Origin of the sequence: Sphingomonas sp. BE138, assembly GCF_031456125.1 — a bacterium.
GTDB lineage: Bacteria > Pseudomonadota > Alphaproteobacteria > Sphingomonadales > Sphingomonadaceae > Sphingomonas.
In genome coordinates this window covers 1-444176 of the sequence record NZ_JAVDUC010000002.1, presented here as the reverse complement: position 1 = coordinate 444176, position 444176 = coordinate 1, and the positions used below count along the sequence as shown (strand labels likewise).

The 444176-nt window shown below is 68.5% G+C and carries 448 protein-coding genes and 11 tRNA genes; 283 read left to right on the top strand and 176 right to left on the bottom strand.

Annotated elements, in window-relative coordinates; all coding sequences use genetic code 11:
• Positions 1-287: 287 nt before the first annotated feature.
• A complete protein-coding gene (locus J2Y58_RS04975; protein ID WP_310099525.1) occupies positions 288-542 on the top strand; it encodes a helix-turn-helix domain-containing protein in 255 nt (84 codons plus the stop codon).
• Between the two features lie 154 nt (positions 543-696).
• Here J2Y58_RS04975 and J2Y58_RS04970 read toward each other — a convergent pair.
• Positions 697-773, bottom strand: a tRNA-Arg gene (locus tag J2Y58_RS04970).
• A 57-nt stretch (positions 774-830) separates the two neighbouring features.
• Here J2Y58_RS04970 and J2Y58_RS04965 point away from each other — a divergent pair.
• Positions 831-1574, top strand: a complete 744-nt coding sequence (locus J2Y58_RS04965) for a queuosine precursor transporter (protein ID WP_310099521.1) — start codon at positions 831-833, stop codon at positions 1572-1574.
• A gap of 102 nt (positions 1575-1676) precedes the next feature.
• Here J2Y58_RS04965 and purQ read toward each other — a convergent pair whose 3' ends face one another.
• The 6 genes from purQ to J2Y58_RS04935 form a co-directional block, all read right to left on the bottom strand.
• Entirely contained in the window at positions 1677-2345 is a 669-nt protein-coding gene (gene purQ, locus J2Y58_RS04960; protein ID WP_310099519.1) for a phosphoribosylformylglycinamidine synthase subunit PurQ, read from the bottom strand.
• Entirely contained in the window at positions 2342-2572 is a 231-nt protein-coding gene (purS, locus tag J2Y58_RS04955; RefSeq protein ID WP_310099515.1) for a phosphoribosylformylglycinamidine synthase subunit PurS, read from the bottom strand. Before purS ends, purQ begins: the two co-directional genes overlap by 4 nt.
• Before the next feature lie 61 nt (positions 2573-2633).
• Entirely contained in the window at positions 2634-3413 is a 780-nt protein-coding gene (purC, locus tag J2Y58_RS04950; RefSeq protein ID WP_310099512.1) for a phosphoribosylaminoimidazolesuccinocarboxamide synthase, read from the bottom strand.
• A 99-nt stretch (positions 3414-3512) separates the two neighbouring features.
• A complete protein-coding gene (locus J2Y58_RS04945; protein WP_310099509.1) occupies positions 3513-4328 on the bottom strand; it encodes a DUF4349 domain-containing protein in 816 nt (271 codons plus the stop codon).
• A gap of 169 nt (positions 4329-4497) precedes the next feature.
• Positions 4498-5394, bottom strand: a complete 897-nt coding sequence (locus J2Y58_RS04940; protein WP_310099506.1) for an alpha/beta hydrolase — start codon at positions 5392-5394, stop codon at positions 4498-4500.
• Complete coding sequence (locus J2Y58_RS04935; RefSeq protein WP_310099503.1) at positions 5373-6530, bottom strand: OpgC domain-containing protein; 1158 nt, start codon at positions 6528-6530, stop codon at positions 5373-5375. Before J2Y58_RS04935 ends, J2Y58_RS04940 begins: the two co-directional genes overlap by 22 nt.
• Positions 6531-6604: 74 nt before the next feature.
• On the opposite strand from J2Y58_RS04935, the gene parC reads away from it, so the two are divergent.
• Both parC and J2Y58_RS04925 read left to right on the top strand, forming a co-directional pair.
• Positions 6605-8854, top strand: coding sequence for a DNA topoisomerase IV subunit A (parC, locus tag J2Y58_RS04930; protein WP_310099500.1), 2250 nt, complete (start codon positions 6605-6607; stop codon positions 8852-8854).
• A gap of 136 nt (positions 8855-8990) precedes the next feature.
• Positions 8991-10658 carry a bifunctional diguanylate cyclase/phosphodiesterase gene (locus J2Y58_RS04925; RefSeq protein WP_310099497.1) on the top strand — a complete coding sequence of 556 codons (1668 nt, stop codon included), beginning with the start codon at positions 8991-8993 and terminating at the stop codon, positions 10656-10658.
• Here the strand turns inward: J2Y58_RS04925 and J2Y58_RS04920 are convergent.
• From J2Y58_RS04920 to J2Y58_RS04905, 4 genes are read right to left on the bottom strand one after another with little or no spacing between them, the layout of a single operon-like run.
• The gene (locus J2Y58_RS04920) at positions 10628-11827 is read right to left on the bottom strand and encodes a CCA tRNA nucleotidyltransferase (protein ID WP_405053062.1); all 1200 of its coding nucleotides are present in this window, start codon (positions 11825-11827) and stop codon (positions 10628-10630) included. The two genes, J2Y58_RS04925 and J2Y58_RS04920, sit on opposite strands and share 31 nt — an antisense overlap.
• Positions 11824-12411, bottom strand: a complete 588-nt coding sequence (locus J2Y58_RS04915; RefSeq protein ID WP_310099492.1) for a CoA pyrophosphatase — start codon at positions 12409-12411, stop codon at positions 11824-11826. Before J2Y58_RS04915 ends, J2Y58_RS04920 begins: the two co-directional genes overlap by 4 nt.
• Entirely contained in the window at positions 12408-12968 is a 561-nt protein-coding gene (locus tag J2Y58_RS04910) for a DUF1285 domain-containing protein (protein WP_310099489.1), read from the bottom strand. Before J2Y58_RS04910 ends, J2Y58_RS04915 begins: the two co-directional genes overlap by 4 nt.
• 54 nt (positions 12969-13022) lie before the next feature.
• Positions 13023-13532 carry an N-acetyltransferase gene (locus J2Y58_RS04905; protein WP_310099486.1) on the bottom strand — a complete coding sequence of 170 codons (510 nt, stop codon included), beginning with the start codon at positions 13530-13532 and terminating at the stop codon, positions 13023-13025.
• Between the two features lie 90 nt (positions 13533-13622).
• Between J2Y58_RS04905 and J2Y58_RS04900 the strand changes: the two genes are divergently transcribed.
• Positions 13623-14255, top strand: coding sequence for a glutathione S-transferase N-terminal domain-containing protein (locus tag J2Y58_RS04900; protein ID WP_310099482.1), 633 nt, complete (start codon positions 13623-13625; stop codon positions 14253-14255).
• Positions 14252-14632 carry a dihydroneopterin aldolase gene (locus tag J2Y58_RS04895; RefSeq protein ID WP_310099480.1) on the top strand — a complete coding sequence of 127 codons (381 nt, stop codon included), beginning with the start codon at positions 14252-14254 and terminating at the stop codon, positions 14630-14632. The genes J2Y58_RS04900 and J2Y58_RS04895 overlap by 4 nt, the downstream gene beginning before the upstream one ends.
• Here the strand turns inward: J2Y58_RS04895 and J2Y58_RS04890 are convergent.
• On the bottom strand, positions 14607-15521 hold the full coding sequence (locus J2Y58_RS04890; RefSeq protein WP_310099477.1) for a hypothetical protein: 915 nt from the start codon (positions 15519-15521) through the stop codon (positions 14607-14609). The two genes, J2Y58_RS04895 and J2Y58_RS04890, sit on opposite strands and share 26 nt — an antisense overlap.
• A gap of 225 nt (positions 15522-15746) precedes the next feature.
• On the opposite strand from J2Y58_RS04890, the gene J2Y58_RS04885 reads away from it, so the two are divergent.
• The 5 genes from J2Y58_RS04885 (at position 15747) to J2Y58_RS04865 (ending at position 18882) form a co-directional block, all read left to right on the top strand.
• A complete protein-coding gene (locus J2Y58_RS04885) occupies positions 15747-16421 on the top strand; it encodes an energy transducer TonB (protein WP_310099474.1) in 675 nt (224 codons plus the stop codon).
• A gap of 70 nt (positions 16422-16491) precedes the next feature.
• Positions 16492-17292, top strand: coding sequence for a MotA/TolQ/ExbB proton channel family protein (locus J2Y58_RS04880; protein ID WP_310099471.1), 801 nt, complete (start codon positions 16492-16494; stop codon positions 17290-17292).
• A gap of 116 nt (positions 17293-17408) precedes the next feature.
• Positions 17409-17879 (top strand): biopolymer transporter ExbD, encoded by a 471-nt coding sequence (locus tag J2Y58_RS04875; protein ID WP_310099468.1) that lies wholly within the window; start codon positions 17409-17411, stop codon positions 17877-17879.
• Between the two features lie 17 nt (positions 17880-17896).
• Complete coding sequence (locus J2Y58_RS04870; RefSeq protein ID WP_310099465.1) at positions 17897-18325, top strand: biopolymer transporter ExbD; 429 nt, start codon at positions 17897-17899, stop codon at positions 18323-18325.
• 206 nt (positions 18326-18531) lie between these two features.
• Complete coding sequence (locus J2Y58_RS04865) at positions 18532-18882, top strand: tetratricopeptide repeat protein (RefSeq protein WP_310099462.1); 351 nt, start codon at positions 18532-18534, stop codon at positions 18880-18882.
• 332 nt (positions 18883-19214) lie between these two features.
• On the opposite strand, the gene dcd is transcribed toward J2Y58_RS04865, so the two are convergent.
• A complete protein-coding gene (dcd, locus tag J2Y58_RS04860) occupies positions 19215-19769 on the bottom strand; it encodes a dCTP deaminase (RefSeq protein WP_310099460.1) in 555 nt (184 codons plus the stop codon).
• 110 nt (positions 19770-19879) lie between these two features.
• On the opposite strand from dcd, the gene J2Y58_RS04855 reads away from it, so the two are divergent.
• From J2Y58_RS04855 to J2Y58_RS04740, 24 genes are all read left to right on the top strand, one after another.
• Positions 19880-20344 carry an NUDIX domain-containing protein gene (locus J2Y58_RS04855; protein WP_310099457.1) on the top strand — a complete coding sequence of 155 codons (465 nt, stop codon included), beginning with the start codon at positions 19880-19882 and terminating at the stop codon, positions 20342-20344.
• Between the two features lie 126 nt (positions 20345-20470).
• Positions 20471-20845, top strand: a complete 375-nt coding sequence (locus J2Y58_RS04850) for an NADH-quinone oxidoreductase subunit A (RefSeq protein WP_310099454.1) — start codon at positions 20471-20473, stop codon at positions 20843-20845.
• On the top strand, positions 20815-21402 hold the full coding sequence (locus tag J2Y58_RS04845; RefSeq protein WP_310099452.1) for an NADH-quinone oxidoreductase subunit B family protein: 588 nt from the start codon (positions 20815-20817) through the stop codon (positions 21400-21402). Before J2Y58_RS04850 ends, J2Y58_RS04845 begins: the two co-directional genes overlap by 31 nt.
• Positions 21399-22247 (top strand): NADH-quinone oxidoreductase subunit C, encoded by an 849-nt coding sequence (locus J2Y58_RS04840; protein ID WP_310099450.1) that lies wholly within the window; start codon positions 21399-21401, stop codon positions 22245-22247. The genes J2Y58_RS04845 and J2Y58_RS04840 overlap by 4 nt, the downstream gene beginning before the upstream one ends.
• Complete coding sequence (locus tag J2Y58_RS04835; RefSeq protein WP_310099447.1) at positions 22244-23524, top strand: NADH-quinone oxidoreductase subunit D; 1281 nt, start codon at positions 22244-22246, stop codon at positions 23522-23524. Before J2Y58_RS04840 ends, J2Y58_RS04835 begins: the two co-directional genes overlap by 4 nt.
• Positions 23524-24201, top strand: a complete 678-nt coding sequence (locus J2Y58_RS04830; protein ID WP_310099444.1) for an NAD(P)H-dependent oxidoreductase subunit E — start codon at positions 23524-23526, stop codon at positions 24199-24201. Before J2Y58_RS04835 ends, J2Y58_RS04830 begins: the two co-directional genes overlap by 1 nt.
• Complete coding sequence (locus J2Y58_RS04825) at positions 24194-24424, top strand: hypothetical protein (protein WP_310099442.1); 231 nt, start codon at positions 24194-24196, stop codon at positions 24422-24424. Before J2Y58_RS04830 ends, J2Y58_RS04825 begins: the two co-directional genes overlap by 8 nt.
• Positions 24421-25725, top strand: a complete 1305-nt coding sequence (nuoF, locus tag J2Y58_RS04820) for an NADH-quinone oxidoreductase subunit NuoF (protein WP_310099439.1) — start codon at positions 24421-24423, stop codon at positions 25723-25725. Before J2Y58_RS04825 ends, nuoF begins: the two co-directional genes overlap by 4 nt.
• The gene (gene nuoG / locus J2Y58_RS04815) at positions 25725-27719 is read left to right on the top strand and encodes an NADH-quinone oxidoreductase subunit NuoG (RefSeq protein ID WP_310099436.1); all 1995 of its coding nucleotides are present in this window, start codon (positions 25725-25727) and stop codon (positions 27717-27719) included. Before nuoF ends, nuoG begins: the two co-directional genes overlap by 1 nt.
• Entirely contained in the window at positions 27716-28762 is a 1047-nt protein-coding gene (nuoH, locus tag J2Y58_RS04810; protein ID WP_310099433.1) for an NADH-quinone oxidoreductase subunit NuoH, read from the top strand. Before nuoG ends, nuoH begins: the two co-directional genes overlap by 4 nt.
• Position 28763: 1 nt before the next feature.
• On the top strand, positions 28764-29249 hold the full coding sequence (gene nuoI / locus J2Y58_RS04805) for an NADH-quinone oxidoreductase subunit NuoI (RefSeq protein WP_184038686.1): 486 nt from the start codon (positions 28764-28766) through the stop codon (positions 29247-29249).
• 85 nt (positions 29250-29334) lie between these two features.
• Positions 29335-29946, top strand: coding sequence for an NADH-quinone oxidoreductase subunit J (locus J2Y58_RS04800; RefSeq protein WP_310099428.1), 612 nt, complete (start codon positions 29335-29337; stop codon positions 29944-29946).
• An 8-nt stretch (positions 29947-29954) separates the two neighbouring features.
• Positions 29955-30269: an NADH-quinone oxidoreductase subunit NuoK gene (gene nuoK, locus J2Y58_RS04795; RefSeq protein ID WP_132910444.1), complete on the top strand. Its 315-nt coding sequence runs from the start codon at positions 29955-29957 to the stop codon at positions 30267-30269.
• Between the two features lie 6 nt (positions 30270-30275).
• Positions 30276-32417, top strand: a complete 2142-nt coding sequence (gene nuoL, locus J2Y58_RS04790) for an NADH-quinone oxidoreductase subunit L (RefSeq protein ID WP_310099417.1) — start codon at positions 30276-30278, stop codon at positions 32415-32417.
• 16 nt (positions 32418-32433) lie between these two features.
• Positions 32434-33972 (top strand): NADH-quinone oxidoreductase subunit M, encoded by a 1539-nt coding sequence (locus J2Y58_RS04785; protein ID WP_310099414.1) that lies wholly within the window; start codon positions 32434-32436, stop codon positions 33970-33972.
• Complete coding sequence (nuoN, locus tag J2Y58_RS04780; RefSeq protein WP_310099412.1) at positions 33972-35432, top strand: NADH-quinone oxidoreductase subunit NuoN; 1461 nt, start codon at positions 33972-33974, stop codon at positions 35430-35432. Before J2Y58_RS04785 ends, nuoN begins: the two co-directional genes overlap by 1 nt.
• Positions 35374-36156 (top strand): biotin--[acetyl-CoA-carboxylase] ligase, encoded by a 783-nt coding sequence (locus tag J2Y58_RS04775; RefSeq protein WP_310099621.1) that lies wholly within the window; start codon positions 35374-35376, stop codon positions 36154-36156. The genes nuoN and J2Y58_RS04775 overlap by 59 nt, the downstream gene beginning before the upstream one ends.
• Positions 36157-36168: 12 nt before the next feature.
• The gene (locus J2Y58_RS04770) at positions 36169-36957 is read left to right on the top strand and encodes a type III pantothenate kinase (protein WP_310099409.1); all 789 of its coding nucleotides are present in this window, start codon (positions 36169-36171) and stop codon (positions 36955-36957) included.
• An 84-nt stretch (positions 36958-37041) separates the two neighbouring features.
• A complete protein-coding gene (locus tag J2Y58_RS04765) occupies positions 37042-38682 on the top strand; it encodes a ribonuclease J (protein ID WP_310099405.1) in 1641 nt (546 codons plus the stop codon).
• A 21-nt stretch (positions 38683-38703) separates the two neighbouring features.
• Entirely contained in the window at positions 38704-38982 is a 279-nt protein-coding gene (locus J2Y58_RS04760) for a DUF1467 family protein (protein ID WP_310099400.1), read from the top strand.
• 44 nt (positions 38983-39026) lie between these two features.
• Entirely contained in the window at positions 39027-39440 is a 414-nt protein-coding gene (locus tag J2Y58_RS04755; RefSeq protein WP_310099397.1) for a DUF983 domain-containing protein, read from the top strand.
• Between the two features lie 172 nt (positions 39441-39612).
• Positions 39613-40722 (top strand): beta-propeller fold lactonase family protein, encoded by a 1110-nt coding sequence (locus J2Y58_RS04750; protein WP_310099395.1) that lies wholly within the window; start codon positions 39613-39615, stop codon positions 40720-40722.
• 13 nt (positions 40723-40735) lie between these two features.
• Positions 40736-42055, top strand: a complete 1320-nt coding sequence (locus J2Y58_RS04745) for a gluconate:H+ symporter (protein WP_310099393.1) — start codon at positions 40736-40738, stop codon at positions 42053-42055.
• 89 nt (positions 42056-42144) lie between these two features.
• Positions 42145-43091 (top strand): IS630 family transposase gene (locus tag J2Y58_RS04740; RefSeq protein WP_310099390.1). Its coding sequence is split into 2 segments (ribosomal slippage): positions 42145-42481 and positions 42481-43091, totalling 948 coding nucleotides; the frame shifts between segments, so codons are not numbered across the junction.
• Between the two features lie 12 nt (positions 43092-43103).
• Here the strand turns inward: J2Y58_RS04740 and J2Y58_RS04735 are convergent.
• The 3 genes from J2Y58_RS04735 to J2Y58_RS04725 all read right to left on the bottom strand — a co-directional run bounded on the left by J2Y58_RS04735 (position 43104) and on the right by J2Y58_RS04725 (position 47685).
• Complete coding sequence (locus J2Y58_RS04735) at positions 43104-45152, bottom strand: S9 family peptidase (RefSeq protein ID WP_310099386.1); 2049 nt, start codon at positions 45150-45152, stop codon at positions 43104-43106.
• Between the two features lie 26 nt (positions 45153-45178).
• Positions 45179-46480 (bottom strand): amidohydrolase family protein, encoded by a 1302-nt coding sequence (locus tag J2Y58_RS04730; RefSeq protein WP_310099383.1) that lies wholly within the window; start codon positions 46478-46480, stop codon positions 45179-45181.
• A gap of 83 nt (positions 46481-46563) precedes the next feature.
• Positions 46564-47685, bottom strand: a complete 1122-nt coding sequence (locus J2Y58_RS04725) for an alpha/beta fold hydrolase (RefSeq protein WP_310099381.1) — start codon at positions 47683-47685, stop codon at positions 46564-46566.
• Positions 47686-47816: 131 nt separating this feature from the next.
• Between J2Y58_RS04725 and J2Y58_RS04720 the strand changes: the two genes are divergently transcribed.
• A complete protein-coding gene (locus J2Y58_RS04720) occupies positions 47817-48872 on the top strand; it encodes an SGNH/GDSL hydrolase family protein (RefSeq protein WP_310099378.1) in 1056 nt (351 codons plus the stop codon).
• A 238-nt stretch (positions 48873-49110) separates the two neighbouring features.
• Here the strand turns inward: J2Y58_RS04720 and J2Y58_RS04715 are convergent, their stop codons facing one another.
• Positions 49111-50148 (bottom strand): LacI family DNA-binding transcriptional regulator, encoded by a 1038-nt coding sequence (locus J2Y58_RS04715; protein WP_310099375.1) that lies wholly within the window; start codon positions 50146-50148, stop codon positions 49111-49113.
• A gap of 167 nt (positions 50149-50315) precedes the next feature.
• On the opposite strand from J2Y58_RS04715, the gene J2Y58_RS04710 reads away from it, so the two are divergent.
• The 6 genes from J2Y58_RS04710 (at position 50316) to J2Y58_RS04685 (ending at position 61890) form a co-directional block, all read left to right on the top strand.
• Complete coding sequence (locus J2Y58_RS04710) at positions 50316-51557, top strand: MFS transporter (RefSeq protein WP_310099373.1); 1242 nt, start codon at positions 50316-50318, stop codon at positions 51555-51557.
• Positions 51554-53158, top strand: coding sequence for a glycoside hydrolase family 43 protein (locus J2Y58_RS04705; protein ID WP_310099371.1), 1605 nt, complete (start codon positions 51554-51556; stop codon positions 53156-53158). The genes J2Y58_RS04710 and J2Y58_RS04705 overlap by 4 nt, the downstream gene beginning before the upstream one ends.
• Positions 53159-53302: 144 nt before the next feature.
• Positions 53303-54787, top strand: coding sequence for an oligosaccharide flippase family protein (locus J2Y58_RS04700; protein ID WP_310099368.1), 1485 nt, complete (start codon positions 53303-53305; stop codon positions 54785-54787).
• 129 nt (positions 54788-54916) lie between these two features.
• Complete coding sequence (locus tag J2Y58_RS04695; protein ID WP_310099365.1) at positions 54917-57352, top strand: TonB-dependent receptor domain-containing protein; 2436 nt, start codon at positions 54917-54919, stop codon at positions 57350-57352.
• Between the two features lie 126 nt (positions 57353-57478).
• Positions 57479-59077 carry a sulfotransferase gene (locus tag J2Y58_RS04690; protein ID WP_310099361.1) on the top strand — a complete coding sequence of 533 codons (1599 nt, stop codon included), beginning with the start codon at positions 57479-57481 and terminating at the stop codon, positions 59075-59077.
• A gap of 284 nt (positions 59078-59361) precedes the next feature.
• A complete protein-coding gene (locus J2Y58_RS04685; RefSeq protein ID WP_310099359.1) occupies positions 59362-61890 on the top strand; it encodes a TonB-dependent receptor in 2529 nt (842 codons plus the stop codon).
• A 310-nt stretch (positions 61891-62200) separates the two neighbouring features.
• Here the strand turns inward: J2Y58_RS04685 and J2Y58_RS04680 are convergent, their stop codons facing one another.
• Positions 62201-64804, bottom strand: a complete 2604-nt coding sequence (locus J2Y58_RS04680; RefSeq protein WP_310099356.1) for a FecR family protein — start codon at positions 64802-64804, stop codon at positions 62201-62203.
• 186 nt (positions 64805-64990) lie between these two features.
• Between J2Y58_RS04680 and J2Y58_RS04675 the strand changes: the two genes are divergently transcribed.
• Positions 64991-66637 (top strand): ShlB/FhaC/HecB family hemolysin secretion/activation protein, encoded by a 1647-nt coding sequence (locus tag J2Y58_RS04675; protein ID WP_310099353.1) that lies wholly within the window; start codon positions 64991-64993, stop codon positions 66635-66637.
• Positions 66637-68907 carry an EAL domain-containing protein gene (locus tag J2Y58_RS04670; protein ID WP_310099350.1) on the top strand — a complete coding sequence of 757 codons (2271 nt, stop codon included), beginning with the start codon at positions 66637-66639 and terminating at the stop codon, positions 68905-68907. The genes J2Y58_RS04675 and J2Y58_RS04670 overlap by 1 nt, the downstream gene beginning before the upstream one ends.
• A 74-nt stretch (positions 68908-68981) precedes the next feature.
• Here the strand turns inward: J2Y58_RS04670 and J2Y58_RS04665 are convergent, their stop codons facing one another.
• The gene (locus J2Y58_RS04665) at positions 68982-69356 is read right to left on the bottom strand and encodes a hypothetical protein (protein ID WP_310099345.1); all 375 of its coding nucleotides are present in this window, start codon (positions 69354-69356) and stop codon (positions 68982-68984) included.
• A 91-nt stretch (positions 69357-69447) separates the two neighbouring features.
• Between J2Y58_RS04665 and J2Y58_RS04660 the strand changes: the two genes are divergently transcribed.
• From J2Y58_RS04660 to J2Y58_RS04640, 5 genes are all read left to right on the top strand, one after another.
• The gene (locus J2Y58_RS04660; protein WP_310099343.1) at positions 69448-70191 is read left to right on the top strand and encodes a dienelactone hydrolase family protein; all 744 of its coding nucleotides are present in this window, start codon (positions 69448-69450) and stop codon (positions 70189-70191) included.
• Between the two features lie 124 nt (positions 70192-70315).
• Complete coding sequence (locus J2Y58_RS04655) at positions 70316-71314, top strand: ferritin-like domain-containing protein (RefSeq protein ID WP_310099340.1); 999 nt, start codon at positions 70316-70318, stop codon at positions 71312-71314.
• A gap of 11 nt (positions 71315-71325) precedes the next feature.
• Positions 71326-72363, top strand: a complete 1038-nt coding sequence (locus J2Y58_RS04650) for a ferritin-like domain-containing protein (RefSeq protein WP_310099338.1) — start codon at positions 71326-71328, stop codon at positions 72361-72363.
• 280 nt (positions 72364-72643) lie between these two features.
• Positions 72644-73129, top strand: a complete 486-nt coding sequence (locus J2Y58_RS04645) for a helix-turn-helix domain-containing protein (protein WP_310099335.1) — start codon at positions 72644-72646, stop codon at positions 73127-73129.
• The gene (locus J2Y58_RS04640) at positions 73126-74013 is read left to right on the top strand and encodes an SDR family oxidoreductase (protein WP_310099333.1); all 888 of its coding nucleotides are present in this window, start codon (positions 73126-73128) and stop codon (positions 74011-74013) included. The genes J2Y58_RS04645 and J2Y58_RS04640 overlap by 4 nt, the downstream gene beginning before the upstream one ends.
• Positions 74014-74159: 146 nt before the next feature.
• Here J2Y58_RS04640 and chrA read toward each other — a convergent pair whose 3' ends face one another.
• Positions 74160-75575 carry a chromate efflux transporter gene (gene chrA / locus J2Y58_RS04635; protein ID WP_310099329.1) on the bottom strand — a complete coding sequence of 472 codons (1416 nt, stop codon included), beginning with the start codon at positions 75573-75575 and terminating at the stop codon, positions 74160-74162.
• Complete coding sequence (locus J2Y58_RS04630; RefSeq protein WP_310099325.1) at positions 75572-76396, bottom strand: sulfurtransferase/chromate resistance protein; 825 nt, start codon at positions 76394-76396, stop codon at positions 75572-75574. Before J2Y58_RS04630 ends, chrA begins: the two co-directional genes overlap by 4 nt.
• Positions 76397-76640: 244 nt before the next feature.
• On the opposite strand from J2Y58_RS04630, the gene J2Y58_RS04625 reads away from it, so the two are divergent.
• The gene (locus tag J2Y58_RS04625; protein ID WP_310099323.1) at positions 76641-78023 is read left to right on the top strand and encodes a methyl-accepting chemotaxis protein; all 1383 of its coding nucleotides are present in this window, start codon (positions 76641-76643) and stop codon (positions 78021-78023) included.
• 78 nt (positions 78024-78101) lie between these two features.
• On the opposite strand, the gene J2Y58_RS04620 is transcribed toward J2Y58_RS04625, so the two are convergent.
• The 3 genes from J2Y58_RS04620 to J2Y58_RS04610 form a co-directional block, all read right to left on the bottom strand.
• Positions 78102-79829 carry a methyl-accepting chemotaxis protein gene (locus J2Y58_RS04620; RefSeq protein ID WP_310099321.1) on the bottom strand — a complete coding sequence of 576 codons (1728 nt, stop codon included), beginning with the start codon at positions 79827-79829 and terminating at the stop codon, positions 78102-78104.
• Between the two features lie 145 nt (positions 79830-79974).
• Positions 79975-80733, bottom strand: a complete 759-nt coding sequence (locus tag J2Y58_RS04615) for a ZIP family zinc transporter (protein WP_310099318.1) — start codon at positions 80731-80733, stop codon at positions 79975-79977.
• 49 nt (positions 80734-80782) lie between these two features.
• Positions 80783-81589, bottom strand: coding sequence for a formate/nitrite transporter family protein (locus tag J2Y58_RS04610; RefSeq protein WP_310099316.1), 807 nt, complete (start codon positions 81587-81589; stop codon positions 80783-80785).
• 134 nt (positions 81590-81723) lie between these two features.
• On the opposite strand from J2Y58_RS04610, the gene J2Y58_RS04605 reads away from it, so the two are divergent.
• From J2Y58_RS04605 to J2Y58_RS04585, 5 genes are all read left to right on the top strand, one after another.
• On the top strand, positions 81724-82050 hold the full coding sequence (locus tag J2Y58_RS04605; protein ID WP_310099313.1) for a hypothetical protein: 327 nt from the start codon (positions 81724-81726) through the stop codon (positions 82048-82050).
• A 161-nt stretch (positions 82051-82211) separates the two neighbouring features.
• A complete protein-coding gene (locus J2Y58_RS04600) occupies positions 82212-82769 on the top strand; it encodes a gluconate 2-dehydrogenase subunit 3 family protein (protein ID WP_310099310.1) in 558 nt (185 codons plus the stop codon).
• Positions 82770-82832: 63 nt separating this feature from the next.
• Positions 82833-84509 carry a GMC family oxidoreductase gene (locus tag J2Y58_RS04595; protein WP_310099307.1) on the top strand — a complete coding sequence of 559 codons (1677 nt, stop codon included), beginning with the start codon at positions 82833-82835 and terminating at the stop codon, positions 84507-84509.
• Between the two features lie 38 nt (positions 84510-84547).
• Positions 84548-84775, top strand: a complete 228-nt coding sequence (locus tag J2Y58_RS04590; protein ID WP_310099304.1) for a hypothetical protein — start codon at positions 84548-84550, stop codon at positions 84773-84775.
• A complete protein-coding gene (locus J2Y58_RS04585; protein ID WP_310099301.1) occupies positions 84772-85338 on the top strand; it encodes a sugar O-acetyltransferase in 567 nt (188 codons plus the stop codon). The genes J2Y58_RS04590 and J2Y58_RS04585 overlap by 4 nt, the downstream gene beginning before the upstream one ends.
• 219 nt (positions 85339-85557) lie before the next feature.
• On the opposite strand, the gene J2Y58_RS04580 is transcribed toward J2Y58_RS04585, so the two are convergent.
• From J2Y58_RS04580 to J2Y58_RS04555, 6 genes are all read right to left on the bottom strand, one after another.
• A tRNA-Lys gene (locus J2Y58_RS04580) sits at positions 85558-85633 on the bottom strand.
• 100 nt (positions 85634-85733) lie between these two features.
• A complete protein-coding gene (gene rodA / locus J2Y58_RS04575; RefSeq protein WP_310099298.1) occupies positions 85734-86846 on the bottom strand; it encodes a rod shape-determining protein RodA in 1113 nt (370 codons plus the stop codon).
• Positions 86843-88981, bottom strand: a complete 2139-nt coding sequence (gene mrdA / locus J2Y58_RS04570) for a penicillin-binding protein 2 (RefSeq protein WP_310099296.1) — start codon at positions 88979-88981, stop codon at positions 86843-86845. The genes rodA and mrdA overlap by 4 nt, the downstream gene beginning before the upstream one ends.
• Positions 88978-89487 carry a rod shape-determining protein MreD gene (mreD, locus tag J2Y58_RS04565; RefSeq protein WP_310099293.1) on the bottom strand — a complete coding sequence of 170 codons (510 nt, stop codon included), beginning with the start codon at positions 89485-89487 and terminating at the stop codon, positions 88978-88980. The genes mrdA and mreD overlap by 4 nt, the downstream gene beginning before the upstream one ends.
• Complete coding sequence (gene mreC / locus J2Y58_RS04560; protein WP_310099291.1) at positions 89484-90392, bottom strand: rod shape-determining protein MreC; 909 nt, start codon at positions 90390-90392, stop codon at positions 89484-89486. Before mreC ends, mreD begins: the two co-directional genes overlap by 4 nt.
• 74 nt (positions 90393-90466) lie before the next feature.
• Entirely contained in the window at positions 90467-91507 is a 1041-nt protein-coding gene (locus J2Y58_RS04555) for a rod shape-determining protein (RefSeq protein WP_310099287.1), read from the bottom strand.
• Positions 91508-91648: 141 nt separating this feature from the next.
• On the opposite strand from J2Y58_RS04555, the gene mutL reads away from it, so the two are divergent.
• From mutL to J2Y58_RS04535, 4 genes are all read left to right on the top strand, one after another.
• The gene (gene mutL, locus J2Y58_RS04550; protein WP_310099285.1) at positions 91649-93454 is read left to right on the top strand and encodes a DNA mismatch repair endonuclease MutL; all 1806 of its coding nucleotides are present in this window, start codon (positions 91649-91651) and stop codon (positions 93452-93454) included.
• Positions 93455-93786: 332 nt separating this feature from the next.
• Complete coding sequence (locus J2Y58_RS04545) at positions 93787-96921, top strand: TonB-dependent receptor (protein ID WP_310099282.1); 3135 nt, start codon at positions 93787-93789, stop codon at positions 96919-96921.
• A gap of 138 nt (positions 96922-97059) precedes the next feature.
• Positions 97060-98565, top strand: a complete 1506-nt coding sequence (locus J2Y58_RS04540) for a tryptophan 7-halogenase (protein WP_310099279.1) — start codon at positions 97060-97062, stop codon at positions 98563-98565.
• A 27-nt stretch (positions 98566-98592) separates the two neighbouring features.
• The gene (locus tag J2Y58_RS04535) at positions 98593-102003 is read left to right on the top strand and encodes a glycosyl hydrolase 2 galactose-binding domain-containing protein (protein ID WP_310099278.1); all 3411 of its coding nucleotides are present in this window, start codon (positions 98593-98595) and stop codon (positions 102001-102003) included.
• A 184-nt stretch (positions 102004-102187) separates the two neighbouring features.
• Here the strand turns inward: J2Y58_RS04535 and J2Y58_RS04530 are convergent, their stop codons facing one another.
• The 6 genes from J2Y58_RS04530 to J2Y58_RS04505 all read right to left on the bottom strand — a co-directional run bounded on the left by J2Y58_RS04530 (position 102188) and on the right by J2Y58_RS04505 (position 106401).
• Positions 102188-102472 (bottom strand): hypothetical protein, encoded by a 285-nt coding sequence (locus J2Y58_RS04530; protein ID WP_310099275.1) that lies wholly within the window; start codon positions 102470-102472, stop codon positions 102188-102190.
• Between the two features lie 3 nt (positions 102473-102475).
• Positions 102476-102709, bottom strand: coding sequence for a hypothetical protein (locus J2Y58_RS04525; protein ID WP_310099272.1), 234 nt, complete (start codon positions 102707-102709; stop codon positions 102476-102478).
• A gap of 26 nt (positions 102710-102735) precedes the next feature.
• A complete protein-coding gene (locus tag J2Y58_RS04520; RefSeq protein ID WP_310099270.1) occupies positions 102736-103899 on the bottom strand; it encodes a zinc-dependent alcohol dehydrogenase in 1164 nt (387 codons plus the stop codon).
• 12 nt (positions 103900-103911) lie between these two features.
• On the bottom strand, positions 103912-104289 hold the full coding sequence (locus J2Y58_RS04515) for a hypothetical protein (RefSeq protein ID WP_310099267.1): 378 nt from the start codon (positions 104287-104289) through the stop codon (positions 103912-103914).
• Positions 104290-104720: 431 nt separating this feature from the next.
• Positions 104721-105707, bottom strand: a complete 987-nt coding sequence (locus J2Y58_RS04510) for a ferritin-like domain-containing protein (protein WP_310099265.1) — start codon at positions 105705-105707, stop codon at positions 104721-104723.
• Between the two features lie 25 nt (positions 105708-105732).
• The gene (locus J2Y58_RS04505; protein ID WP_405053061.1) at positions 105733-106401 is read right to left on the bottom strand and encodes a ferritin-like domain-containing protein; all 669 of its coding nucleotides are present in this window, start codon (positions 106399-106401) and stop codon (positions 105733-105735) included.
• 150 nt (positions 106402-106551) lie between these two features.
• Between J2Y58_RS04505 and J2Y58_RS04500 the strand changes: the two genes are divergently transcribed.
• From J2Y58_RS04500 to J2Y58_RS20970, 3 genes are all read left to right on the top strand, one after another.
• Positions 106552-107763 (top strand): M10 family metallopeptidase C-terminal domain-containing protein, encoded by a 1212-nt coding sequence (locus tag J2Y58_RS04500; RefSeq protein WP_310099262.1) that lies wholly within the window; start codon positions 106552-106554, stop codon positions 107761-107763.
• A gap of 63 nt (positions 107764-107826) precedes the next feature.
• A complete protein-coding gene (locus J2Y58_RS04495) occupies positions 107827-108147 on the top strand; it encodes an I78 family peptidase inhibitor (RefSeq protein WP_310099259.1) in 321 nt (106 codons plus the stop codon).
• Positions 108148-108263: 116 nt separating this feature from the next.
• Positions 108264-108542, top strand: coding sequence for a recombinase family protein (locus tag J2Y58_RS20970; RefSeq protein WP_405053067.1), 279 nt, complete (start codon positions 108264-108266; stop codon positions 108540-108542).
• Between the two features lie 459 nt (positions 108543-109001).
• On the opposite strand, the gene J2Y58_RS04490 is transcribed toward J2Y58_RS20970, so the two are convergent.
• The 5 genes from J2Y58_RS04490 to clpB form a co-directional block, all read right to left on the bottom strand.
• A tRNA-Arg gene (locus J2Y58_RS04490) sits at positions 109002-109078 on the bottom strand.
• A 136-nt stretch (positions 109079-109214) separates the two neighbouring features.
• Complete coding sequence (gene nth / locus J2Y58_RS04485) at positions 109215-109871, bottom strand: endonuclease III (RefSeq protein WP_310099257.1); 657 nt, start codon at positions 109869-109871, stop codon at positions 109215-109217.
• Positions 109868-110596 (bottom strand): 4-hydroxy-tetrahydrodipicolinate reductase, encoded by a 729-nt coding sequence (gene dapB, locus J2Y58_RS04480; protein WP_310099254.1) that lies wholly within the window; start codon positions 110594-110596, stop codon positions 109868-109870. The genes nth and dapB overlap by 4 nt, the downstream gene beginning before the upstream one ends.
• A 340-nt stretch (positions 110597-110936) precedes the next feature.
• Complete coding sequence (gene mqo / locus J2Y58_RS04475; protein ID WP_310099251.1) at positions 110937-112616, bottom strand: malate dehydrogenase (quinone); 1680 nt, start codon at positions 112614-112616, stop codon at positions 110937-110939.
• A 356-nt stretch (positions 112617-112972) separates the two neighbouring features.
• Entirely contained in the window at positions 112973-115552 is a 2580-nt protein-coding gene (gene clpB, locus J2Y58_RS04470; RefSeq protein WP_310099247.1) for an ATP-dependent chaperone ClpB, read from the bottom strand.
• A gap of 119 nt (positions 115553-115671) precedes the next feature.
• On the opposite strand from clpB, the gene J2Y58_RS04465 reads away from it, so the two are divergent.
• Positions 115672-116745 carry an NAD-dependent epimerase/dehydratase family protein gene (locus tag J2Y58_RS04465; protein WP_310099244.1) on the top strand — a complete coding sequence of 358 codons (1074 nt, stop codon included), beginning with the start codon at positions 115672-115674 and terminating at the stop codon, positions 116743-116745.
• A gap of 53 nt (positions 116746-116798) precedes the next feature.
• On the opposite strand, the gene J2Y58_RS04460 is transcribed toward J2Y58_RS04465, so the two are convergent.
• Positions 116799-117563, bottom strand: coding sequence for a glycosyltransferase family 2 protein (locus tag J2Y58_RS04460; RefSeq protein WP_310099241.1), 765 nt, complete (start codon positions 117561-117563; stop codon positions 116799-116801).
• On the bottom strand, positions 117560-118624 hold the full coding sequence (locus J2Y58_RS04455; RefSeq protein WP_310099238.1) for a glycosyltransferase: 1065 nt from the start codon (positions 118622-118624) through the stop codon (positions 117560-117562). Before J2Y58_RS04455 ends, J2Y58_RS04460 begins: the two co-directional genes overlap by 4 nt.
• A gap of 55 nt (positions 118625-118679) precedes the next feature.
• Here J2Y58_RS04455 and J2Y58_RS04450 point away from each other — a divergent pair, with 55 nt between their 5' ends.
• Both J2Y58_RS04450 and J2Y58_RS04445 read left to right on the top strand, forming a co-directional pair.
• Entirely contained in the window at positions 118680-119468 is a 789-nt protein-coding gene (locus tag J2Y58_RS04450; protein WP_310099235.1) for a glycosyltransferase family A protein, read from the top strand.
• A complete protein-coding gene (locus J2Y58_RS04445) occupies positions 119465-120445 on the top strand; it encodes a hypothetical protein (protein WP_310099233.1) in 981 nt (326 codons plus the stop codon). Before J2Y58_RS04450 ends, J2Y58_RS04445 begins: the two co-directional genes overlap by 4 nt.
• 97 nt (positions 120446-120542) lie before the next feature.
• Here J2Y58_RS04445 and J2Y58_RS04440 read toward each other — a convergent pair whose 3' ends face one another.
• The 6 genes from J2Y58_RS04440 to dnaK form a co-directional block, all read right to left on the bottom strand.
• A complete protein-coding gene (locus J2Y58_RS04440) occupies positions 120543-121931 on the bottom strand; it encodes an efflux transporter outer membrane subunit (RefSeq protein WP_310099231.1) in 1389 nt (462 codons plus the stop codon).
• Positions 121928-123118 carry an HlyD family secretion protein gene (locus J2Y58_RS04435; protein WP_310099228.1) on the bottom strand — a complete coding sequence of 397 codons (1191 nt, stop codon included), beginning with the start codon at positions 123116-123118 and terminating at the stop codon, positions 121928-121930. Before J2Y58_RS04435 ends, J2Y58_RS04440 begins: the two co-directional genes overlap by 4 nt.
• On the bottom strand, positions 123115-124767 hold the full coding sequence (locus tag J2Y58_RS04430; RefSeq protein ID WP_310099224.1) for an MFS transporter: 1653 nt from the start codon (positions 124765-124767) through the stop codon (positions 123115-123117). Before J2Y58_RS04430 ends, J2Y58_RS04435 begins: the two co-directional genes overlap by 4 nt.
• Positions 124768-124950: 183 nt before the next feature.
• Positions 124951-125925, bottom strand: coding sequence for a GTPase Era (gene era / locus J2Y58_RS04425; RefSeq protein ID WP_310099220.1), 975 nt, complete (start codon positions 125923-125925; stop codon positions 124951-124953).
• Positions 125922-127043, bottom strand: a complete 1122-nt coding sequence (gene dnaJ, locus J2Y58_RS04420) for a molecular chaperone DnaJ (RefSeq protein WP_310099217.1) — start codon at positions 127041-127043, stop codon at positions 125922-125924. Before dnaJ ends, era begins: the two co-directional genes overlap by 4 nt.
• A 283-nt stretch (positions 127044-127326) precedes the next feature.
• Entirely contained in the window at positions 127327-129234 is a 1908-nt protein-coding gene (gene dnaK, locus J2Y58_RS04415) for a molecular chaperone DnaK (protein WP_310099214.1), read from the bottom strand.
• A 179-nt stretch (positions 129235-129413) separates the two neighbouring features.
• On the opposite strand from dnaK, the gene J2Y58_RS04410 reads away from it, so the two are divergent.
• Positions 129414-129695 carry an ETC complex I subunit gene (locus tag J2Y58_RS04410; protein WP_310099211.1) on the top strand — a complete coding sequence of 94 codons (282 nt, stop codon included), beginning with the start codon at positions 129414-129416 and terminating at the stop codon, positions 129693-129695.
• Between the two features lie 90 nt (positions 129696-129785).
• On the opposite strand, the gene J2Y58_RS04405 is transcribed toward J2Y58_RS04410, so the two are convergent.
• Entirely contained in the window at positions 129786-130340 is a 555-nt protein-coding gene (locus tag J2Y58_RS04405) for an NUDIX domain-containing protein (RefSeq protein ID WP_310099208.1), read from the bottom strand.
• A 93-nt stretch (positions 130341-130433) separates the two neighbouring features.
• Here J2Y58_RS04405 and mscL point away from each other — a divergent pair, with 93 nt between their 5' ends.
• Positions 130434-130901, top strand: coding sequence for a large conductance mechanosensitive channel protein MscL (mscL, locus tag J2Y58_RS04400; protein ID WP_310099205.1), 468 nt, complete (start codon positions 130434-130436; stop codon positions 130899-130901).
• 88 nt (positions 130902-130989) lie between these two features.
• Here mscL and J2Y58_RS04395 read toward each other — a convergent pair whose 3' ends face one another.
• The 8 genes from J2Y58_RS04395 to J2Y58_RS04360 form a co-directional block, all read right to left on the bottom strand.
• A complete protein-coding gene (locus J2Y58_RS04395) occupies positions 130990-132525 on the bottom strand; it encodes an amino acid permease (RefSeq protein ID WP_310099201.1) in 1536 nt (511 codons plus the stop codon).
• Positions 132526-132613: 88 nt separating this feature from the next.
• The gene (locus J2Y58_RS04390) at positions 132614-133006 is read right to left on the bottom strand and encodes an HIT domain-containing protein (protein ID WP_310099196.1); all 393 of its coding nucleotides are present in this window, start codon (positions 133004-133006) and stop codon (positions 132614-132616) included.
• 22 nt (positions 133007-133028) lie between these two features.
• Complete coding sequence (locus tag J2Y58_RS04385; protein WP_310099193.1) at positions 133029-133376, bottom strand: phosphoribosyl-ATP diphosphatase; 348 nt, start codon at positions 133374-133376, stop codon at positions 133029-133031.
• A 181-nt stretch (positions 133377-133557) separates the two neighbouring features.
• Positions 133558-133785 carry a hypothetical protein gene (locus J2Y58_RS04380; protein WP_310099190.1) on the bottom strand — a complete coding sequence of 76 codons (228 nt, stop codon included), beginning with the start codon at positions 133783-133785 and terminating at the stop codon, positions 133558-133560.
• The gene (locus J2Y58_RS04375; RefSeq protein WP_310099187.1) at positions 133782-133994 is read right to left on the bottom strand and encodes a hypothetical protein; all 213 of its coding nucleotides are present in this window, start codon (positions 133992-133994) and stop codon (positions 133782-133784) included. The genes J2Y58_RS04380 and J2Y58_RS04375 overlap by 4 nt, the downstream gene beginning before the upstream one ends.
• Before the next feature lie 57 nt (positions 133995-134051).
• A complete protein-coding gene (gene fumC / locus J2Y58_RS04370; RefSeq protein ID WP_310099184.1) occupies positions 134052-135446 on the bottom strand; it encodes a class II fumarate hydratase in 1395 nt (464 codons plus the stop codon).
• 197 nt (positions 135447-135643) lie between these two features.
• Complete coding sequence (locus J2Y58_RS04365) at positions 135644-136081, bottom strand: GNAT family N-acetyltransferase (RefSeq protein ID WP_310099181.1); 438 nt, start codon at positions 136079-136081, stop codon at positions 135644-135646.
• 102 nt (positions 136082-136183) lie between these two features.
• The gene (locus tag J2Y58_RS04360) at positions 136184-136669 is read right to left on the bottom strand and encodes a ClpXP protease specificity-enhancing factor SspB (protein WP_310099179.1); all 486 of its coding nucleotides are present in this window, start codon (positions 136667-136669) and stop codon (positions 136184-136186) included.
• A gap of 73 nt (positions 136670-136742) precedes the next feature.
• Here J2Y58_RS04360 and hisB point away from each other — a divergent pair, with 73 nt between their 5' ends.
• The 7 genes from hisB to J2Y58_RS04325 are packed head-to-tail and all read left to right on the top strand — an operon-like array spanning position 136743 to position 141167.
• Positions 136743-137330 carry an imidazoleglycerol-phosphate dehydratase HisB gene (gene hisB, locus J2Y58_RS04355; protein WP_310099176.1) on the top strand — a complete coding sequence of 196 codons (588 nt, stop codon included), beginning with the start codon at positions 136743-136745 and terminating at the stop codon, positions 137328-137330.
• Positions 137327-137638, top strand: a complete 312-nt coding sequence (locus J2Y58_RS04350; protein ID WP_310099174.1) for a YciI family protein — start codon at positions 137327-137329, stop codon at positions 137636-137638. The genes hisB and J2Y58_RS04350 overlap by 4 nt, the downstream gene beginning before the upstream one ends.
• Positions 137635-138243, top strand: a complete 609-nt coding sequence (gene hisH, locus J2Y58_RS04345; RefSeq protein WP_310099616.1) for an imidazole glycerol phosphate synthase subunit HisH — start codon at positions 137635-137637, stop codon at positions 138241-138243. The genes J2Y58_RS04350 and hisH overlap by 4 nt, the downstream gene beginning before the upstream one ends.
• Positions 138231-138965, top strand: coding sequence for a 1-(5-phosphoribosyl)-5-[(5-phosphoribosylamino)methylideneamino]imidazole-4-carboxamide isomerase (hisA, locus tag J2Y58_RS04340; RefSeq protein WP_310099171.1), 735 nt, complete (start codon positions 138231-138233; stop codon positions 138963-138965). The genes hisH and hisA overlap by 13 nt, the downstream gene beginning before the upstream one ends.
• A 23-nt stretch (positions 138966-138988) precedes the next feature.
• Positions 138989-139957: a bile acid:sodium symporter family protein gene (locus tag J2Y58_RS04335; RefSeq protein WP_310099168.1), complete on the top strand. Its 969-nt coding sequence runs from the start codon at positions 138989-138991 to the stop codon at positions 139955-139957.
• 54 nt (positions 139958-140011) lie between these two features.
• Positions 140012-140779: an imidazole glycerol phosphate synthase subunit HisF gene (hisF, locus tag J2Y58_RS04330; RefSeq protein WP_310099164.1), complete on the top strand. Its 768-nt coding sequence runs from the start codon at positions 140012-140014 to the stop codon at positions 140777-140779.
• A 46-nt stretch (positions 140780-140825) separates the two neighbouring features.
• On the top strand, positions 140826-141167 hold the full coding sequence (locus J2Y58_RS04325) for a hypothetical protein (RefSeq protein ID WP_310099161.1): 342 nt from the start codon (positions 140826-140828) through the stop codon (positions 141165-141167).
• On the opposite strand, the gene J2Y58_RS04320 is transcribed toward J2Y58_RS04325, so the two are convergent.
• Positions 141168-142307 carry a CaiB/BaiF CoA-transferase family protein gene (locus tag J2Y58_RS04320; RefSeq protein ID WP_310099158.1) on the bottom strand — a complete coding sequence of 380 codons (1140 nt, stop codon included), beginning with the start codon at positions 142305-142307 and terminating at the stop codon, positions 141168-141170.
• A gap of 90 nt (positions 142308-142397) precedes the next feature.
• Between J2Y58_RS04320 and J2Y58_RS04315 the strand changes: the two genes are divergently transcribed.
• The 4 genes from J2Y58_RS04315 to gmk all read left to right on the top strand — a co-directional run bounded on the left by J2Y58_RS04315 (position 142398) and on the right by gmk (position 145515).
• Positions 142398-143504, top strand: a complete 1107-nt coding sequence (locus tag J2Y58_RS04315; protein ID WP_310099154.1) for an S-(hydroxymethyl)glutathione dehydrogenase/class III alcohol dehydrogenase — start codon at positions 142398-142400, stop codon at positions 143502-143504.
• Between the two features lie 13 nt (positions 143505-143517).
• Entirely contained in the window at positions 143518-143910 is a 393-nt protein-coding gene (locus J2Y58_RS04310) for a VOC family protein (RefSeq protein WP_310099151.1), read from the top strand.
• A 5-nt stretch (positions 143911-143915) separates the two neighbouring features.
• Complete coding sequence (gene fghA, locus J2Y58_RS04305; RefSeq protein WP_310099614.1) at positions 143916-144746, top strand: S-formylglutathione hydrolase; 831 nt, start codon at positions 143916-143918, stop codon at positions 144744-144746.
• Positions 144747-144855: 109 nt separating this feature from the next.
• A complete protein-coding gene (gene gmk / locus J2Y58_RS04300) occupies positions 144856-145515 on the top strand; it encodes a guanylate kinase (RefSeq protein WP_310099148.1) in 660 nt (219 codons plus the stop codon).
• A gap of 26 nt (positions 145516-145541) precedes the next feature.
• Here the strand turns inward: gmk and J2Y58_RS04295 are convergent, their stop codons facing one another.
• The 4 genes from J2Y58_RS04295 to J2Y58_RS04280 all read right to left on the bottom strand — a co-directional run bounded on the left by J2Y58_RS04295 (position 145542) and on the right by J2Y58_RS04280 (position 147606).
• Positions 145542-145976, bottom strand: coding sequence for a hypothetical protein (locus tag J2Y58_RS04295; protein ID WP_310099145.1), 435 nt, complete (start codon positions 145974-145976; stop codon positions 145542-145544).
• An 84-nt stretch (positions 145977-146060) separates the two neighbouring features.
• A complete protein-coding gene (locus J2Y58_RS04290; protein ID WP_310099142.1) occupies positions 146061-146747 on the bottom strand; it encodes an ATP12 family protein in 687 nt (228 codons plus the stop codon).
• The gene (locus tag J2Y58_RS04285; RefSeq protein WP_310099140.1) at positions 146744-146950 is read right to left on the bottom strand and encodes a hypothetical protein; all 207 of its coding nucleotides are present in this window, start codon (positions 146948-146950) and stop codon (positions 146744-146746) included. The genes J2Y58_RS04290 and J2Y58_RS04285 overlap by 4 nt, the downstream gene beginning before the upstream one ends.
• Complete coding sequence (locus J2Y58_RS04280; protein ID WP_310099137.1) at positions 146947-147606, bottom strand: HAD-IA family hydrolase; 660 nt, start codon at positions 147604-147606, stop codon at positions 146947-146949. Before J2Y58_RS04280 ends, J2Y58_RS04285 begins: the two co-directional genes overlap by 4 nt.
• Before the next feature lie 139 nt (positions 147607-147745).
• Between J2Y58_RS04280 and J2Y58_RS04275 the strand changes: the two genes are divergently transcribed.
• Entirely contained in the window at positions 147746-147946 is a 201-nt protein-coding gene (locus tag J2Y58_RS04275; protein WP_310099134.1) for a hypothetical protein, read from the top strand.
• A 26-nt stretch (positions 147947-147972) separates the two neighbouring features.
• Here J2Y58_RS04275 and J2Y58_RS04270 read toward each other — a convergent pair whose 3' ends face one another.
• Positions 147973-148863, bottom strand: a complete 891-nt coding sequence (locus tag J2Y58_RS04270; RefSeq protein ID WP_310099131.1) for a prephenate dehydratase — start codon at positions 148861-148863, stop codon at positions 147973-147975.
• 99 nt (positions 148864-148962) lie between these two features.
• Between J2Y58_RS04270 and J2Y58_RS04265 the strand changes: the two genes are divergently transcribed.
• Entirely contained in the window at positions 148963-149658 is a 696-nt protein-coding gene (locus J2Y58_RS04265; RefSeq protein WP_310099126.1) for a cytochrome c family protein, read from the top strand.
• Positions 149659-149904: 246 nt separating this feature from the next.
• On the opposite strand, the gene J2Y58_RS04260 is transcribed toward J2Y58_RS04265, so the two are convergent.
• Entirely contained in the window at positions 149905-150861 is a 957-nt protein-coding gene (locus J2Y58_RS04260; RefSeq protein WP_310099123.1) for an Mrp/NBP35 family ATP-binding protein, read from the bottom strand.
• A gap of 72 nt (positions 150862-150933) precedes the next feature.
• On the opposite strand from J2Y58_RS04260, the gene J2Y58_RS04255 reads away from it, so the two are divergent.
• The 5 genes from J2Y58_RS04255 (at position 150934) to J2Y58_RS04235 (ending at position 157069) form a co-directional block, all read left to right on the top strand.
• The gene (locus J2Y58_RS04255; protein WP_310099121.1) at positions 150934-152055 is read left to right on the top strand and encodes a protease modulator HflK; all 1122 of its coding nucleotides are present in this window, start codon (positions 150934-150936) and stop codon (positions 152053-152055) included.
• Positions 152055-152930, top strand: coding sequence for a protease modulator HflC (locus tag J2Y58_RS04250; RefSeq protein ID WP_310099118.1), 876 nt, complete (start codon positions 152055-152057; stop codon positions 152928-152930). The genes J2Y58_RS04255 and J2Y58_RS04250 overlap by 1 nt, the downstream gene beginning before the upstream one ends.
• A gap of 110 nt (positions 152931-153040) precedes the next feature.
• Complete coding sequence (locus J2Y58_RS04245) at positions 153041-154579, top strand: Do family serine endopeptidase (RefSeq protein ID WP_310099612.1); 1539 nt, start codon at positions 153041-153043, stop codon at positions 154577-154579.
• A 76-nt stretch (positions 154580-154655) separates the two neighbouring features.
• Entirely contained in the window at positions 154656-156269 is a 1614-nt protein-coding gene (locus tag J2Y58_RS04240) for a helicase HerA-like domain-containing protein (RefSeq protein WP_310099116.1), read from the top strand.
• 137 nt (positions 156270-156406) lie between these two features.
• Complete coding sequence (locus J2Y58_RS04235; RefSeq protein WP_310099113.1) at positions 156407-157069, top strand: epoxyqueuosine reductase QueH; 663 nt, start codon at positions 156407-156409, stop codon at positions 157067-157069.
• A 113-nt stretch (positions 157070-157182) separates the two neighbouring features.
• Here J2Y58_RS04235 and J2Y58_RS04230 read toward each other — a convergent pair whose 3' ends face one another.
• Together J2Y58_RS04230 and leuA are read right to left on the bottom strand one after the other, a co-directional pair.
• Positions 157183-157836: an HAD-IA family hydrolase gene (locus tag J2Y58_RS04230; protein WP_310099111.1), complete on the bottom strand. Its 654-nt coding sequence runs from the start codon at positions 157834-157836 to the stop codon at positions 157183-157185.
• A complete protein-coding gene (gene leuA / locus J2Y58_RS04225) occupies positions 157833-159491 on the bottom strand; it encodes a 2-isopropylmalate synthase (RefSeq protein WP_310099108.1) in 1659 nt (552 codons plus the stop codon). The genes J2Y58_RS04230 and leuA overlap by 4 nt, the downstream gene beginning before the upstream one ends.
• A 230-nt stretch (positions 159492-159721) precedes the next feature.
• Here leuA and J2Y58_RS04220 point away from each other — a divergent pair, with 230 nt between their 5' ends.
• Together J2Y58_RS04220 and J2Y58_RS04215 are read left to right on the top strand one after the other, a co-directional pair.
• Positions 159722-160126, top strand: coding sequence for a BLUF domain-containing protein (locus tag J2Y58_RS04220; protein WP_310099107.1), 405 nt, complete (start codon positions 159722-159724; stop codon positions 160124-160126).
• A 65-nt stretch (positions 160127-160191) separates the two neighbouring features.
• Complete coding sequence (locus J2Y58_RS04215; RefSeq protein WP_310099105.1) at positions 160192-160575, top strand: hypothetical protein; 384 nt, start codon at positions 160192-160194, stop codon at positions 160573-160575.
• Positions 160576-160611: 36 nt separating this feature from the next.
• Here the strand turns inward: J2Y58_RS04215 and J2Y58_RS04210 are convergent, their stop codons facing one another.
• The 5 genes from J2Y58_RS04210 to serB form a co-directional block, all read right to left on the bottom strand.
• On the bottom strand, positions 160612-161229 hold the full coding sequence (locus J2Y58_RS04210; RefSeq protein WP_310099102.1) for a YceI family protein: 618 nt from the start codon (positions 161227-161229) through the stop codon (positions 160612-160614).
• 92 nt (positions 161230-161321) lie between these two features.
• A complete protein-coding gene (locus J2Y58_RS04205; RefSeq protein WP_310099100.1) occupies positions 161322-162098 on the bottom strand; it encodes a hypothetical protein in 777 nt (258 codons plus the stop codon).
• Positions 162099-162113: 15 nt separating this feature from the next.
• Complete coding sequence (locus tag J2Y58_RS04200) at positions 162114-162914, bottom strand: hypothetical protein (protein ID WP_310099098.1); 801 nt, start codon at positions 162912-162914, stop codon at positions 162114-162116.
• Between the two features lie 11 nt (positions 162915-162925).
• Positions 162926-163630: a ParA family protein gene (locus J2Y58_RS04195; protein ID WP_310099608.1), complete on the bottom strand. Its 705-nt coding sequence runs from the start codon at positions 163628-163630 to the stop codon at positions 162926-162928.
• Positions 163631-163708: 78 nt separating this feature from the next.
• On the bottom strand, positions 163709-164587 hold the full coding sequence (gene serB / locus J2Y58_RS04190) for a phosphoserine phosphatase SerB (RefSeq protein ID WP_310099096.1): 879 nt from the start codon (positions 164585-164587) through the stop codon (positions 163709-163711).
• On the opposite strand from serB, the gene miaA reads away from it, so the two are divergent.
• From miaA to ilvC, 4 genes are all read left to right on the top strand, one after another.
• Positions 164586-165512, top strand: a complete 927-nt coding sequence (miaA, locus tag J2Y58_RS04185; RefSeq protein ID WP_310099094.1) for a tRNA (adenosine(37)-N6)-dimethylallyltransferase MiaA — start codon at positions 164586-164588, stop codon at positions 165510-165512. The genes serB and miaA overlap by 2 nt on opposite strands.
• Before the next feature lie 79 nt (positions 165513-165591).
• Complete coding sequence (locus tag J2Y58_RS04180) at positions 165592-167352, top strand: acetolactate synthase 3 large subunit (RefSeq protein ID WP_310099093.1); 1761 nt, start codon at positions 165592-165594, stop codon at positions 167350-167352.
• 89 nt (positions 167353-167441) lie between these two features.
• Positions 167442-167957, top strand: a complete 516-nt coding sequence (ilvN, locus tag J2Y58_RS04175) for an acetolactate synthase small subunit (RefSeq protein ID WP_310099091.1) — start codon at positions 167442-167444, stop codon at positions 167955-167957.
• A gap of 131 nt (positions 167958-168088) precedes the next feature.
• Positions 168089-169108 (top strand): ketol-acid reductoisomerase, encoded by a 1020-nt coding sequence (gene ilvC, locus J2Y58_RS04170; RefSeq protein WP_310099088.1) that lies wholly within the window; start codon positions 168089-168091, stop codon positions 169106-169108.
• A gap of 247 nt (positions 169109-169355) precedes the next feature.
• Here the strand turns inward: ilvC and acs are convergent, their stop codons facing one another.
• The gene (gene acs, locus J2Y58_RS04165; protein ID WP_310099086.1) at positions 169356-171284 is read right to left on the bottom strand and encodes an acetate--CoA ligase; all 1929 of its coding nucleotides are present in this window, start codon (positions 171282-171284) and stop codon (positions 169356-169358) included.
• Between the two features lie 109 nt (positions 171285-171393).
• Between acs and J2Y58_RS04160 the strand changes: the two genes are divergently transcribed.
• A tRNA-Leu gene (locus tag J2Y58_RS04160) sits at positions 171394-171477 on the top strand.
• Positions 171478-171755: 278 nt separating this feature from the next.
• Here J2Y58_RS04160 and J2Y58_RS04155 read toward each other — a convergent pair.
• Genes J2Y58_RS04155 through J2Y58_RS04145 form a run of 3 tightly spaced genes read right to left on the bottom strand, consistent with a single transcriptional unit; the run spans position 171756 to position 173384 of the window.
• Complete coding sequence (locus J2Y58_RS04155; protein WP_310099083.1) at positions 171756-172205, bottom strand: cytidine deaminase; 450 nt, start codon at positions 172203-172205, stop codon at positions 171756-171758.
• Positions 172202-172870: a GH25 family lysozyme gene (locus J2Y58_RS04150; protein ID WP_310099081.1), complete on the bottom strand. Its 669-nt coding sequence runs from the start codon at positions 172868-172870 to the stop codon at positions 172202-172204. Before J2Y58_RS04150 ends, J2Y58_RS04155 begins: the two co-directional genes overlap by 4 nt.
• A gap of 31 nt (positions 172871-172901) precedes the next feature.
• On the bottom strand, positions 172902-173384 hold the full coding sequence (locus J2Y58_RS04145) for a UPF0262 family protein (RefSeq protein WP_310099078.1): 483 nt from the start codon (positions 173382-173384) through the stop codon (positions 172902-172904).
• An 85-nt stretch (positions 173385-173469) separates the two neighbouring features.
• Between J2Y58_RS04145 and J2Y58_RS04140 the strand changes: the two genes are divergently transcribed.
• The gene (locus J2Y58_RS04140; RefSeq protein WP_310099075.1) at positions 173470-174957 is read left to right on the top strand and encodes a replicative DNA helicase; all 1488 of its coding nucleotides are present in this window, start codon (positions 173470-173472) and stop codon (positions 174955-174957) included.
• Positions 174958-175049: 92 nt separating this feature from the next.
• Entirely contained in the window at positions 175050-175730 is a 681-nt protein-coding gene (locus tag J2Y58_RS04135; RefSeq protein ID WP_310099072.1) for a hypothetical protein, read from the top strand.
• Here J2Y58_RS04135 and J2Y58_RS04130 read toward each other — a convergent pair.
• The 9 genes from J2Y58_RS04130 to J2Y58_RS04090 all read right to left on the bottom strand — a co-directional run bounded on the left by J2Y58_RS04130 (position 175727) and on the right by J2Y58_RS04090 (position 188158).
• Positions 175727-177208, bottom strand: a complete 1482-nt coding sequence (locus J2Y58_RS04130) for a DUF4403 family protein (RefSeq protein ID WP_310099069.1) — start codon at positions 177206-177208, stop codon at positions 175727-175729. The two genes, J2Y58_RS04135 and J2Y58_RS04130, sit on opposite strands and share 4 nt — an antisense overlap.
• Positions 177209-177323: 115 nt before the next feature.
• Positions 177324-178337 carry an anion permease gene (locus tag J2Y58_RS04125; RefSeq protein ID WP_310099067.1) on the bottom strand — a complete coding sequence of 338 codons (1014 nt, stop codon included), beginning with the start codon at positions 178335-178337 and terminating at the stop codon, positions 177324-177326.
• Positions 178338-178352: 15 nt separating this feature from the next.
• Positions 178353-178997: a DUF47 family protein gene (locus J2Y58_RS04120; protein WP_310099064.1), complete on the bottom strand. Its 645-nt coding sequence runs from the start codon at positions 178995-178997 to the stop codon at positions 178353-178355.
• Positions 178998-179180: 183 nt separating this feature from the next.
• Complete coding sequence (gene treY / locus J2Y58_RS04115) at positions 179181-181484, bottom strand: malto-oligosyltrehalose synthase (RefSeq protein ID WP_310099061.1); 2304 nt, start codon at positions 181482-181484, stop codon at positions 179181-179183.
• Positions 181481-183346, bottom strand: coding sequence for a 4-alpha-glucanotransferase (gene malQ, locus J2Y58_RS04110; protein ID WP_310099057.1), 1866 nt, complete (start codon positions 183344-183346; stop codon positions 181481-181483). Before malQ ends, treY begins: the two co-directional genes overlap by 4 nt.
• Positions 183343-185031: a malto-oligosyltrehalose trehalohydrolase gene (gene treZ / locus J2Y58_RS04105; protein ID WP_310099054.1), complete on the bottom strand. Its 1689-nt coding sequence runs from the start codon at positions 185029-185031 to the stop codon at positions 183343-183345. The genes malQ and treZ overlap by 4 nt, the downstream gene beginning before the upstream one ends.
• Positions 185028-187139, bottom strand: a complete 2112-nt coding sequence (gene glgX, locus J2Y58_RS04100; protein WP_310099051.1) for a glycogen debranching protein GlgX — start codon at positions 187137-187139, stop codon at positions 185028-185030. Before glgX ends, treZ begins: the two co-directional genes overlap by 4 nt.
• Before the next feature lie 72 nt (positions 187140-187211).
• Positions 187212-187619 carry a DUF2934 domain-containing protein gene (locus J2Y58_RS04095; RefSeq protein ID WP_310099047.1) on the bottom strand — a complete coding sequence of 136 codons (408 nt, stop codon included), beginning with the start codon at positions 187617-187619 and terminating at the stop codon, positions 187212-187214.
• Positions 187620-187747: 128 nt separating this feature from the next.
• A complete protein-coding gene (locus J2Y58_RS04090; RefSeq protein WP_310099044.1) occupies positions 187748-188158 on the bottom strand; it encodes a DUF4126 domain-containing protein in 411 nt (136 codons plus the stop codon).
• A 156-nt stretch (positions 188159-188314) separates the two neighbouring features.
• Here J2Y58_RS04090 and J2Y58_RS04085 point away from each other — a divergent pair, with 156 nt between their 5' ends.
• Both J2Y58_RS04085 and J2Y58_RS04080 read left to right on the top strand, forming a co-directional pair.
• Complete coding sequence (locus J2Y58_RS04085; protein ID WP_310099041.1) at positions 188315-189754, top strand: methyl-accepting chemotaxis protein; 1440 nt, start codon at positions 188315-188317, stop codon at positions 189752-189754.
• A gap of 221 nt (positions 189755-189975) precedes the next feature.
• On the top strand, positions 189976-191055 hold the full coding sequence (locus J2Y58_RS04080; protein ID WP_310099037.1) for an acyltransferase: 1080 nt from the start codon (positions 189976-189978) through the stop codon (positions 191053-191055).
• Positions 191056-191135: 80 nt separating this feature from the next.
• Here the strand turns inward: J2Y58_RS04080 and J2Y58_RS04075 are convergent.
• Both J2Y58_RS04075 and folK read right to left on the bottom strand, forming a co-directional pair.
• A tRNA-Lys gene (locus J2Y58_RS04075) sits at positions 191136-191211 on the bottom strand.
• On the bottom strand, positions 191212-191700 hold the full coding sequence (folK, locus tag J2Y58_RS04070; protein ID WP_310099034.1) for a 2-amino-4-hydroxy-6-hydroxymethyldihydropteridine diphosphokinase: 489 nt from the start codon (positions 191698-191700) through the stop codon (positions 191212-191214).
• Positions 191701-191723: 23 nt separating this feature from the next.
• Between folK and J2Y58_RS04065 the strand changes: the two genes are divergently transcribed.
• Positions 191724-192380, top strand: coding sequence for a uracil-DNA glycosylase (locus J2Y58_RS04065; RefSeq protein WP_310099031.1), 657 nt, complete (start codon positions 191724-191726; stop codon positions 192378-192380).
• Between the two features lie 28 nt (positions 192381-192408).
• Here the strand turns inward: J2Y58_RS04065 and aguB are convergent, their stop codons facing one another.
• The gene (gene aguB / locus J2Y58_RS04060; protein WP_310099028.1) at positions 192409-193287 is read right to left on the bottom strand and encodes an N-carbamoylputrescine amidase; all 879 of its coding nucleotides are present in this window, start codon (positions 193285-193287) and stop codon (positions 192409-192411) included.
• Between the two features lie 160 nt (positions 193288-193447).
• On the opposite strand from aguB, the gene J2Y58_RS04055 reads away from it, so the two are divergent.
• Complete coding sequence (locus tag J2Y58_RS04055; protein WP_310099025.1) at positions 193448-194275, top strand: PEPxxWA-CTERM sorting domain-containing protein; 828 nt, start codon at positions 193448-193450, stop codon at positions 194273-194275.
• Between the two features lie 487 nt (positions 194276-194762).
• Here J2Y58_RS04055 and J2Y58_RS04050 read toward each other — a convergent pair whose 3' ends face one another.
• A complete protein-coding gene (locus J2Y58_RS04050) occupies positions 194763-196097 on the bottom strand; it encodes a NupC/NupG family nucleoside CNT transporter (protein ID WP_310099024.1) in 1335 nt (444 codons plus the stop codon).
• Between the two features lie 145 nt (positions 196098-196242).
• On the opposite strand from J2Y58_RS04050, the gene J2Y58_RS04045 reads away from it, so the two are divergent.
• The 7 genes from J2Y58_RS04045 to J2Y58_RS04015 all read left to right on the top strand — a co-directional run bounded on the left by J2Y58_RS04045 (position 196243) and on the right by J2Y58_RS04015 (position 200828).
• Positions 196243-196929: a queuosine precursor transporter gene (locus tag J2Y58_RS04045; RefSeq protein ID WP_310099605.1), complete on the top strand. Its 687-nt coding sequence runs from the start codon at positions 196243-196245 to the stop codon at positions 196927-196929.
• Between the two features lie 14 nt (positions 196930-196943).
• A complete protein-coding gene (argB, locus tag J2Y58_RS04040) occupies positions 196944-197849 on the top strand; it encodes an acetylglutamate kinase (RefSeq protein ID WP_405053060.1) in 906 nt (301 codons plus the stop codon).
• 67 nt (positions 197850-197916) lie between these two features.
• Positions 197917-198228 carry a YggT family protein gene (locus tag J2Y58_RS04035; RefSeq protein WP_310099018.1) on the top strand — a complete coding sequence of 104 codons (312 nt, stop codon included), beginning with the start codon at positions 197917-197919 and terminating at the stop codon, positions 198226-198228.
• Positions 198225-198527, top strand: a complete 303-nt coding sequence (locus tag J2Y58_RS04030; RefSeq protein ID WP_310099602.1) for a DUF167 family protein — start codon at positions 198225-198227, stop codon at positions 198525-198527. The genes J2Y58_RS04035 and J2Y58_RS04030 overlap by 4 nt, the downstream gene beginning before the upstream one ends.
• Positions 198524-199393: a bifunctional methylenetetrahydrofolate dehydrogenase/methenyltetrahydrofolate cyclohydrolase FolD gene (gene folD, locus J2Y58_RS04025; RefSeq protein WP_310099015.1), complete on the top strand. Its 870-nt coding sequence runs from the start codon at positions 198524-198526 to the stop codon at positions 199391-199393. The genes J2Y58_RS04030 and folD overlap by 4 nt, the downstream gene beginning before the upstream one ends.
• Complete coding sequence (locus J2Y58_RS04020) at positions 199394-200011, top strand: MarC family protein (protein ID WP_310099013.1); 618 nt, start codon at positions 199394-199396, stop codon at positions 200009-200011.
• A gap of 94 nt (positions 200012-200105) precedes the next feature.
• Positions 200106-200828 (top strand): class I SAM-dependent methyltransferase, encoded by a 723-nt coding sequence (locus J2Y58_RS04015; RefSeq protein ID WP_310099010.1) that lies wholly within the window; start codon positions 200106-200108, stop codon positions 200826-200828.
• A gap of 6 nt (positions 200829-200834) precedes the next feature.
• Here the strand turns inward: J2Y58_RS04015 and J2Y58_RS04010 are convergent, their stop codons facing one another.
• A complete protein-coding gene (locus tag J2Y58_RS04010; RefSeq protein ID WP_310099599.1) occupies positions 200835-202553 on the bottom strand; it encodes an AcrB/AcrD/AcrF family protein in 1719 nt (572 codons plus the stop codon).
• 163 nt (positions 202554-202716) lie between these two features.
• The gene (locus tag J2Y58_RS04005; RefSeq protein WP_310099008.1) at positions 202717-203160 is read right to left on the bottom strand and encodes a hypothetical protein; all 444 of its coding nucleotides are present in this window, start codon (positions 203158-203160) and stop codon (positions 202717-202719) included.
• A gap of 100 nt (positions 203161-203260) precedes the next feature.
• On the opposite strand from J2Y58_RS04005, the gene J2Y58_RS04000 reads away from it, so the two are divergent.
• The gene (locus tag J2Y58_RS04000; protein ID WP_310099005.1) at positions 203261-203680 is read left to right on the top strand and encodes a GtrA family protein; all 420 of its coding nucleotides are present in this window, start codon (positions 203261-203263) and stop codon (positions 203678-203680) included.
• 13 nt (positions 203681-203693) lie between these two features.
• Complete coding sequence (locus J2Y58_RS03995; RefSeq protein WP_310099002.1) at positions 203694-204422, top strand: class I SAM-dependent methyltransferase; 729 nt, start codon at positions 203694-203696, stop codon at positions 204420-204422.
• Between the two features lie 107 nt (positions 204423-204529).
• Here the strand turns inward: J2Y58_RS03995 and J2Y58_RS03990 are convergent, their stop codons facing one another.
• The 5 genes from J2Y58_RS03990 to J2Y58_RS03970 all read right to left on the bottom strand — a co-directional run bounded on the left by J2Y58_RS03990 (position 204530) and on the right by J2Y58_RS03970 (position 209257).
• Positions 204530-204946 carry a secondary thiamine-phosphate synthase enzyme YjbQ gene (locus tag J2Y58_RS03990; RefSeq protein WP_310098999.1) on the bottom strand — a complete coding sequence of 139 codons (417 nt, stop codon included), beginning with the start codon at positions 204944-204946 and terminating at the stop codon, positions 204530-204532.
• Positions 204946-205317 carry a tRNA-binding protein gene (locus tag J2Y58_RS03985; protein ID WP_310098997.1) on the bottom strand — a complete coding sequence of 124 codons (372 nt, stop codon included), beginning with the start codon at positions 205315-205317 and terminating at the stop codon, positions 204946-204948. The genes J2Y58_RS03990 and J2Y58_RS03985 overlap by 1 nt, the downstream gene beginning before the upstream one ends.
• Positions 205317-205988 (bottom strand): glutathione S-transferase family protein, encoded by a 672-nt coding sequence (locus tag J2Y58_RS03980; RefSeq protein WP_310098994.1) that lies wholly within the window; start codon positions 205986-205988, stop codon positions 205317-205319. The genes J2Y58_RS03985 and J2Y58_RS03980 overlap by 1 nt, the downstream gene beginning before the upstream one ends.
• A gap of 65 nt (positions 205989-206053) precedes the next feature.
• Positions 206054-207121: a LacI family DNA-binding transcriptional regulator gene (locus J2Y58_RS03975; RefSeq protein WP_310098991.1), complete on the bottom strand. Its 1068-nt coding sequence runs from the start codon at positions 207119-207121 to the stop codon at positions 206054-206056.
• A 57-nt stretch (positions 207122-207178) separates the two neighbouring features.
• Positions 207179-209257, bottom strand: coding sequence for an alpha-glucuronidase family glycosyl hydrolase (locus J2Y58_RS03970; RefSeq protein ID WP_310098989.1), 2079 nt, complete (start codon positions 209255-209257; stop codon positions 207179-207181).
• A gap of 122 nt (positions 209258-209379) precedes the next feature.
• On the opposite strand from J2Y58_RS03970, the gene J2Y58_RS03965 reads away from it, so the two are divergent.
• The 5 genes from J2Y58_RS03965 (at position 209380) to J2Y58_RS03945 (ending at position 218899) form a co-directional block, all read left to right on the top strand.
• On the top strand, positions 209380-211767 hold the full coding sequence (locus tag J2Y58_RS03965) for a glycoside hydrolase family 3 N-terminal domain-containing protein (RefSeq protein ID WP_405053059.1): 2388 nt from the start codon (positions 209380-209382) through the stop codon (positions 211765-211767).
• Between the two features lie 9 nt (positions 211768-211776).
• Positions 211777-212988, top strand: coding sequence for a D-mannonate dehydratase ManD (gene manD / locus J2Y58_RS03960; protein WP_310098986.1), 1212 nt, complete (start codon positions 211777-211779; stop codon positions 212986-212988).
• A 141-nt stretch (positions 212989-213129) separates the two neighbouring features.
• Positions 213130-214464 carry an MFS transporter gene (locus tag J2Y58_RS03955; RefSeq protein WP_310098983.1) on the top strand — a complete coding sequence of 445 codons (1335 nt, stop codon included), beginning with the start codon at positions 213130-213132 and terminating at the stop codon, positions 214462-214464.
• 104 nt (positions 214465-214568) lie between these two features.
• Positions 214569-217586: a TonB-dependent receptor gene (locus tag J2Y58_RS03950; RefSeq protein ID WP_310098981.1), complete on the top strand. Its 3018-nt coding sequence runs from the start codon at positions 214569-214571 to the stop codon at positions 217584-217586.
• Positions 217587-217687: 101 nt separating this feature from the next.
• Positions 217688-218899, top strand: a complete 1212-nt coding sequence (locus J2Y58_RS03945) for an SGNH/GDSL hydrolase family protein (RefSeq protein ID WP_310098978.1) — start codon at positions 217688-217690, stop codon at positions 218897-218899.
• Between the two features lie 204 nt (positions 218900-219103).
• Here J2Y58_RS03945 and J2Y58_RS03940 read toward each other — a convergent pair whose 3' ends face one another.
• From J2Y58_RS03940 to J2Y58_RS03920, 5 genes are all read right to left on the bottom strand, one after another.
• Positions 219104-220684: an aldehyde dehydrogenase (NADP(+)) gene (locus J2Y58_RS03940; protein ID WP_310098975.1), complete on the bottom strand. Its 1581-nt coding sequence runs from the start codon at positions 220682-220684 to the stop codon at positions 219104-219106.
• Positions 220685-220994: 310 nt separating this feature from the next.
• Positions 220995-222305: a xylose isomerase gene (gene xylA / locus J2Y58_RS03935; RefSeq protein WP_310098972.1), complete on the bottom strand. Its 1311-nt coding sequence runs from the start codon at positions 222303-222305 to the stop codon at positions 220995-220997.
• An 11-nt stretch (positions 222306-222316) separates the two neighbouring features.
• Positions 222317-223756 (bottom strand): xylulokinase, encoded by a 1440-nt coding sequence (gene xylB / locus J2Y58_RS03930; protein WP_310098969.1) that lies wholly within the window; start codon positions 223754-223756, stop codon positions 222317-222319.
• 136 nt (positions 223757-223892) lie between these two features.
• A complete protein-coding gene (locus J2Y58_RS03925; RefSeq protein ID WP_310098965.1) occupies positions 223893-225020 on the bottom strand; it encodes a glycoside hydrolase family 43 protein in 1128 nt (375 codons plus the stop codon).
• A 91-nt stretch (positions 225021-225111) separates the two neighbouring features.
• Positions 225112-226467: an FAD/NAD(P)-binding protein gene (locus J2Y58_RS03920; RefSeq protein ID WP_310098962.1), complete on the bottom strand. Its 1356-nt coding sequence runs from the start codon at positions 226465-226467 to the stop codon at positions 225112-225114.
• Positions 226468-226523: 56 nt separating this feature from the next.
• Here J2Y58_RS03920 and J2Y58_RS03915 point away from each other — a divergent pair, with 56 nt between their 5' ends.
• The 5 genes from J2Y58_RS03915 to J2Y58_RS03895 all read left to right on the top strand — a co-directional run bounded on the left by J2Y58_RS03915 (position 226524) and on the right by J2Y58_RS03895 (position 232472).
• Positions 226524-227420: an aldo/keto reductase gene (locus J2Y58_RS03915; protein WP_310098959.1), complete on the top strand. Its 897-nt coding sequence runs from the start codon at positions 226524-226526 to the stop codon at positions 227418-227420.
• Positions 227421-227489: 69 nt separating this feature from the next.
• On the top strand, positions 227490-228668 hold the full coding sequence (gene uxuA, locus J2Y58_RS03910) for a mannonate dehydratase (protein ID WP_310098956.1): 1179 nt from the start codon (positions 227490-227492) through the stop codon (positions 228666-228668).
• Between the two features lie 2 nt (positions 228669-228670).
• Positions 228671-230083 carry a glucuronate isomerase gene (gene uxaC / locus J2Y58_RS03905; RefSeq protein ID WP_310098953.1) on the top strand — a complete coding sequence of 471 codons (1413 nt, stop codon included), beginning with the start codon at positions 228671-228673 and terminating at the stop codon, positions 230081-230083.
• Entirely contained in the window at positions 230080-231465 is a 1386-nt protein-coding gene (locus J2Y58_RS03900) for a mannitol dehydrogenase family protein (RefSeq protein ID WP_310098950.1), read from the top strand. The genes uxaC and J2Y58_RS03900 overlap by 4 nt, the downstream gene beginning before the upstream one ends.
• Positions 231465-232472 carry a sugar kinase gene (locus J2Y58_RS03895; RefSeq protein WP_310098947.1) on the top strand — a complete coding sequence of 336 codons (1008 nt, stop codon included), beginning with the start codon at positions 231465-231467 and terminating at the stop codon, positions 232470-232472. Before J2Y58_RS03900 ends, J2Y58_RS03895 begins: the two co-directional genes overlap by 1 nt.
• Positions 232473-232484: 12 nt before the next feature.
• Here J2Y58_RS03895 and J2Y58_RS03890 read toward each other — a convergent pair whose 3' ends face one another.
• The 4 genes from J2Y58_RS03890 to J2Y58_RS03875 all read right to left on the bottom strand — a co-directional run bounded on the left by J2Y58_RS03890 (position 232485) and on the right by J2Y58_RS03875 (position 235935).
• Positions 232485-233078, bottom strand: a complete 594-nt coding sequence (locus J2Y58_RS03890) for an alpha/beta hydrolase (RefSeq protein ID WP_310098944.1) — start codon at positions 233076-233078, stop codon at positions 232485-232487.
• Positions 233079-233600: 522 nt separating this feature from the next.
• The gene (glnA, locus tag J2Y58_RS03885) at positions 233601-235013 is read right to left on the bottom strand and encodes a type I glutamate--ammonia ligase (protein ID WP_310098941.1); all 1413 of its coding nucleotides are present in this window, start codon (positions 235011-235013) and stop codon (positions 233601-233603) included.
• Between the two features lie 106 nt (positions 235014-235119).
• Positions 235120-235458, bottom strand: coding sequence for a P-II family nitrogen regulator (locus tag J2Y58_RS03880; protein ID WP_028056880.1), 339 nt, complete (start codon positions 235456-235458; stop codon positions 235120-235122).
• Positions 235459-235644: 186 nt separating this feature from the next.
• On the bottom strand, positions 235645-235935 hold the full coding sequence (locus tag J2Y58_RS03875; RefSeq protein WP_310098936.1) for a hypothetical protein: 291 nt from the start codon (positions 235933-235935) through the stop codon (positions 235645-235647).
• Positions 235936-235945: 10 nt separating this feature from the next.
• On the opposite strand from J2Y58_RS03875, the gene J2Y58_RS03870 reads away from it, so the two are divergent.
• Positions 235946-236767 (top strand): CAP domain-containing protein, encoded by an 822-nt coding sequence (locus tag J2Y58_RS03870; protein WP_310098933.1) that lies wholly within the window; start codon positions 235946-235948, stop codon positions 236765-236767.
• Between the two features lie 105 nt (positions 236768-236872).
• Here J2Y58_RS03870 and map (J2Y58_RS03865) read toward each other — a convergent pair whose 3' ends face one another.
• Positions 236873-237697, bottom strand: coding sequence for a type I methionyl aminopeptidase (map, locus tag J2Y58_RS03865; protein ID WP_310098930.1), 825 nt, complete (start codon positions 237695-237697; stop codon positions 236873-236875).
• A 51-nt stretch (positions 237698-237748) separates the two neighbouring features.
• Between map (J2Y58_RS03865) and J2Y58_RS03860 the strand changes: the two genes are divergently transcribed.
• Positions 237749-238519 (top strand): molybdopterin-binding protein, encoded by a 771-nt coding sequence (locus J2Y58_RS03860; protein ID WP_310098927.1) that lies wholly within the window; start codon positions 237749-237751, stop codon positions 238517-238519.
• A gap of 138 nt (positions 238520-238657) precedes the next feature.
• On the opposite strand, the gene J2Y58_RS03855 is transcribed toward J2Y58_RS03860, so the two are convergent.
• The 7 genes from J2Y58_RS03855 to J2Y58_RS03825 form a co-directional block, all read right to left on the bottom strand.
• Positions 238658-238918 (bottom strand): DUF6356 family protein, encoded by a 261-nt coding sequence (locus tag J2Y58_RS03855; RefSeq protein ID WP_310098924.1) that lies wholly within the window; start codon positions 238916-238918, stop codon positions 238658-238660.
• Between the two features lie 68 nt (positions 238919-238986).
• On the bottom strand, positions 238987-239682 hold the full coding sequence (gene ctrA / locus J2Y58_RS03850) for a response regulator transcription factor CtrA (protein ID WP_310098919.1): 696 nt from the start codon (positions 239680-239682) through the stop codon (positions 238987-238989).
• Positions 239683-239781: 99 nt separating this feature from the next.
• Positions 239782-240918: an AI-2E family transporter gene (locus J2Y58_RS03845; RefSeq protein ID WP_310098916.1), complete on the bottom strand. Its 1137-nt coding sequence runs from the start codon at positions 240916-240918 to the stop codon at positions 239782-239784.
• Between the two features lie 329 nt (positions 240919-241247).
• Entirely contained in the window at positions 241248-242642 is a 1395-nt protein-coding gene (gene lpdA / locus J2Y58_RS03840) for a dihydrolipoyl dehydrogenase (RefSeq protein ID WP_310098913.1), read from the bottom strand.
• 66 nt (positions 242643-242708) lie between these two features.
• Positions 242709-243095 (bottom strand): acyl-CoA thioesterase, encoded by a 387-nt coding sequence (locus J2Y58_RS03835; protein ID WP_310098910.1) that lies wholly within the window; start codon positions 243093-243095, stop codon positions 242709-242711.
• Positions 243092-243304: a hypothetical protein gene (locus J2Y58_RS03830; protein WP_310098907.1), complete on the bottom strand. Its 213-nt coding sequence runs from the start codon at positions 243302-243304 to the stop codon at positions 243092-243094. The genes J2Y58_RS03835 and J2Y58_RS03830 overlap by 4 nt, the downstream gene beginning before the upstream one ends.
• An 11-nt stretch (positions 243305-243315) precedes the next feature.
• The gene (locus J2Y58_RS03825; RefSeq protein ID WP_310098904.1) at positions 243316-244653 is read right to left on the bottom strand and encodes a pyruvate dehydrogenase complex dihydrolipoamide acetyltransferase; all 1338 of its coding nucleotides are present in this window, start codon (positions 244651-244653) and stop codon (positions 243316-243318) included.
• Positions 244654-244813: 160 nt separating this feature from the next.
• Here J2Y58_RS03825 and J2Y58_RS03820 point away from each other — a divergent pair, with 160 nt between their 5' ends.
• Entirely contained in the window at positions 244814-245266 is a 453-nt protein-coding gene (locus tag J2Y58_RS03820) for a universal stress protein (RefSeq protein ID WP_310098901.1), read from the top strand.
• Between the two features lie 46 nt (positions 245267-245312).
• Positions 245313-246620 (top strand): M20/M25/M40 family metallo-hydrolase, encoded by a 1308-nt coding sequence (locus J2Y58_RS03815; protein WP_310098898.1) that lies wholly within the window; start codon positions 245313-245315, stop codon positions 246618-246620.
• Positions 246621-246755: 135 nt separating this feature from the next.
• Here J2Y58_RS03815 and J2Y58_RS03810 read toward each other — a convergent pair whose 3' ends face one another.
• Positions 246756-247235, bottom strand: a complete 480-nt coding sequence (locus J2Y58_RS03810) for a GAF domain-containing protein (RefSeq protein ID WP_310098895.1) — start codon at positions 247233-247235, stop codon at positions 246756-246758.
• A gap of 283 nt (positions 247236-247518) precedes the next feature.
• Between J2Y58_RS03810 and J2Y58_RS03805 the strand changes: the two genes are divergently transcribed.
• Entirely contained in the window at positions 247519-248772 is a 1254-nt protein-coding gene (locus J2Y58_RS03805) for a DUF1996 domain-containing protein (RefSeq protein ID WP_310098892.1), read from the top strand.
• A gap of 78 nt (positions 248773-248850) precedes the next feature.
• Positions 248851-249273 (top strand): alternative ribosome rescue aminoacyl-tRNA hydrolase ArfB, encoded by a 423-nt coding sequence (gene arfB, locus J2Y58_RS03800; protein ID WP_310098888.1) that lies wholly within the window; start codon positions 248851-248853, stop codon positions 249271-249273.
• 142 nt (positions 249274-249415) lie between these two features.
• Here arfB and J2Y58_RS03795 read toward each other — a convergent pair whose 3' ends face one another.
• Positions 249416-250072: an RNA pseudouridine synthase gene (locus tag J2Y58_RS03795; RefSeq protein ID WP_310098885.1), complete on the bottom strand. Its 657-nt coding sequence runs from the start codon at positions 250070-250072 to the stop codon at positions 249416-249418.
• Between the two features lie 45 nt (positions 250073-250117).
• Here J2Y58_RS03795 and J2Y58_RS03790 point away from each other — a divergent pair, with 45 nt between their 5' ends.
• On the top strand, positions 250118-250897 hold the full coding sequence (locus tag J2Y58_RS03790) for a M15 family metallopeptidase (RefSeq protein ID WP_310098882.1): 780 nt from the start codon (positions 250118-250120) through the stop codon (positions 250895-250897).
• An 83-nt stretch (positions 250898-250980) separates the two neighbouring features.
• On the opposite strand, the gene wrbA is transcribed toward J2Y58_RS03790, so the two are convergent.
• The gene (gene wrbA, locus J2Y58_RS03785; RefSeq protein WP_310098879.1) at positions 250981-251583 is read right to left on the bottom strand and encodes an NAD(P)H:quinone oxidoreductase; all 603 of its coding nucleotides are present in this window, start codon (positions 251581-251583) and stop codon (positions 250981-250983) included.
• 23 nt (positions 251584-251606) lie between these two features.
• Positions 251607-252356, bottom strand: coding sequence for a pirin family protein (locus J2Y58_RS03780; protein WP_310098876.1), 750 nt, complete (start codon positions 252354-252356; stop codon positions 251607-251609).
• 99 nt (positions 252357-252455) lie between these two features.
• Between J2Y58_RS03780 and J2Y58_RS03775 the strand changes: the two genes are divergently transcribed.
• Genes J2Y58_RS03775 through J2Y58_RS03765 form a run of 3 tightly spaced genes read left to right on the top strand, consistent with a single transcriptional unit; the run spans position 252456 to position 255083 of the window.
• A complete protein-coding gene (locus J2Y58_RS03775; protein ID WP_310098872.1) occupies positions 252456-253343 on the top strand; it encodes a LysR family transcriptional regulator in 888 nt (295 codons plus the stop codon).
• A gap of 55 nt (positions 253344-253398) precedes the next feature.
• Positions 253399-254676: an amidohydrolase family protein gene (locus J2Y58_RS03770; protein WP_310098868.1), complete on the top strand. Its 1278-nt coding sequence runs from the start codon at positions 253399-253401 to the stop codon at positions 254674-254676.
• 44 nt (positions 254677-254720) lie between these two features.
• Positions 254721-255083, top strand: a complete 363-nt coding sequence (locus tag J2Y58_RS03765; protein ID WP_310098865.1) for a DUF3140 domain-containing protein — start codon at positions 254721-254723, stop codon at positions 255081-255083.
• Here the strand turns inward: J2Y58_RS03765 and J2Y58_RS03760 are convergent.
• Positions 255044-256246: a hypothetical protein gene (locus J2Y58_RS03760; protein ID WP_310098863.1), complete on the bottom strand. Its 1203-nt coding sequence runs from the start codon at positions 256244-256246 to the stop codon at positions 255044-255046. The two genes, J2Y58_RS03765 and J2Y58_RS03760, sit on opposite strands and share 40 nt — an antisense overlap.
• Before the next feature lie 280 nt (positions 256247-256526).
• Here J2Y58_RS03760 and rpsL point away from each other — a divergent pair, with 280 nt between their 5' ends.
• The 38 genes from rpsL (at position 256527) to J2Y58_RS03570 (ending at position 281226) form a co-directional block, all read left to right on the top strand.
• On the top strand, positions 256527-256898 hold the full coding sequence (gene rpsL, locus J2Y58_RS03755) for a 30S ribosomal protein S12 (protein WP_022691828.1): 372 nt from the start codon (positions 256527-256529) through the stop codon (positions 256896-256898).
• A 43-nt stretch (positions 256899-256941) separates the two neighbouring features.
• Positions 256942-257412 (top strand): 30S ribosomal protein S7, encoded by a 471-nt coding sequence (gene rpsG / locus J2Y58_RS03750; protein ID WP_058754871.1) that lies wholly within the window; start codon positions 256942-256944, stop codon positions 257410-257412.
• 108 nt (positions 257413-257520) lie between these two features.
• Positions 257521-259614 (top strand): elongation factor G, encoded by a 2094-nt coding sequence (fusA, locus tag J2Y58_RS03745; protein ID WP_310098851.1) that lies wholly within the window; start codon positions 257521-257523, stop codon positions 259612-259614.
• 209 nt (positions 259615-259823) lie between these two features.
• The gene (tuf, locus tag J2Y58_RS03740) at positions 259824-261020 is read left to right on the top strand and encodes an elongation factor Tu (protein WP_310098848.1); all 1197 of its coding nucleotides are present in this window, start codon (positions 259824-259826) and stop codon (positions 261018-261020) included.
• Positions 261021-261232: 212 nt separating this feature from the next.
• Positions 261233-261541: a 30S ribosomal protein S10 gene (rpsJ, locus tag J2Y58_RS03735; RefSeq protein ID WP_007406109.1), complete on the top strand. Its 309-nt coding sequence runs from the start codon at positions 261233-261235 to the stop codon at positions 261539-261541.
• Between the two features lie 292 nt (positions 261542-261833).
• The gene (gene rplC / locus J2Y58_RS03730) at positions 261834-262565 is read left to right on the top strand and encodes a 50S ribosomal protein L3 (protein WP_310098845.1); all 732 of its coding nucleotides are present in this window, start codon (positions 261834-261836) and stop codon (positions 262563-262565) included.
• Positions 262566-262568: 3 nt separating this feature from the next.
• Positions 262569-263183: a 50S ribosomal protein L4 gene (rplD, locus tag J2Y58_RS03725; protein WP_310098842.1), complete on the top strand. Its 615-nt coding sequence runs from the start codon at positions 262569-262571 to the stop codon at positions 263181-263183.
• Positions 263176-263490 (top strand): 50S ribosomal protein L23, encoded by a 315-nt coding sequence (locus J2Y58_RS03720; RefSeq protein WP_310098839.1) that lies wholly within the window; start codon positions 263176-263178, stop codon positions 263488-263490. The genes rplD and J2Y58_RS03720 overlap by 8 nt, the downstream gene beginning before the upstream one ends.
• A gap of 1 nt (position 263491) precedes the next feature.
• Complete coding sequence (gene rplB / locus J2Y58_RS03715) at positions 263492-264325, top strand: 50S ribosomal protein L2 (RefSeq protein WP_310098836.1); 834 nt, start codon at positions 263492-263494, stop codon at positions 264323-264325.
• Entirely contained in the window at positions 264325-264600 is a 276-nt protein-coding gene (gene rpsS, locus J2Y58_RS03710) for a 30S ribosomal protein S19 (protein ID WP_198352437.1), read from the top strand. The genes rplB and rpsS overlap by 1 nt, the downstream gene beginning before the upstream one ends.
• Positions 264600-264977, top strand: coding sequence for a 50S ribosomal protein L22 (rplV, locus tag J2Y58_RS03705; protein ID WP_310098833.1), 378 nt, complete (start codon positions 264600-264602; stop codon positions 264975-264977). The genes rpsS and rplV overlap by 1 nt, the downstream gene beginning before the upstream one ends.
• Positions 264977-265684, top strand: coding sequence for a 30S ribosomal protein S3 (rpsC, locus tag J2Y58_RS03700; protein ID WP_310098829.1), 708 nt, complete (start codon positions 264977-264979; stop codon positions 265682-265684). The genes rplV and rpsC overlap by 1 nt, the downstream gene beginning before the upstream one ends.
• Positions 265685-265696: 12 nt before the next feature.
• On the top strand, positions 265697-266131 hold the full coding sequence (gene rplP / locus J2Y58_RS03695; RefSeq protein ID WP_310098826.1) for a 50S ribosomal protein L16: 435 nt from the start codon (positions 265697-265699) through the stop codon (positions 266129-266131).
• Position 266132: 1 nt separating this feature from the next.
• Positions 266133-266339 (top strand): 50S ribosomal protein L29, encoded by a 207-nt coding sequence (gene rpmC / locus J2Y58_RS03690; protein ID WP_310098824.1) that lies wholly within the window; start codon positions 266133-266135, stop codon positions 266337-266339.
• A gap of 13 nt (positions 266340-266352) precedes the next feature.
• Positions 266353-266625, top strand: a complete 273-nt coding sequence (rpsQ, locus tag J2Y58_RS03685; protein WP_310098821.1) for a 30S ribosomal protein S17 — start codon at positions 266353-266355, stop codon at positions 266623-266625.
• Between the two features lie 224 nt (positions 266626-266849).
• Positions 266850-267218 (top strand): 50S ribosomal protein L14, encoded by a 369-nt coding sequence (gene rplN / locus J2Y58_RS03680; protein ID WP_007406105.1) that lies wholly within the window; start codon positions 266850-266852, stop codon positions 267216-267218.
• A complete protein-coding gene (gene rplX, locus J2Y58_RS03675; RefSeq protein ID WP_310098818.1) occupies positions 267218-267535 on the top strand; it encodes a 50S ribosomal protein L24 in 318 nt (105 codons plus the stop codon). The genes rplN and rplX overlap by 1 nt, the downstream gene beginning before the upstream one ends.
• The gene (rplE, locus tag J2Y58_RS03670; protein WP_310098815.1) at positions 267528-268118 is read left to right on the top strand and encodes a 50S ribosomal protein L5; all 591 of its coding nucleotides are present in this window, start codon (positions 267528-267530) and stop codon (positions 268116-268118) included. The genes rplX and rplE overlap by 8 nt, the downstream gene beginning before the upstream one ends.
• Before the next feature lie 18 nt (positions 268119-268136).
• Positions 268137-268442 (top strand): 30S ribosomal protein S14, encoded by a 306-nt coding sequence (gene rpsN, locus J2Y58_RS03665; protein ID WP_028966611.1) that lies wholly within the window; start codon positions 268137-268139, stop codon positions 268440-268442.
• A 9-nt stretch (positions 268443-268451) separates the two neighbouring features.
• The gene (rpsH, locus tag J2Y58_RS03660) at positions 268452-268847 is read left to right on the top strand and encodes a 30S ribosomal protein S8 (protein WP_028966610.1); all 396 of its coding nucleotides are present in this window, start codon (positions 268452-268454) and stop codon (positions 268845-268847) included.
• Positions 268847-269380 carry a 50S ribosomal protein L6 gene (rplF, locus tag J2Y58_RS03655; protein ID WP_310098810.1) on the top strand — a complete coding sequence of 178 codons (534 nt, stop codon included), beginning with the start codon at positions 268847-268849 and terminating at the stop codon, positions 269378-269380. The genes rpsH and rplF overlap by 1 nt, the downstream gene beginning before the upstream one ends.
• A complete protein-coding gene (rplR, locus tag J2Y58_RS03650) occupies positions 269377-269727 on the top strand; it encodes a 50S ribosomal protein L18 (RefSeq protein ID WP_310098808.1) in 351 nt (116 codons plus the stop codon). The genes rplF and rplR overlap by 4 nt, the downstream gene beginning before the upstream one ends.
• A gap of 3 nt (positions 269728-269730) precedes the next feature.
• Positions 269731-270489, top strand: coding sequence for a 30S ribosomal protein S5 (gene rpsE, locus J2Y58_RS03645; RefSeq protein WP_310098806.1), 759 nt, complete (start codon positions 269731-269733; stop codon positions 270487-270489).
• Positions 270490-270495: 6 nt separating this feature from the next.
• The gene (gene rpmD / locus J2Y58_RS03640) at positions 270496-270675 is read left to right on the top strand and encodes a 50S ribosomal protein L30 (RefSeq protein WP_028966606.1); all 180 of its coding nucleotides are present in this window, start codon (positions 270496-270498) and stop codon (positions 270673-270675) included.
• Positions 270676-270771: 96 nt separating this feature from the next.
• The gene (gene rplO / locus J2Y58_RS03635; protein ID WP_310098801.1) at positions 270772-271293 is read left to right on the top strand and encodes a 50S ribosomal protein L15; all 522 of its coding nucleotides are present in this window, start codon (positions 270772-270774) and stop codon (positions 271291-271293) included.
• Between the two features lie 207 nt (positions 271294-271500).
• A complete protein-coding gene (secY, locus tag J2Y58_RS03630) occupies positions 271501-272847 on the top strand; it encodes a preprotein translocase subunit SecY (RefSeq protein ID WP_310098798.1) in 1347 nt (448 codons plus the stop codon).
• Between the two features lie 42 nt (positions 272848-272889).
• Positions 272890-273546: an adenylate kinase gene (locus tag J2Y58_RS03625; protein WP_310098796.1), complete on the top strand. Its 657-nt coding sequence runs from the start codon at positions 272890-272892 to the stop codon at positions 273544-273546.
• Positions 273547-273902: 356 nt separating this feature from the next.
• Positions 273903-274172 (top strand): hypothetical protein, encoded by a 270-nt coding sequence (locus tag J2Y58_RS03620; RefSeq protein ID WP_310098794.1) that lies wholly within the window; start codon positions 273903-273905, stop codon positions 274170-274172.
• Between the two features lie 187 nt (positions 274173-274359).
• A complete protein-coding gene (rpsM, locus tag J2Y58_RS03615) occupies positions 274360-274728 on the top strand; it encodes a 30S ribosomal protein S13 (protein WP_310098791.1) in 369 nt (122 codons plus the stop codon).
• A gap of 83 nt (positions 274729-274811) precedes the next feature.
• Positions 274812-275201: a 30S ribosomal protein S11 gene (gene rpsK, locus J2Y58_RS03610; RefSeq protein ID WP_019516037.1), complete on the top strand. Its 390-nt coding sequence runs from the start codon at positions 274812-274814 to the stop codon at positions 275199-275201.
• 94 nt (positions 275202-275295) lie between these two features.
• Positions 275296-276360: a DNA-directed RNA polymerase subunit alpha gene (locus tag J2Y58_RS03605; protein ID WP_310098774.1), complete on the top strand. Its 1065-nt coding sequence runs from the start codon at positions 275296-275298 to the stop codon at positions 276358-276360.
• Between the two features lie 257 nt (positions 276361-276617).
• The gene (gene rplQ / locus J2Y58_RS03600) at positions 276618-277043 is read left to right on the top strand and encodes a 50S ribosomal protein L17 (RefSeq protein ID WP_310098771.1); all 426 of its coding nucleotides are present in this window, start codon (positions 276618-276620) and stop codon (positions 277041-277043) included.
• A 225-nt stretch (positions 277044-277268) separates the two neighbouring features.
• A complete protein-coding gene (locus tag J2Y58_RS03595; RefSeq protein WP_310098768.1) occupies positions 277269-277451 on the top strand; it encodes a ParD-like family protein in 183 nt (60 codons plus the stop codon).
• Positions 277448-278230, top strand: coding sequence for a type I methionyl aminopeptidase (gene map / locus J2Y58_RS03590; RefSeq protein ID WP_310098766.1), 783 nt, complete (start codon positions 277448-277450; stop codon positions 278228-278230). Before J2Y58_RS03595 ends, map (J2Y58_RS03590) begins: the two co-directional genes overlap by 4 nt.
• A 39-nt stretch (positions 278231-278269) precedes the next feature.
• Positions 278270-279823, top strand: a complete 1554-nt coding sequence (gene guaA / locus J2Y58_RS03585) for a glutamine-hydrolyzing GMP synthase (RefSeq protein WP_310098763.1) — start codon at positions 278270-278272, stop codon at positions 279821-279823.
• 254 nt (positions 279824-280077) lie between these two features.
• Complete coding sequence (locus J2Y58_RS03580; protein ID WP_310098759.1) at positions 280078-280644, top strand: hypothetical protein; 567 nt, start codon at positions 280078-280080, stop codon at positions 280642-280644.
• 76 nt (positions 280645-280720) lie between these two features.
• On the top strand, positions 280721-281068 hold the full coding sequence (locus J2Y58_RS03575; protein WP_310098756.1) for an ArsC family reductase: 348 nt from the start codon (positions 280721-280723) through the stop codon (positions 281066-281068).
• A gap of 81 nt (positions 281069-281149) precedes the next feature.
• A tRNA-Arg gene (locus J2Y58_RS03570) sits at positions 281150-281226 on the top strand.
• Here J2Y58_RS03570 and J2Y58_RS03565 read toward each other — a convergent pair.
• The 4 genes from J2Y58_RS03565 to J2Y58_RS03550 all read right to left on the bottom strand — a co-directional run bounded on the left by J2Y58_RS03565 (position 281185) and on the right by J2Y58_RS03550 (position 284013).
• On the bottom strand, positions 281185-282882 hold the full coding sequence (locus J2Y58_RS03565) for a recombinase family protein (protein WP_310099593.1): 1698 nt from the start codon (positions 282880-282882) through the stop codon (positions 281185-281187). The two genes, J2Y58_RS03570 and J2Y58_RS03565, sit on opposite strands and share 42 nt — an antisense overlap.
• An 18-nt stretch (positions 282883-282900) precedes the next feature.
• A complete protein-coding gene (locus tag J2Y58_RS03560) occupies positions 282901-283137 on the bottom strand; it encodes a hypothetical protein (RefSeq protein ID WP_188082514.1) in 237 nt (78 codons plus the stop codon).
• 67 nt (positions 283138-283204) lie between these two features.
• Complete coding sequence (locus tag J2Y58_RS03555; RefSeq protein WP_272916647.1) at positions 283205-283693, bottom strand: type II toxin-antitoxin system YhaV family toxin; 489 nt, start codon at positions 283691-283693, stop codon at positions 283205-283207.
• A 2-nt stretch (positions 283694-283695) separates the two neighbouring features.
• Positions 283696-284013 (bottom strand): type II toxin-antitoxin system PrlF family antitoxin, encoded by a 318-nt coding sequence (locus J2Y58_RS03550; protein WP_310098752.1) that lies wholly within the window; start codon positions 284011-284013, stop codon positions 283696-283698.
• A 148-nt stretch (positions 284014-284161) separates the two neighbouring features.
• Between J2Y58_RS03550 and J2Y58_RS03545 the strand changes: the two genes are divergently transcribed.
• The 5 genes from J2Y58_RS03545 (at position 284162) to J2Y58_RS03525 (ending at position 290509) form a co-directional block, all read left to right on the top strand.
• Positions 284162-285361, top strand: coding sequence for a DUF932 domain-containing protein (locus J2Y58_RS03545; protein WP_188082501.1), 1200 nt, complete (start codon positions 284162-284164; stop codon positions 285359-285361).
• Positions 285362-285488: 127 nt separating this feature from the next.
• Positions 285489-287642, top strand: coding sequence for a ParB/RepB/Spo0J family partition protein (locus J2Y58_RS03540; protein ID WP_405053066.1), 2154 nt, complete (start codon positions 285489-285491; stop codon positions 287640-287642).
• Positions 287643-287762: 120 nt separating this feature from the next.
• Positions 287763-288794: a toprim domain-containing protein gene (locus J2Y58_RS03535; protein WP_160984561.1), complete on the top strand. Its 1032-nt coding sequence runs from the start codon at positions 287763-287765 to the stop codon at positions 288792-288794.
• Between the two features lie 328 nt (positions 288795-289122).
• On the top strand, positions 289123-290037 hold the full coding sequence (locus tag J2Y58_RS03530) for a DUF2493 domain-containing protein (RefSeq protein ID WP_160984560.1): 915 nt from the start codon (positions 289123-289125) through the stop codon (positions 290035-290037).
• Positions 290038-290350: 313 nt separating this feature from the next.
• Positions 290351-290509 carry a hypothetical protein gene (locus tag J2Y58_RS03525; RefSeq protein WP_188082358.1) on the top strand — a complete coding sequence of 53 codons (159 nt, stop codon included), beginning with the start codon at positions 290351-290353 and terminating at the stop codon, positions 290507-290509.
• 160 nt (positions 290510-290669) lie between these two features.
• Here the strand turns inward: J2Y58_RS03525 and J2Y58_RS03520 are convergent, their stop codons facing one another.
• Both J2Y58_RS03520 and J2Y58_RS03515 read right to left on the bottom strand, forming a co-directional pair.
• Positions 290670-291575 carry an ImmA/IrrE family metallo-endopeptidase gene (locus J2Y58_RS03520; protein ID WP_160984559.1) on the bottom strand — a complete coding sequence of 302 codons (906 nt, stop codon included), beginning with the start codon at positions 291573-291575 and terminating at the stop codon, positions 290670-290672.
• A 1-nt stretch (position 291576) separates the two neighbouring features.
• Positions 291577-291903, bottom strand: coding sequence for a helix-turn-helix domain-containing protein (locus tag J2Y58_RS03515; RefSeq protein WP_160984558.1), 327 nt, complete (start codon positions 291901-291903; stop codon positions 291577-291579).
• A gap of 299 nt (positions 291904-292202) precedes the next feature.
• Here J2Y58_RS03515 and J2Y58_RS03510 point away from each other — a divergent pair, with 299 nt between their 5' ends.
• The 8 genes from J2Y58_RS03510 to J2Y58_RS03475 all read left to right on the top strand — a co-directional run bounded on the left by J2Y58_RS03510 (position 292203) and on the right by J2Y58_RS03475 (position 299540).
• Positions 292203-293126, top strand: a complete 924-nt coding sequence (locus tag J2Y58_RS03510) for an AAA family ATPase (protein ID WP_237449535.1) — start codon at positions 292203-292205, stop codon at positions 293124-293126.
• A complete protein-coding gene (locus J2Y58_RS03505) occupies positions 293123-293599 on the top strand; it encodes a hypothetical protein (protein WP_160984557.1) in 477 nt (158 codons plus the stop codon). The genes J2Y58_RS03510 and J2Y58_RS03505 overlap by 4 nt, the downstream gene beginning before the upstream one ends.
• Positions 293596-294096 (top strand): HORMA domain containing protein, encoded by a 501-nt coding sequence (locus J2Y58_RS03500; protein ID WP_160984556.1) that lies wholly within the window; start codon positions 293596-293598, stop codon positions 294094-294096. The genes J2Y58_RS03505 and J2Y58_RS03500 overlap by 4 nt, the downstream gene beginning before the upstream one ends.
• Complete coding sequence (locus J2Y58_RS03495) at positions 294093-294995, top strand: CBASS oligonucleotide cyclase (RefSeq protein ID WP_160984555.1); 903 nt, start codon at positions 294093-294095, stop codon at positions 294993-294995. The genes J2Y58_RS03500 and J2Y58_RS03495 overlap by 4 nt, the downstream gene beginning before the upstream one ends.
• The gene (locus tag J2Y58_RS03490; RefSeq protein ID WP_160984857.1) at positions 294992-295711 is read left to right on the top strand and encodes a DUF6602 domain-containing protein; all 720 of its coding nucleotides are present in this window, start codon (positions 294992-294994) and stop codon (positions 295709-295711) included. Before J2Y58_RS03495 ends, J2Y58_RS03490 begins: the two co-directional genes overlap by 4 nt.
• An 8-nt stretch (positions 295712-295719) precedes the next feature.
• Entirely contained in the window at positions 295720-296904 is a 1185-nt protein-coding gene (locus tag J2Y58_RS03485) for a DUF2235 domain-containing protein (RefSeq protein ID WP_160984554.1), read from the top strand.
• The gene (locus J2Y58_RS03480; RefSeq protein ID WP_202408032.1) at positions 296901-298721 is read left to right on the top strand and encodes a hypothetical protein; all 1821 of its coding nucleotides are present in this window, start codon (positions 296901-296903) and stop codon (positions 298719-298721) included. Before J2Y58_RS03485 ends, J2Y58_RS03480 begins: the two co-directional genes overlap by 4 nt.
• A gap of 489 nt (positions 298722-299210) precedes the next feature.
• Positions 299211-299540, top strand: coding sequence for a DUF736 domain-containing protein (locus tag J2Y58_RS03475; RefSeq protein WP_160984553.1), 330 nt, complete (start codon positions 299211-299213; stop codon positions 299538-299540).
• Between the two features lie 83 nt (positions 299541-299623).
• Here J2Y58_RS03475 and J2Y58_RS03470 read toward each other — a convergent pair whose 3' ends face one another.
• Positions 299624-299848: a helix-turn-helix domain-containing protein gene (locus J2Y58_RS03470; RefSeq protein WP_160984552.1), complete on the bottom strand. Its 225-nt coding sequence runs from the start codon at positions 299846-299848 to the stop codon at positions 299624-299626.
• 247 nt (positions 299849-300095) lie between these two features.
• Between J2Y58_RS03470 and J2Y58_RS03465 the strand changes: the two genes are divergently transcribed.
• From J2Y58_RS03465 to J2Y58_RS03415, 11 genes are all read left to right on the top strand, one after another.
• Complete coding sequence (locus J2Y58_RS03465; protein ID WP_160984551.1) at positions 300096-300365, top strand: DNA -binding domain-containing protein; 270 nt, start codon at positions 300096-300098, stop codon at positions 300363-300365.
• Positions 300366-300498: 133 nt separating this feature from the next.
• Entirely contained in the window at positions 300499-300777 is a 279-nt protein-coding gene (locus tag J2Y58_RS03460) for a transcriptional regulator domain-containing protein (protein ID WP_160984550.1), read from the top strand.
• Positions 300734-301282, top strand: coding sequence for a DUF2285 domain-containing protein (locus J2Y58_RS03455; protein ID WP_310098717.1), 549 nt, complete (start codon positions 300734-300736; stop codon positions 301280-301282). Before J2Y58_RS03460 ends, J2Y58_RS03455 begins: the two co-directional genes overlap by 44 nt.
• A 126-nt stretch (positions 301283-301408) precedes the next feature.
• Entirely contained in the window at positions 301409-301675 is a 267-nt protein-coding gene (locus J2Y58_RS03450) for an AlpA family transcriptional regulator (protein WP_160984549.1), read from the top strand.
• Positions 301672-302178 (top strand): DUF2840 domain-containing protein, encoded by a 507-nt coding sequence (locus tag J2Y58_RS03445; protein WP_160984548.1) that lies wholly within the window; start codon positions 301672-301674, stop codon positions 302176-302178. The genes J2Y58_RS03450 and J2Y58_RS03445 overlap by 4 nt, the downstream gene beginning before the upstream one ends.
• The gene (locus J2Y58_RS03440; protein WP_160984547.1) at positions 302175-302720 is read left to right on the top strand and encodes a S26 family signal peptidase; all 546 of its coding nucleotides are present in this window, start codon (positions 302175-302177) and stop codon (positions 302718-302720) included. Before J2Y58_RS03445 ends, J2Y58_RS03440 begins: the two co-directional genes overlap by 4 nt.
• Positions 302721-302754: 34 nt before the next feature.
• Positions 302755-303090 (top strand): DUF736 domain-containing protein, encoded by a 336-nt coding sequence (locus J2Y58_RS03435; protein ID WP_160984546.1) that lies wholly within the window; start codon positions 302755-302757, stop codon positions 303088-303090.
• Positions 303091-303127: 37 nt separating this feature from the next.
• Positions 303128-303883, top strand: a complete 756-nt coding sequence (locus J2Y58_RS03430; RefSeq protein WP_405053065.1) for a lytic transglycosylase domain-containing protein — start codon at positions 303128-303130, stop codon at positions 303881-303883.
• Between the two features lie 238 nt (positions 303884-304121).
• Positions 304122-305882: a DUF3363 domain-containing protein gene (locus J2Y58_RS03425; protein ID WP_160984544.1), complete on the top strand. Its 1761-nt coding sequence runs from the start codon at positions 304122-304124 to the stop codon at positions 305880-305882.
• 14 nt (positions 305883-305896) lie between these two features.
• On the top strand, positions 305897-307870 hold the full coding sequence (locus tag J2Y58_RS03420) for a conjugal transfer protein TraG (RefSeq protein WP_160984543.1): 1974 nt from the start codon (positions 305897-305899) through the stop codon (positions 307868-307870).
• 9 nt (positions 307871-307879) lie between these two features.
• Entirely contained in the window at positions 307880-308305 is a 426-nt protein-coding gene (locus J2Y58_RS03415; RefSeq protein ID WP_160984542.1) for a CopG family transcriptional regulator, read from the top strand.
• An 80-nt stretch (positions 308306-308385) separates the two neighbouring features.
• Here J2Y58_RS03415 and J2Y58_RS03410 read toward each other — a convergent pair whose 3' ends face one another.
• Positions 308386-309024, bottom strand: coding sequence for a GNAT family N-acetyltransferase (locus J2Y58_RS03410; RefSeq protein ID WP_160984541.1), 639 nt, complete (start codon positions 309022-309024; stop codon positions 308386-308388).
• Between the two features lie 278 nt (positions 309025-309302).
• Here J2Y58_RS03410 and trbB point away from each other — a divergent pair, with 278 nt between their 5' ends.
• Genes trbB through J2Y58_RS03355 form a run of 11 tightly spaced genes read left to right on the top strand, consistent with a single transcriptional unit; the run spans position 309303 to position 318891 of the window.
• Positions 309303-310289 (top strand): P-type conjugative transfer ATPase TrbB, encoded by a 987-nt coding sequence (trbB, locus tag J2Y58_RS03405; RefSeq protein WP_160984540.1) that lies wholly within the window; start codon positions 309303-309305, stop codon positions 310287-310289.
• Positions 310286-310618: a TrbC/VirB2 family protein gene (locus J2Y58_RS03400; protein WP_160984539.1), complete on the top strand. Its 333-nt coding sequence runs from the start codon at positions 310286-310288 to the stop codon at positions 310616-310618. The genes trbB and J2Y58_RS03400 overlap by 4 nt, the downstream gene beginning before the upstream one ends.
• Positions 310618-310890, top strand: a complete 273-nt coding sequence (locus J2Y58_RS03395; protein WP_160984538.1) for a VirB3 family type IV secretion system protein — start codon at positions 310618-310620, stop codon at positions 310888-310890. The genes J2Y58_RS03400 and J2Y58_RS03395 overlap by 1 nt, the downstream gene beginning before the upstream one ends.
• Entirely contained in the window at positions 310887-313376 is a 2490-nt protein-coding gene (gene trbE / locus J2Y58_RS03390) for a conjugal transfer protein TrbE (RefSeq protein WP_160984537.1), read from the top strand. Before J2Y58_RS03395 ends, trbE begins: the two co-directional genes overlap by 4 nt.
• Entirely contained in the window at positions 313373-314131 is a 759-nt protein-coding gene (gene trbJ, locus J2Y58_RS03385; RefSeq protein WP_160984536.1) for a P-type conjugative transfer protein TrbJ, read from the top strand. The genes trbE and trbJ overlap by 4 nt, the downstream gene beginning before the upstream one ends.
• Before the next feature lie 4 nt (positions 314132-314135).
• On the top strand, positions 314136-314441 hold the full coding sequence (trbK-alt, locus tag J2Y58_RS03380) for a putative entry exclusion protein TrbK-alt (protein ID WP_160984535.1): 306 nt from the start codon (positions 314136-314138) through the stop codon (positions 314439-314441).
• Between the two features lies 1 nt (position 314442).
• Complete coding sequence (gene trbL, locus J2Y58_RS03375) at positions 314443-315753, top strand: P-type conjugative transfer protein TrbL (RefSeq protein WP_160984534.1); 1311 nt, start codon at positions 314443-314445, stop codon at positions 315751-315753.
• Positions 315754-315756: 3 nt separating this feature from the next.
• Positions 315757-316440 (top strand): conjugal transfer protein TrbF, encoded by a 684-nt coding sequence (trbF, locus tag J2Y58_RS03370; RefSeq protein ID WP_160984533.1) that lies wholly within the window; start codon positions 315757-315759, stop codon positions 316438-316440.
• On the top strand, positions 316437-317453 hold the full coding sequence (trbG, locus tag J2Y58_RS03365) for a P-type conjugative transfer protein TrbG (protein ID WP_160984532.1): 1017 nt from the start codon (positions 316437-316439) through the stop codon (positions 317451-317453). The genes trbF and trbG overlap by 4 nt, the downstream gene beginning before the upstream one ends.
• On the top strand, positions 317450-318670 hold the full coding sequence (locus J2Y58_RS03360) for a TrbI/VirB10 family protein (RefSeq protein WP_160984531.1): 1221 nt from the start codon (positions 317450-317452) through the stop codon (positions 318668-318670). The genes trbG and J2Y58_RS03360 overlap by 4 nt, the downstream gene beginning before the upstream one ends.
• Positions 318667-318891, top strand: coding sequence for a DUF2274 domain-containing protein (locus J2Y58_RS03355; protein ID WP_160984530.1), 225 nt, complete (start codon positions 318667-318669; stop codon positions 318889-318891). Before J2Y58_RS03360 ends, J2Y58_RS03355 begins: the two co-directional genes overlap by 4 nt.
• 14 nt (positions 318892-318905) lie before the next feature.
• Here J2Y58_RS03355 and J2Y58_RS03350 read toward each other — a convergent pair whose 3' ends face one another.
• The 8 genes from J2Y58_RS03350 to J2Y58_RS03315 all read right to left on the bottom strand — a co-directional run bounded on the left by J2Y58_RS03350 (position 318906) and on the right by J2Y58_RS03315 (position 325381).
• Positions 318906-319214 (bottom strand): hypothetical protein, encoded by a 309-nt coding sequence (locus tag J2Y58_RS03350; protein ID WP_160984529.1) that lies wholly within the window; start codon positions 319212-319214, stop codon positions 318906-318908.
• A gap of 30 nt (positions 319215-319244) precedes the next feature.
• On the bottom strand, positions 319245-320168 hold the full coding sequence (locus tag J2Y58_RS03345) for a LysR family transcriptional regulator (RefSeq protein ID WP_188082362.1): 924 nt from the start codon (positions 320166-320168) through the stop codon (positions 319245-319247).
• A gap of 309 nt (positions 320169-320477) precedes the next feature.
• Complete coding sequence (locus J2Y58_RS03340) at positions 320478-321287, bottom strand: sterol desaturase family protein (protein ID WP_160984527.1); 810 nt, start codon at positions 321285-321287, stop codon at positions 320478-320480.
• Position 321288: 1 nt separating this feature from the next.
• The gene (locus J2Y58_RS03335; protein WP_160984526.1) at positions 321289-321702 is read right to left on the bottom strand and encodes an EF-hand domain-containing protein; all 414 of its coding nucleotides are present in this window, start codon (positions 321700-321702) and stop codon (positions 321289-321291) included.
• Between the two features lie 96 nt (positions 321703-321798).
• Positions 321799-322278, bottom strand: coding sequence for a hypothetical protein (locus J2Y58_RS03330; protein WP_160984525.1), 480 nt, complete (start codon positions 322276-322278; stop codon positions 321799-321801).
• 111 nt (positions 322279-322389) lie between these two features.
• Positions 322390-323091 carry an ABC transporter ATP-binding protein gene (locus J2Y58_RS03325; protein WP_202408031.1) on the bottom strand — a complete coding sequence of 234 codons (702 nt, stop codon included), beginning with the start codon at positions 323089-323091 and terminating at the stop codon, positions 322390-322392.
• An 11-nt stretch (positions 323092-323102) separates the two neighbouring features.
• Positions 323103-324272 (bottom strand): ABC transporter permease, encoded by a 1170-nt coding sequence (locus tag J2Y58_RS03320; protein WP_160984523.1) that lies wholly within the window; start codon positions 324270-324272, stop codon positions 323103-323105.
• The gene (locus J2Y58_RS03315; protein ID WP_188082364.1) at positions 324269-325381 is read right to left on the bottom strand and encodes an efflux RND transporter periplasmic adaptor subunit; all 1113 of its coding nucleotides are present in this window, start codon (positions 325379-325381) and stop codon (positions 324269-324271) included. Before J2Y58_RS03315 ends, J2Y58_RS03320 begins: the two co-directional genes overlap by 4 nt.
• 277 nt (positions 325382-325658) lie before the next feature.
• Between J2Y58_RS03315 and J2Y58_RS03310 the strand changes: the two genes are divergently transcribed.
• The 3 genes from J2Y58_RS03310 (at position 325659) to J2Y58_RS03300 (ending at position 328741) form a co-directional block, all read left to right on the top strand.
• Positions 325659-326375 carry a response regulator gene (locus J2Y58_RS03310; protein ID WP_310099588.1) on the top strand — a complete coding sequence of 239 codons (717 nt, stop codon included), beginning with the start codon at positions 325659-325661 and terminating at the stop codon, positions 326373-326375.
• A gap of 4 nt (positions 326376-326379) precedes the next feature.
• On the top strand, positions 326380-327741 hold the full coding sequence (locus J2Y58_RS03305; protein WP_160984520.1) for an ATP-binding protein: 1362 nt from the start codon (positions 326380-326382) through the stop codon (positions 327739-327741).
• A gap of 271 nt (positions 327742-328012) precedes the next feature.
• Positions 328013-328741 (top strand): hypothetical protein, encoded by a 729-nt coding sequence (locus J2Y58_RS03300; RefSeq protein ID WP_310098653.1) that lies wholly within the window; start codon positions 328013-328015, stop codon positions 328739-328741.
• 67 nt (positions 328742-328808) lie between these two features.
• On the opposite strand, the gene J2Y58_RS03295 is transcribed toward J2Y58_RS03300, so the two are convergent.
• The 4 genes from J2Y58_RS03295 to J2Y58_RS03280 are packed head-to-tail and all read right to left on the bottom strand — an operon-like array spanning position 328809 to position 330566.
• Positions 328809-329153, bottom strand: coding sequence for a hypothetical protein (locus J2Y58_RS03295; RefSeq protein WP_160984518.1), 345 nt, complete (start codon positions 329151-329153; stop codon positions 328809-328811).
• Positions 329154-329213: 60 nt separating this feature from the next.
• Complete coding sequence (locus J2Y58_RS03290; protein ID WP_160984517.1) at positions 329214-329648, bottom strand: DUF4410 domain-containing protein; 435 nt, start codon at positions 329646-329648, stop codon at positions 329214-329216.
• A gap of 58 nt (positions 329649-329706) precedes the next feature.
• The gene (locus tag J2Y58_RS03285) at positions 329707-330066 is read right to left on the bottom strand and encodes a hypothetical protein (RefSeq protein ID WP_160984516.1); all 360 of its coding nucleotides are present in this window, start codon (positions 330064-330066) and stop codon (positions 329707-329709) included.
• The gene (locus J2Y58_RS03280) at positions 330063-330566 is read right to left on the bottom strand and encodes an RcnB family protein (RefSeq protein WP_188082365.1); all 504 of its coding nucleotides are present in this window, start codon (positions 330564-330566) and stop codon (positions 330063-330065) included. Before J2Y58_RS03280 ends, J2Y58_RS03285 begins: the two co-directional genes overlap by 4 nt.
• Positions 330567-330979: 413 nt before the next feature.
• Between J2Y58_RS03280 and J2Y58_RS03275 the strand changes: the two genes are divergently transcribed.
• Entirely contained in the window at positions 330980-331510 is a 531-nt protein-coding gene (locus J2Y58_RS03275) for a hypothetical protein (protein WP_310098648.1), read from the top strand.
• Positions 331511-331536: 26 nt separating this feature from the next.
• A protein-coding gene (locus J2Y58_RS03270) for an IS5 family transposase (protein ID WP_310098645.1) occupies positions 331537-332318 on the top strand; the annotation gives its coding sequence in 2 pieces (ribosomal slippage) (positions 331537-331861 and positions 331861-332318; 783 coding nt in all).
• On the opposite strand, the gene J2Y58_RS03265 is transcribed toward J2Y58_RS03270, so the two are convergent.
• Positions 332315-332551, bottom strand: coding sequence for a hypothetical protein (locus tag J2Y58_RS03265; RefSeq protein WP_310098643.1), 237 nt, complete (start codon positions 332549-332551; stop codon positions 332315-332317). The genes J2Y58_RS03270 and J2Y58_RS03265 overlap by 4 nt on opposite strands.
• A gap of 623 nt (positions 332552-333174) precedes the next feature.
• Between J2Y58_RS03265 and J2Y58_RS03260 the strand changes: the two genes are divergently transcribed.
• From J2Y58_RS03260 to pncB, 9 genes are all read left to right on the top strand, one after another.
• On the top strand, positions 333175-333480 hold the full coding sequence (locus tag J2Y58_RS03260; protein WP_160984511.1) for a hypothetical protein: 306 nt from the start codon (positions 333175-333177) through the stop codon (positions 333478-333480).
• A 46-nt stretch (positions 333481-333526) separates the two neighbouring features.
• Positions 333527-334273 carry a hypothetical protein gene (locus tag J2Y58_RS03255; protein WP_310098639.1) on the top strand — a complete coding sequence of 249 codons (747 nt, stop codon included), beginning with the start codon at positions 333527-333529 and terminating at the stop codon, positions 334271-334273.
• A 21-nt stretch (positions 334274-334294) separates the two neighbouring features.
• Complete coding sequence (locus J2Y58_RS03250; protein WP_160984509.1) at positions 334295-334855, top strand: RNA polymerase sigma factor; 561 nt, start codon at positions 334295-334297, stop codon at positions 334853-334855.
• A 7-nt stretch (positions 334856-334862) separates the two neighbouring features.
• Positions 334863-335282, top strand: a complete 420-nt coding sequence (locus J2Y58_RS03245; protein WP_310098633.1) for a hypothetical protein — start codon at positions 334863-334865, stop codon at positions 335280-335282.
• A 20-nt stretch (positions 335283-335302) separates the two neighbouring features.
• Positions 335303-335770: a periplasmic heavy metal sensor gene (locus J2Y58_RS03240; RefSeq protein WP_310099585.1), complete on the top strand. Its 468-nt coding sequence runs from the start codon at positions 335303-335305 to the stop codon at positions 335768-335770.
• A 65-nt stretch (positions 335771-335835) separates the two neighbouring features.
• Positions 335836-337395: a DUF1800 family protein gene (locus J2Y58_RS03235; RefSeq protein WP_160984506.1), complete on the top strand. Its 1560-nt coding sequence runs from the start codon at positions 335836-335838 to the stop codon at positions 337393-337395.
• Between the two features lie 4 nt (positions 337396-337399).
• A complete protein-coding gene (locus tag J2Y58_RS03230) occupies positions 337400-338557 on the top strand; it encodes a DUF1501 domain-containing protein (RefSeq protein ID WP_160984505.1) in 1158 nt (385 codons plus the stop codon).
• A gap of 350 nt (positions 338558-338907) precedes the next feature.
• A complete protein-coding gene (locus J2Y58_RS03225; protein ID WP_310098626.1) occupies positions 338908-340191 on the top strand; it encodes an Hsp70 family protein in 1284 nt (427 codons plus the stop codon).
• A gap of 2 nt (positions 340192-340193) precedes the next feature.
• Positions 340194-341498, top strand: coding sequence for a nicotinate phosphoribosyltransferase (gene pncB, locus J2Y58_RS03220; RefSeq protein WP_310098624.1), 1305 nt, complete (start codon positions 340194-340196; stop codon positions 341496-341498).
• 3 nt (positions 341499-341501) lie between these two features.
• Here pncB and J2Y58_RS03215 read toward each other — a convergent pair whose 3' ends face one another.
• Entirely contained in the window at positions 341502-341708 is a 207-nt protein-coding gene (locus tag J2Y58_RS03215) for a DUF2945 domain-containing protein (protein WP_310098621.1), read from the bottom strand.
• Positions 341709-341813: 105 nt separating this feature from the next.
• Here J2Y58_RS03215 and folE point away from each other — a divergent pair, with 105 nt between their 5' ends.
• From folE to J2Y58_RS03190, 5 genes are all read left to right on the top strand, one after another.
• Positions 341814-342434: a GTP cyclohydrolase I FolE gene (gene folE, locus J2Y58_RS03210; RefSeq protein WP_310098618.1), complete on the top strand. Its 621-nt coding sequence runs from the start codon at positions 341814-341816 to the stop codon at positions 342432-342434.
• A gap of 5 nt (positions 342435-342439) precedes the next feature.
• A complete protein-coding gene (locus tag J2Y58_RS03205) occupies positions 342440-343171 on the top strand; it encodes an SDR family oxidoreductase (protein ID WP_310098616.1) in 732 nt (243 codons plus the stop codon).
• Positions 343164-343517, top strand: a complete 354-nt coding sequence (locus J2Y58_RS03200; RefSeq protein ID WP_310098613.1) for a dihydroneopterin aldolase — start codon at positions 343164-343166, stop codon at positions 343515-343517. Before J2Y58_RS03205 ends, J2Y58_RS03200 begins: the two co-directional genes overlap by 8 nt.
• A 177-nt stretch (positions 343518-343694) precedes the next feature.
• Entirely contained in the window at positions 343695-344231 is a 537-nt protein-coding gene (locus J2Y58_RS03195) for a glycosyl hydrolase 108 family protein (RefSeq protein ID WP_310098610.1), read from the top strand.
• A gap of 4 nt (positions 344232-344235) precedes the next feature.
• Positions 344236-344643 (top strand): holin family protein, encoded by a 408-nt coding sequence (locus J2Y58_RS03190; protein ID WP_310098607.1) that lies wholly within the window; start codon positions 344236-344238, stop codon positions 344641-344643.
• A 187-nt stretch (positions 344644-344830) separates the two neighbouring features.
• On the opposite strand, the gene J2Y58_RS03185 is transcribed toward J2Y58_RS03190, so the two are convergent.
• Positions 344831-345016, bottom strand: coding sequence for a hypothetical protein (locus J2Y58_RS03185; protein WP_310098604.1), 186 nt, complete (start codon positions 345014-345016; stop codon positions 344831-344833).
• A 145-nt stretch (positions 345017-345161) separates the two neighbouring features.
• Here J2Y58_RS03185 and hslV point away from each other — a divergent pair, with 145 nt between their 5' ends.
• Both hslV and hslU read left to right on the top strand, forming a co-directional pair.
• The gene (gene hslV, locus J2Y58_RS03180; protein WP_083500255.1) at positions 345162-345704 is read left to right on the top strand and encodes an ATP-dependent protease subunit HslV; all 543 of its coding nucleotides are present in this window, start codon (positions 345162-345164) and stop codon (positions 345702-345704) included.
• Between the two features lie 160 nt (positions 345705-345864).
• Entirely contained in the window at positions 345865-347166 is a 1302-nt protein-coding gene (hslU, locus tag J2Y58_RS03175) for an ATP-dependent protease ATPase subunit HslU (RefSeq protein WP_310098599.1), read from the top strand.
• Between the two features lie 43 nt (positions 347167-347209).
• Here hslU and J2Y58_RS03170 read toward each other — a convergent pair whose 3' ends face one another.
• The 5 genes from J2Y58_RS03170 to lgt are packed head-to-tail and all read right to left on the bottom strand — an operon-like array spanning position 347210 to position 350624.
• Positions 347210-347359 (bottom strand): hypothetical protein, encoded by a 150-nt coding sequence (locus J2Y58_RS03170; protein ID WP_310098596.1) that lies wholly within the window; start codon positions 347357-347359, stop codon positions 347210-347212.
• A gap of 56 nt (positions 347360-347415) precedes the next feature.
• Complete coding sequence (pgeF, locus tag J2Y58_RS03165; RefSeq protein WP_405053064.1) at positions 347416-348180, bottom strand: peptidoglycan editing factor PgeF; 765 nt, start codon at positions 348178-348180, stop codon at positions 347416-347418.
• Between the two features lie 7 nt (positions 348181-348187).
• On the bottom strand, positions 348188-348703 hold the full coding sequence (locus J2Y58_RS03160) for a GNAT family N-acetyltransferase (RefSeq protein ID WP_310098590.1): 516 nt from the start codon (positions 348701-348703) through the stop codon (positions 348188-348190).
• Entirely contained in the window at positions 348700-349737 is a 1038-nt protein-coding gene (locus tag J2Y58_RS03155) for an SAM-dependent methyltransferase (protein WP_310098588.1), read from the bottom strand. Before J2Y58_RS03155 ends, J2Y58_RS03160 begins: the two co-directional genes overlap by 4 nt.
• The gene (lgt, locus tag J2Y58_RS03150; protein WP_310098586.1) at positions 349737-350624 is read right to left on the bottom strand and encodes a prolipoprotein diacylglyceryl transferase; all 888 of its coding nucleotides are present in this window, start codon (positions 350622-350624) and stop codon (positions 349737-349739) included. The genes J2Y58_RS03155 and lgt overlap by 1 nt, the downstream gene beginning before the upstream one ends.
• Before the next feature lie 65 nt (positions 350625-350689).
• On the opposite strand from lgt, the gene J2Y58_RS03145 reads away from it, so the two are divergent.
• From J2Y58_RS03145 to phbB, 4 genes are read left to right on the top strand one after another with little or no spacing between them, the layout of a single operon-like run.
• Positions 350690-352369: a class I adenylate-forming enzyme family protein gene (locus tag J2Y58_RS03145; RefSeq protein WP_310098583.1), complete on the top strand. Its 1680-nt coding sequence runs from the start codon at positions 350690-350692 to the stop codon at positions 352367-352369.
• 58 nt (positions 352370-352427) lie between these two features.
• Positions 352428-354641: a molybdopterin cofactor-binding domain-containing protein gene (locus tag J2Y58_RS03140; protein ID WP_310098581.1), complete on the top strand. Its 2214-nt coding sequence runs from the start codon at positions 352428-352430 to the stop codon at positions 354639-354641.
• Positions 354641-355657, top strand: a complete 1017-nt coding sequence (gene hemH, locus J2Y58_RS03135; RefSeq protein ID WP_310098578.1) for a ferrochelatase — start codon at positions 354641-354643, stop codon at positions 355655-355657. The genes J2Y58_RS03140 and hemH overlap by 1 nt, the downstream gene beginning before the upstream one ends.
• A gap of 58 nt (positions 355658-355715) precedes the next feature.
• Positions 355716-356438, top strand: coding sequence for an acetoacetyl-CoA reductase (gene phbB, locus J2Y58_RS03130; protein ID WP_310098575.1), 723 nt, complete (start codon positions 355716-355718; stop codon positions 356436-356438).
• Positions 356439-356747: 309 nt separating this feature from the next.
• Here phbB and J2Y58_RS03125 read toward each other — a convergent pair whose 3' ends face one another.
• Positions 356748-357101 carry a glycine zipper 2TM domain-containing protein gene (locus J2Y58_RS03125; RefSeq protein WP_310098572.1) on the bottom strand — a complete coding sequence of 118 codons (354 nt, stop codon included), beginning with the start codon at positions 357099-357101 and terminating at the stop codon, positions 356748-356750.
• Positions 357102-357246: 145 nt separating this feature from the next.
• On the opposite strand from J2Y58_RS03125, the gene J2Y58_RS03120 reads away from it, so the two are divergent.
• Complete coding sequence (locus tag J2Y58_RS03120; protein WP_310098569.1) at positions 357247-358209, top strand: esterase-like activity of phytase family protein; 963 nt, start codon at positions 357247-357249, stop codon at positions 358207-358209.
• Between the two features lie 71 nt (positions 358210-358280).
• Here the strand turns inward: J2Y58_RS03120 and rpmB are convergent, their stop codons facing one another.
• On the bottom strand, positions 358281-358577 hold the full coding sequence (rpmB, locus tag J2Y58_RS03115) for a 50S ribosomal protein L28 (RefSeq protein ID WP_310098567.1): 297 nt from the start codon (positions 358575-358577) through the stop codon (positions 358281-358283).
• A 141-nt stretch (positions 358578-358718) separates the two neighbouring features.
• Between rpmB and J2Y58_RS03110 the strand changes: the two genes are divergently transcribed.
• Both J2Y58_RS03110 and J2Y58_RS03105 read left to right on the top strand, forming a co-directional pair.
• Positions 358719-358949: a hypothetical protein gene (locus tag J2Y58_RS03110; RefSeq protein ID WP_310098564.1), complete on the top strand. Its 231-nt coding sequence runs from the start codon at positions 358719-358721 to the stop codon at positions 358947-358949.
• A 39-nt stretch (positions 358950-358988) separates the two neighbouring features.
• On the top strand, positions 358989-359441 hold the full coding sequence (locus tag J2Y58_RS03105) for a nucleoside deaminase (RefSeq protein ID WP_310098562.1): 453 nt from the start codon (positions 358989-358991) through the stop codon (positions 359439-359441).
• A 6-nt stretch (positions 359442-359447) separates the two neighbouring features.
• Here the strand turns inward: J2Y58_RS03105 and J2Y58_RS03100 are convergent, their stop codons facing one another.
• Positions 359448-360131, bottom strand: a complete 684-nt coding sequence (locus J2Y58_RS03100; protein ID WP_310098559.1) for an OmpA family protein — start codon at positions 360129-360131, stop codon at positions 359448-359450.
• A 146-nt stretch (positions 360132-360277) separates the two neighbouring features.
• Between J2Y58_RS03100 and J2Y58_RS03095 the strand changes: the two genes are divergently transcribed.
• Positions 360278-361573 (top strand): hemolysin family protein, encoded by a 1296-nt coding sequence (locus J2Y58_RS03095; RefSeq protein ID WP_310098556.1) that lies wholly within the window; start codon positions 360278-360280, stop codon positions 361571-361573.
• A gap of 9 nt (positions 361574-361582) precedes the next feature.
• On the opposite strand, the gene J2Y58_RS03090 is transcribed toward J2Y58_RS03095, so the two are convergent.
• Genes J2Y58_RS03090 through purD form a run of 3 tightly spaced genes read right to left on the bottom strand, consistent with a single transcriptional unit; the run spans position 361583 to position 364036 of the window.
• A complete protein-coding gene (locus J2Y58_RS03090) occupies positions 361583-362047 on the bottom strand; it encodes a GreA/GreB family elongation factor (protein WP_310098552.1) in 465 nt (154 codons plus the stop codon).
• Positions 362044-362745 (bottom strand): hypothetical protein, encoded by a 702-nt coding sequence (locus J2Y58_RS03085; protein WP_310098549.1) that lies wholly within the window; start codon positions 362743-362745, stop codon positions 362044-362046. Before J2Y58_RS03085 ends, J2Y58_RS03090 begins: the two co-directional genes overlap by 4 nt.
• 31 nt (positions 362746-362776) lie before the next feature.
• Complete coding sequence (gene purD, locus J2Y58_RS03080) at positions 362777-364036, bottom strand: phosphoribosylamine--glycine ligase (RefSeq protein ID WP_310098546.1); 1260 nt, start codon at positions 364034-364036, stop codon at positions 362777-362779.
• On the opposite strand from purD, the gene xseA reads away from it, so the two are divergent.
• From xseA to J2Y58_RS03065, 3 genes are read left to right on the top strand one after another with little or no spacing between them, the layout of a single operon-like run.
• A complete protein-coding gene (xseA, locus tag J2Y58_RS03075; RefSeq protein WP_310098544.1) occupies positions 364035-365450 on the top strand; it encodes an exodeoxyribonuclease VII large subunit in 1416 nt (471 codons plus the stop codon). The two genes, purD and xseA, sit on opposite strands and share 2 nt — an antisense overlap.
• Positions 365451-365470: 20 nt before the next feature.
• Positions 365471-365671, top strand: coding sequence for a DUF2093 domain-containing protein (locus J2Y58_RS03070; protein WP_310098541.1), 201 nt, complete (start codon positions 365471-365473; stop codon positions 365669-365671).
• On the top strand, positions 365671-366579 hold the full coding sequence (locus J2Y58_RS03065; protein WP_405053063.1) for a M23 family metallopeptidase: 909 nt from the start codon (positions 365671-365673) through the stop codon (positions 366577-366579). Before J2Y58_RS03070 ends, J2Y58_RS03065 begins: the two co-directional genes overlap by 1 nt.
• A 33-nt stretch (positions 366580-366612) precedes the next feature.
• Here J2Y58_RS03065 and J2Y58_RS03060 read toward each other — a convergent pair whose 3' ends face one another.
• The gene (locus tag J2Y58_RS03060; RefSeq protein WP_310098539.1) at positions 366613-367494 is read right to left on the bottom strand and encodes a YegS/Rv2252/BmrU family lipid kinase; all 882 of its coding nucleotides are present in this window, start codon (positions 367492-367494) and stop codon (positions 366613-366615) included.
• Positions 367495-367573: 79 nt separating this feature from the next.
• On the opposite strand from J2Y58_RS03060, the gene hemB reads away from it, so the two are divergent.
• The 4 genes from hemB to J2Y58_RS03040 are packed head-to-tail and all read left to right on the top strand — an operon-like array spanning position 367574 to position 371808.
• Entirely contained in the window at positions 367574-368566 is a 993-nt protein-coding gene (gene hemB, locus J2Y58_RS03055; RefSeq protein WP_310098536.1) for a porphobilinogen synthase, read from the top strand.
• Positions 368563-369084 carry a GNAT family N-acetyltransferase gene (locus tag J2Y58_RS03050; RefSeq protein WP_310098532.1) on the top strand — a complete coding sequence of 174 codons (522 nt, stop codon included), beginning with the start codon at positions 368563-368565 and terminating at the stop codon, positions 369082-369084. Before hemB ends, J2Y58_RS03050 begins: the two co-directional genes overlap by 4 nt.
• Entirely contained in the window at positions 369081-369617 is a 537-nt protein-coding gene (locus J2Y58_RS03045; protein ID WP_310098529.1) for a GNAT family N-acetyltransferase, read from the top strand. Before J2Y58_RS03050 ends, J2Y58_RS03045 begins: the two co-directional genes overlap by 4 nt.
• Entirely contained in the window at positions 369610-371808 is a 2199-nt protein-coding gene (locus J2Y58_RS03040) for a fused MFS/spermidine synthase (protein WP_310098526.1), read from the top strand. Before J2Y58_RS03045 ends, J2Y58_RS03040 begins: the two co-directional genes overlap by 8 nt.
• Before the next feature lie 10 nt (positions 371809-371818).
• Here the strand turns inward: J2Y58_RS03040 and J2Y58_RS03035 are convergent, their stop codons facing one another.
• A complete protein-coding gene (locus tag J2Y58_RS03035) occupies positions 371819-372319 on the bottom strand; it encodes a hypothetical protein (protein WP_310098523.1) in 501 nt (166 codons plus the stop codon).
• Between the two features lie 83 nt (positions 372320-372402).
• Between J2Y58_RS03035 and J2Y58_RS03030 the strand changes: the two genes are divergently transcribed.
• Positions 372403-372479 (top strand) — tRNA-Arg (locus J2Y58_RS03030).
• Between the two features lie 559 nt (positions 372480-373038).
• Here J2Y58_RS03030 and J2Y58_RS03025 read toward each other — a convergent pair.
• Complete coding sequence (locus tag J2Y58_RS03025; RefSeq protein ID WP_310098520.1) at positions 373039-374097, bottom strand: ribonucleotide-diphosphate reductase subunit beta; 1059 nt, start codon at positions 374095-374097, stop codon at positions 373039-373041.
• 49 nt (positions 374098-374146) lie between these two features.
• A complete protein-coding gene (locus tag J2Y58_RS03020; RefSeq protein ID WP_310098517.1) occupies positions 374147-374359 on the bottom strand; it encodes a hypothetical protein in 213 nt (70 codons plus the stop codon).
• Positions 374360-374415: 56 nt separating this feature from the next.
• On the opposite strand from J2Y58_RS03020, the gene J2Y58_RS03015 reads away from it, so the two are divergent.
• The gene (locus J2Y58_RS03015) at positions 374416-374667 is read left to right on the top strand and encodes a DUF2171 domain-containing protein (protein ID WP_310098515.1); all 252 of its coding nucleotides are present in this window, start codon (positions 374416-374418) and stop codon (positions 374665-374667) included.
• Between the two features lie 229 nt (positions 374668-374896).
• Here J2Y58_RS03015 and treF read toward each other — a convergent pair whose 3' ends face one another.
• The 5 genes from treF to J2Y58_RS02990 form a co-directional block, all read right to left on the bottom strand.
• Positions 374897-376444 (bottom strand): alpha,alpha-trehalase TreF, encoded by a 1548-nt coding sequence (treF, locus tag J2Y58_RS03010; RefSeq protein WP_310098513.1) that lies wholly within the window; start codon positions 376442-376444, stop codon positions 374897-374899.
• Positions 376445-376563: 119 nt separating this feature from the next.
• Positions 376564-377106: a CAP domain-containing protein gene (locus J2Y58_RS03005; RefSeq protein WP_310098510.1), complete on the bottom strand. Its 543-nt coding sequence runs from the start codon at positions 377104-377106 to the stop codon at positions 376564-376566.
• Between the two features lie 189 nt (positions 377107-377295).
• Positions 377296-377892: a L,D-transpeptidase family protein gene (locus tag J2Y58_RS03000; RefSeq protein WP_310098507.1), complete on the bottom strand. Its 597-nt coding sequence runs from the start codon at positions 377890-377892 to the stop codon at positions 377296-377298.
• Positions 377889-378560, bottom strand: coding sequence for a PEPxxWA-CTERM sorting domain-containing protein (locus J2Y58_RS02995; RefSeq protein ID WP_310098503.1), 672 nt, complete (start codon positions 378558-378560; stop codon positions 377889-377891). Before J2Y58_RS02995 ends, J2Y58_RS03000 begins: the two co-directional genes overlap by 4 nt.
• A 219-nt stretch (positions 378561-378779) precedes the next feature.
• Positions 378780-379700 carry a LysR family transcriptional regulator gene (locus J2Y58_RS02990; protein ID WP_310098501.1) on the bottom strand — a complete coding sequence of 307 codons (921 nt, stop codon included), beginning with the start codon at positions 379698-379700 and terminating at the stop codon, positions 378780-378782.
• A gap of 82 nt (positions 379701-379782) precedes the next feature.
• Here J2Y58_RS02990 and J2Y58_RS02985 point away from each other — a divergent pair, with 82 nt between their 5' ends.
• The 8 genes from J2Y58_RS02985 (at position 379783) to J2Y58_RS02950 (ending at position 386957) form a co-directional block, all read left to right on the top strand.
• Entirely contained in the window at positions 379783-381315 is a 1533-nt protein-coding gene (locus J2Y58_RS02985) for a CoA-acylating methylmalonate-semialdehyde dehydrogenase (RefSeq protein WP_310098498.1), read from the top strand.
• Positions 381316-381322: 7 nt separating this feature from the next.
• The gene (locus tag J2Y58_RS02980) at positions 381323-381835 is read left to right on the top strand and encodes a hypothetical protein (protein ID WP_310098496.1); all 513 of its coding nucleotides are present in this window, start codon (positions 381323-381325) and stop codon (positions 381833-381835) included.
• Positions 381836-381845: 10 nt separating this feature from the next.
• Entirely contained in the window at positions 381846-382991 is a 1146-nt protein-coding gene (locus J2Y58_RS02975; RefSeq protein WP_310098494.1) for an acyl-CoA dehydrogenase family protein, read from the top strand.
• Positions 382992-383035: 44 nt separating this feature from the next.
• A complete protein-coding gene (locus J2Y58_RS02970; protein ID WP_310098490.1) occupies positions 383036-384079 on the top strand; it encodes an enoyl-CoA hydratase/isomerase family protein in 1044 nt (347 codons plus the stop codon).
• Between the two features lie 107 nt (positions 384080-384186).
• Positions 384187-384963 carry an enoyl-CoA hydratase gene (locus J2Y58_RS02965; protein ID WP_310099579.1) on the top strand — a complete coding sequence of 259 codons (777 nt, stop codon included), beginning with the start codon at positions 384187-384189 and terminating at the stop codon, positions 384961-384963.
• Positions 384964-384974: 11 nt separating this feature from the next.
• Positions 384975-385244: a hypothetical protein gene (locus J2Y58_RS02960; RefSeq protein ID WP_310098488.1), complete on the top strand. Its 270-nt coding sequence runs from the start codon at positions 384975-384977 to the stop codon at positions 385242-385244.
• The gene (mmsB, locus tag J2Y58_RS02955) at positions 385244-386128 is read left to right on the top strand and encodes a 3-hydroxyisobutyrate dehydrogenase (protein ID WP_310098485.1); all 885 of its coding nucleotides are present in this window, start codon (positions 385244-385246) and stop codon (positions 386126-386128) included. Before J2Y58_RS02960 ends, mmsB begins: the two co-directional genes overlap by 1 nt.
• A 268-nt stretch (positions 386129-386396) precedes the next feature.
• Positions 386397-386957 carry a hypothetical protein gene (locus J2Y58_RS02950; protein WP_310098483.1) on the top strand — a complete coding sequence of 187 codons (561 nt, stop codon included), beginning with the start codon at positions 386397-386399 and terminating at the stop codon, positions 386955-386957.
• Between the two features lie 90 nt (positions 386958-387047).
• Here the strand turns inward: J2Y58_RS02950 and gltB are convergent, their stop codons facing one another.
• The 5 genes from gltB to J2Y58_RS02925 all read right to left on the bottom strand — a co-directional run bounded on the left by gltB (position 387048) and on the right by J2Y58_RS02925 (position 395532).
• A complete protein-coding gene (gene gltB, locus J2Y58_RS02945; RefSeq protein ID WP_310098481.1) occupies positions 387048-391574 on the bottom strand; it encodes a glutamate synthase large subunit in 4527 nt (1508 codons plus the stop codon).
• Positions 391574-392164: a DUF2059 domain-containing protein gene (locus J2Y58_RS02940; protein ID WP_310098479.1), complete on the bottom strand. Its 591-nt coding sequence runs from the start codon at positions 392162-392164 to the stop codon at positions 391574-391576. Before J2Y58_RS02940 ends, gltB begins: the two co-directional genes overlap by 1 nt.
• Complete coding sequence (locus J2Y58_RS02935) at positions 392161-393600, bottom strand: NAD(P)-dependent oxidoreductase (RefSeq protein WP_310098477.1); 1440 nt, start codon at positions 393598-393600, stop codon at positions 392161-392163. The genes J2Y58_RS02940 and J2Y58_RS02935 overlap by 4 nt, the downstream gene beginning before the upstream one ends.
• 155 nt (positions 393601-393755) lie before the next feature.
• Positions 393756-394565 carry an undecaprenyl-diphosphate phosphatase gene (locus J2Y58_RS02930; RefSeq protein ID WP_310098475.1) on the bottom strand — a complete coding sequence of 270 codons (810 nt, stop codon included), beginning with the start codon at positions 394563-394565 and terminating at the stop codon, positions 393756-393758.
• A 37-nt stretch (positions 394566-394602) separates the two neighbouring features.
• The gene (locus J2Y58_RS02925) at positions 394603-395532 is read right to left on the bottom strand and encodes a complex I NDUFA9 subunit family protein (RefSeq protein ID WP_310099575.1); all 930 of its coding nucleotides are present in this window, start codon (positions 395530-395532) and stop codon (positions 394603-394605) included.
• Positions 395533-395705: 173 nt separating this feature from the next.
• Here J2Y58_RS02925 and J2Y58_RS02920 point away from each other — a divergent pair.
• Both J2Y58_RS02920 and J2Y58_RS02915 read left to right on the top strand, forming a co-directional pair.
• Positions 395706-395792: transfer RNA gene (locus J2Y58_RS02920), tRNA-Leu, on the top strand.
• 350 nt (positions 395793-396142) lie between these two features.
• A complete protein-coding gene (locus tag J2Y58_RS02915) occupies positions 396143-396970 on the top strand; it encodes a helix-turn-helix domain-containing protein (RefSeq protein ID WP_310098473.1) in 828 nt (275 codons plus the stop codon).
• A gap of 4 nt (positions 396971-396974) precedes the next feature.
• Here the strand turns inward: J2Y58_RS02915 and J2Y58_RS02910 are convergent, their stop codons facing one another.
• The 3 genes from J2Y58_RS02910 to J2Y58_RS02900 form a co-directional block, all read right to left on the bottom strand.
• A complete protein-coding gene (locus tag J2Y58_RS02910) occupies positions 396975-397811 on the bottom strand; it encodes a copper resistance protein B (RefSeq protein WP_310098471.1) in 837 nt (278 codons plus the stop codon).
• A gap of 447 nt (positions 397812-398258) precedes the next feature.
• Positions 398259-400067 (bottom strand): copper resistance system multicopper oxidase, encoded by a 1809-nt coding sequence (locus J2Y58_RS02905; RefSeq protein WP_310098467.1) that lies wholly within the window; start codon positions 400065-400067, stop codon positions 398259-398261.
• A 25-nt stretch (positions 400068-400092) separates the two neighbouring features.
• Positions 400093-400542, bottom strand: coding sequence for a DUF2721 domain-containing protein (locus tag J2Y58_RS02900; protein ID WP_310098464.1), 450 nt, complete (start codon positions 400540-400542; stop codon positions 400093-400095).
• Positions 400543-400696: 154 nt separating this feature from the next.
• Between J2Y58_RS02900 and J2Y58_RS02895 the strand changes: the two genes are divergently transcribed.
• The 5 genes from J2Y58_RS02895 (at position 400697) to J2Y58_RS02875 (ending at position 406979) form a co-directional block, all read left to right on the top strand.
• Positions 400697-401131, top strand: a complete 435-nt coding sequence (locus J2Y58_RS02895; protein WP_310098462.1) for a hypothetical protein — start codon at positions 400697-400699, stop codon at positions 401129-401131.
• Position 401132: 1 nt separating this feature from the next.
• Complete coding sequence (locus J2Y58_RS02890) at positions 401133-401864, top strand: TorF family putative porin (RefSeq protein WP_310098460.1); 732 nt, start codon at positions 401133-401135, stop codon at positions 401862-401864.
• 204 nt (positions 401865-402068) lie between these two features.
• The gene (locus J2Y58_RS02885) at positions 402069-403205 is read left to right on the top strand and encodes a thiolase family protein (RefSeq protein WP_310098458.1); all 1137 of its coding nucleotides are present in this window, start codon (positions 402069-402071) and stop codon (positions 403203-403205) included.
• Positions 403205-405574: a 3-hydroxyacyl-CoA dehydrogenase NAD-binding domain-containing protein gene (locus tag J2Y58_RS02880; protein ID WP_310098456.1), complete on the top strand. Its 2370-nt coding sequence runs from the start codon at positions 403205-403207 to the stop codon at positions 405572-405574. The genes J2Y58_RS02885 and J2Y58_RS02880 overlap by 1 nt, the downstream gene beginning before the upstream one ends.
• 103 nt (positions 405575-405677) lie before the next feature.
• The gene (locus J2Y58_RS02875; RefSeq protein WP_310098453.1) at positions 405678-406979 is read left to right on the top strand and encodes an outer membrane protein transport protein; all 1302 of its coding nucleotides are present in this window, start codon (positions 405678-405680) and stop codon (positions 406977-406979) included.
• A gap of 208 nt (positions 406980-407187) precedes the next feature.
• Here the strand turns inward: J2Y58_RS02875 and ruvX are convergent, their stop codons facing one another.
• Together ruvX and J2Y58_RS02865 are read right to left on the bottom strand one after the other, a co-directional pair.
• On the bottom strand, positions 407188-407655 hold the full coding sequence (gene ruvX / locus J2Y58_RS02870; protein WP_310098452.1) for a Holliday junction resolvase RuvX: 468 nt from the start codon (positions 407653-407655) through the stop codon (positions 407188-407190).
• The gene (locus tag J2Y58_RS02865) at positions 407652-408749 is read right to left on the bottom strand and encodes a DUF3089 domain-containing protein (RefSeq protein ID WP_310098450.1); all 1098 of its coding nucleotides are present in this window, start codon (positions 408747-408749) and stop codon (positions 407652-407654) included. The genes ruvX and J2Y58_RS02865 overlap by 4 nt, the downstream gene beginning before the upstream one ends.
• Positions 408750-408884: 135 nt before the next feature.
• Between J2Y58_RS02865 and gatC the strand changes: the two genes are divergently transcribed.
• The 5 genes from gatC to gatB are packed head-to-tail and all read left to right on the top strand — an operon-like array spanning position 408885 to position 412808.
• On the top strand, positions 408885-409172 hold the full coding sequence (gene gatC / locus J2Y58_RS02860) for an Asp-tRNA(Asn)/Glu-tRNA(Gln) amidotransferase subunit GatC (RefSeq protein WP_310098447.1): 288 nt from the start codon (positions 408885-408887) through the stop codon (positions 409170-409172).
• A complete protein-coding gene (gene gatA / locus J2Y58_RS02855; RefSeq protein WP_310098443.1) occupies positions 409172-410656 on the top strand; it encodes an Asp-tRNA(Asn)/Glu-tRNA(Gln) amidotransferase subunit GatA in 1485 nt (494 codons plus the stop codon). The genes gatC and gatA overlap by 1 nt, the downstream gene beginning before the upstream one ends.
• Positions 410657-410711: 55 nt before the next feature.
• Positions 410712-410951 (top strand): AbrB/MazE/SpoVT family DNA-binding domain-containing protein, encoded by a 240-nt coding sequence (locus J2Y58_RS02850; RefSeq protein WP_310098441.1) that lies wholly within the window; start codon positions 410712-410714, stop codon positions 410949-410951.
• On the top strand, positions 410948-411352 hold the full coding sequence (locus J2Y58_RS02845; RefSeq protein WP_310098438.1) for a type II toxin-antitoxin system VapC family toxin: 405 nt from the start codon (positions 410948-410950) through the stop codon (positions 411350-411352). Before J2Y58_RS02850 ends, J2Y58_RS02845 begins: the two co-directional genes overlap by 4 nt.
• Entirely contained in the window at positions 411345-412808 is a 1464-nt protein-coding gene (gene gatB, locus J2Y58_RS02840; protein ID WP_310098435.1) for an Asp-tRNA(Asn)/Glu-tRNA(Gln) amidotransferase subunit GatB, read from the top strand. The genes J2Y58_RS02845 and gatB overlap by 8 nt, the downstream gene beginning before the upstream one ends.
• A 51-nt stretch (positions 412809-412859) precedes the next feature.
• Here gatB and J2Y58_RS02835 read toward each other — a convergent pair whose 3' ends face one another.
• Both J2Y58_RS02835 and J2Y58_RS02830 read right to left on the bottom strand, forming a co-directional pair.
• Positions 412860-413060: a hypothetical protein gene (locus tag J2Y58_RS02835; protein ID WP_310098433.1), complete on the bottom strand. Its 201-nt coding sequence runs from the start codon at positions 413058-413060 to the stop codon at positions 412860-412862.
• Positions 413061-413075: 15 nt separating this feature from the next.
• Positions 413076-413237: a hypothetical protein gene (locus tag J2Y58_RS02830; RefSeq protein WP_310098430.1), complete on the bottom strand. Its 162-nt coding sequence runs from the start codon at positions 413235-413237 to the stop codon at positions 413076-413078.
• 107 nt (positions 413238-413344) lie between these two features.
• Here J2Y58_RS02830 and J2Y58_RS02825 point away from each other — a divergent pair.
• The 6 genes from J2Y58_RS02825 to J2Y58_RS02800 all read left to right on the top strand — a co-directional run bounded on the left by J2Y58_RS02825 (position 413345) and on the right by J2Y58_RS02800 (position 420145).
• Positions 413345-413429, top strand: a tRNA-Leu gene (locus J2Y58_RS02825).
• A 57-nt stretch (positions 413430-413486) separates the two neighbouring features.
• Positions 413487-415169, top strand: a complete 1683-nt coding sequence (gene tig / locus J2Y58_RS02820; protein WP_310098427.1) for a trigger factor — start codon at positions 413487-413489, stop codon at positions 415167-415169.
• Between the two features lie 372 nt (positions 415170-415541).
• Positions 415542-416498, top strand: coding sequence for a glycosyltransferase (locus J2Y58_RS02815; protein ID WP_310098424.1), 957 nt, complete (start codon positions 415542-415544; stop codon positions 416496-416498).
• Positions 416499-416554: 56 nt separating this feature from the next.
• A complete protein-coding gene (clpP, locus tag J2Y58_RS02810) occupies positions 416555-417241 on the top strand; it encodes an ATP-dependent Clp endopeptidase proteolytic subunit ClpP (protein ID WP_310098422.1) in 687 nt (228 codons plus the stop codon).
• A 242-nt stretch (positions 417242-417483) separates the two neighbouring features.
• On the top strand, positions 417484-418752 hold the full coding sequence (gene clpX, locus J2Y58_RS02805; protein WP_310098420.1) for an ATP-dependent Clp protease ATP-binding subunit ClpX: 1269 nt from the start codon (positions 417484-417486) through the stop codon (positions 418750-418752).
• A 268-nt stretch (positions 418753-419020) separates the two neighbouring features.
• Positions 419021-420145 carry an ionic transporter y4hA gene (locus J2Y58_RS02800; RefSeq protein ID WP_310098417.1) on the top strand — a complete coding sequence of 375 codons (1125 nt, stop codon included), beginning with the start codon at positions 419021-419023 and terminating at the stop codon, positions 420143-420145.
• A 10-nt stretch (positions 420146-420155) separates the two neighbouring features.
• On the opposite strand, the gene J2Y58_RS02795 is transcribed toward J2Y58_RS02800, so the two are convergent.
• Positions 420156-420401: a hypothetical protein gene (locus tag J2Y58_RS02795; RefSeq protein WP_310098414.1), complete on the bottom strand. Its 246-nt coding sequence runs from the start codon at positions 420399-420401 to the stop codon at positions 420156-420158.
• A complete protein-coding gene (locus J2Y58_RS02790; RefSeq protein ID WP_405053058.1) occupies positions 420371-422119 on the bottom strand; it encodes a M1 family metallopeptidase in 1749 nt (582 codons plus the stop codon). The genes J2Y58_RS02795 and J2Y58_RS02790 overlap by 31 nt, the downstream gene beginning before the upstream one ends.
• 10 nt (positions 422120-422129) lie before the next feature.
• On the opposite strand from J2Y58_RS02790, the gene lon reads away from it, so the two are divergent.
• From lon to J2Y58_RS02765, 5 genes are all read left to right on the top strand, one after another.
• Entirely contained in the window at positions 422130-424526 is a 2397-nt protein-coding gene (gene lon / locus J2Y58_RS02785; RefSeq protein WP_310098411.1) for an endopeptidase La, read from the top strand.
• Between the two features lie 161 nt (positions 424527-424687).
• The gene (locus tag J2Y58_RS02780) at positions 424688-424960 is read left to right on the top strand and encodes an HU family DNA-binding protein (RefSeq protein ID WP_310098409.1); all 273 of its coding nucleotides are present in this window, start codon (positions 424688-424690) and stop codon (positions 424958-424960) included.
• Between the two features lie 61 nt (positions 424961-425021).
• Positions 425022-425096, top strand: a tRNA-Val gene (locus tag J2Y58_RS02775).
• 357 nt (positions 425097-425453) lie between these two features.
• Positions 425454-427106, top strand: a complete 1653-nt coding sequence (locus J2Y58_RS02770) for a hypothetical protein (RefSeq protein WP_310098406.1) — start codon at positions 425454-425456, stop codon at positions 427104-427106.
• A gap of 96 nt (positions 427107-427202) precedes the next feature.
• Complete coding sequence (locus J2Y58_RS02765) at positions 427203-430034, top strand: TonB-dependent receptor domain-containing protein (protein WP_310098403.1); 2832 nt, start codon at positions 427203-427205, stop codon at positions 430032-430034.
• Between the two features lie 154 nt (positions 430035-430188).
• Here J2Y58_RS02765 and J2Y58_RS02760 read toward each other — a convergent pair whose 3' ends face one another.
• Positions 430189-430818, bottom strand: a complete 630-nt coding sequence (locus tag J2Y58_RS02760; RefSeq protein ID WP_310098402.1) for a 2OG-Fe(II) oxygenase — start codon at positions 430816-430818, stop codon at positions 430189-430191.
• Between the two features lie 117 nt (positions 430819-430935).
• Between J2Y58_RS02760 and J2Y58_RS02755 the strand changes: the two genes are divergently transcribed.
• From J2Y58_RS02755 to J2Y58_RS02690, 14 genes are all read left to right on the top strand, one after another.
• On the top strand, positions 430936-431820 hold the full coding sequence (locus tag J2Y58_RS02755) for a type II secretion system protein N (protein ID WP_310098399.1): 885 nt from the start codon (positions 430936-430938) through the stop codon (positions 431818-431820).
• Positions 431817-434036 (top strand): type II secretion system secretin GspD, encoded by a 2220-nt coding sequence (gspD, locus tag J2Y58_RS02750; RefSeq protein ID WP_310098397.1) that lies wholly within the window; start codon positions 431817-431819, stop codon positions 434034-434036. Before J2Y58_RS02755 ends, gspD begins: the two co-directional genes overlap by 4 nt.
• Positions 434033-435625, top strand: coding sequence for an ATPase, T2SS/T4P/T4SS family (locus tag J2Y58_RS02745; protein ID WP_310098394.1), 1593 nt, complete (start codon positions 434033-434035; stop codon positions 435623-435625). Before gspD ends, J2Y58_RS02745 begins: the two co-directional genes overlap by 4 nt.
• A 161-nt stretch (positions 435626-435786) precedes the next feature.
• Complete coding sequence (gene gspF, locus J2Y58_RS02740) at positions 435787-437010, top strand: type II secretion system inner membrane protein GspF (RefSeq protein WP_310098391.1); 1224 nt, start codon at positions 435787-435789, stop codon at positions 437008-437010.
• 8 nt (positions 437011-437018) lie between these two features.
• Positions 437019-437459, top strand: a complete 441-nt coding sequence (gspG, locus tag J2Y58_RS02735; RefSeq protein ID WP_310098388.1) for a type II secretion system major pseudopilin GspG — start codon at positions 437019-437021, stop codon at positions 437457-437459.
• A complete protein-coding gene (locus J2Y58_RS02730) occupies positions 437434-437940 on the top strand; it encodes a GspH/FimT family pseudopilin (protein ID WP_310098385.1) in 507 nt (168 codons plus the stop codon). Before gspG ends, J2Y58_RS02730 begins: the two co-directional genes overlap by 26 nt.
• A gap of 43 nt (positions 437941-437983) precedes the next feature.
• Positions 437984-438481 carry a type II secretion system minor pseudopilin GspI gene (gene gspI, locus J2Y58_RS02725; protein WP_310098382.1) on the top strand — a complete coding sequence of 166 codons (498 nt, stop codon included), beginning with the start codon at positions 437984-437986 and terminating at the stop codon, positions 438479-438481.
• Positions 438478-439167, top strand: coding sequence for a type II secretion system minor pseudopilin GspJ (gene gspJ, locus J2Y58_RS02720; RefSeq protein ID WP_310098379.1), 690 nt, complete (start codon positions 438478-438480; stop codon positions 439165-439167). Before gspI ends, gspJ begins: the two co-directional genes overlap by 4 nt.
• Entirely contained in the window at positions 439154-440122 is a 969-nt protein-coding gene (gene gspK, locus J2Y58_RS02715; RefSeq protein WP_310098377.1) for a type II secretion system minor pseudopilin GspK, read from the top strand. The genes gspJ and gspK overlap by 14 nt, the downstream gene beginning before the upstream one ends.
• Positions 440119-441219 carry a type II secretion system protein GspL gene (gene gspL / locus J2Y58_RS02710; RefSeq protein ID WP_310098374.1) on the top strand — a complete coding sequence of 367 codons (1101 nt, stop codon included), beginning with the start codon at positions 440119-440121 and terminating at the stop codon, positions 441217-441219. Before gspK ends, gspL begins: the two co-directional genes overlap by 4 nt.
• A complete protein-coding gene (gspM, locus tag J2Y58_RS02705) occupies positions 441216-441689 on the top strand; it encodes a type II secretion system protein GspM (RefSeq protein WP_310098373.1) in 474 nt (157 codons plus the stop codon). Before gspL ends, gspM begins: the two co-directional genes overlap by 4 nt.
• Positions 441690-442409: a type II secretion system protein N gene (gspN, locus tag J2Y58_RS02700; protein WP_310098371.1), complete on the top strand. Its 720-nt coding sequence runs from the start codon at positions 441690-441692 to the stop codon at positions 442407-442409.
• Between the two features lie 181 nt (positions 442410-442590).
• Positions 442591-442667, top strand: a tRNA-His gene (locus tag J2Y58_RS02695).
• 93 nt (positions 442668-442760) lie between these two features.
• Positions 442761-443810 carry a Glu/Leu/Phe/Val dehydrogenase dimerization domain-containing protein gene (locus J2Y58_RS02690; protein ID WP_310098367.1) on the top strand — a complete coding sequence of 350 codons (1050 nt, stop codon included), beginning with the start codon at positions 442761-442763 and terminating at the stop codon, positions 443808-443810.
• Positions 443811-444176: the final 366 nt, after the last annotated feature.

Here is a 444176-nt window from a genome sequence, read left to right as displayed (position 1 = left end):
AACCGGCTTAGCGCGACGATTGGATGAGTACGGAGACACACCCTACGCAAGCTTCGCGTGCCAAATACTGTTTGTTTTCAGATACCTACCTCGCGGCACCTAAGGGTCACAACGTGTTACGGTTTGTGCCACGTTGTAACGCACGATTTAAACGCCGAAAATCAACGACTTATTTCTACGACAATGTCGCAGGCATATAGCTGTCACAGGCTTGCAGGCCGCGCGTTGGAGTGCAATGATTAAGCTGCGGAGAGCCCACCAGCCACCACTGCTAGGGAGCTGGTTTTATGAAGAGCATCACGGTGCCTGCTGGCGCCTCGACTACACGACCTCCTCTCACCGTTACGGTAAAAGAAGCCCTCGCGATGATCGGAATTGGGCGCACGTCCTTCTACGAGCTGATCGCGGGCGGGGAGATCACCACCGTAAAGATCGGCCGGCGCCGGCTGGTGCATGTGGAGTCGCTGCGCCGTTTGGCAGCGGAGGGCTATGTCGTGGCACCTCGATACATTCGGCCAGAGCAGATAGACCTCGACCTTTGATCCGGCGTGAGAGACCATTGAGCAAGCCCGATCGTTCGGCGCTGTTCGCCGATATTCGCGTGTAGTCGCAATTAGACGTGGGAGTAGGTGGGGGAGCAACTAGCGGTTATGTTTCGCAAAGGCGTTCTATTTTAACGCTTTAACCCAAGACAGTTGGCGCGCCCGGAGGGATTCGAACCCCCGACCAAGGAGGTAGAAGCTCCTTGCTCTATCCAACTGAGCTACGGGCGCCCGTGGATGCGCCTAGCGCTTATTGCCCGGCGAAGGAATGGGGAGCATGATCCGGGCATGACGGAGAAGGCAGGGATTACGCCGGTCACCGCCGATCGGGTCGATGGCGCGCGGCTGCGGCATTATGACATCGTCATGGCGGCGTTCGTCGCCATCCTGCTGCTGTCGAACGTGCTGGGCGCCGGGAAGGTGGCGCAGGTGCGGCTGCCGGGCGTCGGCGACTGGCCGTTCGGCGCGGGGATTTTGTTCTTTCCGATCAGCTACATCATCGGGGACGTGCTGACCGAGGTCTATGGCTATGCGCGGGCGCGGCGGGTGATCTGGGTCGGGTTCGGCGCGACCGTGTTCATGGCAGCCATGGCGTGGGTGGTCGTGGCGCTGCCGCCGGCGCCCGACTGGAAGAACCAAGCGGCGTATGAGACGGTGTTCGGCCAGGTGCCGCGCATTGTTTTCGCTAGCGTTTTTGCGTTCTGGGCGGGGGAGTTCGTCAATTCCTACGTGCTCGCCCGGATGAAGGTGCTGACCGAGGGACGGCACCTGTGGATGCGGACGATCGGGTCGACGATCGCGGGACAGGGGGTGGATAGCATGATCTTCTATCCATTGGCATTTCTCGGCGCGGCGGGGTGGACGACGCACCTGGTGGTCGTCGTGCTGTTCACGCAATGGGCGTTGAAGGTCGGGTGGGAAGTGGTGCTGACGCCGCTGACCTACTGGGTCGTGGGGACGTTGAAGCGTGCCGAAGGCGTCGACGTGTACGACCGGGGGACGGATTTCACCCCGTTCCGGGCGCGTGTGTAGCGCCGCGGTGCACCGACTGCCGCCAAAATAACGGCCTCGGCACGCAAAACAGGGGCGAGCGCGCAGGCATCGCGCGACGCGGGGAGCGCCGCGTGCCGCAAATTACGCGCCGACCGCTTCCAACAGCCCGGTGAACATGCGGCGGCCCTCGTCGCCGCCGTGCGCGGGCTCGATGCGGCGTTCGGGGTGGGGCATCATGCCGAGCACGTTGCCGTCGGCGCTGACGATGCCGGCGATGTCGCGCGCGCTGCCGTTGACCGGTTCGGCATAGCGGAACGCGACCCGGCCTTCGCCCTCCAGCCGGTCGAGCGTCTCCGAGTCGGCGACGTAATTGCCGTCATGGTGCGCGACGGGGAAGACCACGCGCTCGCCGGCGCGGTAGCCGCCCGTGAAGACGCCCTGCGCGTCCCCGACGGTCAGCGCGACGTCGCGACAGACGAAGTTCAGCCCGGCGTTGCGCATCAGCGCCCCCGGCAGCAGCCCGGCCTCGGTCAGCACCTGGAAGCCGTTGCACACGCCGAGCACCTTCAGCCCGCGCGCGGCCTGTTCGCGCACCGCGGCCATGATCGGCGAGCGCGCGGCCATCGCGCCCGAGCGGAGATAGTCGCCGTAGGAGAAGCCGCCCGGCACCGCCACGACGCCGATGCCGGCCGGCAGTTCGGTGTCGCGGTGCCAGACCATGTGCGGCGCGGTGCCGGTCGCCTGCTCCAGCGCGACCGCGATGTCGCGGTCGCAGTTGGAGCCGGGGAAGACGATGACCGCGGTCTTCACGCGCGCTCGATCCGGTAGTTCTCGATCACGGTGTTGGCGAGCAATTGCCGGCACATCGCGTCGACATCCGCATCGGCGGTGTCGTCGGCGACGTCGAGCTCGATCAGCTTGCCGACGCGCGCGCCGTTGACGCCGCCGAAGCCGAGCCCGGCCAATGCGTGTTCGATCGCCTTGCCCTGGGGGTCGAGGACGCCGGGCTTCAGCGTCACGTGGATGCGCAGTTTCATGGCCGCGCGCTATGCCCCGGCAGGCGCGCCGGGGCAAGGGCGAGGGCGGGTGTGCCGGCGGTTACTTGCCGCGGTTCTTGCGATGCTCGTCGAGGTCGAGCACCGCGGTGTCGCCGCCCTCCGGCAGGAGGCCGAGCCGGCGCGCGACCTCCTGATAGGCCTCGACCTCGCCGCCCAGGTCGCGGCGGAAGCGATCCTTGTCGAGCTTCTCGTTCGAGGCCATGTCCCACAGGCGGCAACCGTCCGGGCTGATCTCGTCCGCCAGGATGATGCGGCCGTAGTCATTGTCCCAGATGCGGCCGAATTCGAGCTTGAAGTCGACCAGCCGGATGCCGACGCCCGCGAACAGCCCGGAAAGGAAGTCGTTCACGCGAATCGCCAGATCGGCGATGTCGTGCATCTCCTCCTGGCTGGCCCAGCCGAACGCCGCGATATGCTCGTCGGAGATCATCGGATCGCCAAGCGCGTCGTCCTTGTAATAATATTCGAGGATCGTGCGCGGCAGCTTCACGCCTTCCTCGATCCCCAGCCGCTTGCTGAGCGAACCGGCCGCGACGTTGCGGACGACGACCTCGATCGGGACGATCTCGACCTGCCGGATCAACTGCTCGCGCATGTTGAGGCGGCGGATGAAGTGCGTCGGCACGCCGATATGGTCGAGCAGGGTGAAGATGTGCTCGGAAATGCGGTTGTTGAGCACGCCCTTGCCGTTGATCGTGCCCTTCTTCTGAGCATTGAAGGCGGTGGCGTCGTCCTTGAAATACTGGATCAGCGTGCCGGGTTCCGGACCCTCGTAAAGGATCTTCGCCTTGCCTTCGTAGATCTGCCGCCTGCGTGCCATGCTTGCCCTCGAAAAGAAGCGCCCCGGCGGCGCGGGTTTGCGGACGGCCGGGGCGGGGAATCAGCCGCGGCTATAGGGGAAGGGCGCGGTGGCTGCAAATCACGCGCGCGGGCGGGCGGCGCGCCAGCGGCGGAAGCGCCGCCACCCGAGGATCAACAGCCATATCGCCGGGCCGACGATCACCAGCCACGGCGTCGCGGCGATGACGAAGGTGATGGCCGCCGCCGCGCTGACCGCGAACGAATCGCCGCCGCGCGCGACGGCGAGACGCACCGGCGACCAGATGCCGCCCGCCGGCGTGACGGTGTAGCCGATCCGCATTTCCGACATGGCGACGCGCCGCCTGAGATCGGCGCGCTGCGACCGCGCGGCGTCCAGTTCCTGCTGCACCTGCGCGAAGGCTTTTTCGGCGGCAACGAGATCGCCGACGCTGCCGCCCCCGGTCTGGATCAGCTTCAGCAGGCGGTCCGAAAGGGCCTGCTTGGCGCGAAGTTGCGCCTCGACGTCGATCACCTGGCGCGTGACGTCCTCGGCGGTGACGCTGTGCGACTGGAGCGCGCCGCCGGACGCCGCGACGGGGGTGCCGAGCCGCCGGTCGAACGACGGGGCGAGCCGTGCGTCGACGAGCAGGCGCAGATTGCCGCGATCGTCGCCATGCTCGCCGTTGGTGACCGAGTCCTCCATCACGATGCAGCGTGCGCGCGTCAGGTCATGGCAGAGTTTCAGATGCGCCTGATGGACCCCGGGCAACGTGTCCGGTTCGAGCCGATAGTCGAGCGTGTAGCTGTAGGCGATCTGCGGACCGTTGGGATCGGGTTCCTCGACGTCGTAGGTGTTGATCTTCTCGAAATTTTGGTTCGGCGCGCTGCACGCCGCCAGCAACAGGATCGTGGGTAGCAGGAGGCGGCGGATCATCTTGTCATCCCCACGGAGTGGCAAGCCAAGTCCTAAACCGTTCGCACTGAGCTTGTCGAAGTGCGTGTTCCAGACGCTTCGCTTGGGGCACGTGCTTCGACAGGCTCAGCACGAGTGGGGTGGGGGTCTGGCAAACGTGCGCATGGCTCGATCTCACGCCTGACATGCCTTAACGCGCGAACGCCCGCGCGATCAGGCGTTTCGTCTCCGCCCATGCCGCGGTGCCGGGGGTGACGAGTTCGACATGGCCGGTGTCGGCGACCGCGTGGAGCGTCGCGCGGTCGCCCGCCGCGCGCGCGGCGGCGACATAGCTTTCGCCCATGCGGAACGGGATGATGCGGTCGGCGCGGCCGTTGACGAGGTCCTGGGGGAGGCCGAGCGGGAGCAGGCGCGGGACCGAGGTGTCGGCGTATGGGTCGGCGCGGGTGGTGCCGATCAATTTGGCGACGACCTCGGTGCCGCAGCCGTTCTCTGGGCTGCGCGCGGTGTCCTCCAGGTCGGGGAGGCCGCCCAGGCTGATGACGTGCGCGATCGGGAGCGGGTCGGGGGTGCGCAGCGCGCTGTCGGCGGGAAGGCGCGCGCGGGCGGCGAGCCAGAGCGCGAGGTGGCCGCCGGCGGAGTGGCCGACCGCGACGACCGTCGACAGGTCGAGGTCGAAGCGGGCGGCGTTGCTCCGCAGCGCGTCGGTCGCGGCGGCGGCGTCGGCGAAGGTGCCGGGATAGCCGCCGCCGGCGCGGTCGACGCCGCGATAGTCGATGTTCCACACCGCATAGCCCGCGTCGCGCAGATCGCCCGCGGCCCAGTCCATCAGCCGGCGGTCCGCGATCTCCGTCTGCCAGCAGCCGCCGTGGACCATCAGGACGGTGCGGTGCGGACCCTTGGCCGAGGGGAGCCAGACGTCGACCTTCTGCATCGCGTCGTCGCCATAGGCGATCGTCGCATCGGCGACGGGACGCGGGCGGGCGGCGAGGTCGGCCCAGGTCAGCGGCGTGTGCGGCATCGCCGGGGTACATGCCGCGGCGAGCGCGGCGGCGGCAAGCGCGATCAGGCGCGGCGCTCTCGCCACAGCGCCGGAAGCGACAGGAGCGCGACGCCGCCGAGCGCGATGAGGGTCTTCAGCCATTGTGCGAACGGTCCATAGAGCTGGTCGACATAGAAAGCGGCATAGACGATCGCGACGTGCCAGACATAGACGTGGAGCGAATGTCGGCCGAGCAGGCGCAGGTAGGACAGCGAGAACAGCCCGCGCAGCAGGCCGGCCGCGCGGCGGACGGCGGCGCGGGGGTGATCCGGTCCGGCGATCAGCAGCCACGTGAGCCCGACCGCGGCGGCGGCGAAGTTGACGAGGTAGATCGGCCCGAAATCGCCGCGGATGCCGAGCGTGTCGATCTTCACGATCAGCCACTCCGGCAGCATCCCATAGGCGCTGAACAGCCGCAGCGGCGCGAAGAACAGGCAGATCGCCAGCGCGACCTTCGCGGGGGCGCTGTGGTCGGCGCGGAAGACGCGGTGCCAGTCGACCCGCGCGGCGGCGGTCAGCGCGCCCGCGATCATGCCGGAGAAGAAGACGAACTGCCACGCGAGCAGGTTGAAGCTGGCGCGCAGCCCCTGGCCGTCGGCGGTGGTCACGAGCGCGCCGAGCGGATCGGTGACGATGCGCTGCATCGACAATTGCCCGGCGAGCCACAGGATCAGCGAGGCGGTGGACACGGCCACGACATGGCCGTCGAGGCACCAGCGCAGCAGCGGCGGGGCGACGAGCATGTAGAGGACGTATTGCGGCAGGATGTCCATGACGGTCGGCTGGAAGAGGAAGGTCGCGATCGCGGCGAGCCGGAGCGGATCGCCGGTGAGGCTGGTGTGGCCGAGCCAATTGCCCCATGCCTGCGCCGCGCCGGGGAGCAATGCGCGCGCGACCAGCACCGCGACGACGATCCCGATCGCCCAGCGATAGAGCTGGAACGCGCGACGCCAGACCTGCCGGCGACCCTCCGCATAGCCCTGTTTGAGCATCTTGCGGCCGTAGACCAGGCCGATCATCAGCCCGGAGAGGAAGACGAAGCCCTGCGCGTCCTCCACGAACGCCAGCTTGTTGTGGTTGATCTGCTGCATCCAGTAATCGCCCGCGAAGACGAGGTGGTTGATCAGCATGAAGACGAGGAAGAAGCCGCGCAGGCCGTCGATCAATCCGTAGCGTGGCATGCGCGCTCCCGTTCGCGATTCTCGACCGCGGGCCTCTTAACGCGGGAGCTCCCGCCTGATAGGCAACCCCCTTCATGGCCAGCGACCTTTCCGACAACCCCCCGATCGGCATATTGGACGCCCCGTTCGACAGTGCGTTGAGCGAGCGGTATCTCGTCTATGCGCTGTCGACGATCACCGCGCGGTCGTTGCCGGACGTGCGGGACGGGCTGAAGCCGGTCCATCGGCGTCTTCTCTGGGCGATGCGGCTGCTGAAGCTCGATCCCGCCTCGGGCTACAAGAAATGCGCGCGCGTCGTCGGCGACGTGATCGGCAAATATCACCCGCACGGCGACCAGTCGGTCTATGACGCGATGGTGCGGTTGGCGCAGGATTTCGCGCTGCGCTATCCTTTGGTCGACGGGCAGGGCAATTTCGGGAACATCGACGGCGATAACGCCGCCGCGTACCGCTATACCGAGGCGCGGCTGACGCAGGTCGCGATCGACCTGATGGACGGGCTGGACGAGGATGCGACCGAGTTCCGCCCGACCTACAACGGCGAGGAGCAGGAGCCCGAGCTGTTCCCCGGCGCCTTCCCGAACCTGCTGGCGAACGGCGCCAGCGGGATCGCGGTGGGCATGGCGACCAGCGTGCCGCCGCACAATGCCGCGGAGCTGATGGACGCCGCGATCCTGCTGGTCGACCGGCCCGATGCCGATGACGCCGCGATCCTGGAGCATGTGAAGGGGCCGGACCTGCCGACCGGCGGGTTGCTGGTCGACGCGCCCGCGATCATCGCCGAGGCGTATCGCACCGGGCGCGGGGCGTTCCGGGTACGCGCGAAGATCGACAAGGTGTCCGAGAAGGGCGGCGGGTGGCACCTGGTCGTCGCGGAGATCCCCTACGGGGTCGCCAAGGGCAAGCTGATCGAGCAACTCGCCGCGCTGATCGAGGACAAGAAGCTGCCGATCCTGGCGGACGTGCGCGACGAATCGGACGAGCAGATCCGCATCGTGCTGGAGCCGCGCAGCCGCACCGTCGATGCGCAGGTGCTGATGGACGGGTTGTTCCGGCTGTCCGACCTGGAGGTGCGGGTGCCGCTGAACCTCAACGTGCTCGACAAGGAGCGGACGCCGCGGGTGATGTCGTTGCGCGCCGCGCTGGCGGCGTGGGTCGAGCATCAGTTCGTGGTGCTCAGGCGGCGGACCGAGCACCGGCTGGGCAAGATCGCCGACCGGCTGGAGCTGGTCGGCGGCTATATCGTCGCGTTCCTCAACCTCGATCGCGTGATCGAGATCATCCGCACCGAGGACGAGCCCAAGGCGGTGATGATCGCCGAGTTTGCGCTGACCGAGCGGCAGGCGGAGGCGATCCTCAACATGCGGCTGCGCAGCCTGCGGCGGCTGGAGGAAATGGAGCTGAAGCGCGAGCAGGCGGCGCTGGAGAAGGAGCAGGCGACGCTGAGCGCGCTGCTGGCGTCGGAGGCGAAGCAGCGCACGCGGCTGAAGGCGGATTTCCGGAAGGTGCGCGACCGCTATGGCCCGGAGACGGCGCTGGGCGCGCGGCGGACGCGGATCGAGGAGCAGGCCGCCGCCCGCGACATTCCGCTGGAGGCGATGATCGAGCGCGAGCCGATCTCCGTCATCCTGTCGGCGCGCGGCTGGATCCGGGCGATGAAGGGGCATGTCGACCTGTCCGCACCCGAGACGCTGAAGTTCAAGGAAGGCGACGGCCCGGCGTTCGCGTTCCATGCGCACACCACCGACAAGCTGCTGCTGGCGGCGGGGAACGGACGGTTCTTCACGCTGGCGGCGGACAGATTGCCGGGCGGGCGCGGATTCGGCGAGCCGGTGCGCGCGTCGATCGACCTGGACGGCAGCGTTCCGATCGTCGCCTTGCTGAGCGCGGCGCGCGCGACGCGGCTGCTGGTCGCGGCCAGCGACGGTCGCGGGTTCATCGTACCGGTGGCTGAGGTGATCGCCGAGACGCGCAAGGGCAAGACGGTGGTGACGCCGCGCGCGGGGGCGTCGCTGGTCGTCGTCTATCCGGTCGCGCCCCCGGACGATTTCGTCGCCGTCATCGGCGACAACCGCAAGCTGGCGCTGTTCCCGATCGCCGACCTGCCCGAAATGACGCGCGGGCAAGGCGTGCAATTGCAACGCTACCGAGACGGCGGGCTGGCGGACGCGCGCACGCTGGTCTTCGCGGACGGGCTCAGCTGGGCGATGGGCGGGGGCAGCGGGCGGACGCGGACCGAATCCGACCTGTCGCAATGGCGCACCGCCCGCGGCGCGGCGGGGCGGATGCCGCCGAACGGCTTCCCGCGCGACAATCGCTTCTAACGCCGGACCGGGCGGCAACGGGCGGCCCCGGCAACAATCCGTAACGCGCCGGAGACGCAAGCGGTTCGCAATAAACGGGAGGTCGCGCAGTCCCTTAAAGCTGGCCTTAACCCTTCGCCGCTAATCCGGTCGATGTATGGCAACGCGCGCGACATGGCTGGCTCGGCGAACGGCGACCCACCCCGATTCGCATACGCTGAGCGTCGAGGACGGCGCGCTCGAACTCGTGCCGATTCCGCTGGCGCTGGTCGTCGTGGTGCCCGGCGAATCGCGGATCGAGATGCACAACCGCGCCTTTGCGCGCGCGCGGCTGACCGACGAGCCGCAGATCATGCCGCTGGTCGAGGCGTTCCTGGCCTCCGGTTCGATGACCGAGGAACGCGACTGGCAGACCGGGGCGACGGTCGAGCGACGGCACTACCGCGTCAACCTGTCGCGGCTGCTGCATCGCGGGCGCCCGAGCTGTATCGTGTCGTTCGTCGACCAGACCGCCGAGGTCCGCACCGAGGAGACGCTGCGCCGCGAGATGGCGACCGACAGCCTGACCGGGCTGCCGAACCGCAGCGGCTTCACCGACGCGCTGGAGGCGAGCATCGCCGCGGCGACGCCGTGCTGGGCGGTGCTGATGATCGACCTGGAGCGATTCAGCCGCTTCAACGCCTGTCTGGGATCGCTGGTCGGCGACGAATTGCTCATCACCGTCGCGCGGCGCATCAAGGGCGCGCTCCGGCACAGCGACACGCTGGCGCGCACCGGCGGCGATGAGTTCGGCGTGCTGCTGTCGATCGACGCCGACCGCGAGGAAGTCGACCAGGTCGCCAGGCGGATCCGCGACGCGCTGGCCACGCCGTTCCGGCTCGGCGACTACGAGCTGCGTGTCTCGTGCGCGATCGGCATCGCGTTCGGCGACGCCGAGGTCGCCGATCCGGAGGACGTCATCCGCCACGCGCAGGTGGCGATGAAGAAGTCGAAGGCGACCAAGAACGCCGAATCGTACCAGACCCGCGCGCTGGACAGCGCACGCGCCGAATTCGCGATGGAGACCGCGCTGCGCCGCGCGATCGAGGGCGAGCGGCTGAACCTGGTCTATCAACCGATCTGCGACCTGGCGACCGGGCGGGTGAACGGGTTCGAGGCGCTGGCGCGCTGGACCGACGAATATGGCGTCCGCCACGAACCGAGCCGCTTCATCCCGGTCGCGGAGGAATCGGGGCTGATCGTGCCGCTGGGGCGCTGGGCGCTCGATCGGGCGGTGCGCACGCTGGCCGAATGGGACGAGCGGGCCGGCGGCTTCTGCGGCGTGACCGTGGCGGTGAACCTGTCGCCGATCCAGCTGCAACGCGATTCGATCCCCGGCATCGTCCAACGGGCGCTGCACGATTCGGGCGTGGCGGGCGAGCGGCTGAAGCTGGAGATCACCGAAAGCGCGCTGATCGCCGATCCCGACCGGATCGCGCGCGTGCTGACCGGCCTGAAGAAGCTGGGCGTGACGATCGCGATGGACGATTTCGGCACCGGCTTCTCGAACCTCGCCTCGCTCCAGAAGCTGCCGATCGACGTGCTGAAGATCGACCGCAGCTTCGTGACCGGGTTGCTGACCGACCGCGACAAGGTGGCGATCGTGCGCGCGATCCTGGGCCTGTCGCAAGCGCTGGGGATGGCGACGGTCGCCGAGGGGATCGAGGCGAACGAGGTCGGGCAGACGCTGGCGGCGCTGGGCTGCACCTTCGGGCAGGGCTATGCCTATGCCCGTCCGCTCGATCCCGAGGACGCCTACGCGTTCCTGCGCGAACGCAACGCCTGAGCGGCTTCGTCGTCGGCGAGTTCCGCGACGCGCGAAGCGTCGGGAAAGCCCTCGGCGATCCAGCGATCCTCGACGCGGCGCAGCGTGCGCGCGACGTCCGGTCCCTTTTCGAGCCCGCGCGCGACCAGCGCGCCGCCGCCGATCGGCAGCGTCGGTCGCTCCCAGTCGATCAGCGGGCGCGGGTCGGCGCCGGCCAGCAGCAAGCGGTCGACCGCGCTTTCGACCCCGGCGCGGTAGCCGAGCGCGCGCGGGGACTCGTCGCCGGGCGCGATGCCGGCCTGGATCAGCCGCTTGCGGTCGGCATTGGACAGCTTCAGCCGCGCGCCGACCGCCTCCGCCGCTTCGGGCGCGACCAGCGCGGCGAGCCGCCGGATCGCCGCCGGGGCGATGCCCGCCGCCGCTTCGCGCCCGGCGAGCGCGGCCAGCCGCGCGACCCCGGCGGCGTCGATCTCGGGCAGGACCGGGCGGAAGATGCCGCGCGCCTGCATCAGCGTGACGACCGGCACCGCGCCGGGGGCGACGAGCAGCTTGAGCAGTTCGGCGGCGATCCGCTCGCGGCTGAGCGCCATCAGGTCGTTGGCGCGCGCGACGCACGCCTCCAGTCCCTCGCCGTCGATCGCGTCGCCGAAGCGCGCGTGGAAGCGGAAGAAGCGCAGGATCCGCAAGTGATCCTCGGCGATGCGGCGGTAGGGATCGCCGATGAAGCGCACGCGCCGCGCCGCCAGGTCGTCCAGCCCGCCGAACCAGTCGAACAGTTCGCCGGTCAGCGGGTCGGCGTAGAGCGCGTTCATCGTGAAGTCGCGTCGCGCCGCATCCTCGCGCCAGTCGTCGGAAAAGGCGACGACCGCGTGGCGGCCGTCGGTGGCGACGTCGCGGCGCAGCGTCGTGACCTCCACCACCGTCCCCTCGCTGACCGCGGTGATCGTGCCGTGCGCGATGCCGGTCGGGATCGCCTTGATCCCCGCCGCCTCCAGCCGGTGCACGACCTCCGCGGGCGCGAAGCGCGTCGCCAGATCGATGTCGGCGACCGGCAGGCCGAGCAGCGAATCGCGCACCGCGCCGCCGACCCAGCGCGCCGCACCGCCGCCTGCGTCCAGTGCCCCGGTCAGCCGGTCGAGCCCCGCGCGGTGCCGCCACGCGGCGTCCGGCAGCGTCGGGAAAGGGATCACGCCGGCCATCGCAGCCGCCGGGACAGGTTGACGATCATCCCCGCGGTCGCGCCCCAGATGCGCCGGTCGTTCCATAGCATTTCCACATAGTGACGTTCGCGCCCCTGATGGACGGCGCGCGCCGCGCGCTGGTTGGCGGCATCGAGCAGGAAGGCGAGCGGCACCTCGAACACCGCCGCCACTTCCGCCTCGCCGGCGACCAGCGGCAGGTCCGGCGGCACGATGCCGATCACGGGGGTGATCGCGAAGCCGGTGCCCGTGCGGTAGCGGTCCGAGGTGCCGATCACCTCCACCGCGTCGCGCGGAAGGGCGATCTCCTCCTCGGCCTCGCGCAGCGCGGCGGCGACCGCATCCTCGCCGGGGTCGAGGCGACCGCCGGGGAAGGCGACCTGCCCGGCGTGGCGGCGCAGCGTCTCGGTCCGCTGGGTCAGGATCACCCCCGGCTCGACGCGGTCGGTGATCGCGACCAGCACCGCCGCCGGGGTGGCGGGGTCACCGGGCGCGATGTCGTAATCGTCGCCGGCCAGCACGGGCGCATCGCGGGCGGCGGTCAGCGCCACCGCCAGCCGCTCGGCCAGCGTCACGATGGCAGCGCGAAGAAGGTGCCGGCGCTCCACACGCCCGGCGGCGCGTCGTCGCCGGCCAGGGCACGCTCCGCCAGTTCGTAATAGACCGGGCGCGCGAGCAGCGCCTCCAGACCGCCGCGGACGTGCAGATAGGGGTGCGGGCCGTCGTCGCGCTCCTCGAAGCGCAGCGGGTGCGCGGCCGACGCGGTGACCAGGTCGCCGGTGTTGAGACGGAAGGCGAGCACCGCGTCGCGGCCCTCGCCCTCGGCCTTCATCTCCAGCGCGACGAAGGGCGCGTCCTCCACCGCGATGTCGAGCTTCTCGACCGGGGTGACCAGCACATGGCCGCCATCGGGCTCGCGGCGCAGGATGCGGCTGAACGCGCGCACCATCGCCGGGCGGGTGATCGGCGATCCCTGGTGGAACCACGTCCCGTCGCGCGCGATCCGCATCTCGCTGTCGCCGCAATGATCGGGGTGCCAGCGGTCGACGGGGGGCAGGCGGTCGCTGTCGGCCAGTTGCGCGATGTCGGCGATCGTCAGTGTGGCGAAATCGGGGGGCGGGGCCATCGGCATCCCCGGGCAGTTAGGGTGCCGGGCGGGCCGGGTAAAGGTGGGGCCGGGTAAAGGTCAGGCGGGCGCGGCGACGGGCAGTCGCGGGCCGAGCACGCCGGGGCCGCCGGGCACCTGCGCCCCGCGGGCGAGCAGCCGGTGGCGCTCGACCGGGCCGGGCAGCCGCCACCGTGCGGTGGCAGCTGCGTCGAAGCCGAAGAAGCGACCGTAATATTCGGGGTCGCCGATCAGCGTCAGCGGCGCGCCGTCCCCGGCGGCGGCGAGCGCGGTCGCCATCAGCCGCCGTCCGAGCCCCTCCTGCTGGCGCTCGGGCAGGATCGCGACCGGCCCGACCAGCACCAGCGGGCAGACCGTGCCGTCGTCGCCGTCGAAGCGCACCGGCCAGCACTGGATCGAGCCGAGCAGCGCGGCGTCCTCGACCAGCGCGAAGCTCAGATCGGGCAGCGCCTGCGTGCCCGCACGCAGCCGGTAGGCGGTGCGGGTGTGGCGATCCGCGCCGAACGCGCGGTCAAGCAGCCGCTCCACCGCGTCGTTCGCCACCGTTCCGATCGGCACCGTCTGGATCACCGTTCCGCGTCCTCCTGCCCGCGACAGAGGTGGACGCCCGGGCGCGCGGGCTTTAGCGGGGTGGCCACCGAACGCAACCGGATTGACCGAATGAAGCTCTACGACGCCGAGCGCGCGCCCAGCCCGCGGCGCGTGCGAATCTATCTGGCGGAGAAATCGATCTCCGTCGAACGCGTGGCCGTCGACCTGCGCGCGGGCGAGCATCTCCGGCCCGACTATCTCGCGATCAATCCGCGCGGGACGGTGCCGGCGCTGCGGCTCGACGACGGCGAGGTGATCGGCGATTCGACCGCGATCTGCCGCTTCTTCGAGGCGCTGCACCCCGATCCGCCGCTGTTCGGCGCGCGCCCCGTCGAGATCGCGCGCGTCACCGCCTGGACGCGGCGGGTCGAGGCGGAGGGTTACGCCGGGGTGGTCTATGCCTTTCGCAACAGCGTGGCGGCGTTCGCCGGGCGCGGCGAGGTGGGGCAGTGGCCGGCGCTGGCGCAGATCCCCGCGCTGGCGGAGCGTGGACGGGTCATGTGGGACGCGTTCGTCGCCATGCTCGACGCGCGGCTGGCGGAGAGCGAGTGGGTGGCGGGCGAGCGCTTCAGCTATGCCGACATCACCGCGCTGGTGACGGTCGATTTCGCGCGCGCCGCGAAGCTGGCGGTGCCGGAGGGTGCCGCGCATGTCCGGCGCTGGTACGATTCGGCCAGCGCGCGACCGAGTGCGACGGCATGACCGGCGCGCGCGACACGCTCGAGCTCGAGGTCCACGACCTGGAGGTGCAGGTGCTGACCGGCATCTATTCCGAGGAGACGCACCTGCCGCAGCCGCTGCGGATCGACCTCACGGTGCTGCTCGACGCGCCGGCGCATTATGCGCCGGACACGCCGCTGTCGGCCTCGAAGAACTATCTCGACCTGAAGCACGCCGCGACCGACGCGCTGGCGACCGCGGGGCATTTCACGCTGATCGAGGCGGTCGCCGACCATATCGCCGAGACCCTGTTCCTTCAGGACGCGCGGGTGCAGCGGGTGAAGGTCAAGATCGTCAAGCTGGCGATCGCCGAGGCGGGCGAATCGATCGGGATCACGCTGGTCCGGCACCGGCGCTGACCGCCGCCGGCGCGGGCGCTGGGGCGGGCGCAGGGGCAGGGGCGGCGCGGCACGCCCCGAGCTGCGCGATGACGAAGGCGTAGTCTGCCTGCGCCTGCGTCGCGTCGTCGGGCGACAGCGCCGCGGTGCTCCGCTCGGGCAGCGTCGCGGGCAGCGCGCAGGCAAGGCGATACCATAGCAAGGTGTCCCGTTGCGGGACAGTTGCCGAATCGTCGATGATCTCGCTGAGCGCCACCGACCAGCGCGGCTGCTCGCCGGGGCGACGCAGCACCGACAGCGCCGCGGGGCGGTTGTCGCGCGTGCGCAGGAAGATCTGCGTCTCGCCCTCGCCGGGCAGCGCGCCGGGGACGTGGAAGGCGTTGCCGACATCGGTGACCACCGGCGGCGCGCCGGGTGCCGCGACCTCGGCGGCGATCGCGCGGACGCGCTGTTCGAGCGAAGCGCTCCAGTCATGCTGCGCACCGGGCTCGACGAGCTGGACCTGCCCCGGCTGTCCCGCAACGGGACGCGCGAAGGCGAGGACGCGGCGCTTCTTGAGCGACGGCGCGCGCCCGCGCCAGTCGGGGGCGACGTCGACCAGCCAGCCGACGCGCGCGGGGATCGCGCTGGCGCCGCGCACCAGCGTGCCGACGTCCGCCTCGACATAGAAACGCGTGGTGCCGGGCGCGGCGCCCGCCGCCTCCGCGCCCTTGATTCGCGCCGCCGAGCGAATCGTCGCGTCGATCACCAGCGGGCTGGCGATCACGAGGTCGGCGAGCTCGGCATAGCCGAGCGCGGGCGCCGCGGTGGCCGAAGCGGGGGCGGGGGCCTGCCGCTGTGCGCCGGCCGGCGCGGGCGCGAGCGGCGCCACGAGGGCGGCGGCGGAAAAAAGGTAAAAATTGCGCTTCATCATGCGGCTTGGGATAGACGCGCGCGCGCAAACGATACAGAAATAAAACCGTCGCAGTCCGGTTGTACGTTTGTTGCGTCCGACAAAGCGTTTGCGCTCCCAAAACGGGCGCGATAGGACTTGTGTGTCTGTAGATAGCTCAAGAGGCGCTACGGAAAGGTAAACCCGGCCGGATCGCATTCCGGCCACGCCACGGGCCGCAGGATGAGGGAGTTTCGTTGCTGAATGGCCTATTCTGACCAGAAGATGAGCGGAGGCAAGGTCGGCGCGCTGGTGATCGTCGCGCTGATCCACGTTGCTCTCGGCTATGCCTTCATAACCGGCCTCGCGACGAATTTCGTCAAGAAGCAGGTCGAGAAGCTGAACACGTTCGACGTCGAGGAGCCACCGCCCCCGCCGCCGGAAGAGCCGCCGCCCCCGCCGCCCGACACGCCGATGACGCCGCCGCCGGTGGTGTCGCCGCCGCCGATCGTGCAGAACCCGAACCCGCCGCCCGTCACGGTCGCGACGGTGCCGACCCCGCCGCCGGTCTATGTGCCGACGCCGACGATCGCGCCGCCCGCACCGCCCGCGCCGCCCGCCCCGCCGGCTCCGCCCGCGGTCAGCAAGGCAGCCGGTCTGAAGGGCAACCCGGGCCAGTTCTTCGGTGCCGACAACTACCCGCCGTCGGCGATCCGCGCCGAAGAGCAGGGACGCGTCGTCGCGAAGCTGACCGTGGGAACGGACGGGCGCGTCACCGACTGCGTGGTCACCACGTCGAGCAATTCCTCGGCGCTCGACCAGGCGACCTGCCGCATCGCCAAGAGCCGCGTGCGGTTCTCGCCGGCGCAGGACGCATCCGGCAACCCGATCGTCTCCAGCTACACGCTGCCGGTGCGATGGGTGTTGCCACAGAATTGATCCGCGTGACCCTGGCCGCGCGGACCAGCATCGCCGGCCGACAACTTATCTGGCTTAAGGAAGACATCGAATGATCATCAACATCCTCGCCGCGGGTGGGACCGCGGCAGCCGAGAACCAGTTCGGCCTGCAGCAGGCGCTGAAGGAAGGCGGCATCATCTCGCAGTCGGTCTTCACCATCCTGGTGATCATGTCCGTCGTGTCGTTCTATATCCTGTTCTCCAAGCTGTTCGAGCAGCAGAAGATCATCAACCAGGCCAAGCGCGTGCGCTCGCAGTTCTGGAACAGCACCTCGCTGCGCGAAGGTTCGGCGAAGCTGGAGAAGAACTCGGCCTACAAGCAGCTGGTCGACGACGGCCTGGCGGCGCAGGAGCAGCACTCGAAGCTGACCGATCCGGTCGAGGCGCACGACTGGCTGCACGGCTCGCTGGCGCGTTCGGAAGCCGCGATCAACTCGAAGCTGGGCGGTGGCCTGGCGTTCCTGGCGACCGTCGGCGCGACCTCGCCGTTCATCGGCCTGTTCGGCACCGTCGTCGGCATCTACCGCGCGCTCATCAAGATCGGCGCGTCGGGCGATCCGTCGATCGACAAGGTCGCCGGCCCGGTCGGCGAGGCGCTGATCATGACCGCGCTCGGCCTGGTCGTCGCGGTTCCGGCCGTGCTCGCCTACAACTGGCTGCAGCGCCGCAACAAGTCGATCGCGGAAGACCTGTCGGCCTTCTCGAACGACGTGCTGGGCTTCCTGGCGTCGAACGGCGCGGTTCGCCCGACGATCGGCACCGCGACCACCACGACCGCCAAGGCGCCGGCCAAGCCGGTGGGCGCGACCACGACCGCCGGCCAGACCGGTGGCGTGCAGACCCGCCCGTAAGGCGAAAGGGATAAGCGGGGCCGTCGCCAGCGGCGGCCCCGTGGTTCACCTGCCGCCGCGCCCATCGCTCGGGAGGAGCGGCGGCGCGCGGCGGAACGAGAGAATAGGATAGCCTGATGGCGATGAGCGTTGGCGGTGACTCCGCTGAATCCCCGATGTCGGACATCAACACGACGCCCCTCGTGGACGTCATGCTGGTGCTCCTCATCATCTTCCTGATCGCGGTTCCGGTCGCCATCCAGACGGTGAAGGGCATCAAGCTGCCCAGCGTCGTCTTCGACCCGACCACGACCAAGCCCGAGAACGTCTCGCTGTCGGTCATGGGTGCGGACGGCACGTGCAAGGTGTACTGGGGCGTGACCCCGGTGACCCACCAGGAGCTGCTGGACCGCGCGGTCGCCAAGCTGAAGACCGAGATCGATCGTCAGGGCGGCCCCGGCAACCCGGACCTCGAACTGCCCGAGGCGCACGTCCGCGCGGACATCGGCACGCCGTGGCGCTGCGTCGCGGGGACGATCTACAACATGCAGATGGCCGGCTTTGCCAAGGTCGGGTTCATTTCGCAGCCCAAGGGCGGCGGCGCCTGAGCTAAGGAGTAGCTGACATGGCAATGAGTGCAGGCCGCGATGACGGCGAGCCGATGATGGAGATGAACACGACGCCGTTGATCGACGTCATGCTCGTGCTCCTCATCATGTTCATCATCACCCTTCCGGTCCCGACGCATGCGGTGAAGGTCGACCTGCCGGTCAACGACCCCAAGGCGCAGAAGCCGCCGGTCGACCCGATCAAGAACAAGATCGCGATCGACGCCGCCGGCGGGATCACCTGGAACGGCACCCCGGTCAATTCGACGGTGCTGCGCCAGTATCTCGACCAGTCGGCGGCGATGAGCCCCGAGCCGGAACTCCAGTTCCAGCCGGATCCGGCGACCCGCTACGACGTGGTCGACCAGACGCTGGCCGACATCAAGCGCTCGAACGTGACCAAGCTGGGCTTCGTCGGCAACGAGCAATATTACAAGGAATTCTGATCGCATATGCGATCGGGGGAGTTCTGATCGCGCACGCGATCAGGGTATCCGAACGGCGACGGGCGGTCCTGCGGGGCCGCCCTTTTTCGTTTCGCGACCGCCGGCGCCCCGTTCGATAGTGCTTGCGACCTTGTCAAATAAGTGACACCTTCATGTCACAAAACCGTAACGCGAGCGTTGGTCGCGTTGCAGGACAGGAGGGTGAGATGGTGATGAAGCTGATGATGGCGGCGCTCGTCGGCACCGCTTCGGTGGCCGCTCCGGCACTCGCGAAGGATCGGGTGGGCTATCAGGCGATCGCGGCCGGCAGCCTGTCGCAGGCCGAGCGCACGATCGACGCCGAGCGCGCGATCTTCCCCGAACGGCCTGAACTCATGCTCAATCTGGCGGCGGTGTACGCGCGCACCGGGCGTGAGGCGCAGGCCCGTGCGCTCTACGCCGACGTTCTCGACCGCGGCGACGTGGCGATGGATCTGGCGGACGGCAGCGTCGTTTCCTCGCACGCGCTGGCGCACAAGGGGCTTGCGCGCCTCACGACGACGATGGCGACCCGCTAAGGCGCCTGCTGTGCTCTTCATGGCACGGGTGTGACGGAAGGGGCACGACGGGCGAGGAGAAGCGGAAGGGCCGCGGGCACTGACGACGGTGCTGCGACGGTTCGTCTCGCGGTGACGGGCTTTTCGACGGCCCCTTGATGCCCAGGTTCGGCCGCCCCGTGCGGCGCGGCACGGCCGGACCGGCTGCCGCGGCAGGCGCGGGCGGGGTGCTGCATTGCCGGCCCGCGGCTGCTCGCGAAAGAGCGTGCGTCGTCCGGTGGACGGGCGGGGTCACCCCGTCAGCGCGGGAACGTCGCCCGTCGACGAACGGCCCGGCGTCGCGCGCGGGCGCGCTACAGGCGCGGCAGCGTCACGCCGCGCTGGCCCATATATTTGCCGGCGCGGTCGGCATAGCTCGTCTCGCACGGCTCGTTGCCGTGGAGGAAGAGGAACTGGCACGCGCCCTCATTGGCGTAGATCTTGGCGGGCAACGGGGTGGTGTTCGAAAATTCCAGCGTCACATGGCCCTCCCAGCCCGGCTCCAGGGGGGTGACGTTCACGATGATGCCGCACCGCGCATAGGTCGACTTGCCGAGGCAGATCACCAGCACGTCGCGCGGCACGCGAAAATATTCGACCGTGCGCGCCAGCGCGAAGCTGTTCGGCGGGATGATGCACACGTCGGTCTTGCGATCGACGAAGCTGTTGGCGGCAAAGTCCTTCGGGTCGACCAGCGCATTGTCGACGTTGGTGAAGATCTTGAACTCGTCGGCGACGCGCGCGTCATAGCCGTAGCTGGACAGCCCGTAGCTGATGCAGCCGTCGCGGCGCTGCGACTCGACGAACGGCTCGATCATGCCGTCGGCCAGCGCGCGCTCGCGGATCCAACGGTCGGACTGGACGGACATGCTGCGACTCCCCTCGGCGGCTCCGCGCTTTCGCGGTTGCCGGCGCGCGGCGCAAGTCCACATGCGGCGGTGCTGGGCGGGACGCGCACGGCGGGCTATCGGGGAGGGCGATGTCGCGGGTGCTGCTTCAACTTGCCTACCGTGTGCGCCTGCGGGTGCTGGCGCTGCTGCGGTGGCGCACGCGCGGGGTGAAGGTGCTGGTGTTCGATGGCCAGGGCCGCGTGCTGCTGGTCCGGCACCGCTACGGGCGCAGCGACCTGCATATGCTGCCCGGCGGCGGGATCGCGCGCGGCGAGCCGCCGGCCGCGGCGGCGGTGCGCGAGGTCCGCGAGGAAACCGGATGCACGTTGCGGCAGGTGACGTTCGTCGCGCGCTACGAGTCGCGTGCCGAGCGGCGGCGCGATACCGTCGATCTGTTCCACGCCATGACCGACGATGCCCCCATACCCGATGCGCGCGAGCTGGAGGCGGCGTGCTTCCATGCGCTCGATACGCTGCCCGCCGCGCTGTCGCCGGCGACGCGGCGGCGGATCGACGAATGGCGCGGGGTGCGGGAGCGGTCGGCGACCTGGTGACCGCGCGGGCGGTGCGCCGGTCAGCTGCGATTCATTCTCACCGCCTCGCGGCCTTGCCCCTCCGGAGGCGGGGGTCTAGAGCGTGCCGGTTCCGTTCGCACCTGCGAGAGAGGCGAGAGAGACATAGTGGTCGATCTGTCGCAATACCTACCGATCCTCCTGTTCCTGGGGGTGGCGCTCGCCTTGTCGAGCGCGTTCGTGTTCCTGCCGATGGCGGTCGCCAAGCTGACCGGCGCGGCGAAACCCACGCCCGAGAAGCTGTCCGAATATGAATGCGGCTTCCCCGCGTTCGAGGACAGCCGATCGCAATTCGACGTGCGATTTTATCTGGTCGCGATCCTCTTCATCATCTTCGATCTCGAGGCGGCGTTCCTATATCCTTGGGCAGTCAGCGTTTTTTCGCTGGGCTGGACCGCATGGATCTCGATGATGATCTTTATCGCCGAACTCGCGCTCGGCCTCGTTTACGCATGGAAGAAGGGAGCGCTGGAGTGGGAGTAGAAGCGCATTCCGGGCCGATCGGGCTCGTCAACAATCCGGAGACGGCGGGCGCGATCGCGCCCGATCAGGGATTCTTCGACGGGCTGAACGGCGAACTGAACGACAAGGGCTTCCTGGTCACCTCGACCGAGGAGCTGTTCCAGTGGGCGCGCACCGGCTCGCTTTGGTGGATGACGTTCGGCCTCGCGTGCTGCGCGGTCGAGATGATCCACGTCAACATGCCGCGCTACGACATGGAGCGCTTTGGCGCCGCGCCGCGCGCGAGCCCGCGCCAGTCGGACGTGATGATCGTCGCCGGCACGCTGTGCAACAAGATGGCGCCCGCGCTCCGCAAGGTCTACGACCAGATGTCAGAGCCGAAATACGTCATCTCGATGGGGTCGTGCGCCAACGGCGGCGGCTATTACCATTATAGCTACAGCGTCGTGCGCGGCTGCGACCGCGTGGTGCCGGTCGACATCTACGTCCCCGGCTGCCCGCCGACCGCCGAGGCGCTGCTGTACGGCGTGATGCAGTTGCAGCGGAAGATCCGTCGCGCCGGGAGCATCGAACGGTGAGGGCGCCGGCACCCGCCTGGGCGGCGAACCTGAACGACGCGACGATCGAGTCGGCGCGCACCGCGATCGGCGTGGCGCTGCTCGATGCTGTCGAGATCGCGGGCGAGGTGCAGCTGCACGTCACGCGCGACGGGCTGGTCGCGGCGCTGACCGCGCTGCGCGATACGCCCGGGCTGGAATATCAGCAGCTGATGGAGATCGCGGGCGTCGACTATCCGGAGCGCGCCGAGCGGTTCGAGGTCGTGTATTGCCTGTTGTCGCTGACGCGCAACCACCGGCTGCACGTCCATGTCGGCGCGACCGAGGACACGCCGGTGCCGTCGGTGACCGACCTGTGGCCGGTCGCGGGCTGGCTGGAGCGCGAGGTCTATGACATGTACGGCGTGCTGTTCACGGGCAACCGCGACCTGCGCCGCATCCTGACCGATTACGGCTTCCGCGGGCATCCGTTCCGCAAGGACTTCCCGCTGACCGGGTTCGTCGAGCTGCGCTACTCCGAGGAGCAGAAGCGCGTCGTCTACGAGCCGGTGAAGCTGGCGCAGGATTTCCGCACCTTCGACTTCACCAGCCCGTGGGAAGGCGCGGAATACGTGCTGCCGGGCGACGAGAAGGCGAAGCTGCCCGAGGCGAAGGGCGCGCCGACCCCGGCGACCGCGACCGAGGTGCAGAAGGCGGGCACGGCGGAAACGCCGAAGCGGGACGCGCCCGCGCCCAGCCAGCCTTACGCCAAGAAGGACACGACCAGCACCACCGAGACCGGCGCCGGCCGTCCCGAGAGCGATGCCGAGCCGAAGCCGCGCGACCCCGATGTCGTGCCGTCGAAGGGCGGGGGGCAGAACGAATGACCGATACGTACGTCCAGAAGGAGCAGGCCGTCGACCATGCGGTCGATCCCGCGATCGAGAAGCTGCTCCATGCCACGGATGCATCGCACCCCACCGAGGGCGACGTCGCGATCCAGAACTACACGATCAACTTCGGCCCGCAGCATCCGGCGGCGCACGGCGTGCTGCGGCTCGTCATGGAGCTGGACGGCGAGATCGTCGAGCGGATCGACCCGCACGTCGGGCTGCTCCACCGCGGCACCGAGAAGCTGATCGAATACAAAACCTACGCGCAGGCGATCCCGTATTTCGACCGGCTCGATTATTGCTCGCCGGCGTGCATGGAGCACACGTTCGTGCTGGCGATCGAGAAGCTGCTCGATCTCGAGGTGCCGATCCGTGCGCAATATCTGCGCGTGTTCTTCGCCGAACTGACGCGCATCTCGAACCACATGCTCAACCTGGGCTCGCACGTCATGGACGTCGGCGCGATGACGCCGAACCTGTGGCTGTTCGAGATTCGCGAGGATTGCTACGGCTTCCTGGAGCGCGCCACGGGCGCGCGGATGCACCACAATTATTTCCGCCCCGGCGGGGTGCACCAGGACGTGCCGCTCAAGCTGCTGACGGACATCGCCGACTGGCTCGACACCCGGCTGCCGCGGCTGTTCGAGGACGCGATCAGCCTGGTCGCCGACAATCGCATCTTCAAGCAGCGCAACGTCGATATCGCGACCGTGAGCCGCGAGGACGCGATCAAATGGGGATTCTCCGGGCCGATGATCCGGGCCGCGGGCATCCCGTGGGACCTGCGCAAGTCGCAGCCCTATGACGTGTACGCGAAGATGGACTTCGAGGTGCCGGTCGGCACGCGCGGCGATTGCTACGACCGCTTCATGGTGCGCGTCGAGGAGGTCCGCCAATCGGCGCGGATCATGAAGCAGTGCCTGGCGGAAATGCCGGAGGGGCCGATCGCCTCGCTCGACCGCAAGGTGGTGCCGCCGAAGCGCGCCGAGATGAAGCGCTCGATGGAGGCGCTGATCCACCACTTCAAGCTCTACACCGAGGGTTATCACGTGCCCGCGGGCGAGGTGTATGTCGCGACCGAAAGCCCGAAGGGCGAGTTCGGTGTGTATCTGGTCAGCGACGGCAGCAACAAGCCGTACCGCTGCAAGATCCGCCCGACCGCCTTCTCGCACCTGCAGGCGATGGACTTCATGAGCCGCGGCCACATGCTGGCGGACACCACCGCCATCCTGGGCGCGATGGATATCGTTTTTGGCGAATGTGACCGCTGATGGCTGACGCACCTATCATCCCCGACGAGGCCGAGGTCCGCGCGCGCTGGGGCGCGTTCCAGTGGAACGACGACAGCAAGGCGAAGCGCGATGCGATCCTGGCGCGCTATCCGGCCGGGCGCGAGCAATCGGCGTCGATCCCGCTGCTCGATCTGGCGCAGCGCCAGGTGGGCGCCGAGACGCAGACGCAAGGCTGGCTGCCGGTCCCGGTGATCGAGTTCGTCGCGCGCGAGATCGGCGTGCCCTATATGCGCGTGTACGAGGTCGCGACCTTCTACACGATGTTCAACCTGGCGCCGGTCGGCCGCTTCCACGTGCAGGTATGCGGCACGACGCCGTGCATGCTGCGCGGGTCGGACGACGTGCTGGCGGCCTGCAAGAACAAGGGCCTGATCAAGGGCAAGACGACGCCGGACGGCCTGTTCACGCTGACCGAGGTCGAGTGCATGGGCAATTGCGCGTCGGCACCGATGGTGCAGATCAACGACGACAATTTCGAGGATCTCGACTACGATCGCACGATCGCGATCCTGGAGACGCTGGCCAACGGCGGTGCGCCGAAGCCGGGGACGCAGGAGCCGGGTCGCCACACGGTGGAGCCGAAGGGCGGGCCGACCTCGCTGACCGCGATGGTCACCGAGAACCACGACTATCGCGGGGAGTGGGCGAATGGCTGAGACCGGAATCGCCAGTCACGCGCTGGAGTGGATGAAGCGTATCAGCGCCAAGCTCGACAATATCGGCCTGGAGCTCGGCGACATGAAGCTGCGCATGTCGGCGGTCGGGGATCATCTGTCCGGACTGACCGTCTCCAACGCCGGCATTACGCATCGGCTCGACCGGGTCGAAGGCCGGCTCGATCGCATGGAGCGTCGGCTTGAATTGAGGGATGGACAGTGAGCCTGCTCGACAAGGATCGGATCTTCACCAACCTCTACGGCTATCAGTCGTGGCGGCTGGATGCGGCGATGGCGCGCGGCGACTGGGACAATACCAAGGCGCTGCTGGAGCTCGGCCAGGACAAGATCATCGACACCATCAAGGCGTCGGGTCTGCGCGGGCGCGGCGGGGCGGGATTCCCGACCGGCACGAAATGGTCGTTCATGCCCAAGGAGCCGAAGCCGGACCGGCCGAACTTCCTGGTCATCAACGCCGACGAATCCGAGCCGGGTTCGTGCAAGGACCGCGAGATCATCCGCCACGATCCGCACACGCTGATCGAGGGCGCGCTGGTCGCGGGCTTCGCGATGCGCGCGCGGGCCGCGTATATCTACATCCGCGGCGAGTATATCCGCGAGGCGGAGGTGCTGTTCGCGGCGGTCGCGGAGGCCTATGACAAGGGGCTGGTGGGCAAGAACGCCTGCGGCTCGGGCTACGACTTCGACGTCTTCGTCCACCGCGGCGCGGGCGCGTACATCTGCGGCGAAGAGACCGCGATGCTCGAAAGCCTGGAAGGCAAGAAGGGCCAGCCGCGGCTAAAGCCGCCGTTCCCGGCGGGCGCGGGGCTGTACGGTTGCCCGACGACGGTCAACAATGTCGAGTCGATCGCGGTCGCCCCGACGATCCTGCGGCGCGGCGCGGCGTGGTTTTCCAGCTTCGGCGCGGAGAACAACAAGGGCACCAAGCTGTTCCAGATCAGCGGCCATGTGAACACGCCGTGCGTGGTCGAGGAGGCGATGAGCATCCCGTTCCGCGAACTGATCGAGAAGCATTGCGGCGGCATCCGCGGCGGCTGGGACAATCTGCTCGCGGTCATCCCGGGCGGGTCGTCGGTGCCGTTGGTCCCGGCCAAGGACATCATCGACGCGCCGATGGATTTCGACGGTCTGAAGGCGGTCGGATCGGGGCTGGGCACCGCCGCGATCATCGTCATGGACAAGTCGACCGACGTCGTCCGCGCGATCAGCCGCATCTCGTATTTCTACAAGCACGAGAGCTGCGGCCAGTGCACGCCGTGCCGCGAGGGTACCGGCTGGATGTGGCGCGTGATGGAGCGGCTGCGCACCGGCGATGCCGAGATCGGCGAGATCGACATGCTCCAGCAGGTGACCAAGCAGGTTGAGGGCCATTCGATCTGCGCGCTGGGCGACGCGGCCGCATGGCCGATCCAGGGGCTGATCCGCCACTTCCGCCCCGAACTGGAACGCCGCATCAACGAGCGTGGCGGCAACGTCGCCCCGATGCAGGAAGCTGCCGAATAATGCCCAAGGTCAAAGTCGACGGAGTCGAGATCGAGGTGCCGCAGGGCGCCACCGTGTTGCAGGCCTGCGAACTGGCCGGCAAGGAGATCCCGCGCTTCTGCTACCACGAACGGCTCAGCATCGCCGGTAACTGCCGGATGTGCCTGGTCGAGGTGAAGCCGGGGCCGCCGAAGCCGCAGGCGAGCTGCGCGCTGCCGGCGGCGGAGAACCAGGAGATCTTCACCAACACGCCGATGGTGAAGCATGCCCGCGAGGGCATCATGGAATTTCTGCTGATCAACCACCCGCTCGATTGCCCGATCTGCGATCAGGGCGGCGAGTGCGATCTGCAGGACCAGTCGGTCGCCTATGGCCGCGGCCACTCGCGCTATGACGAGAACAAGCGCGCGGTGACCGAGAAGTACATGGGGCCGATCGTCAAGACGGTGATGACGCGCTGCATCCAATGCACGCGCTGCATCCGCTTTGCCGAGGAAGTCGCCGGCGTCGAGGAGATCGGCGCGATCTATCGCGGCGAGAACATGCAGATCACCTCCTATCTGGAGGAAGCGGTCACGTCCGAACTGTCGGGCAATGTCGTGGACCTGTGCCCGGTCGGTGCGTTGACGAGCAAGCCCTACGCGTTCGAAGCGCGGCCGTGGGAACTGCGCAAGACGCTGACGATCGACGTGATGGACGCGGTCGGCACCAACATCCGGCTCGACAGCCGCGGGCGGCAGGTGCTGCGCTGCGTGCCGCGCGTCAACGACGACGTGAACGAGGAATGGGCGACCGACAAGACCCGCCATGCGGTGGACGGGCTGGTGCGCAAGCGGCTCGACCGGCCGTATGTGCGGCGTGACGGCAAGCTGCACGCGGTGACCTGGGACGAGGCGTTCGCGGCGATTGCCGCCGTCGACCATGGCGGTTCGGTGGCCGCGGTGGCGGGCGATCTGGTCGATTGCGAGACGATGTTCGCGGCCAAGGCGCTGCTGTCGTCGCTCGGCTCCTCGCTGCTCGAAGGGCGGCAGACCGGCATGGACTATGACACGTCCAGCCTGGCGGCGGTGAACTTCAACACCACGATCGCGCGCACCGAAGAGGCGGATGCGATCCTGCTGGTCGGCACCAATCTGCGCTGGGAAGCGCCGCTGGTGAACACGCGGATCCGCAAGGCGATCAAGAAGGGCGCGAAGGTCTTCGCGATCGGGCCGGAGACCGAGCTGACCTACAAGGTCGAATGGCTCGGCACGGACCTGTCGGTGCTCGGCAACCTGCCGGAGCGCGTGACCGAGGCGTTCGGGAAGGCCGCCAGGCCGATGGTGATCGTCGGCGGTGCGGCGCTGAAGGGCGCGCATGGCGCGGCGCTGGCGCTGGCCGATACGCTCGGCCTGGTGAAGGACGACTGGAACGGCTTCAACGTCGTTCACATGGCGGCGAGCCGCATGGGCGGACTGATGCTCGGCTATGCGCAAAAGGCCGGTATCTCCGCGCTGTACGACGCGAAGCTGACGTTCTTCCTGGGCGCGGACGAGTGCGACCATGCGCGCTTCACCGGCTTGAAGGTCTATGTCGGGCACCACGGCGACCGCGGCGCTCATCATGCCGACGTGATCCTGCCGGGTGCGAGCTATGCCGAGAAGTCCGGCACCTGGGTCAATCTGGAAGGGCGCGTGCAGCGCGGCGAGCGCGCGGTGTTCCCGCCGGGCGACGCGCGCGAGGACTGGACGATCTTCCGCGCGCTGAGCGAGCGGATGGGGCAGACGCTGTCGTTCGACACGCTGGGTGAGCTGCGCGCCGCGATGGCGCTGGATTGCCCGGAGCTGGCGACGCCGGGGCTCAAGACCTTCGCGTGGAACCCGCCGGCGCTCGGCGCGACCGCCGAGGGCGTGCTGGACGGCTATCCGATCAAGGACTTCTATCTCACCAACGCCATCTGCCGGGCGTCGCCGACGATGCAGCGCTGCTCGGCCGAACTGGTGCATGGCGAGAGCTTCGCGGAGGCGGCGGAGTGACCGACTTCTTCAATCATACCGTCGGCCTTCCCTATGGCTGGGCGTGGTTCCTTGCGACGATCGTCGGCATCCTGCTGATCGCGTTGCCGCTGATGCTGTCGGTGGCGATGATCATCTATGCCGACCGCAAGATCTGGGCGGCGATGGCGCTCCGGCGCGGGCCGAACGTCGTCGGTCCGTTCGGGCTGCTGCAGTCGTTCGCGGACGGGCTGAAGGTCTTCCTTCAGGAGACGATCGTTCCGTCGGCGGCCAATCGCGGGCTGTTCCTGCTGGCGCCGATCATCACCTTCACGGTCGCGCTGATCGTCTGGGCGGTGGTGCCGTTCCAGCCGGGCGTGGTGCTGGCGAACATCAACGTCGGCCTGCTCTACGTGCTCGCGGCATCGTCGCTCGGCGTCTACGGGATCATCCTGGCCGGGTGGTCGTCGAACTCGAAATACCCGTTCTTCTCGGCGATCCGCGCGGCGGCGCAGATGGTCAGCTATGAGGTCGCGATCGGCTTCGTCCTGATCTCGGTCGTGATGTGGGCGGGGTCGTTCAATCTCTCGACGATCGTCGAGGCGCAAAAGGGATTGTACGGCTTCATCAACGGCTTCGGGTTCAATCCGCTGCTGTTCCCGATGAGCGTGGTCTTCCTGATCTCGTCGCTGGCCGAGACGCAGCGCGCGCCGTTCGACCTGACGGAGGCCGAGAGCGAGCTGGTGGCGGGCTACCAGACCGAATATTCGTCGATGGCGTTCGCGCTCTACTGGCTGGGCGAATATGCCAACGTGCTTCTGATGTGCACGCTGAACGCGACGCTGTTCTGGGGTGGTTACCTGCCGCCGTTCGACTGGGCGCCGCTGTACGTCGTGCCGGGGATCATCTGGCTGTTCGCGAAGATCCTGTTCTTCTTCTTCGTGTTCTCGTGGATCAAGGCGACGGTGCCGCGCTACCGCTACGACCAGCTGATGCGGCTGGGGTGGAAGGTGTTCCTGCCGCTGTCGCTGTTCTGGGTGTTCCTGGTGTCGGGCGTGCTGATGTTCATGCGCGTGGGAGTGTAAGATGGGTATCGCGCAGACGATCAAGGCGTTCACGCTCTACGAGTTCGTGAAGGCGCATGCGCTGACGCTGAAGTATTTCTTCAAGCCGAAGGCGACGATCAACTATCCGTACGAGAAGAACCCGCTGTCCCCGCGCTTCCGCGGCGAGCATGCGCTGCGTCGCTACCCCAACGGCGAGGAGCGCTGCATCGCGTGCAAGCTGTGCGAGGCGGTGTGCCCGGCGCAGGCGATCACGATCGAGGCCGAGCCGCGCGACGACGGCAGCCGCCGCACGACGCGCTACGACATCGACATGACCAAGTGCATCTATTGCGGCCTGTGTCAGGAAGCGTGCCCGGTCGACGCGATCGTCGAGGGGCCGAACCTCGACTTCTCGACCGAGACGCGCGAGGAGCTGATCTACGACAAGGCCAAGCTGCTCGACAACGGCGACCGGTGGGAACGCGCGATCGCCGCGAACCTTGCCGCCGACGCGCCGTACCGGTAGGCGCTCGCGTGACATCAGGGGTCGAGATGATTTTGACGGTTTCAATCAGCGCGCGCCGCGGGCGTGCGGACGCGGGGAAGGCGCTATGATCCAGGCCATCGCCTTCTATCTGTTCGCCATCGTGGTGCTGATCTCCGGCGCGATGACGATTTCGTCGCGCAACCCGGTGCATTCGGTGCTGTGGCTGATCCTGGCGTTCTTCAACGCCGCCGGCCTGATGGTGCTGGTGGGTGCCGAGTTCATCGCGATGCTGCTGGTCATCGTCTATGTCGGCGCGGTCGCGGTGCTGTTCCTGTTCGTGGTCATGATGCTGGACATCGACTTCGCAGAGTTGCGCGCCGGGTTCGTGCGCTACTTCGGGATCGGCCTGGTGCTGGCGGTCGCGCTGGTCGCCGAGATCCTGATCGGCGTCGGCGCGTGGAGCCAGGGCGGGATCGACCTCGCGCGGCGTGCGGCGCCGACCGACCATGTCGTTCCGAACATCGTCCAGATCGGCAACCTGCTCTACACGCGCTACCTCTTCATCTTCGAGGGCGCCGGGCTGGTGCTGCTGGTCGCGATGATCGGTGCGATCGTGCTGACCCATCGCGAGCGTTCGGGGTCGCGCTATCAGAACATCGCACGGCAGAACGCGCGCCGTCCGCAGGACGCGACGCGCAACGTGCGACCGGAGATCGGTCAGGGGGTGCAGCTGTGAACGCGGCCATGTCGGGAGGCGTCGGCCTCATCCACTATCTGGTCGTGGCGGCGTTGCTGTTCACGATGGGCGTGCTGGGGATCTTCCTCAACCGCAAGAACATCATCGTTATCCTGATGGCGATCGAGCTGATCCTGCTGGCGGTGAACATCAACCTCGTCGCCTTCTCGGCCGCGCTGAACGACCTGGTCGGCCAGGTCTTCGCGATGTTCGTCCTGACCGTCGCTGCCGGCGAGGCGGCGATCGGCCTGGCCATTCTCGTCATCTTCTTCCGCGGCCGCGGCTCGATCTCGGTCGACGATCCCAGCCGGATGAAGGGGTAAGTTCCGGTGCATCCCATCCTCTTCATCGTCTTCCTGCCGCTGGTCGCGGCGATCGTCGCCGGGTTCGCGAACAAGTCGTTCGGCGCCACGCTGCCCAAGGCGATCACGACCGGCGCGTTGTTCGTCTCGTGCGCTTTGTCGTGGCCGGTGTTCATCGGCTATCTGATGGAGACCAGCACCGCGACGGTCGTGCCGGTGCTGCACTTCATCACGTCGGGCACGTTCGACGTGTCGTGGGCGCTGCGCGTCGATGCGCTGACCGCGGTCATGCTGGTCGTGATCACCAGCGTCTCGGCGCTCGTGCACCTCTATAGCTGGGGCTATATGAGCGAGGACCCGGACCAGCCGCGCTTCTTCGCCTATCTGTCGCTGTTCACCTTCGCGATGCTGATGCTGGTGACCGCGGACAATCTGATCCAGATGTTCTTCGGCTGGGAAGGCGTCGGCCTCGCCAGCTACCTGCTGATCGGGTTCTGGTTCCGCAAGCCGAGCGCCAATGCCGCGGCGATCAAGGCATTCGTCGTCAACCGCGTCGGCGATCTCGGCTTCATGCTCGGCATCTTCGGCACGTATCTGGTGTTCAACACCGTCTCGATTTCGGCGATTTTGGCCGCCGCACCGTCGATGGCGGGCTCGACGATCGGCTTCCTGTGGTTCCGCGCCGACACGATGACGGTTATCTGCCTGCTGCTGTTCGTCGGTGCGATGGGCAAGTCGGCGCAGCTCGGACTGCACACGTGGTTGCCGGACGCGATGGAAGGCCCGACCCCGGTGTCGGCGCTGATCCATGCCGCGACCATGGTCACCGCGGGCGTGTTCATGGTGTGCCGCCTGTCGCCGATGTTCGAGGTGTCGCCGACCGCGATGGGCTTCGTCACCTTCATCGGCGCGGCGACCTGCCTGTTCGCCGCAACGATCGGCACGACGCAGACCGACATCAAGCGCGTGATCGCCTATTCCACCTGTTCGCAGCTCGGCTACATGTTCTTCGCCGCCGGCGTCGGTGCCTATGGCGCGGCGATGTTCCACCTGTTCACGCACGCGTTCTTCAAGGCGCTGCTGTTCCTCGGTGCCGGCTCGGTCATCCATGCGATGCACCACGAGCAGGACATGCGCTTCTACGGCGGGCTGCGGAAGGCGATCCCGGTCACCTTCTGGGCGATGCTCCTCGGCACGCTGGCGATCACCGGCGTCGGGATCTACGGCATCGGCGGGTTCGCGGGCTATCATTCGAAGGACGCAATCATCGAAGTGGCATGGGCGGCGGGATCACCGGTCGCGTCGATGGTCGGCGTGTTCGCGGCGCTGCTGACCAGCTTCTATTCGTGGCGGCTGATGTTCCTGACCTTCTGGGGCGAGCCGCGCTGGGCGGCGTCGGAGCATATCCAGCACGCGCTGCACGACGCGCACGGGCATGGCCACGACGACCACGCGCACGACCATGGTGGCGTGCACGCGGCCGATCACGGAAGTGCGCATGCGCACGGACATGACGACGCGCATCATCCCGATCCCGCGGGCGAGGACGCCGGCCACGCGCCGCACGTCGAATCGCGCGGGTTCAACGAGATTCCGAAGGGCACCGGCGGGTACCACCCGCACGAAAGCCCGATCGTGATGCTGATCCCGCTGATCGTGCTGTCGATCGGTGCGGTCGCGGCGGGCTTCGTGTTCCATCGCTGGTTCATCGACCCGGAGAGCGCAGGCGAGTTCTGGAAGGGTGCGTTGTTCTTCAACGAGCATCTGATGCACGAGATGCACCAGGTCCCGTTGCTGGTGCAGCTGTCGGCGACGATCGTGATGCTCTCGGGCCTGCTGATCGCGTATCTGACCTACATCCGCTCGCCGGATGCGCCGGCCAGGTTCGCGGACACGTTCCAGCCGCTGTACCGCTTCCTGCTGAACAAGTGGTATTTCGACCAACTGTACCACTTCCTGTTCGTGCGCCCGGCGTTCGCGATCGGCCGCGTGCTGTGGCACCGCGGCGACGAGGGCACGATCGACCGCTTCGGGCCGAACGGCTCGGCGTGGCTGGTGCAGGCGGGTAGCCGCGCCGCCGTCCGCCTCCAGACCGGATATGTCTATACCTATGCCTTCGTCATGCTGATCGGGCTTACCGCCGCGATCACCTGGGCGATCGCGGGCTGAGCGGGGGAGAAGGAAAATGTCGTTCCCGATCCTGTCGCTGATGCTGGCGGTCCCTGCGGTCGCCGCCGTCGCCTGTCTCTTCCTTTCCGCGCCGGCCGCGCGCGTGACCGCGCTGGCCGCCACGCTGATCGACCTCGCGCTGGGCGTCGTGCTGTGGACGTCGTTCGACGTCGGCGGCGCACAATGGCAGTTCGTCGAGCACGCCCCGCTGTTCGGGCGCTTCGCCTGGGCGCTGGGCATCGACGGCTATGCGCTGTTGCTGATCGTGTTGTCCGTGTTCCTGATGCCGATCTGCATCGGGGCGAGCTGGCAGGCGATCGAGAAGCGCGTACCGGAATATATGGCGGCGTTCCTGTTCACCGAAGTGCTGATGATCGGCACCTTCGCGGCGCAGGACCTGTTCCTGTTCTACATCTTCTTCGAAGCCGGCCTGATCCCGATGTTCCTGATCATCGGCATTTGGGGCGGCGCCAACCGCATCTACGCGTCGTACAAGTTCTTCCTGTACACGCTGCTCGGCTCGCTGCTGATGTTCATCGCGATGCTGTACATGAGCATCACCGCGAACACGACCAGCATCCCGGCGCTGATGACCTACGACTTCCCGGCGAGCGTGCAGACGTGGTTGTGGCTGGCGTTCTTCGCGTCGTTCGCGGTCAAGATGCCGATGTGGCCGGTCCACACCTGGCTGCCGGACGCGCACGTCCAGGCGCCGACCGCCGGGTCGGTGATCCTGGCGGGCGTGCTCCTGAAGCTCGGCGGCTACGGCTTCCTGCGCTTCAGCCTGCCGATGTTCCCCGAAGCCTCGGCGAGCCTCGTCTGGCTGGTCTTCGGCCTGTCGGCGGTGGCGGTGATCTACACCAGCCTCGTGGCGCTGGTGCAGTCGGACATGAAGAAGCTGATCGCCTATTCGTCCGTCGCGCACATGGCGATCGTCACGATCGGGCTGTTCGCGTTCAACGCGCAGGGGATCGAGGGCGCGATGATGGTGATGCTGGGCCACGGCCTGGTGTCGGGCGCGCTGTTCCTGTGCGTCGGCGTCATCTACGACCGGCTGCACACCCGCGAGATCAGCCGCTACGGTGGCCTCGCGATCAACATGCCGCGCTACGCGATCTTCTTCCTGCTGTTCACGATGGCGTCGATCGGGCTGCCGGGCACCAGCAACTTTGTCGGCGAGATCCTGAGCCTGATGGGCACGTACCAGGTGTCGACGACGATCGCGCTGCTGTGCACGACCGGGATCATCCTGGGCGCGGCGTATATGCTCTACCTGTACCGCCGCGTCGTATGGGGTGAGATCAAGTCCGACGAGGTGCGCGCCATGTCCGACCTTAGCCCACGCGAATTGTGGCTGCTGGCGCCGATCGCGGCGGTGGTGCTGTGGATGGGCGTCTATCCGGAAAGCTTCCTGGCACCGATGCGCAAGGACACGCAGATCCTGCTGGCGCGCATCGACCGCGCGAAGCCGGCGGGTGACTCGCTGCCTACCAAGGGTGCCGGCATCGTTCCCGCCGCCCACGCCGAAACTTCTGCGCATGGGAGCGCGCACTGATGGACTATGCCGCAAACCTTGCGATGACGCTGCCCGAGCTGGTTCTCGCGCTCGGCGCCATCGCGCTGATGCTGGTCGCCGCTTGGGGCGGGCCGGCCTCGACCAAGGCGGTATCGTGGGTGTCGGTCGCGGTCCTGGCGGGCGCGCTGATCGCGCTGACCGGGCCGGCGTCGGCGGGCGGGAACGCCTTCTACGGGCTGTACCGCGCCGATGCGTTCGCCGCCTTCGCCAAGGTGCTGATCTACGTCGGCGCCGCGGTCGCGATCGTCATGGCGCCGGACTTCTTCCGCCGCACCGCGGGCGCGGACCTGCGTCCCGAATATCCGGTGCTGATCCTGCTGTCGGCGTGCGGCATGGGGATGATGGTGTCAGCGGGCGACCTGCTGACGCTGTATGTCGGGCTCGAGCTGCAGAGCCTTGCGGCTTATGTGCTGGCCAGCTTCATGCGGCAGGACACGCGGTCCGCCGAGGCCGGGCTGAAGTATTTCGTGCTCGGCGCGCTGGCGAGCGGCATCCTGCTCTACGGCATCAGCCTCGTCTACGGCTTCACGGGATCGACGCTGTTCGACGAGATCGCGGGCGCATTCGCCGCTGCCCCGCTGACGGGTGACGCGCGCTCGCTGGGGCTGCTGTTCGGGCTGGTGTTCGTGTTCGCGGGGCTGGCGTTCAAGATTTCGGCGGTGCCGTTCCACATGTGGACCCCCGACGTGTACGAGGGTGCGCCGACGCCGGTGACCGCGTTCTTCGCCTCGGCGCCCAAGGTGGCGGCGATCGCGCTGGCGGTGCGCGTCGCGGTCGAGGCGATGGGCCCGGCGGAGTTCCAGTGGCGCCAGATCGTGATCTTCGCCTCCCTCGCCTCAATTCTGCTCGGCGCGGTCGCGGCGATCGGACAGCAGAACGTCAAGCGCCTGCTCGCCTATTCGTCGATCAACAACGTCGGCTTCGCGCTGATCGGCCTGGCCGCCGGCACGCCGGAGGGCGTGGCGTCGGTGCTGACGTACATGACGATCTATCTGGCGATGACGCTGGGCAGCTTCCTGGTCGTGCTGCAGATGCGCGATGCCGACGGGCAGCCGATCGAGACGATCGCGAGCCTGGCCGGCCTGTCGCGGACCCGCCCGGGCCTGGCGGCGGCGCTGGCGATCTTCATGTTCTCGCTGGCGGGCATCCCGCCGCTGTTCGGCTTCTACGCCAAGTTCGCGGTGTTCTATGCCGCGGTGCAGGCGGGGCTGTTCCCGCTGGCGGTGGTCGGCGTCGTGTTCAGCGTGATCGGTGCCTATTACTACCTGCGCCTCGTGAAGACGATGTACTTCGACGAGCCGGCCGGCACCTTCGGCGAGGGCGACAAGCTGGAAGGCGGCCTGATCGCGGTCGCGGCGGTGTTCGTCTCGCCGCTCGGCTATCTGGCGATCCCGGCGCTGTCGGCCTGGTCGCTCGCCGCCGCCGCCAGCCTCTTCTGAGGCGGCGGCGCTGCCCCGCATCCTGACGGTACCGGCGACGGGATCGACCAACGCCGACCTGCTGGCGCTGGCCGGCGACGGCGCGGTCGACGAGGCGACGTGGCTGCGCGCCGAGCAGCAGACCGCCGGACGCGGGCGGCAGGGGCGGGCGTGGCAGTCCCCGCCCGGTAACCTCTACGCCAGCACCATCGTGCGCGTCCACGCCGGTGACCCACCGGCCGCGGGGCTGGCACTGGTCGCGGCGGTGGCGCTGGAGGAGGCGGTGCGCGGCGCGCTACCCGATGCGGGCGGGTTGCGGTTGAAGTGGCCCAACGACCTGCTGCTGGACGGCGCGAAGCTGTCGGGTGTCCTGCTGGAGCGCGGCGGCCCGCATGTCGTCGTCGGGATCGGCGTGAACGTCGCGCACCACCCGGACCTGCCCGATCGCACGACGACCAGCTTGCGGGCGGCGGGCGCGACCGACGATGCCGCCGCGCTGCTGGACCGGCTGGCGGAAGGCTTCTCGCGCTGGCTGGCGACGTGGCGCGCGGCGGGGATCGCGGCGGTCGCTACACGGTGGAGCGAGCGGGCGCATCCGGCCGGCACGGCATTGTCGGTGCACCTGCCCGATGGTGCGGCGCTGGAGGGGCGGTTCCTCGGGCTGGACGCGAGCGGTGCGCTGCTGCTCGGCTTGGCCGATGGCACGCGGCATGTCATTCATGCCGGCGACGTGTTCTTGGTCTAGGGGAGGAAGCCGATGCTGCTTGCGGTCGATGCCGGCAACACCAACATCGTCTTCGCGCTGGTCGAGCCCGCCGCGCGCGAGATCCGCGCCCGGTGGCGGATCGCGACCGACCCACGCCGCACGGCGGACGAATATGCGGTCTGGCTCAGCCAGTTGCTGACGTTGGAGGGCTATACGCGCGACGATGTGAGCGCGGTCATCATTTCCACGGTCGTGCCGCGCGCGCTCCACAATCTGGAGGTGCTGGCGAGCAAATATTTTCGTACCGATGCGCTGGTCGCGGGGCGGGCGCCGGTCGAATGGCAATTGTCGGTCGATGTGGACGAGCCGCGCAGCCTGGGCGCGGACCGCGCGGTGAACACGATCGCGGCGCACGCGCTGCACGCCGGCGATCTGATCGTCATCGATTTCGGCACCGCCACCACCTTCGACCATTCCGACTTCGACGGCGCGTACAAGGGCGGGATCATCGCGCCGGGCATCAACCTGTCGCTCGATGCGCTGGTGGCGGCGGCCGCCAAACTGCCGCGGATCGCGATCGAGGCACCCGCCACCGCCAGCGTGATCGGCCGCAACACCGTCGACCAGATGAACATCGGCATCTACTGGGGCTATATCGCGATGATCGAGGGGCTGGTCGCGCGGATGAAGCGCGAGATCGCCCGCCCGGTGAAGGTGATCGCGACCGGCGGCCTGGCCACCCTGTTCGAACAACATACGACCGCGTTCGACGCGATCGAACCCGACCTGACGATCCAGGGTCTGGCGATCATGTACGCGCGCGCCCATATCGACGCATGACCGCCACGCCGGCGCGATCGTCCGTCCTTTCCGCCCGTCGCGTTGTGATGCACGGGCCGCGGAGCCGGCGACCAAAGGAAATCAATGACACCGAAGAATAACGAGCTTCTTTTCTGCGCGCTGGGTGGATCCGGCGAAATCGGGATGAACGTCACGCTGTACGGCCATGCCGGCAAGTGGCTGATGGTCGATTGCGGCGTGACCTTCGCCGACGCGCATTACCCCGGCATCGACGTGATCCTGCCCGACCTGCGCTTCATCGAGGAGCGCATCGACGATCTGGTCGGCATCGTGCTGACCCACGGGCACGAGGATCATATCGGCGCGCTGCCGTACCTCGCCGAGGATCTGGGCGTGCCGATCTACGCCACCCCCTTCACCGCCGGGCTGGTGCGCGGCAAGCTGGAGGAGGAGCGGATCGAGGACCGGGTCAAGATCCGGCTCGTGGAGGCGCGCAAGACGTTCAAGGTCGGGCCGTTCGAGGTCGAGGTCGTTCCGCTGTCGCATTCGATCCCGGAGGCGAACGCGCTGGTGATCGCGACCCCGGCCGGCAAGGTGTTCCACACCGGCGACTGGAAGCTGGATCCGACACCGGTGATCGGCCAACCGTCGACCCCGGAGGAACTGGCGGAGATCGGCGCGGAGGGCATCGACGTCCTCGTCTGCGATTCGACCAACGTGTTCAATGCCGAGGCATCGGGCAGCGAGGCGAGCGTGCGCGAGGGGCTGGCCAAGAGCATCGCGCGGGCGCGGGGGCGCGTGGTGGTGACGACGTTCGCGTCGAACGCCGCGCGGCTCCAGACGCTGGCGCAGGTGGCCGAGGAGACCGGGCGCAAGCTGTGCGTGACCGGGCGCTCGCTGGACCGCATCATCCGCGTCGCCAAGGCGACCGGCTATCTCAAGGATTTCCCGCAGACGGTGGACGTCGACGCGGCGATGCGGCTGCCCAAGAACCGCGTGCTGATCGTGGCGACGGGCGGACAAGGCGAGGAGCGCGCGGCGCTGGCCCGGATCGCGGCGAGCAACCATCCGGTCGCGCTCGACATGGGCGACATGGTGATCTTCTCGTCCAAGCAGATCCCCGGCAACGAGGTCGCGATCGGGCGCATCCAGAACCAGCTCGCCGCCAAGGGCGTCGAGATGGTCACCGAGAAGCAGGCGCACGTGCACGTGTCGGGCCACCCGGGGCGTCCGGAACTCGCCAGGATGTACGGCTGGATCCGTCCGACCTCGCTGGTGCCGGTGCACGGTGAGATGCGGCACCTGATGGAGCATGCGCGCTACGGCCTGTCGCAAGGCATCGAGAACGCGCTGGTGCAGACCGACGGTGATCTGGTGCGGCTGGCCCCCGGCGCGCCGAAGAAGATCGGCAACGTCGCGATCGGGCGGCTGGTGCTGGACGGCGACGTGATCCTGCCGGCGGACGGCAGCACGATCAACGAGCGGCGCCGGATCGCGGTGAACGGGCAGATCTCGGTCGGGATCGCGGTCGATCGCAACGGGCGCGCCGGCGGCACGCCCGAGGTCCGCGTGCAGGGCGTGCCGGTCGAGGAGGAGCGCGAGCCGTTCCTGGCCGAGGCGGCCGATGCCGCGGCCGAAGCGATGGCCGGGCGTCCGCGCGACCGCGAGCGGCTGCGCGAGGACGTGCGGCTGGCGGTGCGCAAGGTCGCGACGCGCTGGACCGGCAAGAAGCCGATCGTCGATGTCGTGATCGTGCAGGTCTGATGCCCTGGCGGGTGCGCTGAGATGCGGTGGACGTCGCTGCTGGCGATCTACATCCTGTTCTGGGCCTTTTCGGTGTTCCTCGTCCTGCCGTTCGGGGTGCGAACCTCGGCGGAGGCGGGGGAGGCCGCGATGCCCGGCACCGCGGAAAGCGCACCGCATGAGTTCTCGCTCCGGCGCGTGCTGATCCGCACCACGATCGTGGCGACCGTGCTGTTCGCGCTGTTCGTGGCCAATTACGAATACGGCTGGGTGACGGCGGCGTCGCTGGACGTACTGGACGTCGCCAATGCGGTCGACTGACGCGGTTTGTGGCGCGCGCAGGCGCACGGGTGCAGGGCCGGCGCATGAGCGACGCTGACGATCCCCGCCTGACCGACGCGAGCGGCCACACATGGCCGCGGCTGTCCCCGCTGTCGACCGGCGCGCGCGGGCGGTGTCCGCGCTGCGGCAAGGGGGCGCTGTTCCGCGGGTTCCTGTCGATCCGCGATCGATGCGCGGTCTGCGGGCTGGATTACGGCTATGCCGATCCCGCCGACGGGCCGGCGGTGTTCGTGCAGCTGTTCGCCTGCCTGCCCGGGGTGATCTTCACGCTGATGCTGGAGATCGTCGCCAGCCCGCCGTGGTGGGTGCATCTGGTCGTCAGCCTGCCGGTGCTGCTGGTCAGCACGGTGCTGCCGCTGCGTCCGATCAAGGGGTGGCTGGTGGCGAGCCAATTCTACTTCAAGGCGCGTGAGGGGCGGCTGGTCCGGGACGAATAGCGCTTTCGCACCATGCTCCGACGCGGCTGGTCTTCGGCGACGAACGCTGGACGGCGACCGCGACGATGCGCGGGTGCGGCCGTGGGCGGCATGGCGGGCGAAGGCGGACCGGAAGGAAACCGCCCCAAAGGTCGCAATTGACGGCGTCGGCTAAAGCGCTTCAGTTGCACGAATGAGCAATCCCCGATCATTCCGGCTGACCCGTCGCACATGCCTGGGCGGGGGGCTGGCGCTGGGGGCGTTGCCGATCCGGGCGTATGCCGATGCTGCCCCGACGACGCCGTGGGTGGGTACCTATGTGGGCGAAGGCGGGGCGGGGCTGGTCCCGCTGCGTCGGGAGGGCGCGGCATGGCGCGCGGGCGCGGCGGTCGCGGCGATCCGCAACGCGTCGTTCGCCGTTCGGGGACGGACCGGTCGCCGCTACATTCTCGACGAACAGCGCGATGGCGGGCTGGCGGTCTACGATCCGGGCTTTGCGCGGCTGGCGCAGGTCGCCACGCTCGGCGCCGACCCGTGCCATGTCGCGCTGTCGCCGGATGGCGCCGCGCTGGCGGTCGCCAATTACTCGAGCGGGAGCGTGGCCCTCTGGTCGCTCGATCGCGCCACCGGGTTGCCCGACGGCCGCGCGCAGCTGGTGCGACACGAAGGGCGCGGCCCCGACGCCGAGCGCCAGGCCGCGCCGCACGCGCATTGGGTCGGCTTCGCTGATCGCGGGCGGATGCTCCACGCGGTCGACCTTGGCGCCGACGCGATCTTCGCGCATCGCCTCGCGCCCGGCGCTAGCGGGATCGCGGACACGGCGATCGCCTATCGCGCGGTGCCGGGATCCGGCCCGCGGCATCTGGCGCGCCATCCGCGCCTGCCGATCGCCTATCTGGTCGCGGAGCTGGCCAATACCGTGACCGTCCTGCGCGCGGCGCGTGACGGGACGTTCGCCGCGCAGGCGGTCGTCCCGACGCTGCCGAGGGGGTTTGCCGGTGCCTCCTATGCAGGGCATATCGCGCTCGATGCCGCGGGTACGCGCCTGTACGTCTCCAATCGCGGGCACGACAGCGTCGCCACGTTCGCAGTCGATGCGCGCGGCGCGCTGACGCTGCTCGGGCATGTCGGATGCGGGGGGCATTGGCCGCGTCACCTGCGCCTGTTCGAGCGATCCGGCGAGATGCTGGTCGCCAACCAGCGGTCCGGCGATGTCGCGCGGCTGCCGCTCGGCCGCGACGGCGTGCCGCTGCCGCCCACCCAGGTCGTGCCGGTGCCCGCCGCGGCTTTCGTCGGCGAGTGACGGAGACGCGCGCATGATCCTTCTGTCGATCGTCGCGGCGCTTGCGGTGCTGATCGTCCTGGTGACGCTGCGCGCGCCGCCGTTCCTGGCGTTCGTCATCGCCGCGCTGTTCGCCGCGCTGCTGCTCGGCGTCCCGTTGGCGCGCATCCCGACCGCGATCGAGAAGGGGATCGGCGACACGATCGGGCCGGTCGTCATCACGATCGTGCTCGGCGCGTTCCTGGGCAAGCTGATCGCGGACAGCGGCGCGGCGCAGCGGATCGCCGATACGTTGATCGGCTGGTGCGGCCCGTCGCGGCTGCCGATCGCGATGGCGGCGACCGGTTTCCTGGTCGGCATCCCGTTGTTCTACAATGTCGGCTTCGTGTTGATGGTGCCGCTGATCTTCTCGATCGTGCTGCGTTCGGGATTGCCCGCGGTCCATGTCGGCATCCCGCTGCTGGCCGGCCTGTCGATCGCGCACGGCTTCCTGCCGCCGCATCCCTCGCCGACCGCGGTGGTGGTGCAATTGGGCGCCGACCTCGGCGTCACGCTGATCTACGGGTTGATCGTCGGCATCCCGACGCTGGCGATCGCCGGGCCGCTGTTCGCGACGACGCTGAAGGGGATCGCGACGCCGCCGTCACCGTTGTTCGAGGCGGCTGCCAGCGCGCGCGAGCACGCGGTGCCCGGGCGCGTCGCCAGCTTCGCCTGCGCGCTGCTGCCCGTCGTGCTGATCGCGGGCGCCACCGCGCTGCACTATGCGGCGCTGCCGGCCGCCGTCGCCGCTGCGATCGCGTTCGTGGGGCACCCGACCAACGTGCTGCTGCTGTCGATTGCGATCGGGATCGTCTGGCTGGGGCGCAGCGCGGGGCTGACCCGTGCCGAGATCATGGACGGTTTCGCGGTGGCGATCCGCGACATCGCGCCGATCCTGCTCATCATCGCGGGTGCTGGCGCGCTGAAGCAGGTGCTGGTCGAAAGCGGCGCGGACAAGGTCGTGGCGGCGCAGCTCGCCGGGCTGCCGTTGCCGCCGCTGGCGCTCGGGTGGCTGCTGGCGTGCGTGATCCGCATCGCGGTCGGCTCGGCGACGGTCGCCGGCTTGTCGGCGGGCGGGCTGATCCAGCCGGTGATCGTGGCGACCGGCGCCGACGCCAACCTGATGGTGCTGGCGATCGGCGCGGGCAGCCTGATGTGCAGCCACGTCAATGATTCCGGCTTCTGGATGTTCAAGGAGTATTTCGGGCTGTCGCTGCGCGATACGTTCCGGTCGTGGTCGCTGATGGAGACGCTGGTCGGTGTCTTCGGGTTGCTCTTCGTCCTGCTGCTCGACGCGGTCCTGCGCGCCGCTTAGGGCGTTTTCCGGCCGACCTGAGTCGAAGAGGGATTCACACGGGCGCGCTGATCTGATTCACAGTGCTGGCTGGATGGAGGCCGGCATGGATGGGCAAGCCGTTGTCGATGGATCTTCGGTCGCGAGCACTGGCCGCGGTTGACGAGGGGATGAGTTGCCGGGCTGCGGCGCGGCGGTTCGGGGTGGCGGCCGCGACGGTGATCCGCTGGCACGACCAGCGCCGCATCACGGGTGGCTATGCCGCCAAGGCGCAGGGCGGGGACACGCGGTCGCGTCGGATCGAGGCGCATGCGCCCACGATCCTGGCGCTGCACGAAGCGCGGCGCGACATCACGCTGGACGAATTGCGCCGGGAGCTGGGCCAGGCGGGCGTGGCAGTGGCGATCTCGACGCTGCATCGCTTCTTCGCCCGCCACGGGATCACGCGCAAAAAAAGACCGGCCATGCGGTCGAGCAGGACCGCGCCGACATCCTGAGCCAGCGCGAGGCCTGGTTCGATGGGCAGCTCGATCTCGACCCCGCGCGGCTGGTGTTCATCGATGAGACGTGGACAGCAACCAACATGACGCGCAGCCACGGCCGATGCCGGCGGGGCGAGCGGCTGCGGATGGGCTACCCGCACGGCCACCGCAAGACGACCACGCTGGTCGCAGGCCTGCGCATGACCGGTATGGTCGCGCCGATGGTGCTCGATGGCCCGATCAACGGCGACTGGTTCGAGGCCTATGTCCGACATGTCCTCGTGCCCGACCTCGGATGCGGCGACGTGGTCATCATGGACAACCTGTCCAGCCACAAGCGCGCCAGCATCCGCGACTTGATCGAGGCGGCCGGTGCACGGCTCATGTTCCTTCCGCCCTACAGCCCCGACTTCAACCCCATCGAAAAGGCGTTCGCCCGCCTAAAGGCCATGCTCCGCAAAGCCGGAGAGCGGACCGTCTCCGGCCTGTGGTCTCTCATCGGCAGATTGGTCGACCTATTCCAGCCGCTGGAATGTGCCAACTACTTCAGCTCCTGCGGCTATGACCTAGACTGAATGGAAAACGCTCTAGGGCGCGCGCTTCGTGCGATAGCGGTCGAACCAGGCCACGATCGCCGACGCCTTGGCGGCCGATTGCGAGGGGCGCGCCGTGAAGCCGCCGTGGCTGGCGCCGGGCACCTTGACCAGCGCGGTCGGCACGCCACGGATCTGGAGCGCGGCATAATATTGCTCCGCCTCGCTGACCGGCGTGCGGTAATCCTCGCTGCCGACCACCACCAGCGTCGGCGTCCTGACGTTGCCGACCAGGCTGAGCGGCGAGCGGTTCCAGTAGCTCATCGGATCCTCCCACGGCAATTTCGTGAACCAGTAGCGCGAGGTGAAGAGCGTATTGTCCATGGTCAGCGCCTCGCTGACCCAGTTGATGACCGGCTTCTGCGTCGCGGCGGCCTTGAAGCGGTCGGTCTTGCCGACGATCCACGCGGTCAGCACGCCGCCGCCCGACCCGCCGGTGACGAAGAGGTTGTCGGGATCGGCGGTGCCGTCCGCGATGGCGGCGTCGACTGCCGCGATCAGGTCTTCGTAATCGGCGGAAGGATAGTTCTTGTCGATCAGGTTCGCGAACTCGGCCCCGTAGGAGGTCGAGCCGCGCGGGTTGGTCCACATCACGGCATAGCCCGCGGCGGCATAGAGCTGCACGTCGGTCGCGAAGCTCGGGCCATAGGCGCTGTTCGGCCCGCCGTGGATCTCGAGGATCAGCGGCACGCGCGTGCCGGCCACGCGGCCGGGCGGGGTGGCGAGCCAGGCGTCGATCGGGCGGCCATCCGGCGCGGTGACCGCGATCTTGCGGACCGGGGCGAGTGCCTTGGCGGCGGTCATCACCGCGTTCAGCTGCGTCAGGCGGCGCGGCGTGCCGCCGCTCCATACCCAGACGTCGGCGGGCGCACCGGCATCGCCGCCGGTATAGGCGATCGTTCCGCCTTTCGAGACCGAGAAGTCGCCGCCGGTGTACGGCCGGTCGAGCCCGCCGCCCGCGACATTGTCGATCAACGGCCGGACGCGCCCGTCCATCCCGATCCGCGCGATGCGGCGCTGGCCGTGATCGTCGTAGCTGGCGTAGAGGCTTCGGCCATCCGCCGCCCACACCGCCTCCTCGATCGCGCGGTCGAGCGGCGCGGTGAGCGAGCGCGGGTTCGCCGCCGCGCGGTCCCCGACGTACAATTGCGTGTTCTCATAGCTGCGGCGCCTGTCGTCGAAGCCGAGCCACGCGATCCGCATCCCGTCCGGCGAGACGCGCGGCTGCCCATCCGGGCCGTCGCGCGTCGTCAGCGTGCGCAGCGTCGCACTGTCGACGTCGACCGCCATCACGTCGGAGTTCATCACCTGTCGGTCCGCCTCCGGGCCGCGGATCGCCGCGAACACGATCGCGCGCCCGTCCGGTGTCCACGACAGCGGCCCGCCGTCGTCGAACGCGCCGAACGTGAGCTGCCGCGCCGCGCCGCCGTCCGCCGCCACGACGAACAGATGGTCGCGCCCCGGCTTGACGTAGCCGGGGCCGTCGTTGCGGTAGTTCACGCGGTCGATGACGGTCAGCGGCTCGGCCCATTTCGCGCCCTCGGGCTTGGGCGGCGCCTTGCCGAGCGTCGTCGCCTCCCCCGCGACCGTGGCGACATAGGCGAGGCGGGTGCCGTCCGGCGACCAGGCGAGCGCCTGCGGATCGCCGGGAAAGCCGGTGACGCGCGCGCTCGCCCCGGTCGCCAGCCAGCGGACGAACAGCTGCGAACCGTTACCGTCACTCGCGACATAGGCGATGCGCGTGCCGTCGGGCGACCAGCGCGGGCTCGATCCTTGTGCGGCGAACGGCGACTGCCGCCCGCTCGCCACGTCGATCAGCCACAGCGACGACTGCATCCGGTCGGTCATGATGTCGGCGGTGCGGCGGACATAGACGATCGTCCGCCCGTCCGGGCTGATCTGCGGATCGGCGGCGATCGACAGGCCGAACAGGTCGCTGCCGGTGAAGGCGCGGGTCGGTGCGTCGGCAGGCGCGGCGTTGGGTTGCTGCTGTGCCGCGGCGGGGGCGGCGGCGAGCAGGGCGAGAGCGAGCGACAGGCGCAAAGCGTTGGTCCTTACCTGGGGGCGGGTCAGTCGGCGGTCTTCACGATCGTGCCGCGGTGCATGACGAAGTCGACGTGTTCCAGCCGGGTGACGTCGTCGAGCGGCGAGCCGCGCACCGCGATGATGTCGGCGGTCTTGCCGGGCGCCAGCGTGCCGATGTCGTCGCGGCCGAGCAGGTCGGCGGCGCCCACGGTCGCGGCGGCGATCGCCTGCCCCGGCGTCAGGCCGTTCCTGACCAGCAGCGCGAACTCGGTGGCATTGTCGCCGTGCTTCGACACGCCGGTGTCGGTGCCGAACGCGACCTTCACCCCGGCGGCATAGGCGCGGCGATGGTTGGCGGCCATGGCTGCGGCGGCCTGCTCCGCCTTGGCGATCGTGGCGGGGGGCAGCACGCCGCCGCGCGCCTGCGCCAGCGCGGCGACCGGCGCGATCTCGGTCGGGACCAGATACGCGCCTTTGGCCTTGAACAGCCGGATGGTCTCGTCATCGAGGAACGTGCCGTGCTCGATCGAATCGACCCCGGCCTCCAGCGCGGCCTTCGTACCCTCGGCGGCGTGGCTGTGCGCGGCGACCTTGCGGCCCAGCGCGTGCGCGGTGTCGATGACCGCGCGCATCTCCTCGGGCGTCATCGCGCGGCCCAGGCCGCCGCTGACGTTCGACAGCACGCCCCCGGTCGCGGCGAACTTGATGACCTTCGCGCCCAGACCGACCTGCGCGCGCACCGCGCGGCGACAATCGTCGGGGCCGTCGCACAGGTTGATCTCGTGCGCGTGCGCCGCCTCGGCCCATTCCTCCGCCAGTCCGTTGCCGGCGTCGCCGTGGCCGCCGGTCACCGAGATCATCTCGCCGGCGTTGGTGATCGTCGGCCCCTCGACCGTGCCGGCGTCGATCGCATCGCGCAGCGCGCGGATACCGCGCGGGTCGCCGCCCAAATCGCGAACCGAGGTGAAGCCGGCGTTCAGCGTCGTGCGCGCATTGGCGACCGCGGTCATCTCGTCGTCGAAGCGGTCGCGGGTCAGCGCGCCCAGCCGCGCCTTCATCGGGTCGCCACCGATCCCCCACAGATGGACGTGCATGTCGACCAGACCCGGCAGCACGAAGGCGCTGCGCAGGTCGACCACGCGCGCACCCGCCTCCGGCGCCACGAAGCCGTCGCGCAGTTCCGCGACCTTCCCGTCGCGCACCACGATCGTCGTCGCGCCGCGCGGCGCCTGGCCCGGGCGGTCGAGCAATGCGCCCGCCTGAATATAGACCGGCGCTGCCTGTTGCGGCTGCGCCATGGCCGGCACCGCCAGCGTCGCGGCCAGCGCAAGGACCCATGCTTTCACGATCAGATGCTCCCCGTTTTTCCGCATCGTTGCGGACAAGTCGCGGCAAGGCAAGCGGATTGCCAGCCGCGAGCGCGAGCGGTTCAGCGCGCCGCCGGTGCGGTGTCGGTCGTGTCGGTGCGGCGCAGCAGGTCGGTCAGGTCCTGCTTCCAGAACCGCGCGGCGGTGTGCGTGCCATGACCGCGCGTGTCGTCGGTTTCCGGGATCAGCCGGAACCGCGCATCCTTCATGCGCGCGACCGCGCGCTGCGGATAGTCGAGGGTGCGCGGGTTGATGAAGTCGTCGGCCGAATTGATCCAGGTCGTCGGCGCGGTGATCGCCTCCAGCCGCGGCCACGGATCGTAGCTGCGCGATGCCTCGACCTGATAGATCAGGTCGTTGGCGTCAGTCGCCGCGATCGCCGCCGCCACCCGCTCGCGCGCGAACGCCTCGGCCGCGTCGCGCCCGGGATATCTGGCCTGAAAGTAGAGCGGGGCGGCGCCCGCGACGAACAGCAGGCTGGCGGCGGTGCGCAGCCCCTGCGTCGGCGGCGCGCGGTACTCGCCGCCCGCCCAGGCGGGGTCGGCCCTGATCCCGTCGATCGCCAGCGTGCGCCACATGCGGTTGAGACCGGCGATCTCGACCGGCTCGCACGCCAGCGGCATCAACGCGCGCGAAAAGGCGGGGTAGGTCTCGCCCCAGACCAGGCTGTGCATGCAGCCCATCGACGTCCCCATGATCAGCCGCATGCGACGGATCCCCAGCCCGTCGTGCAGCAGGCGATACTGCGCCGCGACCATGTCGTCGTAGGTATATCGCGGGAAGCGCATGTGCAGGCCGTCGGACGGCTTGGACGACTTGCCGTGGCCGATACCGTCCGGAAGGATGATCCAGTAGCGCGTGATGTCGAGCGGCTGTCCGGGGCCGTAGAGTTCGTCGGCGAACGACGGATTGAGGAACTGGCGCCCGGTGCCGCCGGTGCCGTGGAGCACCATCACGGCATTGTCGATCTCGCCGCGCGCATTGCGGTGCGGCGACCCGAGCGTGGTGTAGTTGATGCGCAGCTTCGGCAGCGTCTCTCCCGAGCGGAAGCGGAAATCCTCGATGGTGAACTGCGCGTCGCGCGCCGGCCAGCGCGGCGTTGACACGGCGGGGGTGGTCGCAGGCGTCAGCGGCGTCTGCGCGGCGGCGGCTTGCAGGATCAGCAGTGCGATAAGGGAGATCATGCCGCATCGTCGCGCCTGAGTGGCCGGCGTGCAAGCATGTCCTTGATGTGCCGCATCGCCGGGCGGCGGGGCCGGTGGACACGGCGCGCGGCGATGGTAAACATCGCAGAAACAAAAGGGAGGATTGCGGGATGGGGATGCGGATCGCGACGCTGGCCGTGATGGCGGGCCTTGCCTGGCTGGGCGCGCTGCCCGCCGTGGCGCAGACGCCGGTGCCGACGCGCTACAGCAAGCTGACGGTCTTCGGCGACAGCCTGGTCGACGCCGGCAATGCGCAGGAGGGACGGCGGCGCACCGGTGGCGCCGATCCGACCCCGCCGGCGCTGGGCTATGCGGACGGCCGCTTCACCAACGGGCTGACGTTCGCCGACTATCTCTCGGTCGACCTGGGGCTGGGGACCACACGGGCGGCACTGCTCGGCGGCGGCAATTTCGCGGTCGGCGGCGCGAAGGCGTCGGGCACCGGCTCGCCAAGCCTGAGCTTCGGGGAGCAGGTGGCATCCTTCGCCGGCACGGGGCAGCGGTTCGGCGCGGACGAACTGGTGCTGGTGACGTTCGGCGGCAACGACCTGCGCGACGAACTCTTCGCGTTCGCGAAGACCGGGGGTGCCGACGCCGTCGACTTGCGGCCGGCGACGGATGCCCTTACGTCCGGCCTCGGGCTGCTCGGCGCGCTGGGCGCGCGCAACTTCGTGGTGGTCGGCCTGCCCGACATCGGGCAGATCCCGGAGGTCACCGGTAACGGCGCCCTTCCGCCGAATGGCTTCGCGTCCGCGCAGTCGCGCGCGCTCAACGATCTGTTCCGCATCGAGGCGGGCGCGCTCGCGGGATCGAACGGCTGGAACCTCGGCTTCTACGACCTCTACAACCAGCAGCGCACGATCTATGCCGACCCGGCCGGCTATGGCCTGCCGTCGGCGCTGAATACCAGCAACGCCTGCCTGCGACAGTCCGGCGCGGCGCCGGCCTGCACCGGCTACGTCTATTTCGACGATATCCATCCGACCACCGCGCTGCACTCCGCGATCGCGCAGGGCATCGAGCGGCTGGGGGTGGTGGCGCCTGCGCTGGTGACGTCCGCGGTGCCGGAGCCGTCGACATGGGTGGCGATGGTGCTGGGCTTCGGCGTGGTCGGTAGCGCGATGCGACGCCGCCGCACGGCCGGCGCGCTCGCCACGGCGGTGTGATCAGGTCCGCCGACACGGCGGTCGTCATCGGAGAAGAGCGGGTACGCAGCACTACGCACCGACGACGTGTTCCCGATCCAAAGCCGACAACGTCGCCGATACAGATCGACAAACTGATCTAGATAAGGTTCGTTCCTGCTGGCTCAGCGGGGGCAGACCGCGTGCGACAGCGGGGAGCGCAGCGTGACGCGCAGCCCGTGGTGCGTGTCTCCCGCGTGGCGCCGAGCCGCGGCGCGGTTCAGGAACGCGGCGCAGGCGCCGCGGTCGAATCGCGTTCGACCAGCACATGGTCCAGCACGCGCGACCGCTCCGCCGCGGGTAGCGGCTGGCCGGTCCGCATCTCGCGGATCAGCAATTGCAGCGCCTCGGCGGCGAGTTGCTGCACCGGCTGGCGGATCGTCGTCAGCGGCGGCCACAGCGTGATCGCCGCGGTCGTATCGTCGAAGCCGGTGACGGTCAGGTCGCCCGGCACGTCGAGATGACGCCGATGCGCCACCGAGACGACCGCCGCGGCCATGTCGTCGTTGCTGGCGAAGATCGCACTGGGCGGGTGCGCGGTGTCGAGCAGCCGCTCGCCCGCGACCAGCCCGGAGGCATAGCTGAAATCGCCTTGCGCGATCCGCGCCTCCACGTCGCCCGCCTCCGCGACCGCCGCGCGGAAGCCGTCGAGCCGAGCGGCGCTCGCCTGCTGTTCGGGGTTGCCGACCACGAAGCCGATACGGCGGTGCCCCATCGCGATCAGATGGCGCGTCATGTCGCGGGCCGCGCGGTGGTCGTCGATCCCGACCGAAATCGCATCGGCGACGGTCGCCCCCACCACCGCGACCGGCAGCCGCGCCTCGCCCAGCATCGCGCGCACCCGCTCCATCTCGCCCAAGGGTGGCGCCAGGATCACCCCGCCGATCCGCGCCGCGATCAACCCGGCGACCGCCGCCTCGTCCGGCACCCCGCCGTCCTGTCCCTTCAGCAGGATCAGCTGCGCTGCGCGCGCGGACGCCTCCTCGAACACGCCCGCCAGGAAGTCGCCCATGAACGCGGCGCTGGGGTTCGAATAGATCACGCCGATGCGGATTTCCCGCGAGGTCACCAGGCTGCGCGCCATCAGGTTGGGCGTGTAGTTCAGCGCACGGATCGACGCGTTGACGATCGCGCGGGTCTCGTCGCGCACGCCGCCGTCGCCGTTGATGACGCGCGAGACCGACATCGGCGACACGCCGGCATGTCGGGCCACGTCGATGATCGTGACGCCGCGGCGGCGTCGGGAAGGCTGGGTCAAGACCGTCTCGGATTGTCGATGCGCATGGAGGGCAGGGCGATGTCGTGCATCGCCGGACCGGCGATCGTCAACGCCCCTGCCGCGGCATGCGACCAAGATCGCGCTTGCAGCGACGGCGCCCTGCCGCCTACGACCAGAAGCGGTAACGTTACCGGAGGGATAGACGCGTGAGACGGTTCCGATCGGTGCGCTGGACGATCATCGCGCTGTTCGTCGGTGCGATGGTGATCAACTATCTGACGCGCAGCATCCTGGGGGTCGCGGCCCCCGCGATCATGACCGAACAGGGCATCTCTTCGGCGCAATATTCGTGGATCACCGGCGCCTTCCAGTTCGGGATCATGTTCCAGCCGGTCGCCGGTTACCTGCTCGACCTGATCGGGCTGAAGATCGGCTTCACCCTGTTCGTCGCGATCTGGTCGCTCATCACGATGGGGCATGGGCTGGCGACCGGCTGGATCGGTTTCGCGGGGCTGCGCGGTGCGCTGGGACTGGTCGAGGGCTCGGCACAGCCGGCGGGGATGAAGGTGGTCGCCGAGTGGTTTCCTGCCCGCGAACGCGGCGTGGCAGGCGGCATCTACCAGATAGGCGCCTCGTTCGGCGCGGTCTTCGCCCCCGCGCTGGTCGCGTGGGCGGTGCTGCACCACAGCTGGCGCGCGGCGTTCTTCGTCGCGGGCGGGCTGGGGCTGGCGTGGGTGGTGGCATGGCTGGCCTGGTACGCGCCGCCGCAACGGCATCGCGCGATCTCGCCGGAGGAACGGCGGCTGATCCTGGACGGGCAGGAGCCCGAACTGGCGCAGCATCGCCGCCGCCCGCCGCTGCGCGAACTGCTCGCGCGCCGCAACCTGTGGACGATCGCCGCCGCGCGCTTCCTCGCCGATCCGGTCTGGGGGATGCTGTCGCTGTGGATGCCGCTGTACCTGGTCAAGGTGCGCCATTTCGACCTGACGCAGATCGCGATGTTCGCTTGGCTGCCGTTCCTCGCCGCCGATCTCGGCTGCCTGTTCGGCCCCGCCGTGGTCGCCGGGTTGCAGCGCCGCGGTGTCGACCTGATCGACGCGCGCCGCGCCGCCTTCACGCTTGGCGCGGTGTTGATGACCGGGATGATGTTCGTCGGCTCGGCCGGCAGCGCCGCGGCGGCGGTCGCGCTGCTGTGCCTGGGCGGCTTCGCGCACCAGACGTTGTCGGTCACCGTCATCACCATGACCTCCGACCTGTTCCCGCAGGATCAGGTGGCGACCGCGACCGGCGTGTCGGGTACCGCCGCCAACCTCGGCGTCCTGATCTTCACCCTGGTGCTCGGATCGCTGGTCGACAGCGTCGGGTACCAGCCGTTCTTCGTCCTGCTCGGCGTCCTCGACCTGGTCGGGGCCGCCTTGCTCTGGACCCTGATCCGAAAGCCCGCATGACCATCCGCAATCCCATCCTGCGCGGGTTCAACCCCGACCCCTCGATCGTGCGCGTCGGCGAGGATTACTACATCGCCACCTCGACCTTCGAATGGTTTCCCGGCGTGCAGATCCACCATTCGCGCGATCTCGCCACCTGGCGGCTGGTGGCGCGGCCGCTCAGCCGCGCCGACCAGCTCGACATGCGCGGCAACCCCGATTCCTGCGGCGTTTGGGCGCCCGACCTCAGCTATGCCAACGGTCGCTTCCACCTGATCTACACCGACGTGAAGCGCTACGGCCGCACGACGGTGACCGGCGCGACCGGGGTGTCGCTGCGCGATTTCCACAATTACTGGGTTTCCAGCGAGCGGATCGACGGCGACTGGTCGCCGCGCGTCCACCTGAACAGCAGCGGGTTCGATCCCGCGCTGTTCCACGACGACGACGGGCGAAGCTGGCTGCTGAACATGCTCTGGGATCACCGGCCGGGGCACAAGCGCTTCGCCGGCATCGTCGCCCAGGAGATGGACCTCACGACCGGCGCGCTGCTCGGCGAGCGGCGCGTGATCTTCGACGGCACGCCGCTCGGCTTCACGGAGGGGCCGCACCTCTACAAGCGCGACGGCTGGTACCACCTGCTCGTCGCGGAGGGCGGGACGGAGCGCAACCATGCGGTGGTGATGGCGCGGTCGCGCAACCTGTTCGGGCCCTATGAGGTGCATCCCGACGGCCCGGTGCTCACCGCGCGCGGCCGCCCCGACCTGCCGCTGCAACGCGCCGGGCACGGCGATCTGGTCGACACGCCGGCGGGCGAGACGTGGCTGGCGTATCTGTGCGGCCGCCCGCTGCCCGGCAGCGACCGCTGCGTGCTGGGGCGCGAAACCGCGATCCAGCCGATGACCTGGGGCGACGACGGCTGGCTCCGCCCCGCGCTGCCGCAGGCGGAGGGGGGCGACGCAGGCGCGGACGTAAGCCCGGAGGTAGGCCACGACGACTTCGCCGGCGCGGCGCTCCCCGCTGCGTTCCAATGGCTTCGGACGCCGTGTCCCGAACGGCTGTTCAGCCTCACCGCGCGCGCGGGGCATCTGCGCCTGTACGGCCGCGAGACGATCGGCAGCCACTTCGAACAGGCGCTGGTGGCGCGGCGCCAACAGGCGTTTCGCTATACCGCCGAGACGCTGGTCGACGTCGCGCCCGCGAATTTCCAGCAGGCCGCGGGGCTGGTCTGCTATTACAATTCCTCCAAGTTCCACTTCCTCCACCTGACCGCCGACGACGCCGGGCGCCGCCAGTTGCAGGTGCTGTCGGTCGCGCCGGTCGACGAAGGACACGGCACGCTGTCGGCGGCGGTCGCGGTGCAGGACGGGCCGATCGCGCTGCGCGTCGACGTCGACGAGGAGGAACTCCGCTTCGCCTTCCGTGCCGAGGGCGACGAGGAATGGCGGTGGCTGCCGGAGACGTTCGACGCCAGCATCCTCTCCGACGAGGCGACGCTGCCCGGACTGCCCAATTTCACCGGCACGTTCGTCGGCATGGCCTGCCAGGACATGTCGGGCAGCGGCATGCCGGCCGACTTCCGCCACTTCCGCTACACAGAACGCACCGCGCGGCAGCCCTGAACGGGGGGCGTTGCGGGCGCGGGAGCGAGCGGCAGACGCGCGTTCTGACGCGCGCCGTCGCACGACGCTCTCGACACGGCCCGCCGCGCCCGGCATCGCGGCGCCGGGCGGCGCGGGTGCGCCCGACAGCCAGGGTCCGTTGCCATGCCGAATGCGAGAAAGCTCAGCCCCCGGAACATCAGTCCTTCCATCATCAGCACCGCGGCGCTGGCGATTTCCAGCGCGATCAACTTCCTGGGCGTGATGCTGTGGGTGCGGATCCTGTCGCCGCAGCAATTCGGTATCTTCGCGCTGCTCTCGTCCTCGGCGCTGTTCATCAACGCGCTCGCGTTCGAATGGATCAGGACGATGGTCGCGAGGCTGCTGTACGACGCGAGCAGCCCGTATCTGGTCAACAAGCGCAAGTCGTTCCTGATGCTGCTGCTGGTCGCCTCGATCGCGGCCGTGCTGCTGATCCTGTCGCTGGCGGCGTATCTCTCCGACGTCACGGTCGGCGGGATGAACGCCACGCTGCTGCCGATCGTGGTCCTCTACGCGATCAGCGAGATGGCGATCACGATGATCAACTCCACCAGCCGCGTGCGGATGCTCCATTGGCAGTTCTTCGCGTCGATGGTGTTCCGCTCGGCGCTGGTGATCGTCGTCGGCTACGTCTTCGTCGTGCATCTGCGGCTCGGGGCCGAGGGGCTGGCGCTCGGCACCGCGCTGGCGCAGTTCGGGGCGGTGATCCTGATCTGCCTGGTCGATCCGGTCTGGCGCAAGTTCAGCGCGCGCGCGATGCTCACCAGCTACCGCGGCGCCGATTTCAGGGAGATCTTCGGCTTCGGCGGGCCGCTGATCGTCAGCAACGGGCTGACCTATCTCGTCTCGATCATCGATCGCTATCTGATCGCCGCGTTCCTCGGCAGCATGTGGGTCGGCTTCTACGTCGCCCCGCTCGACCTGACCGCCAAGACGATCGGCATCCTCATGCTGGCGCTGAACATCGTCTTCTACCCCGCGGTCGTGCGCGCCTACGAGGATCAGGGGCGCGACGTCGCGCGGCGCAAGATGGAGGAAAATCTGGCGGTGCAGCTGCTCCTGCTGTCGCTGCCGGTCGTGTTGCTGACCAGCTTTCCCGGTGAGGTGTGCCGCGTCGTGCTCGGGCACAATTTCTCGACCGAGTCGCGCTACATCCTGCCGTGGCTGACGATCTCGGTCGCGTTCCGCGTCCTGATCTCGAACTTCATCATGATCATCTTCCAGCTCGAAAAGAAGACCACCGGGGTCGCGCTGGCACCCGCGATCTCGCTGGTCACGGTCGTCCCGCTCGGGCTGCTCGGCATGTGGCTGGACGGGATCCGCGGCATGGCGATCGCGGCGGCGGCGGCGCAGGCGTTTACCTGGGCGGTGTGCCTCGTCGCGGCCAAGCGCGCGATGCCGGTGCGCGTGGTCGGCCCCGATGTCGTCAAGATCCTCGGCATCGACGCCGCGCTGTGCCTGCTCGCCTGGGCACTGCCGCGCCCGCAGGACGCGGTGTACCTCATCGTCGACGCCGCGATCATCGGCGCGGCCTTCGTGGTGCTGGCGCTCGTCGTGCGGCTTCAGGCGCTCGCCCCTATCCTTGCGCTGGTGCGCCGTCGCCGCTGAGCGGGTGTGACCGATCGGCCACGCTCGCCGGGAATCGGCGGCGCGGCCTGCGACCCATACGCCACGTCATGCGTCTTGCCCGGTGACCCAGCGCGACCTCAGATCGCCGGGCACGGAGGGAGAAGAGGCATGATATCGTCGACCATTCTGCACCTGATGCGCAGCACCGCCCCGACCGCGCTGCTGCTGGCCGCTGCGCCCGCCGCCGCGCAGGCGGTGGTCCCAGCGCAGGACACCGCCGAACGCTCGCAACCCGACAGCGGGATCGTCGATCCGCAAGCGCCGCAGGGCGACGATATCATCGTCGTCGGCACGGCCGGCGGCGGCACCCGGCGGCAGGACGCCGCCTTTGCGGTCACCACGCTCAGCGACGACGCGATCGAGCGCGCCGCGCCGAACAGCACCGCCGACCTCCTGCGCACGGTGCCGGGCGTGATGGCCGAAAGCTCGGGCGGGCAGAACGGCGCGAACATCTTCGTGCGCGGCTACCCATCGGGCGGCGATGCGCAGTTCGTGACCTTCCAGTTCGGCGGCGTGCCGATCTTCCCGCCGCCCACCTTGTCCTTCCTCGAAAACTCGCAGCTGATCCGCCTCGACGAGACGGTGCAGCGGGTCGAGGCGGTGCGCGGCGGCACCGGTTCGCTGTTCTCGAACGGCCAGCCCGGGCTGACCGTCAACGTCGTGCCGCGTACCGGCGGCAGCACGCTCCACGGGCTCGCGAAATTCTCCTACACCGACTATGACGAGGCGCGCGGCGACGCGTGGGTGTCGGGGCCGCTCGGCGAGAACACCGGCTTCATGATCGGCGGCTTCTACGCGCAGGGCAACGGCATCCGCGACCCGCGTTTTCGCGCCGAGCAGGGCGGGCAGGTGACCGCCAACATCCACCACGATTTCGACACCCGCGGCTCGGTCGAGATCTATGCGCGCTATCTGAACGACCGCGGGCAGTGGCTGCTGCCGATCCCGGTCATCCAGAACGGCCGCCGGATCAGCGAATATCCCGGCTTCGACGCCGGCACCGGCACCCTGCTGGGGCCGGAGACGCGCCGCACCACGAACCTGCAGGGCGCGACCGTCGACCTCCAGAACGGCCGCGGCGCCGACGTCATCAACACCGGCCTCACCTTCGATTACGAGGTCGCGACCGGATTGCGCGTGCGCGAGCGCATGAGTTACCTCGGCGGGCGTGCCGACACCAACGGGCTGGTTCCCGATGGCCCGCCGGTCGCCGCCTCGGCGCTGGCGACGACGCTGGGCGGCACCGGCTCCACGGTCGCCTCGCTCGCCTATGTCAACGGCGGCGGCGCGCTCGGCCCCGACACGGCGGTGATGCGCGCCGGCATCTGGAGCGTTCAGAAGAAGATTACCTCCTTCGTCGCCGACACCGCGCTGGAATGGAAGGCCGGCGGCAACACGCTGACCGGCGGCTTCTATTATGCCGATTACACCACCCGCGACCAATGGGCGCTCGGCAACCAGGTGCTGCTGACCGCCGAGCCCAACGCCCGTCTGCTCGACCTCACGCTGAACGGCGGGCGCACCGCGACGCGCGGCGGGTTCGTCGGCGGCAACGGCTTCCTCGTCGACGCCAATTACAAGGGCGCCGATCTGGCCTTCTACGCGGTCGACGAGTGGCAGATCACCCCCGAGCTGCGCATCGACGGTGGCGCGCGCTATCAGAAGCATATCGTCGACGGCACGCTGCGCACACCTGCCGCCACGCCGGTCAACCTCGACGGCAACGCGGCGACGCTCTACGACAATGCCGTCAACGTCTTCGGCGACCCGCGCACGCTGGCGCCATATCGCGAAGGGCGCTGGTCGTGGACCGCCGGCGCCAATTACGACGTCACGTCGCAGGCCGGCGTCTTCGCGCGCTACAGCCGCGGGCACAGCTTCCCGCAGTTCGACAACCTGCGCGAGAACCTGACGATCGTCGCCAAGGTCGACACCTATGAAGGCGGCCTCAAGGTCTCGATGCCGTGGCTGAACCTGTACGCCACCGTCTTCCACAACGAGTTCGACGGGCTGGCCACGACGCAGCTTATCAACAACGTCGCTCTCAGCCAGGTCGGCGGCGCCAAGGCGACCGGCGTGGAACTGGAGGGCGCGCTGCGGCCGTTCGCCGGGTTCAGCCTGGCGGCGGCGGGGACGTTCCTCGACGGCACCTATCAGGACTTCTTCACCGGCGGCGGGACGATCGACAATACCGGCAACCGCGTGCAGCGGCAGCCGCGCTGGATGTGGCGCGTCACCCCGTCCTACGAACTGCCGCTGGGCACGCTGCGCCCGTCGCTGTTCGCGACGCTGCAATATACCGGCGACCGCTTCTCCGACCCCGAGAACCAGCAGCTGCTGCCGCGTTTCTATCAGCTCGACGCCGGCGTCTCGGTCGACGTGGCGGAGCGGTTGCGCCTGCAGGTCACCGGCAACAACCTGACCAACGAGATCGGGCTGACCGAGGGCAACCCGCGCATCATCGGGTCGCAGGGGACCGGGCCGGTGCTGGCGCGCCCGATCCTCGGCCGCTCGCTGCGGTTCAGCGCCGCGTTGACCTTCTGACGACCTCGTCGCTCCGCGGGCACGGCGTCGGCCGGGCCGCGGAGCGGCGCAACAGGACCGACGCCCCGCCGAAGCCGGCCGCCACCGCTTGATTCCTCGCCGCCCGCGTGGTGTGCTCGCCCGTCCATGACCGCTCCCCTCCGCACCGCTCGCTTCCCCCCGATGCTCGTCGACGCCGCCCTGGCGCTCCACGACAACCGGCTGGAGATCGCCGAGCCGCTGCTGCGCCAGTATCTGAAGCGCGACCCGTTCGACGCGCGCGCGATCCGGATGCTCGCCGAGCTGGCGGGCCGGATCGGGCGCAACCGCGATGCCGAGACGCTGCTGCGCCGCGCGCTCGAACTCGCCCCGGGCTTCACCGCCGCGCGCGCCAATCTGGCGATCGTCCTTTATCGGCAGAACCGCGCGGTCGAGGCGCTCGCCGAACTCGACACGCTCCTCGCCGCCGAACCCGATCACCTCGGCCACGCCAATCTCAAGGCCGCCGCGCTGGGGCGGCTCGGCGGGTTCGAGGAAGCGATCGCGCTCTACGAACGCGTGCTCGCCGCCGCGCCGGCGCAGCCCAAGGTGTGGATGAGCTACGGCCATATGCTCAAGACGGTCGGGCGTCAGGCGGACGGCGTCGCCGCCTATCGCCGCGCCATCGCGTTGCGCCCGGCGCTCGGCGAGGCGTGGTGGAGCCTCGCCAACCTGAAGACCGTCCGCTTCGACGACGCCGACGTGGCGACGATGACCGCGCAGCTCGCCGATGCGGGCGTCGCGACCGAGGACCGCTTCCACCTCGACTTCGCGCTCGGCAAGGCTTGGGAGGACCGCGGCGACGCGCCCGGTGCCTTCGCGCATTACGCCGCCGGCAATACGCTGCGCCGTGCGCAGATCGCCTATGACGCCGGCGAGACCACGCGCTTCGTCGACGCGATCGTCGCGACCGGCACGCCGGACTTCTTCGCCGCGCGCACCGGCTGGGGCTGCCCCGCACCCGACCCGATCTTCGTGCTCGGGATGCCGCGCGCCGGCTCGACACTGGTCGAGCAGATCCTCGCCAGCCACCCGCTTGTCGAGGGGACGACCGAACTCCCCGACCTGCCCGCGCTCGCGCGGCGCATCGCCGACTATCCCGCCGGGCTGGCGATGCTCGACCGCGATCGCGCGCGTGAGCTTGGCGAGGAGTATCTGCGCCGCGCGGCGGTCCAGCGCCGCACCGACCGCCCGTTCTTCGTCGACAAATTGCCCAACAACTGGGCGCATGTCGCGCTGATCCGGCTGATCCTGCCGAACGCCACGATCATCGACGCGCGCCGGAACCCACGCGCCTGCTGCTTCTCGAACTTCAAGCAGCATTTCGCACGCGGGCAGGGGTTCAGCTACGGGCTGGAGGACATGGGGCTATATTACCGCGACTATGTGCGGATGATGGCGCATGTCGATCGCGTCCAGCCCGGCGCGGTCCACCGCGTCGTCCACGAGGCGCTGGTCGACGATCCCGAACCGCATATCCGCGCGCTGCTCGCCGCCTGCAACCTCGACTTCGACCCCGCCTGCCTGTCCGCGCACCGGACCGAGCGCGCGGTGCGCACCGCCTCCTCCGAACAGGTCCGCCAACCGATCTTCCGCGGCGGCGATCGCGCGTGGCGCCCGTTCGCCGCGCATCTGGGGCCGCTCGAACAGGCGCTCGGCGACGTGATCGACTGCTACCCGGATGCGCCTGCCTCGATGAGCGCCTGAAGCAGTTTTGCTCGATCCGCGCATTTTGTCGCGCGGCACCCATCATCCCGCCGGTCATGCTAGGCGTGAGAAGCACGTGCCGCGGGGTATGCGTCGACATGCTCAAGAAGAAGGGACCCGCGTTTCATCCCTCCGGAGCAGGTCGCCGTGACAGAATCGCCACGTTCGCAACAGATTGCATCCGAACGCACATCACCGATTGACCCCGGCGTCGCCGCATCGCAGCATATCGTCACAGATGCGCAACAAAGGGGATTGTTGTGGTGGTCAGCTTCCGTGCTCGCATGCTCCTGCCGTTACTCGCATCAGCGGCGTTCGCGGTACCTGCCACGGCGCAGACCGCTCCTGACCAGCCCGCCGGCACCGGTAGCGGCCGGACCACCCAGGCCGACACCCCGTCGCAACAGCCGGACAGCGCCACCACCGACGGCGACATCATCGTCACCGCGCAGAAGCGCGACGAAAGCATCCAGAACGTGCCGATCAGCATCCAGGCGATCGGCACGCGCCGCCTCGATCAGCTGAACGTCTCGAACTTCAACGATTACACGCAATTGCTGCCCTCGGTCGCGTTCCAGTCGTCGCAACCGGGCGTCACCACCGTCTACATGCGCGGCGTCGCCTCGGGCGGCGACGGCAACCACTCCGGCTCGCTTCCCTCGGTCGGCGTGTACCTCGACGAGCAGCCGGTGACGACGATCGGCGGCACGCTCGACGTCCACATCTACGACATCGCGCGCATCGAAAGCCTCGCCGGGCCGCAGGGTACGCTCTACGGCGCGTCCAGCGAGGCGGGCACGATCCGCATCATCACCAACAAGCCCGATACCGCCGGCCTCTACGGCCGCGTCGACGGCGAGGTGAACACCGTCCACGCCGGCGGCATCGGCTACACCACGGAGGGGATGCTCAACATTCCCTTCAGCGAGCGCATGGCGCTGCGCGTGGTCGGCTTCTATCAGAAGGACGCCGGCTTCATCGACAACGTGCCGGGCACACGCAGCTTCCTGCCGCAGCCCGGCGGCATCACCGTGAACAACGACGCCTTCGTCGAAAAGGATTACAACGACACCGAGACCTACGGCGGGCGCGCCGCGTTGAAGATCGACCTAGACGACAATTGGACCGCGACGCCGACGCTGCTCTATCAGGAACAGCGCAGCCACGGCAGCTATGGCTACGATCCGCGCGTCGGCGATCTCGAGGTGCAGCGCTTCTATCCCGAATATCGCCGCGACCGCTTCGCGCAGGCCGCGCTGACGATTGAGGGGCAGCTCGGCAACTGGGACGTCACCTACGCCGGCGCGCTGCTCGACCGGCGCGCGCTGCAATCCAGCGACTATACCGATTACGCCGAGGCGTATGACAATCTCTATTCGGCGGTCGGCGGGCTGGCCGGCTATTTCTATTATCAGGACAATGCCGGCAACACGATCGACCCGCGGCAACGGATCATCGGCCGCGACCATTTCAAGAAGCTCAGCCAGGAGGTCCGCGTCGCCTCGCCGGTCGACCAGCCGTTCCGGCTCGTCGCGGGTGCCTTCTACCAGCGGCAGAGCAACCTGATCTTCCAGGATTACCAGATCCCGGACCTCGGCACGGCGGTGTCGGTCAACGGCTATCCCGGCACGCTCTGGCTGACGCGCCAGCACCGCGTCGACAAGGATTATGCGATCTTCGGGGAGGCGAGCTACGACCTGACTCCGAAGCTGACGCTGACCGCGGGCGGGCGCGTGTTCATCTACGACAATTCGCTGATCGGCTTCTTCGGCTTCGGCCGCAATCCGGGCGTCGATCCCGACGACGGGCGTCCGTACACCGCGACGCCGTTCAACGCCGCGGGCAGTTCGCGCACCGGCGTGGCCGGCTGCTATCTGGCAGGCGGCGCAACCCTGCGCGACGCCTTCCTGAACGGCGGCGATACGTCCGGCTTCCTGACCACCCGTGACGTCGGTGCGATCCCGTGCGTCAATCTCGGCGTACCCGCCGGCGGCCGCGTGGTGCCCAAGCGCGCGGACGGGCAGGGGGTCACCTACCGCTTCAACGCGACATGGAAGCCGACCGACGAGGTCCTGCTCTACGCCACCGCCTCGCGCGGTTTCCGTCCGGGCGGGATCAACCGCCGCGGCGACGTCGGCGATTACGACGCCGACTTCCTGACCAATTACGAGATCGGCTGGAAGACCTCGCTTCCCGGCGGCGCGTTGCGCTTCAACGGCGCGGTGTATCAGCAGAACTGGGACCAGTTCCAATTCTCGTTCCTTGGCGAGAACAGCTTCACCGTCATCCAGAACGGACCCGACGCCCGCATCCGCGGGATCGAGCTGGACGGCAGCCTCAACCTGGGCGCGCTGTCGCTGACCGCGTCCGGCGCGTACACCGATGCCAAAACGCGCACCGACCTGTGTTCGTCGGTGGTCTGTAGCGGCACCGGGACCGATATTTTGGCGCCATCCGGTACACGGCTGCCCATCACGCCGCGTTTCAAGGTCAGCGGAACGGCGCGCTATGCGGTACCGATCGGCCCCGTACGTGCCTATGTGCAGGGACTGGTGGCACACCAGAGCTCCGCCACGTCCGATCTGCGCCTCGCCAAGGCCGCCGCACTCGGCCGTTTGCAGGCCTATACCAGCGCGAACCTGTCGATCGGCGGCGAGGTGTCGAACTATACGTTCGAAATCTTCGTGCGAAATCTGTGGGATGAACGCGGTCAGCTCTCCCGCTTCCAGCAATGCGGCGCGTGCGACCAGCGCCCCTACATCGTCCCCATCGCGCCCCGCACGATCGGCCTGCGCGCCGGCGTGAAATTTTGATGCCGTAATTGAGGGGGTTGGGCGAATTCTGAATGTACCCCGGGGCGGTGCAGGTGATGTCCGATGGTCGAAGGCGAGCGCCGCGCCCGTCGTCGTGCCGTCGTGCCGGGTAGAACGAGACGTCGGCAATCGAAGCGAAGGCCATCTGTCTCGCGACGAAGGCGGCGTCGCGCGCGGTGGGTACACGCGTCCGACTGAAGCAGCGGCGTCGCCCCCGACCATCTCCGCACCGCGACCAAGGGCGAGGGCGTCAAGTGGCGGATAGGGCGGGGCTTACCGGACTCGCCCCGCCCTCCAGCCCGCCCGGCGCTTACTTGCCGAAGATATTCGGCGCATTCTTCAGGACGTTCTGCACGACGTCGGTGACGCCCTGAAGCCCGCCCTGCGGCTGCTGCTGCTTGGCGGCGGCGTCCTGTGCGGCCTTGGCGGCGGCGACGGCGGCGTCCTGCGCGGCCTTGGCGGCCTGCTCCTGTTCGTTGGCCGCCTGTTCGGCCGCCTTCTTCGCCGCCTGTTCGGCCTCCTTGGCGGCCTTTTCGGCTTCCTTTGCCGCCTTGTCGCGCGCCGCCTGCTCGGCATCGGCCGCGGCCTTTGCGGCGTCCCTGGCGGCTTGCTCGGCCGCCTTGTCGCGCGCGGCCTTTTCCGCTTCCTTGGCCGCCTTGTCGGCACTGGCCTTGGCCGCCTCGTCCGCCGCCTTTGCCGCACGCTCGGCGGCGTCGGCGGCAGCCTTGGCGACGCGATCGGCGTCCTTCGCGGCATCGGCCGCGGCCTTGTCGGCCGCCTCCTTTGCGGCGCGCTCGCTTGCCTTTGCAGCTTCGGCGGCCTGATCCGCGGCGAGCTTGGCGGCGTCGCGCGCGGCCTTGTCGCGCGCCGCTTCCTCGGCGCGCTCGGCGGCGCGCGCGGCCTGCTCGTTCGCTTTGGCGATGTCGTCGGCCGCCTTGGCGGCCTGCTTGGCGGCCTTGTCGGTTTCCTTTGCGGCATCGGCAGCGGCCTTGTCGGCGGCGTCCTTGGCGGCCCGCTCGCTGTCGCGCGCGGCCTTGGCGACCTGGTCGGCAGCGTCCTTCGCCGCGTCGCGCGCGGCCTTGTCGCGCGACGCCTTGTCCGCTTCGTCCGCGGCGCGTGCGGCCTCCGCGGCGGCGCTGGCGGCGTCACGGGCGGCGCGATCGGCGGCGGCCTGCGACGCGGCATCGCTGACCGCGGCGGCGAGCCGCGTGGCGAGCTCGGTCGCCTGACGCAACGCCTCCTGCGCGGCAGCCCGGCCGGCCTGTCGTGCGGCAAGGGCCGCCTGCGCATCCGCGGCTTCCGTGGCGGCCCGCTCGGCCGCAGCGGAATGCGCCGTCGCCTCGGCCGCCAGTGCCTGTGCCCGCGCCGCCTGATCGGCGGCGGCCCGTTGCGCAGCAGCGGTGCTGCGCGCGACCTCGGCCGCGGTGGCGTCGGCTGCGGCTGCGGCGTCACGGGCAGCGGCCTGCGCGGCGGCCTGTTCCGCCTGCTGGGACGCCAGCGCGGCGGCGGCGGCCTGCGCCGCCTGCGCGAGCCGGGCGGCCTCCGCATTGCGCGCGGCGGCTGCATCGGCCTGCGCCTGCGCCTGCGCGGTCGCCTGAGCCGTTGCGAGCGCCATTTGCGTGGCCTGCGCCTGCGCAGCGCTGGCGGCGGCGGTCGCGGCGGCGTCGGCCTGCGCCTGCGCGGCCGCCCTGGCGACGCGCTCCGCTTCGGCCTTGGCGGACTGTTCGGCGGCGGCTTCAGCGGCGCGGGCGGCTTGTTCCGCGGCAGCGGCGGCAGCCGCCTTCGCAGCGGCGCTCTGCTCCTGCTCGGCGGCGGCGCGCGCGGCGTCCTCCGCCGCCTTGGCGCTGGCGGCAGCAGCGGCAGCGGCGCTACGCTCGGCGTCGGCCCTGGCCTGCGCGGCGGCGGCAAGCTCGGCATTGCTCTTTTCCGCGACCTCGGCGGCGGCGAGCGAGGCGGACTGCCGCTCGACCATCACTGCCGCCGCCTCGACGACGCGCGTCGTGGTGCTCGTCGCTTCGTTGGCGATGCGCGTCGCCGCCGCGACACCCGCGACGTCGCCGCCGATCGTGCCGGAGACGAGCCCCCCGGTCACCGCCGACAGCGACGCGGGCGGTGCATAGACGGCCTCGGTCAGTGCCGGTGCGACGCTGGCGACCTCGACGCTGGCGGGCACAGTCGCGACCGGCGCCGCGTCCGCGGCGAGCGCACTTGCACCGACGTCGACCACGGGCTGCGCCGGGACGACCTCGGCTGGCGCCGCTTCGGTGGGCGCGGCCTCGGCGGCGGCGCTCTCGGCCGGCGCCGCTGCGACGGGCGCGACAGGCTCGGCGGCGGGCGCGTTGGGGGATTCGATCACGCGCGAGCGGCCGTTGTCCTCGATCGTCATCCGCATCCGGTTCGTCGCCGATACGATCGCGACCGCACCCGGCGTCACCAGATCGTGCGCACCGCCGTCGAGCGTCGCGACGTCGACCGCGCCCTCCAGCACCTGCACGGCGGTTCCCTGCGCCGACACCCCCACCGAGAAGGTCGTGCCCTTCACGACCGCGGCAAGGTACGGCGTCTGCACCTCGAAATGCGGGGTCATCTTCTTCTTGATCATGAAGACGATGTTGCCGAATTCCTCGACGACGCGAGTCACGCCGGTGGCCTGCGCCTCGGCCGGCAGGCGCAGCCGCGACGACGGTGCGACCATCATGAACTCGGTCCCGCGCACCAGCACCGCACGCCCGCCCTGCGCGGTCGTCACCACGTCGCCCGCCGACACCGCGGTGCCGCGCGTCGCGATCGTGCTGACGCCGGCACGCGCGATCGTGACCGTGCCGGTCGTCTCGCTGACCGTCCAGCCCGCAGGCGCGGCGAGCGCCGGGACGGAACAGGTTGCCGCCAGTACGGCAAGCAGGGCGCGGCGCATCGAACATCTCCCCTTGCCGCGGACCTGACGACCGCGACGATGACGTGCCGCGATGCGCCCCCGAATCTTGCGATCGGGTCACCGATCATGGTTGATGCGCTCGAAAGGTGCGATTTGGCGCCCTTCAACCAAATCACAAGAATTGCCCGGCTACCCGGCACCGTTGACCAAACGGAACGGGATCGAATGGCGCGGATAGGAACATGGTCGGTGCTGGCGGCGCTGGTGTCGCAGGGCGCCGCCGCGCAGACCGCGCTCGACCGCGCGGACCCGCGGCTGATCGAACGGACGCTGCCGGAGGCCGAGGCGCCGCCGCATCCAGCCGCACCCGCGCCCGCCGCGCCGCTGGCGACCGTCGCGGCAGCGCCCGCGCGGCTGACCGAGGTGGTGCGCGCGGTGATCGTCGACGGGCGCGACCGGTTGTCACCGGCGCTGTTCGCCGATCCGATCGCGCGGGTCATCGGCCAGCGGCTGGACCGCGAGCAGGTCGGCGAACTGGCGGGTGCGATCGCGAAGGTCGCGCGCGACCGGGGTTATCCGTTCGCGACTGCGCAGGTGCCCGCGCAACCGCAGCGTGATGGCGTGCTGCACGTCACGCTCGACCTGGGCCGGATCGACGCGGTGCGGGTGATCGGCGCGCGCAACGCCGCCGCCGACCGGCTGCTGGCCCGCGCGCTCGCGACCGGCGCGCCGGTGCGCACCGGACAGTTGGAGCGCGCCTTGCTGCTGGTCGGCGACGTGCCCGGCGTGCGCGTGACCGACAGCCGACTGGTGCGGCAGGACGGCTTCGGCATCCTGCTCGTCACGATCGAGCAGGATCGCGCGTCGGGCTATGTCCAGCTCGACAACCGCGGCAGCAAGGAGATCGGGCCGTTCCGCTCGACCGCGCTCGCCAGCCTGCGCGGGCTGTCGCAGGACGGCGACGAACTGGCGCTGATCGTCTCGCAGACGCCGTTCAGCCCGACCGAATTTACCTTCGCGCGCGCGCGCTACGGTGCGCCGGTCGGCAGCAGCGGCGCGATCCTGTCGGCATCGGGATCGCTGGCACGGACGCGGCCCGGCGGGTTCCTGCGCATGCTGGACGTCCGCGGCCGCAGCGCCGATGCGGCGGTGGCGCTGCAATATCCGCTGCTGCGCACGCGCGCGCGCAGCCTGTGGGCGACCGCCGAGCTGCGCGCGCTGGGCACCGATCAGGATCTGGCGCGCCGCCGGCTGCGCAGCGACCGGATCGCGACGCTGACGGGCACGCTGGGGGGCAACATGACGCTGGCGGGCGGAACGCTGCGCGCCGAGCTGGCGACGATCGCCGGACTGCCGGTCGCCGGAACGACGCGCGAAGGCTCGCCGCTCGGTTCGCGCTTCGACGGCGATGCACGGTTCGTGGCCGGGACGTACCTGATCGACTGGACGGTGACGCTCGGCAAACCGTTCAGCATGGTGCTGGCCAGCGCCGGGCAATTGTCGTCGCGCCCGCTGCTCGCCGCCATGGAGATCGGGCTGGGCGGCCCGGCGTTCGGGCGCGGCTACGACTATGCGGAGCGGACCGGCGACAAGGGCGTGATGGGATCGCTGGAGCTGCGCGCCGACACCGGCCGCATCCCCGGCAGCGTCGTCGACCGCGGGCAGCTGTACGGCTTCGTCGACGGCGGGACGGTCGGCAACCTGCGCGGCGGGTTCGGCGGCGGCAGCCTCGCCTCGACCGGGCTGGGCATGCGGATCGGCACCGGCCGGGTCGACTGGATGGCGGAGGTGGCGTGGCCGCTGACCGCCGACCGCTTCGATACCGGCGACCGTCGCCCGCGCGTGTCGGTCCGCGTCGCGCGCGCCTTCTGATGCGCGCGTCGAGCAATGCGGTGATCCTGGCCGCGGTCGCGCTGATCGGGGCGATCGTGATGCTGCCTGGCATCGGCGGGCCGATCCGCCGCGCGCTGGAGCCGTTGCGCTTCGCCGCGCAGTCGCACGCGGCGAGCGGCCGGGTGGTGGTGGTCGAGATGGACGCGCGCAGCGTCGCCGCGATCCGCCGCTGGCCATGGCCGCGCCACCATTATGCCGCGGTCGTCGATCAGTTGACCAAGGCCGGGGCGCAGACGATCGTGTTCGACGTCGATCTGTCCAGCGCCTCGACCCCCGCGGACGACCAGGCGTTCGCCGACGCGCTGCGCCGTGCCGGGGGACGGGTCACGCTGCCCACCTTCGCGCAAGAGGCAGGCGCCGGCGATCGCCGCCACCTCGACGCGCTGCCGCTGCCCGCGTTCCGCCCGCACGTCAGCCTCGCGTCGGTAAGCTTCGCGCCCGACGTCGATGGCGAGGTGCGCGCGTTGCCGCTCGCCACCGTCACCGCCGGAACACCGCGCCCGTCGCTGTCGGCGTTCATCGCCGCACGCTCGGGCACCGCCGATGCGGACTATCCGGTCGACTTTTCGATCGACCCCGCGACGATCCCGCGGCTGAGTTTCACGGCGGTCGAGCATGGCGCGTTCGACCCCGCGGTCGTGCGCGGCCGAAACGTCCTGATCGGTGCGACCGCGATCGAGATGGGCGACCGCTATCCGGCGCCGCTGCGCGGCGTGCTGCCCGGCGTGACGATCCAGGCCTTGGGCGCCGAGACGCTGCTGCGCGGGATGCCGGAGCGCGGCAGCCCGCTCGCGACGTTCGTGCTGGCGCTCGCGCTATGCGTGCCGATCGTGCGCGCCCGCCGGGGAACGACGGCCGCGGGCGCGTTCGCGTTCGCGATCCTGGTGCTGACGGTCACGGTGCTGTCGGCGCAGCGCTGGCTCGGCCTCTATTACCTGCTCGGGCTCGGGCTGGTGATGATCGCCGCCGGCGGGATGCTGGTCGTCGCCCGCGATATCGCGCGCCGCTTCCGCGACGGGCGCCTGATCGACGAGGCCACCGGGCTACCCAACCAGCGCGCGCTGGCCGCCGCGTCGCAGCCAGGGGTCGCCGCGGTGGTGCAGCTGACCAATCTGGAGGAGCTGACCGCGGTACTGGGCGGCGCGCAGGTCGCGCAGGCGATTGTGCGCACTGCCGAGCGGCTGCGGCTGTGCAGCGCGCACGACGCGGTCTATCGCGTGCGCAGCCACCAGCTGGCGCTGCTGCTGCCCACCACCGAGATCGTCGAGGACATGCTCGCCACGCTGCGCACATTGCTGCTCCAGCCGGTCGAGATCATGGGGCGCAAGGTCGACGTGGCGGTGGCGCTGGGCATCGCCGAGGACGGCGACATGGCCGCCGCCGCGATGGCCGCCGGCGAGGCGGCCGCAGGCGGCGTGTTCTGGCGTCGCGCGCGGCTGAACCGCGATTACCTTGAAAGCGCGGTGTCGCTGATGGGCGAGCTGGATGCCGCGATCGTCGCCGGGCACATCGAAGTCCACTATCAGCCCAAGCTGGCGCTCGCCACCGACCGGATCGGCAGTGTCGAGGCGCTGGTACGCTGGCGGCATCCGGAGCGCGGCTTCGTCTCGCCGGGCGCCTTCGTCCCGCTCGCCGAGCAGACCGACCGCATCGCGCCGCTGACGCTGTACGTGCTGGCGCGCGTCATCGCCGACGCCGCGTGCTGGCGCGCCGCCGGACATCAGGTGAGCGCGGCGGTGAACATCTCCGCCAAGCTGCTCGACGCGCCAGCCTTCATCGCGGAGGTCGACCGGATGCTCGACGCCGCACCGCTGCCGCCCTCCGCGCTGATCTTCGAAGTGACCGAGTCGGCTACGATGTCCGATCCGCTGACCGCCACCGCCACGCTGCGCCATTTCCGCACCCGCGGTGTCGCGATCTCGATGGACGATTACGGCACCGGCCAGTCGACGCTCAGCTATCTGCGCGAGCTGCCGCTCAGCGAACTGAAGATCGACCGCAGCTTCGTCCAATATGCGCACGAGCGCGAGAACGACGCCAAGCTGGTACGCTCGACGATCGACCTTGCGCATGCGCTGGGGCTGAAGGTGGTGGCGGAGGGGATCGAGGACGCTGCCAACCTCGCATTCCTGCGCGCGGTGGGATGCGACTATGCGCAGGGATATTTCATCGACCGCCCGATGCCGTTCGACGCGCTGGTCGCGCGGCTTGGGGAAGGTGCCGCCCCGTGCGTGGAGCGCCGGACGTAAGGCAGTATCGGGCTTGAGGTAGCATCAGGGTCAAGGCGGCGTCGTGCCTGATCGTGGGTCGCGGTCGCGGCCGCTCAATCCTCGAACAGCCAGGCGCGCGCCGCCGCCTCGGTATCGAACAGGCGATGGCGATGATCGGACAGCCGCTTTGCCTGCATCCGGTGCAGGGCGCCGGACACCAGCAGCGCGATCTTCTTGGACGGCGAGTCCGGCCGCACCATCCGGCCGAACTCCGCAGCCACCGTCTGTGGCACGACGTTCTTGTGTCGCATGTCGATCAGCGTACGCAGATGCCCGTGGCGCGTGCCGGTCGCGAGCATCTGTCCGAGCGTGGCCGCGACCTCGCGTCCGAACCGCTCGGTAATGTCGACGTTCCAATCGCCGGTCAGCGTCAGCTTCAGGAATTCTCCCGCGGCGTCCGCTTCGATCTTATAGGTCGGCTCCGTCATGGCGGCCTCTATAGCATCGCGGCGCTTTACGAGATGTTGCCGACGGGACGACGTACGATGGATAATGTTCTTTGAGAAGGAAGGCGATCGGATGATCCTGCGCAGCGACGAGATTGTCGACATTCCCGTGCCCGGCGCCGGCGCCATGCGTACCCACCTGTTCCGTCCCGCGGTGGAGGGTCGGTTTCCCGGCGTGCTGCTGTTCTCCGAAATCTACCAGGTCACCGCGCCGATTCGGCGGCTGGCGGCGATGCTGGCTGGTAACGGGCATGTCGTCGCCGTGCCGGAGGTCTATCACGAATACGAACCGGCGGGCGCCACGCTGGGCTATGACCCCGCGGGCACCGACCGCGGCAACACGCTGAAGATCACCAAACCGGTTGCCGCCTTCGACGCCGACGCGAGCGCGGCAATTTCCATGCTCGCCGAGCACCCGGCGTGCACCGGGCGCGTGGCCACGTTCGGCGTGTGCCTGGGCGGGCACCTCGCGCTGCGCGCCGCGCTCGACCCGCGCGTGTCGGCCGCGGCCTGCTTCTACCCGACCGACGTGCATTCGGGGACGCTGGGCGAAGGCCGGGCCGACGACACGCTGGCGCGCCTGTCCGATCTGCGCGCCGAGCTGATGCTGGTGTGGGGACGGCAGGATCCGCACGTGCCGCCCGCCGGACGCGCGACGATCCGCACGCGCCTGGAGGAGGTCGATGCGGCGTACGAGTGGCACGAATGGAACGCGCAACATGCGTTTCTGCGTGACGAAGGGCCGCGCTACGACCCCGCGCTGTTCCTCCAGGCGGTGGCGCTCACCCTGGCCTTTTACCGTCGCACGCTGACATAGGTCGGGAAAACTGTTCTAGATCAATATCTTTTACCGGACGTCTTCAGCATCCTTTGCCCACGCGCCGCGTCTCCCCTCCAGTGGATCGTCGTTCGAACGGTCCCGCCCGGCAGGAGAAACGCCAATGCCCGATGGTGACGAGCTGATCGACGTCCTGGATGCGCGCGTGGAGCGCCGCACCCGGCGGCGGGACTTCTTCAAAACCGCAGTTGCGGGCATGGCGGCCGGGGTCGGCGGCCTCGCACTGACGGGGCGCGCCGCGGCACAGACCGCCACAGCGCCCAGCGACACCGATATCCTCAATTTTGCGCTCAACCTCGAATATCTCGAAGCGCAATTCTACACCTACGCGTTCAGCGGTGCCGGGCTCGCCGCGGACCAGCTGACCGGCACGCAGACGCAAGGTGCGGTCAGCGGCGCGCGCAAGGCGAACCTGACCGACCGGCAGGTCATCCAGTACGCGCGCGAGATCGCGGCGGATGAGGCCGCGCACGTGGCCTCGCTGCGCCGCGCGCTGGGCAGCGCCGCGGTGGCGCAGCCCGCGATCGACCTGTCGCCCACCGTCTTCACCGCCGCCGCCACCGCGGCCGGAGTCGACCTGTCGGCCAGCGGCGGGGTGTTCGATCCCTATGCCAACGACAACAACTTTCTGATCGCGGCCTATATCTTCGAGGATGTGGGCGTAACCGCGTACAAGGGCGGCTCCCCGCTGCTCACCGATCGCGACATCATCGACGCCGCGGCGGGCATTCTGGCCGCCGAGGCGTTCCACGCCGGGATCATCCGCGGCGAGTTGTATCGCCGCGGGGTTGATACGCCGGTGCTGCGGCAGATCGCGGGGCAGATCTCCGACGCCCGCGATCAGCTCGACGGCACCACCGTCAGCGCCGGCCCGCCGCAGCGCGTCGCCGACGACGATCAGGGAATCGCGCCGGTCCAGACCACCTTCGGCACCAGCGCCAACATCGTGCCGACCGACGCCGACGGCATCGTCTTCAGCCGCACGGCCGAGCAGGTGCACAACATCGCCTATCTCACCGCCAATGCGGCGACGTCCGGCGGGTTCTTCCCGGCAGGCACCAACAATCCCAATGCGGCGCTGCGCCGCTCCGGCCAGAATTGAGGAGTGGGGCGATGAAGGACCAGACCGAATTCCTCGACCTGATGGAACGGGCCGAGCATCAGCGCGCCGCGCGGCGCAACTTCATCCGGCTGTGCGGCGGCGCGGCAGCGGCGACCGGCGGGCTGTCGCTCCTTAGCGGCTGCTACGGCGATTACGGCGATCCGGTGCCGGAGCCGAGCCCGACGCCCAGTCCGACGCCGACACCCGCGGTGACCGACGCCGACGTGCTCAACTTCGCGCTACAGCTCGAATATCTGGAGGGGAATTATTACTCCTACGCGGTGTCGGGTCAGGGCATCGCCGCCAATCTGCAGACCGGCGCCGGGCAGCAGGGCGCGGTCGCCACCGGCAGCGGCGACGGCGCGGCACGCGCGGTCACCTTCACCGACGCGGTGGTCGAGCAATATGCGCGCGAGATCGCGTTCGACGAACTCGGGCATATCGGCTTCCTGCGCCGGACGCTGGGCACCGCAGCGGTGGCGCAGCCGGCAATCAACCTGTCGGGCAGCGCCAGCGTGACGATCGGCGGGGCGACGACGGTCGGTGCCTTCACCGCTGCGGCGCGCGCCGCCGGCGTGATCGGGCCGAACGAGATCTTCGACCCGTTCCTCAACGACGAGACGTTCCTGATCGGATCGTACCTGCTGACCGACGTCGGCGTCACCGCCTATCGCGGGTCGGCGCGGCTCATCACCAACAAGACCTTCCTGGAGGCATCGGCCGGCATCCTGGCGACCGAATGCTACCATGACGGCGTGATCCGCGCGGAACTGTGGCGGCGCGGGCTGACGGTGCCCAGCATCTATTCGCGCATCACGCAGATCTCGAACGCGCGTGACGCGCTGGACGGGACCGGCGACACCGATCAGGACATCGGCGACGCGACCACCGCCAACCTGGTGCCGACCGACAGCGGCGGGCTGGTGCTCGGGCGCACCGCGCCGCAGGTGCTGAACGTCGTTTTCCAGAACCGTGCCGCCGTGACCAGCGGCGGGTTCTTCCCCGCCGGGCTGAACGGCACGATCAAGACCAGCGCCGCCAATCCGTGAGGCGACCGGCGGGCGATCGCGAGGTCGCCCGCCATTGTCCGGGCAACAGCGTAGCCGAGCCGATCGGGCACGTCACAGGTGATGCCGAGCGTCGGCGCGACGCCGTAGCTCACCCCATTTGGCCAGAACGGCAGCGGCACATCGCCATAGAGCCGGCAAGCCACGCCGTTGCGCGAGCGGGGTCGCGTCGACGCGTCCGGGTGACCGAGGGCAGCCCGGGAACCGCTGCGCATCTCCGCTATTTTGACAGCATGTTGTCAAATGTTCCTCCCGCCGCCCGATGAACGATGCGTTACCCGAAGCGCGTGCCCTTGCGCTCGCGATCTTCGCCGCCAACGGTCGTCTGGTGAGCGCGGGAAACGCGCTGGTGGAGCATCTCGGCCTCACCAGCGCCTGGTGGCAGGTGCTCGCCGCGCTGCGCTATTGTCCGGTGCCGCTCACGGTCGCTTCGATCGCGCGCAACATGGGGCTGACGCGGCAGGCGGTGCAGCGCATCGTCGACCTGCTCGCGGAGCGTGGCCTGGTGACGCTCACGCGCAATCCGCATCATCAACGCGCCAAACTCGTGGTGCTGACGGATTCCGGCGTCGAAGCGGTCGCGGGTGCCGAGCAGGCCGCCGCCCCGATCGACCGGGCGATCGTCGATCAGATCGGCGCCACGCGCATCCACGACGCCATCGCCACGCTTCAGGCGATGGTCGCCGTCATCTCCGAGCGCCTCGACGAGGCGGGTGCTCCCCTCCCACGGAAAGGACCTTCGTCATGATCCTCATTTCCGGCGCCACCGGCGGCATCGGCGGCGAGATCTGCAGGTTGCTGGCACAAGCGCAGACGCCGTTCCGCGCAATGGTCCGCAGGCCGGCGCAGGTCGACGCGCTTCGCGACAAGGGCATGGATGCGGTGCTCGGCGACTTCGACCGGCCCGAGTCTCTGCCCGCCGCGATGCACGGCGTCGACACGATGTTCCTGATCACGCCGCCTACCCAGCGCCAGTTCGAGCAGGAGATCGCCGCGATCGACGCCGCCGGGCAGGCCGGCGTCCGCCGGATCGTCAAACTGTCGGCGTCCGACGCGAACGTTCGCTCGACCGTGCCTTGGGCGCGGACGCATGCGCGGATCGACCATCACCTGCGCGCATCGGGCATCGCGTGGACGATCCTGAAGCCCACCGCGTTCATGCAGAACTTCCTGTGGTTCAAGGATCCGATCCGGAAGGGGTTCCTGCCGCAGGTCGCGGGCAACGGATCGGTGTCGTGGGTCGACACGCGGGACGTGGCCCGCGTCGCCGCCGCCGTCCTGCGCGAGGACGGTCATGCGCGCGCGACCTATTTCCTCACCGGGCCGGACACCTTCGACATGCAGGCGGCGGCCGAGCGCCTCGGCGAGGTGACCGGGCGCAAGGTGCGATATCTCGACCTGCCGAACCCGTTGTTCGCCGCGCTGCTTCGTGTCACCGGCAATTCGCGCTGGATGACGAAGGGGCTCGTCGTCCAGTTCGCCGACGTGGTCGCCGGTCATCACGACATCGATCCGACGTTCGAGATCGAGCGGCTGACCGGCACGCCGCCGCACGATTTCGCGGCCTTCCTCCGCGACCACCGCGATCAGTTCGTCGGCTCGTTTAAGGGAAAACAGGCGCAGGCGGCATGACGGTGGCGGGCGACGGCGCTGCGCGCGCAGATCGTGGAACGATCATGAGACGGCAGCGGGATGGGAGGAGTGCATAGGCGGGGCCGCGCAGGTCGCGACCCCGGTGGAATCGTCAGCCGGTTTGATGGCGATCCCGGCTTTCCCGTTCAAACGCCCGGCGGATGAAATCCCGGGGCGGCGGCCAGGTGGAGCGCCAGCCCCGCGGCGGACGTCGCCAGCAAGGTCGTGATCACGCCCGCGCGGGTCTGGAAGATCGCATAGGCGGCGCCCAGCGCCAGGACCAACGCGGCCGGATCGATGCTGGTCGGCACCGGCGCGTCGAACCGCAGCGGGCCGGCCGCGACCGCGACGGTCGCGCGGAACAGCGTGTGCAGCGCGAACCACACCGCAAGGTTGAGCACGACGCCGACGACCGCCGCGGTGATGGCGGAGAGCGCGCCGGCGACCGCGACGTTGCCGCGAAGCCGTTCGATGAAGGGAGCGCCCAGGAAGATCCACAGGAAGCACGGCACGAACGTCACCCATGTCGCCAGCAGCCCGCCCAGCGTGCCGGCGACCAGCGGCGACAGCGCGCCGGGATCGCGATAGGCGCCCAGAAAACCGACGAATTGCAGGACCATGATGAGCGGCCCCGGCGTCGTCTCCGCCATGCCGAGCCCGTCCAGCATTTCCTTGGGCGCCAGCCAGCCATAGTTCTCGACCGCCTGCTGCGCGACATAGGCCAGGACGGCATAGGCGCCCCCGAACGTCACCATCGCCATTGTCGAGAAGAAGGTGGCGATGCGGGTGAACACGTCGTCGGCCCCGAATGCGATCAGCAACGCCGCGACCGGCACGAGCCAGAGCGCGAGCCAGACCAGCGCGGTGCGGACCGTTTCGGCCCATGTCGGGCGCGCATGGGCGGGCAGTTCTTCGCCGAGCAACGTGTCCGCATCGGCCACGAGCGGGCCTTTGGCCGATCCGTGGCCGCCGCCGCGGAAGGCGGTGCTGCCCTGCCGGGCCGTCCACCAGCCGATCAGCCCGGCCCCCAGCACGATCAACGGAAACGGCGCGCCGGCGAAGAAGATCAGCACGAAGGAGAGCGCCGCCAGCGCGCGGGCGGGCAGGGTCGTGAGCGCCCGTCCGCCGATCCGCACCACGGCCTGGAGGACGACCGCCAGCACCGCGCATTTCAGCCCGAAGAACAACGCCGCGACGATGCCGACGCGCCCGTAGAGCACATACACCCAGCTGAGCGCCATGATCGCCGCTGCGCCCGGAAGCACGAACAGCACGCCGGCGACGATGCCGCCCCGGGTCCGGTGCATCAGCCAGCCGATATAGGTGGCCAGCTGCTGCGCCTCCGGGCCGGGCAGCACCATGCAATAATTGAGGGCGTGCAGGAATCGCTGCTCCCCGATCCAGCGCTTCTCGTCGACCAGGATGCGGTGCATGACCGCGATCTGCCCGGCCGGGCCCCCGAACGACAGCATCGCGATGCGTAGCCAGACCCAGAACGCCTGGCGAAGCGTGACCGGCGCAGGACGCACCGGGATCGCGCTATCGGTGGCAACGGCGGTCATGCCGACACCGTCCGGCGCGTCGGCTGATGCGACGACCAGTCGTGCCGCTCGCCCTGCGCGTCGCGGCACCAGCGATACAGCGCGTCGTACACCGCCATCCCCGCCTCGAGTTGGACGTGGTCGTCGCTGTGAAGGCGCGACAGGCCGAGGGAGATGGCGAGCAGACCGGCGGCCTCGGGGACGAGGTCGACCCGGTCGGTGTCGGCGCCCCGCACGATCGTCGCCAGGCGCATCAGCGGTTCGTGCGCATCCAGCCCGAACGTCTCCACCATCACGTCGAACGTGCACCGCTCGCCACGGTGGGTCCAGAACACACGCTCGTCCGCGATGTCGAACGGTTCGGCCTGCTGCTGCGCGGCGACGGTCAGCACCTTGCCGGGGGCGACGAACAGGAACCGCGCGTCGGGATCGACGAAGCGCCGGATCAGCCAGGGGCAGGCGATACGATCGACCTTCGGGCGTGCGCGCGTGACCCACCAGGTCCGGCCGTCCTCGTGCCGCGACGGCAGGTGCGTGAGCGATACGGTGGGCAGGGCGGCGGCCGTCCATGCGGCGAACCCGCCCTCCAGCACCTCGGCGGGCACGCCCTCGCTGCGCAGGATCGCTGCCGCGGCGACGGCGGAACCGTTGCCGTCGGCATCCACGATCACGACCGACGATCCGGCGGGGTGGGCCCATCGCGTCGGGTCGGATCGAACCGGAAACAGCGAGCCCGGAACGACGTCCGCCGGCGCGTCGCGCAGGTCGAAGATGCGCGGCGCGCCGGGCGACGCGATCAGGCGAGCGAGTTTGTCGGGTGCTATGGCGTTTGGCGCAGGCATGATGCGTCCCTTGCGTGGTCGTGCTGGACGCGATTCGCTAGCTGACGCCTCATGGGGTAATCGCGGTCCCCATCGCCCAAATCAGCCACGCTCGCTGCGCCTTGTCAACCGGCAATACGGACATTCCTTCCATGGCCGCCGATCGGGGGCGGGGAGGAATCTGCTTGGACGACAGTAACATAGCGCGGGGAGGTAGCGCTTCGTTAATCATGAACCCCTACCGTCGCGCAGGAAAGGAATTGCCGTGGATCTGGATCGAACGATCGCCGAGGCGGCACGCCGGTCGGGCGAGCTCGGGATCAGGACGCTGGACCTGCAAGCCGACATCTCGGAACTGGCCACCCGCGTGACCGCGCAGGTCGGAACCATCGAGACGGTCGGGGTGCAGACCAACGGGCTCGCCAGCGATGCCGAGAACGTCGCGGTCGCCGCGCAGGAGGCGCTCGGCGCCACTACGGACGCGCACGGCCTGCTGGCGAATTCGCAGAAGCAGATCGAGACGGCGATGGGCGACGTGCTCGACCTGATCGGTCAGGTCAGCCTGATCCACGACAGCCTGGGCGCGTTCACGGCGGCACTCGAGGATGTCGGGCGGGTGACGGCGTTGATCGACGCCGTCGCCAAGCAGACCAACCTGCTCGCGCTGAACGCCACGATCGAGGCCGCGCGCGCCGGCAGCGCGGGGCGCGGCTTCGCGGTGGTCGCGGGCGAGGTCAAGAAGCTGGCGTCCGAGACCGCATCGGCGACATCGCGGATCAACACCTCCATCGACACGCTCACCTCGCAGGCGGAGGCGATGCTGGGGCGCGTGAACCTTGGCGTCTCCAAGGCGCGTTCGACCCACCAGGGCACGCAGGACGTCAAGGCGCGCGTGGCGCAGATCCGGCTGCTGATGGAAGGGCTGGAGCGCAACAGCGGCACCGTTGCCCATCGCATCGCGTCGATGGTGCTGGCCGCCGCGGAGGTGAAGAACGGACTGGGCCGTCTGGCCGAGACGTCCGCCGACAACGCCAGCGGCCTGCAGCGCCTGTCGACGCGCGTCACGTCGGTGAGCGACGATACGAACGACCTGTTGCAGATGCTGGCCGAAAGCGACGCGGACATGCCGGACCGCCGCTACATCCGCTTCGCGGTGGAGGCGGCGCGTCAGGTATCTGCCGGGCTGGCGACCGCGGTCAGGAACGGGGAGCTTGCCGAAACCGTCATCCTGAGCGATGCCTACGCCCCGGTCGAGGGCTCGGACCCGCCGCTCTTCACGCATCCGGCGATGGCGTTGCTGACCACGCTGGCGCGACCGCATCAGGAAGCCGCACGGCCACTTCCGGGCTTTTTCGGGATGAGCTTCACCGATCGTCGATGCTTCGGCGCCGTGGCCATGCCCGAGCGGTCGCTGCCGCAGCGCCCGGGCGAGAGGGCGTGGAACGTCGAGCACTCCCGCGCGGGCGTGTTCTTCCATCTTCCGGAGACCGCCCAGCAGGTGAAGATCACCAAGCCGTTCTGCCTGAAGGCGTACCGCCGACCGCTCGCGGATGGCGGCGTCGTCCTGCTGAAGCAGGTCATCGCGTCGATCAACGTCAACGGCGCCCATTGGGGCGTGCTTCAGCTGGCCTACCGCGATCAGGGATAGCGCAAGCTGGCGGGCCGCGCCGGGGCACCGTCGCTATTGCGAGAGGACTGCGGCGGCCCGCGCGGGGCCGCCCGCGCGTCACGCCGCGCGGGCGAGCGCGGCGGTCCTGGGAGCGCCGGGGGTCGCGACGTCGAAGCGCGTGATCTGATCCTCCAGCGCCCCGGCCTGTGCCTCCAGCTTGCGGGTCACCGCCGTCACTTCCTGCACCATTGCCGCATTCTGCTGCGTCGTGCCGTCGATCTGCGCCAGCGCCACGTCGATCTGGCGCAGGCCGGTCGCCTGTTCGGAGGCGGCGTCCGCCATCTCGGCGACCTGCGTCTCGATCGCGCCGATCCGCGCGGTGATCCGCTCCAGCGCGCCGCCCGTTGCGTTGACGAGCCGTACGCCCGTCTCGACCTGCTGGCCGCTGAGCACCACGCGCTGGCGCACGTCGGTGGCGGCATCCGAGCAGCGGCCCGCCAGCGCGCGGACTTCGCTGGCCACGACGGCGAAGCCCTTGCCCGCCTCGCCGGCGCGCGCGGCCTCGACACCGGCGTTGAGCGCGAGCAGGTTGGTCTGGAAGGCGATGCCGTCGATCACCGCGATGATCTCGGCAATCTCCGTGGAGGCCTGCTCCAGCCGGCCCATCGCGGCGACCGCATCGCGGACCACCGTCGCCCCGGCCTGCGCCTCGTGGTGGACGTCATGCATGGCGGACTGCGCCGCGGCGGCGCCGACCGCCGCCTGTTTGACGGTATCCGCGATCGCACTCAACGCCGCGGCGGTCTCCTCGAGGCTCGCCGCCTGCTGCTCGGTGCGGCACGACAGGTCGTCGGACGCGTGGCTGAGTTCCGCGGTATAACGGTAGACGCTCTGGCTGGCGGCGCCGATCCCGACCATGGCATCGTGGATCGCCGCCAGCGCGCGGTCGAAGTCGTGCGCCAGCGCGGCATAGCCGGGCGGCAAGCTGGCGCCCAGCCGCTGCGTCAGCCGCCCTTGCGCCAGCGCGGCGAGCTGGCGGGCGAGCGTGTCGACGACCTGCCGTTGCTCGGCATCGGCGCGCGCCTTCGCCTCGCCGGCTCCGCGGAAGACCGACAAGGCGGTCGCCATCGCGCCGATCTCGTCACGGCGCCCGATGCCGGGTATCGCGACGTCGAGCCGGCCCCCGGCAAGCTCGGTCATCGCGCCGCGCATCTCGCCGAGCGGGCGGAACATGCGGCGCGTCATCGCCAGACACGCCAGCGCGATGCCGAGCGTCATCAGCACGGCGACGATCGCGATGCCGCGCTGCACCTGGTGCATGCCGGCCAGGAAGTCGGCGGCGGGGATGCCGACATAGAGGATGCCGACGACATGGCCGCCCGCATCCTTGATCGGATCATAGGCGGTGAAATAATTGGTGCCGAGGATGTCGGCGCGACCGCGATAGCTCCTGCCGTCGCGCAAGACGGCTTGCCGCACCGCGTCGCTGGTCAGCTTCGTGCCGATCGCACGGCTGCCGTCCGGGTTCTTGACGTTGGTGGCGATGCGGGTGTCGTCGCGGAAGATCGTCGCGGTGCCGCCGACGAGCTGCTTGACGCGGTCCACCGCCGCATCGTCGCCGTTCAGGACGCGGCCGTCGATCAGCAGCCGGTCGCCATCCACGCTCGCGGGTGCGTTCCGGCGCCCGATGATGCTCCACGCCACGCGCATGTTCGCTTCCTGCCGCTCGGTCGCGCTCCGCTCGGCGTTGATCGCCAGCACGGTGGCGGTGACCGCGGCGGTGACGAGCGACAGGATGCTGAGTGCGAGGACGATCAGCCATGTCACCTTGGCAGACAGGCTCAACCTGCCGATCCTTGCTGCCGCACGACCCATCTTTCGTTTCCACCTATGTTGTTCATCACGCCGCGCAAGAGCGGCCCGGCCGCGTCCTGATGAACAAAAAGCGTGAAAATATAACAACTAAGATAGATTGGTGCGCAGGCGTGGCTCAGGCGCTCTTTGTCAGAACGAAGGCAATGAGGAAGCCGACCACGGCGATCAGCCCCGAATAGTCGTGGGTCGCCTCGGTCGCTTCGGGGATCATGGTGTCGACCAGCATGGCGAGGATGGCGCCGGCCGCCACCGCGGTGACGCCGGCGATCAGGTCGGGACTGCTGCCCGCGAGCGCCACGTTGCCGATCATCGCGGCGACCGCCGAGGCGACCGCGATCCCGCCCCACACGCCGAAGACATAGGCGGGCGATCGCCCCGCGGCTTTCATGCCGGCGGCGCTCGACAGGCCCTCGGGCACGTTCGACAGGAAGACGGCGGCGACGGTCACCGCGCTGACGCCGGCCCCGCTCAGCAGGCTGACGCCGATCACCACCGATTCCGGAATGCCGTCGAGCAGCGCACCGATCGCGATCGCCGCGCCGGAATCGCTGTCCGCATTGGGCTGACGCTCGTGCGGGTTGGAGCCCGACCGCTTCCGGTGCTTCGCGCCGCGACGGGACACGATGATGTTGGCGGCGGTGTAGACGACCGCACCGCCGAGAAAGCCGGTCGCGGTCGAATCGAACCCGCCCTGCCGGAACGCCTCGTCCATCAGGTCGAACGCGACCGCGGAGATCAGCACGCCCGCGCCGATCGCCATGATCGAGGCGATCAGGCGCTGGGGCAGGGTGGCGAACCAGGCGATGGCGGCGCCCAGGACCAGCGCCGATCCCCCCACCAGACCCCAGAAGCCCGCCGCCCATAGTCCCGACATGCTGCCTCCCGTCTGTCAGTCCGGGCGCCCGTTTCGCGCCGGATGGTTCCTAGATCTCGTCCTTGACCTGCGCATGCGCCAGCAGCGCGAACAGCCCGGTGCCGCCGATGATGTTGCCCGCCAGTGCCGGCAGCAGAAAGCCCGTCGCTACCCAGCCCGGACCGACATCGCCATGCCACAGCAGCAGGAACGCCTCCGCCGCACCAGCGATCACATGCGCGAAACCGCCGAGTGCGATGGCGTAGGTCACCGCGAAGACGGTCGAAAAGCCGCTTCCTTCGATCGCCGAGCGGATCCACGCGATCGACGCGATCAGGAACCCGGCGGGAATCGCCTGCAGCAACGTCGCGGCGGCGTCGCGCTCCGCCAGCTTCCGCGCCACCGCCAGCATGCCGGTCAGCACGTCGGCGGATTGCACCGGTCCGAAGACGGCCAGCGCCGCGATTGCCGCCGTGCCGACGATATTGGCGACGAACACCGTTCCCCACAGCCGCGCCAGCCGCCCTGCGCCGCGCAGGCTGGGTCGCCGCACCACCGGGAGCACCGCGACCGACGTATGTTCGGTGAACAGCTGCAATCGGCCAAGGACCACGATCAGGAATCCGAACGGATAGCCGAGCGCGATCACCGCTTCCGACCATCGCGCGGCGGGCAGGTAATGGTGCAGCGCGCCGCTCACCCACACCGATGCCATGATCGCGATCCCGGCCGCGAGCCCCGACCAGAACAGCGACGACAACGGCCGGTCCAGTTCCTCCTCGCCCTGTTCCGCCACGGCGGCGTGAACGACGCGCGCCGGGGGAGCGCTCCGTTCCTCGGCCTCTTGTTGCTCGGCTGCGCTGTCGTCGGCGTTCACTGGCGTCCCCTCTCGCCCGCCTCAACGCCGCGCGGCGCGATATGACGCATCGCCCGGATTGGATTGGTGCGCCCGCTCTCCCATATCGCGATGAACATCAGCGAGTTACGACCGCACTCGCTCAAGGAACCGCCATGGTCCTGCCCTTGTTGATCGCCGCTGCCTCGCCCGTGCAGTGCACACCCGCCGACTATCTCTGCAATCTCGGCCGGTCGCCGACCTATAGCGAGCAGGAAGCGGGCCGGATGGCGGCGCAGCGGCTCGACGCGGAGCGCGTGCTGATCGAGCGGCAGGCAGCCGCCACGACTGCGGCGGCGAACAGCCAGGCCGAGGCGACGCGGATGCTGCCCAGGCGGGTCGAGGACCTGTCCGTGTCGGGCCGGTGCCGCGAGGCGGCGGAGGCGGCGATGAACGGCGGCGACGTGGCCCTTGCGCAGCAGACCCGCGCTTCTTGTCGCTGACGGCGTCAACGAGGTTCCGGTGCGCCTCGCACGCGACGCCTCTACGACCCCGATCGCATTGACTGTCGTGACATGGGAGCGATACCTTCCGTCCTGAAAGACAACGGGTTGGGGAGAGACATGCGCAAGGCCTGGCGGATGCCGCGTGCCGGGGCGGCACGATGATCGATCGTCGCGACACACTGGCGGCGATGGTCGCCGCTTTCGGGGCGAGCGTCTTCGCCCCGCTCGCACGCGCCGCCGCCTATCGGCCGGACCCTGTCATCAACACCGGCGCGCCCGCACCCGTGTTCACCCCGGCGCAGCGCGCGCTGGTCGCGGCGCTCAGCGAACGCGTGATCCCCACCACCGATACGCCCGGCGCGATCGCTGCCGGCGTCCCGGCCTATATCGAGCATATGCTGGGCGACTGGGCGATCGACGACGATCGCGCCACGATCCTGGGCGGATTGGCTGCGATCGACGCGCGCAGCACCGCCGACTACCGCGTCCCCGCCGCCCGCGCCACGCCCGAACAGCAGGACGCGCTGCTGACGCTGGCGATGAACGACAAGCTGCCCGGCGCCGCAGGTTTCTTCCCCGCGTTCAAGCAGCTGGTGCTCACCGGCTATTACACGTCGGAAGTCGGGATTACGCAGGAGCGGCATTACCTGCCCGTGCCCGGCGACTATGACGGCGCCTATCCGTACGCGAAGGTCAAGCGGATCTTCTCCGCGTGACCCCGTGGTCGCTAGCGCGCGCGACCTTCTGTCTCGACACTCGATCCGGCGGACTTTCCCATCATGGCAGCAACTGATCGCTTCGACGCCATTGTCATCGGCTCCGGCGTAAGCGGCGGCTGGGCCGCCAAGGAGCTCACCGAGAAGGGACTGCGCGTCCTGATGGTCGACCGCGGGCGGATGGTCGAGCATGGCGAGGACTATCCGTTCGACGGCAAGTCGGCGTTCGACATTCCCGCGCGCGACCGGATGCCCGCCGCGCTGGCCAAGCGCGACTATTTCGCGCTGAACGGCTGGGTATCGCCATCGACGCAGCCCTTCTTCATCAACGACCGGCTCAATCCGTACGACTATGACGCGCCCAACAAGTTCAACTGGGTGCGGCCGGCGGTGGTCGGGGGCAAGTCGCTGACCTGGGGGCGGTGGAGCTTCCGCTGGGCGCCGGCCGATTTCGAGGCGAACAAGCGCGAAGGCGTCGGCGTCGACTGGCCGATCCGCTACGACGACGTGGCGCCCTGGTACAGCTATGTCGAGAAATACATCGGCGTGTCGGGCGGGCGCGAGAACCTCGACTATCTGCCCGACAGCGAGTTCATGCCGCCGTTCCCGATGAACGTCGCGGAGGAATGGCTGAAGGGGCGGCTGGAGAGTGAGTTTCCGGGCCGCAAGCTGATCAACGCGCGATTGAGCAACATCACCGAAGACAAGCCCGAACAGAACCGCAGCCGCTGCCAGAAGCGCGCCCAATGTCATCGCGGGTGCAGTTTTGGGGCCTATTTTTCGACCCAGTCCGTCACCCTGCCGGCCGCACGCGCGACCGGGCGGCTCACGTTGCGCTCCGACACCTGGGTCACCAACCTCGAATACGACCCCGCCAGGAAGCGCGTCACCGGCGTGCGGATGGTCGACGCCAACACCGGCGTGGCAGAGGTCGTGTCGGCGCGCATGGTGTTTTTGTGCGCGTCGGCAATGAGTTCGCTCCACATCCTGCTCAATTCGCGCGCGCCGGACAGCGAGCGGAGCTGGTTCCATTCGAACGGTGCGCTGGGCAGCGCGGTGATGGATCACATCTTCCGCGTCGGCGTGTCGGGCGACATCCCCGGCATGACCGACCTGGTTGAATACGGCCGCCGTCCGGGCGGCGTCTATGTGCCTCGTTTTCGTAACCTTTCGTCCGAGGAACTGCCGTTCAAGCGCGGTTACGGCTATCAGGGCGGGGCGAGCCGCCAGCCGGCGATGGTCGAGGGGTTCGGTGCCGACATGAAGCACGGGATGCGCGAATATGGTCCCTGGCGGTTCCAGATGGGCGCGTTCGGTGAATGCCTGCCGTATGACGACAATCGCGTCATGCTGAACTTCAACAAGCAGGATCGCTTCGGCACGCCGCTGCTGCGCTTCGATGTCACGTTCCGCGACAACGAGATCCGAATGATGGACGATGCTTTGGAACAGGGGCAGCTGATGCTGCGCCGAGCCGGGCTGACCAACGTCAAAGGTAGCCGCGGCAAGCATGTACCGGGCGAGGCGATCCACGAAATGGGCGGTGCACGGATGGGGCGCGATCCGACCACGTCGGTGCTCAACGGCTGGAACCAGGCGCATGACGCGGCGAACCTGTTCGTCACCGACGGTGCGCAGATGGCGTCGGTGTCGTGCGTCAATCCGTCGCTGACCTTCATGGCGATGACCGCGCGCGCCGCCGACCATGCCGTGAAGCAGATGCAGGCGGGCGTGATCTGATCGCTTTCCCGGCTGGCTGCGCGGGGGTAAGCAGGTGCATGGGTGCTTTCGATGACTCCGCCGACGCCGAACTGGGCGCGGCCTGCAACCGGCTCGCGGCGTGGGTCGAGCCGCTGCCGGCCGGGGTGGTGATCGATCCCGCCTCGGGGCTGAGCGAGAGCGATCTCGCGCTGATCCTGCGCCATCTGTATGCGATGCGCGGCGATGGTGGCGTCGCGCCGCGAGCGGGTCGGGCGTCGGTGCCGCTGACGGCGCGCGACGCGTGACCGACGCGCGGAACGGGCCGGCGACCGAAAAGCAGAAGATGCTGGCCGGCCAGCCCTACCACGCCGGCGATCCCGAACTGATCGCGGATCATCAGGACGCTCTCGCGTGGATGGAGCGCTACAATGCCGCCGGCGCGCGCTCTGCGGACGAACGACGCGCGATCCTTGCCGAACGGCTGGGCGCGGTCGGGGCGGGGGCGGTGATCCGGCCGCCGTTCCACTGCGACTACGGCTATAATATCCGCCTCGGCGACGGCGTCTTTCTCAACTACGGCTGCATCATCCTTGATGTCGTCGCGGTGACGATCGGTGCGGGGACGCAGATCGGGCCGGGCGTGCAGATCCTGACCGCCGACCATCCCCGTGATCCCGTCGAGCGCGCGACCGGGGCCGAATGGGGGCGACCGATCGCGATCGGGCGCAACGTGTGGATCGGCGGCGGAGCGCTGATCCTGCCCGGCGTGGCGATCGGCGACGATGCGATCGTGGGTGCAGGCAGTGTGGTGACGCGCGACGTGCGCGCCGGCGCGACCGTTGCCGGCAACCCGGCACGCGAGCGGTAGCGCATCGCCGCTGCGGGAAGGTCAATTTCCCACTGGGAAGGGCCTCCCGGCGGCGAAGCCGATCATAGCCTTGATGCTTTCTTAGCTGGACACTGCGTTGGCTCGGTGAATGCCGGACGGCCGTTCAAGCGCTATCAGCATCCCAGCGGTATCGAGGCCGACGTCGCGAGATGTCCAAAGCACAACGGCCCCGCATCGCTGCGAGGCCGTTGGAGAATTTGGTGGACGCACTTGGGCTCGAACCAAGGACCCGCTGATTAAGAGTCAGCTGCTCTACCAACTGAGCTATGCGTCCATCCGATCAGGGTGGAAGCGCCTCCGAAGAGCCGCCCCGCGATCGGGAAGCGCGCCTCTAACAGCGCTTTCGGGATTCGCAAACCCCTTTTTTCATTTTTTCACCACCGCGCGCGTGACCGTAGCGAGATGGAGCGGTCGATGCCCATCAGAATGCCGAGGGAGATCAGCACCGTCATCTGTGCGGAGCCACCAAAGCTGACCAGCGGCAGCGGTATACCGACCACCGGCGCCAGCCCCATGACCATCATCAGATTGATTGCCATGTAGAAAAAGATCGTGGTGGCAAGGCCGGCGGCGGCGAGTTTGGCGAAGCGGTCTTCGGCGCGGACGCCGACGTTCACCCCCCAGCGGATGACGAGCAGAAAGGCGATGATGAGAAACGCGCCGCCCGCCAATCCCCATTCCTCCGCCATCGTTGCGAAGACAAAATCGGTATGTCCCTCAGGCAGATAGTCGAGATGGCTTTGCGTGCCCTGCAGGAAGCCCTTGCCGAACAGCCCGCCCGATCCGATCGCGATCTTCGACTGGCTGATGTGGTAGCCGGTACCCAGCGGGTCGCTTTCGGGATCAAGAAAGATCAGCACGCGGTGGCGCTGGTACTCGTGCAGCACGTAATTTACCGCCAACGGAATCGCCAGGGCCGCGCCCAGTGCACCGCCGACGAACAATCGTAGCGGAATCCCGGCCAGAAACATCACGGTCGCGCCGCCGGCACAGATCATCAGCCCGGTGCCGAGATCGGGTTGCATCATCACGATCAGCGCCGGCATTCCGATCAGCAAGGCGGCAGGCCACACCGCCTGGAAGCGGCGCGTCTCCGCGGCGGGCAGCATGTCGTAGAAGCGCGCGAGCGCGAGCACGATCGCCAGCTTCATCATCTCGGACGGCTGGATCCGCGCCGGGCCGTAGCCCAGCCAGCGCTGACTGCCGCCGCGCACCGCGCCGAGCAGTTCGACCATGACGAGCAGCACCAGGAAGATGCCGTAGATCCAGAAGGCGTAGCGTTTCCACCAGTCGAGCGGCACGCGCGACAAGGCGACCGCGCCGACCATGAACACCGCGAAGCGCAGCCCCTGCGGAATGACCCACGGGCGGATGCTGCCGCCTGCCGCGGAATAGAGCACGACCAGGCCGAACGCGCCGATCGCGGTGACGAGCAGCAGCATGCGCCACGGCAGCCGCGTGAGCGGGGCGGGGACGAAGCCGCTCATCGCGGGCCGCCGGTCGCCGGAACCGTGCCGTCCGGGGCGGGCAGGCGCCGCTCGCCGTCGCCATCGGGTTCGGGCGAGCCGGTGCGCGCCGGCCCGTCGCCGGCGGCGACGTCGCGCGCGGTCGCTTCCGCGCTGGCGTTCGAGGCGTCCGTGGCCGCCGCGACCGCGGGCGAGCCGGAGGCGGGAACGTCCTCCTCGTCGACGGTCGGCGGGGCGGGAGCGTGCGCGGCGCGATAGGCGGCGCGCTCGGCGGCCATGCGCGTCGCGATGTCGCCGCCCCAGGTCGGCTCGACCTCGGCCAGGCTCTTCATCGCGCGTTCGCGGTCGAACAGATAGGTCATGATGTCGCGGCCGATCATCGGGGTGTCGAGGTTGCGCACGGTATGGCCGTTATGCTCCAGCACGATCGCAGCGGCGTAGCGCGGATTGTCATAGGGGGCGAAGCAGACGAACAGCGCGTGGTCGCGCAGCTTGAAGGGCAATTGCCCGTTCGACAGCACGCCCGAGCGCCGCTCCGCCATCGTGATCCGACGCACCTGCGCGGTGCCGGTCTTGGCGGCGATCGCGACGCCGGGCACCTGCATCCGCGCCGCGCCGCCGGTGCCGCCGCCGTTCACGACGCCGTTCATCGCCTCGCGGATCAGGCGGAAATGCTCGGGGTCGATCGGCAGCGGCTCGGCATGCGGCTTGAACGGATCGCGGATGATCGTCGGCACGAGGTTGCGGCCCGAGGCGAGCCGGCTGGCCATCACCGCCAGTTGCAGCGGGTTGGCAAGCACATAGCCCTGGCCGATCGAGGCGTTGAGCGAGTCGGCGACCTTCCAGTCGGTATGATATTTGCGCTGCTTCCACGCGCTGTCGGGAACGGTGCCGTAGCGCTGGGTGGCGAACGGCAGGTTGAACTTCTCCCCGAGCCCGAGCGCGCGTGCGACCGGCGCGATCTTATCGTAGCCGACGCGGCGCACCATTTCGTAGAAATAGATGTCGCAGCTCTGCATGATCGCGTTCTTGAGATCGAGCGGGCCGTGGCCATGCCGCTTGTGGCAATGGAACACGCCGTTGCCGACGCGCATCGCGCCCGAACAGAACACGCGCTCGTCGGGGCTGATTCCCGCCGCGAGCAGCGCGAGGCCGTTCATCGGCTTCACGGTCGACCCCGGCGGGTAGAGGCCCTGCGTCACCTTGTTCATCAAGGGTACGTGATCGTCGGCGCTCAGCATCTTCCATTCGAGCTGGCTGATGCCCTCGGAAAAGCTGTTCGGGTCGTAGGCGGGCATCGACACCATTGCCAGCATCTCGCCGCTCCGACAGTCGAAGACGACCGCCGAACCCGAGTTGGTGCCCAGCCGCCGCGCGGCATATTCCTGAAGCCCGGCGTCGATCGTCAGGCGCAGCGTCCGGCCCGGCACGTCGGGGCGGGTGGCGAGTTCCCTCACCAGCTTGCCACGCGCGGTCACCTCGACACGCTTCGCGCCCGCGGTGCCGCGCAACAGCGGCTCCATGGTCTTTTCCAGTCCGTCCTTGCCGAGCTTGAACCCGGGCGTGACGTAGAGCGGATCGCGGGTCTTCTTGTATTGCTCGGCGGTGGCGGCGCCGACGTACCCGATCAGATGCGCGACGGCGGCGCCGGCCGGATAGTGGCGCGCGAAACCGCGCGTCGGCTGGACGCCGGGCAGCTCGGGCTGGCGGACCTGCACCGCGGCGAAGCGATCCCAATCGATGTTCTCGGCGATTTCGACCGGGCGGAAGCCGGGCGAGTGTTCGAGTTGCAGGCGGATGCGCGCGAGATCCTCGTCGGTGAGCGAGAGGAGGCTGCGCAATTGCGCCAGCACCCGCTCGGGATCCTCGAGCCGGTCGGGGATCACGTCGACGCGGAAATCGGTGCGGTTGCTCGCGATCGGCTGCCCGTTGCGGTCGACGATCCAGCCGCGGCGCGGCGGGATCATCGTCATGCTGACGCGGTTGCTTTCGGCGAGGAGATTGTAATGCTCGTTCTGCGCGACCGCGAGATAGCCCATCCGCCCGATCAGCAGCCCGCCGAGCCCGAACTGCCCGGCACCCAGAAGCCAGGCGCGACGCGAGAAACTGTAGCTCTGCGCCGCCTCGGTCATGATCCTGGGCGCGCGCGGCCTCATGGCGCGCGCCTCAGGTCGATCCACGCGACGAGCCGCGCGGCGGCGGGGAAGAGCAGGACGGACACCATTATCTGGATCAATAGCACGCTATCGACATGGGCACCCAGCGGCGTCGCCGCCAGTCGTCCGCCCGCCAGGACCAGCGCGATCGCCAGCGCGGCGATCGCCCAGCTCTGCACGAAGTCGCGCACGCCCGAACGCGCGTCGATGGCCTCGACCAGGAAATAGGCGAGCGTCCACAGCAGCATGGCGCTGCCGATCGGTTGGCCCGACACCAGATCGTCGAACAGCCCGAGCAGGGCGGGCGCCCAGACGCGCAGCGACAAAGGTGCGAGCAGCCGCCACGACAGCATCAGCAGCAGCCCGAACGGCGGGAGCAGCGGCAGGGTCGCGCCCCACGGCAGGACCGTGACCAGCGACCCCGCGAGCACGGTCGTCCAGGGCAACAGGCGGGCGCGCCGCGCGGTGAGCGGTTCCTCGAAGGCGGGGCGGGCGGGAAGCGTCACGGATCGGGAGTGGCGGTCGGCGAAGGGGAGGGCGCCGGGGTCGGCGTGGGTGCCGGTGGCGGAGGGGGCATGAACGCACGATGGACGATGGCATAGTCGAGCACGTCGGGGCGCGCGAACGGCCGGGCGGGCGCGCTCTCGGTACCGCCGCGCAGCACGCGCGCGACGGGCACGCCGGGAACGAAGATGCCGCCGGTGCCCGAGGTCACGAAGATGTCGCCGGGGCGGAACTGGCCGTCGGTGGTGTCGATGGTGCGGATGTCGAGCAGGCCGTCGCCGCGCCCGGCCGCCAGCGCGGGGCGATTGTCGCGGGTGCGGCGGACCGGCACCACGCTTTCGGCGTCGGTGACGAGCAGCACGCGCGCGGTGTTGGGGCCGGCGTAGAGGACGCGTCCGATCAGTCCCTCCGGGCCGCTGACCGGCTGACCGTCCGCCACGCCCTGCCAGCTGCCGGCGTCGAGCAGGCCGTAGCGGCGGGTACTCGACGCGCTGGTGCTGACGATGCGGGCGGTGGTGACGACCTGCGGTCCGCGATCGCGCAGGCCCAGCAGCGCGCGCAGCCGGACGTTCTCCAGCCGCGCCTGTCGCCCGACCAGCAGCGCGCCGCGCGCGCGCGCCAGACGCGCGCGCAGCTCGGCATTCTCGTCATGAACGCGCCACCAGGTGCCGATCGCCTCCGGCACGCTGGCGACCGCGCGCACCGCCACGCCCGCGGCGGAGGCGACGGGCGCGGTGGCCTCCGCGACGGCGGCCTGCGCCACCTGGAAGGCGGCGGGACGGAAGGTCGACAGCGCAAGCAGCACCGCCCCGACCACCGCGCCGGCGATCCCCAGCACGTAGGTGACGAACAGTCCGTATTGCGCGCGCCGCGAAAAGCCGGGGCGCCGATCCCGCGACGGCGCCATTGCCGTCACCTCCCGCGTTCAGATGAGAATGTATCGCCGCATGTGATGAAGATGCTGTTCGAGGACGTGTCGGATCAGCTGTTCTGGAGCACCGCGCGGAACATCGGGTCCTCCAGCGCGCGGCCGGTGCCGATCGCGACGCAGATCAGCGGATCGTCCGCGACCGTCACCGGCAGCCCGGTCTCGTCGCGCAGCACCTCGTCCAGCCCCTGGAGCAGCGCACCGCCGCCGGTCAGCACGATGCCCTGGTCCACGATGTCGGCGGCCAGTTCGGGGGCGGTGTTCTCCAGCGCGATGCGCACGCCGTCGACGATCGTCGCGACCGGCTCGCTGACCGCCTCGGCAATCTGCGCCTGGTTGATCTGGATTTCCTTGGGGACGCCGTTGACGAGGTCGCGGCCCTTGATGTGGACGGTCTTGCCGATGCCGTCGACCGGCGGCTTGGCGCAGCCCAGCTCCTGCTTGATCCGCTCGGCGGTCGATTCGCCGATCAGCAGATTGTGGTTGCGGCGCACGTAGCTGACGATCGCGTCGTCCATCTTGTCGCCGCCGACGCGTACCGAGGTGGTATAGGCCAGACCGCGCAGGGAGAGCACCGCGACCTCGGTGGTGCCGCCGCCGATGTCGACGACCATGCTGCCCACCGGCTCGGTCACCGGCATGTCGGCGCCGATCGCGGCGGCCATCGGCTCCTCGATCAGATACACCGCGCTCGCCCCGGCATTCTGCGCGGCGTCGCGGATCGCGCGGCGCTCCACCTTGGTCGAGCCGGAGGGGACGCAGATCACGATCTCCGGCCAGCGCATGAAGCGCCGGCGGCCGTGCACCTTCTCGATGAAATACTTGATCATCTGCTCGGCGACGTCGATGTCGGCGATGACGCCGTCGCGAAGCGGGCGGATCGCCTCGATCGAGCCGGGCGTCTTGCCCATCATCAGCTTGGCGTCGTTGCCGACCGCCTTTACGCGCTTCACCCCGTTGATCGTCTCGACCGCCACCACCGACGGCTCGTTGAGCACGATCCCCCGGCCGCGCACATAGACCACCGTGTTCGCGGTGCCGAGATCGATCGCCATGTCGTGCGAGGTCATCTTGAACAGGCGCGAGAATACCATTGACGTTGTCGTCCGTGTTTGTGTCGCCGGAAAGGGGGCGCCGGCAGTGATCGTCCAAGTCCGCGCATCCCGCAGGAATCATGCTGGCGATGGTTGACTGCGGGGTCGCGGGATGGCGCGGCTTGGGCTAGGTGCCCCCTTGTGTCAATACGCCGTCTCCCCTCGCATCTGGTCAACCGTATCGCCGCCGGTGAAGTGGTGGAAAGACCGGCCAGCGCGTTGAAGGAGCTGGTCGAGAATGCGATCGATTCGGGCGCCATGCGGATCGCGGTGGTGCTGGCGGCAGGGGGCGTCGAGCGGATCGAGGTGGCCGACGACGGCTGCGGCATGGCGCCGGACGAGATCGCGCTGGCGCTGGAACGGCACGCGACCTCCAAGCTGCCGGACGAGGACATCGACCGGGTCGCGACCCTGGGGTTCCGCGGCGAGGCGCTGCCGTCGATCGCGTCGGTCGCGCGGCTGACGATCGAGAGCCGGCCGGCGGGCGCCGAAGGCTGGGCGCGGACCGTCGACAACGGCGTGCTGGAGCGCGATGGCCCCGCCGCGCTGCCGCCGGGGACGCGGGTGGTGGCGGAGGCGCTGTTCGCGCACGTGCCGGCGCGGCGCAAGTTCCTGCGCTCGGCGCGGTCCGAATATGCGGCGTGTCTCGACGTGGTGCGGCGGCTCGCGATGGCGCGGCCCGATATCGCCTTCTCGGTCGAGCATGACGGGCGGCGAACGCTGTCGGTCGCCGCCGCCGAGGGGCGGCCGGCGCGGGTCGCGGCGCTGACCGACCGCGCGCTGGCCGACAATTCGGTCGCGATCGACCTGGCGCGCGATGGGCATGTGCTTGGCGGGGTGGCGGGGCTGCCGACCTTCCACCGCGGGGTGGCGGACCACCAGTATCTGTTCGTCAACGGGCGGCCAGTGCGCGACCGGCTGCTGATCGGCGCGATCCGCGGGGCCTATGCCGAGATGATGCCGCGCGACCGGCATGCGGTGGTCGCGCTGTTCCTCGACGTGCCGCCGAGCGAGGTCGACGTGAATGTCCACCCGGCCAAGACCGAGGTGCGCTTCCGCGACCCGGCGCTGGTGCGCGGCATGATCGTGTCGGGGCTGCGCCGCGCGCTGGATGCGGCGGGGCACCGCGTGGCGCATGGCGCGCCGGCGGAACTCGCTGCTCTGTGGCAGGGGGGTGGACCAAGCCCGATCGCCGCGGGGGAAGGGGTTGGAGTCCCACCGAGCGATCCGTATGCGGCGGCCCCTCACCCAACCCTCTCCCCCACGGGGAGAGGGCCAGGCGTCCAGGACCAGCGTCCTACGTTTTTCTCCGCGCCCCCGGCAGCGCGGGCCGTGCCCGACTGGACCCCGCCGCCGGCGCGCACCGACTTCCCGCTCGGCGTCGCGCGCGGGCAGGTGGCGAAGACCTATATCGTCGCCGAGGCCGAGGACGGGGTGGTGCTGGTCGACCAGCATGCCGCGCACGAACGGCTGGTGCTCGAGCGGATGCGCGCCGCGTTGGCCGGCGGGCGCGTCGCGGCGCAGGCCTTGCTGATCCCCGAGGTGGTCGAACTCGACGAGCCCGCGTGCGACCGGCTGGAGGCGCGCGCGGCCGAACTGGCGGAGTTCGGGCTGGAGCTGGAGCGGTTCGGCGCGCGCGCGATGCTGGTCCGCGCGACCCCCGCGCTGCTGGGGAGCGGCGATCCGAAGGGGCTGGTCACCGACCTGGCCGACGAACTCGCGGCCTATGACGAGGCGTTGTCGCTGCGCGAGCGGCTGGAGGCGATTGCGGGGACGATGGCATGCCACGGATCGGTGCGCGCCGGGCGCGTGCTGTCGGCGGCGGAGATGAACGCGCTGCTGCGGGAAATGGAGGCGACGCCGCACTCCGGCCAGTGCAACCATGGGCGCCCGACATGGGTGAAGCTCGATATGAAGACCGTCGCCAAGTTGTTCGGGCGGTCGTGATCGACGGAGAAGCTGGCGCCCGCGGGCTGGCGGAAACGGGCATCCAGATCGGCGGAGAAGCCAGATCTCGTGATGCGTGAAGGCCGGGGTCGGCAGGTTGAATCGCGCAACGGTACTCCGGCTCATGATCCATGTCCGCGGCGACCGGCCGCCGGGGCGTGACCGTGTCCCATCATCGATGGATCGCCCGAGAGGAGCGCTCAACCCCGTCGTTTCAGTCGCCCACCAGGGACGAGATAAACAACGGCTTGACACGCGGAGCCTTTTGCTAATTAAATAAATTTGATTGGTTTAAAAAAAACTGTTTTTCGGGAATGAAAAGGGGAGGATCGATGCGTAAACTCAGCATCCGCGGCGCCATGCTGGCTGCCGCTTCGCCGGTTGTGCTGACCATGACGATGGCGGACGCCGCAGCGCAGACCGTCGCGCCCGATGCCGTCGCGACATCCGCCGATCAGGTCGCGGCGCCGACGCAGACCGAAGACGGGGCGGGCGAGATCGTCGTCACCGGCATCCGCGCGTCGCAGGCGCGCGCGATCGAGGTGAAGCGCAATGCCGACAGCGTCGTGGAGGCGATCAGCGCGCAGGATATCGGCAAGCTGCCCGACGTCACCATCTCCGACTCGCTCCAGCGGATCGCGGGCGTGCAGATCCGCCGCGACGCGGGCGAGGGCGCGGCGGTCAACATCCGCGGCCTGCCGCAGGTGACCACGTTGCTGAACGGCGAGCAGTTCCTTAGCGCCAATTCAGTCACCACCGTCCAGCCAAACTTCACCGACATCCCGTCGCAGCTCTTTTCGGGGGCGACCGTCTTCAAGTCGCCGACCGCCTCGTTGCAACAGGCAGGCCTGTCCGGCACGGTCGACCTGCTGACCCGCCGTCCGTTCGACCTGAAGCGCGGGCTGACCTTCTCGGCGGCGGCCGAGGGTCAATATGGCGACAGGACCGAAAAGTGGAACCTGTCCGCCAACGGCCTGATCGCCTACCATGGCGAGCGCATCGGCCTGCTGGTGTCGGCGGCGTACAGCGACCTGACCCTCGCCAACAGCTTCCGCGGCGTTCAGGATTACGGCGTCTCGCTGCGCAACGAATACGGTCGCGACGCGGTCATCAACCCCGATGGTTCGCTGTCGCCGGCGGTGGCGGGCGATTTCGCGGTCGGCAACAACGGCGTCAGCCGTGGCACCCCGATCCGCAATGCCGCGGGTGCGCTCGTCGGCTATGACGTCAACGGCGACGGCGATGCCAACGACTCGTTCATCACGCCGCAGTCGCACACCGCATGGAACCGCATCACCGACCGGCAGCGCTTCGGCGCGAACGCGTCCTTGCAGTTCGAGATCAACGACGCGCTGCAACTGACCGCCGACGCCTTCTATACGCGCCAGACGCAATATGACCGCACCGCCGGTTTCCAGTTCCAGAACGTCGACTGGCTGTCGTCGCCGTTCCTGCCCACCACGTCGCGCGACACCGGCGTCGCGTATGACGCATCGGTCGATATCGGCGGCGGACGAACGGCGACGCGCCCGTTCAACATCAATACCGTCCAGCAATACACCTACAGCCTGCCCAGCTTCGACAGTTATTCCGAAACGTTCCGGACCAAGAGCGAGTCGCAGAACTACAACCTGCAACTCGACTGGAAGCCGTCCGAGACCTTCAAGGCGACGGTGCGCGGAATCTACGGCAAGGCCCATCGCAATCGCGACCAGTCCTATACGCAGTTCAGCCTGACCAACGGGCGGCAGTGGGCCTATAACGGCGTCGGCAACTATCCCGGCGGCGACGTCGCCTTCAACCCGACCGGCTACCAGATCTACAGCCAGACCGCGACCGTCGACTATTCGAGCGGTGCGCCGGTCTTCGGCTTCTCGCCGGCGTTCCTGGCGCAGGCCGCGGATCCGTCGCGCTACGGGCTGAAGACGATCTCGTCAGAAGGCAACCAGTATCAGAACGGCGACATCTGGGCCGTGCGGGCCGACGCCGAATGGCAGGCGAACGACGACGTGAAGCTGTCGTTCGGCGGTCGCTACGGCGAGCGCAGCGTGGACCAGTTCACCTTTGACCGCGTCTCGCCCTTCTACGCCGGCAACCGCGACAACGCCGGCAACCCGGCCGCGGGCTGCCTGGTCAAGTGGAAGGCGTTCGACGTCAACCTGAACGACGACAAATGCTCGGTGCGCGATGCGCAGGGCGTCGCCTATACCGCCGGGCTGACCCGGCAGGCGACCGACCCGATCTTCGCGGGGCTCATCAAGCAATATGCGCTGCCCGCCGCGGGCACGCCGAACCTCTACGCGCTCGATCCCAAGGCGATGGACGACAGCGAGGCGTGGCAGAACAAATTCTACCCCGGCAGCCAGAACCTGGTGAATCCGGCGCTGTCGTTCGACGTGAAGACGCGCCAGATCTCCGGCTATGGCCAGGTCACGGGCGAGGGCGAAATCCTGGGAATGCCGTTCCGTGCCAACGGTGGCTTGCAGGTCATCAATACGCGTCTGAACGTGCGCCAGAACATCGTCGGCGCGCCGCAGCCCTACGGCGTTTCCGGCGTGGACGCCGGTGACTTCGTGACCGAGCGCGAGTTCACCGACTTCCTGCCGTCGATCAACATCGCGTTGGACGTGACCGACAAGCTGCGCGCCCGCGCCGCCTTCTCGAAGACGATGACGCTGCTCGACTTCCAGCAATGGGGCGGCGGTCTGAACGTCAACTACGCGATCAATACCACGATCAATCCGGCGCGGTTCGAGGCGCAGAGCGCCAACTCCGAGGGCAATCCGAACCTCAATCCCTGGCGGGCGACCAACGTCGAGGCGAGCTTCGAATATTACACCGGGCGGTCGAGCCTGGTGGCGCTGGGCGCCTTCTACATCTCGGTCGACAGCTTCATCACGCGCACGACCGAGATCCGCAACGACATCCCCGACAACGACGGCGTGATCCGTCGCCCGGTCATCACCAACACGCTGGCGCAGGGCGAGGGCGGCACGCTGAAGGGCATCGAGGCCTCGGCCCGGCAGTCGCTGGCCGATTACGGGGTCGACGGCTTCTTCGGCGGGTTCGGCGTCGACGCGAACTACACGTTGTCGCTGGGCGACGCCGGGCTGGTCGACCTGGCCGGCAACAACCAGCCGTTCCAGGACAATTCAAAGCATCAGGCGAACGCGGCGCTGTGGTTCGAGAAATACGGGTTGCAGGCGCGGGTCGCCTACAACTACCGATCGAAGCGGCTGGTGTCGTCGAACTACAACGGCATCACCGGGCTGGCGCAATATCAGGCGCCGACCAACTATCTCGACGCGTCGATCTCGTTCGATGTCACCCCGAACATCACGCTCTACGGCCAGGCGTCGAACCTGACCGGCGAGACCGAGCGTTACTACCTGACGTGGACCGATCAGGTGTTCAACGAGAACATCTACGAGCGGCGCTTCATCGCCGGGGTGCGCGCGCGCTTCTGATCGCGCACTCGGGCCGGCCGTCGCCGTGTGGCGGCGGCTCGTCCCGCATCGCTCCCGGGCTCTGCCCCATCCCATGGCGGGGCTGCGCGGGGATCGCGATGACGGATAGGTTCGGCGCTCGGATGCGGGAACGGCGGCATGCGTAATCCGATACGGTCGGTCGTGATCGTCGGCGGCGGGACCGCGGGCTGGATGGCCGCGACCTTTCTGGCGCGGCGGCTGGCGCATCTGCGTGTCGCGATCACGGTCATCGAAAGCTCGGCGATCGGCACGATCGGCGTGGGCGAGGCGACCGTGCCCGCGATCCGCGACTTCTTCGCCGCGATCGAACTCGGCGAGGCAGACGTGCTGCGCGAGACCGAGGCGACGATCAAATACGGCATCCGCTTCGCCGACTGGAAGGCGCGCGGGCACGACTTCTTTCACCCGTTCGGCCTGTACGGGGTCGGCGCGCATGGCGTCGCCTTCCACCATTACTGGCTGAAGCTGCGGGCGGGCGGGGATGCCACCCCGCTGGGCAGTTATTGCCTTGCCACGCAACTGGCCGAGCGCGGCCTGTTCCTGCCGCCGGTCGATCGTCCGCCTAACGACCTGGGGGTCTTCAACTTCGCGGTGCATTTCGATGCGTCGAAGTTCGCCGCCTTGCTGAAGCGGCTGGCGCTCGCCAACCATGTCGCGCATGTCGACGCGCGGATCGTGGACGTCGCGCGCGATGCGGAGGGCGGCCACGTGACGGCCGTGACCCTCGACGACGGGGCACGGGTGGAAGGCGATCTCTGGATCGACTGTTCCGGATTCCGCAGCCTGTTGCTCGGCGACGCGATGGAGGTGCCGTTCGTGGACTGGCGGCGCTGGCTGCCATGCGACCGCGCCGTCGCGATCCCGTGCCGGGCCGCGCACGTGCATCGTCCGTTCACGACCGCGATCGCGACCGTGGCGGGATGGCGGTGGCACATCCCGCTGCGCCACCGCGTCGGCAACGGGCATGTCTATTGCTCCGACTTCATCGACGATGCCGCCGCAGAAGACGACCTGCTCGCCGCGTTGGAGGGCGAACCGATCGCCGCGCCGAACCGCATCCGCTTCACCGCCGGGCATCGCGCGCGGTTCTGGGAGCGCAACGTCATCGGGCTCGGGCTGGCGTCCGGGTTCCTGGAGCCGCTGGAATCGACCAGCATCACGTTGATCCAGTCCGGCCTCGAACGGCTGATCCCGCTCTTCCCCGACCGAGGCTTCGATCCGCGGTTGGCCGAGACGTACAACCGGCAGTCGGTGCTGGAATTCGAACGAATCCGCGATTTCCTGATGCTGCATTACAGCGGTAACCGGCGGGTGGGCGAACCGTTCTGGGACCATGTCCGGGCGATCCCGGCGACCGACGGGTTGCAGGCGAAGCTGGACGCGTGGCGTGCCGCCGGCGAATTCGTACGGCGCGAATGGGATACGTTCCAGGATGCGAGCTGGCTGAGCATGTACGCCGGTTTCGACGACCTGCCAGCCCGTTATTCCATGCTGGCGGACCAGGTCGCCGAGGCCGACCTGCGCGACAGCCTTGCGCGGATGCGCGCCGCGATCGACGGGACATTGGCCAGCGCCGAGCCGCATGCCGACTTCCTCACCCGCGTCCACGCCGGACGGGTGTAACCTGCAATGATGAAGGACGATCCGATCATGACACGCGCGACCCTGACACTGGCCGGGCTGTTGCTGGCGGGAACGATGCTGGCCGGCGCGGCGATCGCGCAGGAGGTGGGGAATGCCGGGCCGTACAACGCACGCTTGCTGTCCGGCGGGATCGGGATCGAGCGACCGCTGGAGCAGGCGACGGCCTTGGCGGCTGCAGGCGCGCCCTACACGATCGCGACCTGGGTGCAGGCGGATACGACGCCCGCCGGCGAGGTGACGCTGGTACGCCTCGGTGCGGAAGGTGCGGCGCGTGCGCTGCTGCTCGACGATGGCCGCGTGGTGGTGCGCGACGGCGCGACGCTGATCCGCGGTGCGACGCTGGCGAAGGGGTGGCATCACCTGGCGGCGGTTTCCGACGGAGCGCGGGTGACGCTGTACGTCGATGGACGGCGCACGGCCAGCGGCGCCGCGCGCGCCGTCGCGGTGACGCCGCAGCTCGCGATCGCCCCTGTGGTGCCCGGCGCGCCGCATTTCGGCGGGCAGCTTGTCGATGCAAGGGTGATCGGCACCGCGCTGAACCGGGAACAGGTCGCCGCGATCGTTCAGGCCCGCCCGGATTTCGCGCTGGTCCAGATGACGGAGGTCGGCGTCGGCTGGCCGTTCCAGAAGCAGGCCAATATCGGCCTCACCACGCAGCAGGACGCCTGGACGCTGCCGAAAAGCGGCGACGGCGCCTACACCGCGCCCGTGGCCAAGCCGGTTGCGAACGTGCCGGTCATGCAGCCGGTCGCCGCCGGTCGCTGGCAGGTCAACGGCTGGACGCTGGCCGCGGCGCCGGAGGTGAACGGCGACGGCGCGACGCTCTCGCGCGCGGGGAACCCCGTCGGCACGTGGCGTGCCGCCACCGTACCCGGTACCGTGCTCCAGACGCTGGTCGATCGCGGCGTCTATCCCGATCCGTACTACGGGCTCAACAACCTCAAGATCCCCGAGCATCTCGCCCGGCAGGATTATTGGTATCGCACGCGCTTCACCGTCCCCGCGGCGGCCGCAGGCAAGCGGCTGACGCTCGTCTTCGGCGGCATCAACTATGCGTCGGAGATCTGGGCGAACGGGCAGCGGCTGGGTGAGACGCGCGGTGCGTTCATCCGCGGGCAGTTCGACTACACGCCGGTCGCGGGTGAGAACGTCGTGGCGGTGCGCGTCTCGCCGCCGCCGCACCCCGGCATCCCGCACGAACAATCGGTGAGCGCGGGCGTCGGCGAAAATGGCGGGCAGCTCGCCATCGACGGGCCGACCTTCGTCGCGACCGAAGGATGGGACTGGATCCCCGGCATCCGCGACCGCAACACCGGGCTGTGGCGGCCGGTCGAACTGGTGGCGACCGGTGCGGTGCGGATCGGCGATCCGCATGTCGTCACCGACCTGCCGTTGCCGCGCACCGATCGCGCCGACGTCTACGTCACGGTGCCGCTCGACAATTCGGGAGCCTCCGCGCCCGTCACGGTGCGCGTCGCCTTCGAGGGCGTGACCGTCGAAAAGCGGGTGACCGCCCCCGCCGGGCACAGCGAGGTGCGCTTCACCCCGGCCGAGTTCCGCCAGTTGACCGTCGCCAAACCGAAATTGTGGTGGCCCAACGGCTACGGCGACCCGCACCTCTACGACGTCACCTATCAGGTCGCCGATGCGCAAGGTGTGTCGGACGAGCGCAAGGCGCGCTTCGGCATCCGCGAGGTCAGCTACGACCTGTCGCTCTTCGATGCCGCCGGGGCGCTGCGGCGCGTCAACGTCCAGACCACCGACGGCGGCCTCGCGGGTACGCCGCTGATCGACGTCCGCCACGCCGCGATCAAGCAGACCCCGACCGGCTGGGCGGAGTCGCTGACCCCGGCTGGCGAGCGCTCGCCCGGCGTCACCGCGATCGCCGAGACCCTGCCCGAGCCGCATCTGACGATCCGCGTCAACGGCGTGCGCATCGCGGCGCGTGGCGGGAACTGGGGAATGGACGACGCGATGAAGCGCGTCAGCTACGACCGGCTCGCACCCTATTTCCGCCTTCAACGCGAAGCGCACATGAACATCATCCGCAACTGGATGGGGAACAACAACGAGGAGGAATTCTTCGACCTCGCCGACGAAAACGGCATGATGGTCTTGAACGACTTCTGGCAATCGACGCAGAATTTTCAGATCGAATCCGACGACGCGGCGCTGTTCCTCGCCAACGCACGCGACACGATCGCCCGCTATCGCAACCATCCGTCGATCATCCTGTGGTTCGGCCGCAACGAGGGCGTACCCTATCCGACGCTGAACGAGGGGCTGGCCAAGGCGGTTTTCGACCTCGACGGGACGCGCTGGTTCACCGGCAGCTCGAACGTCGTCAACCTGCAAGGCTCCGGCCCTTACAATTACCGCGCGCTCGCGGGCTATTTCACCGATCTGGCGACCGGCTTCTCGGTGGAGACCGGCACGCCCTCCTTGTCGACCGCGGAATCGATCGCGAGCTACGTTCCCGCCGCGGATCGCTGGCCGCTCGGCGATGTCCTCGCGTACCACGATTGGCATTTCAGCGGGAACGGCGACACCAAGACGTTCATGGCAGCGCTCGACCGGATGTACGGCGCCGGCACCAGCTTCGCCGATTTCGAGCGCAAGGCGCAGATGATGAACCTCGAGACGCACAAGGCGATGTACGAGGGGTTTCTCGGCCATTTGTGGACGAAGAACTCGGGGCGCCTGCTGTGGATGACGCATCCGGCGTGGCCGTCGAACGCGTGGCAGATCTATTCCTGGGATTACGACACGCAGGCGTCCTATTACGGCGCAAAGAAGGCGGTCGAGCCGCTCCACGTCCAGCTGAACCTGCCGGGGAACGAACTGGTGGTGCTGAACACGACGCAGGCCGATGCGAAGGGGCTGACCGCACGCGTGAAGGTGGTCGATCTCGACAATCGCGAACTGTACGTTCGCGACACCCCCGTCGACGCGCTCGCCAACCGCGCGACCCGGCTGGCGGCGGTGCCGCTGGACCGGCTGTTCGCGACCCATCCCGTCGTGCTGGTGAAGCTGTCGCTGGTGGGCGGGGACGGAGCATCCGTATCGGAAAACTTCTACTGGCGCGGACGTGACGAGGGTGCGTATCGCGCGCTCAACACGCTTGCCGGCGCTGCGCTGACCGCCAGCGCCAGCGGCGGTGCGGTCGACGGTGCCGATCGCGCAATCCAGGTCACGCTTGCCAATGACACTGCGACGCCCGCGCTGAATGCCAAGCTGACGCTGGTCGACGCCGCGGGACAACGCATCCTGCCCGCCTTCTATGACGACAATTACGTGTCGCTGTTGCCGGGCGAGCGGCGGACGATCGCCGTGCGCTATCCGGCCAGCGTGTCAGGCAAGCCGCGCATTACGCTAACGGGATGGAACGTCCGCGCCGCCACGATCCCCGTGTCGTGAGCCGAACGTCGTGACGGACGCCGCGAAAGCAGGCGTGCTGTGGAGGGCACTGCGTCCGTCCGAACGCCAGCCGGGATCAAACGCCGCCGTGCGAAGCGCACGCCGGGCACGTGTCGCTCGCCTGCGTCTGCTCTGGCGGTTGCCGATCCAGAACCTTCCTGTTTCGAAGCGCGATGGTCGATGCTCAATCGCGGTGCGTGCGCTTCCCGCTCAACCTACGAAACACGGAGAAGCTGGCGCACGCCGCATAGTGGAAGCGGGCACTCGGATCATTGGCAGATTTCAGTTCGGATGAACCGAGGTCGACGGAAGCGCAGGTCGCAAGTCCGCCATAGCGCCGGCGGTCGAGCGCGGTGTCGATCAGCGTGACCGCGGCGTCGCCGGTGCCGTCGGTCATCAGGTCGACCGCCAGCGCCAACGCGTTGCGCTCACGCAGGGCCGAATAGACTTGGACGAGGTAACTCAGCACCAGTTACAGCACCGACGCACCGATCAGCGACACCACGATGAGCGGACCAGCGATGGAGCGCACGGTGCCGCGACGTCCGCCCGCCAGTCCGGCGATGCCGCGGGGCGGCGGCCACATTCCCCAGTTCCAGCCAGGCGCGAGAAGCCCGGCGCCCGCCCGCGCATAGAGCACGGTCGGAAAGATGTCGGCGAGGAACAGCAGGGTCAGCGCAACCCCGAGCGTCTTCTCGATACTCATGGCCTAGCTCCGCTGCCGCCGCCGTTTCACGGCGTGAACACGGCCCGAAGGCAACCATCCTCCTTGTGCTTGAACATGCGATACCCTGCAGGGCTGTCCTCCAGTGAAAAGCGATGGGTTGCGAGCGCCGCCGGCGTCAGTTCGCCGCGCAGGGCGTGTTCGAGAAGGCGAGGGACATAGGCCTGACCATGCTGCTGGGCCGTCCGAACGGTCACGCCCTTGTTCATCAGCAGGCCGAGCGGAAACTTGTCCATCAACCCATAGACGCCCAGGATCGACAGCGTGCCGCCCTTGCGCACCGCGAGCATCGCCTGACGCAGCGCGGTGCCGCGATCGGTTTCCATGTACAGCGCCTGCTTGATGCGGTCGTAGGCGTGCTGCGTGCCCGTGCCATCCGCCTCCATTCCGACGGCATCGATGCACGCATCGGGGCCGCGTCCGCCGGTCAGTTCCTTCAGCGCCTCGACCACGTCCACTTTGGTGAAGTCGAGCGCGATCGCGCCGAACGCCTCCGCCTGCGCCAGCCGTTCGGGGTATTGGTCGATCGCTATCACGCGTTCGGCACCCAGGATCATCGCGCTCTGCTGCGCCATCAGGCCCACCCCGCCGCAGCCCCAGACGGCGATCACGTCGCCGCGCTGGATGTTGCAGAAGTCCGCGCCCATGAAGCCGGTCGGCGCGGCGTCCGAGATGAATAGCGCATCCTCGTCGGGGAGCCCGTCGGGCACGACGAAGCAGTCGGTATCGGCGAACGGCACGCGCACATATTCGGCGTGGCTCCCGGCATAGCCGCCAAAGGCGTGCGAATAGGCATAGATGCCGGCGGTCGGATAGCCGAGCAGCGGTTCCTGTAGTTCGGGCTTGGGATGGCTGGTGTCGCAGAGCGAATAGAGGTCGTGCGCGCAGTACCAGCATTGGCCGCACGCGATGAAGGACGGGACCACGACCCGATCGCCGCGCTTCACCGTCTTCACCTCCGGCCCGACGTCGACGATCTCGCCCATGAACTCGTGGCCCAGCACGTCGCCCTCGCGCATCGTCGGGATCAGGCCGTCGATGAGGTGCAGGTCCGAGCCGCAGGTCGTCGTGAGCCGGACCTTGAGGATCACGTCCTTGGGATTGAGGATTTTGGGATCGGCGACCGTCTCGACGCGAAGGTCGTTGACGCCGTTCCAGCAGAGTGCGCGCATCGGCCTGTTCCTTCAGCGGTCGGCCCCGCCCTTGCGGGCGGCAGGCTGTGGATCGGTGGTGGGGGTCTCGCCGGTCAGCGCGAGGGCGCGGAACTGGTAAAGCGCCTTTCGCACGATTTCGGCGGGCACGATGTGAAACAGCTTGGATGCCGCCTTGCCGACGATCCCGCCGGGCGGATCGAACCGCACATTAAGATGAAGCTCGGTGCCCCGATCGCCCGGCGCCGGGCGCAAGGCCAGCACGCCGGTGTTCGGCACGTCGGCACCGTCCAGCGAAGCCCAACGGACATCGTCCGGGCCGGTGGCCATGATCTTCGTGCGCCAGCGATACTGACCGCCTGCCGGACCGCGAGCGATCCAGTCGGCGGTACTGTCATCGAGCGCGGTCACATCGGCGAAATGCGCCCATATGCGGGACTGTGTCCGAGGATCGAGCCAAAGCGCGCGAAGATCGTCGGCCGGGCGGTCGATCGTAACCGCGGCATGCGCGGAGGCATCGAGCTCCGCCCCAGGCTGGTCTTGCCGAACTGCGGTGCTCATGCCGGCCTCCTCGATTGAACGAGACCGACCTACGATCGGGTATGACCGGGCCATATAGGTGCAAACCCTTAGGAACCTTACCCACCTACCCCAATGGTAGCGATCTGGCCGGTCTCTGCTCGCGGGAAGCGGGCGGATGTCAGAGGATCGATCCAGCGACGAGACCGGCTCTGAACCGGCTGTACACGACCGCGCCGAACGCGCGCTGCATGGCGAGCGCTCGCTGCTCGCGCCGGTTCTCCAGGACCTGTGGCTCGGGATGGGAGTCTATGGTCGCGATCTCACGCCGTGCTGGCACCACTGAACCGGATGACGCCGTTGACGCCAGCGGGGAAGAACCCGCCTGCCGATACGGCCGATTGACTGGCGTATAGTATGTTCAGAGCCTGTTCCGGGGTGCGGCGTAATGAGACGCCCTCAGCATCGGTGACTACGAAGTTGGTGCCGTTCATCCCGCCGACTCCCTGGTCGAGGTCGCGAACACCATCGAAACGGTCGCGCGCGTCGCTCATCCGATCGATGCGCCCGAAGAGCGCACTCTGTGAGCGCCCACGCAGCCATAAAGCCTGGCGTACGATGGCATCATGCTGAGAAGCGATCGCCGACATTCCTGCGACGATGCCGATGTTGGTGCGATCAGTCATCAGACGCACCACATCCGTGAACATCGACGCGCGCACGCTGGTCAGCGCGACTGCCGCAACGAGGTAGAGTTCCGAAGAAGCAAAAGGGTCGAAGGGACTCGTGGCGGGAAAAGCAGTGACGGATGCAATGGCCTGGAACGGTCCACCTGCGCCTCCGGCGATGGTTGTCGCTGGTCGCGCCGTCACGGCGCCGCCCAATATCGCGCGCAACCGTTCGATCTGGGACTGCACGTCGTAAGCAATCTCGCGCATCGCAGCGGCTTCGGTCTCATCGGCGAAGGTCACCCGCGAGCCGCCCGTAAGAGTGCCGAAAGTGCCCGATCCGCCGGTGGACGCCGCTGGGAGATCCCCTCCAAGAACGCCACGTGCGAAGAAACCGCCGACGAGATAATTAACCTGAAGCAGCAGATCCAGGCGGTCGGCATCGCTGGCCGTGTATGCGGGTCCGGGCGATGGAGTGGGCGTGGGACTCGGCGTCGGCGTGGGCGATGCGCTGGTTACCGGCGCATTATTCTCGCCTCCGCATCCCGAAAGGGCCGCCAGACCTCCTAGCGTTCCCGCCCAGCCAGCGAGTTGGAGAAAGCGTCGGCGGGCATTCAGCGCCGCATCATCAAATGCGTTCATGAAATAGCTCCAATCTTCCTCGCGATCAGTTTGCCGCGCTGGTGGTGATGGACCCGCCCGCGCCTTGCGGAAAGAAACCGCCGCGAGTGACCGCCGAGGCGGACCCGTACAGTATGTTCAGCACCTGCGGCCCGGTGCGGCCGAACGCCTCGCCGCTCCGATCGGCCATGGTCAGGTTGCTGACGGCCAGTCCGCTGACGGTAGAAGGTGCAATCCCCTGATCACGGCCACCCGCTCCAGAGAGCCGATCACGGTAATTCGATATCTTCTGCGTGAGCGTCAGCAGTCCCGGCACGGCAGTGGACCGACGGTAGAGCAACTGCCGAATGATGGCGGCGTGAGCCGCGCGGGTCGTCAAAAGTCCGGACATGGTCGTCAGAACGATGGGGTCGTCGACAGCCGGCAGCAGTCCGAGGTACGCCGTGACCATCGTGTCGCAGATGAGAAATGCTCCGAGTAAAAAATTGTCTGCTGTTTCGTAGGGGTCGAAGGTTTCGTTCGCGCCGATTGCCTCGGCGGCGCGCATGAAGGCGGTGAACGAGGCGGCGGAGATGTCCAGCGCCGGCTGTGCTACCAGATCGCCGCGCAATATTCCTCGAAGCACATTGATGTTGCGGAACGTCTCGTCGCCGATCTCCGCTAGAGGAAGTTGAAGCGTGCGGTCGGCAAGCGGAACGCTGCGCCCTCCTGTCACGGGTCCGGTAGGTGCGCCCCCGAAGCCGAAACCCCTCGTCTGCGACGGATCGAGGGTATTTCCATAGAGCCCCAAGCAGAGATATTGCCCGCATAAATACTGGAGATTAAGGGTTCCGCAACGTACACTGCCGACCTCACGCCGGTACGATTGCAGAATCTGAACCGCAACGACTCCTATAGCCAGTTCAGCAGCGTTCCGGCGTCCTACTCGTTCGAGATCAAGGGCGCCGACCTCTCGCTGGAGCAGGTCGACATGACGATCACCTACAAGGCGCTTCTGCCGCTGAGCGGCAACCGCACGCAAGGTTTCACCCTTGCGTCGCCGGTCAAGATCGCGCTGACCGCCCCAGACGGGACGGAGGCGTTCATGGACCTGCTGCCGACCAGCTCTTCGGGCATCTATTCGTCCGACACGCAGAGCTTCACCTTCGGTTTCCGCAACTTCATGGGTGCCAGCCCGAACGGCACCTGGACGCTGAAGGCCGAATCTTCCTTTAATACGCTGCTGACGATCAATACGGTGCAGGTCGACCTGCACGGCGGCAGCACGAACGTGAACGACGTCCACACCTACACCGACGAGTTCTTCACCATGGCCGCGATCGCCGGGGAGCAGGAGCGCACCACCTTGAGCGACACCAATGGGGGAATCGACTGGATCAACGCCGCGGCGATCAGCAGCGACGCGCAGATCTCGCTGGTCGAGGGCGAGACGAGCCGCTTTGCCGGGCGTGATGCGTACACCATCGCCAAAGGCTCGGCGATCGAGAATGCGGTGTCGGGCGACGGCAATGACCGGCTTACCGGCAACTCGCTGGACAACAAGCTGTACGGCATGCGCGGAGCCGACCGGCTGAACGGCGGTGCGGGCGACGACACGCTCTTTGGCGGGAGCGGCGACGACGTCTTCGTGTTTGATACCCAAGGCGCCAGCGGTCACGACAAAATCCTAGACTGGAGCGCGGGCGACCGGATCGCCACGACGAAGCAGCTCCGCGGCGCAGATTCGGACGGGCAGATCACGCTCGGCGCGAACGGCACCGTCCTGCTCGACGGAACGGTTCGTGGCGATACCGTCGACCTCGTCGGCCATGGCGGCGCGGTTCTTCAAGCCATGGGCAAGTCGGACGGCTATTGGTGGTATGCCTTTGTTTCGGACGGATCGAACGACGCCGCCGACGGTCGCGTCCGGGAACTCGCGCTCGGCATGACAGACCATGCCGCCTATGACGCAAGCGCGAGCTCGGCAGCGGGGACCGCTTCGACGATGCACGTATCGGACGGGCCGGGTGACCACCCCTTCTATCTGTACAATGCCATGCACGACGTGATGTCGACCGGCGTACAGGTCTATGCCTGACGCACGGAACGCCGATCCGGCGCGGTTCGCGATATCGTCCCGGACGACAGAGTGGGAGACGCCATGCGCACTTGGCTGACCGCCGGAATGTTGATGGCCGCGTCCAACCAGGGGGGACAGCCGTTCGGCGAACCCGGGCTGCCCGACGGGGCGGCGACGGAGCCTTCCTGCTCCGTCGCCGCCGCGGCGGGGGAGAGTGGCGCACGGCGTCTCAAGCCCGGAGCCAGGCTGTCGTCGCAGGACATCGCGCGCCTCCGGGACAAGGATCCGCGCCGCATAAGAGTGCTCGGGCCCAACGACGCCGGCACCATGGACCTGCTGCCCAATCGCCTCAACGTTCACCTCGATGCCGAAGGTCGGATCCTTCGACTGACCTGCGGTTAGAGGCTGCCCCGTCCGGGCCGAGTAGATTGTAGACACACCAGGCGTGGCAAGTGGGTCGGCCACGTCGGGTCGCCGCGGCCAACAGTGAGATTCACGCCGGGCAGGTCAAGATCGTCATGAACGCCAATGCTGCGGCGGGCGTTCATACCGGCCTGATCCATGCGACCCTGATTCGCGAGACCTATGCCGGGCGGCGATATTACGGGTGCCGTGACAGCCGAACACGCAAGCTACGGCCACGTGAGAGATGGGTCGAGGTGCAGATGCCAGCGATCCTAATGCAACAACGGTTCCAGGCCGTCCAACAGCGGCTGAGAGCGCAATCCTCGCATTGCCACGCCACGATCTCAAACCTCGCCGGTGCTTTCGTCCGGTATCGGCCGCTGCGGCGGTAACGGCTGCATCGCGACCTTGAGGCGAATGACCGGTCAGGGGCCGCTACCGCTATGACACTTGTTCCAACCGCCGCAAGAAGGGCGACCTGTCCTGTGGCGCTAACAAAATGCCCATGGCGCAGGTCGATCAGGCTTTGGTCTCCGCGCTCGTAAAGCGCCTGTTCCAACCGGAACGGTCGAGAGCGAGGCGACCACCCCCAACGACCCGTTTCTCAAAGAACGGCTGGCGACGCTCAAGCTGCGCCTATCATCACTTGCCGACGAGATCGTCTCGCCTGAGCGCCAGAGCGGCGCGATACAGCGGAGTTTCAGGTCCACCGGCGCTATGTCCGCGCCTGTGTCGGCCAAGTCGTGATGAGCCGCGAGCAAATCATTATACGCCGCCCCAACCGCGCGCGCGAAATCGCCGCGGCCGGTGAAACGCCGACCGACGACAAGGTTCGTACTTTCAAGAGTGATTGGCGCACCCGACAGGATTCGAACCTGTGGCCTCTGCCTTCGGAGGGCAGCGCTCTATCCAGCTGAGCTACGGGTGCCGGTGGGGATCGCCTAGCAGGGGTTGGCCGTCGGCGCTACCCGGAATCATCACGGGCACGGCCGGTCCCGCGCAATCGCGCGTCGGTGCCGCGACAGGGGCGAAAATAGCGGTGAGGGGACCGGTGGCGCGCATGATCACACCGTCTTTTCGGGCGCCGGTGGCGGTGTTTTCGGCTTGAATGCGCAAAGGTCCGCGACGATGCAGCGCCAGCATTCGGGACGTCGCGCCTTGCAGACGTAGCGGCCATGCAGGATCAGCCAGTGATGCGCGTGGACGCGGAAGGGTTGGGGGGTGACGGCGTCGAGGCGCTTCTCGACCGCGAGCACCGTCTTGCCCTTCGCCAGCCCCGTGCGGTTGCCGACGCGGAAGATGTGCGTGTCGACCGCGAAGGTCTCCGCGCCGAACGCGACGTTCATGACGACGTTGGCGGTCTTGCGTCCCACGCCGGGCAGCTTTTCCAGCGCGTCGCGGTTGGACGGCACCATGCCGCCGTGCTCGTCGACCAGCGCCTGCGACAACGCGATGACGTTCTTGGCCTTGGTATTGAACAGGCCGATCGTGCGGATGTGGTGCTTCAGGCCGTCGAGGCCGAGCGCCAGCATCTTTTGGGGCGTATCGACCTGCGCGAACAATGCGCGCGTGGCCTTGTTGACGCCGGCGTCGGTAGCTTGCGCGGACAGCACGACCGCGACCAGCAGGGTATAGTGGTTGACCGACTCCAGCTCGGTTTCGGGGTGCGGGTTCGCCTCCGCCAGTCGCCGGTAGAATTCGACGACGTCCGCCTTCTTCAAAGCCCGAGCACCTCGGCCATCGCGTAGCGGCCCGGTGCGCGACCGGCGAGCCACAGCGCGGCCTTCACCGCGCCGCGCGCGAAGATCGTGCGGTCGTCGGCGCGGTGGCCGATCTCGATCCGCTCGCCTTCGCCGGCGAAGACGACGGTGTGGTCGCCGACCACCGAGCCGCCGCGCAAGCTGGCGAAGCCGATCGTGCCCTCGCTGCGCGCACCGACCAGCCCGGCGCGGCTGTCCACGCGGACCTCCGCCAGCCGCGTGCCGCGGCCCGCCGCCGCCGCCTCGCCGAGCAGCAAGGCGGTGCCCGAGGGCGCGTCGACCTTGTGGCGGTGGTGCATCTCGGCGATCTCGATGTCCCAATCCGCGCCGAGCCGGGCCGCGGCCTCGCGCACCAGGATGCCGAGCAGCGTGACCCCGAGCGACGTATTGCCGGTCTGGAGCACCGCGACCGTCTCCGCGGCGCGCTCGATCATTGCCTGATGCGTGGCGAGCAGCCCGGTGGTGCCGATGACGATCGGGGTGCGTGCCGCGGCCGCGGCGGCCAGATGCGATTCGAGCGCGGCCGGGGTGGAAAAGTCGACGAGCACGTCGGCGGCCTGCGCGACGGGGAGCGGATCGCTGCCCGCATCGCCGCCGCCGGCCACGGTCACCCCCTCGCCGGCGGCGATGGTGGCGATGGCGCGGCCCATGCGGCCGTTGCTGCCGTAGATGCCGATGCTGGTCATGCGGGGTACTCGGGTTGGGAGGCGTCGGGTCGCTGCTCTGCCACGAAAGCGGGGCACAGGGACAGGGGGTTTGGTCGGACAATTGTTGGGCAGAGGAACGTGGTCATTTCCGCCGTCATTCCCGCCCTTCGACTGCCTGTGAGGCAGGCGCTCAGGATAAACTTCGACCGGAGGCGGGAAGCCAGACACGCGTCGCCAGCTTGTAGAGCCGCAACGTCGGAGGTTCTGGATCCCCGCCTTCGCGGGGATGACGGAGCCTTAAGGCCCGCCGCGGCGAAGCCGCGTCGTCAGACGGGCTTGCGCGAGTGCGGCGCCACCGTGGCGCTGGCCGCCCTGCGCCTCAAAGCGCCAGATCGGGGTGGCGGTCCGGCTTCACGCGGGTCGCGGCCGGGCGCGGGGTTTGGGCGACGTGGACGGCGGGGGAGGGGATCGCGAGTTGCAGGACCTCGGCGGTCGCGGCCCATTCGCGCGCGAGCAGATCGGGTTGCCCGTTCAGCCCCACGCCGTAGCTGGGGACGATCGCGCGGATGCGCTGCTGCCACGCCGGGGTGGCGAGACGGTCGGCGAAGACCTTCTTGAGCAGGTTGAGCATGATCGACGGCGCGGTCGATGCGCCCGGCGATGCGCCGAGCAGCGCGGCGATCGAGCCGTCCTTCGACGCGACGATCTCGGTCCCGAGCTTCAGCACGCCGCCTTTCTTCGGATCGCGCTTGATGATCTGCACGCGCTGTCCCGCCTGCCACAGCCGCCAGTCGCCGTCCTTCGCACCGGGGAAATATTCGCGCAGCGCGTTCATGCGGTCCTCGTCGCTCATGATGAGTTGCCCGGCGAGATATTCGACAAGGTCGAAATCGTCCCACCCGACCGCGAGCATCGGGCGGAAATTGTCGAGCGTGACCGAGGCGGGCAGGTCGAAATACGACCCTTCCTTCAGGAACTTGGTCGAAAAGGTCGCGAAGGGGCCGAACAGCAGCACTTGGCGACCGTTCAGGTAGCGCGTGTCGAGGTGCGGGACCGACATCGGCGGCGAGCCGGTCGCGGCCTTGCCATAGACCTTCGCGAGATGCCGATGCGCGATCGCAGGGTTCTCGGTGACGAGGAACGAGCCGCCGACCGGGAAGCCGGCGTAATCGTCGGCCTCCGGGATGCCCGACTTCTGGAGGATCGGGAGCGCGCCGCCGCCGGCGCCCGCGAAGACGAAGCGCGCGGTGATGACCTGCTCGCTGTCGTCCTTCATCCCCTTGGCGGTGACGCGCCACGTGCCGTCGGTGTTGCGCTCCAGCGAGCGGACCTCATGGCCGGTGCTGAGCGTGAAGCCGGGCTGCTTCTGGAGCGAGGCGATATATTGGCGCGTGACCTCGCCCCAGTCGCAGTCGGTACCGAGCGGGGAACGGGTGGCGGCCAGTTTCTGGCCTGCCGGGCGACCCTCCATCATCAGCGGCACCCACCGGGCGATCTGCGCGGGGTCGGTGGTGAATTCCATCCCCGAAAAGAGCGGGCTGGCGCCGAGTGCGGCGTGGCGCTTCTGGAGGAAGGCGACGTTCTCGTCGCCCCAGACCAGGTTCATGTGCGGGGTGGAGTTGATGAAGGTGCGCGGGTTGCCGAGCACGCCGGCCTTTACCTGCGCGGACAGGAACTGGCGCGTGACCTGGAATTGTTCGTTGATCTCGATCGCCTTGGCGATCTCGACGCGCCCGTCCGCCGTGTTGACCGGCGTATAGTTCAGCTCGCACAGCGCCGAGTGGCCGGTGCCGGCGTTGTTCCAGCCGTTGGAGCTTTCGTCGGCGACGGTGTCGAGCCGCTCGACCAGCTCGATCGTCCAACCGGGTTCGAGCTGCTTGAGGAGCACGCCGAGCGTCGCGCTCATGATGCCCGCGCCGATCAGCAGCACGTTGACCTTGCGCTCGGTGGCGGCGGCACGCGCGGCGGGCGCGAGCGCGGCGGTGCCGGCGGCAAGGCCGGTGCCGAGCAGGCTGCGACGGGTGAGGCCGGTGGTCGGCAGGTTCGGGTCGGTGGGCACCGGATGGGTCTTTCCGCTATGACAACGATCCCCCGGTTCGGTGTGAGCCGGAGGCGCGTGGTCCGTGATCGTTCCGGACGCAGCACCGGGTGTACCGGGCGCGACCGCGATGGAAATCCTCACCCAAAATGGATCGTTCGCGACCGCAGATGGCATCGTGGGGCGCGGGGTGCAAGGGTCGAGGGTGTGACGAAGCGTGTCATGGGTGAAGGCAAGCCCGGTCTTTCAGCCGTCATTCCCGCGCAGGCGGGAATCCAGAACCTCTGACGTCGCGGTTCTATCGACGGACCTGCGCGTCTGGATTCCCGCCTGCGCGGGAATGACGGAGGCGGCGGTTCGGCCGCCCCCGCCGCCGATCATGCGACCGACAGCACCAGCTTGCCGTCGCCTTCGTCGACATGGACGGTCGAACCATCCTTGACCTGCCCGCGCAGGATCAACTCGGCGAGCGGGTCCTGCAAGTGGCGCTGGACCGCGCGCTTGAGCGGGCGGGCGCCGTAGACCGGGTCGTAGCCGACGCGACCCAGCCACGCGCGCGCGGCGTCGGTGAGGTCGAGCGTGACCTTGCGGTCCGCCAGCAGCTTCCCGACGCGCGCGACCTGGATGTCGACGATCGGCCCCATGTGCGCCTGGCCCAGCCGGTGGAAGAGAATGATCTCGTCCAGCCGGTTGAGGAATTCCGGGCGGAAGTGCGCGCGGACGACCTCCATGACCTGCGGCTCGACCGTGTCGACGGCCGCGTCCTCGGGCATGTTGGCCAGATACTGGCTGCCGAGGTTCGAGGTCAGGATGATGAGCGTGTTCGAAAAGTCGACGGTGCGGCCCTGGCCATCGGTCAGGCGTCCGTCGTCGAGCACCTGGAGCAGCACGTTGAAGACGTCGCCGTGCGCCTTCTCGACCTCGTCGAACAGCACGACCTGATAGGGGCGGCGGCGCACCGCCTCGGTCAGGACGCCGCCTTCCTCATAGCCGACATAGCCCGGCGGCGCGCCGATCAGCCGCGCGACCGCGTGCTTCTCCATGAACTCGCTCATGTCGATGCGCACCATTGCGCTGGCGTCGTCGAAGAGGAATTCGGCCAGCGCCTTGGTCAGCTCGGTCTTGCCGACGCCGGTCGGCCCGAGGAACAGGAAAGACCCGAGCGGGCGATTGGGGTCCTGCAATCCGGCGCGCGCGCGGCGGACGGCGGTGGAGACGGCGCGAACCGCCTCGGCCTGACCGATGACGCGCTGGCCCAGCACTTCCTCCATCCGAAGCAGCTTCTCGCGCTCGCCCTCCAGCATCCGGTCGACGGGCACGCCGGTCCAGCGGCTGACGACCGCGGCGATATCGTCGCTGGTGACTTCCTCGCGCAGCATCGCGCCCTGCGCACCGGCCTGCGCCTCGGCCAGTTGCTTCTCCAGCGCGGGAATACGCCCGTAGGACAGCTCGCCGGCCTTCGCGAGGTCGCCCTGCCGCTGCGCCTGTTCGAGTTCGAGCCGCGCGGCGTCGAGCTGCTCCTTCAGCTTCGTCTCGCCGGCGATCTTGTCCTTTTCGGCCATCCAGCGCTGCGTCAGCTCGGCGGACTGCTGTTCGAGGTTGGCGAGTTCGCCCTCCAGCGTCTCGAGCCGGTCGAGCGAGGCGGCGTCGGTTTCGCGCTTCAGCCCCTCGCGCTCGATCTTCAGGCGCAGGATGCGGCGGTCGAGCGTCTCGATCTCCTCGGGCTTGCTCTCGACCTCCATGCGCAGGCGGCTGGCGGCCTCGTCCATCAGGTCGATCGCCTTGTCGGGCAGGAAGCGGTCGGTGATGTAGCGGTTGGAGAGCGTCGCCGCCGACACGAGCGCGCCGTCGGTGATCCGCACGCCGTGGTGCAGCTCGTACTTCTCCTTGAGGCCGCGCAGGATGCTGATCGTGTCCTCCACGGTCGGTTCGCCGACGAACACCGGCTGGAAGCGGCGTTGCAGCGCGGGGTCCTTCTCGACATGCTTGCGATATTCGTCGAGCGTGGTCGCGCCGACGCAGTGCAGCTCGCCGCGGGCGAGCGCGGGCTTGAGCAGGTTGCCGGCGTCCATCGCGCCCTCCGACTTGCCCGCGCCGATCAGCGTGTGCATCTCGTCGATAAAGAGGATGATGTCGCCTTCGGCCTGCTTGACCTCGTCGATGACGCCCTTCAGCCGCTCCTCGAACTCGCCGCGATATTTCGCGCCCGCGATCAGCGCGCCCATGTCGAGCGCCATCAGCGTCTTGTCCTTGAGGCCATCGGGCACGTCGCCGTTGGCGATGCGCAGCGCCAGCCCCTCGACGATCGCGGTCTTGCCGACGCCGGGCTCGCCGATGAGGACCGGGTTGTTCTTGGTGCGGCGCGCGAGGACCTGGATGGTGCGGCGGATCTCCTCGTCGCGGCCGATCACGGGGTCGAGCTTGCCATCGCGGGCGGCCTGCGTCAGGTCGCGCGCGAACTTCTTGAGCGCGTCGTAGCGGTCCTCGGCGCTGGCGGTGTCGGCCGTGCGGCCGCCGCGCAGCTGCGTGATGGCGGCGTTCAGCGCTTCGGGCGTGGCGTTCGCCGCCTTCAGCGCCTTGCCCGCGGCGGTGTTGAGCGACAGCGCGAGCGCGACGAGCAGCCGCTCGACCGTGACATAGCTGTCGCCGGCCTTCTGCGCGATCTGTTCGGCCTGGTCGAGGACGCGGACGGCGTCGGCGGACAGGCCGGGTTGATTCTGCGCGCCCGAGCCGCTGACCGCGGGGATCTTGGCGAGCGCGGCGTCGGTTTCGCTGACCGCGCGGCGCGGGTCGCCGCCCGCCGCGGTGATGAGCCCGGCGGCCATGCCCTGCTCGTCCTCCAGCAGCGCCTTGAGCAGATGCTCGGGGGCGATCTGCTGGTGGTTCATGCGCAACGCGACGGTCTGGGCCGATTGCAGGAAGCCGCGCGCGCGGTCGGTGAATTTCTCTAGGTTCATCTGTAAGCCCTGTTTCTCTTGGGTGTCAGATGGTGTTGCTATTCGGCAACACAAGGGGACGTTCTTGCGCGCTCGAAGCTAGGATGGCACCGCGAGCGCCGCAACCGTGGAGGGATGAAGTGGCGCGTCGTGTTCTGGTGACCGGGGGCTGTGGCTTCGTCGGTCGTCATCTGGTCGCCAAGCTGGCGGCGGAGGGCGGCAACGAAGTGTGGATCGTCGACGATCTGTCGACCGGCAAGGCGCCCGCCGACTGGGAGGTGCCGCAGCTGCGCCACGTCGGCGAGGAGGGCGGCGTCAGCTTCCACGAGGTGGCCGGGCACGATGCGGTGGTGCGGTTCATCCGCGCCGACTTCGTCGCGGTGGCGCAGGCCGAGCTGGGGATGACGCCGTCGCTGGGCCTCGCCAGGCTGCCGGCGTTCGACGAGGTCTATCACCTGGCGAGCGTCGTCGGCGGGCGCAACGTGATCGACAACGATCCGCTGGCGGTCGGGATCGACCTGGCGATCGACAGCACCTTCTTCCTCTGGTCGGCGAAGGTCGCACGGCCCGAGCGCATCCTCTATGCCTCGTCGAGCGCCGCCTATCCGATCGATTTGCAGGAGGCGGGAGAGAGCCGCGCGCTGCGCGAGGACGATATCTCGTTCGAAAAGCGGCTGGGACTGCCCGACTACACCTATGGCTGGAGCAAGCTGACCGGCGAGTATCTGGGGCGGATCGCGCACGAGAAATATGGGCTGAGCGTCGGGGTGGTGCGGCCGTTCTCGGGCTATGGCGAGGATCAGGACGTGGTCTATCCGTTCCCCGCGATCGCGCTGCGCGTCGCGGCGCGGCGCGATCCGGTGCGGGTGTGGGGATCGGGGCACCAGACGCGCGACTTCGTCCATATCGACGATGCGTGCGCGGCGTGCCTGCTGGTGTGCCGCGGGGTGAGCGACGCGCGCGCGTTCAACATCGGGTCCGGCGTGGCGACGCGCTTCCTGGATCTGGCGGCGCGGATGGTGGCGATCGAGGGCTATGATGCGCCGGTGCTGGGGACCGAGGGCAAGCCGGTCGGGGTGGCGGAGCGCTACTCGGATGCGACGCGGATCGGAGCGGAGCTGGGATGGCGGCAGACGATCACGCTGGACGACGGAATCCGGCGGGCGCTGGATTACGCCCGGCGGCGGTTGGCGCGGGGGGTGGAGCCGGAGTGAGGGATTTCTCCGTCATTCCCGCCTTCGCGCGAATGACGGAGAGCGAGCGGCGGTTACTGCTGCCACGTTTTTTCGCGCAGGTTCAGGTGGCCGAGCTTGCGCGCGTTCAGGCGCGGGCCGAGGAAGCGGTAGAAATACCAGTCCTTCGCGAACCACGGGGTGAAGTGGTAGAGCAGTCGTTCCGGCAGCGTCCAGCGGACGCGGGTGCGGTCGGTGCGGCGGTCGGACGGGATGCACCACAGGTCGAAGGGGTAGACGACGCGACCCTGTTTCACGACGCGCTGCATGATCTCGTGGTCCATCAGCACATAGGACCAGTGCCGCTCGGCATAGCCGCCGGCGGCGAGGAACGGCGCGGTACGGAAGGTCTGGCCGAAGCCGCCGGTGTGCGTCTGCTTGGGCCACAGCCAGCTGGCGATGCGGTTGTGGTGCCGCTTGCGCCAGGCCGCGGCCGGATCGGACGGCACGTCGGTGGCCATGACCGCGACGATGTCGGGCGCCGCGTAATTGCGCGCGGCGGTGGCGAGATAGTCGGGCGGGTAGAAGGTGTCGGCGTCGCCGAACGCGACGAACGCGGTGGAAAGATGCGGCATCGCCGACTCCAGCGCGAAGATCTTGCCGGCGCGCGGCTCGCTGAGGTGGAGCACCTCGACATCGGGCAGGACCGCGGCGCGCGCGATCGTCGCCGATGCGTCGGTCGAGCCGTTGTCGACCAGGATCAGCCGAAAGGGCTTGAGCGTCTGCGCCGCGAGACTGGCGAGCGTTTCACCGAGATAGGCCGCCTCGTTGTAATAGGCGATGACGAACGTCCAGTTCATGCCCGCACCTCCGCGGCGACGCGCAGCAGCGTGCGACATGCCGCCTCGCTCGACCGCAGGCCGTGCGTGGCGACGACATGCGCGCGCGCCGCTGCTCCCATCTGCGCCATACGCACGGGATCGCGCAGCAATGCGGCGACAAGCGGGCGGAAATCGCGCTCGGTGACGCGCAGCCCGCACTCGGGCGGGATGACGTCGGCGCCGAGCCGGTCGGCGAACCCGACGACCGGGCGCGCGCAGGCCATCGCCTCCGGGATCGCGCGCGGAAAATAGTCGCGGCGGCCGGCGTGGAAATAGAGGCCGGCTTGGGCGAGCAGTTGCGGGATTTCGGCGTGACGGCGATGGCCGAGCCAGTCGATCGCGGGATAGCGGCGCGCCATCCGCGCCGCGTCCGGCCCGCCGCCCGCCACCGCGACCCGGTGCGCGCGCGACAGCACGCCGACCTCGGCGAAGCTTTTCCAGCGCGTCACGCGGCTGACCGAAAGCACGTCCCAGCGCCGCTCCGCCCCCAGCGGGCGGAACAGCTCGGTGTCGATCGTCTTGGGCAGCCGCTCCATGCGCGTGCGCGGAATACGCGGGCGGAACCAGCCGCCCGCCGCCAGCGCATCCTCCTGCACCGCGCCTTCGGTGAAGAGGAGCCGCGCGTGCGGGACCAGCCGGCTCCAGTAATCGCCGCCGATGATGAGCGCGAAGGCGCGCGCGTCGGGGCGCAGGGCGCGGTCGAACAGGCGATAGCCCGCCCCGCCGTTGGTGCCGATCAGCACGAAGAGGTCGGCCGCGTCGCGGCGCGCCGCGGCGACCAGCGCGTCGCTGTAATGATCGCGCGACCTCGCGCCGCCGCCGGTCTTCGCGAACAGGCGGATGCGATAGGGCGCGCCGAACGCGGCGTCGGAGACGTGCCCGGCATCCGCCGCGCCGACCCCCCACAACTCGACATCGGCGCCGAGCGCGGCTAGGAGCGCGGGCATCCGCCGGTCGCGATTGTCCCAGCGAAGCCACTCCGCCGGATCGGCGACGCTGTGATAGGCCGGGTAGGTGAGGACGAAAACGATGCGTGCCATGGGTATTCCCCGCGCCGTACCAGCGCCGGCACGCGCTGCCTAGGTTGCCGACGACGTGAACACTTCGCCCATGCCCTTCGCCGAGGAAGGGCCGCGCATCTCCTGCCTGATGGTCACCGCCAATCGCCGCACGTTGGCGGAGCGATCGGTCGATTGCTTCCTGGCGCAGGATTATCCCAACCGCGAACTGGTGATCGTCGACGACGGCGAGGAGGATTACGCCCCGATCCTGCGCGACATTCCCGCCGATCGCGTGCTGCACCACCGCCTGCCCAAGAACCCGGCGACGACGCTGGGCGAGCTGCGCAACCTGTCGCTCGACCTGGCGCGCGGCGACCTGATGGCGCATTGGGACGACGACGACTGGTTCGCGCCCCGGCGGCTGTCGCGCTCGGTCGAGACGCTGGGCGACAAGGCGGCGGTCTGGGGCGAGGCGACGTTGATGCATCTGGACGATCCGGCATGGCTGGATCGCCCGTATCTCAGCTGGTTCCAGGGCGGCGCGCCGAGCACCATCGTCCATCGCCGCCGCGACGACATCCGCTATCCCAAGGAGCGCAAGGGCGAGGACAGCACGTTCCGCGATGCGTGGCTGCGGCTGGGCACCGCCCTGATTCCGAAGGCGGAAGCGCATCTGCTGATCCGCTGCTTCCATGGGCACAACACCTGGGACCGCGGGCATTTCGAGCGACGCCTGGCGCTGCGCCCGATGCAGATCGTCGAGTGGCAGCTGCGGCGCGTGACCGGGACGACCGCGCGTTACTCGGCGTTCCGGCTGACCCCCGATCAGCGCGCGGCGTTCGACGCCTATGTCGCGCAGTCGCGCGCGCTGGGGCTGTTTTGACCGCAGCCGCGCGCTGGTCCGACTGGGCCGCGCGACCGTGGGTGCGCGTCGCGGCCACCGTGCTGCGCTGGGCGTTCTTCGCGGGCATGATCGCGTGGATGGTCCTGAAGGTGCGCGCGATCGGCTGGACGCAGGTGGTGCGCTCGCTGCCGACCAACCCGTTGTTCTACCTGCTGTTCGTCATCACGTTCCTGGTGCTGCCGGCGTCGGAGACAATCGTGTTTCGCACGATCTTCGCGCGCGCGCTGCCCGGCGCCTTCCCGGTGCTGATCCGCAAGCGCGTCTATAACAGCGCGCTGGTCGGCTATTCGGGGGAGCTGTTCCTTTTCGTGTGGCTCAGGCGGACGATCGGGCTGTCGAAGCGGGTGATCGCTATCGGTCTGAAGGACAATGCGATCCTGTCGGCGATCGCCTCCGGGCTGGTCACGCTGATGCTGCTGGTGGCGTTCGCCGCGGCGGGGAACGGGCGGCGGATCGCGAGCTGGCTGAACCCGGGGCCGGCGTTGCTGGTCGCGATGGCGGTGGGGGCGGTGTTCCTGCTGCCGCTGCTGTTCCGGTTGCGGCGGCAGTTGATCGCGATGCCGCTGCCCCGTGCGGGCAAGGTGCTGGGCGTGCATGTCGCGCGGATCGTCGCCGTGGTGCTGCTTCAGGCGACGCAATGGGCGGTGGTGCTGCCGCAGGAGCCGTGGGGCGTGTGGCTGGTATTCCTGACCGCGCAGATGGTGATCTCGCGGTTGCCGATCGTGCCGAACCGCGACCTGCTGTTCCTGAGCGCCGCGCTGGAGATGAGCGGCACGATCCAGGGGCCGCGCGAGGCGATGGCGGGACTGTTGCTGGCGGGCGGCGCGCTGACGCAGGGGAGCAATCTGGTCTTCTACCTGCTGACGTCCGTGATGAAGCAACCGGCGATCGAGGGGGCGGAGGTGCCGGAGGAGGAGAACGCAGCCAGCGGAGACAAGGTGGCGGGGGTTCCCTGACCGCGCCGCTGTCGTGATCCCCACGGAGGCGGGGATCCCCACGCGCCGGAGGTTCTGGACTCCCGCCGTCGCGGGAATGACGGGGTTGGTCGGGGGCCTACCGCTCCACCGCCGCGACGTCGGCGCGCGTCCAGCCGCCGCCCATCGCCTGATAGAGCGCGACATAGCTGTTGAGGCGGTCGGCGCGCGCCTGTGCCAGCGACAGTTCGGCGTTGAGCAACGTGCGTTGCGCGTCGAGTTGCTCGATATAGCTGGAATAGCCGGCACGGTAGCGATTGGTGGCATTCTGGAGCGCGCCGCGCGACGCCTCGGCCTGGGCGGCGAGCGACTGCGCCTGCTCGCCGGTGCGGCGGACGCCGGCCAACGCGTCCTCGACCTCGCGGAAGGCGGTGAGCGCGGTGCGCCGGTAGGCGAAGGCGGCCTGGTCGCGCCGCGCGGTGGCGCCGCGTTCCTGCGCGCGCAGCCGCCCGCCGTCGAAGATGGGCCCGAGGATGCTGGTGCCGAGCGAGAAGATCAGCTCGGGCTGCGCCAGTGCGGTCGACAGCACGAGGTTCGCCGCGCCGGTGAGCGACAGATTGGGAAGCATCGCCGCGCGCTGGCTGTCGAGCGTGCGGTCGGCGGCGACCAGCGTCTGCTCGGCCTGGAACAGGTCGGGGCGGCGGCGCAGCAGGTCGGCGGGCAGGCCGTCGGGGATCGGCGGGGCGGCGAGCCGCTCCAGCGTCGCGCCGCGGTCGATCGCGCGCGGCACGTCGCCGGTCAGCAGCGCCAGCGCATTCTCGGCGCGGGTGATCGCGAGTTCGGCGGCGGGGACGAGCTGCGCGGTGGCGGCATATTCGGCCTGCGCCTGGCGGTATTCGAGCCGCGAGGTGTAGCCCGCCTCGAAGCGGCGGCGGGCGATCCGCAGCGCCTCCGCGCGCGAGGCGAGCGTGTCGCGGGCGATCGCGAGCCGGTGGTCGAGCGCGCGCAGCGTGATGTAGCTTTGCGCGGCGGTCGCGGCGGTGGCGAGGCGGACGGTGTCGGCGGCGGCTTCGGTGGCGAGCAGCTGCGCGCGTGCCGCGCGGCTCGCCTGCCGCAGCCGCCCGAACAGGTCGAGGTCGTAGCTGAGCGTGACGCCGGGCTGCACCGCGGCCGAACGCGCGGTCGTGCCGAGCGCGCTGATCTGCTGGCCCTGCGTCTCGGGCACCGTGCCGCCGACCTGCGGGAGCAGCTGTGCGCGGGCCAGCGCCTCGGCGGCGCGCGCTTCCTCGACGCGGGCGGCGGCGGTCTGGATGTCGAGGTTGTTGGCGAGTGCGCGCTCCACCAGGGCGGTCAGGATGGGATCGCCGAACCCCTGCCACCAGCCGGCCTGCACGGTGCCGCTCGCCGGGAGCGCGTTGCGCCACGCCGGGGGCGGCACGACCGCCGCCGCCTGGGGCGGGGGGCGGCGCGGGCCCGGCAGCGCGCAACCGGCGAGCAGCAGCGCGAGCAGGAGCGTGCGGCGCGTCATTGCGGGCCGGGCACGCCGGCGGTGTCGACGCGCGCCTGCACCGACATGCCGGGGCGCAGCCGCTGCGTGAGCCGCTGGCCGGGATCGACGCGGATGCGGACAGCGATCCGTTGTGGCACCTTCGTGAAATTGCCGGTGGCGTTGTCGGACTTCAGCACCGCGAACTCGCTGCCGGCGGCGGGCGAGATGCGCTCGACGCGGCCGGTGAGGCGGGCGTTGGCGAGCGCGTCGACGGTGAAGCTGGCGCGCTGTCCCACCGCGATGCGCGCGGTCTGCGCTTCCTTGAAATTGGCGATGACCCAGGTTTCGGGGGGCACGAGGAACATCAGCTGCGAGCCCGCCGTGACGTACTGGCCGACGCGCACGCCGACCTCGCTGAGCCGACCCGCCTCAGGGGCGCGGATCACGGTATTGGACAGGTCGATCTTGGCGAGGCGCAGCGCGGCGCGCGCGCCGGAGACGCCGGCCTGCTGCCCGCCGCGCCCGACCTCGACGGTGCGGATGTCCTGGCGCGCGATCTCCTGTGCGGCCTGTGCCTGGTTCAGTTGCGCCTGCGCCTGGCGGAGCGCGGCGAGCGTCTGGTCGCGTTCGCGCAGGGAGACAGAGCCGTCCTTCACGAGGTCGTCGACGCGGTTCATGTCGGCCTGCGCGCGCATCAGCTGCGCGCGGGCGTTGGCGACGGCCGCACCTTGCGCGCCGAAGCTCGCCTGGCGACTGGCGGCGGTCTGGTTGCTGTTGGCGAGCGTCGCCTGCGCGCTTTCGACCTGCGCCTGCGCCTGTTCGACGCGCTGCGCGTAGATGCGGTCGTCGATGGCGACGAGCGGCTGGCCGGCGCGGACGTTCTCGAAATCGCGCACCAGCACCTGCGTGACATAGCCCGACACCTGCGGCGCGATCACGGTGGTGCGGCCGCGGACATAGGCGTTGTCGGTCGATTCATAGCCGGTGGTGAACGGCCAGATGCGCCACGCCGCCAGCACCGCGGCGATCCCCGCCGCGGCCAGCAGCAGGATCAGCGCGATCGCGGTGCGCGACAGCGTCGGCGGCCGCCAGCCCGACCCGGCGGGGGCGGCGGGGGCGGCGGGGACCGCGGGGGCCGCGGCGGCGGCGTCCTGGGCCACCTTCTCCTCGGTGGCGGGCCCCTCCGAAACGGGACTGGCGGCGACGGGCGAGCGGGTGTCGGTCATGCGGGGGCCTGAACGCGTGCGCGCCACGAACGGCGCAGGAGAAGGAAGAGCAGATAGAAGAAGGTGAGCGCGGCGAGCACCGCGATCAACCGGAACATGTCGTCATAGGCGAGCACATTGGCCTCGCGCGTGGCGGACTGCGACAGGAGCGCGCCGCCCTCCGCGCTGCGCAGGGAAGGGTCGCCGAGGACGCGTGCCACACCGCTGGCGCCGGCCTGGAGCCGCGCCTGCACGATCGGGTCGGTGGGGTCGATCGCCTGCACCAGCGCAGCGCTGTTCGCCTTCTCGCGCACCACCTGGTACGTGCCGAGGATCGCGCTGCCGGCGAGCCCGCCGATCGAGTTGAGCACGCCGAACAGCGCGAGGAAGCTGATGACATGGCCCGCGCCCTGTTGCAGCGCGCGGGTCATGCCGAACAGCAAGGACGGACCGAGGAAGAAGGCGCCGGCGAAGGCGATCGTCGCCTGCGTGGCGTAGAGCTGCGGCGCGCGCGTCAGGCTGGTCGAGTAGGAATCGACCCAGGCGGCGACCGCGACCAGGCCGATCGCGAGCATGACGGGGTGCGCCAGCTTGGTGGGGTCGAGCGTGATCGCGCTGATGACGAAACCGGCGACCGTGGCGAGGAAGATGATGGTGAAGAACGGCACCAGTTGGTCGTTGTTCTGCCCCAGCACCGTCAGCAGCCCGACCGCGCCGTAGGTCTGCTCCGACAGGACGATGCGCGCCATCAGCGTGACCACCGCGAAGCGGATGATGTCGGCGCTGCCGAGCCAGCGCGTGTTGAGGAGCGGATTGGCGCGGTGATGTTCGATGATGAGCGCGGCGGCGAGCATCGGGATCGCGGCGAGCAGCGCCCAGCCGATCCACGCCGACTGCGTCCACCAGACATAGCGGCCGAGCCCCAGCACCGCCGCGAAGAGCCCCATCGACCCGGCGAACAGCGCAAAGGTGACGAAGTCGAGCTTCTCGAACGCCTTCTGCCGCGTGGTCGGCGGCAGGCGGAAGGCGAGCACCGCGGCGAGGCTGAGCGCCGAGAGGCCCAGTTCGAAGAGGTAGAGCGTTCGCCACTGGCTCATCGAGAGCAGTTCGGGCGAGAACAGCCGCGCGAGCGGGGTCGCCAGCTGCGGCACGCCGATCCCCAGCACGATCGCGCGCAGCCGCCATTTGGCGGGAAACGCCTGCATCAGATAATATAGCGCAAAGGTGTTGAGCGCCGCGCCCGCCATGCCGCTGGCGCCGCGCACCAGCACCGCCGACCAGAAATCGCGCACGAACAGATGGCCGAGCGTGAGCAGCAGGTAGAGCGTCAGGAAGATGATCGCGAACGGCCGCAACCCGAATTGCTGGCGGAACTTGATGAGCAGCAGATTGATGCTGACGTTGGTCATCACATAGACGGTCGGCAGCCACGCGATCTCCGCCGGATCGAGCCCGAGCGCGCCGGCGAGCGTGACCGTATTGGCGCTGACCAACGCATTGCCGAACCCGCTGGTCAGCCCGACGAGGATCGCGACGAGCGCGTAGGCGATCTGGCGGCGGCGCGGGTGGTCGGGCGAACCCGGCGAGCCGGGCATGACCGGGCGTTCGTGCGGGGCGTAATCCCAGCGTTCCTCGGCGAGGACGCGGCGCAGGCGGGCAACGAGCGACATGTCAGCGCGGCCCGCGTGTTTCCATCCTCGTCATCCCGGCGACCGCCGGGATCCCTGTCGCCGCATGCGCAACCGGCGCGGCGTGCGCGGCACGTCGGACCCCGGCGTTCGCCGGGATGACGGCTGATGCACGAGCGGGAGACATGGGCCCCTGCTGGCGCAGCGGCGACGGGCAGGTGGCGGTCACTCCACCCAGTCGAGGCCGAGGTCGCGGTAGATGCCGCGGTCCTCGTCCCAGCCGGGCTTCACCTTGACGTGCAGATAGAGATGCACCGGGCGATCGAGCAGCACCGCGAGCTCGGCACGGGCACGCGCGCCGATTTCCTTGATCCGCGCCCCGCCCTTGCCGAGCACGATCGCGCGCTGCGAGGCGCGTTCGACCATGATCTGCTGGTGGATCTCCGCCGAGCCGTCCTCGCGGTCGACGAATTTCTCGGTCTCGATCACGCTGGCATAGGGAAGTTCGGCGTGGAGTTGCAGGTAGAGCTGCTCGCGCGTGACCTCGGCGGCCAGTGCGCGCTCGGACGCGTCGGAGACCTGATCTTCCGGATAGTGCCACGGGCCTTGCGGCAGCGCCCTGGCGAGCACCTGCTTGAAGTGTCCGACCCCGTCGCCGGTCTGTGCGGAGATGAAGAACGTTTCCGCGAACGGCAGCAACGCGTTCAGCCGCTCGGCATGGAGCAGCAGCTTGGGCTTGTCGGCGAGGTCGACCTTGTTGAGGACGAGATAGATCGGCTCGCTGCGGCCCTTCAGCGCCTCGACGATCTCGGTGACCTTCGGGCCGAGCCCGCCCTTGCCGTCGACGACCAGCGCGATCACGTCCGCGCCCTCGGTCCCGCCCCACGCGGCAGCGACCATCGCGCGGTCGAAGCGGCGGTTCGGCTCGAAGATGCCGGGCGTGTCGACCAGCAGCAGCTGCGTATCGCCCTCGATCGCCACGCCCATCAGCCGGGTGCGCGTCGTTTGCGCCTTCGGGCTGACGATCGCGACCTTCTGCCCGACCAAGGCATTGACCAGGGTCGACTTTCCGGCGTTGGGGGCGCCGACGACCGCGACCAGCCCGCAATGTCGCGCCGACGGATCCCGGGGCGAATGTTGCGAATGTTGAGACGATAGCGCGTTGGATTCAACGGACGCAGGGGGCTGGTGATCGGTCATTCGCCGGCAATGGCACTCTTGAGGCGCGAGAAGAAGCCCTGGCTCTGCGGACATTCGTCGCCGGTTTCGGTCTCGCGGAACTCCTCCAGCAGCGCGCGCTGGCGGGTGGTCAGCTTCGTCGGGGTCTCGACCTCGATCTGGATGACCAGATCGCCGTAACCGCGCCCTTGCAGCACCGGCATGCCGGCGCCGCGTTGCTTCAGCTGCTTGCCCGACTGGATGCCGGCCGGGATCTTCACTTCATGGCGCTTCCCGTCGAGACCGGGGATCGACATCGTTCCGCCGAGTGCGGCGGTGGTGAAGCTGATCGGCGCGCGCGCGAACAGGGTGGTGCCCTCCCGCTCGAAGATCGCGTGGCGCTTGACGTGGAGGAAGATGTAGAGGTCGCCCGGGGGCGCGCCGCGTGCCCCGGCTTCGCCCTCGCCGGTCAGCCGGACGCGCGTGCCTTCGTCGACGCCGGGCGGGACCGAGACGGCGAGCGTCTTGGTCTTCTCGACGCGACCCTCGCCGCGGCAGTCGGCGCAGGGATCGGTGATGACCTGGCCCGAGCCGTGGCACAGCGGGCAAGCGCGCTCGACGACGAAAAAGCCCTGCTGCGCGCGGACCTTGCCGTGGCCGTGGCAATGCTGACAGGTGTGCGCGTGGGTGCCGGGCTTCGAGCCCGAGCCGTGGCAGGTGTCGCACGGCGCGGAGATGTCGACGGTGATTTCCGTCTCCTTGCCGTGGAACGCCTCCTCCAGCGTGATCTCCATGTCGTAGCGCAGGTCGGCGCCGCGGCGCGTCTGCTGCCGACCGCCGCCGCGCTGGCCGCCCATGAACTCGCCGAAGACGCTTTCGAAGATGTCGGAAAAGCCGCCGAAATCCTGCGCCTGATGCCCGCCGCCGCCACCGTTGCGGAACGCGGCATGCCCGAAGCGGTCGTAGGCGGCGCGCTTCTGCGGGTCCTTCAGGCAGTCATAGGCCTCGCTGACCGCCTTGAAGCGGGCTTCCGAATCCTTGCACCCGGCGTTCTTGTCCGGATGATACTTCATCGCGAGCTTGCGATACGACGATTTGATCGTCGCGGCATCCGCGGTGCGCTCGCATTCGAGCAGCTCGTAATAGTCGATTTCGGTCATGCGGCCTCTAGGTCGGATCGGCATTCCGGCAGGACGGTGCGGACGACCCGTATTCTCTCACCGTCATCCCCGCAAAGACGGGGATCCAGACACGCCGACGTTGGCGATAGAAGCGCGACGTCAGGGGTTCTGGATCCCCGCCTTCGCGGGGATGACGAGGTGTTGCAGGCGATATCAGGGTGCGAGAGGGCGGCCATGAACGCTGTCGCTTGTTGCATGGTCAGTCCTTCTCACTACCCCTCACCCCGACCCTCTCCCCGCAGGGGAGAGGGAGGGCGTTTCATCACTTCTGGTCGTCGACTTCCGAGAATTCGGCGTCGACCACGTCGTCGTCCTTCTTCGCCTCGGCCGTGCCGGCGTCGCCCTGCGGGGCGGCATCGGCCTGCTGCTGCTTCTCGTAGATCGCCTGGCCGAGCTTCATCGCGACCTGCGCGAGCGCCTGGCTCTTCTCGTTCATCTGCTCCGGATCGCCGCTCTCGACCGCCGCCTTGGCAGCGTCGATGCCCGACTGGATCTCACCCTTGAGCGCGTCGTCGACCTTGTCGCCGTTGTCAGCGAGCTGACGCTCGGTGGTGTGGATCAGCGATTCGGCGTTGTTCTTCGCCTCGGCCGCGGCGCGACGCTTCTTGTCCTCCTCGGCGAAGCTCTCGGCATCGCGGACCATCTTGTCGATGTCGGCGTCCGACAGGCCGCCCGAGGCCTGGATGCGGATCTGCTGCTCCTTGCCGGTGCCCTTGTCCTTGGCCGACACGTTCACGATGCCGTTGGCGTCGATATCGAACGTCACCTCGATCTGCGGCACGCCGCGCGGGGCGGGGGGGATGCCGAGCAGGTCGAACTGGCCGAGCAGCTTGTTGTCCGCGGCCATCTCGCGCTCGCCCTGGAAGACGCGGATCGTCACCGCCTGCTGATTGTCGTCAGCGGTCGAGTACGTCTGCGACTTCTTGGTCGGGATCGTGGTGTTGCGGTCGATCATGCGCGTGAACACGCCGCCCAGCGTCTCGATACCCAGCGACAGCGGGGTCACGTCGAGCAGCAGCACGTCCTTCACGTCGCCCTGCAGTACGCCGGCCTGGATCGCGGCGCCCATCGCGACGACCTCGTCCGGGTTGACGCCGGTGTGCGGGTCCTTGCCGAAGAACTGCTTCACGACCTCACGGACGCGCGGCATGCGGGTCATGCCGCCGACGAGCACCACTTCGCTGACCTCGTTGGCCGAGACGCCCGCATCGGCCATCGCCTTCTTGCAGGGCTCCAGCGTACGCTTGATGAGGTCCTCGACCAGACGCTCCAGATCGGCGCGGCTGATCGTCTTGACCAGGTGCTTCGGCCCGTTCTGATCGGCGGTGATGAAGGGCAGGTTGACCTCGGTCGACTGCGCCGACGACAGCTCGATCTTCGCCTTTTCCGCCGCTTCCTTCAGACGCTGGAGCGCCAGCTTGTCCTTCGTGAGGTCGATGCCCTCGTCCTTCCTGAAACCTTCGGCCAGATAGTCGACGATCTTGTTGTCGAAATCCTCGCCGCCCAGGAAGGTGTCGCCGTTGGTGGCCTTCACCTCGAACACGCCGTCGCCGATCTCGAGGATCGAGACGTCGAAGGTGCCGCCGCCGAGGTCGTAGACCGCGATCGTCTTGCCGTCCTGCTTGTCGAGGCCGTACGCCAGCGCCGCGGCAGTCGGCTCGTTGATGATGCGCAGCACTTCGAGGCCCGCGATCTGCCCGGCGTCCTTGGTCGCCTGCCGCTGCGCGTCGTTGAAGTAGGCCGGGACGGTGATGACCGCCTGCGTGACCGTCTCGCCGAGGTACGATTCGGCGGTTTCCTTCATCTTCTGAAGCGTGAAGGCGCTGATCTGCGACGGGCTGTAGTCCTTGCCGCCGGCCTGCACCCAGGCGTCGCCATTAGCACCCTTCACGATGTGATAGGGAACCAGCTCGGTATCCTTCTTGGTGACCGGATCGTCGAAGCGGCGGCCGATCAGGCGCTTCACCGCGAAGATCGTGTTGTCGCCGTTGGTGACGGCCTGGCGCTTGGCGGGCTGGCCGATCAGCCGCTCGCCGTCCTTGGCGAAGGCGACGATCGACGGCGTGGTGCGCGCACCTTCCGAATTCTCGATGACCTTGGCCTTGCCGCCTTCCATCACGGCCACGCACGAATTGGTGGTGCCGAGGTCGATACCGATTACTTTTGCCATGAGTGCTTTACCTAGCCCCTGCATATTTGTGACTTCGCATGCGATCGCGCCCCGTTACGGCAGCGCAACCGCGTCTGACGAAGGGCGATATAGGTGGCGCGCACCGGCCCGCAAGATTGCCGCATCATGTCCGTGGGAACCATTGCCTGATTGCGGCGTGGAACGTAGGAGGAGTCATCATGCAGACCGCCCGCATCTATCAGCGCCCGAAGAACGCCATGCAGTCCGGCAAGGCGCGCACCGATCACTGGCAGCTGGAGTTCGAGCCCGGCGAGCCCAAGCGCCCGGACCCGCTGACCGGCTGGGCAGGCAGCGGGGACACGCGCGACCAGATCCGGCTGAGCTTCCCGACGTGCGAGGCGGCGGTCGCCTATGCCGAGGCGCAGGGGCTGGCGTATGCGGTGATCCCGACCCCGACCAAGACGCTGAAATTGCAGAGCTACGCGGACAATTTCCGGTAGACGCAAATTCGTCATCCCAGCGAAAGCTGGGATCTTGTTCGATCGAGCGCACCCTTGCGGCACGAGATCCCAGCTTTCGCTGGGATGACGTCATGGTCCGATCAGCGCGTCGGCCAGCAGCACCAGCATCTTGACGTCCATCGCGACGCCGGCCGCGCGCTTCTGCGCGACGAAGGCGGCGATCTGGGTGCGGGGAACGAGGTGGACCTCGATATCCTCATGCGCGTCGCCGCCGCCCTCGCCGACCTTCACCAGATCGTGCGCGCGCACCAGCGTGAAGCCCTCGCTGTTCATCCCGGGCGAGGAGTGGAAGAAGCCGAGCTCCTCGATGCGGCCGGCGCGGTAGCCGGTTTCCTCCTCCAGTTCGCGGGCGGCGCCGATCGCGACCGCCTCGCCCTCGGTCTCGTCGCCGATCAGCCCGGCGGGAAGTTCGAGGCAGCGTTGCCCGAGCGGCACGCGGTACTGCTCGACCAGCACGACGCGGTCGGCCTCGTCGATCGCGACGATCACCGCGGCCTGGATGCCGCGCTGACGCGCGACATATTCCCAGCCGCCCTGCTTCACGACCTTGATATAGCGGCCTTCCCAGGCGGTTTCGGGGGAGAAGGCGGCGTCGCGGTGCGGGGGGCGGTGCGGATCGGTCATGGCGGCGCCGTCTACCGGAGCCGCGGCGCTTGGCGAAGCGAAAAACCGCGCCTACCCTCTGCCGCATCGTGCAACAGGAAAGGGAAGCGCGTCGTGCTCAAGGATTTCCGGGCGTTCATCGCGCGCGGCAACGTGCTGGACCTCGCGGTCGGCGTCATCATCGGCGGCGCGTTCGCGACCATCACCAAGTCGCTGACCGACGACGTCATCATGCCGGTGGTCGGCGCGATCTTCGGCGGGTTCGACTTCTCCAGCTTCTTTATCCGGCTGGGGCCGGTGCCGGCCGACTATAAGGGGTCGGTGGCGAGCTATGCGCAGCTGAAGGCGGCGGGGGTGCCGCTGCTGGGTTATGGCGAGTTCGTGACCGTGGTCATCAACTTCCTGATCCTCGCCTTCATCGTCTTCCTGCTGATGCGCAGCGTTAACAAGCTGATCGCGACGGTCGAGCGCGAGAAGGCGGCGGGCACCGCCCAGCCTGCGGCCGAGCCGGCGGAAGTGGTGCTGCTGCGCGAGATCCGCGACGAACTGAAGGGGCGCGGGGGCGTGCCGCCCCAGGGGTAAGAGCCACTCGCCGCTGCGCGGGGGTGACGGCATGAAAAAGGGCCGGGAGAAGCGATCCTCCCGGCCCTTTTTTATGCCGACGCCGCGATCAATGCCCCTCGTGCACCTCGACGATGCCGCGGCCGAGGTGGCTGTTCCGGCGGCTGTAGCCGAAATAGATTACCAGCCCGATCGCGCCCCATATCGGCAGCACCAGCATCGCGGCGGTCGGCAGGTTGAAGAACAGGAACACGCAGCCGAGGATCGTGAGCGGCCCGATGAGCCACAACGCGGGCGTGCGGAAGCTGCGCGGATGCTGCGCAGCGGTACGGCGCAGGATCATCACCGCCACCGCGACCATCGCGAAAGCGTAGAGCGTGCCGGCGTTGGCGATGTCGGCGAGCTGCCCGACCGGCAGGAAGGCCGCGGCGAACGCGACGCCGACCCCGGTCATCGCGGTCACGACGTGCGGGGTCTTCCATTTCGGATGAACCGTCGACAGGCGTTCGGGCAGCAGGCCGTCGCGGCTCATGACGAAGAAGATGCGCGTCTGGCCGAACATCAGGATCAGGATGACCGACGGCAGCGCGACGAACGCGGCGATGCCGAGCAGGTTGCCGACCCCCGACCAGCCGATCACGCGCAGGACGTGCGCCAGCGCCTCGCCCGAGCAGACCAGCGCGTCCTTATATTGCGGCAGCGCGCATTCGCGCGCCAGCTCCTCCGAGCCGGCGGGGAAGGGGATGCCGTTCGGTCCCATGATCGGCTGCCCGCCGATCGTGCCGATCGCGCCCGCCGCGACCAGGATGTAGAAGACGGTGCAGAACAGCAGCGAGCCGATCAGCCCGATCGGCACGTTGCGTTGCGGATTCTTGGTCTCCTCCGCCGCGGTCGACACCGCGTCGAAGCCGACATAGGCGAAGAAGATCGTCGCCGCCGCGCCGACCGCGCCGACGCCGGTGCCGAACCCGCCGAACACGCCCGCGGGCAGGAAGGGGTTGAAGCGATCGGTCGAGAAATAGTCGCTGGGCAGGGTCAGCGCGATGAACGCGGTCAGCGCCGTGACCTTGATCGCGACCAGCACGGCGTTGACCCGGGCGCTCTCGGTGGTGCCGATCATCAGCAGCCAGGTGATGAGCAGCGCGATCACCACCGCCGGCAGGTTGACGAGCCCACCCGGCGCGCCGCCGAACGCAAGCGGGGCGGCCGACAGCCAGGCGGGCAGGTGGATGCCCAGGAACTGGTTCAGGATCGTGCCCGTGAAATAGCCCGACCAGCCGACCGCGACCGCGCTGGCCGCCACCGCATATTCGAGGATCAGCGCCCAGCCGACCGTCCAGGCGAGCAACTCGCCCATCGTCGAATAGGTATAGGTGTAGGCCGATCCCGCCACCGGGATCATCGCCGCGATCTCGGCATAGCAGAGCGCGGCGACGATGCAGATCGCGCCGGCGATCGCGAAGGCGAGCATCAGGCCGGGACCCGCCTTTTGCGCGCCCGCGGCGGTCAGCACGAAGATGCCGGTGCCGATGACGCAGCCGATCCCGAACAGCGTCAGCTGGAACCAGCCGAGCGTGCGATGAAGCGACTTTTTCTCGGCGGTGGCGAGGATGGCGTCGAGAGGTTTGACGCGGCCGAAGATCATGTAGGTCGAAGCCCCCGGGAGATTCTGATGGGGCGGAGCCTAGCGGCGGATCGCGGGCGCGCAATAGTGTTGCGCCACGATGACGGTTTCAAACGCGGCTGTCGTTGTGCACCAGCATGGGACCGAGCGCGCGACCGCCGATGATATGGACGTGGAGGTGCGGCACCTCCTGGTGCGAATCGCGCCCGGTGTTGGCGATCAACCGATAGCCGCTGGCGACGAGCCCGGCCGCGCGCGCGGCGTGGCCGATCGCGCGGGTCAAGCTGACGATTTCGGCCTCGCCGGCGTTCGCAGAGAAGTCGTCCCAGCTGACGTACGATCCGCGGGGGACCGCGAGCAGGTGCGTCGGTGCCCATGGTGCGATGTCGTGGAAGACGATCGTATGATCGTCTTCATAGACGCGCTTGGAGGGGATCTCACCGCGCAACAGCTTCGCGAAGATGTTACCGTCGTCATAGGGCAGGGTGGCGTCGACGCTCATGCGCGGCTCCTCGTGCGTGGCTTCATTCGGGGCGGAAGGAGAGCGGGAGCGGGCCGCGCGCGGCCTTCTCCTCGTGGCCGCTGGTACCCTCGCGCCGCGCGAGTTCCGCGCGGACGTCGTCGAGCGTCAGGCCGGCGTCGGCGAGCAGCACGAACAGATGGTAGAGGAGGTCGGCCGCCTCCGGCACGATCGCGCGCGACGTCTGGCCCATGGCGGCGATGACGGTTTCGGTGGCTTCCTCGCCAAGCTTCTGCGCGATCCGGGCGCGTCCGCGCGCGAACAGCGAGGCGGTGTAGGAGCCGTCGGCATCCGCGCCCTTGCGCGACGCGATCGTCGCGAACAGCCGGTCGAGCGTGTCGGAAGAGGTCATCCGCCTCGGGTGCCGTGTCGGTGAGGCGGGGTCAAGGATGATGCGGGGCTGGCCATCCGGGCGGCTCGACACGCCTTCCCATTCTTGGACCTGCATCGCTGGCGCCGTTACCGAAGCGGATACCGGACCATGGATGCCGACCACGTGATGCCGGGGCGAGCCCGGCATGACGTGGCGCGATTCAGACCGTCGGCGGATACCGCGACGGGCGACCTGCTGCCTTGCCCGCCTTGTGGCGGTCATACGCCTTCTTGGCGACGTAAGCGCCGCCCAGCGCCCAACCCAGCGGGCCCATGCGCGTCACCGCGCGCGCCGCGACGGCGCCCAGGATCGCGCCACCCGCGCCGCCGTCGCGCCCGCGCCGATCGAGTTCGCGCCCGATCAACCCACCTAGGATGCTGCGAATCATGCCTTGATCCTTTCCGAAACCGTATCGCTCAAAACTTCGATGCCTTTCAGCACGCCCCAGCCGACCGCATAGGTCGCGACGACCGGCAGGACGAGCTTCAGGACGTTGGCGGTGATCGCGCCGTACAGCGCGCCGTCCGCCGCGCCGTCGTCGCCCGACATCGAGTCGATCGCGCCGCCGATCAGCGCGCCGATCGTGGTAGCACCCATGTTGGAAACCCTCGTTCGTTACGCAGGAACAATGCCGCGGGCGCGCCGGAGTTCCGGTCAGCGGCCCAGCATCGCCTCCGGTCGCACGACGCGGTCGAACGTGTCGGCGTCGACCAATCCGAGCGCGAGCCCGGCTTCCTTGAGCGTCAGCCCTTCCGCATGCGCGTGCTTGGCGATCTTTGCGGCATTGTCGTAGCCGATCTCGGGCGCGAGCGCGGTGACGAGCATCAGCGAGCGGTCGAGCAGCTCGGCGATCCGCCCCTCGTTGGCGGAAAGTCCCTCGACGCAGCGCTCCGCGAAGCTGTCGCAGCCGGTCGCGAGCAGGTCGATCGAGCGCAGCACGCCCGCGCCGATCACCGGCTTGAAGACGTTGAGTTCCAGATGCCCCTGCGCGCCGCCGACGGTGACCGCGACGTGATTCCCGATCACCTGCGCGGCGACCATCGTCAGCATCTCGCACTGCGTCGGGTTGACCTTGCCGGGCATGATCGAGCTACCGGGTTCGTTGGCGGGCAGGTCCAGCTCGCCCAGGCCGCAGCGCGGGCCGGAGCCGAGCAGGCGGATGTCGTTGGCGATCTTCGTGCACGCGACCGCCAGCGTGTTGAGCGTGCCCGACAGATGGACGAGCGGATCGTTGCTGGCGAGCGCCTCGAAGAAATTGTCCGCGGGGCTGAAGGCGATGCCGGTGATCCCGCGCAATTCCGCGCAAAAGTCGCGCGCGAAGCCGGCGGGGGCGTTGAGCCCGGTGCCGACCGCGGTGCCACCCTGCGCGAGCCGGTCAGTGCCCTGTTCGACCGCCGGCTCGATGCGGCGCAGGCAGCGGTAGAGCTGGTGCGCGTAGCCAGAGAATTCGTCGCCGAGCGTCAGCGGGGTCGCGTCCTGAAGATGGGTGCGGCCGATCTTGACGAGGTCGCGCCATGCCTGCGCCTTGGCGTCGAGCGCGGCGTGGAGGCGTTCGACCGCGGGGATCAGCCGCCGGCGGACCGCCACCGAGCAGGCGATGTGGAGCGCGGTCGGGAAGCTGTCGTTGGAGGATTGCCCGCGGTTGACGTCGTCATTGGGGTGGACGGGCGCCTTGCCGCCGCGCGTGCCGGTCAGCAGCTCGTTGGCGCGACCGGCAATCACCTCGTTGACGTTCATGTTGCTCTGCGTGCCGCTGCCGGTCTGCCAGATGACGAGCGGGAAATGGTCGTCGAGCTGGCCGGACGCGACCTCCTGCGCGGCCTGTTCGATCGCCTCGGCCTTGTCGGCTTCGAGGCCGTGGCGGCGGTTCACGCGCGCGGCGGCCTGTTTGACGAGGGCGAGCGCATGGACGATTTCGATCGGCATCCGCTCGCGAGCGCCGAAGGGAAAGTTTTCGAGGCTGCGCTCGGTCTGCGCGCCCCAATAAGCGTCGACGGGGACGTCGATGGGGCCGATCGAGTCGGTTTCGGTGCGGGTTGCCTGGGTCATATCCCATGAACGGGTGCGCGGCGCGGTGGTTTCGCGCGCCCGCGTCATTCCCGCGCAGGCGGGAATCCGGAACCTCTGGCGGTTCGACCCGTGCGAGGACCAGCGCGTCCGGATCCCCGCCTTTGGCCGTCGGCCAAAGTTTATCCTGAGCGCCTGCCTTGCAGGCGGTCGAAGGGCCGGGATGACGGAAAAAGGAGTCAGCCGATCCGCTTCGACAGGAAGAAGCGCGCCTCGCCAGGCGGGTAATCGTCGATCTGGCCGAAGACGCCGTAGCCGAGCTTTTCGTAGAAGCCGCGCGCCTGGAAGCTGAACGTGTCGAGCCAGATGCCGATGCAGCCGAGCCGCTGTGCCTCGGCTTCGGCGGCACGCATCAAGGCGCGGCCATGGCCGTGGCCGCGCGCTTCGGGCGGGAGCGCGAGGTATTTGACGAAGAGCCAGCGGTAGCTTGCTTCTCCCCACAGGCCGCCGGTGATCGCGCCGGCCGCGTCGCGGTGCACGAGCGCGATCTTGTGGCGCTCGGTCGGGCCGCCGGCGGCGTTGTTGTGCGCGGCCAGCGGCGCGAGGATGGCGGCGAGGTCGGCGTCGGTGGGGGAGGGGATGAGGTCGATCATGATCGGGTCGGGGTCCGGGGGCATGTCATGGGAGTGAATCCCATGACGTCGGACGCGGGCGAGCCGCGCCGGCCGTGCCGATGCGTCGCTGTGCGACCGCGGCGCAGATGTGCGCCGCTCGCATCGTCACTTCTTCCTTTTGAAGTCCACCGCGACCACGTTCGAGCCGTCCTCGACCGGGGTTGCGCCGGGGCCGTCGTTCTCGGCCGGGTCGTGCGGGCCGGGGCCGTCGCCGGGGCCTTCCTGCGCCTGGAAGCGCAGTTCGAAATTGACCGTCGGGTCGTGGAAGCCGGTGATCGCCGAATAGGGAATGACGAGCTTCGAGGGCACCTGGTTGAAGCTGAGGCCCACCGAGAAGCGCTCCTGGTCGACGGTCAGGTCCCAGAAGCGGTTCTGGAGAACGATCGTCATCTCGTCGGGGAATCGCTCGATCAGCCGCTGCGGGATGTCGACCCCGGGCGCCTGCGTCTTGAAGGTGATGTAGAAGTGGTGCTCGCCCGGCAGGCCGCCCGACTCGGCCACGGTTCCCAGCACGCGCCCGACGACCGCGCGCAGCGCCTGCTGCACGATTTCGTCATAGGGGATCAGGCTGTCGGGCAGCATATCGCTCATGTCCGCCATGGGTAGCGCGCCGCGCGGAAGGGTCAAGGTTGCTTGGGACGCGCGCTGCGTTATGGACGCGATCATGCGCACCGCCACGATCCGCCGCGACACCTCGGAAACGAAGGTCGCCGTCACCGTCGATCTCGACGGGACCGGCACATACGACGTGAAGACCGGCGTCGGCTTCTTCGACCACATGCTCGAGCAATTGTCGCGCCACGGCCTCATCGACCTTACCGTGCGCTGCGACGGCGACCTGCATATCGACGAGCATCACACCGTCGAGGACGTGGCGCTGGCGCTGGGCAGCGCGGTGGCGCAGGCGCTGGGGGACAAGCGCGGCATCCGCCGCTACGGCCACGCGCTGAGCCCGATGGACGAGACGCTGACGCGCGTCGCGCTCGACATCTCGGGGCGGCCGTGGCTCGTCTGGCGTGCGCGCTTCTCGCAGCCGCGGCTGGGCGGGATGGACACCGAGATGTTCCAGCACTTCTTCCACAGCTTCGCGCAGAACGCCGGCATCACGCTGCACGTCGAGACGCTGTACGGCGAGAACAACCACCATATCGCCGAGAGCATGTTCAAGGGGCTTGCCCGCGCCCTGCGCACCGCCGTTGAGATCGACGCGCGCAAGGCCGATGCGATCCCGTCGACCAAGGGGACGCTGTGACGGGGTTTCGCGCCTCCGGCGACCTGTGCGTCGTGCTGCTGAGCTATGTGCGCCCGCTGGACGAGGTCGACGCGCAGATGGCGGCGCATGTCGCGTGGCTCGAACAGGGGTTCGGGCAGGGCGTGTTCCTGGTCGCGGGGCGGCGCGCGCCGCGCACCGGCGGGGTGATCGTGATGCGCGGCGAGCGTGCGGCGGTGGAGCGGGTGGTCGCGACCGACCCGTTCGTGACCAGCGGCGTCGCGACCGCCGAGGTCGTGGCGTTCAACGCCAGCTTCGCCGCGACCGACCTGCACGCGTGGCTGGCATGACGCTGGCGCTGATCGACTATCAGGCCGGGAACCTCCATTCGGTCGAAAACGCGCTGCGGGCGGCCGGTTGCGTCGACCTGACCGTCACCGCCGATCCGGAGGTGGTGCGGCGCGCCGACCGGGTCGTGCTGCCCGGCGTCGGTGCGTTCGGGGCGTGCGCGGCCAGCTTGCGCGCGGTGCCGGGGATGGTCGAGGCGATGGAGGAGCGCGTGCTCGGACAGGGCGCGCCGTTCCTGGGCATCTGCGTCGGGATGCAGTTGCTCGCCACGACCGGCGAGGAACTCGGCGTTCACCGCGGGCTGGGCTGGATCGACGGCGCCGTGCGCCGCATCGACCCGGCGGGCAGCGACGCCAAGGTGCCGCACATGGGCTGGAACGACGTCGTGCCGCAGGGCGACGGTCACCCGCTGATCGTACCGGGCGAGGCCTATTTCCTGCATAGCTATGCCTTCACCGGCGACGGCGTGGTCGCGACCACCGACCATGCCGGCGCGGTCACCGCCGCGGTGGCGCGCGGCACGGTGCTGGGCGTGCAATTCCATCCAGAGAAGAGCCAGCGCTATGGCCTTGCGCTGCTCGAAAGGTTCCTGACATGGCGTCCCTGATCGTCTTTCCCGCCATCGACCTGAAGCGAGGCCAGGTCGTCCGCCTCGCCGAGGGCGATATGGATCGCGCGACCGTCTACGGCGACGATCCCGCCGCGCAGGCGCGCGCCTTTGCGGACGCCGGCGCGACGCACCTGCACGTCGTCGATCTGGACGGTGCGTTCGCGGGCGAGAGCGTCAACGGGGAGGCGGTGCGCGGGATCGTCGCGGCGTTTCCGGGGCGCGTGCAGCTAGGCGGCGGCATCCGCACGCCCGAGGCGGTCGCGGCGTGGATCGAGCGCGGCGTCGCGCGGGTCGTGATCGGCACCGCGGCGCTGGAACAACCGCAGTTCGTGCGCGACATGGCCGCCGCCTATCCGGGGCAGATCGTCGTCGCGGTCGACGCGCGCGACGGGATGGTCGCGACCAAGGGCTGGGCGGAAGTATCGACCACCCCGGTCGCCGACCTCGCCCGGCGGTTCGAGGATGCCGGGGTGGCGGCGTTGCTGTTCACCGACGTGGGGCGCGACGGGCTGCTCAAGGGCTGCAACGTCGAGGCGACCGTCGCGCTGGCCAGGGACGTGCGGATCCCGGTGATCGCGAGCGGCGGGGTCGCCGGGATCGACGACATCCATGCGCTGGCCGCACACGCCGGCGACGGGGTGGAGGGCGTCATCACCGGGCGCGCGCTCTACGACGGACGGCTCGACCTGGGCGACGCATTGCGGGTCGCGGCGCGCTGACCCGGGCCGCCTCCCGCACGAGCGTGCTGCGCCGGGTGCTCGCGCGCGCCGACCGTTTCCTGCTGTTGCTGATCGCGACGGTCGCGCTGGCGGCGGTGCTGCCGGCGCGCGGCGAAGTGGCGGTGTGGGTCGAGCACAGCACCGTCGCGGCGGTGGCCCTGCTGTTCCTTCTCTACGGCGCGCGGCTTGCGCCGCAGGCGATCTGGGCGGGGCTGGCGAACTGGCGGCTCCAATCGATGGTGTTCGCCAGCACCTACGCGTTTTTTCCGCTGGTCGGTCTGGGTGTGGCGGCGGCCACGCGCGCGTGGTTGCCGCGCGAGGTGGTGGACGGGTTGCTGTTCCTCTGCCTGCTGCCCTCGACGGTGCAATCGTCGATCGCCTTCACCTCGATCGCGCGCGGCAACGTGCCCGCGGCGTTGTGTGCCGCCTCCTTGTCGAACCTGGCGGGCGTCATCCTGACCCCGCTGCTGGTCGCGCACCTGCTCACGCAGGCGAGCGGCGGACTGTCGCTGGCGGCGCTGGAGGAGATCGCGCTGCAGATCCTGCTGCCGTTCGCGATCGGGCAGGCGATACGGCCCTGGGCGGCGACCTGGCTGCGCGCGCACCCGACGCTGACGTCGGTCGTCGATCGCGGATCGGTGCTGGTGGTGGTCTATGCCGCATTCAGCGCCGGGGTGGTCGCGGGCATCTGGACGCGGCTGTCGCCGCTGACGCTGGTCGCGGTGCTGGCGGTGTCGCTGGTCGTGCTGGCGATCGTGATCGCGGGCACGACGATCGCATCGCGCGCGGCGGGCTTCCCGGTCGAGGACGAGATCGCGACCGTGTTCTGCGGGTCGAAGAAGAGCATGGCGAGCGGCATCCCGATGGCGGCGATCCTGTTCCCGGCGGCGTCGGTGGGGCTGATCGTGCTGCCGCTGATGATCTTCCATCAGGCGCAGCTGTTCGTCTGCGCGTGGCTGGCGCGGCGCTATTCGGTGCGGGCGGCGGAATAGCGCGACGGCGGCGGTCGGCTTGCTCTCGATCGTCGCCGCGGGCATGGGACCCGCATGACCGTCCGAGCGCGCGTGATCCCCTGCCTCGACGTCGCCGGCGGGCGCGTCGTCAAAGGCGTCAATTTCGTCGATCTGGTCGATGCCGGCGACCCGGTGGAGCAGGCGCGCGCCTATGACGCGGCAGGGGCGGACGAACTCTGCTTCCTCGACATCACCGCCAGCCACGAGGCGCGGGGCACGATCCTGGACGTGGTGCGGCGTACCGCCGCGGTGTGCTTCATGCCGCTGACCGTCGGCGGCGGGGTGCGCAGCGCCGAGGATGCGCGTGCGTTGCTGCTGGCGGGGGCGGACAAGGTGGCGGTGAACTCGGCGGCGGTGGCGCGACCGGAAGTGGTGTCGGACATCGCCGAGCGGTTCGGCAGCCAGTGTTGCGTCGCCAGCGTCGATGCGCGGCGCGTCGGCGATGGCTGGGAGGTGTTCACGCACGGCGGGCGGCGCGCGACCGGGATCGACGCGGTCGACCATGCGCTGCGGCTCGCCGAGCTGGGGGCGGGGGAGTTGCTGGTCACCTCGATGGACCGCGACGGGACGAAGGGGGGGTACGACCTCGCGCTTGTCCGCGCGATCGCCGATCGCACCGCGGTGCCGGTGGTGGCGAGCGGCGGCGTGGGCTCGCTGGACGATCTGGTCGCGGGGGTGGTCGAGGGGCATGCCTCGGCGGTACTGGCGGCGTCGATCTTCCATTTCGGCCAGGCGACGGTGGCGGAGGCGCACCGCGCGCTGGCGGCGGCAGGGGTGCCGGTGCGGGTGCCGTTGCAATAGCGGGGGCGTCGCACGCGGTGGACCGCGCCGCCGTCGATAAGCCACTATGGTGGCCGCCGCCTTTCCGACCTATGTTATATACCCGAAGGTTCCCGCCTTCCTGGCCGGGACGATTGGACGAGTGATGGCCCTTGATAAGCCTGCACGTATGTTCACCCCATCTGAACAGAGCGAGGCGACCGAAAATCTGTCCAGGGCGAAAGCGTACGGTCGTCCGAGGCGGGTATGGGTTGAGGATGGTCACGTCTTCGTCGAGGGATATGATGGGGAGATCGTTTTCATGCTCCCCGAGGTGGCCATTACGATGGGCCGCGAATTGGGTGAGGCAGGCACCGCATCTCTGATCAACCGGGTCATGGACGATAACGATCCGGCCTCACCGCAATAATCACCCCCACTCCGCCTCCGCATGTTCATCCAGCCGCGGACTGGGCCGCGCCGCTACCGCCCGCACACCGTCGTATCGGATCGGAGAGGCGAGGCCGGGGATGCCGGATATCGCCAGTTGCAGGCCGCGCGCGATCACCTGCGGGTCGGCGAACACCTGGTCGATGCGGTTGACCGGACCTACGGGTACGCCGGCCGCCTCCAGTGCGGCGAGGAGATCGGCGCTGCGCCACAGGACGGTCCGCGCGACCAGCAGCGGGAGCAGCGCGGCGCGGTTCGCCACGCGCGCCGGGTTGGTGACGAAGCGGGGATCGTGGGCGAGCGCGGGCACCTCCAGCACCGCACAGAGCTTGGCGAACTGGCGGTCGTTGCCGACCGCGACGATCAGATCGCCGTCGCCGGTCGGGAAGCTCTGATAGGGGGCGAGGTTGGGGTGGCCGTTGCCGGCGCGGTGGGGCACGACCCCGCTCGCCATCCAGTTCAGCGCCTGGTTGGCGAGCACCGCGACCTGCGTGTCGAGCAGCGCCATGTCGATGTGCGTGCCGGTGCCGCTCGCGCCCCGCGCGACGGCAGCGGCGAGGATCGCGACCGTCGCATAGACGCCGGTGAACAGATCGGCATGCGCGACGCCGCCCTTTTGCGGCGGGCCGTCGGGCTCGCCGGTGATCGACATGATCCCGCCCATGCCCTGGATGATGAAGTCGTAGCCGGCGCGGTGCGCATAGGGGCCGTCCTGCCCGAAGCCGGTGATCGAGCAGACGATCAGCCGCGGGTTGAGCGCGCGCAAGGCGGCGGGGTCGAGCCCGTATTTGACGAGGCCGCCGACCTTGTAATTCTCGATCACCACGTCGGCGCCGGCGGCGAGATCGCGGACGCGCGCCTGTCCTTCGGCGCTCGCGATGTCGATCGCCACCGAGCGCTTGCCGCGGTTGCAGGCGTGATAATAGGCCGCCGACAAATTCTCGCCGTCCGCGCCGGTGACGAACGGCGGGCCCCAGTGGCGGGTGTCGTCGCCGTCGCCGGGGCGCTCGACCTTGATGACGTCGGCGCCGAGATCGGCGAGCAGCTGCCCGGCCCAGGGCCCGGCGAGGATGCGGGCGAGTTCGAGGACGCGCAGGCCGGCGAGAGGGCGGTGGGTCATGCGCAGCGGTCTAGCGGGTGTGGCCAAGCCTTGAACAGTCCCGCCCCCGCCGCCTAAGACCCCGCCGGTCACTGTCGAAGAGGTTGCCCCATGAAGACCCGCGCCGCCGTCGCGTTCGAAGCGAAGAAGCCGCTGGAGATCGTCGAGCTCGACCTCGAAGGCCCCAAGGCGGGCGAGGTGCTGGTCGAGATCATGGCGACCGGCATCTGCCATACCGACGCCTATACGCTGGACGGGCTGGACAGCGAGGGGCTGTTCCCGAGCGTGCTGGGGCACGAGGGCTGCGGGATCGTGCGCGAGGTGGGTGCGGGCGTGACCAGCGTGGTGCCGGGCGACCACGTCATCCCGCTGTACACGCCGGAATGTCGCCAGTGTAAGTCGTGCCTGTCGGGCAAGACGAACCTGTGCACCGCGATCCGCGCGACGCAAGGCAAGGGCTTGATGCCGGACGGCACGACCCGCTTCAGCTACAAGGGTCAGCCGATCTATCATTACATGGGCTGCTCGACCTTCTCGAACTTCACGGTGCTGCCCGAGATCGCGGTGGCGAAGATCCGCCCGGACGCGCCGTTCGACACCAGCTGCTATATCGGGTGCGGCGTGACCACCGGCGTCGGCGCGGTGGTGAATACCGCCAAGGTCGAGGTCGGGGCGACGGTGATCGTCTTCGGGCTGGGCGGGATCGGGCTGAACGTGATCCAGGGCGCGAAGCTGGCGGGCGCGGCGCGGATCGTTGGCGTCGACATCAATCCGGATCGCGAGGCATGGGGGCGGCAGTTCGGGATGACCGACTTCGTCAATCCCAGGCACGTCGGTGACGTCGTCCAGCACCTGATCGCGCTGACCGACGGCGGCGGCGACTATACCTTCGACTGCACCGGCAACACGGTGGTGATGCGGCAGGCGCTGGAATCGGCGCATCGCGGCTGGGGCGAGTCGATCGTGATCGGCGTCGCCGAGGCGGGCAAGGAGATCGCGACGCGGCCGTTCCAGCTGGTGACCGGGCGCGTGTGGAAAGGTACCGCGTTCGGCGGTGCGCGCGGGCGCACCGACGTGCCGAAGATCGTCGACTGGTACATGAACGGCATGATCCAGATCGACCCGATGATCACGCACCGGCTGACGCTGGACGAGATCAACAAGGGCTTCGACCTGATGCATGCGGGCGAGAGCATCCGCAGCGTCGTGGTGTATTGAGGGGAGGGAACGGATGTTTTCGCACGTGATGGTCGGATCCAACGATATCGCCCGATCGAAGGCGTTCTACGACGCGCTGTTCGCGGTGCTGGGCGCCGGCGCGGGGCGGCAGGACGACAAGGGGCGCGTCGTCTATGCGCACGACGGTGCGCTGTTCATGATCTCGCGCCCGATCGACGGCGCGCCGGCGTGCCATGCCAACGGCGGGACGATCGGATTCCGCATGAGCGGACCGGAACAGGCGACGGCGTGGCACGACGCCGGGGTCGCCAATGGCGGCACCGCGATCGAGGACGCGCCGGGCGTGCGCACCAGCCCGTTCGGGCAGCTCTTCCTCGCCTATCTGCGCGATCCGGACGGCAACAAGCTGTGCGGCGCCTATCGCGTGCCCGCCCGAGCATCATGATGCCGATGGACACCGTCTCCACTGCCAAGGCGCACGGCGGAACGCAGGGCGTGTACCGCCATGCCTCGACCGCGACCGGCACCGACATGACCTTCTCGGTCTTTGTCCCCGATCATGCGCCGGGCGCGGTGCTGCCGGTGGTGTGGTACCTCTCCGGCCTGACCTGCACGCACGCGAACGTGACCGACAAGGGCGAGTACCGTCGCGCGTGCGCCGAGCATGGCCTGATCTTCGTCGCGCCCGACACGTCGCCGCGCGGCGACGACGTGCCCGATGAGGACACATGGGACTTCGGCAAGGGCGCGGGCTTCTACGTCGACGCGACGCAGGCGCCCTGGGCGACGCACTTCCGCATGTGGACGTATGTCACCGAGGAGCTGCCCGCGCTGCTCGCCGCACATTTCCCGGTCGACATGGCGCGGCAGTCAATCATGGGGCATTCGATGGGCGGGCACGGCGCGCTGACGGTCGCGCTTCGTCATCCCGACTGCTTTCGCGCGGTCTCCGCCTTCGCACCGATCGTCGCGCCGGCCCAGGTGCCGTGGGGCAGAGCGCTCGACCGCTATCTGGGCGACGACCTCGCCGCCAAGCGCCGACACGACGCCGTCGCGTTGATCGAGGACGGCGCACGGGTGAAGGAATTGCTGGTCGACCAGGGTGATGCCGACCCGTTCCTGCAAGAGCAATTGCGCCCGGAGTTGCTGGCAGAGGCGTGCGCGGCGGCGGAGATCGATCTGACGCTCAGGATGCAGCCGGGATACGACCACAGCTATCATTTCGTCTCGACCTTCATGGCCGATCATCTGGCGTGGCACGCGGCGCGCCTGCACGCTTGACGCCCCGCGTGCGTACGCGCGCTTGACGCCCCGCGTGCGTACGCACGCTTGACGCCCCGCGTGCGTACGCACGCTTGACGCAATGCGGCATGGCGAGGCATCAGCCCCCATGCCCCATCGCTCGCCCGCCGACCCGCACAACATGAAGCGCCGTGGACTGTTGTTCGTGCTGTCCTCGCCATCGGGGGCAGGCAAGTCGACGATCGCACGGATGCTGCTGGCCAGCGAGCCCGAGCTGTCGCTGTCGGTCTCCGCCACCACGCGCGGCATCCGCGCGGGCGAGGAGGACGGGCGCGATTATCATTTCGTCTCGCTCGACACGTTCCGCGAGATGGTGGCGAACCATGAGTTCCTCGAATGGGCGCACGTCTTCGACCAGCGCTACGGCACGCCGCGCGCGCCGGTCGACGCGCTGTTGGCCGAGGGCAAGGACGTGCTGTTCGACATCGACTGGCAGGGCGCGCAGCAGCTCCACCAGATTGCGGGCGGCGACGTGGTGCGCGTGTTCATCCTGCCGCCGTCGATGGAGGAGTTGCGCCGCCGCCTCGAAGGCCGCGCCACCGACGCACAGGAGATCATCGAGCGTCGCATGAGCCGCGCGGACGCCGAGATCAGCCACTGGGACGGGTACGACTACGTATTGGTCAACGACGATGTCGAATCGTGCTTCGCCAAGGTGAAGACGATCCTGGCGGCGGAGCGGCTGAGGCGTTCGCGCCAGACCGGGCTGATCGGCTTCATCCGCAAGCTGCGCACGCCGGTGGCATGAGGCACGAAAGGCGCCGTCTCGCCTTATTAGCGACGGCCGGATGGGTCGGGCGTCACCACCGGGTCGGGTAGCGCGACCAAGCGCATGATCATGGCCTCGTCTTCGAGGCGCGCATGGATCGTGCGGCGCAGCAGCATCGCGGCTGCTCGATAGCCTTGCCAGTCGTCGGCGATCTTCTCGGTCGGCCAGTCGGCCAGGTAAGCGGAAATTCGCTGCCGATAACCGGCGGTCCGGTCCTTGATCGTCTGAAGGCAGCGCACGGCATCGCTCGCCGCATGGGCTTCGGCCTGCGGCAACACCTCCTCGACGAAATACTCCAGCCGGCGGCGGCTTGCCTCGGCGATGCGCCAGCGGACGCGCGCGATCGCAGGCATGTCGGGCGAGGACTGTCGGCAGAGCGACTCATGATCGCGCATCGCCATTGACAGGACCTCGTTACGGCGCTGCATCTCGGTCCACATGGTGCTTCATTCCGATCCCGGCGCGCCCGGCCGATCCGGGAACACGCATTGTTCCTGACGTGGATCAGTTAAGGGGACGTCATCTCAGCCGCCGAGCAGCGCCAAGAATCGCACGGCCGCGTCATAGTCGCGGCGCTTGCCGGCGCGCGCCTGGGTCGCCAGCGCGTCCTCGCCCCAGCGTTCGACCTGCCAGTCGTCGTCGAGCATCGCCGCGGCCCACAACGTATCGGCATCGACCGCGCCTTCCACCAGCGCCAGCGCGCCGACCAACGTGCCGGTCAGCGTCACGATCGGCGACAACGCAGCGAGGTGGAAGGCGTCGCGGCTCGCCACCGCGTCTCCCAACCGTTCGATCGTCGCGGGCGGCTGCGCGCGATGGATGATGCCGGCCACCACCTCGATATGCACGTCGTAGCGATCGCGTGCCCAGTCAAGCAACGGGTTCCATGCCGCCGCCTGGCGCGCGACCAGCGTGGCCGGGCCGTCGGCACGATAGCAGAGCAGGTCGCTCTCCGCGTAGCGCGCCAATCCGGCGGCGAACGCGGACGGGTCGGCGGCGACGCGGTCGATCGCGGCATTGGCGAGCCCGGTCAGCGGCATCGCGCGCGGATCGATCGCATCGCCGACCGCGCGCCACTCGTCCGCGATCGCCTCGGCGAGCGCCGCGGTCGGCAGCGCCAGCGGCGCGCGACCGGGCGTGCGTACCGCGCGCGCATCAAGCCGGATCGCGTTGTCGGCGTCGACCGACACCTCGGTCCAGAACCGCTTCATTTCGGTGTCCTCCAGCGACGGGCAAGCGCGCGCGGCACCGTGGCGAGCATCCACAGCGCGCTGGCGACGATCGCGACGCCGAGCAGCCGCGGCCCGAGCGTCTGCGCGCGCCCGAGCAGCACGACGCCGAGCAGCGCACCCGCGGTGGCGGCCAGGCGGATCGCGACCAGCGCCGCCCAGCGATTGCGCGCCGGGTCGTTCATGCCGCGACCAGCGCCGGAAGATCGGCGCAGCGGTGCGCGACCGCCTCCGCACCCGCCTGCCACAGCGCCGCCTCGCGGTGATAACCCCAACTGACGCCGAGCGCGCGCACGCCCGCGGCGCGCGCCATCGCCATGTCGAACGTGGTGTCCCCGATCATCACGGTCATATGGGGCGGCGCGCCCGCCTCCGCCATGGCGGCGCGAAGCATCGCGGGATCGGGCTTGGACGGGTGCCGGTCGGCGGTCTGGAGCGTGACGAAGCGGTCGGTGAGGCCGTGCATCGCCAGCACATGTGCCAGTCCGCGGTCGGACTTGCCGGTCGCGACGCCGAACAGCCAGCCGTCCGCCGCGAGCGCGTCGAGCGCGCCGACGAGGCCTTCGTACAGCGGCTCGGCGTCGAGCAACCCGTCCTCGCGCATCGAGCGGAACGTGGCCTTGTAGGTATCGGCCAGCATGAGGTGGAGGGCGGGCGAGGCGGCAGGGGCGAGCAGCGTCACCGCCTCGACCAGGCTGAGCCCGACGATCGCGCGGATCGCGGGGCGCGGCGGGGCCGCGAGCCCGTGCGCGGCGAAGGCGCTCTCCATCGCGCGGCAGATGTTGGCCTGGCTGTCGACGAGCGTCCCGTCGCAGTCGAACACGGCGAGTCGTATCGGCATGACCGCCCTGTTAGTCGGCAAAGCGTGGGAGGCAAGCGGCGGAGCGCGCGTTAACGACTTCGTGACGGACGGCGGATATGGTTAAGGCAGCACGGACGCCGGGGGGCGTGCGCAACTGTCTTGGAGCCGAGGGGCGGAAATGATCGAAGCTGTCGCACTAACGTACGGGATGCTGCTGAGTTTCGTGCTGACGGGGGCGTCGCGCAACAAGAAGCTGTCGCGCGCCAACCCGCCGATCCTGACGTACGTCGGCTACGTGCTGTTCGGCATCACCTGCTCGGTGGCCGTGATGGCCGCGACCTATGCGGCGTGGGGCGTGGTCACCGACTCGGCGGTCTGAGCCGACGGCGCGCGCGGCGATCCCGATCAGCCGCGCTTCCTGGCCTGCGCGTAGGTGCCGAGCACGCGCACCCATTTGGTGTGGAAGCCCAGTTCCTCCATCGCGCGATCGAACGCCGGGTCGCCGGGGCGCCCCTCGACATCGCAATAGAATTCGGTCGCCGCGAAGCTGCCGCCGCGCTGGTAGCTCTCCAGCTTCGTCATGTTGACGCCGTTGGTCGCGAAGCCGCCCATCGCCTTGTAGAGCGCGGCGGGGATGTTCTTCACCGCGAAGATGAAGGTCGTCATCCACGGTCCTTCGCCGGTCAACGGCCGCGCGCCGCGCGCCAGCGTGACGAAGCGGGTCATGTTGTGGTCGGCGTCGGCGATATCGGTCGCCAGCAGTTCCAGCCCGTAGATCGCCGCCGCACCCGGCGGGGCGAGCGCCGCAACCGTCGGGTCGCGCAGTTCGGCGACCACGGCCGCGGCGCCGGCGGTATCGGGGTAGTTCACCGGCGCGATGCCGTGCGCCTTCAGCCAGTGGCGGCATTGCCCCAGCGCCTGCGGATGGCTCATCGCCTGCCGCACTCCGTCGCGCGGGCCGCAGCCGATCAGCGCGTGGCGGATGGCGAGGAAATGCTCGCCGGTGATGACCAGCCCGGATTCGGGGAGCAGGAAATGCATGTCGGCGACGCGGCCATGCAACGAATTCTCGATCGGGATGATCGCGCAATCCGCCGCGCCCGTCTTCACCGCGTCCAGCGCATCCTCGAAGCTGAAGCACGGCAGCGGCAGCGCGTCCGGAAAGGCTTCCTGCATCGCGACATGGCTGTTGGCGCCCGGGGCCCCCTGGAACGCGACCGCGCGATCCGGCCGGGCGGCGGCGGCGTCGGTCATCGCGGCGACGATCGGGCGGGCAGGGGCGGCGTAACTTTGCATGGCCGTTGCGCCTAGAAGAGCAGCCCGCGCCGCTCAAGCGCTTGCGATGCGCGGGAGCCCTTTCTATGGAACGTGAAGGAAGAGGGGCGAAACGGCGACATGGACGACCGGACCAACACGATTTTCGGCTGGGCGCTGGCAGCGGCAGGGACGGCGCTGGGGCTGTCGATCGCCGGCGGCATGCTGTTCCATGGCGAGCGCCCCGAGAAGATGGGCTATGCGATCGAGGGCGTCGAGGAAGCGGGAGGCGGCGGTGCGGCCGAGGTGCCGATCGCCTCGCTGCTGGCAAGCGCGGACCCCGCCAAGGGCGCCGAGGTCTTCAAGAAGTGCGCGGCGTGCCACACGATCAACCAGGGCGGCGCCAACGGCATCGGCCCGAACCTGTACCACACGCTGGGCGAGCCGATCGGACAGGGCAAGGGCGGCTTCGCCTTCTCCGATGCGCTGAAGAGCGTCGGCGGCACCTGGGACTTCGAAAAGATGAACGCGTGGCTGACGTCGCCGCGCAAGTTCGCCAACGGCACCAAGATGACCTTCGCCGGGCTCGGCAATCCCGAGGATCGTGCGAACCTGATCGCGTATCTGAACCAGCAGGGATCGAACCTGCCGCTGCCGGCCGCGCCGGCGCCGGGCGCGGCGCCGACCGATCCGGCGGTCGCGAACGTCACCGAGGCGACGAAGGGCGACACCGCCGATATCGCGAACACCGGCACGCCGGCGTCGGGCGCGCCGTCGATTGACCCGGCGGCGAAGGACGACAAGGCGCTGGGCGCGGTGCCGCCGGCCAAGCCATAGGGCTTCCCGTCATTTCGAGCGTAGCGACGCAGTCCAAGGTCGGAGCACGTTGCTCTGGATTGCTTCGCTACGCTCGCCATGGCGGAGGATTTCATCGAACGCTCGGCAGGTATCGGGCGAGTTCGATCCTCACACCCCGTTCGCACCGAGCTTGCCGAAGTGCGTGTTCCAGGCGCTTCGCCTCCTCACGTGCTTCACAGGCTCAGCACGAACGGGGTGGATGGCGCGGATCTGGCGCACGTCGCCTTAGTGCGCCCCCAGCCACGCCCCCACCTGCGCCGCGATCGGCGCGAACACGCGATCGCCGTCCCCCGCAGCGGGCGGCTGTCCTGCGTCCGAGGCGGTGCGGATGGTGATGTCGAGGGGGACCCGGCCAAGGAAGGGGATGCCCGCCTCGTGTGCCGCGGCTTCCGCGCCGCCGCGCCCGAACGGATCGGAGACCTCGCCGCAATGCGGGCAGGCATAGCCGGCCATGTTCTCGACCAGTCCGATGATCGGCACGCCCGCCTTCTCGAACAGGTCGATCGCGCGGCGTGCGTCGATCAGCGCGAGGTCCTGCGGAGTCGAAACGATCACCGCACCGGCGGGACGATGCTTCTGCACCATCGTCAGCTGCACGTCGCCGGTGCCGGGCGGCAGGTCGACGACGAGCGTGTCGGTCGCGCCCCAGTCGGCATCGATCAGCTGCCCCAGCGCGCCTGCGGTCATCGGCCCACGCCATGCGATCGCGCGGCCGGGCTCCACCAACTGCCCCATCGACAGCAGCGGCACGCCCCAAGGCGTCGCGACCGGCAGCAGCACCTTGTCGCGCGCCTCGGGCCGCGTCCCCTCGACCGCCATCAGCCGCGGTTGCGAGGGGCCGTAGATGTCGGCGTCCACCAGCCCGGTGCGCCGCCCGGCGCGCGCCAGCGCGATCGCGAGATTGGCCGACAGCGTCGATTTGCCGACTCCGCCCTTGCCGCTGGCGACCGCGACGATCCGGCGCGCGACCCGCTCGGCGGTGACGACGGTGCGCACATCGTAGCCGGGGCGCGCCGCCGCCATGCGGACGCTCACCTCCAGTGCGTCGCGCGCGGAGGCGTCGAGCCCGCTGGCGTCGATCACCACGCCGATCCGCTGCGCCTCGATTCGCACCGTCGCACGCGCGCCCGCCACCGCGCGCACCGCCTCGACCACGTCGGTGGCCACGTCTTTCTCGCTCATGGCGGCATTCCGTAGGCGCCTGCGCGTGGCTTGCCACTGTTTTTCGCGGATCGCGCACCTATAAAGACCGACATGACCATCCTGCGACGCTGGCTCCGGCGCCCGATCATCCTTGCCGCCGACAATAATGGACCCTGGGGAGGTGGCGGTGACGACAATGCCGGACCGCGCAATCCGTGGTCGGTGCCCCCGGGCGGACGGCGCACCACCGGCAAGCCAACCGCGCTCGACGAATTCCTGAAGAAGGCGCGCGTCAATACCGGCGGTGGTGGCGGCGGCGGCGGCCGCCCGCAGCTGCCGCTCGGCGCCTCGGCGCGGACGTTGTGGATCATCGGCGCGGTGCTGCTGGTCGCGATCTGGCTGCTGCTGACGTCCTTTCACCAGATCGGGCCGCAGCAGCGCGGGGTGGTGACCTATTTCGGCAAATATTCGGGGATGCTCGAGCCCGGCATCCGCGTCACGCTGCCGGCGCCGATCGTCAACGTGACCAAGGTCGACGTCGAGCAGGTGCGCACCGACGAATTCCCGCAGGACGGCGGGGAGACGGTGCTGACCGGCGACCAGAACATCATCGACCTGGCCTATACGGTGCGCTGGCGCGTGTCGGACCCGCGCAACTACGTCTTCGAGATCAAGGATCCGCAGGAGACGGTCCGCGCGACCGCCGAGAGCGCGATGCGCGCGGTGCTGGCGACGACCCGGATGAACGAGGCGATCGGTGCGGGGCGCGGGCTGATCGAGGCGCGCGTGGCGCAGGTCATGCAGCAGATCCTCGACAGCTATCAGGCCGGGGTCCGCGTGCAGGGCGTGTCGATCAAGCAGGCGTCGCCGCCCGCCGCCCTGGTGGACGATTTCAACGCGGTCACGGCCGCGCAGCAGGAAGCGGTCGGCAATCTGAACAACGCGCGCAGCTATTCGCAGCAGGTTGTCGCGCGCGCGCAGGGTGAAGCCGCGGCATTCGACCAGGTCTATGCGCAATATCGCCTGGCGCCCGACGTGACGCGCCGCCGCATGTATTACGAGACGATGGAGGCCGTGCTGGCCAAGACCGACAAGACGATCGTGGAGACGCCCGGTGTGACCCCGTACCTGCCGCTCGATCGCGCCCGCAAGCTCGTCGAGCCGACCGAAAGCCAGGCATCGGGGCCGGGCGCGTCGTCGCCGGCCCCCGCCACGCAGGGAGGGCAGCGCTGATGCAAGGCTGGATGCGCAATCCGATCGCGATCGGGATGATCGCGCTGGTGCTGGCGATCGTTGCGGCGGCGACCTTCGCGATCGTGCCGGAAACGCAGCAGGCGGTGGTCCTGCGGCTCAACAACCCGGTGCGGCTGGTCAATCAGTGGCAGCCGGGCCAGACGATCGGCAACACCGGCGCGGGCGTGATCGCGCGCGTGCCGTTCATCGACAAGATCGTGTGGGTCGACAAGCGCGTGCTCGACGCCGATCTCGACAATACGCTGGTGCTGTCGACCGACCAGTTGCGGCTGAACGTCGACGCCTATGCCCGTTTCCGGATCGTGGATCCGCTGCGCGCGGTGACCTCGACCGGCAGCCTGTCGAACACCGAGGAGCGGGTCGCGGACCAGTTGCGCCCGTTGCTCGGCACCGCGCTGCGCAACGAACTGGGCAAGGTGCCGTTTGCGGTGCTGCTGAGCCCCGAGCGCGCCGACGTGATGGACGCGATCCAGACCTCGCTCCAGCGCTATGCCCGGCAGTACGGTGCGGAGATCGTCGACGTGCGGATCAAGCATGCCGACCTGCCCGAGGGCAGCCCGCTCGACAGCGCGTTGCAGCGGATGCGTACCGCGCGGCAGCAGGAAGCGAACACGATTCGCGCGCAGGGACAGAAGCAGGCGCAGATCGTCCGCGCGGAGGCCGATGCGCAAGCCGCGCGCATCTATGCCGACGCGTTCAGCAAGGACGCGGATTTTTATGATTTCTACCGCGCGATGCAGAGCTATCGCCACACGTTCGGCGCCGATGGCGGTCCGCAGCCGGAAGGTTCGACCAATATCATCATGAGCCCGAACAATGGCTATCTTCGCGCGTTCGAGGGCGGCGGTCGTTAATCCGCGATGAGCGCGGCGTTCATATTCAAACGCCGTTCATCGCGATTGCGGCACAGCAACAGGCGTATTCATCACTTTTCGGATCGGGTGACCAAGAGGACATGAAAACCGTGCGTTATGCTTACGCCCTGACCGGCGCCCTCCTGCTCGGCGGCACTGCGGCGTCCCTGGCGCTCCAGAACCCGGCGACGGCGCAGATCGCGCAGAACGAACCGGGCGCGATCACCGCATCCGCGCCGCGGGCCGGCGCCCCGATGAGCTTCGCCGACATGGTCGCCAAGCTGCAACCGGCGGTGGTGAACATCTCCACGACGCAGAAGGTGACCGTGCAGCAGCAGGCGAACCCGTTCGCGGGAACGCCGTTCGGCGATCTGTTCGGCCAGTTCGGCGGCGGCGGCGGCGGTGGCGCGCCGGTGACGCGCGAGGGCACGTCGCTGGGCTCGGGCTTCCTGATCTCGGCCGACGGCTATGTCGTGACCAACAACCACGTCATCGCGCCGGCCGCGAAGGGCGCGACGGTCGAGTCGATCACGGTAACGCTCCAGGATCGCAAGGAATATAAGGCGAAGCTGATCGGGCGCGACCCGACGTCGGACCTGGCGGTACTCAAGATCACCTCGCCGACCCCGCTGCCGTTCGTCAAGCTGGGCGATTCGAGCCGCGCGCGCGTCGGCGACTGGGTGGTGGCCATCGGTCAGCCGTTCGGGCTGGGCGGGACGGTGACCGCGGGCATCGTCTCGGCGCTGCACCGACAGACCGGCGCAGCGGGTCCGTTCGACACGTTCATCCAGACCGACGCCGCGATCAACCAGGGCAATTCGGGCGGCCCGATGTTCAACCTGAACGGCGAAGTGATCGGCATCAACAGCCAGATCTACTCGCAGTCGGGCGGCAACATCGGCATCGGCTTCGCAATCCCCGCGACCGAGGCGAAGCCGATCCTCGCCACGCTGATGAAGGGCGACACGGTCAAGCGCGGCTATCTGGGCGTCGGCATCCAGCGGATGAACGACGATATCGCCGGCGCGCTGGGCCTGCCCAAGGATCAGGGCGAGATCATCGGCAGTGTCGAGCCGACCGGCCCGGGCGCCAAGGCCGGGCTGCGCGCGGGCGACGTCGTCGTCGCGATCAATGGCCAAGCCGTGACGCCGGAGCGGACGTTGTCGTCGCTGGTCGCGGGTGCCGCGCCGGGGTCGACGATCAAGCTCGACATCATCCGGGCGGGCAAGCGCCAGTCGCTGAACGCGACGGTGGCGACGCGGCCGTCCGACGACCAGTTGGCGGCAATCAACGGCGGTGGTGACGGTGACGACGGGCTGCCCGACGACGATAGCGGCGAGCAGGCGTCGCCGGGGTCGAGCTCGCTCGGCATCGCGGTGCAGCCGCTGACGCCGCAGATCGCGCGCTCGATCGGCGTCGACTCGACCGTGCAGGGCGTGGTCGTGGCGCAGGTCGATCCGTCGAGCGACGCCGGGCAGAAGCTGAAGCGCGGCGACGTGATCTCGGCGGTGAACGCGCAGCCGGTGCGCACCAGCGCCGATGTCGCGCGCGCGGTGGCGGCGGCGAAGGCGGCCGGGCGTCCCTCGGTGCTGTTGAGCGTCACGCGCGGTCGCCAGACCAACGGCTTCATCGCGGTGAAGATCAAGTAACCCGCGTCGACCGGCGCTAGGCAAAGGGGCCGCCGCATCGCATGGTGCGGCGGCCTTTTTTCTTGGGAGGACGTACGTGGCGGACGGTGGGATCCTGATCGGCGCGGGGGAGGGCGGGGCGAACCCGCAGCGGCTGGAACTGGCGCGCGCCAATCGCCACGGGTTGATCGCGGGGGCGACCGGAACCGGCAAGACCGTGACCTTGCAGGGCATCGTCGAGGGTTTTTCGAGCGCGGGTGTCGCGTGCTTCCTGTCCGATGTGAAGGGCGACCTGTCCGGACTGGCGATGCCGGGGTCGGCGACCGCGAAGAACCACGCGGCCTTTGCGGCACGTGCGGCGCAGATCGGTGCCGACGATTGGCGATATATAGCAACGCCGGTGCAGTTCTGGGACCTGTTCGGCGAGCAAGGACACCCGATCCGTACCACGATCAGCGAGATGGGGCCGCTGCTGCTCGCGCGTTTGCTGGGGCTGAACACGGTGCAGGAGGGCGTGCTGTCGATCGCCTTCCATGTCGCGGACGAGGAAGGGCTGCTGCTGCTCGACCTCGACGATCTGCAGGCCATGCTGGCGCATGTCGCGGAGCGCGCGGAGGAGCTGACCACCCGCTACGGCAACGTGTCGAGGCAATCGGTCGGCGCGATCCAGCGCGCGTTGCTGCAATTGCGCGGGCAGGGAGCGGCGAATTTCTTCGGCGAGCCGGCACTGGCGCTGGACGACCTGTTCGGCACCGACGAGCAGGGGCGCGGGCTGGTCAACATCCTGGCCGCCGACAAGCTGATGGCCTCGCCGCAACTCTATTCGACGTTCCTGCTGTGGCTGCTCGGCGAGATATTCGAGCATCTGCCCGAGGTCGGTGATGTCGACAAGCCGAAGCTGTGCTTCTTCTTCGACGAGGCGCATCTGCTGTTCGACGAAGCACCCGATGCGCTGCTCGACCGGATCGAGCAGGTCGTGCGGCTGATCCGCTCGAAGGGCGTCGGTGTTTACTTCATCACGCAGAACCCGATCGACGTGCCCGACAGCGTCGCGGGACAGCTGGGCAACCGTGTCCAGCACAAGCTGAACGCCTTCACCCCGCGCGACCGCAAGGCGGTGCAGGCCGCCGCCGAGACGTTCCGCGCCAATCCGGGAGTCGACGTGGCGACCGCGATCACCGAGCTGCGCACCGGCGAGGCGCTGGTCTCGCTGCTCCAGCCCGATGGCGCGCCGTCCCCGGTGCAGCGCACGCTGATCCGCCCGCCGGCGAGCCGGGTCGGCCCGGTCACGCCCGAGGAGCGGCGCGTGCTGATCGAGACCGATGCGATCGGCACCAGATACGACATGCCGGTCGATCGCGAGTCGGCGGAGGAGATCCTGGCCGCCAGGACGCAGGAAGCGGCGGCGGCGGTCGCGGTGGCGCGCGCGTCGACCGCGGCGGAGAAGGCCGCGGCGGCGCAGGCGAAGGAAGATGCGCGGGCCGCGCGCGAGAAGGAGCGCGCGCGCCGCGCCGCCGAGCGCGATGCGGCGAACGATCCGTGGAACCGCGCGATGACGTCCGCGACGCGTTCGGCATCGTCGGCGGTCGGGCGTGCGGTGGCGAACGAGGTGACGAAGGCGGTGTTCGGGTCGTCGCGGCGCGGCGGCGGCGGCGGCGGATTGCTGGGGCAGGTGGTGCGCGGTGTTTTGGGCGGGTTGCTGCGGCGCTGAACCGCTCCGATGGCCATCTCTCCACCGTTCGTCCTGAACTTGTCGAAGGGCGTGTCGCCGGGCACGTGCTTCGACAGGCTCAGCACGGACGGGACGGGAGGTGGCCGTGTCGCGCGTTTTCCGCTACAGCGCCGCGCATGACGACCGATTACGACCGCCCGCTGCTGACCCCGCCCGACGGGCACAAGAAGGTGCTGCTCCACTCCTGCTGCGCGCCGTGCTCGGGCGAGGTGATGGAGGCGATGACCGCGAGCGGGATCGACTATACGATCTTCTTCTACAATCCCAACATCCACCCCAAGGAAGAATATATCCTGCGCAAGGAGGAGAATATCCGCTTCGCCGAGAAGCACGATATCCCCTTCGTCGACGCCGATTACGACACGGTCAACTGGTTCAAGCGCGCGCGCGGCATGGAGTTCGAGCCCGAGCGGGGCGCGCGGTGCACGATGTGCTTCGACATGCGCTTCGAGCGGACCGCGCTGTATGCGCACGAGCATGGCTTTCCGGTGATCACCTCGTCGCTGGGCATCTCGCGCTGGAAGAACATGGCGCAGATCAACGATTGCGGCGAGCGCGCGGCGGCGCATTATCCCGACATCGCCTATTGGACGTTCAACTGGCGCAAGGGCGGCGGTGCGGCGCGGATGATCGAGATCTCCAAGCGCGAGCATTTCTATCAGCAGGAATATTGCGGCTGCGTCTATTCGCTGCGCGACACGAACGCACACCGGGTGTCGCAGGGGCGCGAGGAGATCCGGATCGGGGAATTGTATTACGGGGACGAGGCCGCGGGGTGAGTTTGTAACGGTGCGTGTCGGGCACGTCCTTCGACAAGCTCAGGACGAAGGGCGGACGGAGGTTGCCCGATCAAAACAACCCCCTTCGCGCTGAGCGTGTCGAAGCACGTGTGCTAGGCGCCGGCCTCTCGCAACAGCAGCGCACCGTCGTCCGCCACCTCCACCGATAGCGCGCCGTAATCCGCGACCGTCCCGTGCGGCGTCTCCAGCCGCGCGTGGTGAGTCGCGGTGATGACCATCACGTCGGCGCCGGCCGCCTCGCCCGCGGCGATGCCGGCAGGGGCGTCTTCCCAGACCAGGCAGTCCGAGGCCGACACGCCCAGCCGCTCGGCGGCGAGCAGGAAGCAATCGGGCGCCGGCTTGCCGCGCGACACGTCGTCGGCAGTCACCATCACCTTGGGCGGGGTCAGCCCCGCGGCGCGCAGCCGCACCTCGGCGAGCGAGCGCGGCGCGGAGGTGACGATCGCCCAGCGATCCGCGGGCAGCGCGGCGACGAACGCCGCCGCGCCTGCGATCTCGACCACGTCGTCGACATCGTCGATCTCGGCCTGCAACAGCGCCTCGAATTCCGCCTGCGGGTCGACGCCGGCGGGCGCGAAGCGGCGGATCGTCTCGATCGCGCGGACGCCGTGCATCACCGCCATCAACGCGTCGACGTCGATGCCGTGGCGGTTCGCCCATGCGGTCCAGGCCCGGATCGCCGAGGGGATGCTGTTGAGCAGCGTCCCGTCCATGTCGAACAGGAAGGCGGCATAGGCGCGCGTCATGCGCGGTTCGCCGCGGAGAGCACCGCACGGACGCTGGCGGTGGCGATGTCGCTGTCGATTCCGACCCCCCAGACCGTTCGTCCGTCGCCGGTGCGACATTCGAGATAGGCGACCGCCTGCGCGGTGGCGCCGTGGCCGATCGCGTGCTCGCTATAGTCGACGACGTCGAGCGCCGGGCCGGTGCTGTCCGCCAGTGCCGCGATCACGCCCGAGATGAGGCCGTTTCCGCGCCCGGAGAGCGAGCGTTCCTCGCCGTCGATCGCGACGCGCCCGACGAACACACGCTCGCCGCTGGTTCCCGTCTCCTCGTAATCGCGCAGGACGAAGCGGTCGGCGCTGGCGGGCAGATAGGCGCGCTCGAACGCGCCCCAGATGTCGGCGGCGTTCAGTTCGCGGCTGCTTTCGTCGGCCAGCGCCTGGACGTGGCGGCTGAAATCGGCCTGCATCCGCTTGGGCAGCTTCAGTCCCTTGTCCTGCTCCAGCACCCAGGCGACGCCGCCCTTGCCGCTCTGCGAATTGACGCGGATGACCGCTTCGTAGCTGCGGCCGAGATCGGCGGGGTCGATCGGCAGGTACGGCACCTCCCACAAGGTGTCGTTGCGCTCGGCCTGCGCGGCGAAGCCTTTCTTGATCGCGTCCTGGTGGCTTCCCGAAAAGGCGGTGAAGACCAGATCGCCGGCGTAGGGCGTGCGTGGATGGACCGGGATGCACGTGGCATATTCGACCGTCTTCACGATCTCGTCGATGTTCGACAGGTCGAGCCGCGGGTCGGTGCCCTGCGTGTACATGTTCAGCGCGACCGTCACGAGGTCGCAATTGCCGGTGCGCTCGCCGTTGCCGAGCAGGCAGCCCTCGACGCGGTCGGCGCCCGCCATCAAGCCCAGTTCGGCCGCGGCGACGCCGGTGCCGCGGTCGTTGTGCGTGTGCAGCGAGATGACCACTGCCTCGCGGTTGGGGATGTTGCGCGCGAACCATTCGATCTGGTCGGCATAGACGTTGGGCGTCGCGCATTCGACGGTTGCGGGCAGGTTGAGGATGATCGGCGCGTCGGCGGTCGGACGCAGCACGTCCATCACCGCGGCACAGACCTCGACCGAGAAATCCAGCTCGGCAGTGGAGAAGGTTTCCGGAGAATATTCGAACTGCCAGCGGGTGTCCGGGCGCTTGGCGGCTTCGTCGCGCAGCACCTTGGCGCCGGCGACCGCGATCGCCTTCACCTCGTCGCGGGTCATGCCGAACACGATCTTGCGCCACGCCGGGCTGACCGCATTGTAGAGGTGGACGATCGCGGTCTTGGCGCCCTCCAGGCTTTCGAAGCTGCGCTCGATCAGGTCGCGGCGCGACTGGGTAAGGACCTGGATCGCGACGTCGTCGGGGATACGCCCGTCTCGAACCAGCCCGCTGATGAAGTCGAACTCGGTCGCGCCGGCGCTGGGGAAGCCGACCTCGATCTCCTTCAGCCCGACCTTGACGAGCAGGTCGAAGAAGCGCGTCTTCTTCTCGGCGTCCATCGGGTCGATCAGCGCCTGGTTGCCGTCGCGCAGGTCGGTCGACAGCCAGCGCGGCGCGCGGGCGATCGTCTGCGACGGCCAGCGGCGGTCGGGCAGGTCGACAGTCGGGAACGGACGATATTTCTGGCTCGGGTCGCGCAGCATGACGGGGCTCTCTTCATCAGGAGCGGAAAGGGAGAGGTGGGATCAGCCCTTAGGCGCGTCGCGCGTGCGATGCACGCGTCGGAAGGGTCGCGCCTAAGGGCGCGTAAGTCGCAGAAGGAGGGCCAGCCGGCGCGTCATTGGCGCCATCCGTAGCGCGGGCGGTGTCCCGCTGTCCAGCGCGCGTCGCAAGTTCATGAATTTACAACGCTTCACCGCGCATGGTCGCCGGCATGTCGGATGCTTCGCTGTTGCAGATCGTTTATATCAGTTCCGTGGTCGGTGCGGTCGATACCGCGTCGATCCTTGCCGTCTCGCGGCGCAACAATCGCCGCGACGGGCTGACCGGGCTGCTCTACGCCGACGGGCGCCGGTTCCTGCAGGTGCTGGAGGGAGAGCCGGCGGCGCTGGAGCGGACGCTGGAGCGGATCACCGCCGATCCGCGGCACCGCGCGGTCGTGATCCTGTCGTGCCGCGACATCGCCGCGCGCGAGTTCGGCGAGTGGGCGATGGCCGAGCGGGTGGCGGGTGTCGCGGGCGATGCGATGGTGGCGCAGGTCCAGGCGCTGATCGCCGGGGCGGCACCGGCGGTGCGCGCGACCTTCGACGGCTTCGTGCAACTGCGCCGCGCCGCCTGACGCGGCCGCTTGCACGCGGCGCGGATCGCGGCGATACCCTTGCCCGGGAACGAGGGGAGAGGGCGATGCGCACGGTGATGCTGCTGGCGGCGGCGCTGACGATCGGGGCGGGCGCTGCATCGGCGCAACAGGCCGGCACGGGCGAATATGGCCCGGCGCTGCGGCGGATGGTGACCGAGGCGGCGGCGGGCCGCTGTCCGGCCGACCTGATGGCCGAACCGTTGCTGTCGGCCTGTCGCAACCAGATGGCGCAGATGGGGCCGGCGCTCGCCGCGCTCGGCGCGGTCGAGGGCGTGTCGTTCGTGAAGGCCGAGGCGCACGACGACGCCGGGAACGGCGGGCGGGTCGAGACCTATGCGGTGAAATATGCCGGCGGCAAAACGACGATCTGGAGCATCGGCAACCGCCAAGACGGCAAGTTCACCACCGCCTATACCCTGGGCCAGTGAGCGCCGGCCCCCGTGGCGGGGGCCGGACGGTGGCGGTCAGGCGGTGAAGGCGGCCTGCACGGTGAGCTTGACGTTGTCGGAGACGACCGGCGCGGCATAGCCGAGGCCGAAATCGCTGCGCTTGATCGTGCCGGTGCCGGTGAAGCCGAAATTCGCCTTCTTGCTCATCGGGTTGGTGCCCGCGCCGACAAAGGTGACGTCGAGCGAGACGGGCTTGGTCACCCCCTTGATCGTCAGATTGCCGTTCAGCGTCGCGCGCGTCGCACCGCGCGGCGTGACCGAGGTCGAGACGAAGCGCGCGGTCGGGTTGGCGGCGGCGTCGAAGAAGTCGGCGGACTTCAGGTGCTTGGCGAACGGTGCGGCAGTCACCGACAGGTCGTCGATCGCGAAGGTGACGTCGACCTTGGTCGCTGCGACGTTCTTGGGATCGATCGTGATCGACCCGCCCTGCGCGCCGAACTGCCCCTGAAGCATCGAGAAGCCCATGTGGTTGACCTCCCACGTCACCTGGGTGTGCGCGGGGTCGACCTGGTAGGTGCCGGCGGCGACGCGCGACGCCTGCGGCTGGCCGGGCTGCTGCGGCGTGGTGGCGAGCTGCGCGGCGGCGGGGACGGCGAGCGTGGCGGCAAGCGCGGCGGCGATGAACGGACGCATGTTATTGATCCTCCTGTTGTGCGCGCGTTGCACCACAGATTCGCGTCGCTGCGAAGACGCCGCGCACGAAACGCTCTATTTCGCGATGCCGGTCAATCGCCGTCGTCGGTCGGGCCACCCGCCGGAGTGATGTCGAAGCGGATCCGCACCCATGCGCCGATCAGCTCGGTGCCGCCCTTGCGTGGCGGGCGCACGAGGAACTGCCATGCCGCCTGCCGCAGAGCGCGACCGATCCCGGAACCGGGCGACTCGCCCAGCTCGCGGCAATCCTCGACATGGAAACGCGGCGCGGTGCGGCACGCGACCATGCCCCAGCCGGTCTTCCCGCGCGGCATGTACGGCTCGGTTTCGGCCCGCGATGGGCGGCGATACCATTCGGCGGCGTACAGCGGCTCGCCGCCCGGCCCGAGCCCGACCGTCTGCGTATCGTCGCCGCGCCCGCTGTCGCCGCGGCCGGTGGCCGGCGGGCCGGCGGTGCCCTTGATCGTGCCGATGTCGGAGGCGGCGTAATCGGCGCGGTTGAGGATCATGACGCCGGGCAGGTGCAGCGGCTGTTCGGGCAGCGGCGGCACGGGCACCGGGCGGGCGGTGACGGCGCGGGGCGGCGTGATCTCGCTGCGCGCCGGCGCGGCCTGCTGCCGCTGCGTCTTCTGCGTGGTGGATTTCTCCGGCCGCGCCCCTTCGCTGCGGACGTCGAAGGTGGTCAGCCGGCGTCCGTCGCCGAAGTCGCCGCGCACCACGCCGCCCATCGTCAGCAGCGCGATGATGATCGCAGCGGCGATGCCGACCGCCAGCAGCGTCGACACGATCCGGCTGCCCGCATCCTGGCGGGTCCGGTACGACGAAGCTCGGTACGTCGCCGCCCGCATGACGGCGCGCCTACATCAGCGCGGAGAGGGCGGCAATCGCGATGACGTGACGCCCGCCAGCGCGGCGGTGACCGCCCCCTCGCCGGCGGGCTCGGCAGGGCGTAGCGCCAGCGCGACGGGCAAGCCGGGATCGGCAGCGGCGGCGGCGACCTTCAGCAGTGCGGCGACCTGATCGGCGGCGCCGGCGGGGCGTGCGAAGCGCATCCAGTCGAGAATGCGCTGCCGCGCCTGCGCCGGCGGCAGATCGAGTCCGACGAGGAAATAGGCGTCCGGCCATTCGCCGGCGAGCGCCAGCGCCAGCGCGAGGTTCTGGCGGGTGCGTGCATCGGCGCCGGGCACGCGCATCGCGGCCATCAGCACCTCGACCCCGCGCGCGGGTTGACCCGCCAGCGCCAGCGCCAGTCCGCGATCGGCGGAGGGCATCAGCGCGGCATAACGCGACAGCGCGTCCAGTGCCGCCGCGTTCTGTCCGCTGGCGATCAGCGCGAGCGTGAGGTGCAGCGCGGTTGCGCCGTCGGCCTGCCGCAGCGCCAATGTGTCCGCGAACGCCTGCGCCGCCGAGCGGAAGCGTCCCGCGCGGAGATAGGCGATGCCGAGCAGCGCCCGACGATCGCCGTCGTTGCCGTCGATCTGCACCGCCCGTTCGGCGTGCGTGATCGCGACCGTCCAGCGCCGCTGGCGAAACGCGCGCCGTGCCGCGGCGACGTCATCCGCCCCCGACGCGGCGGCGACATGCTGGCGACCGAGGTGGAGCGGCAGCAGCGAGCAGCCCGGTGCCGTGGTGGCGAGCAGCAGCAGCACGCCGGTGCGAAGCATCGCGCGCGGCATCAGACCGTCACCCGCCGGCCGAAGCTGTGCGCGGTCGCGCGCACCGCGCCGTGCGTGCCCGCGGCGAACACGGTGCGGCGGAAATTCTTCTCCAGACGGTCGGAGACATAGGACCATAACGCCGCGATCTCGGCGGCGGCGCGTCCGGCGGGGTCGACCTCCATGACGGTGCGCCCGTCGGCCATCGACGCGGCATAATCGGTCCGCTGGTGAACGGTGATCGGCGCCACCGTGCCGTGCTGCGACAAGGCGATCGCGGTGTCGCTGGTGATTCGTGCGTGCGGCGTCGCGGCGTTGACGACGAACAGCAAGGGCTTGCCCGAGCGTTCGCAGAGCTCGACGGTGCCGCCGACCGCGTGCAGGTCGTGCGGGCTGGGGCGGGTCGGCACGACGATCAGTTCCGCCAGATGGATCGCGGCCTGGATCGCGACGGTCAGCGCCGGGGGCGTGTCGATCACCGCCAGCCTCACGCCCTGTTCGCGCAAGGTGTCGAGGTCAGGGGCGAGCCGAGCGGTGCCGGTCGGGGCGAAGGCCGGCGGCTGCTGCCCGCGCGCCGCCGCCCAGTCGGCGAGCGTTCCCTGCGGATCGAGGTCGAGCAGCGCGACCGGTCCTGCGCCGGCGCGCTCCGCCTGCACCGCCAGATGCCCGGCGAGCGTGGTCTTGCCCGAGCCGCCCTTCTGCGATGCCACCGCGAGTACGCGCATGTCGGTGCCGATGTCCCCCGTTGATCCGCCCGGCTCACCTGCCATGCGGACGGTGGAGGAAGGGTTAACGACGTTGCGTCACATTACCCATTCGGCACGCGGCACGCCTTGCGCCCACAGCAGCGCGGTCAGATCGCCGTGTTCGATGCGGGCCGCCGCCGCGGCGGCCACGATCGGCTTGGCGCGGTAGGCGACGCCCAGCCCGGCGACCTCGATCATCGCCAGGTCGTTCGCACCGTCGCCGACCGCCAGCGTCGCCGCCTCGCTCAGCCCCAGCGCCGTGCGCGTGTCGAGCAGCGTGGTGCGCTTGGTCTGCGCGCCGACGATCGGGCGGGCGACCGTGCCCGAGAGTGCGTCGCCGTCGATCTCCAGCACGTTGGCGATCGCGCGGTCGAAGCCGATCTCGGCGGCGACCGGCTCGGCGAAGCGCGTGAACCCGCCGGAAACCAGCACCGCGCTCGCCCCCCACGCCCGCATCGTGCGGACCAGTTCGCGGGCGCCGGGCATCAGCGTGACCCGTTCGGCGCGGCACGTGTCGATCACGCCGGCGTCGAGGCCCTTGAGCAAGGCGACGCGCGCGTCGAGCGCGCCCTCGAAATCCAGCTCGCCGCGCATCGCCGCCTCGGTGATCGCGGCGATCTTCGGCTTGAGGCCGGCATAGTCGGCGAGCTCGTCGATGCACTCGACCGTGATCATCGTCGAATCCATGTCGGCGACCAGCAGCATCTTTCGGCGGCCGTCGCGCGGCTGGACGACCACGTCGACGCGCTCGAACGCGCCCTCCAGTGCGGCGCGGGCGCCGGCGGGGGCGAGCCCGAAGTGCCAGTCGGCGGCGTCGCCCTCGTCGATCCACGCCATCGTCGTCGGCGCGCAGCCCGCGGCGGCGAGGCGGCGTTGCGCGTCGGCCATGATGTTGGGCGTCAGCCGCCCTGCTGCTATCAGCGTCGCCGTGAACATGCCTAACCCCGCCCAGCTCCAGGACCTGCCAAGGCTGGCGCTCATCGCAGGGCCGACCGCCAGCGGCAAGAGCGCGCTGGCGATCGAACTGGCCGAGCGGATCGGCGGGGTGGTCATCAATGCCGACGCGAGCCAAGTATATCAGGACCTTAGGGTGCTGTCGGCACGGCCTTCCGTGGCGGACGAGGCGCGGGTGCCGCACCGGCTGTTCGGCCATGTCGACGGGGCGGAAGCGTGCTCGGCGGCACGTTGGGCGGCGGATGCGGCGATCGAGGTGCGGCAGGCGCACGATGCCGGGCGGGTGCCGGTGCTGGTCGGTGGGACCGGATTGTATATCCGCACGCTGCTGGACGGGATCGCGCCGGTGCCGGAGATCGACCGCGCGGTGCGCGAGGAGGTCCGAAAATACCCGGTCGCGGACGCTTATCACGCGCTGTTGAGGGAGGACCGGGACGCCGCGGTGCGCCTGAATCCGCGCGATACGACGCGCGTGGCGCGCGCGCTGGAAGTCGTGCGATCGACCGGGCGTCCGCTCGCCGCGTGGCAGGCGGAGCGGGTCGGGGGAATCGGCGGCAGCGTCGACGTGCGCGGGCTGGTGCTGCTGCCCGATCGCGAGACGCTGGTCGCGCGGTGCGACGCGCGGCTGGAAGCGATGTTCGACGGCGGCGGGGTGGAGGAGGTCGCGGCGCTGCTCGCGCGCCAAGACGTGCCCGCCGACGCGCCGGTGCGGCGCGCGATCGGGGTGCCCGAAGTGGCCGCGATGCTGGCGGGAGACATGTCGCGCGAGGCCGCGCTGGCAGCCGCGCAGCTCGCCACGCGGCGTTATGCCAAGCGACAATATACGTGGTTTCGCAACCAGATGCCGTCGACGTGGCGATGCTGCACCGCACCGGACTTGCAATTTTATTTCTCCCAAAGCGGTTGACGCGTAACTTTCTATGCCGTAGCGCGCCCCGACCCGGCGAGCTAAAGCGTTCGCCTGTCCAATTCCGAGGAGACGTGACGTGACCGAGAAGAGCGGAGCAGACATCCTGGTCGAGGCGCTGTGCGATCTCGGCGTGGAGGTCGTGTTCGGCTATCCGGGCGGTGCCGTCCTGCCGATCTACGACGCCTTGTTCCGGAATTCCGTCGAGAGAGGTGGGCGGATCAAGCATATCCTGGTGCGCCACGAACAGGCGGCGACCCATGCGGCGGAGGGCTATGCGCGCTCCACGGGCAAGCCCGGCGTCGTGCTGGTCACCAGCGGCCCCGGCGCGACCAATGCCGTGACCGGAATCACCGACGCGCTGCTCGATTCGATCCCGATGGTCGTCATCACCGGACAGGTGCCGACCGCGCTGATCGGCTCCGACGCGTTCCAGGAGGCGGACACGGTCGGCATCACGCGCCACTGCACCAAGCACAATTACCTGGTGAAGGATCCGGCGCGGCTCGGCCCCGTCATCCACGAGGCGTTCCATATCGCGACCTCCGGCCGTCCCGGCCCGGTCGTGGTCGACATCCCCAAGGACGTGCAGGTCGCGACCGCGCGCTACACCAAGCCCGGCCCGATCCAGCACAAGACCTATCGCCCGCAGATCAAGGCCGACCGCGCCGCGATCGAGCAGGTCGTCGACATGCTGGCCGCCGCCGAGCGCCCGGTCCTCTATACGGGCGGCGGGATCATCAATTCCGGTCCGGCGGCGTCGCAGCTGTTGCAGGAACTGGCGCGGATCACCGGCGCGCCGGTCACCTCGACGCTGATGGGGCTGGGCGCCTATCCGGCCAGCGGCCCGCTGTGGCTGGGGATGCTGGGGATGCACGGCACCTATGAAGCGAACATGGCGATGAACCAGGCCGATCTGGTCGTCGCGATCGGATCGCGCTTCGACGATCGCGTCACCGGCCGCCTCGATGCCTTTTCGCCGAACAGCCGCAAGGTGCACATCGACATCGACCGGTCGAGCATCAACAAGACCGTCCGCATCGATCTCGCCATCGTTGCGGACGCCGGTCACGCGATGGAGGACATGGTGCGGGTGTGGAAGGCACGCCAGCATCCGAAGCCCGACACGACCGAGTGGCAGCGCCGCATCGAGGGCTGGCGGGCGGTGCGCTGCCTCGACTTCCCCGAGGACGGCACCGCGATCATGCCGCAGCGGGCGGTGCGCGCGCTGTACGACGCCACGCATCACCGCCAGCCGATCATCACCACCGAGGTCGGCCAGCACCAGATGTGGGCCGCGCAGCATTTCGGCTTCGATCTGCCGAACAAGTGGCTGACCAGCGGCGGGCTCGGCACGATGGGCTACGGCCTGCCCGCCGCGATCGGCGCGCAGCTGGGCAACCCCAACGCGCTCGTCATCGACATCGCCGGCGAAGCGTCGATCCAGATGAACATCCAGGAACTGGCGACGGCGGCGCAATATCGCCTGCCGGTCAAGGTGTTCATCCTGAACAACGAATATATGGGGATGGTCCGCCAGTGGCAGGAACTGACCTATGAGAGCCGCTATGCCGAAAGCTATTCGGACTCGCTGCCCGATTTCGTGAAGCTGGCCGAGGCGTACGGCTGGAAGGGCATCCGCATCGAGCGGCCCGACCAGCTGGAGGCCGGAATCGCGGAGATGCTGGCGCATGACGGGCCGGTGATGGTCGATTGCATGGTGGCGAAGCTCGCCAATTGCTTCCCGATGATCCCGTCGGGTGCCGCGCACACCGACATGATCCTGCAGGCCAACGAGGTCAGCGGCACGATGGACGACGAGGCCAAGGCGCTGGTGTAAAAACCGTCACCCCAGCGAAAGCTGGGGTCTCGTGCCACAGCAAGTTCCCCACAACAGGGAGATCCCAGCGTTCGCTGGGATGACGTGAGATGCATATCCGTGAAGAGAAAGCCGAACGCCACACGCTGGCGGTGATCGTCGACAACGAGCCGGGCATCCTGGCGCGGATCGCCGGGCTGTTCACCGCGCGCGGCTATAATATCGAGAGCCTGACGGTCAGCGAGATCACCGTCGACAAGGCGGTCAGCCGGATCACGATCGTGACCAGCGCCAGCCCCGCGATGCTGGAGCAGATCGTGGCGCAGCTCGACCGCCTGGTGCCCGTCCACCGCGTTCACGACCTGACCGCCGAGGGCGACCACGTGGAGCGCGAGCTGGCGCTGGTGAAGGTGCGCGGCACCGGGGATCACCGGATCGAGGCGCTGCGGCTGGCGGAGGTGTACCGCGCGCGCGTGGTCGATGCGACGACCAGCAGCTTCGTGTTCGAGGTGACGGGCGGGTCGAGCAAGATCGACAAGTTCGTCGAGCTGATGGGCGAGGTGGGCCTGATCGAAGTCGCGCGCACCGGCATCGTCGCCATCGCGCGCGGCAAGGACGCGGCGTAACAAGGTTCGTCACTTCATTATTTAACCGTCACCCCGGCGCAGGCCGGCGTCCAGAACCACACGCGCCGCCGTCCGCGGCTCTGGATCCCGGCCTTCGCCGGGATGACGATCGGCAAAGAGGAAAAGGGAATATGAAGGTCTATTACGATCGCGACGCCGATCTGAACCTGGTCACCGGCAAGAAGATCGCCATCGTCGGCTATGGCTCGCAGGGGCACGCGCATGCGCAGAACCTGCGCGATTCCGGCGTCGCCGAGATCGCGATCGCGCTGCGCGAAGGCTCGGCGACCGCCAAGAAGGCCGAGGGCGCGGGCTTCAAGGTGATGTCGACGGCCGAGGCGGCGGCATGGGCCGACATCCTGATGATCCTGGCGCCGGACGAGCATCAGGCCGCGATCTACGACCAGGACATCAAGGGCCGGATGAAGCCGGGCAGCGCGCTGGCCTTCGCGCACGGCCTCAACGTCCACTTCGGGCTGATCGAGCCGCCGGCGGACATCGACGTCATCATGATCGCGCCGAAGGGCCCGGGCCACACTGTCCGCTCGGAATATGTGCGCGGCGGCGGCGTGCCGTGCCTGATCGCGATCCACCAGGACGCCAGCGGCAACGCGCATGACGTCGCGCTGGCCTACGCCAGCGGCGTGGGCGGCGGGCGCTCGGGGATTATCGAGACGAACTTCAAGGAAGAATGCGAGACCGACCTGTTCGGTGAGCAGGCAGTGCTGTGCGGCGGCGTGACCCACCTGATCCAGGCCGGGTTCGAGACGCTGGTCGAGGCGGGCTATGCGCCGGAGATGGCGTATTTCGAGTGCCTGCACGAGACGAAGCTGATCGTCGACCTGCTGTACGAGGGCGGGATCGCCAACATGCGCTACTCGATCTCGAACACCGCCGAATACGGCGACATCGTGACCGGTCCGCGGATCATCACCGACGAGACGAAGAAGGAGATGAAGCGCGTGCTGGCCGACATCCAGTCGGGTCGGTTCGTGAAGAACTTCGTGCTCGACAACCGTGCGGGCCAGCCGGAGCTGAAGGCGGCGCGCAAGGCGGCGGCGGCGCACCAGATCGAGAAGACCGGTGCGGAACTGCGCGCGATGATGCCATGGATCGGCGCGAACAAGCTGGTGGACAAGGAAAAGAACTGATCGCAGGGCGGCGGGGCGCAGCGAAAGCTGCACCCCGACTCGCCCAAGATCGGCCGGCGCGGCCGAGCCGGCCCACCGGGCACGGCTTGGCCGGGTCCGACGGGCCGGCGGATGGGCAAGAGCCACACTACTCACCCCGTTCGTGCTGAGCCTGTCGAAGCACGTGCCCAGAGCGGCGCGCCCGGAACACGCACTTCGACAAGCTCAGTGCGAACGGAGAAGGGAGCGGTTCGGACGGCCGCGGATCCTACCGCACCCGTTCCGCCACCAACGTCTCCACCACCGACGGATCGGCGAGCGTCGAGGTGTCGCCCAGGCTCCCCGTGTCGTCCTCGGCGATCTTGCGCAGGATGCGCCGCATGATCTTGCCCGAGCGGGTCTTGGGCAGGCCGGGCGCGAATTGCAGCGCGTCGGGCGTCGCGATCGGGCCGATCTCCGCGCGCACCCATTGCCGCAACTCGGCGCGCAGCTCCTCGGACGGCTCGACCCCGGAATTGAGCGTCACGAACGCGTAGATGCCCTGACCCTTCACCTCGTGCGGCATTCCGACCACCGCCGCTTCGGCGACCTTGGCGTGCGCGACGAGCGCCGATTCGACCTCGGCGGTGCCCATGCGGTGTCCCGACACGTTGATGACGTCGTCGACGCGGCCGGTGATCCAGTAATAGCCGTCCGCATCGCGCCGGCAGCCGTCGCCGGTGAAGTACTTCCCCGGATAGGTGCTGAAATAGGTCTGGAAGAAGCGCTCGTGGTCGCCCCAGACGGTGCGCATCATCCCGGGCCATGCGTCGGTGATGCACAGATTGCCCTCGGTCGCGCCGTCCAGCACCTGGCCCTCGGCATCGACGATCTGTGGGCACACGCCCGGTAGCGGCTTCGTCGCCGATCCGGGCTTCAGGTCGGTGGCATAGGGCAGGGGAGAAATCAGGATGCCGCCGGTCTCGGTCTGCCACCACGTATCGACGACCGGGCAGCGCCCGCCGCCCACGACGCGGTGGTACCAGGTCCACGCCTCCGGGTTGATCGGCTCGCCGACCGTGCCGAGCAGCCGCAGCGAGCCGCGGTCGTGCTTCGTCACCCAGCTGTCACCCTCGCGCATCAGCGCGCGGATCGCGGTCGGCGCGGTGTAGAGAATGTTGACCCCCAGCCGGTCCACCGTCTCCCACAGTCGCCCGTGGTCGGGATAGTTGGGGACGCCATCGAACATCACGGTCGTCGCACCGTTCGCCAGCGGGCCGTAGACGACATAGCTGTGCCCGGTGACCCAGCCGATGTCGGCGGTGCACCAATAGACCTCGCCGTCGCGGTAATCGAACACGTCCCGGAACGTCTTGGTCACCCACAGCAGATAGCCGCCGGTGGTGTGGAGCACGCCCTTCGGCTTGCCGGTCGAGCCGGAGGTATAGAGGATGAAGAGCGGATCCTCGGCGTTCATCGCCTCCGGCGCGCACGTGTCGTCGACCCCCTCCAGCGCGTCGTGGAGCCAGAGGTCGCGGCCCGCGGTCATCGCGACGTCGCCGCCGGTGCGGCGGATGACCAGGACATGCTCGACGCCGGGGCAATCGGCGACCGCCTTGTCGACATTGGCCTTGAGCGGGATGCGCTTGCCGCCGCGACAGCCTTCGTCGGCGCAGATCACCAGTTTCGAATCGCAATCCTGGATGCGGTTGGCGAGGCTGTCGGGCGAGAAGCCGCCGAACACGATCGAGTGGATCGCGCCGATCCGCGTGCAGGCGAGCATCGCCGCCGCTGCCTCGGCGATCATCGGCAGGTAGAGCGTGACGCGGTCGCCCTTGGCCACCCCCAGCTTCTTGAGGACGTTGGCGAAGCGGCACATCTCGCGGTGCAACTCGCGATAGGTGAGCGTCCTGGTTTCGCCGGGTTCGTCGCCTTCCCAGACGATCGCGACCTGGTCGCCGCGCGTCGCCAAATGGCGATCGACGCAATTGGCCGAGACGTTGAGTTCGCCGTCCGCGAACCAGCGGATGCGGAAGTCGGCCTCGGCGAACGACGTGTCCTTCACCTGCGTGAAGGGCGTGATCCAGTCGAGCCGGCTCGCCTCCTGGCGCCAGAAGCCGTCCGGATCGTCGACCGAACGCTGCCACGCCGCCTCGGCCTGCGCGCGATCGATGCTGTCGGTGGTGCCCGTCGGGGCCGGGTACGTGCTGTCGCTCATGCCGCTCTCCTGTGCGGATGCCGATGCCGTCAGAGAGGGCGGGGGGTCAAGACGGCGACAGCTAGCCAGCGCCGAAATGCTGTCCTATAGGCGCTGGCGCATCGCACGCGCGGGCGTGGCGAAATGGTAGACGCAGCAGACTCAAAATCTGCCGTAGCAATACATGTCGGTTCGAGTCCGACCGCCCGCACCACCCCAAAACAAGAACGCCGGTCGCCCCTGCGCAGGCAGGGGCCTATGTCTGTGGCGTGCTTCGTGGCGTTCGACACGGGTGCGGCGACGCGCGGGTCAGCCAATCCACCCGGACGAGGCAGTCATGGGCCCTGCCTGCGCAGGGGCGACGAGGGTTTCAACCTGATCCGTTCGCACTGAGCTGTCGAAGGGCGTGTGTCGGGCGCTCCGTTTGTTCACGTGCTTCGACAGGCTCAGCGCGAACGGCGTGGGTGGGGCGGGCCCCTCGTTCGCGCCGCGCTACGAAATGCCCAGATCCGCCGGGCCGAAGGCGTCGGGCAGCAGGTCGCTCAGCCGGTAGCTCGCCACCGTCTCGCCCTCGGCGCCCGCGCAGTGCACCGCCAGGTCGCGGCCGCCCAGCTGCGCGGCCTCGTTGAGCACCTGCCGGCAGCGGCCGCACGGGCGCACCGGCTGGTCGCCGGTCGCACGGCCGCCCGCGTCCATCGCGCCGCCGATCACGCCGACCGCCACGACCTCGCGCAGCCGCCCCTGCGCCGACACGGTCGCGATCGCCACCGTCTCGGCGCACAGCGACAGGCCGTAGCTGGCGTTCTCGACGTTCGCGCCTGTCACCACGCTGCCGTCGCTCAGCAGCACCGCCGCGCCGACCGCAAAGCGCGAGTATGGCGCATGGGCGTGGCGCGCGGCGGCGCGCGCGGCGGCGATCAGGCGGTGGGCTTCGTCACTCATTCCGCAAAGGCTCCTTGCACGGCCACGTCCCAGTTCACCGGGCCTTGTACCCCGTCGACGCTGCGCATGTCGCTGGCGCGCCACAGCGTCCAGGCGCGCGCGCCATAGCCGGGCTTCAGGAGATTGCCCACCGCCCACCATCGCCGATCGAGCGCGGCGGTAAGCTTGTAATCGTCCTCGACCGCGGCGGAGACGCGCAGGATCACCGGCTTGCCCATATGCGCCTCGATCCGCTCGATCATCGCGCGCACGCCTGCGAGCAGCGCAGCACGCTCGGGCCGCTCGGCGCAATCATCGGCATAATCGAACGCGATCGCGGCCGGCAGCGCCTTCATGTCGCGCGGCACGACGGTGTTGAACACGTCGCCCTGCACGCGCGGCGACTGGCAGAAGGAAAAGACGTGCAGCGCGCCGCGCCTCATCCCCACCCGCGCCATCGCATCCCAGTTCGCCTGGAAATTGCGGTCGCGCGTCGTGGCACCGACCGTCGCCACCGCATAGCCGAACTGCGCCCCTGCTCCCTTCAGCACCGGCCATTCGATCGTCCCGGTCGTCTCGCTGACGTCGACGCCCTGCACCGGATAGCGCTCCAGCGACGGATGCCAGCGCACCGCGAGCCGCCATCCCGCCACACCGGCCAGCGCCAACGCGGCCAGAACCAGCACGAGCCGTCCCAAACCCCACATAATCCTTAACTCAAGCCTTGATGTGCAGGACGCAGATCAGCGTGAACAGCCGTCGCGCCGTGTCGAAATCGATATGGATCTTGCCGTCGAGCCGCTCGCGCAGCAGCTCGGCGGCCTCGTTGTGGATGCCGCGCCGCGCCATGTCGACGGTCTCGATCTGCGCCGGGGTCGACTGGCGGATCGCCTGGAAATAGCTGTCGCAGATCGCGAAATAGTCGCGGATCGGACGGCGGAAACGCGCAAGCCCGAGCACCAGCGTTTCCAGGTGCGTGCCGTCCTCGCGCGCGATGTGGATCGCCAGCCGCCCTTCCTCGACGCCCAGCCTGACGCGGTACGGCCCGGCGTAACCGTCGGGCTGCTCGCGTTGCGGCGCGAAGCGGTTGTTCTCGATCAGGTCGAAGATCGCGATCCGCCGTTCCTGCTCGATATCCGCCGAGCGCCACAGGATCGTGCGCTCGTCGAGCTCGATGTCGATGATCCGCGGATCGGCCATCCGTGTCCCGTTAGAGCCGAAGTCGCGCCGCGACAACGTCGATCCCCGGTTATGCGACGCCCGGCGATCGTCTATAGCCGGGGAAATGGCGACTCTGGCATTCCCGCAACCGGCCCCGTCCGAACCCGTTCACCTGCCCCGCAATGTCGAGGCCGAGGCCGCGATGCTCGGCGCGATGATGATCGACAACCGTCTGGCCGACGACATCGTCGACCGGCTGGAGCCGATGCACTTCTACGAGCCGGTCCATGGCCGGATCTTCGCCGCGATCAAGTCGCTGCGGTCGCAGGACATGCTGGCCACGCCCGTTACGCTGCGCCCGATGTTCGAGGCGGACGAGGGAATGAAGGAGCTGGGCGGGGTCGCCTATCTCGCCAGCCTGACCGGATCGGGCGCGGGGCTGATCGGCGCGCGGCAGTTCGCGACGCAGATCTACGACCTTGCGATGCTGCGCACGCTCGTCTCGGTCGGACATTCGATGGTCGACCGGGCGATGGACACCAGCGAGGAGGTGAACCCGCGCGCGCAGATCGAGGCCGCCGAGGAGGAATTGTACCGCGTCGCCGCGGATGGGGGCGCGGAAACCAGCATCAAGAGCTTCGCCCAGGCCAGCACGATGGCGGTCAAGATGGCGGAGAAGGCGCTCAACTGGGGCGGCAACCTCAGCGGCGTCACGACCGGGCTAGACACCGTCAACGCCAAGATCGGCGGCATGCACCATTCCGACCTGATGATCCTCGCCGGGCGTCCGGGGATGGGCAAGACGTCGCTGGCCACCAACATCGCCTTCAATGCCGCGCAACGCTGGATGCGCGACATGCGCGACGGCATCCCACCGTCCAAGTCGGTCGGCGCGAAGGTCGCGTTCTTCAGCCTCGAAATGAGCGCCGACCAGCTCGCCACGCGTATCCTGGCCGAGCAGTCGCGGATCAGTTCCGAGGCGCTGCGCATGGGCAAGATCAGCAAGGCCGAGTTCGAGCAATTGGCGGCGGCGGCGGCGGAGCTGGAGAACCTGCCGTTCTTCATCGACGACACCGGCGGCCTGACGATCGCCTCGCTCCACACCCGCGTCCGGCGGCTCCAGCGGCGGCACAACAACGAGATCGGGCTGGTCGTCGTCGATTATCTCCAGCTGCTGACCGGGTCGGGCAAGGGCGACGGCAACCGCGTGCAGGAAATCTCCGAGATTTCGCGCGGGCTGAAGACGCTGGCGAAGGACATGAACGTCCCCGTGCTGGCGCTCTCGCAGCTCAGCCGTGCGGTCGAGAGCCGCGAGGACAAGCGCCCGATGCTGTCGGACCTGCGCGAATCGGGGTCGATCGAGCAGGACGCCGACATGGTCTGGTTCGTGTTCCGCGAGGATTATTATACCGCACAGCGCGAGCCGAAGCGCCCGATGGAGGGCGACGAGGCGAAGGTGTTCGAGGATCACGCACGCTGGGCCGCCGATATGGAGCGCGTGTACGGCCTAGCCGAGCTGATCGTGGCCAAGCAGCGCCACGGCGCGACCGGCAAGGTGGTGCTGAAGTTCGACCCGACCATTACACGGTTCAGCGACTACGCGGGTTTCTGACCCACTACCCAGCTTGGGGGATGACGCGCGCCGCGCGATCGCGCACAGATCCGGTCGCGTCGCCCGGGGGGGCGAGCGACTGGGGGTGACGAATGACGAAGATGTGGGGGATCGCCGCTGCGATCGGTGTCGTCGCGGGAGCGGTGCCCGCGGCGGCGCAGGAGACGAACGCCGACGGCGGCACGCACGTCCGCGCGGCGGTGACCGCGGGCACGCTGGGGATCGGCCCGGAGGTGGGCGTCCGCTTCAACGACCATCTCGGCGTGCGCGCCGCGGCCGGCTTCCTGGCGGCGGACGGAACCGCCGAATCGGACAGCGAGCGCTATGACGCCAGGCTGCGGCTGAAATCGTTCGGCGGGATGGTCGACGTTCATCCGTTCGGCGGCGCGTTCCGGCTGTCGGCCGGGGCGCGCATCAACCGCAACCGCGTCGATGTGGCGCTGGTGCCGGACGAGGACGCCATCATCGGTGACGAGCAGTTCACCGCAAGCGACATCGGGCGGATTTCGGGACGCGCGCGACCGACCAAGCTGTCACCGGCGCTGACGCTCGGCTGGGCCGGGAAGAACCGCCGCGGTTTTTACTTCGGAACCGAGTTCGGCGTGCTGTTCCAGGGCGCGTTCAAGCTGGAGCGTTTCCAGAGCACCGGGACACTGCGCGACGACGCAAGCTTTCAGGCGGCGCTGGAGCGCGAGCGCGTGTCGTTGCAGCGCGACGTCGACAAGGTGAAGGTCTGGCCGATCGCGCAGATCGCGCTCGGCTGGCGCTTCTAGCTGACGGGCCGGGCGGCCGATGCGCCGCCCCGCGGGCGGTAGGCGATGCGCGCGGTCCCTTCGGCGCGTACCGGCAGGAACAGGCCGGCGCCGGACACCTGCAATCGTCCGGTCGTGACGCGGGTCACGTCGGTCGAGAGAAAGAAGTCGCCCTGTTGCCGCGCGCCGATCGCGGCCTGCGCCTTGGCGAGCACCTTCTGGTAGTCGGGCGCGAAATCGTGCTGGAGCGCCAGTGCCACCGCCTGTTGCACCTGCGTGGCGCCCAGCAGGCTGACGAGCAGGTCGACCGCATCCGAATCGGTGTCTGCCGCCAGCTGTACGTCGCGCGCGCGCACCAACTGCGAATTCTCCTCGTTATAGGGGTGCGCGGTCAGCCACGCCTCGCCGCTGGTCGCGGGAAAGTCGCGGTCGCGTGGCTTCACGCGCGCGGTGACCCCCACCGCCAGCCGGTTGCCGGTGGTGGCATAGACGGTGACCTTGCCGAAATCGACGTCGACCCGGCCCACGCCGGTCAGCGTGATGCCCTTCGCCGCCAGCTTGCGCAGCGTTCGCAGCACCACCGGCTCCAGCTGCGCGTAATCGGCCAAGACCGGGATGAAGAACCGCAAGCCGGGTTGGCCCGCCACGCGTGAGGGCGGGGGCAGCGGGGTCGGAGCGGGGTCGGCGGGGCGGCGGCCGACGAACGTCTGCGTCAGCGCCTCTGCAGCCAGCGTCATCTGCAATTGCCGCCCGTCGATGCGGTAGCCGCCGAAGCCCAGCGCGCGCGGCGTGACCCGCATCCACGCCGGCGGGTTGCGCTTGCTCAGTTCGACCACGGTGAAGCCGTGCTGCCATGCGCCGTCCAGCTGCCGCCGCAGCTCCAGCTTCGCGACCTCGCGCGGCAGTTCGCGCTCCAGCTTCGCGACGATGCGCGTCAATTTCTGGTCGGCGCGGCTGGTGAAGGTGACGCGTTGCCCGGCGATCTCGATCCCGGGCGGCTCGCGCCAGTCATAGGCGAGGTCGAGCGTCGCGCGCGGCGACCAGTTGCCCGCGATCCCCAGCTTGCCGGTGGCGTGGACCATCGCGCGTGCGGTCGCCGTCTCGCTCAGCACCCCGCCCACGTCGCGGATGTGGATCACCGCCGATACCGGCATCGCGATGTCGAGCCGCTCGCCCGCGCCGGACACGCGGATCGCGCCGCGCGTGACCTGCCCGACCAGCCGGCACCCGAGGTCGGGGGTCACCTTCACGCGCCCTATGCCCAGATCGACGCGCTTGCCGCGGACGCAGCGGTCGCGGTGCTCGTCGATCGTCCACAAGGTGCGCGGTGTTTGCTTGTCGAGCCCGCGTTCCAGCTCCGACAATTGTGCGGTCACCGGCACGATGATCGTCGAACTCTGGTCGGGGAAGGGCGCCATCGCGCTCTCGACGCGCGCCGGGGCGGGTGAAGGATCATGGCGCGCACACGCCGCGGTGAGCAGCACGGGAACCACCAACACGCGCCGCACCCTTGATCTCCATCACAACCGCTGGCGACGTTACCAATCCGTAACGGCCCTTTTCGATCCGTCGCGGTGCGCGCACCGCCGCCAACACGGGGTCCGAGGGCGGGTCCTAGAACAGCAAGGTGGTCGAATAGACCAGCGCGCCGACCGCTGCGGACGCGGGGATGGTGATGACCCATGCGACCACCACGTTCTTCGCCACGCCCCAGCGGACCGCCGAGGCGCGCCGCGACACGCCCGCCCCGATGATCGACCCGGTGATCGTATGCGTGGTCGACACCGGGATCCCGAGCGTCGAGGCGCTGAACACCACGATCGAGCCGGCCAGCGACGCGCTGAACCCCTGGTGCTGCGACAGGCGCGTGATCCGCGAGCCCATTGTCTCGATGATCCGCCACCCGCCGGTCATCGTGCCCAATGCGATGGCGATGTAGCAGCTGATCGCCACCCAGTGCGGCACCTCGAACGGTCCGGTCAGATAGCCGGTGGAATAGAGGAGCACGGTGATGATCCCCATCGTCTTCTGCGCATCGTTGAGGCCATGGCTCAGCGAATAGGCGGCCGAGGACAGCAGGTGGAGCGATCGGAACGTGCGTTCCGCCTGCGGCGCGGTGGAGCGGCGCAGCGCCCAGCTCGACAGCAGCATCACCGTCATCGCCAGGAACATGCCGATCAGCGGCGACAGCACGATGGCCAGCAGCGTCTTGTTCAGCCCGGCCCATTTCACCGCATCCCACCCGGCATGCGCGACCCCCGCACCGATCAGCCCGCCGACCAGCGCATGGCTGCTCGACGACGGAATACCCTTCAGCCAAGTGACGACGTTCCACGTCATCGCCCCGCCCAGCGCGCCGAAGATCACCGCCGGGGTGACGACATCCTGATCGATCAAGCCCTTGCCGATCGTCTCGGCCACCGCGTGCAGGCTGGGGATCGCCAGCGTCAGGAAATAGGCCGCGAAGTTGAAGAAGGCCGCGAACGCCACCGCCTTCACGGGCGACAGCAGCCGCGTGGCGACGACGGTGGCGATCGAATTGGCGGCGTCGTGCAGGCCGTTGAGATAGTCGAACGCCAGCGCGACCCCGATCAGCGCGACCAGCAACGGAAAGGCGAGTTCATGCATGAAGGCGGATCGGCGTCAGGCGTGGTCGATGACGATGCCGTCGATCTCGTCGGCGACATCCTCGAACGCGTCCAGGATGCGCTCCAGATGCTTGTAGATCTCGCGCTCCACCACGAAGCGCAGCGTGTCGCTCTGACCGTAGCGCTCCAGCGAGCGGCGCAGACCCGCGGCATGGCAGTCGTCGGCGCGGCCCTCCAGCCGGATCAGCTGCTCGGTCAGCGCATGGAGCCGCGCGCCGTTGCGATTGACGTCGCGCAACAGCGGCATCGCCTCCGACGCCAGCCCGGCGGCGTCGACCGCGACCTGTGCCATCTCGCGCATCTCGGGGGCGAATTCGGTCAGCCCGTACAGGTCGATCGCCGACGCGGCGGCGTACATTTCGTCGACCGTATCGTCGAGCGCCCCGATCAGCGCGGTGATCGAGCTGCGATCGAACGGCGTCAGGAAGGTCGAACGGACGCTTTTCAGCACGTCGCGGGTGATCGCATCGGCCTCATGCTCGCGCGCAATGACCTCGCTCAGCAGCGCCGCGCGATCCGGCCCGCCGTCGACCAGCCGGGCGGTAGCCCGTGCAGCGGCCAGCCCGATGGCGGCATGTCCCTCGAATTGCTCGAAGAAATTGCCCGTCTTCGGCAGCAGCCGCTGAAACCAAGCGAACATCAAACTCCATCCCGAACGTTTTGTAGAAATCGGCGGGCCGCGCCCAAGCACGATCCGGGCGCGACGCCAAGCCGGTCCGTGCACGCCATGTAAGACAATTGCGTGACTCGCAGCGCCGGCGGCACCTTCCGTCTCCCGCGTGTTCCCGCGCCGTCCCGTGCTGGGACGGCGTCGAGAGACGCTTCAGGCACGGTCGTACCAGATCGAACCGGCGCCGAACAGCGTCGCGCCGTCGGCCGTATGTCCGCCGGCGAACGCCACCTGCGTCGCGGCATCCGGCCGCCGTCCGTGCAAGGCGACCGCGACGCGCAGCCGCCGGCCGTCGTGGTGCCGTTCGAACGCCAGCACGTGCCCCGTATCCGGTCCGGTCACGCGCGCCGGCACGTAATCGCCACGTTCGAACAATGCCGGGTCGTCGCGCCGCCACCGCAGCAGCTCGGCGATCAGGCGCAGCTTGGGGGAGGTGCCGTCGCGCAATGCTGCACGGCGACGATCGTAATCGACCGGGCGGCGGTTGTCGGGGTCGACCATGCTCAGGTCGGCGAACTCGGTGCCCTGATACAAATCGGGCACGCCGGGTATCGTATAGCGCAGCAGCACCTGCGCCAGCGTGTTGGCGTGCGCGACCTCGTCCAGCATCGTCACGGTCCGCTCGATCAGCGCGATCGCCTCGGCGTCGGCGGGCAGGGCCGTCACCAGCGCCGCCGCGGCGCGCTCGTACTCCTCGTCGGGCGCTTCCCATGACGAGCGCAGCTTGGCCTCGCGCAACGCCTTCTGCTGCCACGCGGTCACGCGCTCGACGAAGTCCGGGGTCGCGCCTTCTTCGGGCCAGGCGCCGACCAACGTCTGGAACAGCATGTAGCGGTCGGCATCGTCGACGCCGCCGTCGTCACGCTCCAGCCATTCCAGCACCGCCGCGCGCCATGCCGTGGTCTGCATCGTGACCGCGGCGAGCCGTGCGCGCGTGTCCTCGCCGCGCTTGTGGTCGTGGGTCGCGGTCGTCAGCATCGCGCGCGGCACGTCGCGGGCGCGCCCGGCCATCAGCGCGTGGAAGTCGTCGGGCGCCATCCCCATCCGCTCGGTATCGAACCCGACGTCGTTGCGCGACAACAGCCGACCGTAGCGATAGAAACCGGTGTCCTCGACCGCCTTGGCCGCGATCGGTGCGGACAGTTGCTGGAAGCGCCGGACCGCATCGGCCGTGTCGGCGCCGCCGTCACCCGCCAGCCACGAGAGGATCAGATCGACGACGTGCGCCTCGCCCGGCGGGATCAGCTCATCGACCCGCGCACGCGCCTCCGCACGGATCGCTGCATCGCCGCGGGGCGCATCGGGGCCGTAGGTGCGATAGACCGGGAAGACCCACAGCAGCCGCTCGATCGCGCGGCGCAGCATCGCCGCGGTGATGCCCGCGGGGGCCGCCGCGTGGAAGGCGGCGACGCATGCGTCGAGCTGCTCGGAGAATTGCCACGACAACAGGTCCTGCCGCGCCTGGAACTCCTCGGGCTCGAACGAGGCGCTGCGTCCGCTGATCTCCTCCCACAACGCGCCGAGCGCGTCGCCCGCGGCGGGATCGTGGAGGAGGGCCGTGACCTGCTCCATGAAGTCGTAGCCGCTGGTCCCGTCGACGCCCCAGCCGAGCGGCTGCGGCTCCACGGCGGCCAGAATCTTCTCGATGACGATCCAGGCATCGGGGCCCAGCCGTTCGCGCAGCCGCCGGGTGTAGGCGATCGGGTCGGTCAGCCCGTCGACATGGTCGATCCGCACGCCGTCGATCAGCCCCTCGTCATGCAGCCGGAAGTAGAGCGCGTGCGTCTTCTCGAACACCGCCGGGTCCTCGATCCGCACCCCCGCCAGCTCGTTGATCGAAAAGAACCGACGCCAGTTCAGCTCGTCGTTGGCGACCCGCCAATAAGCCAGCCGGTAATGCTGGCGGTCGAGGAGCTCGGGGAGCGGCACCGAATCCGCGTCCGCCTGATCGGCGTCGCGGACCGGGAAGCGGTGCTCGCCATACGCGACGACGCTCCATCGCCCGTCCTGCCGCTCCAGCGCGAGGTCGCCGTTCGCCAGCGCCTCCGGTAGCGGGGCGCCCAGCACCGGCAGGACAACCCGCTCGCGCCAGTCGATGTCGAAGACCGCGGCGTGCTCGCTGTCCGGCCCGTGGCGCAGCACGTCCTGCCACCATGCGTTGCTGTCGCCGGCCACGCCCATGTGATTGGGGACGATGTCGATCACCATCCCCATCCCGCGCGCCTTGAGCGCGGCGACCAGCGCGCGGAACGCGTCCTCGCCGCCCAGTTCCGGGTTGATCGCGGTCGGGTCAGTCACGTCATAGCCGTGCGTCGAGCCCGGGGCAGCGGTGGTGACCGGCGAGGCGTAGACGTGGCTGATGCCGAGATCGTCGAGGTAGGGAACCAGCGCCTCGGCATCGGCGAAGGTGAAGCCGTCGTGAAACTGGAAGCGATAGGTGGCGCGTATCGGGATCATGCCGGTCTCTCCGCGTTGAGCAGCGCGGCGCGGCGCGCGACATCGCGCCGCGCGAGCAACGCGGCGGTCGGCGCGTCCATGCGGCGGCGCCAGTTGGGGTGTTCGTCGATCGTGCCGGGAAGGTTGGGTTGTTCCTCGAGCCCGAGCAGGTCCTCCAGCGGCACGATCGCCAGCGGGCAGGGGGCGCTGGCGACATGCGCGATCATCGCATCCACCGGCGCGGCAACAGGCGGGTCGCCGGGCTTGCCCATCGCGTGCCACAGCGCGGCCCGCTCGCCGCCGCGGCGTGCGCGATCGGCGCCGCTGCGCCCCAGCTGCTCCGCCCAGTCGATATCGCGCTCCTTCCACCAGCCGGCGAGCGTCGGCGTGTCGTGCGTGCCGGTCATCGCCACCGCCGCCTCGTCCCACGCGGCGGGCGGGACGAAGCCGCCGTCCTCGTCGCGCTCGAACGGCAGCACGCGCATGCCGAGCATGCACCGCTCGGCCAGCGTATCGCGAAATCCCGGCGGGACGGTGCCGAGGTCCTCGGCGATCACCACCGCCTCCGCCCGGTGCGCCTCGATCGCGACGATCCGGCGCAGGTGGTCGCCCGGCATCTTCAGATACGCGCCGCGGCTGGCATCCTCGCCGGCCGGGATCACCCACAGTCGTTCCAGCCCCAGCGCATGGTCGATCCGGATGCCGCCGGCATGCGCCAGCGCGACGCGCAGCGTGTCGATGAAGGCGCGGAAGCCGGTGCGCTCCAGCGCGAACGGGTCGAGCGCGGTGATTCCCCAATTCTGTCCGTCGGGCCCGAGCGGATCGGGCGGCGCGCCGACCGTCAGCCCGGTGAGCAGTTCCTCGCGCGCGCTCCATGCATGGCTGCCGCCCGCGTCCATCCCGACCGCGAGATCGGCAACGATCCCGGTCGCCATCCGCTCCCTTGCGGTGCGCTGCGCGGTCGCCAGCCCGAGGTCGGCCAGCCATTGCAGAAAGGCGTAGAAGGAGATGTCGCGCTCATGCTCGGCGGCGAAGCGGATCACCGCCTCGCCGTTCGGATCATGATATGCCACCGGCCAGTCCTGCCAGCCATGTCCGCCCAGCACGGCATGAAGCGCGTCGAAGCGCGCATGTGCCTCCAGCGTCGCGCCGCGCTGCCGGCGATAGGCGCGCGCCGCCGACAGCGCGCCCTCGCTCGCCAGATCGAAGGCGGCGCGCAGTTGCGCGATCCGCTCGCGCGCCGCCTGCGGCCAGTCGATCAGCGCGGTCGCGCGGACCGGCGGCAGCGGCACCCCGATCAGCGCCGGATCGGCGAGCAGCACGTTGTGGAACAGCCGCGTCGATGGCGAATAGGGGCTGAAGCGCGTGGGATCGGCGGGAAACAACGCGTGCGTCGGGCTGATCGCCAGCGCCTGTGCGCCGACCCGCGCGAAGGCGGCGGCGGTCTCGACCAGCGCCCCGGCATCGCCGAACGCCTTGTCGTCGGTCGCGCGCAACGACGGCACCTGTACCGCCACGCCCCAGCCGCGCCTGGGCAGCGCACAGCGGCGCGGCGGGACCGCCAGCGTATATTCTCGCCCGCCCGCCAGCAGCCGGTGATAGCCGACGCGCTCGACTGGCGGCAGCGTGCCGTCCGCAGCGATCGTCGGGGTCAGGCGATGGCCGTCGTCGAGCAGCAGCTCGGCGGTGCCGGAGACCCCCTCCGGCAGCCTGATCGCGCGCGCGGCGTCGGCCGAGAGGAACGGCACCGCGGGCGGCGTGGTATCGAGGCAGGCGAGGATCCCCTCCAGCACATCGTCGTCGACCCGTTGCGCACGCCCGTCGGCATCTTCCCAGTCGCGCGACAGTCCGGCCGCCGTTGCGCGCGCTTCCAGGTCGCTCACGGCTCGATCCACGCGACGAACCGCTCGCCTTCGGTGAAGAACGGATCGGCGCCCCCGGGCAGCGCCGCGGGTTCGTCGCCGAGGTCGATCGCGACCCCCAGCGTCGTCCCGTCGCCCAGCCGCCACCGCGCGACCACCGCCGCCTCGCCCAGTGCCTGCGCCCCGACCGCCGTGGCGCCCGCCAGATGCGGCACGATCCGTTCGTGTCGCAGCATCAGCAGCTCGCGGTAGAACGCCCGCCACGCGTCCGCATCCTCGCCCGGCTTCGGCACCGACGCCTCGAACGTCGCCGCCGCGTTCGGATCGGGGATACGCGCGCGCGCCGCCGGGTCGGCGAAGGCGTCGAACTTCGCGAACTCCTTGCGGCGTCCCTCGCGCACCGCATCGGCCAGTTCGTCGTGGAAGTCGGTGAAGAACAGGAACGGCGTCGCGCTCCCCTCGTCCTCACCCATGAAGAGCAACGGGATCTGCGGGCACAGCAGCAGCAGCGCGGTCGCGGCGCGCAAGCGGGACGGGTCGGTCAGCGACACCAGCCGCTCGCCCAGCGCACGGTTGCCGACCTGGTCGTGGTTCTGGAGGAACGCCACGAACCGCGTCGGCGGCAGGTGCGCGCTGGGGGAACCACGCGGTTTGCCGTCGTGGTTGGCCGAGCCTTCACCCTGATAGATGAACCCTTCCGCCAGGCACCGCGCCAGCCGCTCTGCCGGGCGATCCGCGAAGTCGGCGTAGTAGGCGCTCGTCTCGCCGGTCAGCAGGACGTGCATCACGTTGTGGAAATCGTCGTTCCACTGCGCGTCGAACGCAGCGTCGCGCAGCCGCGCAGCGTCGTTTTCTTCGTTCTCCAGCACCAGATGCACGTGCCGGCCGGGCAGCGCGGCACGGATCTCCGCCGCCATCGCGTCGAGGAACGCCGGGTTGCCGATCGCATGCACCGCATCGAAGCGCAGCCCGTCGATGCGATAATCGCGCAGCCACATCAGCGCGTTGTCGACGAAGAAACGCGCCACCGGCGCCCGCTCCACCGCGACTGCGCCGCCCCACGGCGTGTGCACCTCGGCATCGAAGAAGTCCGCGGCGTACGCGCCGAGGTAGTTTCCGTCCGGCCCGAAGTGGTTGTAGACCACGTCGAGGAACACGCTGAGCCCCAGCCCGTGCGCGGTGTCGACCAGCCGCCGGAGCTCGGCGGGCGACCCATAGGCCTCGTGCACCGCATAGGGCAGCACGCCGTCATAGCCCCAGCCGCGCATGCCCCCGAACGCGCCGACCGGCATCAGTTCGATCGCGGTGATGCCGGCGGCAGCGATCGCGGGCAGCCGCTCGGTCACGCCGGCAAAGCCGCCCAGCGTGCCGGCATGGACCTCCAGCAGCACCGTCTCTTCCCACGCACGGCCGCGCCAGTCGGGATATTGCCAGTCGAACGCCGTCTCCGGCATCACGCTCCAGCCGTGCACCCCGCCCGACTGCACCCGCGATGCCGGATCGGGCACCGCCTGCGCGCCGATGCGGAAGCGATAGCGTGTGCCCGGCCCTTCGGCGCGATCGAGCGCATACCAGCCGTCGTCGCCGCGCTCCATCGCCGCCGCGTCCGCGCCGTCGATCTCCAGCGTCACGCCATCGGCGTCGGGTGCCCATAGCCGGAAGCGCGTGCCACCGCCGGGCAGCGGCTCAGGCCCCCAGCGGCTCACGATGCGGCTCCTGGGGCGATCTTCCACGTCACCAGCACCGCGCCCTGCGGCGCCACCTCGTAGCTGTCGTCCATTTCAAGCTCGCCCTGCTCGGGCTTCGCGCTGTCGATCAGAACGATGCGCGTCGCCTGCGGCGGGGGCAGGGTGAAGGTGACCGCGTCGCCCGAGGCGTTGAGCAGCAGCGACACCGCCTCGATCCCGCCGTCCTCGGTACGTGCCGCACGCCGCATCATCAGCGCGCGGCCCTCCGGGTTCTGCCAGTCCTCGGGCGAGAGTTGCTGCCCGCGTTCGTCCCACCATTCGATGTCGTTGACCCCGCCCTCGGCGGTCTCCTGCCCGTAGAGGAAGGTCGGGCTGCGCAGCACCACGAACCGGCGCCGCAATTCGGCGAGCCGCCCGGTGAAGTCGATCTGCGCCTGACCCTCCGGCGTCGCCGCCGCCTTCCAGTCGAGCCAGCTGATCTCGTTGTCCTGGCAGTAGGCGTTGTTGTTGCCCTGCTGCGTGCGGCCGAACTCGTCGCCCGCCACCAGCATCGGCGTGCCCAGCGAGGTCATCAGCGTGGTCAGCATCGAGCGCATGACGCGGCCGCGCGCATCGTTGATCGCGGCGTCGTCGGTCGGCCCCTCGACACCCCAGTTGCACGAGGCGTTGTGCGAGTGTCCGTCGCGATTGTCCTCGCCGTTCGCCTCGTTGTGGCGCTCCTCGTACATGACCGTGTCGGCCAGCGTGAAGCCGTCGTGCGCGGCGAGCAGGTTGACGCTCGCCCACGGACGCCGCGCGCGCCGGTCGAACAGGTCGCCCGATCCCGCCAGCCGCGCCGCCAGATCGGGGCGCTTCCCCGGCTCGCCACGCCAGAACTCGCGCAGCGTGTCGCGGTACTTGTCGTTCCATTCCGCGAAGCCGGGCGGGAAGTTGCCGAGCTGGTACCCGCCCGGGCCGACGTCCCACGGCTCGGTAATCAGCTTCAGCCGCCCCAGCACCGGGTCCTGCCGCAGCACGTCGAAGAACGCCGATCCGGGGTCGAATCCCGTCTCCTCACGGCCCAGCGTCAGCCCCAGGTCGAAGCGGAAGCCGTCGACCCCGAAGCTGGTCGCCCAGTAGCGCAGGGAGTCCGCGACCATCTGGATCACGCGCGCCTTGCTCATGTTGAGCGTGTTGCCGGTGCCGGTGTCGTTGATCGTGTAGCGGGGATTGTCCTTGACCAGCCGGTAGTAGCTGGCGTTGTCCAGGCCCCGCCACGACAGCGTCGGGCCTTTCTCGCTGCCCTCGCACGTGTGGTTGTAGACGACGTCCAGGATCACCTCGATCCCGGCCTTGTGCAGCCGGTGGACCGCGCGGCGCAATTCGTCCTGATGTTCCGAGGCCATATAGGATTGCTCGGGCGCGAAGAAGCCGAGCGTGTTATAGCCCCAGTAGTTGCGCAGGCCCTTTTCCTGCAGGAAGCGATCCTGCGTGAAGGTGTGGATCGGCAGCAGCTCGATCGCGGTCACGCCCGTGCGTTGCAGGTGCTTGATGACCGCCGGATGCCCCAGCGCCGCATAGGTGCCGCGCTCGCGCGCCGGCACCAGCTCCATCAGCTTGGTCAGCCCCTTGACGTGCGCTTCGTAGATCACCGTGTCCGACCACGGCGCGTTCGGCCGCCGGTCGCGCGACCAGTCCCAGTGATCGTCGACCACCACCGCCTTGGGCATTGCCGGTGCGCTGTCGCGCTTGTCGAAGGACAGGTCCTCGCGGCGGTGCCCGATGCGATAGCCGTGCAGCGCGTCGGTCCACTTGATCTGGCCCTGGATGCGGCGCGCATAAGGGTCGAGCAGCAGCTTGTTGGGGTTGAAGCGGTGCCCCGCCTCCGGCTCGTACCGTCCGTGTGCGCGCAGGCCGTAGACCAGCCCCGGCCCGACGTCGGGCAGATAGCCGTGCCACACCTCATCGGTACATTCGGTCAGCGGCAGTCGCTTCAGCTCGCGCTTTCCCGCCGGGTCGAAGATGCACACGTCGATGGCATCGGCATTGGCGGAGAAGACCGCGAAATTAACGCCTTCGCCATCGAACGTGGCGCCAAGCGGGTAGGGCGATCCCGGCAGCAGCCGGTCCGGCAAGTCGTGCAACATCGTGCTCCCGTCAGGAGGATGGGGTTCGATCGGTAGCGGGCAAGGATCGCGGGAGCGGTGCGCCCCCCGCGATCAGGTGGTGCGCTTGCGCCGCGTCGCCGGCTTCTTCGCACCCGCCTTGGCAGCCGGGGCCGCGGATGGCGCCGCTTCGCCACCGCTCGACGCTTGCGGCGCGGCGGCGGAAGCGGCGGCAGGGGCGGGAGGCGTCACGTCAGTTCCCGGCGCTTCCGGCGCGTCGGTCGGGGCCGCTGCCGTTTGGGTGCTGCCATCGGTTACATCGGCGGTCTGGCCCGCGGCAGCCACGGCGGCGTCGCCGTCGGCGTCGACCTGCGGGTCCGGCTGCTCGGCGACCGGGCCTTCGCCCGCGAAGGCGCGCTCCGCCTGCTCCCAATGCTCGCGGTCGCGGCCGTGCGGCTCGCCTTCCTCCTTCCACAAGCGATAGGCTTCTTCGCTGATCCGGGCGTGGCGATCGTCGGCCATGGGCAGATTCCCCTTTGCTGTTTCGACGCAAAACTCGCGAGCGCCCGCTTCGTCGCACGCCGACGAACATTTTCAGGCGCGGCGGATCCGCGCGACCGGGTCGGCGGGCACGGGACCCGTGACCGGGATCAGCGTCGCGCCAGCAGCAGCGCGCTGCCCACCGCCACCCCGTCCTCGATCAGCCCGCTGGCGGTCTGGCCCCACCGCCGCTCGGCTTTCCGGCGCAGCGCCAGCGTCAGATGCGACGCCGCGACCGCTGCCCCGGCACCCAGCAGCGCGCCCGATGCGCGGCGTCCCGGCGCCGCGCACGCCGCGCCGGCGACGGCACCGCTGACCAGCCGCCCTGCCAAGCCGGCGGGGACGGTACGATCCGGCGCGCGTTTCATCTTGTCGCCCGCCAGTTCACCCGCCGCCAGCACCAGCGATCCCGCGGTCAGCGGCGCGCGCTTGCCCGCCGCGCCGCGCGTCGCGGCCAGCGCCGCCAGCGGCGTCATCGCCCGCGCGCCCGCCACTGCACCCATCAGGATCGAACGCCACATCACCGACCTCCCGCCACGCTGTCAGCGCGCTCAACCGCGCAAGCGCGCGCGGGTTGCACGGGCGATCGACGCGCCTCGATAAGGCTTTTTTCACAAGTCGCTGATAAGGATCAGTATACGCCCGGACCGACCGGCTGCGATGACGGAGATGGATCGATGATCGGCTGGTTTCGCGACGTGGCGCCGGTACGTACGAAGTTCACGATCATGGGGGTGTTCTACACCGCAGCATCGCTGGGCGGGCTGGCCGCGACCGGGCTGCTGGCGTCGGGCGTGATCGGCGCCGGGGCCGCGATCGCGATCGGCGCGGGGCTCAGCCTGTCGGTCGCGATCGTCGCGATCGTCACCCGCACGCTGGTCTGCGATCCCTATGTCAACACCGTCGTGCGGATGGAGGCGCTGGCGCACGGCGACTTCACCAGCGAGATCCGCTATACCGCGTCGCGCGACTGCGTCGGGCGCATGACCAAGGCGATGGCGGTGTTTCGCGACAACGGGCAGGCGCTGGCCGCCTCGTCGGGGTCGCAGCGCGCGGTGGTCGAGGCGCTCGGTCTTGGCCTCAGCCGGCTGGCCGACAACGACCTGACCCATCGGATCGAAACGCCGTTCGCCCCCGATTACGAGGCGCTGCGCACCGACTTCAACCGCGCGCTGGCGGCGGTATCGGAGGCGATCGGCGCGGTGACCGCCGCCGCCAACGGCATCAACAGCGGCGCCGCGGACATCCGCCAGGCCTCCGACGACCTGTCGCAGCGTACGGAACAGCAGGCGGCCAGCCTCGAGGAGACCGCTGCGGCGATGGACGAGATCACCGGCACCGTGCGCGAGACCGCCGCCGGCGCGCGCCGCGCCAATACCGCGGTCGGCGATGCGCGGGCGGAGGCGCAGAGCTCGGGCGAGGTCGTGCGCCGCGCGGTCGACGCGATGGGCGGCATCGAGCGCGCATCGGCGGAGATCAGCGATATCATCAGCGTGATCGACGGCATCGCCTTCCAGACGAACCTGCTGGCGCTGAACGCCGGCGTGGAGGCGGCGCGCGCCGGCGACGCGGGCAAGGGCTTTGCGGTCGTCGCCAGCGAGGTCCGCGCGCTCGCGCAGCGCTCGGCCGACGCCGCCAAGGACGTGAAGGTCAAGATCATGGCGTCGTCCGAGCAGGTGGAGGCGGGCGTGACGCTCGTCAGCGAAACCGGCAAGGCGCTGGAGCGGATCATCACCCGCATCGGCGAGATCAGCACGCTCGTCTCGACGATCGCCGCCTCGGCCGAGCATCAGGCGACCGGACTCCAGCAGGTCAACACCGCCGTCTCGGAGATGGACGGCGTCACGCAGCAGAATGCCGCGATGGTCGAGGAAGCGAACGCCGCGGCGCGCACGCTCGCCGAGGAAGCCGACCGGCTGACGGTCGAGGTCTCGCGCTTCCGCACCGCGACCCAGGTCCGCCCGGTGGCCGCGCCGGCCGGCGCCTCGCCGGTCCACGATCTCCAGGCCCGCGCTGCGCAAGCCGGGCGCGATCTCGCCCGCACCGCGCGCCGCCCGGTCACCGGCACGCGCGGCACCGCGCTGGCGGTGGCCGACGAGGAATGGAACGAGTTCTAAGGCGGCGTCCGACAAGATGGCCGCAAGCTAAGCTGCTGTATAGCAAAGGATAAATCTTCGGCGTCGCGCATCCGCCATGCAGGCTCGATAGTGACGGCACCAGCCGGGTGACTGTCCTGGAACAGGACGTCCGGGCATGTAAATATCGGTCGATTGCCGCAAGCCCAAGTTCAAGATAAGCGCGGAAATATCGTGCCGGGGGGCATGATGCGGGGGGAAACATGGACAACGCGAGATTTCACGTGCTCGACGGCATGCGCGGCGTCGCGGCCATCGGCGTCGTTCTTTACCATCTGGGCTTGTGGACGACCACCGGGTGGCTGGTGCCCCGCGGATACCTCGCCGTCGATTTCTTCTTCTGTCTCAGCGGGTTCGTCATCGCCTATGCTTATGAGGAACGGCTGGGGTGCGGGATGCGCTTCGGCAGGTTCCTGACGTCACGCGTCATTCGCCTGTACCCGGTCGTGATCCTCGGCATGGTTCTCGGCGGCCTCTACACCGCCGCCATGGCGCTGGGTGGCGGACAGCCGTTCGCGCCGCGCGATGTCGCGCTCGCCTTCGTCCCGAATCTTTTCCTGATTCCGGTCGTCGGCGTGCAGAGCCCGATCAGCGCGTCGCTCTACCCGATCAATTCGCCCTTCTGGTCGTTGTTCTACGAACTGTTGATCAATATGGCCTGGGCGCTCGGGTTGCGGCGGATATCGCCGTACATCCTCTTCGGTGCGGCGGTCGTCGTCTCGGTGCTGACCATCGGCGGGCTGAACAGCATCGATATCGGCAGCAACTATGATCAATTGGGATGGGGCGTGCTGCGCGTCACGCTCGGCTTCAGCGCGGGCCTGGTCGTATATCGGCTGCACCGCGCTGGCCTCGACCGCAGACTGCCCCGGCTGCCCGCGACGGTGCTGCTGGGCGGGTTGATCGCGCTGATGGCCGTTCCGGGCCTGAACGTGTGGTTCGATCTGGTCTGCGTCGTGCTGGTCTTCCCGCTCGTCACGCTGCTGGGCGCAGCGACCGCGCCCGGCAGCGCCGCTGCGGAGCGCGCGTGCGTGTGGCTGGGCGACGTTTCCTATCCGCTCTATGGCATCCATCGTCCGCTGTGTCTGGCCGGGCTGGTCGTCGTCACCCACCTCGTGCCCGGCGCCAGCGGCACGGCCGTGGCGATCATCGGCGGCCTTGCCGGCACGTTGTGCGCGGCGACGATCGCCTTCCACTGGTATGACGTGCCGGTACGCCGCCTGCTCGGACGGCTGCGCGCGCGCCCGGCCGCGGACAATACGGGCCGCGCCACCCCCGCCTGAGCCGATCGCACGCCATCGGCGCCGCGCCTCCGGGAAAGCGGCGCCGGCAGTGCCGCGTCGCAATCGTGATACGCTCCGCGTGGTGGGTCCGCCGGGGCTCGAACCCGGGACCTCTCGATTAAAAGTCGCTTGCTCTACCGACTGAGCTACGGACCCTCACGCGGATCGAAGCCGGTTAGGGGCGGCGCGCGCGCGGGTCAACCGGGCATGAAGCTGCCGCACCGTCAACCCGCTCTCCGGATCGCGCCAGCGCGGCGCGATCGCGCACAGCGGCCCCAGCACGAACGATCGCGCGCGAAACGCCGGATGCGGGATCGTCAACGCCGGGCTGCGCCATCGCCCCCCCGACCACAGGACGATGTCCAGATCGATCACCCGCGCGCCCCAGCGCCGGCCGGCGCGCCGCCCGAACGCGCGCTCGATCGTCTTCAGCCGCGCCAGCAGCACCGGGGGTGCCTCGCCGCTGTCGATCAGCACCGCGGCATTGGCGAAGGTGCGGGTGGAGGGGCCGAGCGGCGCGCTGGCGACGATCGGCGCGGCGCGACCGCCCAGCAGGCGGAGCGCGGCGGCGACTTCGGCACGCGGGGGGCCGTGCCGCCCGCGCCGGTTCGAACCCAGCGCGACAAGGTAGATTGATGCGGCCATCCTCAAGCGCCTATCGCACGCGCATGAACTTCGCACCCTCCTCGCTGCCCGCGACCGAACCGCCGCTCGACTGCCCGCGTTGCCCGCGCCTCGTCGCGCTCCGTCACGAGATGCGCGCGCAGCACCCCGAATGGTGGAACGCGCCCGTCCCGGCGTTCGGCGACCCGCAGGCGTGGCTGGCGATCGTCGGGCTCGCGCCGGGGATGAAGGGCGCCAATCGCACCGGCCGCGCCTTCATCGGCGATGGGGCGGGGGCGCTGCTCTACGGCACGCTCGCCCGGTTCGGGCTGGCGCACGGCACCTTCACCGGCAGCCGCGAGGACGATATCACGCTCGACGGGGCGATCATCCTCAACGCGGTCAAGTGCCTGCCGCCCGGCAATGCGCCGACCCCGGAGGAGGTCCGCACCTGTCGTCCGTTCCTCGACGGGCAGGCGGAGGCGCTGCCCGCAGCGCGGGTCTTCATCGCGCTGGGGCAGGTCGCCCATCAGTCGGTCGTGAAGGTGCTCGGCGGCAAGCTGCCCAAGGCGCGCTTCGCGCACGGTGCGGTCCACCGCATGCCGGACGGGCGCGTGCTGATCGACAGCTATCACTGCTCGCGCTACAACCAGAACACCGGGCGGCTGACGCCCGAGATGTTCGAGCCGGTATTCGCCAGCGCGCTGGAACTGCGGCCCTGACCGCACGTCCGACCGCAGCTGGAAAGCGTCAGATGTCCTGTACCAGCCGCCCGTACAACTCCGGCCGCCGGTCGCGGAAGAAGCCGAACGCCGCGCGGTGCCGGCGCACGCGGTCGAGGTCGAGCGTCGCGACGATCACGCCCTCTTCCTCGCGGTCCAGCTCGGCCAGGATATCGCCGCGCTCGTCGGTGATGAAGCTGGTGCCGTAGAAGGTCTGGCCCCCCTCTTCACCATTGGGCTCGGTCCCGACGCGGTTGGCGGCGATCACCGGCACCACGTTCGACACCGCATGGCCGACCATCGCGCGCCGCCACAACCGCGCGGTGTCGAGCGAGGTGTCGTGCGGCTCGCTCCCGATCGCGGTGGGATAGAACAGCAGTTCAGCGCCCATCAGCATCATCGCGCGCGCCGTCTCGGGATACCATTGGTCCCAGCAAACCCCGACGCCGAGCTTCGTGCGGTGCCCCTGCGCGACCGGGCCGTCCCACACCTTGAAACCCGTGTTGCCGGGGCGGAAGTAGAATTTTTCCTCGTACCCCGGCCCATCGGGGATGTGGCTCTTGCGATAGATGCCCTGAATCTCGCCGTCGGGGCCGATCATCGCCAGCGAATTGTAGTGATGCGGGCCGTCCAGCTCGAAGAAGCTGGTCGGGATGTGCACCTTCAACGCCTCCGCCAGCGCCTGCATCGCCAGCACCGCCTTGTGCTCGCCGACCGGCGCGGCGTTGGCGAACAGCGCTTCGTCCTCGACGCGGCAGAAATATTCGCCCTCGAACAACTCCGGCGGCAGGATCACCTGCGCGCCCCGCGCATGCGCCTCGCGCACCGCCTCCGACACCTTGGCGATGTTCGAATCGATATCTGCGGAAAAGGCGAGTTGCAGCGCGGCGACGGTGATCTCGGTCATGCCGCGCCACATAGTCGAGCACGGGCCGCGATGCCAATCGTCGCGCATAACATATTGAACCTGTGCCGTCCGGGGACGGTGGGCGCCGGCAAGGTCGTTGCGGTGGCGTTGCGGATCGGGAAAGGATACATGCAAATCAGGAACAGGGGTTCATATCAGCATGATTCGTTACGCGCAGATCGCGATCGCCGCAGGGGCGCTGGTCGCCGCGATGCCGGCGCAGGCGGCGGACTTCGTGATCGACACGACCACGGGCAAGGTGAACAATGCCACGATCGCCTACGGTGGTTCGGGCTACAGCACCGTCAATTACTCGGTCGCTTCGACCGACAACAAGTCGACCCTCAACGTGAAGGCGACGGCCTGGTCGCGTGACGGTAACGGCAACTATACCGCGGGCAAGATCGTCTCTTGGGGTGCGGACGGCCTGGGCATCTATCAGGCGGGCGAGAACACCGGCAGCAATCTGCACCAGATCGATAACGTCAACGGCTGGGAATTCCTGGTCCTGCAGTTCGATCAGGCAGTGTCGCTGCAGTCGGCGGTGCTGAAGTCGTTTCAGATCAGCGGGCTCAACTATGTCGACAGCGACGCGTTCGTCGGCTGGTCGAGCGCAGCGTTCAACTCGGCGATGAGCGCCAGCACTCTGGTCGCCAACGAAAAGACGCTGGCGTCGACCGGCAACTTCTTCAACAGCGACAGCACGAAGTACGCCGCGACGACCGCCGTTTCGGTTGCGAACGGCAACCTCGTCCAGACGCAGACCCAGACCTACAACCTGTCGCCCTCGAAGGCCGGCAACGTCTGGATCATCGGCGGTTCGTATTGGGGCCCGGACAACAACAACGACGCGTTCAAGCTGAACCAGATCAAGGTCACCAGTGGCGTGCCCGAGCCGACGACCTGGATGATGATGATCCTCGGCTTCGGCCTGGTCGGCGCCGCCGTCCGCCGTCGCCGCGGCAGCGACAAGGCCGTGCTGGCCTGATCTCCCGCAAGGGCGTGCGTGCGAAAGGCCGCCGGAGCGATCCGGCGGCCTTTTTCATGCGCTGTCGGCTTCGCGCCGGACCCGCCGCCGCGCGACCCTCACCGACACGCCGTCGAAGCTGCGCGGGGGACACCGCTGTCTGCGCGGTCATCGTGCACCCCGTCTTGCACGCGATCGCCGGCTGATGAGGGAGGGGGCAAGGCGCGCGCGCAACGATACCAAGCGACAATTGCGCGCCTGCGCGGACCGCCGCCACCGGATCGCGCCGCTGCCGTCACCATCCGCATGCGATCGGCGAACGTCCGGTGCGACGTGCGCTCGAGAAGGCGCCCGACCGGGTCGCGCAACGACGCCGCGCCCGCGGCAACGCCTGTCCTACACCGTACGACATCTGCCGGGATTCGGGTGTCGCCCGCCGTCCGGATACCGCGACGTACGTCGCCCGGAATCTGGCGGCACCATCGCACATCTCCGCGGCGCAGCCGGGTCAGCCGATCAGCAGCCCCGCCAGCGCCGCACTCATCAGATTGGCGAGACTACCCGCCGCCAGCGCGCGCAGCCCCAGCCGCGCGATCGTCGGGCGCTGGTTGGGGGCGAGGCTTCCGGTGACCGCCATCTGGATCGCGATCGAGCTGAAATTGGCGAAGCCGCACAGCGCGAACGTCACCACCGCGATCGTCCGCGGCGAGAGTTGCCCGGCCTGCTTGCCGAGGTCGATATAGGCGACGAACTCGTTCAGCACGATCTTCTCGCCGAACAGCCCGCCGGCGACCCCCGCCTCGTTCCACGGCACGTTCAGCAGGAACATCACCGGCTGGAACACATAGCCGAGCAGGCCCTGGAAGCTCAGCCCGGGCGCGCCGAACCACCCGCCGATCGTGCCCAGCAGCCCGTTGGCCAGCGCCACCAGCGCCACGAACGCCAGCACCATCGCGCCGACCGCCACCGCCAGCTTCACGCCGGTCTGCGCGCCCTGCGCCGCGGCCATGATGAGGTTGGCGGGCTTCTCCTCGTCGTGGGTCGCCTCGGGCAGCGGCTCGCCGGGCGTTCCCTCGGGCAGCAGCGCTGCGGGCCCGCGCCCGCTGATTCGCGCCTCGGCCAGCGCGATCTGCCGTGCCACGTCGGGCAGGTCGCCCAGCGGCAATTCGCCCTCGGGCGGCACCACGCGATCGGGCATCACGATCTTGGCCATCAGGATCCCGCCCGGCGCCGCCATGAAGCTGGCGGCGAGCAGATAGTCGATGCTGATCCCCATCGAGGCGTAGGCAGCCAGGATCGTCCCGGCGACCCCCGCCATCCCGCTGGTCATCACCGTGAACACCTGCGCCGGGGTGAGCCCGGCGAGGTACGGGCGGATGACGAGCGGCGATTCGCTCTGACCGACGAAGATATTGGCGGCCGCGCACAGGCTTTCGACCTTGCTGGTTCCGATCACCTTTTCGATCGCGCCGCCGATCCAGCGGACGACGAACTGCATCACGCCCAGATAATAGAGGATCGAGACGAGGCTGGCGAAGAAGATGATGACCGGCAGCGCCGCGATCGCGAAGCTCTGTCCGCCGACCGCCGGGCTGGCGAGATTGCCGAAGAGAAACTCGGTGCCCTTCTGCGAATAGCCGAGCAACGCCGCCACCCCGGCCGACGCGCCGGCCAGCGCCGCGCGTCCCGGCGTCCAGTACAGTACGATCACCGCGATCGCCGCCTGGAGCGCGAAGGCGCTGGCCACGATCCGCGGCCGGATCGCACGGCGATCGGCCGACAGCAGCACCGCGAGCAGCAGGATGACGACGATACCCGCCAGGCCGATGAGGATTCGTTGCATGGGACTTCTTCGTTGCCGAAGGTTCGCGCCATGGCATGGCCGAACGGGGGGCGCCAGCCAAGAGTCGGCGCGTGCAGGCCCGCCCGTGCACAAGCCGACATTCCGGCACCTTGCCCGCCTCGCCGCCGCCCCGTACACCGCCGCGATGGAAGCCCCCGCCCATCACCCGACTCCCCGTCGCGCGATCCCGCCGTCGCTGTTCGCCTTCTCGATCTTCTACGGCGGCATGGTCTGTATCGCGGGCGTGCTCGGCAACAAGCAGGTGTCGCTCGGCCCGATCTCCACGCTCGGGCCGCTGGTCGGGCTGCCGCCGCTGGCGGTGGAGGCGGGGATCTTCGCCTTTCTGCTGCTCGTCGTCACGTCCAGCGCGATCGCCGAACTGCACGGGCAGAAGGTCGCCGGGCGGCTGGTGCTGATGGGCTTCGTGCCGTTGCTCGTCTCGATGGTGCTGACGCTGGTCGTGCTCGTCCTGCCGGCCGCGCCCGAGATGGATGCCGGGCATCTCGCGGCGTTCAACCAGATGATGGGCGCGACGCCGTGGATCTGGGCCGGCGGGATCGCCGCCTACGGCGTGTCGCAGACGCTGAACGTCACGATCTTTTCCTGGCTGAAAGGGCGGGAGGGCGGCCGATTGCTGTGGTTCCGCGCCGCGACCGCCAGCGCGCTCAGCCAGATCGTCGATTCGGTGCTGTTCATCTCGATCGCCTTCGGGCTGTCGGCGGTCGGCTGGCTGATGGCCGGGCAGATGCTGGCGAAGGTCGTGCTGTCGATCGCGCTGGTCCCGCCGCTGATCTACCTGATGGTCGCGATCGGGCGGCGGCTGGACGCCTGACCGTCCGCGCCGCTATGGCGCGGCGCATGACCGATCCCACCCTGTCGCCCGCCTTGAAGGCCGAAACGCTGGTCGAGGCGCTGCCGTACCTGCAACGCTACGCCGGCAAGACCTTTGTCGTGAAATACGGCGGGCACGCGATGGGCGATCCCGAGGCGCAGGCCGACTTCGCCGAGGACGTGGTGCTGCTGAAGGCGGTCGGGATCAACCCGGTCGTCGTCCACGGCGGCGGGCCGCAGATCGGGCGGATGCTGAAGCGGCTGGGCGTCGAATCGCGTTTCGTCGACGGCCTGCGCGTCACCGATGCGGAGACCGCGCAGATCGCCGAAATGGTGCTGGCAGGTTCGATCAACAAGGAAATCGTCAGCTGGATCGGCCGCGCCGGGGGACGCGCGGTCGGCATCTCGGGCAAGGACGCCGGGCTGGTCCAGGCCGAAAAGGTCGGCCGGAGCGATCCCGACCCGCTGCAGGGCATCGAGCGCAAGGTCGACCTGGGCTTCGTTGGCGAGCCGGTCGCGGTCGATCGCCGCATCATCGATTCGCTCAGCCGCGACGGCATCATCCCGGTGATCGCGCCGATCGGCATCGGTGCGGACGGCCATACCTACAACATCAACGCCGACACGATGGCGGGCGCGATCGCCGCCGCGCTGGGGGCGTCGCGCTTCTTCCTGCTGACCGACGTGGCCGGGGTGCTCGACAAGCAGGGGCAGCTGGTCACCGACCTGAACCCCGCCTCCGTGGCGGCATTGCGCGCGGACGGGACGATCTCGGGCGGGATGATCCCCAAGCTGGAGACGTGCGTCGCCGCGGTCGAAGCGGGCGTCGACGCTGCGGTCGTGCTCGACGGGCGGGTGCCGCACGCGATGCTGCTCGAAATCTTTACCAAGCGCGGTGCAGGCACGCTCATCCGCGCATAAGCGCCCGCCTTTCGAACCGCCCGCCGGTGCATTATATCACCGGCACACCTATTGGAGGACGCCCGGCGTGCTGACGCTCACCATCATCCAGATCCTGCAGGTGATCCTGAACCTCGTCTGGTGGATCATCATCGTGCAGTTCGTGCTGTCGCTGCTCATCTCGTTCAACGTCGTGAACACGTCGAACAACTTCGTACGCTCGCTCTACGAGGGGCTCGATCGCCTCAGCGAGCCGATGTACCGGCCGATCCGACGGATGCTGCCCAACACCGGCGGGATCGATTTCGCGCCCGCGGTCGTGCTGGTGCTGCTGGCGATCCTGAACATCGTCCTGAACAATATCGCGGTCAGCGCCGCGACCGGCGCCGCCGCGATCTGACCGCCTGGCGTGCCACGCCGGACGGGATCGCGATCGCCGTCCGCGTGACCCCGCGCGGCGGGCGCGACGCGCTGCTGGCGGGCACCGAGGACCATCTTGCCGCACGCCTGTCCGCCGCACCGGTCGACGGGGCGGCAAATGCGGCGCTCGTCGCGTTGGTGGCGAAGCATTTCGGCGTGGCGAAGCGCGACGTGACGCTCGTCGCGGGGCAGACCGCGCGGCTGAAGCGGCTGACGATCGCGGGCGACCCGCAGGCGCTGGCGCGTGCCGCCGCTTCGCTCTATGCGGTCGTGCCATGACTGCCCGCATCATCGACGGAAAAGCCTTCGCCGCCACGCTGCGCGATCGCGTCGCCACCGCCGCTGCCGCCTTCACCGAACAGGCGGGGCGCAAGCCCGGGCTGGCAGTGGTGCTGGTCGGCGAGGACCCGGCCTCGTCGGTCTATGTCCGCTCGAAAGGCAAGGCGACCGTCGCGGCCGGGATGGAGAGTTTCGAGCATCGCCTGCCCGCCGATGTCGCGGAGGCCGAGCTGATCGCGCTGGTCGATCGCCTGAACGCCGACGATGCGGTCGACGGCATCCTCGTCCAGCTACCGCTGCCGCGCCATATCGACGAGCGGGCGGTCATCACCCGCATCGACCCCGACAAGGATGTCGACGGCTTCCACCCGGTCAACGCCGGGCGGCTGGCGACCGGGCTCGACGGGCTGGTGCCGTGCACCCCGCTCGGCTGCCTGATGCTGCTCAAGGACCTGCACCCGCATCTCGCCGGGCTGGAGGCGGTGGTGATCGGCCGCTCGAACATCGTCGGCAAGCCGATGGCGGCGCTGCTCCTGCAACAAAGCTGCACTGTCACGACCGTCCACAGCCGCACGCGCGACGTGATGGGGCATGTGCGACAGGCCGATATCGTCGTCGCGGCGGTCGGCATCCCCGCGTTCGTCCAGCCGGAATGGATCAAGCCCGGTGCGACGGTGATCGATGTCGGCATCAACCGGACCGACGCGGGACTGGTCGGGGATGTCGATCCGCGCGTCGTCGAGGTGGCGGGCGCGATCACTCCGGTGCCGGGCGGCGTGGGGCCGATGACGATCGCGGTGCTGATGCGCAACACGCTGGTCGCCGCTGGCCGGCGCGCGGGCATCACGATCGACGCGGCGCTGTAGATGCTGGAGCTGTTCGTCTCCTCGTTCATCACGTTGTTCGTCATCATCGACCCGCCCGGCTGCGCGCCGATCTTCGCCGGGCTGACCGCCGGGGCCACGCCGACGCATTGCCGGTCGATGGCGGTGCGCGCGGTCGTCGTTGCGGCGTGCATCCTCCTCGTCTTCGCGCTGGCGGGCGAGCCGTTGCTGCGCGCGCTCGGCATCGAGCTGGCGTCATTCCGGATCGCCGGCGGCGTCATGCTGTTCCTGATCGCGCTGGAGATGGTGTTCGAGAAGCGCACGCAGCGCCGCGAGGACCGCGCCGCGCGGATCACCGAGGAAGAAGCCGACGACGTCTCGATCTTCCCGATGGCGATGCCGATGATCGCCGGGCCGGGTTCGATCGCGTCGGTGATGCTGCTGACCGCGCGCAGCCACGGCGTCGAGCAGACCGCGGTCGTGATGGCGGCGCTGGCGGCGAACCTCGGGCTGATGCTGCTGGCCTTGCTGGCGGCGGGGCCGCTGATGCGGATCATGGGGGCCAAGATCGAGGCGGTCATCACCCGCCTGCTCGGCGTGCTGCTGGCGGCGCTGGCGGTACAGTTCGTGATCGACGGCGTGGTCGAGCAATTGCGCTGACGCGGGCATTGTCCGACGTAGATTGTCTTTCCGGCTGGCTATCTCGGCCGGCGATGGCCTAGATATGTAACGATTAACGGCTTCGGGGGGTTCGATGGACACGCTGGCGAAGATGAAGGAGGCCTGGAACGTCCGGGCGCAGGCCGATGCCGAGCATTATATCGAGACCGATCATTGGGACGGTGACCGCGACGCTTTCTTCGCGCTGGGCGAGAAGATCGTGCACGAGATCGCCGACCCGTATCTGCCGGCACGCCGCACGCTGGCGGTCGACATCGGCTGCGGCGTCGGCCGGCTGACGCGCGCGCTGTCGACGCGTTTCGACAAGGCGATCGGGCTCGACGTGTCGGACGAGATGGTCCGCAAGGGCACCGACTTGCAACGCGACACGCCGAAGGTGCAGTTGATTGCCACCGACGGGGTCACGTTCCCGATCGAGACGGGTACCGCCGACTTCGTCTTCTCCTATGTCGTGTTCCAGCACATGCCCTCGATCGAGGTGATCAAGGGCAGCCTGGCCGAGACGCGGCGCATTCTGGCGCCGGGTGGCGCGGCGTTGCTGCACCTGAAGCATCGCTACAAGAACCCGCTCCACGCCGCGTGGCAGAACCTGCCGGAGGCGATCGCCACGCCGCTCCAGCGGCTGCGCGGGTCCGATCCGCTGAAGATGTCCGAATCCTATCGCGGCGTCGGGCCGATCTCCGACGCCAGGCTGCGCGCGATGTTCGCCGATGCCGGGCTCAAGGTGCAGAAGATGTTCGACGACCGGACGCACGTGCCGACGCACGAATACGTCTGGGTGCACGCCACCGTCTGACGCTCGCTAGTCGATCCGGAAGGCTCTGAACGGCGAGCCTTTGCTGATCGGCAGCGGCGTCAGCCAGTCGAACGCCTCGCCCTTCGCCAGGCGGTCGTAGAAGCCGCCGCGCGCCTTGGCGCGGTAGTTGGTCGATTCGGCCATGTCCGGACATACCAGCAGCATCGTCGCGCCGTGCCGCTTCATGATCGCGCGCGCCTCGGCCGGCGAGCGCATGAAGGCGTGGTGGACGTCGAGGATCGCGTCGCCGTTGCGATGATACGGCCCCGCGATCGCCCGGTGGTGCGTCAGCGTGACAAGCCGCGGCCCCAGGTCGACGAAGGTGAAGACGGTCTGCGCCGGATAGCGGTCGAGCGGGCGCATCGCCGGGATCGTCAGGCAGCGACCGGTCGCCTTGTTGACGCGGCGGACATAGGCGCTCGGCCGGTCGACCTTGAAGCGATCGATGATGATCTGCGTGAAGCTGCCCGAGACGATCACGAACAGTGCCGCCGCCGCCGCGGCCTTGGCCCACCAGAAGCGCGGAGCGGCGAGCCACGGCACCGCCAGCCACGCCAGTGCCGCCGCGCCGGGGATCGCGAGCAACTGTGCCGCTGGCCCGGCGCGCGCCTGCCACAGCAGCATCAGCGCGGCGAAGCCGCCGAACAGCGCCACGCACGCCCAGCCGCGAAGCGACGGTTGCCGGCGCGCTCGCCACGTCGCGAGCACCGCGCCGAGGAGGCCGATCAGCGGGAGCGTGACGATCGGCAAGGCGATGCGCAGCGGGTGGCGATAGATCGGCTTTGCCTCGCGCACTTGCGACAGCCAGCTGGCGTAGAGTTCGTCGGATACCTGCTCGGGACGGCCGAGGCATTGCGGGAAGGCGAGGGCGAAGAATGCCGCGACCGCGGCACCCGCCGCGAGCGCCAGCAGGAGGCGCACCACCGGGCGGCGGGGGCCAACTATCGATAAAGCAAGCAGAAGTCCGCCGGCGAGGAGGACGGTCGAGGCGTAGACGGGGGTGAGGGCGTCGCAGCGGTAGACACGGTTGGCAAAGGAGGTGAAGGCGGCGAAGCCCGCCGCGGTGCCGCCCGCCAGCGTCAGCGCGTAGATCGCAAGACGTTGTTTTTCCGCCTGATCCCAAATCCACGCCAGCGTGATGATCGCCCCGGCCATCGCGGCGTAGGGCAGCATTTCCAGCCCGATCGTGAGCGACACGGCGGTGGCGACGCCGACCAGCGCGCCGCCGCGGGCGCGGTTGGTGTCGCAAAGGCCGGCCACGGTGACGGCAAGCATCGCCAATTGCCACCCATGGTGATCGATCCGATCGGGCATGAACATGCCCAAAGCGACGTTGGTGGCAAGAAACAGCGCGATCCCGAGCGGCCAGGCGAGCGGATGCACCAGCCGCCGCAGCGTCGCCCCGAGCGCCGCCAGCACGATCGCCATCGGCAGCAGCGGCGCGATGCCGCACGCCAGCCGCTCCGCCTCCGCCACGCCGACGAGCGGGCGCAGCAGCAGGATCAGCCCCGCGATCGGCAGGTCGACCAGCCGCGACCAATGGATGTCGAACCCGCCGGGCGGATTGAGGCGGTAGTTGCGCAGGTCGAACCAGCCCTGCCCGTCCAGCAGCGCGCGGACCTGCATCAGCCGCATGTTGTCGTCGGTGTCGCCGAGCGACAGCCACTGGATCGCGGCCCAGCGCTGCCACACGTACCAGATCGCGATCGCGGCCCAGGCGAGCATCGTCAGCCGCAGCCAGCGGCGGTCCAGCACGCGCACGGCCCTGTCGAGCGTGGCGGGCGGCAGCAGATCGTCGATCAACACACGTCCTTCGCACCGCCCGCGACGGCGGGTGGTTCCGTCGCGCGACGTTTAGGTGCGCGGGGCGGCAAGGGCAACGGGGGCGTCAGAAGCGCAGCACCAGCGCCTCGTTGATCGCCACCGCCGACCAGCGGGCGGTGAGATCGTCGAGCCGGGTGCGGATCGCGTCCACGGCGTCGGGCGTGACCGGGGATGCCGCATGGCCGCGCGCGGCGCAGGCGTGCTGATAGGTGGCGATCAGCGCGGCCGCGGGCACGCGCCCGCCCCATAGCTCGGCCTGGAAGGTCTCGACCAGCCGCTCGATCGCCTCCGCCCCGTCGTCGCCGCGCGTGCCGTAGCCGGCGGGTTCCCCGTCCTTGACGAGCGAGAGGAAGCCGCGTTGCGCCAGCACGCTTTCCACCGCGAAATGGACCATGTCGTGCGGCACGATCCCCTGTTTGGGACAGGCGATCGCCTCGTCCGCGGCCCCGGCGCGGCGGATGACGAGATCGTCGTACTTGCCGCCGCGTTTGGTGAAGATCAGTTCCATTGCAGGACGCTACCGCCGATGCGCCGCGCCGTCACCTGGCCAACGCCGCCATTGCCACCATCCGCCCGCGCGCCTAGTCGGTCGGCGAAGGGGTGAGCGCGTGGCGACGGTACGAGCGGGGGACAAGGCGGATCATCGGCGCGAGTTGTTCTGGCAGCTCGTGCGCTTCGGTGTCACCGGCGGCGCGATGACCGCATTCTACGCCGTGGTCTATTGGCCATTGGCCACGTATGTGATGAACCCGAACCTGGCGGTGGTCATCGCTTTCGTGAGCGCCACGATCATCGGCCGGTTCGCGCATGGGGCGGTGAGCTTCCGCGGGCACGGAACGCGCAGTGCACGGACCGCGCGACGCTTCTTCGTGGTGCAGTTGTTCGGCTTCTTCCTGCAACAGGCGTTCACATGGGTGCTGGTGACCGGACCGTTCTTTCACGGCCCGACGTGGTGGCCGCTGGTGCCTGCGGTGTCGGTCGTGCCGCTGCTGACCTTCTGGTTGCAACGCAACTGGGTATTTGCCTGATGGGGACTGTATAATGGATCGCCGTGTCTACGATCGCATGGCCGAGCACGATTCGACGCACTGGTGGTATCGTGCGCGCCGCGACATCCTGGCCGATTACCTGACGCGCGAGGGCAAGCTGCCCGCAAAGGCGCGTATCCTGGAGATCGGCTGCGGCACCGGGCACAATCTGCCGATGCTCGCCAGCTTCGGCGAGGTCGACGCGATCGAGATCGACCCCGCCGCGCGCGCGATCGCCAGCCAGCGGCTGGGGCGGCCGGTCGGCGAGGCGCCGCTGCCCGCACTGCCGGGAGTGGAGCGCGGCGCCTATGACCTGATCGCGGTGCTGGACGTCGTCGAGCATATCGAGGACGACGTCGCCGCGCTGGCGGCGATGCGCGAGTGCCTGGCGCCCGGCGGCAAGATCCTGATCGCAGTGCCCGCGCACCAGTGGATGTGGAGCGCGCACGACGTGGTGAACCACCACCACCGGCGTTATTCGAAGGGCACGCTGCTGTCCGCGATCCACGAGGCGGGGTTGAAGGAGCGGGGGCTGACCTACTTCAACTCGCTGCTGTTCCCGCTCGCCGCGGCGGCGCGGATCGCGGGGCGGCTGACCGGGCGTGACGACAGCGACGATTCGCCGCCCGCCGCGCCGGTCAATGCGCTGTTCGAGCGGATCTTCCGGCTGGAGCGGCATCTGGTCGGGCGCGTGCCGATGCCGACCGGGGTGTCGATCCTGACGCTGGCGGAGCCGAGATAGCGTTCCCCCTCCCGGACGTCATCCCGGCGAAAGCCGGACCTTTTGCACCGTGGGCGGGGCGAGAGCCGCGCGATGCTCCAGCTTTCGCCGGAGCGACGGCCCTCTTGCTACTCGCCGATCACGTGCAGCGCCACCGTCCGGCGGTGCGGCGCGGTGCGGTGTTCGAACAGGTACAGGCCCTGCCACGTGCCGAGCACCATCCGGCCGCCATGTACCGGGATCGAGAGCGAGACGTTGGTCAGCGCGGTCTTGAGGTGCGCGGGCATGTCGTCCGGCCCCTCGTCATCATGTTCGTAGGACCGGCTTTCGGGCGCGAGCATGTTGAAATAGCGTTCGAGGTCGCGGCGTACCGCGGGGGCGGCATTCTCGTTGATCGTCAGCGACGCCGAGGTGTGGCGGCAGAAGACCGTCAGCAGCCCGTCCGCCATTCCCTGCTGCGCCAGCCAATCGGCGACCTCGTGCGTGATCTCGACCAGCCCTTGCCGCCGCGTCGCGATCGTCAGTTGTCCGTGCGCCTGCCGCATCAGAACAGCCGCCCGCCGTTGGGGACCGGTTCGCTGGGCTGGATCAGCACGACCTTGCCATCGGCATCGGGGAAGCCGAGCGTCAGCACCTGCGACATGAACTTGCCGATCTGGCGCGGGGGGAAGTTGACCACCGCGGCGACCTGTCGGCCGACCAGCGCGTCGCAGTCGTAATGTTCGGTGATCTGCGCCGACGAGCGCTTCGTCCCGATCGTCGCACCGAAGTCGATCACCAGCTTGAAGGCAGGCTTGCGCGCCTCCGGAAAGGGTTCGGCCGCCACGATCGTCCCGACCCGCACGTCGACCGCCAGGAAATCGTCGAACCCAATCTCCGGGGCAGGCGGGGCGGAAAGGTCGTGGGTGGCGTGCATCAGAAGTCCGGGTTTTCGTAATAGCTCGGCGGCTCGATCCCGCTGATCCGTTCCGCCAGCAGCGGGCGAAAGCTGCGGCGGCTCTTGAACGCGGAATACCACGCCTTGGTCAGCGCATGACCCGCCCAGTCGATCCCGCCGAGATAGTCGGCGACCGAAATCTGCGCCGCCGCGGCCAGGTCCGCAAGGCTGATGGTCGACCCCGCGATCCATTTGCGGTGGTCGAGCAGGAAGTCGATATAGTCGAGGTGGCCGACCGCCGACTTCATCGCCTCGCGCAGCCGTGAGGCGTCGGGGGCCATACGGTGCGCAATGCGCTTGATCATGCGCTCGTCGAGCAGCGGCTGGGTGACGTCGCGGTAGAAATGGGTGTCGAACCACGCGACCAGCCGGCGGATCTCGGCACGGTTGGCGGCGGTGCCGTTGATCATCGCGGCCCGCTCGACCGTCTCCTCGAAATATTCGCAGATCGCCATGGAATCGACCAGCACGACGCCGCGGTCGTTGTCGGTCATGACCGGAGTCTGCCCCGCGGGGTTCATGTCGATGAAGGCGTCGCGCCGCTCCCACGGATTCTCGCGCATGAGTTGATAGCCCACGTCCTTTTCATTGAGGAGCGTGCGGACCTTGCGCGTGAACGGACACAGCGGGAACTGATAGAGCTGCCACATATAGCGGCGCTGTTAGGCCGAAGTGGGGGGCGGGGGGAAGCGGCTTCGTCGCGGACGTGCGGCGATCAGGGCTGGGGGCGCGGGCGGCGGCGCGGAACCGCGTCGGATTGCCGCCGGATCAGTTCGTAATCGACCACGACGTGCGGGTGATCCGCGGTGCCGCCGGTGCGGCGCTGGCGGATCTCGCGCATCAGCAGGTCGACCGCGGTACGCGCCATGTCGCTGACCGGCTGGCGGATCGTCGTGAGTTCCGGCCAGACCGTCGTCGCGAGCGCCGAATCGTCGAAGCCGCAGACCGTCAGGTCGCCGGGCACGTCGAGGTCGCGGCGGTGCGCGATCGCGACCGTGGCGGCGGCCATGTCGTCGTTGCTGGCGAAGATCGCGGTCGGCGCGTCGGCGAGGTCGAGCAGCCGCTCGGCCGCGTCGAGGCCGGAGCGGTAGTCGAAGGTGCCGTGTGCGATCAGCGCCCCGTCGTCGTCATAGCCGAGATCGCGCAGCGCGTCGCGGTAGCCGGCCAGCCGCTCGCCGGTCGCGCTCTGGTTCGCGGCGCCGGTGATGAAGCCGATCCGGCGATGGCCGAGCGTGCCGAGATGGCGCGTCATCTCATAGGCGGCCTTGCGATCGTCGATGCTGACCGACAGCGCCCATTCGGGCGCGCGACCGGTCGATACCGCCACGACCGGGATGTCGCGTTCGTGCAGGCTTTCCAGCACCTCGGCCGCGTCGCCGAGCGGCGGGGGGAGCAGCAATCCGTCCACGCGCCCGCCCAGCAGGTGCTCGATCGCCTGCTGCTCGGCGCCCTCGGCGCATTGCTCGACGACGATCTGTGCGCTCTGGCGGCTGGCCTGGTCGAGGCAGCCGACCAGGAACTCGCTGAAATAGAACAGGCTGGTCGTGGTGTGGAGCACGCCGAGCCGGAAGTCCTCGCCGCCCGCCAGCATCCGCGCCGCCGCGGACGGGGCGTAGCGGAGCGCGGCGATCGCTTCCTCGACCCGTTCGCGGGTCGTCTCGCGCACGCTGCCCTCGCGGTTGATGACGCGGCTGACCGTCATCGGCGAGACGCCCGCGCGCGCGGCGACGTCGCTGATCGTGGGGGCGTTACGCTGACGGCGGGAGCCGCGTGCTTCGGTCATGCCGGGCGATCCATCCCCGCTCCTTGGCGTCGCCGGGACGGACAGGCAAGTGCGACATCAATCGTAATGTCCGGGCACGTTGGTGTAGCGAACGGCCTTGTACCAGGCGAGATCGTGCGCGGGAGCGGCAACGCCGGGGGGCAGCGCGCGGCCGTTGACCGACATCCAATAGGCCAGGCTGGCGTCGCGCCACCAGCGCGCCTCGCGCTCCTGCACCGCCAGATAGGTCGCGGTCTTCTGCCAGCGCTCCGCGTCGACCAGCGGGCGCACGCCGTCCCACTGGCGGCGCATGTCGACGACATAGGCGACGCCACGATCGTAATGCGCGACGAGATCCTGCCACAGCGTCTTGCCCGACGCCATCTTCCGGTCCCAGGCAACATGGTGGAACCACAGCAGTTCGCGCTCGGGCGTGGTCTTCGGGTCCGCCAGCCGCCGGGCGATCGACGGCGCATATTGGTCGACCGCGTCGCTCCCGGTCTTCGTCCGGTCGAAGCCGATGCCGTTGCGGTCGGCCTTGTGGTAATAGACCGGGTTCCATTCGGGCCGCTTGAGATCGTCGACCCACGGGCCCGGGCCGTAGTGGTGCCCGGTCGCCATCAGATGCGCCAGGCCGAGCGCGCCGGTATAATCGACCACCGCCTCGCGCGAGCCCATCATCATGCGCACCGCGGTGTCGACGACGCGCGGGTCGGTGCCGAAGGTCTGCTGCGCCCATTCGCGCGCGATCGGCCCGGCGGCGAGCGTCGGGTCCCAGGCCATGCGGCCGAAGACGTACCAATTGGCCTGGTTGAAGGTGGAGCCCGACCAGTCGCGGTCGCGGCCGATGTTGGCGACCCCGGCGATGCCGGTCAGCCGGTGCCCCTCGCTGCTGCCGTCGACGACGGTGGCAACGGTTTCCGCGCCGCGCCCGGTCCTGGCGGCCAGCGTCTCCTCGAACAGCGGGCCGAGATAGGCGAGGTGGGTCGCAAAGCCGAGATATTCCTTGGTGATCTGGAATTCGATCATCAGCGGCGTCTTCGGCATCGCGCCGAACAGCGGATGGAACGGCTCGCGCGGCTGGAAGTCGATCGCGCCGTTCTTCACCTGCACCAGCACGTTGTCGGCGAAGGTGCCGTCGAGCGGCTTGAACTCGGTATAGGCCTGTTTCGCGCGATCGCTGGGATCGGTATCGGCGTAGACGAACGCGCGCCACATCACGACGCCGCCGTGCGGCCCGACCGCCGCCGCCAGCATGTTCGCGCCGTCGGCATGGGTCGCGCCATAGTCGCGCGGGCCGGGCTGCCCCTCGCTGTTCGCCTTGACGAGGAACCCGCCGAAGTCGGGGATCGCGCGGTAGATCTCGTCGGCCTTCGCCTTCCACCATGCCGCCACCGCCGGATCGCGCGGGTCGGCGGTCTTCAGTCCGCCCAGCTCGACCGGCGCGGAGAAGCGCGCCGAGAGATAGACCTTGATCCCCCACGGCCGGAACACGTCGGCGAGCGCGGCCGCCTTGGCGATATAGCGCGGCGTAAGGCTGTCGGCCTTCGCATTCACGTTGTTGAGAACGGTGCCGTTGATGCCGATCGAGGCATTGGCGCGCGCATAATCGGTGTAGCGCGGGTCGATGCGGTCGGGGAGCGTCCACCAGTCCCACAGCGAGTCGCCGGCATAGCCGCGCTCGACCGTCTCATCGAGATTGTCCCAATGGTTGAGGACGCGCAGCTTCACCTTGGGAACGCTGGTCAGCGATGCGGTGGCGGGCGTGCCGCCGGTGGCGAGATGCCGGAGCAGCGCGAAGGCGCCGTAGAGCGCGCCACGGTCGCTGTTGCCCGTAACCAGCAACGTCTGGCGACCGGCCAGCGTGACGGGGCGGACGAGATAGCCTTCGTCGCCGAGCGACGCGGACGGCAGCCCGAGCGTGGCCACCGCCGGATCGGTCATGGTGGCGACCGTGACGGTCAGGCCGGCGGGGAGCGCGCGGCGCAACTCGTCGGCGGCAAGGCGCAGCGTCGGGGTGTCGCCGAGCACGGTGACGGTCGAGGCCGCCGCCGTCGCGGCCGGCGCGCGCAGCCACAAGCGGTAACCGTCGTCGGCCCGCGCGGTGCCGGCGAGCAACAGCGCCAGCGCGCCCACGATCATCGAACCCGCCTTCATCGCCGCTCCTGCACCCTTGGCGGCATTGACAACACCGCTTCTGCGTGGCCATGGTAACGCTATCAGTCAATATGGCAAGCCTCGGCACGCGATCGGGGCACCGCTGGCAAAGAGGATCCCGCGTGACCGCCACCCGAAAAGAAGCCGCGGTCATCGCGCGCCGCGACCTGCTGCGGTGGAGCGCGGGGGTGTCGGCACTGGCGTTCCTGCCCGCCGCCGCCGCCACGCCGGTCTACCGCGACCCTCGAGCGCCCGTCGACCTGCGCGTTCGCGACCTGATGGGGCGGATGACGCTGGACGAGAAGGTGGCGCAGCTGGTCACGCTGTCGACCACCAAGCGCGACGTGATGGACGATGCACGCGCCTTCGCGCCTGCCAAGGCCGATGTCGCCTATCCCCATGGAATCGGGCAGATCGCGCGACCCTCCGATCGCGGCGGGGCGGCGACGGCGAACAACACGGGCGCCGATGTGACCGGGCGGTGGCGGACGCCGGCGGATACGATCACGTTCGTCAATGCGGCGCAGCAGTGGGCGAAGCGCACGCGGCTGGGCATCCCGATCCTGTTCCATGAGGAAGCGTTGCACGGCTATATGGCGCCGGGTGCGACCAGCTTTCCGCAAGCCATTGCGCTGGCAGGGAGTTTCGACCGCGAGTTGATGGAGCGCGTGCAGGCGGTGGTCGGGCGCGAGGTGCGCGCGCACGGCACGACGCTGGCGCTGTCGCCGGTCGTGGACATCGCCCGCGACCCGCGCTGGAGACGGATCGAGGAGACGTTCGGCGAGGACCCGTATCTGTGCGGCGAGATGGGCGTCGCCGCGGTCAGGGGATTGCAGGGAGAAGGAAAGGAGCTGGCACCGGGGAAGGTGCACGCGACCCTGAAGCACATGACCGGGCACGGGCAGCCGCAGGCAGGCAACAACGTGGCGCCGGCGCAGCTGGGCGAGCGCGAGCTGCGCGAAAGCTATTTCCCGCCGTTCCGCAAGGTCGTCGAGCAGACCGGCATCGGCGCGGTGATGCCGTCGTACAATGAGATCGATGGCGTGCCGAGCCATGCGAACCACTGGCTGATCGGTACGATCCTGCGCGGCGAGTGGGGGTTCGACGGGGCGGTGGTCAGCGATTACGCGGCGATCCCCGAGCTGAACTATTTCCATCACATCGCCGATACGATCCCGACGTCCGCGAAGTTGGCGCTGGAGGCGGGTGTCGACAGCGATCTGCCCGACGGGCAGGCGTACCGGACGCTCGCCGGTCAGGTTCGCGCAGGCCAAGTGTCGATCGCGGCGGTCGATCTGGCCTGTGCGCGGATGTTGACGATGAAGTTTCGCGCCGGCCTGTTCGAGGAGGCGGAAGTTGACCCGAAGGCGGCGTCGACGTTGACCGCCAACCGGCAAGCGCTGGCGCTGGCGCGCGAGGCGGCCGCCAAGTCGATCGCGCTGCTGGTCAACGACGGGACGCTGCCGCTGACGCCGGGCGCGCACGCCCGTGTCGCGGTGATCGGGCCCAATGCGGCGGTCGCGCGGCTGGGCGGCTATTCGTCGATCCCGACCGATCCGGTCTCGCTGCTCGACGGGGTGCGTGCCAAGCTGAAGGGACGCGCCGAGGTGGTGCACGCGCAGGGCGTGTTCATCACGCAGAGCGAGGATCGCTCCGTCAACGAGGTCGTGCTCGGCGATCCGGCGCGCAACCGGGAACTGATCGCCGAGGCGGTCGAGGTGGCGAAGCGCGCGGACGTGGTACTGCTGGCGATCGGCGATACCGAGCAGACCAGCCGCGAAGGCTATGCCAGAAACCATCTGGGCGACCGTACCGACCTCGACCTGCTCGGCGAGCAGAACGAGCTGTTCCGCGCGCTCAAGGCGACGGGCAAGCCGGTGGTGGTGGTCGCGATCAACGGGCGACCGCCGTCGTGGCCGACCGTCGTGGCAGGTGCCAACGCGATGATCGAATGCTGGTACGCCGGGCAGCAGGGCGGTCGTGCGATCGCCGACGTGCTGTTCGGCGACGCCAATCCGGGCGCGAAGCTGCCGGTGACGGTGGTGCGCGATGTCGGGCAGGTGCCCTTCTATTACAACCACAAGCCGTCGGCGCGGCGCGGTTACCTGTTCGATGATGACAAGCCGTTGTTCCCGTTCGGCTTCGGGCTGAGCTACACCACGTTCGCGCTGTCGGCGCCGCGGCTGTCGGCGACGACGATCGCGCCGGCGGGGCAGGTGACGGTCGAGGTCGACGTGACCAATACCGGAAGTCGGGCCGGCGACGAGGTGGTGCAGCTGTATGTCCACGACCAGGTGTCGTCGGTGGCGCGCCCGGTCAAGGAATTGAAGGAGTTCGCGCGCGTCTCGCTGAAGCCCGGCGAGCGGCGGACGGTGCGCTTCGTGCTGGGGCCGGAGGCGTTCCGGATGTGGGACGCCGACATGCGCGAGGTCGTGGAGCCGGGCCGCTTCGACATCATGACCGGCCCCAACAGCCGCGACGTGCAGACCGTCACGCTCGACATCGCCTGAAGGACCATCATGCCGATCATCACCGACGCACGCGTCATCATCACTTGCCCGGGGCGAAACTTCGTCACGCTGAAGATCACCTGCGACGACGGGACGACCGGCGTCGGCGACGCAACGCTGAACGGGCGCGAGCTGGCGGTCGCGGCCTATCTGTCCGAGCACGTCGTGCCGTGCCTGATCGGGCGCGATGCGCACCGGATCGAAGACATCTGGCAGTATCTCTACAAGGGTGCGTACTGGCGACGCGGGCCGGTGACGATGACCGCGATCGCCGCGGTCGACATGGCGCTGTGGGACATCAAGGGCAAGGTTGCCGGGTTGCCGGTGTACCAGTTGCTGGGCGGAGCGAGCCGCGAGGCGTGCATGGTCTATGCCCATGCGAACGGCACGACGATCGAGGACACGATCCGGGTCGCGCTGGCCGAGCGCGACAAGGGGTACAAGGCGATCCGCCTGCAATGCGGGGTGCCGGGGCTGGCCTCCACCTATGGCGTCGCCAAGCCGGGGCAACGGTACGAACCGGCCGATGCGGCGCTGCCGTCGGAAAGCGTGTGGTCGACCGAGAAATATCTGCGCGTCGTCCCCGAATTGTTCGCGGCGGCGCGCGAGGCGCTGGGTCCGGACGTGCACCTGCTCCATGACGTCCACCACCGCCTGACCCCGATCGAGGCCGGGCGGCTGGGGCGCGACCTGGAGCCGTATCGCCCGTTCTGGATCGAGGATCCGACGCCGGCCGAGAACCAGGATGCGTTCCGGCTGATCCGCCAGCACACCACGACTCCGATCGCGGTCGGCGAGGTGTTCAACTCGATCTGGGACTGCAAGACGTTGATCGAGACGCAGTCGATCGACTATATCCGCGCGACGATCGTCCATGCCGGGGGGATCACGCACCTGCGACGGGTGGCGGCGCTGGCCGACCTGTATCAGGTGCGCACCGGCTGCCACGGGGCCACCGACCTGTCGCCGGTGACGATGGCGGCCGCGCTGCACTTCGGCCTGTCGGTGCCGAACTTCGGGGTGCAGGAGCATATGCCGCACACCGCCGAGACCGACGCCGTGTTCCCGCATGCGTATCGCTTCGAGGAAGGGATGATGCACCCGGGCGACGCGCCGGGGCTTGGCGTCGAGATCGATGAAGAGGTGGCGGCGGGCTATGATTATCGCCGTGCGTACCTGCCGGTGAACCGGCTGGAGGACGGGACCTTGTGGAGCTGGTGACCCCGCGTTCCCACTCGACCGTCCTCCCGGCGAAGGCCGGGATCCAGGTTTCCGCAGGCGCCGTCGCCGATGCTTTTGCGGGCCGGTGGACCCCGGCCGTCGCCGATGGGGTGACGGTCGGATGAGCGAAAGGGATGCGGCATGAGCGACTTCACCGACGCGGCGCAGCACGCGCCCGAGACCGCGGTGCATGAGGTGCCGCGCCCCAGGGGGCGTATCCGCTGGATCATCTGCGCGTTGCTGTTCGCCGCGGTCGTGCTGTCATACGTCGACCGGCTGGTGCTGGGGGTGCTCAAGCCGCAGCTGACCGAACTCTATCATTGGACCAACACCGGCTACGGCGACGTCACCGGCTATTTCCAGGTCTTCTACGGCATCGGCTTCCTGATCTTCGGTTGGCTGATCGACCGGATCGGGCCCAAATACGGCTATCTGCTGGCGATGGGCAGCTGGACGCTGGGGCATTTCGCACAAACGCTGGTGACCTCGACGACCGGTTTCGTGATCGCGCGCATCCCGCTCGCCTTCGGTGAGGCGGGGACTTATCCGTCGGCGCTCGCCGCCGCCTCGCAATGGTTCCCCAAGAAGGAACGCGCGCTGGCGATCGGCATCTTCAATGCCGGGGCGAACGTCGGCGCGGTGGTGACGCCGCTGCTGATCGGGTTCATCGTCGCCGGGCTGCTGCTCGACTGGCGCTGGGCATTCATCATCACCGGGCTGTTCAACCTGGTCTGGCTGTCCGCGTGGTGGCGGCTGTACCACAAGCCCGCCGAGCATCCGCGGCTGTCCGCGGAGGAGCGTGCGTGGATCGAGACGGAGCCGGCGCTCGATCAGGGACGCGCCGGGTTCCTGACGGTGCTGCGCCACCGCGAGGCATGGGCCTATATGGCCGGGCGGTTCCTGATCGATCCGGTGTGGTGGACGTTCCTTTTCTGGCTGCCGGACTTCTTCAACAAGCAATACGGCTATGACCTCAAGAGCTTCGGCCCGCCGCTGGTGGCGATCTACATCCTCGCCGATCTGGGCGCGATCGCGGGCGGCTGGTATTCGTCGCACCTGCTGAAGCGCGGGGTGACGGCGGGGCGGGCGCGCAAGCGCGCGATGTTCGCCGCGGCATTGTTCGCGCTGCCTGTGATGTTCGCAGGCCAGGCGAGCAACATCTGGATCGCGGTGACGCTGATCGGGCTGGCGTGCGCGGCGCACCAGGGCTTCTCGACCAACCTGTTTGCGCTACCCGGCGACCAGTTCCCGCGGTTCGCGCAAGGGACGCTGATCGGGCTGGGCGGCTTCGCGGGTGCGGTCGGCGGCTTCATCGCATCCAAGTCGCTGGGGCTGCTGCTCGATACGGTCGGCAGCTACGGGCCGTTCTTCGTCGCGTGCGGAGTCGCGTATCTGGTCGCGCTGCTGGTCTTCCATCTGCTCAACCCACGCTACCGCGACGTCCGGCTGGCGACGGATCGGACGCAGGTGGCTTGACGATCCCTGACAATCTGCTAGGCCAATCGGGTGATAGCGCTATCAGATAGCGCTGCGGACCCGCCGCGAGAAGCAGGGCCGGCAGATCGTTCATGGAGAGGAAGATGCGTACCATCGTTCGTCGTCGCGCCGTTCGCGCCGCCTTGCTGACCGCGGTGGCGGCCACCGGCCTGACCACCGCCCCCGCCTTCGCGCAGGCCGCACCGACCGGCCCGGGCGGGCAGGTGCCGTCGCCCGCCACGCAGGTCGACACCGCCGCCAATCCCGAGGCGCAGGTGCCGCAGGGTGCGGTGCAGCCGATCGAGGAGGCGACCGACGGCGCGCAGCCGACGCAGGACATCGTCGTCACCGGCATCCGCGCCTCGTTGCAGAGCGCGACCAACGCCAAGCGCAACTCGGTGGCGTTCGGCGACTCGATCTTCGCCGAGGATATCGGCAAGCTGCCCGCGACCAACCTGGCCGAGACTCTGAACCGTATCCCGGGCGTGCGGCTGAACCGCGACATCAGCGGCGAGGGCACGCAGGTGTCGATCCGCGGGCTGGGCCCGAGCTTCTCGAAGGTGCTGCTGAACGGCACGCAGTTCGCGGTCGCCTCCGACGGCGGCACCAACGGATCGGGCGGCGGCAACCGCGAGGTCGACCTCGACTTCTTCCCCTCGGAGCTGTTCACGCGGCTGGACGTCGCCAAGACGCCGACCGCCTCGACGCTGGAAGGCGGGATCGCGGGCACCGTCAACCTGCGCAACGCGCGCCCCTTCGACAAGCCGGGCACGCACCTGACCGTGGTGGCGCAGGGCGCGTACACCGACAGCAACGACAAGGTCGGCCCGCGCGGCGCGCTGGTCGCCAGCCACACGTTCGGCGATACGTTCGGCATCCTGGTCGGCGTGGCGGGGGTGCGGCAGAAGACGCGCATCGACGGCTATGACACGGTCGGCTTCACCGACGCCAATCTGCCGGTGTGCGCGGCGGGGCAGGCGACGAACTGCCCCAATCCGGGCGGCAACGGCTTCAGCTTCGCCAGCACCGTGCCCGCCAACGTCGGGCGCGGACTGGTCACGGGCGCGCCGGTCGATCTCGCCGCCACCTCGGGCCTGCCGCTGTCGCAGCTGGCCACCGCGCTGCTGCCGCGGCTGGGCCGCCCGACGCTGACCGAGGGAACGCGCGAGCGGATCTCGGCGATCGGCGCGGTCGAGTGGCGTCCGTCCGACAGCTTGCACTTCGCGCTGGACGGGATCTGGGCAAAGTCGAAGCGCGACTATCTGCGCTCGAACATGAACTGGCAGGTGCGCAATTCCGGGCCGGGGACCTCGCCGCAGTCGACCGGCGGGATGGTGCCGTTCGATGTGAAGGTCGACGCGAACAACGTCGTGACCTCGGGCATCTTCGCCAATTCGTCGTTCTTCTCGGAGAACAGCCTCTTCAACCAGGACACCGAATTCTGGAACGTGACGCCCAGCGCGTCGTGGAAGCCGACCGACCGCGTGAAGGTCGACCTGTCGGCGAACTGGGGCAAGAGCACCTTCTTCCGCGAACAGCCGACGTTCGGGTTCCAGACCGCGCCCAATTCGGGCGTCGAAGTGAACTACGACAACACCACCGACAGCCCGCAACCGCTGATCACCCCCAACCGCGACCTGGGCGATCCGAACCTCGGCTGGCAATGGTACCGTGCCAACGTGCAGAACGTGCGCCGCAAGACCGAGACGAAGGGCGCGCACCTCGACGTCTATGTCGGCGACGACACGGTCAACGTGAAGTTCGGCGCCGCCTATGACGAGGCGCAGCGCAGCATCCGCGCCTATGACAATTCGCCCGCCTTCCAGCGCGCCGTGTGCGGCGACCCGTGCACCGGCACGGTCGGCTCCGTACCCAACAGCGCGCTGGCGCAGTACCTGCTGCGGACCCCGATCGACAACTTCGGGCATCTGTCGCGCGGGTCGTTCGGCGTCACGAGCTTCATCGTCCCCGATCTCGACGCCTTGCAGCGCGCGACCAACTATGCGCAGTTCCGCGACACCGCGCCCGAGACGCGCGGCTCGGTGACCGGCAGCCCGACCGGCGACATCGACGAGACGGTGTGGGGCGGCTATGCCGAGGTGAACGGTACGAGCCAGCTGTTCGGGCGCGAGCTGCGTGCGAATGCCGGCGTTCGCTACACCTATACCCGCCAGAAGGTGGTCGGGCCGAGCCAGATCGGCACCGCGATCGTCGATATCACCGCGCGGTCGAACTACGTCGAGGTACTGCCGTCGGCGAACATCAGCTATGATGTCCTGCAGAACCTCAAGCTGCGCTTCGCGGTGTCGAAGTCGATGACGCGTCCAGACGCGGGTTCGGTGCTGCCGGGCGTCACCTTCTCCGATCCGAGCGCGCAGATCGCCAGCGCGGGCAATCCGCAGCTGGAGCCGTATACCTCCGACAATATCGACGTCGGCGGCGAGTTCTACACCGGCGGCGCGGGCTATATCGGCGTGGCGCTGTTCCGGAAGAGCATCAACGGCTTCACCGCGACCGTGCAGCAGCAGACGCCGTTCGCCGACCTGAACATCCCGCTCGACTCGCTGCAATCGACGCAGCGGCAGGCGCTGCTCGACCGCGCGGCATCGTCGGGGCTGGCGCCGGGGGCGGTGCCGATCACCGTCAACCGCCCGGTCAACCTCAACAACCTGGTGATCAAGGGCGTCGAGGCGACGTGGAACCAGCCGCTCGACTTCGCGGTCAAGGGGCTCGGCTTCCAGGCGAACGGCACGCACATCACCCAAAGCTCCGATACCGGCCTCGTCGCACCGGGCGTGCCGAAATGGGGCTATAACGTGCAGGGCTATTACGAGAACTACGGCCTGTCGCTCAGCCTCAACTACGTCTGGCAGGGCGGGGTGATCGCGGCCAACCCGCCGCAGAACAACCTGAACGTGCCGATCGAGGCCGACGCGCGCGGGCAGCTCGATCTGTCGGCGGGGTATCAACTGCCGTTCATCAACAAGGCGCTGCGCCTGACGCTGGACGTGCTGAACATCACCAACGAGCCGATCCGCACCACGATCGGCTATGACAATGCGCCCTACAACGTCTTCTATCCGGGGCGGCAGGTGCTGTTCGGCGTGCGCGCCAGCTTCTGATCCGGGAACACGGCGCACCGCCCCTTCCCCTGTCCGGTGCGCCGACTTGCAGGGCCGGTCTCCTTCACCGGGGGCCGGCCCTTCTTTCTTCGGGAGTGACCATGCGATCCTCGTTCCTGCTCACCGCCGCGCTGCTGCTTGCCGCGTCGCCCGCCGCCGCCGCCCCGACCTGTTCGTGGCAGGCGGCCTGGGCGTCGGCGCAGATGGCGCCCGAGGGCAACAACGTGCTGCCCGCCGGCACGCTGACCGACGCCACGCTGCGCCAGATCGTCCGCCCGTCGCTGGGCGGAAAGGCGGTGCGGGTGCGCGTCTCGAACGTGTTCGGGCGCGCGCCGCTGACGATCGATGCGGCGAGCATCGCGCACGCGGCGGGTAACGACAGCGCGCGCGTGCGGGCCGGGACCGTCCGTGCGCTCACCTTCGGCGGCGCGACCGGCGTGACCGTGCCGCCCGGCGCGGAGTGGCTGAGCGATCCGGTGACGCTGCCGGTCGCGGCGTTCGACGATCTGGCAGTGTCGATCCACCTGCCGGCCGATCCGGACGGACAGACCTCGCATCCGGGGTCGCGCGCGACGTCGTGGATCGTGAAGGGCGCGGCGACCGCGGCGGCGGATCTGGCCGGCGCGACCGGCACCGATCACTGGTTCCAGCTTTCCGGCGTCGACGTCGAGCGTTGCGCCGCGCCGGGCGGCGTGGTCGCGTTCGGCGATTCGATCACCGACGGGTACGGCGTGAAGCCCAACACCAACGCGCGCTGGACCGATGGGCTGGCGAAGCGGCTGGGCGGGCGCGCGGCGGTGCTGAACCTGGGGATCGGCGGCAACCGCGTGCTGCTCGACGGGCTGGGGCCGAGCGCGATGGCGCGCTTCGACCGCGACGTGCTGGGGCAGGCTGGGGCGAAGCATCTGATCGTGCTGGAAGGGATCAACGACATCGGCGTGCTGACCCGCGAGCAGCCCGCCACGCCCGCGGCGCACCGCGCGCTGGTGGCGGGCGTGACGGGGGCGTATGCGCAGATGGTGGCGCGCGCCCGCGCACACGGGATGACGGTCCACCTGGCGACGATCATGCCGTTCGCCAGCAACGCTTACTACCACCCCGGTGCGGCAATCGAGGCGGACCGGCAGGCGATCAATGCGTGGATCCGCACCGCCGGCAACGCCGACCATGTCATTGATTTCGATCGGATCATGCGCGATCCGGCGCGGCCCGACCGGCTGGCCCCGGGGTATGACAGCGGGGATGGATTACACCCGAGCATCGCGGGATATGCGGCGATGGCGGCGGCGGTGGATGTGGCGGCGTTGCGGTAGGGACAGGCTTGTCGGACTAATAACCTGGGTCAGCGGACCCGAACCCCGCCATTTGCACTGAGCCTGTCGGATCGCGTGGGTCGGCCGCATCGGCTGCGGCACGACAAGCTCGGCACGAACGGGGTGGGTAAGGATCCCAACGAAAAGAAGAAAGGGCGGCCCCGCGAGGCCGCCCTTTCCTTATCAACGATGCGCCGGCGCAGCTTACCGCGGCGAGGCTTCGCGCTTGCCGTCGATGCGGCGGGCGATCTGCCACGGGTTGGCGTCGGACAGCGCGTCGGGCAGCAGGCCGGCGGGCAGGTTCTGGAGGCTGACCGGGCGCAGGAAGCGGTAGATGGCGCTGGTGCCGACCGAGGTGGTGCGGCCGTCGCTGGTCGCCGGGAACGGGCCGCCGTGAACCATCGCAGGCGCGACCTCCACGCCGGTCGGCCAGCCGTTGACGAGGATGCGGCCGACGCGATCCGCCAGCACCGGGATCAGCGACTTGGCATCCGCTTCGTCCTCGGCGTCGATCTGGAGCGTGGCGGTCAGCTGGCCCTCCAGGCTGGCGATGACCTTCTTCACCTCCGCCAGGTCGCGGCAGGCGACGACGATCGACGACGAACCGAACACCTCGTGGCCCAGCGCACGATCGGCCAGGAAGGCATCGGCGTCGGTGCGGAACAGCGCGCCGACCGCCTGGTTGACGCCCTCTCCGACCTTGCCGCGCGCAACGGTGGTGACCGCCGAATGGCTGGCGAGCGCGTCGACGCCCTTCTCGAAGCTGGCGTGGATGCCCGGCGTGAGCATCACGGCCGGCGCGCTCTCGGTGAGCGCCTGGCCGGCAGCCTCGACGAAGGCGTCGAGCGCGGGGCCGGCGATCGCGAGGACGAGCCCGGGATTGGTGCAGAACTGGCCCGCGCCCATCGTCAGCGACTGGACATAGGCCGGGGCCAGCGCCGCGCCGCGCGCTTCCAACGCGTGCGGCATGATAACGACCGGGTTGATCGCCGACATCTCGGCATAGACCGGGATCGGCTCTTCACGCTCCGCAGCGATCTTCATCAGCGCCATGCCACCGCCGCGCGAGCCGGTGAAGCCGACCGCCTTGATGCGCGGATCGCGGACGATCGCGCCGCCCAGTTCGTTCGTCTCGCCCGGCAGGTAGGAGAAGACGCCGGCGGGAAGTCCGGCCTTTTCAACGGCCTTGGCAATCGCGCGGGCGACCATCTCACCGGTGCCGGGGTGGGCGGGGTGGCCCTTGACGACGACCGGGCAGCCCGCGGCGAGCGCCGAGGCGGTGTCGCCGCCGGCGACCGAGAAGGCCAGCGGGAAGTTCGACGCGCCGAACACCGCGACGGGGCCGAGCGCGACGTTCATGCGGCGCAGGTCGGGGCGCGGCAGCGGCTGGCGGTCGGGCATGGCGGGGTCGATCGTGGCGTCGAGCCAGTCGCCCTGGCGGACGACCTGCGCGAACAGCTTCAGCTGCCCGACGGTGCGGCCACGCTCGCCCTCCAGACGGGCGCGCGGCAGGCCGCTTTCCTGCATCGCGCGGACGATCAGGTCGTCGCCGAGCGCCAGGATTTCCTCAGTGATTTCCTCAAGGAAGGCGGCGCGGCTCTCGGGATCGGTCGCGGTGTAGGTCGGGAACGCCTCGGCGGCGAGCGCACAGGCGGCGTCGACCGCATCGGGGCCGGCGGAGGAGAAGTCGGGCGTCAGCGTGTCGCCGGTCGAGGGATCGACCGAGGTGAACCTTTTGTCGGCCTGACGCGCCTCGGCGCCGATGAGCATCGCTCCGTCGATCATGATCGTCCTTCGGTGATGGGATTATGTCGGACATAAATACGAGGCGGGGTGTCGTTCCGCAACCCTGTGGTGTCCGCCGCGGGAGGGCCGGTGCCGCGACCCGGGCGAAAATAGCGGCCCCGGGGCGACGGCGACGGTGTTTATGGACGCGTCGGAGCCGCCGCGGTCGCGCCTTGCTGCAATTTGGCCCGCAACTGCCGTCATTCCCGCGGAAGCGGGGATCCAGACGCGCAGGTCGTCGCACGAGGCGCGACGACATGGGTTCTGGATTCCCGCCTGCGCGGGAATGACGGTGCGTGGGCGGTGGGGGTCAGATGAAGCGGTTGACGATGTTTTCGATCCGCTCCTGTCGTCCCGAGCGGGGGCGGGGGTTGACGTTCGCGCTTTCGGCCAGGTCGGCGATGCCGGCGAGGTCGAGGCTCGACACCTTCTGCCCGAAGTCGGCATCCCAGCCGGCGTAGCGCTCGCGCTTGATCTGGTCGAGGCGGCCGTCCTCGATCAGCGCGGCGGCGTTGAGCAGGCCCTTGGCCACGACGTCGATCCCGCCGACATGGCCGTAGAACAGGTCGACCGCGTCCATCGACTGGCGGCGGACCTTGGCGTCGAAGTTGAAGCCGCCGGTGGTGAAGCCGCCCGCGCGGATGATCTCCAGCATCGCCAGCGTCAGTTCCTCGACCGAGTTCGGGAATTGGTCGGTATCCCAGCCGTTCTGGTGATCGCCGCGGTTGGCGTCGATCGAGCCGAAGATGCCGAGCGCGCCGGCCATCGCGATCTCATGCTCGAACGTATGGCCGGCCAGCGTGGCGTGGTTCGCCTCGATGTTGACCTTGACCTCGTTCTCCAGCCCGTACTTCTTGAGGAAGCCGTACACGGTGGCGGTGTCGAAGTCGTACTGGTGCTTGGTGGGCTCGTGCGGCTTCGGCTCGATCAGGATCGTGCCGGTGAAGCCGATCTTGTGCTTGTGCTCGACGACCAACGTCAGGAAGCGGCCGAGATTGTCGAGCTCGCGCTTCAGGTCGGTGTTGGCGAGCGTCTCATAGCCCTCGCGACCGCCCCACAGCACGTAGTTGCTGCCGCCAAGGCGGTGCGTCGCCTCCAGCGCGTCGCGGACCTGCATCGCGCCGAACGCATAGACTTCCGGGTCCGGGTTGGTCGCGCCGCCGGCGGCGAAGCGCGGGTTGCCGAACAGGTTGGCGGTGCCCCACAGCAATTTGCGGCCCGACGACGCCTGGAGCCTTTCCAGATGGTCGACCGCCTCGCCGAAGTAGCGGCGATGCTCGGCGACGCTGTCGGCATCGGCCATCACGTCGACGTCGTGGAAGCAGTAATAGGGCACGTCGAGCTTGGTGAAGAACTCGAACGCGACCTCGCGCTTCTGCGCCGCCGCGGCGCTGTCGTTGGCGCCGGCGTGCCACGGGCGGTTGAAGGTGCCGCCGCCGAACACGTCGGAGCCCGGCCAGCAGAAGGTGTGCCAGAAGCAGGCGGCGAAGCGCAGGTGGTCCTCCATGCGCTTGCCGAGCACGACCCGGTCCTTGTCGTAGAAGCGATAGGCGAGCTCGTTGGTGGTCTCCGGCCCCTCGTATTTGATCTGGGGGATGTCGGCGAAGAAGTCGGTGCTCATGGTTGCTTCCTTCAGGGCTTGATGCGGGGATAGGCGGCGCGGAAGGCGGCGCGCTTGGGGGCGAGCCGGTCGACCAGCGACGGATCGGGGGTGACGATGTGGCTGACCGGCGGGGCCACGCAGACCTCAGGCGGCGTGCCGCCGTCGACCGCGAGCTGCGCGAGCCGCGCGGCGCCCATCGCCGGGCCGACCTCGCCGCCCTTCAGATAGGCGAGTTCGACCTCGAGCGCGGCGGCGAGCGTTTCGCCCCAATAGCGCGAGCGCGCGCCGCCGCCGATGACCGAGAGGCGTTCCACGCGCGTGCCGGAGTCGCGCAGCACGCGGACGCCGTCGGCGAGCGCGAAGGCGACGCCCTCCAGCACCGCCTGCGCCAGCCGCTCGGGCGTGGTGTCGTGGTCGAGGTGGAGGAAGCCGCCGCGCACCTGCGCGTCGTTGTGCGGGGTGCGCTCGCCCGACAGATAGGGGAGGAAGAGTTCGGGGCCGCTGGCCGGACCGGCCGCCTCCGCGCGCGCGAAGACATCCGCCGCGCTCGCGCCGCCGATGAGGCGCGCGACCCAGTCGACGCAGACGGCGGCGGAGAGGTGGACCGCCATCTGGTGCCACATGCCCGGGATGCAGTGGCAGAAGGCATGGACTGCGGCGGCGGGGTTGGCGCGCAGCCGGTCGGTGGCGACGAAGATGACCCCCGACGTGCCGAGCGAGAGAAGCGCGTCGCCGTCGCGGACGACGCCGATCCCGGCGGCCCCGGCGGCATTGTCGCCGCCGCCGCCCGCGACCGGCATCGCGTCCATGCCCCAGCTGTCGGCGATCTCGCGGCGCAGGCGGCCGGTCACGTCGCTGCCCTCGACCGCGCGCGGCATCTGCGCGCGGGTGAGCCCGGTGGCGGCGAGCAATTCGTCGCTCCAGTCGCGCTGGGCGACGTCGAGCCAGAGCGTGCCCGCGGCGTCGGAGACGTCGGACGCCTTCTCGCCGGTCATGATGAGGCGGACGTGATCCTTGGGGAGCAGGACGGTGCGGATCGCGGCGAAGGTTTCCGGTTCGTGATGCTTGACCCACAGGAGCTTGGGTGCGGTGAAGCCGGGCATCGCGATATTGGCGGCGGTGTCGCGCAGGGTAGGGACGGCGCGTTCGAGTTCCTCGCACTCGGCGAACGAGCGGCCGTCGTTCCACAGGATCGCGGGGCGCAACGGGCGGTCGTCGGCGCCCAGCAAGGTCGCGCCGTGCATCTGCCCGGCGATGCCGACCCCGCGCACCGCCCGGCGCACGTCGGCGGGGAGCGCGCGGACCGCGGCGTCGGTCGCCTGCCACCAGGCGTCGGGATCCTGTTCCGACCAGAGCGGGTGCGGGCGCTGGACGGTCAGCGCGGCGGTCGCCTGCGCGGCGATCGCGCCGTCGCGGTCGATCACCACCGCCTTCACCCCCGAGGTGCCGATGTCGATGCCGAGGAACATGGTCAGTCTTTCATCCTTACCGTCACCCCGGCGAAGGCCGGGGTCCAGTGGCGGGCCGGGCGTGAGATGCGGCGGCGTCCCCCAACTGGACCCCGGCCTTCGCCGGGGTGACAGCCAAGGAGGCACCTCGCCAAGATTACTTCACGAACGGGTCGATGGTCTGGATCGTGCCGTCGGCATTGTACTTCAGCTCGGTCATCTTGACGTTGCGCAGCCGCGTCTGGCCGGAGAGCTGCGTATCGGCGTAGAACAGCCACCACTTGCCCTGCCACTCGACGATCGAATGGTGGGTCGTCCAGCCCTCGACCGGCTGGAGGATGCGGCCCTTGTAGGTGAAGGGGCCGAAGGGCGAGTCGCCGATCGCATAGGCGAGGTAGTGCGTGTCGCCCGTCGAATAGCTGAAATAATACTTGCCCTTGTACTTGTGCATCCACGACGCCTCGAAGAAGCGGCGATCGTGGTCGCCGCCGAGCAGCGGCTTGCCCTTTTCGTCGAGGATGACGACGTCCCGCGGCTTCGCGGCGAATTCGGTCATGTCGGCGGCGAGCGGCGCGACCTTCGCGGTCAGCGCGGGCTTGTCGTCGGCGCCGAGATCGGTCTTCGAGCCGTTGGGATCGTAGGTGCCGGTGGTGTTGCGCTGGAGCTGCCCGCCCCAGATGCCGCCGAAGTACATGTAGCTCTTGCCGTCGTCGTCGGTGAAGACGGCGGGGTCGATCGAGAAGCTGCCCTTGATCGGCTGCGGATTGGCCTTGAACGGGCCGACCGGCGACTTGGACGTCGCGACGCCGATCCGGAACGCGCCCTGCCGGTCCTTGGCGGGGAAATAGAGATAATAGGTGCCGTCCTTATAGGCGGCGTCGGGCGCCCACATCTGCTTTTCGGCCCAGGGCACGTCCTTGACGTCGAGCGCGACGGGGTGTGCGGTCACCTTGCCGCCGGGCGCGTCCATGCTGAGCACGCGATAGTCGCGCATCTCGAAATGGCCGCCGAGATCGTCTTCCTTGGCCGGACCGTCGATGTCGTGGCTGGGATAGATATAGAGCTTGCCGTCGAAGACGTGCGCCGAGGGATCGGCGGTGTAGAAGTCGGTAACGAGCGGCTGCGACAGATAGTGCTTGCCGTTCTTCGCGAGCGGCCCGGCGGCCGGGGCGGCGGTGTCGGCGGCGGCGGCGTTGTCGGTGCTGCTGCTGCGGTCGCCGCACGCGATCAGCGGCAGCGCGGCGAGCACCGGCAGCAGGCGTCGGGCAAAGGTGGTGCGGCGCATCGTCTATCGGCTCCTCTCGATCGCGTGGCGGGTCTGTGCCCGGTATGCCGATTGGGTAGCGCTACCATCGGAAGCGTGCAACCGCTTTCCTTTACAGCCCTTCCCCGCCCACCCATTGCGCATTGGCCAGGCGGCGCGCCAGCGTCCAGTTCTGCTGCCGGATGTCGGGAACGGCGACGACCTCCCACAGGCCGCCGCGCGTCATCGGGCCGATCGCGTAGAGATGCCCGGCGGCGCGGCCCGCGGCGTCGACGACGCGCGACTGGGCGTCGACCTCCAGCCCGATCCGCAACGCGTCCGGCCGGATCATGCCCTTGCCGAGCAGATCGCGCAGCAGCGGCTCGTCGGTGCGCAGCAGGTCGCCCTGCGGCCCGGTGCAGTTGACGATCCGGGCGACGCGGGTGCGGCGGACCCCGGACGTGCCGCGCGCGCGCCAGTCGACGATCGCGTGGTCGCCGTCGGGATGCGCGGCGACCAGCTTGCCGGCCGCGACCTCCAGCCGTCCGCCGGCGACGAGCGCGTCGATGCGGTCCGCGACCGCGGGCGCAAGGCGGTGGCGGTGGACGTCCCACCACGGGCGCAGGTGGCGCAGGAAGCGCGCGCGGGTGGCGGCATCGGCGGCGCCCCACATCATCTGCGTCACCGGGCGCAGTTCGTCGACCGCCGCGCGCCAGCCGATCGCGTCGCTGCGCGTGCGGACGTGGCGGAGGAGGGCGGACAGCGTGGCGGCGGGGCGTTCCGACAGGCCGGGGCGGGCGGGGGCGTCGGCGTGGCGGCGCGGGGCCAGGCCGCGGCGCGAGACGGCGAGGGTGCGGCCGCGGAAGCCGCTCGAATCGAGCAGCAGCGCGGCATCGACCGCGGTCAGCCCGCTGCCGACCAGCAGGACGGTGTCGTCGTCGGTGAGCCCGGCGGCGATGTCGCCCGCCCAGGGATCGCCGCGATAGACATGCGCCGGGAGCGCGTCGGGGTCGAGCCCCGGGGGCGTGTGCGGGGGCAGGTTGCCGAGTGCCAGCACCACCGCGTCCGCCGCCAGCGTGCCGCCGTTGCCGAGCGTCAGCGTGCCGTCGGGCGCGATCGCGCCGACCGCGTCCTCGACCAGCGTCAGGCGATGCGGGTGCGCGGCGGCGGCAGCCTCCAGCATCTCGCGCAGGTAGCGACCGTAGACGCGGCGCGGCACGAAGGTGGTGCGGTCGCCGAGCGCATTGTGCGTCAGCCAGCGGACGAAATGGTCGGGGTCGTCGGGCAGGGCGCTCATGTTGCCGGCGCGGACGTTGAGCAGATGGTCCTCGTGCGCGGCGCTGTAGGCGACGCCGCGACCGAGCTGCGCCGGCCGACGCTCGACCAGCGTGGCGCGCGGGCCGTCGTGGCGCAGCAGGTTGATGGCGAGCAGCGCGCCCGAAAAGCCGCCGCCGACGATCGCGACGTGGCGGATGACGGGGCGGATCATCCGATTGGACCCCTAGCGGCTATCATCGCGTCCGACCCTGTGCCATGCCGCCGACCATGACGACGATCCGCGTATCGAATGAACCGCGCCCGCTCGGCAAGAGCGGCCTGACCGTCTCGCCGCTCGCCTGGGGCATGTGGCGGCTGGCGGGCGACGACGTCGCGGCGGTGCGCGCGCTGATCGACGCGGCGCTGGGGGCGGGGATCACCCTGTTCGACACCGCCGACATCTATGGCTTCGACACAGCCGCCGGCTTCGGTTCGGCGGAGGCCCTGTTCGGGCGCGCGCTGGCCGAGGACCGGTCGTTGCGCGACCGGATGGTGATCGCGACCAAGGGCGGGATCACGCCGCCGGTGCCGTACGATTCCAGCGCCGGCTATCTGGCCGCGGCGCTCGACGATTCACTGCGGCGGATGGGGGTGGAGACGGTCGACCTCTACCAGATCCACCGCCGCGACCTGCTGACGCATCCGCAGGAGGTGGCGGGCGCGCTCGACGCGATGGTGGCCAGCGGCAAGGTGCGCAGCATCGGCGTGTCGAACCATTCGCCCGCCGAGTTCGAGGCGTTGCAGGCGTTCCTGGGGCAGCCGATCGTCAGCACGCAGCCGGAGTTCTCGGCGCTCCACGCCGCGCCGCTGTTCGACGGGACGCTCGATCAGGCGATGGCGCGCGAGGTGGCGGTGCTGGCCTGGTCGCCGCTGGGCGGCGGGCGGCTGGCGGAGGCGGCGCATCCGGCGGGTGCGCTGCTGGCCGGGCACGGCGCGCGCTACGGCGTCGATGCCGCGACCGCGGCGCTGGCATGGGTGATGGCGCATCCGGCGCGGGTGATCCCGATCGTCGGGTCGCAGACGCCCGCGCGCATCGCCGCGGCAGCGGGCGCGTACCGGGTCGAGTGGACGCGCGGCGAATGGTATGCGGTGTTGCAGGCGGGGATGGGGACGAAGCTGCCCTGACGGGCGGCCCGACTTGCAGGATCGCGTGCTATCGCTAACAGCCGACACGAGCGGCGGGGATCGGAGAGGATGGTGGACGTGTTGATGACGCAGGCGATGCGCTGGTTCGGGCCGCGCGACCCGGTGCCGCTGGCGCATATCCGGCAGGCGGGCGCGACCGAGGTGGTCACCGCGCTTCACCACCTGCCCAACGGCGTCGTCTGGCCGCGCGCCGAGATCGCCGCGCATCGCGCGCTGATCGAGGCGGCGGGGCTGCGCTGGACCACGGTCGAGAGCGTGCCGGTGCACGAGGCGATCAAGACCGCCGGGCCGGAGCGCGACCGGTTGCTGGACCATTATGCCGAGACGCTGCGCCATCTGGCGGCGGAGGGCATCACCACCGTCACCTATAATTTCATGCCGCTGCTCGACTGGACGCGCACCGATCTGGCGTGGGAGCTGCCCGACGGCGCGCGCGCCCTGCGCTTCGAGCTGGAGGCGGTCGCGGCGTATGACCTGCATATCCTGAAGCGGCCGGGGGCCGAGGCGGATTACGCACCCGAGACGATCGAGCGCGCCGCGCGCCGCCACGCCGCGATGGACGATGCCGCGCGGGTGCGGCTGGAGCGGACGATCATCGCCGGGCTGCCGGGGAGCGAGGAGAGCTTCACCTCGGTCCAGTTCCTCGAGGCGATCCACGGCTATGCCGACACCGATGCCGAGCGGCTGCGCGCGCACCATCATGCGTTCCTGGCGGCAATGTGCCCGGTCGCCGAAAAGGTCGGCATCCGGCTGGTGGTCCACCCCGACGACCCGCCGTTCCCGATCTTCGGCCTGCCGCGCGTGGTGAGCACCGAGGCGGACGTGGCGGCATTGTTCGAGGCGGTGCCGAGCGCGGCCAACGGCCTGTGTTTCTGCACCGGATCGTTCGGGGTGCGCGCCGACAACGACCTGCCCGGCATGGTACGGCGCTGGGGGACGCGGATCGGTTTCCTGCACCTGCGCAGCGTGCAGCGCGAGCCGGACGGCGCCTTCCACGAGGCGGCGCACCTGGAGGGCAGCGCGGAGATGACCGCGGTGGTCGCCGAGGTGGTGGCGCTCCAGCAACGCGAGGAACGCTCGATCGTGATGCGCCCCGACCATGGCCACCAGATGATCGACGACCTGACGAAGGTGACGAACCCGGGCTACTCGCTGCTCGGGCGGATGCGCGGGCTGGCGGAGCTGCGCGGGCTGGAGCGCGGACTGGCATACGGAAGGGCGAACTGACGATGGCACGACCGCTGGAGCTGCACCCCGACCGGCTGTTCCCCGCCGATCCGACGGCGCGCGACATCGCGCGGATGCTGTACGCGGAGATCGGCACGCTGCCGATCGTCAGCCCGCACGGCCATACCGATCCGACCTGGTTCGCGACCGACGCCAAGTGGGAGAATGCGACGACGCTGCTGCTGGCGCCGGATCACTACGTCTTCCGGATGCTCTATTCGCAGGGCGTCGCGCTCGACGATCTGGCGATCCCGCATCGCGGCGGCACGCCGTCGACCGACCCGCGCGCCGCGTGGCGGACGTTTGCGGCGCATTACGACCTGTTCCGCGGCACGCCGTCGCGGCTGTGGCTGGACCATGTGTTCGCCGAGGTGTTCGGGTTCGACGTGCGGCTGGAGGCCGACACCGCCGACCTGTATTACGACATTATCACCGCGCGGCTGGCGGGTGACGACTTCCGCCCGCGCGCGTTGTTCGAACGGTTCCGGATCGACTTCCTTGCCACCACTGAGGGTGCGCACGACCCGCTTGACGCGCACAAGGCGATCCGCGCATCGGGCTGGAACGGGCGGGTCGTCAGCACCTATCGCCCCGACAGCGTGATCGATGTCGAGCACGAGCAGTTCGCGGGGGCGATGGAGGCGTTCGCGGCGCTGACCGGCGAGGACGTGCACAGCTGGTCCGGCTACCTGCGCGCCCACGCCAGGCGGCGCGCCGACTTCCGCGCGATCGGCGCGACCGCGACCGACCACGGGCACGCGACCGCGCAGACCGCCAACCTGTCGACGCCCGAATGCGAGGCGCTGTTCGCGCGGATCGTCGGCGGCACCTGGGATGCGGCCGACGCCGAGCTGTTCCGCGCGCAGATGCTGACCGAGATGGCCAAGATGAGCGTCGCGGACGGGATGGTGATGCAGATCCATCCCGGATCGTACCGCAACCACAATGCCGGGCTGTTCGCGACGCACGGCCGCGACAAGGGGGCGGACATTCCGGTGCGCGCCGAGTTCACGCAGGCGCTGCGCCCGATGCTGGACGTCGTCGGCAACGAGCGCGACCTATCGATCATCCTCTTCACGCTGGACGAAAGCGTCTATGCGCGCGAGCTGGCGCCGATGGCCGGCCATTATCCGTGCCTGAAGCTGGGGCCGGCGTGGTGGTTCCACGATTCGCCGGAAGGAATGCGGCGCTATCGCGAACTGACCACCGAGACCGCGGGCTTCTATAACACGGTCGGGTTCAACGACGACACGCGCGCGTTCCTGTCGATCCCGGCGCGCCACGATGTCGCGCGGCGCGTCGACTGCGCGTTCCTGGCGCGGCTGGTCGCCGAGCACCGCATCGAGGAGTGGGAGGCGGTCGAACTGGCGCACGAGCTGACCGACGGCCTCGTGCGGCGGGCCTACAAGCTGTGAGGCTGTCGGAGGATGCGCGAGCATCGCTGCCGCGCGACGTGGCGCAGGCGGCGTATGCGCGGGCCGAGCAGAGGCGCGGGATCGTGCATCTGGGGATCGGGGCGTTCCACCGCGCGCACCAGGCGGTCTATACCGACGATGCGATGGCGGCGGGGGATCGCGACTGGGCGATCACCGCGGTGTCGCTGCGCTCGCCGCAGGTGCGCGAGCAGCTGGCGCCGCAGGATGGGCTCTATACGGTGGCGACGCGCGATGCCGGGGGCGAGCAGCTGCGCGTGATCGAGGCGGTGCGGGAGGTGCTGGTCGCCCCGCACGCCCCGCGCGCGGTGGCAGCGGCGCTGGCCGCGCCCGAGACGCGCCTGGTGACGCTGACGGTAACCGAAAAGGGGTATCACCGGCAGCCGGGCGGCGGCGTGGACGGCGCGGCGGTCGCGGCGGCGGGGGGCACGATCTACCATTACCTGTCGCAGGCGGTGCGCGACCGGCTGGCGGCGGGTGCGGGGCCGATGACGCTGGTCAGCTGCGACAACATGACCGACAACGGGCATGTGCTGCACGGCGGCGTGGCGTCGCTGCTGGACGGCGCGGCGCTGGACTGGTTCGAGCGCGACTGGGCGTGTCCGTCGACGATGGTCGACCGGATCGTGCCCGCGACGACGGCCGATGACCTGGCCCGCGTCGAGCAGCGGATCGGCCTGCGCGACGAGGGGGCGGTCGTCACCGAACCGTTCCGGCAATGGGTGATCGAGGATCGCTTCGCCGGTGCGCGGCCGCGCTGGGATGCGGGCGGGAGCGGGGGCGGGGCGCAGTTCGTCGCCGACGTGCGCCCGTATGAGGCCGCCAAGCTGAGGATGCTGAACGGCGCGCATTCGGCGCTCGCCTATCTGGGGCTGCGCGCCGGGCATGCCTTCGTGCATCAGGCGGTGGCCGATCCGGCGATCCGCGGGGTGGTCGAGCGGTTGATGCGGCAGGAGGCGGCGGCGAGCCTCGACCCGGCGCCGGGGCAGGACCTGGACGGCTATGCGACAGCGCTGCTGGCGCGCTTCGAGAATCCGTCGCTGGCGCACCGGTTGGCGCAGATCGCAATGGACGGGTCGCAGAAGGTGGGGCCGCGCTGGCTGGAGGCGCTGACGATCAACCGCGCGCGCGGCGTGGCGACGCCGGCGACGCTGACCGCGCTGGCGGGGTGGCTGCGGCATCTGCGCGGGGAGGCCGGGCCGGTCAACGATCCGCTGGGCGACGAACTGGCGGCGTTGTGGCGGGGGAACGACGCGCGCGGCATGGTGGAGGCGCTGTTCGGCGCGGGCGGCACGTTCGCGGCGCGCTGGCAGGCGGACGAGGGCGAGCGCAGGGCGCTGGCCGAGCTGGTGGAGCGCAACTGATGGGCAGGTTCGTGGCGTTCGGCGAGATCATGCTGCGCCTGTCGCCGCCGGGGCGCGAACTGCTGATGCAGACGCCGCGCTTCGACGTGTGGGTGGCCGGCGCCGAGGCCAATGTCGTCACGCAGCTGGCGCGGCTGGGGCATGACGTGGGCATGGTCAGCCGCATGCCCGACAACGACCTGGGCCAGAGCGCGATCACCACGCTGCGCGGGCACGGTGTCGACGTGCGGCATATCCAGACCGGCGGCGAGCGGATGGGGCTGTATTTCGTCACCTCCGGCGCGGGGATGCGCGCGACCGAGGTGATCTACGATCGCGCGGGATCCTCGTTCGCCGAGGCGCCGGCGAGCGCGTGGGACTGGGACGCGATCCTCGACGGAGTCGACCGCCTGCACCTGTCGGGGATCACCCCGGCGCTGGGGCCGGTGCCGGCGGAGAGTGCGATGGCGGCCGCCGCGGCGGCGAGCGCGCGCGGCGTGGCGGTGTCGTTCGACGGTAACTGGCGCGGCAAATTGTGGGCGCGGTGGGACGGCGATCCGCGCGGCATCCTGACGCGGATCGTCGAACATGCCGACCTGATGTTCGGCAACCACCGCGACATCGCGCTGCTGCTGGGCCGCGACGATTTCGGGGGGGAGGGCGAGGACCGGCGCCGCGCGGCGGCGGCGGCGTTCGCGCGCTTCCCGAAGCTGCAGACGATCGCCTCGACCGCGAGGGCCGTCGAGCATGTCGATCTCAACCGGCTGTCGGCGCGGATCGACACGCGCGACGGCCATGCGCAGACGCCCGAGACGGTGTTGGCGGGGATCGTCGACCGGATCGGTGGCGGCGATGCGTTCGCGGCCGGGGTGCTGGATGCATTGCGGCGCGGGCAGGGGATCGCGGCGGCGGCGGAGACCGGGCTGGCGCTGGCGGCGCTGAAGCATTCGCTGCCCGGAGACGCGGGGTTGTTCCGGCCCGCGGATGTGGCGGCGTTCCTGGCCGGTGGGCTGGACGTCCGCCGCTAGGGCGCGACGGGATTACCGCCCGATCAGCGCCTCGGCACGGTCGACTTCGTGCGCGGCGATCTGGTGGGTCATGCGCAGGAACAGGCGCTGCGCGTGGCGCCACGCACCGGTGTCGCGGGTGACGTGGCGGGGGCGGTGGCCGGCGACGAGGCGGCTGCCCCAGCCCTCGATCGCCGCGCCGACCTCCGCTGCATGGTCGGACGGCCGGATGACGACCGAGGGGAACGGAAGCGGCGCGGCCGGGCTGGCGAACAGATCGGCCTCGCCGTCGCGGGTCAGCTCCGCACCGCGCGGCGCGAACAGCAGCGCGCCGGCGATCCGCGCGACATAGTCGCTGGGCGACAGTCGCCCCCACCACGCGCTCGCCGCGCAGCCGAGCCCGTCGGCCACCAGCAGCACCGGGCGCTGCGCCGCGCAGACCGCCTGATCGACACGCGCGGCAAAGATCTTGCGCTCCGCCCGCGAGCGGGTCGCGACCGGGATCGTCTCCGGATCGTGCGCCGGCCAGCCGAACATCGTCCGCCACGTCGGCTCGGCATGCTGCGCATCGGAGATCGCGACGATCGAGAAGGGCGCGAGACGGTCGTTGGCGGCGATGGCGAACATGGGTGCGGCTCCCGGCTGGCGCGGATCGTCGTGACGCTTCGGGTGGCGATGGTACGCGTGTGGCGCGCAAGTGCGAGTCTAGTTGCGGTTTGTCGGGGTGAGGTTTGGCTTTTGCGGGACGGGTGGTGCGGGGGTGGGCGACATCGTCCGTCCTGGTCGTGCGGGCTTGTCGACGGACGTGAGAAGGGGCGGCGTTTGGGCCACGCACTTCCGCCGTCATTCCCGCGTAGGCGGGAATCCAGACGCGCAGGTCATCGAAGGAGCCGATACGTCAGAGGTTCTGGATTCCCGCCTTCGCGGGAATGACGGGTGGGGGGTGAAGAGTCGTCGACTTTGGTGCCGGCGGGCATCGCTGGCTTTGGTCGCGATGATGGGTGGACGTAAAGAAAGGGCGCTCGGTGAGGAGCGCCCTTTCTTCGGTGGTGGCGACGCGGCGGAGCCGTGTCGTCGGTCCTCGCAGGGGCGAGGCCGGCCGGCATCGCCTGTGCGGGCGTGCCCGCACCGCGTGCCGGCACGGCACGCTCAGGCGCTGTAGTACATGTCGAATTCGACCGGGCTCGGGGTCATTTCCCAGCGCGCCACGTCGGCCCACTTCAGCTCGATATACGCCTCGATCTGGTCCTTGGTGAACACGTCGCCCTTCAGCAGGAAGTCGTGATCGGCCTGGAGCGACTCGAGCGCCTCACGGAGCGACGCGCAGACGGTCGGCACTTCCGCCAGCTCGGCCGGCGGCAGGTCGTACAGGTTCTTGTCCATCGCCTCGCCCGGATGGATCTTGTTCTGGATGCCGTCCAGGCCGGCCATCAGCAGCGCGGCATAAGCGAGATACGGGTTCGCCATCGCATCCGGGAAGCGGACCTCGACGCGCTTGCTCTTCGGGCCGGTGCCGTACGGGATGCGGCACGATGCCGAGCGGTTGCGCGCCGAATAGGCGAGCAGCACCGGCGCCTCGTACCCCGGCACCAGCCGCTTGTAGCTGTTGGTGGTCGGGTTGGTGAAGGCGTTGATCGCCTTGGCATGCTTGATGATGCCGCCGATGAAATAGAGGCAGGTGTCCGACAGGCCGGCATAGCCGTTGCCCGCGAACAGCGGCTCCTTGCCGTTCCAGATCGAGAAGTGCGTGTGCATCCCCGAGCCGTTGTCCTCCTTGATCGGCTTCGGCATGAACGTCGCCGACTTGCCATAGGCGTGCGCGACCTGGTGCACGACGTACTTGTAGATCTGCATCCGGTCGGCGGTGGTGGTCAGCGTGCCGAAGGTCAGGCCCAGCTCGTGCTGCGCGGCGGCGACCTCGTGGTGGTGCTTGTCGCACGGCAGGCCCATCTCGATCATCGTCGAGACCATCTCGCCGCGGATGTCGACCGCCGAGTCGACCGGCGCGACCGGGAAGTAGCCGCCCTTGGCGCGCGGGCGGTGCGCCAGGTTGCCGCCCTCATATTCGCGGCCGGTGTTGGTCGGCAGCTCGATATCGTCGATCTTGAAATACGACTGGTTGTACGACGTGTCGAAGCGCACGTCGTCGAACATGAAGAATTCGGCTTCCGGGCCGACATAGACGGTGTCGCCGATGCCGGTGGTGGCGACATACGCCTCGGCGCGCTTGGCGGTGGTGCGCGGGTCGCGAGCATAGCCCTCACCCGTCGACGGCTCGACGATGTCGCAGAACACGATCAGCATCGGGGTGGCCGAGAACGGATCGGTGTACACCGCGTCCAGATCCGGCTTCAGGATCATGTCCGACTCGTTGATCGCCTTCCAGCCCTCGATCGACGACCCGTCGAACATCAGGCCGTCGGTCCATTCGTCCTCGCCCATGACCGAGGCGACCATGGTCAGGTGCTGCCACTTGCCCTTGGGGTCGGTGAAGCGCAGATCGATCCACTCGATCTCCTCGTCCTTGATCTTGCTCAGAACGTCTGCGGCCGTGTTCGCCATGATGTTTCTCTCTCTCGCATTTGCGTCACCCCGGCGGAAGCCGGGGTCTCGCCGTAACTGAAAGACCCCGGCCTGCGCCGGGGTGACGGATCGTTGGAGGAAGCGACTAGATCGCCTCGTTGTCGCGCTCGCCGGTGCGGATGCGCAATGCGGTTTCGACCGGGATCACGAAGATCTTGCCGTCGCCGATGCGACCGGTCTGCGCGGCGGCGGCGATCGCCTCCACCACGCGTTCGGTCAGCCCGTCCTCGACGACCACCTCCAGCTTCACCTTGGGCAGGAAGTCGACGACATATTCGGCGCCGCGATACAGCTCGGTATGGCCCTTCTGCCGGCCGAAACCCTTCGCCTCGGTTACGGTGATGCCGGACACGCCGATTTCGTGGAGCGCCTCCTTCACCTCGTCCAGCTTGAACGGTTTGATGATCGCTTCGATCTTCTTCACGCGAGGACGCCCACCCCAGAAAGCCTCGATACCCCACCGGCATCGTTGCACCGATCGTGCCAGCCGGGACCACGGAGGGCAAGGCAGCGACTCGCGGAATTCTGCGCTTTTCACTGCCTCTCGATTAAGCAGATGCGGTGTCGGTGCCGCATTTTCGGGCAGGGGCATTTGTTAAGACCATCGCGGCTATCCGCCGCGGATGCGAATCTCACGCGGGTATCGGTTGGGCGCCGTCTCGGCATTGTCGCTGCTCCTGGCGGGCTGCGGCGGGGGTGGTGGTGACAGCGGCGGCAGCGGCACGGCGCCGGCGAGCGGCGCGGTGCAGGTCGCCCCGGCGCCGAGCCCCGTTCCGTCGCCGTCTCCGTCGCCCTCACCCACCCCCGCGCCGGCCCCCAGCCCGACGCCGACCCCCGCGCCGGTGCCGCCCACGTCGCCTGTCGGGAGCTGGGCGGCGAACGCCGCGGCGCTGTTCACCACGCAGCCCGACGTGCCCAATTGCCGCCCCGGCACGCTGGCGCAGGCCGTGCGTGACGACGTGCTGGCGCGGGTGAACGCGATCCGCGCGCTCCACCGGCTGCCCGCGGTCAGCTATTCGAGCGCCGACGACGAGCAGGCGACGCAGGCGGCGCTGATGATGGCCGCGAACGGCCAGCTGAGCCACACGCCGGCGACGACATGGAAATGCTATACCGCGCCGGGGTCGACCGGGGCGGGGACGAGCAACCTCTACGGCGGGCTGATCTCGCCGTATCTCGCTTATTATACCGAGGACATGTACCTCGGCGGGTGGTTGACCGAGACGTCGAACCTGATCGCCAACAATGTCGGGCACCGGCGCTGGATGCTCGATCCGTTCCTGGGCAAGATCGCCTATGGCCGCGTCGCGCAGGTGCTGGCCGACGGCAGCCGCACCGACGCGGCGGCGATGAAGATCGTCTCCTTCACCGGCGGGGTGGCCGTGCCGGGGAACCTGCCGCCGTTCGTCGCCTACCCCTATGGCGACTATCCGGCGCGCTATTTCGATCCGAGCGCGCTGTTGTCGTTCACCGTCGTCGCCGACACGACGCAACGCGGGGGCGCGAACGCGACGGTCGACTTCTCGAAGGCGGCGATCGCGGTGAGCGACGGCACGAACGCGCTGGCGGTGTCGAACGTCAGCTTCGACAACGTCGGCTATGCGGTGCCGAACAACCTGCAGTTCAACGTCGCGGGGCTGAAGACGGGAGTGAGCTATTCGGTGACGATCACCGGGGTGGTCGTGCGCGGCAAGGCGACCGATTACTCGTATACGTTCCGGATCGTTTCGTAGGGAGCAGGTTCAAGCGTTATGCATCGCTCGCCCGACCATCGTCGAAGGGCGAGCCCGGCGGCACGTGCGTCGACAGGCTCAGCACGAACGGCGTAGGGACCGACCTTAATACGGCGGCTTGTCGAGCCCCGCGGGCGATCCGGTGAAGATCTCGCAGCCGTCGGCGGTGATGCCGATCGAATGTTCGAACTGCGCCGACAGCGAGCGGTCGCGCGTCACCGCGGTCCAGCCGTCGTCGAGCAGCTTCACGTCGGGGCGACCGATGTTGATCATCGGCTCGATCGTGAAGATCATGCCGGGGCGCAGCTCCGGCCCGGTGCCGGGGCGGCCGACGTGCACCACCTCCGGCGCATCATGGAACAGCCGGCCGACGCCGTGGCCGCAGAAGTCGCGCACCACGCCGAAGCGATGCGCCTCGGCGTGGCGCTGGATCGCGTGCGCCACGTCGCCCATGTGGTTGCCGGGTCGCGCCTGCTCGATGCCGAGCATCAGGCATTCGTAGGTGACCTCGACCAGCCGCCTGGCCTTCAGCGGCACGTCGCCGATCAGGTACATGCGGCTGGTGTCGCCGTGCCAGCCGTCGACGATCGGCGTGACGTCGACGTTGACGATATCGCCCGACTTCAATGGCTTGTCTGCGGGGATGCCGTGGCAGACGACATGGTTGATCGAGATGCAGCTCGAATGCGTGTAGCCGCGGTAACCGAGCGTCGCGGGGATGCCGCCGCCGGCCTTCACGAAATCGTAGATCAGCCGGTCGATCTCGGCGGTGGTGACGCCGGGCACCATGTGCGGCACGAGCATGTCGAGCGTTGCGGCGGCGAGCCGCCCGGCCTTGTGCATGCCGGCGAAGGCATCCGGCCCGTGCAGCTTGATCGCGCCGGTGCGCGCGAGCGGCGCATCGCTGGTGACGGTCACATAATCGGTCATGGGCAGCGATATAGCGTGGTCGCCCCGCGATTGCGAGGTTATGCCACGGGCATGAACAGTGCCACGACCCCCGAACGCATCTGGACCGCCGCGCTGGTGGTGATCGGCGACGAGATCCTGTCGGGGCGCACGCAGGACAGGAACATCGCGCAGCTCGCCGCGTGGCTGAACGTGCAGGGCATCCGGCTGGTCGAGGTGCGGGTGGTGCCCGACCGCGAGGATGCTATCGGCGAGGCGGTGAACACGCTGAGGGCGCGCAACGACTACCTTTTCACGACCGGCGGAATCGGGCCTACGCACGACGATATCACGGTCGATGCGATCGCCGCCGCGCTGGGCGTCGAGGTGGTCGAACACCCGCAAGCGATCGCGGTGCTGGAGCGGCATTACGAGTCGCGTGGCGGGCTGACCGAGGCGCGGCGACGGATGGCGCGGGTGCCGGCGGGGGCGTCGCTGATCGAGAATCGCGTGTCCGGGGCGCCTGGCATCCGCGTGGGCAACATCTTCATCATGGCAGGCGTGCCGCACATCACCGCGGGGATGCTCGATTCGCTGACCGGCACGCTGGAGGGCGGGCGCCCGGTAGTGAGCGCGACGATCGGCTGCTGGGTCGCCGAAAGCGAGGTCGCCGACCTGCTGCGCGCCACCGAGAAGGCGCACGAGGGCGTGGCGATCGGCAGCTACCCGTTCTTCCGCGAGGGGCGGACCGGCGCGAATTTCGTGGTGCGCTCGCCGGACCAGTCGCTGGTCGATGCCTGCCTGGCGGACCTGACCGCGGCGCTGGAGGCGGCGGGGCGGGTGGTGACGGCGGGGGGAATCTGAGGATCGACCCCCGATCGTCATCCCGGCGGAGGCGGGGATCTCCTGCTTGTCGACCCGGGGCTTCCCGACGCGGCGAGACCCCGGCTTCCGCTCGGGTGGCGATATGGGTCGGGCGGGGATGTGTACGCTCAGCCCTGCTCAGATTTCGTAACAGAACAGGCCCGCCTCCTGTGCCTCGCGCGCCCGGCGGGTCATGCGGGCGTGGAGGTGGCGGACGGTGTCGCTGCCGGTGGTGGTGAACAGCGCGGGGACCAGACCGTGGATCGTGCAGGCAATGCCGCCGCCGATCATCGTCAGCCCGAAGCCAGCGGCGGTGCGGGCGTGGGCGAAGTAGCTTTCGCCGACTGCGCGGGGATGGGCGGTGAAGATGGTGTCGAGCGATGCGGTCAAACGGCGCATGATGGTCTCCTCGCGGGCGCAGGCTAGCGCGAGGAACGCCGCGCCTGCAACCGGGGAAAGCGGGCGCGTCAGGCGACCTGGACGACCTCTTCGGGTTCGCGCAGCACATAGCCGCGACCCCAGACGGTCTCGATGTAATTCTCGCCGTCGCACGCCAGGCTCAGCTTCTTGCGCAGCTTGCAGATGAAGACGTCGATGATCTTCAGTTCGGGCTCGTCCATGCCGCCGTACAGGTGGTTGAGGAACATTTCCTTCGTCAGGGTCGTGCCCTTGCGGAGCGACAGCAGCTCCAGCATGGCATATTCCTTGCCGGTCAGGTGGACGCGCGCGCCGTCGACCTCGACGGTCTTGGCATCGAGGTTCACCGACAGCTTGCCGGTCCTGATCACCGACTGCGAATGGCCCTTCGAACGGCGGACGACGGCGTGGATTCGCGCGATCAGTTCCTCGCGGTGAAACGGCTTGGTGACGTAATCGTCGGCGCCGAAGCCGAAGCTGCGCACCTTCGAATCCATCTCGTTGACGCCGCTGAGGATCAGCACCGGGGTCTGCACGCGCGCGACGCGGAGCTTCTTCAGCACGTCATAGCCGTGCATGTCGGGCAGGTTCAGGTCGAGCAGGATGATGTCGTAGTCATACAGCTTGCCCAGATCGAGGCCTTCCTCGCCCAGGTCGGTGTTGTAGACGTTGAACCCCTCGGTCGAGAGCATGAGCTCGATCGCCTTGGCAGTGGTCGGTTCGTCCTCGATCAGCAGCACGCGCATCGGCATTTCCCCGGTTGTCGCTGGCGAAGAACCGGTGCCGGTCACGCCCCTTGCATTCGTTTACCAAACCGCATCTGAAGCATAAAGGTTAACCGCCGCTTAAATCGAGTGTTCCCTTTTTTCACTTTGCTTGTCGAGATTCGATTCACGCGCCGCGACCGGCTCGCGCGGGGTGCCCATCGCGGTGAACAAGGTGCGCTCGCGTGAGCGGGGGATGTCCTCGCCCAGCATCTCGCGCAGATACAGGCTGCGCACCAGCGTGAAGCCGACCACCAGGATGCCGCCGGAGAAGAACAGCCCGAACAATCCGAAGACCGCGCCGGTGCCGATGATCGCGAACAGGCTGAGCGCCGGCGGGATCGCGACGACGCGACTCGTGACGAAGGGCGTGACGAAGTTGGTCTGGATGACGCGCACGGCGGCGAACACGCCGAGCGCCCAGAGCAGCTGGTCGGTGCCCGCGGTGGCGGCCAGGCCGAGCGCGGGCAGCATCGCCGCCACCGGGCCGACATAGGGGATGAACTCGCTGAGCCCCGTCAGCAGCCCGAGCATCGCGGGCGAGGGCACGCCCGCGATCCACAGCCCGATGCCGACCATCGTGCCCATCGCGGTCATCTGGATCAGCTGCGCGCGCAGCCACAGCAGCAGCGTCGAGCCGACGTCGCCAAGCGCATCCTCCAGCGCGGCCCGGCGCGACGGCGGGATCAGGAGCAGCAGGCCGCGTTCGTAGATCTTGGGATCGACCGCGAAGAAGATCGCGCCGAACAGCACCAGCACGGTGTTGAGCAGCAACTGCCCGGCACCGCGCACGATCTCGCCGATGTCCTGCGCGACGCGGCTGCCCGCAAAGGCGGCGCGCACCGCGTCGACGACCTTCGCGCCGACCGGGCTTTGCGACATATACGCCTGGAACTGATCGAGCAGTCCGGGCAGCGCGATGACCAGCGTGTTGACCTGCGACCGGAATTCGACGCCGAACAGCCAGAACAGCAGCGCCAGGAAGGCGAGCAGCGTCAGGATCGCGGCGGTCATCGCGCGCTTGCTGCCGAGTCGCAGGCGCGTGGAATACAGCTCGGCGATCGCGTGGATGACGATCGCGATCAGCACCGAGCCGAACGCCAGGATCAGCAGGTGCCGTGCGAGGTAGAGCGCGGCGACCAGCGCGACGATGACGATGATCCACAGGACGCGACGGATGAAGCGCGCATCCGCTTCGTCAGGCGCCAGGCGGTTCATGCGGAGCAAGCGGAACGTTTCACGCGCGACACAACGCGCCAAGGGCGAAAAGGGCGCGGGGGCAGGGGAGAAAATGCGGGCTCGACCGCGGCAGTCGAGGATACCCGTCCGTCCCTCGCCCCTCGCAGAGGGGAGAGGGACGCGCAGACTTGGTCCTTGCGAAGCGAGGGCCTGGTCGGAGCCGGGTGAGGGGTGGCGCTCGCGCTAGCGAGCGCGCGCGCCTGCGAGCGCTCGACCCCTCACCCAAGCTGCGCTAGCCCCCCAAGCTGGCAAGCTCCGCTAGCCCTCTCCCCTGTCCTGGGGCGAGGGCAGACGTACTCCTATCCGGCCTAGAAGTGGATCGCGCGGCCGTAGGCGCCGAGGACGCTTTCGTGCATCATCTCGCTGAGCGTCGGGTGCGCGAACACGGTTTCCATCAGCTCGTGCTCGGTCGTCTCGAGCTGGCGCGCGACGACATAGCCCTGGATCAGCTCGGTGACTTCGGCGCCGACCATGTGCGCGCCCAGCAGTTCGCCGGTCTTGGCGTCGAATACCGTCTTGATGAAGCCGTCCGCCTCGCCCAGCGCGATCGCCTTGCCGTTGCCGATGAAGGGAAACTTGCCGACCTTGATGTCGCGGCCGGCGTCCTTCGCCTTCGCCTCGGTCAGGCCGACGCTGGCCACCTGCGGGCGGCTGTAGGTGCAGCCCGGGATGTTCCACGTCTCGAACGGGTGCGGATCGCCGCCGGCGAGCTTCTCGACGCAGACGATGCCCTCGTGGCTCGCCTTGTGCGCCAGCCACGGCGCGCCGGTGACATCGCCGATCGCATAGATGCCCTCGACGTTCGTCCGCCCGAAACCGTCGACCTTGATATGGCCGCGCTCGGTTTCGACGCCGAGCTTTTCCAGCCCGATCTCCTCGGTGTTCGGCACGATGCCGATCGCGACGATGACGTGGCTGTAATCCTCGGTCGTGGACTTCCCGTCCTTGCTCTTGATCGTCGCCTTCACGCCATCGGCACCGGTGTCGATCTTCTCGACGCCCGCGCCGGTGACGATCTTGATCCCGTCCTTGGTCAGGCGCTTCTCCATGAACGCGCTGACTTCCTCGTCCTCGACCGGCAGGATGCGCGGCAGCATCTCGACGATGGTCACCTCGGCGCCCATGTCGTTGTAGAAGCTGGCGAACTCGACGCCGATCGCGCCCGAGCCGATCACGAGCAGCTTGGTCGGCATCACCTCGGGCACCATCGCGTGGCGATAGGTCCAGATGCGCTTGCCGTCGGCCTTCGCGAACGGCAGGTCGCGGGCGCGCGCGCCGGTGGCGACCAGGATGTGCTTGGCCTCCAGATCGACGGTGCCGTTGCCCTGCTTGACGCTGAGCCTGCCCTTGCCGGTCAGCGTGCCGAAGCCCTCGACCACGGTGATCTTGTTCTTCTTCATGAGGCCCTTGACGCCGGCGTTGAGCTGGCCGGAAACCTTGCGGCTGCGCTCCACGATCTTGGCCAGGTCGAAGCCGATGTTCTCGGCCTTCAGCCCGTAATCGGCGGCATGGGTCATGTAGTGGTAGATTTCCGACGTGCGCAGCAGCGCCTTGGTCGGGATGCAGCCCCAGTTGAGGCAGATGCCGCCCAGCCGCTCGCGCTCGACGATCGCGACCTTCAGGCCGAGCTGTGCGCCGCGGATCGCGGCGACATAGCCGCCGGGGCCGGAGCCGAGAACGATAAGGTCGTAGGTGTCAGCCATGGTAACACTCCCCGGAGCCGCAGCCCCCTGTTTGTCATCGCTCGGGCACGTCGGCCCGGAAAACGTTCACGCCGCGGGCGGCACTTCGCGCGGGCGGCGGTCCTCGTCGATTGCGACGAAGGTGAAGCGCGCCTCGGTCACCTTGCGCGATTCCTCGCCGTGGCGGTCGCGCGCCCAGCTTTCGACCTGGATCGTGATCGAGGTGCGCCCGATCTTCTCGATCTGCGCGTAGACCGACACCTCATCGCCGACATGCACGGGGGCGTGGAACTGCATACCGTCCATCGCGATCGTCACCGCGCGACCCTTGGCGCGGCGCGCAGCGGTCAGCCCGGCGGCCGAGTCCATCAGGCTCATCAGCCAGCCGCCGAAGATGTCGCCGTACGCATTGGCGTCGGCGGGCATCGCGGTGACGCGGATCGTGGGTGCGCGATCCGGGGGTGAGGTGGTCATGCCGCATCTCCTTGGCGGCGCACGCGCCAGACATCACGTGCGCCGAGCACGCCGACCGCGGCGAGCGTCGCCGCGCCGACGAGCCAGATCGTGTCGGCGCCCTGCGGGTAGCTCCACGCCGCGCCCTTGAAGGCGAGCGCGGTCACGCCGAGTCCGAGGGCGCTCCATCCGACCTCCCGCTTTTCCGCCGACAGCTGCATCTGCGCCATGGGGCGGTGCCTCAGGCGAGCATCGCCAGCGGGTTCTCGACCAGCTCGCGGAACGCCTGCATCAGCTGCGCGCCGTCCGCGCCGTCGATCGCGCGGTGGTCGAAGCTGCCGGTCGCCGACATGATCGACGCGACGCCGAGCGCGCCGTCACCCATGACCCACGGGCGCTTCTCGCCCGCGCCGACCGCCAGGATCATGCCCTGCGGCGGGTTGATGACCGCCTCGAACTGCTTGATGCCGAACATGCCCATGTTGCTGATCGACGCGGTGCCGCCGGTGAATTCCTCCGGCTTCAGCTTCTTGTCGCGGGCGCGGGCGGCAAGGTCCTTCATGCGGGTCGAGATGCTCGACAGCGACGCGGTGTCCGCCTCGGTGATGACCGGCGTGATGAGCCCGTCCGGCGTCGAGACCGCGACCGAGATGTCGGCGCGGCTGAAGCTGATGAGCTGGTCCGGCGTGAACATCACGTTGCACTTCGGCACCTGGACCAGCGAGACGGCCAGCGCCTTGATGAGCAGGTCGTTGACCGACAGCTTCACCCCGCGCGATTCGAGGCCCGCGTTCAGCTCGCCGCGCAGCTTCAGCAGCTTGTCCAGCTGCACGTCGACCGTGAGGTAGATGTGCGGGACCTGCTGCTTCGACTCGGTCAGGCGGCGCGCGATCGTCTTGCGCATGTTGGTGAGCTTGGTCGCCTCGTGCGGGATGTCCGGCACCTGCGCCGGGGCGGGCTGGGGGGCGGGCGTCGCGGCGGGCGCGCCGGCGGCGGCGGTCGGGGCCGGCGCGGCAGCGGCAGGTGCCGTTGCCGGCGCCTTGTCGAGATCGGCCTTGATGATGCGGCCGTTAGGGCCGCTGCCCGTCACGCCCGACAGGTCGATGCCCTTGTCGGCGGCGAGGCGGCGGGCGAGCGGGCTGGCCTTCACGCGGTCACCGGCCTGGCGTGCCGGCGTCTGGGCCGGGGCGGGCTTGGGATCGGCGGGCCTGCCGTGGTCGCGGACGTCCTCCTTGGCGGGCTGCGCCTCGGTGCCGGTCTTGTTCGGGTCGGCGGGCGAGGGCTTGGGCTCGCTCTCCTTTGCCGCCGGCGCGGGCGTGCTCTCGCCGGCTTCCTCGCCGTCGGCGAGCAGCAGCGCGATCACGGTGCCGACCTTCACGCCGTCAGAACCCTCGGCGACGGTGATCCTGGAGATGACGCCCTCGTCGACCGCCTCGAACTCCATCGTGGCCTTGTCGGTCTCGATCTCGGCCATGATGTCGCCGGCCTTGACCTCATCGCCTTCCTTCACGAGCCATTTGGCCAGCGTGCCCTCCTCCATCGTCGGCGACAGGGCAGGCATCTTGATTTCGATCGGCATCGTGATCCTCGAGAGGCTCGTGGGACAGTCGATCGTCCTCTTGCGGACGCACGCCCTACGGTCAAGCCCGCGACCGGCGCGCGACATGGTTGTTAACGCACGATGCTTGCGCAGCGCCGGGGTGCGCCCGTACACCGGCGCGAAGGCAAGAGGGTCGGCGATGCGCATCTATCTGACAGTCATCGACGACACGCCCGAGGCGCTGATCGCGCTGCGCTTCGCGGCGCGGCGCGCGGTGAAGACCGGGGGCGGGGTCGAGATCCTCGCGCTGCTGCCGCCGCAGGAGTTCATCGCGTTCGGCGGCGTCCAGGCGACGATCGAGGACGAGCAGCAGCGCCATGCCGAGGGGCTGGTGGCGCGCGCGGCGGGCACGCTGCTGGAGGAATCGGGTGTGCGCCCGTCGATCACGGTGCGCAGCGGCGACGGCCCGAAGGTGATCCGCGCGATGATCGCCGACAATCCGCAGATCGCCGCGCTGGTGCTGGGCGCCGCCGCGGTGGGCGCGCCCGGCGCGCTGGTCAGCCACTTCGCGGCCGATGCCGGCTCGCTGCCGGTCCCGCTGATGATCGTACCGGGCAGCCTGTCGACGGAGGCGATCGACCGGTTGAGCTGACGCGCAAGTGCTTGAGTACGGGCGTGTCCGCCGTCACAACGGCGCGATGAACCATCGCCTGCTGCTCGCCCCGTCGCTCATCCTGGCCCCGCTGCTCCTGTCCACTCCCGTCGCCGCGCAGGAGGCGCCGTCGCAGGCGCGGCAACGCGCGACGGTCGAGAAGCTGGTCTCGTTCGGGACGCGCCACTCGCTGTCGTCGGCGACCGACCCCCGGCGCGGGATCGGCGCGGCGCGCGCCTGGGTGGCGGGCGAGTTCGCGAAATTGTCGCGCACCTGCGGCGGGTGCATCGCGACCGAGCGGCTGTCGCGGCGCTTCGTCGGCCCGCGCGCGCCGAACGGGGTCGTCATTGAGGACGTGCTGGGCATCCAGAAGGGCAGCGACCCCAACCGCTACGTCATCGTCGGCGCGCATATCGACAGCCGCGTGACCGACGTGATGAACGCCACCAGCGACGCGCCGGGCGCCAACGACGACGCCAGCGGCGTCGCACTGGTGCTGGAGGCGGCGCGGCTGCTGTCGCCGCGCACGTTCGCGGCCAACATCGTCTATGTCGCCTTCTCCGGCGAGGAACAGGGGCTGTGGGGCGCCACGTTGCTGGCCGAGACCGCGAAGGCCCGCGGCTGGCAGGTCGATGCGATGCTGAACAACGACATCGTCGGCAACACGCTGGGGCAGGGCGGGGTGACGATCGACGGCTATGTCCGCGTCTTCTCCGAAGGGATCCGCAGCAGCGAGTCGCTGGTCGAGGCGACCGAGCGGCGCGGCGTCGGCGGCGAGGACGACGGCCCCAGCCGCGCGCTGGCCAAGGCGATCGACGGCATCGCCGACACCATCCCCGGCGGGTTCGGGGTGTTCGTCGACCGCCGCCCCGACCGCTTCGGGCGCGGCGGCGACCACGAACCGTTCCTCCGCCAAGGCTATCCGGCGGTGCGCTTCTCGGTGGCGGCGGAAAACTGGGACCGCCAGCACCAGGACGTGCGCACCGAGAACGGGCGGGTGTTCGCCGACACGATCGAGGGCATGGACTTCGCGTACCTGGCCAAGGTGACCGCGATCAACGTCGCGACGATCGCGCGGCTGGCGGCGGCCCCCGCCGCGCCGCCGGTCGCGTCGATCTCCGGCGCCTTGTCCTATGATACCAAGGTGACGTGGACGCCGGTGCCGGGCGCGGCACGCTACAAGGTATATTGGCGGCGCGCGGACGAGACGGCCTGGACGCAGTCGCGCGACGCCACCGGCACGACGCTGGACGTGGCCGGCGTGCCGGTGGACGACCATTTCTTCGGCGTCGCCGCGGTGGGCGCGGACGGGGCGGAGAGCCTCGTCACGTTCGCGGGGCGGGAGAAGCGGTAGGCCTCTTGCGCCGGGCTGATCACCAGCACCGTTCGCGCTGAGCCTGTCGAAGCACGTGCCCCGCGGCACGCCCTTCGACAGGCTCAGGGCGAACGGTTGCGGTTGGTCCATCCGCCGAGACGGGTGAGACGCCGGTCACAGCCGCGTGGCGAGCAGGTCCATGAGCGCCTCGCAGCCGCGCGCATCCTCGTCGTCGAAGCGGGCGGGCGACGGACTGTCGAGGTCGAGGACGCCGATCAGCGCGCCGTGGCGGACGATCGGCACCACCAGTTCCGAACGGCTCGCCGCGTCGCAGGCGATATGGCCGGGGAAGGCGTGGACGTCGGCGACCAGTTGCGTGCGGCGTTCGGCCGCCGCGGTGCCGCACACGCCCTTGCCGAGCGGGATACGGATGCACGCCGCCTTGCCCTGGAACGGCCCGAGCACCAGCTCGCCGCCCACCAGCCGGTAGAAGCCGGACCAGTTCAGGTCCGGGAGGTATTGCGCGATCAGCGCGGCGGCATTGGCCATGTTGGCGACGGCATCGCGCTCGCCCGCGGTCAGCGCGTCGAGCGCGCCCAGCAGTTCCCGGTACAGCGCCGATTTCGATTCGGCCTCGATTTGAAAGTCATACATGCGCGCCGAAGTAGGCGCTGCGCCCGCGCTGCGCCAGAGGGAGCATGAAGCGCGACGAGTTGAGGTTAGGATTCTGGTAAATCTAGTAAACAGGAAGTAACCCGTATCCTCGGAGCGGATCCTAGAGTATTGATGATCTTAACGCAAATAAAGCATAGCCGTTAGATTATATTAGGATTTTGCAGCTAATTATGTCTCTACAGCGCGGCACCGGCCGTGCCGGTCGTCAACAGCGTTCGTAAGGAGCCGTGGTTCCGGAACGTCAGCAACGCCAGGGACAGTGATGAACAAGATCGTGATATCCGGCGCCATGATCCTGGCCGCCTCCACCGCCTATGCCGCGACCAGCCCGGTCCGGATCGTGAAGACGCTGACCAAGACCGTGACCGTCATCACGGCGCCGGCGAAGTCGTTCGTCAGCGGCATCGTGCCCAAGGCGGTCGCGGCGAAGGCTGCGGCGGTGATCGAGCCGGTGAAGGGTGCGATCAGCACCGGCCTGCTGCCCGGACAGGGCCAGCTGGCGAAGGTCGCCTCCAACTTCAACACCTCGCCGCTGCTCGTACCGTCGTGGGGCAGCGGCGACATCCCGGCGAGCGGCCGCCCCGACGTGGTCGGCGCATTCCGCTTCATCTGCAGTCCCGGACAGGTCCGCCGCGACGATCCGCTGGTCTTTCCGGGGCAGCCGGGCAAGTCGCACCTGCACCAGTTCTTCGGCAACACCGGCACCAACGCCTTCTCGACCTACGAAAGCCTGCGCACGTCGGGCGACAGCACCTGCAACAACATGCTGAACCGGTCCGCTTACTGGATCCCGGCGATGCTGGACGGCAAGGGCAAGGTCGTGCGGCCGGACTATGTCTCGATCTATTACAAGCGCCGGCCGGAATCGGACCCCGAATGCCAGCGCGAGGCCAAGGCGTGCGTCGCGCTGCCGCGCGGACTTCGCTTCATCTTCGGCTACAACATGGCGACCGACGTCGCTGGCGGGCATTTCTACTTCAACTGCGACGGGCCGACCGCGACCCCGGGGCATTATCCGGATATCGTGACCGCGGCCAAGAACTGCCCGGTCGGCAACCGCCTGGGCGCGATCGTCGCGGGGCCGGACTGCTGGGACGGCAAGAACCTGGACAGTGCCGACCACCGCAGCCACATGGCGAACGGCTATTACAACATGGAAGGCCGCTACGGCTGCCCGGCCTCGCACCCCTATCTCGTGCCGCAGTTCACGCTGGGCGCCTGGTACGAGGTCGACGGGAACCTCGACACGTCGGGTGAGTGGGCGCCGGGCAAGTCGACGTGGTCGCTGTCGTCCGACACGATGCCCGGGATGCCGGTGAAGCGTCCGGGGAGCACCTTCCACGCCGACTGGGTGGGCGCCTGGGACGACGACGTGATGAACATGTGGATCGACAATTGCATCAACAAGCTGCTGAATTGCAGCGGCGGCGACCTGGGCAACGGCAAGCAGCTGAAGGTGATGCCGGGCTTCAGCTGGACCGCGCAGCCGCGGCTGGTGGACATTCCCGCCGCCTGATCCCCGGCGATCCGGCAGGGCGAACGGACCCGGTCGCACCGATGGTGCGGCCGGGTTCGCGCCGTTATGGACGGACGCATGGCCCGTATCCCCGTCACCCGCTCGATCAGCATCGACACCGACCTGATCGAGGAGAGCTTCACCCGCTCCGGCGGGGCGGGTGGGCAGCATGTGAACACGACCGACTCGGCGGTGCTGCTGCGCTTCGACGTCGCCGCGTCCGACCTGCCCGAGCGGGTCAAGCTGCGGCTCGCCGAACTGGCGGGGACGCGCCTGACGCGCGAGGGGGTGCTGACGCTGCGCGCGGAGGGATCACGCTCGCAGCACATGAACCGCGCCGAGGTGCGCGAACGGTTGCTGGCGCTGCTGCGCGAGGCGACGATCGTCCAGGCCAAGCGCCGCGCGACCAAGCCGACGAAGGCGTCGCAGGTGCGGCGGGTGGATGCGAAGAAGGGGCGATCGGCGGTGAAGACGGGGCGGAGGAAGCCAAGTTTCGACTGACACGGGTCGTTCGTCCCACACCAGCGCAGGACCCGACGTCACCGTTCGCGCTGAGCCTGTCGGGGCGCGTGTCCCAAGCGCTCTGCCTCGCCCACGTGCTTCGACGGGCTTAGCACGAAGGGGGCGGTGGCGGCGCCGGGGTTCAGGCCGGCTGGTCGAAGCCGAGCGCCGCGAACCGCCCGGGCCAGGGCGCTTCGGCGGTGACGTCCGCCTTGCCCTCGCGCGGGACGGTGAGCGCGATCGCGTGAAGCATCATGCCGCCGGGGTGCGCGGATCCATAGACCGGGTCGCCGGTGACGGGCGTGCCGAGCCCCTCCAGCGCGTGGACGCGGATCTGGTGGGTGCGCCCGGTCGCGGGGCGGAACTCGACCAGCGAGCGGCCGTCGCGGATCGCCAGCACGCGCCAGTCGGTGCGTGCCGCCTTGCCGCGCGGATCGCGGGTCATCCGCCAGCCGGCCTCCGCGGTCGAGACCTTGCCGAGCGGCAGGTCGATCGTGCCTTCCGTTCCCTGCGGCAGGCCGTCGAGGACCGCGACATAGCGTTTGCCGACGCGTCCGGCCTCGAACGCCTGCTGGAACCGCGCATGCGCCTTGGGGTTGCGCGACAGGAGCAGGCACCCGCTGGTGTCGCGGTCGAGCCGATGTACCGCGACCGGCCAGCGCCGGAACCCGAAGGTGAGCGAGGACAGGTGATTGTCGAGGCTGAGCCCGCCGGCGCGCGGCGGATCGACGGGCAGCCCCTCGGGCTTGTCGATTACCAGTGCCTCGCCATCGAGGAAGAGAACACGCTCACCCAACATGGCGCGGCTCTTGCCAGACGGCATCGCGCATGGCCAGAGGGCGCGGTGCGTTCCTTTTCCCTCATCGCCGCGCTGGCGGTCGTCGTCGCGACCCCGGTTCAGGCGCAATTGTGCGACGGTCGCCGCGCGCCGAGTGCCGCGGACGGGCGGATGCTGGGACACCTGCCGTATGGCGATGCCGCCCCCGACGCGCTGGTGGCGGTACCGGCCGGGCTGGCGGTGAACGGCTGCCTGCTGCGGCGCGAGGTGGTGCCCGACCTGCAACGCCTGATCGAGGCGGCCGCGCGCGATCCGGCGGCAGGCGGGCAGATCCTGGCGCTGTCGTGCCACCGTTCGATCGCGTATCAGGAGGCGGTGTTCTGTCGCGAGGGGCAGGCGGATGCGGCGCAGCGCGCGCTGTCGGTCGCGCCGCCCGGGCATAGCGAGCATGCGACCGGCTTCGCGCTCGACGTCGCGTTCCGGCCGCGACGCAACGACTGCCCGGATGCCGAGGCGTGCGTGGCGGCGACGCCGGCCTTCCGGTGGCTGGTGAAGAATGCGGCGCGCTACGGCTTCGAGATGTCGTTCCCGGCCGGCAACCGCCAGCGGGTGAAGTGGGAGCCGTGGCACTGGCGCTGGGTCGGCACGCGCGCGACGGCACCGGGCGCGGCGCGCGCGCGGGCGTTGTTCGCCACCGCGCGGGCGCGATTTCCCGCGGTGCCGGCGGTGCCCGCCGATCCGGTCGTCGTGCGGGGCGTCGTGCCGCCGCCGGTCTATATGGGGCCGATGGCGCCGCCGGAATGTCGCAAGGGCAAGTGCAAGGTGGCGCGCGCGACGCGGCGGTAGGAAACCGGCCGGCTGACAAGCACGTCACCCCGGCAAAGGCCGGGGTGACGGGTAAGGAACGGGGTGTTCGGGAAGGTCTGACCTTATCCCTTCAGCTTGGCCGCGGTTTCCGCGATCCGCTTGCCCTGATAGCGCGCGCCGTCCAGTTCGACCGCGCTCGGCTGGCGGCTGCCGTCGCCATCGGCGAGCGTGCTGGCGCCGTACGGCGTGCCGCCCTTGACCTCGTCCAGGCCCATCTGACCCTGATAGCCATAGTCGAGCCCGACGATCGTCATGCCGTGGTGGAGCAGGTTGGTCAGGATCGAGAACAGCGTCGTTTCCTGCCCGCCGTGCTGGCTGGCCGTCGAGGTGAAGGCACCGCCGACCTTGCCGATCAGCGCGCCCTTCATCCACAACCCGCCGGTGGTGTCCCAGAACGCGGCCATCTGGCTGGGCATCCGGCCGTAGCGGGTCGGCGCGCCGACGATGATCGCGTCATAGTTCGCCAGCGCATCGGGGCCCTCGATCTCGGGATGCGCGGTGTCGGTCTTGAAGTGCGCCGCGGCGACGACCTCGGGGGGCGCGGTCTCCCTGACGCGGCGGATGTCGACGTCGGCGCCGCCGCTGCGCGCACCCTCGGCGATCGCATCGGCCATCTGCTCGATATGGCCGTAGGACGAGTAATAGAGAACGAGAACCTTGGTCATCACGGTATCTCCCTTGCGTGAAGTCAGTTGGCGTCGACGAGCACCAGTTCGGCCTCGTCGATCGCGGTGATGGTGACGGTGCGACCGCCCTGGATCGCGGCGCCATCGCGCGCGTCGAAGCGCTGGCCGTCGATCGTGATCGCGCCGGTGGCGGGAACGAGATAGGCGTGGCGGCCATCGCCCACGGTGTGGGTCAGCGTCTCGCCCGCCGCCAGCGTCGCCGCCAGCACGCGCGCCTCGGCACGGATCGGCAGCGCGGCCGTGGCGCCGCTCACGTCGTCGTCGAAGCCGCTCGCCAACGTCACGAAACCGCCCGACCGATCGCTCTTCGGAAAGGGCTTGGCACCCCAGCTCGGCGCGCCGCCGCTGCGGGTCGGCTCGATCCAGATCTGGAAGATCGTCGTCGGCTCGGATTCGAGATTGTATTCGGCGTGGCGGACGCCCGATCCGGCGCTCATCACCTGCACGTCGCCGGCCTCGGTGCGGCCGGTGTTGCCGAGCGAGTCCTGGTGCGTGATCGCGCCTTTGCGGACGTAGGTGATGATCTCCATGTCACGATGCGGATGCGGGGGAAAGCCGCTGTTCGGTGCGATCGTATCGTCGTTCCAGACCCGGATCGCGCCCCAGCCCATCCGTGCCGGATCGTAATAGCTGGCGAACGAGAAATGGTGGCGCGCGTCGAGCCAGCCGTGGTTGGCGTGGCCAAGCGTGTCGAACGCGCGGCGTTCGATGCCGGTGGCGTCGGTGCGGTCGAGAGTGGCGGTGTCGGTCATGAGGAACCTCCGTTTCATTGCCGCCAAGCTAGGATGCGCCGCGTCGCTCCAAAACAGAAACGATTGAAACGGATCGTTTCGAGCGGTACGTAAACTACCATGCGGCTCCCCGATCTCGAGGCCTGGGCGATCTTCGCGGCGGTGGCCGAGCATCGCTCGTTCAGCGGCGCGGCGGATGCGATCGGGTTGAGCAAGGCGACGGTATCCAAGGCGGTGTCGCGGCTGGAAGCGCATCTGGGCGTGTCGCTGTTCCATCGCACCTCGCGGCGACTGGCGCTGACCGAGGCGGGCGTGCCGCTGGCCGACCATGCGGCGCGGATCGTGGCGGAGGCGCATGCCGCCGAGGAAGCGGCGCGGGACGGCGCGACGCTGCCGAGCGGGCGGGTGCGGCTGGCGGCGCCGATGAGCTTCGGGGTGAAGAACGTCGCGCCGCTCGTCGCAGAGTTCCTGGCCAGGCACCCGCAGATCGAGATCGAGCTGCATCTGTCCGACGCGCGGGTCGATATCGTCGCGGAAGGGTTCGACGTCGCGCTGCGCATCGCCGACCTGCCTGACAGTTCGCTGCGCGCGCGGCGCCTGTGCTCGATCGCGGCGCACATCGTCGCCGCGCCGTCGTATCTGGCGGCGCACGGCACGCCGACGCACGCCGCGCAGCTCGGCGAGCATCGGCTGCTGGGCTATACCAACGTCACCGGGCCGTGGCGCTTCCGCGGCCCGGAGGGCGCCGAAGTGTCGGTGCGTGCCGCCGGTCCGCTGGCGGCCAACAGCGGCGATGCGCTGGTCGCCGCGTTGGAGGCGGGGCTGGGGATCGCGCGGCTGCCCGGCTTCATCGTCGGCGATGCGCTGGCCGCGGGGCGGATCGTCGAGATCCTGCACGATTGGGCGCCGGCGCCGATCGGGCTGCACCTGCTCACTCCGCCCAGCGCGCTCCGCCCGGCGCGGGTCGACGCGCTGATTGCGTTTGTGAGCGAGCGGTTGCGGGACTGACGCTTGCGTTCGCCCGCGGGGGCGCCATGATGCGAAAAAAAAGGGGATCAAGAGCATGATATCGTTCGCCGGCCTTCGCGCCGCAGCCTTTGTCGCGTCGCTGACCGCGGCAGTACCGGCGTTCGCCGACACCAGCGTCATTACCGCGGCGCGCATGCTGGATGTCGAGAAGGGGGCGATCGTCGCCGATCCGGCGATCACCGTCACCGACGGGCGGATCGTGTCGGTGGCGACGCGCGGCGGCGGCACGGTGCCGGCGGGGGCGAAGCGCATCGACCTGGGCGACGTCACGCTGGTGCCGGGCCTGATCGACATGCACGTCCACCTGACGTCGCTGGCCGAGATCGGCGGGTACAAGACGTTCAAATACACCGACAGCTTCTGGGGTGCGGTGGGCGTCGCGAATGCGCTGAAGACGCTGCGCGCGGGGTTCACCACGGTGCGCAACGTCGGCGCAGCGGACTTTCAGGACGTCGGGATCAAGGAAGCGATCGACGGCGGCTGGCTGGTCGGCCCGCGGATCGTGCCGGCCGGCTATGCGATCGGTGCGACCGGCGGGCATTGCGACGACAATGCGTTGCCCCCGTCGTGGGACAAGAAGCTGCCGTCGGTGGTGAACACGCCGGAGGAGGCACGCGCCAAGGTGCGCTGGCTGCACAAATACGGCGCGGAGGTCATCAAGATCTGCGCGACCGGCGGCGTGTTCTCGCTGGGCGATTCGGTCGGCGGGCAGCAGTTGAGCGAGGAGGAGATGCGCGCGATCGCCGACGAGGCGCATATGCTGCATATGAAGGTCGCGGCGCACGCGCACGGCGACGAGGGGATCAAGGCGGCGATCCGCGCCGGGATCGACACGATCGAGCATGCCAGCCTGGCATCGGACGAGGCGATGAAGCTGGCCGTCGAGCACAAGACGTGGTTCGACATGGATATCTATAACGACGACTATATCCTGGCGACCGGCACCGCCAACGGCACCGAGCAGGAGAGCCTCGACAAGGAGAAGGCGATCGGGCTGAAGCAGCGCCAGACCTTCCAGCGCGCGTTCCGGATGGGCGTGCCGATGACCTTCGGCACCGACGCGGGCGTCTATCCGCACGGCGGCAACGCCCGGCAGTTCGCCAAGATGGTGGAATGGGGGATGACCCCGCTCCAGGCGATCCGCGCCGCGACGGTCAGCGCGGCGCAGGCGCTGGGGCGCGAAGGCGATGTCGGCGCGATCGCAGTCGGCCGCTACGGCGACATGGTGGCGGTGGCGGGCGATCCGTTGCGCGACGTGACGGTGCTGGAGCGTCCGGTCGCGGTGGTGAAGGGCGGCGTGAAGGTCGATTGAACCCGGCGGCGGGGTCGGGCGTCTCGCCGGGGAAGGAGAGACGCATGACCGACAACGCCATGACCGACGACGACAGGGACCAGATCGCCAAGGACTTCGCCGACGCGGTCAACATGGCGCCGGCCGAGCTGGAGAGGTTCCTCGACAGCGACGACAGCAAGCGCGTCGGCTGGAAGGGCGAGGACGGCAAGGGCAAGGGCGAGAGCGTCGGCCATCAATCGGGGCGGCGGATCGTCGAGATCAAGCGCAAGAAGAAGGCCGAGCTGAACGACGACGATTACGCGCACATGAAAAAGGTGGTCGGCTACGTCCACCGCCATCTCGCACAGGGCGGACCGGCGAAGGACAAGGACCATTCCGACTGGCGCTACTCGCTGATGAACTGGGGGCACGATCCGTTGAAGTGAGCGGCGGGGGCGCGGATCGCGTCGTGCGCGGGCATCCGCGCGCGCACCTCGCGTCCCACCAGCACCAGCGCGGCGGTCATGAAGAACGCGCCGACGAACGCGCCGCCGGTCAGGTGGAGCAGGAAGGTGGCGTAGGAGAGCAGTGACCCGACCTGCGCCAGCCCCGCGATCCACGCCGCGCGGCGGGTCGGGCGCAGCAGGAGGTAGGCGAAGGCGAGCACGTCGGCCATGAAGAAATAGCGGTTGTGCATCTTCGGCAGCAGGTACGGCACCACCATCGCGCCCGCCAGCGCAGCGAGCACGACATCCGCCGGGCAGCCCAGGTGGCGATGCGTGCGCCACGCGACCGCGATCGTCGCGGCGGCGGCGGCGGCGAGCCCGACCGCCACCCCGATCGGATAGGGGATGGCGACCAGCGCGCGCAGGATCTGCCAGATGTTGGGCACGGAGCGCGCGAGATCATGATAATGGTGCCCCTGCGCGAGATAGAGCGTGGCCAGCTCGGCGGCGGGGCGGCCCGCGGCCCAGGCGGGCAGCATCGCCGCGGCATAGGTCGCCGGCATGATCGCCAGCATCCACCAGCGCGCCCGCCCCGCCAGCACCATGGCCAGCACGAGCGGCGCGATGAACACCGCCTGCAGCTTGAAGGAAAGCGCCGCGCCGACCGCCGCCATCGCGAGCGCCGGGCGCTGCCCGACGAACGCGGCCACGGCCAGCACCGCGAAGGCGGTGTAGAGCGCGTCGCACTGCCCCCATGCCGGGCCGTTGGCGACGACGGTCGGCACGACCAGCGTCAGCGCCGCGCCGGAGAGCGCCTGTCGGCGTGCCAGCCGGGTCGCGAGCAGCGCGTTCATCGCGGCGGCCAGCAGCACGGTGCCGACGATCGATACCAGCTTGATCGCGGGAACGATGCCGATCGCCGGTACGGCCCAGCTGCCGAGCGACAGGAGGTAGAGATAGGGCGGGGCGTATTCGGAGAAATCGTCGCCCAGTGCCGCGAAGCGCCCGTGGTCGAGCAGATATCGCGTCCACGGAATCAGGTAGTTGCGCACGTCGCCGTTCAGGAACGGCACGCAGGCGGCATAGAGCAGGGCGACCGCGGCCAACAGCACGGCAAGTTCGCGCGCGCGCAGGTGCGGCGCGCGCGCCAGGACGTCGGGCATTCGGTCTTCCGCTAATTCATGTCAGTCAGGCCCGCTCGTAAACGGTTGCAGGGCGAGGGCAAGCGGGCTGCTATACGCCGTGGCGATTGACCGACCGGCCGAGCGTGCGTATAGCGCGCCGGTCCGGGCGGAGGCGACTCCGCCGGGCAGCTTGAACATTGCTGGATGCATCAAGGGCCATCCGGTGGTCGCCTGCGGGCGGCTCCGCGGTCCTTTTCGTATTCCAAGTCTGTGTTTTAGGGCTCCAGCAAAGTAACCTATCAGAAAGGTGAAGGCTTCAATGCCGACGATCAACCAGCTGGTCCGCAAGGGCCGCGACCCGCAGAAGGCCAAGAGCAAGGTCCCTGCGATGGAGCAGAACCCGCAGAAGCGCGGCGTCTGCACCCGTGTCTATACCACGACCCCGAAGAAGCCGAACTCGGCGCTTCGCAAGGTGGCCAAGGTCCGCCTGACGAACCAGCGCGAAGTCATCAGCTACATCCCGGGCGAAGGCCACAACCTGCAGGAGCACTCGGTGGTGCTGATCCGCGGCGGCCGTGTGCGCGACCTTCCGGGCGTGCGTTACCACGTGCTGCGCGGCGTGCTCGACACGCAGGGCGTCAAGGACCGCAAGCAGTCGCGGTCGAAGTACGGTGCGAAGCGGCCGAAGTAAGTCGCTCCCGTATTCTCACCAGCTGATTGAAAGGTAACAGATCATGGCGCGTCGTCGTCGTCCCGAGAAGCGGGAAATCCTGCCTGATCCCGTGTACGGGGATGAGGTTCTCTCCAAGTTCATGAATTCGGTGATGCTGGACGGCAAGAAGTCCGTCGCGGAAGGCATCGTCTATTCGGCGCTCAACACCGTCGAGACCCGCGCCAAGCGCGAGCCGATCGGCGTGTTCCACGACGCGCTGAACAACATCAAGCCGGGCATCGAAGTCCGCAGCCGCCGCGTCGGCGGTGCGACCTATCAGGTGCCGGTCGAGGTTCGTCCGGAGCGTGCGCAGGCGCTGGCGATCCGCTGGCTGATCTCGGCGGCGCGCGCGCGCAGCGAGAACACGATGTCGGCGCGGCTGTCGGGCGAACTGCTCGACGCGTCGAACAACCGCGGCAACGCGGTGAAGAAGCGCGAGGACACGCACCGCATGGCGGAAGCGAACCGCGCCTTCTCGCACTACCGCTGGTAACACCGGCGATGCGGACGCGGCCTGTCTTGGAAGCGTCTCAAATCTGACCTATATCGTGGGGAGCCGGCCGACGCGCTGCGCTCCCCACATCGTTAAGGAAGCCCGATCATGGCCCGCAGCCATCCGCTCGAACTCTACCGCAATATCGGCATCATGGCGCATATCGACGCCGGCAAGACGACGACCACCGAGCGTATCCTTTACTACACCGGCAAGTCCTACAAGATCGGCGAAGTGCACGAAGGCACCGCCACGATGGACTGGATGGAGCAGGAGCAGGAGCGCGGGATCACGATCACGTCGGCTGCCACCACCTGCAAGTGGAAGGCCGAAGAGGGCAAGGGCCCCGAGCATCTGATCAACATCATCGACACGCCGGGCCACGTCGACTTCACGATCGAGGTCGAGCGTTCGCTGCGCGTGCTCGACGGCGCGGTCGCGTGCTTCGACGGCGTCGCGGGCGTGGAGCCGCAGTCGGAAACCGTGTGGCGTCAGGCCGACAAGTACGGCGTGCCGCGCATGTGCTTCGTCAACAAGCTCGACCGCACCGGCGCCGATTTCTATTTCTGCGTGCAGTCGATCATCGATCGCCTCGGCGCGAAGCCGGCCGTTCTGTATCTCCCGATCGGCATCGAGGGCGGCTTCAAGGGCCTGGTCGACCTGGTCGAGAACCGCGCGATCATCTGGCTCGAAGAGTCGCTGGGCGCGAAGTTCGAATACCAGCCGATCCCCGACGACATGGTCGAGAAGGCGGCGAAGTATCGCAACGACCTGATCGAGCTCGCCGTCGAGCAGGACGACGAGGCGATGGAGGCGTATCTGGAGGGCAACGAGCCCGACACCGCCACGCTGAAGAAGCTGATCCGCAAGGGCACGCTGAACATGGCGTTCGTGCCGGTCGTCTGCGGCTCGGCGTTCAAGAACAAGGGCGTGCAGCCGCTGCTCGACGCGGTCGTCGACTTCCTGCCGAGCCCGCTCGACGTGCCGGCGATCAAGGGCGTGAAGCTGGACGGCGAGACGCCGGACGAGCGCCCGTCGTCGGACGAGGCGCCGTTCTCGGCGCTGGCGTTCAAGATCATGAACGACCCGTTCGTCGGCTCGCTGACCTTCGCGCGCATCTATTCGGGTGTCCTGACCAAGGGCGGCTACCTGAACTCGGTGAAGGACAAGAAGGAGAAGATCGGTCGTATGCTCCTCATGCACGCGAACTCGCGTGAGGACATCGAAGAGGCGCGCGCGGGCGACATCGTCGCGATCGCGGGCCTGAAGGAAACGACGACCGGCGACACGCTCTGCGATCCGGCGCACCCAATCATCCTGGAGCGCATGGAATTCCCGGAGCCGGTGATCGAGCTGTCGGTGGAGCCGAAGACCAAGGCCGACCAGGAGAAGATGGGCATCGCGCTCAACCGCCTGGCCGCCGAGGATCCCTCGTTCCGCGTGTCGACCGATCACGAATCGGGCCAGACGATCATCAAGGGGATGGGCGAGCTCCACCTCGAGATCCTCGTCGACCGCATGAAGCGCGAGTTCAAGGTCGAGGCGAACGTCGGTGCGCCGCAGGTGGCGTATCGCGAATACCTCAAGAAGCCGGTCGACATCGACTACACGCACAAGAAGCAGTCGGGCGGCACCGGCCAGTTCGGTCGTGTGAAGGTGAAGCTGACGCCGGGCGAGCGCGGCGCTGGCATCATCTTCAAGGACGAGATCAAGGGCGGCAACATCCCGCGCGAGTATATCCCGGCGATCGAAAAGGGCTTCCGCGAGACCGCGGCGACGGGTTCGCTGGTCGGCTTCCCGATCATCGACTTCGAGATCACGCTGTATGACGGCGCGTACCACGACGTCGACTCGTCGGCGCTGGCGTTCGAAATCACCGCGCGCGGTGCGATGCGCGAAGGCGCGCAGAAGGCCGGCATCACGCTGCTCGAGCCGGTGATGAAGGTCGAGGTCGTGACGCCGGAGGATTACCTCGGCGACGTGATCGGCGACATGAACAGCCGCCGTGGCCAGATCCAGGGCACCGACACGCGCGGCAACGCGCAGGCGGTGACCGCGATGGTCCCGCTGGCGAACATGTTCGGCTATGTGAACTCGCTCCGCTCGTTCACGCAGGGCCGTGCCAGCTACTCGATGCAGTTCTCGCACTATGACGAAGTGCCGCAGAACGTCGCGGACGAGGTGAAGGCCAAGCTCGCGTAATCGCACGGTGCCCGGCGTGCCGGGCGCCGAGACGATGCGGACCGGCCGGCCTCGGGCTCGCCCGAGGTCCGACGACGGCGGATTTCCTCCGCCGTCGGCCCCCGCCGAACAGGGCAGGGGTTTGCACAACGGTTAAACAGCCGCTATGGGGCCGCCTTCACGCGAGTCCTCGTGCGGCTTGCATGTGAAATCCAGAAGGTAGGGAAACAATGGCCAAGGCTAAGTTTGAGCGGACCAAGCCGCACCTGAACATCGGCACCATCGGTCACGTCGACCATGGCAAGACCTCGCTGACCGCAGCGATCACCAAGGTGCTGGCGGAGAACGTCGCGGGCAACGCCGCGGTCGACTTCGCGAACATCGACAAGGCGCCGGAAGAGCGCGAGCGCGGCATCACCATCTCGACCGCGCACGTCGAGTACGAGACCGCCAACCGTCACTATGCGCACGTCGACTGCCCGGGTCACGCCGACTATGTGAAGAACATGATCACCGGCGCGGCGCAGATGGACGGCGCGATCCTGGTCGTGTCGGCCACCGACGGCCCGATGCCGCAGACCCGCGAGCACATCCTGCTCGCCCGCCAGGTCGGCGTGCCGGCGATGGTGGTGTTCATGAACAAGGTCGACCTGGTCGACGACGAGGAAATCCTCGAGCTGGTCGAGCTGGAAGTCCGCGAGCTGCTGAGCTCGTACGAGTTCCCGGGCGACGACATTCCGATCATCAAGGGCTCGGCGACCTGCGCGCTGTCGGGTTCGGACCAGAAGCTCGGCACCGATGCGGTGATGGAGCTGATGAAGGCGGTCGACGAGTACATCCCGCAGCCGGAGCGTCCGCTGGACAAGCCGTTCATGATGCCGATCGAAGACGTTTTCTCGATCTCGGGTCGCGGCACCGTGGTGACCGGCCGTGTCGAGACCGGCATCATCAAGGTCGGTGAGGAAGTCGAGATCGTCGGCATCCACCCGACCGTCCGCAAGACCACCGTCACCGGCGTGGAAATGTTCCGCAAGCTGCTCGATCAGGGCCAGGCGGGCGACAACGTCGGCGCGCTGATCCGCGGCGTCGCCCGTGACGAGGTCGAGCGTGGCCAGGTGCTCTGCAAGCCGGGCTCGATCAAGCCGCACACCGACTTCTCGTCGGAAGTGTACGTGCTGTCGAAGGACGAGGGTGGCCGTCACACGCCGTTCTTCGCCAACTATCGTCCGCAGTTCTACTTCCGCACGACCGACGTGACCGGCACCGTCGAGCTGCCCGAGGGCACCGAGATGGTCATGCCGGGCGACAACGTCGCGCTGGGCATCAAGCTGATCGCCCCGATCGCGATGGACGTCGGCCAGCGCTTCACCATCCGCGAGGGTGGCCGTACCGTCGGCGCGGGCGTCGTCAGCGCGATCTCCAAGTAAGCGTCACGGACCGCGCGAGCGGTCCGGTACGACAGGGTTCCGCCCGGTGCGCCGAAAAGGTGCGCCGGGCGGTTGCCTTTTTATGAGGGCGGCCGTAATGCCGCCCCTTCGGTTTTCGGTTCGAGAACAGCAAGAGGTGCTCCTGATTCGGCACGCCGGTTCGCGGCAGGTCGGAGAGGGCAGGGCCCCGCTCTTTCGCATTGGTAGGGACTATGGACAGCAACATCCGCATTCGCCTGAAGGCGTTCGATCATCGCGTGCTCGATCAGGCGACCGGCGACATCGCCGACACCGCGCGCCGCACCGGCGCACTTATCCGTGGTCCCATCCCGCTCCCGACGCGCATCGAGAAGTTCACGGTCAACCGTGGACCGCACATCGACAAGAAGTCGCGCGAGCAGTTCGAGGTCCGCACCTACAAGCGGATGCTCGACATCGTCCAGCCGACCCCGCAGACCGTCGACGCGCTGATGAAGCTCGACCTGGCGGCCGGTGTTGACGTCGAGATCAAGCTGGCGTAATCGGCCGGCTCCCGCGGTTGACGTGAGTCCCGCGGGTTTGTCGTTTCGCTTATCGCACGAAACGGACGAGCTGCTCGCGAAGCGGGCGCTCCGACGACCATGAGATACCGCCGGTCGCCTTCGGGTGATCGGGTCCAGCGTCTCCCGTCTGCCCCTCGGTATCGAGGGGCGCCCAGCCCGGGACGGGGGCACGCTTCGCTATTCCGGGCCGGACTGATCCGCGGTGCAAGCCGCGGGTCGCAAGCACCCTGGGGATGGGCTTCAGGGTGCCTCTGTCAAGGAGCAAGGGATCATGCGTACTGGCGTGATCGCGAAGAAAATGGGGATGACCCGCCTGTTCCAGGACGACGGCCGCCACGTGCCGGTCACCGTCCTGCAGATCGAGGCGCTTCAGGTCGTCGCCCGTCGCGAGAATGACCGGGACGGCTATACCGCCGTCCAGCTTGGTGCAGGTGTCGCCAAGGCCAAGAACGTCGCCAAGCCGCAGCGCGGCCACTTCGGCAAGGCCGAGGTCGAGCCGAAGGCGATCGTTCACGAATTCCGCGTGAGCGAAGAGAACCTCCTCGACGTCGGCGCCGAACTGTCGGCGGACCATTATGTCGCCGGCCAGCTGGTCGACATCCAGGGCCGCACGCAGGGCAAGGGCTTTGCCGGCGCGATGAAGCGCTGGAACTTCGGCGGTCTGCGCGCCACGCACGGCGTGTCGGTCAGCCACCGTTCGCATGGTTCGACGGGTAACCGTCAGGATCCGGGCCGCGTCTTCAAGAACAAGAAGATGGCGGGCCACATGGGCGACAAGAACCGAACGCAGCAGAACCTCGAGATCGTCGGTACCGACGTCGAGCGTGGCCTGATCTTCGTGAAGGGTTCGGTCCCCGGCTCCAAGGGCGGCTGGCTGTTCGTCAAGGACGCGGTCAAGCAGCCCCGGCATGACAGCGCGCCGTTCCCGGCGTCGATCAAGGCCGCCAACAACAATGTTTCCGCAGAGCCTGCTCCGGCAGCTGCCGAGAGCCAGGAGGGCTAAGAAGTGAAGGTCAAGGTTTCTTCCTTCGCCGGCACCGACGCGGCGGATATCGAGCTCAACGACGAGGTCTTCGGCCTCGATCCGCGCGCCGACATCCTGCACCGCGTCGTGACCTGGCAGCTCGAGAAGCGTCGCGCCACCGCGCGCGGCACCCGCGAGCGTTCGGATGTCGCACGGTCGGGCAAGAAGCTCGGTCGTCAGAAGGGCGGCGGCGTCGCCCGTCACGGCGATCGTCGCGCACCGGTGTTCATCGGCGGCGGCAAGGCGCACGGCGCCCGCGTCCGCGATTTCAATCCGGGCCTGAACAAGAAGATCCGCGCGCTGGGCCTGAAGATGGCGCTCAGCAGCCACGCCAAGGCGGGGTCGCTGATCGTCCTGGAGGGCTTCGAGGTCGCCAAGACCAAGGAGCTGAAGGGTCATTTCGCGGGGCTCAACACGGGCAAGCGTACGCTAGTGATCGACGGCGAGGCGGGCGAGGGCTTCCGCGCGGGTCGCAACCTGCCGGGCGTGAACCTGCTCCCTGCCGTGGGCGCCAACGTCTACGATATCATCAAGGCTGACACGCTGGTGCTGACGCGCGCGGCGGTCGAGAAGCTGGAGGCGCGCTTCAATGGCTAAGCCGGCAAAGGCGATCGACAACCGTCATTACGACGTGATTGTCGCGCCGCACATCACCGAGAAGGCGACCCTGCTCTCCGAGCAGAACGCGGTGGTCTTCAAGGTCGCCAACAAGGCGACCAAGCCCGAGATTAAGGCGGCCGTGGAAGCGCTGTTCGACGTCAGCGTCGTCGGCGTGAACACGATCGTCCAGAAGGGCAAGACCAAGCGCTGGAAGGGTGCGCCCTACCGTCGCTCCGACATGAAGAAGGCGATCGTGACGCTCCGCGAGGGGCAGTCGATCGACGTCACCGAGGGGGCCAAGTAAGATGGCACTCAAGCATTATAACCCGACCTCGCCGGCGCAGCGCGGCCTGATCCTCGTCGACAAGTCGTCGCTGTGGAAGGGCAAGCCCGTCAAGGCGCTGACCGAAGGCAAGCGCAAGACCGGCGGCCGCAACAACAAGGGCCACGTGACCTCGCGCGGCATTGCGGGCGGCCACAAGCAGCGCTATCGCTTCATCGACTTCAAGCGTCGCAAGTGGGACGCCGAGGGCACGGTCGAGCGGCTGGAATACGACCCGAACCGCACGGCGTTCATCGCGCTGATCTCCTATGCGGACGGCGAGCAGGCGTACATCATCGCGCCGCAGCGGCTTGCCGTCGGTGACAAGGTGGTCGCGGGCAAGAAGACCGACGTGAAGCCGGGCAACGCCATGGAGCTGGCGCAGGTCCCGGTCGGCACGATCGTCCACAACGTCGAGATGAAGCCGGGCAAGGGCGGCCAGATCGCGCGTTCGGCGGGCACCTACGTCCAGGTCGTCGGTCGTGACCGCGGCATGGTCATCGTCCGCCTGAATTCGGGCGAGCAGCGCTACATCCACGGCGACTGCATGGCGACGGTCGGTGCGGTGTCCAACCCGGACAACCAGAACCAGAACCTCGGCAAGGCCGGTCGTTCGCGCTGGATGGGCTCGCGCCCGCTGACGCGCGGCGTGGCGAAGAACCCGGTCGACCACCCGCACGGCGGTGGTGAAGGCCGGACCTCGGGCGGTCGCCATCCGGTGACGCCGTGGGGCAAGCCGACCAAGGGTGCGCGCACGCGCCACAACAAGGCGACGGACAAGATGATCATCCGTAGCCGTCACGCGAGGAAGAAGTAATGGCGCGCTCCGTCTGGAAGGGCCCGTTCGTCGAACTGAGCCTGCTCAAGAAGGCCGAAGCCGCGCAGGACGCCGGTGGCCGCGCGCCGATCAAGACCTGGTCGCGTCGCTCCACCATCCTGCCGCAGTTCGTCGGCCTGACGTTCTCGGTCTACAACGGCCGCAAGTTCGTGCCCGTCTCGGTCAACGAGGACATGGTCGGCATGAAGCTCGGCGAATTCGCGCCGACCCGCTATTTCCCGGGTCACGCGGCTGACAAGAAGGGCAAGCGCTGATGAGCAAGCCTGCATCCCCCCGCAAGGTCGGCGAGAAGGAAGCGCTGTCGGTCGGCACGCAGATCCGTGGTTCGGCGCAGAAGCTGAACCTGGTCGCGGGCCTGATCCGTGGTCGCACCGCCGCCGACGCGATGAACATCCTGGCCTTCTCGAAGAAGGCGATGGCGGTCGACGCGCGCAAGGTGCTGGCCTCGGCCATCGCCAATGCCGAGAACAACCACAACCTCGACGTCGACGCTTTGGTCGTCGCCGAGGCGTCGGTCGGCAAGTCGATCACCATGAAGCGGTTCGCCACGCGCGGCCGCGGCAAGTCCACCCGCATCCTGAAGCCGTTCTCGCGGCTGCGGATCGTCGTGCGCGAGCAGGAAGAAGCGTAATGGGTCACAAGAGCAACCCGATCGGTCTGCGCCTGCAGATCAACCGCACCTGGGACAGCCGCTGGTTCGCGGAAGGGCAGGACTATAAGAAGCTGCTGCTCGAGGATCTGAAGATCCGCGAGTACATCCTGAAGACGCTGCCGCAGGCGGCGATCTCCAAGGTGGTGATCGACCGTCCGGCCAAGCTGTGCCGGATCTCGATCTTCGCCGCGCGCCCCGGTGTCATCATCGGCAAGAAGGGCTCGGACATCGAGAAGCTGCGCAAGACGCTCGGCGCGATGACCAGCTCGGACGTGTCGCTGAACATCGTCGAGATCCGCAAGCCGGAAGTCGATGCCAAGCTGATCGCGCAGGGCATCGCCGACCAGCTGGAGCGTCGTATCGCGTTCCGCCGCGCCATGAAGCGCGCGGTGCAGTCCGCGATGCGCCTGGGCGCCGACGGCATCAAGGTGTATTGCGGTGGTCGTCTGGGCGGTGCGGAAATCGCGCGCTCGGAGAGCTACCGCGAGGGCCGCGTGCCGCTGCACACGCTGCGCGCGAACATCGACTACGCCCATGCCGAGGCGCACACCGCGTACGGCGTCTGCGGCGTGAAGGTGTGGGTGTTCAAGGGCGAGATCCTCGGCCACGACCCGCTCGCGACCGACCGCCTCATGATGGAGGCACAGACCTCCGGCGTGCGCCCCGCGCGCGACGACCGTCGCTAAGGAATACCGGACATGTTGCAACCGAAGCGCACCAAGTTCCGCAAGGCGTTCAAGGGCCGTATCCACGGCGACGCCAAGGGCGGCACGTCGCTGAACTTCGGCTCCTACGGCCTCAAGGCGATGGAGCCGGATCGTATCACCGCGCGCCAGATCGAGGCGGCCCGCCGCGCGATCACGCGTCACATCAAGCGCCAGGGGCGTCTGTGGATCCGCGTGTTCCCGGACGTGCCGGTGTCGAGCAAGCCCGCCGAAGTCCGCATGGGCTCGGGTAAGGGTTCGCCGGAATTCTGGGCGGCGCGCGTGAAGCCGGGCCGGATCCTGTTCGAGCTCGACGGCGTCGAGGGCCAGCTGGCTGCGGAGGCGTTCAGCCGCGCCGCGATGAAGCTGCCGATCAAGACCAAGGTCGTGGCGCGCCTCGGCGACACCTCGCACCTGGGAGGCGAGTAAGATGGCGAACAAGACCGACTATAACGGCCAGAGCGACGACCAGCTCGCCGAGAGCCTGGGCAACCTGAAGCGCGAGCAGTTCAACCTGCGCTTCCAGGCGGCGACGAGCCAGCTCGAGAAGCCGAGCCGCGTGCGCGAGGTCCGCAAGGACATCGCCCGCATCAAGACCCTGCAGGCGCAGCGCAACGCTGCCGCTGCGGCCAAGTAAGAGGACGACGCACATGCCGAAGCGCGTGCTGACCGGAGTGATCGTCTCCGACAAGGGCGAGAAGACGGTGGTCGTGAACGTGGAGCGCAAGGTCAAGCACCCGCTCTACGGCAAGATCATCCGCCGTTCGAAGAAGTACCACGCCCATGACGAGGCGAACGAGTACAAGCAGGGCGAAACGGTGCGCATCGAAGAGATCGCGCCGATGTCCAAGCTGAAGACCTGGAAGGTCCTGGACCGCGTGAACACGCACGTGGCGCCGGAGCGGGTCGACGTCGACGCGTAAGCGTCGATGACCGAGTGCCTCGCACCGTTTCGTGCAGGGTCCGGCCACGGCCGGAGACCACATGAGCGGGCGGGGGACGACGTGGGGGCGGGGGCTTGCCTTCTCCCTTCGGAGCGGTTACCGGACCGCTCCCCCTGGCGCGGGTCATGCCCGCCGCCGGGGGTCGTTTTTTATAGGCGGGGTTGGGTCGGTATCCACCCCATGAGCGAGAAGGAAGCGGATCAGTGATCCAGATGCAATCCAATCTCGACGTCGCTGACAACAGCGGCGCGAAGCGGGTGCAGTGCATCAAGGTGCTTGGCGGGTCCAAGCGCCGCACGGCCAGCGTCGGCGACATCATCGTCGTCAGCGTCAAGGAAGCGCAGCCGCGGGGCCGCGTGAAGAAGGGCGACGTTCACCGCGCGGTGATCGTGCGTACCGCCAAGGACATCCGTCGCGCCGACGGTTCGGTGATCCGTTTCGACGGCAACGCCGCGGTGCTGGTCAACAAGAACGAGGAGCCGATCGGCACCCGTATCTTTGGCCCGGTGGTGCGCGAACTTCGTGGCAAGAAGCACATGAAGATCATCTCGCTGGCTCCGGAGGTGCTGTAATGGCTGCCGCGAAGATCAAGAAGGGCGATCAGGTCATCGTCCTGTCCGGCAAGGACAAGGGCAAGACCGGCACCGTGACCGCGTCGATGCCGCGTGACGGCAAGGTGATCGTGGGCGGCGTCAACGTCGCGACGCGCCACCGCAAGCCGAGCCAGGCGAACCCGCAGGGCGGCCTCGAGAAGGTCGAGGCTCCGCTGCACATCTCGAAGGTGGCGCACGTCACCGCCGACGGCAAGCCGACCCGCGTCCGTTTCGAGACGCAGGACGGCAAGAAGGTCCGCGTGGCCGTCAAGACCGGGGAGAAGATCGATGGCTGACGCCTACAAGCCCCGCATGAAGGCGATCTACGACGATCGCATCGTCGCGGCGATGACCGAGAAGTTCGGTTACAAGAACGCGCTGGAAATCCCGCGCATCGAGAAGATCGTGCTCAACATGGGCGTGGGCGAAGCGACGCAGGACAAGAAGCGCGTCGACCAGGCCGCGTCGGAGATGGAGCTGATCGCGGGCCAGAAGCCGGTGATCACCAAGGCGAAGAAGTCGATCGCGCAGTTCAAGCTGCGCGAGGGCATGCCGATCGGCGTCAAGGTGACGCTGCGTCGCGAGCGCATGTACGAGTTCCTCGATCGCTTCATCACCATCGCGCTCCCGCGCGTCCGCGACTTCCGCGGGCTGAACCCGAAGAGCTTCGACGGTCGCGGCAACTATGCCTGCGGCATCAAGGAGCAGATCGTGTTCCCGGAGATCAACTATGACCGCATCGACAAGGTGCGCGGCATGGACGTGATCGTGACCACGACCGCGAAGACCGACGACGAGGCGCGCGAGCTGCTGCGTCTGTTCGGCTTCCCGTTCCCGCAGGAAGAGACGACGGCCGATGCGCCGCGTCAGGCTGCGTAACAAAGAGAGCTTAAGTCCATGGCGAAACTGAGTTCCGTGAACAAGAACGAGCGTCGCAAGAAGCTGGTGGCGCAGTATGCGCCCAAGCTGGCGAAGCTGAAGGCGCAGGCCAACGACCAGTCGCTCGACGAGACCGAGCGTCTCATCGCGCGGCTGAAGATGGCCGAGCTGCCGCGCAACGCGAACCCCACGCGTATCCGCAACCGCTGCGCGCTGACCGGTCGTCCGCGTGCGTACTACCGCAAGTTCGGGCTTGCCCGTGTGATGCTGCGCGATCTGGCCAACAAGGGCCTGATCCCGGGTCTCACCAAGTCGAGCTGGTAAGGACGTAACATGGCAGTGACCGATCCCCTGGGTGACCTGCTCACCCGTATCCGCAACGGCCAGCGCGCGCGCAAGGACAGCGTCCTGTCGCCGTCGTCGAAGCTGCGCGTCCGCGTGCTCGACGTGCTCCAGCGCGAAGGCTACATCCGTGGCTATTCGGAGGAGCAGATGGGCCCCGCCGCCGGCGTGCGCATCGAGCTGAAGTATTTCGAGGGCCAGCCCGCGATCAAGCACGTCGCGCGCGTCTCCAAGCCCGGCCGCCGCATCTACAGCGGGTCGCAGGACCTGCCGCGCGTGATGAACGGCCTGGGCATCACCATCGTCTCGACGCCGCGCGGCGTGCTTTCCGATGCGGAAGCGCGCGAGCAGAACGTCGGCGGCGAAGTGCTGGCGGAGGTGTTCTGATGAGCCGCATCGGCAAGAAGGCGGTCCCGATCCCCTCGGGCGTGACCGCGACCCGCACCGGCAACGAGCTGTCGGTCAAGGGCCCCAAGGGCACCCTGACGATGCCGCTGTCGGACCTCATCTCGTACGACGTGCAGGGCGATTCGATCGGCGTGCAGCCGGCGAACGACACCAAGCGCGCGCGCGCCTTCTGGGGCATGCAGCGCACGATGGTGCAGAACCTGGTGACCGGTGTGACCGACGGCTTCAGCAAGAAGCTGCTGATCACCGGCGTCGGCTACCGCGCCGCCGCGCAGGGCAAGACCCTGAAGCTGCAGCTCGGCTACAGCCACGACGTCAACATCGACGTGCCGGAAGGCATCGAGGTGAAGACGCCGGACGCGACCACCGTCGAGATCAGCGGTGCGGACAAGCAGAAGGTGGGCCAGCTGGCCGCCGAGATCCGCCGCTGGCGCAAGCCCGAGCCGTACAAGGGCAAGGGCATCAAGTACGCGGGCGAGTTCATCTTCCGCAAGGAAGGGAAGAAGAAGTGACCAAGGGTCTTTCGCTTTTCGAGAAGCGGCGTCGCCGCAACCGTACCGCGCTGCGCGCGCGGGCGGGCACCCGTCCGCGCCTGTCCGTGCACCGCTCGGGCAAGCACATCTATGCGCAGGTCATCGACGACGCGCAGGGCCGCACCGTGGCCTCGGCGTCGACGCTGGCCGGGCACGAGGGCAAGACCGCGAATGCCGAGGCGGCTGCCGCCGTCGGCAAGCGCGTGGCGGAGGCCGCCAAGGCCGCCGGCGTCACGCAGGTCGTGTTCGATCGTGGCGGTTTCCTGTTCCACGGCCGCGTGAGGGCGCTGGCCGAGGCGGCGCGCGAAGCCGGACTGGAGTTCTAAGAGATGGCTGACGAGAACAACCAGCAGCCGCAGGCTGTGGAGAATGCCGACGCCGGCGCGCCGCAGGATGCGGGGCAGCAGCACGGCGGTGGCGAGCGCGGTGCGCGTGGCGGCCGCGGTCGCGGCGGCCCGGGCGGCGGCCGTGGCGGTCCGGGTGGCGGACGCGGCGGCCGTGACGGTCGTGGCGGGCGTCGCGACGACCGTCGCAACCAGGACGACGGCGGCGAAGAGCTGATCGAGAAGCTGGTCCACATCAACCGCGTCTCGAAGACGGTGAAGGGCGGCAAGCGCTTCGGCTTCGCGGCGCTGGTCGTGGTGGGCGACGGCAAGGGTCGCGTCGGCTTCGGTCACGGCAAGGCGCGCGAGGTGCCGGAGGCGATCTCGAAGGCGACCGCTGCCGCGAAGAAGAAGATGATGCGCGTGCCGCTCAAGGAAGGGCGCACGCTGCACCACGACGGCAACGGCCACTTCGGTGCCGGCCGCGTCACCGTCCGCTCGGCGCCGCAGGGCACCGGGATCATCGCGGGCGGCCCGATGCGCGCCGTCTTCGAGAGCCTGGGCGTCCATGACGTCGTGACCAAGTCGGTCGGCACGTCGAACCCGTACAACATGATCCGCGCGACGTTCGAGGCGCTGGGCAACCAGACCTCGCCGAAGGCGGTGGCACAGCGTCGCGGCAAGAAGATCGCCGACCTGCTGGGCCGCGCCCACGGTGCCGATGCGCAGACTGCCGAGGCGGAAGCCGCGGCCGTGGTGGAGTAAGGCGACATGGCGACCATCAAGGTGAAGCAGACCGGATCGCCGATCCGGCGCACCAAGGACCAGCGCGCGACCCTCGTCGGGCTGGGCCTGAACAAGATGCACAAGGTGTCCGAGCTCGAAGATACCGAGTCGGTCCGCGGGATGATCCGCAAGGTGCAGCACATGGTCGAGGTGGTGGAGGGCTGAGCCCTTCGTCACTTCACCCGTGACAAGACGACGGAAGGGGGCTAACCGGCCCCCTTCCTCATTTCAGCGCGACAAAAGCGAAAGCGAGTGCATATCATGAAGCTCAACGAACTCAGCGACAACCAGGGCGCCCGTCACCGCAAGATCCGCGTCGGTCGCGGCATCGGCTCGGGCAAGGGCAAGACCGGCGGTCGCGGCCAGAAGGGCCAGAAGAGCCGCGAAGGCGTGTCGATCGCCGGCTTCGAGGGCGGTCAGATGCCGCTCCACATGCGGCTGCCGAAGCGCGGCTTCAACAACATCTTCGCCAAGGATTATGCCGAGGTGAACCTGGGCGCGATCCAGAAGGCGATCGATTCAGGCAAGCTGACCGGCACCGACATCGACCACGCCGCGCTGAAGGCCGCTGGTCTGGCGCGTGGCGGCAAGGACGGCGTCCGCGTGCTCGCCAAGGGCGAGTATTCGGCGAAGCTGAACTTCACCGTCGCGGGCGTTTCGGCGTCGGCGCGCGAGGCGATCGAGAAGGCAGGTGGCTCGGTCACCGTGCCGGAGATCGTGCCGGCCGCGGAGAAGGCCAAGGCCAAGCACCGCACCGCGCAGGCCGCGCGCAAGCAGGCGTAACGCCATCGCAAAGGGGGGGCGCGGCATCTGTCGCGCCACTTTCGCGTTTCCGGATCGATGCGGCACAGCGCGGCGTCACCGTTCCGGGCCCGGCTTTCCGACTTCGACGGCTCACCGGGTTAGACAAGGCGCGCCAAGCGCCTATATGAGCGGCGGGGCGGTACAAACGCATCCCGCCGTTCTTCGTTTCCAGGATACACCGACACGATGGCATCCGCAGCCGACCAGATGGCGCAGAGCATCAGCCTCGCGAAGTTCTCGCAGGCTACCGACCTCAAGAAGCGACTGTGGTTCACGATCGGCGCGCTGATCGTCTTCCGTCTGCTCAGCTACGTGCCGCTGCCGGGGATCGACCCGACGCAGCTCGGCGTGCTTGCCGAGCGGATGAAGGGCGGCGTGCTCGACTTCTTCAACACCTTCTCGGGCGGTTCGCTGTCGCGCGCGTCGCTGATCGCGCTGGGCGTGATGCCGTACATCACGGCGTCGATCGTCGTGCAGCTGGCGACGTCGCTCAGCCCGCAGCTCGCCGCGATCAAGAAGGAGGGCGAGTCGGGGCGCAAGAAGCTCAATCAATATACCCGCTACGGCACCGTCGCGCTGACCGCGGTGCAGGGCTATTTCATCGCCCGCGGGCTGGAGGCCGGCGGCGCGGTGATCGAGCCGGGGATGCTGTTCCGCGTGGGCGCGGTCATTTCGCTGATCGGGGGCACGATGTTCCTGATGTGGCTGGGCGAGCAGATCACCAGCCGCGGCATCGGCAATGGCGTATCGCTCATCATCATGGCCGGCATCGTCGCGCATCTGCCGACGACGCTGCTCAACCTGCTGGAGGGCGGGCGCTCGGGATCGACCAGCGCGGTGTCGATCATCGCGATCATCCTGGTCGTCGTCGGGCTGATCCTGCTGATCTGCTTCATGGAGCGTGCGCAGCGCCGCATCCTGATCCAATATCCCAAGCGCCAGACGCAGCGCGGGATGCAGGCGGACCGCAGCCACCTGCCGCTGAAGATCAACACCGCGGGCGTGATCCCGCCGATCTTCGCCTCGTCGCTGCTGCTGCTGCCGCTGACGATCACGCAGTTCGCGGGCAACCGCGTCGCAGGCGAGAGCCGCTTCGGCGATATCCTGATCGGGCTGAACCAGTATCTCCAGCACGGCTCGCCGGTCTATATGGCGCTCTATGCCGCGGGCATCATCTTCTTCTCGTTCTTCTACACCGCGGTGGTCTTCAACCCGGAGGAGACGGCGGAGAATCTGAAGCGCTACGGCGGGTTCATCCCCGGCATCCGTCCGGGCAAGAACACCGAGAGCTATTTCGACTACGTTCTGACGCGCATCACGGTGATCGGGGCGGCGTACCTGACCTTCATCTGCGTCGTGCCCGAATATCTGGTGTCGGCGCTGTCGATCCCCTTCTATCTGGGCGGCACCTCGCTGCTGATCGTCGTCAACGTCACGATGGACACGGTGACGCAGATCCAGTCGCACCTGCTGGCGCACCAGTACGGCGACCTCATCAAGAAGGCGAAGCTGAAGGGCGCGCGCCGCCGCTGAGGCATGACGCCCGACAGGGACGGGCGAAAAGGGGAGAGTTCGGTGAACATCATTCTGCTCGGGCCGCCGGGGGCGGGCAAGGGAACCCAGGCGCAGCGGCTGGTCGAACAGCACGGGCTGGTGCAGCTGTCGACCGGCGACATGCTGCGCGCCGCGGTCAAGGCCGGGACCCCGGTCGGATTGCAGGCCAAGGCGGTGATGGAAGCCGGCGAACTGGTCAGCGATGCGATCGTCTCCGCGCTGATCGGCGAGCGGCTCGACTCGGGCACCGCGAACGGCGCGATCTTCGACGGCTACCCGCGGACCGCCGCGCAGGCTGAGGCGCTCGACCTGCTGCTCGACGAGCGCGGGCAGAAGCTCGATGCGGTGATCGAGCTGGAGGTCGACGAGGATGCGCTGGTCGAGCGGATCGTCGGACGCTTCACCTGCGCGAACTGCGGGACGGGCTATCACGACCGCTTCAAGCAGCCGAAGGTCGAGAGGACCTGCGACGTGTGCGGCGCGCACGAGTTCAAGCGTCGGCCCGACGACAACGAGGACACCGTGCGCACGCGCATGGCCGAATACCGCGCCAAGACCGCGCCGATCATTCCGATCTACGAAGCGCGCGGGCTGGTGTCGCGCGTCGACGGGATGGGCGCGATGGACGCGGTGACCGCGCAGATCGAAGCCATCCTGAAAACGGCGCCAGCGGCATAAGTGACCGAAAGTTCATGGTCGCGTAACGCCGCGGTGGGGTAAGGGCGCGTAGAGACGATCGGGAGGCGGCGAGAAACCCGCTGCCCCATCGCTCCTCTCCCCCGAGGCGATGGCACTGATCGTCGCCCGAACTCCCGACAGGGCGACGATGGCCGGCGGAGGTTCCCTGTCCTCCGCCGGCCCTTTCGTATGTGCCGGTCAGCATCCGGCGCCCCGTTCCGTTCGCACTGAGTCCGTCGAAGTGCGTGTTTTCCAGGCGCTCCGCCCGGCGCCCGTGCTTCGACGAGCTCAGCACGAACGGTTGGGGGGAGCCGCAAAGCCTGCGAAGGAGGTAGCGGCGCGCCACTGGCTCCTGCATGACGGGGCGGATGGATGCGCTTTCCGCCTTCGGCCTGTTCGCCGTCAGCTTCACGCTGATCTGCTATGCAATGGAGGCGCGGGCAGCCTATTGGACGTTGCTGTTCGCGATCGGCTGTCTTCTGGGATCGGCGTACGGGTTCCTCCAGGGGGCGTGGCCGTTCGGACTGGTCGAACTGGCCTGGTTCGTCGTCGCGATGCGGCGCTGGTGGCAGTTACGGGTGATCGAGCGTGCCGGCACGACGGGCGGTGGGGAACCCATTGCTTGACACGACGTTACCGCGCGCCTAACGGCTCTCTCTTCCGAACCACCGATTCCCGGCGGCATGTACGTGCTCGCCGTCTTGCCGCGTCCGCGGGCAAGGCAACGGGGCGCGGCGGAGCGGAAGGTCAATGCGACGAGATGGGGTGCGTGGCAGCCATGCCGCATCCCGTGGAGCACAGGAGAACGAGTTCATGGCACGTATCGCGGGTGTCAATATCCCGACCAACAAGCGCGTTCTGATCGCGCTGACCTATATCCACGGCATCGGTCCGGCCAAGGCCAAGGAAATCACCGAGAAGCTGAACATCGCCGCCGATCGCCGCGTGCAGGACCTGAGCGATCAGGAAGTGCTGCAGATCCGCGAGACGATCGACGCCGACCACACGGTCGAGGGCGACCTGCGTCGCGAGACCGCGATGAACATCAAGCGCCTGATGGATCTGGCCTGCTATCGCGGCCTGCGTCACCGCAAGGGCCTGCCGGTCCGCGGCCAGCGCACGCACACCAACGCGCGCACCCGCAAGGGCAAGGCGAAGCCGATCGCCGGCAAGAAGAAGTAAGCGCCAGCGCTTCTTCCTCTCCGTTGGCCGGTTGCAGGCTCACGCCTCCCGGCCGCGTTGTAAGATAAGGTCAGGAATACCATATGGCACAGGCACCGCAGCGCATCCGTCGGCGCGAGCGCAAGAACATCACCGCAGGCGTCGCGCACGTGAACGCCAGCTTCAACAACACCATGATCACCATCACCGATGCGCAGGGCAATGCGATCAGCTGGTCGTCGGCCGGCATGATGGGGTTCAAGGGCAGCCGCAAGTCGACTCCGTACGCGGCGCAGGTCGCCGCCGAGGACGCGGGCAAGAAGGCCGCCGAGCACGGCGTCCGCACGCTCGAGGTCGAGGTGAAGGGTCCGGGTTCGGGCCGCGAGTCGGCGCTGCGCGCGCTGCAGGCGGTCGGTTTCCAGATCACGTCGATCCGCGACGTGACCTCGATCCCGCACAACGGCGTTCGCCCGTCCAAGCGCCGTCGCGTCTGACGATCACGCTTCGCGTGGCCGCTGACGAGCGGCCACGTTCATTACCCGGCCGCACGCGTCCCCCGCGTTCGGCCCAACCCCAGGGGACGAGAGCTTGTCTGTCAACGCAAAGAACTGGCAAGAACTGAAGAAGCCCAACCAGCTCGAGAAGAAGAGCGGTGACGGCAAGCGCAAGGCGACCTTCGTCGCCGAGCCGCTGGAGCGCGGCTTCGGCCTGACGCTTGGCAACGCGCTGCGTCGCGTGCTGCTGTCGTCGCTGCAAGGCGCGGCGGTGACCTCGATCAAGATCGAGAACGTGCTCCACGAGTTCAGCTCGCTGGCGGGCGTGCGCGAGGACGTGACCGACATCGTCCTGAACGTGAAGCAGATCGCGCTCAAGATGCAGGGCGAAGGCCCGAAGCGGCTCCAGCTTTCCGCCACCGGTCCGGCCGAGGTGAAGGCGGGCGACATCGCAGTGTCGGGTGACATCGAGGTGATGAACCCCGAGCTGGTCATCTGCCACCTCGACGAGGGCGCGACGTTCAACATGGAACTGACCGCCGACGTCGGCAAGGGCTATGTCGCGGCGGTGAACAACCGTCCGGCGGATGCGCCGATCGGCCTCATCCCGGTCGACGCGCTCTACTCGCCGGTGCGGCAGGTATCGTACAAGGTCGACCCGACCCGCGTCGGGCAGGACCTCGATTACGACAAGCTGACGCTGACGATCGAGACCGACGGCACCGTGACTCCGGAAGACGCGGTCGGCTATGCCGGTCGCATCCTCCAGGACCAGCTGGCGCTGTTCGTCCACTTCGACGATTCGTCGGTCACCCGCTCGGCGCCGATCGGCGTCGCGGCGCCGGCGGCGACCGGTGGCGAGGTTCCCAGCGACACCGCGCAGATCAACCGTTACCTGCTCAAGAAGGTCGACGAGCTGGAACTGTCGGTCCGTTCGGCCAACTGCCTCAAGAACGACAACATCATCTATATCGGCGATCTGGTCGGCAAGACCGAGGCCGAGATGCTGCGCACGCCGAACTTCGGCCGCAAGTCGCTCAACGAGATCAAGGAAGTGCTGTCGTCGATGGGGCTGCGGCTGGGCATGGAAATCCCCGGCTGGCCGCCCGAGAACATCGAGGAAGTGGCGAAGAAGCTCGAGCAGGAGATCATGGGCTAAGCCGCACGCGGATGGCGATGCTATCCGCGATACGGCGTAAGCCCGGCCGGCGGGAGCCGAACGGCTCCCGACCGACGACGCGGCTCCGCCGCGTCGCCCCCCGGCCAGATCTCGCTGCCAACCGGCGTTCCGAACGCCGGACCAGACAAGGGCCCCTGCCTCCCGCAGGGGCGACGGTTTTCCCGGTGGGCCCAACCGTCCCCACCAGGCCCGGGGTACCTCGCACGGCCCCCTGACGAACGAGAAGGAAGACGATCATGCGCCATCGTGTAGGCGGTCGTAAGCTGCAGCGTACCTCGGCACACCGCATTGCGCTGTTCCGCAACATGTCGGCCGCGCTCATCAAGCATGAGCAGATCACCACCACCGTCGCCAAGGCGAAGGAACTGCGCCCGTATATCGAGAAGCTGGTGACGCTGGGCAAGAAGGGCGGCCTGTCAAACCGCCGTCTGGCGCACGCGCGGCTGCTCGACGACGCGCAGCTGGTGAAGCTGTTTGACGTGCTCGCCAAGCGCTACGCCGACCGCAACGGCGGCTACACCCGCATCATCAAGGCGGGCATCCGCGCCTCGGACGCGTCGCCGATGGCGATCATCGAGTTCGTCGACCGTGACGTCTCGGCGAAGGGCCAGGACTCGGGTCCGGTCCTGAACGACGACGAGGATTTCGACGCCGCCGCCTGATCGGGCGACATCGTCGAGGCAAAAGGCCGCTCCGGCAACGGGGCGGCTTTTTTCGTTGTCCCCGTCATTCCCGCGCAGGCGGGAATCGGGACGCTCAGGTGTTGCGCTTCCTTCGAGACCGCATGGGATCTGGATTCGTGCCTGCGCGGGAATGACGGATGGGGTGACACCGGGCCATCCACTCCATATACGATTCGTATGTTGATAACGCCGTGGAGAACATGCGTGGGCATTGTGAAGATCGACGACCAGCTGCACGAGGAGGCGCGCCGCGCCAGCGCGGTGATGTGCCGCTCGATCAACGCGCAGGCCGAGTTCTGGATGAAGATCGGGATGCTCGCCGAGGCCAATCCGACGCTGTCCTTCAACGAGATCATCGCGCGCGAGCGGACGGCGGACGCCGCGTGATCCCGATCAAGACGCCGGCCGAACTCGACCTGATGCGCGAGTCGGGCCGCCTCCTCGCGCGCGTGTTCACGATGCTCGATCGCCAGGCGCTCGCCGGCCAGTCGACGCTGGCGATCAACGACTTGGTCGAGCGCTACATCGTCGACGAGCTTCACGCCCGCCCCGCCAGCAAAGGGCAATACGACTTCGCCTTCGTCCTCAACAGCTCGATCAACCAGGTCGTCTGCCACGGCGTGCCCGATGCCGGCGACATCGTCCGCGACGGCGACATCGTGAACCTCGACATCACCCTGGAAAAGAACGGCTTCATCGCCGACAGCAGCAAGACCTATCTGGTCGGGGAAGTCGCCGCCCCGGCACGCCGGCTGGTCCGCATCGCGCAGGAGGCGATGTGGAAGGGGATCGCGCAGGTCCGCCCCGGCGCCCGGCTCGGCGATGTCGGCGCCGCGATCGACCGCCACGCCAAGCAGCACGGCTGCTCGGTCGTGCGTGATTTCTGCGGCCACGGCATTGGCCGCGAGATGCACGAGGCGCCCGAGGTGCTCAACTACGGCCGCCCCGGCACCGGCGTGGTGCTGCGCGAGGGGATGACCTTCACCGTCGAGCCGATGGTCAACCAGGGCACGCGCAAGCTGGTGACCCGCGACGACGGCTGGACGGTCGAAACCGGCGACGGCAAGCTTTCCGCGCAATTCGAGCATACCGTCGCGGTGACCGCGACCGGCGTCGAGGTGCTGACGCTGCGGGAGGGCGAGGCAGTGCCCAAGGGCATCCGCTGACCTCTTTCCCCCCGCGCGCCATCCCGCTACAGGCCCGCCATGGAGCATCCCGACAACATCCTCATCGTCGATTTCGGCAGCCAGGTGACCCAGCTGATCGCGCGTCGCGTGCGCGAGGCGGGGGTTTATAGCGAGGTCGTCCCCTTCCAATCCGCCGCCGAAGCGTTCGCACGGTTGCAGCCGAAGGGCGTGATCCTGTCGGGCGGCCCCGCGTCGGTGGTCGACGAGAACAGCCCGCGCGCGCCGCAGGCGATCTTCGATGCGGGCGTGCCCGTCCTCGGCATCTGCTACGGCCAGCAGGTGATGAACACCCAGCTCGGCGGGCGCGTCGAAAAAGGCATGTCGGGCGAGTTCGGCCTCGCCTTCGTCGCCGTCGATCAGCAATGTGCGCTGTTCGACGGGCTGTGGCAGTCGGGCGAGAAGCACCAGGTGTGGATGAGCCACGGCGATCACGTCGCCGAACTCGCACCGGGCTTCACGCCGGTCGCCTCGTCGCCCGGCGCGCCGTTCGCGATCACCGCCGACGAGGAACGCCGCTTCTACGGCATGCAGTTCCACCCGGAGGTCGTCCACACTCCCGACGGCGCCAAGCTGATCGCCAATTTCGCGCGCCACGTCTGCGGGCTGGCGGGCGACTGGACGATGGCGGAGTTCCGCAGCGTCAAGATCGCCGAGATCCGCGAACAGGTCGGGGACAAGCGCGTGATCTGCGGCCTGTCGGGCGGGGTCGATTCGGCGGTCGCGGCGGTGCTGATCCACGAGGCGATCGGCGAGCAGCTGACCTGCGTCTTCGTCGACGGCGGCATCCTGCGCGAGGGCGAGGCCGAGCAGGTCGTCGGGCTGTTCCGCGGCGCCTACAACATTCCGCTGGTGCATGTGCAGGCGCAGGACCTGTTCATGAACGGCCTGGCCGGCGTCACCGACCCCGAGGCGAAGCGCAAGTTCATCGGCAAGACCTTCATCGACGTGTTCGAGGCGGAGGCCAAGAAGATCGGCGGTGCGGACTTCCTCGCGCAGGGGACGCTCTATCCGGACGTGATCGAAAGCGTCAGCTTCACCGGCGGCCCGTCGGTGACGATCAAGAGCCACCACAATGTCGGCGGCCTGCCCGAGCGCATGAACATGAAGCTCGTCGAGCCGCTGCGCGAGCTGTTCAAGGACGAGGTGCGCGCGCTGGGCCGCGAGCTGGGGCTGCCCGACGTGTTCGTCGGCCGCCATCCGTTCCCCGGGCCGGGGCTCGCGATCCGCATTCCGGGAGAGGTGACGAAGGAGCGCTGCGACATCCTGCGCAAGGCCGATGCGATCTACCTCGAGGAGATCCGCAACGCCGGGCTGTACGACACGATCTGGCAGGCGTTCGCGGTGCTGCTGCCGGTGCGGTCGGTGGGGGTGATGGGCGACGGGCGGACCTATGACAGCGTGCTGGCGCTGCGCGCGGTGACGTCGGTCGACGGCATGACGGCCGAGGCGTTCCAGTTCCCCGGCGACTTCCTGCCGCGCGTCGCGACACGGATCATCAACGAGGTGAAAGGCATCAACCGCGTCACCTACGACTACACCTCCAAGCCCCCCGGCACGATCGAATGGGAATGATGACGACTCACGACCATGCGGGGCATGGTCGTGGCGTCATCATTGGTGCCGCAAGGCACCGATTGGCCACGAGCTAAACGGCGCGGGGGCATGGTCGCGGCCGGATCACCCGGCGTCGCAAGATGCCGTTCACACGCGCATAACTCGCCGCCGCTCGTGCTGAGCCTGTCGAAGCACGTTTGCCGCGCGCAGGCCCGTTGGCACGGCCCCGCGAACCGTGCCACAACCGCTGGGATCGCCATGGGGAATGACCGATGATCGCCGCCCTGCTGTCCCTCGCGCTGCAATCCGCGCCGCTTGCGCGCCCCACCGATGCGGCGCCGTTCCGCGGCGAAGGGCAGATGCGGATGTTCGACATGATCTGCGGCCGCATCTTCCCCGATGACGAGCGTGTCGCCGCCGGCATGGCGAAAATCCCCGGCGCACGCCCGCTGACGCCCGATGAGCTGCGCACCTATCTGAAGAACGATCCCGGCCGCGGCTGGATCATGCCTGCGGGGACCAGCCGGATCGTGGTGACGATCGAGGCGCCGCCGATCCACTCCTGTGCGGTCCGCATCACCAATACCGATGGCGTGATCGACGAGGGCAAGTGGCAGCAACTGCTCGCCGCCGCACAGGCGCGCAGCGGCGGCGGGTTCGTGACGCTGCCGGTGCAGACCTTCGAGGTCGGCGACATCCGCTCGATGGCCAGCGGCGTGCAGAAACAGGGTGCCGGCGGCGCGGCGGAGGCGATCTACCTGATCCGCAGCACGCCGAAGAAGCCGGGCTTCGCGACCGAAATCCGCATGGTCCGCCAACTGGTTGCGCCGCAACGATAACGAGCAAGGCCGGTCGCCTCGGCCGATCCGGCCGTCTGCACATCGCCGGCGGCTTCACTTGCGCGAGAGAACAGAAGTGACTGTCACCCTCTACGGCATCCCCAATTGCGACACCGTCAAGAAAGCCCGCACCTGGCTGGCCGAGCACGACGTCGCGCACAGCTTCCACGACTATAAGAAGGCCGGTGTCGACGCGGGGGCACTCGACCAATGGATCGCGCAGGTCGGATGGGAGCCGCTGCTCAACCGCGCCGGCACCACCTTCCGCAAGCTGCCGGACGCCGACAAGGCGGGCATCGACGCGGCAAAGGCCCGCGCGCTGATGATCGCACACCCGTCCACGATCAAGCGCCCGGTGCTGGCCCACTGTGGCCGGATCGAGGTCGGGTTCAAGCCGGATCGCTACGCCGCGCTGTTCGCCTGACCCGCCTCCCCGTTGCCCCCTTCGACGTTGCCCGCTTCGACATTGACCCGGCGCGCGCCGAAACCTAGGAAATCCGCCCGTGCCCCCGTAGCTCAGCAGGATAGAGCGACGGTTTCCTAAACCGCAGGTCGTGAGTTCGAATCTCGCCGGGGGCACCATTTCGGTTCAAAACCACGAACGCCTAGCACCGCCGCCTCTACGCCAGAGGCGGCGGTCAAGGTTCTAAGCAGTTCGCTGCGCTGACCGCGGATGCGGACCTCGGTCTTACTGATCACTTCGACTCGTTGCGCAACGGCACGGATATGGTCGCGAGCGAACGACCCATCGTTGTTGCGCAGCTTCTTGCGGGCCGCCTTCGCGAAGGCCCGAAGACTTTCCGGTGTGATTGCCGGACCAATCTTTTCGATGTGCGATACCGCACGGTCAGCGTCGCCGCGCGCCTGATCCCGGGTTGCGGCCAGTTCGGCAATGCGGTCCTTGAGCGACGGGTCGCTCATATCGAGCACGCCATTCTCGATGGCCTCGTAGAGCCGCTTGAGCTTGGCTTCGGCTTCCGTCGCCCGGCGCTCAAGATCGGCAACGTGCAGTCGGCGCTGGGCGACCCAGTCGTCCCTGCGTTCGAGGATCTGGTCCATAAGCGCTTCCAGCCGCACCGGTTCAAGCAGCCGCTTCTCGATATGCGCGATGACGGCGTCGTTCAGCCGGTCCATGGGCACGGTGATGCCGGGGCAACCCTTCACGCCCTGTCGGGCCTTGGTCGCGCAGGTGTAGTACCGATATTCCTTGCCGGTGTTGCTGGTCCCGGTCCGCAGCGTCATCGCGCCGCCGCAGCAAGCGCAGAAGCAGATGCCTGTAAGCAGTGTAGGACCACCCACTGCCATCGGCGGCATCATCTTCGGGCTTCGCGCCTTCAGCGACCGCTGCACGGTTTCGAACTCAACCTCTGAGATGATAGCCGGCACTTCCATGATCGCATGCTCGCTCTCCGGCTTGGGCCGCCGGGTCTTGTGATCGCGCGTATTGAACCGGTGTTGGCCGATATAGGTCGTGCGGGTCAGTATTTGGTGAACAGCTCCCACACCCCATCGCCCACCATCACGGGTGCGGATGTTGTTCTCGTTGAGCCAGCTCGCAATCGCCTTGAGTCCCATCGGCCCGCGATCTTCAACCCCGTTCAACGCCATTCGGTAAATGCGCCGCACCGTTTCAGCCTGAATCGGATCGACTTCCAGCGCCTTTTTGATCTTTGCCCCGCGCTGCCCGGCTGCCACGATCCGGTAGCCGATCGGTGCCCGTGCGCCATTCCAGAAGCCCTGCCGGGCGTTCTCGTTCATGGCGCGCAGGGTGTGCTTGCCGTTCTCCTTCGACTGATACTCGTCGAACAGGGTCATGATCTGCCGCATCATGACACTCATCGGATCATCGCCAAGGTCCTGGGTGATCGAGACAAGCCTAACCCCGTTCTTGGCCAGCTTGCGGACATAGAACTCGAATTGGAACTGATCGCGGAAGAAGCGCGAGAAACTGTGAACGACGATCACGGTAAACGCAGGCGGCTTGCTCATCGCCGCTTCGATCATCGCCTGGAATGCAGGTCGGCGATCATCGGTGGCAGTGTTACCCGGTTCGACGAATGTGTCAGCAACCTCCCAGCCGCGTGACAGACAATAGCTTTCGATCTGACGACGCTGGTCAGGGATCGACAGGTCGCTTTCGGCCTGTTTGCTGGTCGAGACGCGCAGATAAAGCGCAGCGCGCGCGGTGGTGGCAACCGGCACCACCTCCTGATCCGGTCGGCGGGCCGTGCTGGTCATGGCTTACTACTCCTCAGATCACGGCAGCGGACCAAACAGCTTGTCGAGTTCGCTGCGCAAATGGCCTTCGATGACGCGCAGTTCAGCGTCGCTGATCGGAACCTGATCGGGCCAGTCATCTGAGACAGCGATCTCTGTGTCTGTCTTGCCGACATATGCGCGTTGCGGCGGTGCCTTAACATAATCATGCAGGTCACCAATGTCTTGCGACCATTTGCGTGGCGCGCGGATCCGGCGTTTGCGTGGCAGCGGCATGGGCCGATGCTGTCGCTGCATATCGCGTCGCGCAAACCCTGATTACCAGCGTAGTGCAGATACGTGCTCACGGCGCTTCCGGCGTAGCCGCCTCGAATCGTTGGAGCGCTTCATCGTCACTTGCCGCTGCCATCAGCGCCACCCAATCATCGGGCGGGTTGCCGCTGTCGAGCATCTTGCGGAACACAGCATAGGCATCAGACTTCGAGCCATAGGTCCGCAGGTTGTTCTCGTCATTCACCCAGGCGAACACGATCACCTTGGCGCTGCTGCTGTAGCGGAAGAACAATCGAAACCGCCCGCCGCCGAACTTGGCCCGGAACCAGTGTTTCCGCGCATCGCCGAGTGTGCCGCCTTGGCGGTATTCAGGACGGGTGGGATCCTGCGGGATCTTCTCGAACACCAACTGGCGCAGGGCAGCGAGCAGCTTCGCGTTGGCCGACTTGCGCCAGCCGCGCGGGTCTTTTGCTTGCGCCTTCTCGGCCGCCGCTGCCAACCTCTCGATCTGATCGAGGAACAGCGGATGGGCGAATAGCTGCCACCCGTTCACCTCCAGCATTACAGATCGACGTCGCCATCGATCGGCGCTTCGAGGTCAACCTTCACACCTTCGGTCAGCGCCGCAAGACGCTCGGCTAGTGCCGGCGTCAGCGCAGTGACCGCCTCGGGTCGCCGGGCAATGTCGTCGGCAAGGAACGCCAGGAACCGGTCAATGGCGGGGTCTTCGTTATCGACCTCCGCGCGGTGGACCGACACGCCGCGCTCGTCGACTCGGAACGCGATCTTGCCGCCATAATCGACGCCAAGTGCGGTCCGGACCGACTTCGGAACCGTGGTCTGGCCCTTGGCGGTGATGGTGCTGATCTCTTCAAGCATTGCGGACATGGCGGTCTCCTATACGCCTGCTGCTCGTAAGGAGATCGCATTACAAAGTCAAGAAGAGAGGAAGAGGGCGGCGGCTGTCGCCGTGACGGTTCGAGTGTCGGGAGAGAGGCTCTCGGCCGGGCCGTCGCGGAGACATGTCATGACACAAGTTCAAGTTCTCGACGCGAGCCCTGACCTGAGCGGTGGCTACAAGGTCGATGTCGGTCGCGGCCAGCGGGTAGGTCGGGTTTCGTCGGAATGGTTCAGTCGTCCCGCCGACGAGCGCTATCTGTCGCTCAATGCGCTGATGGCCTCGGTGAAGGGCCGGGCCGAGCGCAGCCGCACGCGCACGGTGGAAAGTGCCGCAGTGCGGGTCGAAGCCAGCCGCGACGATGCTGAACGGCTCGACCTGATCCTGCCTGGTGCCGAGCAACCGATCTCGCCAACGCATTGGAGCTTCGGACAGCTGGCAGCATTGGTCGGCGCGCCGGCGGCGTATCTGCGCCAGCTTCCGGCGCCGCTGGCAGGCATCAACCTGCAATATGGGCTTACCAACCGCCGCGCAGAGCAGGTCAAGACGCTGGAGACCGATGACGGCCGCATGGAACTGCGCGCGGTCACCGGTCCAGATTACGGCCGAATCTACGACCATGAGCTGGTCGCTGCCGTGCAGCGTATCGCTGGCAACGGCACGGGCGACACGCGTTGGAAGGTGCCGGGCGTGCTCGACTGGTCGACCGGCATCTACAATCCCATGGTCGATATCAGCGCCGATACGACCACGCTGTATGCGTCCGACCGCGACGTGTTCCTTTTCCTGGTCGACGACCTCAACCCGATTGAGGCGGGCAAGCTGCCAGACGGATCGCCCGACATCTACTTCCGAGGCTTTTATTGCTGGAACAGCGAGGTCGGCGCCAAAACACTCGGCATCGCCAGCTTCTACCTCCGTGCCGTCTGCCAGAACCGCAACCTCTGGGGCGTCGAGGACTTCGAAGAGATCAGCATCCGGCACAGCAAATACGCCGCTAACCGTTTTGCATATGAGGCGGCACCGGCGCTGACCCGGTTCGCGGATTCCTCGCCGCTGCCGTTCGTCAACGGCATCCGGCAAGCGCGCGAGCGCATCGTCGCGCGCTCGGATGAAGATCGGAGCGATTTCCTGCGCAAGCGGGGGTTCGGAAAGGCAGAGACCACCAAGATCATCGACACGGTTCTGGCCGAGGAAGGTCGCCCACCGGAGTCCGTGTTCGACTTCGTCCAAGGCATTACCGCCTTCGCGCGGGGCAAGGTGCAGCAGGACGCCCGGCTTGATCTCGAAGGTCGCGCCAAGAAGCTGTTCGACCGGGTGGCGGCATAGCTCTCTTTTTCAACGTCATCCCGGTTCGCGGCGTCGCTCTCTTCAGAGGAAGAGGGCGGCGCTTCGCTTCGTGACGGTTCGAGGTGTCGGGAGAGTGGCTCCCGGCCGGGCCGTCCGGAGAAGTGTCATGCCCAAGTCCAATCCCAATCCCAAGCTCGCGCTCAGCGTTTCACGCGACATCCCGTTCGACAAGCTGGTGCTGTCGCAGTCCAACGTCCGCCGGATCAAGGCAGGTGTCGGCATCGAGGACCTTTCCGAGGATATCGCCCGGCGCACGCTGTTGCAGTCGCTCACCGTCCGCGCCGTCGTCGATGCCGATGGCAACGAGACCGGCATGTTCGAGGTGCCATCGGGCGGTCGCCGCTACCGGGCGCTCGAACTGCTGGTGAAGCGCAAGCAGCTGCCGCGCAACGCGCCGGTGCCGTGCATTATCCGCACCGAGGGCGATGCCGAGGAAGACAGCCTGGCCGAGAACATCCAGCGCGCACCGCTGCATCCGCTCGACCAGTTCCGTGCATTTCTGGCGCTCCGCGAAAAGGGCCAGTCCGAGGAGGAGATTGCGGCGCATCAATTCGTGTCGGTCGCGGTGGTCAAGCAGCGACTGAAGCTCGCCAGCGTGTCGCCGAAGATCCTCGACGCCTATGCCGAGGATGAGATCACGCTCGACCAGCTGATGGCGTTCACGGTCAATGGCGACCATGAGCGTCAGGAGCAGGTCTTCGAACGGCTCGCCGGCTCCTACGACCGCCAGCCATACGCGATCCGCCGGATGCTGACCGAAGGCGCGGTGCGTGCCTGCGACAAGCGCGCCCGTTTCATCGACATCGATGCCTATATCGAGGCGGGCGGCGGCGTCATGCGCGACTTGTTCCAGGGTGACGACGGCGGCTGGCTGCAGGATGTCGGGCTGGTCGACTTGATGGTCTCCGAACGCCTGCGCGATGAGGCGATGAAGGTGCAAGCCGAAGGCTGGCGCTGGATCGATGCAGCGCCCGACTTTCCCTATGGCCATACCTATGGCCTTCGCCAGCTCCGGGGCACGCCGGTGGCGATCACCGCTGAAGAGCAGGCCACGCGCGATGCGCTCCAGGCCGAATACGATGGGCTGATTGCCGAGCACGAGGACTCGCCCGAGCTGCCCGACGAGGTCGACGAACGGCTGGGCGAGCTGGAAACCGCGATCGAAGCGCTCGATCAGAGGCCGCTGGCCTATGATGCCGATGAGGTTGCGCGGGCCGGTGCATTCATCAGCATCGCACCCGACGGTAGCCTGCGGATCGAGCGCGGGTTCGTTCGGCCCGAGGACGAACTGCCCGTCGAGCCCGAGCAAGGTGCTGTTGTGGAAGGGGACCAAGGCCATGCCGACAACGGCACCGACGATGGCGGCGATCAGGCCGGCATCGACAGCAATGTTGAGGTTGCGCCTGAGCCCGAGGAGGATGAAGGCCTCCGCCCGATTCCTGACCGGCTGATGTCCGAACTGACCGCGCACCGCACGATCGCCCTGCGCGATGCAGTGGCCCGGTCGCCGGAGGTGGCATTCCACGCCTGCCTCCATGCGATCGTGCTGCGGTTGTTCTACCGCTATGCGCTAGACAGCTGCCTCGAACTCGACGCCAAGCATGTCGGGTTTGGCCAGCAGGCACCTGGGCTTGGCGACACGGCGTCCGCACAGGCCATCGATGCGCGGCACCGGGCGCTTGCCGATCTGCTGCCCGCGCAACCCGAAGCACTGTGGGATGCCCTTGGCGACATGGACGGCGAACAGCAGAAGTCGCTGTTCGCCCACTGCGTCGCCTGCACGGTCAACGCCACGTTCGAGGCTTACAACCGCAGGCCGCGTGCGCTCGCCCACGCCGACAGCCTCGCGCAAGCGGTCGATCTAGACATGGCGGCAGCGGGTTGGGCTCCAACCGCGGACACATTCCTTAGCCGCGTGACCAAGGCGCGGATCGTTCAGGCAGTGGGCGAAGCAAAGGGCGAACAGGTGGCTGAGAGCATCGCGCATCTCAAGAAGCCGGACATGGCGGCACGGGCAGCTGTGCTGCTCGAAGGCAGCGGCTGGTTGCCCGAACCGCTGCGTACACCCGGTCGCGCACTGCCAGCGCCGACCGAAAGCGAGGTCGAGTCGCCCATTGATGAGGCCATGGTCGATGCCGATGCCATTGGCGAAGCGCAGCCGGCGGTAGACGACGGCGCACGGTCCGTGGCGGACGAAGCGCTGATCGACGACAATGCCGAGGCCGAGGGCGACACCCCCTTCGCCGTCGCCGCCGAGTAGGTCGCGCTCCCCAGACCCGCTCGCAACTGAGGGTCCGCCGTGCATCGGGGTCCCCGCGAAGCCTGCTTCGTGGGGATTGCTTGGGCGCGGCGGACCCTCTTCTTGTCTCAGGAGGATCAGATGCCAGATGCATCCGACCTTGCCCGGCAGCTTGCTCGCAATGCCGAGAGCGTCTGCCGCTACTATCTACCCCAAGGCCGCCGACAGGGCCGCTACTGGCTCATCGGCGATGTCGAAGGCACACCGGGGCGCAGCCTGTTCGTGCGACTGACCGGACCCGACGCCGGCAAGGGTGCTGCCGGCAAATGGACCGACGCGGCCACCGGCGAGCATGGCGATCTGCTCGACCTTATCGCCGCCAACCAGCGATTTGCATCTCTTGCCGACACGCTCGAGGAAGCGCGGCGCTTTCTGGCTCTGCCGCCGCCAGAACTAAAGGCATTTGAACCGCTGCCGCCCGTACCGACCGGATCGCCGGAAGCTGCACGACGGCTGTGGGCGATATCGCAGCCGATCCATGACACGCTTGCCGAGACGTATCTGCGCCAGCGAGGCATCATCGACCTGCGCGCGTGCGGCTCGCTACGGTTCCATCCCAACTGCTGGTATCGCGCCGACGAAGACGATCCGCCCGGCACGCCGAGCGCGTTCCCGGCATTGATTGCAGCAATCCGCTGTGATGACGGATCTTTGACCGGCATCCACCGCACCTGGCTCGATCCGAACGGCAGCGGAAAGGCATCCGTTGCTACTCCGCGTCGCGCCATGGGTCATCTCCTCGGCAACGGCTTGCGGTTCGGTCGGGCCGGATCAGTCCTGGTCGTCGGAGAGGGCATCGAAACGACACTGTCGCTCCGTCAGATCATGCCGACCATACCCATGATCGCCGGTCTTTCAGCGGGTCACCTGTCCGCGTTGCGAATCGCGCCATCGCTGCGCCGCCTCTACATTGCGCGCGATAACGATCCCGCTGGACAACATGCGGCTGACACGTTGGCCGAGCGCGCGATCGTGGCTGGTATCGAGCCGTTGATGCTGACTGCCACCCTTGGTGACTTCAATGACGATTTGCAGCGGCTTGGCCGGGACGAGATGCGGGCAGCGGTGCGAGTGCAGCTTGCCCCGGAGGATGCCGAACAGTTCATCGGCTGAGCATAGGCGGTGAGGTCTCTGCGCCCGAGCTATGTTCGTCATGATCCATCACTCCGGACAGAGCCGCGCCTCTGCCTTCGAGAGGGGCGAGAGAAGCGGAAGCCGACTGGGCCGGCAATGGCTGTGCGCGACTTTCTTCCCCGCCGCGACCACCCCACGCGTCAAGCCGCGCGGGGACCCCGGATCTGCGGCTCCTCGCGCGCCAAGAAAGTCGTGCTCGCCATCCTCCGCTGCGCTTCGGCCACATCGGTGCCGACCCGGTCCGCCCCCGCTCTTTGCTCGCCCATGAAGGCCGCGAGAGGCGCGGTCCGACAACGGAGCGCCCGTCATGACCGAGCACGACGAACCCCAGGAGCAATCCCCGACCGCCCATTTACTCGACGAACTGCAACTCTACGGCTTCCGCCCATTCCACGACGAACCCGATCCGCGACCATTACCCGAAGGCGACCGTGTCGCAGGTGCCGTTGCCGACATTTTCGACGCTCTGATCGGTACGCTAGCCGATACCCGGCTCGAACCCGATCTCGACGACTTGCTGTGGTCAACGGTCAATCTGTTCCACCGCGCCGCCGAACGCGTCGAACGCGAACTTGACGACAATGAGCAGGCACAGCGCCGATCGCAGCGCGACCAGGACGGCTCGGAGGTGGCATCGGTCGAATTGGAGCGATTGTTGGCCCAGGGTCTGACATTGATCGAACGGCGCAATGCCCATGAACTGATGCGCGATGCTGCCTGCGATCTCTATCGCACCCATACCGGTTCGGCTTGGCATCCGCGCCATGGCAGCCTCGTCAACCGCCGCGCGCTGACCGCAGCCATGGTCGACAGCCGCGACTTCATTGCCGCCCGCCGCCGAGCCGAAACCCAGGTCATGCTGCCTGCTGGCCCCAAGGTCGCATTTACCGGCGGCAAGGACTGCAATGACACCGACGCCATCTGGGCGGCACTGGACCGGGTCCGCGCAAAACACCCGAATATGGTTCTGCTGCACGGCGGCGCGCCATCAGGTGCTGAGCGTATTGCCGCCTGCTGGGCCGACAATCGCAAAGTCACGCAGGTGGCTTTCAAGCCTGACTGGTCTCGGCACGCCAAGGCGGCACCGTTCAAGCGCAACGATGCGATGCTCGATGTGCTGCCGATTGGGGTCGTGGTGTTCCCCGGCACTGGCATTCAGGACAACCTTGCCGACAAAGCCCGCAAGCTCGGCATCCCCGTGTTCGACTTCCGCAAGGGTTAGCCGCCGACCTGATCAATGGGCATTGCCTGATCGCTGGCAGGAGCACTGCTCCGATGGTCAACAGCGTGAGTGGCACGACAGCAAAACTCCGGCCGGAAAACCGACACTGCATCCCCTTCCGAAGCGGGAACGCCCCGCTCTCTCTGGCTTACCTCTGACCAATGCGCTGCCTTGTGACGATCAACCCGCAAGGGGTCCGCTAAGCACAGCTTGCGGCCTTCAGCTCCGCCTCCGGTGATCGCGGCCGCGCGTCGGTCGCCTGTGCGCCTGTCGAGCGGGGGCGGTCCCCGCTCCTGAGACAGGAGCAAAGATCATGTCGCTTCCCACCGCCCAAAAGTTCGCCTGGAGCCTCGCCAAGACGCTGATGACCTGCGTGGTGCTGATCCAGACCAGCGATGGTTACGCCGTCATGACCGATGCCGATTATGATGGCGATCCGATGCTGATCGTTCAGGTGTACGATCCGTACTAGGCGGGCAACTGCTTACAGGACTTCAGCCGCAGAGGAATGCTCACGTGCCCAGCAAAAGCCGACGTGAAGCATTCCTTTGGCCTAGAACGTTTTTGAAACGGTGTCGGCAATAGAAGCATTTTCGTTTGGCCCAGTTATAACGAACTCGTAGCCGCTCCAATTAACGGCGACGGCTTCGTGATGGAAAACGTGGGTTCTCCCACACGTCATATGCATCTGAAATTTGACCGTCGCTGTCCTCTTCTTCGTCCTGATCGGCATAAATGAGCAGCGTCATTATCCATCCGTCGTGCAAACGATAGGCTTGTTCCTGCAAGCTATGGTGACGGACTTCTCTCGCGATCGCCAGCCACACCCCGGCGTGAACGTCATCCCAATCAGATTGCTGATCACCGGCCAAGCGCGCGCTGAGCGAAGGCGTGGGCAGACTTGTCCCAACCCGGACATCGATGAAAGGAAAACGGTTGGGCTTGTATATCCGCCGGACGACGCCATCCTTTGAGATGATTACCGCGCAAACCGCATCTTGATGAAGAACATATTGGAGAGCGGTCGCTTCCTTGCTCATATTGTATCGCATAGCCAGCGTGAACACATGCTCTAGCGCTGGTGTCCCCAGATTGCGCATGTCGGGCTTGAAACGCGCAAGCGGCATCAGGATGCCCGCGCTGAACCGATTAGCCTCCATTTCCATCCGCCGCGCACGATTGTCGCGATCCGCCTCACGGATCGCCATATCTGCTTTCGAGCACGTAAACTGGCCAGTGGATGCGGGCTGGTGCGCGATGATCAGATAATGGCCAAGCTCGTGCCCGATCGTAAAGCGCTGACGCTGCGCGGTAGCTCTGCTGTTCACCAGAATGACACCGCTCGCGCGTTCAGGCTGTGTCACTAGCCCGCCCTCGAAGCTTGCCGTTTCCAAGCGATGAATATCGGTGATGCCGACTGCCACGGCGAGTTCCTCAATCGGAACAGGAATCTGCATTTCAGGCACTTGCCGCATGATCTCGGCAATGATCTTCTCCGGCGAACCGCAGTCCGCAAGTTCGACTCGGTCTATATCCATCCTACCCCCCGTCGCGCCGCTTTTGCATCCCTTTGATGATGTCCTCGATCAACTCGCGTTCTTTTGCATCAAGCGTTTTCAGGTCGCGATACATTACGAGCAATTGTTCATCGTCGTTGCCCTCATCTGGACCTTCTCCGACCAGGCTGGCAATCGAAACGCCGAAATGATCAGCTAGCTTCCGGACGAGCTCAATTGACGGATTCTTGGCCGTGCCCTTTTCCAGTTCCCAAACATGCGCCTTTGATGCCCCGATGGCGTCAGCGACATCCTGAAGTGACTGTCGCTTTGCCGTGCGAAGTTTCTGAAGCTTCGTCGCTAACGACATGTTTTGATCTCCTACCACTCAATATTTTATCCCGCTGTCCCTTTATGAATCAAGACTCGTTCGGTCAAACGAACATTTTCGTCCGACCAGTTGACCGCAAGCGATGTTCGATATATCTTACGATCTCGTAAGGACGAATCCGACAGGGAAGACGTATGATTTGCAATCCGCAGCACAGCGCACTCGCAAAGCTGGATCGTCAAACGAGCTGGTCACCGATGCGAACATTCAGTCGATTGCGACCAATGCAAATCGTTTGCCAGCGATCAGTTTAATCACACAATATCTCGAAGGACCAGATGATGCGCACTGCCCCAGCTAACGACGCCGATCTCGCTAAGGGGATTAGTGCGAGTCGCGAGCTACCTGACCCCGTACTTGGCGCACTATGGGACTCGATCGTCCTCGACCGGGAAATTAAACAACAGCTCCTCTCCCAGGCAATGCTGAATTTTACGATGCGCCCAAAGGTGCCGCGTACGGTTCTGCCGCTGCATGGGGTGATCCTGATGGTTGGGCCGCCCGGTACTGGGAAAACCTCGCTCGCCCGCGGCCTTGCCCATCGTACCGCGGAGTCGTTCAAGGGCGCGCCCTTCCGGCTGCTCGAAATCGAGCCCCACACGCTGACAAGCTCGGCCATGGGCAAGACGCAACGCGCTGTTTCCGAATTGTTCGCCCAGTCGATTTCGGAAGCAGCGATGCAAGGCCCAACAATCGTTCTGCTGGACGAAGTCGAAACCCTCGCTGTTGACCGGTCCAAACTTAGCATGGATGCCAATCCGGTCGATGTGCATCGCGCGACCGACGCTGTTCTCGTCCAATTAGACGCGCTCGCCGAGCGCCACAACAATCTACTTTTCATAGCGACGAGCAATTTCCCGCAAGCAATCGACAGCGCCTTCACCTCGCGCTGCGACCTGGTGCTCGAAATTCCGTTGCCCGATAAACATGCGTGCGAACTCATCCTGCGCGACTGTCTCAACGGACTGGCAAAGATTTACCCCGCGATCGGTGAACTCGCCTTACATCGCGACTTTTCGGCATGCGCTGCTGCGAGCGTAGGTCTCGACGGCCGCGCAATTCGCAAGATGGTTGCCAACGCCTTTGCCGCGTCCCCCGAGATCGCCATGCACCCTGAACGCCTGAACGTGACGCAACTGCTCGCCGCCGCAAAGGCGGCCAGCAAGGGGCGCGGTACGACTGAGTGGAGTGCTGCAAGATGAGCACCGTATTCCGCCGTACTTTCGCCAGTAGTCCCGCGCGCGACGCGCACGAGACATGGACGGCGATCGTCGATCTCCTGACCAGGGCATGCCCTGTCGCAGACCGCGAGGAACTGATCGCGGTGGCGGGAACCGCCGCAAGCACGATTTCTGATCAGGCTCCCCGGGATGTGCCGATCGTCGTGAGCTGCGACGGCCCGCGCACGCGGATCTATTGCCTCTACGACGAAGATGCCGTCGAGGGGTCTGACAGCAACGAAGATGTTCTGGGTTATGACCCCCTGAAGGGTGACTGGGCGATCTCGTTGCCTTGCCTCACCGACGATCTTGGCTGGGTTCAGTCCGCGCTGGCGCGCCACAGCAAGCGCATCACCGCCCGCGACGTCTCCGACGGTCTCTCCGCTGATGCGGGAACCAAAAGTGACGCGGCGGCTGGCCTCACCTTCGATCCAGCGGGGTTCCTAGGATCATGACGACGGTTTCAGCCTATTCCTACACGCACTCCACTACCTATGTGGCAGACAACATCCTGAAGAGCTTCAAGGATATCATCCGGCTGTCCGGACTCGATCCAACGAAGTTCGTCGATAATTGGGAGCTGCATCGCCGCGGCATCAAGGAATGGCTCGAGTCGGGCCATCTGACCTGCGTCGTCCTCGAGATATTCCACCCGCGAACCAACGCCCTGATCATTCGTTGGGACATCGACATTGCGTATGAATGGTCTAGCGGCGACGGCAATTTCTACACCGACACCGACCAGCTCCGCTACGCGATCCACAAGGCCGGAATCGCGCCGTCCGAAGCCAAATACGACATGCTCCTCAGGGTGAAGCCGGGGCATCCATCGGTGATGGGGTGGAGCGATGGCACCGGTCGCTCGACCGACGGCTTTGCCCGCCATGCGCTTGGCACCACTATCGAACATAGCGGGTTGGGAGCCAGCGCCGCATATTGGAGGCGTGCATGACGCTCACCGTCGACGAGGCATTTCGCAAGTTCAAGAGCCGGCTCGAGCTTAATACAAAGGAGCAGGCCGACGCGAGCAAGCGGCACACCGAAGTGCGCGAGTTCCTACGTACGCGCTTCACAATCGACCGCGATTTCCTCACGGGATCATACAAGCGCTGGACCAAGACCAAGCCACTCAAGGATATCGATATCTTCTTCGTGCTTGGCGAGGCAGAGCGAGACTACCGCGACAAGAGTCCCGACACCGTCATCGACGATTTTCACGCTGCACTTATCGATAAATATGGCGAGACCGCGGTCCGCAAGCAGGGGCGATCAGTTTGCGTCTCGTTCGGGGTCGTGCCCGACCAGGATGACAACACCGACTATCAGGTGCTGAGCATCGACGTCGTCCCGGCCTTTGCCGATGGCGACAACTACGAAATTCCTGATCGCGACTTGGGTGAATGGATTAAGACCAATCCCGAAATCCATGCCGACAAGGCAACAGCGGCGCACCAGGCCTTTTCCAGCGAGTGGAAGGGGTTGGTCCGCATGGTCAAATATTGGAACAACAATCGCCGGCATGGCGAGAAGCCGGTCAAGCCGTCCTTCCTCATCGAGGTGATGGCACTCGAATGCCTTTACGGGGGCTGGCATGGCCGCTTCGATTACGAGATTCAGTCCTTCTTCGCCACGTTGGCCGACAGGATCCTTGACCAATGGCCCGATCCCGCAGGGTTGGGTCCGCCGGTCAGCAACGGGATGGACGCGGCGCGCAAGGCGCGCGCACGCACGCTGCTTCAGGCGGCGAGCAAGGAAGCGAGTGCGGCGATTGACCATGCCCGGCGCGGGCGGAATGGCGAGGCGCTCAAGGCGTGGCGCGCTTTGTTCGGCCCGAAGTTTCCGCTGTCATGAGCGATTGGTCCCTCTCGACCATCCTCGCCACGCTGCACGAGGACATCCAGCACCGGCTGCGTTCGGTACGGGCAACACTTGCCCATCCCGGCACCAAGGGAGATGGTAGCGAGAATGTTTGGCTGGATCTGCTCGGGACCTACCTCCCGCAACGCTATCAGGTCGCCAAGGCCTTCGTTGTGGATAGCCATGGAAATTTCAGCCAACAGATCGACCTTGTGGTGTTCGATCGCCAGTACACGCCGTTCATCTTCAAGATCGAGGGACAGACAGTAGTACCCGCCGAGAGTATTTATGCGGTCTTCGAGGCAAAGCAGACCCTTGATGCGGGCATGATTTCCTATGCGCAGGAAAAGGTCGCTAGCGTGCGTAGGCTAGATCGCACAAGTCTGCCGATCCCGCACGCGGGTGGCACCTACGCTCCCAAGCCGCCAATACGCGTTCTTGGCGGCATATTGAGCTTTGAGAGCGAGTGGTCACCGCCGCTCGGCGAACCGTTACGCAAAGCCCTGACCGCCAATCTTGACGAAGGTGTGCTCGATATTGGCTGCGTCGCTGCCCATGGCCACATGTTCCGTCGCGATGACCATTTCGAATTGGTCGAAGCGGGGAAGCCTGCCACTGCCTTTCTGTTCAAGCTCATCGCTATGCTGCAATTCAGTGGTACGGTGCCGATGATCGATATCGAAGCCTATGCCCGCTGGCTGGCCGATTAGCAGCGCCCATGCCGCGTAATCTCATCCTGCTGCTCGATGGCACCAGTAACGAGGTCAAGGACAACCTGACCAATGTCGTGAAGCTGTATCGCTGCGCAGAACGCAGCGACAATCAGCGCGTTTTTTATCATCCCGGAATCGGCACTGTGCCGCTGACCACCGATTGGAGCCCTGCCACGCAAAGCGCGATCGCGGCCTTTGGCCTCGCGACCGGTTGGGGCCTCGACGCCAATATCCTCGCTGCCTATTGCTATTTGATCGACACATATCAGGAAGGCGATCGGATCTTCCTCTTTGGCTTCAGCCGCGGCGCCTATACCGCCCGTGCGGTCGCCGGGCTGATCCATTTGGTCGGTTTGGTCGATCCCGATCAGCGCAATCTCGCTGAATACGCGCTCAAAGCCTATAAACGTTCTGATCGGGAAGACCGGCTCGACATTGCTTGGCAGTTTCGCCGCGTAATTGGCGGACGCCGAGTGCCGATCCATTTCCTGGGGGTCTGGGACACGGTCGCCTCGGTGTTCGTGCGCCCAGGATTGCTGCGCCTTCCTAGCCAATCCTTCCTGCCTTACACCAAGTCTAATCCAAGTGTCCGCGTCTTCCGGCAGGCAGCGGCGATCGATGAACGTCGCAGGATGTTCCGGCTCTACAATTGGACGCCGAGCCAGAACTTCAAACCCGATCCGTTCGCTGCCGCCGAGGGCGTGCAGGACCAGCAAACCGTCTGGTTCGCCGGGGATCACTGTGATGTCGGCGGCGGCTGGGCCGAGACCGAAAGCCAGATCGCCAAGTTTCCCCTCATCTGGATGGCCCGGGAAGCCCAAAGGCACGGCCTTGAACTCGATGAGTCCATGTTCGATCACCTTGCCGAAGGCGCCCCCCTGCCTGGCGGCAAGAGGATGTATGTCGCGCCGGATGCGAACGGCCCGATCCATAACTCCATGACCGCCGCTTGGTGGCCGCTTGAATATCTTCCTAAGAATCGCAGATGGAAACGCTTCCCCGAAAGGGCAGTAACTGGCGGCTATTACCTTCCTCGCGCGGAGCCACGCAGAATTCCTGACGGCGCTTTGGTTCATTATTCAGTGATCGAGCGGATGGCCATGGGCTACAAGCCGGTCAACCTGCCCGCCGATTTCACGACTGCGCCACCAGCTCCAACCTCACCCGCTCCGACTGGAAGTGGCACATGATCGACCATCTTGAAATTGCGCAATCGGGATTTTTCCACCAGCGCAGGCGCCGGTTATCGAACGATGCAATCAACCGGCTCTTCACAACAATGCGCGCACAGGCGCGCCAACCCTCGCGCAATCTTTTCCGAGCCGATCGGGTCGCGCTCGGCGACGCCCGTTATTCGGCAATCTGCTTCTCGCACGAACGCGATGTGTCGTTCCTTGCCCCGGAAGCCAATGTTGTCGAGCGGGTATATGGCTTTGCGCTAATCGTCGAGCATGGCCCGTACATTGCCGTGTTCAAATCCGGTCTCGACCTGCCCTCGGCGTTCAAGACCGCCTATCTCGGCAAGATCGCCAATGAGCGGATCGAGCGCGCAATCGCCAGGCAGGACGCGGTGTTCGAAAAGCTTCGTCTGCGCAACATGTCGATTTCGCCGCTTGCCTTGCGGTCAAAATCGCTAGAGGCGCGCGACCTCGAGAACGCAGTAGCGACCAGCAGTGCTAGCCGCTTCATTCCCCAGGCCTATAGCGTCCGGCGTGACGACGGCGTGTATTCTGCCACACCGACCACCGGCCGGATTTCACTGCGCGCCGATCGCGCCGGAGTTGAAGAGACCGTCGCCTGGGCCGTCCAGATTTCGGAGCTGCTCCAAGCCGACGCCGGAGTAGTTGCTGGTTTTATCCGCAATTTTGCGCGCCCTATTGAACTGACCGCGCTGCCGACCGATGTCCGACCGACATTTGTAGGTATCGACACGATAGGCCTGGCCGACGCACTATACACCGCCGAGAACGGGATCCGCCTGATCCGTGAAAGCGCGAATGGGGTTGAGGAATTGCCACAGCCCGAAGCCGGAGCCGTACTAGCGACGCTTGAACCAGCTTTTCCGGTGGTCCGCCGTCGCAGCATTTACGAGGTCCGCGACGACGATGGACACACTCCGATTGCCTCGCTGCGTATTGGCGCAACGCGGATCGCGTTACGGGGCCTCGATCTCCCATTGATCGCCGACATCTCAGTAGAGAGGCGTAGCCAGCCCCTTGGCGAGGACGCTGATGCAGTGCCGCTATCGCGATACCTTGACCGGGAAAATCTGTTCACGGTCCTCTTCAGCGACCTTGCCCTTGCTTATATCGACGGAGCACTTTTCCGAGACGAGGCGCTGGCTGGCGGCGCGACCTCGCTGCTCGCGCATCTCCGGGTCGACGCATCGCTTGCCCAAACCACCAGCGAAAAGGGCGCGTTCGAGGTTGGTCAAGTCGAGTTTGCGCAAGGCTGCGTGTTCCGCTCGGTGGTCGATACGATCGCGGACGGGGACGACGTGCTGCTCTGCGATGATCTCGGTGACGAATGGGCAGACTTTATTGGGGTCAGTACGCAAAGCAACCCAACCATGATCAGCTTCTACCATGCGAAGCACGGCAACCAGTCGCTCAGCGCGTCGGCCTTTCACGAATCGGTCGGCCAAGCGATTAAGAACCTTGGCCGGATGAGCCTGCCCGCCGATATGCTCCCCAACAAGTTGGCTGGCTGGGACGACCGGTATCGCAACAACGGCGTCCAAACCGACATTGCCCGAATAATCCGCGGTGGTACCCCGAATGAGATTTCTGGGAAGCTCGACGCGGTGCGCGCCGCTCCGGATGTGCTCCAGCGGGTGTTCATCGTGACGTCCTCGCTCAGCCGCGCGCAGGTCGAAGGCGTCCTGGCCGCAGTCGCGCAGGGCACAGCGCCTACACCACACTTCGTCCAACTTTATTGGCTATTGATGAGCTACTTCTCGGCCTGTGTTGAGATGGGCGTCCGGGGATATGTGGTGTGCCGCCCGTAGACGGGGCGACGACGACCTTCGCATGCTCTTAATAGACATTGGTGTTTCCAACCTCAGCTCGGATCGGTGTCTTGTTACTTGTCTAAATGACAGATTGGCCGATCTGATGACGTCATCTCGGTTGCCCGCGAAGTTCACCATTACGCGTCGGCTTGGCGATCAATGTGATCGAATGGTGGATATCCGAGCCGCTGCTTTTGCGCAGTGTTTTCCAGCATTAATCTCTCTTTTGGCGTCCCACCTAAAAGCGATCTCTTCACGGGTTTGATCTGGCCAGGACCGGCTTCGCCTCGTCCACCTAGCCGCAACGGCGGGCTTGCAACTTTCTTCCCCTGACCTTCGGTCATTCCTCGCGAGACAAGAAACTCGCCACCCACCGCCCTCCGCTGATGCTGCGGCCGCAAGCGGTGCGGCGGCGTCCGTCCCGGCCTTTGGATCACCCATCGAGACCGCAATCGGGCGGTTCGATCCAAGGAAAGGAACTTCATCATGGCAACCATCGGCACCTTCAAGAAGACGGCTTCCGGCGAATACACCGGCGAAATCGTCACCCTCTCGGTTCAGGCCAAGGGCGTCCGCATCATCCCGCAGGACACCCGCACCAACGACAACGCGCCATCGCACCGGGTTCTGGTCAACCGCGCCGAGATCGGTGCCGCCTGGAGCAAGACCTCGAACGAAGGCCGCGACTATCTCGCAGTCAAGCTCGACGATCCCAGCTTCAACGCCCCGATCTACGCCAACCTCTTCGATGATGAGGGCGGCGAGACCTTCAGCCTCATCTGGTCGCGCCCAAACGGTCGCCGCAGCGACGGTTGATCCGGCCATACGCCCCGCCCGGTCCACCGGGCGGGGCTCTTCGCTTTCTGAAGGGCGCACATCGGATCAAACCGCGACGGGCGTTATTCCCCGTCACGATCGGGCCGGCGAAGCAAGTCGGCAGCTTCAAGCCCCAGTTCGCGTGCCAGTCGGTCGACCACGTCGATCCCCGCCGAATAAACGCACCGTTCGAGCGCGCTGATGTAGGTTCGGTCGATTTCCGCCCGATGCGCCAACTCTTCCTGCGACAGGCCAGCGACTCGGCGAGCGCGGCGCAAGTTTGCGGCCAAAACCTCTCGTATTTCCATGGATACGAAAGGCAATCATTGCAGAGGATTCAACCACGGAGTATTCTCTACAAAGAGAATCTAAGGAGGTCATGTCGGTGAAATGCACTGGCAAATTGACACCGCGTTCGGCTTCGCACCAAAGGAGCGCCGTCCGGATTTTGATCTTGACGCTGCAAAAGGTGCGTTCAGCTATGCATGACTTGCAAGTATTTTCCGGCGGTAGTTCTGTTATTGCAGTCGCGGGCAAGAGGGGGAATTCGTTGCCATGAGCTGCCGCTTCGACGACGTTGCGCCTGAGCTTCCGGCGATCACGCCCTATGACGAGGCGCACCTCACAGACTATCTGCGATTGCTCGACGCTGACGCCGACGGAGCCGATTGGCGAGAGGCGGCCGCAGTCATTTTCGACATCGATCCAGGCCTCGAACCCGAGCGCGCCGAGCGGATGCACGCCAGTCACCTGGCCCGCGCGCGGTGGATGACCGAGGTCGGATACGCCCATCTACTGGCACGTGAGGGCGAGCTAAAGCATTAACGTTACAATCCATTTTGGCGAAACGTCAGCGCATCGCGTGCATGGCAGCATGCAGCTTTGACGCTTTTCGATACGCAAACGCATTGCCACGCTCTGGTCCGCGGGCCGCGATGGTCGCGGCCAGGAGACTGTCATGCCTGGGTCGTCGAACAAGCGTACCAATGGCAGTGAGAAGGCGGCCGAGACGCTCGGTCGCGCCGAACTCGCCGCCGAATTTCTGAAGCGCAACCGCAGCTACCGCGCCGAACATGCGCAGATGGAGCAGCGGATCGCGCGAAGTGGAATTTCACGCCAAGCCGCTGAAGCCGCATTCGCGCGGCGCTGGGGGTTGTCCTTTCGCCTATGCGCCGGCCGAGCTTGCCGACACAGTGATCTGGCGGCCCGAGCTGACCGCCGTCACCGTCATTCTTGATGCTGCGCCGGACGGATTTGGCAATGCCAAAGCTGTTGATCCGCTGAAGCTGGGCGCGCTGCTAGCCGATCAGGCCGGGGTCGAGGGCCGGCACGTCGTGGTGGCTGACCGGGACGGCGCACATTCGCTCTGGCTGCGCGATCCGACGCCTGGTCAGCCGCTGGCGGCGATCATCCCACTCGACAAGGATTTCACGACGCGGGTGACGAGCCTGCTGCGCTTCCATCGCCGATTGTTCGGCAAGCAATCGGGGCCGCCAGCACGCGGATGGCCGCTTACCCGCTACTGGCAAGCACGCCTGGCCATGATGCTTCAGGCGCTCGATTTGCGCATGTCAGGGGCGAGCTATCGCCAGATTGCCGCCGCTATGGGCCGCGAAGATGACGCCGAACTGCCAGCGACCGAATGGAAGACATCGGCTGGGCGGTCGTTCGCAATCCGGCTCGTCCGCGACGCCACAGCGCTGATGAACGGCGACTATCGCAAGCTGCTGCGTATCCGCTGAACCGGCTTTCGCGGGTCTCGGGCAGGGGTGGTCACATCCCCGCGATCACAAATCTTCATACTCCACCTCTCCGGGCGCGCTTCGTCATTTTCGCCTCCTGCCACCCCCGACCGCAGGAGTCCGACCTTGCCTGATACGACGCATAATCTGCCGCCCCGCTATCTGCGGACACCGGAAGCTGCCCGCTTCTTGGGGCTATCCGGACGGACCCTGGAAAAGCACCGCTATTTCGGGACCGGGCCAACCTATCGCCGCATCGGCGGGAGGGTGGTCTATTCGGTCGACGACCTTCAGGCCTGGGCCGATCTCGGCACCAAGAATTCAACCAGCGAGCCGGGCCAGAACGACCTGCTTCCGCGCGCCAACTCGCCCTTCGCGCGGAGTCGGCAATGACCGTCTCGCCCACACATAATGGACACGGCGCGCCGCGTCCTGACAGCATGACCCACGTTCAACTGACGTGGATCGAGAAGCGGGTTGAGCATTGGATACGCTTCGGTCGGATCGCCAAGGACGAGATCGTCGATCGTCGTCGCCGCATCGTCAGCTTCCGTCCCGGCGCCGTCTTCGCATTCGTGCGCTGGACCGCCAACGACTATGGCACAGTCAGCTCGCGTATCGACATCGTGCGCGCGGTCGGTGCCGGTGAACCATTCACGACGCTACCATCCGTGCAGCCCGGCGGCGAAATCCTGCTCACCATAGAGGGCTGGCCAAAGGTCTCCCAGGTGCTCGGCCATATCGAGGTTGTGGACACCGCAGGCGTCGATCCCTGCGACGCCGCGCCCGACCATTGGCGGCACGTCCACAACCGCATTGCCGCCGGACATCAGCCGCGTGCGTACACGATGGAGCGCCATCGTGCGTGGCTCAAGCGTCGGGAGATCGAAGGATGACCCGCCGTTTCTATGCCCGCGCGACGGCGGTTGCGGCTGCTTCGTTCGCCCTGTCATTCGCAGCAATTGCGGTTACCGATCCGCTGCCGCGCGTCGTCTGGAACGCCAGTGCGAGCGCGCCGATCGGGCTTTATAGTATACTGCCCGACACCGATCCGCCGCTCGGAGCGCTGGTCGCCGTCGCACCGCCGCAGCGAATTGGCCGCTGGATGGCGGCGCGCGGATATCTCGGCGAAAACGTGCCGCTGTTGAAGCATGTCGCTGCCAAGGCAGGGCAGCGCGTCTGCCGGATCGGCGGCACGGTGACCGTCGACGGACAGCCGGTCACGCTTGCACTGACACACGACCGGCTTGCACGTCCGCTTCCCGTCTGGCGCGGCTGCCGGACGCTTGAAGCCGACGAGCTGTTGCTTCTCAACCCCGCGCATCCCGACAGCCTCGACGGCCGCTACTTCGGCCCTCTGCCGACAGCAACCGTGCTCGGCCGCGCCATCCCGATCCTCACTCGAGCCACGCCCGACGCGCCACTGACTTGGCGCTGACCTCGCGCCCACTTCAATCGAAAGGAACTTTCTCATGCAGATCGGCAGCTTCATCCGCACTGACAAAGGCTTCGAAGGCGTGATCGAAACGGCGACGCTCGATATCCGCATCTCGCTCATCCTGGTTGAACCCGGCGGTGCCGACAAATCACCAGATTGGCGTGTCCATCGCGGCAATGACGGCGAAGGGCCGGAAGTGGGTGCGGGCTGGAACGAGAGCGGCGAGCGGGCCGGTGATTACGTCTCGCTGCGCATCGACGATCCCAGCTTTCCGCAGCCGATCCGCGCGGCACTGTTCCAGAATGCCAACGATCCGGCGTCGTGGTCGCTGAGCTGGAACCGCCCGCGCACCGCCCGTGAGCAGGACTGAGCCGATGCGTCCTGCCGCAATCCATAGGCCTTTGAACCTGCGTTTGCGTGCCGCATCGCTCGGCGCCGCCGCACTGCTGGCCGCGTTGCCGATCAGCCAGGCACCGGCGTTGGCGCAGGAAACCAACCAGCCGCCTGCGCCGTCCGCCGTTACTCATCCATATGCGCCGCATGTCGCTGACGCGGCGCGGCGGTTCGGCATTCCCGAGGCTTGGATCTGGGCTGTGATGCGGGTCGAAAGTGCTGGCAATCCCCGTGCAGTTTCGCGCGCGGGGGCTATGGGCCTGATGCAGATTATGCCCAGAACCTGGGCACAGCTTCGTGCGCGCCATGGTCTCGGAGCCGATCCTTTCGATGTGCGCGACAACATCACGGCGGGCGCTGCCTATCTGCGCGAAATGCACGACCGATACGGCAATGCGAGCGCAATGCTGGCGGCGTACAATGCCGGACCGGGACGCTACGACGACTACCTTTCGCGTGGCCGTCCGCTGCCCGCCGAAACAGTCGCCTATCTGGCGCGGCTTGGGTCAATCACCGGCAACGATAGCGTCGTCGAAGTGGCTGTCGTCGCACCGCCTGATCGCTTCGCCTGGCGTCGTTCGGCGCTGTTCGTCCACACATCCGCGGCCACAACAGAAGCTGACTTGGCGCGACCCAAGGACGAGATCGCCGCGGCCGATAGACCCACCGCTCAGTCCGCAGTCGGCCAATTGTCTTCACCCAATCCGCCTGCCGCAACGCCGATCGACAGCATCTTCGTTCCTCGCGCTGGCGCGGGTCGACCGCAATGATAGCCGCAGCGATCAGAGGGGTAGTCCGGATGGAAATCAGGACGGATCAGGGAGAAAAGTGCCTGAGAAGACGATTGCAAGATATAAGCAGTGCCCCGTTCAGCCGAAAAGCCGTGGCTTTTCCGTGGCTTCACGCGGGGGCGTCGGACGGCGCGCGTGCCGCGCGGAAGAGAAAAGACAGCAAAAACAATGCCTCGAATGGCACCACAGGCCATTTTCGGCCGAAAGCGGCCCGCCCGTGAGCGAGGACAGCGAGTTCCGAGTCCGGCCGGGCAAGGCCAAGCGCAGCAAGGCGCAGGGCCGCAATGCGCGCGGCCTGGTCGCCGAGGTGTTGCGGGTCGCCGCGATCCATAGCGGCGGCCGGCGAGGCGGCGCCAGCGGAGCGCGCCGTGGCGCGCAATCCACCTTCGGTCGGGGACGCACGGCGTTCGCCCGCAGCCGCCTGTTCGGCTCGGGCCGCCGCGTAATGGTCAAGATGCTGCCCGTGACCACCCGAAGCCGGGGTGGCCGGCGCTCGGCGCCGCTGTCCGCGCACGTCTCTTATTTGAAGCGCGAAGGCGTCACCCGCGACGGCTCGCCGACGCGCATGTTCGACGCGGCCGGCGACAACGCCGACGATCGCGGTTTCACCGCGCGGTGCAAGGATGACCGGCACCATTTCCGGGTCATCGTGTCGCCCGAGGACGCCGCCGAGCTGACCGACCTACGCGAATACACCCGCGACCTGATGCGGCAGATGGAGGCCGACCTGGGCACGCGGCTCGATTGGGTCGCGGTCGACCACTGGAACACCGACAATCCGCACGTCCATCTGCTTGTGCGCGGCGTTACCGATCAGGGCGCCGATCTCGTCATCTCCCGCGAATACATCAGCCACAATCTCCGCTCGCGCGCGCAAGATTTGGCCTTCGCCGAGCTTGGGCCGAAGCCCGAACTTGAGGTGCAGCGCGCGCTCGACCGTGAGCTGACGGCGGAACGCTGGACCCGGCTCGATACCGAGATCCAGCGTTCCGCCGACGAGCTGGGCGTGATCGACCTACGCCCCGAGCGCCCCGGCCCGGACGATCAGCGGCTCCGCCGTTTGATGGTCGGGCGCTTGCAGCACCTGGAGACGATGGGGCTCGCAGCCGAAGGGGATACCGGCCAGTGGGCGGTCGCGGAAGGTGCGGCGGCGAAGCTGCGCGAGCTGGGCGCGCGCGGCGACATCATCCGCACGATCGGCGCGGCGCTCAAGGATCGGGGGCAGGCCCGGCCGCTCGACAGCTACGCCGTCGTCACCAGTGCGCCCGAGAAGCCGATCGCCGGCAGGCTGATCGACAAGGGGTTGCACGACGAGCTGACCGGCACCGCCTATGCCGTGATCGACGGCACGGACGGGCGCACCCACCATGTTCGCCTGCCGGGCGTCGAGGCGCTGGAGCATAGCCCCAAGCTCGGCGGCATCGTCGAGTTGCGCGGCGTCGGCCGGCCCGGCGAGGAGAAGCCGACGCTGGTGCTAGCCACGCGGTCGGACATAGACCTTGCCGCGCAGGTGAAAGCGCCCGGCGCGACCTGGCTAGACCACAGGCTGATCGAGCGCGGCGCGCGCGTCGCAGACGGCGGGTTCGGCGCGGAGGTGCGCCGTGCGATGGATGCGCGCACCGACCATCTCGTCAAGGAAGGGCTGGCGCGCAGGTTCGGCGAGCGGACGGTGTTCGAGCGCGGGATGCTCGACACGCTCCGCAAGCGCGAGCTGGACGCGGTTGGGGCGAAGATCGCGGGGGAGACCGGCCTTGCCTATCGCCCCGCCGCGTCCGGCGAGAAGATCGCCGGCACCGTGCGCCAGCGCCTCGCGCTCGCGTCAGGCCGCTTCGCCATGATCGACGACGGGCTCGGCTTCCGGCTCGTGCCGTGGGCCAGCACCCTCGAACAGCAACTCGGCCGACAGGTGTCGGGCGTCGTCCGCGCCGGCGGGGGCATCGACTGGACGCTGGGCCGCGAGCGCGGCCTCGGGATCTAAATCAGGAGAACTCCATGTCCGCGACCAAGATACTCTGGGGCCAGATCATCATCGTGTTCCTGACCGTGCTCGCCGGGGTGTGGGGCGCGACGCAGTGGACAGCCGCCGCGCTCGCCTATCAGCCCGAGCTGGGGCCGCCTTGGTTCATGGTCGGCAAGTGGCAGGTCTATCCGCCGCCAGCCTTCTTCTGGTGGTGGTTCAGCTTCGACGCCTATGCACCGCGCATATTCCTGACAGGCGCCTATATCGCCGCGTCCGGCGGGTTCGCGTCGATCGCCGTCGCCATCGGCATGTCGGTGTGGCGCGCACGTGAACTAAAAAACGCCGAGACGTACGGGTCTGCGCGCTGGGCGACTGAGCGCGAGGTTCGCGGCGCCGGGCTGCTCGGGCCGAACGGCGTCGTGCTGGGCAGGCTCGCCCGCGACTATCTGCGCCACGACGGCCCAGAGCATGTGCTGTGCTTCGCCCCAACCCGCAGCGGCAAGGGCGTCGGCCTGGTCGTGCCTTCGCTGCTGACCTGGCCGGCGTCGGCGGTCGTCCACGACATCAAGGGCGAGAACTGGACGCTAACCGCCGGCTTCCGGGCGCGCTACGGCCGCGTGCTGCTGTTCGATCCGACTAATGCCGCCTCGGCGGCCTACAATCCGTTGCTGGAGGTGCGGCGTGGCCAGTGGGAAGTGCGCGACGTGCAGAATGTCGCGGACGTGCTGGTCGATCCCGAAGGATCGCTGGAGCGTCGGAACCATTGGGAGAAAACGAGCCATAGCTTGCTGGTCGGCGCGATCCTCCACGTCCTATATGCCGAGGCGGACAAGACCTTGGCCGGTGTCGCCGGATTCCTCTCGGACCCGGCGCGCACGATCGAGCAAACGCTGGCCGCGATGATGGCGACGCCGCACCTCGGCGAAGCAGGCGTGCATCCCGTCGTTGCTTCGGCCGCGCGCGAGTTGTTGAACAAGTCTGACAACGAGCGATCGGGCGTGCTCAGCACCGCCATGTCGTTTCTCGGCCTCTACCGCGATCCCGTCGTGGCCGAGGTTACGCGAGCCTGCCAATGGCGCATAGCGGATCTGGTCGAGGGCGATCGGCCGGCGACATTGTATCTGGTCGTGCCGCCCAGCGACATCTCCCGCACCAAGCCGCTCATCCGCCTCATCCTCAACCAGATCGGGCGCCGGCTGACCGAGGAGCTGACCCCGAAGGGCAACCGCCATCGCGTGTTGTTGATGCTCGACGAGTTTCCGGCGCTCGGCCGGCTCGACTTCTTCGAGTCCGCCCTGGCGTTCATGGCGGGCTACGGCCTCAAGGCATTCCTGATCGCGCAGTCGCTCAATCAGATCGAGAAGGCATATGGCCCGAACAACGCCATTCTCGACAACTGCCATGTCCGCGTGAGCTTCGCCACCAACGACGAGCGCACCGCCAAGCGCGTGTCGGATGCGCTCGGCACCGCCACCGAGATGCGCGCGATGAAGAACTATGCCGGGCATCGCCTTTCGCCGTGGCTCGGGCATCTGATGGTGTCGCGCTCCGAGACAGCCCGTCAGCTCCTCACCCCGGGCGAGGTGATGCAGCTTCCGCCCGATGACGAGATCGTGATGGTGGCGGGCGTCCATCCGATCCGCGCGAAGAAGGCGCGCTATTTTCAGGACCGGCGCCTGTCCGAGCGGATCATGCAGGCACCAGCGTCCGCGGCCGCTGCGATCCGTCCTGACGATTGGACCGGGAGGCAGGCTGTCGCCGATCCGAAGCAGGTCGCGCGCATCATCCGCGACGCCGAGGACGTCGGCAATGGCGGGCTGCGCCGGGAGCCCGAGCTGCCCGAGCATGTCGCCATCGTGCCGGAAACCCCGGTACCTGCGGCGCAGGAGTTTTCGATCGTCGACGACGAGCAGGACGACGCGGTCCGCCAGGCTGCCGTGCGGCGACGAATGCAGGGGCTCGCGCGACAGGCGTCGCTCGATCCCGGCGACGGCATCGAGCTTTAGGAGGGCACCATGCGAACCAGGCTTAACGTCTATTTCCCGCCCGCGCTCGCCAAGCAAGTGGACGAGCTGGCGATCCGGCGGCGCATATCACGCTCGGCGATCGTGGAGGCTGCCGTGGCGTCCTACCTGTCGCCGGACGGCGCCGACCGGATGGAGGCCGCGTTCGCGCGGCGGCTCGACCGCCTGTCGCGTCAGGTCCAGCGGCTTGAGCGCAACACCGGGCTTACCACCGAGGCGCTGAGCCTGTTCGTCCGGTTCTGGCTGTCCGTGACCCCGCCGCTGCCCGACGAGGATCAGGCGGCGGCGCAGGTGAAGGGCCGCAAGCGCTACGAGGGGTTCGTGGAAACGCTCGGCCGACGCTACGCCAGCGGCAAGAGCTTGATGGACGAAATCCCCGAGGATGTCTGGCCGAGGTCCGCCGCCGAGACGGAGTGAGTGCAAACTCGTAGCAAGATGGCCAGAAGCGCCAAGTTGCAGCCTCTCGGCAATGATGCGGCGACCGCCAAAAGCCGACTTTACGGCGTGACGATCGAGGCCGTCGAATATGGCGAGATCGTCTCCCATCCTAGCGCCGAATAGAGCGCTCGGCCGTCTTCCGTGGCCACGAGCAATTCCGGGCTGCTGGGATGCTGGCGAGCGTCATGCAGCGTTAGCATTAGGGCATGCCCCAAGCCTTTTCGGCGATGCTCAGGCTCCGTCACGATCCGATCGTATATTACGACGCCCCGCGTCTCCGCCGCATAACCGCTCGCCGCGAGTGCGCCTATTTCAGAGAATATCCGCGCCTCAAACACCATACCGACCCGCTTAGCCTCGATCCTATACCCGTCGGCTAGGCGCCTTGCGGGAGGCTTGCCAGTTGCCTGCATGAAATAGCTCGGGGTGTGAAGCTCCCAGCCCATTGGTAGCACCGCTCGCAGTTCGTCGGCGGCACCGCAGAGCTTAAGGAGAAAGCGCGGCTCGCTGATGGAACGAGCAAGCTGTTCGAGACCCGACCCTATCCTGGGGAAAACCCAGCGGGCGACTTCGGCGTCCGACTTAGTATCGACGCGAAAGCCTCCGTATTCGGGGACTGGCGACGGCAACCCCCGTACGATCGACCGAGCTGAGAGCCATGCATTTAGGATCAGCGGATCGACGCCTTGGTTGCTCATCATCTCTCGCGAATAGAACGACAGCTATCCGCATCATGGAAGCTGCAAGGCGGTCTGGCAACAATCCACCACTTTCCACCGTTCGCCGATTCGTTGGCAACGGGCCAATTCAACGCGGCGGATCCAAATCGACGAGGAGTAATCCGCCGCCGGCGCCGTATCTACCGCCGCCTCTACTACCCCGCCAAGTAGCTGTTGCAGATCGAATATTTCTGCGTCTCTTGATGTGCTCCTGACGCCGGGCGGCGGTTCGCCCGGCCTGATCCAGGGGCCGATCCTTGACCGTCCAGCCGATCCGATCCGAAGCCAAGACACGCGGCGCGCGAATGCTGCGCACGGCGCTGGGCGCGGCGATCGCGGCTTGGCTCGACGATCCCGCCGTCATCGAAGTGATGCTCAACCCGGACGGCCGGCTTTGGGTCGATCGGCTCGGCGAAGGCATCAGCGATACCGGCGAGCTGCTGTCGGCCGCCGATGGTGAGCGGATCATCCGTCTGGTCGCGCACCATGTCGGCGTCGAGGTTCATGCCCGCGCGCCGCGAGTTTCGGCGGAGCTGCCCGAGGGCGGCGAGCGGTTCGAGGGGCTGCTGCCGCCCGTCGTCGCCGCGCCCGCCTTCGCGATCCGCAAGCCGGCCGTCGCCGTCTTCACGCTCGACGACTATGCGCGTGCCGGGATCATGTCGGCGGTTCAGGCCGAGGCGCTGCGGCATGGTGTCGAGACCCGCGCCAATATCCTCGTCGCCGGCGGGACCGGCAGTGGCAAGACGACGCTGGTCAACGCGCTGCTCGCCGAGGTGGCGAAGACGACCGACCGCATCGTTCTGATCGAAGACACGCGCGAGCTGCAATGCGCGGCGCCCAATCTCGTCGCCATGCGGACCAAGGATGGGGTCGTCTCGCTGTCGGAGCTGGTCCGCTCGTCGCTGCGCTTGCGGCCGGACCGCATCCCGATCGGCGAGGTTCGCGGCGCCGAGGCGCTCGACCTTCTCAAAGCCTGGGGCACCGGCCATCCGGGCGGCGTCGGCACGATCCACGCCGGCTCGGCGCTCGGGGCGCTGCGGCGGATGGAGCAGCTCATTCAGGAAGCCGTCGTCACGGTCCCGCGCGCGCTGCTCGCCGAGACGATCGACCTGATCGCCGTGCTGGTCCGCGATGGACACGGCCGCCGCCTCGCCGAGCTGGCCCGTGTCGAAGGGCTCGACTCAGCCACCGGCGACTACCGCCTGACCTCCCTCACAGCCCCCAACCTTGGAGACGAACAATGATCCACGTTCTGTCGCGTGGCGCACGCCGCGCCATGCTTGCCGCCACCGCCAGCGTCGTCGCGCTGACAATCGCCGCCCCCGCCCATGCGGGTGGTTCGTCGATGCCGTGGGAAGCGCCTCTGCAAAGCATCCTCGAAAGCATCGAGGGACCGGTGGCGAAGATCGTCGCGGTCATCATCATCATCGTTACGGGCCTGACGCTCGCGTTCGGTGATACGAGCGGCGGCTCCCGCAAGCTGATCCAGATCGTGTTCGGCTTGTCGATCGCGTTTGCGGCCAGCTCGTTCTTCCTCAGCTTCTTCAGCTTCGGCGGCGGGGCGCTGGTCTGATGTCGGACGGGGTCGAGCCCATCCCCGGCTATTTGGCGCCGGTCCACCGGGCGCTGACCGAGCCGATTCTGCTCGGCGGCGCCCCGCGCTCTCTTGCCATCGTCAATGGCACGCTGGCGGGCGCGATCGGTCTCGGCCTGCGGCTCTGGATCGCCGGCCTGGCCATCTGGGCCGTAGGCCATGCGCTGTCCGTTTGGGCCGCGCGCCGCGATCCGCAATTCGTGGACGTGGCGCGCCGCCATCTCCGTTATCCGACATGGATGCGGCCATGATGAGCTTGCGCGAGTATCGCAGCAAAGCTGCGCACCTGGCCGACTTCCTGCCTTGGGCCGCGCTGGTCGGCGAGGGAGTCGTTCTGAACAAGGACGGCAGCTTCCAGCGCACGGCGCGCTTTCGCGGTCCCGATCTCGACAGCGCCACCCCGGCCGAGCTGGTCGCCACGACGGCGCGACTGAACGGGGCGCTCCGGCGCCTAGGCTCGGGCTGGGCGATTTTCGTCGAGGCGCAGCGGACGCCAGCGCTTGACTATCCGACGTCCAGCTTCCCCGATGCCGTATCTGAACTGGTCGATTGGGAGCGGCGCGAGCAATTCAGCGAGGAAGGCGCGCATTTCGAGAGCCGCTATTTTCTCACGCTGCTGTGGATGCCGCCGGCCGAAGAAGCCGCGAGGGCCGAAGGCTGGCTCTACGAAGGCCGGGCCACGACCGGCGTCGATCCGTGGGAGTTGCTCAAAGGCTTCACCGATCGCAGCGACCGCGTGCTCAACCTGGTCGAGGGCTTCGTGCCCGAGGTCCGCTGGCTCGACGACGCCGAGACGCTGACCTTCCTGCACAGCACCATCTCGACCCACCGCCAGCGTGTCCGTGTGCCGGAGACCCCCATGCACCTCGACGCGCTGCTAGCCGACGAGCCGCTGACCGGCGGGCTCGAACCGAAGCTCGGCGACCAACATCTTCGCACGCTCACCATCGTCGGCTTCCCGAGCGTGACCTTCCCCGGTCTGCTCGACGAGCTGAACCGGCTCGCCTTCGAGTATCGCTGGTCGACCCGCGCCATCATGCTCGACAAGACCGATGCGACCAAGCTGCTGAGCCGCATCCGCCGCCAGTGGTTCGCCAAGCGCAAGAGCGTGGTCGCGATCTTGAAGGAGGTGATGACCAACGAGGCGTCGGTCCTCGTGGACAGCGACGCCTCCAACAAGGCCGCCGACGCCGACACCGCCCTGCAGGAGCTGGGCGCCGACTATGCCGGCATGGCCTATGTCACCGCGACGGTGACGGTGTGGGACCGCGACCCCGCCATTGCCGCCGAGAAGCTGCGGCTGGTCGAGAAGGTCATTCAAGGCCGCGACTTCACCGTCATCCCCGAGGGCATGAACGCGATCGAGGCATGGCTGGGGAGCCTGCCCGGCCACACCTACGCCAATGTCCGCCAACCTCCCATCTCCACCATCAATCTCGCCCACCTGATCCCCCTGTCAGCAGTATGGGCGGGGCCGGAACGGGACGAGCATTTCGGCGCTCCCCCCTTGCTCTATGGCAAGACCGAAGGCTCGACCCCGTTCCGGTTTTCCCTTCATGTCGGCGACGTTGGCCACACGCTGATCGTCGGGCCGACCGGCGCGGGCAAGTCGGTGCTGCTCGCCCTCATGGCGATGCAGTTCCGGCGCTACGAGAACGGCCAGGTCTTCGCCTTCGACTTCGGCGGCAGCATCCGCGCCGCCGCGATCGGCATGGGCGGCGATTGGCAGGACTTGGGCGGGATGCTTGCCGACGAGGCCGGTGACGGTGTCCAGCTCCAGCCGCTCGCCCGCATCGACGAGTCCGCAGAGCGCGCCTGGGCGGCCGAATGGCTGGCGGCGATCCTCGCGTCCGAAGGCGTCGCGGTCGATCCGCAGGCCAAGGAGCATATCTGGTCCGCGCTCGGCTCGCTCGCCAGTGCGCCCGTCACGGAACGCACGCTGACCGGCCTGGCCGTGCTGCTGCAGAGCCAGCAGCTCAAGCAGGCGATTGCCCCCTATTGCCTTGGCGGGCCATGGGGCCGGTTGCTCGACGCCGAGGCGGAACGGCTCGGCGAGGCATCGGTCCAAGCGTTCGAGACTGAGGGCTTGGTCGGCGCCGGCTCGGCCGCCGCGGTCCTGTCCTACCTGTTCCATCGGATCGAGGGACGGCTCAACGGCAGTCCCACGCTCATCATCATCGACGAGGGCTGGCTGGTTCTCGACAGCCCGGACTTCGCCGCACAACTCCGCGAGTGGCTGAAGACACTGCGCAAGAAGAACGCCAGCGTGGTCTTCGCCACGCAGAGCCTCGCCGACATCGAAACCTCGAACATCGCGCCGGCCATCATCGAAAGCTGCCCGACGCGCATCTTCCTGCCGAACGAGCGCGCCGCCGAGCCGCAGATCGCGGCGATCTACGAGCGGTTCGGCCTCAACGCCCGCCAGATCGAAATCCTCAGCCGGGCGACGCCCAAGCGTGACTACTACTGCCAATCGCGGCGCGGCAACCGGCTGTTCGAGTTGGGGCTGGGCGAGGTCGCGCTGGCCTTCGCCGCCGCGTCTTCCAAGACCGATCAGCTCCGCATCGCCGAGCTGGTCGAGACCCATGGCCGCGAGCGCTTCGCCGCCGAATGGCTGCGCCATCGCGGCCTGGCCTGGGCGGTCGATCTTCTTCCCGAACCCCAATCCGATCCGCTGGCCGGTGGCCGGGAAGATACCGGCCAGCTCCCCCTTGCCTTGAAGGACATGACCCCATGAAACCCAATATCCTGCGCCGTGCCATGCTGGCCGGCGCCATCGCCACGTCGAGCATGATCGGCATCACCGTCGCCACGCCGGCCCAGGCTCAGTTCGGCGGGATCGTCTATGACCCGACCAACTATGCGCAGAACGTGCTGACCGCCGCCCGGTCGCTCCAGCAGGTCAACAATCAGATTCAGCAAATCCAGCAGCAGGCGACCAGCCTCATCAACGAGGCGCGTAACCTGGCTTCGCTGCCGTTCAGCTCGCTCCAGCAGTTGCAGCAGCAGGTGCAGCGCACCCAGCAGCTTCTCGGTGAGGCGCAGCGGATCGCCTACGACGTGCAGAACGTCCAGCAGGTGTTCAACGGACGCTACAAGGGCGCGGCGCTGACCGGCACCCACGCGCAGATGGTCGCCAACGCCAACGCGCGCTGGGAGGATAGCGTCGGCGCGTTCGAGGACGCGCTTCGCGTTCAGGCCGGCGTCGTCGGCAACATCGACGGCGCGCGCACGACGATGGATGGCTTGGTTACGTCCAGCCAGTCGGCGACGGGCGCGCTCCAGGCGGCACAGGCGGGCAACCAGCTTCTCGCGCTGCAATCGCAGCAGCTCGCGGACCTGACGGCGCTGCTCGCCGCGCAGGGCCGGGCGCAGGCGCTGGATTCGGCGCGTGATGCGGCGGTCGAGGCCGAAAGCCGCGAACGGCGACGCCGCTTCCTGACGCGGTCCACCGGCTACCAGCCGGGCAACGCAAGCATGTTCCACGACTGATCCGATGGACACCAAGCTCCTCGCGCGCATCGGCGCCATCATCTTCGTCGCCATCGCCATCACGATGACGGCGATCGAGATGAGCCGCGCGCCTGAGCCTGCGCGCGAGGAGCCGGCGGCCGTCGCTGACAGCTCGGAGACAGTCGATCCGCTGCTGATCGAACTGCGCCGCTGCCAGTCGATCGGAGCGGCCGGGGCGAGCGACTCCGACTGCCTGCGCGCCTGGGCCGAGAACCGCCGCCGGTTCCTCGCGCCCGGCGCGCGGCCCGCCGCCCGCATCGCCGAAGACGCTTCGGCACAGGAGAACTGATATGGGCGGCACTGGCGTCGTCGATCGCTTTCTGGACGTCTTCACCCGCTACATCGACAGCGGGTTCGGCCTGCTCGGCGGCGAGGTGGCGTTCATCGCGACGACGCTGATCGTCATCGACGTGACCTTGGCCGCGCTCTTCTGGACCTGGGGCGAAGGCGACGACATCATCGCGCGCCTCGTCAAGAAGACCCTATTCGTCGGCGTCTTCGCCTACATCATCGGCAACTGGAACACCCTGGCGCGGATCGTCTTCGAGAGCTTCGCCGGCCTGGGCCTGAAAGCGTCGGGCACCGGCTTTACGGCCGCCGAACTGCTCCAGCCGGGCCGCGTCGCCCAAGTCGGGCTGGAGGCTGGTCAGCCGATCCTAGAATCCATTTCCGACCTGATGGGCTGGGTCGCTTTCTTCGAGAACTTCATCCAGATCGCGGTGCTGCTGTTCGCCTGGGTGATGGTCGTGCTGGCCTTCTTCATCCTGTCGATCCAGCTCTTCATCACGCTGATCGAGTTCAAGCTGGCGACGCTCTGCGGCTTCGTCCTCATCCCGTTCGGCCTGTTCGGCAAAACCGCCTTCATGGCCGAGCGCGTGCTGGGGCTGGTGATCTCGTCGGGCATCAAGGTGCTGGTGCTCGCCGTCATCGTCGGCATTGGCTCGACATTGTTCGACGAGTTCCGCGCCGGGTTCGGCGGCGCGCAGCCAAGCATCGAGGACGCGCTGGCAGTAGCGCTCGCCTCGCTCTGCCTGCTGGGCCTCGGCATCTTCGGCCCATCGATCGCCAACGGCATCGTGTCCGGCGGCCCGGCGCTGGGCGCGGGTGCGGCGGCGGGAACCGTGCTTGCGGCCGGCGGCGCACTGGCTGGCGGCGCTGCTGCCGCCCGGCTCGGTGTCGGCGCGGCGGCAGGCGCGGTCAGCGGTGCGGCCCGAGGGGCGGCCTTCACCTCCGGCGCGGCCAACAGCGCCTATGCGCTCGGCTCGGCCGGCAAGAGCGGTGCGGCGGCAGTCGCCGGCGGCGCTGGCGGCGTCGGTCAAGCCGCCGTGGGCGCAGCCATGTCGCCGCTTCGCAAGGCGGCCGCCTCGCTCAAGAACAGCTACCGCTCGGGCGGCCGCGCCGCCGTCACCGCCACCGGCGGGACCATTTCAGGCGGTAGTTCCACGCCGTCGCCGGACGCGCCGGCCGGCGCGCCCGCTTGGGCGTCCGCGATGAAGAACCGCCAGACCATGACCCACGGCGCGACCATCGCCGCCCACACGCTGCGCTCCGGCGATGGCGGCGGTGGCGGCGCGTCCGTCGACACCAGCCAGAAGGATTGATCCATGTTCAAGCGCCCCAGCATCCGCTACGGCCAGGCGCCCGAGCCAGCCACACCCTATCAGCGCGCGGCGCAGGCATGGGACGACCGCATCGGCTCCGCGCGCGTGCAGGCGAAGAACTGGCGGCTCGCCTTCTTCGGGACGCTCGCGCTTTCGAGCGGCTTGGCCGGCGGCCTCGTCTGGCAATCGACACGCGGCCACATCGTCCCCTGGGTCGTGCAGGTCGATCGGCTGGGCGAAGCTCAGGCGGTTGCGCCCGCCGAGGCCGGCTACCGTCCCACTGATCCGCAAGTAGCGTTTCATCTCGCCCGCTTCATCGAACAGGTGCGCAGCATCCCGGCCGATCCGGTCATCGTGCGGCAGAATTGGCTCCGGGCCTACGACTTCACGACCGACAAAGGCGCCCTGTTCCTCAACGACTATGCGCGCGCCAACGACCCGTTCGCCAATGTCGGGCGGGTGCAGGTCGCGGTGGAAGTGTCGAGCGTCATCCGCGCCTCACCCGACAGCTTCCGCGTCGCCTGGACCGAGCGCCGCTATCAGGACGGCAGCCTTGCCGCCACCGAACGCTGGTCCGCGATCCTCACCATAGTCGTCCAGCCGCCGCGCACCCCCGACGCTCTGCGCAAGAATCCGCTCGGCGTCTTCGTCAATGCCCTCAACTGGTCGAAGGAGCTGTCGCAATGACCGGCATACCCATCCGCCGCGCGGCCACGGCCGCGTTGCTCGTCTCCGCGTCCGCGCTCGCGGGCTGCGCCACTACGTCGGCCAGGCCGCCCGTGATCGCTTTGGATGATCCGCCTCGGGCGATCGTCGCGACGCGCGCGGCCGAGCCGCCCCGCGCGGTCGAGATCGTCACGATCCCCGAGCCGTTGCCGCTGCCCGGCCAGTTGAAGCCGGTGACGGAGAGCGCGCGATCGCCAGAGTCCGCCGATCCGCGCCGCCGTGTCGGCGATGCCAACAACGCCGCCCGTATTCAGCCGGTGCGCGATGGATTCCTTAACGCCATTCAGCAATATCCGTGGACCGAAGGCGCGCTCTATCAAGTCTATACCGCGCCGGGTCAGGTGACGGACATCGCCTTGCAGGAAGGCGAGCAGCTCGTGGGGCCAGGGCCGGTCGCAGCCGGAGACACGGTGCGGTGGATCATCGGGGACACGGTGAGCGGCAGCGGTGCGACCGCGCGCGCCCACATCCTCGTCAAGCCCACCCGGCCCGACCTCGCCACCAACCTTGTTATCAACACCGACCGGCGCACCTACCATCTGGAGCTGCGCGCCACGCCCGCGACCTACATGGCGTCCGTGTCCTGGACCTATCCGCAGGACCAGCTCATCGCCTTGCAAGGCCGCAACGCGGCTGCCGCCGCTGCCATACCGGCCGCAACCGGCGTGGACGTGACGGCGCTCAACTTTCGCTACCGGATCGAGGGCGACCGCGTGTCGTGGGCGCCGGCCCGTGCGTTCGACGACGGGCGGCAGGTGTTCATCGAGTTTCCGGCCGGGATCTCGCAGGGTGAGATGCCGCCGCTGTTCGTGACCGGCGCGCGCGGTGACGCCGAACTGGTCAACTACCGCGTGCAGGGCCGCTACATGGTGGTCGATCGCCTGTTCGCCGCCGCCGAGCTGCGCCTGGGCGACCGCCGCACCGAACAGCGCGTCCGCATCGTGCGCGACGATGGACGGAGGGGGCGGCCGTGACCGAAAGCCACGATGCGCCAGCCGAAGCGCGGCCGGAGCCGCAGGCCGCTCGCCCCGATCCCGCCGCGTTCCAGCTTCGCGGCGAGCCACCCCGCGTCATGCGGCTCTCGCGTAAAGCGCTTGCCGTCGTCGGCGTCGCCGCCGGCCTCGGCATAGGTGGTTCGCTGATTTATGCGCTGCGGCCGCCGGGCGAGAAGGCTGCGCAGGAACTCTACAACACCGACAGCCGCGCCACGGCCGAAACCATCACGTCCGGCCCGCGCGATTACGCACGGGCGCCACGGCTCGGCCCGCCGCTTCCGGGCGACCTCGGCCGTCCAATCGTGTCGGCGCAGCAGCGCGGCGAGGACGTTACCGTGCCGCCGATCGGCGTGCAGCCCGGCCCGCCCGATCCGCGCGCGCAGGCGGCGGAGGCAGCCCGGCAGCGCGCCGCTCAGGAGCGCGATGCGGCCCGCACCAGCTCGGTTTTTCTAGGCAGCGGCGGCGCGCGTGCGGGTGCGGAGCCGGCCTCAACGCCGGGTTTGCCGGCGCCTTCCGCGCAGGAACCGGCGCAGCAGGCGGCGCAAGGCGACCAGGCCGCCAAGCGCGCCTTCATGGCGCAGCCGTCCAACCAGCGCACAATCAGCGTTGAGCGGCTGACGGCGCCGGCATCGCCCAACATCGTGCAGGCCGGCAGCATCATCCCGGCTGCGCTCATCACCGGCGTCCGCTCTGACCTGCCCGGCCAGATCACCGCCCAGGTGACGGCCAACGTCTATGACAGCCCGACCGGGCGCATCCTGCTTATTCCGCAGGGCGCGCGGCTGATCGGCGAGTATGATAGCGAGATCGCCGCCGGGCAGACGCGCGTGTTGCTCGCCTGGGATCGGCTCATCATGCCGGACGGGCGCTCGATCGTTCTCGAGCGCCCGCCCGGCGCGGACGGAGCCGGATTCGCGGGGCTACAGGACCGCGTGAACCAGCATTGGGGCAATCTCCTCAAGGCGGCAGCCGTCTCGACACTGCTCGGCGTAGGCGCCGAGCTAGGTGCGGACAGCGAGGACGACCTGACCCGTGCCCTGCGGCGCGGCTCGCAGGACACCATCAATCAGACCGGCCAGCAGATCGTGAGACGGCAGCTCAACGTGCAGCCGACGCTCACCATCCGGCCAGGCCATCCGCTGCGCGTCGTTCTCACCCGCGACCTTGTGCTCGAACCGATCGGAGGGACCCGATGACGAAGTTGAAACTGGGGCCGCTCGCCGATGACCGGCCGGTGAAGCTGGCGGCGGAGGTCCCCGCCGCCGTCCACCGCGATCTTGTCGCCTACGCCGCTGCGCTTGCGGCCGAGACCGGCGGCGAACCCGTCGCGCCGGAAAAGCTGGTCGCGCCGATGCTGGAGCGATTCATGGCGAGCGATCGCGGATTCGCGCGCCGGCGAGGTGGCGCGAAAAACTGAGCGCCACCGTGCGATCAATTGTCCAGAAACCGCTTCCGGCGCTCCTGGGCGTCGACCTTGATTATCGCCTCATCGGCATTGGCGCATTCGCCGCCCCGAACCGAACCGTCACGGCACCCCGCGACGACCTGGCGTGCTTCGTCGATATGCGCGACGAAATACTGCGTGCCGCGCGCCTCGCTCGTCACCAACGCCGCAGGTGGGCCGGCAGCGATCGTGTCGGCCTGCTGCATTGGTGCGATCACCGGTCGCAAGATGAATCCACCGGCGAAGCCGACGACCAAGGTAACGAGCAGGAGGATGATTGTCTTGCCATGCCACATGGCGGCAACTCCAAGAATTTGGCTTCTAATCTACTCGGATCGCTGCGAGAAATCAAAAGACAGCGCATAGCGCGCCTTGATGAATCCAAGAAACCGTCGCAGGGCCGGATTGCCGTTGTCTTCGCGCCAGCAACCGGAATAGACCGTCAGCGCCGGCCCCTGTTCGCCGTGGATAGGCCGGTAGACGACATCCGGGTAGCGCACGCCTGTCGAACCTTCGCACACGATCGACATGCGCCGGCCGGCGCCGAGCAGGCTCAGCACGGTCTCTCGCGTGGTCTGGTCGATTCTGATGTCCGGGTGCGCGCCGGACATAGACAGTCGTCCTAGCAGCATGTCGCGGATATCGGAGCCGGGATCCGCTGCGGGCAGGACAAAGCGCTCTGATCGCAGATCGGTCCAATGCACAATTTCGTGGCCCGCTAACGGATGCTGGGCCGGCAGTGCGACCACGATGCGCTCGCTCCAGAAAGGCTCGCGCCGATAGCCTTCATGGCCGGCGTCGCCCATCAGGATTGCGATGTCGATCTCGCCGGTGTCCAATCCGGCGAGTAGCGCACCACGATCGGTTTCCACGCTCCCGAAATCGACATCCGGATTATCGCTCTGCCAAGCCAGTACCGTGGCGCGCAGATTGCCCGCGGAGACCGAGCTGTTGTGTCCCAACATCAAAGCGCCAGCACGGCCCTGGCCTGCGTCCCTGGTCGCCGCCACCATCCGATCCGCATTGGCGACCATCGGCCGGGCGCTGCGGATGAAGCGCGTGCCCGCGATCGTCGTCGTCACTCCCGCACGAGAGCGGTCGAACAGCTTGGCGCCGATCATCCGTTCCAATCGCAGAATATTGCGACTTAACGTCGATTGCTCGACATCAAGTGCGCGTGCGGCGCGATAAAAGCTCCCGTGGTCCGCTGCCGCTATCGCATAACGAAGCTGTCGCATATCGAAAGTCACCGAGCCGTTTTCCTGAATTTACGCTTGAGTGCGACGATTGAGCTGACCGTGCGACACGGAACACCGGTCGTCGCGATCCTCGGCACAGGCAAACTGCGCTTAAGGATGGAGAATTCCGCCTTCGCGACCTTTCGCTGACCTTCGCCGAACGAGTCGTCCTGCCTGAAAGCAGCTGCCGTCGGCGTTCTCGACAGCGCGCCCCAGAACGACGGTTTCGGCCGCGTGAGGCAATTGCATCGAGTCATCAACGACCTGTTTGCGAGGACCAGGGTGCTCCCCGCAAAATGAACTTCCGCTAGCATTCACTGGTCAAGGCGCTCCGAACAGCGTTCGGCCAATGTCGCGAAACCGCGTTGCTCGCAGGTCGTGCGCCATCAGGATCCATTCGCGAAAGGCGATCTTGAGCGGGTTGGCCGTGGCCTCGCGATGCGCAAGCCCATAGCGGATCGGCTCGCCCGGACGTTCGGCGACGAAGGTGCCGAACATGCGGTCGAAGATGATAAGCACGCCGCCATAATTCTTGTCGAGATAGGGCTCGTTGCATCCATGGTGCAGCCGGTGGTGCGCCGGCGTATTGAACAGCCATTCAACGGGCCCGAGGCGTCCGATCAGCTCGGTGTGGAGGAACAGCTGATAGCGCAGATTGAGCGCGAGCAGACCGAGGACGAGCCGTGGATCGAAGCCAAGCAAGACAAGCGGCGCATAGAAGACCCATCCTGCCGAGAACAGGTTGGTCCATCCAAGCCGAAACGACGAGAGGAGCGTGAGCTGCTCAGCCGAGTGATGCACCGAATGGGTCGCCCAGAGCCAGCGCACCCGATGGCTTGCGCGATGGAACCAGTAATAGGCGAATTCCACTAGCAGGAAGGCGACGAGCCAGTTCCACCAATCGTCAAGCGAATGGCGGACCGGCGCCAGCGACCATAGCCAGGCGAAGACCCCGCCGATCACGAAGGCGTTGAGCGCCGCGAACGGAAGGCCGCCCATTACTAGCCCCAGCGAGGTGAGCGCCGTGCGGCGGTCATAGCCATGCCCGGCGCCAAGGCGCGACAATGCCTCGGCCGCAACGATCGTCACGACGAAGCCGAGCCAGAGCGGCGATCGCCCGAGCGGATCCATGTCAGCTCTCCCGGCCGATGGCTTCGCGGAGTCGCTCAAGCTCCGCCTTGTCGACCAGCCCATTGCGGTTGACGTCAGCCCGGTCGAACAGCGGGGCCGGAGCCGAGCCAAATTCCGCCCGCGTGACGCGCCCGTCGCGGTTCGTATCCGCGCTCGCGATGAAGGCGTTGAGGCGCGCGCCGAGCTGCGGACGCATCTGCGCGATGCGCCCGAAGTCGGACTGGGCGACGGTGCCGTCACCGTTGCGGTCGAGCCGGCTGAACTGCTGCGCGCGCGCCGCCCTGAATTCGGCTTGGGACACCTGCCCGTCACCGTTAGTATCGGCGCTTTCGAAGACGTCGAGTTGGCCCATCTGGGCCATGGCGGGCGTCGAGCAGACTAGGATTGCGGGAATAATCAGAAGACGGGCTTTCATCAAATGTCCTTTTTCGAAAAGGAGGCCGCGCCGCGCGGGGGCTGAGCGGCGCGGCCTCACGCGGCCCAGGGAGGGGGGCTGCCGCGTCTGGGGAAATTAGCGCGGGACGGTGGTACCCTCGACGGTGGCGGTGTCGCCGCCAACGCCGGTCCGGGAGGACGAGTAGCTCACGCTCCCGTCGGCATTGCGCGTCGCCGTCGTCGAGTGGCCGAAGCTGGTGCCGTCGCCGAGCGTCGTCGTGCGACCGCCGGAATAGCTGCCGTCACCCCAGGTCCGCCCGGCGCTGGTCGATGCGCTGCGGCCATCAATGGTGGTGATCTGCCCGCTGGTCGAGGTGTTGCCGGCCTGGCGCGAAGCAGACCTGTTGGCATCATAGCCATGGCCGCCATTGGTCCGGACGCTGCGCGACGCGGCCACATTGCCGTCCCCGCGGCTAATCGAACGCTGCTTCACGAAGCCACCGCCGTTCGCGCCCTGGACGTTCACCGACCGGGACCGGGGCTGTGCCTCGGCTGCAACCGCCAGCCCCGAGGTTAGCAATGCGAAGCTGCTTGCGATCAAAATCTGCTTTCTCATATCACACTCCTTTGAAACGGCGATCATCCTGCGCCGGACCTCGAAGTAGCTGGGCTGCGTAAGCGGCGTGCTTCATCGGGAAGGCAAAGAGTAACGAAGCGTAACCGGCCACTATGGATGCGCCTGAACCGGTTGGGAGGGCTCGGAGAGGATGCGACCGTCGGAAAGCTCGATGACCCGGTCGAACAGATCCAGCGAGCGCGGATCGTGGGTGACGACCATGACGCAGGCGCTGCGCTCGACGGCGATGCGCCTGAATAATTCCATCACCTGCCGCCCCCGCACGCTGTCGAGCGCCGCAGTGGGCTCGTCGGCCAGAATGAGGGGCGGATCATTGGCGAGCGCACGCGCGACCGCGACGCGCTGCTGTTCGCCCCCCGACAGGCGCGAGGGACGATTGTCTATGCGATGGCCAAGATCGAGCGCCCCCAGCAGCTGGGTTGCATAGCCCCGCGCAGCCCTGGCCTCGACATCCGCGATCTCGAGCGCGATCGACACATTCTCCGTGGCCGTCAGGAACGGGATGAGATTCGCCTTCTGAAAGACGAAGCCAATATGATCGCGCCGAAAACCCCGCAGCTTGTCGAGATCGGCGCCCGGATAAGAGACGAGGCGATCACGAATGTATATCTCGCCGGCGCTCGGCGGCTCGAGCAACCCGCAGATGAGGAGAAGCGTGCTCTTGCCCGATCCGCTTGGTCCCATGATGCCGATCAGCTCGCCGGCATGGGCCTCCAAAGATGCGCCGTCCAGCGCGCGCACAACCGTTTCGCCGCTCTGGTAATGGCGCGCGGCGTTGCGGACGCTGAGCAACGGCGCTCCAGTCACGAGAGCACCTCTTGCGCCCGGACCTTCAAGGCCTGGGCGATGCCGAACCAGCTGGCGACCAGGCAGATCACGCACAGGATCGCGAAAAATATACCGAGATCCTGGGGCAGCATGACGATACGCCGCGGGAAGTTCGGGAAAGTGAGATGCGAAAGGAGCATCGCGAGCCCGAACCCGAACAGGCCGATCAACCCCGCCTGCTGGAGGATCATCGCGACGATCGCCGAGTTCCGCGCCCCCAGCAGCTTGAGCAAGGCGATCTGGTGCAGCTTCTCCATCGTCAGCATGTAGATGATCAGCGAGATGACGATCGCGGTAACCAGCAGGAGCACCGAGGCGAAGGCGAGGATTTGCAGGCGAAGCCGCCACAAGCGCTGATTGAGAAGGAGATCACGCTGCTCGGCGCTGCTCAGGACATTTGTGTCGCCCCAAGCGAGGATCGCCGCCTTGATGCGGGCCACATCGGCGCCGGGAGCGAGGCCGACCAGGACCGCCGCGATCTTGCTGTCCTGCGGCACTGAACTCGGGCTGGCGCCGTCCCCTTGGGGTGCGGCGTTGCCCGATGTCTCGCGGGCGAGCAGTACCTGCTCGCTCGGTCGGCGCGACGCGATTGCGGTGGCATCGTTGATCGATACGAACAGGAGCCCGTCGCCCGCCGAATCGACAAGGCCATGAGTGAGGCCGACGATCCGGTAATCGTCCTTGGCGAGGCGGATCGTGGCGCCGAGCGGAAGGCCGACGCTGTCATCGGCGATAGCCTCGAAATGACTCGCCTCAAGATGGCGGCCCGCTTTGAGTTCGAACCACGCGCCATCGTCCCTGGGATAATCGAGCCCCGTGATGGTGGCGCGGCGAACCTTCCCGGCAAAGGAGAATTGCTGGCTGAACTGAACGAAGCGCCTCACCGAGGCGATGCCCTCAACCCCCTCGACCCGGCGGTCCATCGTGGAGGAGATCGATGACCCCTCAGCAAAAGGGCCGACCCGTTCGCCTTGAACAACCCAGAGATCGGCGCCGATATGGTCGATCACCAGCAGTGCGTCGGCGACGATTCCGCGATAAAGGCCGATCGCGCCGATCGCGCCCATCAGCAGGAAGCCGATGCCGAGCGCCGTAAGCGCGAAGCGCGCCAGATTGAACCGGATGTCCTTGATTGCGAGGTTCATCGGTCGTCGTCACCCTGACGGGCCACGGGCATGAACGGATAGCTATCCTCGGGCGAAAGAAGGATGTCGCCCGGCGCGAGACCACGGCGCACCTCCAGCCTGCTTCCCCGCGTGCCCGTGAGTTCGATGCTCCTGCGGCGCGCCCGACCTCCCTCCAGGACCCAGACGTTCGGCTGAATCCCGTTCCACTCCACGAAGGCGGCGGGCACGACGAGGGCGCGCGGTTTGGCCGAAAGGACGATCTCCACATTGGCGCGCTGGTTGATCGCCCAGTTGGATGGGAGCCGATCGGCGACAATGTCGGCGGTGAATTCGCGTGTCTCGGGATCCACCGACCTGCCGAGACGCAGCACCTTGCCCGTAACCGCGCGGCGGGCATCGAAGGCGAAACGAATGCGGGCAGGCTGTCCCGGACGCACCGCGCCGATCGCGCTTTCATCGAAGCGGGCTGTGAGGACGATGCTTTCAGGATCGACGATCTCAAGAATGGATGCGCCGGCGCTCAGCACGTCGCCGACATTTCTGTTTCGTACCGATACGATCCCGCCGAACGGAGCCCTGACGCTCGCCAGCCCGAGTTGCGCTTCATCGACGCGAACGCTGGCCGCAGCTGCGTCGGTCTGCGCCCGCGCGCGCTGCGCCGCCTGCCGCAGCCCGGCGACGCGCGCCTCGCTTTCGCGCAACGTCGCCTCGGCCTGCTCGTAGCTCGCCCGCGACACCCAGCCCTTTTCCTTCAGCTCGGCTTGACGACCGAACGCGGAGCGGGCGTTGGTGAGCGTGGCCTGCGCGCTCTCGACATTGGCGTCCGCCTCCTGCTGCGCACCCTGCGCCCCCTGGAGATTGGCGCGCGAGGCGGACAGGATGTTTCGCAGATCTTCCTGTTCGATGGTGGCAATCAGCTGGCCGGGCACGACCCTATCGTTGCGATCGATCAGTATCTGCGTCAGCCGCCCGGCCACGCGCGAGCTCACATTGGCCTTGTTGATCGCATCGAGCGTCGCAGGGCCCGAGACGGAGACCTCTAGCGCCTCCCGTTTCACACGATAGCTGCTCACCTGCTGGGGCCAGGCATAGCGCCAGGCGAGCGCGACTAGGGCGAGCAGGATCATCCCTGCGGCGCACCAGAAAAGCACGGGACTGATGCGCCGCGTCCGGGGGGGTGGTCGCTGGAGTGTCAAGCGATTGGCGGACGGGTCGTCGGTCATTCGGGTCGCGCGGTCCATGATACGAAGGGCCGCGTCCATTCGGTCCGAGGCATTTTTCCGGAAATGGGCAATGACGCGACCGTGTAAGCGGCCGGCTACATATCCGTTGCGAAATGTATCGAAGAGTAACGGAGCGCCTCGCCTATTTCCCTGGCGGCTCACGCAAGGCAAAAAGGTGCCCATGGAGAATAGTCTCATTGCGGTCGTCGAGGACGATCGGGAAATACGCACGATGATCGTCGAGCTGCTGGCCCGTGAGGGCTTCACGCCCGCCGGATGCAAGTCGGCGGAAGAATTCGATAGGCTGCTCGAGCGGCAGCGGGTCGACCTCGCCATCCTCGACGTGATGATGCCGGGCGAGGACGGCCTTTCGCTCTGTCGCCGCTTGCACGCGCGCGGCGACGTACCGGTCCTGATGGTCACGGCGAAGAGCGAGGACGTTGATCTGATCGTCGGCCTCGAAATCGGCGCCGACGACTATCTGACCAAACCGTTCAACCCGCGCGAGCTGGTTGCGCGCGTTCGCGCGATTCTGCGCCGAACCCGCGACGTCAACCGCGTTAGTGCACCGCTTTCGGTCGAACGATACCGCTTTGGCGAATGGCTGTTCGACGCAGGCTGCCGGTCGCTCGTCGATCCGGACGGGGAGCCCGTCGATCTCACCGGCGGCGAGTTCGAGCTGCTGCTGAGCTTCGTCACCCATCCCCAGCGCGTGCTCAACCGCGATCAGCTGCTCGACTGGACCCGCGGACGCAACGCCATCCCCTATGACCGGTCGATCGACGTCCAGCTCAGCCGGTTACGCCGCAAGCTGGGACAGCACCCATCGGGCGACCTCCTCGTCAAGACCGTGCGCGGCGGCGGCTACATCTTCGCCGCACGCGTCGAGAAGGCCTGAGCGGGTGAGCGTCTCGGCCAACCTTTCCTTCCGGATCGCCGCGGTCCTCATCGGCGGCTTCGTGCTGTTGCAGCTGGTGGTGGGAACCGTGATGCTGCTGCCGAGCGAGGTCTACGAACGGCGAGCCTCGAACCTGCCGCCGCCCGACCAGGTGCGGGCGATGGCAGCCACGCTGGAGAACATCCAGCCCGAGCTGCGGCCCGCCGCGCTCGCAGCCTTCGACGATTCGCTGTTCCAGGTGCGGGTGGTTGCGGAACTTCCGAGCGTCGAGCGGGAGCAGTCCGGCAGGCTGTCGGAACAGCGGCGCGCCTATCTGGCCGCCTTGTCGGATCGGCCGGTGCTGCTCTGGCGCGACGAGGCCGTCATTCATCGGCCGCTGCGCGACCAACCTGGTCCACTAAACTATATCGATCCGACGCAATTGGCGGTCGGACTCAGCGACGGGCGATGGCTGCTGATCGACAGCCGTCCCTCCTTGCTCCTTCAGGCATTCCTACGGCGGCGCGCTTTCCTCTCGGTCGCGTTCGGAGCGGTCGTTCTGTTTGCGCTCTGGCTTGCAGTCCGGCAGACGACGCGCCCGCTCGTGCGGCTTTCGCGTCGCATCAGGACGTTCGCGGCGGAGCTCGACGCGCCCGATCTGCCGGTAACAGGCGCGCAGGAACTGCGCGAGCTTAGCGCCGCCTTCAACGACATGAAGGCACGAATTCGTGGGCTCATGGAGGAACGGACGAGGCTTCTCGCCGCCATTGCCCACGACATGCGCACCTATCTCACGCGACTGCGCCTTCGTACGGAATTCATCGATGATGAGAGCCATCGTGCCCGGGCAGCAAGCGATCTTGCCGAGATGCACGATCTTCTGGAGGACACGCTGCTGTTCGCGCAACAGGCCTCGTCGACGGAAACCAAACTCTCGATCATCGATCTGGGCGAGGAGCTGGCGCGCATCGTCGAGACCAGAGTGGAGATGGGCGAGAATGTGCGCCTCGATCCGAACGAGCAGGACTTGGTCGTTCGCGCCGCGCCGCTGGGCCTGCGCCGGATCCTGGCCAATCTGATCGACAATGGCCTGCGCTATGCGCACAACGTCCAACTGCGGGCTGAGCAAACGACGGTTGGAATCGTGCTGATCGTCGAGGATGATGGCCCGGGCGTCCCGCCAGAAGCGATCGCCACGCTGGGTGAGCCGTTCAATCGCATCGATCCATCGCGAGATCGCTCGACGGGTGGTGCTGGGCTGGGATTGGCGATCGTTCACGCGCTGGCCGAGCGCAGCCACATCGGCGTGCGCTTCGAGAACAAGGTGCCGACAGGCTTCCGGGTCACGCTCACATTCGGATTGCCCGATAGCCCCGAGGCGGGCTGAACGACCGGATCAAGCAAATCACAGCACGCTCCCGTTACCTTTCGATACGATCCCTTACCGAGCGAACATGCCGGCGTTGCGAATCTAGGCGATCAGGATCCTCAGCAGAAAGGATCTTGATCAATGCTTCCTCTCCTCTCGCTCCAGCGGTCAATGCCTGGAGGTCCACATGCCCGCGGTCGAATGAGCGCAATGGCAGCCGCATCGCTGTGCCTGATCGCTGTGCCTGATCGCTGTGCCGCCATCGGCGGTTCAGGCGCGCGGTCCGGCGATGCTCGTTCCCGTTCAGCTTGGAGCCGAGACCGCCCGCTATCATCAGGGTGTGCCGACCCTGCATCTCGAGACGCCGACCGGTGCGGTAGAGGTGCGACCGCTGCCTGTCCGCGATGGGCAGCTCTCCTTCGCCGTTGCCGTCTACAACAAGGGCGACGCGCCCGCGAACTTCGGGCCGGAGAATGTCTGGAGCTCGATCGGTCCCGTGCTCACCAAGGAGCAGCTGAAAGACGGTGTGCGCCGCCGGGCGAGGGGCGCCAAAATCGCGACGGTGATCATCGCGGGCACGCTGGCGGGGGTGGCGTCCACCGCCTCCAGCCACGGCACTTACTATGGTTGGGCTCGTACACCACGCGGGCCGGTTCCGACCGCGATCCGTTGGGAGGACCATAGTGTCGGCGTGCTCGGCGCAGCGGCCGCCGTCGGCGGAGGAGCGCTTGCCATCCACGCCATCGACCGCCGCCTCGGCCATACGCTCGACCAGTTCGAAAGCGAAATTCTCCAGACCAACACAGTCGATCCAGGCGCCAGCTTCGGCGGGATGGCGATCATTCCGATCGAACGGCGGCAGCCTCTTGCGCCGGATATCCGGCTCACGGTCCGCTGGAACGGTGCCGACTATCCGTTCGCTTTCCGGCCGACCGGGGCCGACGCGCCGGCCCCTCAGCCGTTCGAGTCCGCGACGCCGAGGGATTATCAGATAGAACCGCAGTCCGATCCGCGGTGAGGCAAGTTCGCGGTAGCAGGCCAGAGGGCACCCGCCCGTGTGATCATGATCGCTCGATGCCGCAATGTCAGCCGCCGAGCAGGGACGCCGCGGTCCTCCCGGGTTCTGCGGCTCGTCGGCAGGTCCACACTGCAGAAGCGGTGCCCCCCGACATGGTATCATCAACCTGCGCGCTATTTGGCGATGTCGGGGATTCAAGGGGGTATATTTTCGCGCCTGTCTCCATTTCCGATGATTCAGGCGCAGTCGCGGGATCGATGACAATCAAAACTTGGCGCGCGATGACGCGCGAGAGGTTCCGAACGTCGCCAGCTGTTCCTCCGCGTGCATCAGCGGCAATGCCGATGACCGAGCCGATGACCAGATGGAGCAGCTTTCCGGTCGCGGCAGTGGCGCCGGCCGGCAGGATCAAGCCTGGTTTGCTTCCGCTTGTCGCACGCGCGGCGAGGTCAAGGATGGCGCCGTCCCGCGATCACAAGCGAGCAACGACAACAAGCGTCGACTCGCCCGCGCCCAGGCCGACGATCACGCGCTTCGCTCCCGCGCCACGATTTTGTTCCACAATGCTCAAGTCGAGCCGCACGTCACCATAGGCGGCGTCTGGGAAAGTAGACGCGCTCCTCGCCTGTACGCCGCGCTTGCCCAGGTCTTCGACGACCTGGCGCTCGAGCGCCGAAGCGATACGTTGAAGCGACGGAGCGATCTGCTGCGCGAGCGCGGCATGGACGACGATCTCTACGGAACGCGGCGGCATCGGCGAGCGCGCAGACATATCGGTAATCTTCGCGCCGGCACAGGCCGCCAGCAGCAAGAGGGTTGCCGACGCAGCGCCGATACGCGCCCTCCCTGGCACGGAGCCCGTATCGACGCACCGGCCCGTACGATATGCAAACGGCATCTTGAACATAGCTGACTCCGCACGAAATCGATCGCGCCCACGGGTCCGGCCCTTTGAACCCCTTCTGTCAGCGCGACAGCTGTTTCACCGATGGTGGGAGCAGGAAGCATTCCTCTCTCATGGATCTGCAAGGCAGATCGGAGAGCGTTCCGCCGTCCACTAGAGCGGCCGCCCTGGCTTGTCCCTCCGGCCACAGGATCGTCGCGATCAATGTCCCATCGGATGCGGTCGCGAGCAGCGATGCGGCGGCGCCGCTCTGTTTCCGCATTGCCAGCATGGCAATGTTCCACGCCATCTTGAACTCGCCCTTCCGCGTTTCCTCGACATCCCAGAAGTAGAGCGCCGCGAACGGCAAGGGCGATTCAGGATCGATGACGGCAGGCCGCGGCGCTCCGTGATCGTCGAGCCCTTCAGCTTGCACGCTCACCAGAACACCGGGCCCAGGCGGACGATCACGCCGGTGCGTCCCGCCACCAGGGCAGTGCGGTTTCCGACGAAAATCCAGCTATGGCCGACCGGTGCGACCGGGAGCCCGTAGACCGCCGGCACCGGCACATAGTAGCGGCGTAAGGAAACTGGTACGATCGCGCCAATCGTCCATGGGCGCGCATAGTAAGGCGCGGTCACCGGAAAATAGCCATAGCCGGGCGCGAAATAGTATCCGCGCCGAGGTCCCCAATAGCCGGCTGGTGGCAGCGGTCTGTGCCACGCGTCGACGGTCGCCCTGCGTGTCACCGTGCCGCCGTTCGGGCCGGTCACGGTTCGGCTTCCGGAATAGTAGCCGCCGCCCCAGGCTGCGCTCCGCGACGCTTCAAAATGACGGCCATCATTGGTGTCGAGGCTACGCTCGACCGACGCGCCACCCGGACGACGCTCGACCGAGCGCTGAACGGTTCCGCCGCGCCCGTGCGGCCCCTGTACGCTCACCGATCTCTCCCTCGACTGCGCCAAGCTGGGCGAACTGGACAGCGCCAACGCGCTCACGGCCACAACGGGCACCAACCATCTGAACATGATGCTGACTCCTTGCGAAAACTGATCCCTGTCAGCCTCGTCTATGGAGTGGCGCGGTAATCCCAATAATACCGCACGGTAACAGCAGGTAACAAAGTGTATGAGAGCGGGCTGCTACGGTGCCGAGGCCAGCCAGATGCCGACGGCCGGGTTCGATCTCACAGCACGAATCTGTCCTAAGGACAATCTCAAAGCATGCTGAATACCCTTTGTTACACAACCTCATTCGGGCGAAATAGAAGGATTCAAATGTGCGTCTTCGAGTTCGGAGATGTCATATGCGACAAAGGATCATAGTGATTGCGCTTCTTGGCGGACTCTCAAGCTTGGGCAATCCCCAGGCGGCGAGCGCCAAAAATGCCTCTCAGGCCCAGGCAATGTTTGTCAGCCCGATGGGAGAGCCATTTCGCCCGTCACCCGACAGCACCGAGCGACCGTTCATGATGTGGTTCACGGCCGCCGACCTCGACCACAATGGCAGACTCGACTCGGCGGAATTCGGGGCTGACGCTCTCCGCTTCTACAAGGTCCTCAACGTGGATGGCGATGAAGAGATCGGACCCGCGGAAATCACGCGCTATGAAGAGGAGATCGTTCCGGAGATCCGCGATCCGTTGCGCGGTCGCTCTATCCCAAGGCCGGGCATGCCTGCCGGTAAGGGTAAGATGGGCGGCGGTGGCCTGGGCGGCATGGGCTCGATGGGCGGCGGTGGCGCGGGCGGCATGGGCTCGATGCGTGGTATGGGTGCTCGAGGCGATATTGCGGATAAGATAGCGAAGGCGCAGAAGATGGCAGCCAATAGGCCTCAGGGGCTAGGCGGCGTGGACAAATTGGTTGACGCTGGATCGGGCGGTTGATTCAAGGCTTCCTTTTGGAGGCGTGATTGAGCTGGGGCGATCTGAGCGAAGCAGAGTGGCGGGTCTTGAAGGATCTGTTGCCGATCGAGCCATCGATGCGTGGTCGCGGACGGCGTCCGACCGAGAACCGTTCGGTTTTGAACGGCATTTTGTGGCGGCTGCGTTGCGGTGCTCCGTGGCGCGACGTGCCGGAGAAGTACGGTAAGTGGAACACGATCTACCGGCGGTTCAGGCGCTGGAGCGAGGCCGGCACCTGGGAGATCGTGTCGATCACCCTGGCCGAGATGATGGCGGACACCGGCCACTACAGCATCGATAGTACCACCATCCGCGCTCACGTTTCGGCAGCGGGGGTAAAAGGGGGACTCATCGACAGGCTCTTGGCCGCTCGCGGGGCGGGTTCGGCTGTAAGATTCACTGCATCGCCGATGCCGGTGGGCGACCGCTCGCCTTCCATCTGACAGGTGGGCAGGCCGCCGACTGCAAGGCGTACGACACGCTGATAGCACTGCCCGAAATCGAGCCGGCCGCGCTGCTGGGTGACAAGGGGTACGACGCCGACGCCATCCGTGACGATCTACGTGGCCGCGGGGTCGACGCCGTCATCCCGGGACGATCCAACCGTAAGAAGCCGATCATCCACGACCGCACTCTCTACAAGGAACGCAATCGTATCGAGCGCATGTTTGGTCATCTCAAGATCAATCGCGCGGTCGCCACCCGATACGACCAACTCGCCGAAAGCTTCCTCAGCATGATCCAGATCGCTGCCACCCGCTACCTGCTTAAATTCGTCCACGCTGCCTAGAACTCTACGGACTGTTGCCCATTCCGCAACCCGTCGCATCGGCTGACACCAACTTCAATCGCGGCATCACCGAAGCTGAATTTCTGAAAGCTGCCCAGCAGCGGTTCCAATATCTCGATCAGGATCAGGACGGTGGCTTTGTCGCCGAAGAGGCTCTCCAGATCATTAAAGCGAGAAGGCGGCGGCGGTGATCTATTGCTGTCGGTTGGCGTGGGCAGGAGACTGCGCTGCAAGCAGTCGTGTTTGCGACCAGCTTGCGGCGGTGAACTGAGGCAGACGGCGCCTTGGCGGCATTGGAGCAGTAAGAGGGCCTGTCCGGCGCTGGGCGCGAAAACCGCGGAAGACCGCCATCGCCTATTCTAGCGTCGCCTTCGGCTATGGTCGACAACGCGCTGCGGTAATGCTTCCACGGTCACGGTTTGGATCGAACGAGCCGACAGCAGACCCTACCGTCGCTCATCGACGACGGACCGGCGTCGCTCCCGCTGATCGGGCGTGGCTCGGAGCCGCCTATGCACGGCTCGATCCCTTGCGCGCCGGCGGGAGCGGCGGCGCCGAGCTCGGCCTCGCGATCGTGCGTGCGCTGGCCGAGGCGATGGGCGGCACCGTCGCCTCCGGTCCGACCCGGCAGCCGACTACACGTCGAGGTCGCCTTGCTCACCGCCGAACGGAGAGCTGAGCCGATGGCGTGGCAGGCATCGGGCCCACAGGTCGGGCAGGCCGGCCTTCCCGGGCAATCGAGCAGCGCGCGGGTCGATTTTTTTCGATCGGCGCGACGGATGGCCGGCGCTGATCCGTTCAAGCCCTGTCGGTCGCGCAAGTGCCGGCGGGTAATTGCGTCATGGGAGACTTGGACATGAAGATGGTCATCGCGGCCCTGGCCGGGCTTGGCATCGTCGCGGCGGTGCCGGCGTCGGCGCAGGTCAATGGACGCCAGCACCACCAGCGCGACCGGATCGCGCAGGGCTGGAAATCGGGCGAACTCACTGGCCGCGAGGCGACGCGGCTCGGCCGCCAACAGTATCGGATCGGTCGCACCGAGGCACGGATGCGGGCTGATGGCGGCGGGCTTGGCCCACGCGAGCGCGCACGGCTGCACGCCCGTCAGGATCGGGCAAGCGCCAGCATCTACGCCAAGAAGCACAATCGCCGGGACCGTTGACATGATCGGGCTCAGAGTATCGCCGAGTGTCCTGATGGCTGCGGGCATGATCGCCGCGACGCCGGCCGAGGCACAAGATCGCGACAATAATCCTCCGGGGCCACGCGGCGGACCGGGCACCAACTGGGAAAATCCGCGGGGTCCGAGCGGGGGTCTTGGCGCGTCGCCCGACCGGCGGCGGTTCGTGATCCGCGGCCGGCCGGTGGTGTTTGTGCTTCGCCCGGGCGGCTATTATTATCACGCCGGTCATGGCTACTGGCATCCCCCGTTGGGGCTGGTGGAACCAGGCGCGCCGCTGCTGGCTCGACCGCGACGGCAACCCGCCTGGCCCCCGTGGCGGACCCGGGACGAACTGGGAGAATCCGCCCGGCTGGCGCGGCGGACCCGGAGCCTCGCCCGATCGCTATGGAAGGTGCCGCTGATGCGTATGAAGATACCTCTGATATTCTCGAGCGTGATGGCGCTCGCCACCCCCGCCGCCGCCGCGCCGCAAGGCGTCGACCTGGCGACATTCCAGGCGGCGGCGCGCACGCGGCTGCTCCAGGCCGACACCAACGGCGACGGACGGCTTGCCAAGGCCGAATGGACCGCGCGGCGGCAAGCCGCTGGGGCCGAAGTCAAAGGCGATCCGGCGAAGATGTTCGACCGGATCGACGCCAACCGCGATGGCGCGCTCGATACTGCCGAGCTCGACGCTCTGCTGGCCCGCCGCTTTGTGCGGATGGACGCTGACAAAGACGGCCTCCTCACTGCCGACGAACGCCGCGCGGTCCGGGGGAGAGTGGGCGATTGAGGTCGCCCGGAGTCCGGGTCCTTGACCGCTCCTCCCGGCGAGGATCCCGATGCGGCGCTGCTCACGCTTGTCGGGAAGGGCGACGGCGGTGCGGCGCGCGAGATGGTCGCGCGCAAGCTGCCGCGCCTGCTCGCGCTGGCGACGCGGATGCTGGGCGACGCTGCGGAGGCGGAAGATGTCGCGCAGGAGAGCTTCGTGCGCCTCTGGCGGCAAGCGCCACACTGGCGGCCGGGCGCGGCACGCTTCGACACCTGGCTGCACCGCGTCGCGCTCAACCTGTGCTACGACCGGCTGCGGCGGCGGCGCGAAGTGGCGACGGACAACGCGCTCGACCGGCTCGACCCGGGGCCGGCGCCCGACGCCGGTCTGGAGGAAGCGGGTATTTCGGCGGCGGTCGCGGCAGCGTTGCAGGCTCTTCCAAAACGCCAGCGCGAGGCGATCGTGCTGCAATATTATCAGGAACTGTCCAATGGCGAGGCCGCCGCGGCGATGGGCGTGAGCGTGGAAGCGCTCGAAAGCCTGCTGTCGCGCGCCCGGCGCGCGTTGCGTACCCTGCTCAAGGAGGACGCCGATGACCAATGATGCAGCGATGACGCCCGAGCGCTTCGCCGCATTGGCCGATGCCTATGGCGCGGATTTGCGCCGCTGGCCATCGCACGAGCAGGACGCGGCCCAGGCCATGCTTGCGACCGATCCCGCAAATGCCCGCGATGTTCTCGCGCGCGCCGCGACACTCGACGGACTGCTCGATCGGCACCGGGTCCCCGCGCCATCGTCGGCGCTGATCGGCCGCATCCTGTCATCCGCGCCACAGCCCGGCCTGCTTTGGTCGCGCGCGAAGCTGTGGTGGTCCGGGCTTGGTCTGGCGGGCATCGGGCTTGCCGGCGCCGTGACCGGCGCGCTCGCCTTGTCGCTGGCGACGCCGGCGCTGCTCGATCATCGCAGCACCGGACTGGCGGAGGAACAGACCATCTTCGGCGAAGTCGACCTTGACGGGACCGCCCCATGAGCAGCCGCACGTTGCGCATCGTGCTGATCGTCTCGCTGATCCTCAACGTCTTCGTGATCGGCGGCGTGGTTGGCGCGGCCATCATGTGGAAGCGGGTCGATGCGCAGCGCCCGCTCGCGGGGATCGGCCGCCCCGCGCGGCTGCGCCAGGCGGCCGAGGCGCTCGCGCCCGAGAACCGGCGGGCGCTGCGCCAGGCGGTTCGCGCCGCCGCCCAGTCGCTCAAGCCCGAAGTGGAGCGCGCACGGGGGGCGCGGCGCGAAGCCGGACGGCTGCTCGTCCAGCCCGAGCTCGACCGCGCCGCGCTCGATGCCACGCTGGGCCGCGCGCGCGCCGCCGATATCGCCATTCGCACGCGCCTGGAAACCGCGGTTGTCGACGTCGCGTCGCGACTTCCGGCCGACGAGCGAATCGCCCTTGCCGAAGGTCTCGACCGGTCGGGCACGCTGCGCCGCTCGAGGGAGGCGCGACCCCAGCCGAACCGGCCCTGAGGAAAATCGCTTTCGCCGCGACGGATTTACGCGTTGCCAACGTTGAAGGCGGGAAGGAGACCGGAGTGACCGCAGCTGCCATTGCCCTCAACCGCTTCGGCCTGGGCGCGCGTCCCGATCAGGCGGCGCTCGACCGCCCCCAAGCCTGGCTGCTCGCCCAGCTCGACCGCTACGAGCCGCGGCCGGCTGCGATCGCGGCGCTTCCGCCGACGTCCACGATCGCCGGAAACCTCAGCGACTATCTGGAAATGCAACGCCAGAACCGGTGCCAAAAAAGGGACGAAAATCCGGGGACGATGGCGGACCGGCCGCAAACGCCGCAGCGTCGCCGCGCGGCCGGCTATGCGCCGCCGCCGATGAGCGGCGAGCCGATGGCCGGTGAGGCCGGCCTGCAGGACAAGGGTGGAATCGGGGCAATGGCCGAGCGGGGCACGGCCGCGCCGCGCGATCCGGTCGCGCAGGCACGCCGCTTCGCGCGCGATCAGGCACGCAGCTATTATATGGGCGCGGTCGCGGCGCGCGCGCAGACGGCGCTGACCAGTCCTTCGCCCTTCGCCGAGCGGCTCGTGCATTTCTGGGCGAACCATTTCGCGGTTTCGGTCGACAAGCTCGTCGTTATCGGCTTGGCCGGTCAGCTCGAGTTCGAGGCGATCCGCCCGCATGTGATGGGCAAGTTCGGCGACATGCTGCAGGCAGTCGAGCGTCATCCCGCCATGCTGCTTTACCTCGATCAGGCAGCGTCGATCGGGCCCAATTCGACCGGCGGCCAGATCGCAGCGCGCCGCCAGAATGCCGGGCTGAATGAGAATCTCGCGCGCGAGATTCTCGAGCTGCACACGCTCGGTGTTCGTACCGGCTATGGCCAGGGCGACGTGACCGAGCTTGCCCGCGCGCTCACCGGCTGGACGGTCGCGGGGCTGGGGCGCGGCGCCGGCGCGCGGTTCGTCGGCATCGATGGAGAACCCGGCAGCTTTGTGTTTGCCGCGCGGCTGCACGAGCCGGGTTCGCGCACGGTGCTCGGCCGGCCCTTCGCTCAAGCGGGTGAAGATCAGGCGGCAGCCGTGCTGGACTTCCTTGGCACCCATCCGGCGACCGCCCGACATATCACCACCAAGCTGGCGCGGCATTTCGCCGGCGACGATCCGCCCGTCGCACTCGTCGCGCGGCTCGAAACCGCGTTCCTCAAGACCGGCGGCGATCTGCCGAGCCTCTACCGCGTGCTCGTCGACGCGCCCGAATGCTGGATCGCGCCGCCGGTCAAGTTCAAGAATCCCTGGGAATGGAGCATCGGCGCGATGCGTGCGCTTGGGCTCCGCGAGGTCCAGCCGCAGGCAGTGACCGGATTGCTCACGCAGCTCGGGCAGCCGGTGTGGCGCCCGGGTTCGCCGGCCGGCTGGGACGACGTTGCCGCTAGCTGGGCCGGCCCCGATGCGGTCATGCGCCGCGTCGAGGCGGCCGAGCGCATGGCTGGCCGGATCAGCGACACGCTTGATGCGCGTGCCCGGGCTAGCCAGCTCTTCCCCGCCGCGCTCAGCGACACCACCGCGCAGGCGATCGCGCGCGCCGAAAGCCCCAGCCAGGGCTTGGCGCTGCTGCTCGTCGCGCCCGAATCGATGCGGAGATAAGACCATGCTCAATCGGCGCAGCTTCGTTACCGCGCTCGGCTCGACAGCCATCCTCTTGCCTGGCCTGGGCGGGAGCATGGTCTTCGCCAAGGCGGCGACCGACCGGCGCTTCGTCTTTGTCATCCAGCGGGGTGCCGCCGACGGCCTGGCAACGCTGGCGCCGGTGGGCGACCCCGCCTTTGCCAGCCAGCGCGGCGTGCTGGCGGAAGATTTCGCGCAGGCGACCAAGCTCGACTCGATGTTCGCGCTGCACCCGGCGCTCAGCAATATCAGCGCGCTCTATGCCAGCAACGAGGCGCTTTTCGCGCATGCCGTGGCATCGCCCTATCGCGACCGTTCACACTTCGACGGGCAGAATGTGCTCGAGACCGGCGGCAGCGCCGCCTACAGCGTCAAAAACGGCTGGCTCAACCGGATGCTGGCGCTGCTGCCGCGCGACGAGGCCAAGGGCATCGCCATCGCCGCAACCGTGCCGATGGCGCTGCGCGGGCCGGTCGAGGTGGCGAGCTATGCGCCGTCGACGCTACCCGATGCTTCGGACGATCTGCTCACGCGCGTAGCGTTGCTCTACGCCAATGATCCGCAGCTCCATGCGGTGTGGGAACAGGCCACGGCGACACGGATGCTGACCAGCGACATGGCGGGCGGCGCCGGGCGCAACGCGGCCGCGACCGGCGCGCTCGCCGCCCGGCTGTTGAGCGCCCCTGGCGGGGCGCGGATTGCGATGATCGAATCCGGCGGCTGGGACACTCATGCCCAGCAGCGCGGGCGGCTTGCGGCGCAGCTGCGCGGACTGGACGGCATGGTAGCGGCGCTCAAGCAGGGCTTGGGGCCGCTCTGGGGGAATACAGCCGTGCTCGTTGCAACCGAATTTGGGCGCACAGTGAAGATCAACGGCACCCAGGGAACCGATCATGGCACCGGCTCGATGGCGATGCTGCTCGGTGGCGCGGTGCAGGGAGGGCGCGTCGTCGCCGACTGGCCGGGGCTCTCCGATGCGGCGCTCTACGAGGGGCGCGATCTCAGGCCAACGCTCGAACTCAATGCGTTGATCGGCAGCGCCGTCGCCGGGCATTTTGGGATCGAGGGACCGCGGGCGATGGCGGCATTGTTCCCCGAGAGCAGCCGCGCCCGCGTCATCGACGGACTTGTGCGTGCCTGAAGGCAGGCGATAGCGGCGCTTATGAGAGCCGCGTACGTTTGAATCAGATGAGCCGCTCAAGGCAGATCGAGGGCAAAAGCGCCACAAATCCGGACGTTGACCAAATCCTGCGTTCTTCTTCCTGAGGTGGCGGGTGGAGCACCGCATGAAGCTCGCACGTCCGCTTATGCGCCTCCTTCGCTCGTGACCCAACGCTCCGCGTACGGGCGTAAGCAGTAGCGCTCGCGGCCAGAGTTGGCGGTGAAGAGCGGAGAGCGGCGGCTTCGGGCGGTTCTAAGATAGTATGAGCGGCGATACATATTCGTTATGTTTGTCCTGCACGGGGCACCACACCTGCGACGGAGCAAGACGTGGCGCGTGCGCTCGGCCTCGATTTCGGCACCACCAACACCGTCGTCGCGCTCGCCGAGGACGATGACGCAAGGCTGGTGGAGTTCGTCGGCGACGCGGCGACCGGCGCAGTGTTTCGCTCCGCCTTGTGCTTCTGGGAGGACGAGCAGGGCTGGAACGGCGTTGCGCACGAAGCGGGGCCGTGGGCGATCGCCGAATATCTGGAGGCGCCGCTCGACAGCCGCTTCGTCCAGTCGTTCAAGACCGTCGCCGCCAGCGCGCTGTTCGAGCGCACGACGATCTTCAACCGCCAGATGCGCTTCGAGGATCTCGGCCGCGCGTTGCTCCAGAAGCTGGTGCGCCATGCCGGCGGGCAGCTCGACGATCGTCCGGCGCGCGTCGTGGTCGGCCGCCCGGTCGAATATGCCGGCGCGCGTCCCGACGAAGCGCTGGCGCGGGCCCGCTACGACCTGATGCTGCGCGAGTTCGGCGCGGAGGTGCATTACGTCTTTGAGCCGCTCGGCGCGGCGCACAGCTTCGCGGCGCGGCTGACCGAGCCCGCGACGATCCTGGTCGCCGATTTCGGCGGCGGCACGACCGACTTCTCGCTCGTCCGCGTCGCGGCGCCCGGCGCGGCGCGGCGCTGCGTCCCGCTCGCCTCGACCGGCGTCGGGATCGCGGGTGATCGCTTCGACCAGCGGATCGTGGCGCAGCTGGTGCTGCCGCTGCTCGGCAAGGGCGGGCAGTATCGCTCGTTCGGCAAGGTGCTGGAAATCCCCGGCGGCTATTTCAACGACGTGGCGGACTGGTCGCGGCTGGCGATGATGCGCAACCGCCGCACGCTGGAGGAACTGCGCAAGCTGCAACGCGACGCGCTCGACCCCGAGGCGATCGGACGGATGATCGCGTTGGTGGAGGAGGAACAGGGCTTCCCGCTCTACGACGCGGTCGGGCGGTTGAAGCGCGCGCTGTCGGGCAATGACCATGCCGAATTCGTCTTCGACGGCGGGGGCGTGACCATCGCCGCCGATGTGACGCGCGCCGACTTCGAGCGCTGGATCGCCGACGATCTCGTGCGGATCGAGGGCGCGCTCGACGCCGCACTGGTGCGCGCGGGGGTGGAGGCGACGGCGATCGACCGCGTGTTCCTGACCGGCGGCTCGTCGCTGATCCCCGCGATCCGCGCGATCTTCGACCGACGCTTCGGCCCGGAGCGGATCGCGACCGGCGGCGAGCTGACCTCGATCGCGCACGGCCTCGCGCTGATCGGGGCCGAGCCCGACGTCACGCCTTGGGAGGCGTGAGCATGGTCTATACCGACATCGCGACGCGCACCTGGGATCACGGCTGGCGGCTCGATCCGATCGTGCGCAGCCTGCTCGACACCGACTTCTACAAGCTGCTGATGCTGCAACTGATCTGGCGGCGGCATCGGACCACGCACGCCACCTTCGCGCTCATCAACCGCACCAAGGCCGTGCGGCTCGCGGAGGTGATCGACGCGGCCGAACTGCGCGCGCAGCTCGATCATGCGCGCGGGTTGCGCTTCGCCAAGAAGGAGCTGATCTGGCTGGCGGGCAACAGCTTCTATGGCGAGGCGCGGATGTTCGCGCCCGATTTCCTCGCCTGGCTCGCCGACTTCCAATTGCCCGACTACGACCTGCGCAGCGTGGACGGCCAGTTCGAGCTGCACTTCGAGGGGCCGTGGACGCACACCACGATGTGGGAGATCCCCGCGCTGGCGATCGTCAACGAACTGCGCGCCCGCGCGGCGCTGCGTGGCAAGGGGCGCTTCACGCTCGACGTGCTCTATGCGCGCGCCAAGGCGAAATTGTGGGAGAAGGTCGAGCGGTTGCGCGACCTGCCCGACCTCGCGCTGTCGGACTTCGGCACCCGCCGCCGCCACGGTTTCCTGTGGCAGCGCTGGTGCGTCGAGGCGCTGAAGGAGGGGCTGGACGCGCGCTTCATCGGCACGTCGAATGTGCTGCTGGCGATGGATCACGATCTCGAGGCGATCGGCACCAACGCGCACGAGCTGCCGATGGTCGCCGCCGCGCTCGCCTCCGACGACGCCGCGCTGGCGCAGGCGCCGTACCGGGTGCTCGACGAGTGGCGGCAGGCCTATGGGGGCAACCTGCTGATCGCGCTGCCCGATGCGTTCGGCACTGCCGCCTTCCTGCGCGACGCGCCCGACTGGGTGGCGGACTGGACCGGCTTCCGCCCCGACAGCGCGCCGCCGGTCGAGGCGGGCGAACGGATCATCGCCTGGTGGCAGGCGCACGGCCGCGACCCGCGCGAGAAGCTGCTGATCTTCTCGGACGGTATGGACGTCGAGTCGATCGCCGCCACCTATCGCCACTTCCATGGCCGCGTGCGGACGAGCTTCGGCTGGGGCACGAACCTGACCAACGACTTTCGCGGCTGCGATCCCGATGGCGCCGCCGGGCTGGAGCCGATCTCGCTCGTCTGCAAGGTCGTCAGCGCCGACGGGCGCCCGGCGGTCAAGCTGTCCGACAATCCGGAAAAGGCGACCGGCACGCCCGCCGAGATCGCGCGCTACCTGCGCGTGTTCGGCGATGCCGAGCGGCAGGCGACGCCGGTCGCGGTGTAGGCGTTACGCCTTCTTCAGCGCGTCGGGCTTGTGCGCGGCCTTGCTGCCCTTTTCGGTTTCGACCAGATATTGCGGATCGTCCTTCGTTGCCTTGACCTTGTGGCCCTTGATCGAGGTCTCGGACGTCAGCTTCTTCTCGACCGTCCCGTGCGCGGTGCCGCCGTGCGACTTCCACGTCACTTCGTCGCCCTTCTTCAGATTGTCGGCCATCGTCCGTCTCCTTGCCTGTAACCCGCGCTGCAACCCGCGACGACCGCGCGGGGTTGCGCCAGAGCAATTCCTGCGGCAGCCGGGCACGATACGAACGAGGACGCGATGAACGAGACGGCAACTCCCGACGACGGCGATCTGGTGGCGGCGGACGGCAAGATCGCGGTGCCCGATCATGTCGCGGAGGCGGTGCGCACGTTGCTGCGCTGGGCGGGCGACGATCCCACGCGCGAGGGGCTGGTGGATACGCCCAGGCGGGTCGCGCGCGCGTGGAAGGAATATTGCGCCGGATACGGCGAGGACCCCGGCGTGCATCTGTCGCGCGTGTTCGAGGAGGTCGGCGGCTATGACGAGATCGTGCTGCTGAAGGACATCCCGTTCCAGTCGCATTGCGAACATCACATGGCGCCGATCATCGGCAAGGCGCACATCGCGTACCTGCCGCGCAACCATGTCGTCGGCATCTCCAAGCTGGCGCGGGTGCTCCACGGCTATGCCCGGCGGTTGCAGGTGCAGGAGCGGCTGACCGCCGAGGTCGCCGACTGCATCTGGAACGGGCTCAAGCCGCTCGGCGTCGCGGTGGTGATCGAGGCGAGCCATGCGTGCATGACCGCGCGCGGCGTCCGCACCTCCGGGGTCGGCATGGTGACCAGTCGCATGATGGGCGTGTTCCGCGACGACGACCGCAGCCGCAAGGAAGTGCTGTCGCTGATGGGGCTCGCCTGAACGCGATGCGCGTGCTGGTGACCGGGGGCGGCAAGCGGCTGGGCGCGGCGATCGCGCGGGCGGTCGCGGCGGCGGGGCATGTGCCGGTGATCCACTATCGCACGTCGCAGGCCGAGGCGGAGGCGCTCGCCGGGGAACTGAACGGGGATGCCGTGCCGGGCGACCTCGCCGACCCGTCCGACGTGCCCGCGCTGTTCGCGCGCGCCTGCGAAGGCGGTGCGGTCGACGGCCTCGTCAACAGCGCATCGCTGTTCGAATATGACGCGCCCGCCGGGCCCGATGCGGCGCTGGCCGCCCGGCTCCATGCGGTCAACGTCGTCGCGCCGTCGCTGCTCGCCGCCGCATTGGCGGGGCAGGGGCGAGGGGGCGCGGTGGTCAACCTGCTCGACCAGAAGCTCGCCAATCCGAACCCGGATTTCTACAGCTACACGCTGACCAAGGCGGCGCTGGCGCAGGCGACGGTACTGATGGCGCAGGCATTCGCGCCGCGCGTCCGCGTCAATGCGGTATCGCCCGGGCTGACGCTGCCGAGCGGTGACCAGAGCGCCGCCGAGTTCGAGGCGGTGGCACGCGCCAACCTTCTCCGCCGCCCGGTCGGCGCGGAGCAGGTCGCGGCGGCGGTCGTCTACCTGCTGGAGGCGCCGAGCGTGACCGGGCAGACCCTGTACGTCGACAGCGGGCAGCGTTTCTGCCCGCGCGACCGCGACGTGATGTTCGAGGGGCGACATCGTGGCTGACTATACGATCATCCTCGACGATCTGGCGGTCGCGATGCAACTCGGCATCCACCCGCACGAGGCTGCGCCGCAGCGCGTGCTGCTGTCGGTGCACCTCACCGTGGCCTACGACCGCATGCCCAGGGCCGACACGATCGCCGAGGTGCTGGACTATGACGCCATCCGCGACGGCATCCACGCGCTGGCTGCCGGCGAAGGCTTCGCGTTGCAGGAAACGCTGGTGGAGCGCGTCGCCGCGCTCTGCCTCGCCGACCCCCGCGTGCGCGAGGTGCGCGTGCGATCGATGAAGCCCGACGTCTTCCCCGATGCGCGCGTCGGCTGCGAGATCGTGCGGCGGCGCTCCTGACGTCATACCCGCGAAGTCGGGAAGCCAGACGCGCAGGCTCCCGCAGAGGCCGCTAGGTCGGAGGTTCCGGATTCCCGACCTCGCCCGAATGACGATGACTTCGGCCGTCATGCATCTCCGGCGCTGTCCTACAAACCCATGTTGCTGATATGTTCTCCATCCATCAAGGAGACAGCAATGATCGACGACCTCATCGACGCGGTGATCGACCGCGAGGGCGGTTACGTGAATCATTCCGCCGACCGCGGCGGCGCGACGCGCTACGGGATCACCGAGGCGGTCGCGCGCGCCAACGGTTACGCCGGCGACATGCGTCACTTCGCGCGACCCGCCGCCGCCGCGATCTATCGCCGCCTCTACTGGCAGCGCCCCGCGTTCGACCGCATCGCGCAGCACGCGCCGCGGCTCGCCGCCGAACTGTTCGACACGGGCGTGAACATGGGGCCGGAGGTTGCGGCCCGCTTCCTCCAGCGCGCGCTGAACGCGCTCAATCGCGGCGCGCGCGACTATCCGGATCTCGCATGCGACGGCCGGGTCGGCGCCCAGACGCTCGACGCGCTTGCCGGCTTCCTCGCCACGCGCGGCGCGGCGGCCGAGACGGTGCTGCTCCGCGCGGTCGAGACGTTGCAGGGCGAACGCTACCTCACGCTCGCCGAGCGGCGCCCGGCCAACGAGGCGTTCCTGTACGGCTGGCTCGCCCAGCGGATCGGGTGAGGGGATGGCCATGCTCGACACGATCCTCGGCCCCGTCGCGGGCCTGCTCGACAAGCTGATCCCCGATCCCCGCGCACGGGAGGCGGCGCAGCGCGAGCTGCTGCGGATGGAGGGTTCGCAGGAACTGGAGCGGGTCAAGGCGCAGATGGCGGCGATCCTCGCCGAGGCGCAGGCCGCCGATCCGTGGACCACCCGCGCGCGCCCCAGCTTCCTTTATGTCATGTATGCGCTGCTGTTGTGGAGCATCCCGATGGGGTTGATCGCGGCGGTGAAGCCGGACGCCGCGCTGGCGATCGCGCGCGGGATGAACGCCTATCTGAACGGCCTGCCCGAGCCGCTCTACGCGCTCTTCGGCACCGGCTACCTCGGCTACACCGTCGCGCGCGAATGGGGGAAGGCGAGGGGGCGGTAGCCGCCCTCCGTCCTCTTCGCACCCCTCCGTCATTCCCGCGAAGGTGGGAACCCATAACCCATGTCGCAGCGATGGAGGCGCAGCGGCGGCGTGTCTGGATCCGCGCCTCCGCGGGGATGACGCCGTTGGGCAGGAGGCCGACGAACGCGACGGGGGCGCAAGACGGCGTGGGTGGGGAAGCGCGAACCTACCCCCGCGACAACCGCTGCGGATCGGGCGGCAGTCGCAGGCCGGCACCATGCGCCGCCTCGAGATATTCGGTCGCCATCGCATAATGCGCTTGGCAGACGGCGGGATCTTCCGCTTCGGCAGCCAGCCGCAATTCGGCTTCGGCGCGGGTCTGGAAGTACAAACGGTCCTTGTCGGTGATCATCTTGACGCCACTCACTCTCCGGCGCGCGATATGGCGCTTTTCGTGTGTCGCTACCATTGCCGGCTTTACAAACTTTCGTTGCTCTTGCCGGGAAGCACGACGCCCCCCAAATCGCGGCGCTATGAGCGGTAAAGATCCCCACTCCATGCCCGTCTGGCATGGCACCACCATTCTTTCGGTCCGGCGCGGCGGCAAGGTCGTCGTGATCGGCGACGGTCAGGTCTCGATGGGCCAGACCGTGATGAAGCCCAACGCGCGCAAGGTCCGCACGCTCGGCGACGGGAAGGTCATCGCCGGTTTCGCGGGCGCGACAGCCGATGCCTTCACGCTCTTCGAGCGGCTGGAGGCCAAGCTGGAGCGGCACGGCTACCACCTGATGCGCGCCGCGGTGGAGCTGGCCAAGGACTGGCGCACCGACAAGTTCCTGCGCAACCTGGAGGCGATGATGATCGTCGCCGACAAGGAGGTGACGCTGATCCTGACCGGCAACGGCGACGTGCTGGAACCGGAGGCGGGTGTCGCCGCGATCGGTTCGGGCGGCAATTACGCGCTCGCTGCGGCGCGCGCGCTGGTCGAATATGAGGACGATGCCGAGGTGCTGTGCCGCAAGGCGATGAAGATCGCCGCCGAGGTCTGCGTCTATACCAACGACCGCGTCACCATCGAGACGCTGGAGTCGACCACCTGACCTCTTCGTGCGGCCCCGGCGAGAGCTGGGGCCTCCGGGTCGGGGCGGGTGCGCTTGCCACACGAGATCCCAGCTTTCGCCGGGATGACGACAGGCTCTCAACATTCGGCGCCACCGTCTCAACATTCGCAACATTCGCCGACCAAGGCTTTGAAAAACCATGAACGATAATTTGACCCCCAAGGCGATCGTCGCCGCGCTCGACGCGCACATCATCGGGCAGAAGGATGCCAAGCGCGCGGTCGCGGTGGCGCTGCGCAATCGCTGGCGGCGGCAGCAGCTCGCGCCCGACCTGCGCGACGAGGTGACGCCCAAGAACATCCTGATGATCGGCCCGACCGGCTGCGGGAAGACCGAGATCAGCCGCCGCCTGGCGAAGCTGGCGGACGCGCCGTTCGTGAAGGTCGAGGCGACCAAATTCACCGAGGTCGGCTATGTCGGCCGCGACGTCGAGCAGATCGCGCGCGACCTGGTCGAGGAAGCGGTGCGGCTGGAAAAGGAACGCCGCCGCCTGGCGGTGAAGGACAAGGCCGAGGCCGCAGCGATGGACCGGCTGCTCGACGCGCTCGTCGGCAAGGACGCCAGCCAGGCGACCCGCGACAGCTTCCGCCAGCGCTTCAACGAGGGTCACCTCGCCGACAAGGAGGTCGAGCTGGAGCTGCAACAGGCGCCGCAGATGCCGTTCGAACTGCCCGGTGGGCAGGGCTCGGTCGGCATGATCAACCTCAGCGAGATGATGGGCAAGGCGTTCGGCGGCGGTCCGAAGCAGCGCCGCAAGCTGCTGGTCCCCGCCGCGTGGGAAAAGCTGGTCGAGGAAGAGGCGGACAAGCGCCTCGACCAGGATGAGGTCAGCCGCGTCGCGCTTCAGGACGCCGAGGAGAACGGCATCGTCTTCCTCGACGAGATCGACAAGATCGCGGTCAGCGACGTGCGCGGCGGTTCGGTCAGCCGCGAGGGCGTGCAGCGCGACCTGCTGCCGTTGATCGAGGGCACGACCGTCTCGACCAAATACGGCCCTATGAAGACCGACCATATCCTCTTCATCGCCAGCGGCGCGTTCCACGTCGCCAAGCCCAGCGACCTGTTGCCGGAGCTTCAGGGCCGCCTGCCGATCCGCGTCGAGCTGAAGGGGCTGACCGAGGACGATTTCGTTGCGATCCTGTCCGACACCAAGGCGTCGCTGCCGGCGCAATACAAGGCGCTGATCGCGACCGAGGGCGTGGCGGTCGACTTCACCGAGGACGGCATCCGCGCCGTGGCGCGCGTCGCCGCCGAAGTGAATGGCGAGATCGAGAATATCGGCGCCCGCCGCTTGCAGACCGTCATGGAGAAGTTGCTGGAAGACGTGAGCTTCGACGCCGAGGACCGGCAGGGTCAGGCGCTGACCGTCGATGCCGCATATGTCGAGCAGCAGCTGGCCAGCGTCGCCCGCAACTCCGATCTCAGCCGCTTCGTGCTGTAGGCAGGCGGCGCGCGGGGGGCGGGGCCGCCCGCCTCCCGTCGGATCAGATCAGGTTGCCGGCGATGAACAGGATCAGGATCGCGGCGACCAGCAGGAAGGCGAGATAGTACAGGCCGCCCGTGATCGGGCGCTTGGCCTTTCGATCGAACGTCGGGCCCTGGGTCAACTTTTCGGCGGCGGCATCGTCGGCCATGGCAAATCTCCTGTGTCGCCCACCAACCGGCGGCACCGCAGAACGATCCGCCGCCGCTATCCGGCAGGTGCGATGATCGCGATCTGCCGCCCGTATCCGGGCTCGCCGCGGTGCGTCGCCCGGCGATAGGAGAAGAAGCGCTGGTCGTCGGGATAGGTGTCCAGCCCCAGCGCGGCGACCCGGGTCACCCCCGCGGTCGCCAGCCGATGGACGACATAGCCCTCCAGGTCGAAGCGGTGATGGCCCCCGCGCGCGTCGGCGAAGAAGCGTTCGTTGTCGCGATCGGCATCCTCGAACCGCCGCCGGAACGTATCGTCCACCTCATAGCTGGTGCGCGCGATACACGGTCCGACGGCCGCGACGATCCGCTCCGCCTGTGCGCCCAGCGCGATCATCGCCGCGATCGTCGCATCGGTGACCCCGCCCAGCGCGCCCTTCCACCCGGCATGCGCCGCGCCGACGACGTTCGCCGCCACATCGGCGAGCAGCACCGGCGCGCAATCCGCGGTCACCACGCCCAGCGCCAGCCCCGTCCGGTCGGTGACCAGCGCATCCGCCTCCGGCCGTTCGGCGAACGGTTCGCGCACCGTCACGCACCGCGCGGAATGGATCTGATACGGTGTCAGCAGGCACGTCCCCGGTGCGACCGCCTCCACCGCCGCGGCGCGGTTGGCGCGCACCGCCGCGTCGTCGTCGTCCGATCCCAGCCCGACGTTCAGCCCTGCGTACAGCCCCGTCGACACGCCGCCGGTCCGCCCGAAGAAGCCGTGCGGCACGCGCTCCAGCACGGCGGCGCGGATCGGCGACGCGACGGTCACGATGCGGCGATCACAGCGCGCGCCGCATGACGATGTCGGTGTCCTCGTGGTTGCCGACCATGAACGCGTAGCGGCCAACGTCTTGGAAGCCGTATTTGACGTAGAAGCGCCGTGCCCGCTCGTTGTCGACGAACACCGACAGGTACATCTCGCGCATGCCGCGCGCGCGCGCTTCCTCCAGCGCCCATTCCATCATCTTCGGCCCCATCCCGCTGCCCTGCCACGGCTGGAGCAGATAGAATTGCCGCAGCTCGATCGCGCCCTCCCGGGGCGTGAACGGCAGCCGCGGCGGGCCGAGCTTGACATAGCCGACGACGATACGCCCGTCCTCGACGACCGCCACGGCATAGGCGGGGTCGGCGACCTCGCGTGCCCAGTCCTCAGGCGTGTGCTGTTCGAGGAAGGTGGCGAGATCCGCGGCGGAATAGAGCATGCCGAACGTCTCGGTGAAGGTGGCGCGCGCCACCCCGGCGAGGTCGGCGGCGTCCTTCACGGTCGCGCGGCGCAGCGTCGCGCGGCGGGTCATGCGTCGAACCCCGCCGGGCGCGGCCAGTCCTTGTGCGTCAGTGCGATCACCTTGAACAACTCCCCCATGTCGTCCACCAGCCGGCGGCGGTCGCCGGCCACCCGTTCACCCAGCGCGGCGGCGCGCTGGTCGATCCCCAATGCGCGCAGGAACGCACCCTGGGTCACCGTACCCCATGCAGCCCCTCCCGAAGCCGTCGCCGCGAGCCGCAGCGTCGCCATGTCGACGTGGGCGGTCAGGTCGTGTTCGCCCGGCGCCTCGAAGGGGTTCGCATAGCCGTGATCGTGCACCGCCTGCAACGTTTCCCCTACTGCCGGGCCGTCGTAACCATAGTCGATCACCAGCGCTGCGCCACCCTGCGCCACGATCCGCGCCGCCAGGTCGGCCATGATCGCCACGCTGGCCGGCGACGTCTCGACGATCGCGCCCGGTGCGGCGGTCGCCAGTTCGGGGGGTATGATCGTGTCCGGAACGCTCGCGCCTGCGATGGGCAGGAACAGCGTGTCCTGGCACGCGACCAGCCGCTCGTGCCAGATGTCCCCGCGCTTCACGAGCTGGCGGATCGGCAGCGCGTCGAAGAATTCGTTGGCGATGACGATCAGCGGCACATCGTCGGGCAGGGTGCCGAGCGCATCGTGCCACGTCGCGTCCGGTACGCGCTCGCCCTGCGCCGCGCGCATCGTCGCGCTGGTCTCGACGAAGTGGACCGGCGGCGTCAGCCCGGCGCGCGCCATGACGCGCAACGCGTCGGCGGTCAGCGTCCCGCGCCCGGGTCCCAGCTCGACCCACGCCACCGCTGGCCGCCCGGCGCGATCCCACAGGTCGGCCGCCCACGCGCCGATCAGCTCGCCGAACATCTGGCTGATCTCGGGCGCCGTCGTGAAATCGCCGTCGGCACCCAACGGGTCGCGCGTGCCGTAATAATGCGCGTTCGCCGCCGCCATATACTGGCTGACCGGGATCGGCCCGCCCAGCGCGATCGCACGCGCCAGCCGCTCGGCGAGCAGCGGCGCGGGGGGCGGCACTGGCGGCATCAGGCGACCGCGTCCGGGCCGGCGATCGGCTCGACGCGGGTGCGGCGCTTGGGCGCGGTTGCGATCAGGAATGCTCCCGCCGCGATCATCGGCACGCACAGCCACTGTCCCATGTGCAGCCCGGTCGCCTCGGCGAACTGGCGCAGCTGCGCATCGGGCTCGCGGAAGAACTCGACGGTGAAGCGTGCCACGCCGTACCCGGCCAGGAACAGCCCGACCAGCTTGCCCGGCTGATAACGTGCGTCGGTGCGCCAGAAGAAGAACCACAGCAGCGCGAACAAGATGATTCCCTCCAGCCCGGCCTCGTAGAGCTGGCTGGGGTGGCGCGCCGGCTCGGGCACGCCGAACGGCACCGTCCGCTCGAAGACGATCGCCCACGGCACGTCGGCGGGTTTGCCCCACAATTCGCCGTTCACGAAGTTGGCCAGCCGTCCGAAGAACAGTCCGAACGGCACGCAGCACGCGACATAATCGTGGATGCGCAGCCAGTTCAGACCGTGCTTGCGCGCGAACCAGATCAGACCCAGCGAGGTGCCGATCACCCCGCCATGGAACGACATGCCGCCGTCCCACAGCCGCAGGATCGACAGCGGACGCGTCAGCATCTCCGGCGCGTAGAACAGCACGTAGCCGATGCGTCCGCCCAGGATGATGCCGAGCGTCGCATAGAACACCAGATCGTCGGCATGCCGCCGCGCCATCGGCGCGCCGGGCTGCGCCAGCAGCTTCAGCAGATACCACCAGCCGATGACGATTCCGGCGATATAGGCCAGGCTGTACCAGCGCAGCGTGAACACCCCGATCGTGAACACGTCCGGGTGTAGCCCGAGATCGGAAAAATGTATGTGGCTTGCCGCTACGGCAGCCGTGAGCGCGGGCAGGATCAAGGCTTTCCCCTCGTGAATCGCGCCTCCATAAGGGGGCAATAAGACAAACCCAAGCGGAGAGAGTGATGCGGACCGAGCTTGACGCGCGCATGGATGCCACCGTTGCGGCCCTGACGGGCGAGGGCGGTCCGCTCGCGCTGGGATCGGTGACCCGCTTTGGCCGGACGCTCCCCTGCATCGCCGCCGCACCGCCGACGCTGCCGGCCTATTTCGCGCATTTCTGCGGCGAGCATGGTGCCAAGGACTTTCTGGTCGCCGGCGAGGAGCGATTGAGTTTCGCGCAGGTCCACGAGGCCGCGACGCGCGTCGCGCAGGCGCTGGTCGACGGCTGGGGCGTGCGGCCGGGCGACCGCGTCGGCATCGCCGCACGCAACTCGCCGTCGTGGATCGTCCTCTACATGGGCGTCGTGATGGCCGGCGGGATCGCCACCCTGCTGAACGGCTGGTGGCAGAACGAGGAACTGGCGGCGGCGATCAAGGAAGTCGCGCCGTGCCTAGTCTTCGCCGACGCCCCGCGCGCGGCGCGGCTCGACGGCATCGACGTGCCCGTGCAGCCGTTCGACGATACCCAGCCGCTCGACCGCGCGCTGGCGCCGGTGTTCGCGCGCGCCCAGGGCGCCGCGCTGCCGCAGGTCGCGGGGGACGATCACGCCACGATCCTGTTCACGTCGGGCTCGACCGGGCGCGCGCGCGGGGCGCTGTCGACGCATTTCCAGGTAGTGCAGGGCACCTTCAACTTCCTGACGTCGGCGATGATCATGCTCACGCTGTCGGCGCAGGACGGCAAGCCGATCACCGCACAGCCCGCCACCCTGCTCAACTTGCCGCTGTTCCACGTCACCGCGATGGTGCCCACCTTCCTCCAGAGCTTCGCGCAAGGGCGCAAGCTGGTGCTGATGTCGCGTTGGGACGCGGAAGAGGCGATGCGGCTGATCGAGCGCGAGGGCGTCACCTATTTCGTCGGCGTGCCGCTGATGAGCCTGGAAATACTCAACCATCCGCGGCGCGGCGCCTATGATCTGTCGACCGTCGCGGATTATGCCGCCGGCGGCGCGCCGCGCCCGGTCGAGCACGTGAACCGCATCGACGCCGAGCTGCCGGGCGCGCCGCTGATCGGCTACGGCCTGACCGAGACCAACGCGGTCGGCGCCGGCAACTGGCGCACCAACTATCTCGCCAAGCCGTCGTCGACCGGCCGCGCCTCCGCGCCGCTCGCCGAACTGGCGATCCTCGACGACGCGGGGCGCCCCGTCCGCCACGGCGGCGTGGGCGAGATCGGCATCCGCTCGGCCGCGTGCTTCGAGGGTTATTGGGGGCGGCCGGACGACACCGCCCGGTGCTTCACCGCTGACGGCTTCTTCCGCACCGGCGACCTCGGCTACCTCGACAACGACGGTTACCTCTTCATCGTCGACCGCAAGAAGGACATCATCATCCGCGGTGGCGAGAACATCGGCTGCCAGGAAGTCGAATCGGCGCTCTACATGCACCCGGCGGTGGCGGAGGCGACCGTGTTCGGCCTGCCCGACGACCGGCTGGGCGAGGTGCCGTGCGCGGTCGTGCACCTCTCCGCGCCCGATGCCGTGACCGGCGCGGAACTGCTGGCGTTCGTCGGCGAGCATCTCGCCGCCTTCAAGGTGCCGCACCGCCTGTGGCTCAGCGCCGAACCGCTGCCGCGGCTGGGGACGGAGAAGATCGACAAGCGCACCGTCCGCCGCCTGTACGGCGAAACCGTCGCCGGGTAGCACCGCGTGGGGCCGATAGCCCTTCCGTCGCGTCGCGCCGCCCGCTAGTCCCGCCGGAATGGTGGAGATCACGCGGCGCAGGCTTCTGGTATCGGGCGGCGTCGGCGTCGGCCTGATCGTCGCCTGGACGGCGTGGCCGCGGACCTATGTGCCCAGCCTCGCCGCCGCGCCCGACGAGCATGTCTTCGGCGCGTTCGTGAAGATCGCGCGCAGCGGCAAGGTAATCGTCGCGGTTCCGCAATGCGAGCACGGGCAGGGCGTCTATACCACGTTGCCGCAGATCGTCGCCGACGAACTCGGCGCGGATTGGCGGACGATCGGGGTGGAGGCCACGCCGATCTCCCCGCTCTACGCCAACCCGCTGGCCGCCGACCGGCTGTTCGGCGCCGCCTTCGCGGGAGTGCCCGCGGGGGCGCGCGACGAACACTGGACCCGCGACGCGCTGCTGCTCACCGCCGGATCGACCTCCGTGCGCCGCTTCGAGGCGCCGCTGCGCGCGGCGGGTGCGGCGGCGCGCGTCCTGCTGTGCCAGGCGGCGGCGGCGCGCTGGGACGTCGACTGGCGCGACTGCACCACCGCCGACGGCTTCGTCGTGAACGGCCCGCGCCGCTTGCGCTTCGGCGCGCTGGCCGAGGCGGCGGCGGCGGGCACCGTGCCCGACGAACTGCCGTACCGGATCGGCGACGAAGGCCGATTGACCGGGCAGTCGCTGCCGCGGATCGACGTGCCCGCGAAGGTCGACGGCTCGGCCAATTTCGTGGCCGACGTGCGCCTTCCCGACATGGTCTTCGCCAGCATCCGCCAGGCGCCGCACCCCGCCGCGCGGCTGCTGTCGGCCGACATGGCGGCGGCGGAGCGCGTGCCCGGGCTGCTCCAGGTCGTCCGCAACGATCGGTGGATCGCGACGGTCGCGAACAACTGGTGGGCCGCCAACCGCGCGCTGACCGCGCTGGCACCGCGCTTCGAAGGGCCGGTTCCCCCCGACGATGCGGCGATCGAGCGCGCGCTCGATGCTGCACTCGATGCCGACGGCCACCGGGTCGCGCGCGTCGGCGACGTCGAGGCGGCGTTCGCCGGCGCGCGGCTGGTGGAGGCGGAATATCGCGTCGCTCCCGCGCTCCACGCCGCGGTCGAGCCGCCTGCCGCGACCGCGCAATGGCAGAACGAACGGCTGGAACTGTGGGTCGCGACGCAGGCTCCGTCGCTGGCGCGGGCCGCCGCGGCGCGGGCGATCGGCGTCGCGGAGGCGCAGGTGATCGTTCATCCGATGCTGGCCGGCGGATCGTTCGGCGCCGCGCTGGAGGTCGATGTCGTCGCCCAGGCGGCGGTGCTCACGAAGCAGCTGCGCCGCCCGGTCCAGCTCGCCTGGTCGCGCGGCGAGGCGCTGCTCCACGACCGCGTCCGCGCCCCCGCCAAGGCGCGCATGGCCGCACGGCTGGCGGCAAACGGCGCGATCCTCGGCTGGCGTGCGCGGATCGCGGTGGCGGCGACCGGGCGTGATCTGGCCGCACGGCTGCTGCCGGGCGATCCGCTGCGGCGCGTGGGCGCGATGCTGCCGACCGGCGCGGACGATTACGCGATGAGCGGCACGGTGCCGCCCTATCGCTTCGCGGCCTCGGCGATCTACCACCACCCGGTCGCGCTCGATCTGCCGACCGGGCATCTGCGCGGCGGGGCGGACGGCTACACCGCCTTCTTCACCGAATGCTTCCTCGACGAACTGGCGCGCGCCGCCGGTGCCGAGCCGATGTCGTATCGCGTCGGCATGCTCGGGGATCAGCCGCGGCTCGCGCGCTGCCTGACGACCGCCGCCGCGCTCGGCGGCTGGAACGGCGGCGTGCCGGGCGGCGGGCAGGGGATCGCCTGCCACATGCTGGCGGGCAGTGCGATCGCGGTGCTGGCGGAGGCCGGTACCGATGCCGGGGGCCGCGCGCGGATCGAGCGGCTGGTCGCGGCGGTCGACTGCGGGCGCGCGATCAACCCCGACGTCGTCCGCCAGCAGATCGAGGGCGGGCTGATCTTCGGCGCGGCGACGACGCGCGGCGCAGCGGCGCACTACCGCGACGGCCTGGCCACCGTGCGCCGCTACGGCGAGGTCGGGCTGCCGACGCTCGCCGACGCGCCGGAGGTCACGGTCGAGCTGATCGCCTCTACCGCCGATGCCGGCGGGGTCGGCGACCTGGGCGTTCCCGCCGCCGCCCCCGCGATCGCCAACGCGCTGTTCGCCGCGGGCGGAACGCGGTGGCGGCACCTGCCGTTCAGCGAGGCGTGATGCTGTCCCCCGACTACCCCCCCAACCACCCGCTCTTCCCCCGCCCGCGCATCGGCGTGCTGCTGATGAACCTCGGCACCCCCGATTCCGCCGACACGCGTGCCGTCCGCCGCTACCTCGCCGAGTTCCTGTCCGACCCGCGCGTCGTCGAAATCCCCAAGCTGCTGTGGCAACCGATCCTGCGCGGCGCGATCCTGACCACGCGCCCGAAGAAATCGGCGCACGCCTATCAGCAGGTCTGGACCGAGGCCGGCTCGCCGCTCGCCGCGGTGACGCGCGCGCAGGCGGCGGCGTTGAAGGATGCCTTCGGCGCGGACGTGCTGGTCGACTGGGCGATGCGATACGGCAACCCCGCGATCGGCGACCGGCTGCGCGCGATGAAGGAGGCGGGGTGCGAGCGGATCCTGCTCGCACCGCTCTACCCGCAATATTGCGCGGCGACGACCGCGACCGCCAACGACAAGGCGTTCGGTGCGCTCGCGACCATGCGCTGGCAACCCGCGATCCGTACGCTGCCGCCCTATTACGACGACCCGGCCTATATCGACGCGCTCGCGCGCAGCGTCACCGCCGGGCTGGCGACGCTCGACTTCGCCCCCGACGCGATCGTTGCCAGCTTCCACGGCATGCCGCAGCGGACGCTGGAGCTGGGCGACCCCTATCATTGCCATTGCCGCAAGACCGCGCGGCTGCTCGGCGAGGCGCTCGGCCGTCCGCTGACCGTCGCCTTCCAGTCGCGTTTCGGCCGCGCCAAATGGCTCGAACCCGCGACCGACACCACGCTGGAGGCGCTGGCGGCGGCGGGCACGCGCAAGGTCGCGATCCTCGCCCCGGGCTTCTCCGCCGACTGCCTCGAGACGCTGGAGGAGCTGGCGATCCGCGGTCGCGAAAGCTTTATCGCCGCGGGCGGCACGCATTTCGCATATCTGCCATGTTTGAACGATAGCGACGCCGGCATCGCGATGCTGCGCGGGTTACTGGCACGTGAACTTGAAGGGTGGATACGCGCCGCTTAGGCTCATCGCCAAAAGGTAGGTCGCCTCATGTCGGGGCGGCGGTTCGGGAGAGGAAGATATGGCACGTGTGGCGATCGTCACGGGTGGAACGCGCGGGATCGGCGAGGCGATCAGCGTCGCGCTGAAGGATGCCGGGATGACCGTCGCCGCCAATTACGCCGGCAATGACGAGCGCGCACGCGAGTTCACCGAACGGACCGGCATCGCGGCCTATAAATGGGACGTCGCCGACTACGACGCCTGCCAGGACGGCTGCGCAAAGGTGGCCGCCGAACTCGGCCCGGTCGATGTGCTGGTCAACAACGCCGGCATCACCCGCGACGGCACGATCCTGAAGATGACCTATCAGATGTGGAAGGAGGTCATGGACACCAACCTCGGCGGCTGTTTCAACATGGCCAAGGCGGTGTTCCCCGGCATGCGCGACCGCAAATGGGGACGGATCGTCAACATCGGCTCGATCAACGGGCAGGCCGGCCAATACGGCCAGGTCAATTACGCCGCTGCCAAGAGCGGCATCCACGGCTTCACCAAGGCTTTGTCGCAGGAAGGCGCGCGCGCCGGAGTGACGGTGAACGCGATCGCGCCGGGCTATATCGACACCGACATGGTCGCCGCGGTGCCCGCCGACGTGCTGGAAAAGATCGTCGCCAAGATCCCGGTCGGCCGCCTGGGGCAGGCGCAGGAGATCGCGCGCGGCGTGGCGTTCCTGTGCTCGGAAGAGGCCGGGTTCGTCACCGGCTCGACGCTGAGCATCAACGGCGGGCAACATATGTACTGACGGGCGCACGCCCGCGCCCCGCGGGCCGGTGCGCCATCGGCGCAGCGCCCGGCACGGCCGGCGGGTCGGCGCGGTCGACCCGACCGACGACGCGGGCTCCTGCCGCGGCGCTCGCCGCGACACGACATCGAAATAACACGAGCCCGGCACCATCCGGCACCGGGCTCGCGCCCTCGATACGCTACGCGAGGGAAGGGGTGGGACGGCGGCGAAGTCGCCGTCGCTCGGGTCGGCTCAGCCGACCCGCCGGCCGTGCGGGGCGATGCGCGTCGCGCACCGGCCGGGAGCCTCGCTCCCGGCCTGCGCCCGTCAGCGGCAATACCGCGGGTTGTTCGACTTCTCGACCGCGTTGCCCGCGACCGCGCCGCCGACGCCGCCCAGGACCGTGCCGAGCGTCCGGTCTCCGCGCGAGTCGATCACCCGGCCCAGCAGGCCGCCGGCGATCGCGCCGACCACGGTGCCGGTCGTGCCGTTCGAGCAGCGACGGCTGCGCTCGTAGCGGCGGTCGTACCCGCGATAGTCGCGCCGGTCGTAATAGCCGCGGCCGTCGTCGTAGCGGCTGTAGCGGCCACGGTCGTAACGCTGCGCATCGGCGGTGGTCGGTGCGACGGCGGCGGCACCCATCGCGAGGGCGGCACCGGCAAGAGCGATATTCTTGAACATTGGTCGTCTCCCGTCTCGTATTTCGGTCGGCGGTTTCCCGTCGATGAAAGTGCTTTTGCCCGATTCGCTTTGAGCACTGCCTGAATGCGACCGTTATCGAAGGTTCATCCTTCCGCCGCCCGCGCCGACCTTCTAGGCGGGACCGGTGCGATGGCCTGTCTCCCTGGCGCTGGTACTGTTGTGCGTCCCGCCGTGGAGCGGCGAGCCGCGCCGGCCGCTGTTTACCCCCGCGTTGCGCGTCGTCGCCCGGCCGTTCGTGCCTGCGGGCGGCTGGCCGGCGCGGATCGGCGCGCTGGAGCCGGTCGGCGCGCTGACGCTGTCCGCCAACGAGCCCGAGTTCGGCGGCTTTTCCGCGCTGGCGCTACATCGCGGACACGCGATCCTGCTCACCGACGGCGGGCTGGTGGTGCGACTGCGGATCGCCGGCGACAGGCTGACGACGCTGCGAAGCGAATCGCTCGACGAGGGACCGGAGACCGGCTGGAGCAAGGCGGCGCGCGATACCGAGTCGCTGGCGGTCGACGCGGCGAGCGGGCGCGCGTGGATCGGTTACGAGCGGATCAACGCGATCTTCCGCTACACCGCCGACTTCCGCCATGCACAGGCGGCAGCCTATCCGCCCGCGATGCACGACTGGGGCGTGAACAGCAGCGTCGAGTCGCTCGTGCAACTGCGCGACGGCCGCTTTCTGGCGCTGCGCGAGGGACGACCGCGGCAGATCGGGTCACGTCCGGCGCTGATCTTCGCGGGCGATCCGGCCTTCCACGACACGCGCGTAGCGTCGGCACGCTATCTGCCGCCGTCGGGCTATGCGCCCAGCGATGCGGCGGTGCTGCCCGACGGTGACGTGCTGGTGCTCAACCGCCGCTGGCGCTTTCCGCTCACCTTCGACACCGCGCTGGTGCGAATCCCGGCGGCGCAGGTGCGCGGCGGCGCCTTGCTGCACGGGCCGGTGGTGGCGCGGCTCGGCGCTGCGCTCGGCCATGAGAATGCCGAGGGACTGGCAGTGGCGCAGGAGAACGGGCGGACGATGATCTGGCTGGTCACCGACAACGACGGCGCGTTCTGGCGACGCACTCTCCTCGCCAAGTTTCGCTGGCGCGGCTGACACGCAACGCGATACGGCCCGCCGTCACGAGGACGGCGGGCCGCGATCGGGTTCGGGCAGAGCCGGAAACGTCAGGCCGCGGCGGCGGCCGAACGCTTCTTCACGATGTCGCGCTTCAGGCGACGCGCCTTCAGCGACAGCTTGTCGTCCGAGGTCTTGACCAGCCAGTTGTCCAGCCCGCCATTGTGCTCGACCGAGCGCAGGCCGTGCGTCGACACGCGCAGGCGGATCGACCGCTCCAGCGAGTCGGACAGCAGCGTCACGTTCTGCAGGTTCGGCAGAAACGTCCGCTTGGTCTTGTTGTTGGCGTGGGAGACGTTGTTACCCACCTGCCGGCCCTTGCCGGTCAGCTCGCAAATGCGCGACATGAGACTAATCCTGATTTCGGTTGCCCGGAAAGTGTGCGCCAGTAACCCGCGACGGTCGATCGGTCAAGCGGCGCGATCTGCAACCAGCCCTGCGGAGCGGCGTTGTTGCGGAAACGAATCGGACGAATCGGGAGAAAACGGATGCGCACGCTGCTGGTACTGATCGGGATCGTGGCCTTGGTGTTCCTCGCGGCGTTGCTGACCGGCTTCATCAAATTCGACCAGACCCAAACCGCGCAGCTTCCGCGACTCGAGGGTGGGCAGGCGCCGAAGTTCGACGCCGATGTCGGCAAGGTGACGGTCGGTACCGAGAACAAGACCGTCGCCGTGCCGGATATCAAGGTGCAGAAGCCGGGCGAACAGCCGCGCTGACGCCTTGCGCCTCGGCGCCGGGGGAGTAGGCAGTCGGCGATGATCCCGCTGCCTCCCCCGATGCGTGCCGCGCTGGACGCCGCCCGAGCCGCGGCCGATAAAGGTGAAGTGCCGGTCGGCGCGGTCGTGATGTTTGACGGGCGGATGGTGGCGGTCGCGGCCAACGCGCCGCGCGCGTTGCACGATCCGACCGCGCATGCCGAGATGCTCGCGATTCGCCAGGCGGCGCAGGCGCTCGGTAGCGACCGGCTCGAGGGTTGCGACCTGTGGGTGACGCTGGAGCCGTGCGCGATGTGCGCGGGTGCGATCGCGCATGCGCGGGTCGCGCGACTTTACTACGGTGCGGATGATGCGAAGGGCGGGGCGGTCGAGCACGGCCCCCGCTTCTTCACGCAACCGACCTGCCATCACCGCCCCGAGATCTTCGCTGGCATCGGGGCGATGGAGGGGGCGGCTTTGCTGCGCGACTTCTTCGCCGCACGCCGCCCCTGATCGCAGTTAGCGCGGCGGCAGGTCGTTCTGCGACACCGGGACGATCTTGATCTCGACGCGGCGGTTGGCGGCGCGCCCGGCGTCCGTCTCGTTCGACTCGATCGGCTGCGTCTCGCCGAATCCGCGCGTCGCGATCCGCGCCGCCTGCACGCCGTGGCTCGACAGATAGTCGGCGACCGACGTCGCGCGCCGCTCCGACAGGTCCTGGTTATAGGCGTCGCTGCCGGTCGAATCGGTGTGGCCGTATACGTCGACATATGTCTGGTTGTATTCCGACAGCACGCTGGCGACTTTGTCGAGAGTTGCGCGGAATCGCGGTTCCACGTTCGCCGAATTGTAGGCGAAGTTGATTCCTGAAGGGATATTTAGCAGCAGGTCGTCGCCCTGGCGTGTGACTTCGACGTCGGTTCCGCGCGTCCGTTCGCGCAATTCGCGTTCCTGCTTGTCCATATACGCGCCGATCCCGGCACCGGCGATGCCCCCAATGCCCGCGCCGATGATCTTTTCGGTGCGATCGCGGCGCCCGCCGACCAGATCGCCGAGCAGATAGCCGCCCAACGCGCCCCCGATGCCACCGATCGCCGTCTTCGAGATCGTCCGCTGCCCCGTCTCCGGATCGGTCGTGCACGCCGCCACGCCCAGCAGCGACACGCAGGCCAGCGCGGCAGCCAGCTTCGACGTCAGCTTCATCTTTGTCCCTTTCTCGATGCAACGCCGATCAACCCGACGCGCCGCCGCATTGTTCCGCCAGCGCACTGAACCCGCGGTGAAGCAGGCGCAGCAACAATTTGGCGATTGTCGCCGCCCTGCTTTGCCGCCAAGAGAGATGCCGAACCATGTTACCGCCGTTCCCCTGGACCGACGTCGTCATCATCTTCGCGCTCGTGGCGCTGAACGGTGTATTCGCCATGAGCGAGCTGGCGATCGTTTCCGCACGCAAGGCGCGGTTGGAGGCGATGGCCCGCAGCGGACGGCGCGGCGCCGGGACCGCGATCGAGCTCGCCGCCGATCCCGGCAAATTCCTCTCCACGGTGCAGATCGGCATCACGCTGATCGGCGTCGGCACCGGCGCGTTTTCCGGTGCCAGCCTCGGCACGCCCGTCGCAGCGCGCTTGCAAGCGCTTGGCCTGCCACAGGAAACCGCCGCGAGCATCGGCTTCGCGCTGGTGATCGCGCTGACCACTTACGCCTCGCTGATCGTCGGGGAATTGGTCCCCAAGCAGTTCGCATTGCGTAAGCCCGAAGCGGTCGCCGCACTGGTCGCGCTGCCGATGTGGTGGCTGGCCAAGCTGACCAAGCCGATCGTCTGGGTGCTGGATGCGAGCAGCGCGCTGGCGTTCCGCGTGCTCGGGCTCAACCGCGAGAACGAGGACCAGGTCACCGCCGAGGAACTGCACCTGATCGTCGCGGAGGCCAGCAAGTCGGGTGTGATCGAGGAGCATGAACGCTCGATCATTTCGGGTGTGGTGCGGCTGGCGGACCGTCCGGTGCGCGAGGTCATGACGCCGCGTACCGAGGTCGACTGGCTCGACATCGCACTCGACGATGCCGCGATCCGCGCCAAGTTGCTTGAAACGCCGCACAGTCGTCTACCGGTCGCGCAGGGGTCGATCGACGCGGTCGTGGGCGTGGTGCAGGCGCGCGATGTCGCGATGGCGCTGTTTCGCGGCGAAACGCTCGATCTGGAGCGCCTGGTGCGCAAGGCGCCGGTCGTCGTCGACCAGATCGACGCGATGGATGCGCTCGACGCGCTGCGTCGCGCCGAGGTGCCGATGGCGCTGATCCACGACGAATACGGCCATTTCGAAGGGATCGTGACGCCTGCCAATCTGCTGGCGGCGATCGCGGGCGAGTTCCGGTCGGACGTCGATCCGGACGAGAGCCCCAGCATCGTGGTGCGCGACGACGGATCGCTGCTGGTCGCCGGCACGATGGCGGCCGACGCGTTGGCCGAGCGGCTAGGGATCGACCTGCCCGAGGACCGTGACTATGCGACCGTCGCCGGGCTGGCGCTGGCGGCGTTCCGCAAGCTGCCGGCGGAGGGCGAAAGCTTCGAGGAACAGGGCTGGCGGTTCGAGGTGGTCGATCTCGACGGGCGCCGCATCGACAAGCTGCTGGTCAACGAAGCCTGATCTTGCGGGTCAGCACGCGGCGCCGACCTCGACCACCTCGATTGCATCCTCCCTACCGTTGAACGCCACGGTATCGCCCGCCTCCGCGCCCATCAGCGCGCGTGCCAACGGGGCGGAGAAGGCCAGCATCCCCGCGGGCGGATCGGCCTCATCGTCGCCGACCAGCGTAATCTCACGCTCCTTACCGGCGAGGCGGAAGCGTACCCGGCTGCCGAAGCCGACAACGTCGTCGGTACGCGGTGCGGTCTCGATGGCGGTGGCGCGGCGGGTCTTCCAATAACGCAGGTCACGCGCGATCGGCTTTGCGGCCTCCGCGTCTGATGCGCTGGCAAGGGCCGCCTCCAGGTCGGCGACACGCGCCTCGATCAGCGTCCGACCACGTGGCGTCACGAGGTTGGGGCCGGGCGGGATCGGCAATTCGAAGCGCGGCTCGAGATGCTCGTCGTCGCTTTCACGGCGAAACGCGACGCTCATCCCAGCTTGCCGAACTGCGCTTCGTACGCAGCACGATCGCCCTTCGCGAGCAGTCGCGCCTGTTCGCGCCAGCGATCGCGCTCCATGCGTCCCTGGAACACGCCGAGTTGCGCGTCGAGCTGTTGCGCCTCGGCGTCGTCGAGCCACGCCAGCTGGTCGACGCGCGTAATGCCGAGTTCGTTCAGCCGTGTCGCAATCTTGGGCCCCAGGCCCTTGAGGATCGTGATCGGCTGCGCGCCGTCGCCATCGGGCTCATGCCCCGGAGCATCCGCCGCCACGCTGGCGGGGGAAGCGTCGAGCGGCGCCGCGGCCGCGATCGCTTCGTCCGGCAGGCTGCGCGAGGGGTGAAGCGGCTCCGCCTCCTGTGACGCAACGTGCCGTGCGGTATCGAGCGATCCGTCACCGCCACCGACGTGATCCTGGTTGTCCGCGTGACGTGCCACCACCGGCGGCGCGGCTGCGGCGACGATTGGCGGGGTTCCCTCGGCGGTGTTGGTCGCTTCGACCCCGTCCGCCTTCAAGTCCTCGATCCGGCGCTGTTCTTCCGCTTCGGCCACGCGGCGCTGTCGCTTGAGGCGCGCGCCCCACAGCATCGCGATCACGGTGAGAACCGCAAGGATAGCGACCAGCACCAGCGCGACCGTCACCAGCACGCCGTCCTGCGAGATCGGGTCCACATCAAAGCTGCCAGTGTTCATCAACCGATCCTGCGTGCAAAAGAATGATCGCTCAACCGTCGATCAGCGCCTTGGCTCCGATGTCGCGGCGGAAGAAGCCGGTCGGGAAGTCGACCTTCTCGACGGCGGCATAGGCGGCGCGCTGTGCCGCGGCCACGTCGCTGCCGGTGGCTGTGACCGCCAGCACGCGCCCGCCGGCCGACATCAGGCGCTTGTCCTTCAGCGCGGTACCCGCCTGGAACACGACCGCCCCGTCCGCCTGCGCCGCATCGAGCGCCCCGATCGCGCCGCCCGTTCTGGGCGTGCCCGGATAGCCTTCCGCCGCCATCACGACGGTCAGCGCGACATCGTCGGAGAAGGCGGGGGCCGGCGTGTCGGCGAGGCGACCTTCGGCGACCGCCAGGAGCAGCGCCGCCAGGTCGCCGGTATAGCGCATCATCAGCACCTGGCACTCGGGGTCGCCGAAACGGACGTTGTATTCGATCAGCTTCGGACCGTCAGCGGTCAGCATCAGCCCTGCGTAGAGGACTCCGACATACGGCGTCCCCGACGCAGCCAGCGCATCGATCGTCGGACGCACGATCTCGCCGAGCGCGCGCTCCTCCAGTTCCGGTGTCAACACCGCGGCGGGGCTGTAGGCGCCCATCCCGCCGGTGTTCGGCCCGGTGTCGCCGTCGCCGACGCGCTTATGGTCCTGGGCCGAGCCGAAGGCAGCGGTGGTGGTGCCGTCCGACAGGACGAACAGGCTCGCTTCCGGGCCTTCGAGCATCTCCTCGATTACCGCCTCGACCGGTCCGTGTGCATAGAGGTCGGCGATCGCGGCCTCGGCTTCGGCGCGGGAGGTGGCGACGACCACACCCTTGCCCGCCGCCAGCCCGTCCGCCTTGATCACGCAGCGCTCGCCGAAATCGTCGAGGCACGCGAGCGCGCCGTCCTTCGAAGTGACGCGGAAATACCGTGCCGTGGGGATGCCGACACGCGCACACAGATCCTTGGTGAAGCCCTTCGATCCTTCAAGCTGCGCCGCCGCGCGACCCGGCCCGAACACCGGCACGCCGATCGAGCGGATGTTGTCGGCCAGACCGTCGACCAGCGGTGCCTCCGGTCCGATCACCACCAGGCCAACGCGATGACGACGCACGAAATCCACCACCGCGCGGTGATCCGTCACGTCCAGCTCGGCGATCGTCGCATGTTCGGCGATGCCGGGGTTGCCCGGTGCCGCGAAGAGCGTATCGAGCGTCGGAGACTGCGCCAGTTTCCAGGCGAGCGCATGTTCGCGTCCCCCCGATCCCACCAGCAGGATGTTCATGGCCGACCCCCTTTTCGATACTCAGGCGGGGCGGCTGGTAGCCGAGCCGATGCCCGGCGACAATGCGATGGCGCTCAGCGTCGGCGAACTGTCGGGCCGTCTCAAGCGGATGGTGGAGGGGGAGTTCGGGCATGTCCGGCTGCGCGGCGAGATCTCCGGGTACAAGCGCGCGACCTCCGGACATCTCTATCTCTGCCTGAAGGACGAGAGCGCGGTCATCGACGGGGTCATGTGGAAGGGAAGCGCGGGTGGGCTCGCCTTTCGCCCTGAAGACGGCGTGGAGGTGGTCGCGACCGGGCGGCTGACCACCTATCCGGGACGCTCCAAATACCAGATCGTCATCGAGAGGATGGAACTGGCCGGCGCCGGGGCGCTGATGGCGCTGCTGGAGAAGCTGAAGGCCAAGCTCGCGGGGGAGGGGCTGTTCGATCGCGACGCGAAGAAGCCGCTGCCGTTCATGCCGCGCGTGATAGGGGTGGTCACGTCGCCCACCGGCGCGGTGATCCGCGACATCCTTCACCGGCTGGAGGACCGCTGCCCGACGCACGTGATCGTATGGCCGGTCAAGGTGCAGGGCGCGGGCGCGGCGGAGGAGGTCGCCGCGGCGGTGCGCGGGTTCGATGCGCTGACGCCGGGGGGTGCGGTGCCGCGCCCCGATCTGGTGATCGTCGCGCGTGGTGGCGGCTCGATCGAGGATTTGTGGGCGTTCAACGAGGAGGTGGTGGTACGCGCGGTCGCCGGCTGCTCGATTCCGATCATCTCGGCCGTCGGGCACGAGACCGATACGACGCTGTGCGACCATGCCGCCGACCTGCGCGCGCCGACCCCGACCGCCGCTGCCGAGATCGCGGTACCGGTGCTCGCCGAACTGCGCCTGACCCTGGACGCGATGGCGAACCGCACGCAACGCTGCGCACGCCGCTATGTGGAGCGCGGGCGCGAGCGGCTCGATGCGCTGGCGCGGGTGATGCCGACTCGCGACCGGCTGCTCGGACCGCAGCGGCAGCGGCTCGACGATCTGGGGATGCGCGGCGACCGCGCGCTGGAGCGGCGCGTGGCGCGTGCGCGCGGCGACCTGAGCCACGCCGCGGGCGCCATCCGGCCGGCGACGCTGGAGCGGCGGCTGGAGGCGGCGCGGCGGCGGCTCGCCGATGTCGGCCGGCTGGTCGAAAGCCTGAACCCGGACACCATCCTCCAGCGTGGCTATGCGCGGGTGGAGGCGGCCACGGGCGGCACCGTCACCACGGCGGATGCAGCGCGGGCGGCGGGGGCGCTGTCCTTGCGCTTCCGCGACGGTGCGGTCGCTGTGCAGGTCGAGGGTAGCCCCACGCCCGCGCCGAAACCGGAGCCGAAGGTTGAGCGCGGCGCGCGGCGTGCCTATCCTGATCCATCCGACCAACCGCGCCTGATCTGACAACCGGAAAGCCCGCCCCGATGCTGATGTCCCACACCGATCGCCCTGCCAAGCTCCATTACATGGCCAACGGCTTTCGCATCCTGGCGCCGGGCGATCATGTGGTCTGCGCGGTCAGCGGCGCGCGGATCGCGCTGGAGGATCTGCGCTATTGGGATGTCGCCTCGCAGCGACCGTTCGCCAGCGGCGCGATCGCGATGGAGGAGATGGCGCCGCGGTGATGCGCACGCCGGTGCCGGTCGCCATGCTGACCCTGACGGCCTGCGTGGGCGCACCGCCGGTCGCCCCTGTCGCGCCGGTGCCGCCGGTCGCCGTCACGCCGGCGCCACGGCCGATGCTCCCGCCACCTCCGCAACTGGTGCCGCCGACCCGGTTCGGGCTGGTCGGTGCGCTGCGGCAGGGCGGATTGGCGCTGGGGCAGGTGCCGGCGGGTACGGAGCGGCTGACGCTCGACGGTAAGCCGGTGGCGGTCGCCGCCGACGGGCGCTTCGTTATCGCCTTCGACAGCGACGCGGCACCGCAGGCGCTGTTGGTCGCCGGGTTGGCCGACGGCACGACGCTCACCGCGACGCTGCGGATCGCGCCTGGCGACTGGCGTATCGAGCGACTGCCGACGCTGCGCAAGGTGCCCGTACCCGATGCCGAGTTCGCGCGGGTGCGGGGCGGCGAGCTGGCGCAGATCGTGGCCGCGCGTGCGAAGGGCAGCGATGCGGACGGCTGGCGGCAACGGTTCGTCTGGCCGGCGACCGGCCGCATCTCCGGCCTGTTCGGCGCCCAGCGCATCTATGCCGGTCAGCCGGGCAGCTACCACGGCGGCGTCGACGTCGCGAAGCCCGAGGGTGCGGTGGTGGTGGCGCCGGCCGACGGGGTGGTGACGCTCGCCGCCGATCCACCTTTTACGCTGGAGGGGCGGCTGCTGATCCTGGACCACGGCCATGGCCTGACCAGCGCTTTCCTCCATCTGTCGCGAATCGACGTGCGGGTCGGGCAGCCCGTGCGGCAGGGCGAGCCGATCGGGCTGGTCGGGCGCACCGGCCGCGCGACGGGGCCGCATCTGCATTGGGCGCTGACGTGGCGGGGCGCGCGAATCGACCCGATGCTGGTAGCGGGCGCGATGCCGGGGGCGTGAGCATCGTTCCGGCGCATGCCGGAACGACGACGTTTATCCTCGCGGTACCATTACCTCGATCACGCCCGCCGCGACATGCGCGGTGACCGGCGTGTGCGCCAGCACTTCCCCGTCGATGGAGATCGGCAGCGGTGGATCGGTGCGCACCGTGATCGACTTGCCCGAAAAGCTGACGGTATCGTGATGCCGCTCGCTCCGGCCCAGAAAGCTGTACGCCCAGTTGCGCACCAGCCGGCGCTTGTAATGCCCCCGCACCGCCTGCACGACGATCTCGCCCGACGCGATGCCGGCCTCGTCCACCACCCAGGTGCCGCCATGATAGGGACCGTTCGAGATCCGCACCTCGACCACGCGCAGCTTCTTCTCGCCCTCGCCATTGTCGACGTAGAGCGTGAACGGCTTGAAGCGTGTCAGCTGATACCCCGCCCAGCCGAGATAGCCGACGCGCCCCAGCACCTTCTTCAGATTGTGCGGCACCGTCTCGGCGATCTGCGGGCTCAGCCCCATCGCCGCGCAATTGGCGAAATAATCGTCGTCGATCATGCCGAGGTCGATCCGTTTCGCCACCCCGTCGCGCAGCACGTCGATCGCGCCGTCGATATCAAGCGGAAGGCCCAGCGAACGCGCAAAGCTGTTGGCGGTGCCGAGCGGCAGGACGCCGAGGATGACGTCATGCCCGACCAGCAGGTCGACCAGCCCGCTGATCGTCCCGTCGCCGCCGCCCAGGATGACGAGGTCGGGCTTCTTCTCCAATGCCTTCCGGACGGTACGGTCGAGGTGTTTCGGATCCTTGACTGCGTAGGGCGTGACGCCGAACGGCAGGTCGCGCAGCCGGCGACATGCGCGCTTGAACAGCTTGCGGCCGCGACGCGACCGCGCGTTGACGATCAAGGCGGCGGAGCGAATTTCTGTCATGCGCCGCTCAACGCACGAGCACGCGTTCCGCCTCCGTAACGCTTGCATGGGCGCGCCGATTGCGGGAAAGCGCCTTTCCATGCACGCCGCTTACCCCGCGCTGCGCTTGCGCCGCACCCGTGCCGCCGCCTGGAGCCGCCGGCTTCATGCAGAAACTGTCCTCACCCCGGCAGACCTGATCTGGCCGCTGTTCATCACCGAAGGCCGCGATGTCGAGGAGCCGATCGCCGCGCTGCCGGGGGTGTCGCGCTGGTCGGTCGACCGGATCGTGGCCCGCGCGAAGGAGGCGCACGCGCTCGGCATTCCGTGCCTGGCCCTGTTCCCGAACACGCAGGCCGGACGTCGCAGCGATGACGGTGCCGAGGCGCTGAACCCCGACAATCTGATGTGCCAGGCATTGCGCGCGATCCGCGACGCGGTGCCCGACATCGGGCTTCTGACCGACGTCGCGCTCGATCCCTATACGACGCACGGGCACGACGGGCTGGTCGACGAGCGCGGGTATGTGATGAACGATGCGACGGTCGAGGCGCTGGTCGAGCAGGCGCTCAACCAGGCGCGGAGCGGGTCGGACGTGATCGCGCCCAGCGACATGATGGACGGCCGCGTCGGTTTGATCCGTGCCGCGCTGGAGCGCGAAGGCTTCGTCAACGTGCAGATCATGGCCTATGCCGCCAAATACGCCTCGGCCTTCTACGGGCCGTTCCGCGATGCGGTCGGCAGTCGTGGGCTGCTGAAGGGCGACAAGACCACCTATCAGATGGACCCGGCCAACGCCGAAGAGGCGTTGCGGGAGGTCGCGCTCGACCTTGCCGAGGGGGCGGATAGCGTGATGGTGAAGCCGGGGCTGCCGTATCTCGACATCGTCGCGAAGGTGAAACAGGCGTTTGCGGTACCGGTCTTTGCCTATCAGGTATCGGGCGAATATGCGATGATCGAGGCGGCGGTGGCCGCCGGTGCCGCGGATCGCGACAAAATAACACTCGAAACTCTGATGGCGTTCAAGCGCGCGGGCTGTTCAGGCGTGTTAACGTACCATGCGCCGCTCGCGGCGCGGTTGCTGGGCGCGTGATCCGCACCGAGCGGTTGATCCTGCGCCCGCCGGTCGCCGGCGATCGCCCCGCACTTTACGCGATGTGGGGGGACCCGCTGGGCATGGCCGACCTGGGCGGTGCCAAGGACAAGGCGGCCTGCGCGGCGACGCTCGCGCGCCATGCGGGTTATGCGCCGCTCGGCTTCGGCGTCGTCGAGCGATGCGCGGACGGCCGCGTCGTTGGCCATGTCGGCCTGAAGCCGGGCGCACCCGACACGCCGATCGTCGGGCTGCTGGAGATCGGCTGGATCGTCGCGCGCCCGTTCTGGGGCAGCGGCTATGCGCGCGAGGCGGCGCAGGGCTGGCTGGACTGGGCGTGGGCCAATCGCGCGGAGCCGGCGGTGTATGCGATCACCGCGCGGCGCAACGTCGCGAGCCGACGCCTGATGGAGCGGCTGGGCATGCGGCACGTGCCGGCGATGGACTTCTTACACCCGGCGCACAGCGACGACCCCGACCTGGCGGACAGCGTCACCTATCGAATCGACCGGCCGTGATCGACACCGAACGGTTGGTGTTGCGCCCGTGGCGCAGCCACGACGTGGCGCCGTTCCATGCGATGGGACAGGATGCGGAGGTGATGCGCTACCTGGGCGCGGCCACCACGCTGGCCTGGGCGCGCGCGATGGCGAGCGAGCAGAACGAGAGCGCCGAGCGATCCGGCCGGTGCTTCTGGGCGGTGGAGCGGCGCAGCGACCGCGCCTTCATCGGCTTCTGCGGGGTCGAGCCGGGACCGGCGGGCAGCCCCATCGCCGGCATGGTGGAGATCGGCTGGCGGTTGGCGCGCACGGCCTGGGGGCAGGGACTGGCGTCCGAGGCGGCGCGCGCCGTGCTCGCCGCGGAATGGGCGCGCGGCACCGACCATGTCGTCGCGGTCACCGCGATCGGCAATCGCCGCAGCCGCGCGGTGATGGAGCGGCTGGGCATGGCGCGGGTGCGCGGCGGCGACTTCGATCATCCCGATCTCGCCGCGGACAGCCCGCTGCGTCGCCATGTCCTGTATCGCATCGGCTGCCCCGACAATGTCTGATGCCGCGCAGAAGGGCGTCGCGCCGCGCGGGCTGTTCGTCGCGACGATCCTGACCGGCGCGTTCCTGCTGTTCCTGGTGCAGCCGATGATCGCGCGCATCGCGCTGCCGCGGCTGGGCGGCGCGCCGGCGGTGTGGAACTCGGCGATGCTGGTCTATCAGGCGCTGCTGCTGGGCGGGTACGGCTATGCGCATCTGCTCGGGCGAATCGCGCCGCGCCGGCAGGGCATGGTGCATCTGGGGGTGCTGGTCGCGGCCGCCGCGTTCCTGCCGATCGGGTTGAGCGACCGGGTGCTGCCCGCCGGTGCCGAGCCGGCGGTGTGGGTGCCGTACCTCTTCGTCGTCTCGATCGGGCCGCTGTTCTTCGCGGTCTCGGCGCAGGCACCGCTGATGCAGCGCTGGTACGCGAGCGGACGACCGGCAGGAGACCCTTATCCGCTGTATGCCGCCTCGAACCTGGGCAGCTTCGCGGGGCTGATCGCCTTTCCGCTGCTGGTCGAGCCGTTGCTGAGCGTGACGCGCCAGCGCTGGCTGTGGAGCGCGGGCTATCTGGTGCTGATCGTGCTGGTCGCCGCCTGTGCGCGCCACCTGCCGCCGGGGCGCGAGCCGGCGCGCGAACAGGCGCTGGGTCCGCCGCCGCGACGCGGGCGCGTGGCGCGATGGATCGCACTCGGCTTCGTGCCGTCGGGAATGATGCTGGCGACCAGCACCTTCGTCAGCACCGATCTGGTCGCGATGCCACTGCTGTGGGTGATCCCGCTCGCGCTGTACCTGCTGAGCTTCTCGATCGCCTTCGCCGCACGCCGCGGCGCGGCCGACCTGCTGACGAGCAGTGCACCGGTCACGATCGTGCTGTTCGGCGGAATCATGATGGGCGGCTTTGCGGAACGCGCGACCTTCAGCGCAGTGACGGCGCTGATCCTGCTCTTCATGATCTCGGTCGCGCTGCACACGCAATTGTATCGCCTGCGCCCTGAGCCGGCGCGGCTGACCGGCTTCTATCTCGCGATGTCGTTCGGCGGCGCGCTGGGTGGCGTGTTCGCCGGGCTGATCGCCCCGACGCTGTTCGACTGGACGTGGGAATATCCGCTGCTGATCCTGGCCGCGGGGGCGCTGGTGCCGCAGACCTATCTCACGATCGGGCTGCGTGCGTTCTGGCACCGGCGGGGCATGACGGTGGCCGGCGCGGCGTTGATCGTCGGGATCTTATGCCTGGCGATGCTGGTCATTTCGCGGCAGCCGGAGGGGTTTCGCGAGGTCCGGCATCCCGGCGTGATCTTCACCGCGGTGGCGCTCGGCGGGCTGGTGTCGCTGGGCGCGCGCGTGCCGTACCTGCTGGTGCTGGCGAGCGGCCTGCTGCTGTTCGGCGGGGTGCGTTCCCTCTCGCTGTCGCTGGAGCCGGGTGCGCGGGTGCGCAGCTATTTCGGCGTCTATACCGTTTCCGACGATGCGCGGCGCCGCACGCTGATCCACGGCACGACGCTGCACGGGGTCCAGCTGACCGGCACGCCAGCGCGCGAGCGGACACCGACGACCTATTACACGCCCGAGTCGGGAGTCGGGCACGTGATGCGCGCCGCTTCGCTGGTATTCGGGCCGGGCGCGCGGATCGGCGTCGTCGGGCTGGGGACCGGGACCCTGGCCTGCTACGCGCAACCGGCGCAGCACTGGACCTTCTACGAGATCGACCCGGCTATGGCGGCGCTGACCAGCGCGCGGCGCTTCACTTTTGTCGCCGATTGCGCGCCGCAGGCGCGGATCGTGCTGGGCGATGCGCGATTGTCGCTGGAGCATGCCGCGCCGGGCAGCCTCGACGTGCTGGCGCTGGACGCGTTTTCGTCGGACGCGGTGCCGATGCACCTGCTGACGCGCGAGGCGTTCGCGGGCTATGCGCGCGTGCTGGGGCGCAACGGCGTGCTGGCGGTGCATATCTCCAACCGGATCGTCGACCTGCGCCCCGTCGTCGCGGCGGCGGCGCGGGCGGGCGGGTGGCAGGCGCTGATCCTCGATCATCGCCCCTCGTTGCTGCAGGAAGAGGAGACGCCGTCGTCATGGGTGGTGATGACGCGCGACCCGTGGACGCTGGCGCTGGTCACGGGTGAGGATGCGGCGTGGAAGACATTGCGCCAGCGGCCGGGCTTTGCCGCGTGGAGCGACGATTACGCGACGATCCTGCCGCTGCTGCGCTTCTGAGGCGCGGCCGTCACGCGCCGGGCAACGCGGCGCCGAGCGTGTCGATGCGCGTGGTCTGCGAACGCGCGGTCGCGCGCGCCGCCGCGAGGGCCTGGTCGAGCGCCGGGTAGGCCGGCTGCAACGCCGCGGCGCGGGTGCGCGCCAGTTCGTCGAGCGCATCGATCGTGTCGCCATAGGCGGAACGCAGCGCATCGAGATCGGCGATCGCGGTCTGGGCGGCGATCCACGCATCGCTGCCGACCTTCGCACCGCGCGCCGTGCGCACCAGCGTGTCGGCACGTGCCGCCGCGCGGTCGAAATCGCGCGCGGCGGTGGTGCGTTGCTGCGCATTGGCAGCGAGCGTTGCATCGAGCGCGGCATCGGGGCCGGCAGGCGCGGCCGGGGGCGGTGCCGGCTCCTCGAACCCGAGCTTTTCGACCGGGCGCGGTGCGAGCGAGGGATAGACGGTCGGATCGCTCGCACAGGCGGCGACGAGCGACAGCGAAGCGAGCGGGGCGAAGGGGCGGCGCATCTTTTTTGCCTAGGGCCACGAAAAAAGTGGCGCAATGCCCTTGCGCCCATCCGATTCGCCGCGTAACAGCGCCGCTCCACAGGGCGCCCGTAGCTCAGCTGGATAGAGCATCAGACTACGAATCTGAGGGTCGGACGTTCGAATCGTTCCGGGCGCGCCACTTTCTCCACGGAGGAAGTGAGTGGACTTGAAGGGGCAGCGCAAGCTGCCCCTTTTCATTTGGCAGCATCGCGACACTGTTCTTCGACGGCGCGACGATTGTTCGACGCGGCGTGTCGAACCGCTGCTTCGTCTTCGCCGGGCGCTCATGACAGCCGCCGTGACTTTATCGGTGTCCCGGGCCGCACATACGCTGCGGTTGAATGGCGCGCCTGCCTTTGCGCGACGATATGCAATCACGAGGCGCCGCGGGCTCCGTTCTCAAATCGAGTTCTCGCGGGTGGGGGCTGGCGGGCCGTCGACGATCGTCAGTCATCCGCACGTTCGTTGCGCGCCTTTTCAGATCCGTCGCGCAGCCAGTAGGCGAGCCGCTCCCGCGCCTGCCGACAGCCGCATGATCCGCTGGCAACGTGTCCGGGATCGTCGGAACTCGTCGCCGCCGCGGGGTGATCTCGCATGTTGCTGTCTGCGGACCGCCTGGCCAGAGACGGCCTGCCACCGGAAAAAGACCGCGGCATCCGGTCGGGAGCCGCGGTCTTCGTCGTGTCGGCGGGGCGTGTTTATTCGGCGGCGACGCCGGCGCGCGCGAACATGTCGCCCATGTCGCCGGGCTCCTCGTTCGCGGCGGCGGTGGCGGTCTTCGCCTTCTGGCGCTTGTCGAAGCTGTCCCAGACGTCGTTCCACTGCCCGCGGGTCGCGGCCTTCGAATATTCGGTCGCGCGCGTCTCGAAGAAATTGGCGTGCTCGACGCCGTTGAGCAGCGGGGTCAGCCAGGGGATCGGGTGCTCGTCGATCATGTAGATCGGGCGCAGCCCCAATTGACCCATCCGCCAATCGGCGATGTAGCGGATATACTTCTTGATGTCCTTGGCGGTCATGCCGTTGACCGGCCCCATCTCGAACGCGAGGTCGATGAAATTGTCCTCGAGGCGGATCGTCGTCTGGCACACGTCGGCGATGTCGTCCTTCACCGCCTTGGTCAGGCACTGCCGCTCCGCGCAGAAGGTGTGGAACATCTTGATGATGCCCTCGCAATGCAGGCTTTCGTCGCGCACCGACCAGGTGACGATCTGCCCCATGCCCTTCATCTTGTTGAAGCGCGGGAAGTTCATCAGCATCGCGAAGCTGGCGAACAGCTGCACGCCCTCGGTGAAACCGCCGAACATCGCCAGCGTGCGCGCGATATCCTCATCGCTGTCGACGCCGAAGTTCTGCATGTAATCATGCTTTTCCTTCAGCTCGGCATATTCCAGGAAGGCGCCGTATTCGCTTTCCGGCATGCCGATCGTGTCGAGCAGATGCGAGTAGGCGGCGATGTGCACCGTCTCCATGTTGCTGAACGCGGTCAGCATCATCTTGATCTCGGTCGGCTTGAACACGCGGCCGTATTTCTCGTGGTAGCAGTCCTGCACCTCGACGTCAGCCTGGGTAAAGAAGCGGAAGATCTGCGTCAGCAGGTTACGCTCGTGATCGGTCAGCTTCTGCGCCCAGTCGCGGCAATCCTCGCCGAGCGGTACTTCTTCGGGCAGCCAGTGCAGCTGCTGCTGGCGCTTCCAATATTCGAACGCCCACGGATATTCGAAGGGCTTGTACTGCTTGGACGCCTGAAGAAGCGGCATGGGTTTACTCCGGAAGACAATATGCGGTTCAAAGACGGTCGGGAAGTGATCAGGTTTCCAGGCTCCAGCGCCACATGGCCCAAGCCGACATCGCCAGCACCACGCCGCCCGACAGCGCCATGATCCCGACCATGCGATAGACATAGACGCGTGCCGGACCCTGCGGCACGCGCAGCTGCCACAGCAACCACGCGCCCGACCCTGCGAAGACGGCGGCGACCGCGAACATGATCGCTGATTCGAGCGGCACCGTGTCGATCATGCGACCAAAGCCGCCGCAGCGCGTTTGCCGCCCGAACCCAACCAAGGAGAAGCACGATGGTCGACGTCAGCCAGATCAAGGAACATGCCGAAGTCGTCGGCGCGGACGGCGTGCACGTCGGCACCGTCGATCACGTCGAGGGCGACCGTATCAAGCTGACCAAGAACGATTCGCCGTCCACGCAGGACGGGCAGGGCGCCAAGCACCATTACATCCCGGTCGGGCTGGTCGCCGAGATCGAGGGCGAGACGGTGCGTCTGTCCGCGACCGCGCAGAACGCGCAGGACATGTTCGAAGAGGCCGAATAAGCCCTTCGCCGCGAGACCGGGCGACCGGCCGCGCACGACGACCCCGGCCGCCGAAGGGCGCGCCGGGGTTTCGTTTGCCTGCCGTGGCGCGCTGCGCTTCATCTGCCCGAGCCGTCCTTTACGATGTTCCGACGGCGGTCCGCCGAGTCACGAGATGGTCGCCGCCATATTACGCGATGCACGGCGGATACGCTACAGGTTGTGGGCGCCCAACCCGCGAAATACCAGATCAGCGGCTTTGCGCCGCGAGATCGGGGTATTTGTCAAGGATCGCGCTGGCGACGCCGTTGGTCCAGCCGAAGCCGTCCTGCACCGGATACTCGCCGCCGCCGCCGGGGGTGCGCGTCTCGACGTTATACTTCTCGAGCATCTTGCCGGTTTCCGCATAGGCGGCAGAAACCGTGCCCATCCAGCGTCGTGCGATGTCTTTCGCCGTCTTGTCATCACCATAGCGCGACAGGCCGGCGATCGCCACCCATTGCAGCGGGGCCCAGCCGTTCGGTTCGTCCCATTGCTGACCCGTTTGCACGGTCGTGGTGCGCAATCCGCCTTTTGCCAGCAGGTTACGGCGGGTGGTGTCGGCGACCGCGGCGGCCTGCGCTGGAGAGGCCATGCCGACGAACAACGGCTGGAGCGTCGCGGCGCTGAGCGACGATGTCGTTGATCCGGCGCGGAAATCCCAATCGGCGTAGCGGGACTGGGCGGGGTGCCAGAGGTAGCGGTCGATCGCGGCGCGGCGGCGGGCCGCCATGGCACTGAAATCGCGGGCGCAGGCGCGATCGGCGACCGCTGCGCACCCCGACGCGATGCGGCGTTCCATGGCCCAAATCAACGCGTTGAGGTCGACCGGCACGATATCGGTGGTGTGGATCGTGGCGAGCGTGCGGCCGTCGCGGAGCCAGCGCGAGGAGAAATCCCAGCCGCTTTCCGCGCCCGCCCGGAGGTCGCGAAACACCGCCGCGGGCGCACGCGGTGCCGCGGCAGCGGCGGAAATACCATCCTCGGTGTAGCTTTCATCGCGAGGAGTGTCGTTGTCATCCCAATAGCGGTTCAGCAGGGATCCGTCCGGCATCCGTACCACGCGCGCACACGCTCCCGTGCGGTCGAGGCAGTCGGCACCGGCCATCCAGTACCGATGCTCCCGCCGCAGCGCGCGCAGGCGCCGCGCCGCGATCGCGGGTGCCGGGCGCGCCGACAGGTCGAGCATCAATGCGAAGTACGGCGGCTGCGACCGGCCGAGATAATAGGTGCGGGTGCCGTTGGGGATGTGGCCGTAGCGTTCGATTAGCGCGGTGAAATTGTCGAGCATCGATTCGACCAGCGCGCCCTGTCCGTCGGCGCGCAGCCCGAGCATCGTGAAATAGCTGTCCCAGTAATAGATCTCCTGGAAGCGCCCGCCGGGCACCACATAAGGCGCGGTCAGCGGCAGCGCCGAGCCACCCGGCACGGCCGGCGCGGGCTGCCGCACCAGTTGCGGCCACAACGCACGGACATGCGCGCGGACGTCGCCGCGGTCGTTCTCGCCGCGGACGATGAAGTTGGCGAGCACGAACGCCTTGAGCGCGGCCCCGGTCGGGCGCTGCCGCCGGTAGTCGGCGAGGATCGCGGCCGGATCGCGGCGCGGTACGGCATCGGCGAAGGTCTTGCCGTCCGGAAAGACGCGCGCCTGCTGCACGGCGACGAACAGCGGGCCGTACAATCGCGCCGGCGACGGCGGAGTGGCTGCGGCGAGCAGCAGCGCGGCGAGCGCGGCGAGCGAGGAACGAAGGAATGGCATGACGGCACCCGGAACGTGATCGGGTGCGCACGCTACGGCATTTCTCGGCCGGATTCGATCGTCACGCGTCGTTGGAACTCACGACGGGAGTATGGCGCGGCACGTGCGGGAAGGTCGCGTCAGAACGGCCGTTCGCCGCGGTAATTGCCGGCGTTCTTGTAGCGGCAGACCAGCACGTCCTCGTCACGGCCGCGCGACAGTGCGCACCCGACCTGGACCGTGTCGCGCCACATCACCTGCGTATAGTGGCCGACGTCGGCGACATGGCCGGTGGTGCTGTTGTTGGGGAAGGCACCGGGCTTGAAATAGCGCTTCTCGCGGATCCAGCCGTCGACCATCGCCTCGGGCGAGTAATAGCCGCGCGTGCCGGCCCACAGATTCTCGCCCTCCGGGTCCATGCGGCGCTCCGGCGCATGCTCGAAACGGCCGCTGGTGGCGAGGTACTGGCCCCACGCGTGCGCGGATTCGACCAGCTCCGGGTTCCAGCGCAGCGGCGGGATGCCCAGCGCCGCGCGCTCGGCATTGTGCGCGGCGAGCACGCGCGCGTCGAAGGTGTTCGAATAGCTGGCCGCGCCCGTCACGAACGGGGCGGCGAGCAGCGCGGCGAGCGCCGCGAACATTGGGCGGCGGCGCGGCGCGGAATGCGACAAGGAGCGCGGCATGACCGGGTAACCTCTTCCTGATGACCAGGAAAAATTACCGTGACCGCTCCTTACCGGCCGTTAGCGAATCTGGTTAGGGCGTCTTCACACTTGTGGCGGAGAGGTGTTCCGGACACGCGCTTCGACAAGCCCAGCACGAACGGGGATAATCGGGCGCCGCATTCGCCACCTGCCCGTCGCGATTGCCGCTTACGCACCCACGATCGTGACGAGGTCGCCGCGCGCGACCTGGTCGAACAGCAGTTGCGCGAAGGCGAGCGGCACGCCGATGCAGCCGTGGGTCGCCGAACCGCGCCGCACCTTGCTGGCGTGGATGGCGACACCGTCGTTGGTAAGCCGCAGCATGTACGGCATCTCCGCATCGTACAGCGAGGACGTGTGCTGGCGCGCGCGCATCAGGATCGGAAAGGTGCCGGTCGGCGTGGGTTTGTGGTCGGTCCCGTACAGGATGACGGCCGAGCCGATCTCATGCCCGTCGCGGAACACCGACACGATCTGCCGCGGAAGGTCGACGCGCACGCGCACCGCACCGGTGGCAGGGACGCCCACATCGTTCCATACGTAGTCGCCGAACTGCATCGGCCGCCGGATGTTGAGCAGGCTGCGCACGCGCAGCCGCTGCCCGCCGGTCATCGGCAGCATCCCCTCGCGCCCGGCCGGGTAGCGGAAGCGGGTGCCGTAGCTGCCGACCGTGGTGGCGGTGGTGGCCGCGTGCGCGGTGGATATCGCGCCGCCGATCACGGCAAGCGCCAGCGCGAGTGCGCCGAACCGGCCGCGGTGCATCATGCGGCGGAGGCGCGCGTCCGCTTGTGACGGCGCACGGCCAGACCGGTGATCGCGAAGCCGAGCAGCATCGTCATCCACGTCGCCGGTTCGGGCACGGCCGGCGCGGGCTCGATCGGCGTGGGCGTCGGAGTCGGCGTGGGATTGGTCACGCCGGGGATGCCGGTGGTCGGCCCGGTGGGGAAGACCGGCGGCGGATTGAACCCGGTCCCTCCGCCGGGCGGCAGCGGCCCGAGCGCACCGGGCGTGACCGGGACGGGCAGGTCGGGGACGAAGCCGGCGGGCGTGATCGGCAGCGCGCCGCCAGGCACGACGCCGATCGGTTCCCGCTCACGCACCCCGCTCAGCACCCGCTCCCCGGGTGCAGCGGGGCCGCGCGGCGGCGGCGCGCTGGCCAGTTGGCGGCGGCGCGGGCCCTTGGCATGCTTCGTCGCGTACAGCGCGCCCGCGGCGCGTTCGCCGGGCGAGCGCGCGGTCATGATCGACAACGGGTCGGGCAGCACCGCCAATGCCGCGGGAAGGTTCATCGCTTCCGCGAACGGCACCGTGCCGCCGACGATCCCCATGCCCGCGTAGCCGCCGATCGCGGCGCCGCCGACGCCCAGCACGGCCGCCGCACGCACCAGCGATGCGCGCGAACCGAAGGGCAGAAGGGAGCGCCAATTCTTCATTCGATGGACCAATCCGCTTTGCGTCGTTTCATGAGGCGAACCAACGCACGACTTGCATTTGCGCCTCACCCCTCATGAGAGTCCAGTGAAATGTTGGACGCCGATCGTCCGGGCGATGCAATACGGGACGACTGTGGCCGTCCTGCCACCGTTGAACGCCGCGCCGGGGCGACGAGGCCGCGTCGATCGAACAATTGATCCAAAGGTTAACGACGCAGGTCAAAAGTTAACGGTTGGACAAAAGTGCTCCCGGTGCTTGGCGACCAGCGCGGTCAGCCATGCCGAAAAGGCCCGAACCCGCCGCAATTGTCGCGTGTCGCGGTGCGTAACGAGCCAGAACGAACGGTGGATCGTCACGTCCGGCATGACGCGCACCAGTTCGGGCATGTCGACGGCGATGAAGTGCGGCAGCACGCCGATGCCCGCCCCGCTGGCGATCAGCCGCGCCTGCGCATTGATGCTGGAGCTGCGCAGCGTCGGCGCGGGTAGCGGACCGATATCGTCGAGGTAGCGCAGCTCCGGCGCATAGAGCAGGTCGGGGATATAGCCGACCAGCGGATGCGCGACCCCGAGCGATTCGCGCGTGACCGGGCCATGACGCGCGACCAGCGTGCGCGCGGCATAGAGGTGCAGCGCATAGTCGGACAGCTTGCCCGCGACGACCGGTCCGTGTCGCGGGCGTGCGAGCAGCACCGCGACATCCGCCTCGCGCCGCGACGGACTGAGGAAGCCGGAACTGGCGGCCAGGTCGACGGTCAGCGCCGGGTGCGCGGCGGCGAATTCGTGGAGGTGCCGGGCGACCAGCCACGTGCCGAACCCTTCCGACACGCTGACCCGCAGCAGCCCGGTGAGCGATCCGGCGCCGCCGCGCGCCTCGACGATCCGTTCGGCAGCGTTCTGCATCTCCTCGACCTGCGCGAGCAGCGCCTCGCCGGCCTCGGTCAGCACCTGTCCCTCGCGGGTCTGTTCGAACAGCGTGTGGCCGAGCCGCGCCTCCAACCGGCGCAGGCGGCGGCCGATCGTGGTGGCGTCGACCCCGACCTGCGCCGCGGCGCGCGCGATCTGCCCGGCGCGGGCGACCGCGAGAAAGTCTTGCAGGTCGTTCCAGGCCAGATTGTCGTGGGGTCGGGGCTGCGTCATTGCAGGTGAGCGTTGCAGATTTGCCCCTTGCCTGCAAACCGCCGGACGCCCACACCGGCCGGGTACATAGGAGAGAGATGCGATGCGCAGCGTCGACCATCATATCGCGGGGACGCGTGCCGTGCCGGCGGCGGCGCGCACCGCGGATATTTTCGACCCCAACACCGGCGCGGTGCAGGCGCGCGTGACCCTGGGCGACGCCGCGACGCTCGATCAGGCGGTGGCGGCGGCGCAGGGCGCGCAGCCGGCCTGGGCGGCGACCAACCCGCAGCGGCGCGCGCGGGTGATGTTCCGTTTCAAGGAACTGGTCGAGGCGCAGATGGACGACCTGGCGCACCTGCTGTCGTCCGAACATGGCAAGGTGATCGCCGACGCGAAGGGCGATATCCAGCGCGGGCTGGAGGTGATCGAGTTCGCGTGCGGCATCCCGCATGTGCTGAAGGGCGAGTATACGCACGGCGCGGGGCCGGGGATTGACGTCTATTCGATGCGCCAGCCGATCGGGATCGGGGCGGGGATCACGCCGTTCAACTTTCCGGCGATGATCCCGATGTGGATGTTCGGCGTCGCGATCGCGTGCGGCAATGCCTTCATCCTGAAGCCGAGCGAGCGCGACCCGAGCGTGCCGGTGCGGCTGGCCGAGCTGATGCGCGAGGCCGGGCTGCCCGAGGGCGTGTTGCAGGTGGTGCACGGCGACAAGGAGATGGTCGACGCGATCCTCGACCATCCCGCGATCGGCGCGGTCAGCTTCGTCGGGTCGAGCGACATCGCGCACCACGTCTATCGCCGCGGCGTGGCGGCGGGCAAGCGCGTGCAGGCGATGGGCGGCGCGAAGAACCACGGCATCGTGATGCCCGACGCCGATCTCGACCAGGTGGTCGCCGATCTGTCGGGCGCGGCGTTCGGATCGGCGGGCGAGCGGTGCATGGCACTGCCGGTGGTGGTGCCGGTCGGTGAGAAGACGGCGGACGCGCTGCGCGAGAAGCTGTTGCCCGCCATCGCGGCGCTGCGGGTGGGCGTGTCGACCGATGCCGAGGCGCATTACGGGCCGGTCGTGAACGCCGCGCATCGCGAGCGGGTGGCGAACTGGATCCAGACCGGGGTGGACGAGGGCGCGGAACTGGTCGTCGACGGGCGCGGCTTCGCGCTTCAGGGGCACGAGCAGGGCTTCTTCATCGGCCCGTCGCTGTTCGATCGCGTCACGCCGGACATGCAGGCGTACAAGGAGGAGATCTTCGGCCCCGTCCTCCAGATCGTGCGCGCGCCCGACTTCGAGACCGCCGTGCGGCTGCCCAGCGAGCATCAATACGGCAACGGCGTCGCGATCTTCACCCGCAACGGGCACGCCGCGCGCGAATTCGCGGCGCGGGTGAACGTCGGCATGGTGGGCATCAACGTGCCGATCCCGGTGCCGGTCGCCTATCATACCTTCGGCGGGTGGAAGCGCAGCGCGTTCGGCGACACCAACCAGCACGGTACCGAGGGCGTGCGGTTCTGGACGAAGGTGAAGACGGTGACGCAGCGCTGGCCCGACGGATCGGCGCTACCCCGCGGCAGCGAGGACGGCGGACCCAGCCGCGTGCAGGATGCGTTCGTGATCCCGACGATGGGGTGATGACGCGATGCGACGGTGGGCGACGATGATGGCGGCGGGGATGGCGGCGGGGATGCTGGCGGGATGCGGCGGCGGCAGTGCCGACTACAACCGCGTCGACGTGCCCGAGCGCGAGGCCGAGGCGCAGGCGGCGATCGAGCGATCGGTGGCGCAGAACGGCGCGGCGACCACCGCGCGTACCGGCGTGCCGATCGCGCGCAGCACGCCGACCGCGGCGCGCGACCGCGCCTTCCCGACCGAGTTCCTGGGTTACTGGGGGGCGGGCGACAACGACTGCGAGCTCGCCAACACCGCCGCGACGGGGCGCATCAACATCGACGCCGACACGATCCGCTTCTACGAAGGCCGCGCGCGCGTGCAGCGCATGGATCGCCGCAGCCCGCAGGAGGTGGTGGCCGACCTGCGCTTCTCGGGCGACGGTCAGGGCGTCTTGGCGCGCGAGACGTATCGGCTGGACGCCGGCGGCACCGCGCTGATCCGTACCGGCGCGACCGCGACGCAGCGCTATCGCCGCTGCTGAGGATGAGAGAATGACCGACCAGTTCGATTTGACGGATGACCAGCGCGAGATCCAGGAACTCGCCCGCCGCTTCACCGCCGACCGGATCACGCCGTTCGCGGCCGAATGGGACGAAAAGCACATCTTCCCGCGCGACACGATCAAGGCCGCCGCCGAGCTGGGTTTCGCGGCGATCTATGTCAGCGAGGAGAGCGGCGGGATCAACCTGGGTCGGCTGGAGGCGGCGCTGATCATGGAGGCGATGGCCTATGGCTGTCCGGCGACCAGCGCGTTCATCTCGATCCACAACATGGCAAGCTGGATGATCGACCGCTTCGGCTCGGCGGAGCTGAAGGCGCGCTACCTGCCCGATCTGGTCACGATGGAGCGGATCGCCAGCTATTGCCTGACCGAGCCGGCGTCGGGCTCCGACGCCGCGGCGCTGCGCACGACGGCGCGGCGGGAGGGCGACCATTATGTCGTCAACGGGACCAAGCAGTTCATCTCCGGCGCGGGCGAGAACGAGATCTACGTCACGATGGTCCGCACCGGCGAGGACGGCGCGAAGGGCATTTCGTGCCTCGTCATCGAGAAGGATATGCCCGGCGTGTCGTTCGGCGCGAACGAGCGCAAGCTGGGCTGGCACGCGCAGCCGACGCGCGCGGTGACGTTCGACAATGTCCGCGTGCCGGTGGAGAACCGCGTCGGCGAGGAGGGCGAGGGGTTCCGCTTCGCGATGGCGGGCCTGGACGGCGGCCGGCTGAACATCGGCGCGTGCTCGCTGGGCGGCGCGCAGCGGTGCCTTGACGAGGCGATCGGCTATACCCGCGACCGCAAGCAGTTCGGCAAGGCGATCGGCGATTTCCAGAACACGCAGTTCATGCTGGCGGACATGGAAACAGAGCTGCAGGCGGCGCGCTACCTGCTCTACGTCGCCGCGGCGAAGGTGACCGCGAACGCGCCCGACAAGACGCGCTTCGCGGCGATGGCCAAGCGGCTGTCGACCGATACCGGATCGAGCGTGGTCGACCGCGCGCTGCAGCTCCACGGCGGGTACGGGTATCTGATGGACTATCCGATCGAGCGCTTCTGGCGCGACCTGCGCGTCCATTCCATCCTGGAAGGGACCAACCAGGTGATGCGGATGATCGTCGGGCGGGAGTTGGTGCGGCAGTAAGATGTGGTCCCTCTCCCCGCGAAGGGACGAGGACGGGAGAGACGATGACGCAGGACCTGATCACCACCGTCGATGGCCCGGTCGGGCGGTTGCGACTCAACCGGCCGAAGGCGCTCCATGCGCTTAACACCGCCATGTGCCAGGGCATCCTCGAAGCGCTCGAACGATGGCGCGGCGACGAAGGCGTGCGCTGCGTCGTGATCGACCATGCCGAGGGCAGGGGGTTCTGCGCGGGCGGCGATATCCGGATGCTGGCGGGCAGCGGGGCGGGTGACGGGGCGGCGGCGCGCGACTTCTTCCGCACCGAATATCGGATGAACCACCGGCTATTCACCTACGTCAAGGATACCGTCGCGTTCATGGACGGGGTGACGATGGGCGGCGGCGTCGGGGTGTCGCAGCCGTGCCGTTATCGTATCGCCACCGAAAACACGCGGCTGGCGATGCCGGAGACCGGGATCGGGCTGTTCCCCGATGTCGGCGGCGGCTGGTATCTGTCGCGGCTGCCGGGGCGGATCGGGCAGTATCTGGCGCTGACCGGCGCGCGGCTCGACGGCGCGGAGGCGCTCGCGCTGGGGCTGGCGACCCATTACCTGCCCGCCGCGCGGGTCGAGGAGGCCAGGGCGCGGATCGTCGCCGCGCCGGAACGGATCGACGCCGCGCTGTCGTCGCTGGCGGGGTCCGCGCCCGAGGCGGGCATCCTCTCGCACCGCGCCGACATCGACCGGCTGTTCGCCAGCGACGATCTGGAGGAGGTGCTCGCCGCGCTGGACGCGGATGCGGGTGAGTTCGCCGCCGACGTCCGTGCCACGCTCGACACCAAGTCGCCGCTGTCGATGAAGGTGTCGCTGAAGCTGCTGAAGGACGCGGCGGGAATGGCGACGTTCGCCGACGAGATGCGGCAGGAATATGCGGTGGCGTGCCGGATCGTGCAGCGACCCGATTTTGCCGAGGGCGTCCGCGCGCTGATCGTCGACAAGGACAATGCGCCGCGGTGGGAACCGGCGCGCGTCGAGGGGGTGAGCGATCATATGATCGACCGCATCTTCGCGCCGCTGCCCGAGGACGAGGCGTGGACGCCGGATTGATGTGGACGGGCGCGCGCCGCGAACGGATGGAGGATGCGGCACGTTCGGGCCGCGCGCTGGTGGCGCGAGATCCCGGCTTTCGCTGGGATGACGACATGGAGGATGTGATGCCCGAATACGAGACGATCCTGGTCGAACGGCGCGGGGGCGTGACGCTGATCACGCTCAACCGCCCCAAGGCGCTCAACGCGCTCAATTCGCAGGTGCTGGGCGATCTGCTCGTCGCGCTGGCCGCGTTCGATGCCGATGCGACGCAGGGCTGCGCGGTGCTGACCGGTAGCGAGAAGGCGTTCGCGGCGGGGGCGGACATCAAGGAGATGGCAGGCCAGGGTTTCGCCGAGATGTACGGCGGCAATTTCTTTGGCGGGTACGAACGGCTGACGCAAACGCGCAAGCCGATCATCGCCGCGGTGGCGGGCTATGCGCTGGGCGGCGGATGCGAGCTGGCGATGATGTGCGACTTCATCCTGGCCGCCGACACCGCGAAGTTCGGGCAGCCCGAGATCAAGCTGGCGGTGACGCCCGGGATGGGCGGGTCGCAGCGGCTGGCGCGCGCGGTCGGCAAGGCCAAGGCGATGGAGATGTGCCTCACCGGCCGCATGATGGACGCAGCGGAAGCGGAACGGGCCGGGCTGGTCAGCCGTATCGTTCCTGCGCCCGAGCTGATCGAGGAGGCGGTGAAGACCGCGCAGACGATCGCCGACATGGCGCCGCTGGCGGTGCTGGCGAACAAGGAGATGGTCAACGCCGCGTTCGAGACGACGCTGGCGCAAGGCGTGCAGTTCGAGCGGCGGCTGTTCCACGGGCTGTTCGGCACCGCCGACCAGAAGGAAGGCATGGCGGCGTTCGTCGACAAGCGCCCCGGGCAGTGGACGGGCAAATAGGAGGACATGAGATGACGGTGGTGATCCTGATGCTGCTGGCGGTCGTCGCGGCGGGGCTGGTCGCGGTGCGCTTCACGCGGGCGCGGCCGGTGACCGCGGCGGCCGCGATCGGCGTGGTGGGCGCGGCGGCCATGATCGTCGCGATGCTGGCATCGGTGTCGGCGCGGTTCGAGGCAGTGGCGATCACCTTCGTCGGCACGTTCGTGGGCGTCGCGGCGCTGGCGCTGATCGGGGCGATGATCGGTGCGGTGCTGCGCCCGCGCCGCCGGGCGGCGGCGTGATGGCGCGGGTCGGCTTCATCGGATTGGGCAATATGGGCGGCGGGATGGCCGCCAACCTGGCGAAGAAGGGGCATGACGTCCGCGCCTTCGACCTGTCGGCGGCGGCGCTGGACGCGGCAGAGGCGGCGGGGTGCCTGGCCGTGGGCTCGGCCGGGCAAGCCGCGGACGGCGCGGAGGCGGTGGTCACGATGCTGCCCGCGGGCACCCATGTCGCGCAGGTCTATGCCGAGAGCCTGAGCGATGTCGCGATGGATACGGTGCTGATCGATTGCTCGACGATCGACCTGGCCACCGCGCGGCGGCTGGCCGGCGAAGCCGCCGCGCGCGGGATCGCGGCGGTCGACGCGCCGGTGTCCGGGGGGATTTCGGCGGCGCAGGCGGGCACGCTGACCTTCATGGTCGGCGGGCCGGCGGCGGCGTTCGAGCGCGCGCGGCCGTTCCTGGAGGACATGGGCAAGGCGGTGATCCATGCCGGCGACAGCGGCGCGGGGCAGGTCGCCAAGATGTGCAACAATCTGATCCTGGGTGCGACGATGGCCGCGACGTGCGAGGCGTTCGTGCTGGCGCAGAAGCTGGGACTGGATGCGCAGACCTTCTACGACATCTCCAGCAAGGCGACCGGGCAAAGCTGGTCGATGACGTCGTACTGCCCGGTGCCGGGCGTGGGGCCGGAATCGCCGGCCGATCGCGCGTATCAGGGCGGGTTCGCGGGAGCGCTGATGCTCAAGGACCTGGAGCTGGCGATGGCGGCGGCGGACGGTGCCGCGGCGCAGGTGCCGATGGGCACGCGGGCGCGCGACCTGTATCGCCAGTTCGTCGACGGCGGGCAGGGCGGGATGGATTTCTCGGGGATCATCCGGATGCTGGAGGCGGCGCGGGGGTGAGGGGCGAGTTGGCGCTTACCACGATCCCCGACGCGGGGAGTCCAGGAAGCGGATTGCGAGCCTGCGCGTGACCTGCCGTCGCGCATTGGGATTTCCACCCCACCGTTCGTGCTGAGCTTGTCGAAGCGGGTGTGACGGAGACGTGCCTCGACGCGTGGGGCGTCGGGCGGCCATGTAGGCGGTCGGGCTTGCTCCGCCATGTACGGGTAGCCATCGGGGCACGTGCTTCGACAGGCTCAGCACGAACGGGATCGGGGAAGCGACCCGCGTGGACGATGTCGGCCGAACATGGACGCTGCCGCGCGCGCGTGCCACCTGCGAGGTCATGCCGCCCGCCGTCGCCGCCTTGCTCGTCAGCTTTGTCGCGTTCCTGATCGGGCTGACGCTGCCCGACCTCGACCTGCGGATGTGGCTGGGGCATCGCAGCGCGATCACGCACAGCATCTTGCCGGCGTGCGCGTTGCTCGCGCGGCGACGGTGGCATCCGGCGGCGTGCGGCATGGGGGCGGGGACCGGGCTGCATCTGGCGGCCGACACCTTTCCGAACGCGATGGTCGGGTATGCGACGGTGAAGCTGCCGCTGGTCGGCGCCCTGTCGGCGGGCGGATCGTACGTCTGGCTGGCGGCCAATGCGCTGGGCGGGCTGGCGTTGGCGGTATGGCTGTCGCGGCGGCTGCATGCGCGGCTGGCGGCGGGGCTGCTTGGGCTGGCGGCGCTGGTGGCGGGCGCGGGATATCTGTGGCGCACCGATGGCGGATGGCCGGTGCTGGCGCTGGCCGGCGGGCTGGCGTGGGCCGTGGGGCGGTTGTGGGTCAGGCGCGCGTCATGACGACGGCCCTTCCCCGTCACCCCGGCCTTCGCCGGGGTAACGGGGAAGGGCCGGGGTGACGGGGAAGGGCGGCGGGGCGGCAGGCGCCGGCTATTCCGCCGCCACCAGCGTTTCGGCATCGTCGAGCGGGTGGCCGAGTCGCGAGAGCATTTCGCGCGGGACGACCTGCCAGAACGAACCGATCGTGCGGTCCCAGTCGTCGAGGAGCCCGCGCGACCAGCGGCTGTCGGTGGCGACCGCATGTTCGGCGACCAGCGCGCGCAGCACCTCTTCCCAATGCGCGGCGGCCACGCGCTGCCACACGATGTTCTCGGGGTTGGCGCGGCGCGCGAAGCTGCCGGTCGGGTCGTAGACGAACGCCATGCCGCCGGTCATGCCGGCACCGAAGTTCGCGCCGACCTCGCCCAGCACCACCGCGACGCCGCCGGTCATATATTCGCAGCCGTTCGCGCCGCAGCCCTCGACCACGACGGTCGCGCCCGAATTGCGGACCGCGAACCGCTCGCCCGCCTGACCGGCGGCGAACAGCTTGCCGCTGGTCGCGCCGTAGAGCACGGTGTTGCCGAGGATGGTGTTCTCCTGGCTGCGCAGCGGCGAGGACACCGCCGGGCGGACGACGATCTTGCCGCCCGACAGCCCCTTGCCGACATAATCGTTGGCGTCGCCGAACACCTCCAGCGTGATGCCGCTGCACAGGAACGCGCCGAGCGATTGCCCCGCCGAGCCGCGCAGGCGGATCGTGACGTGGTTCTCCGCGAGCTTCGCCATGCCGAAGGTGCGCGTGATCTCGCTCGACAGGCGCGTACCGACCGCGCGGTGCGTGTTGCGCACCGAATAGGTGAGCTGCATCTTCTCGCCGCGCGAGAACACCGCCGACGCGTCCTTGATGATTTGCGCATCCAGGCTGTCGGGCACGTCGTTGCGGAACGTCGACAGGCTGAACCGCCGCTCGGCATCGGTCGCGTCGACCTTGGCGAGGATCGGGTTGAGGTCGAGGTCGTCGAGATGCTCGGCGCCGCGGCTGACCTGGCGCAGGAACTCGGTGCGGCCGACGATCTCGTCGAGGCTGCGGACGCCGAGCCGGGCGAGGATGTCGCGGACCTCCTCGGCGATGAAGGTCATCAGGTTGATGACCTTTTCGGGCGTGCCGACGAATTTGCCGCGCAGTGCCTCGTCCTGCGTGCAGACGCCGACCGGGCAGGTGTTGCTGTGGCACTGGCGCACCATGATGCAGCCCATCGCGACGAGGCTGAGCGTGCCGATGCCGAATTCCTCCGCGCCCAGGATCGCGGCGATCACGATGTCGCGCCCGGTCTTCAGCCCGCCGTCGGCGCGCAGCTTGATCCGCCCGCGCAGGCCGTTGAGCGTCAGCACCTGGTTGACCTCGGACAGGCCCATTTCCCACGGCGTGCCGGCGTATTTGATCGACGTCTGCGGGCTGGCGCCGGTGCCGCCGACGTGGCCGGAGACGAGGATGACGTCGGCATGCGCCTTCGCCACGCCCGCCGCGACCGTGCCGATCCCGGCGGAGCTGACCAGCTTGACGCACACGCGCGCGCGCGGGTTGATCTGCTTCAGGTCGTAGATGAGCTGCGCCAGATCCTCGATCGAATAGATGTCGTGGTGCGGCGGCGGCGAGATCAGCGTCACGCCCGGCGTCGCGTGGCGCAGCTTGGCGATGAACTCGGTCACCTTGAAGCCGGGCAGCTGCCCGCCCTCGCCGGGCTTGGCGCCCTGTGCGACCTTGATCTCGATCTCCTCGCAGGCGTTCAGATATTCCGCGGTGACGCCGAAGCGGCCCGACGCCACCTGCTTGATGACCGAGTTGGCGTTGTCGCCGTTGTCGTAGGGCGTGTAGCGGATCTTGTCCTCGCCGCCTTCGCCCGACACCGCCTTCGCACCGATGCGGTTCATCGCGATCGCCAGCGTCTCGTGCGCTTCCGGGCTGAGCGCGCCCAGCGACATGCCCGGCGTTACGAATCGCTTGCGGATCTCGGTGATCGCCTCGACCTGATCGACCGGCACGCCTTCGTTCGGGAAGTTGAACTGCAACAGGTCGCGCAGGTAGATCGGCGGCAGGTCCGCCACCCCGCGGGAGAATTGCAGATAGCTGGAATAGCTGTCGGTCGACACCGCGGTCTGGAGCAGGTGCATCAGCTGCGCCGAATAGGCATGCGCCTCGCCGGTGTGGCGCTGGCGATAGAAGCCGCCGATCGGCAGCGTCGCCACCGCCTGATCGAACGCCGCCTCGTGCCGATCGGTCGCATTGACGTGCAGCGAGGCATAGCCTTCGCCGCTGATCTTGGCGGGCATGCCGGGGAACAGGTCGTTGACCAGCGCGCGGCTGAGCCCGACCGCCTCGAAATTATAGCCGCCGCGGTAGGACGAGATGACCGCGATCCCCATCTTGCTGAGGATCTTGAGCAAGCCTTCCTCGATCGCCTTCTTGTGGCGCGCGGTGCATTCCTCGATCGACAATTTGCCGAACAGCCCGCGCGCATGGCGGTCGGCGATCGCCGCCTCCGCCAGATAGGCATTCACGGTCGTGGCGCCCACGCCGATCAGCACCGCATAATAATGCGTGTCGAGACATTCCGCCGCACGGACGTTGATCGAGGCATAGGAGCGCAGGCCGCGCCGGACGAGATGCGTGTGCACCGCCGCCGCCGCCAGCACACCCGGGATCGCCACGCGGTCCTCGCTGATGCGCTCGTCGGTCAGGAACAGCTCGCTCTTGCCCTCGCGCACCGCCTGTTCGGCCTGGTTGCGGATGCGCTGGATCGCGGCGCGCAGCCGGTCGGGACCACCCCCGGCCTCGAAGGTGCAGTCGATATCGGCCGCGGCATGGCCGAAATAGGCCTTCAGCCGCGCCCAGTCGGTCGACGTCAGCACCGGCGATTCGAGCACCAGCACGCGCTCGCGCCGATCCTCGGTATCGAGGATGTTGGCGAGATTGCCGAAGCGCGTCTTGAGCGACATCACGTAGCGCTCGCGCAAGGGATCGATCGGCGGATTGGTGACCTGCGCGAAATTCTGCCGGAAGAACTGGCTGATGAGCCGCGGCTTGTCGGAGATGACCGCCAGCGGCGTGTCGTCGCCCATCGAGCCGATCGCTTCCTTGGCGGTTTCGACCATCGGCGACAGGATCAACTCCATGTCCTCGATCGTCTGCCCGGCCGCGACCTGCCGCCGTGCGAGCTCCGCACGGTCGTAGCGGGTCAGCGTGCCCGCGGGGGCAGGGGGCAGATCGTCCATCGTCGAGAATTCGCCGATCATCGCGGCGTAATCCTGCTCGGCGGCGATCCGGTCCTTGACCTCGCGGTCGCGCAGGACGCGGCCCTCGTGCAGGTCGACCGCGATCATCTGCCCCGGCCCCAGCCGCCCCTTGGCGACGACGGTGCTCTCCGGCACGACGACCATGCCCGCCTCCGACCCGACGATCAGCAGGCCATCGGCGGTCTGCGTGTAGCGCAGCGGACGCAGCGCGTTGCGGTCGACGCCGCCGACCACCCAGCGCCCGTCGGTCATCGCGAGTGCGGCGGGCCCGTCCCACGGCTCCATGACCGAGGCGAGATACTGGTACATCGCGGCGTGCGCCGGCGGCATGTCGTCGGCGCCGTCCTGCCACGCCTCGGGCACCAGCATCAGCTTCGCGGTCGGCGCATCGCGTCCCGAGCGGCAGATCGCCTCGAACGTCGCGTCCAGCGCGGCGGTGTCCGACGCGCCGGCCGGGATCACCGGCTTGATATCCTCCGAATGCTCGCCGAACGCGATCGACGCCATGCGGATCTCGTGGCTGAGCATCCAGTTCTTGTTGCCGCGGATCGTGTTGATCTCGCCGTTATGTGCGAGGCAGCGGAACGGCTGCGCCAGCCACCATTGCGGAAAGGTGTTGGTCGAATACCGCTGGTGGAAGATCGCGACGCGGCTCTCGAACCGCGGGTCGGTCAGGTCCGGGTAGAAGACCGACAGGCTCTCGGCGAGGAACAGCCCCTTGTAGATGATCGAGCGGCACGACAGCGAGCAGACGTAGAAGCCCTGGATCTGCGCCGCGATCACGCGCTTCTCGATGCGGCGGCGGACGAGGTAGAGGTTCTTCTCGAACTCCTCGGCCGACACCTCATCGGGCATCGGCCCGGCGATCATGATCTGCTCGATCTCGGGGCGCGTCGACTGCGCCTTCATTCCGATCACCGAGACGTCGACCGGCACCTGCCGCCAGCCGTAGATGGTGTAGCCGGCGCCGATCACCTCGGATTCGACGATCGTGCGGCACGTCTCCTGCGCCGACAGGTCGGTGCGCGGCAGAAAGACCATGCCGACCGCCAGCCGGTTCGGCATCAACTTGTGCCCCGAGGCGGCGACGCAATCGTCGAAGAAGCGCACCGGCAGGTCGACATGGATGCCCGCGCCGTCGCCGGTCTTGCCGTCGGCATCGACCGCGCCGCGGTGCCACACCGCCTTCAGCGCGTCGATCGCCGACTGCACGACGCGCCGCGACGGCTTGCCGTCGGTCGCGGCGACAAGCCCGACGCCACACGCATCGCCCTCGAACTCGGGGCGGTACATGCCGTGTTCGGCGAGATGGGCGCGGCGGGCGTCAAGGGTGTCGGTCATCACTTCTTGTCCTGCTGGATCGCCGCGACTTCCTTGACGAAGGCGGCAGTGTCGGCCTGGGTGCGCGTCATCGCATCGACCATCATCTCGCGCTGGAAGGCGGCGACGTCGGGATCGCTGAAGATCGTCATCGACGCCTGCATGTATGCCTGACCGGTCGGGGTGTGGAAGAACCGCTCGATATCGGTCATCTGCGCCACGTCGAAACGTCGGGCGTAGGCATGCGCCATCGCGTCGAACATGCCCGGTAACGAAGTGCGAACCAGGTCCATGCTGCGGTGGAGCTGGGCGTCCATGAACCGATCAAAGGCGGCCTTCACCTTCAAATCCTTCGCCATCTCGGCAAACTGCGGGTTCTGCGTGAACCCTTGACGCAGATTGGCCATCATCGGCGTCATCATGCCGTCCATCATCTGCGTGCGCGACGCAGGCGGGAACAGCGTGTCGAGCAGCCGCGTCGCCGCCGCTAGCCGTGCCGGTTCCACCGCAACGGCAGAGGCAGGGGCAGGGGCACGGGCAGGTGCTGGCGCTTGTGCGCCGGCAGCGACCGGCGTGAGCGCGAGCGCCGCGGCGAGAGCGACGCGGATCACGCCGCCACCTTCGCGGCCTTCGCCTGCGCCTTCAGATATTGGTGCATCGTCGCCGCCACGTCGCGGCCGTCGCGGATCGCCCAGACGACCAGCGACGCGCCGCGCACGATGTCGCCCGCCGCGAACACTCCGTCGAGGCTGGTCATCAGTGTCTTGCTGTCGACCAGCACCGTACCCCAGCGCGTGACGCCCAGCTCCGCTGCGCCCCACAGTTTCGGCAGTTCCTCGGCATCGAAGCCGAGCGCCTTGATGACCAGGTCGGCGGGCATGTCCTCCGCGGCGCCGGGATCGACCTCGGGCGCGCGGCGGCCGCTGGCATCGGGGGCGCCGAGCCGCATGCGGTTGGCGCGCACCGTCGTGACCGTGCCGTCGTTCCCCGCGAAGCTGGCGGGGGCGGAAAGCCAGACGAACTCGACGCCTTCCTCCTCGGCATTGGCGACCTCGCGCTGCGAGCCCGGCATGTTGGCGCGGTCGCGGCGATAGAGGCACTTCACCGACGTGGCGCCCTGACGGATCGCGGTGCGGACGCAGTCCATCGCGGTGTCGCCGCCGCCGATCACGACGACGTTGCGACCCGCGGCGTTGAGGCTACCGTCCTCGAAGGCGGGGACATGGTCGCCGAAGCTCTTGCGGTTCGATGCGGTCAGATAGTCGAGCGCCGCGACGACCCCGGTCAGCTCGTTGCCGCCGACGTCGATCGCGCGCGCCTTGTAGACGCCGGTCGCGATCAGCAACGCGTCGTGACGCGCGCGCAGTTCGTCGAGCGTCGCGTCGCGGCCGACCTCGAACCCTTCGTGGAAGACGATGCCGCCGTCCTTAAGGCGATCGACGCGGCGCATGACGACCGGCTTCTCCAGCTTGAAGCCGGGGATGCCATAGGTCAGCAGCCCGCCCGCGCGGTCGTGGCGGTCGTAGACATGCACCTCGTACCCGTGGCCGCGCAGGTATTCCGCGGCGCTGAGCCCGGCCGGTCCGGCACCGATCACGCCGACCGACTGCCCGCGCGCGGGGCCGGGCACCAGCGGCTCGACCCAGCCTTCTTCCCAGGCGGTGTCGGTGATGAACTTCTCGACCGAGCCGATCGTGACCGCGCCGTGGCCCGAGAACTCGATGACGCAATTGCCCTCGCACAACCGGTCCTGCGGACAGATGCGGCCGCAGATCTCGGGCATGGTCGAGGTGGCGTTGCTCAGCTCATAGGCTTCGCGCAGCCGCCCCTCGGCGGTCAGCCGCAGCCAATCGGGAATATGGTTGTGGAGCGGGCAATGCACCGAGCAATAAGGCACGCCGCATTGCGAGCAGCGTCCGGCCTGATCCTCGGCAGCGGGGGTCGCATAGCGTTCGGCGATCTCGCGGAAATCCTCCGCGCGCGCCTCGGCGGTGCGCTTGGCGGGATAGGATTGCGGGCGTTCAACGAACTTGAGCATGTCGGCCATCGGTGTCCTCCGATCGCCGAATTCTCACATGCATTCCCGTCTGTCACGCGCAATCTGCGCAATGCGACAGGGTGGCTTACCTAAATTTTGCACCTTTTCCTTCGTAGTTGCAACAAGCTCGCATGAAGTAGAGGTATTTAGGTCCGTTCCGGTATTTACCGCATGGCGAGCGCGGCGAGCGCGATCACGCCGACGATGATTCGGTACCAGGCGAAAGGCGCGAAGCCGTGCCGGGTCACGATCGCCATGAACCAGCGGATGACGATCATCGCGACGACGAACGACACCACGAAACCGATCGCGATCGCCGAGAGATGCGCGTCGCCCAGATCGTGGCGGCTCTTCCACAGCGCCAGCGTCGTCGCGCCCATCATCGTCGGGATCGCGAGGAAGAAGCTGAATTCGGCGGCGGTCTCCTGATCGACCCCCATCGCGCGCGCGCCCATGATCGTCGCGCCCGAGCGGCTGACCCCCGGGATCATCGACAGGCATTGCACGACGCCGATCGACAAGGCGGTCTTCCAGCGCATGGTCTCGACCGAGCCCCCGGCGGCGCGCGGCGCGACCCGCTCGATGAACAGGATCGCGACCCCGCCGACGATCAGCGCGACCGCGACCACGAACGGCCCGATCGCCGGCGCTTCCAGCACGGCACGGATCGCCGAATAGGCGAGCGCGCCGACGATCGCGGACGGCAGGAAGCCGAGCAGGACGTTGCGCGTGAAGTGGATCGCGGGCGGATCGCGCCGCAGCAGCCCGGTCGCGACGCGAAGGAAGCGCTGCCGGAACAGCACGATCACCGCCAGGATCGCGCCGAGCTGGATCACGATGTCGAAGGTCGCGTCACCTTCCGACAGGCCCAGCAGCGCGCCGGCGAGCACGAGGTGCCCGGTCGAGGACACCGGCAGGAATTCGGTGACGCCCTCGACGATGCCGAGGAGGATGATGGTCAGAAGGTCGGTCACGCGCGATCCCTGTTGTTGGTGGGCGGCGGCGGGCTTGTCAGCCGGCCACGCTTCCGATCATGCCGAAGCGCCCGGCCTTGCGGTACCGGACCAGCCAATCGGGCGCGACCGCATCGAGCGGGGTGGCGGCCACGCCTAGCGCGGCCAGCCCCTCGGCGCCCGCACCGACGATGCTGTCGTGGCCGAGCATCTTCCACTGATCGGCGGTGATCGGCGTGCCGGGCAGCGCGGCGAGCGCGCCGCCGACCGCATCGGGCAGCGGCACGAAGCGCGGCGAGCGGCCGATATGGCGCGCGATCCGCTGATGCAGTTCCAGCATGGTGAGCACTTCCGGCCCGCCGAGTTCGAAGGTGCGATCGCCGAACGTCTCCGGATCCGACAGCGCCGCGATGGTCGCGCGCGCGACGTCGCCGACGAACACCGGCTGGAAACGCGCGGTCGGCTTCAGCACCGGTACCAACGGCAGCCGCGCGATCATGCCCGCGAAGCGGTTCACGAACTGGTCCTCGCGGCCGAAGACGGTCGACGGCCGCAGGATGGTGGCCGACGGACAGGCGGCGCGCACCGCCTGCTCGCCCGCGCCCTTCGTCTTCGCGTACGTGGAGTCGCCGTTCGCATCCGCGCCGATCGCCGAGACATGGACCAGCGAAGCGCCCGACCTCGCCGCCGCTTCGGCGACGTGCCGCGCGCCGTCGACGTGGATGCCGACGATGTTGCCGCCGAACGTGCCGACCAGGTTCACGACCGCGTCGGCGCCGTGCACCGCATTGGCGATCGTCTCCGCCCGGGTCACGTCGACCGCGACGAACTGCGTCTGTCCGAGCCCGCCGAGCGGCTTCAGGAAGAACGCCTGCCGCGGATCGCGCTGCGCGATGCGCACCCGCGCGCCCGTCGACAGCAGCGTCTGCGCGATATAGCGACCCAGGAAGCCCCCGCCGCCGATCAGCGTCACCAGCTTGTTGTCCATGCCGTCCTTCATCCCGAAAGCCCTTGTTCGCCGTGCGCGTGCCTTGCCCGCCGCTACCGGCGTTGACAAGGTTTAGCCGCTTTCGATGCCGCGCCGCAAAAAAGTGACGGCGGTGCGACAAAATCGTGTTGACACCCCCGGCAGCCGCCCATAGAGGCACCGGCCTACCCCGTGCCCAGATGGCGGAATTGGTAGACGCACCAGCTTCAGGTGCTGGCGATCGCAAGGTCGTGGAGGTTCGAGTCCTCTTCTGGGCACCATTCTTCCGGTTCGAACCGGATGGCGCAATCCGCGTCAGCGCCCCCTCAAGTGATGTGTCGCCTGAGTAAGCAGGGCCACGAGGTGGCGTGCCTGGGCGAGCGGCGCATACCGATACCTCGAAACGATCAGCCGGCATGTTCCACAGGATCGACGGGCCGCGATCGGGCGCGAACCTCGCGGTCGATCGGTGCACGGCGATGACGACCCTTGGGCGAAAGCGGCGCCAGCGGCGTCCCTGAGCGCCTGACACGTTCCAAGTCGCTGGGATCGCCTTCGATTATTCGCTAACGTCGTCGTCTGGCCGCGTCGATGCCGTGGTGCGCGCCGACATGCTTCCCGGAGTCGTCCCATGCCGCTGAACACCGCCTTGAGCGCTTTCGGGTTCACCGATCTCGAATCCATGCTCTACACCGAGCTGCTCCGCCAGGCGCCTGCCACCGGCTATCGTCTGTCGCAGCGTGTCGGCAAGGCGCCTGCCAACGTCTACCAGGCGCTGAAGGTTATGGAGCAGAAGGGACTTTTGCTCGCCAGCAACAGCAGCGATCCGGTGACCTACACGCCGATCCCGCCCGCCGAGCTGTTCGCCTCGCTCAAGCGCGATTTCGACCAGCGGCATGCGGACGCCTTCAACACGCTGAGGCAGGTGTATCAACCGACGCGCGCCGAGGAGTTCTTCCAGCTCCGCTCGGTCCAGCACGTGATCGAACGGGTGCGCGCGATGATCGCGGAAGCGCGCGAGATCGTGCTGTTCGACCTCTTCCCGGCGGTCTTCGACCTGTTCGCCGAGGACATGGCGGCGGCGCGTGCGCGCGGCGTGACGGTGGCCGGGATCGCCTATCGCGAGGAACATGCCGGCCCGACCGTGCCGTTCAACCGCGAGGCGGCGGCGTTCGTGGGCGAAGGCTGGCCGGGGGTGGGCGTGCTGGTGGTCGCGGACGGCGCGCAGCAGCTGATGGCGCAGCTGTCGCTCGACATGGAGCATGTGCTGAACGGATTGTGGAGCGACAGCATCTTTCAGAGCTGTTTCCTCCACTCCTATGTCGCGGCGCACATCCGGCTGGTGGCGTTCCGCGCCGACCCTGGCGACCCGCTGCGCGAACTGTCGCTTCAGCAGTCGCAGCCGCCGGGCTTGCAGATGCTGATGGGGCAGCGCGGGGCGGCGCCCGCAGCCGGTTGAGGCATCAAAACCAGGTTCGCACGCCGATCGCCAGCGTCGCGCCGTCGCCGCGCCCGCGATAGGTGCGGGTGTCGCCGAATGCGCGCTCCCAGGCGATGCCGACATAGGGCGCGAACTCGCGTCGGATCTCGTAGCGGAGCCGCACCCCGAGCTCGGCATCGACCAGCCCGGCGCCGATCCGGTCCCGCGGCACGTCCTGCGCGGACAGGTTCAGCTCGGCACGCGGCTGCAGGATCAGCCGCTGGGTGATGCGCTGGTCGTAATAGCCCTCGATCCGCGCCAGCATGTCGCCGCGGTCGGAAAGGAAGGCGGTCGCCTCGACATCGAACCAATAAGGCGCGAGCCCCTCGATGCCGGCGACGGCGTAGCGGCGGTCGGTGCCGACCTCCTGCCGCACCCCGCCCTGAAGATTGAAATAGGGTCCGATCGCGCGGCTGTAGAGCGCCTGTACCTCGCCGGTCGCGCGGTCGCCGATGCGGCCGTCGCCCTCGCTCTTGATCACCAGCCGGTCGACATCGCCGCCGAACCATGCCTCCACGTCCCATCGATAGCCGTCCGCGCCGCGTCGCGGCTGATATTCGGCGATGTTGAGCATGACCTGCGAAAAGGTCATGCCGCCGTGCTCATGCCGCAGCCGCGCGCGAGCGGGCGCCATCGCGTCCGCTCCCCAGAAGCGATCCGCGTAGGTCGGCGCGACCGGTGCAGGCGCAGGCGCGTCGCCGGGCGGCAGCGCGGTACCCGCCGCCACGGCGGCGGTGCAGTGCCCCATTGCGGCATGTTCGGGCGGGCAGGACTGCGGAGCGGGCGCGACGGGCGCGGCGGCGACGGTGCAGTGCCCCATCGCCGCGTGCTCGGCAGAGCAAGGCGCTGGCGGGGCCGGCGTGGGGGGCACGGCGGCGACGGTGCAGTGCCCCATCGCCGCGTGCTCGGCAGAGCAAGGCGCTGGCGGGGCCGGCGTGGGGGGGCACGGCGGCGACGGTGCAGTGCCCCATCGCCGCGTGCTCGGCAGAGCAAGGTGCAGGCGCCCCCCCGGGTGCGGTGTCAGGGGCGGGCATCGTGCAATGGCCCATCGCGGCGTGTTCGGGCGCGCACGCGGCGGCGGGCGGCTCCGGCGCGCGCATCGACGGACGGGGAGCAGCCCGTTTCGGAACGACGCGCGGACGCTGCACCGTTCGCGCCTTGGCGCGCGGCTTTGCGGACGGCGCCGGCATCGCCATGCCCGGCATGTGTCCGGCGTGATCCATGCCCTGCATCTGCGCGGCGGCGATCGCCAGCGCCAGCGCGACGCTCATGCCGCGGCCTCGTCGCGCGGACGAACGGTGACGACCTGCATCATCCCGGCGTGCATGTGGTAGAGCATGTGGCAGTGGAACGCCCAATCGCCGACCGCGTCGGTGGTGATGTCGAAGGTGACGGTGCCGCCGGGCTGGACCTGAACGGTGTGCTTGCGCGGCGCATGGTCCCCGTGGCCGGTCACCAGTTCGAAGAAGTGACCGTGAATGTGGATCGGGTGACCCATCATCGTGTCGTTGACCAGGGTCACGCGCACCCGCTCGTCCTTCAGGAAGGCGAAGGGCGCGGTGACCTCGTTCAGCTTCTCGCCGTCGAACGCCCACATATAGCGTTCCATGTTGCCGGTCAGGTGGATGCGCAGGCTCCGGTCGGGGGCGCGCACGTCGGGGTTGCGCGTGGTGGCGACCAGGTCGCGGTACGTCAGCACCCGGTGGCCGGCATCGGCGAGGCCCTGGCCGGGCTCGCCGGTGCGATCGACGGGCATCGGCGCGATCGTCTGGACGGTGGGGGTGCGTTTCACCTCCGGGGCGTTGGCGAAGTCGCGCATGCCGTGATCCATCGCGGCCATGTCGTGGCCCCCCATGTCGTGGCCTTCCATGGTGTGACCCGGCACGGCATGTCCCCCCATGTCGTGGCCGGGCATGGCGTGCTCGCCGGGCGCCGCCATCGCGCCCCTGCCGCCCATGCCGCCCATGCCCATGTCCTTCATCGTCGCCAGCGGGCGCGGGCGTAGCGGCGGGGCGGCGGCGCGCATCCCGACGCGCGGTGCGAGCGTGCCGAGCGCCATTCCCGAGCGATCGACGCTCTCCGCGACCAGTGCGTAAGCGCGGTCGTCGCGCGGGGTGACGATCACGTCGTACGTCTCGGCCACCGCGATCTGCAACTCGTCCACCGCGACGTCGCGTACCGGCATGCCGTCGGCCTGCACCACCGTCATCGCCAGCCCGGGCAGCCGCACGTTGAAGGTCGTCATCGCCGAGGCGTTGACGAGCCGCAGCCGCACACGCTCGCCCGGCGTGAACAGCCCGCTCCACGGATCACGCGGACCATGGCCGTTGACGAGATAGGTATAGGTCGACGCGGTCACATCGGCGACATCGGCCGGGTCCATCCGCATGTTGCCCCACGCCAGCCGCTCGGCCGCGCGCTGGTCATGACCCGCCAGCAAGCCGGCGAGAGTCTGCTTCTGGAAATTGAAATAACCGCCCTGCTGCTTCAGCTTGCGGAAGATCGTGTGCGGGTGGATCGGGCTGTGGTCCGACAGCACGATCACATGCTCGCGCGCTGCCGCGACCGGGTCCACGCCGGCGGGGTCGATCACGATCGGGCCGTACAGCCCCATTTGCTCCTGCAAGCCCGAATGGCTGTGATACCAATAGGTGCCCGATTGCCGGACGGGAAACTCGTAGGTGAATGTCGAGCGCGGCGCGATGCCGGGAAAGCTGACGCCGGGCACCCCGTCCATGTGGAACGGGACGAGCAGCCCGTGCCAGTGGATCGAGCTTTCCTCGTCCAGCGCATTCTCGACATGCAGCCGCACGTTCTGCCCCTCGCGCAGCCGGATCAGTGGGGCGGGGACGGTGCCGTTGACGCCGATCGCATGGGTGCGGCGGCCATCGATCGTCATCGCCTGATGCGCGATGCGCAATCGGATGTCCTCGCCGGACAACGTCGCGCGCGGGGCGAGCCCGGCGGTGCCCGACTGCGCCCAGGCCGGCCACCACGCACTCGCCCCCAGCATGCCGCCGGCGCGCAGAACGTCGCGGCGGCCGACGCGTGTGGCCGTCTTACCGATCTTCGTCATAGGCTTCATATAGGGGCAGCGGCGCTCAATGCAGCAACTCGTCACGCACCCGGATCGCGCGACTCGACAGCCGCACCTCGACCATGAACGCGATGAACGCCGCGATCAGCAACGACATCGCCAGGATGAAGCTGATCGCAACATACGGCCCGATATGGCTTTTCGTCAGCGCGCCGATGAACAGCAACGCGACGACGATGCAGGTCGCCACCGCGCTCGCCACCGCCAGGAACAAGGCGGCGTTGATGACGCTCATCCTCTTGGCCAGCCGCCGCAATTCCCATACCAGCCGGGCGCGTTCGTCCACGCCGATCTGCGGATGCCGCTCTTCCAGCGCGCGGACGCGATCGATCACGCGCGACAACCGGCCGGTCAGCACGTTGAGCAGCGCACCGATCCCGGTCAGCACGAACACCGGACTGAGCGAGGCCTGGATCGCCTCGGCGATTGAGGGCAGGGCAGGAGCATAATGCATTGCGCCATGTTGTGGCGTCTCCTCGTGCGATCGACAACGGCGGGTGACAAATTGTTACGCGCGCGCGCGGGTCGTTGAAGCGGGCGGGCGCGTACGTATCTCGGGACACGGTCACCGGGCAGCATGGTTCGGGGCCGACGCAAGGAGAAACGCCATGATCGTCTCGATCGTCGCCGGGCTGTTGCTCGGCACCCCCATCGCCGAAGAAACGCACCGCGTGCAGATGGATCATCGCGGTCAGCGCGTCGACGTCACCTATCGCAGCGACGTCGATGTCACCCACAAGCAGGTCGGCGCGGTCGGCGCGCCGGGCCGGCCCAGTGCGCTGCGCTGCGCCTGGACCGCATCGGTCGACGTCCACCGCGAGGCGCGCCATGCCGCCGGGCACGTGATGTCGCGGACCATCAGCGCCGACGCGCCGCTGACCGGCAGCCGACCGGGGTGGTGCGCGCAGCAGCGCGACGCGATCGCCAAGGAGGTTGCGGCGCGCAGCGGCAAGGTGCGCGACCACCTGCTCGCGGTGGCCGAACGCGACCAGGGCAGCCTCGTCGCCGAGCTGGACGCCGCGCACGACCGGGTCCGCGGCTAAGGTGCGGTTGTGGATCGTGATCGCCGCCATGCTCTCGGGCGTGGCGGCACTGCCTGCGGCGGCGCAGGTGCAGGCGGGCGTCGAGCTCGCCACCGACGAACGGCGTCGCGGGATCAGCTGGAGCGAGGGCAAGGCGGCACCGTCGGCGTATCTGCGCGCCGACCTGCCGGCCGGGTTCGATATCGGCGCGCGCGTCCTCGCCACGCGCGGCGACCCGCGCCACGGCGGCGCGGACGGGGTGGTCGAGCCGACACTGGGCTACAGCCGCGACCTCGGCGGCGTTCGCCTCGACGGGTTCGCGACCGGGCATTTCTTCAGCGGCGCGCGCGGGCGACTGGACTATGGCGAGCTTGGCGCGGGACTCAGCTATTCGCTCGGCCCGGCACAGGCCGGGGTGGAGGCGCGCTATGCCCCGCCGCAGGACGCGATCGGCGGCGACAACCTGTATCTCGGCGTGCGCGGCCGGCTCGGGATCCCCGCGACGCCGTGGACGCTGACGGCGAGTGCAGGACGTTCGTCGGGGAGCGTCGACGACGCGCTCCGCGCCGCGCGGTTGCGGCCCGGCGGGACCTATCACGACTGGGCGGTCGGGGTGCAGCATATCACGGGGCCGCTGACCGTCGCGCTGGAATATACCGGGACGGACATTCGCGACGTGCCCGATGCATCGCCGTTCGCGGTGCGGGAACATGCCGGCGACCGGCTGGCGGCGCGGATCTCGTTGAGCATATAGCCCCGTTTTCGAGGACGTCGTTCCCGCGCAGGCGGGGATCCGGAAACCCTGGCGGTCACGCTTCTATCGAAGGACCTGCGCGTGTGTATTTCGGCCTGCGCGGGAATGGCGGCAGTCTCGGCGAGGATGGTCACACAACCCCCCTTGAGCGGTTAGTGACGTTGACGTAAACGGTAGCTAGCAGTTCCACCGAGAGGGTTACCGATGACCGACGTCGTGATTGCGGGCTATGCCCGGTCGCCGTTCCACCTGGCGAGCAAGGGTGCGCTGGCGCGCGTCCGCCCTGACGATCTCGCCGCGCAGACGATCCGCGGGCTGATCGAGAAGACGGGTGTCGATGCATCGCTGATCGAGGACATCGTGCTCGGCTGCGCGTTCCCGGAGGGCGAGCAGGGGCTGAACGTCGCGCGGATGATCGGGCTGCTCGCCGACCTGCCGCTGTCGGTCGGCGGCATGACCGTCAACCGCTTCTGCGGATCGTCGATGAGCGCGATCCACATTGCGATGGGGCAGATCGCGGTCGGCGCGGGCGAGGCGTATATCTGCGCCGGGCTGGAATCGATGAGCCGCGTGCCGATGGGCGGGTACAATCCGCTGCCCAATCCCGAACTCGCCGCCAAGAGCGCCGGTGCGTACATGGGCATGGGGCAGACGGCCGAGAACGTCGCGGAGAAGTACCAGATCACCCGCGCCGAGCAGGAGGCGTTCGCGGTGAAGAGCCAGCAGAAGGCCGCCGCGGCGCGCGAGGACGGGCGGCTCGCCGACGAGATCGTCGCGATCAAGACCAAGGCCGGCGCGGTCGACCAGGACGGGACGCTGCGTCCCGAGACGACCGCCGAGGCGCTCGCCGGGCTGAAGCCGGCGTTTTCGCAGGACGGCTCGGTGACCGCCGGCACGTCCTCGCCGCTGACCGACGGCGCCAGCGCGGTGCTCGTCACCTCGGAGGCGTTCGCGACGCGGCACGGCCTGCCGATCCTCGCGAAGATCAAGGCGATCAGCGTGTCCGGCTGCGACCCCGAGACGATGGGCCTCGGCCCGATCGGCGCGTCGAAGAAGGCGCTGGAGCGCGCCGGCATCGCGGCGAACGATCTCGATATCGTCGAGATCAACGAGGCGTTCGCAAGCCAGGCGATCGCGTGCATCCGCGACCTTGGCCTGAAGGACGAGACGATCAACCTCGACGGCGGTGCCATCGCGATCGGCCACCCGCTGGGCGCGACCGGCGCGCGGATCGTCGGCAAGGCCGCCGCGCTGCTGGCGCGCGAGGGCAAGCGCTATGCGCTCGCGACGCAGTGCATCGGCGGCGGGCAGGGCATCGCCACCGTGCTGGAGCGCGTGTGATGGGGGAGCCGATCAAGCCGGAGGGCGTCACGCCCGAGTCGATCAAAAAGGTCTGCGTCATCGGCGCGGGCGTGATGGGCGCGGGGATCGCCGCGCAGGTCGCCAATGCCGGCGTGCCGGTGCTGCTGCTCGACGTTCCCGCCAAGGAGGGTGACGATCGCGACGCGGTGGCGAAGGGTGCGGTCGCCAAGATGCTCAAGACCGAGCCCGCGCCGTTCATGTCGAAGGCGGCGGCGAAGCTGGTTGAGACCGGCAACATCGATGACCATCTGGCGCGCGTCGCCGAATGCGACTGGATCGTCGAGGCGATCGTCGAGCGGCTCGATATCAAGCAGTCCCTGTACGCCAGACTGGAGCAGCTGAAGCGACCGGGCACGGCGGTGTCGTCGAACACCTCGACGATCCCGCTGGAGCGGCTGGTCGAGGGACGGACCGAGCAGTTCAGGCGCGACTTCCTCATCACGCACTTCTTCAATCCGCCGCGCTACATGCGGCTGATCGAGATCGTGCGTGGGCGCGACACCGACGCCGGCACCGCCGGGAAGGTCGAGGCGTTCGTCGATCGCTTCATGGGCAAGCGGATCGTGCGCGCGAAGGACACGCCCGGCTTCATCGCCAACCGGATCGGGACTTATTGGCTGGCGGTGGCGGTGAATGGCGCGATCGATCAGGGACTGACCGTCGAGGAAGCCGACCAGATCGGCGGGCGGCCGATGGGCGTGCCCAAGACCGGCATCTTCGCGCTGATCGATCTGGTCGGCGTCGACCTGATGCCGCTGCTCGCCAAGAGCCTGTCCGACACGCTGCCAAAGGGCGACCCGTATTTCGCGACCGTCCGCCCGCTGCCGCTGGTGGACAAGATGATCGCGGAGGGTTTTACCGGGCGCAAGGGCAAGGGCGGCTTCTACCGGCTCGACAAGTCTGGAGCGGCGGGCGCGGATGGCAAGCGCACCAAGCTGGCGATCGACCTGACGACCGGCGAGTATCGCGCCGAAGCCAAGCCGGAGGCGCTGCCACCGGCGGCGGAGAAGGATCTTGCCGCGCTCGTCACCGTGCCCGGCAAGGTGGGCGATTATGCGTGGACGATCCTCGGCCATGTGCTGAGCTATGCCGCGATGCTGGTCGGTGAGGCGGCCGACGACGTGGTCGCGATCGATGACGCGATGAAGCTCGGCTACAATTGGAAGTTCGGTCCGTTCGAGCTGATCGACCGGCTCGGGCCGGGCAAGCTGGCCGAGCGGCTGCGCGCCGAGGGTCGCGACGTTCCCGCGATCCTGGCGACGGCGGGCGAGCGGCCCTTCTACCGGGTCGAGGGCGGCGTGCGCCAGTATCTGGGCACGGACGGCACCTATCGCGACGTGCCGCGCGGCGAGGGCGTGCTGCTGCTCGAGGACATCAAGCTGCGCACCCAGCCGGTCGCCCGTAGCGCCTCGGCGGCGCTGTGGGACATCGGCGACGGCGTCCTGTGCCTCGAGTTCACTGCCAAGATGAACGCGCTGGACGGGGAGGTCGCAGCGCTCATCCAGCAGGCGATCCCGCTGGTGCAGGAGAAGTACAAGGCGCTGGTCGTCTATAACGAAGGCAGCAACTTTTCGGCCGGGGCCAACCTGGGCCTGGCGCTGTTCGCGGTGAAGGCGGGTGCCTGGGGCGAGATCGAAAAGCTGATCGTCGGCGGGCAGCAGGCGTTCAAGGCGCTGAAATATGCGCCGTTCCCGGTGGTCAGCGCGCCCGCGGGCATGGCGCTGGGCGGCGGGTGCGAGGTGCTGCTCCATTCCGACGCGGTGCAGGCGCATGCCGAAAGCTATATCGGGCTGGTCGAGGCCGGCGTCGGCCTCGTGCCGGGCTGGGGCGGGCATGGCGAGTTGCTCGACCGGCTGGCCAAGTCGAAGGGCATGCCGCGCGGGCCGATGCCGGCGGTGATGAAGGCGTTCGAGCTGATCTCGACCGCGCACGTGTCGCGATCGGCGGCGCAGGCCAAGGAGATGGCGTTCCTGCGCCCTTCCGACGGCATCACGATGAACCGCGACCGGTTGCTCGCCGACGCCAAGGCGCGTGCGCTGGCGATGGTCGACGGCTACACCCCGCCGGAGCCGCCGACGTTCCGCCTGCCCGGTGCCAGCGGCCGCACCGGGCTGGCCGGCGCGGTCGCCGACTTCCGGCGCAAGGGCGTCGCCACGGCCTATGACGAGGTCGTCGCCGGGCGATTGGCGAACGTGCTGACCGGAGGCGAGGCCGATCTGGTCGATACCGTGACCGAACAGCAGTTGCTCGACCTGGAGCGCGACGCGTTCATGGAAAGCGCGCACGACGAGCGTACCCATGCACGCGTCGAGAGCATGTTGATGACGGGCAAACCGTTGCGCAATTGACGCAATTCGCCCCCGTTCGGCCGGGCGGGGGCGATTTCGGCTTGCCTTCACCCCGGTGATCGGCAGGAACCGGCCGGACATAAAAAGACACGAGGATCGCCCCATGAAGCACCATCACCGGATCGCCGTCTCGCTCGCCGCATTGGCCGGCGCGACCGCTTTGGCCGGCGTCGCCGATGCACAGGCCTTCTACCTGCAGGAACAGGCCGCACGCGGCGCGGGCCGCGCCTTCTCGGGCGAGGCCGCGGATACCGGTGCGGCGTCGCTGTGGTGGAACCCGGCGGCGATCGCCGGGATCGAGAAGGCGGAGGCGACGATCAGCACCTCGTTGATCCTGCCCAAGGGAGACGTGGTCGACAACGGCACGCTGATCGTGCGGCCGCAGCAGGCGCCCGCCCCGGTCGGCGGCACCTCGCCGTCGAGCAACCCGATCAACAAGGGTCTGCTGCCCTCGGGCGCGGTCGCGATCCCGCTGGGCGACCGGCTGGCGGTCGGCCTGGCGGTGACCTCGCCGTACAGCTTCACGACCGATTACGACAACAACAGCTGGGCACGCTACAGCGCGGACCGCACCTATCTGCGCACCTTCGACATCCAGCCGTCGCTGGCGGTCGCGGTCACCGACTGGCTGCGCGTCGGCGGCGCGGTGAACGTCGAGCATACCGAGGCGAGCCTGACCAACGCGCTGCCCAATCTGTCGGCGGCGCTGCCCGACGGCAGCCAGAAGCTGGCGGGCAGCGGCTGGGACGTGGGCTGGACCGCGGGCTTCCAGATGCACAACGACTGGGCGACGGTCGGCGTCAGCTACAAGTCGGCGATCAAGCATACGCTCAAGGGCGACCTGACCGTCGGCGGGCTGCTGGGGCCGCTTGCCGGGCAGAACCGCACGCTGAACGATGTCGAGGCGAGCTTCTACACGCCGGCGCAGATCATGGTCGGCGGCCGCTTCCGCGCCACCGACCGGCTGACGCTCAACGCGCAGACGATCCGCTACACCTGGGAGAAGTTCGACGCGATCCGGCTCGGCGCGCCGCTCAACACCGCGCTGCCCGAGAATTACCGCAGCATCTGGAGCTATGCGGCGGGCCTCGACTATGCGGTGTCGCCGCGCGTGACGGTGCGCGCCGGTGCGCAGCGCACGTTGACCCCGACCCGCGACGGCGAGCGCGACGCGCGCGTGCCTGATGCGAACCGCTGGAATTACGCGATCGGCGGCTCGTTCGACGTTACGCCGAACTTCTCGCTGGATGCGGCGGCGAACTACGTCGACTTCGAGGACACGACGATCGACCGGACGACCGCGGCATACGTCGGTTCGGCCGTGCAGACGCCGATCCTCGTCAATGGGCGGCTGGAGGATGCGCGCGCGATCATCCTGTCGCTGGGCGGACGCTTCCGCTTCTGATGCGTGTAGCCCCTTCCTCTTCCGGGGAGGGGCTGTCGCTCCACAGGGCCCAGCGCACGAGGCACGTGCTTCGACAAGCTCGGCACGAACGGAACAGGGGAGTGCCTTGCCTCCCAAACCCGGTTCGTCCTGAGCTTGTCGAAGGGCGTGTCCCAAGCGTGCCGCTGGCTGGTGCTTCGATCTACCCGCCCCGACCGGCGCGTGACGTTCAGCCCTCCACCGACACCAGCGCGTCGATCGCTGCCTGCAGGATATGCGCGGCGGCGTGGTTGTCGATCCGCTCGGCGCGCTTCGCACGGCTGAAGTCCTGCTCGATCAGCGCGCGCTCGGCGGCGACGGTCGACCAGCGTTCGTCCCACAGCAGGATCGGCAGGCCGGTGTCGCGGCAGTTGCGCGCGAAGGCGCGCGTCGACTGGCTGCGCGGGCTCTCGCTGCCGTCCAGGTTCAACGGCAGCCCGATCACCCAGCCGCGCACCGCCTGCGCCTGCGACAGCGTGACCAGCGCGGCCTTGTCGGCAGTGAACTTGGTGCGTTTCACCAGCTGCGCCGGGCTCGCGAAGCTCCACTCCGCGTCGCACAAGGCGGTGCCGACCGTCTTGGTGCCGACGTCCAGCCCCAGCAGCCGCCCGCCCTCCGGCAACGCGGCGCGGAACGCCGCCGCCGAGTCGACGATCATGCCGCCAGCCGCCGCGCGGCATCGGCGCGGACGTTCGCCCAGAACAGGCTGTAGTCGTAGACGTGGTAGTTGTTGCCCGGCAGCGTGTACGGCCCGACGTCGGGCGGCGATCCGATCAGCAGCAAGCCGCGCCCGCCGCAACGCGCGCCGATCCGCCCCGCCTCGATCCGCGCCTCGCTGAGCGAGGCATTCGGGAACAGCGTGCCCAGATTGGCGGTGGCCGGTGCGCTCGCGTCCGGGGTGCCGGTCAGCGGGTTGATGCACAGCATCTGCGTGCCGCGGCGGGGCTTGCCGTCGAACCCGGTCGAGCGGTCGTAATTGTCGAGGATCAGCGACGGGTCGGCAGGCTCGGCAAAGGTCTGCCACGACAGCACGCAGCCGCGCTGGTCGGCGCGCGCACAGGCCGGCAGTCCGAGCGCAGGCAGGTCGTTGGCGACCGACACCGGCCAGCCGATCACATAGGCCGCCACGATCCGCTTCGCGAGCGGCGTGCCCGCGACTCGGTCCTTGAGCAGATGCGTCAGGTGCAGCGCACCCTGGCTGTGCCCGGCAAGGATGATCGGGCGCGTCGGCCCCGCCTCGGCCAGGAAGGCGTCGAACGCGGCCAGGATGTCGCCGTACGCCAGCGCCAGCGCCTGTTCGGCGGCGCGCTGATCGGTCAGGAACGCACCGAACGTCGCCTGCCGGTAACGCGGCGCCCAGATCTCGCCCGCCTCGTTGAACGCGCTGGCCTGGCCGCGCAGGAACAAGGCGGCGCGGTTGTTCGCCTCCTCGTCGCCGAGCGGCGCGTTCCAATGCGCGCGGTTCAGATACGATGTCGGGTGGATGAAGAACACCGCCGCGCCGCCGCGGGTCTTGCGCGGGGCGTATCCGGGCGGGGTCCACAATGCCGGGTTGCGCGCCAGCGCCGGGCGCGCCAGCCACATGGCGTCGGGCGCATAATCCTTCGCGGTCAGCCGGTTCTGGTCGCGGAACGACTCGCCCGGCACCATCGCCATGCGCATCATGCCGACCCCCCAGAGCCGATAGGCAAAGGCAGCCGCGGTCGCCAGCACGATCAGCGCGACGACGACGTAGAGGAATTTGCGGGCCAAGAGCGTGTCACCATTGTGCGGTGCAGCAAAAGCGCGCGATCCGCAACCGCAAAGCTGGTGCCCCAGGTTTGCGGATCGTGCAACCGCGCAGGCGCGTGTTGCATGATCGGGGGAACGGGTGGTAGCGGCACGCGCATGTCCGTTGACACCGCAACCGTAAGGCGCATCGCCGGCCTTGCCCGCATCGCCATCACCGACGACGAGGCGGCGCGGCTCGCGCCCGAACTCGGCAACATCCTCGACTGGATCGAACAACTCGGCGAGGTCGACACCGCCGGGGTCGAGCCGATGACCGCGGTGATCCCGAACCGCCTGCGGCTGCGCGACGACGTCGTCACCGACGGCGGCGTCCGCGACAAGGTGCTGGCGAACGCGCCGCAGGCCGAACACGGCTTCTTCACCGTGCCCAAGGTGATCGAATAATGACCGAACTGACCGACCTGGGCATCGCCGCGATCCGCAACGGCGTGCGCGATGGCGACTTCTCCGCGCGGGAGGTGGCCGAGGCGTTCAACGCTGCGGTCGCCACCGCCAAGCCGCTCAATGCCTTCCTCGTCGAAACCCCCGACCATGCGCTGGCCGCCGCCGACGCCGCCGACGCCGCGCGCGCCGCCGGCGAGACGCCGAAGCCGATGGCGGGCGTGCCGATCGGGATGAAGGACCTGTTCTGCACGAAGGGCGTCGCGACGACCGCATCGAGCCACATCCTCGAAGGCTTCACGCCCGAGTATGAATCGACCGTCTCGCAGAACCTGTGGAACGCGGGCGCGGGCATGTTGGGCAAGCTCAACATGGACCAGTTCGCGATGGGGTCGTCGAACGAGACCAGCTATTTCGGCAACGTCATCAGCCCGTGGCGGCGTCAGGACGGCGGCAATGCCGATCTTGCGCCGGGCGGCTCGTCGGGCGGATCGTCGGCGGCGGTCGCGGCGCGGATCGCGCCGGGCGCGACCGGCACCGACACCGGCGGCTCGATCCGCCAGCCCGCCGCGTTCGTCGGCATCTCGGGCATCAAGCCGACCTATGGCCGCTGCTCGCGCTGGGGCACGATCGCCTTCGCCTCGTCGCTCGACCAGGCGGGACCGATGGCGCGCGACGTGCGCGACTGCGCGATCATGCTGGAGGCGATGGCAGGGTTCGACGCGAAGGACGCGACCTCGCTCGACCTGCCCGTTCCGCAGTGGGAAGCGCAGCTCAATGCCTCGCTCGCGGGCAAGCGCGTCGGCATTCCCAGGGAATACCGCGTCGACGGCATGCCCGCCGAGATCGAGGCGCTGTGGCAGCAGGGGATCGCGTGGCTGAAGGATGCGGGCGCGGAGATCGTCGACATCTCGCTGCCGCACACCAAATATGCGCTGCCGGCCTATTACATCATCGCGCCGGCCGAAGCGTCGTCGAACCTCGCGCGTTATGATGGCGTGCGCTACGGCCTGCGCGACCTGCCGGACGGTGCGAACCTTCAGGAAATGTACGCCAAGACGCGCGCGGAGGGCTTCGGCGACGAGGTGAAGCGCCGCATCCTGATCGGCACCTACGTGCTGTCGGCCGGCTTCTACGATGCGTATTACACGCAGGCGCAGAAGGTCCGCGCGCTGATCGCGCGCGATTTCGAGCGCGCGTGGGAGGCGTGCGACGTGCTGCTGACCCCGACCGCGCCGTCGGCGGCGTTCGCGCTGGGCGAGAAGTCGGCCGATCCGCTGGCGATGTACCTCAACGACGTGTTCACCGTGCCGTCCAGCCTTGCCGGGCTGCCCGCGATGAGCGTGCCGGGCGGGCTGGATGCGGCCGGGCTGCCGCTCGGGCTCCAGATCATCGGCAAGCCGCTCGACGAGCAGGGCGTGCTCAACGCCGCGCTGGCGATCGAGGAACGTGCAGGCTTCACGGCGCGCCCCGCGCGGTGGTGGTAAGCTGGACGCTCGTTCGGGCTGGCGCTAAAATCTCCTGATGGGCAAGCAGAGCAGGATGAACCTGAACGGTCACGTCGCCATTCCCGACGACGTGCGCCAGGCGTTGGGGCTTCACCCCGGCGACATTGTGTCGTTCGAGCGATCCGATGCCGGCGTTCGGCTGGTAAAGGGCGAGGAGCCGGCCGCGCAGACGTTCGAGGATCGGCTGGCGCGGGCGCGCGCACTATCCGCCCCCCTTCCGCTCGGCATGAGCACCGACGAATATATGGCGTGGATCCGCGAACCGCTGGAATGATCTTCGTCGACAGCCACGTCGTCATCGATCTGGTCGAGGATGGCGAGTGGACCAATTGGTCCAAGCAGGCGCTTGGCAATGCTGCTAGACCGTTGGTGGCGAACCACGTCGTCGTTGCGGAGGTGGCGCGCGCATTTCGATCGTCCGATGCCGTGATGGTCTTTCTGACCGAGCTCGGGATCGCGATCGAAGCGCTGACTCCTGCGATCGCGTATCGTGCCGGACATGCGCATGTCGGCTACCGCTTGGCCGGCGGTCGGCAGCAATCGGTGCTCGCCGATTTCCTGATCGGCGCGCACGCGGTATCGCTTGGCGCGACGTTGGTCACGCGCGACCGCAAGCGCTTCGCCACCTACTTTCCCGACCTCACCCTCATTACACCCGAGACCGACCATGGCTGACGCATCCACCTCGTTCCGCATCAAGGGCGCCACCGGCGATTGGGAGGTCGTCATCGGCCTCGAAGTCCATGCGCAGGTGACGTCGAATGCCAAGCTGTTCTCCGGGGCCGCCACGGCGTTCGGCGCCGAGCCGAACACGCAGGTGTCGCTGGTCGATGCCGCGATGCCTGGGATGCTGCCGGTGCCGAACCGCGAGTGCATCCGCCAGGCGGTGCGCACCGGCATGGCGATCGATGCGCAGATCAACCGCTGGTCGCGGTTCGATCGCAAGAACTACTTCTATGCCGATCTGCCGCAGGGATATCAGATCTCGCAGCTCTATCATCCGCTGGTCGGCGAGGGCGCGGTCGAGATCGAGGCGGACGGCTATGCCAAGACGATCGGCGTGGAGCGCATCCACGTCGAGCAGGACGCCGGCAAGCTGATGCACGATCAGCATCCGACGCGCTCCTATGTCGATCTCAACCGCTCGGGCGTCGCGCTGATGGAGATCGTCAGCCGCCCCGACATGCGCTCGCCCGCCGAGGCCGGGGCGTACCTGACCAAGCTGCGCTCGATCCTGCGCTATGTCGGGTCGTGCGACGGCAACATGGACCAGGGCTCGATGCGCGCCGACGTCAACGTCAGCGTGCGCAAGCCCGGCGAGGAATTCGGCACCCGGACCGAGACGAAGAACGTCAACTCGATCCGCTTCGTCATGCAGGCGATCGAGCACGAAGCCGGGCGGCAGGTCGACGTGCTGGAGGCGGGCGGCACGATCGTGCAGGAGACGCGGCTGTTCAATCCCGACACCGGCACGACGCGCTCGATGCGGTCGAAGGAAGACGCGCACGATTATCGCTATTTCCCCGATCCCGACCTGCTGCCGCTGGAGCTGGACGACGATTTCCTCGCCGAGTGCCTGGCGTCGCTGCCCGAACTGCCCGACACGAAGCGCAAGCGCTACGAGGCGGCGGGGATCACGCCGTACCATGCGCAGGTGCTGACCGCCGAGGTGGAAAGCGCGCGCTGGTTCGACGCATTGCTCGAGGCGGGCGCGAAGCCTGCGGCGGCGGCGAACTGGGTGACCAGCGAGCTGTTCGGCGCGCTCAACCGGCTGGGCAAGGGCATCGCGGACAGCCCGGTGACCCCGGGTCAGGCGGCCGAGCTGCTCGCGCTGGTGGCCGATGGCACGCTGAGCGGCAGCCTCGCCAAGCAGGTGTTCGAGGCGATGCTGGAGACCGGCGACGCGCCCGGCAAGATCGTCGAGGAACGCGGGCTCAAGCAGACCAGCGACACCGGCGCGATCGAGGCGGTGATCGCCGAGGTGCTGGCGAAGAATCCCGGCCAGCTGGAGCAATATCGCGGCGGCAAGGTCGCGCTGTTCGGCTTCTTCGTCGGTCAGACGATGAAAGCGATGGGCGGCAAGGCCAATCCGGCGGTGGTCAACGACCTGCTGAAGAAGGCGCTGGGATAAAGAAACGGGCGGAGCGGCGCCGGCCGCTCCTCCCGCCTTCGACGCTGCGGCTTATTGCTGCGTCAGGTCCTGGTTCTTGACCTCGCCGCCGGTGCCGCTGTTGCCGTCGAACTCGCCGGTGTCGGTGAAGCGCGCCGGCTCCTTGCCGCCTTCGCCGCGTGCCACCGCGTCGCTGCGCGCCTCGACGGCCTGCTGGATGTCGGGGCGGTCGTCGTCGCGGTTGGGGATCGGGTCGATCGTCTTCTCGGTCATGGCCTTGCGCCTCCTTCAGATGCTGGGGTTGGCCGGCGGATTGCCCGCAGGCGTACCGGGGGCGGGCACGTCGACGTCCGGGCCGGGCGGCGCGATTTCGGGCGGGGGCGCGTCGGGCGTGGCCGGCTGAGTCGGCTGCGGCACGTCGGCGGGAATGTCGCCGGGGTTGGTCGCCATGGCATTTTTCTCCTTCGCCCATCACAACGCCTCGCCGAAGCGCGGGTTGCCCGCTTGCCCCGTCGCGCCGGGCGGTATAGATGCCGCCGACCGGCGGTGTCCGACTAGCGGGCGTGGCGGAACTGGTAGACGCGCCAGATTTAGGTTCTGGTATCGCAAGATGTGGGGGTTCGATTCCCTTCGCCCGCACCAGTCCCCGCGCAAGCGGGGTGGCCACCACTCACGAAATTCTTCTGACGAAAGCGGCCAATGCAGACTGTCGAGACGTTGAACGAGGGCCTGAAGCGCGCCTACACCCTGACCATCCCCGCCGGCGACATCGCCAAGCGGGTCGATGCCGAGCTGAAGCGCGTCGCGCCGCAGATCAAGATGCCGGGCTTCCGTCCGGGCAAGGTGCCGACCAACCTGGTCAAGAAGATGCACGGCCCGGCGATCGAGCAGGACGCGCTCAACACCTCGATCCAGGAAGGCATCCAGGCGCTGATCGCCGAGAAGCAGCTGCGCCCGGCGATGCAGCCGACCGTCGAGCTGGGCGAGGGCTATGCCTCCGGCATGGACGCCGAGCTGAAGGTCGAGCTGGAAGTGCTCCCGCAGGTTCCGGCGCCCGCGATCGAGGGGTTGAAGCTGGAGCGGCTGACCGTGCCGGTCGACGAATCGGCGATCGACGAGCAGCTGAAGCGCTTCGCCGACGGCGCAAAGCGCTGGGAAGACGCGGGCGACAAGGCCGCCGAGACCGGTGACCAGGTCGTGATGGACTTCGTCGGCAAGACGATGGACGGCGTGGCGTTCGACGGCGGCACCGGCACCGACATGGCGGTCGAGCTGGGCGCGGGTCGCCTGATCCCCGGCTTCGAGGAGCAGGTCGTCGGCGCAAAGGCCGGCGAGGAGCGCCAGATCAAGGTCAGCTTCCCCGAGGATTACGGCGCCAAGGAACTGGCCGGCAAGGACGCGACGTTCGACCTGACGATCAAGTCGGTGAAGACCGCCGGTGAGAGCCAGATCGACGACGAGATGGCCAAGAGCCTCGGACTCGAAAGCCTCGAGCAGCTCCGCGGGCTGATCAAGGGCCAATTCGAGCAGGAGAACAACGGCCTGACGCGCACCTATATGAAGCGCAAGCTGCTCGACCAGCTGGCCGAGGGGCATGACTTCGAAGTGCCGCCGTCGATGGTCGAGGCCGAGTTCAACCAGATCTGGCAGCAGCTCCAGCACGAAGCGACGCACGAGCCCGATCCGCAGGCCGCGCTCGACGAGATGGAAGCGGAGCGCGACGATTACCGCAAGATCGCCGAGCGCCGCGTGCGCCTGGGCCTGCTGCTCAGCGAGATCGGCCAGGCGAACGGCGTCGAGGTGACGCAAGCCGAGATGCAGCGTCTGCTGATGCAGGCCGCGCAGCAGTACGGCCCCGAGGATCGCCAGCGCTTCATCCAGTACGTCCAGCAGGACCCGATGGCCGCCGCGCAGCTGCGCGCGCCGCTGTACGAGGACAAGGTCGTCGATTTCCTGTTCGACAAGGCCGAGATCACCGATCGCGAGACGACCAAGGAAGAGCTGGAAGCCGCGATCGAGAGCGAGGACGGTTTCGCGACCGGCACGCACACCCACGATCACGACAACCACAAGCCGAAGCAGGCCCGCAAGAAGAAGGCCGACGCCGTCGAGGGCGGCGAGGGCGATGCCGAGGCGAAGCCGGCCAGGAAGGCCGCCGCCAAGAAGCCGGTGGCCAAGGGCGAGGACGCCGGTGCGGTGACCGAACCGGAGGGTGAGCCGGCGCCGGCCAAGAAGCCGCGTGCCAAGAAGGCCGCCGCACCGGTCGAGGCCGAGACCCAGGTGACCGAATCGTCGCCGGAAGCGGCCGAAGCCGCCGAGGGCACCGAGGCTGCGGACGCCGCCCCGGCCAAGAAGCCGCGCGCGAAGAAGCCGGCTGCCTGAAGCGCATGACGATCCGCGCGCTCGCCACGGCGCGCGTATCGCACGACGCCGCTGTCGAGGGTCCGCTCGACGGCGGCGTTGTCGTATCGGGAAGCGAGCGGTATGATCCACGTCGTCAGAGCATCGTTCCGCTCGCAACGACGGGCCGAAATGGGTTGACCTTCGGTGTGACGGCATGGGTAACACTCCCGCCGTCATTTCCGCGAAGGCGGGAATCCAGAAACGCTCAGGCTGCTTGTAGAGCCGCTACGTTAGCGGATCTGAATTCCCGCCTGCGCGGGGATGACGAAGTCGGTGCTGAAAGGTGACGGTGGATCGGTGCTAGGTCCATGTGACCGGGACGCGCCAGTGCGGTCGCCAGGGAAAGAAGCAATGACCGAGTTCGCGACGCCGCCGAGGGTGGCCGTCCTGCTGCCCTGCTACAACGAGGAGGCTGCGATCGCGCAGACGGTCGCCGCTTTCCGCGCCGCGCTGCCCGGCGCCGCGATCTATGTCTACGACAACAACAGCCGTGATCGCACCGTCGCGGTCGCACGGGCGGCAGGGGCGGTCGTCCGCACCGAACGGATCCAGGGCAAGGGCGCGGTCGTGCGGCGGATGTTCGCCGATGTCGACGCCGACGTCTATGTCATGGCGGACGGCGACGCGACCTACGACGCCGCCGCCGCCCCCGCGCTGGTCGCGCGGATGCTGGAGGAGCAGCTCGACATGGTCGTGGGCTGCCGGGTCGGGGAGGCGGCGGCGGCGTATCGCCGCGGGCACCGGCTCGGCAACGCGCTGCTGACGGGAATGCTGACCCGGCTGTTCGGGCGCAGCTTCACCGATATCCTGAGCGGCTACCGCATATTTTCGCGCCGCTTCGTCAAGAGCTTCCCGGTGCTGTCGGTCGGGTTCGAGATCGAGACCGAGATCAGCGTCCATGCGCTGGAACTGAAGATGCCGGTGGGTGAGGTCGACACCGCCTATTTCGCGCGTCCCGAAGGCTCGGTGTCGAAGCTGAGCACCTATCGCGACGGCTGGCGCATCCTCGGTACGATCGTGACGCTCTATCGGATCGAGCGGCCACTGTGGTTCTTCGGCGGGATCGGCGGGGTTCTCGCGCTGCTGGCGGTGGTGCTCGCGGTGCCGCTGGCAATCACCTACATGCACACCGGGCTCGTCCCCCGCCTGCCGACCGCGATCCTGGCGACCGGGCTCATGATCCTGGCGGCGCTGTGTTTCTTCGCCGGGCTGATCCTCGACACCGTGGTGCGCGGTCGGCGCGAGGTGAAGCGGCTCGCCTATCTCCAGCTCTCCGCACCCGCCGCACCGACCCGCGAAGGGGCTTGAACCGTTTCGCGGAAGCACCGATGTTGCGGGCCTTCCCAGACGAAAAGAGAGTTTCCATGCACAATCCGTTCGACACCGGCGATTTCGCGGGCAAGCTGGCCAGCGCCGGGCTCGGCATGCAGCAGACCCAGGCCGGTCTGGTGCCGATCGTGATCGAGCAGTCGAACCGCGGCGAGCGGTCGTTCGACATCTTCTCGCGCCTGTTGCGCGAACGGATCGTGTTCGTGACCGGCGGGGTCGAGGACGGCATGGCCAGCCTCATCACCGCGCAGCTGCTGTTCCTTGAATCGGAAAATCCGAAGAAGGACATCTACATGTACATCAACTCGCCGGGCGGTGTCGTCACGGCGGGCATGGCGATCCACGACACGATGCAGTACATCCGCCCGCGCGTCGGCACGGTGTGCATCGGCCAGGCCGCCTCGATGGGCAGCTTCCTGCTCGCGAGCGGCGAGCCCGGCATGCGCGTGGCGCTGACCAACAGCCGCATCATGATCCACCAGCCGTCGGGCGGCGCGCAGGGCATGGCCGCGGACATCGAGATCCAGGCGCGCGAGATCCTGCGGATGCGCCATTTCCTCAACACGCTCTATGCCAAGTACACCGGCAAGCCGCTCGAGGAGATCGAGCGCGCGATGGACCGCGACAAGTTCATGAGCGCGGAGGAGGCCAAGGAGTTCGGCCTGATCGACCAGGTATTCGACAAGCGGCCGCAGCCCGCCGAGGATGCCGCGGCCGCCTGAGGCAGGCGCGGCGGATACGAATTGCTTACCCCGCGTCGCTATGCCGGTTCGCGACGAACCGCCCCGGGCCTGCCCTTGAAGCCCGTGACGGGACGTTCGATATATCCGGTGACGGCGGCACGGGGCGGGACCCTCGCGGCGCGCCATGGCCAACGTCGCTTTGTACGTTGTTGCTTAAGGAGCGGTGCGGTAGCCTGCGCCGCGCATGGCGGGTCGACGACCCGCGACGAAGGATGGACTGAATGACGAAACTGAGTGGCGGCGACAGCAAGAGCACCCTCTATTGCTCGTTCTGCGGCAAGTCGCAGCACGAGGTGCGCAAGCTGATTGCCGGGCCCACCGTCTTCATCTGCGACGAATGTGTCGAATTGTGCAACGACATCATCCGTGAGGAGACGAAGTCCGCGCTGGTCGCCAAGAAGGACGGCGGCGTGCCGACGCCGCAGGAGATCTGCGACGTGCTCGACGACTACGTCATCGGGCAGAAGCAGGCCAAGCGCGTGCTGTCGGTGGCGGTCCACAATCACTACAAGCGGCTGAACCACGGCGCCAAGGGTGCCGACGTCGAACTGGCGAAGAGCAACATCCTGCTCGTCGGGCCGACCGGCTGCGGCAAGACGCTGCTCGCGCAGACGCTCGCGCGCATCCTCGATGTGCCGTTCACGATGGCCGACGCCACGACGCTGACCGAGGCGGGCTACGTCGGCGAGGACGTCGAGAACATCATCCTCAAGCTGCTCCAGGCGTCGGACTATAACGTCGAACGCGCGCAGCGCGGCATCGTCTACATCGACGAGATCGACAAGATCAGCCGCAAGGCCGAGAACCCGTCGATCACCCGCGACGTGTCGGGCGAGGGCGTGCAGCAGGCGCTGCTGAAGCTGATGGAAGGCACCACCGCCAGCGTGCCGCCGCAGGGCGGGCGCAAGCATCCGCAGCAGGAGTTCCTCCAGGTCGATACGACCAACATCCTGTTCATCTGCGGCGGTGCGTTCTCGGGGTTGGAAAAGATCATCGGCGATCGCCTACAGGGCAAGTCGATCGGCTTCGGCGCCTATGTCGCCACCCCGGAGGAGCGCCGCACCGGCGAGGTGCTGCGCCAGACCGAGCCGGAGGATCTGCTGAAGTTCGGGCTGATCCCCGAATTCGTCGGTCGTCTGCCGGTGATCGCGACGCTCGAGGACCTCGACGTGCCCGCGCTGGTCAAGATCCTGGCCGAGCCGAAGAACGCGCTCGTCAAACAGTATCAGAAGCTGTTTGAGATGGAGGAGGTCAAGCTCGGCTTTACCGACGATGCGCTGACAACGGTCGCCAAGAAGGCGATCGAGCGCAAGACCGGTGCGCGTGGCTTGCGCTCGATCCTTGAGGGCATCCTGCTCGACACGATGTTCGACCTGCCCGGCATGGACTCGGTCGACGAGGTGATGATCGACAAGGACGTGGTCGAGGGCCGCAAGGATCCGGTCCGCGTCTATGCCGAGAAGAGCAAGAAGGCCGGCGAGGTCGCGTAACGCGCAGGTCTATCGAGACGGAGGGGCGGTCACCGGAAACGGCGGCCGCCCTTTTTTCGTGTCGGCTGTGGCCGGGCGGTTTCCGTCATTTCCGCGAAGGCGGGAATCCAGAAGCTCTGCGCGTGCGGCGCTATCGACGGACCTGCGCGTCTGGATCCCCGCCTTTGCGGCGATGACGATGCGGCTGAGTAGCTAACGCCGCTCGTTACACGCGCGGATCATGTCCGCCGCTCGCGCATTGGTCGGCAAAGGGAGCCTTGCCGACCGCATGACCATCGACGACGACGCTTTGCCGCCCGCCGACGTGCGCCGGTCGCTGCTGCACCGGCTCGAGCTGCCGTTGTGGACGCTGGTCCTGCCGGCGCTCGGCGTGGTGACGGTGCTGTTTTCGCTCTACCGCTATGGTGTGGCGGGGACGATCGGCGCGACCGTCGTGCTGTTCGGCTGCGTGCTCGCGGCCGTCCACCACGCCGAGGTCGTCGCGCACCGTGTCGGCGAGCCGTTCGGAACGCTGGTGCTGGCGATCGCGGTGACCGTGATCGAGGTATCGCTGATCGTCTCGCTGATGCTCTCCGACGCCGGCGACGCCTCGGCGCTCGCGCGCGATACCGTGTTCGCCGCGATCATGATCATCCTCAACGGCATCATCGGGCTGTGCCTGCTGGTCGGCGGCGTGCGCCACGGCGAGCAGCGCTTCACGCTGCGCGGGGTCAGCGCGGCGCTGTGCACGCTGGCGGCGCTCGCGGTGCTGACGCTCGTCCTGCCCAATTACACTGCGACCACCCCGGGTCCGTATTACGCCACCTCGCAGCTCGTGCTGGTCGCGGTGGTCAGCCTCTTTCTCTACGGCGTGTTCGTGATGGTGCAGACGCTGCGCCATCGCGAATATTTCCTGCCCGAGCAGGGCGGCGACGACGGCCATGCCGCGATCCCGTCGCGCGCCACCACCGCCGCGGCGTTCGGCGTGCTGCTGGTCGCGCTGGTCGCGGTCGTGCTGCTCGCCAAGGCGCTGTCGCGGACGGTCGAGGAAGCGGTGTTGGGTGCCGGGCTCCCGCTGGCGGTGGTCGGCGTGGTGATCGCGGCGCTGGTGCTCGCCCCCGAAAGCCTCGCCGCCTATCGCGCCGCGGCCCGCAACCGCATCCAGACCAGCCTCAACCTGGCGCTCGGCTCCGCGCTGGCGACGATCGGGCTGACGATCCCCGCGGTCGCGATCGTCAGTCTGGTGCTCGACCTTCCGCTGGCGCTCGGTCTGGGGGCGATGAAGACGGTGCTGCTCGCGCTGTCGCTGTTCATCGCGACGATCTCGCTCGGCACCGGGCGCACCACCGTGTTGCAGGGAGCGGTGCATCTGGTGATCTTCGCGGTCTACCTCTTCACCACCGTGGTGCCGTAGACGGAAGCCGCTATCCCCGCTGCCGCGCCGCCAGCGCGAGCCCCGCGGCGATCTGTAGCAGCGCATACGCCCGGCGCCGACCCGGTCGGCCCACGAACGGCCGCACCGTCCGCTCCGCCCCCAGCGCGCGATCCTTCCACAAGTCGGTATGCCGCCTGGTCTGCACCAGCCCGAGCAGCCCGTCGCCGATCATGAAGATCGCCGCCATCTCCGCCACCCGTGCAGCTACCGGGGCTTCGTCTGCGCCTGTCGCCACGCCTGATACTCCTCCACCGCGACCGAGCGGCGCAGGATGCGCGCATTCGGGTCCACCACGATATGCGCGTCGGCGGGCACCGCGATCGTGGCGCGCCCGCCCGGCATGTCGACCGTGCGCGGCACGCCGTCGACCGTCAGCTCGACCGGCATCGGAAACACGCGCGGCCGCTCCGTCGTCCACGCCAGCCGCACACTGCCGCCGTCGCGCGCCATCGTCAGCTCGGGTAACGCACGGTCGCGCAGATAGGTGTCGAAGAACCACGACAGGTCGCGCCCGCTCGCCGCACGCACGATCGCCTCGAACTCGCGCGTCGATCCGTAACGTGGCTGGAAATTGCCCGGCCGCGGATCGGCGCGGCCATAGACCAGCCGCCGCACCGCCTCGAAGAATGCCCGGTCGCCGATCAGCCACCGCAACGTGTGGAGCGTCCACGATCCCTTGTAATAGATGTCGGTGCCCGCACCGCCCTTCGCCGGTTCGTACACCTCTTCCTCGGTCAGCACGCGGTCGCGCACGATGGGCGCACGGTTCGCGATCTGGTTGCGCTGCGCCTCCATCATCACCGCATGGCGCGCCGCACCGTCGCGCCACTGGCCGTACAGCGGCTGCATATAGCTGCCGAACCCTTCGTGGAGCCAGTAATCGTCCCAGTTGGCGGCGGTCAGCTGGTTGGCGAACCATTCGTGGCTGAACTCGTGGTGGAACAGCCAGTCGAACCCCTCGGGCGCCTTGGCGTAGCCGTTGCCATAGGCGTTGATCGTCTGGTGCTCCATGCCCTTGTGCGGCGTCTCGACCACGCCCAGCTTCTCGTCGCCGAACGGGTAGGGGCCGATCACGCGCTCGAAGAAGTCGAGCGTCGGCTCGAACTCGTCGAACAGCGCGCGCGCCTTCGCCCCCTCGCCGGGCAGGTGCCAGTAATACAGCGGGATCGTGGTGCCGAACCGGCTTTTGTACGCGCCCTCGATTACCTCGTACGGCCCGATGTTGATCGCGATCGCATAGGTATTGGGCTGGCGCGCACGCCAGTTCCACACCGTCCGCCCGTCCGCCAGCGTATCGACGCCCAGCAGCCGCCCGTTCGACGGCGCCGTCAGTCCCCTGGGCGCGGTGATGTGCAGCGTCGCGACCTCGGGCTTGCCGGTCGGAAAGTCGAGGCACGGCCACAGCAGGTCGCAGCCATAGCCTTCGGTCGTGCTCGCGATCCACGGGCGGCCGTCCGGCGTGGTTGCCCAGACCATCCCGTCGTCCCATGGCGCGTTGACCGCGACGTGCGGGGTACCGTCATAGCCGATCGCCACCGTCGCGCGCTGCCCGGCCCGCAGCGCGCGCGAGATCACGACGCGCCCGTCCGGCCGCGCGAACCGCGCCGGCGCGCCGTCGACCGTCAGCGACCGCACCGCATAGTTCGAATCGAGATCGAGCGTGATCGCCGGCACGGTGCGGGTCGCCGCCACGACCAGCGTCGCGCGCCCTGTCAGGCGCCGCGTCGCCGGGTCGGGCGCGAAGGCCAGGTCGGCGCTTTCCAGATGCAGCGCCTCCTGCCCGTTCGCCCGCATGCCGCCCGACACCTGCGTCTGCGCGCTGATCGGCGGCTCCCCCTTGCCCGGCAGCTTTTGCGCGCCGGCCGACGCTGGGACAGCCAGTCCCAGCAGGAGATTGATGCCGAACGCGAAGCCACCATATAGTCTGCGTTGGCCGCTCCCTACGGGCGGCACCGGAGTATCCATGACGTCCACTTTCCCCGTTCTGCCGCTTCGCGATATCGTCGTCTTCCCGCACATGATCGTGCCGCTGTTCGTCGGACGCGACAAGTCGGTCGCCGCGCTGGAAGCCGCGATGGCGGCCGACAAGGAGATTTTTCTCGTCGCCCAGCTCGATCCGGCCGAGGACGATCCCGCGCGCGACGACCTGTATGCGATGGGCGTCACCGCCACCGTTCTCCAGCTGCTCAAGCTGCCCGACGGGACCGTGCGCGTGCTGGTCGAAGGCAAGGCGCGCGCGACGCTGGAGTCGCTTGAGGAGAGCGGCGACTATCTGACCGCCACCATCGAGCCGGTCGCCGATGCCGAGGTCGAAGGCCCGGAGGCGGCGGCGCTGATGCGCTCGGTCGTCGACCAGTTCGAGAATTACGCCAAGCTCAACCGCAAGCTGCCCGCCGAACTCGCCGCGCAGCTGGCCGAGATCGACGTCGCCGGGCGGCTGTCGGACACGGTGGCGGGCAATATCCAGGTCAAGGTATCCGAGAAGCAGGCGCTCTTGATGGAGGCCGATCCGCTCAAGCGGCTGGAGATGGCCTATGCGCTGATGGAAGGCGAACTGGGCGTCCTGCAGGTCGAGAAGAAGATCAAGAGCCGCGTCAAGCGCCAGATGGAGAAGACGCAGCGCGAATATTATCTCAACGAGCAGCTGAAGGCGATCCAGCGCGAGCTGGGCAACGAGGGCGAGGAAGGCGAGGGCGACGAGGTCGCCGAGCTGACGCAGAAGATCGCCACGCTCAAGCTGTCGAAGGAGGCGCGCACTAAGGCGACCGCGGAGCTGAAGAAGCTGAAGACCATGGCGCCGATGAGCGCCGAGGCCACCGTGGTGCGCAATTATCTCGACGTGCTGCTCGGGTTGCCGTGGGGCAAGAAGAGCAAGATCAAGAAGGACATTCCCGCCGCGGAGGCGATCCTGAACGAGGATCACTACGCGCTGGAGAAGGTCAAGGACCGGATCGTCGAATATCTCGCCGTCCAGGCGCGCACCAACAAGCTGAAGGGGCCGATCCTGTGCCTCGTCGGTCCGCCGGGCGTGGGCAAGACCAGCCTCGGCAAGTCGATTGCCAAGGCGACCGGGCGCGAGTTCATCCGCCAGTCGCTGGGCGGCGTGCGCGACGAGGCCGAGATTCGCGGCCACCGCCGCACCTATATCGGCTCGCTGCCGGGCAAGGTGGTCACGAACCTGAAGAAGGCCGGGACCGGCAACCCGCTGTTCCTGCTCGACGAGATCGACAAGCTCGGCCAGGATTTCCGCGGCGATCCCGCCTCGGCGCTGCTGGAGGTGCTCGATCCGGAGCAGAACGCGAAGTTCAACGACCATTATCTCGAGATCGACATCGACCTGTCGGACGTGATGTTCGTCTGCACCGCGAACTCGCTGAACCTGCCGCAGCCGCTGCTCGACCGCATGGAGATCATCCGGCTGGAGGGTTATACCGAGGACGAGAAGGTCGAGATCGCCGAACGGCATCTGATCGCCAAGCAGATCGAGGCGCATGGGCTGAAGCCCGGCGAGTTCACGCTGACCAACGAGGGGCTGCGCGCGCTGATCCAGCGCTACACCCGCGAGGCGGGCGTGCGCACGCTGGAGCGTGAGGTCGCCAAGCTGTGCCGCAAGGCGCTGCGCCAGATCCTCGAGGGCAAGGCGACGAGTGTCACGATCACGCCGGACAATCTCGGCGAGTTTGCGGGCGTGCAGAAGTTCCGCCACGGCCTGTCGGAGACGGAGGATCAGATCGGCGCGGTCACCGGCCTGGCCTGGACCGAGGTCGGCGGCGAATTGCTGACGATCGAAAGCGTCACCGTCCCCGGCAAGGGTCAGGCCAAGGTCACCGGCAAGCTGGGCGACGTCATGAAGGAATCGGTGCAGGCCGCCTATTCCTTCGTCCAGGCGCGCTCGCCGTCGTTCGGGATCAAGCCCAGCCTGTTCCACCGCAAGGACATCCACATCCACCTGCCCGAGGGTGCGGTGCCCAAGGACGGGCCGTCGGCGGGCATCGGGCTGGTCACGTCGATCGTCTCGACGCTGACCGGCATCGCGGTGCGCAAGGAAGTGGCGATGACCGGCGAGGTGACGCTGCGCGGGCGCGTGCTGCCGATCGGCGGCCTGAAGGAGAAGCTGCTCGCCGCGCTGCGCGGGGGGATCGAGACGGTGCTGATCCCGAAGGAGAACGAAAAGGACCTCGCCGACATCCCGCAGAATATCCGCGACGGGCTGAAGATCGTTCCCGTTTCGCACGTCGACGAGGTGCTGCGGCTGGCGCTGGTGCGTCCGCTGGAAGCGATCGACTGGACCGAGGCGGACGAGCTCGCCGCGCTTCCGCCCGCGCCGATCGCACCGGCGGGTGGCGAGCTGCATCACTGATTTCGGCTAGCAACTCAACCGATTGTGACCGCCGTGCCGTTCCTGCGGCACGGCGGTTTCGTTTGACTCGCACTGGGGGTCGCGCCTTACTGGGGGGATGCGGGTTCCGATCCGCGAATCCATTCCTTATACGTAACGATCATCAGAACGGGGTTTTGCGGATGAACAAGCAGGAACTGATCGCGCAGGTCGCGACGGCTGCCGGACTGGGCAAGAACGAGGCGACCCGCGCGGTCGAGGCCGTCTTCGACACTATTTCCACGTGCCTGAAGAAGGGCGACGAAGTGCGCCTCGTCGGCTTCGGCACGTTCGCGGTCAGCAAGCGCAAGGCGTCGACGGGTCGCAACCCGCGCACCGGCGAGCCGATGACGATCAAGGCGTCGAGCCAGCCGAAGTTCAAGGCCGGCAAGATCCTGAAGGATTCGCTCAACTGAGCCGAATTCCTACTGGACAGGTGCGGGTCGCTTGCGTAATGGCTCCGCTCCGCCAACGGATGGGCGCGTAGCTCAGCGGTAGAGCACACCCTTCACACGGGTGGGGTCACAGGTTCAATCCCTGTCGCGCCCACCATCCGGATCACGAAAAGCCCCGCCGGTCGCGAAGGACCGGCGGGGCTTTTCGCGTCCGCTTCCCCGTTGCTGTCGTCATTCCCGCGAAGGCGGGAATCCAGCACCCATGTCGTCGCGCCTCTATTGATGGACCTGCGCGTCTGGATTCCCGCCCGCGCGGGAATGACGACCTCGAACCCACCGTCCCGAACCAGCACACTGTCACGCGCCCGTAACGCTTGCGTCACGCAACCGTCTTCGAACGTCCATTCAGTTGTCACGGCCGCCGCCTAGCGGCGCTTCCGACGAACGAGCGGGCAGTCGCGCCCGACTCGTCCGGGGCCCCGGGGATGGGTCCGAATTCCAAGGGAGTGAGTCGATGGTCAGCTTCAGCCGCCGCAGCCAGATTCTGCTGGCATCCAGTGCCGCACTGTTCCTTGCGTCGTGCGGTGCCGACGACGTCGCCTCGCCGGGCGCGGGCAGCGTGCCCGTCACCATCAACCAGCCGGCGCCGACGCCGACCCCGACCGGGACCGCCACGCCGACCCCGCTGACGGCGGCGCAGTTCGCCGCCCCCACCACGCAATCGGGCGTGACGATCACGTCGGACGAGCAACTCGCGCTGGTCAACGCCGGCACCAACAACAACGTCAACGGCTTCGGCGCGACGCTCAGCGGCGTCTACCCGACCAGCGGCACCTCGCTCGCCACCGCCAGCAACCCGCAGACGGTGCTCGGCAACACCGCCTTCCTCCAGAACACCAGCTACGTCGGCGCGCTCAGCGGCCCGAACGACAACGCTTTCTCGGGCTGGACCTGCAATTCGTCGAGCGCCAGCTTCCTGAACAGCACGGCATGCACTGCGGTGCCGGCGATCGGGAGCGGCACGCCTGCGGCGTCGTGCCCGGCCGGTCTGACCGACGACGGGCTGAACAACTCGAACACGGCGAGCAACCCCGCAACGTTCCGCTACTGCCGACTGCCGCAGGTCATCACCGCCGACCTGACGCTCGCCAAGATCCCCGGCCTTGTCTATCGCTTCCGCGGCCAGACCGAGGTGGGCGTCGACGGTACCAGCAACGTGACCCTGACGATCGCACCGGGCGTTGTGCTGGCGGCCGACTCGAGCGAAACCTCCAACGACCTGCTGCTCGTCAACCGGGGAAGCAAGATCAACGCGGTCGGCACCGCCGATGCGCCGATCGTCTTCACCGCGCAGCAGAACCTGACGGCCAACGGCGTGTCCGACTCGTCGCAGGGCCTGTGGGGCGGCGTAATCCTGCTCGGCCGCGCGCCGACCGCGGTCTGCGCCACCGGGACCGGCCCGAACACCGCGGACGGTCTCTCGACCGGGGCTGCCGCGCCGTGCCAGCAGGCGATCGAGGGTGTGACCGGTCGCCTGTACGGCGGCACCAACGCCGCCGACAGCTCGGGCACGATGCAATATGTCCAGATCCGCTACACCGGCATCGCGATCAGCGAGGGCAACGAGCTGCAGGGCCTGACGCTCGGCGGCACCGGATCGGGCACCACGATCGACCACGTCCAGAGCCACAATTCGGCCGACGACGGGATCGAGATCTTCGGCGGCACCACCAACCTGAAGTATTTCGTGGTGACCGGCGCCGACGACGACGGCTTCGACGTCGACAACGGCTGGCGCGGGTTCATGCAGTTCATCATCGCCGCGCAGAAGGCGAACGGCGCGACCAACGACTCGTTCGCGACCGAGATCGACTCGAACGGTCAGGAAGACCTGCTGCCGCGCACCTACGGCCGCTACGCCAACTTCACCTTCATCCAGACCGCCTCGACGCAGAACCCGGTCGCCGCGATCCGTCTGCGCGGCGGTGCGGACTTCGCCTTCGTCAACGGCATCGTGAAGACGCCGTCGGGCGAGGCCTGCCTCAACGTCGTCGCCGGCGCGGGCACCGGTGCGGACCGCACCACCATCCGCCCGGCGAACAGCGCGCTGCAGGACGTCGGCCCGCCGACCTTCAACTCGGTCTACTTCCAGTGCCAGGGCCGCTGAGGCGCTTCTAGGCCCTGATGCTCGGCGGAGCCCGGGGAGCGCCTCACCGCGCCGCCCCGGGCACGCTTTTATGACCTTCGATCGGAAGACCCGACCATGCGCCAGCGCACCCTTGCCTCGCTCCTTCTCCTGACGACCACGCTGGTCGCCCCCGCGGCGCTGGCGCAGGTCGCACCCGCTCCCTCGGCGCCCGCCGGGCCGCCGCAGACCAGCACTACCTCGACGGGGACGCAATCCGCGCCCGCGCAGCAGCAGCAGGCGACCGACGCCGCGGTGCCCGGTCAGGACGGCGCCGACGACCAGGCCGAAGTCTCCGCGCCCGGCGTCGACACCAGCACCGCGGGCGACATCGTCGTCGTCGGGCGCAACATTCCCAACGCGGTCCGCGCCACCGCGCAGGTCGTCAACGTCCTGTCGAGCGCCGACATCGCGCGCACCGGCGAAGGCGACATCGCCGGCGCGCTGACCCGCGTCACCGGCCTGTCGGTGGTCGGCAACGGCTATGTCTTTGTGCGCGGGCTTGGCGATCGCTATTCCTCGGCGCTGCTCAACGGCTCGCCGCTGCCCAGCCCGGAGCCGCTGCGCCGCACCGTCCCGCTCGACATCTTCCCGACCACGGTCGTCGGCTCGGCGCTCGTGCAGAAGACCTATTCGGTGAACTATCCCGGCGAGTTCGGCGGCGGCGTCATCAACCTGACGACGAAGGCGATCCCGGACGAGAACTTCTTCACCGTCGGGGCCTCGGGCGGGATCGACACCGAGACCACCGGGCGCCTCGGCTACACCTATTTCGGCTCGAAGACCGACTGGCTCGGCTATGATGGCGGCGAGCGCAACGTGCCGGACTTCATCAAGCAGGCGCCGACCAGCAGCACCGGCGTGATCACGCCGTCACAGGTGCTGCAGATGTCGAACGCGCGCACCACGTTGCTCCAGCGCAACAGCGACATTCCTGCCAATTATTCCGGCAGCCTCGACCTGGGCGTCACCGGCGACATCGGGGCGACCCGCGTCGGCCTGATCGGCAGCGTCGGCGTGTCGAACAACTGGCGCACCCGCGACGCGGTGCAGCAGGACACGATCAGCGACGACGGCACGATCCGCAACGATTTCGACACCGTCATCAGCGACAATCGCGCGGTCGTGAACGGGCTGCTGGGCTTCGGTGCGGAGTTCGGCGAGAATCGCGTGCGCTGGACCAACGTCTACATCCACGACACGCTGAAGCAGGGCCGCGCCTCGGCGGCGACGGTCTACAACAATTCGAGCGGCAACCCGCTGTTCCAGCAGAATACCAGCTGGTTCGAGCGCAAGCTGATCGAGACGCAGCTGGTCGGCGAGTTCAAGCCGGTCGACGGCCTGTCGGTGGACCTGCGCGGCGCCTATGCCAATTCGCAGCGCAATTCGCCGTACGAGCGGCAGTTCATCTACAATTGCAACACCTCGCTCAACGTCGACCTCGGCAATGCGCCGGCCAGCGATCGCGGCATCACGTGCCCGGGGGTGTGGCAGGCGACCAACGCCTTCGATCGCTTCGCGACCGTGGTGTTCAGCGAGCTGAACGAGGACCTGTATTCGGGGCAGGCCGACGTCGCCTACAAGTTCGACGGCGAACGGCCGATGACGCTGTCGGCGGGCTATTATTATTCGGAGAACGACCGTACCTCGACCCGCCTGCCGTTCGTCTACCAGACGGCGCTGGGCGGCGCGATCCCGTTCCCGTGCAACCTGCTGCGCCCCGACTATCTGCTGTCGCCCGACGTGGTGAACGGCTGCCCGGTGCCGGGGTCGGGCGATCCGTCGCAGACCGCGGTGCAGATGCGCTTCGACGCCGGTCAGAACGGCTCCTACGCCTATGACGCGCTGCTGCGCGTCCACGCCGGCTATGTGCAGGCCGAGGCGGAGGCCTTCGACGGCGTCCGCGCGATCGTCGGCGTCCGCTATGAAACCGCCACGCAGCGCGTCACGCCGGTCGGCGCGACCGGTACGCGGCTGAAGAACGACTACTTCCTGCCCGCCGCCACGCTGACGTGGAACTTCGCGCAGGACATGCAGCTGCGCCTCGCCGCATCGAAGACGCTGGCCCGTCCGCAGTTCCGCGAGCTGGCGCCGCAGGCGTTCCGCGACTTCGAATCGGATCGGCTGTTCTTCGGCAACCCGCGCCTGAAGGACTCGGAACTCTACAATCTGGAGGCGCGCTACGAATGGTTCTTCGCGCGTGACCAGCGGATCACGCTGGCCGGCTTCTACAAGCGGCTCGACAATCCGATCGAGCAGGTCGGCTTCTTCCCGACGCCCGACGCACGGCTCCAGACCGGCTTCACCAACCTGCCGCGCGCCAAGCTGTACGGCGCGGAGATCGAGGCGCAGAAGTATATCCCGCTCGACTTCATCTCCGACGGCATGGCGGGCAAGCGCGCGGTCGTGATCGCCAACTATACCTGGACTCAGTCGGCGATCACCGCCGACAACAGCTGCGTCCCGGGCGTGCTGGAAGGCACGACGCTGGGCGGCTGCCCGACCAACTTCGCACCGGCCGCCAGCCTGTTCCGCGACGGCGCGCCGTTGACGGGCCAGTCCGACCATCTCGTCAACGTCCAGCTCGGTTTCGAGGACAAGGACAACGGTACGCAGGCGACGCTGCTGTTCAACTACGCCAGCGAGCGCGTGACGAACCGCGGCCCGTCGCTGCTCGGCGGTTCGGGCTTCCAGCCCGACATCATCGAGAAGCCCGGCATCCGCCTCGACTTCGTCGCGCGCCAGAGCGTCGACTTCATGGGGAAGAAGGTCGAGATCAAGGCCGAGATGCGCAACCTGACCGGCACGCGCTATCAGGAGTTCCAGACCTTCGACAACGGCAGCCGCGTGGACATCAACCGCTATCGCCTTGGCCGGCTGTTCACCCTCGGCGCGAACGTCACGTTCTAAGGCGGCGACCTATCCTCCCGTCATTCCCGCGCAGGCGGGAATCCAGACGCGCAGGTCTGTCGATAGAAGCGACAGGTCAGTGGTTCTGGATACCCGCCGCCGCGGGGATGACGGCGGGGGCGGGGGGCCTGCAACACCCCCGCCGGTCACATCGTCACCAGCCCCACGGGCGCTCGCGATACCATTTGGTGACGATATATTTCGTCCCCGCGCGCACCTTCATCCCGTGGTGGATCGTCGCCGGGTTCAGCGTCCCGTCGCTCCGGCAGTTGTTCCAGCACACCAGCTTGCCCGTTTCCGGCTGGATGGTCTTGTCGACCGCCTTGAAGCGCGTCGCGCCGCCCGCCTCGGGCTCGTTGAGGTAGATCATCGCGGTCCACGTCCGGTTGCCCGCCACGCTGCAATAGCGCGCGAAGTCCGCGCCGTTCGGCTCGAAATAATCGGTATGCGCCTTGAACTCCTGCCCGACCGCATAGCGCTGTCCCTGGATCGGCTCGCCGTGTCGCGGGTCGAGCCCGGTCGCCGCCGCCAGCGCGGCATCCAGCGCCGCGACCACGGGGTCGGTGGCGGGCAGGTCGCACGTCTCGCTGGTCCGGAAGGCGGTGTCGCCGTTCGGGTCGGCGATGGTCGACGGCCGCCGTCCCGCGTCGATCAGCGCGATCAGACGCGTACAGGTGTCGGCGTCCAGGAACCCGCGCTTGACGAACAGGGTCAGCTTCGGGCTCGGCAGCCGCTGGATACCCGGCAGACTGGCGAGGTGCGCGGCGATCGGATCGGTGGCCATCCGGCGTCAGTGCCACAGGTGAAGGCGCGCGCCCAAGCACAGAAATATTACACAAAGCCGCAATAGGCCCGTAATATGGTTTACCTAACGGCCGTTCGCGGGGAGTTGGCCTGGGCGATGCGTTTGAAGTTCGATGCCCGCGCACGGGCGATCCTGCGGCGGCTGCCCGTGGTGAACATCTATTCCGCGGCGGAGCTGGTGCTGCTGGCGGCGCTGGCGGTGCAATGCGCGCGGCTGGCCTGGGTGGTGCTGACCCCGGTCTCGCCGCTCGGCGCCTGGGTGCCCGCCGCGCCGACCGTGCCTGCCGACGCCGCGGGCGTGCTGGCGGGCTTCGATCCCTTCTACCGCGTCAGCGGGCAGGCGCAGCCGCAGGGGCCGAGCGCGGTCACCTCGCTCCAGCTCACCTTGTTTGGCACGCGCATGGACAGCGCGCAGGCGCGCGGCGCGGCGATCATCGCCGGGCCGGACGGCGTGCAGAAAAGCGTGGCGATCGGTGAGGAGGTCGCGCCCGGCGTGATCCTGAAGTCGGTCGCCTTCGACCATGTCACGCTCGACCGCGGCGGGCAGAGCGAGGACCTGTTCCTCGACCAGTCGGGCGGCGGCACCACCAGCACTGCCGCCACGCCGGGCGTCGGCGGCGCCCCCGTTTCGCCTCCCGTCATGCCCGGCACCGCACCGCCGCCGGACTCGCCCGGCGGCGGCGGCCCGGCGGCCGGCGGCGCGACCGTGTCGCCGCAACAGCTCCGCTCGGAAATCAACGCGATCCCGCGGATCGAGGGCGGCAAGATCAACGGCGTCACCGTGCGCGGGCAGGGCGGGGCGGCGTTCCGCGCCGCGGGGCTGCGCGACGGGGACGTCATCACCACCGTCGCGGGGCGCGAGATCACCGGTGCCGGCGACCTAGACCTGCTCACCCGCGCGCGCGCGTCGGGCGGCACCCTTTCCCTCACGGTCGAGCGCGGCGGACAGCCGCTGCCGCTCACCATTCCGGTAGCACGATGAACCGTTCCGCCACCTTCCTGACGCCGATCGCCCTCCTCGCCGCCGCGCAGCCCGCGCTGGCGCAGACCACGCTCAACGTTCGCGATGCGGACATCCGCGCCTTCATCGCCGATGCCGCCAAGGTGACCGGGCGCACCTTCATCATTGACAATCGCGTCCAGGGCAAGGTGACCGTGGTCACCGACCGCCCGCTGTCGCGCTCGGAATATCTGGAGGTCTTCCTTTCGACGCTGCGCGCCAATGCGCTGATCGCGGTGCCGACCGCCAACGGCGCGTTCCGCGTCCAGCCGATCGACAATGCCGCCAGCCAGCCCGGCCGCATCGGCGTCAACGGCGCGGCGCGCAACCAGCTGGTGACCGAGATTATCCGGCTCCGCTCGGTCGATGCCGCGCAGGCGGTGGACACCGTCCGCCCGCTGGTCAGCGCGCAAGGCTCGGTCACCGCCAATCGCGGTGGCAACAGCCTGGTCGTCGTCGACTTCGCCGACAACGTCCGCCGCGTGCGCGAGGTCGTGCGTCGCATCGACGCCGACACGTCGGCGACGCGCATCGTCGCGCTGAAGAACGCACGCGCCAGCGAAGTCGCCACCGCGCTCACGGGCCTGATCGGCGGCGGCGCGCAGGGCGGCGCGGCGGCGGCGACCGGCGGCGCCTCGGCAGTCGCGATCGAGAGCAGCAACGCGGTCGCGCTGCGCGGCGATCCTCAGACGGTCGCGCGCCTCGCCAATCTCGCGCGCGAACTCGATCAGAGCGCACGCAATGCCACCGAGATCCGCGTCGTCTTCCTCGAAAATGCCGACGCGAACCAGTTGCTGCCGGTGCTCCAGCAGCTCGTCGGCCAGGCGCCCGACACGGTCCAGGAACAGGGGCTCAGCCGCACCGGGCTCAGCACGTCGAGCACCGGTTCAACCGGCGTCGGCGCCACGCCCCAGCCGGCCACGCGCAGCCAGCCGCAGCAGCAGGGTGCGCAGCAATCGGGCGGTCAGCCGCAACAGGCCGCGATCCGCGGCGAGGGCGCGCGTACCGCCGCGGTCGTCACCCGCTATGCCGGGGCGAACGCGATCGTCGTCGCCGCGCCCGCCGACGTGCAGCGCCAGCTCTCCGACGTGATCCAGAAGCTCGACCAGCGCCGCCAGCAGGTGCTCGTCGAGGCGATCGTGGCGGAGGTTTCCGACAGCACGGTCAATCGCCTGGGCGCGCAATTCCTGCTCGGCAACATCGACGGCGGCGCGTTCGCCGCCTCGACCTTCAGCAACTCCGCCCCCAACATCCTCCAGATCGCCGGCGCGGTGGGCGCGCGGCAGCTGGGCGGCACGCGCACGATCGTCACCGCCCCCGATGGCACGCGGACCGAGACCGTGAACAACCCGACCGGCGGCGACCAGCTGACGCAATCCGCGATCAGCTCGATCATCGGCTCGCAGGGCGGGTTCGGCGGGTTCGGCGGGCAGGTCGGCAGCACGATCTTCGGCGCGATCATCAATGCGGTGAAGAGCGACACCAAGTCGAACCTGCTCCAGGTGCCGCAGATCATGACGCTGGATAACCAGGAGGCGCACACGCTCGTCGGGCAGGAGATTCCGATCACCACCGGCGAGGCGCTGTCGAACAATTTCGACAACGCCTTCCGCACGACGCAGCGCCAGAACGTCGGCATCGGGCTCGACGTCCGCCCGCAGGTCAATTCGTCGGGCACGATCAAGATGAACCTGCATCTGGAGGTCAGCTCGATCGCCGGACCGGTCAGCAGCAACAATTCCGACCTGATCCTCAACAAGCGCGAGGTCGAGACGGTGCTGACCGTCGACGACGGCGCGATCGGCGTCATCGGCGGGCTGCTGTCGGACGAGGAGCGGCGCACGATCGAGAAGATCCCGCTGCTCGGCGACATCCCGGTGCTCGGCAACCTCTTCCGCAGCCGTGCGAAGACCCGCGCCAAGTCGAACCTGATGATCTTCATCCGCCCGACCGTGATCCGCTCGGCCGAGGAGAACCGCCGCGTGACCGAGCGGCGCTACGGCTACCTCCGCCTGCAACAGGGTTTGCAGGATCCCGCCGCCGAACCCTCGATCGACGAGCTGGTGCGCGACTATATGGGCGCGGCCCCGCCGCTGCCCCCCGCCGGCCAGCCGGGCAGCATCGAGGACCCGCGCGTCGGCGTGCCGGTCTATCGCAACTCGACCACCGTCATCACGGGGGACAGGAAGCGGAAATGATCCTGCGCACCGGAGCGGAGATCGACGCCGCGGCGGACCCGCTGCCGCCACCGCCGGACGGCGCGACCGTGCTGGGCGAGGTCGTGCCGGTCGTGCCGCCGGTCGCGCTCCCTTATGCCTTCGCGCGCAAGTTCGGCGTCGTGCTCGATCCCGCCGGCCCCGACTTGCGTGTCGCCCTGCGCGAGGGCAGCGACCCGCGCGCGCTGATCGAGGTGCGTCGCGTGCTCGGTCGCGCCTTCGACGTCGCGGTGGTGCAGCCCGCCGCCTTCGACCGGCTGCTCAGCGACAATTACGCGATGGACGGGCAGGCGACCGCCGCCGCCGCGGTCGGGATGGGCGACGAACTCGACATCCTGGCCGAGGGACTGCCGACCGCCGAGGATTTGCTCGACACCGCCGACGACGCGCCAGCGATCCGGCTCATCAACGGCATCATCGCCGATGCCGCGCGCAACGGCGTGTCCGACATCCATATCGAGCCCTACGAAACCGGGCTCGTCGTGCGGATGCGCATCGACGGCGTTCTGCGCGAAACGCTCCGCATGCCGCCGCACGTCGCCCCCGTCGTCGTCAGCCGCATCAAGGTCATGGCGCGGCTCGACATCGCCGAGCGGCGCGTGCCGCAGGACGGGCGCATGGGGCTGACGCTGGGCGGAAAATTGCTCGACGTCCGTGTCTCGACCCTGCCCAGCCGCGCCGGGGAGCGGGTGGTGCTGCGTATCCTCGACAAGGAAAATGCCGGCATGGACCTCGACGCGCTCGGGATGAGCGCGCCGATGTACGCGCTGCTGCGCGAGGCAATCGCCGAGCCGAACGGCATCGTGCTGGTGACCGGCCCCACCGGCAGCGGCAAGACAACCACGCTCTATGCCGCGCTGCGCCTGCTGAACGACGGCAGCCGCAACATCCTGACCGTCGAGGATCCGGTCGAATATGCGGTGGAGGGCGTCGGCCAGACGCAGGTCAACGCCAAGGTCGGGCTGACCTTCGCGGCGGGCCTGCGCGCGATCCTGCGCCAGGACCCCGATACGGTGATGATCGGCGAGATCCGCGACCGCGAGACGGCGGAGATCGCGGTGCAGGCGTCGCTGACCGGCCACCTCGTGCTGTCGACCGTCCACACCAACGACGCGGTCGGCGCGATCACCCGCATGCGCGACATGAAGGTCGAGCCGTTCCTGCTCGCCTCCACGCTGCGCGCGGTCATCGCACAGCGGCTGGTCCGGCGGTTGTGCAGGCATTGCGCGCGGCCGGTGCCGGCTGCCGACACGGTGGCGCCGCTGCTCGGCATCGATCCGCAAGCGACCGTGTACGAAGCGGTCGGCTGCGAACAGTGCAACCGCACCGGCTTCCGCGGCCGGATCGGCGTGTACGAGGCGGTGCGCGTCGACGCGGTGGTGCGCCGCCTCATCAACGAGGGCGGCGACGAGGACGCGATCGCGCGCCACGCCTTCGCCAACAACGACACGCTCGCCACCGCCGCGCGCCGGCTGGTCGAGCACGGCCAGACCACCGCCGAGGAAGCGATCCGCGTCTCGCGCAGCGAAAACGCCGACGCCGCCGAAGTCGCGATCGCCAATGCGCATTGAGCTGGTGGGCCACATATCTGAACCGTTCGCACTGAGCTTGTCGAAGTGCGTGTTCCAGGCGCTCCGCCTCTGTCACGTGCTTCGACAGGCTCAGCACGAACGGGGCAAGTGGTTTGGAACGCATGGTCCCGCCCGTCCTCCCTCCCCTCGAAGAGCCGCCCATGGCTGACTTCGACTATCTCGCCATCGACACCCGCGGCAACGAGACGCGCGGCCATGTCACCGCCACCGACATGGACGCCGCGCGCGCCGCGCTCGACCGCAAGCGGCTGTACGTCGTCCGCCTCGAACCCGGCACCACCCCGCAGGCGCGCACCCGCCCGCTGTTTGGGCTCGAGCTCGGCCGCGCGAAGATGTCGGGCAAGCAGCTGACGTTGTTCACCCGGCAGCTCGCCACCCTCAACCGCGTCTCCCCGCTCGAGGAATCGCTACGCACCATCACCCGCCAGACCGAGCAGGAGAGCGTCCGCGCGATCGTCCAGACGGTGCACACCGCGGTCGTCGAGGGCCGCCGGCTCGCCGACGCGATGGCGCGCGAGCCCAGGAGCTTTCCGCCGCTCTACCGCGCGATGGTCGCGGCCGGCGAAAGGTCGGGCACGTTGCCGCAGATCATGGAGCGGTTGTCGACCCTGCTCGAACGACAGGCGGAAATCCGCGGCAAGCTGCTGACGGCAATGGCCTACCCGTCGGTGCTCGCCACCGTCGCGCTCGGCGTCGTGCTCGCGCTGATGACCTTCGTCGTGCCGCAGGTGGTCGAGCAGTTCGACACCGTCGGGCAGGAACTGCCGCTGCTCACCCGGCTGGTGATCGGGCTGTCCGACGTGCTCGTCGGCTGGTGGTGGCTGATGCTCCTCACCTTGATCGGGTTGGGCGTCGGCGCCTGGGCCGCGCTCCGCCAGCCGCCGATCCGGCTCGCGTTCGACACGTGGCTGCTGCGCGTGCCGTTGCTGGGGCGGCTGCTGCGCGACCTGCACGCCGCGCGCATGGCGCGCACGCTCTCGACGATGGTCGCCAGCCGCCTGCCGCTGCTCGAAGGGCTCAGCCTCACCGCCGGCACGATCCACAACCGCCGGTTGAAGGCGGCTTCGGACGAGATCACCGAATCGATCCGCGGCGGCGGCAGCCTGTCGTCGGCGATGCGCCGCGCGGGCGTCTTCCCGCCGCTGCTCGTCTACCTCGCGGCCAGCGGCGAGGCGGCGGGGCGGCTCGACGAGATGCTGGAGCGCGCCGCCGACTATCTGGAGCGTGAGTTCGACCGCTTCACCGCCACCGCCATGTCGCTGCTGGAGCCGTTCATCATCGTCATCATGGGCGCGATCGTCGCGACGATCGTGCTATCGATCCTGCTCCCCATCCTCCAGCTCAACACGCTGGCCGGACAATGAGAATGCCTATGTCGACCGAAACGAAGAACCGCCGGAAGAAGCGCAACGGCTTCACGCTCGTGGAATTGATGGTGGTCATCGTCATCATCGGCCTGCTCGCGACGATCGTCGCGCTCAACGTGCTGCCCTCGGGCGACACCGCGCGTATCCAGAAGGCGAAGGCCGACATCGCGACGATCGAACAGGGCCTCGAACTCTACCGGCTCCAGATGGGCAGCTACCCGACGACCACGCAGGGGCTCCAGGCGCTGGTCACCGCCCCCGCCGGTGCCGACCCGGCACGCTATCAGGCGGGCGGCTATGTGAAGCGGCTGCCCGACGATCCGTGGGGTCGCGCCTATCTCTACGCCTCGCCGGGGCAGCACGGCGCCGCCGACATCTGGACGCTGGGCGCGGACGGCAAGGACGGCGGGCAGGGGATCGATGCCGACATCGGATCCTGGCAGTAAGCGCCGCGCCCTTGCCTGGACCCCGGCGTTCGCCGGGGCGGCCGCGCGCCGTCGCGCGGCCGGCTTTACGCTGATCGAGCTGATGGTGGTCATCACCGTCATCGGTCTGGCGTCGGCGGCGGCGGTGCTGATGATGCCGGATACGCGCGGGCGGTTGATGGACGAGGCGACGCGCTTCGCGGTCCGCACCCGCGCCGCGCACGACGCCGCCATCGTCGAGGCGCGCCCGGTCAGCCTGTGGGTCACGCCCGGCGGCTATGGCTACGACCAGTGGCGCGGCGGTGCGTGGACGCCCATGGACGGCCCCCTGTCGGTCGAACGATGGAGGCCCGGCACCGCCGCGGTCGGCCCCGCGCGCGACCGGCTGACCTTCGACACGACCGGGCTGGCGGATCGCGCGATGACGGTGACGCTCACGCGTGAGGGGATGCGCACCGACGTGGTGGTCGAGGCCGATGGAACCGTCCGTGTCGCGGGGTGAGCGGGGCGCGGTGTGCCGCCTCACGACCTCCCGGACCAGCGGCGTGGAGACTGACGCAACCACCCCGTTCGTGCTGAGCCTGTCGAAGCACGTGCCTCAAGCGGAGCGCCCGAAACACGCACTTCGACAAGCTCGGTGCGAACGGGTTTGGCAGTTCACGCAACGCGGCTTCACCCTCATCGAAATCATGGTCGCGCTGGTCGTGTTCAGCCTTGCCGCGCTCGCGCTGATCCGGCTGGAGGGGCAGACGATCCGCTCGACCGGCTTCGTCACCTCGACGCTTCTGGCGCAGATCGTGGCGCGCAACGTCGCGATCGAGGCGGTCACCGATGCGCAGCCGCCCGCGCGCGGACGTGCCGGCGGGGTCGAGCAGGCCGGCGGGCGCAGCTGGACCTGGGTGCGCGACACGCAGCCGCTCGGCGACGGCGATGTGCAGCGGATCGACGTCGCGGTCAGCGACGCGGGCGGCGCGGTGATGGGCCGCGCGACGATGGTCCGCCCGCCACCCGCCCCGGTGTCGCAGGTCAGGGCCGGCCCATGACCCGTCGCCCGCGCGCCCGCTCCCGAGAGGCCGGCTTCACGCTCGTCGAGGTGATGATCGCGCTGATGATCTTCGGCATGATCGCCGCGGCGGGGGTCGCGCTGCTGGCGTTCAGCGTCCGTGCGCAAGGGGTGACCGGCGCCGCGCTCGACGACAATGCCGCGCTCAACCGGCTCGTCTCGATCATGACCGCCGACATGGCGCAGGCGCAGGACCGCCCGACCCGCGACGCCGCCGGCACGCTCTTCCCCGCCTTCTCCGGCGACCGCAACGCGCAGCCGATCCTGCGGCTGGTGCGCGGCGGCTGGGCGAACCCCGATCAGGCGCCGCGCGCCAGCCTCCAGAAGGTCGAATACCGCCTGACCGCCGACGGGATCGAACGCGTGGCCTATCCCGCGCTCGACGGCGCCGCGCCCTTGCCGGCCGCGCTGCTCGTCGACCGCGTGCAGGAGGTGCGGCTGCGCTTCCGCTATCTCGGCGCGTGGAGCGACACGTGGCAGGGCGACGAGCGCGCCGCACTTCCCCAGGCGGTCGAGCTGACGCTGGTGCGCGCCGGCGGGCAGGCGTACCGCCTGCTGTTCCTGGTCGGCACCGGCGCGCCGCGCACCGCCGAGGACGGCGGCCCCGCGAACCGTCCGACCACGTCCCCCACCGCGACTCCGGGCAGCGGCGATGCGCCGCGCTAGACCCCGCGAGCGCGGGGCAGCGCTGCTCACCGTCCTGCTGCTGGTCGCGGTGATCGCGGTCATGGCCGCGGCCGCGCTGGAGCGGTTGCGGCTGTCGACGCGGCTCGCGGCCAATGCCGTCGCGCTCGATGCCGCGCGCGGCTATGCCTATGCCGCCGAGACGCTGGCGACCCGCCGCGTGACCACGCTCCTGCAACAGACCCGCGACCGCGTCGCGCTGACCGGCGGGTGGAGCGGGCGGCCGTTCGGCCTGCCGATCCCCGGCGGCACCGCCACCGCGCGCGTCACCGACGGCGGCAATTGCTTCAACCTCAACGGGCTGGTGACGCTCGGCTTCGGCAACGCCTATCTGGTCAACGGGCAGGCGCTGGTCCGCTTCCAGCGGCTCCTGCGCCTGCTGCGCGTCCCCGATGCCGACGCGGTCGCGCTCGCCACCGCCGACTGGATCGACAGCGACGACGATCCGCTGCCCGGCGGCGCGGAGAACCAGTTCTACCGCGGCTATCGCACCGCCGGCACGCTGATGGCCGACCCCAGCGAATTGCGCGCGGTCCGCGGTGTCACGCCCGAGGCGTACCGGATCATCCGCCCGTGGGTCTGCACGCTGCCGATCGCGAAACAGTCGGTGCTGAACGTCAACACCCTGCTTCCCGAACAGGCGCCGCTGCTCGCGATGCTGCTGCCCGACACGATGGGCGTCGCGCAGGCGCAGGGGCTGTTGCTGCGCCGCCCGCCCGGCGGCTTCGCGCAGGCCGGGCAGTTCTGGGCGCAGGCGGCGAGCGCGGGCGGCGCGACCGACATCGGCGCGCAGTCGCAGACCGGGGTCACCACCACCTGGTTCGCGCTGCGCATCGACGTCACCAACGGCGGCGCGGAATTGCACGAGGAAGGGCTGATCGACGCGCGGACCCTTCCCGTCCGGCTCGTGACGCGGCAATGGGGGGACGAACCATGACCGCCGCGACGCTCCTTTTCCTGCCCCCCGACGATTCGCAGCCGTGGCGCTGGTGGCGGATCCGGGACGATGCGGTGGAGCACGAGGGCGAGGGGCTGCCCGAGGTCGGCGTGGACGACCATGTCGTCGCGGTCGCGCCCGCCGATGCGGTGACGCTCCACTGGGCGACGCTGCCGGCGCGCTCCCCGGCACAGGCGCTGGCGGCGGCGCGCGTGGTGGTCAGCGACGCCACCGCCGAGCCCGCGCACGACCTCCACGTCGCGGTCGGCCGCGAGCGCGCCGGTGACCGTGGCGGCGAGCGCGCGATCGCGGTGGTCGCGCCGTCACGCATGGCCGCGTGGCTCGCGGCGCTGGCGCAGCGCGGCGTCGATCCCGCCGCGGTCGTCCCCGCGCCGCTGCTGCTGCCCGAGCCCGAGGAGGGCTATGTCCGTGCCGACCTGCCCGGGCAGGCGGTGGTGCGCGGGCGGACGACCGGCTGGGCCGACGATCCGCTGCTGACCGGACTGGTCACGCGCGGCGAGCCGCCGCTGGCGCTCGACCGCGACGCGGTGCGCGCCGCTGCGATCGGCGCGGTCGCCGCGCCGGTCATCGATCTGCGACAGGGCGCGTTCGCGCGCCGTCGCCGCCGCGCAGCGATCGACTGGGCGCTGGTCCGCCGGCTCGCGGTGCTCGCCGGGCTCATCCTGCTCGCGACGCTGGCGATCGATGTCGTGCGGATCATGCGCTACTCCTTCGGCGCCGACGCGATCGAGGGGCGTGCCGCCGCGATCGCGCGGCAGGCGCTGCCGCGCGGCACCGGCGAGGGCGATGCGGCGCGGATGCTCGGCGAGCGGCTGTCGGCGTTGCGCGGCCCCGGGCAGGGGTTCACCCGCACCGCCGCGGCGGTCTATGCCGTGGTCGAGGCGGTGCCCGAAAGCGAGGTTACCGCGCTGCAATTCGAACCCAACGGCGCCTTGCGCGTCTCGCTGTCGCTGGCGGGCGAGGCGCAGGCCAACACCGTCAAGTCGCGGCTCGCCGCCGCGGGCTTCACCGTCGAATCGAGCGTGTTCCAGCAATCGGCCGGCCGCCTCACCGGCGACATGACGGTGCGGCCATGAACGCCCTGAAAACCTGGTTCGACGGCCGCTCGCTACGCGAACGCCGCCTGCTGCTGGTGATGGCCGCGCTCGCCGCCGTGACGCTCGTCTGGGGCGCGATCATCCTCCCGGTCCGCAATGGCCTGTCGTCCTCGCGTGAGCGCTATACCGATGCGGTGATCCGCCTCGGCACCGCGCAGGCGGGCCTGTCGCAGGTCAAGTCGCTGCAACGCCGCGCGACGCCCTTGTCCGCGCCGCTCGCCGACATCGTCCGCGCGCGCGCCGATGCCGCGGGCTTCACGCTCGCCAGCCTCGACGTCGAGGCGCCCGGCCGCATCCGCGTCGCAATCGCCACCGCGCGCGCCGGCGCGCTGATGCAATGGATCGCCGCGCTGGAGGGCGAGGGCGTGCTGGTCGACGCGCTCAGCGTCTCCGGCAATGGCGCGGGCAGCGTCACCGCCACGATGACGCTGCGCGCGCGAGGGGGCTAGATGCGCATATCACTCGCCACCGGTCGCCGGACGCTGTTCCTCGCCTTCTTCGCGGTCGCGATGCTGGCGTTCCTGCCGCTGCGCCTCGCGCTCGGCTGGGGCGGGCTCGACGGGCAGGGCTTCACCGCGCGCGAGGTCACCGGCAGCCTGTGGTCGGGGCGGCTGGTCGAGGCGCGCTTCGGCGACATCGCGCTCGGCGACCTCGACGCCGGCCTTTCGCCGTTCGCGCTGCTGATCGGGCGCGCGCGCATCGCGCTGGCGGGCGAGTCGGACGATCCCGCGCGGCGCCTGTCCGGCACGGTCGAGATCGGGCGGAACCGCGCCGCGGTGATCGACGCCACCGGCCCGCTATCCCCGGGCAACGCCTTCGCACCGCTGCCCGTCACTGCGCTCGACCTCGACGCGCTCACCGTCCGCTTCGTCGACGGCACCTGCCAGGCCGCCGAGGGTCGCGTCCGCGCGACGCTGGCCGGCGCGTTCCTGGGGCAGCCGCTGCCCGGCGCGCTCAGCGGCAACGCGCGCTGCGACGCGGGCGCGCTGCTGCTTCCGTTGGCCAGCGGCGCGGGCGAGGGCGTCAACCTGCGCATGTGGCCCGACGGCCGCTACCGCGCCGAACTGACGCTGATCCCCACCGACCCGACGATCGGCGCGCGGCTCGACGGCGCCGGCTTCACCGCCAACGGCGCGGCGCGCACCTTCACCGTAGACGGGCGCTTTTGACGCGTCGCTGACGCGTCTGGCGGCACCGGCCCGCTCCCCCACCCGACCTCCCACAGCGTATCCTGAACGGGAGGTCGGGTGGGGGAGCGGGCCGGCGCCGTCCATCAAACTCGCTCCTTCGCGAGTTTGAGAACAATGTTGACGAACCGCCCGCACTGCCGCTAGGGGCACGGCCTTCGCGGCGATCGTAGCTCAGTTGGTTAGAGCATCGGTTTGTGGTACCGAGGGTCGCGGGTTCAAGTCCCGTCGATCGCCCCATCTCCTCTTTATGTCCGTTTCTTGCTGGCAATTCGCGCCGGACAAGATTATTGCGTGCGCCCGTAATTTAACGTCGCGCGCACTGGAGAGACGATGACCTCGGTCTGGGACTATCCCGATTTCGACAGCCATGAGGGGCTGCACCTGTTCACCGATCCCGCATCGGGGCTGAAGGCGGTCATCGCGGTGCATTCGACGACGCTCGGGCCGGCGGCCGGCGGCGTGCGCTTCTGGCACTACGCCGACGATTCGCGCGCGATCACCGACGCGCTGCGGCTGTCGCGCGGCATGAGCTACAAGAACGCGATGGCCGGGCTCGATCTCGGCGGCGGCAAGGGCGTCGTGCTGGCGGACAGGCCCGGTGCGACGATCACCGAGCTGCAACTCAAGGCGTTCGGCCGCGCCGTCGAGTCGCTGGGCGGCCGCTACGTCACCGCCGAGGACGTCGGCATGTCCGAGGATCGCATGAAGGTGATCGCGGGCGAGACCCGCTACGTCTCCGGCCTGCCGGTCGCGCAGGGGGCGGCGGGCGGCGACCCCGGCCCATACACCGCGCACGGCGTCTATCTCGGCGTCCGCGCCGCCGCGAAGCGCGGGCTGGGCAGCGACGACATGCAGGGCGTGCGCGTCGCGGTGCAGGGACTCGGCTCGGTCGGCGGCGGTCTCGCGCGGTTGCTGGCCAAGGACGGCGCGGTCCTGACGCTCGCGGACGTCGACCCGGCGCGCGCCGAGCGCATGGCCGCGGAGCTGGGCGGCACCGTCGTCGCCCCCGACGCGATCCTCTCCGCCGACGTCGACATCGTCAGCCCGAACGCGCTCGGCGCGATCCTCACCGAACGCTCGATCCCGACGCTCCAGGCGCGCATCGTCGCGGGCGGCGCCAACAACCAGCTCGAGACGCACGCCGATGGCCAGCGGCTGCACGACGCCGGCATCGTCTATGCGCCCGATTACGTCATCAACGCCGGCGGCATCATCAACGTCGGCCTCGAATATCTCGGCCACGGCGACGAGGCCGAAGTGATGGCCCGCATCGCGCAGATCCCCGCGCGGCTGAACCAGGTCTGGGACGAAGCGGAGGCCACCGGCGCCCCCACCGCCGAGGTCGCCGACCGCATCGCGCAGCGCCTGATCGGACGCTGAGCGCAGGCGGCTCACCCGTGCGGCGCGGGGAGCCGCCGCCGCCTCATCCGTCATCCCCGCGCGGGCGCGCCTCCAGAATTTTTGACGTTTTATCTGTGTCGACGAGGCTGCGCGTCCGGATTTCTGCCTGCGCGGGGACGACGATGCGCGGTCCCCGCGTCGTGCGCTGAACATCCTCCGACGGCCACAAAGCAGCCGATCGACCCATCGTTCGGTATCCACCCTGCGAGGCGGACAGAGACTCCCGCTCGCGCAACACCGCGCAGTCCGGTGAGCAGCCCCCACCGGGTGGTCCGGGTTGTCAGTTAGTGCATTGTGGTCTTCGCCGCCATTGCCGGGCGTAGGTGGAGCGAAGCGGAACCGGAG

Excerpts from the sequence above, each read along its gene's own strand:
- J2Y58_RS04055 (WP_310099025.1), top strand. The coding sequence starts at position 193,448 with ATGATTCGTTACGCGCAGATCGCGATCGCCGCAGGGGCGCTGGTCGCC.
- J2Y58_RS04085 (WP_310099041.1), top strand. The coding sequence starts at position 188,315 with ATGATCGGCTGGTTTCGCGACGTGGCGCCGGTACGTACGAAGTTCACG.
- J2Y58_RS04835 (WP_310099447.1), top strand. The coding sequence starts at position 22,244 with ATGACCGATACGTACGTCCAGAAGGAGCAGGCCGTCGACCATGCGGTC.
- J2Y58_RS04205 (WP_310099100.1), bottom strand. The coding sequence starts at position 162,098 with ATGCGGGCGGCGACGTACCGAGCTTCGTCGTACCGGACCCGCCAGGAT.
- J2Y58_RS02925 (WP_310099575.1), bottom strand. The coding sequence starts at position 395,532 with ATGGACAACAAGCTGGTGACGCTGATCGGCGGCGGGGGCTTCCTGGGT.
- clpB (WP_310099247.1), bottom strand. The coding sequence starts at position 115,552 with ATGAACCTAGAGAAATTCACCGACCGCGCGCGCGGCTTCCTGCAATCG.
- J2Y58_RS02760 (WP_310098402.1), bottom strand. The coding sequence starts at position 430,818 with ATGGCCACCGATCCGATCGCCGCGCACCTCGCCAGTCTGCCGGGTATC.
- J2Y58_RS04685 (WP_310099359.1), top strand. The coding sequence starts at position 59,362 with ATGCTCCTGCCGTTACTCGCATCAGCGGCGTTCGCGGTACCTGCCACG.
- J2Y58_RS03985 (WP_310098997.1), bottom strand. The coding sequence starts at position 205,317 with ATGCACGCCACCCACGACCTTTCCGCCCCGCCTGCCCCGGAGATTGGG.
- gltB (WP_310098481.1), bottom strand. The coding sequence starts at position 391,574 with ATGACCGACACCCTTGACGCCCGCCGCGCCCATCTCGCCGAACACGGC.
- J2Y58_RS04745 (WP_310099393.1), top strand. The coding sequence starts at position 40,736 with ATGATCCTTCTGTCGATCGTCGCGGCGCTTGCGGTGCTGATCGTCCTG.
- rpsE (WP_310098806.1), top strand. The coding sequence starts at position 269,731 with ATGGCTGACGAGAACAACCAGCAGCCGCAGGCTGTGGAGAATGCCGAC.
- J2Y58_RS04690 (WP_310099361.1), top strand. The coding sequence starts at position 57,479 with ATGACCGCTCCCCTCCGCACCGCTCGCTTCCCCCCGATGCTCGTCGAC.
- J2Y58_RS04385 (WP_310099193.1), bottom strand. The coding sequence starts at position 133,376 with ATGACCTCTTCCGACACGCTCGACCGGCTGTTCGCGACGATCGCGTCG.
- J2Y58_RS04770 (WP_310099409.1), top strand. The coding sequence starts at position 36,169 with ATGCTGCTTGCGGTCGATGCCGGCAACACCAACATCGTCTTCGCGCTG.
- J2Y58_RS03415 (WP_160984542.1), top strand. The coding sequence starts at position 307,880 with ATGCGAACCAGGCTTAACGTCTATTTCCCGCCCGCGCTCGCCAAGCAA.
- J2Y58_RS03355 (WP_160984530.1), top strand. The coding sequence starts at position 318,667 with ATGACGAAGTTGAAACTGGGGCCGCTCGCCGATGACCGGCCGGTGAAG.
- J2Y58_RS04660 (WP_310099343.1), top strand. The coding sequence starts at position 69,448 with ATGATCCTGCGCAGCGACGAGATTGTCGACATTCCCGTGCCCGGCGCC.
- J2Y58_RS04145 (WP_310099078.1), bottom strand. The coding sequence starts at position 173,384 with ATGGCCGATCCGCGGATCATCGACATCGAGCTCGACGAGCGCACGATC.
- J2Y58_RS04720 (WP_310099378.1), top strand. The coding sequence starts at position 47,817 with ATGGGGATGCGGATCGCGACGCTGGCCGTGATGGCGGGCCTTGCCTGG.
- J2Y58_RS02980 (WP_310098496.1), top strand. The coding sequence starts at position 381,323 with ATGCGACGGTGGGCGACGATGATGGCGGCGGGGATGGCGGCGGGGATG.
- dnaJ (WP_310099217.1), bottom strand. The coding sequence starts at position 127,043 with ATGACCGAAATCGACTATTACGAGCTGCTCGAATGCGAGCGCACCGCG.
- J2Y58_RS04630 (WP_310099325.1), bottom strand. The coding sequence starts at position 76,396 with ATGCCTGCGCCAAACGCCATAGCACCCGACAAACTCGCTCGCCTGATC.
- rpsS (WP_198352437.1), top strand. The coding sequence starts at position 264,325 with ATGGCGCGCTCCGTCTGGAAGGGCCCGTTCGTCGAACTGAGCCTGCTC.
- J2Y58_RS04540 (WP_310099279.1), top strand. The coding sequence starts at position 97,060 with ATGCGTAATCCGATACGGTCGGTCGTGATCGTCGGCGGCGGGACCGCG.
- J2Y58_RS04045 (WP_310099605.1), top strand. The coding sequence starts at position 196,243 with ATGGAAGCCCCCGCCCATCACCCGACTCCCCGTCGCGCGATCCCGCCG.
- J2Y58_RS03515 (WP_160984558.1), bottom strand. The coding sequence starts at position 291,903 with ATGTCGTTAGCGACGAAGCTTCAGAAACTTCGCACGGCAAAGCGACAG.
- J2Y58_RS04615 (WP_310099318.1), bottom strand. The coding sequence starts at position 80,733 with ATGTCGGGACTATGGGCGGCGGGCTTCTGGGGTCTGGTGGGGGGATCG.
- argB (WP_405053060.1), top strand. The coding sequence starts at position 196,944 with ATGGCGCGGCGCATGACCGATCCCACCCTGTCGCCCGCCTTGAAGGCC.
- J2Y58_RS04680 (WP_310099356.1), bottom strand. The coding sequence starts at position 64,804 with ATGCGCCGCGCCCTGCTTGCCGTACTGGCGGCAACCTGTTCCGTCCCG.
- J2Y58_RS03185 (WP_310098604.1), bottom strand. The coding sequence starts at position 345,016 with ATGATCACCGACAAGGACCGTTTGTACTTCCAGACCCGCGCCGAAGCC.
- leuA (WP_310099108.1), bottom strand. The coding sequence starts at position 159,491 with ATGCTGCGCGACCCGAGCCAGAAATATCGTCCGTTCCCGACTGTCGAC.
- J2Y58_RS03035 (WP_310098523.1), bottom strand. The coding sequence starts at position 372,319 with ATGCGCCGCCCCTTCGCCCCGCTCGCTTCGCTGTCGCTCGTCGCCGCC.
- fusA (WP_310098851.1), top strand. The coding sequence starts at position 257,521 with ATGGCCCGCAGCCATCCGCTCGAACTCTACCGCAATATCGGCATCATG.
- rpsG (WP_058754871.1), top strand. The coding sequence starts at position 256,942 with ATGGCGCGTCGTCGTCGTCCCGAGAAGCGGGAAATCCTGCCTGATCCC.
- J2Y58_RS03090 (WP_310098552.1), bottom strand. The coding sequence starts at position 362,047 with ATGAGCGTCGCGTTTCGCCGTGAAAGCGACGACGAGCATCTCGAGCCG.
- rpsH (WP_028966610.1), top strand. The coding sequence starts at position 268,452 with ATGGCAGTGACCGATCCCCTGGGTGACCTGCTCACCCGTATCCGCAAC.
- arfB (WP_310098888.1), top strand. The coding sequence starts at position 248,851 with ATGGCCCGTATCCCCGTCACCCGCTCGATCAGCATCGACACCGACCTG.
- J2Y58_RS02730 (WP_310098385.1), top strand. The coding sequence starts at position 437,434 with ATGCCGACATCGGATCCTGGCAGTAAGCGCCGCGCCCTTGCCTGGACC.
- J2Y58_RS04895 (WP_310099480.1), top strand. The coding sequence starts at position 14,252 with ATGACCGGCGCGCGCGACACGCTCGAGCTCGAGGTCCACGACCTGGAG.
- J2Y58_RS03950 (WP_310098981.1), top strand. The coding sequence starts at position 214,569 with ATGCGTACCATCGTTCGTCGTCGCGCCGTTCGCGCCGCCTTGCTGACC.
- J2Y58_RS04900 (WP_310099482.1), top strand. The coding sequence starts at position 13,623 with ATGAAGCTCTACGACGCCGAGCGCGCGCCCAGCCCGCGGCGCGTGCGA.
- dnaK (WP_310099214.1), bottom strand. The coding sequence starts at position 129,234 with ATGGCAAAAGTAATCGGTATCGACCTCGGCACCACCAATTCGTGCGTG.
- gspL (WP_310098374.1), top strand. The coding sequence starts at position 440,119 with ATGACCGCCGCGACGCTCCTTTTCCTGCCCCCCGACGATTCGCAGCCG.
- J2Y58_RS04880 (WP_310099471.1), top strand. The coding sequence starts at position 16,492 with ATGATCATCAACATCCTCGCCGCGGGTGGGACCGCGGCAGCCGAGAAC.
- phbB (WP_310098575.1), top strand. The coding sequence starts at position 355,716 with ATGGCACGTGTGGCGATCGTCACGGGTGGAACGCGCGGGATCGGCGAG.
- J2Y58_RS03815 (WP_310098898.1), top strand. The coding sequence starts at position 245,313 with ATGAACCATCGCCTGCTGCTCGCCCCGTCGCTCATCCTGGCCCCGCTG.
- J2Y58_RS03410 (WP_160984541.1), bottom strand. The coding sequence starts at position 309,024 with ATGAGCAACCAAGGCGTCGATCCGCTGATCCTAAATGCATGGCTCTCA.
- J2Y58_RS02935 (WP_310098477.1), bottom strand. The coding sequence starts at position 393,600 with ATGGCCGACATGCTCAAGTTCGTTGAACGCCCGCAATCCTATCCCGCC.
- parC (WP_310099500.1), top strand. The coding sequence starts at position 6,605 with ATGGCCAGCGACCTTTCCGACAACCCCCCGATCGGCATATTGGACGCC.
- J2Y58_RS04545 (WP_310099282.1), top strand. The coding sequence starts at position 93,787 with ATGCGTAAACTCAGCATCCGCGGCGCCATGCTGGCTGCCGCTTCGCCG.
- J2Y58_RS03155 (WP_310098588.1), bottom strand. The coding sequence starts at position 349,737 with ATGCCGCCAGTGCCGCCCCCCGCGCCGCTGCTCGCCGAGCGGCTGGCG.
- J2Y58_RS03420 (WP_160984543.1), top strand. The coding sequence starts at position 305,897 with ATGTCCGCGACCAAGATACTCTGGGGCCAGATCATCATCGTGTTCCTG.
- J2Y58_RS03040 (WP_310098526.1), top strand. The coding sequence starts at position 369,610 with ATGTCTGATGCCGCGCAGAAGGGCGTCGCGCCGCGCGGGCTGTTCGTC.
- J2Y58_RS04090 (WP_310099044.1), bottom strand. The coding sequence starts at position 188,158 with ATGTGGCGTTCGATCCTGATGGGTGCAGTGGCGGGCGCGCGGGCGATG.
- purC (WP_310099512.1), bottom strand. The coding sequence starts at position 3,413 with ATGGCACGCAGGCGGCAGATCTACGAAGGCAAGGCGAAGATCCTTTAC.
- J2Y58_RS04750 (WP_310099395.1), top strand. The coding sequence starts at position 39,613 with ATGAGCAATCCCCGATCATTCCGGCTGACCCGTCGCACATGCCTGGGC.
- J2Y58_RS04460 (WP_310099241.1), bottom strand. The coding sequence starts at position 117,563 with ATGAACTGGACGTTCGTCATCGCCTATTACAACGAGGCGGCCTATCTC.
- J2Y58_RS03805 (WP_310098892.1), top strand. The coding sequence starts at position 247,519 with ATGAACAAGATCGTGATATCCGGCGCCATGATCCTGGCCGCCTCCACC.
- J2Y58_RS03125 (WP_310098572.1), bottom strand. The coding sequence starts at position 357,101 with ATGTTCAAGAATATCGCTCTTGCCGGTGCCGCCCTCGCGATGGGTGCC.
- rpmC (WP_310098824.1), top strand. The coding sequence starts at position 266,133 with ATGGCGAACAAGACCGACTATAACGGCCAGAGCGACGACCAGCTCGCC.
- gmk (WP_310099148.1), top strand. The coding sequence starts at position 144,856 with ATGCCCCATCGCTCGCCCGCCGACCCGCACAACATGAAGCGCCGTGGA.
- gatB (WP_310098435.1), top strand. The coding sequence starts at position 411,345 with ATGGCTGACGCATCCACCTCGTTCCGCATCAAGGGCGCCACCGGCGAT.
- J2Y58_RS03860 (WP_310098927.1), top strand. The coding sequence starts at position 237,749 with ATGAACAGTGCCACGACCCCCGAACGCATCTGGACCGCCGCGCTGGTG.
- gspJ (WP_310098379.1), top strand. The coding sequence starts at position 438,478 with ATGACCCGTCGCCCGCGCGCCCGCTCCCGAGAGGCCGGCTTCACGCTC.
- rpsM (WP_310098791.1), top strand. The coding sequence starts at position 274,360 with ATGGCACGTATCGCGGGTGTCAATATCCCGACCAACAAGCGCGTTCTG.
- acs (WP_310099086.1), bottom strand. The coding sequence starts at position 171,284 with ATGAGCGACAGCACGTACCCGGCCCCGACGGGCACCACCGACAGCATC.
- xseA (WP_310098544.1), top strand. The coding sequence starts at position 364,035 with ATGGCCGACCCCCTTTTCGATACTCAGGCGGGGCGGCTGGTAGCCGAG.
- J2Y58_RS04125 (WP_310099067.1), bottom strand. The coding sequence starts at position 178,337 with ATGCATGAACTCGCCTTTCCGTTGCTGGTCGCGCTGATCGGGGTCGCG.
- J2Y58_RS04050 (WP_310099024.1), bottom strand. The coding sequence starts at position 196,097 with ATGCAACGAATCCTCATCGGCCTGGCGGGTATCGTCGTCATCCTGCTG.
- J2Y58_RS03510 (WP_237449535.1), top strand. The coding sequence starts at position 292,203 with ATGATGCGCACTGCCCCAGCTAACGACGCCGATCTCGCTAAGGGGATT.
- J2Y58_RS03400 (WP_160984539.1), top strand. The coding sequence starts at position 310,286 with ATGATCCACGTTCTGTCGCGTGGCGCACGCCGCGCCATGCTTGCCGCC.
- J2Y58_RS04640 (WP_310099333.1), top strand. The coding sequence starts at position 73,126 with ATGATCCTCATTTCCGGCGCCACCGGCGGCATCGGCGGCGAGATCTGC.
- J2Y58_RS02770 (WP_310098406.1), top strand. The coding sequence starts at position 425,454 with ATGGTCAGCTTCAGCCGCCGCAGCCAGATTCTGCTGGCATCCAGTGCC.
- J2Y58_RS04210 (WP_310099102.1), bottom strand. The coding sequence starts at position 161,229 with ATGCGTCCGTTCATCGCCGCCGCGCTTGCCGCCACGCTCGCCGTCCCC.
- J2Y58_RS03315 (WP_188082364.1), bottom strand. The coding sequence starts at position 325,381 with ATGATCCTGCTCGCCCTAGTCGCGCTCGCCTGGCGCTATGCCTGGCCC.
- J2Y58_RS04020 (WP_310099013.1), top strand. The coding sequence starts at position 199,394 with ATGCTGGAGCTGTTCGTCTCCTCGTTCATCACGTTGTTCGTCATCATC.
- wrbA (WP_310098879.1), bottom strand. The coding sequence starts at position 251,583 with ATGACCAAGGTTCTCGTTCTCTATTACTCGTCCTACGGCCATATCGAG.
- uxuA (WP_310098956.1), top strand. The coding sequence starts at position 227,490 with ATGGTGGACGTGTTGATGACGCAGGCGATGCGCTGGTTCGGGCCGCGC.
- J2Y58_RS03435 (WP_160984546.1), top strand. The coding sequence starts at position 302,755 with ATGCAGATCGGCAGCTTCATCCGCACTGACAAAGGCTTCGAAGGCGTG.
- J2Y58_RS03395 (WP_160984538.1), top strand. The coding sequence starts at position 310,618 with ATGTCGGACGGGGTCGAGCCCATCCCCGGCTATTTGGCGCCGGTCCAC.
- rpsJ (WP_007406109.1), top strand. The coding sequence starts at position 261,233 with ATGGACAGCAACATCCGCATTCGCCTGAAGGCGTTCGATCATCGCGTG.
- J2Y58_RS03105 (WP_310098562.1), top strand. The coding sequence starts at position 358,989 with ATGATCCCGCTGCCTCCCCCGATGCGTGCCGCGCTGGACGCCGCCCGA.
- trbG (WP_160984532.1), top strand. The coding sequence starts at position 316,437 with ATGACCGGCATACCCATCCGCCGCGCGGCCACGGCCGCGTTGCTCGTC.
- J2Y58_RS03990 (WP_310098999.1), bottom strand. The coding sequence starts at position 204,946 with ATGCGGCAGGCGCACGGACAACTGACGATCGCGACGCGGCGGCAAGGG.
- J2Y58_RS04325 (WP_310099161.1), top strand. The coding sequence starts at position 140,826 with ATGGTGGCCGCCGCCTTTCCGACCTATGTTATATACCCGAAGGTTCCC.
- J2Y58_RS04845 (WP_310099452.1), top strand. The coding sequence starts at position 20,815 with ATGGAAGAAGGGAGCGCTGGAGTGGGAGTAGAAGCGCATTCCGGGCCG.
- manD (WP_310098986.1), top strand. The coding sequence starts at position 211,777 with ATGCCGATCATCACCGACGCACGCGTCATCATCACTTGCCCGGGGCGA.
- J2Y58_RS02985 (WP_310098498.1), top strand. The coding sequence starts at position 379,783 with ATGCGCAGCGTCGACCATCATATCGCGGGGACGCGTGCCGTGCCGGCG.
- dapB (WP_310099254.1), bottom strand. The coding sequence starts at position 110,596 with ATGACCAGCATCGGCATCTACGGCAGCAACGGCCGCATGGGCCGCGCC.
- J2Y58_RS03495 (WP_160984555.1), top strand. The coding sequence starts at position 294,093 with ATGACGCTCACCGTCGACGAGGCATTTCGCAAGTTCAAGAGCCGGCTC.
- J2Y58_RS03765 (WP_310098865.1), top strand. The coding sequence starts at position 254,721 with ATGACCGACAACGCCATGACCGACGACGACAGGGACCAGATCGCCAAG.
- J2Y58_RS04890 (WP_310099477.1), bottom strand. The coding sequence starts at position 15,521 with ATGAAGCGCAATTTTTACCTTTTTTCCGCCGCCGCCCTCGTGGCGCCG.
- guaA (WP_310098763.1), top strand. The coding sequence starts at position 278,270 with ATGGAGCATCCCGACAACATCCTCATCGTCGATTTCGGCAGCCAGGTG.
- J2Y58_RS03480 (WP_202408032.1), top strand. The coding sequence starts at position 296,901 with ATGATCGACCATCTTGAAATTGCGCAATCGGGATTTTTCCACCAGCGC.
- J2Y58_RS03000 (WP_310098507.1), bottom strand. The coding sequence starts at position 377,892 with ATGATGCACCGCGGCCGGTTCGGCGCACTCGCGCTGGCGCTTGCCGTG.
- J2Y58_RS03445 (WP_160984548.1), top strand. The coding sequence starts at position 301,672 with ATGACCGTCTCGCCCACACATAATGGACACGGCGCGCCGCGTCCTGAC.
- J2Y58_RS03795 (WP_310098885.1), bottom strand. The coding sequence starts at position 250,072 with ATGTTGGGTGAGCGTGTTCTCTTCCTCGATGGCGAGGCACTGGTAATC.
- J2Y58_RS03335 (WP_160984526.1), bottom strand. The coding sequence starts at position 321,702 with ATGAAAGCCCGTCTTCTGATTATTCCCGCAATCCTAGTCTGCTCGACG.
- hemB (WP_310098536.1), top strand. The coding sequence starts at position 367,574 with ATGCACGCCGCTTACCCCGCGCTGCGCTTGCGCCGCACCCGTGCCGCC.
- serB (WP_310099096.1), bottom strand. The coding sequence starts at position 164,587 with ATGTTCACGGCGACGCTGATAGCAGCAGGGCGGCTGACGCCCAACATC.
- J2Y58_RS03760 (WP_310098863.1), bottom strand. The coding sequence starts at position 256,246 with ATGCCCGACGTCCTGGCGCGCGCGCCGCACCTGCGCGCGCGCGAACTT.
- J2Y58_RS04375 (WP_310099187.1), bottom strand. The coding sequence starts at position 133,994 with ATGGGTGCTACCACGATCGGCGCGCTGATCGGCGGCGCGATCGACTCG.
- J2Y58_RS03140 (WP_310098581.1), top strand. The coding sequence starts at position 352,428 with ATGGTGGAGATCACGCGGCGCAGGCTTCTGGTATCGGGCGGCGTCGGC.
- J2Y58_RS03065 (WP_405053063.1), top strand. The coding sequence starts at position 365,671 with ATGCGCACGCCGGTGCCGGTCGCCATGCTGACCCTGACGGCCTGCGTG.
- rpmD (WP_028966606.1), top strand. The coding sequence starts at position 270,496 with ATGGCGACCATCAAGGTGAAGCAGACCGGATCGCCGATCCGGCGCACC.
- J2Y58_RS04120 (WP_310099064.1), bottom strand. The coding sequence starts at position 178,997 with ATGTTCGCTTGGTTTCAGCGGCTGCTGCCGAAGACGGGCAATTTCTTC.
- J2Y58_RS04975 (WP_310099525.1), top strand. The coding sequence starts at position 288 with ATGAAGAGCATCACGGTGCCTGCTGGCGCCTCGACTACACGACCTCCT.
- J2Y58_RS04315 (WP_310099154.1), top strand. The coding sequence starts at position 142,398 with ATGAAGACCCGCGCCGCCGTCGCGTTCGAAGCGAAGAAGCCGCTGGAG.
- hemH (WP_310098578.1), top strand. The coding sequence starts at position 354,641 with ATGCTGTCCCCCGACTACCCCCCCAACCACCCGCTCTTCCCCCGCCCG.
- J2Y58_RS04430 (WP_310099224.1), bottom strand. The coding sequence starts at position 124,767 with ATGTCGCTCGTTGCCCGCCTGCGCCGCGTCCTCGCCGAGGAACGCTGG.
- J2Y58_RS04435 (WP_310099228.1), bottom strand. The coding sequence starts at position 123,118 with ATGACCGACACCCGCTCGCCCGTCGCCGCCAGTCCCGTTTCGGAGGGG.
- J2Y58_RS04595 (WP_310099307.1), top strand. The coding sequence starts at position 82,833 with ATGGCAGCAACTGATCGCTTCGACGCCATTGTCATCGGCTCCGGCGTA.
- J2Y58_RS03620 (WP_310098794.1), top strand. The coding sequence starts at position 273,903 with ATGACGGGGCGGATGGATGCGCTTTCCGCCTTCGGCCTGTTCGCCGTC.
- J2Y58_RS04525 (WP_310099272.1), bottom strand. The coding sequence starts at position 102,709 with ATGAGTATCGAGAAGACGCTCGGGGTTGCGCTGACCCTGCTGTTCCTC.
- J2Y58_RS03060 (WP_310098539.1), bottom strand. The coding sequence starts at position 367,494 with ATGACAGAAATTCGCTCCGCCGCCTTGATCGTCAACGCGCGGTCGCGT.
- J2Y58_RS02875 (WP_310098453.1), top strand. The coding sequence starts at position 405,678 with ATGAAGCACCATCACCGGATCGCCGTCTCGCTCGCCGCATTGGCCGGC.
- hslU (WP_310098599.1), top strand. The coding sequence starts at position 345,865 with ATGAACGATAATTTGACCCCCAAGGCGATCGTCGCCGCGCTCGACGCG.
- gspM (WP_310098373.1), top strand. The coding sequence starts at position 441,216 with ATGAACGCCCTGAAAACCTGGTTCGACGGCCGCTCGCTACGCGAACGC.
- rpsN (WP_028966611.1), top strand. The coding sequence starts at position 268,137 with ATGGCGAAACTGAGTTCCGTGAACAAGAACGAGCGTCGCAAGAAGCTG.
- J2Y58_RS02965 (WP_310099579.1), top strand. The coding sequence starts at position 384,187 with ATGCCCGAATACGAGACGATCCTGGTCGAACGGCGCGGGGGCGTGACG.
- J2Y58_RS02975 (WP_310098494.1), top strand. The coding sequence starts at position 381,846 with ATGACCGACCAGTTCGATTTGACGGATGACCAGCGCGAGATCCAGGAA.
- J2Y58_RS03190 (WP_310098607.1), top strand. The coding sequence starts at position 344,236 with ATGGCCATGCTCGACACGATCCTCGGCCCCGTCGCGGGCCTGCTCGAC.
- J2Y58_RS04765 (WP_310099405.1), top strand. The coding sequence starts at position 37,042 with ATGACACCGAAGAATAACGAGCTTCTTTTCTGCGCGCTGGGTGGATCC.
- J2Y58_RS02835 (WP_310098433.1), bottom strand. The coding sequence starts at position 413,060 with ATGACCGAGAAGACGATCGACCCGATCCCCAACCGCGACGACGACCGC.
- J2Y58_RS03955 (WP_310098983.1), top strand. The coding sequence starts at position 213,130 with ATGAGCGACTTCACCGACGCGGCGCAGCACGCGCCCGAGACCGCGGTG.
- J2Y58_RS03780 (WP_310098876.1), bottom strand. The coding sequence starts at position 252,356 with ATGACCGACACCGCCACTCTCGACCGCACCGACGCCACCGGCATCGAA.
- J2Y58_RS02815 (WP_310098424.1), top strand. The coding sequence starts at position 415,542 with ATGACCGAGTTCGCGACGCCGCCGAGGGTGGCCGTCCTGCTGCCCTGC.
- J2Y58_RS02905 (WP_310098467.1), bottom strand. The coding sequence starts at position 400,067 with ATGACGAAGATCGGTAAGACGGCCACACGCGTCGGCCGCCGCGACGTT.
- J2Y58_RS03825 (WP_310098904.1), bottom strand. The coding sequence starts at position 244,653 with ATGCCGATCGAAATCAAGATGCCTGCCCTGTCGCCGACGATGGAGGAG.
- J2Y58_RS04010 (WP_310099599.1), bottom strand. The coding sequence starts at position 202,553 with ATGCTCGCCTGGGCCGCGATCGCGATCTGGTACGTGTGGCAGCGCTGG.
- J2Y58_RS03890 (WP_310098944.1), bottom strand. The coding sequence starts at position 233,078 with ATGTTCGCCATCGCCGCCAACGACCGTCTCGCGCCCTTCTCGATCGTC.
- J2Y58_RS04135 (WP_310099072.1), top strand. The coding sequence starts at position 175,050 with ATGACGAAGATGTGGGGGATCGCCGCTGCGATCGGTGTCGTCGCGGGA.
- gspN (WP_310098371.1), top strand. The coding sequence starts at position 441,690 with ATGCGCATATCACTCGCCACCGGTCGCCGGACGCTGTTCCTCGCCTTC.
- J2Y58_RS03975 (WP_310098991.1), bottom strand. The coding sequence starts at position 207,121 with ATGACCGAAGCACGCGGCTCCCGCCGTCAGCGTAACGCCCCCACGATC.
- xylB (WP_310098969.1), bottom strand. The coding sequence starts at position 223,756 with ATGTTCCTCGGCATCGACATCGGCACCTCGGGGGTGAAGGCGGTGGTG.
- J2Y58_RS04260 (WP_310099123.1), bottom strand. The coding sequence starts at position 150,861 with ATGAGCGAGAAAGACGTGGCCACCGACGTGGTCGAGGCGGTGCGCGCG.
- J2Y58_RS02690 (WP_310098367.1), top strand. The coding sequence starts at position 442,761 with ATGACCTCGGTCTGGGACTATCCCGATTTCGACAGCCATGAGGGGCTG.
- J2Y58_RS03770 (WP_310098868.1), top strand. The coding sequence starts at position 253,399 with ATGATATCGTTCGCCGGCCTTCGCGCCGCAGCCTTTGTCGCGTCGCTG.
- folE (WP_310098618.1), top strand. The coding sequence starts at position 341,814 with ATGAACGAGACGGCAACTCCCGACGACGGCGATCTGGTGGCGGCGGAC.
- J2Y58_RS04365 (WP_310099181.1), bottom strand. The coding sequence starts at position 136,081 with ATGCCCCCGGACCCCGACCCGATCATGATCGACCTCATCCCCTCCCCC.
- gspK (WP_310098377.1), top strand. The coding sequence starts at position 439,154 with ATGCGCCGCGCTAGACCCCGCGAGCGCGGGGCAGCGCTGCTCACCGTC.
- ilvN (WP_310099091.1), top strand. The coding sequence starts at position 167,442 with ATGCATATCCGTGAAGAGAAAGCCGAACGCCACACGCTGGCGGTGATC.
- J2Y58_RS04590 (WP_310099304.1), top strand. The coding sequence starts at position 84,548 with ATGGGTGCTTTCGATGACTCCGCCGACGCCGAACTGGGCGCGGCCTGC.
- J2Y58_RS04295 (WP_310099145.1), bottom strand. The coding sequence starts at position 145,976 with ATGTGGACCGAGATGCAGCGCCGTAACGAGGTCCTGTCAATGGCGATG.
- chrA (WP_310099329.1), bottom strand. The coding sequence starts at position 75,575 with ATGACCGCCGTTGCCACCGATAGCGCGATCCCGGTGCGTCCTGCGCCG.
- J2Y58_RS04310 (WP_310099151.1), top strand. The coding sequence starts at position 143,518 with ATGTTTTCGCACGTGATGGTCGGATCCAACGATATCGCCCGATCGAAG.
- J2Y58_RS02850 (WP_310098441.1), top strand. The coding sequence starts at position 410,712 with ATGAACCTGAACGGTCACGTCGCCATTCCCGACGACGTGCGCCAGGCG.
- J2Y58_RS04555 (WP_310099287.1), bottom strand. The coding sequence starts at position 91,507 with ATGGTATTCTCGCGCCTGTTCAAGATGACCTCGCACGACATGGCGATC.
- dcd (WP_310099460.1), bottom strand. The coding sequence starts at position 19,769 with ATGTCCGTCCAGTCCGACCGTTGGATCCGCGAGCGCGCGCTGGCCGAC.
- J2Y58_RS03085 (WP_310098549.1), bottom strand. The coding sequence starts at position 362,745 with ATGAACACTGGCAGCTTTGATGTGGACCCGATCTCGCAGGACGGCGTG.
- rpsC (WP_310098829.1), top strand. The coding sequence starts at position 264,977 with ATGGGTCACAAGAGCAACCCGATCGGTCTGCGCCTGCAGATCAACCGC.
- J2Y58_RS03835 (WP_310098910.1), bottom strand. The coding sequence starts at position 243,095 with ATGACCACCTCACCCCCGGATCGCGCACCCACGATCCGCGTCACCGCG.
- J2Y58_RS04870 (WP_310099465.1), top strand. The coding sequence starts at position 17,897 with ATGGCAATGAGTGCAGGCCGCGATGACGGCGAGCCGATGATGGAGATG.
- trbK-alt (WP_160984535.1), top strand. The coding sequence starts at position 314,136 with ATGGACACCAAGCTCCTCGCGCGCATCGGCGCCATCATCTTCGTCGCC.
- J2Y58_RS02910 (WP_310098471.1), bottom strand. The coding sequence starts at position 397,811 with ATGGGGCACTGCACCGTCGCCGCCGCGCCCGTCGCGCCCGCTCCGCAG.
- gspD (WP_310098397.1), top strand. The coding sequence starts at position 431,817 with ATGAACCGTTCCGCCACCTTCCTGACGCCGATCGCCCTCCTCGCCGCC.
- J2Y58_RS04095 (WP_310099047.1), bottom strand. The coding sequence starts at position 187,619 with ATGGCCGACGATCGCCACGCCCGGATCAGCGAAGAAGCCTATCGCTTG.
- J2Y58_RS03255 (WP_310098639.1), top strand. The coding sequence starts at position 333,527 with ATGATCGCCGCGACGCCGGCCGAGGCACAAGATCGCGACAATAATCCT.
- ruvX (WP_310098452.1), bottom strand. The coding sequence starts at position 407,655 with ATGATCGTCGACTCGGCGGCGGCGTTCCGCGCCGCGTTGCCGGAGGGC.
- xylA (WP_310098972.1), bottom strand. The coding sequence starts at position 222,305 with ATGAGCACCGACTTCTTCGCCGACATCCCCCAGATCAAATACGAGGGG.
- purS (WP_310099515.1), bottom strand. The coding sequence starts at position 2,572 with ATGAAACTGCGCATCCACGTGACGCTGAAGCCCGGCGTCCTCGACCCC.
- J2Y58_RS02800 (WP_310098417.1), top strand. The coding sequence starts at position 419,021 with ATGACCATCGACGACGACGCTTTGCCGCCCGCCGACGTGCGCCGGTCG.
- miaA (WP_310099094.1), top strand. The coding sequence starts at position 164,586 with ATGCCTAACCCCGCCCAGCTCCAGGACCTGCCAAGGCTGGCGCTCATC.
- J2Y58_RS04875 (WP_310099468.1), top strand. The coding sequence starts at position 17,409 with ATGGCGATGAGCGTTGGCGGTGACTCCGCTGAATCCCCGATGTCGGAC.
- J2Y58_RS03895 (WP_310098947.1), top strand. The coding sequence starts at position 231,465 with ATGGGCAGGTTCGTGGCGTTCGGCGAGATCATGCTGCGCCTGTCGCCG.
- rplX (WP_310098818.1), top strand. The coding sequence starts at position 267,218 with ATGGCTGCCGCGAAGATCAAGAAGGGCGATCAGGTCATCGTCCTGTCC.
- treY (WP_310099061.1), bottom strand. The coding sequence starts at position 181,484 with ATGATCCCGATACGCGCCACCTATCGCTTCCAGTTTCACGACGGCTTC.
- J2Y58_RS03160 (WP_310098590.1), bottom strand. The coding sequence starts at position 348,703 with ATGACCCGCCGCGCGACGCTGCGCCGCGCGACCGTGAAGGACGCCGCC.
- aguB (WP_310099028.1), bottom strand. The coding sequence starts at position 193,287 with ATGACCGAGATCACCGTCGCCGCGCTGCAACTCGCCTTTTCCGCAGAT.
- J2Y58_RS04650 (WP_310099338.1), top strand. The coding sequence starts at position 71,326 with ATGAAGGACCAGACCGAATTCCTCGACCTGATGGAACGGGCCGAGCAT.
- J2Y58_RS04935 (WP_310099503.1), bottom strand. The coding sequence starts at position 6,530 with ATGCCACGCTACGGATTGATCGACGGCCTGCGCGGCTTCTTCCTCGTC.
- J2Y58_RS03440 (WP_160984547.1), top strand. The coding sequence starts at position 302,175 with ATGACCCGCCGTTTCTATGCCCGCGCGACGGCGGTTGCGGCTGCTTCG.
- J2Y58_RS03020 (WP_310098517.1), bottom strand. The coding sequence starts at position 374,359 with ATGATCGACACGGTGCCGCTCGAATCAGCGATCATGTTCGCGGTCGCC.
- rplB (WP_310098836.1), top strand. The coding sequence starts at position 263,492 with ATGGCACTCAAGCATTATAACCCGACCTCGCCGGCGCAGCGCGGCCTG.
- J2Y58_RS04235 (WP_310099113.1), top strand. The coding sequence starts at position 156,407 with ATGACGACCGATTACGACCGCCCGCTGCTGACCCCGCCCGACGGGCAC.
- J2Y58_RS04885 (WP_310099474.1), top strand. The coding sequence starts at position 15,747 with ATGGCCTATTCTGACCAGAAGATGAGCGGAGGCAAGGTCGGCGCGCTG.
- J2Y58_RS03350 (WP_160984529.1), bottom strand. The coding sequence starts at position 319,214 with ATGTGGCATGGCAAGACAATCATCCTCCTGCTCGTTACCTTGGTCGTC.
- J2Y58_RS02880 (WP_310098456.1), top strand. The coding sequence starts at position 403,205 with ATGGGGGAGCCGATCAAGCCGGAGGGCGTCACGCCCGAGTCGATCAAA.
- J2Y58_RS03260 (WP_160984511.1), top strand. The coding sequence starts at position 333,175 with ATGAAGATGGTCATCGCGGCCCTGGCCGGGCTTGGCATCGTCGCGGCG.
- J2Y58_RS03485 (WP_160984554.1), top strand. The coding sequence starts at position 295,720 with ATGCCGCGTAATCTCATCCTGCTGCTCGATGGCACCAGTAACGAGGTC.
- J2Y58_RS04380 (WP_310099190.1), bottom strand. The coding sequence starts at position 133,785 with ATGATTCGCAGCATCCTAGGTGGGTTGATCGGGCGCGAACTCGATCGG.
- J2Y58_RS04665 (WP_310099345.1), bottom strand. The coding sequence starts at position 69,356 with ATGACGGAGCCGACCTATAAGATCGAAGCGGACGCCGCGGGAGAATTC.
- J2Y58_RS03460 (WP_160984550.1), top strand. The coding sequence starts at position 300,499 with ATGCCTGGGTCGTCGAACAAGCGTACCAATGGCAGTGAGAAGGCGGCC.
- J2Y58_RS02900 (WP_310098464.1), bottom strand. The coding sequence starts at position 400,542 with ATGCATTATGCTCCTGCCCTGCCCTCAATCGCCGAGGCGATCCAGGCC.
- J2Y58_RS04215 (WP_310099105.1), top strand. The coding sequence starts at position 160,192 with ATGCGCACGGTGATGCTGCTGGCGGCGGCGCTGACGATCGGGGCGGGC.
- J2Y58_RS04320 (WP_310099158.1), bottom strand. The coding sequence starts at position 142,307 with ATGACCCACCGCCCTCTCGCCGGCCTGCGCGTCCTCGAACTCGCCCGC.
- J2Y58_RS04830 (WP_310099444.1), top strand. The coding sequence starts at position 23,524 with ATGGCTGACGCACCTATCATCCCCGACGAGGCCGAGGTCCGCGCGCGC.
- clpP (WP_310098422.1), top strand. The coding sequence starts at position 416,555 with ATGCACAATCCGTTCGACACCGGCGATTTCGCGGGCAAGCTGGCCAGC.
- J2Y58_RS02755 (WP_310098399.1), top strand. The coding sequence starts at position 430,936 with ATGCGTTTGAAGTTCGATGCCCGCGCACGGGCGATCCTGCGGCGGCTG.
- J2Y58_RS03205 (WP_310098616.1), top strand. The coding sequence starts at position 342,440 with ATGCGCGTGCTGGTGACCGGGGGCGGCAAGCGGCTGGGCGCGGCGATC.
- tig (WP_310098427.1), top strand. The coding sequence starts at position 413,487 with ATGCAGACTGTCGAGACGTTGAACGAGGGCCTGAAGCGCGCCTACACC.
- J2Y58_RS03720 (WP_310098839.1), top strand. The coding sequence starts at position 263,176 with ATGGCTAAGCCGGCAAAGGCGATCGACAACCGTCATTACGACGTGATT.
- hisB (WP_310099176.1), top strand. The coding sequence starts at position 136,743 with ATGCGCACCGCCACGATCCGCCGCGACACCTCGGAAACGAAGGTCGCC.
- lon (WP_310098411.1), top strand. The coding sequence starts at position 422,130 with ATGACGTCCACTTTCCCCGTTCTGCCGCTTCGCGATATCGTCGTCTTC.
- J2Y58_RS04825 (WP_310099442.1), top strand. The coding sequence starts at position 24,194 with ATGGCTGAGACCGGAATCGCCAGTCACGCGCTGGAGTGGATGAAGCGT.
- J2Y58_RS04220 (WP_310099107.1), top strand. The coding sequence starts at position 159,722 with ATGTCGGATGCTTCGCTGTTGCAGATCGTTTATATCAGTTCCGTGGTC.
- J2Y58_RS03970 (WP_310098989.1), bottom strand. The coding sequence starts at position 209,257 with ATGAAGGCGGGTTCGATGATCGTGGGCGCGCTGGCGCTGTTGCTCGCC.
- J2Y58_RS04645 (WP_310099335.1), top strand. The coding sequence starts at position 72,644 with ATGAACGATGCGTTACCCGAAGCGCGTGCCCTTGCGCTCGCGATCTTC.
- J2Y58_RS03535 (WP_160984561.1), top strand. The coding sequence starts at position 287,763 with ATGCCAGATGCATCCGACCTTGCCCGGCAGCTTGCTCGCAATGCCGAG.
- J2Y58_RS04910 (WP_310099489.1), bottom strand. The coding sequence starts at position 12,968 with ATGCCGATGGCCCCGCCCCCCGATTTCGCCACACTGACGATCGCCGAC.
- secY (WP_310098798.1), top strand. The coding sequence starts at position 271,501 with ATGGCATCCGCAGCCGACCAGATGGCGCAGAGCATCAGCCTCGCGAAG.
- J2Y58_RS04015 (WP_310099010.1), top strand. The coding sequence starts at position 200,106 with ATGGACACGCTGGCGAAGATGAAGGAGGCCTGGAACGTCCGGGCGCAG.
- J2Y58_RS03290 (WP_160984517.1), bottom strand. The coding sequence starts at position 329,648 with ATGTTCAAGATGCCGTTTGCATATCGTACGGGCCGGTGCGTCGATACG.
- J2Y58_RS04655 (WP_310099340.1), top strand. The coding sequence starts at position 70,316 with ATGCCCGATGGTGACGAGCTGATCGACGTCCTGGATGCGCGCGTGGAG.
- J2Y58_RS04925 (WP_310099497.1), top strand. The coding sequence starts at position 8,991 with ATGGCAACGCGCGCGACATGGCTGGCTCGGCGAACGGCGACCCACCCC.
- trbF (WP_160984533.1), top strand. The coding sequence starts at position 315,757 with ATGTTCAAGCGCCCCAGCATCCGCTACGGCCAGGCGCCCGAGCCAGCC.
- J2Y58_RS03215 (WP_310098621.1), bottom strand. The coding sequence starts at position 341,708 with ATGGCCGACAATCTGAAGAAGGGCGACGAAGTGACGTGGAAGTCGCAC.
- J2Y58_RS03470 (WP_160984552.1), bottom strand. The coding sequence starts at position 299,848 with ATGGAAATACGAGAGGTTTTGGCCGCAAACTTGCGCCGCGCTCGCCGA.
- J2Y58_RS03195 (WP_310098610.1), top strand. The coding sequence starts at position 343,695 with ATGATCGACGACCTCATCGACGCGGTGATCGACCGCGAGGGCGGTTAC.
- J2Y58_RS03530 (WP_160984560.1), top strand. The coding sequence starts at position 289,123 with ATGACCGAGCACGACGAACCCCAGGAGCAATCCCCGACCGCCCATTTA.
- J2Y58_RS03775 (WP_310098872.1), top strand. The coding sequence starts at position 252,456 with ATGCGGCTCCCCGATCTCGAGGCCTGGGCGATCTTCGCGGCGGTGGCC.
- J2Y58_RS04065 (WP_310099031.1), top strand. The coding sequence starts at position 191,724 with ATGAACTTCGCACCCTCCTCGCTGCCCGCGACCGAACCGCCGCTCGAC.
- J2Y58_RS03920 (WP_310098962.1), bottom strand. The coding sequence starts at position 226,467 with ATGATCCGCCCCGTCATCCGCCACGTCGCGATCGTCGGCGGCGGCTTT.
- pncB (WP_310098624.1), top strand. The coding sequence starts at position 340,194 with ATGGTCTATACCGACATCGCGACGCGCACCTGGGATCACGGCTGGCGG.
- nuoG (WP_310099436.1), top strand. The coding sequence starts at position 25,725 with ATGCCCAAGGTCAAAGTCGACGGAGTCGAGATCGAGGTGCCGCAGGGC.
- J2Y58_RS04725 (WP_310099381.1), bottom strand. The coding sequence starts at position 47,685 with ATGATCTCCCTTATCGCACTGCTGATCCTGCAAGCCGCCGCCGCGCAG.
- J2Y58_RS03820 (WP_310098901.1), top strand. The coding sequence starts at position 244,814 with ATGCGCATCTATCTGACAGTCATCGACGACACGCCCGAGGCGCTGATC.
- J2Y58_RS04290 (WP_310099142.1), bottom strand. The coding sequence starts at position 146,747 with ATGAAGCGGTTCTGGACCGAGGTGTCGGTCGACGCCGACAACGCGATC.
- J2Y58_RS04785 (WP_310099414.1), top strand. The coding sequence starts at position 32,434 with ATGTCGTTCCCGATCCTGTCGCTGATGCTGGCGGTCCCTGCGGTCGCC.
- J2Y58_RS02780 (WP_310098409.1), top strand. The coding sequence starts at position 424,688 with ATGAACAAGCAGGAACTGATCGCGCAGGTCGCGACGGCTGCCGGACTG.
- rodA (WP_310099298.1), bottom strand. The coding sequence starts at position 86,846 with ATGAGCGGCTTCGTCCCCGCCCCGCTCACGCGGCTGCCGTGGCGCATG.
- hisH (WP_310099616.1), top strand. The coding sequence starts at position 137,635 with ATGACGCTGGCGCTGATCGACTATCAGGCCGGGAACCTCCATTCGGTC.
- J2Y58_RS03095 (WP_310098556.1), top strand. The coding sequence starts at position 360,278 with ATGTTACCGCCGTTCCCCTGGACCGACGTCGTCATCATCTTCGCGCTC.
- fumC (WP_310099184.1), bottom strand. The coding sequence starts at position 135,446 with ATGACCCAGGCAACCCGCACCGAAACCGACTCGATCGGCCCCATCGAC.
- treF (WP_310098513.1), bottom strand. The coding sequence starts at position 376,444 with ATGCCATTCCTTCGTTCCTCGCTCGCCGCGCTCGCCGCGCTGCTGCTC.
- J2Y58_RS04965 (WP_310099521.1), top strand. The coding sequence starts at position 831 with ATGACGGAGAAGGCAGGGATTACGCCGGTCACCGCCGATCGGGTCGAT.
- uxaC (WP_310098953.1), top strand. The coding sequence starts at position 228,671 with ATGGCACGACCGCTGGAGCTGCACCCCGACCGGCTGTTCCCCGCCGAT.
- rplV (WP_310098833.1), top strand. The coding sequence starts at position 264,600 with ATGAGCAAGCCTGCATCCCCCCGCAAGGTCGGCGAGAAGGAAGCGCTG.
- J2Y58_RS04865 (WP_310099462.1), top strand. The coding sequence starts at position 18,532 with ATGGTGATGAAGCTGATGATGGCGGCGCTCGTCGGCACCGCTTCGGTG.
- J2Y58_RS03830 (WP_310098907.1), bottom strand. The coding sequence starts at position 243,304 with ATGGCGCAGATGCAGCTGTCGGCGGAAAAGCGGGAGGTCGGATGGAGC.
- J2Y58_RS03245 (WP_310098633.1), top strand. The coding sequence starts at position 334,863 with ATGACGCCCGAGCGCTTCGCCGCATTGGCCGATGCCTATGGCGCGGAT.
- J2Y58_RS04275 (WP_310099134.1), top strand. The coding sequence starts at position 147,746 with ATGATCGAAGCTGTCGCACTAACGTACGGGATGCTGCTGAGTTTCGTG.
- J2Y58_RS03230 (WP_160984505.1), top strand. The coding sequence starts at position 337,400 with ATGCTCAATCGGCGCAGCTTCGTTACCGCGCTCGGCTCGACAGCCATC.
- J2Y58_RS03500 (WP_160984556.1), top strand. The coding sequence starts at position 293,596 with ATGACGACGGTTTCAGCCTATTCCTACACGCACTCCACTACCTATGTG.
- J2Y58_RS04080 (WP_310099037.1), top strand. The coding sequence starts at position 189,976 with ATGGACAACGCGAGATTTCACGTGCTCGACGGCATGCGCGGCGTCGCG.
- J2Y58_RS03945 (WP_310098978.1), top strand. The coding sequence starts at position 217,688 with ATGCGATCCTCGTTCCTGCTCACCGCCGCGCTGCTGCTTGCCGCGTCG.
- trbL (WP_160984534.1), top strand. The coding sequence starts at position 314,443 with ATGGGCGGCACTGGCGTCGTCGATCGCTTTCTGGACGTCTTCACCCGC.
- rplO (WP_310098801.1), top strand. The coding sequence starts at position 270,772 with ATGAAGCTCAACGAACTCAGCGACAACCAGGGCGCCCGTCACCGCAAG.
- J2Y58_RS04265 (WP_310099126.1), top strand. The coding sequence starts at position 148,963 with ATGGACGACCGGACCAACACGATTTTCGGCTGGGCGCTGGCAGCGGCA.
- map (WP_310098930.1), bottom strand. The coding sequence starts at position 237,697 with ATGACCGATTATGTGACCGTCACCAGCGATGCGCCGCTCGCGCGCACC.
- J2Y58_RS03330 (WP_160984525.1), bottom strand. The coding sequence starts at position 322,278 with ATGAGAAAGCAGATTTTGATCGCAAGCAGCTTCGCATTGCTAACCTCG.
- J2Y58_RS03550 (WP_310098752.1), bottom strand. The coding sequence starts at position 284,013 with ATGCTTGAAGAGATCAGCACCATCACCGCCAAGGGCCAGACCACGGTT.
- J2Y58_RS04605 (WP_310099313.1), top strand. The coding sequence starts at position 81,724 with ATGGTCCTGCCCTTGTTGATCGCCGCTGCCTCGCCCGTGCAGTGCACA.
- J2Y58_RS03505 (WP_160984557.1), top strand. The coding sequence starts at position 293,123 with ATGAGCACCGTATTCCGCCGTACTTTCGCCAGTAGTCCCGCGCGCGAC.
- J2Y58_RS03005 (WP_310098510.1), bottom strand. The coding sequence starts at position 377,106 with ATGCCGCGCTCCTTGTCGCATTCCGCGCCGCGCCGCCGCCCAATGTTC.
- J2Y58_RS04700 (WP_310099368.1), top strand. The coding sequence starts at position 53,303 with ATGCCGAATGCGAGAAAGCTCAGCCCCCGGAACATCAGTCCTTCCATC.
- J2Y58_RS03580 (WP_310098759.1), top strand. The coding sequence starts at position 280,078 with ATGATCGCCGCCCTGCTGTCCCTCGCGCTGCAATCCGCGCCGCTTGCG.
- hisA (WP_310099171.1), top strand. The coding sequence starts at position 138,231 with ATGGCGTCCCTGATCGTCTTTCCCGCCATCGACCTGAAGCGAGGCCAG.
- J2Y58_RS04360 (WP_310099179.1), bottom strand. The coding sequence starts at position 136,669 with ATGAGCGATATGCTGCCCGACAGCCTGATCCCCTATGACGAAATCGTG.
- hisF (WP_310099164.1), top strand. The coding sequence starts at position 140,012 with ATGACCGTCCGAGCGCGCGTGATCCCCTGCCTCGACGTCGCCGGCGGG.
- J2Y58_RS04760 (WP_310099400.1), top strand. The coding sequence starts at position 38,704 with ATGCGGTGGACGTCGCTGCTGGCGATCTACATCCTGTTCTGGGCCTTT.
- J2Y58_RS03015 (WP_310098515.1), top strand. The coding sequence starts at position 374,416 with ATGGTCGACGTCAGCCAGATCAAGGAACATGCCGAAGTCGTCGGCGCG.
- trbJ (WP_160984536.1), top strand. The coding sequence starts at position 313,373 with ATGAAACCCAATATCCTGCGCCGTGCCATGCTGGCCGGCGCCATCGCC.
- J2Y58_RS04255 (WP_310099121.1), top strand. The coding sequence starts at position 150,934 with ATGACCATCCTGCGACGCTGGCTCCGGCGCCCGATCATCCTTGCCGCC.
- J2Y58_RS03525 (WP_188082358.1), top strand. The coding sequence starts at position 290,351 with ATGTCGCTTCCCACCGCCCAAAAGTTCGCCTGGAGCCTCGCCAAGACG.
- J2Y58_RS02970 (WP_310098490.1), top strand. The coding sequence starts at position 383,036 with ATGACGCAGGACCTGATCACCACCGTCGATGGCCCGGTCGGGCGGTTG.
- J2Y58_RS04405 (WP_310099208.1), bottom strand. The coding sequence starts at position 130,340 with ATGACCGATCCGCACCGCCCCCCGCACCGCGACGCCGCCTTCTCCCCC.
- rpsQ (WP_310098821.1), top strand. The coding sequence starts at position 266,353 with ATGCCGAAGCGCGTGCTGACCGGAGTGATCGTCTCCGACAAGGGCGAG.
- J2Y58_RS03855 (WP_310098924.1), bottom strand. The coding sequence starts at position 238,918 with ATGCGCCGTTTGACCGCATCGCTCGACACCATCTTCACCGCCCATCCC.
- J2Y58_RS04200 (WP_310099098.1), bottom strand. The coding sequence starts at position 162,914 with ATGCTTCGCACCGGCGTGCTGCTGCTGCTCGCCACCACGGCACCGGGC.
- J2Y58_RS03145 (WP_310098583.1), top strand. The coding sequence starts at position 350,690 with ATGCGGACCGAGCTTGACGCGCGCATGGATGCCACCGTTGCGGCCCTG.
- J2Y58_RS03915 (WP_310098959.1), top strand. The coding sequence starts at position 226,524 with ATGACGACGATCCGCGTATCGAATGAACCGCGCCCGCTCGGCAAGAGC.
- J2Y58_RS02765 (WP_310098403.1), top strand. The coding sequence starts at position 427,203 with ATGCGCCAGCGCACCCTTGCCTCGCTCCTTCTCCTGACGACCACGCTG.
- J2Y58_RS04510 (WP_310099265.1), bottom strand. The coding sequence starts at position 105,707 with ATGAACGCATTTGATGATGCGGCGCTGAATGCCCGCCGACGCTTTCTC.
- J2Y58_RS04670 (WP_310099350.1), top strand. The coding sequence starts at position 66,637 with ATGCGCGCGTCGAGCAATGCGGTGATCCTGGCCGCGGTCGCGCTGATC.
- rplC (WP_310098845.1), top strand. The coding sequence starts at position 261,834 with ATGCGTACTGGCGTGATCGCGAAGAAAATGGGGATGACCCGCCTGTTC.
- J2Y58_RS03925 (WP_310098965.1), bottom strand. The coding sequence starts at position 225,020 with ATGCGCCGCACCACCTTTGCCCGACGCCTGCTGCCGGTGCTCGCCGCG.
- J2Y58_RS03310 (WP_310099588.1), top strand. The coding sequence starts at position 325,659 with ATGGAGAATAGTCTCATTGCGGTCGTCGAGGACGATCGGGAAATACGC.
- J2Y58_RS04285 (WP_310099140.1), bottom strand. The coding sequence starts at position 146,950 with ATGAACGACCCGGCGCGCAATCGCTGGGCGGCGCTGGTCGCGATCCGC.
- tuf (WP_310098848.1), top strand. The coding sequence starts at position 259,824 with ATGGCCAAGGCTAAGTTTGAGCGGACCAAGCCGCACCTGAACATCGGC.
- hslV (WP_083500255.1), top strand. The coding sequence starts at position 345,162 with ATGCCCGTCTGGCATGGCACCACCATTCTTTCGGTCCGGCGCGGCGGC.
- J2Y58_RS03465 (WP_160984551.1), top strand. The coding sequence starts at position 300,096 with ATGAGCTGCCGCTTCGACGACGTTGCGCCTGAGCTTCCGGCGATCACG.
- J2Y58_RS04520 (WP_310099270.1), bottom strand. The coding sequence starts at position 103,899 with ATGCGCGCACTCTGCTGGAACGGCGTCAACGACCTTCGCGTCGAGACG.
- J2Y58_RS03475 (WP_160984553.1), top strand. The coding sequence starts at position 299,211 with ATGGCAACCATCGGCACCTTCAAGAAGACGGCTTCCGGCGAATACACC.
- J2Y58_RS02915 (WP_310098473.1), top strand. The coding sequence starts at position 396,143 with ATGCCGCTGAACACCGCCTTGAGCGCTTTCGGGTTCACCGATCTCGAA.
- J2Y58_RS04280 (WP_310099137.1), bottom strand. The coding sequence starts at position 147,606 with ATGCCGATACGACTCGCCGTGTTCGACTGCGACGGGACGCTCGTCGAC.
- J2Y58_RS03995 (WP_310099002.1), top strand. The coding sequence starts at position 203,694 with ATGGATCGCCGTGTCTACGATCGCATGGCCGAGCACGATTCGACGCAC.
- ilvC (WP_310099088.1), top strand. The coding sequence starts at position 168,089 with ATGAAGGTCTATTACGATCGCGACGCCGATCTGAACCTGGTCACCGGC.
- mrdA (WP_310099296.1), bottom strand. The coding sequence starts at position 88,981 with ATGAGGCCGCGCGCGCCCAGGATCATGACCGAGGCGGCGCAGAGCTAC.
- J2Y58_RS20970 (WP_405053067.1), top strand. The coding sequence starts at position 108,264 with ATGAACGCCAATGCTGCGGCGGGCGTTCATACCGGCCTGATCCATGCG.
- J2Y58_RS03810 (WP_310098895.1), bottom strand. The coding sequence starts at position 247,235 with ATGTATGACTTTCAAATCGAGGCCGAATCGAAATCGGCGCTGTACCGG.
- rplF (WP_310098810.1), top strand. The coding sequence starts at position 268,847 with ATGAGCCGCATCGGCAAGAAGGCGGTCCCGATCCCCTCGGGCGTGACC.
- J2Y58_RS04390 (WP_310099196.1), bottom strand. The coding sequence starts at position 133,006 with ATGAGCGTCGACGCCACCCTGCCCTATGACGACGGTAACATCTTCGCG.
- J2Y58_RS02895 (WP_310098462.1), top strand. The coding sequence starts at position 400,697 with ATGATCGTCTCGATCGTCGCCGGGCTGTTGCTCGGCACCCCCATCGCC.
- trbE (WP_160984537.1), top strand. The coding sequence starts at position 310,887 with ATGATGAGCTTGCGCGAGTATCGCAGCAAAGCTGCGCACCTGGCCGAC.
- mreC (WP_310099291.1), bottom strand. The coding sequence starts at position 90,392 with ATGGCGCCGTCGCGGGATCGGCGCCCCGGCTTTTCGCGGCGCGCGCAA.
- J2Y58_RS02830 (WP_310098430.1), bottom strand. The coding sequence starts at position 413,237 with ATGGCGACCAACCCCGGCGACATTCCCGCCGACGTGCCGCAGCCGACT.
- J2Y58_RS03070 (WP_310098541.1), top strand. The coding sequence starts at position 365,471 with ATGCTGATGTCCCACACCGATCGCCCTGCCAAGCTCCATTACATGGCC.
- J2Y58_RS03565 (WP_310099593.1), bottom strand. The coding sequence starts at position 282,882 with ATGACCAGCACGGCCCGCCGACCGGATCAGGAGGTGGTGCCGGTTGCC.
- J2Y58_RS02845 (WP_310098438.1), top strand. The coding sequence starts at position 410,948 with ATGATCTTCGTCGACAGCCACGTCGTCATCGATCTGGTCGAGGATGGC.
- gatC (WP_310098447.1), top strand. The coding sequence starts at position 408,885 with ATGTCCGTTGACACCGCAACCGTAAGGCGCATCGCCGGCCTTGCCCGC.
- gspF (WP_310098391.1), top strand. The coding sequence starts at position 435,787 with ATGGCTGACTTCGACTATCTCGCCATCGACACCCGCGGCAACGAGACG.
- folK (WP_310099034.1), bottom strand. The coding sequence starts at position 191,700 with ATGGCCGCATCAATCTACCTTGTCGCGCTGGGTTCGAACCGGCGCGGG.
- J2Y58_RS03490 (WP_160984857.1), top strand. The coding sequence starts at position 294,992 with ATGAGCGATTGGTCCCTCTCGACCATCCTCGCCACGCTGCACGAGGAC.
- J2Y58_RS03940 (WP_310098975.1), bottom strand. The coding sequence starts at position 220,684 with ATGATCGACGGAGCGATGCTCATCGGCGCCGAGGCGCGTCAGGCCGAC.
- J2Y58_RS03340 (WP_160984527.1), bottom strand. The coding sequence starts at position 321,287 with ATGGATCCGCTCGGGCGATCGCCGCTCTGGCTCGGCTTCGTCGTGACG.
- J2Y58_RS03845 (WP_310098916.1), bottom strand. The coding sequence starts at position 240,918 with ATGAACCGCCTGGCGCCTGACGAAGCGGATGCGCGCTTCATCCGTCGC.
- J2Y58_RS04945 (WP_310099509.1), bottom strand. The coding sequence starts at position 4,328 with ATGATCCGCCGCCTCCTGCTACCCACGATCCTGTTGCTGGCGGCGTGC.
- J2Y58_RS04155 (WP_310099083.1), bottom strand. The coding sequence starts at position 172,205 with ATGAGTGACGAAGCCCACCGCCTGATCGCCGCCGCGCGCGCCGCCGCG.
- J2Y58_RS04455 (WP_310099238.1), bottom strand. The coding sequence starts at position 118,624 with ATGGCACGCATCGTTTTCGTCCTCACCTACCCGGCCTATCACAGCGTC.
- mmsB (WP_310098485.1), top strand. The coding sequence starts at position 385,244 with ATGGCGCGGGTCGGCTTCATCGGATTGGGCAATATGGGCGGCGGGATG.
- J2Y58_RS04270 (WP_310099131.1), bottom strand. The coding sequence starts at position 148,863 with ATGCAAAGTTACGCCGCCCCTGCCCGCCCGATCGTCGCCGCGATGACC.
- ctrA (WP_310098919.1), bottom strand. The coding sequence starts at position 239,682 with ATGCGCGTGCTGCTGATCGAGGACGAACCGACCACTGCCAAGGCGATC.
- J2Y58_RS04410 (WP_310099211.1), top strand. The coding sequence starts at position 129,414 with ATGCAGACCGCCCGCATCTATCAGCGCCCGAAGAACGCCATGCAGTCC.
- rplQ (WP_310098771.1), top strand. The coding sequence starts at position 276,618 with ATGCGCCATCGTGTAGGCGGTCGTAAGCTGCAGCGTACCTCGGCACAC.
- glgX (WP_310099051.1), bottom strand. The coding sequence starts at position 187,139 with ATGTTGCACGACTTGCCGGACCGGCTGCTGCCGGGATCGCCCTACCCG.
- J2Y58_RS03520 (WP_160984559.1), bottom strand. The coding sequence starts at position 291,575 with ATGGATATAGACCGAGTCGAACTTGCGGACTGCGGTTCGCCGGAGAAG.
- J2Y58_RS04230 (WP_310099111.1), bottom strand. The coding sequence starts at position 157,836 with ATGACGCGCGCCTATGCCGCCTTCCTGTTCGACATGGACGGGACGCTG.
- nuoK (WP_132910444.1), top strand. The coding sequence starts at position 29,955 with ATGTCGGGAGGCGTCGGCCTCATCCACTATCTGGTCGTGGCGGCGTTG.
- rpmB (WP_310098567.1), bottom strand. The coding sequence starts at position 358,577 with ATGTCGCGCATTTGCGAGCTGACCGGCAAGGGCCGGCAGGTGGGTAAC.
- nuoI (WP_184038686.1), top strand. The coding sequence starts at position 28,764 with ATGGGTATCGCGCAGACGATCAAGGCGTTCACGCTCTACGAGTTCGTG.
- J2Y58_RS04140 (WP_310099075.1), top strand. The coding sequence starts at position 173,470 with ATGGCGACTCTGGCATTCCCGCAACCGGCCCCGTCCGAACCCGTTCAC.
- rplP (WP_310098826.1), top strand. The coding sequence starts at position 265,697 with ATGTTGCAACCGAAGCGCACCAAGTTCCGCAAGGCGTTCAAGGGCCGT.
- J2Y58_RS02990 (WP_310098501.1), bottom strand. The coding sequence starts at position 379,700 with ATGACGCAGCCCCGACCCCACGACAATCTGGCCTGGAACGACCTGCAA.
- J2Y58_RS03545 (WP_188082501.1), top strand. The coding sequence starts at position 284,162 with ATGACACAAGTTCAAGTTCTCGACGCGAGCCCTGACCTGAGCGGTGGC.
- gatA (WP_310098443.1), top strand. The coding sequence starts at position 409,172 with ATGACCGAACTGACCGACCTGGGCATCGCCGCGATCCGCAACGGCGTG.
- J2Y58_RS03560 (WP_188082514.1), bottom strand. The coding sequence starts at position 283,137 with ATGCCGCTGCCACGCAAACGCCGGATCCGCGCGCCACGCAAATGGTCG.
- J2Y58_RS03110 (WP_310098564.1), top strand. The coding sequence starts at position 358,719 with ATGCGCACGCTGCTGGTACTGATCGGGATCGTGGCCTTGGTGTTCCTC.
- J2Y58_RS04675 (WP_310099353.1), top strand. The coding sequence starts at position 64,991 with ATGGCGCGGATAGGAACATGGTCGGTGCTGGCGGCGCTGGTGTCGCAG.
- purD (WP_310098546.1), bottom strand. The coding sequence starts at position 364,036 with ATGAACATCCTGCTGGTGGGATCGGGGGGACGCGAACATGCGCTCGCC.
- J2Y58_RS03980 (WP_310098994.1), bottom strand. The coding sequence starts at position 205,988 with ATGTGGCAGCTCTATCAGTTCCCGCTGTGTCCGTTCACGCGCAAGGTC.
- lpdA (WP_310098913.1), bottom strand. The coding sequence starts at position 242,642 with ATGGCTGACACCTACGACCTTATCGTTCTCGGCTCCGGCCCCGGCGGC.
- J2Y58_RS04855 (WP_310099457.1), top strand. The coding sequence starts at position 19,880 with ATGTCGCGGGTGCTGCTTCAACTTGCCTACCGTGTGCGCCTGCGGGTG.
- J2Y58_RS04600 (WP_310099310.1), top strand. The coding sequence starts at position 82,212 with ATGATCGATCGTCGCGACACACTGGCGGCGATGGTCGCCGCTTTCGGG.
- J2Y58_RS04755 (WP_310099397.1), top strand. The coding sequence starts at position 39,027 with ATGAGCGACGCTGACGATCCCCGCCTGACCGACGCGAGCGGCCACACA.
- J2Y58_RS04695 (WP_310099365.1), top strand. The coding sequence starts at position 54,917 with ATGATATCGTCGACCATTCTGCACCTGATGCGCAGCACCGCCCCGACC.
- J2Y58_RS03300 (WP_310098653.1), top strand. The coding sequence starts at position 328,013 with ATGCTCGTTCCCGTTCAGCTTGGAGCCGAGACCGCCCGCTATCATCAG.
- rpsK (WP_019516037.1), top strand. The coding sequence starts at position 274,812 with ATGGCACAGGCACCGCAGCGCATCCGTCGGCGCGAGCGCAAGAACATC.
- gspG (WP_310098388.1), top strand. The coding sequence starts at position 437,019 with ATGTCGACCGAAACGAAGAACCGCCGGAAGAAGCGCAACGGCTTCACG.
- J2Y58_RS04495 (WP_310099259.1), top strand. The coding sequence starts at position 107,827 with ATGCGCACTTGGCTGACCGCCGGAATGTTGATGGCCGCGTCCAACCAG.
- J2Y58_RS04395 (WP_310099201.1), bottom strand. The coding sequence starts at position 132,525 with ATGATCTTCGGCCGCGTCAAACCTCTCGACGCCATCCTCGCCACCGCC.
- nuoN (WP_310099412.1), top strand. The coding sequence starts at position 33,972 with ATGGACTATGCCGCAAACCTTGCGATGACGCTGCCCGAGCTGGTTCTC.
- J2Y58_RS04250 (WP_310099118.1), top strand. The coding sequence starts at position 152,055 with ATGCAAGGCTGGATGCGCAATCCGATCGCGATCGGGATGATCGCGCTG.
- J2Y58_RS04535 (WP_310099278.1), top strand. The coding sequence starts at position 98,593 with ATGACACGCGCGACCCTGACACTGGCCGGGCTGTTGCTGGCGGGAACG.
- folD (WP_310099015.1), top strand. The coding sequence starts at position 198,524 with ATGACTGCCCGCATCATCGACGGAAAAGCCTTCGCCGCCACGCTGCGC.
- J2Y58_RS03170 (WP_310098596.1), bottom strand. The coding sequence starts at position 347,359 with ATGGCCGACGATGCCGCCGCCGAAAAGTTGACCCAGGGCCCGACGTTC.
- rplE (WP_310098815.1), top strand. The coding sequence starts at position 267,528 with ATGGCTGACGCCTACAAGCCCCGCATGAAGGCGATCTACGACGATCGC.
- J2Y58_RS03025 (WP_310098520.1), bottom strand. The coding sequence starts at position 374,097 with ATGCCGCTTCTTCAGGCGTCCAAGCAGTACAAGCCCTTCGAATATCCG.
- J2Y58_RS03540 (WP_405053066.1), top strand. The coding sequence starts at position 285,489 with ATGCCCAAGTCCAATCCCAATCCCAAGCTCGCGCTCAGCGTTTCACGC.
- J2Y58_RS02960 (WP_310098488.1), top strand. The coding sequence starts at position 384,975 with ATGACGGTGGTGATCCTGATGCTGCTGGCGGTCGTCGCGGCGGGGCTG.
- fghA (WP_310099614.1), top strand. The coding sequence starts at position 143,916 with ATGGACACCGTCTCCACTGCCAAGGCGCACGGCGGAACGCAGGGCGTG.
- J2Y58_RS04195 (WP_310099608.1), bottom strand. The coding sequence starts at position 163,630 with ATGCGCGTACTCGCGGTGGCATCGCAGAAGGGCGGCTCGGGCAAGACC.
- rpsL (WP_022691828.1), top strand. The coding sequence starts at position 256,527 with ATGCCGACGATCAACCAGCTGGTCCGCAAGGGCCGCGACCCGCAGAAG.
- J2Y58_RS03320 (WP_160984523.1), bottom strand. The coding sequence starts at position 324,272 with ATGAACCTCGCAATCAAGGACATCCGGTTCAATCTGGCGCGCTTCGCG.
- J2Y58_RS04800 (WP_310099428.1), top strand. The coding sequence starts at position 29,335 with ATGATCCAGGCCATCGCCTTCTATCTGTTCGCCATCGTGGTGCTGATC.
- J2Y58_RS04705 (WP_310099371.1), top strand. The coding sequence starts at position 51,554 with ATGACCATCCGCAATCCCATCCTGCGCGGGTTCAACCCCGACCCCTCG.
- glnA (WP_310098941.1), bottom strand. The coding sequence starts at position 235,013 with ATGGCGAACACGGCCGCAGACGTTCTGAGCAAGATCAAGGACGAGGAG.
- clpX (WP_310098420.1), top strand. The coding sequence starts at position 417,484 with ATGACGAAACTGAGTGGCGGCGACAGCAAGAGCACCCTCTATTGCTCG.
- era (WP_310099220.1), bottom strand. The coding sequence starts at position 125,925 with ATGACCGATCACCAGCCCCCTGCGTCCGTTGAATCCAACGCGCTATCG.
- J2Y58_RS02745 (WP_310098394.1), top strand. The coding sequence starts at position 434,033 with ATGATCCTGCGCACCGGAGCGGAGATCGACGCCGCGGCGGACCCGCTG.
- J2Y58_RS02995 (WP_310098503.1), bottom strand. The coding sequence starts at position 378,560 with ATGAAGAATTGGCGCTCCCTTCTGCCCTTCGGTTCGCGCGCATCGCTG.
- J2Y58_RS04440 (WP_310099231.1), bottom strand. The coding sequence starts at position 121,931 with ATGACGCGCCGCACGCTCCTGCTCGCGCTGCTGCTCGCCGGTTGCGCG.
- J2Y58_RS02885 (WP_310098458.1), top strand. The coding sequence starts at position 402,069 with ATGACCGACGTCGTGATTGCGGGCTATGCCCGGTCGCCGTTCCACCTG.
- J2Y58_RS03100 (WP_310098559.1), bottom strand. The coding sequence starts at position 360,131 with ATGAAGCTGACGTCGAAGCTGGCTGCCGCGCTGGCCTGCGTGTCGCTG.
- J2Y58_RS04005 (WP_310099008.1), bottom strand. The coding sequence starts at position 203,160 with ATGGAACTGATCTTCACCAAACGCGGCGGCAAGTACGACGATCTCGTC.